Annotated in this window: 393 protein-coding genes, 1 tRNA gene and 9 pseudogenes; 190 read left to right on the top strand and 213 right to left on the bottom strand. The window is 65.8% G+C overall.

Features of this window, described 5'->3' with window-relative positions; genetic code table 11:
* Positions 1-88: 88 nt before the first annotated feature.
* The 5 genes from ACFSGJ_RS03700 to uxaC form a co-directional block, all read right to left on the bottom strand.
* Positions 89-370 (bottom strand): cupin domain-containing protein, encoded by a 282-nt coding sequence (locus ACFSGJ_RS03700; protein ID WP_390259608.1) that lies wholly within the window; start codon positions 368-370, stop codon positions 89-91.
* Between the two features lie 8 nt (positions 371-378).
* Positions 379-1,659 carry a TRAP transporter large permease gene (locus tag ACFSGJ_RS03695; protein WP_377405461.1) on the bottom strand — a complete coding sequence of 427 codons (1,281 nt, stop codon included), beginning with the start codon at positions 1,657-1,659 and terminating at the stop codon, positions 379-381.
* A gap of 5 nt (positions 1,660-1,664) precedes the next feature.
* Positions 1,665-2,252 carry a TRAP transporter small permease gene (locus ACFSGJ_RS03690; protein ID WP_390259605.1) on the bottom strand — a complete coding sequence of 196 codons (588 nt, stop codon included), beginning with the start codon at positions 2,250-2,252 and terminating at the stop codon, positions 1,665-1,667.
* 73 nt (positions 2,253-2,325) lie between these two features.
* Positions 2,326-3,297, bottom strand: coding sequence for a TRAP transporter substrate-binding protein (locus ACFSGJ_RS03685; RefSeq protein ID WP_390259603.1), 972 nt, complete (start codon positions 3,295-3,297; stop codon positions 2,326-2,328).
* A 35-nt stretch (positions 3,298-3,332) separates the two neighbouring features.
* Positions 3,333-4,739, bottom strand: a complete 1,407-nt coding sequence (gene uxaC, locus ACFSGJ_RS03680) for a glucuronate isomerase (protein ID WP_390259601.1) — start codon at positions 4,737-4,739, stop codon at positions 3,333-3,335.
* A gap of 80 nt (positions 4,740-4,819) precedes the next feature.
* On the opposite strand from uxaC, the gene ACFSGJ_RS03675 reads away from it, so the two are divergent.
* The gene (locus ACFSGJ_RS03675) at positions 4,820-5,533 is read left to right on the top strand and encodes a GntR family transcriptional regulator (protein WP_390259599.1); all 714 of its coding nucleotides are present in this window, start codon (positions 4,820-4,822) and stop codon (positions 5,531-5,533) included.
* Positions 5,534-5,549: 16 nt separating this feature from the next.
* Here the strand turns inward: ACFSGJ_RS03675 and ACFSGJ_RS03670 are convergent, their stop codons facing one another.
* From ACFSGJ_RS03670 to ACFSGJ_RS03640, 7 genes are read right to left on the bottom strand one after another with little or no spacing between them, the layout of a single operon-like run.
* Positions 5,550-6,992, bottom strand: coding sequence for an AMP-binding protein (locus ACFSGJ_RS03670; RefSeq protein WP_390259597.1), 1,443 nt, complete (start codon positions 6,990-6,992; stop codon positions 5,550-5,552).
* A complete protein-coding gene (locus tag ACFSGJ_RS03665) occupies positions 6,985-7,830 on the bottom strand; it encodes a GNAT family N-acetyltransferase (RefSeq protein ID WP_390259595.1) in 846 nt (281 codons plus the stop codon). Before ACFSGJ_RS03665 ends, ACFSGJ_RS03670 begins: the two co-directional genes overlap by 8 nt.
* A complete protein-coding gene (locus ACFSGJ_RS03660) occupies positions 7,827-9,158 on the bottom strand; it encodes a diacylglycerol/polyprenol kinase family protein (protein WP_390259593.1) in 1,332 nt (443 codons plus the stop codon). The genes ACFSGJ_RS03665 and ACFSGJ_RS03660 overlap by 4 nt, the downstream gene beginning before the upstream one ends.
* A complete protein-coding gene (locus ACFSGJ_RS03655; RefSeq protein ID WP_390259591.1) occupies positions 9,155-10,258 on the bottom strand; it encodes a BtaA family protein in 1,104 nt (367 codons plus the stop codon). The genes ACFSGJ_RS03660 and ACFSGJ_RS03655 overlap by 4 nt, the downstream gene beginning before the upstream one ends.
* Entirely contained in the window at positions 10,218-12,710 is a 2,493-nt protein-coding gene (locus ACFSGJ_RS03650; RefSeq protein ID WP_390259589.1) for a PEP/pyruvate-binding domain-containing protein, read from the bottom strand. Before ACFSGJ_RS03650 ends, ACFSGJ_RS03655 begins: the two co-directional genes overlap by 41 nt.
* A complete protein-coding gene (locus tag ACFSGJ_RS03645) occupies positions 12,710-13,615 on the bottom strand; it encodes a UbiA family prenyltransferase (protein ID WP_390259587.1) in 906 nt (301 codons plus the stop codon). Before ACFSGJ_RS03645 ends, ACFSGJ_RS03650 begins: the two co-directional genes overlap by 1 nt.
* Positions 13,612-14,883: a hydroxymethylglutaryl-CoA reductase gene (locus tag ACFSGJ_RS03640; RefSeq protein WP_390259585.1), complete on the bottom strand. Its 1,272-nt coding sequence runs from the start codon at positions 14,881-14,883 to the stop codon at positions 13,612-13,614. Before ACFSGJ_RS03640 ends, ACFSGJ_RS03645 begins: the two co-directional genes overlap by 4 nt.
* Positions 14,884-15,236: 353 nt before the next feature.
* On the opposite strand from ACFSGJ_RS03640, the gene ACFSGJ_RS03635 reads away from it, so the two are divergent.
* Positions 15,237-16,820 carry a tannase/feruloyl esterase family alpha/beta hydrolase gene (locus ACFSGJ_RS03635; RefSeq protein ID WP_390259583.1) on the top strand — a complete coding sequence of 528 codons (1,584 nt, stop codon included), beginning with the start codon at positions 15,237-15,239 and terminating at the stop codon, positions 16,818-16,820.
* A gap of 507 nt (positions 16,821-17,327) precedes the next feature.
* Positions 17,328-18,470: an NAD(P)/FAD-dependent oxidoreductase gene (locus tag ACFSGJ_RS03630; RefSeq protein ID WP_390259581.1), complete on the top strand. Its 1,143-nt coding sequence runs from the start codon at positions 17,328-17,330 to the stop codon at positions 18,468-18,470.
* On the opposite strand, the gene ACFSGJ_RS03625 is transcribed toward ACFSGJ_RS03630, so the two are convergent.
* From ACFSGJ_RS03625 to ACFSGJ_RS03595, 7 genes are all read right to left on the bottom strand, one after another.
* A complete protein-coding gene (locus tag ACFSGJ_RS03625) occupies positions 18,458-19,216 on the bottom strand; it encodes a MipA/OmpV family protein (protein ID WP_390259579.1) in 759 nt (252 codons plus the stop codon). The two genes, ACFSGJ_RS03630 and ACFSGJ_RS03625, sit on opposite strands and share 13 nt — an antisense overlap.
* Before the next feature lie 76 nt (positions 19,217-19,292).
* Positions 19,293-20,342 (bottom strand): efflux RND transporter permease subunit, encoded by a 1,050-nt coding sequence (locus ACFSGJ_RS03620; protein ID WP_390259577.1) that lies wholly within the window; start codon positions 20,340-20,342, stop codon positions 19,293-19,295.
* Positions 20,339-22,402 carry an efflux RND transporter permease subunit gene (locus ACFSGJ_RS03615; RefSeq protein ID WP_390259575.1) on the bottom strand — a complete coding sequence of 688 codons (2,064 nt, stop codon included), beginning with the start codon at positions 22,400-22,402 and terminating at the stop codon, positions 20,339-20,341. Before ACFSGJ_RS03615 ends, ACFSGJ_RS03620 begins: the two co-directional genes overlap by 4 nt.
* A gap of 3 nt (positions 22,403-22,405) precedes the next feature.
* The gene (locus ACFSGJ_RS03610; RefSeq protein ID WP_390259573.1) at positions 22,406-23,554 is read right to left on the bottom strand and encodes an efflux RND transporter periplasmic adaptor subunit; all 1,149 of its coding nucleotides are present in this window, start codon (positions 23,552-23,554) and stop codon (positions 22,406-22,408) included.
* 128 nt (positions 23,555-23,682) lie between these two features.
* Complete coding sequence (locus ACFSGJ_RS03605) at positions 23,683-25,029, bottom strand: sensor histidine kinase (protein ID WP_390259571.1); 1,347 nt, start codon at positions 25,027-25,029, stop codon at positions 23,683-23,685.
* Positions 25,026-25,694 carry a response regulator transcription factor gene (locus tag ACFSGJ_RS03600; protein ID WP_390259569.1) on the bottom strand — a complete coding sequence of 223 codons (669 nt, stop codon included), beginning with the start codon at positions 25,692-25,694 and terminating at the stop codon, positions 25,026-25,028. Before ACFSGJ_RS03600 ends, ACFSGJ_RS03605 begins: the two co-directional genes overlap by 4 nt.
* A gap of 131 nt (positions 25,695-25,825) precedes the next feature.
* Complete coding sequence (locus tag ACFSGJ_RS03595) at positions 25,826-26,761, bottom strand: LysR family transcriptional regulator (RefSeq protein ID WP_390259567.1); 936 nt, start codon at positions 26,759-26,761, stop codon at positions 25,826-25,828.
* A 232-nt stretch (positions 26,762-26,993) separates the two neighbouring features.
* On the opposite strand from ACFSGJ_RS03595, the gene ACFSGJ_RS03590 reads away from it, so the two are divergent.
* The 6 genes from ACFSGJ_RS03590 to ACFSGJ_RS03565 all read left to right on the top strand — a co-directional run bounded on the left by ACFSGJ_RS03590 (position 26,994) and on the right by ACFSGJ_RS03565 (position 35,130).
* Complete coding sequence (locus ACFSGJ_RS03590; RefSeq protein ID WP_390259565.1) at positions 26,994-28,637, top strand: ABC transporter substrate-binding protein; 1,644 nt, start codon at positions 26,994-26,996, stop codon at positions 28,635-28,637.
* Positions 28,638-28,717: 80 nt separating this feature from the next.
* Entirely contained in the window at positions 28,718-29,659 is a 942-nt protein-coding gene (locus ACFSGJ_RS03585) for an ABC transporter permease (protein ID WP_390259563.1), read from the top strand.
* Entirely contained in the window at positions 29,659-30,528 is an 870-nt protein-coding gene (locus ACFSGJ_RS03580) for an ABC transporter permease (RefSeq protein WP_390259561.1), read from the top strand. Before ACFSGJ_RS03585 ends, ACFSGJ_RS03580 begins: the two co-directional genes overlap by 1 nt.
* Positions 30,528-32,183 carry an ABC transporter ATP-binding protein gene (locus ACFSGJ_RS03575; protein ID WP_390259559.1) on the top strand — a complete coding sequence of 552 codons (1,656 nt, stop codon included), beginning with the start codon at positions 30,528-30,530 and terminating at the stop codon, positions 32,181-32,183. Before ACFSGJ_RS03580 ends, ACFSGJ_RS03575 begins: the two co-directional genes overlap by 1 nt.
* 38 nt (positions 32,184-32,221) lie before the next feature.
* Complete coding sequence (locus tag ACFSGJ_RS03570; RefSeq protein WP_390259557.1) at positions 32,222-33,712, top strand: amidase; 1,491 nt, start codon at positions 32,222-32,224, stop codon at positions 33,710-33,712.
* 167 nt (positions 33,713-33,879) lie between these two features.
* Positions 33,880-35,130: an NAD(P)/FAD-dependent oxidoreductase gene (locus ACFSGJ_RS03565; RefSeq protein WP_390259555.1), complete on the top strand. Its 1,251-nt coding sequence runs from the start codon at positions 33,880-33,882 to the stop codon at positions 35,128-35,130.
* Here the strand turns inward: ACFSGJ_RS03565 and ACFSGJ_RS03560 are convergent.
* Positions 35,114-36,433, bottom strand: a complete 1,320-nt coding sequence (locus tag ACFSGJ_RS03560; protein ID WP_390259553.1) for an aminotransferase class III-fold pyridoxal phosphate-dependent enzyme — start codon at positions 36,431-36,433, stop codon at positions 35,114-35,116. The genes ACFSGJ_RS03565 and ACFSGJ_RS03560 overlap by 17 nt on opposite strands.
* A 109-nt stretch (positions 36,434-36,542) precedes the next feature.
* On the opposite strand from ACFSGJ_RS03560, the gene ACFSGJ_RS03555 reads away from it, so the two are divergent.
* Entirely contained in the window at positions 36,543-37,259 is a 717-nt protein-coding gene (locus ACFSGJ_RS03555) for a TetR/AcrR family transcriptional regulator (protein WP_390259551.1), read from the top strand.
* A 46-nt stretch (positions 37,260-37,305) separates the two neighbouring features.
* Here the strand turns inward: ACFSGJ_RS03555 and ACFSGJ_RS03550 are convergent, their stop codons facing one another.
* Positions 37,306-37,914 (bottom strand): TetR/AcrR family transcriptional regulator, encoded by a 609-nt coding sequence (locus ACFSGJ_RS03550; protein ID WP_390259549.1) that lies wholly within the window; start codon positions 37,912-37,914, stop codon positions 37,306-37,308.
* A 150-nt stretch (positions 37,915-38,064) separates the two neighbouring features.
* Here ACFSGJ_RS03550 and ACFSGJ_RS03545 point away from each other — a divergent pair, with 150 nt between their 5' ends.
* The gene (locus tag ACFSGJ_RS03545) at positions 38,065-38,463 is read left to right on the top strand and encodes a RidA family protein (RefSeq protein ID WP_390259547.1); all 399 of its coding nucleotides are present in this window, start codon (positions 38,065-38,067) and stop codon (positions 38,461-38,463) included.
* 46 nt (positions 38,464-38,509) lie between these two features.
* Here ACFSGJ_RS03545 and ACFSGJ_RS03540 read toward each other — a convergent pair whose 3' ends face one another.
* A complete protein-coding gene (locus tag ACFSGJ_RS03540) occupies positions 38,510-39,229 on the bottom strand; it encodes an SDR family NAD(P)-dependent oxidoreductase (protein ID WP_390259545.1) in 720 nt (239 codons plus the stop codon).
* A 67-nt stretch (positions 39,230-39,296) separates the two neighbouring features.
* Between ACFSGJ_RS03540 and ACFSGJ_RS03535 the strand changes: the two genes are divergently transcribed.
* On the top strand, positions 39,297-39,935 hold the full coding sequence (locus ACFSGJ_RS03535) for a TetR/AcrR family transcriptional regulator (protein ID WP_390259543.1): 639 nt from the start codon (positions 39,297-39,299) through the stop codon (positions 39,933-39,935).
* 90 nt (positions 39,936-40,025) lie between these two features.
* Here ACFSGJ_RS03535 and ACFSGJ_RS03530 read toward each other — a convergent pair whose 3' ends face one another.
* Both ACFSGJ_RS03530 and ACFSGJ_RS03525 read right to left on the bottom strand, forming a co-directional pair.
* Positions 40,026-40,664 carry a 2-dehydro-3-deoxy-6-phosphogalactonate aldolase gene (locus tag ACFSGJ_RS03530; RefSeq protein ID WP_390259541.1) on the bottom strand — a complete coding sequence of 213 codons (639 nt, stop codon included), beginning with the start codon at positions 40,662-40,664 and terminating at the stop codon, positions 40,026-40,028.
* A gap of 1 nt (position 40,665) precedes the next feature.
* Positions 40,666-41,577, bottom strand: a complete 912-nt coding sequence (locus ACFSGJ_RS03525) for a 2-dehydro-3-deoxygalactonokinase (RefSeq protein ID WP_390259539.1) — start codon at positions 41,575-41,577, stop codon at positions 40,666-40,668.
* Between the two features lie 668 nt (positions 41,578-42,245).
* On the opposite strand from ACFSGJ_RS03525, the gene ACFSGJ_RS03520 reads away from it, so the two are divergent.
* From ACFSGJ_RS03520 to ACFSGJ_RS03475, 10 genes are all read left to right on the top strand, one after another.
* On the top strand, positions 42,246-42,404 hold the full coding sequence (locus ACFSGJ_RS03520; RefSeq protein WP_390259537.1) for a hypothetical protein: 159 nt from the start codon (positions 42,246-42,248) through the stop codon (positions 42,402-42,404).
* A gap of 165 nt (positions 42,405-42,569) precedes the next feature.
* The gene (locus tag ACFSGJ_RS03515; RefSeq protein WP_390259535.1) at positions 42,570-43,433 is read left to right on the top strand and encodes a transporter substrate-binding domain-containing protein; all 864 of its coding nucleotides are present in this window, start codon (positions 42,570-42,572) and stop codon (positions 43,431-43,433) included.
* 66 nt (positions 43,434-43,499) lie between these two features.
* Positions 43,500-44,240 (top strand): amino acid ABC transporter ATP-binding protein, encoded by a 741-nt coding sequence (locus tag ACFSGJ_RS03510; RefSeq protein WP_390259622.1) that lies wholly within the window; start codon positions 43,500-43,502, stop codon positions 44,238-44,240.
* Between the two features lie 3 nt (positions 44,241-44,243).
* Positions 44,244-44,924, top strand: a complete 681-nt coding sequence (locus ACFSGJ_RS03505; protein ID WP_390259533.1) for an amino acid ABC transporter permease — start codon at positions 44,244-44,246, stop codon at positions 44,922-44,924.
* A 3-nt stretch (positions 44,925-44,927) separates the two neighbouring features.
* Positions 44,928-45,593 (top strand): amino acid ABC transporter permease, encoded by a 666-nt coding sequence (locus ACFSGJ_RS03500; RefSeq protein WP_390259531.1) that lies wholly within the window; start codon positions 44,928-44,930, stop codon positions 45,591-45,593.
* A 39-nt stretch (positions 45,594-45,632) separates the two neighbouring features.
* On the top strand, positions 45,633-46,559 hold the full coding sequence (locus ACFSGJ_RS03495) for an N-carbamoyl-D-amino-acid hydrolase (RefSeq protein WP_390259529.1): 927 nt from the start codon (positions 45,633-45,635) through the stop codon (positions 46,557-46,559).
* Positions 46,560-46,573: 14 nt separating this feature from the next.
* Positions 46,574-48,031, top strand: a complete 1,458-nt coding sequence (hydA, locus tag ACFSGJ_RS03490) for a dihydropyrimidinase (protein WP_390259527.1) — start codon at positions 46,574-46,576, stop codon at positions 48,029-48,031.
* On the top strand, positions 48,028-48,666 hold the full coding sequence (locus ACFSGJ_RS03485) for an aspartate/glutamate racemase family protein (protein ID WP_390259525.1): 639 nt from the start codon (positions 48,028-48,030) through the stop codon (positions 48,664-48,666). Before hydA ends, ACFSGJ_RS03485 begins: the two co-directional genes overlap by 4 nt.
* On the top strand, positions 48,663-49,586 hold the full coding sequence (locus tag ACFSGJ_RS03480; RefSeq protein ID WP_390259523.1) for a LysR substrate-binding domain-containing protein: 924 nt from the start codon (positions 48,663-48,665) through the stop codon (positions 49,584-49,586). Before ACFSGJ_RS03485 ends, ACFSGJ_RS03480 begins: the two co-directional genes overlap by 4 nt.
* A complete protein-coding gene (locus ACFSGJ_RS03475) occupies positions 49,583-50,209 on the top strand; it encodes a flavin reductase family protein (RefSeq protein WP_390259521.1) in 627 nt (208 codons plus the stop codon). The genes ACFSGJ_RS03480 and ACFSGJ_RS03475 overlap by 4 nt, the downstream gene beginning before the upstream one ends.
* 37 nt (positions 50,210-50,246) lie before the next feature.
* Here the strand turns inward: ACFSGJ_RS03475 and ACFSGJ_RS03470 are convergent, their stop codons facing one another.
* From ACFSGJ_RS03470 to ACFSGJ_RS03455, 4 genes are all read right to left on the bottom strand, one after another.
* Complete coding sequence (locus ACFSGJ_RS03470; RefSeq protein WP_390259519.1) at positions 50,247-50,945, bottom strand: RES family NAD+ phosphorylase; 699 nt, start codon at positions 50,943-50,945, stop codon at positions 50,247-50,249.
* The gene (locus tag ACFSGJ_RS03465) at positions 50,942-51,331 is read right to left on the bottom strand and encodes an antitoxin Xre-like helix-turn-helix domain-containing protein (RefSeq protein WP_390259517.1); all 390 of its coding nucleotides are present in this window, start codon (positions 51,329-51,331) and stop codon (positions 50,942-50,944) included. The genes ACFSGJ_RS03470 and ACFSGJ_RS03465 overlap by 4 nt, the downstream gene beginning before the upstream one ends.
* 167 nt (positions 51,332-51,498) lie before the next feature.
* Positions 51,499-53,664 carry a TonB-dependent siderophore receptor gene (locus tag ACFSGJ_RS03460; RefSeq protein WP_390259515.1) on the bottom strand — a complete coding sequence of 722 codons (2,166 nt, stop codon included), beginning with the start codon at positions 53,662-53,664 and terminating at the stop codon, positions 51,499-51,501.
* A gap of 221 nt (positions 53,665-53,885) precedes the next feature.
* Positions 53,886-54,731 (bottom strand): NAD(P)H-binding protein, encoded by an 846-nt coding sequence (locus ACFSGJ_RS03455; RefSeq protein ID WP_390259513.1) that lies wholly within the window; start codon positions 54,729-54,731, stop codon positions 53,886-53,888.
* A 102-nt stretch (positions 54,732-54,833) separates the two neighbouring features.
* Here ACFSGJ_RS03455 and ACFSGJ_RS03450 point away from each other — a divergent pair, with 102 nt between their 5' ends.
* Positions 54,834-55,232 (top strand): winged helix-turn-helix transcriptional regulator, encoded by a 399-nt coding sequence (locus ACFSGJ_RS03450; RefSeq protein WP_390259511.1) that lies wholly within the window; start codon positions 54,834-54,836, stop codon positions 55,230-55,232.
* Between the two features lie 234 nt (positions 55,233-55,466).
* Here the strand turns inward: ACFSGJ_RS03450 and ACFSGJ_RS03445 are convergent, their stop codons facing one another.
* The 5 genes from ACFSGJ_RS03445 to ACFSGJ_RS03425 all read right to left on the bottom strand — a co-directional run bounded on the left by ACFSGJ_RS03445 (position 55,467) and on the right by ACFSGJ_RS03425 (position 59,258).
* Positions 55,467-56,186: a sulfate/molybdate ABC transporter ATP-binding protein gene (locus ACFSGJ_RS03445; protein WP_390259509.1), complete on the bottom strand. Its 720-nt coding sequence runs from the start codon at positions 56,184-56,186 to the stop codon at positions 55,467-55,469.
* Between the two features lie 13 nt (positions 56,187-56,199).
* Positions 56,200-57,096, bottom strand: coding sequence for a sulfate ABC transporter permease subunit CysW (gene cysW / locus ACFSGJ_RS03440; protein ID WP_390259507.1), 897 nt, complete (start codon positions 57,094-57,096; stop codon positions 56,200-56,202).
* A complete protein-coding gene (cysT, locus tag ACFSGJ_RS03435) occupies positions 57,089-57,895 on the bottom strand; it encodes a sulfate ABC transporter permease subunit CysT (RefSeq protein ID WP_390259621.1) in 807 nt (268 codons plus the stop codon). Before cysT ends, cysW begins: the two co-directional genes overlap by 8 nt.
* Positions 57,896-57,966: 71 nt before the next feature.
* Positions 57,967-58,944 carry a sulfate ABC transporter substrate-binding protein gene (locus ACFSGJ_RS03430; RefSeq protein WP_390259505.1) on the bottom strand — a complete coding sequence of 326 codons (978 nt, stop codon included), beginning with the start codon at positions 58,942-58,944 and terminating at the stop codon, positions 57,967-57,969.
* Between the two features lie 32 nt (positions 58,945-58,976).
* Complete coding sequence (locus ACFSGJ_RS03425) at positions 58,977-59,258, bottom strand: hypothetical protein (protein ID WP_390259503.1); 282 nt, start codon at positions 59,256-59,258, stop codon at positions 58,977-58,979.
* 254 nt (positions 59,259-59,512) lie between these two features.
* Here ACFSGJ_RS03425 and ACFSGJ_RS03420 point away from each other — a divergent pair, with 254 nt between their 5' ends.
* Positions 59,513-60,883 (top strand): M20/M25/M40 family metallo-hydrolase, encoded by a 1,371-nt coding sequence (locus tag ACFSGJ_RS03420; protein WP_390259501.1) that lies wholly within the window; start codon positions 59,513-59,515, stop codon positions 60,881-60,883.
* Positions 60,884-60,934: 51 nt separating this feature from the next.
* Here ACFSGJ_RS03420 and ACFSGJ_RS03415 read toward each other — a convergent pair whose 3' ends face one another.
* The 14 genes from ACFSGJ_RS03415 to ACFSGJ_RS03350 all read right to left on the bottom strand — a co-directional run bounded on the left by ACFSGJ_RS03415 (position 60,935) and on the right by ACFSGJ_RS03350 (position 72,670).
* Entirely contained in the window at positions 60,935-61,543 is a 609-nt protein-coding gene (locus ACFSGJ_RS03415; protein WP_390259499.1) for a DapH/DapD/GlmU-related protein, read from the bottom strand.
* Positions 61,540-62,406 (bottom strand): phosphonate ABC transporter, permease protein PhnE, encoded by an 867-nt coding sequence (gene phnE, locus ACFSGJ_RS03410; protein WP_390259497.1) that lies wholly within the window; start codon positions 62,404-62,406, stop codon positions 61,540-61,542. Before phnE (ACFSGJ_RS03410) ends, ACFSGJ_RS03415 begins: the two co-directional genes overlap by 4 nt.
* Positions 62,403-63,380: a phosphonate ABC transporter, permease protein PhnE gene (gene phnE / locus ACFSGJ_RS03405; protein ID WP_390259495.1), complete on the bottom strand. Its 978-nt coding sequence runs from the start codon at positions 63,378-63,380 to the stop codon at positions 62,403-62,405. The genes phnE (ACFSGJ_RS03410) and phnE (ACFSGJ_RS03405) overlap by 4 nt, the downstream gene beginning before the upstream one ends.
* Before the next feature lie 63 nt (positions 63,381-63,443).
* On the bottom strand, positions 63,444-64,379 hold the full coding sequence (phnD, locus tag ACFSGJ_RS03400) for a phosphonate ABC transporter substrate-binding protein (RefSeq protein WP_390259493.1): 936 nt from the start codon (positions 64,377-64,379) through the stop codon (positions 63,444-63,446).
* A 102-nt stretch (positions 64,380-64,481) separates the two neighbouring features.
* Positions 64,482-65,288, bottom strand: coding sequence for a phosphonate ABC transporter ATP-binding protein (phnC, locus tag ACFSGJ_RS03395; protein ID WP_390259491.1), 807 nt, complete (start codon positions 65,286-65,288; stop codon positions 64,482-64,484).
* 98 nt (positions 65,289-65,386) lie between these two features.
* The gene (locus tag ACFSGJ_RS03390) at positions 65,387-66,556 is read right to left on the bottom strand and encodes an alpha-D-ribose 1-methylphosphonate 5-triphosphate diphosphatase (protein WP_390259489.1); all 1,170 of its coding nucleotides are present in this window, start codon (positions 66,554-66,556) and stop codon (positions 65,387-65,389) included.
* Positions 66,543-67,277 (bottom strand): phosphonate C-P lyase system protein PhnL, encoded by a 735-nt coding sequence (locus tag ACFSGJ_RS03385; protein ID WP_390259487.1) that lies wholly within the window; start codon positions 67,275-67,277, stop codon positions 66,543-66,545. Before ACFSGJ_RS03385 ends, ACFSGJ_RS03390 begins: the two co-directional genes overlap by 14 nt.
* A gap of 9 nt (positions 67,278-67,286) precedes the next feature.
* The gene (locus tag ACFSGJ_RS03380; RefSeq protein ID WP_390259485.1) at positions 67,287-68,102 is read right to left on the bottom strand and encodes an ATP-binding cassette domain-containing protein; all 816 of its coding nucleotides are present in this window, start codon (positions 68,100-68,102) and stop codon (positions 67,287-67,289) included.
* Positions 68,099-69,013 carry an alpha-D-ribose 1-methylphosphonate 5-phosphate C-P-lyase PhnJ gene (locus ACFSGJ_RS03375; protein WP_377405580.1) on the bottom strand — a complete coding sequence of 305 codons (915 nt, stop codon included), beginning with the start codon at positions 69,011-69,013 and terminating at the stop codon, positions 68,099-68,101. Before ACFSGJ_RS03375 ends, ACFSGJ_RS03380 begins: the two co-directional genes overlap by 4 nt.
* Entirely contained in the window at positions 69,010-70,161 is a 1,152-nt protein-coding gene (locus ACFSGJ_RS03370) for a carbon-phosphorus lyase complex subunit PhnI (protein ID WP_390259483.1), read from the bottom strand. Before ACFSGJ_RS03370 ends, ACFSGJ_RS03375 begins: the two co-directional genes overlap by 4 nt.
* Entirely contained in the window at positions 70,161-70,757 is a 597-nt protein-coding gene (gene phnH, locus ACFSGJ_RS03365; RefSeq protein WP_390259481.1) for a phosphonate C-P lyase system protein PhnH, read from the bottom strand. The genes ACFSGJ_RS03370 and phnH overlap by 1 nt, the downstream gene beginning before the upstream one ends.
* A complete protein-coding gene (locus ACFSGJ_RS03360; RefSeq protein WP_390259479.1) occupies positions 70,757-71,173 on the bottom strand; it encodes a phosphonate C-P lyase system protein PhnG in 417 nt (138 codons plus the stop codon). The genes phnH and ACFSGJ_RS03360 overlap by 1 nt, the downstream gene beginning before the upstream one ends.
* Complete coding sequence (gene phnF, locus ACFSGJ_RS03355; RefSeq protein ID WP_390259477.1) at positions 71,166-71,891, bottom strand: phosphonate metabolism transcriptional regulator PhnF; 726 nt, start codon at positions 71,889-71,891, stop codon at positions 71,166-71,168. The genes ACFSGJ_RS03360 and phnF overlap by 8 nt, the downstream gene beginning before the upstream one ends.
* Before the next feature lie 302 nt (positions 71,892-72,193).
* Positions 72,194-72,670, bottom strand: coding sequence for an Lrp/AsnC family transcriptional regulator (locus ACFSGJ_RS03350; RefSeq protein ID WP_390259475.1), 477 nt, complete (start codon positions 72,668-72,670; stop codon positions 72,194-72,196).
* Positions 72,671-72,830: 160 nt separating this feature from the next.
* Here ACFSGJ_RS03350 and ACFSGJ_RS03345 point away from each other — a divergent pair, with 160 nt between their 5' ends.
* Positions 72,831-73,850: a 1-aminocyclopropane-1-carboxylate deaminase gene (locus ACFSGJ_RS03345; protein WP_390259472.1), complete on the top strand. Its 1,020-nt coding sequence runs from the start codon at positions 72,831-72,833 to the stop codon at positions 73,848-73,850.
* Positions 73,851-73,918: 68 nt separating this feature from the next.
* Positions 73,919-74,050, top strand: a complete 132-nt coding sequence (locus ACFSGJ_RS03340; RefSeq protein ID WP_390259470.1) for a hypothetical protein — start codon at positions 73,919-73,921, stop codon at positions 74,048-74,050.
* 54 nt (positions 74,051-74,104) lie between these two features.
* Here ACFSGJ_RS03340 and ACFSGJ_RS03335 read toward each other — a convergent pair whose 3' ends face one another.
* Entirely contained in the window at positions 74,105-75,064 is a 960-nt protein-coding gene (locus ACFSGJ_RS03335; RefSeq protein WP_390259468.1) for a nucleoside hydrolase, read from the bottom strand.
* A 204-nt stretch (positions 75,065-75,268) separates the two neighbouring features.
* On the opposite strand from ACFSGJ_RS03335, the gene ACFSGJ_RS03330 reads away from it, so the two are divergent.
* From ACFSGJ_RS03330 to ACFSGJ_RS03305, 6 genes are all read left to right on the top strand, one after another.
* A complete protein-coding gene (locus ACFSGJ_RS03330; protein WP_390259466.1) occupies positions 75,269-76,243 on the top strand; it encodes an isopenicillin N synthase family dioxygenase in 975 nt (324 codons plus the stop codon).
* Between the two features lie 101 nt (positions 76,244-76,344).
* Positions 76,345-77,391, top strand: coding sequence for an ABC transporter substrate-binding protein (locus ACFSGJ_RS03325; protein ID WP_390259464.1), 1,047 nt, complete (start codon positions 76,345-76,347; stop codon positions 77,389-77,391).
* A gap of 76 nt (positions 77,392-77,467) precedes the next feature.
* Positions 77,468-78,523 carry an ABC transporter ATP-binding protein gene (locus tag ACFSGJ_RS03320; protein ID WP_390259462.1) on the top strand — a complete coding sequence of 352 codons (1,056 nt, stop codon included), beginning with the start codon at positions 77,468-77,470 and terminating at the stop codon, positions 78,521-78,523.
* Positions 78,520-79,359, top strand: coding sequence for an ABC transporter permease (locus tag ACFSGJ_RS03315; protein ID WP_390259460.1), 840 nt, complete (start codon positions 78,520-78,522; stop codon positions 79,357-79,359). Before ACFSGJ_RS03320 ends, ACFSGJ_RS03315 begins: the two co-directional genes overlap by 4 nt.
* Before the next feature lies 1 nt (position 79,360).
* The gene (locus ACFSGJ_RS03310; protein WP_390259458.1) at positions 79,361-80,146 is read left to right on the top strand and encodes an ABC transporter permease; all 786 of its coding nucleotides are present in this window, start codon (positions 79,361-79,363) and stop codon (positions 80,144-80,146) included.
* Position 80,147: 1 nt separating this feature from the next.
* Positions 80,148-80,852, top strand: coding sequence for a GntR family transcriptional regulator (locus ACFSGJ_RS03305; RefSeq protein ID WP_390259456.1), 705 nt, complete (start codon positions 80,148-80,150; stop codon positions 80,850-80,852).
* Positions 80,853-80,883: 31 nt separating this feature from the next.
* Here the strand turns inward: ACFSGJ_RS03305 and ACFSGJ_RS03300 are convergent, their stop codons facing one another.
* The 7 genes from ACFSGJ_RS03300 to ACFSGJ_RS03270 all read right to left on the bottom strand — a co-directional run bounded on the left by ACFSGJ_RS03300 (position 80,884) and on the right by ACFSGJ_RS03270 (position 89,564).
* Entirely contained in the window at positions 80,884-81,990 is a 1,107-nt protein-coding gene (locus ACFSGJ_RS03300) for a M24 family metallopeptidase (protein WP_390259454.1), read from the bottom strand.
* Positions 81,990-82,442, bottom strand: coding sequence for a GAF domain-containing protein (locus ACFSGJ_RS03295; RefSeq protein ID WP_390259452.1), 453 nt, complete (start codon positions 82,440-82,442; stop codon positions 81,990-81,992). The genes ACFSGJ_RS03300 and ACFSGJ_RS03295 overlap by 1 nt, the downstream gene beginning before the upstream one ends.
* Before the next feature lie 88 nt (positions 82,443-82,530).
* On the bottom strand, positions 82,531-84,129 hold the full coding sequence (locus ACFSGJ_RS03290) for an ABC transporter substrate-binding protein (RefSeq protein ID WP_390259450.1): 1,599 nt from the start codon (positions 84,127-84,129) through the stop codon (positions 82,531-82,533).
* A complete protein-coding gene (locus tag ACFSGJ_RS03285; RefSeq protein ID WP_390259620.1) occupies positions 84,126-84,800 on the bottom strand; it encodes a helix-turn-helix domain-containing protein in 675 nt (224 codons plus the stop codon). The genes ACFSGJ_RS03290 and ACFSGJ_RS03285 overlap by 4 nt, the downstream gene beginning before the upstream one ends.
* A gap of 160 nt (positions 84,801-84,960) precedes the next feature.
* Positions 84,961-85,899, bottom strand: coding sequence for a DMT family transporter (locus tag ACFSGJ_RS03280; RefSeq protein WP_390259448.1), 939 nt, complete (start codon positions 85,897-85,899; stop codon positions 84,961-84,963).
* Between the two features lie 15 nt (positions 85,900-85,914).
* The gene (locus ACFSGJ_RS03275) at positions 85,915-88,248 is read right to left on the bottom strand and encodes a PIG-L family deacetylase (protein WP_390259446.1); all 2,334 of its coding nucleotides are present in this window, start codon (positions 88,246-88,248) and stop codon (positions 85,915-85,917) included.
* A gap of 56 nt (positions 88,249-88,304) precedes the next feature.
* Positions 88,305-89,564 carry an ROK family transcriptional regulator gene (locus ACFSGJ_RS03270; protein ID WP_390259445.1) on the bottom strand — a complete coding sequence of 420 codons (1,260 nt, stop codon included), beginning with the start codon at positions 89,562-89,564 and terminating at the stop codon, positions 88,305-88,307.
* Between the two features lie 207 nt (positions 89,565-89,771).
* Between ACFSGJ_RS03270 and ACFSGJ_RS03265 the strand changes: the two genes are divergently transcribed.
* Genes ACFSGJ_RS03265 through nagB (ACFSGJ_RS03235) form a run of 7 tightly spaced genes read left to right on the top strand, consistent with a single transcriptional unit; the run spans position 89,772 to position 97,363 of the window.
* The gene (locus ACFSGJ_RS03265) at positions 89,772-91,022 is read left to right on the top strand and encodes an extracellular solute-binding protein (protein ID WP_390259444.1); all 1,251 of its coding nucleotides are present in this window, start codon (positions 89,772-89,774) and stop codon (positions 91,020-91,022) included.
* A 17-nt stretch (positions 91,023-91,039) separates the two neighbouring features.
* Complete coding sequence (locus ACFSGJ_RS03260) at positions 91,040-91,999, top strand: carbohydrate ABC transporter permease (RefSeq protein ID WP_390259442.1); 960 nt, start codon at positions 91,040-91,042, stop codon at positions 91,997-91,999.
* A 1-nt stretch (position 92,000) separates the two neighbouring features.
* Positions 92,001-92,855 (top strand): carbohydrate ABC transporter permease, encoded by an 855-nt coding sequence (locus tag ACFSGJ_RS03255; RefSeq protein ID WP_390259440.1) that lies wholly within the window; start codon positions 92,001-92,003, stop codon positions 92,853-92,855.
* A 2-nt stretch (positions 92,856-92,857) separates the two neighbouring features.
* A complete protein-coding gene (argH, locus tag ACFSGJ_RS03250) occupies positions 92,858-94,405 on the top strand; it encodes an argininosuccinate lyase (protein WP_390259439.1) in 1,548 nt (515 codons plus the stop codon).
* A complete protein-coding gene (locus tag ACFSGJ_RS03245; protein ID WP_390259438.1) occupies positions 94,405-95,445 on the top strand; it encodes an ABC transporter ATP-binding protein in 1,041 nt (346 codons plus the stop codon). Before argH ends, ACFSGJ_RS03245 begins: the two co-directional genes overlap by 1 nt.
* Complete coding sequence (locus ACFSGJ_RS03240) at positions 95,445-96,575, top strand: ROK family protein (RefSeq protein ID WP_390259437.1); 1,131 nt, start codon at positions 95,445-95,447, stop codon at positions 96,573-96,575. Before ACFSGJ_RS03245 ends, ACFSGJ_RS03240 begins: the two co-directional genes overlap by 1 nt.
* 11 nt (positions 96,576-96,586) lie before the next feature.
* Positions 96,587-97,363 carry a glucosamine-6-phosphate deaminase gene (nagB, locus tag ACFSGJ_RS03235; protein WP_390259436.1) on the top strand — a complete coding sequence of 259 codons (777 nt, stop codon included), beginning with the start codon at positions 96,587-96,589 and terminating at the stop codon, positions 97,361-97,363.
* Positions 97,364-97,366: 3 nt separating this feature from the next.
* Here nagB (ACFSGJ_RS03235) and ACFSGJ_RS03230 read toward each other — a convergent pair whose 3' ends face one another.
* The 10 genes from ACFSGJ_RS03230 to ACFSGJ_RS03185 form a co-directional block, all read right to left on the bottom strand.
* The gene (locus ACFSGJ_RS03230) at positions 97,367-97,780 is read right to left on the bottom strand and encodes a VOC family protein (RefSeq protein ID WP_390259434.1); all 414 of its coding nucleotides are present in this window, start codon (positions 97,778-97,780) and stop codon (positions 97,367-97,369) included.
* 19 nt (positions 97,781-97,799) lie between these two features.
* Entirely contained in the window at positions 97,800-98,972 is a 1,173-nt protein-coding gene (locus tag ACFSGJ_RS03225; protein ID WP_390259433.1) for a M24 family metallopeptidase, read from the bottom strand.
* Positions 98,973-98,999: 27 nt separating this feature from the next.
* Positions 99,000-99,629 carry a GntR family transcriptional regulator gene (locus ACFSGJ_RS03220; RefSeq protein WP_390259432.1) on the bottom strand — a complete coding sequence of 210 codons (630 nt, stop codon included), beginning with the start codon at positions 99,627-99,629 and terminating at the stop codon, positions 99,000-99,002.
* A complete protein-coding gene (locus tag ACFSGJ_RS03215; RefSeq protein WP_390259431.1) occupies positions 99,626-100,576 on the bottom strand; it encodes an NAD(P)-dependent oxidoreductase in 951 nt (316 codons plus the stop codon). The genes ACFSGJ_RS03220 and ACFSGJ_RS03215 overlap by 4 nt, the downstream gene beginning before the upstream one ends.
* Complete coding sequence (locus ACFSGJ_RS03210) at positions 100,573-101,295, bottom strand: GntR family transcriptional regulator (protein WP_390259430.1); 723 nt, start codon at positions 101,293-101,295, stop codon at positions 100,573-100,575. Before ACFSGJ_RS03210 ends, ACFSGJ_RS03215 begins: the two co-directional genes overlap by 4 nt.
* On the bottom strand, positions 101,292-102,302 hold the full coding sequence (locus ACFSGJ_RS03205; RefSeq protein ID WP_390259428.1) for a 5-oxoprolinase subunit C family protein: 1,011 nt from the start codon (positions 102,300-102,302) through the stop codon (positions 101,292-101,294). The genes ACFSGJ_RS03210 and ACFSGJ_RS03205 overlap by 4 nt, the downstream gene beginning before the upstream one ends.
* A complete protein-coding gene (gene pxpB / locus ACFSGJ_RS03200) occupies positions 102,299-103,024 on the bottom strand; it encodes a 5-oxoprolinase subunit PxpB (RefSeq protein WP_390259619.1) in 726 nt (241 codons plus the stop codon). Before pxpB ends, ACFSGJ_RS03205 begins: the two co-directional genes overlap by 4 nt.
* Before the next feature lie 2 nt (positions 103,025-103,026).
* Complete coding sequence (locus ACFSGJ_RS03195) at positions 103,027-104,325, bottom strand: TRAP transporter large permease (RefSeq protein WP_390259427.1); 1,299 nt, start codon at positions 104,323-104,325, stop codon at positions 103,027-103,029.
* A gap of 4 nt (positions 104,326-104,329) precedes the next feature.
* Positions 104,330-104,896, bottom strand: coding sequence for a TRAP transporter small permease subunit (locus ACFSGJ_RS03190; protein WP_390259426.1), 567 nt, complete (start codon positions 104,894-104,896; stop codon positions 104,330-104,332).
* Between the two features lie 90 nt (positions 104,897-104,986).
* Complete coding sequence (locus ACFSGJ_RS03185; protein ID WP_390259424.1) at positions 104,987-105,970, bottom strand: TRAP transporter substrate-binding protein; 984 nt, start codon at positions 105,968-105,970, stop codon at positions 104,987-104,989.
* 182 nt (positions 105,971-106,152) lie between these two features.
* Between ACFSGJ_RS03185 and ACFSGJ_RS03180 the strand changes: the two genes are divergently transcribed.
* Both ACFSGJ_RS03180 and ACFSGJ_RS03175 read left to right on the top strand, forming a co-directional pair.
* Positions 106,153-106,917: a LamB/YcsF family protein gene (locus tag ACFSGJ_RS03180; RefSeq protein WP_390259423.1), complete on the top strand. Its 765-nt coding sequence runs from the start codon at positions 106,153-106,155 to the stop codon at positions 106,915-106,917.
* A 42-nt stretch (positions 106,918-106,959) separates the two neighbouring features.
* Positions 106,960-107,892, top strand: coding sequence for a dihydrodipicolinate synthase family protein (locus tag ACFSGJ_RS03175; protein WP_390259421.1), 933 nt, complete (start codon positions 106,960-106,962; stop codon positions 107,890-107,892).
* A gap of 25 nt (positions 107,893-107,917) precedes the next feature.
* On the opposite strand, the gene ACFSGJ_RS03170 is transcribed toward ACFSGJ_RS03175, so the two are convergent.
* The 6 genes from ACFSGJ_RS03170 to ACFSGJ_RS03145 are packed head-to-tail and all read right to left on the bottom strand — an operon-like array spanning position 107,918 to position 114,401.
* On the bottom strand, positions 107,918-108,592 hold the full coding sequence (locus ACFSGJ_RS03170; RefSeq protein ID WP_390259420.1) for an RraA family protein: 675 nt from the start codon (positions 108,590-108,592) through the stop codon (positions 107,918-107,920).
* Complete coding sequence (locus ACFSGJ_RS03165; protein WP_390259419.1) at positions 108,589-110,214, bottom strand: ABC transporter ATP-binding protein; 1,626 nt, start codon at positions 110,212-110,214, stop codon at positions 108,589-108,591. Before ACFSGJ_RS03165 ends, ACFSGJ_RS03170 begins: the two co-directional genes overlap by 4 nt.
* On the bottom strand, positions 110,211-111,041 hold the full coding sequence (locus ACFSGJ_RS03160) for a creatininase family protein (protein ID WP_390259417.1): 831 nt from the start codon (positions 111,039-111,041) through the stop codon (positions 110,211-110,213). Before ACFSGJ_RS03160 ends, ACFSGJ_RS03165 begins: the two co-directional genes overlap by 4 nt.
* The gene (locus tag ACFSGJ_RS03155) at positions 111,038-112,624 is read right to left on the bottom strand and encodes an ABC transporter substrate-binding protein (protein WP_390259416.1); all 1,587 of its coding nucleotides are present in this window, start codon (positions 112,622-112,624) and stop codon (positions 111,038-111,040) included. The genes ACFSGJ_RS03160 and ACFSGJ_RS03155 overlap by 4 nt, the downstream gene beginning before the upstream one ends.
* 20 nt (positions 112,625-112,644) lie before the next feature.
* Positions 112,645-113,481, bottom strand: a complete 837-nt coding sequence (locus tag ACFSGJ_RS03150; protein WP_390259414.1) for an ABC transporter permease — start codon at positions 113,479-113,481, stop codon at positions 112,645-112,647.
* Entirely contained in the window at positions 113,478-114,401 is a 924-nt protein-coding gene (locus tag ACFSGJ_RS03145; RefSeq protein ID WP_390259412.1) for an ABC transporter permease, read from the bottom strand. Before ACFSGJ_RS03145 ends, ACFSGJ_RS03150 begins: the two co-directional genes overlap by 4 nt.
* A gap of 105 nt (positions 114,402-114,506) precedes the next feature.
* Between ACFSGJ_RS03145 and ACFSGJ_RS03140 the strand changes: the two genes are divergently transcribed.
* Positions 114,507-115,463 carry a LysR substrate-binding domain-containing protein gene (locus tag ACFSGJ_RS03140; RefSeq protein ID WP_390259411.1) on the top strand — a complete coding sequence of 319 codons (957 nt, stop codon included), beginning with the start codon at positions 114,507-114,509 and terminating at the stop codon, positions 115,461-115,463.
* Positions 115,464-115,507: 44 nt separating this feature from the next.
* Here ACFSGJ_RS03140 and ACFSGJ_RS03135 read toward each other — a convergent pair whose 3' ends face one another.
* The 6 genes from ACFSGJ_RS03135 to ACFSGJ_RS03110 form a co-directional block, all read right to left on the bottom strand.
* Positions 115,508-116,476: a 2-hydroxyacid dehydrogenase gene (locus ACFSGJ_RS03135; protein WP_390259409.1), complete on the bottom strand. Its 969-nt coding sequence runs from the start codon at positions 116,474-116,476 to the stop codon at positions 115,508-115,510.
* A 23-nt stretch (positions 116,477-116,499) separates the two neighbouring features.
* Complete coding sequence (gene ggt / locus ACFSGJ_RS03130) at positions 116,500-118,161, bottom strand: gamma-glutamyltransferase (protein WP_390259408.1); 1,662 nt, start codon at positions 118,159-118,161, stop codon at positions 116,500-116,502.
* A gap of 174 nt (positions 118,162-118,335) precedes the next feature.
* Complete coding sequence (locus ACFSGJ_RS03125) at positions 118,336-119,472, bottom strand: M24 family metallopeptidase (RefSeq protein WP_390259406.1); 1,137 nt, start codon at positions 119,470-119,472, stop codon at positions 118,336-118,338.
* A gap of 12 nt (positions 119,473-119,484) precedes the next feature.
* Positions 119,485-120,192 (bottom strand): type 1 glutamine amidotransferase, encoded by a 708-nt coding sequence (locus ACFSGJ_RS03120; protein WP_390259405.1) that lies wholly within the window; start codon positions 120,190-120,192, stop codon positions 119,485-119,487.
* Between the two features lie 82 nt (positions 120,193-120,274).
* Positions 120,275-121,558, bottom strand: a complete 1,284-nt coding sequence (locus ACFSGJ_RS03115) for a Zn-dependent hydrolase (RefSeq protein WP_390259403.1) — start codon at positions 121,556-121,558, stop codon at positions 120,275-120,277.
* A 44-nt stretch (positions 121,559-121,602) separates the two neighbouring features.
* Positions 121,603-122,256: a GntR family transcriptional regulator gene (locus ACFSGJ_RS03110; RefSeq protein ID WP_390259402.1), complete on the bottom strand. Its 654-nt coding sequence runs from the start codon at positions 122,254-122,256 to the stop codon at positions 121,603-121,605.
* Positions 122,257-122,460: 204 nt separating this feature from the next.
* Between ACFSGJ_RS03110 and ACFSGJ_RS03105 the strand changes: the two genes are divergently transcribed.
* From ACFSGJ_RS03105 to ACFSGJ_RS03075, 7 genes are all read left to right on the top strand, one after another.
* A complete protein-coding gene (locus tag ACFSGJ_RS03105; protein ID WP_390259400.1) occupies positions 122,461-123,639 on the top strand; it encodes a M24 family metallopeptidase in 1,179 nt (392 codons plus the stop codon).
* Positions 123,640-123,700: 61 nt separating this feature from the next.
* Positions 123,701-125,248 carry an ABC transporter substrate-binding protein gene (locus ACFSGJ_RS03100; RefSeq protein WP_390259398.1) on the top strand — a complete coding sequence of 516 codons (1,548 nt, stop codon included), beginning with the start codon at positions 123,701-123,703 and terminating at the stop codon, positions 125,246-125,248.
* Between the two features lie 10 nt (positions 125,249-125,258).
* Positions 125,259-126,209, top strand: coding sequence for an ABC transporter permease (locus ACFSGJ_RS03095; RefSeq protein ID WP_390259396.1), 951 nt, complete (start codon positions 125,259-125,261; stop codon positions 126,207-126,209).
* Positions 126,202-127,023 carry an ABC transporter permease gene (locus tag ACFSGJ_RS03090; RefSeq protein WP_390259395.1) on the top strand — a complete coding sequence of 274 codons (822 nt, stop codon included), beginning with the start codon at positions 126,202-126,204 and terminating at the stop codon, positions 127,021-127,023. The genes ACFSGJ_RS03095 and ACFSGJ_RS03090 overlap by 8 nt, the downstream gene beginning before the upstream one ends.
* Positions 127,020-128,684 carry a dipeptide ABC transporter ATP-binding protein gene (locus ACFSGJ_RS03085; RefSeq protein WP_390259394.1) on the top strand — a complete coding sequence of 555 codons (1,665 nt, stop codon included), beginning with the start codon at positions 127,020-127,022 and terminating at the stop codon, positions 128,682-128,684. The genes ACFSGJ_RS03090 and ACFSGJ_RS03085 overlap by 4 nt, the downstream gene beginning before the upstream one ends.
* Complete coding sequence (locus tag ACFSGJ_RS03080; protein ID WP_390259393.1) at positions 128,681-129,898, top strand: M20 family metallopeptidase; 1,218 nt, start codon at positions 128,681-128,683, stop codon at positions 129,896-129,898. Before ACFSGJ_RS03085 ends, ACFSGJ_RS03080 begins: the two co-directional genes overlap by 4 nt.
* Positions 129,895-131,115, top strand: coding sequence for a M24 family metallopeptidase (locus ACFSGJ_RS03075; RefSeq protein ID WP_390259392.1), 1,221 nt, complete (start codon positions 129,895-129,897; stop codon positions 131,113-131,115). The genes ACFSGJ_RS03080 and ACFSGJ_RS03075 overlap by 4 nt, the downstream gene beginning before the upstream one ends.
* A 204-nt stretch (positions 131,116-131,319) precedes the next feature.
* Here the strand turns inward: ACFSGJ_RS03075 and ACFSGJ_RS03070 are convergent, their stop codons facing one another.
* Entirely contained in the window at positions 131,320-131,778 is a 459-nt protein-coding gene (locus ACFSGJ_RS03070) for a MarR family winged helix-turn-helix transcriptional regulator (protein WP_390259391.1), read from the bottom strand.
* A 69-nt stretch (positions 131,779-131,847) separates the two neighbouring features.
* On the opposite strand from ACFSGJ_RS03070, the gene ACFSGJ_RS03065 reads away from it, so the two are divergent.
* The 4 genes from ACFSGJ_RS03065 (at position 131,848) to ACFSGJ_RS03050 (ending at position 135,039) form a co-directional block, all read left to right on the top strand.
* The gene (locus tag ACFSGJ_RS03065; protein WP_390259389.1) at positions 131,848-132,360 is read left to right on the top strand and encodes a VOC family protein; all 513 of its coding nucleotides are present in this window, start codon (positions 131,848-131,850) and stop codon (positions 132,358-132,360) included.
* A gap of 50 nt (positions 132,361-132,410) precedes the next feature.
* Complete coding sequence (locus ACFSGJ_RS03060) at positions 132,411-132,758, top strand: DUF1428 domain-containing protein (RefSeq protein WP_390259387.1); 348 nt, start codon at positions 132,411-132,413, stop codon at positions 132,756-132,758.
* Between the two features lie 316 nt (positions 132,759-133,074).
* Entirely contained in the window at positions 133,075-133,560 is a 486-nt protein-coding gene (locus tag ACFSGJ_RS03055) for an Lrp/AsnC family transcriptional regulator (protein WP_390259385.1), read from the top strand.
* Positions 133,561-133,659: 99 nt separating this feature from the next.
* Complete coding sequence (locus tag ACFSGJ_RS03050) at positions 133,660-135,039, top strand: FAD/NAD(P)-binding protein (protein WP_390259383.1); 1,380 nt, start codon at positions 133,660-133,662, stop codon at positions 135,037-135,039.
* 125 nt (positions 135,040-135,164) lie between these two features.
* Here ACFSGJ_RS03050 and ACFSGJ_RS03045 read toward each other — a convergent pair whose 3' ends face one another.
* Complete coding sequence (locus tag ACFSGJ_RS03045; RefSeq protein ID WP_390259382.1) at positions 135,165-136,166, bottom strand: ParB/RepB/Spo0J family partition protein; 1,002 nt, start codon at positions 136,164-136,166, stop codon at positions 135,165-135,167.
* A complete protein-coding gene (locus ACFSGJ_RS03040) occupies positions 136,163-137,362 on the bottom strand; it encodes an AAA family ATPase (RefSeq protein WP_390259380.1) in 1,200 nt (399 codons plus the stop codon). Before ACFSGJ_RS03040 ends, ACFSGJ_RS03045 begins: the two co-directional genes overlap by 4 nt.
* Positions 137,363-137,963: 601 nt before the next feature.
* Between ACFSGJ_RS03040 and ACFSGJ_RS03035 the strand changes: the two genes are divergently transcribed.
* The 11 genes from ACFSGJ_RS03035 to ACFSGJ_RS02985 all read left to right on the top strand — a co-directional run bounded on the left by ACFSGJ_RS03035 (position 137,964) and on the right by ACFSGJ_RS02985 (position 148,357).
* Complete coding sequence (locus ACFSGJ_RS03035) at positions 137,964-138,980, top strand: replication initiation protein (RefSeq protein ID WP_390259378.1); 1,017 nt, start codon at positions 137,964-137,966, stop codon at positions 138,978-138,980.
* A gap of 402 nt (positions 138,981-139,382) precedes the next feature.
* Complete coding sequence (locus ACFSGJ_RS03030; protein WP_390259376.1) at positions 139,383-140,219, top strand: potassium channel family protein; 837 nt, start codon at positions 139,383-139,385, stop codon at positions 140,217-140,219.
* Positions 140,220-140,424: 205 nt separating this feature from the next.
* On the top strand, positions 140,425-141,318 hold the full coding sequence (locus tag ACFSGJ_RS03025) for a helix-turn-helix domain-containing protein (RefSeq protein WP_390259375.1): 894 nt from the start codon (positions 140,425-140,427) through the stop codon (positions 141,316-141,318).
* 120 nt (positions 141,319-141,438) lie between these two features.
* Entirely contained in the window at positions 141,439-142,443 is a 1,005-nt protein-coding gene (locus tag ACFSGJ_RS03020; protein WP_390259373.1) for a TRAP transporter substrate-binding protein, read from the top strand.
* Between the two features lie 63 nt (positions 142,444-142,506).
* A complete protein-coding gene (locus tag ACFSGJ_RS03015) occupies positions 142,507-143,004 on the top strand; it encodes a TRAP transporter small permease (protein ID WP_377405412.1) in 498 nt (165 codons plus the stop codon).
* Positions 143,001-144,284 (top strand): TRAP transporter large permease, encoded by a 1,284-nt coding sequence (locus tag ACFSGJ_RS03010; protein WP_390259371.1) that lies wholly within the window; start codon positions 143,001-143,003, stop codon positions 144,282-144,284. The genes ACFSGJ_RS03015 and ACFSGJ_RS03010 overlap by 4 nt, the downstream gene beginning before the upstream one ends.
* A gap of 9 nt (positions 144,285-144,293) precedes the next feature.
* Positions 144,294-145,124 (top strand): dihydroorotate dehydrogenase electron transfer subunit, encoded by an 831-nt coding sequence (locus ACFSGJ_RS03005; RefSeq protein ID WP_390259369.1) that lies wholly within the window; start codon positions 144,294-144,296, stop codon positions 145,122-145,124.
* Positions 145,121-146,071 carry a dihydroorotate dehydrogenase gene (locus ACFSGJ_RS03000; protein WP_390259368.1) on the top strand — a complete coding sequence of 317 codons (951 nt, stop codon included), beginning with the start codon at positions 145,121-145,123 and terminating at the stop codon, positions 146,069-146,071. Before ACFSGJ_RS03005 ends, ACFSGJ_RS03000 begins: the two co-directional genes overlap by 4 nt.
* A complete protein-coding gene (locus tag ACFSGJ_RS02995) occupies positions 146,068-147,330 on the top strand; it encodes a Zn-dependent hydrolase (protein ID WP_390259366.1) in 1,263 nt (420 codons plus the stop codon). Before ACFSGJ_RS03000 ends, ACFSGJ_RS02995 begins: the two co-directional genes overlap by 4 nt.
* A complete protein-coding gene (locus ACFSGJ_RS02990; protein WP_390259364.1) occupies positions 147,327-148,037 on the top strand; it encodes an orotate phosphoribosyltransferase in 711 nt (236 codons plus the stop codon). The genes ACFSGJ_RS02995 and ACFSGJ_RS02990 overlap by 4 nt, the downstream gene beginning before the upstream one ends.
* On the top strand, positions 148,034-148,357 hold the full coding sequence (locus tag ACFSGJ_RS02985) for a hypothetical protein (protein WP_390259363.1): 324 nt from the start codon (positions 148,034-148,036) through the stop codon (positions 148,355-148,357). The genes ACFSGJ_RS02990 and ACFSGJ_RS02985 overlap by 4 nt, the downstream gene beginning before the upstream one ends.
* Positions 148,358-148,373: 16 nt before the next feature.
* Here the strand turns inward: ACFSGJ_RS02985 and ACFSGJ_RS02980 are convergent, their stop codons facing one another.
* From ACFSGJ_RS02980 to ACFSGJ_RS02960, 5 genes are all read right to left on the bottom strand, one after another.
* On the bottom strand, positions 148,374-148,997 hold the full coding sequence (locus ACFSGJ_RS02980) for an isochorismatase family protein (protein ID WP_390259361.1): 624 nt from the start codon (positions 148,995-148,997) through the stop codon (positions 148,374-148,376).
* Between the two features lie 76 nt (positions 148,998-149,073).
* A complete protein-coding gene (locus ACFSGJ_RS02975) occupies positions 149,074-150,102 on the bottom strand; it encodes a 2,5-dihydroxypyridine 5,6-dioxygenase NicX family protein (RefSeq protein WP_390259360.1) in 1,029 nt (342 codons plus the stop codon).
* A gap of 18 nt (positions 150,103-150,120) precedes the next feature.
* The gene (locus ACFSGJ_RS02970; RefSeq protein ID WP_390259617.1) at positions 150,121-150,915 is read right to left on the bottom strand and encodes an alpha/beta fold hydrolase; all 795 of its coding nucleotides are present in this window, start codon (positions 150,913-150,915) and stop codon (positions 150,121-150,123) included.
* The gene (locus tag ACFSGJ_RS02965) at positions 150,912-151,661 is read right to left on the bottom strand and encodes a maleate cis-trans isomerase family protein (RefSeq protein WP_465262122.1); all 750 of its coding nucleotides are present in this window, start codon (positions 151,659-151,661) and stop codon (positions 150,912-150,914) included. The genes ACFSGJ_RS02970 and ACFSGJ_RS02965 overlap by 4 nt, the downstream gene beginning before the upstream one ends.
* Before the next feature lie 120 nt (positions 151,662-151,781).
* On the bottom strand, positions 151,782-152,213 hold the full coding sequence (locus ACFSGJ_RS02960) for a MarR family winged helix-turn-helix transcriptional regulator (RefSeq protein ID WP_390259358.1): 432 nt from the start codon (positions 152,211-152,213) through the stop codon (positions 151,782-151,784).
* A gap of 222 nt (positions 152,214-152,435) precedes the next feature.
* On the opposite strand from ACFSGJ_RS02960, the gene ACFSGJ_RS02955 reads away from it, so the two are divergent.
* From ACFSGJ_RS02955 to ACFSGJ_RS02925, 7 genes are all read left to right on the top strand, one after another.
* Complete coding sequence (locus tag ACFSGJ_RS02955; protein WP_390259357.1) at positions 152,436-152,945, top strand: (2Fe-2S)-binding protein; 510 nt, start codon at positions 152,436-152,438, stop codon at positions 152,943-152,945.
* The gene (locus tag ACFSGJ_RS02950) at positions 152,938-156,120 is read left to right on the top strand and encodes a molybdopterin cofactor-binding domain-containing protein (RefSeq protein WP_390259356.1); all 3,183 of its coding nucleotides are present in this window, start codon (positions 152,938-152,940) and stop codon (positions 156,118-156,120) included. The genes ACFSGJ_RS02955 and ACFSGJ_RS02950 overlap by 8 nt, the downstream gene beginning before the upstream one ends.
* Positions 156,121-156,163: 43 nt before the next feature.
* Positions 156,164-156,382, top strand: a complete 219-nt coding sequence (locus ACFSGJ_RS02945; RefSeq protein WP_390259354.1) for a c-type cytochrome — start codon at positions 156,164-156,166, stop codon at positions 156,380-156,382.
* A gap of 116 nt (positions 156,383-156,498) precedes the next feature.
* Positions 156,499-157,644 (top strand): FAD-dependent monooxygenase, encoded by a 1,146-nt coding sequence (locus tag ACFSGJ_RS02940; RefSeq protein ID WP_390259353.1) that lies wholly within the window; start codon positions 156,499-156,501, stop codon positions 157,642-157,644.
* 114 nt (positions 157,645-157,758) lie between these two features.
* Positions 157,759-157,944 (top strand): hypothetical protein, encoded by a 186-nt coding sequence (locus tag ACFSGJ_RS02935; RefSeq protein ID WP_390259352.1) that lies wholly within the window; start codon positions 157,759-157,761, stop codon positions 157,942-157,944.
* Positions 157,941-159,419 carry a sodium:solute symporter family protein gene (locus ACFSGJ_RS02930; protein WP_390259350.1) on the top strand — a complete coding sequence of 493 codons (1,479 nt, stop codon included), beginning with the start codon at positions 157,941-157,943 and terminating at the stop codon, positions 159,417-159,419. Before ACFSGJ_RS02935 ends, ACFSGJ_RS02930 begins: the two co-directional genes overlap by 4 nt.
* 203 nt (positions 159,420-159,622) lie before the next feature.
* The gene (locus ACFSGJ_RS02925; protein WP_390259348.1) at positions 159,623-160,312 is read left to right on the top strand and encodes a GntR family transcriptional regulator; all 690 of its coding nucleotides are present in this window, start codon (positions 159,623-159,625) and stop codon (positions 160,310-160,312) included.
* A 35-nt stretch (positions 160,313-160,347) separates the two neighbouring features.
* On the opposite strand, the gene ACFSGJ_RS02920 is transcribed toward ACFSGJ_RS02925, so the two are convergent.
* From ACFSGJ_RS02920 to ACFSGJ_RS02885, 8 genes are all read right to left on the bottom strand, one after another.
* Complete coding sequence (locus tag ACFSGJ_RS02920) at positions 160,348-161,934, bottom strand: gamma-glutamyltransferase family protein (protein WP_390259347.1); 1,587 nt, start codon at positions 161,932-161,934, stop codon at positions 160,348-160,350.
* A gap of 1 nt (position 161,935) precedes the next feature.
* A complete protein-coding gene (locus tag ACFSGJ_RS02915; protein ID WP_390259345.1) occupies positions 161,936-163,261 on the bottom strand; it encodes a TRAP transporter large permease in 1,326 nt (441 codons plus the stop codon).
* Positions 163,258-163,800, bottom strand: coding sequence for a TRAP transporter small permease subunit (locus ACFSGJ_RS02910; RefSeq protein ID WP_390259343.1), 543 nt, complete (start codon positions 163,798-163,800; stop codon positions 163,258-163,260). The genes ACFSGJ_RS02915 and ACFSGJ_RS02910 overlap by 4 nt, the downstream gene beginning before the upstream one ends.
* Positions 163,801-163,805: 5 nt before the next feature.
* The gene (locus ACFSGJ_RS02905; protein WP_390259342.1) at positions 163,806-164,906 is read right to left on the bottom strand and encodes a TRAP transporter substrate-binding protein; all 1,101 of its coding nucleotides are present in this window, start codon (positions 164,904-164,906) and stop codon (positions 163,806-163,808) included.
* Between the two features lie 602 nt (positions 164,907-165,508).
* Entirely contained in the window at positions 165,509-166,456 is a 948-nt protein-coding gene (locus ACFSGJ_RS02900; RefSeq protein ID WP_390259341.1) for an ABC transporter substrate-binding protein, read from the bottom strand.
* 8 nt (positions 166,457-166,464) lie between these two features.
* Positions 166,465-167,238, bottom strand: coding sequence for an ABC transporter ATP-binding protein (locus ACFSGJ_RS02895; protein ID WP_390259340.1), 774 nt, complete (start codon positions 167,236-167,238; stop codon positions 166,465-166,467).
* 5 nt (positions 167,239-167,243) lie between these two features.
* On the bottom strand, positions 167,244-168,050 hold the full coding sequence (locus ACFSGJ_RS02890; protein WP_390259338.1) for an ABC transporter permease: 807 nt from the start codon (positions 168,048-168,050) through the stop codon (positions 167,244-167,246).
* On the bottom strand, positions 168,043-169,161 hold the full coding sequence (locus ACFSGJ_RS02885) for an aryl-sulfate sulfotransferase (protein WP_390259336.1): 1,119 nt from the start codon (positions 169,159-169,161) through the stop codon (positions 168,043-168,045). Before ACFSGJ_RS02885 ends, ACFSGJ_RS02890 begins: the two co-directional genes overlap by 8 nt.
* A gap of 137 nt (positions 169,162-169,298) precedes the next feature.
* On the opposite strand from ACFSGJ_RS02885, the gene ACFSGJ_RS02880 reads away from it, so the two are divergent.
* Complete coding sequence (locus tag ACFSGJ_RS02880) at positions 169,299-170,315, top strand: LacI family DNA-binding transcriptional regulator (protein WP_390259334.1); 1,017 nt, start codon at positions 169,299-169,301, stop codon at positions 170,313-170,315.
* A gap of 69 nt (positions 170,316-170,384) precedes the next feature.
* A pseudogene (locus ACFSGJ_RS02875) lies at positions 170,385-170,657 on the top strand (cupin domain-containing protein); the annotation flags it as partial.
* Between the two features lie 90 nt (positions 170,658-170,747).
* Here ACFSGJ_RS02875 and ACFSGJ_RS02870 read toward each other — a convergent pair.
* On the bottom strand, positions 170,748-171,164 hold the full coding sequence (locus tag ACFSGJ_RS02870) for a hypothetical protein (protein ID WP_390259333.1): 417 nt from the start codon (positions 171,162-171,164) through the stop codon (positions 170,748-170,750).
* A gap of 58 nt (positions 171,165-171,222) precedes the next feature.
* On the opposite strand from ACFSGJ_RS02870, the gene ACFSGJ_RS02865 reads away from it, so the two are divergent.
* The 3 genes from ACFSGJ_RS02865 (at position 171,223) to nagB (ACFSGJ_RS02855) (ending at position 173,523) form a co-directional block, all read left to right on the top strand.
* Positions 171,223-171,891: a TetR/AcrR family transcriptional regulator C-terminal domain-containing protein gene (locus ACFSGJ_RS02865; RefSeq protein WP_390259331.1), complete on the top strand. Its 669-nt coding sequence runs from the start codon at positions 171,223-171,225 to the stop codon at positions 171,889-171,891.
* Between the two features lie 440 nt (positions 171,892-172,331).
* Positions 172,332-172,736 carry a RidA family protein gene (locus ACFSGJ_RS02860; RefSeq protein WP_390259329.1) on the top strand — a complete coding sequence of 135 codons (405 nt, stop codon included), beginning with the start codon at positions 172,332-172,334 and terminating at the stop codon, positions 172,734-172,736.
* 7 nt (positions 172,737-172,743) lie between these two features.
* Positions 172,744-173,523 carry a glucosamine-6-phosphate deaminase gene (nagB, locus tag ACFSGJ_RS02855; RefSeq protein WP_390259327.1) on the top strand — a complete coding sequence of 260 codons (780 nt, stop codon included), beginning with the start codon at positions 172,744-172,746 and terminating at the stop codon, positions 173,521-173,523.
* On the opposite strand, the gene ACFSGJ_RS02850 is transcribed toward nagB (ACFSGJ_RS02855), so the two are convergent.
* The 6 genes from ACFSGJ_RS02850 to ACFSGJ_RS02825 all read right to left on the bottom strand — a co-directional run bounded on the left by ACFSGJ_RS02850 (position 173,493) and on the right by ACFSGJ_RS02825 (position 180,674).
* Positions 173,493-174,233, bottom strand: a complete 741-nt coding sequence (locus ACFSGJ_RS02850) for a copper homeostasis protein CutC (protein WP_390259325.1) — start codon at positions 174,231-174,233, stop codon at positions 173,493-173,495. The genes nagB (ACFSGJ_RS02855) and ACFSGJ_RS02850 overlap by 31 nt on opposite strands.
* A complete protein-coding gene (locus tag ACFSGJ_RS02845; RefSeq protein WP_390259323.1) occupies positions 174,230-175,456 on the bottom strand; it encodes an MFS transporter in 1,227 nt (408 codons plus the stop codon). Before ACFSGJ_RS02845 ends, ACFSGJ_RS02850 begins: the two co-directional genes overlap by 4 nt.
* Before the next feature lie 2 nt (positions 175,457-175,458).
* Positions 175,459-176,892, bottom strand: coding sequence for a M81 family metallopeptidase (locus ACFSGJ_RS02840; RefSeq protein WP_390259321.1), 1,434 nt, complete (start codon positions 176,890-176,892; stop codon positions 175,459-175,461).
* Positions 176,893-176,945: 53 nt separating this feature from the next.
* Positions 176,946-178,850 carry a beta-N-acetylhexosaminidase gene (locus tag ACFSGJ_RS02835; RefSeq protein WP_390259319.1) on the bottom strand — a complete coding sequence of 635 codons (1,905 nt, stop codon included), beginning with the start codon at positions 178,848-178,850 and terminating at the stop codon, positions 176,946-176,948.
* A 42-nt stretch (positions 178,851-178,892) separates the two neighbouring features.
* Entirely contained in the window at positions 178,893-179,696 is an 804-nt protein-coding gene (locus ACFSGJ_RS02830; protein ID WP_390259317.1) for an SDR family oxidoreductase, read from the bottom strand.
* 66 nt (positions 179,697-179,762) lie between these two features.
* Positions 179,763-180,674 (bottom strand): MurR/RpiR family transcriptional regulator, encoded by a 912-nt coding sequence (locus ACFSGJ_RS02825; protein ID WP_390259315.1) that lies wholly within the window; start codon positions 180,672-180,674, stop codon positions 179,763-179,765.
* Positions 180,675-180,859: 185 nt separating this feature from the next.
* Between ACFSGJ_RS02825 and ACFSGJ_RS02820 the strand changes: the two genes are divergently transcribed.
* From ACFSGJ_RS02820 to ACFSGJ_RS02775, 10 genes are all read left to right on the top strand, one after another.
* The gene (locus ACFSGJ_RS02820) at positions 180,860-181,366 is read left to right on the top strand and encodes a nuclear transport factor 2 family protein (RefSeq protein WP_390259313.1); all 507 of its coding nucleotides are present in this window, start codon (positions 180,860-180,862) and stop codon (positions 181,364-181,366) included.
* Positions 181,367-181,368: 2 nt separating this feature from the next.
* Positions 181,369-182,871 (top strand): M81 family metallopeptidase, encoded by a 1,503-nt coding sequence (locus tag ACFSGJ_RS02815; RefSeq protein WP_390259312.1) that lies wholly within the window; start codon positions 181,369-181,371, stop codon positions 182,869-182,871.
* 1 nt (position 182,872) lies between these two features.
* Positions 182,873-183,961 carry a D-TA family PLP-dependent enzyme gene (locus tag ACFSGJ_RS02810; RefSeq protein WP_390259310.1) on the top strand — a complete coding sequence of 363 codons (1,089 nt, stop codon included), beginning with the start codon at positions 182,873-182,875 and terminating at the stop codon, positions 183,959-183,961.
* A gap of 8 nt (positions 183,962-183,969) precedes the next feature.
* On the top strand, positions 183,970-185,130 hold the full coding sequence (gene nagA / locus ACFSGJ_RS02805; protein WP_390259308.1) for an N-acetylglucosamine-6-phosphate deacetylase: 1,161 nt from the start codon (positions 183,970-183,972) through the stop codon (positions 185,128-185,130).
* The gene (locus ACFSGJ_RS02800; protein ID WP_390259306.1) at positions 185,127-186,047 is read left to right on the top strand and encodes an ROK family protein; all 921 of its coding nucleotides are present in this window, start codon (positions 185,127-185,129) and stop codon (positions 186,045-186,047) included. Before nagA ends, ACFSGJ_RS02800 begins: the two co-directional genes overlap by 4 nt.
* A 125-nt stretch (positions 186,048-186,172) precedes the next feature.
* Positions 186,173-187,336, top strand: coding sequence for a Gfo/Idh/MocA family protein (locus ACFSGJ_RS02795; RefSeq protein ID WP_390259304.1), 1,164 nt, complete (start codon positions 186,173-186,175; stop codon positions 187,334-187,336).
* Positions 187,333-188,217: a carbohydrate ABC transporter permease gene (locus ACFSGJ_RS02790; RefSeq protein WP_390259302.1), complete on the top strand. Its 885-nt coding sequence runs from the start codon at positions 187,333-187,335 to the stop codon at positions 188,215-188,217. Before ACFSGJ_RS02795 ends, ACFSGJ_RS02790 begins: the two co-directional genes overlap by 4 nt.
* Before the next feature lie 9 nt (positions 188,218-188,226).
* Positions 188,227-189,123, top strand: coding sequence for a carbohydrate ABC transporter permease (locus ACFSGJ_RS02785; protein WP_390259300.1), 897 nt, complete (start codon positions 188,227-188,229; stop codon positions 189,121-189,123).
* A 27-nt stretch (positions 189,124-189,150) separates the two neighbouring features.
* A complete protein-coding gene (locus tag ACFSGJ_RS02780; protein ID WP_390259298.1) occupies positions 189,151-190,368 on the top strand; it encodes an ABC transporter substrate-binding protein in 1,218 nt (405 codons plus the stop codon).
* Positions 190,369-190,451: 83 nt separating this feature from the next.
* Positions 190,452-191,606, top strand: coding sequence for an ABC transporter ATP-binding protein (locus tag ACFSGJ_RS02775; protein WP_390259295.1), 1,155 nt, complete (start codon positions 190,452-190,454; stop codon positions 191,604-191,606).
* A gap of 172 nt (positions 191,607-191,778) precedes the next feature.
* On the opposite strand, the pseudogene ACFSGJ_RS02770 reads toward ACFSGJ_RS02775, so the two are convergent.
* A pseudogene (locus ACFSGJ_RS02770) lies at positions 191,779-191,886 on the bottom strand (IS30 family transposase); the annotation flags it as partial.
* A gap of 793 nt (positions 191,887-192,679) precedes the next feature.
* On the opposite strand from ACFSGJ_RS02770, the gene glpD reads away from it, so the two are divergent.
* From glpD to ACFSGJ_RS02720, 10 genes are all read left to right on the top strand, one after another.
* Complete coding sequence (gene glpD, locus ACFSGJ_RS02765) at positions 192,680-194,287, top strand: glycerol-3-phosphate dehydrogenase (RefSeq protein WP_390259291.1); 1,608 nt, start codon at positions 192,680-192,682, stop codon at positions 194,285-194,287.
* 25 nt (positions 194,288-194,312) lie between these two features.
* Positions 194,313-195,401 (top strand): ABC transporter ATP-binding protein, encoded by a 1,089-nt coding sequence (locus ACFSGJ_RS02760; protein ID WP_390259288.1) that lies wholly within the window; start codon positions 194,313-194,315, stop codon positions 195,399-195,401.
* 9 nt (positions 195,402-195,410) lie between these two features.
* Complete coding sequence (locus ACFSGJ_RS02755) at positions 195,411-196,517, top strand: ABC transporter ATP-binding protein (protein ID WP_390259285.1); 1,107 nt, start codon at positions 195,411-195,413, stop codon at positions 196,515-196,517.
* On the top strand, positions 196,517-197,389 hold the full coding sequence (locus ACFSGJ_RS02750; protein ID WP_390259282.1) for a carbohydrate ABC transporter permease: 873 nt from the start codon (positions 196,517-196,519) through the stop codon (positions 197,387-197,389). Before ACFSGJ_RS02755 ends, ACFSGJ_RS02750 begins: the two co-directional genes overlap by 1 nt.
* Before the next feature lies 1 nt (position 197,390).
* Positions 197,391-198,248, top strand: a complete 858-nt coding sequence (locus ACFSGJ_RS02745; RefSeq protein WP_390259279.1) for a carbohydrate ABC transporter permease — start codon at positions 197,391-197,393, stop codon at positions 198,246-198,248.
* Between the two features lie 13 nt (positions 198,249-198,261).
* Positions 198,262-198,540, top strand: coding sequence for a DUF2160 domain-containing protein (locus ACFSGJ_RS02740; protein WP_390259277.1), 279 nt, complete (start codon positions 198,262-198,264; stop codon positions 198,538-198,540).
* Between the two features lie 103 nt (positions 198,541-198,643).
* Positions 198,644-200,356, top strand: a complete 1,713-nt coding sequence (locus tag ACFSGJ_RS02735) for an ABC transporter substrate-binding protein (RefSeq protein ID WP_390259274.1) — start codon at positions 198,644-198,646, stop codon at positions 200,354-200,356.
* A 135-nt stretch (positions 200,357-200,491) separates the two neighbouring features.
* Entirely contained in the window at positions 200,492-201,979 is a 1,488-nt protein-coding gene (gene glpK / locus ACFSGJ_RS02730; protein ID WP_390259272.1) for a glycerol kinase GlpK, read from the top strand.
* 91 nt (positions 201,980-202,070) lie between these two features.
* The gene (locus ACFSGJ_RS02725) at positions 202,071-203,195 is read left to right on the top strand and encodes an iron-containing alcohol dehydrogenase (RefSeq protein ID WP_390259614.1); all 1,125 of its coding nucleotides are present in this window, start codon (positions 202,071-202,073) and stop codon (positions 203,193-203,195) included.
* Positions 203,196-203,629: 434 nt separating this feature from the next.
* Complete coding sequence (locus ACFSGJ_RS02720; protein WP_390259270.1) at positions 203,630-204,295, top strand: NAD(P)H-binding protein; 666 nt, start codon at positions 203,630-203,632, stop codon at positions 204,293-204,295.
* Positions 204,296-204,723: 428 nt separating this feature from the next.
* On the opposite strand, the gene ACFSGJ_RS02715 is transcribed toward ACFSGJ_RS02720, so the two are convergent.
* From ACFSGJ_RS02715 to ACFSGJ_RS02690, 6 genes are all read right to left on the bottom strand, one after another.
* Entirely contained in the window at positions 204,724-205,011 is a 288-nt protein-coding gene (locus tag ACFSGJ_RS02715; RefSeq protein ID WP_390259268.1) for a DUF1330 domain-containing protein, read from the bottom strand.
* On the bottom strand, positions 205,011-205,703 hold the full coding sequence (locus tag ACFSGJ_RS02710; protein WP_390259265.1) for a type 1 glutamine amidotransferase domain-containing protein: 693 nt from the start codon (positions 205,701-205,703) through the stop codon (positions 205,011-205,013). Before ACFSGJ_RS02710 ends, ACFSGJ_RS02715 begins: the two co-directional genes overlap by 1 nt.
* Positions 205,704-206,002: 299 nt before the next feature.
* Positions 206,003-206,860 (bottom strand): alpha/beta fold hydrolase, encoded by an 858-nt coding sequence (locus ACFSGJ_RS02705; protein WP_390259263.1) that lies wholly within the window; start codon positions 206,858-206,860, stop codon positions 206,003-206,005.
* 806 nt (positions 206,861-207,666) lie between these two features.
* A complete protein-coding gene (locus ACFSGJ_RS02700; protein ID WP_390259261.1) occupies positions 207,667-209,847 on the bottom strand; it encodes a xanthine dehydrogenase family protein molybdopterin-binding subunit in 2,181 nt (726 codons plus the stop codon).
* Between the two features lie 4 nt (positions 209,848-209,851).
* A complete protein-coding gene (locus ACFSGJ_RS02695; protein ID WP_390259258.1) occupies positions 209,852-210,304 on the bottom strand; it encodes a (2Fe-2S)-binding protein in 453 nt (150 codons plus the stop codon).
* 41 nt (positions 210,305-210,345) lie between these two features.
* Positions 210,346-210,756 carry a c-type cytochrome gene (locus ACFSGJ_RS02690; protein WP_390259256.1) on the bottom strand — a complete coding sequence of 137 codons (411 nt, stop codon included), beginning with the start codon at positions 210,754-210,756 and terminating at the stop codon, positions 210,346-210,348.
* Positions 210,757-211,005: 249 nt separating this feature from the next.
* On the opposite strand from ACFSGJ_RS02690, the gene ACFSGJ_RS02685 reads away from it, so the two are divergent.
* Positions 211,006-211,917 (top strand): LysR family transcriptional regulator, encoded by a 912-nt coding sequence (locus ACFSGJ_RS02685; protein WP_390259254.1) that lies wholly within the window; start codon positions 211,006-211,008, stop codon positions 211,915-211,917.
* Here ACFSGJ_RS02685 and ACFSGJ_RS02680 read toward each other — a convergent pair whose 3' ends face one another.
* The gene (locus ACFSGJ_RS02680; protein ID WP_390259252.1) at positions 211,918-212,820 is read right to left on the bottom strand and encodes an AraC family transcriptional regulator; all 903 of its coding nucleotides are present in this window, start codon (positions 212,818-212,820) and stop codon (positions 211,918-211,920) included.
* Positions 212,821-213,132: 312 nt separating this feature from the next.
* On the opposite strand from ACFSGJ_RS02680, the gene ACFSGJ_RS02675 reads away from it, so the two are divergent.
* Positions 213,133-213,744: a class I SAM-dependent methyltransferase gene (locus ACFSGJ_RS02675; protein WP_390259250.1), complete on the top strand. Its 612-nt coding sequence runs from the start codon at positions 213,133-213,135 to the stop codon at positions 213,742-213,744.
* A gap of 45 nt (positions 213,745-213,789) precedes the next feature.
* Positions 213,790-214,713: an SDR family oxidoreductase gene (locus ACFSGJ_RS02670; protein ID WP_390259248.1), complete on the top strand. Its 924-nt coding sequence runs from the start codon at positions 213,790-213,792 to the stop codon at positions 214,711-214,713.
* 141 nt (positions 214,714-214,854) lie between these two features.
* On the opposite strand, the gene ACFSGJ_RS02665 is transcribed toward ACFSGJ_RS02670, so the two are convergent.
* Genes ACFSGJ_RS02665 through ACFSGJ_RS02655 form a run of 3 tightly spaced genes read right to left on the bottom strand, consistent with a single transcriptional unit; the run spans position 214,855 to position 218,349 of the window.
* On the bottom strand, positions 214,855-215,538 hold the full coding sequence (locus ACFSGJ_RS02665) for a class I SAM-dependent methyltransferase (RefSeq protein ID WP_390259246.1): 684 nt from the start codon (positions 215,536-215,538) through the stop codon (positions 214,855-214,857).
* A gap of 11 nt (positions 215,539-215,549) precedes the next feature.
* The gene (locus ACFSGJ_RS02660; RefSeq protein ID WP_390259244.1) at positions 215,550-217,874 is read right to left on the bottom strand and encodes a xanthine dehydrogenase family protein molybdopterin-binding subunit; all 2,325 of its coding nucleotides are present in this window, start codon (positions 217,872-217,874) and stop codon (positions 215,550-215,552) included.
* A gap of 10 nt (positions 217,875-217,884) precedes the next feature.
* Entirely contained in the window at positions 217,885-218,349 is a 465-nt protein-coding gene (locus ACFSGJ_RS02655; protein WP_390259242.1) for a (2Fe-2S)-binding protein, read from the bottom strand.
* 354 nt (positions 218,350-218,703) lie between these two features.
* On the opposite strand from ACFSGJ_RS02655, the gene ACFSGJ_RS02650 reads away from it, so the two are divergent.
* Both ACFSGJ_RS02650 and ACFSGJ_RS02645 read left to right on the top strand, forming a co-directional pair.
* The gene (locus ACFSGJ_RS02650) at positions 218,704-219,429 is read left to right on the top strand and encodes a response regulator (RefSeq protein WP_390259241.1); all 726 of its coding nucleotides are present in this window, start codon (positions 218,704-218,706) and stop codon (positions 219,427-219,429) included.
* Positions 219,426-220,841: an ATP-binding protein gene (locus ACFSGJ_RS02645; protein WP_390259239.1), complete on the top strand. Its 1,416-nt coding sequence runs from the start codon at positions 219,426-219,428 to the stop codon at positions 220,839-220,841. The genes ACFSGJ_RS02650 and ACFSGJ_RS02645 overlap by 4 nt, the downstream gene beginning before the upstream one ends.
* Positions 220,842-221,026: 185 nt before the next feature.
* Here the strand turns inward: ACFSGJ_RS02645 and ACFSGJ_RS02640 are convergent, their stop codons facing one another.
* Complete coding sequence (locus ACFSGJ_RS02640) at positions 221,027-221,281, bottom strand: hypothetical protein (protein WP_390259237.1); 255 nt, start codon at positions 221,279-221,281, stop codon at positions 221,027-221,029.
* Positions 221,282-221,284: 3 nt separating this feature from the next.
* Between ACFSGJ_RS02640 and ACFSGJ_RS02635 the strand changes: the two are divergent.
* The 3 genes and pseudogenes from ACFSGJ_RS02635 to ACFSGJ_RS02625 form a co-directional block, all read left to right on the top strand.
* Positions 221,285-221,410, top strand: a pseudogene (locus ACFSGJ_RS02635) (ATPase); the annotation flags it as partial.
* Between the two features lie 474 nt (positions 221,411-221,884).
* Positions 221,885-222,748, top strand: coding sequence for an SDR family oxidoreductase (locus ACFSGJ_RS02630; RefSeq protein WP_390259236.1), 864 nt, complete (start codon positions 221,885-221,887; stop codon positions 222,746-222,748).
* Between the two features lie 114 nt (positions 222,749-222,862).
* The gene (locus ACFSGJ_RS02625) at positions 222,863-223,228 is read left to right on the top strand and encodes a DUF1330 domain-containing protein (RefSeq protein WP_390259234.1); all 366 of its coding nucleotides are present in this window, start codon (positions 222,863-222,865) and stop codon (positions 223,226-223,228) included.
* Between the two features lie 386 nt (positions 223,229-223,614).
* On the opposite strand, the gene ACFSGJ_RS02620 is transcribed toward ACFSGJ_RS02625, so the two are convergent.
* The 3 genes from ACFSGJ_RS02620 to ACFSGJ_RS02610 are packed head-to-tail and all read right to left on the bottom strand — an operon-like array spanning position 223,615 to position 226,269.
* Positions 223,615-224,457 carry an ABC transporter permease gene (locus ACFSGJ_RS02620; RefSeq protein ID WP_390259232.1) on the bottom strand — a complete coding sequence of 281 codons (843 nt, stop codon included), beginning with the start codon at positions 224,455-224,457 and terminating at the stop codon, positions 223,615-223,617.
* On the bottom strand, positions 224,450-225,223 hold the full coding sequence (locus tag ACFSGJ_RS02615) for an ABC transporter ATP-binding protein (protein ID WP_390259230.1): 774 nt from the start codon (positions 225,221-225,223) through the stop codon (positions 224,450-224,452). The genes ACFSGJ_RS02620 and ACFSGJ_RS02615 overlap by 8 nt, the downstream gene beginning before the upstream one ends.
* Positions 225,223-226,269 carry an ABC transporter substrate-binding protein gene (locus tag ACFSGJ_RS02610; RefSeq protein WP_390259229.1) on the bottom strand — a complete coding sequence of 349 codons (1,047 nt, stop codon included), beginning with the start codon at positions 226,267-226,269 and terminating at the stop codon, positions 225,223-225,225. Before ACFSGJ_RS02610 ends, ACFSGJ_RS02615 begins: the two co-directional genes overlap by 1 nt.
* Before the next feature lie 128 nt (positions 226,270-226,397).
* Between ACFSGJ_RS02610 and ACFSGJ_RS02605 the strand changes: the two genes are divergently transcribed.
* The 8 genes from ACFSGJ_RS02605 to ACFSGJ_RS02570 all read left to right on the top strand — a co-directional run bounded on the left by ACFSGJ_RS02605 (position 226,398) and on the right by ACFSGJ_RS02570 (position 237,090).
* Positions 226,398-227,288, top strand: coding sequence for a LysR family transcriptional regulator (locus ACFSGJ_RS02605; protein WP_390259228.1), 891 nt, complete (start codon positions 226,398-226,400; stop codon positions 227,286-227,288).
* Positions 227,289-227,528: 240 nt separating this feature from the next.
* Positions 227,529-229,160 carry a GMC family oxidoreductase gene (locus ACFSGJ_RS02600; RefSeq protein ID WP_390259227.1) on the top strand — a complete coding sequence of 544 codons (1,632 nt, stop codon included), beginning with the start codon at positions 227,529-227,531 and terminating at the stop codon, positions 229,158-229,160.
* Between the two features lie 20 nt (positions 229,161-229,180).
* Positions 229,181-230,875 carry a dihydroxy-acid dehydratase gene (gene ilvD, locus ACFSGJ_RS02595; protein ID WP_390259225.1) on the top strand — a complete coding sequence of 565 codons (1,695 nt, stop codon included), beginning with the start codon at positions 229,181-229,183 and terminating at the stop codon, positions 230,873-230,875.
* A gap of 59 nt (positions 230,876-230,934) precedes the next feature.
* Complete coding sequence (dctP, locus tag ACFSGJ_RS02590; protein ID WP_390259224.1) at positions 230,935-232,050, top strand: TRAP transporter substrate-binding protein DctP; 1,116 nt, start codon at positions 230,935-230,937, stop codon at positions 232,048-232,050.
* Positions 232,051-232,069: 19 nt separating this feature from the next.
* Positions 232,070-232,585 (top strand): TRAP transporter small permease, encoded by a 516-nt coding sequence (locus ACFSGJ_RS02585; RefSeq protein ID WP_390259223.1) that lies wholly within the window; start codon positions 232,070-232,072, stop codon positions 232,583-232,585.
* A 3-nt stretch (positions 232,586-232,588) separates the two neighbouring features.
* The gene (locus ACFSGJ_RS02580; protein ID WP_390259222.1) at positions 232,589-233,905 is read left to right on the top strand and encodes a TRAP transporter large permease; all 1,317 of its coding nucleotides are present in this window, start codon (positions 232,589-232,591) and stop codon (positions 233,903-233,905) included.
* A 39-nt stretch (positions 233,906-233,944) separates the two neighbouring features.
* The gene (locus ACFSGJ_RS02575) at positions 233,945-235,450 is read left to right on the top strand and encodes an aldehyde dehydrogenase family protein (RefSeq protein WP_390259220.1); all 1,506 of its coding nucleotides are present in this window, start codon (positions 233,945-233,947) and stop codon (positions 235,448-235,450) included.
* 197 nt (positions 235,451-235,647) lie between these two features.
* Positions 235,648-237,090, top strand: a complete 1,443-nt coding sequence (locus ACFSGJ_RS02570; RefSeq protein ID WP_390259218.1) for an FAD-dependent oxidoreductase — start codon at positions 235,648-235,650, stop codon at positions 237,088-237,090.
* 512 nt (positions 237,091-237,602) lie between these two features.
* On the opposite strand, the gene ACFSGJ_RS02565 is transcribed toward ACFSGJ_RS02570, so the two are convergent.
* From ACFSGJ_RS02565 to ACFSGJ_RS02505, 13 genes are all read right to left on the bottom strand, one after another.
* The gene (locus ACFSGJ_RS02565) at positions 237,603-238,199 is read right to left on the bottom strand and encodes a ferric reductase-like transmembrane domain-containing protein (RefSeq protein WP_390259217.1); all 597 of its coding nucleotides are present in this window, start codon (positions 238,197-238,199) and stop codon (positions 237,603-237,605) included.
* On the bottom strand, positions 238,199-239,092 hold the full coding sequence (gene msrP, locus ACFSGJ_RS02560; protein ID WP_390259215.1) for a protein-methionine-sulfoxide reductase catalytic subunit MsrP: 894 nt from the start codon (positions 239,090-239,092) through the stop codon (positions 238,199-238,201). Before msrP ends, ACFSGJ_RS02565 begins: the two co-directional genes overlap by 1 nt.
* A 52-nt stretch (positions 239,093-239,144) precedes the next feature.
* On the bottom strand, positions 239,145-240,137 hold the full coding sequence (locus ACFSGJ_RS02555) for a cytochrome-c peroxidase (protein ID WP_390259213.1): 993 nt from the start codon (positions 240,135-240,137) through the stop codon (positions 239,145-239,147).
* A 519-nt stretch (positions 240,138-240,656) separates the two neighbouring features.
* Positions 240,657-241,766, bottom strand: coding sequence for a TRAP transporter substrate-binding protein DctP (gene dctP / locus ACFSGJ_RS02550; protein ID WP_390259212.1), 1,110 nt, complete (start codon positions 241,764-241,766; stop codon positions 240,657-240,659).
* 65 nt (positions 241,767-241,831) lie between these two features.
* Positions 241,832-243,133, bottom strand: coding sequence for a TRAP transporter large permease (locus ACFSGJ_RS02545; protein WP_390259210.1), 1,302 nt, complete (start codon positions 243,131-243,133; stop codon positions 241,832-241,834).
* On the bottom strand, positions 243,133-243,711 hold the full coding sequence (locus tag ACFSGJ_RS02540) for a TRAP transporter small permease subunit (protein WP_390259209.1): 579 nt from the start codon (positions 243,709-243,711) through the stop codon (positions 243,133-243,135). The genes ACFSGJ_RS02545 and ACFSGJ_RS02540 overlap by 1 nt, the downstream gene beginning before the upstream one ends.
* A gap of 129 nt (positions 243,712-243,840) precedes the next feature.
* Positions 243,841-244,380, bottom strand: a complete 540-nt coding sequence (locus tag ACFSGJ_RS02535; RefSeq protein ID WP_390259207.1) for a 2,4'-dihydroxyacetophenone dioxygenase family protein — start codon at positions 244,378-244,380, stop codon at positions 243,841-243,843.
* Positions 244,381-244,617: 237 nt separating this feature from the next.
* A complete protein-coding gene (locus tag ACFSGJ_RS02530; protein WP_390259206.1) occupies positions 244,618-245,577 on the bottom strand; it encodes an AraC family transcriptional regulator in 960 nt (319 codons plus the stop codon).
* Positions 245,578-245,883: 306 nt separating this feature from the next.
* Positions 245,884-246,816: a DUF389 domain-containing protein gene (locus ACFSGJ_RS02525; protein ID WP_390259205.1), complete on the bottom strand. Its 933-nt coding sequence runs from the start codon at positions 246,814-246,816 to the stop codon at positions 245,884-245,886.
* Positions 246,817-247,343: 527 nt separating this feature from the next.
* Positions 247,344-249,974, bottom strand: a complete 2,631-nt coding sequence (secD, locus tag ACFSGJ_RS02520) for a protein translocase subunit SecD (protein WP_390259203.1) — start codon at positions 249,972-249,974, stop codon at positions 247,344-247,346.
* Between the two features lie 881 nt (positions 249,975-250,855).
* Positions 250,856-252,196 carry a pyridoxal phosphate-dependent decarboxylase family protein gene (locus tag ACFSGJ_RS02515; protein ID WP_390259202.1) on the bottom strand — a complete coding sequence of 447 codons (1,341 nt, stop codon included), beginning with the start codon at positions 252,194-252,196 and terminating at the stop codon, positions 250,856-250,858.
* 74 nt (positions 252,197-252,270) lie between these two features.
* On the bottom strand, positions 252,271-252,873 hold the full coding sequence (locus tag ACFSGJ_RS02510; RefSeq protein ID WP_390259200.1) for a gamma carbonic anhydrase family protein: 603 nt from the start codon (positions 252,871-252,873) through the stop codon (positions 252,271-252,273).
* Between the two features lie 4 nt (positions 252,874-252,877).
* Positions 252,878-253,366: a MarR family winged helix-turn-helix transcriptional regulator gene (locus ACFSGJ_RS02505; RefSeq protein WP_390259198.1), complete on the bottom strand. Its 489-nt coding sequence runs from the start codon at positions 253,364-253,366 to the stop codon at positions 252,878-252,880.
* A gap of 611 nt (positions 253,367-253,977) precedes the next feature.
* On the opposite strand from ACFSGJ_RS02505, the gene ACFSGJ_RS20635 reads away from it, so the two are divergent.
* Positions 253,978-254,388, top strand: coding sequence for a hypothetical protein (locus ACFSGJ_RS20635; protein WP_465262120.1), 411 nt, complete (start codon positions 253,978-253,980; stop codon positions 254,386-254,388).
* Between the two features lie 34 nt (positions 254,389-254,422).
* Here ACFSGJ_RS20635 and ACFSGJ_RS02495 read toward each other — a convergent pair whose 3' ends face one another.
* Positions 254,423-255,124: a VIT1/CCC1 transporter family protein gene (locus ACFSGJ_RS02495; RefSeq protein ID WP_390259196.1), complete on the bottom strand. Its 702-nt coding sequence runs from the start codon at positions 255,122-255,124 to the stop codon at positions 254,423-254,425.
* A gap of 132 nt (positions 255,125-255,256) precedes the next feature.
* Positions 255,257-256,342, bottom strand: a pseudogene (locus ACFSGJ_RS02490) (HAD-IC family P-type ATPase); the annotation flags it as partial.
* Positions 256,343-256,474: 132 nt separating this feature from the next.
* On the opposite strand from ACFSGJ_RS02490, the pseudogene ACFSGJ_RS02485 reads away from it, so the two are divergent.
* The 4 genes and pseudogenes from ACFSGJ_RS02485 to ACFSGJ_RS02470 all read left to right on the top strand — a co-directional run.
* A pseudogene (locus ACFSGJ_RS02485) lies at positions 256,475-256,711 on the top strand (integrase core domain-containing protein); the annotation flags it as partial.
* 29 nt (positions 256,712-256,740) lie between these two features.
* Positions 256,741-257,301, top strand: a complete 561-nt coding sequence (locus ACFSGJ_RS02480; protein WP_390259195.1) for a hypothetical protein — start codon at positions 256,741-256,743, stop codon at positions 257,299-257,301.
* Positions 257,298-257,900: a chromate transporter gene (locus ACFSGJ_RS02475; protein ID WP_390259193.1), complete on the top strand. Its 603-nt coding sequence runs from the start codon at positions 257,298-257,300 to the stop codon at positions 257,898-257,900. Before ACFSGJ_RS02480 ends, ACFSGJ_RS02475 begins: the two co-directional genes overlap by 4 nt.
* A complete protein-coding gene (locus ACFSGJ_RS02470; protein WP_390259192.1) occupies positions 257,897-258,418 on the top strand; it encodes a chromate transporter in 522 nt (173 codons plus the stop codon). Before ACFSGJ_RS02475 ends, ACFSGJ_RS02470 begins: the two co-directional genes overlap by 4 nt.
* 6 nt (positions 258,419-258,424) lie before the next feature.
* On the opposite strand, the gene ACFSGJ_RS02465 is transcribed toward ACFSGJ_RS02470, so the two are convergent.
* From ACFSGJ_RS02465 to ACFSGJ_RS02440, 6 genes are all read right to left on the bottom strand, one after another.
* Positions 258,425-258,880 (bottom strand): GNAT family N-acetyltransferase, encoded by a 456-nt coding sequence (locus ACFSGJ_RS02465; RefSeq protein ID WP_390259190.1) that lies wholly within the window; start codon positions 258,878-258,880, stop codon positions 258,425-258,427.
* A 13-nt stretch (positions 258,881-258,893) separates the two neighbouring features.
* Positions 258,894-260,552 carry a thiamine pyrophosphate-binding protein gene (locus ACFSGJ_RS02460; protein ID WP_390259188.1) on the bottom strand — a complete coding sequence of 553 codons (1,659 nt, stop codon included), beginning with the start codon at positions 260,550-260,552 and terminating at the stop codon, positions 258,894-258,896.
* Between the two features lie 240 nt (positions 260,553-260,792).
* Positions 260,793-261,875 carry a Bug family tripartite tricarboxylate transporter substrate binding protein gene (locus tag ACFSGJ_RS02455; protein WP_390259187.1) on the bottom strand — a complete coding sequence of 361 codons (1,083 nt, stop codon included), beginning with the start codon at positions 261,873-261,875 and terminating at the stop codon, positions 260,793-260,795.
* Between the two features lie 203 nt (positions 261,876-262,078).
* Positions 262,079-263,203, bottom strand: coding sequence for a tricarballylate utilization 4Fe-4S protein TcuB (tcuB, locus tag ACFSGJ_RS02450; protein ID WP_390259185.1), 1,125 nt, complete (start codon positions 263,201-263,203; stop codon positions 262,079-262,081).
* On the bottom strand, positions 263,193-264,599 hold the full coding sequence (gene tcuA, locus ACFSGJ_RS02445) for an FAD-dependent tricarballylate dehydrogenase TcuA (RefSeq protein ID WP_390259183.1): 1,407 nt from the start codon (positions 264,597-264,599) through the stop codon (positions 263,193-263,195). Before tcuA ends, tcuB begins: the two co-directional genes overlap by 11 nt.
* 29 nt (positions 264,600-264,628) lie before the next feature.
* Positions 264,629-265,303 (bottom strand): GntR family transcriptional regulator, encoded by a 675-nt coding sequence (locus tag ACFSGJ_RS02440; protein ID WP_390259181.1) that lies wholly within the window; start codon positions 265,301-265,303, stop codon positions 264,629-264,631.
* A gap of 76 nt (positions 265,304-265,379) precedes the next feature.
* On the opposite strand from ACFSGJ_RS02440, the gene ACFSGJ_RS02435 reads away from it, so the two are divergent.
* Positions 265,380-266,435, top strand: coding sequence for an AbrB family transcriptional regulator (locus ACFSGJ_RS02435; protein ID WP_390259179.1), 1,056 nt, complete (start codon positions 265,380-265,382; stop codon positions 266,433-266,435).
* A gap of 17 nt (positions 266,436-266,452) precedes the next feature.
* Here ACFSGJ_RS02435 and ACFSGJ_RS02430 read toward each other — a convergent pair whose 3' ends face one another.
* From ACFSGJ_RS02430 to ACFSGJ_RS02415, 4 genes are all read right to left on the bottom strand, one after another.
* Positions 266,453-267,514 carry an isocitrate/isopropylmalate dehydrogenase family protein gene (locus ACFSGJ_RS02430; protein WP_390259177.1) on the bottom strand — a complete coding sequence of 354 codons (1,062 nt, stop codon included), beginning with the start codon at positions 267,512-267,514 and terminating at the stop codon, positions 266,453-266,455.
* A complete protein-coding gene (locus ACFSGJ_RS02425; RefSeq protein WP_390259176.1) occupies positions 267,511-268,599 on the bottom strand; it encodes a 4-oxalomesaconate tautomerase in 1,089 nt (362 codons plus the stop codon). Before ACFSGJ_RS02425 ends, ACFSGJ_RS02430 begins: the two co-directional genes overlap by 4 nt.
* Positions 268,600-268,614: 15 nt before the next feature.
* Positions 268,615-270,600: a tripartite tricarboxylate transporter permease gene (locus ACFSGJ_RS02420; protein ID WP_390259175.1), complete on the bottom strand. Its 1,986-nt coding sequence runs from the start codon at positions 270,598-270,600 to the stop codon at positions 268,615-268,617.
* A 68-nt stretch (positions 270,601-270,668) separates the two neighbouring features.
* Positions 270,669-271,766 carry a Bug family tripartite tricarboxylate transporter substrate binding protein gene (locus ACFSGJ_RS02415; protein WP_390259173.1) on the bottom strand — a complete coding sequence of 366 codons (1,098 nt, stop codon included), beginning with the start codon at positions 271,764-271,766 and terminating at the stop codon, positions 270,669-270,671.
* 230 nt (positions 271,767-271,996) lie between these two features.
* Here ACFSGJ_RS02415 and ACFSGJ_RS02410 point away from each other — a divergent pair, with 230 nt between their 5' ends.
* From ACFSGJ_RS02410 to ACFSGJ_RS02400, 3 genes are all read left to right on the top strand, one after another.
* Entirely contained in the window at positions 271,997-272,959 is a 963-nt protein-coding gene (locus ACFSGJ_RS02410) for a D-2-hydroxyacid dehydrogenase family protein (RefSeq protein WP_390259172.1), read from the top strand.
* 142 nt (positions 272,960-273,101) lie between these two features.
* Complete coding sequence (locus ACFSGJ_RS02405; protein WP_390259170.1) at positions 273,102-273,245, top strand: hypothetical protein; 144 nt, start codon at positions 273,102-273,104, stop codon at positions 273,243-273,245.
* 56 nt (positions 273,246-273,301) lie between these two features.
* The gene (locus ACFSGJ_RS02400; RefSeq protein ID WP_390259169.1) at positions 273,302-274,246 is read left to right on the top strand and encodes a LysR family transcriptional regulator; all 945 of its coding nucleotides are present in this window, start codon (positions 273,302-273,304) and stop codon (positions 274,244-274,246) included.
* A gap of 180 nt (positions 274,247-274,426) precedes the next feature.
* On the opposite strand, the gene ACFSGJ_RS02395 is transcribed toward ACFSGJ_RS02400, so the two are convergent.
* From ACFSGJ_RS02395 to ACFSGJ_RS02355, 9 genes are all read right to left on the bottom strand, one after another.
* Entirely contained in the window at positions 274,427-275,497 is a 1,071-nt protein-coding gene (locus tag ACFSGJ_RS02395; RefSeq protein WP_390259168.1) for an ABC transporter ATP-binding protein, read from the bottom strand.
* The gene (locus ACFSGJ_RS02390) at positions 275,494-276,480 is read right to left on the bottom strand and encodes an ABC transporter ATP-binding protein (protein ID WP_390259166.1); all 987 of its coding nucleotides are present in this window, start codon (positions 276,478-276,480) and stop codon (positions 275,494-275,496) included. Before ACFSGJ_RS02390 ends, ACFSGJ_RS02395 begins: the two co-directional genes overlap by 4 nt.
* Positions 276,477-277,943 (bottom strand): amidohydrolase family protein, encoded by a 1,467-nt coding sequence (locus ACFSGJ_RS02385; protein WP_390259164.1) that lies wholly within the window; start codon positions 277,941-277,943, stop codon positions 276,477-276,479. Before ACFSGJ_RS02385 ends, ACFSGJ_RS02390 begins: the two co-directional genes overlap by 4 nt.
* An 80-nt stretch (positions 277,944-278,023) precedes the next feature.
* The gene (locus ACFSGJ_RS02380; protein WP_390259162.1) at positions 278,024-279,607 is read right to left on the bottom strand and encodes an ABC transporter substrate-binding protein; all 1,584 of its coding nucleotides are present in this window, start codon (positions 279,605-279,607) and stop codon (positions 278,024-278,026) included.
* A gap of 37 nt (positions 279,608-279,644) precedes the next feature.
* Positions 279,645-280,532, bottom strand: coding sequence for an ABC transporter permease (locus tag ACFSGJ_RS02375; RefSeq protein WP_390259160.1), 888 nt, complete (start codon positions 280,530-280,532; stop codon positions 279,645-279,647).
* Complete coding sequence (locus ACFSGJ_RS02370) at positions 280,529-281,470, bottom strand: ABC transporter permease (protein WP_390259159.1); 942 nt, start codon at positions 281,468-281,470, stop codon at positions 280,529-280,531. The genes ACFSGJ_RS02375 and ACFSGJ_RS02370 overlap by 4 nt, the downstream gene beginning before the upstream one ends.
* On the bottom strand, positions 281,467-283,092 hold the full coding sequence (locus tag ACFSGJ_RS02365; protein WP_390259158.1) for an amidohydrolase: 1,626 nt from the start codon (positions 283,090-283,092) through the stop codon (positions 281,467-281,469). The genes ACFSGJ_RS02370 and ACFSGJ_RS02365 overlap by 4 nt, the downstream gene beginning before the upstream one ends.
* Positions 283,093-283,378: 286 nt before the next feature.
* Positions 283,379-284,305, bottom strand: a complete 927-nt coding sequence (locus ACFSGJ_RS02360; protein ID WP_390259157.1) for a LysR family transcriptional regulator — start codon at positions 284,303-284,305, stop codon at positions 283,379-283,381.
* 942 nt (positions 284,306-285,247) lie between these two features.
* Positions 285,248-286,138, bottom strand: a complete 891-nt coding sequence (locus tag ACFSGJ_RS02355) for an AraC family transcriptional regulator (protein ID WP_390259156.1) — start codon at positions 286,136-286,138, stop codon at positions 285,248-285,250.
* Positions 286,139-286,845: 707 nt separating this feature from the next.
* On the opposite strand from ACFSGJ_RS02355, the pseudogene ACFSGJ_RS02350 reads away from it, so the two are divergent.
* From ACFSGJ_RS02350 to ACFSGJ_RS02325, 6 genes and pseudogenes are all read left to right on the top strand, one after another.
* Positions 286,846-287,034, top strand: a pseudogene (locus tag ACFSGJ_RS02350) (Atu4866 domain-containing protein); the annotation flags it as partial.
* A gap of 23 nt (positions 287,035-287,057) precedes the next feature.
* Positions 287,058-287,966 carry a LysR family transcriptional regulator gene (locus ACFSGJ_RS02345; RefSeq protein WP_390259155.1) on the top strand — a complete coding sequence of 303 codons (909 nt, stop codon included), beginning with the start codon at positions 287,058-287,060 and terminating at the stop codon, positions 287,964-287,966.
* Positions 287,967-288,239: 273 nt separating this feature from the next.
* Entirely contained in the window at positions 288,240-289,019 is a 780-nt protein-coding gene (locus ACFSGJ_RS02340; protein ID WP_390259154.1) for a FadR/GntR family transcriptional regulator, read from the top strand.
* A gap of 349 nt (positions 289,020-289,368) precedes the next feature.
* Positions 289,369-290,874, top strand: a complete 1,506-nt coding sequence (locus ACFSGJ_RS02335) for an ABC transporter substrate-binding protein (RefSeq protein ID WP_390259152.1) — start codon at positions 289,369-289,371, stop codon at positions 290,872-290,874.
* Positions 290,875-290,886: 12 nt separating this feature from the next.
* Positions 290,887-291,078, top strand: a complete 192-nt coding sequence (locus ACFSGJ_RS02330; protein WP_390259150.1) for a hypothetical protein — start codon at positions 290,887-290,889, stop codon at positions 291,076-291,078.
* Positions 291,079-291,173: 95 nt separating this feature from the next.
* Positions 291,174-291,416, top strand: coding sequence for an ABC transporter permease family protein (locus ACFSGJ_RS02325; RefSeq protein WP_390259148.1), 243 nt, complete (start codon positions 291,174-291,176; stop codon positions 291,414-291,416).
* Between the two features lie 77 nt (positions 291,417-291,493).
* Here the strand turns inward: ACFSGJ_RS02325 and ACFSGJ_RS02320 are convergent, their stop codons facing one another.
* Positions 291,494-292,387, bottom strand: coding sequence for an NAD-dependent epimerase/dehydratase family protein (locus tag ACFSGJ_RS02320; RefSeq protein WP_390259146.1), 894 nt, complete (start codon positions 292,385-292,387; stop codon positions 291,494-291,496).
* A gap of 175 nt (positions 292,388-292,562) precedes the next feature.
* Here ACFSGJ_RS02320 and ACFSGJ_RS02315 point away from each other — a divergent pair, with 175 nt between their 5' ends.
* Genes ACFSGJ_RS02315 through ACFSGJ_RS02300 form a run of 4 tightly spaced genes read left to right on the top strand, consistent with a single transcriptional unit; the run spans position 292,563 to position 296,367 of the window.
* Positions 292,563-293,618 (top strand): SDR family oxidoreductase, encoded by a 1,056-nt coding sequence (locus ACFSGJ_RS02315; protein WP_390259144.1) that lies wholly within the window; start codon positions 292,563-292,565, stop codon positions 293,616-293,618.
* Positions 293,618-294,436, top strand: coding sequence for an alpha/beta fold hydrolase (locus ACFSGJ_RS02310; RefSeq protein ID WP_390259143.1), 819 nt, complete (start codon positions 293,618-293,620; stop codon positions 294,434-294,436). The genes ACFSGJ_RS02315 and ACFSGJ_RS02310 overlap by 1 nt, the downstream gene beginning before the upstream one ends.
* On the top strand, positions 294,433-295,839 hold the full coding sequence (locus tag ACFSGJ_RS02305) for a hypothetical protein (RefSeq protein ID WP_390259142.1): 1,407 nt from the start codon (positions 294,433-294,435) through the stop codon (positions 295,837-295,839). Before ACFSGJ_RS02310 ends, ACFSGJ_RS02305 begins: the two co-directional genes overlap by 4 nt.
* Positions 295,840-295,896: 57 nt before the next feature.
* Positions 295,897-296,367, top strand: a complete 471-nt coding sequence (locus ACFSGJ_RS02300; RefSeq protein ID WP_390259140.1) for a hypothetical protein — start codon at positions 295,897-295,899, stop codon at positions 296,365-296,367.
* 28 nt (positions 296,368-296,395) lie between these two features.
* On the opposite strand, the gene ACFSGJ_RS02295 is transcribed toward ACFSGJ_RS02300, so the two are convergent.
* Genes ACFSGJ_RS02295 through ACFSGJ_RS02280 form a run of 4 tightly spaced genes read right to left on the bottom strand, consistent with a single transcriptional unit; the run spans position 296,396 to position 301,978 of the window.
* Positions 296,396-296,725 (bottom strand): hypothetical protein, encoded by a 330-nt coding sequence (locus ACFSGJ_RS02295; RefSeq protein ID WP_390259138.1) that lies wholly within the window; start codon positions 296,723-296,725, stop codon positions 296,396-296,398.
* Entirely contained in the window at positions 296,722-297,687 is a 966-nt protein-coding gene (gene nrfD, locus ACFSGJ_RS02290; RefSeq protein WP_390259137.1) for an NrfD/PsrC family molybdoenzyme membrane anchor subunit, read from the bottom strand. The genes ACFSGJ_RS02295 and nrfD overlap by 4 nt, the downstream gene beginning before the upstream one ends.
* Complete coding sequence (locus tag ACFSGJ_RS02285) at positions 297,684-298,568, bottom strand: 4Fe-4S dicluster domain-containing protein (protein ID WP_390259135.1); 885 nt, start codon at positions 298,566-298,568, stop codon at positions 297,684-297,686. The genes nrfD and ACFSGJ_RS02285 overlap by 4 nt, the downstream gene beginning before the upstream one ends.
* Positions 298,568-301,978 carry a molybdopterin-dependent oxidoreductase gene (locus tag ACFSGJ_RS02280; RefSeq protein ID WP_390259134.1) on the bottom strand — a complete coding sequence of 1,137 codons (3,411 nt, stop codon included), beginning with the start codon at positions 301,976-301,978 and terminating at the stop codon, positions 298,568-298,570. The genes ACFSGJ_RS02285 and ACFSGJ_RS02280 overlap by 1 nt, the downstream gene beginning before the upstream one ends.
* Before the next feature lie 312 nt (positions 301,979-302,290).
* Here ACFSGJ_RS02280 and ACFSGJ_RS02275 point away from each other — a divergent pair, with 312 nt between their 5' ends.
* The 3 genes from ACFSGJ_RS02275 (at position 302,291) to ACFSGJ_RS02265 (ending at position 306,585) form a co-directional block, all read left to right on the top strand.
* Entirely contained in the window at positions 302,291-303,601 is a 1,311-nt protein-coding gene (locus ACFSGJ_RS02275) for an aminotransferase class V-fold PLP-dependent enzyme (RefSeq protein ID WP_390259133.1), read from the top strand.
* A 288-nt stretch (positions 303,602-303,889) separates the two neighbouring features.
* Positions 303,890-305,644 (top strand): thiamine pyrophosphate-dependent enzyme, encoded by a 1,755-nt coding sequence (locus ACFSGJ_RS02270; RefSeq protein ID WP_390259131.1) that lies wholly within the window; start codon positions 303,890-303,892, stop codon positions 305,642-305,644.
* Positions 305,645-305,934: 290 nt separating this feature from the next.
* The gene (locus tag ACFSGJ_RS02265) at positions 305,935-306,585 is read left to right on the top strand and encodes a hypothetical protein (protein ID WP_390259129.1); all 651 of its coding nucleotides are present in this window, start codon (positions 305,935-305,937) and stop codon (positions 306,583-306,585) included.
* Positions 306,586-306,728: 143 nt separating this feature from the next.
* On the opposite strand, the gene ACFSGJ_RS02260 is transcribed toward ACFSGJ_RS02265, so the two are convergent.
* From ACFSGJ_RS02260 to ACFSGJ_RS02225, 8 genes are all read right to left on the bottom strand, one after another.
* Positions 306,729-306,805, bottom strand: a tRNA-Arg gene (locus ACFSGJ_RS02260).
* 118 nt (positions 306,806-306,923) lie between these two features.
* Complete coding sequence (locus tag ACFSGJ_RS02255; RefSeq protein WP_390259127.1) at positions 306,924-308,717, bottom strand: adenine deaminase; 1,794 nt, start codon at positions 308,715-308,717, stop codon at positions 306,924-306,926.
* Complete coding sequence (locus ACFSGJ_RS02250; RefSeq protein WP_390259126.1) at positions 308,714-309,655, bottom strand: nucleoside hydrolase; 942 nt, start codon at positions 309,653-309,655, stop codon at positions 308,714-308,716. The genes ACFSGJ_RS02255 and ACFSGJ_RS02250 overlap by 4 nt, the downstream gene beginning before the upstream one ends.
* Positions 309,652-310,662, bottom strand: coding sequence for an ABC transporter ATP-binding protein (locus tag ACFSGJ_RS02245; protein ID WP_390259124.1), 1,011 nt, complete (start codon positions 310,660-310,662; stop codon positions 309,652-309,654). Before ACFSGJ_RS02245 ends, ACFSGJ_RS02250 begins: the two co-directional genes overlap by 4 nt.
* On the bottom strand, positions 310,655-311,428 hold the full coding sequence (locus ACFSGJ_RS02240) for an ABC transporter permease (protein WP_377403118.1): 774 nt from the start codon (positions 311,426-311,428) through the stop codon (positions 310,655-310,657). The genes ACFSGJ_RS02245 and ACFSGJ_RS02240 overlap by 8 nt, the downstream gene beginning before the upstream one ends.
* On the bottom strand, positions 311,425-312,258 hold the full coding sequence (locus ACFSGJ_RS02235) for an ABC transporter permease (protein ID WP_377403116.1): 834 nt from the start codon (positions 312,256-312,258) through the stop codon (positions 311,425-311,427). The genes ACFSGJ_RS02240 and ACFSGJ_RS02235 overlap by 4 nt, the downstream gene beginning before the upstream one ends.
* A 48-nt stretch (positions 312,259-312,306) precedes the next feature.
* Positions 312,307-313,332 (bottom strand): ABC transporter substrate-binding protein, encoded by a 1,026-nt coding sequence (locus tag ACFSGJ_RS02230; RefSeq protein ID WP_390259123.1) that lies wholly within the window; start codon positions 313,330-313,332, stop codon positions 312,307-312,309.
* Between the two features lie 55 nt (positions 313,333-313,387).
* A complete protein-coding gene (locus ACFSGJ_RS02225) occupies positions 313,388-314,374 on the bottom strand; it encodes a LacI family DNA-binding transcriptional regulator (RefSeq protein ID WP_390259121.1) in 987 nt (328 codons plus the stop codon).
* A gap of 285 nt (positions 314,375-314,659) precedes the next feature.
* On the opposite strand from ACFSGJ_RS02225, the gene ACFSGJ_RS02220 reads away from it, so the two are divergent.
* Entirely contained in the window at positions 314,660-315,553 is an 894-nt protein-coding gene (locus ACFSGJ_RS02220; RefSeq protein ID WP_390259119.1) for an alpha/beta hydrolase, read from the top strand.
* On the opposite strand, the gene ACFSGJ_RS02215 is transcribed toward ACFSGJ_RS02220, so the two are convergent.
* Positions 315,550-316,515, bottom strand: a complete 966-nt coding sequence (locus ACFSGJ_RS02215; protein WP_390259117.1) for a GlxA family transcriptional regulator — start codon at positions 316,513-316,515, stop codon at positions 315,550-315,552. The genes ACFSGJ_RS02220 and ACFSGJ_RS02215 overlap by 4 nt on opposite strands.
* 84 nt (positions 316,516-316,599) lie before the next feature.
* On the opposite strand from ACFSGJ_RS02215, the gene bcoG reads away from it, so the two are divergent.
* From bcoG to ACFSGJ_RS02180, 7 genes are all read left to right on the top strand, one after another.
* Positions 316,600-317,529 (top strand): 3-dehydrocarnitine:acetyl-CoA trimethylamine transferase BcoG, encoded by a 930-nt coding sequence (gene bcoG / locus ACFSGJ_RS02210; protein ID WP_390259116.1) that lies wholly within the window; start codon positions 316,600-316,602, stop codon positions 317,527-317,529.
* On the top strand, positions 317,526-319,049 hold the full coding sequence (locus ACFSGJ_RS02205; RefSeq protein ID WP_390259115.1) for a carnitine 3-dehydrogenase: 1,524 nt from the start codon (positions 317,526-317,528) through the stop codon (positions 319,047-319,049). The genes bcoG and ACFSGJ_RS02205 overlap by 4 nt, the downstream gene beginning before the upstream one ends.
* Positions 319,046-321,055: a CocE/NonD family hydrolase gene (locus ACFSGJ_RS02200; protein ID WP_390259113.1), complete on the top strand. Its 2,010-nt coding sequence runs from the start codon at positions 319,046-319,048 to the stop codon at positions 321,053-321,055. The genes ACFSGJ_RS02205 and ACFSGJ_RS02200 overlap by 4 nt, the downstream gene beginning before the upstream one ends.
* A 157-nt stretch (positions 321,056-321,212) precedes the next feature.
* Positions 321,213-322,802 carry an ABC transporter substrate-binding protein gene (locus ACFSGJ_RS02195; protein WP_390259111.1) on the top strand — a complete coding sequence of 530 codons (1,590 nt, stop codon included), beginning with the start codon at positions 321,213-321,215 and terminating at the stop codon, positions 322,800-322,802.
* Between the two features lie 11 nt (positions 322,803-322,813).
* Positions 322,814-323,776 (top strand): ABC transporter permease, encoded by a 963-nt coding sequence (locus ACFSGJ_RS02190; protein ID WP_390259110.1) that lies wholly within the window; start codon positions 322,814-322,816, stop codon positions 323,774-323,776.
* Positions 323,773-324,588, top strand: a complete 816-nt coding sequence (locus tag ACFSGJ_RS02185; RefSeq protein WP_390259108.1) for an ABC transporter permease — start codon at positions 323,773-323,775, stop codon at positions 324,586-324,588. Before ACFSGJ_RS02190 ends, ACFSGJ_RS02185 begins: the two co-directional genes overlap by 4 nt.
* Positions 324,585-326,216: an ABC transporter ATP-binding protein gene (locus ACFSGJ_RS02180; RefSeq protein ID WP_390259107.1), complete on the top strand. Its 1,632-nt coding sequence runs from the start codon at positions 324,585-324,587 to the stop codon at positions 326,214-326,216. The genes ACFSGJ_RS02185 and ACFSGJ_RS02180 overlap by 4 nt, the downstream gene beginning before the upstream one ends.
* A 20-nt stretch (positions 326,217-326,236) precedes the next feature.
* Here ACFSGJ_RS02180 and ACFSGJ_RS02175 read toward each other — a convergent pair whose 3' ends face one another.
* The 7 genes from ACFSGJ_RS02175 to ACFSGJ_RS02145 all read right to left on the bottom strand — a co-directional run bounded on the left by ACFSGJ_RS02175 (position 326,237) and on the right by ACFSGJ_RS02145 (position 332,282).
* Positions 326,237-327,328 carry a mechanosensitive ion channel family protein gene (locus tag ACFSGJ_RS02175; RefSeq protein WP_390259105.1) on the bottom strand — a complete coding sequence of 364 codons (1,092 nt, stop codon included), beginning with the start codon at positions 327,326-327,328 and terminating at the stop codon, positions 326,237-326,239.
* Positions 327,329-327,566: 238 nt separating this feature from the next.
* Complete coding sequence (locus ACFSGJ_RS02170; RefSeq protein WP_390259104.1) at positions 327,567-328,481, bottom strand: aminotransferase class IV; 915 nt, start codon at positions 328,479-328,481, stop codon at positions 327,567-327,569.
* 14 nt (positions 328,482-328,495) lie between these two features.
* Positions 328,496-329,272, bottom strand: a complete 777-nt coding sequence (locus ACFSGJ_RS02165; RefSeq protein ID WP_390259103.1) for an amino acid ABC transporter ATP-binding protein — start codon at positions 329,270-329,272, stop codon at positions 328,496-328,498.
* Positions 329,273-329,275: 3 nt separating this feature from the next.
* Positions 329,276-329,941, bottom strand: a complete 666-nt coding sequence (locus ACFSGJ_RS02160) for an amino acid ABC transporter permease (RefSeq protein WP_390259102.1) — start codon at positions 329,939-329,941, stop codon at positions 329,276-329,278.
* Complete coding sequence (locus tag ACFSGJ_RS02155; protein ID WP_390259101.1) at positions 329,941-330,630, bottom strand: amino acid ABC transporter permease; 690 nt, start codon at positions 330,628-330,630, stop codon at positions 329,941-329,943. The genes ACFSGJ_RS02160 and ACFSGJ_RS02155 overlap by 1 nt, the downstream gene beginning before the upstream one ends.
* A 126-nt stretch (positions 330,631-330,756) precedes the next feature.
* Positions 330,757-331,584, bottom strand: coding sequence for a transporter substrate-binding domain-containing protein (locus ACFSGJ_RS02150; RefSeq protein WP_390259100.1), 828 nt, complete (start codon positions 331,582-331,584; stop codon positions 330,757-330,759).
* A 23-nt stretch (positions 331,585-331,607) separates the two neighbouring features.
* Positions 331,608-332,282: a GntR family transcriptional regulator gene (locus ACFSGJ_RS02145; RefSeq protein WP_390259098.1), complete on the bottom strand. Its 675-nt coding sequence runs from the start codon at positions 332,280-332,282 to the stop codon at positions 331,608-331,610.
* A 407-nt stretch (positions 332,283-332,689) separates the two neighbouring features.
* Between ACFSGJ_RS02145 and ACFSGJ_RS02140 the strand changes: the two genes are divergently transcribed.
* Together ACFSGJ_RS02140 and ACFSGJ_RS02135 are read left to right on the top strand one after the other, a co-directional pair.
* Positions 332,690-333,712 (top strand): LacI family DNA-binding transcriptional regulator, encoded by a 1,023-nt coding sequence (locus ACFSGJ_RS02140; RefSeq protein ID WP_390259097.1) that lies wholly within the window; start codon positions 332,690-332,692, stop codon positions 333,710-333,712.
* Positions 333,713-333,920: 208 nt separating this feature from the next.
* The gene (locus ACFSGJ_RS02135) at positions 333,921-335,321 is read left to right on the top strand and encodes an L-fucose/L-arabinose isomerase family protein (RefSeq protein WP_390259095.1); all 1,401 of its coding nucleotides are present in this window, start codon (positions 333,921-333,923) and stop codon (positions 335,319-335,321) included.
* A 99-nt stretch (positions 335,322-335,420) separates the two neighbouring features.
* Here the strand turns inward: ACFSGJ_RS02135 and ACFSGJ_RS02130 are convergent, their stop codons facing one another.
* Positions 335,421-336,245, bottom strand: coding sequence for an IclR family transcriptional regulator (locus ACFSGJ_RS02130; RefSeq protein WP_390259094.1), 825 nt, complete (start codon positions 336,243-336,245; stop codon positions 335,421-335,423).
* A 197-nt stretch (positions 336,246-336,442) separates the two neighbouring features.
* On the opposite strand from ACFSGJ_RS02130, the gene ACFSGJ_RS02125 reads away from it, so the two are divergent.
* The 7 genes from ACFSGJ_RS02125 to ACFSGJ_RS02095 all read left to right on the top strand — a co-directional run bounded on the left by ACFSGJ_RS02125 (position 336,443) and on the right by ACFSGJ_RS02095 (position 343,767).
* Positions 336,443-337,894, top strand: a complete 1,452-nt coding sequence (locus tag ACFSGJ_RS02125; RefSeq protein ID WP_390259092.1) for an NAD-dependent succinate-semialdehyde dehydrogenase — start codon at positions 336,443-336,445, stop codon at positions 337,892-337,894.
* A gap of 31 nt (positions 337,895-337,925) precedes the next feature.
* The gene (locus ACFSGJ_RS02120; protein ID WP_390259090.1) at positions 337,926-339,188 is read left to right on the top strand and encodes an ABC transporter substrate-binding protein; all 1,263 of its coding nucleotides are present in this window, start codon (positions 337,926-337,928) and stop codon (positions 339,186-339,188) included.
* A 75-nt stretch (positions 339,189-339,263) separates the two neighbouring features.
* A complete protein-coding gene (locus ACFSGJ_RS02115; protein ID WP_390259089.1) occupies positions 339,264-340,160 on the top strand; it encodes a branched-chain amino acid ABC transporter permease in 897 nt (298 codons plus the stop codon).
* Positions 340,157-341,098, top strand: coding sequence for a branched-chain amino acid ABC transporter permease (locus ACFSGJ_RS02110; protein ID WP_390259087.1), 942 nt, complete (start codon positions 340,157-340,159; stop codon positions 341,096-341,098). Before ACFSGJ_RS02115 ends, ACFSGJ_RS02110 begins: the two co-directional genes overlap by 4 nt.
* A 74-nt stretch (positions 341,099-341,172) precedes the next feature.
* Positions 341,173-341,853, top strand: coding sequence for an ABC transporter ATP-binding protein (locus ACFSGJ_RS02105; protein WP_390259085.1), 681 nt, complete (start codon positions 341,173-341,175; stop codon positions 341,851-341,853).
* Positions 341,846-342,505, top strand: a complete 660-nt coding sequence (locus ACFSGJ_RS02100) for an ATP-binding cassette domain-containing protein (RefSeq protein WP_390259083.1) — start codon at positions 341,846-341,848, stop codon at positions 342,503-342,505. The genes ACFSGJ_RS02105 and ACFSGJ_RS02100 overlap by 8 nt, the downstream gene beginning before the upstream one ends.
* Positions 342,506-342,609: 104 nt before the next feature.
* Positions 342,610-343,767, top strand: a complete 1,158-nt coding sequence (locus tag ACFSGJ_RS02095) for an iron-containing alcohol dehydrogenase (RefSeq protein WP_390259081.1) — start codon at positions 342,610-342,612, stop codon at positions 343,765-343,767.
* Between the two features lie 56 nt (positions 343,768-343,823).
* On the opposite strand, the gene ACFSGJ_RS02090 is transcribed toward ACFSGJ_RS02095, so the two are convergent.
* The 5 genes from ACFSGJ_RS02090 to ACFSGJ_RS02070 all read right to left on the bottom strand — a co-directional run bounded on the left by ACFSGJ_RS02090 (position 343,824) and on the right by ACFSGJ_RS02070 (position 349,873).
* On the bottom strand, positions 343,824-345,104 hold the full coding sequence (locus tag ACFSGJ_RS02090) for an MFS transporter (protein ID WP_390259080.1): 1,281 nt from the start codon (positions 345,102-345,104) through the stop codon (positions 343,824-343,826).
* A 52-nt stretch (positions 345,105-345,156) separates the two neighbouring features.
* Positions 345,157-345,897: an SDR family oxidoreductase gene (locus tag ACFSGJ_RS02085; protein ID WP_390259078.1), complete on the bottom strand. Its 741-nt coding sequence runs from the start codon at positions 345,895-345,897 to the stop codon at positions 345,157-345,159.
* 134 nt (positions 345,898-346,031) lie between these two features.
* Positions 346,032-347,180 (bottom strand): alkene reductase, encoded by a 1,149-nt coding sequence (locus ACFSGJ_RS02080; RefSeq protein ID WP_390259076.1) that lies wholly within the window; start codon positions 347,178-347,180, stop codon positions 346,032-346,034.
* Positions 347,181-347,310: 130 nt separating this feature from the next.
* Positions 347,311-348,774 (bottom strand): aldehyde dehydrogenase family protein, encoded by a 1,464-nt coding sequence (locus ACFSGJ_RS02075; protein ID WP_390259075.1) that lies wholly within the window; start codon positions 348,772-348,774, stop codon positions 347,311-347,313.
* A 493-nt stretch (positions 348,775-349,267) separates the two neighbouring features.
* Positions 349,268-349,873 carry a TetR/AcrR family transcriptional regulator gene (locus tag ACFSGJ_RS02070; RefSeq protein WP_390259073.1) on the bottom strand — a complete coding sequence of 202 codons (606 nt, stop codon included), beginning with the start codon at positions 349,871-349,873 and terminating at the stop codon, positions 349,268-349,270.
* Positions 349,874-350,681: 808 nt separating this feature from the next.
* Here ACFSGJ_RS02070 and ACFSGJ_RS20630 point away from each other — a divergent pair.
* Positions 350,682-351,029: pseudogene (locus ACFSGJ_RS20630) on the top strand (transposase); the annotation flags it as partial.
* A gap of 269 nt (positions 351,030-351,298) precedes the next feature.
* Here ACFSGJ_RS20630 and ACFSGJ_RS02060 read toward each other — a convergent pair.
* On the bottom strand, positions 351,299-351,760 hold the full coding sequence (locus tag ACFSGJ_RS02060; RefSeq protein WP_390259070.1) for a P-loop NTPase family protein: 462 nt from the start codon (positions 351,758-351,760) through the stop codon (positions 351,299-351,301).
* Positions 351,761-352,322: 562 nt separating this feature from the next.
* Between ACFSGJ_RS02060 and ACFSGJ_RS02055 the strand changes: the two genes are divergently transcribed.
* A complete protein-coding gene (locus ACFSGJ_RS02055) occupies positions 352,323-353,354 on the top strand; it encodes an IS110 family RNA-guided transposase (protein ID WP_390259068.1) in 1,032 nt (343 codons plus the stop codon).
* Positions 353,355-354,302: 948 nt separating this feature from the next.
* On the opposite strand, the gene ACFSGJ_RS02050 is transcribed toward ACFSGJ_RS02055, so the two are convergent.
* Positions 354,303-354,617, bottom strand: coding sequence for an ArsR/SmtB family transcription factor (locus tag ACFSGJ_RS02050; protein WP_390259067.1), 315 nt, complete (start codon positions 354,615-354,617; stop codon positions 354,303-354,305).
* Positions 354,618-354,706: 89 nt separating this feature from the next.
* On the opposite strand from ACFSGJ_RS02050, the gene ACFSGJ_RS02045 reads away from it, so the two are divergent.
* The 8 genes and pseudogenes from ACFSGJ_RS02045 to ACFSGJ_RS02010 all read left to right on the top strand — a co-directional run bounded on the left by ACFSGJ_RS02045 (position 354,707) and on the right by ACFSGJ_RS02010 (position 361,441).
* The gene (locus ACFSGJ_RS02045; RefSeq protein ID WP_390259065.1) at positions 354,707-355,165 is read left to right on the top strand and encodes a YeeE/YedE family protein; all 459 of its coding nucleotides are present in this window, start codon (positions 354,707-354,709) and stop codon (positions 355,163-355,165) included.
* Positions 355,165-355,605 (top strand): DUF6691 family protein, encoded by a 441-nt coding sequence (locus tag ACFSGJ_RS02040; RefSeq protein ID WP_390259064.1) that lies wholly within the window; start codon positions 355,165-355,167, stop codon positions 355,603-355,605. The genes ACFSGJ_RS02045 and ACFSGJ_RS02040 overlap by 1 nt, the downstream gene beginning before the upstream one ends.
* Complete coding sequence (locus ACFSGJ_RS02035) at positions 355,602-356,519, top strand: MBL fold metallo-hydrolase (protein WP_390259062.1); 918 nt, start codon at positions 355,602-355,604, stop codon at positions 356,517-356,519. The genes ACFSGJ_RS02040 and ACFSGJ_RS02035 overlap by 4 nt, the downstream gene beginning before the upstream one ends.
* 11 nt (positions 356,520-356,530) lie before the next feature.
* Entirely contained in the window at positions 356,531-356,791 is a 261-nt protein-coding gene (locus ACFSGJ_RS02030) for a hypothetical protein (protein WP_390259061.1), read from the top strand.
* Positions 356,779-358,611, top strand: a complete 1,833-nt coding sequence (locus ACFSGJ_RS02025; RefSeq protein ID WP_390259060.1) for a SulP family inorganic anion transporter — start codon at positions 356,779-356,781, stop codon at positions 358,609-358,611. Before ACFSGJ_RS02030 ends, ACFSGJ_RS02025 begins: the two co-directional genes overlap by 13 nt.
* Positions 358,612-358,629: 18 nt before the next feature.
* Positions 358,630-359,164 (top strand): annotated as a pseudogene (locus ACFSGJ_RS02020) (transposase family protein); the annotation flags it as partial.
* A 530-nt stretch (positions 359,165-359,694) separates the two neighbouring features.
* Positions 359,695-360,048 (top strand): phasin family protein, encoded by a 354-nt coding sequence (locus ACFSGJ_RS02015; RefSeq protein WP_390259058.1) that lies wholly within the window; start codon positions 359,695-359,697, stop codon positions 360,046-360,048.
* Positions 360,049-360,502: 454 nt separating this feature from the next.
* A complete protein-coding gene (locus ACFSGJ_RS02010) occupies positions 360,503-361,441 on the top strand; it encodes a LysR family transcriptional regulator (protein WP_390259057.1) in 939 nt (312 codons plus the stop codon).
* A 6-nt stretch (positions 361,442-361,447) separates the two neighbouring features.
* Here the strand turns inward: ACFSGJ_RS02010 and ACFSGJ_RS02005 are convergent, their stop codons facing one another.
* From ACFSGJ_RS02005 to ACFSGJ_RS01970, 8 genes and pseudogenes are all read right to left on the bottom strand, one after another.
* Entirely contained in the window at positions 361,448-362,803 is a 1,356-nt protein-coding gene (locus tag ACFSGJ_RS02005) for an MmgE/PrpD family protein (RefSeq protein WP_390259056.1), read from the bottom strand.
* Between the two features lie 8 nt (positions 362,804-362,811).
* Positions 362,812-363,525 carry an ABC transporter ATP-binding protein gene (locus ACFSGJ_RS02000; protein WP_390259611.1) on the bottom strand — a complete coding sequence of 238 codons (714 nt, stop codon included), beginning with the start codon at positions 363,523-363,525 and terminating at the stop codon, positions 362,812-362,814.
* A gap of 55 nt (positions 363,526-363,580) precedes the next feature.
* A complete protein-coding gene (locus ACFSGJ_RS01995) occupies positions 363,581-364,432 on the bottom strand; it encodes an ABC transporter ATP-binding protein (RefSeq protein WP_390259054.1) in 852 nt (283 codons plus the stop codon).
* On the bottom strand, positions 364,425-365,351 hold the full coding sequence (locus ACFSGJ_RS01990; protein ID WP_390259052.1) for an ABC transporter permease: 927 nt from the start codon (positions 365,349-365,351) through the stop codon (positions 364,425-364,427). The genes ACFSGJ_RS01995 and ACFSGJ_RS01990 overlap by 8 nt, the downstream gene beginning before the upstream one ends.
* Positions 365,352-365,360: 9 nt before the next feature.
* Positions 365,361-366,422 carry an ABC transporter permease gene (locus ACFSGJ_RS01985; protein WP_390259050.1) on the bottom strand — a complete coding sequence of 354 codons (1,062 nt, stop codon included), beginning with the start codon at positions 366,420-366,422 and terminating at the stop codon, positions 365,361-365,363.
* A gap of 3 nt (positions 366,423-366,425) precedes the next feature.
* Positions 366,426-368,012 (bottom strand): ABC transporter substrate-binding protein, encoded by a 1,587-nt coding sequence (locus ACFSGJ_RS01980; protein ID WP_390259049.1) that lies wholly within the window; start codon positions 368,010-368,012, stop codon positions 366,426-366,428.
* A gap of 58 nt (positions 368,013-368,070) precedes the next feature.
* Complete coding sequence (locus ACFSGJ_RS01975; RefSeq protein ID WP_390259047.1) at positions 368,071-369,498, bottom strand: M20 family metallopeptidase; 1,428 nt, start codon at positions 369,496-369,498, stop codon at positions 368,071-368,073.
* Between the two features lie 239 nt (positions 369,499-369,737).
* Positions 369,738-369,971: pseudogene (locus tag ACFSGJ_RS01970) on the bottom strand (hypothetical protein); the annotation flags it as partial.
* A gap of 132 nt (positions 369,972-370,103) precedes the next feature.
* On the opposite strand from ACFSGJ_RS01970, the gene trxB reads away from it, so the two are divergent.
* Positions 370,104-371,045, top strand: a complete 942-nt coding sequence (gene trxB / locus ACFSGJ_RS01965) for a thioredoxin-disulfide reductase (RefSeq protein ID WP_390259046.1) — start codon at positions 370,104-370,106, stop codon at positions 371,043-371,045.
* 4 nt (positions 371,046-371,049) lie between these two features.
* Here trxB and ACFSGJ_RS01960 read toward each other — a convergent pair whose 3' ends face one another.
* Positions 371,050-371,988 (bottom strand): LysR family transcriptional regulator, encoded by a 939-nt coding sequence (locus ACFSGJ_RS01960; protein ID WP_390259043.1) that lies wholly within the window; start codon positions 371,986-371,988, stop codon positions 371,050-371,052.
* Positions 371,989-372,094: 106 nt separating this feature from the next.
* Here ACFSGJ_RS01960 and ACFSGJ_RS01955 point away from each other — a divergent pair, with 106 nt between their 5' ends.
* From ACFSGJ_RS01955 to ACFSGJ_RS01935, 5 genes are all read left to right on the top strand, one after another.
* On the top strand, positions 372,095-373,765 hold the full coding sequence (locus ACFSGJ_RS01955) for a UGSC family (seleno)protein (RefSeq protein WP_390259041.1): 1,671 nt from the start codon (positions 372,095-372,097) through the stop codon (positions 373,763-373,765).
* On the top strand, positions 373,752-374,714 hold the full coding sequence (locus ACFSGJ_RS01950; protein WP_390259040.1) for an NAD(P)/FAD-dependent oxidoreductase: 963 nt from the start codon (positions 373,752-373,754) through the stop codon (positions 374,712-374,714). Before ACFSGJ_RS01955 ends, ACFSGJ_RS01950 begins: the two co-directional genes overlap by 14 nt.
* Before the next feature lie 72 nt (positions 374,715-374,786).
* On the top strand, positions 374,787-375,824 hold the full coding sequence (locus ACFSGJ_RS01945; RefSeq protein WP_390259038.1) for an ABC transporter substrate-binding protein: 1,038 nt from the start codon (positions 374,787-374,789) through the stop codon (positions 375,822-375,824).
* Positions 375,825-375,890: 66 nt separating this feature from the next.
* Entirely contained in the window at positions 375,891-377,618 is a 1,728-nt protein-coding gene (locus ACFSGJ_RS01940; RefSeq protein WP_390259037.1) for an ABC transporter permease, read from the top strand.
* Positions 377,618-378,670, top strand: a complete 1,053-nt coding sequence (locus ACFSGJ_RS01935) for an ABC transporter ATP-binding protein (RefSeq protein ID WP_390259036.1) — start codon at positions 377,618-377,620, stop codon at positions 378,668-378,670. The genes ACFSGJ_RS01940 and ACFSGJ_RS01935 overlap by 1 nt, the downstream gene beginning before the upstream one ends.
* A gap of 29 nt (positions 378,671-378,699) precedes the next feature.
* Here ACFSGJ_RS01935 and ACFSGJ_RS01930 read toward each other — a convergent pair whose 3' ends face one another.
* Positions 378,700-379,365, bottom strand: a complete 666-nt coding sequence (locus ACFSGJ_RS01930; RefSeq protein WP_390259034.1) for a GntR family transcriptional regulator — start codon at positions 379,363-379,365, stop codon at positions 378,700-378,702.
* A gap of 109 nt (positions 379,366-379,474) precedes the next feature.
* On the opposite strand from ACFSGJ_RS01930, the gene ACFSGJ_RS01925 reads away from it, so the two are divergent.
* Positions 379,475-380,833: a malonyl-CoA decarboxylase gene (locus ACFSGJ_RS01925; protein WP_390259032.1), complete on the top strand. Its 1,359-nt coding sequence runs from the start codon at positions 379,475-379,477 to the stop codon at positions 380,831-380,833.
* Positions 380,834-380,850: 17 nt separating this feature from the next.
* Complete coding sequence (locus tag ACFSGJ_RS01920) at positions 380,851-382,356, top strand: malonate--CoA ligase (protein WP_390259031.1); 1,506 nt, start codon at positions 380,851-380,853, stop codon at positions 382,354-382,356.
* 142 nt (positions 382,357-382,498) lie between these two features.
* Here the strand turns inward: ACFSGJ_RS01920 and ACFSGJ_RS01915 are convergent, their stop codons facing one another.
* From ACFSGJ_RS01915 to ACFSGJ_RS01880, 8 genes are all read right to left on the bottom strand, one after another.
* Positions 382,499-384,304, bottom strand: coding sequence for an ABC transporter ATP-binding protein (locus ACFSGJ_RS01915; RefSeq protein WP_390259029.1), 1,806 nt, complete (start codon positions 384,302-384,304; stop codon positions 382,499-382,501).
* Positions 384,305-384,314: 10 nt separating this feature from the next.
* A complete protein-coding gene (locus ACFSGJ_RS01910; RefSeq protein ID WP_390259028.1) occupies positions 384,315-385,061 on the bottom strand; it encodes a DUF1028 domain-containing protein in 747 nt (248 codons plus the stop codon).
* The gene (locus ACFSGJ_RS01905; protein ID WP_390259026.1) at positions 385,061-386,845 is read right to left on the bottom strand and encodes a gamma-glutamyltransferase family protein; all 1,785 of its coding nucleotides are present in this window, start codon (positions 386,843-386,845) and stop codon (positions 385,061-385,063) included. Before ACFSGJ_RS01905 ends, ACFSGJ_RS01910 begins: the two co-directional genes overlap by 1 nt.
* Before the next feature lie 15 nt (positions 386,846-386,860).
* On the bottom strand, positions 386,861-387,736 hold the full coding sequence (locus ACFSGJ_RS01900; RefSeq protein ID WP_390259025.1) for an ABC transporter permease: 876 nt from the start codon (positions 387,734-387,736) through the stop codon (positions 386,861-386,863).
* Positions 387,733-388,680 (bottom strand): ABC transporter permease, encoded by a 948-nt coding sequence (locus ACFSGJ_RS01895; protein WP_390259023.1) that lies wholly within the window; start codon positions 388,678-388,680, stop codon positions 387,733-387,735. The genes ACFSGJ_RS01900 and ACFSGJ_RS01895 overlap by 4 nt, the downstream gene beginning before the upstream one ends.
* 60 nt (positions 388,681-388,740) lie before the next feature.
* Positions 388,741-390,261: an ABC transporter substrate-binding protein gene (locus tag ACFSGJ_RS01890; protein WP_390259022.1), complete on the bottom strand. Its 1,521-nt coding sequence runs from the start codon at positions 390,259-390,261 to the stop codon at positions 388,741-388,743.
* A gap of 5 nt (positions 390,262-390,266) precedes the next feature.
* Positions 390,267-391,082, bottom strand: a complete 816-nt coding sequence (locus ACFSGJ_RS01885) for a FadR/GntR family transcriptional regulator (protein ID WP_390259020.1) — start codon at positions 391,080-391,082, stop codon at positions 390,267-390,269.
* A gap of 348 nt (positions 391,083-391,430) precedes the next feature.
* Positions 391,431-392,345 carry a LysR family transcriptional regulator gene (locus ACFSGJ_RS01880; protein ID WP_390259018.1) on the bottom strand — a complete coding sequence of 305 codons (915 nt, stop codon included), beginning with the start codon at positions 392,343-392,345 and terminating at the stop codon, positions 391,431-391,433.
* Between the two features lie 124 nt (positions 392,346-392,469).
* On the opposite strand from ACFSGJ_RS01880, the gene ACFSGJ_RS01875 reads away from it, so the two are divergent.
* The 5 genes from ACFSGJ_RS01875 (at position 392,470) to ACFSGJ_RS01855 (ending at position 396,696) form a co-directional block, all read left to right on the top strand.
* Positions 392,470-393,102 carry a phosphoribosyltransferase family protein gene (locus ACFSGJ_RS01875; protein WP_390259017.1) on the top strand — a complete coding sequence of 211 codons (633 nt, stop codon included), beginning with the start codon at positions 392,470-392,472 and terminating at the stop codon, positions 393,100-393,102.
* Positions 393,103-393,249: 147 nt separating this feature from the next.
* The gene (locus ACFSGJ_RS01870; RefSeq protein WP_390259016.1) at positions 393,250-393,822 is read left to right on the top strand and encodes an aminotriazole resistance protein; all 573 of its coding nucleotides are present in this window, start codon (positions 393,250-393,252) and stop codon (positions 393,820-393,822) included.
* A 24-nt stretch (positions 393,823-393,846) separates the two neighbouring features.
* Positions 393,847-395,388 (top strand): ABC transporter ATP-binding protein, encoded by a 1,542-nt coding sequence (locus ACFSGJ_RS01865; protein WP_390259015.1) that lies wholly within the window; start codon positions 393,847-393,849, stop codon positions 395,386-395,388.
* On the top strand, positions 395,385-396,086 hold the full coding sequence (locus ACFSGJ_RS01860; RefSeq protein ID WP_390259014.1) for an energy-coupling factor transporter transmembrane component T family protein: 702 nt from the start codon (positions 395,385-395,387) through the stop codon (positions 396,084-396,086). The genes ACFSGJ_RS01865 and ACFSGJ_RS01860 overlap by 4 nt, the downstream gene beginning before the upstream one ends.
* Entirely contained in the window at positions 396,067-396,696 is a 630-nt protein-coding gene (locus ACFSGJ_RS01855) for a phosphoribosyltransferase family protein (RefSeq protein ID WP_390259013.1), read from the top strand. Before ACFSGJ_RS01860 ends, ACFSGJ_RS01855 begins: the two co-directional genes overlap by 20 nt.
* Before the next feature lie 86 nt (positions 396,697-396,782).
* Here ACFSGJ_RS01855 and ACFSGJ_RS01850 read toward each other — a convergent pair whose 3' ends face one another.
* From ACFSGJ_RS01850 to ACFSGJ_RS01815, 8 genes are read right to left on the bottom strand one after another with little or no spacing between them, the layout of a single operon-like run.
* A complete protein-coding gene (locus ACFSGJ_RS01850; RefSeq protein ID WP_390259012.1) occupies positions 396,783-397,631 on the bottom strand; it encodes an ABC transporter permease in 849 nt (282 codons plus the stop codon).
* 7 nt (positions 397,632-397,638) lie between these two features.
* Positions 397,639-398,610, bottom strand: a complete 972-nt coding sequence (locus ACFSGJ_RS01845) for an ABC transporter permease (protein ID WP_390259010.1) — start codon at positions 398,608-398,610, stop codon at positions 397,639-397,641.
* Positions 398,611-398,665: 55 nt separating this feature from the next.
* Positions 398,666-400,243, bottom strand: a complete 1,578-nt coding sequence (locus ACFSGJ_RS01840) for an ABC transporter substrate-binding protein (RefSeq protein ID WP_390259009.1) — start codon at positions 400,241-400,243, stop codon at positions 398,666-398,668.
* A gap of 36 nt (positions 400,244-400,279) precedes the next feature.
* A complete protein-coding gene (locus ACFSGJ_RS01835) occupies positions 400,280-401,875 on the bottom strand; it encodes an ABC transporter substrate-binding protein (protein ID WP_390259007.1) in 1,596 nt (531 codons plus the stop codon).
* Between the two features lie 45 nt (positions 401,876-401,920).
* Complete coding sequence (locus ACFSGJ_RS01830; RefSeq protein WP_390259005.1) at positions 401,921-402,907, bottom strand: ABC transporter ATP-binding protein; 987 nt, start codon at positions 402,905-402,907, stop codon at positions 401,921-401,923.
* On the bottom strand, positions 402,900-403,871 hold the full coding sequence (locus ACFSGJ_RS01825) for an ABC transporter ATP-binding protein (protein WP_390259004.1): 972 nt from the start codon (positions 403,869-403,871) through the stop codon (positions 402,900-402,902). The genes ACFSGJ_RS01830 and ACFSGJ_RS01825 overlap by 8 nt, the downstream gene beginning before the upstream one ends.
* 27 nt (positions 403,872-403,898) lie before the next feature.
* On the bottom strand, positions 403,899-404,294 hold the full coding sequence (locus tag ACFSGJ_RS01820; protein ID WP_390259003.1) for a VOC family protein: 396 nt from the start codon (positions 404,292-404,294) through the stop codon (positions 403,899-403,901).
* 23 nt (positions 404,295-404,317) lie between these two features.
* Positions 404,318-405,028, bottom strand: coding sequence for a fumarylacetoacetate hydrolase family protein (locus tag ACFSGJ_RS01815; protein ID WP_390259001.1), 711 nt, complete (start codon positions 405,026-405,028; stop codon positions 404,318-404,320).
* 186 nt (positions 405,029-405,214) lie between these two features.
* Between ACFSGJ_RS01815 and ACFSGJ_RS01810 the strand changes: the two genes are divergently transcribed.
* Positions 405,215-405,925 carry a FadR/GntR family transcriptional regulator gene (locus ACFSGJ_RS01810; protein ID WP_390259000.1) on the top strand — a complete coding sequence of 237 codons (711 nt, stop codon included), beginning with the start codon at positions 405,215-405,217 and terminating at the stop codon, positions 405,923-405,925.
* A 331-nt stretch (positions 405,926-406,256) separates the two neighbouring features.
* On the opposite strand, the gene ACFSGJ_RS01805 is transcribed toward ACFSGJ_RS01810, so the two are convergent.
* Entirely contained in the window at positions 406,257-406,985 is a 729-nt protein-coding gene (locus tag ACFSGJ_RS01805) for a sulfite exporter TauE/SafE family protein (protein WP_390258998.1), read from the bottom strand.
* A 55-nt stretch (positions 406,986-407,040) separates the two neighbouring features.
* Positions 407,041-408,786 (bottom strand): thiamine pyrophosphate-requiring protein, encoded by a 1,746-nt coding sequence (locus ACFSGJ_RS01800; protein WP_390258997.1) that lies wholly within the window; start codon positions 408,784-408,786, stop codon positions 407,041-407,043.
* Between the two features lie 251 nt (positions 408,787-409,037).
* Here ACFSGJ_RS01800 and ACFSGJ_RS01795 point away from each other — a divergent pair, with 251 nt between their 5' ends.
* The 6 genes from ACFSGJ_RS01795 to ACFSGJ_RS01770 are packed head-to-tail and all read left to right on the top strand — an operon-like array spanning position 409,038 to position 416,893.
* A complete protein-coding gene (locus tag ACFSGJ_RS01795) occupies positions 409,038-409,991 on the top strand; it encodes a TAXI family TRAP transporter solute-binding subunit (protein ID WP_390258996.1) in 954 nt (317 codons plus the stop codon).
* A 3-nt stretch (positions 409,992-409,994) separates the two neighbouring features.
* Entirely contained in the window at positions 409,995-411,938 is a 1,944-nt protein-coding gene (locus ACFSGJ_RS01790; RefSeq protein ID WP_390258994.1) for a TRAP transporter permease, read from the top strand.
* Positions 411,935-412,780, top strand: a complete 846-nt coding sequence (locus tag ACFSGJ_RS01785) for an IclR family transcriptional regulator (protein ID WP_390258992.1) — start codon at positions 411,935-411,937, stop codon at positions 412,778-412,780. The genes ACFSGJ_RS01790 and ACFSGJ_RS01785 overlap by 4 nt, the downstream gene beginning before the upstream one ends.
* Before the next feature lie 17 nt (positions 412,781-412,797).
* The gene (locus tag ACFSGJ_RS01780; RefSeq protein WP_390258991.1) at positions 412,798-413,814 is read left to right on the top strand and encodes an amidohydrolase family protein; all 1,017 of its coding nucleotides are present in this window, start codon (positions 412,798-412,800) and stop codon (positions 413,812-413,814) included.
* Entirely contained in the window at positions 413,811-415,250 is a 1,440-nt protein-coding gene (locus ACFSGJ_RS01775) for an aldehyde dehydrogenase family protein (protein ID WP_390258988.1), read from the top strand. Before ACFSGJ_RS01780 ends, ACFSGJ_RS01775 begins: the two co-directional genes overlap by 4 nt.
* A gap of 14 nt (positions 415,251-415,264) precedes the next feature.
* Entirely contained in the window at positions 415,265-416,893 is a 1,629-nt protein-coding gene (locus ACFSGJ_RS01770; RefSeq protein ID WP_390258987.1) for an FAD-dependent monooxygenase, read from the top strand.
* Positions 416,894-417,029: 136 nt separating this feature from the next.
* On the opposite strand, the gene ACFSGJ_RS01765 is transcribed toward ACFSGJ_RS01770, so the two are convergent.
* Together ACFSGJ_RS01765 and ACFSGJ_RS01760 are read right to left on the bottom strand one after the other, a co-directional pair.
* Positions 417,030-417,749, bottom strand: coding sequence for an SDR family NAD(P)-dependent oxidoreductase (locus tag ACFSGJ_RS01765; RefSeq protein ID WP_390258984.1), 720 nt, complete (start codon positions 417,747-417,749; stop codon positions 417,030-417,032).
* Between the two features lie 310 nt (positions 417,750-418,059).
* The gene (locus tag ACFSGJ_RS01760) at positions 418,060-418,482 is read right to left on the bottom strand and encodes an organic hydroperoxide resistance protein (protein WP_390258983.1); all 423 of its coding nucleotides are present in this window, start codon (positions 418,480-418,482) and stop codon (positions 418,060-418,062) included.
* A 121-nt stretch (positions 418,483-418,603) separates the two neighbouring features.
* Between ACFSGJ_RS01760 and ACFSGJ_RS01755 the strand changes: the two genes are divergently transcribed.
* A complete protein-coding gene (locus ACFSGJ_RS01755; protein WP_390258981.1) occupies positions 418,604-419,041 on the top strand; it encodes a MarR family winged helix-turn-helix transcriptional regulator in 438 nt (145 codons plus the stop codon).
* 9 nt (positions 419,042-419,050) lie between these two features.
* Here the strand turns inward: ACFSGJ_RS01755 and ACFSGJ_RS01750 are convergent, their stop codons facing one another.
* Complete coding sequence (locus ACFSGJ_RS01750; protein ID WP_390258979.1) at positions 419,051-419,692, bottom strand: TetR/AcrR family transcriptional regulator; 642 nt, start codon at positions 419,690-419,692, stop codon at positions 419,051-419,053.
* A 91-nt stretch (positions 419,693-419,783) separates the two neighbouring features.
* On the opposite strand from ACFSGJ_RS01750, the gene ACFSGJ_RS01745 reads away from it, so the two are divergent.
* The 8 genes from ACFSGJ_RS01745 (at position 419,784) to ACFSGJ_RS01710 (ending at position 429,383) form a co-directional block, all read left to right on the top strand.
* Positions 419,784-420,725, top strand: coding sequence for an alpha/beta hydrolase family protein (locus ACFSGJ_RS01745; protein WP_390258977.1), 942 nt, complete (start codon positions 419,784-419,786; stop codon positions 420,723-420,725).
* Between the two features lie 58 nt (positions 420,726-420,783).
* A complete protein-coding gene (locus ACFSGJ_RS01740) occupies positions 420,784-421,533 on the top strand; it encodes an SDR family oxidoreductase (RefSeq protein ID WP_390258974.1) in 750 nt (249 codons plus the stop codon).
* A 283-nt stretch (positions 421,534-421,816) separates the two neighbouring features.
* Entirely contained in the window at positions 421,817-422,830 is a 1,014-nt protein-coding gene (locus ACFSGJ_RS01735; RefSeq protein WP_390258972.1) for an SDR family oxidoreductase, read from the top strand.
* A gap of 13 nt (positions 422,831-422,843) precedes the next feature.
* Positions 422,844-423,221, top strand: coding sequence for a sensory rhodopsin transducer (locus ACFSGJ_RS01730; protein WP_390258970.1), 378 nt, complete (start codon positions 422,844-422,846; stop codon positions 423,219-423,221).
* On the top strand, positions 423,218-425,017 hold the full coding sequence (locus ACFSGJ_RS01725; protein WP_390258969.1) for a glycoside hydrolase family 15 protein: 1,800 nt from the start codon (positions 423,218-423,220) through the stop codon (positions 425,015-425,017). Before ACFSGJ_RS01730 ends, ACFSGJ_RS01725 begins: the two co-directional genes overlap by 4 nt.
* A 516-nt stretch (positions 425,018-425,533) precedes the next feature.
* Positions 425,534-426,895: a magnesium transporter gene (mgtE, locus tag ACFSGJ_RS01720; protein ID WP_390258968.1), complete on the top strand. Its 1,362-nt coding sequence runs from the start codon at positions 425,534-425,536 to the stop codon at positions 426,893-426,895.
* Between the two features lie 383 nt (positions 426,896-427,278).
* On the top strand, positions 427,279-428,490 hold the full coding sequence (gene uxuA, locus ACFSGJ_RS01715) for a mannonate dehydratase (protein ID WP_390258966.1): 1,212 nt from the start codon (positions 427,279-427,281) through the stop codon (positions 428,488-428,490).
* Positions 428,487-429,383, top strand: a complete 897-nt coding sequence (locus tag ACFSGJ_RS01710) for a sugar kinase (protein ID WP_390258964.1) — start codon at positions 428,487-428,489, stop codon at positions 429,381-429,383. The genes uxuA and ACFSGJ_RS01710 overlap by 4 nt, the downstream gene beginning before the upstream one ends.
* 4 nt (positions 429,384-429,387) lie before the next feature.
* Here the strand turns inward: ACFSGJ_RS01710 and ACFSGJ_RS01705 are convergent, their stop codons facing one another.
* From ACFSGJ_RS01705 to ACFSGJ_RS01690, 4 genes are all read right to left on the bottom strand, one after another.
* On the bottom strand, positions 429,388-430,863 hold the full coding sequence (locus ACFSGJ_RS01705; RefSeq protein WP_390258963.1) for a UxaA family hydrolase: 1,476 nt from the start codon (positions 430,861-430,863) through the stop codon (positions 429,388-429,390).
* The gene (locus tag ACFSGJ_RS01700) at positions 430,856-432,262 is read right to left on the bottom strand and encodes a mannitol dehydrogenase family protein (protein WP_390259610.1); all 1,407 of its coding nucleotides are present in this window, start codon (positions 432,260-432,262) and stop codon (positions 430,856-430,858) included. The genes ACFSGJ_RS01705 and ACFSGJ_RS01700 overlap by 8 nt, the downstream gene beginning before the upstream one ends.
* A 1-nt stretch (position 432,263) precedes the next feature.
* The gene (kduD, locus tag ACFSGJ_RS01695) at positions 432,264-432,989 is read right to left on the bottom strand and encodes a 2-dehydro-3-deoxy-D-gluconate 5-dehydrogenase KduD (protein ID WP_390258962.1); all 726 of its coding nucleotides are present in this window, start codon (positions 432,987-432,989) and stop codon (positions 432,264-432,266) included.
* The coding region (locus ACFSGJ_RS01690) for a 5-deoxy-glucuronate isomerase (RefSeq protein ID WP_390258346.1) at positions 432,986-433,362 on the bottom strand (377 nt) is incomplete at its 5' end. The genes kduD and ACFSGJ_RS01690, both read right to left, overlap by 4 nt.

Genomic DNA, 433,362 nt, shown 5'->3' with positions numbered 1-433,362 from the left:
GCCGGCGCAGCGTGGCCGTGTCCATGGCGCGGGCGTGGTCCGGGTGGATCGCGTGGCGGGTCTCAACATGCGTCATGGTCTGGTCCTTTCAGAGAAAATCGTCACGCCGCGGCGTGAAACTGTCGATCAGCACGCCCCCTTCAACGCAGTTGCAGCCATGTTCGGCGCCCGAGGGGATGACAAAGGCGTCGCCCGGCCCCACCTCGAAGTCCCGCCCCGCCACGGTGAAGCGATAGCGGCCCGATTGGACATAGGTCGATTGCACATGCGGGTGGCTGTGCAGCGCCCCCTGATCGCCCGCCTCAAAGGCAAAGCGGACGACCATCAGTTCGGGCGCATGGGCCAGAACGGTTCGGACAGGATCGGGCATCGGAAACCTCAGCGGAAAAGCGATGGCAGCCAGAGCGACAGCGCCGGCACATAGGTCACAAGCATCAGGGTCGCCACGGCGGCCCCATAGAACGGCCAGATCGTGCGCATCACCTGCCAGATGCTGATCCGCCCGACCGCGCAGCCGACGAACAGCACCGCGCCGACCGGCGGGGTGCAAAGCCCGATGCCGAGGTTCAGGATCAGGATCACCCCGAAATGAACCGGATCGACCCCGAAGGCCATTGCCACGGGCAGGAAGATCGGCGTCGTGATGACGATCAGCGGCGACATGTCCATGAAAGTGCCCAGCACCAGAAGCATGACGTTCATGAGCAGCAGGATGACGATCGGGTTCGACGACACGTTCTGCAACATCTCGACCAGCTGCGCCGGCACCCGCATATAGGCCAGAAGCCAGCCGAAACAGGCGGCGCAGCCGATCACCAGCAGGACCATCGCCGTGGTGCGGACGGCACCCTTGGTCGCCTCGACGAATTCGGACCACGGCAGGCTGCGATAGACCAGCGCGGTGATCGCCAGCGCATAGACCAGCGCGATGTTGCTGCTTTCCGACGCGGTAAAGATGCCCGACCGCACACCGCCAAAGATGATCGCGATCAGGATCAGTCCGGGCAGCGCCGAGACGAAGAGGATGCCGAGCATCCGCAGCCCCGGGAACGGCTCGGTCGGGTAGCCCTTCTTGCGCGCGACCCACCAGGCGGCGGCCATCAGCATCAGCGCCAGCAAAAGCCCCGGGATGATGCCCGCGGTGAACAGATCGGCGATCGAGAGCCGCCCGCCCGCCGCGATGGAATAGATGATCATGTTGTGGCTGGGCGGGATCATCAGCGCGATGATCGAGCTGACCACCGTGATGTTGACCGCATAGTCGACATCATAGCCCTTGGCCTTCATCTGCGGCACCATGAGGCCGCCGACCGCGCTCGCATCCGCGGCGGCCGAGCCCGACACACCGCCGAACATCAGGCTAGCGGTGATGTTCACCTGGCCCAAACCCCCGCGCATATGCCCGACCAGCGCGCCGGCCAGCGCCACCAACCTTCGGGCGATGTCGCCCCGCACCATCAGGTCGCCCGCATAGATGAAGAACGGGATCGCCATCAGCGCAAAGACCGAGATGCCGGAATTCAGCCGCTGGAACACGACGACCGGCGGCAGGCCCAGATAGAGCACCGTGAAAAAGCTCGCCGCGCCGAGGCAAAAGGCAACCGGCGTGCCGATCAGCAGAAGTCCGGCAAAGCTGCCGAAGAGAATCCAGTATTCCATTGCCCTTACTCTTTCCGGCCATCCAGCATGGCCTCGGCCCGGCCCTCGGCGGCGCTGCCATCGGGCAGGCCGTCCGCCGCGTCATCCATGTCGCCAAAGCGTCGCGTCTTCAGCCCCGCCGCCCGGCGCAGGATACGTTCGAGCGAAAAGAGAACCAGCAGCACGCCCCCGCCGATCAGCGGCGCGAAATCCCACAGGCGCGAAATTCCCAGCCCCGGCACGACGCCGGTCGAGGCCCGCGCGGCCAGTTGCCAGCCGAACCAGACCATCCCCACCGCAAAGGCCGTGACGACGATATCCGACAGGGTGTGGAACCACGCGCGCCAGCTTTCGGGGACCAGCATCAAGCCCACGTCGAACGAGAGGTGATAGCCCTCCTTGACGCCCACAGCCGCGCCGATGAAGATGAACCAGCCCATCAGCATCACCGCCGCCGGTTCCGCCCAGAAGAGGCTGAACCCCAGCAGGTAGCGCGCGACCACCTGCGCAAAGACAAAGGCGCACATCAGGACAAGGCCCGTCCCGGCCAGCCAGAGCCCCGCCTGTGCGACGGCCCCGGTCAGGCGGGCCAATCCGATCAAGGCATCGCGCATCGCGATCTCCACAGGAAAGATCCCCAAGAGGAAAAAGGAAGGGGCCGCCCCGCGCCGGGACGGCCCTCTCCGGTCATTCGGTCGCGCGGATACGCTCGACCAGATCCTGCGCCTCGGGCGAGGTTGCGTATTTCTCGTAGACCGGCGCCATGGCGTCAATGAACGGCTGCTTGTCGATGTCGCGCACGATCTCGGCGCCCGCCGCGATGACACGCTCTTCCGACGCGGCCTCGGCCTCGGCCCAGAGCTGGCGCTGCGTGGCCGACGAATTGCGCGCCGCCTCGCGGACGATCTCCTGATCCTCGGGCGAGAGGCGGTCCCAGGTCGCCTTGGACATCGCGACCAGTTCCGGCACCATCAGGTGTTCGTCCAGCGTGAAATAGCGTGCCACTTCGGCATGTCCGGAACTGTCATAGCTGGGGAAGTTGTTTTCCGCCCCGTCGATCACGCCGGTCTGGATCGCGGAATAGACCTCGCCATAGGGCATCGGCGTCGCGGTCGCGCCAAGCGCGGTCATCATGTCAACGAACACGTCGTTCTGGATCACGCGGAACTTCATCCCGGCCAGATCTTCCATCGCGTTGATCGGGCGCTGAGAGTTGTAGAAGCTGCGCGCACCGCCATCGTAATAGGCCAGCACCACCAGATCGCGTTCCTCGAAGGCCGCGCCGATTTCCTCGCCGATCGGGCCGTCCATCACCGCATGCATGTGATCGACGTTGCGGAACAGATAGGGCAGCGAGAAGGTCCGCGTCACCGGCACGATGTCGTTGAAGGTCCCGAAGGAGGCGCGGACCATGTCGATCACGCCGAACTGGGTCTGCTCGATCGTGTCGCGTTCCTCGCCCAGCTGCGCCGAGGGGAAGACCTCGATGCAGATGCGGCCCTCGGTCCGGTCCAGGATCTCGGCGGCCATGGCCTTGACGCCCTCGACGGTCGGATAGCCGTCGGGATGCGTGTCGGATGACCGCAGCGTCACCTCACAAGCGGCCGCAAAGCTCGCCGAGGCCAGCAGTGCCGCCACGGTTGTTGTCAGTAGTTTCATCTTTTCCTCCCTCATGTGATCTTCCGTTCAGAAGTTCAGAGCCTGTAGGCCCGCCTGGCGAGCCCGTAGGTCAATTCATGCGCAAGCTCGGGCGCCTCATCCTCGGCCAGCCGGCCGGTGGCGACCAGCGTCGCAAGATAGGCGCAGTCCACCCGCCGGGCGACGTCGTGCCGCGCGGGGATCGAGCAGAAGGCCCGCGTGTCGTCGTTGAAGCCAACGGTGTTGTAGAACCCCGCCGTTTCCGTCGTCATCTCGCGGAAGCGGCGCATCCCCTCGGCGCTGTCATGGAACCACCAGGCGGGGCCAAGCCGGAGGCACGGATAAACCCCGGCCAAGGGCGCCAGTTCGCGCGCATAGGCGGATTCGTCCAGCGTGAACAGGATCACCGTCAGGCGCGGGTCCATGCCCACCGCGTTCAGAAGCGGGCGCAGCGCCGCGACATAATCGGTGCGGCCGGGGATGTCGAAGCCCTTGTCGCGCCCGAACATTGCCAGCACCTGATCGGAATGGTTGCGGCGCGACCCCGGATGGATCTGCATGACCAGGCCGTCTTCCAGGCTCATCCGCGCCATTTCGGTCAGCATATGACCGCGGAAGGCGTCGGCTTCCCCGGGCGAGCATTCGCCGCGCAGGGCCTTGGCGAAGAGCGCCGCCGCCTGATCCTGCGGCAGGTCCTCGGTCCGGGCCGTCGCATGGCCATGGTCGCTCGATGTGGCGCCATGCTCGATGAAAAAGGCCCGCCGCGCCCGGTGCGCATCCAGATAGCCGCCCCAGGTCGCTGTGTCGAACCCCGTCTGCTGCCCCATCAGCGCCACGTTTTCGACAAATCCCGCGATTTCCGGGTCGATCACGCCATCGGGGCGATAGGCGGTGATGACCCTGCCCTGCCAGCCGCTTTCCCGGATCATCCGGTGCCAGCGCAGATCGTCGGTCGCGGCCTCGGTCGTGGCGATCGCCTCGATGTTGAACCGCTCGAACAAAGCGCGGGGGCGAAATTCGGGGCGCTGCAGGCAATCGGCGATGTGGTCGTAATAATGATCGGCGGTGTCAGAAGAAAGACGGCGGTCCAGCCCGAACACGTTTTCAAAGCTGTAGTCGAGCCACAGCCGCGAGGGCGTGCCCCGGAACAGGTGGTAGTTTTCCGCGAAACGCCGCCAGATCTTGCGCCCGTCGGCCTCGGTCGGGCCGCCATCGGCGCGCGGCACGCCCAGATCGGTCAGCGCGATGCCCTGGGAACAGAGCATGCGGAAGACATAGTGATCCGGCGTCACGAAAAGCTGGGCGGGGTCGGGAAAGGGCTGATCCTCGGCGAACCAGCGCGGATCGGTGTGACCATGCGGGCTGAGGATCGGCAGGTCGCGAATCCCGTCGTAAAGCGCGCGCGCCAGATCCCGGGCGCGGGGCTCTACTGGAAAAAGACGGTCTGGCGACAGCAGAGTCATCGTATGGTTGTCCCCGGTCTTGCTATCTATCTGGCAGACTAATATGCTAGATTACAAGTTGGGTCAATCCGGAGATCACCATGCCTGTGACGACGCCTCGCGCCCTGCCGGCCCTGCCCGAGATGCGACCCCGCACGGTCACGGACCAGATCTTCGACCTGCTCTATCAGCGTGTCATCGACCTGTCGTTGCCGCCCGGCACCCGCCTGTCAGAGGCCGAGGTCGCGGCCCAGACCGGCGTGTCGCGCCAGCCGGTGCGCGACGCGTTCTTCCGCCTGTCGCAACTGGGCTTCATCCTGATCCGGCCGCAGCGCGCGACCACGGTCACGCCCATTTCCGAACAGGCGGTCACGCAGGCCTATTTCATCCGCGCCGCGCTGGAGGAATCGGTGATGCGCGAGGCCGCGCGCACCCTGACGCCCGAAGATCACGACCGGTTGGCCGATCTTATCGTGGCCCAGCACGCCGCGCTCGACGCCGCCGACCACGGGCAGTTCCACGCGCTCGATGACAGTTTCCACCGGGAAATCTGCACCGCCGCCGGGCTCGAATTCGTCTGGACGCTGGTCAAGGAGAACAAGGGCCACATGGATCGCGCACGGTTCCTGTCGCTGTCCTTCGGCGCCCCCCGGGTGATCGAGGAACACCGCCAGATCCTCGACGCCCTGCGCCGCCGGGATGCCGAGGCGGCTGCGGCGGCCCTCCGGCTGCACCTGAGCCAGATCCAGTCGATCATCGACCGGCTGAAAAAGGACCGGCCCGAGATGTTCGAGACCGCCGCCGATCTGTCCTGACAGGCGGCTGCGGCGTTCAGCGCCCGCGCCAGTCGCGCAGGGCCTTCCGGTCGATCTTTGACGCATGGCGTCTGTCCATCGGCATCCTGTCGACCCTGATCACCCGGCCGATGCCCAGCGATGCGGCGCGCTCCTGCCACTGACGGGCATTTTCGGCATCGCCGTCGATGAACAGGACGGCGCGCCCTTCCTCGGCCATCAGGGCGCAGTTGCGGACCCCGGGCCAGCGACGGACGGTGATCTCGACCGAAAAGGGGTGGACCGTCTGGCCGTCGATCTCCACCTCCGACCCCACGCGGCCAAGCAGCCAGAGCCGGCCCTGCCCGTCCAGATGACCGGCATCCCCCGTCCTGTGCCAGAGCGTTCCGCCCTCGCGGATCTTGGTTTCCGCATCCTGCGCCGGATCGAGGTAGCCCCCGTTCACATGCGCCCCCGCGACCTGGATTTCGCCCTTTTCGATCCGGAGCAGGATGCCCGCAACCGGATGGCCGACAAGCAGGCCCTGCCCCTGATCCATTGCGGTTTCATCCGCCGCCCGGAGATCGGCGGTATCGAGATGCGCGATCGGCTCTGCCTCGGTCGAGCCGTAGACGCAGGTCAGGCGCAGGTGCGGCGCGGCCTGACGCAGGCGGTCCACAAGGTCGGGAAAGACCGGACCACCGCCCGTGAACACCCGGTCAAGCTGCGGCGGCACCCCCGATACGGCCAGCTTTTCGCAGAGCGACGGGGGGATCAGCGCGCGCGTCACCCCCTGACGCTCGATCCAGTCGCGCAGCCTGTCGGGCGGCAGAGCCGCGATGCGCGACATCCTCCAGTTCGGCAGGACCGACGTGCGCCCGGCGGCAAGGTTGATCAGCACAAAGACCGGAAAGGCCACCAGATCGCGTTCGTCGGCCCGGTCGCTCTCCAGCAAGGGCGCGACGGCTCGGTGCTGCGCGTCCAGAAAATCATGGCTGCGCGGAATGGCCTTGGGCGCCCCGCCCGTGCCCGAGGTGAAGGAGATCAGCGCGACCGAGCCGTCCTCACCCGAAACTTCCCTCCCCGGCGCGTCCCTCAAGGGCCCCGGATGCGACGCGGGTCGCAGCGGCATGGTCCCCCAAAGCCCGGGCAAGACCCATTTCAAGAGACCGAAAGCCCCGGAACTGCAAAACCCCTCGGGCCGCGTCACCCGCGCGGCATGGCGAAACCCGGCAAGACCCATCGCCGGTTCGGGCAGAACGACCGTGGCCCCCAGCGACCAGAGCGCCGCCAGCGCCGCATAAAGGTCTGCGTCCACCGACATCGCGAGCAGCACCCTGTGCCCTGGCCGGATGCCCTTGCGTTGCCAGGCGGCGGCGAAAGCCTCGGACCGGGCCCTCAGCGCACCGAAACTGGTCTGACGGCCGCGACCGTCGATCAGGGCCACCCTGTCCGGATGCCGCGCGACGGCCGCCGCGAAATCCCTCAGCAGGTCAGCCATCCAGACGTAGCCCCAAAAGCTCATACCTCCGGAAGATCCGCGCCCCTTCGCGGCGGCTGCGCGCGGCCGAGATATTGTCGTCATGGATCAGCGCATGGATGACCGTGTCATAGCCGAGCGCCAGCGCCCCCGCGTGGCAGGCGTGGACCAGATGCCGCCCGGCCCCGCGCACCCGGCTGGCATAGGTTTTCAGGATCACCGTCCGGGATTGCGGCCCCTGGGCATAATCGGGGATGGCAAAGAGATACCCGGCCAAGGCCCCGTCCGGCGCCCGCGCAAGAAAGATCAGGTCAGGCCGCATCATGGGCATGAGCGGGCGGTAAAGCGCGAGGAAGGCATCCTGCGGGATCGGGGTGTAAAAGGCGTTGCCCGCAAAGGCCTCGGACGACAGGGCAAAGACCTCGGCAAGCAGCGTCTCGGGCGCGGTACCGTCCCAGCAGCGGATGTGAAAGGCATCCGTCGGGGGCGGTGGCGTGGGGTCTACATCGGCCAGCGCCATCCTGGCCGAGAAATAGCGCGCGACGGGAAGGAATCCGGCGGTGGCAAAGACTGCGGGCTCCTCGGGCCGGTTCGAGGGTTCCAGCAGGAAGGGGGGCGTGCCGTCGCTTTCCGACACGAAGCGGTAGCTGTGCCATGTGTCGCCCGCCATCGGCCCCAGAACCCGGTCGCGCCCGGCCTCCCGGATCATCGTCAGGGCCTGATCCATCAGCGCGGCGCCGCAGGCCCGGTCGCGAAACGAGACATCGCCGATGGTCGCCGCAACCGCCCCGTCCCATGCGGGGCCGTCCAGATGCACGGTCAGGCGGGCGCCCTCATTCTTCAGCTGGTGATGCGTCACAGGGCCATCCTTTCCGTTGCTTGAAACGCGCCCCCTGCCATCAGCAGCGCGGCGTAATAGCCCAGGGGCGGCAGGACCGACAGGACCGTCAGCTTCAACACCCGGTCCTGCATCAGCCAGCGCGGCGCCAGCCCCGCCGCGACCGAGGGGATCAGCAGACAGGCGACGGCGAGCAACCACATGGGTTCCGCCCAGACCGCATCGGGCGGGTTCACGGAGGTGACCCCGAACCTGACCGCCATCAGCACCAACGCAATCGCCGGCACCCAAAGCAGGCGCCGCCCCAGCGCGAGGGTGCAAAGCCCCATGACCATCCCGATGGCTGTCAGCCCGTAGAACTGGACCGCGTTCCAGCCGGTCGCGGTCCCGACCGCCAGCCAGCCGAAGCTGAAGATCGCAAGCGCCGCCACCACGTCAAGCTCACCGTAGTCATCCTCGCCCGGCGAGCGGAGCGAGCACCACGCATGGGCGAGCAGCACGAGCCCGGGCAGGATGGCGTTCTGGATCTCGACCACCGACAGGATCATGAAGACCGCGACCACATAAACCCGCGCCGCATGATCGCTGAGGCCAAAGCGCGGCCCCACGGCGCGAAAGCCGATGATCGACGCAAAGAAAAGCCCCGCAAGCCCCAGAAGATCGCCAAGCCCGCTCTGGCTGTGCACGACCAGAAACACCAGAAGCGCAAGCGGCAGGAACAGGTTATCGAACCCGCGCCAGCTTTGCGCCTCGACCAGGGTACCAAAAGCCGCGATCATCACCGCCAGCGCGAGGATGTTCGGCGGCGGCAGGTCCGACAGGAACATCAGGCAGATCAACGCGACGAGCAGCGTCACGACGAAAAAGACGACGGTGCCCTCGATGCTCTTGATCCCGTCCTCGACCTTGAAACGGCGGGTGCCGTAATGGATGCCCGCAAGGGCGGCGGCGGCATCCGAGATCGTCAGGACGGCGATCGGCAGCACATAGAACAGCGCGACCCCCTCGGACAGGAAGAAACAAAGGCCCACGGAAAGCGCCAGAAGGAAGTCGCCGTAAGACCGCCGCCCGACCCCGTGCAAGGTCTGCCCCAACCGGCCCGAAAGCCGGGGAAGGCGCAAGGCTACCATCACCGCCAGCGCAAGGCCCGTCAGCATGTAGACCGGCCAGCGGTCGGGGAAAATCCACGGGAATGACAGGGCGTAAAGCCCCGTGCCGACATGGACAAGCTTGCGCTGCACCTCGCCACCCAGGCCCCAGCGCAGGGCCGTGACCCGCACCAGGGCCATCAGCCCCAGCAGGACCGCCACCGATCCGAACGCCAGCGCGATCTGGGCGGGAACACTCATCCCGCGACCTCTTCCACCACGAAATCCGAATAGAAGAAGGCCTTGTCCTGCGCCTTGAGCCGGTCCTCGATCTCGCGCCGCCGGATCACCCGCGCGGCAAGCCCGGGGGGCACCCGCCGGGGAACCATCATGTTCCAGTAGACCAGGCGCGCGCCCGGCGCGGCGGCATCCAGCAGGCCTTCGTAGACCTGCGCAAAGACTGCCGGGGACATGTATTCGAAGATATCGGACAGGTTGAAGCCATCCGCACGTTCGCCGGTGGAAACGAAGGCCTCCAGCGATCCGGGCCTTATATCCAGCCGGTCCAGCCGGCTGCGGATGACATCGAAATGTTCGCGGCGCCAGGCCGTCGGCAGGGCGGTGCCATGCGTGCCGTGCAGGATCCAGTGGAGATAGGGATTTCCGGCGGGGTCCGTTTCGACCGCCGCGTGATGGATGCGCCGGGCGACATGGGCGGCGGGGCTGCCCTCGACATGGTCGAAAAAGGCCTTGTCCCGCCCCATCCGCCCCATCACGAAACGCGAAAAGAAGACGTTGAGCAACAGGCGCCAACGAAAGCTGTCGAACCGATGATCGTAAAAGGCCTGCCGGGCGGCCCTGTCGCGGGGCACGAAGACCTCATCCAGCGTCCGGCGCCCATGGACCAGCGGCAGCAGCCATTTACGGAAAATCCGGAAATACCGCTCGAACTTGCCGACGCCCCCGGCCCCGTGGCGGTCCACATCATGCTCGAGCGCGGTCCAGAAGGCGCGGGTTTCCGCATCCTGCCCGGCCAGCGCACGCGACAAGAGCATCCCGCGCCGGGTCGAGGGGCGCGCGCCCATCAGCTCCAGAAACTCAGGATGCGTCAGTTCGGAAAAGGCGCCGATGCGCAGGCGAAGGCAGGCGATCTGGGCCGGCGACAGATCGACGGTGACGACCCGCGCCGGGTCGAGCGTCAGCATGGCGAGCGCATTGTCCCCCGCCGAGCAGATCGACACCAGCGTCCCCCCGGCACATGCCCCCAGCGCCTGCGTCAGGACATCCGCATCCTCCCACAGCTGGGCGTAGCGGATGCGCTCAAAGCTCGCCTTGGCTTCGATCTCGGCGCGTGCTGCCATGTCTTTCGACCTCTCCTGTTGCGCCATCTACGGTGATGCTCTCTCCGTCTTCAATCCAGCCGGTCGCGCCCCTCAGGCCCACGACGCAGGGGATACCCAGTTCGCGCGCCACGATTGCGGAATGGGACAAGAGCGAGCCGCGTTCGACCACGATGGCCGCGGCGTTCGAGAATACGGCGATCCAGCCGGGGTCGGTATGCCGCGCGACAAGGATCTCACCAGGGGCCAGCGACTGGGTGCGCGGATCGCGGATCACCCGCGCGACCCCGCTGACCCGGCCCGCCGAACACCCCGTGGCCGTCCGGCGCGTCGCGCCGTCGCGCGCTGCCGGGCTGTCATTCCAGACCGGGGAAATGGCGGGGCCGCGCAGTTCGATCCGTTCGGGCGGGTCGGGGCGTTGCGATGCGCCGCTGTCCTCGGCCTTGCGCAGGGCGATCAGCGACCGGAGATCGGGCGACAGGCCGAACCCCTCGACCGCGCCCAGAACTTCGAGCGTGGTCAGATGGAACACGTCACGGGGGGCGTCGATCAGCCCGCGCGCCGCAAATTCGCGGCCCAGGGCCAGAAACACCCGCCGCGCATGGCCAAAGACCCGCGTCCGTTCAAAGCGGAGGTTTTCGCGGTCACGCACACGGGCCTTCGCCCAGCCGATCAGGGCCCGGGCCGCCGCCCGTTTCAGCGGGTTCGGAAACAGTGCCGCCCAGTCCGGAGCCGAATCCGGGGGCGCCTTGTCCATGTCGCGGCCTGCGCTGGCGGCAATCGCGGCAAGAAGGCTCGACGGGTCATCACGCAGTGTCAGGCTTTCAAGCTTCAGTTCCTCGGTGCAGCGATCCCCGAAGCGGGCGATATAGGCATCGAATTCGTGTTGCAGCCTTGGGTCGGCGGCAAGTGCGGCCCTGTCCCCGGCGGCGAGCCGCGCTTCAAGCCCTGCGGCCTTTGCCATTTGCCCCATGGCGAGGATGCGCCGGGCCGGTTCCGCCGAGACGATATCCCCCTGCCCGATCATGACGTCATTGTGCAGCGCGATCCCGTCCTGCCCCAACCATTTCTGCATCAGGTTGCGCGAGGCACCGAAGGCGATCATGCAAAGAAAATCGTTGACCAGCGGCGCGTCCCACCGGTCGAGCAACGTGCTCTCGATCTTGCGATATTCCGCGGCGAGTGCGGTCGGCCCCGCCCGGTCCAGATCAAGGTCGCTGTCGAGCGCCGCGTTCAGCCGGTCGTAAAAGCGACGGCGCGTGCGGGGCAGAACCAGCGCCTGCCACAGAAGACCCGCACCTGCCCGTACCAGCCGTCCGTATTCGCTCAGCCGGGCGCGCCCGGTCGCGGAGGGCGGACCGATCCGGTCAGTCACCTCGGCGGGCATGGGCGTATCGACACCCATCATCGTTTCCATATAGGCCCGGTTCAGCGAAAACCCCGGCAAGAGCGACAGCGCCCGGTACCAATTGACGAGGTTGTAATAGACCCGCCCGTCGACCCGCCCGAGCATGTTGTCGAAGACCGCCGAATGCGCCGCGATCCTGTCCTGCGGCACACCGAGCATGGCCACGAAGACCCGGTAGACCCGGCCATAGACATGCACGGCAAAGGAATAGGTCAGTGGGCTTACGACCCCCGGATAGCTTTCGATGATGTTCGAATTGTCGAAGATGGTCAGCGCGTCATCCGGGTTCGGCGCGGCCCGGATGGCGGTGGTGATCGGGCGCGATTGCAGGATGTGGAGCCCCGCGTCGTCCAGCGCCCATTCGATGTCCTGCGGACTGCCGAAGAGCGCCTCGGCCCGTCGGGCAAGGTCGGCGATCTCTTGCGCCTGCGCCTCTGTCAGGACGACAGGTCGGGTGGCGCAGACGGCCCCGGTATCTGTTCCCGTATCTGCCGCCACCGTCCAGTCCTCGCCATCCGCCTCGCCCGAGACGAGGCGATCCGCAAGGCCGGCGATGGCCGAAATGACAACCCGGTCGCGCCGGCCGGTAACGGGATCGGCGGAAAACGCGACCCCGGCCACCCGCGCATCGACCATGCGCTGGACCACCACGGCCGGCCCTTCCGCCTGCCCCCCTGACCAACGCGCGCGATAGGTCGCGACCGTTTCCGAAAACCCCGATTGCCAGACCCTGCGCGCGGTGGCCTCGACCTCTGCCGCCGGCACGTTCAGAAAGCTGTCGAACTGGCCGGCATGGCTATGCTCTGCCCCGTCCTCGGCCCGCGCCGAACTGCGCACCGCAAAGGGTCCGTCGCCCAGCCGCGCCAGTGCCGTCGCAAGTCCCGGGACGGCGCCGCCCTTCTTGAACGTCTCGCCCCCGAACGTCTCACCGTCGAACGCCTCGGCGCGGATCACGAAGAATTCGGGCGGCGCAAAGCCCGCCTGCGCCAGACGGCCAAGGGCCGCCGCCTTGCCGCCGACCTGTTGCGCATCGGTCGCATCCTGCTGCGGGACAATAAAGGTCATCAGAACATCCCTGTCAGGATCGGGGCGAACCCGGCCAGCGCGTAGCACAGGAAAACCCATAGCCCCGCCAGCAGATCCAGCCGCTTTTCTGTCGCAATCGTCGGCGCTCTTGCGTGGCGCCACGCGGCGACAGCGCAGGCGACCGCACCCGCCCCGCCCGCCGGCAAGGCGACCGCAACCGCATCCGTCAGGACCGCCAGCGCCATCAGGATGCCAAAGGACAGCGCCACAAAGACGGCCCAGACCCAGGCCGCCCGGCCCGGCCCCCAGAGCGCCGAGTAGCTCTCGACCCCGGCGATCTCGCTTTGTGGCGCCCAAATCTTGCGCCCGATCTCCAGCACGCAGCCGTTCACGAACGACAGCGCGAGGAACAGCGCCAGCGCCGCCGCCGGTCCGCCCCCCGGCATCCATTCGAACGCGGTGAGCAACAGATCGATCAGCGGCATGATCGCCATATGGCTGACGAGATAGAGCACCGGCCGCGCCCCAAGCCATGCCGGCACCCCGAATTCAGCGGTCATGAGCGCGAGCCACACCCAGACCACCCCCAATAACCACAGAAGCGGCGGATGCCACGCCCCTGCGGCAAGGGCGGTCAGCGGCAGCGACAGCACCCCAAGCCCCATCACCGCCCGGAGCGAGATCAGCCCCCTCGGGATCGGGCGGTCGGGGCGGAACCGCCGGTCGGCGTCGAGATCCTTGAACTCGTCGCAGACCCGCATCTGAAAGAAGATCAGGAGCGCTGTGACAAACGCCGCCAGAAAGCCCCAGCCCGATGGCAGGGGGCGCCCCGCCAGTTGCGCCGAAACGCTGATGCTTGCCGCGGAAAAGACCGCCAGTAGCGGCACCGTCCTGGCAAGCGGAAAGCGTTCCTTCTGATAGATCCAGAGATTGCCGAGCTTCATCTGTGACGCGCCAGTTTCTCATGCGCGCGGGCAAAATCACCCGCCGCAATCGCCGCCACGATCGAAATCTCGCCACAGAGGCAGGTCGCCGCGACCACCTCGGCCAGGGCGGCGCCGTGCCCGTCCCCCCGAAGCCCCAGGATGTTCAGTGCCGCCGACTGGCTGGGCAGCGCGGTGCCGCCCCCGACCGAGCCGACCAGAATGTTGGGCATCGTCACGCTGCAGAAAAGATCCTCGCCCCGCGCCTCCATCCGCGTCACGCCCATCGCGCTTTCGGCAACGCAGGCCGCATCCTGCCCCGTGGCGATGTAGATCGCCGCCAGCCCGTTCGCGAAATGCGCCTGCGCCCCAAGCTGACCGGACAAAAGCGCGCCAAGGTTCGCAACCTGTCCATAGGCCAGCATCTCGGCCACGCTGGTTCCGAGCGCCGATCTGACCACCCCGGCCTTCAGGGTCACGGAGGCGCTGACCTTGCGGCCGCGCCCGGTCACCATGCCAAGCGAGGATGCCTTTTTGTCGCCCGAGAAATTGCCCTCGATATACCATGCCCTAAGGGGGACGGGGCAGCGCGCGACAATATCCTCGCACATGGCGTTGGTCGCGATGGTGACCATGTTCTGCCCGGCGGCATCGCCGGTTGTGAAGCGGCAGATCAGAAAGACGATGTTATTGTCGATCACCGGCTCGACCGAGATCATCTTGCCATGGCGGGTCGTGGCCTCGGCCGCGACCTTCAACTGATCGACCCCATCGACGACCCACTCGACGAAAAGGCCCGCGTTCAGCAGGCTGTCCAGAACGAAGGCGGGCGTGCGGATGACACCTTCGTACAGGATCGCGGTGTTGATCCCGCCTGATCGTGTCGCCGCCCGGGCACCCCGCGCATAGGATGCGACCAGCGCGGCCTCGGTCGTGGCCATCGGGACGTGATAATCGCCATGCGCGTTCAGCCCGTTGATCCGCAACGGCCCGATGACCCCCAGGGGGAGCTTCACGGTGCCGATGAAGTTCTCGATATTGGCGTTGAAGCGCGCAGGCTCCGCCATTGTCAGCGGATCGGCCAGCGCCTCGCGGTCCGGGTCCGCGACCCTGCCGCCGGCCATCAGCCGGTTCCAGTATGTCGCGACCGTCTGCGCCGTGGCCCGGCGCACGGGGCGCAGCATTTCGGGCCGTGCATCTGCGGGCGCCATGCGTTCCTGCAGCGGTGTGCCCTGCACCCGGGCCCGGATTCTGCGCAGCATGTCCTTGACATGGGCCGGAACTGGCATGTCGGGCCTTCCTCAGATGATCCTGTCGCCGAAGTCTATTGCGTCGCACCAGCGGGGGAAACCGGCTTCTTTCTGGCGGGCGGAAAGCGTCAGAAGGGGCGGCGCGCGACGAAGTCCCGGCGCAAGGCAGGCGGCGCGGTTCAGCGTGATGCGCGGGCTTTCGCCCCAAGTCCGTGGCGACAATGTATTCACTGCAGCTACGGATTGCGCAAAAACACCCGTGAACTACACTTATAATTGCGAATCGTGAATACATTTCCGGCCCGGAATCGACATCGGACCACGCCGGACTTCACCACGGTTCGCCCCATCGGCCAGGAGGGGCCATGGGCAGACAGCAAGGGAGAGAGACCATGAAGCCATTGCACCTGACCGGCCTTGCCGGCGGATTGATGCTGGCCGCGGCGATGCCAGCCGTTGCCCAGACGGCCTGCGCGGAGATGTCCGCGGCGCCCCTTGACGGGGTGACGATCACCAGCGCCGCCGAAGTTGACGCGACCGAGGCCGCCCCCGCCCATTGCGAGATCCTTGCGCAGATCGCGCCCGCCGACCCCGAAGGCTGGCCCATCAATCTGCGCGTCGTCCTGCCCGAGGACTGGAGCGGCCATGCGGTGCAGTTCGGCGGCGGCGGCTTTAACGGCACGATCCCGCAGCAGGCGGGCGGGCGCTGGCAGACGCCTGCCGCCGCGCAGGAATTCCCGTTCAAGGGCCACGCGACCTTTTCCGGCGACTCCGGCCATAGCGTCGATGACCTGCCCTATGGTCCCGATATCGACGTGCGGCGGGCCTCGTTCGCGCTGAACCAGGAGGCCTTTGAGCGCTATGCCCGCCGCTCGGTCAACGAGACCTATGGCGCCGCGATGCAGATCATCGAGGCGCATTACGGCACCCCCGCCGATCTGCGCTATTTCGTCGGGTTCTCGCAGGGCGGCAAAGAGGCGATGGTCGCCGCGCAGGACCATCCCGAGGATTACGACGGCATCCTTGTCGGCGACCCGGTGGCGAACCTCACCGGGCTCAAGATCGCGCATCTGCAATCCTCGCTCGGCTTTTACCGCAATGGCGGCGAGGGCTGGGTCGGGCCGGAACTCGCGCAGCTGGTGACCGATGCGGTCTATGCCCAATGCGACCCGCAGGACGGGCTGGAGGATGGCTGGATCGCGAATTTCGAGGGCTGCGAACCTGATCTGTCCTCCCTGCTTTGTGCAGAGGGTCAGACCGGCGACTGTCTGACCGAGGCGCAGCTTGAAGCCGTGATGAACGTCGCCCGCCCGGTCGAACTTGATTTCGAGATCGCCAATGGCCTGACCGGGCACGCGGGCTATCCTTGGGGCAATACAGCCTGGCAGGGCAGCTTTGCCGGGTCGCGCCCGGTTCCGTCCCAGCCCGGCCCCAGCCAGGACGGATATGACTCCTACGTCTATACGCTGGGCGACGGCTATGCCCGGTTCTTCATCGCACAGGACGCCGAATATGACACGCTCGGCTTCGATCCGAACGATCCCGCCCTGCGCGACCGGATCGTCGCGGTGTCGCAGATCCTCGATGCAACCAACCCCGATCTGTCGGGCCTGCGCGATCGCGGGGGGCGGATGATCCTCTATGCCGGGGGTGCGTCCGAAGTTCCCCCCGCGGAAGTTGCCGCCTACTGGACCCGCGTGAACGAGACGATGGGCGCGGATGCGGTTACGGAATTCGCGCGCTTCTACATCTTTCCCTCGATCAACCATGGCGGCGTGGGTCCCGAGGGGATGCCGAACCGCGCCGATCTTTTTTCGGTGCTCGAAACCTGGGTGACGGAAGGAACGGCGCCGGGCGATCTGGTCAACAGCAACGACGCGGGCACGATCACCCGCCCGCTTTGCCAGTACCCCGCATGGCCGCAATATCAGGGCGGAGACGAAAGCGCCGCCGAGAGCTTTGCCTGCGTGCAGTGATCTTGTGACCCGAGACGGGGGCCGGTCGCCGGGCCGGCCCTTGCGGGGTTGAAAGCCGGGTTACCTTGCAGTGGTCAGACCTGCATCCCTTTCCTCCGATAGCGCCATTAACGGGGGATGTGGCAGGGATGTGCCTGATCCTCTTTCCCCTCGGGAACGCCTGTGATCACGCTGAGGAAGCGCCTGAACGCAAGCGACCTGCGATCAGATGCGGTGGCTTGATATGCCCGGCATCTACAACTTTTCGGCGTTGGCGGCGCGAGCCTCGATCAGCCAGCCGACATGGTCGGCCACCGGTCAACAGTTCAGCGAATTTCTGGCTACCGCGAAAGGAAAATAACGACCTCCTCGTCTGTGTTCTCGGAAAACGCAACACGCGCAAATCCGGATCTGACGGGGTCGGTCTGACGGTCCAGCCTGTCGGTGCCAAGCCCCAAAAACACCCGTTTCAGCCGCGACAAGCCAGGCAAACCCGCCTAGTCTGCCCGCGTTGCGACGGGGGGAGATATGGACAGGGTCGATTGCATCATCGCCGGGGCCGGGGTTGTGGGACTTGCCATCGCGCGCAGCCTGGCGCGCCGGGGGATTGAGGTGGTGATCCTGGAGCGGGAGGCCGCGTTTGGCACCGGCACATCCTCGCGCAATTCAGAGGTGATCCATGCGGGCCTCTATTACGAACCGGGCAGCCTCAAGGCACGGCTCTGCGTTGAGGGGCGCGGGATGCTTTATGCCTATGCGGCCGAAAACGGCGTGCCCCATCGGCGCTGCGGCAAGCTGATCGTGGCGACGAGCGCGGATCAGAACACCGCGCTGGACGCCATTCTGGCGCGCGCAAGTGCGGCCGGCGTCCATGACCTCTGCCGCCTGACCGCCGCCGAGGTGCAGGCGCTGGAGCCGGAACTGGCCTGCACCGCGGCGCTTTTGTCGCCCTCGACCGGGATCATCGACAGCCACGCCCTGATGCTGTCTATGCTGGGTGACGCCGAGGCCCATGGCGCAATCCTCAGCCTCGGCAGCGCGGTGGTGGGGGTCGAGGTGACGCCCGCCGGCTTTGCGGTGACGACCGGGGACATCGCCAGCGGCGAGCGCTTCACCATGGCCTCCCGGTTCTTCGTCAATGCGGCGGGGCTTCATGCCTCGGAACTGGCGGGGGCGATCCGGGGGCTGTCGCCCGACCATGTACCCCGCACCCTGTTCGCGCGGGGAAACTATTACAGCCTTCCGGGCCGACCGGCCTTTTCGCATCTGGTCTATCCGGTGCCGGAACCCGGCGGGCTCGGCGTCCACCTGACGCTTGATCTCGCGGGCGGGATGCGCTTTGGGCCGGATGTCGACTGGATCGACAGCATCGACTATCGCGTGAACGCCGCACGGCGCGACCATTTCCAGACCGAGATCCGCAAATACTGGCCCGGTCTGCCGGAGGATGCGCTCGCCCCCACCTATTGCGGCATCCGTCCCAAGCTTGCCGGCGCGGGCCAGCCCGGCGTCGATTTCCGGATCGACGGGCCCGAGCTGCATGGCATCGCCGGTCTCGTCAACCTGTTCGGGATCGAGAGCCCGGGCCTGACCTCTTCACTGGCGATCGCAGAGGCTGTGGCCGACCGGCTGGCCGCGGGCGTTGATGACCCCGCCCTTCAGAACCGATAGATATAGCCAAGGCCGACCGAGGTCACGCTGTCCTCGGTCGTGATCGGGCTCCTCGTGATCCCGTCGCCGAGGCTCGTGACGCTCGCGTCAAAAAGGATCATCTGCCGCTCGGTCAGCGAGTAGCCGGCGCGCAGGCCGAGGCTGATATTGGTGGTGGCCGTGCCTTCATAGGCCGCGCGGCCCGCCATCGCCTCGGACGGCAGAACGCCGTAGAAATAGTTCACCGCATTGTCGTCCAGCCATGTGGCCGCGATGCTGGGCGTCAGGCTGAACCGGTCCCAGCGAAAGCTTCGCGCCGCTTCCAGCCTGATGCGGCTGCCATCGCTGTCACCCGAAACATCGTGCACCGCCTCAAGGCTGAGATCGGCGAAATCGGCCGCGAAGGTGACCGTGCCGCCCAGCCAGAGGCCGCCTTCCCGTTCCGCCATCCCCGAAAGGATAGGGTCATCCGCTGCCTCATACCCCTCGCCGATCGAATAGCGCGCCCGCAGCGTGAACTGCAGCCGGTCGCCCGATATCCAGGGCAGCTTCAGGTCGGCGCTCGTGCCCTCGACGCTGAAATAGCGGCTGTCATAGCTGAGAAAGGGCAGTGCCGAGGTCGTTGTATCGCCATAGGCGCGGCGTTCGGAAAACACGCCTGCCCCCAGGGCAAAGCCTGAATCCTGCGCAATCGCGGGTCCGGCGGCGACAAGGGCAAGCGCCGTATATGCGGCGAGGTTGCGGGGAAATCTGGTTGGTTTTGCCATGGTCATTCCTGTCTGGCTGATGGTGCCGCATGGACGCGGGTCGGGACGGCCGGGAAAATCCCGCGGCCGGGTAATGTCAGGGCGAGGTTCCCGCGCCGTGCGGGGGTGCTGCGGCCGTCAGGTGTCGGACCACCCATGTCCCCAGCGCATCGAGCCAGGTCAGCACCACGGGCACGACGACCAGCGTCAGAACGGTCGAGCTGATGAGCCCGCCGATCACCGCCTGCGCCATCGACGCGCTTTGGGCGCTACCCGGATGGATCGCGAGCGCGAGCGGCAGCATCCCGAAGATCATCGCAAGCGTGGTCATGATGATGGGGCGGAACCGGGTCGACCCGGCCCGGATCAGCGCCTCGGCCAGCGGCAATCCGGCGCGCCGGTGCTGGTTGGCATTGTCCACAAGCAGGATCGAATTCTTGACCACCAGGCCCATCAGCATCACGAGGCCTATCATCGAATAGATGTTCATCGTCGATCCCGAGAGGAGCAGCGCCGGCCCCACCCCGATCAGCGCGAGCGGAAGGGCCGCCATGATGGCGAGGGGTTGAAGAAAGCTCGCGAACTGGCTGGCCAGCACCAGATAGATGCAGATGACCGCCATCCCCAGGGCCATCGCCATGCTGGCAACGGTGTCGCCCAGTTCCTCGGCGTCGCCGCCCATGGCGGTGGTGATGCCGGCAGGCAGGTCCAGCACCGCAAGCCCGCGGTCGATATCGGCCAGTGCATCGCCCAGAACGCGGCCATCAAGCCCCGCCGTGATGGTGATCACCCGCTCGCGCGCTTCACGCTCGATCACGGCGGGGCCAAGGGTGCCTTCGCGGCGCGTGACCTGATCGAGGCTGACGGCGAGGCCCCCGGCCTGCGCCACGGGCAGCGCCCCCAGCATCGCGGGATCGCTCCGCAAGGTTTCGGGCAGGCGCAGCACCACCGGGTCAGACCCGCCATCGGCACGGCGGACCGACGAGACCTCTTCGCCGTCGATCAGGGCGCGCAGGGCGGTTCCCACCGCCGCCGGCGGGATGCCGAAATCGGCGGCCAGATCGCGGCGGATCACGAAATCCAGAAGCGGCTGCGCCTCTTCGGCGCTTTGGCTCACGTCGACCACACCGGGAATGGCGGCGATCATCGCCGCGATATCCCCCGCCGCCCGCGCCAGATCGTCGCCATGCGCCCGCGCACCGACATCTCGATCGGCGCGCCGCCGCCGCCCGCACCGCCGACCGACACGATGCCAAGATCGACACCCGGGATCTGGGCCAGCGCTGCCCGCATCCGCACCACCATCTCGTCCGCCGAGGCGGTGCGCCCGGCCAGCGGGACCAGCGTGATCTCCATCCGGGCCGCGTTGTCGCCAGACCCGCTGCCTGCCGCGACAGCGGTGTAGATGCCTGCGACCTCGGGCATATCCGCGACGATCGCCGCGATCTGCCCGGTCTTGAGCGCGGTATAATCCCTGGACGAACCGGTCGCGGTCTTCACCTCGACGCTGATCCGACCCTCATCGCCCGCAGGCAGGAACTCGAACCCGAGCAGGGGGAACAGCGACAGGCTGGCGATCAGGCAGGCGAGGGCCAGCGCTACCGTGGTCTTGCGCCAGCGCAGGCAGATGGCGAGCAGGCGACTGTATCTCTCGCCCAACCGGTCGAACCCGTCGCCAAAGCGCGCAACCGCCCGGCCGAAGACGCCACGCCGCGTCCCGGGTTGCGACGCCGGGTCATGCCAGACGCTCGACAGCATCGGGTCCAGCGTGAAGCTGACAAAAAGCGAGATCAGAACCGCCACGGTCACGGTGATCCCGAACTGGACGAAAAACCGTCCGACGATTCCGTCCATGAAGGCGAGCGGCAGGAACACCGCGCAAAGCGCGAGCGTGGTCGCCACGACCGCAAGGCCGATTTCGGCGGTGCCGTCCAGTGCCGCGCGGTGATGGTCCTTGCCCATGTGCAGATGCCGGGTGATGTTTTCACGCACCACGATGGCATCGTCGATCAGAATCCCGACCGAGAGCGTCAGCGCCAGCATCGTCAGCATGTTGAGCGTGAAGCCCAACATGCCGATCACCGCCAGCGTGCCCAGAAAGGCAATCGGCAGCGTCAGGGCGGTGATGACGGTGGACCGCCACGAATTGAGAAAGAAGAACACGATGACCACCGCAAGGACCGCGCCCTCGAACAGGGTCGACCGGACGGTTTCATAGTTGTCCTCGATGGCTGTGGCCTCATTGGTCAGGATGTCCAGCCGGGCATCCGCAGGCAACTCGCCACCGTTCAGTTCCGACACCAGCGCGGCGACCGCATGGGCCACGGCGACGGTATTCGCGCCATCCGCGCGGACAACCTCGATGGCAAGGGCCGGCTGCCCGTTGTGAAACGCAAGGCTTTCGGGATCAGAGGTTCCGCGCGTGACGCTGGCCAGATCGCGGAGCCGGATCTGTCCCGCCCCTTGCGTCGCGATCACCAGATCACCCAGGTCTTCCGCCGACGTCACCTCGGCATTCATCTGGACCGAAAGGGTCTGCGCACCGCTGTTCAGCGCGCCGCCCGGCACCCGCAGGTTGTCGCGGCGCAGCGCATCGGCCAGATCGGCCACGCCCAGCCCATGCGCGCGCAGCAGGTCCGGGTCCGGCGCGACCGTGATCTGGTCCTTGACCGCCCCCACAAGCGAGGCCGTGCCCACCCCTGGGATCGCTGTCAGGCGGGGCACGATTTCATCCTCGGCCAGCCGCGACAGACCCCCTGGGCCAAGGTTGGCGCTGCTCAGCGCCAGTGTGACGACCGGGTCGTCGGTCGGGTTGAAGCGCACCACCTGCGGCGCGTCCGCGCCCGAGGGCAGATCGGGCGTGATCGCGGCGACGCTGTCGCGCACATCCTGAACCGCCGTCGCGCTGCGGGTTTCCAGCGTGAACAGGGCGATGACCGACGAATGTCCCTGCGCCGAGGTCGAGGTGATCCGGTCGATCCCGGCCAGCGTGCTCAGCTCATCCTCGATCAGTCTGGTCACGTCGCTTTCGACGGTTTCCGGCGAGGCGCCGGAAAAAGGCGTCATGACCGCGACGACAGGATAGTCGATGGCCGGGAACCGGTCGATGGGGATGGAGCGCCAGCCGATCAACCCGAAGGCCACCACGGCGACCATCATCATCGTGGTGAAGACCGGCTGCGCGATACTGATACGGGTCAGGAACATCGCTCAGCGCCCCGCAATCCGGACCGGATCGCCGGGCATCAGATGACGCAATGGCCCCGCCAGCACCACATCCCCGACCGCAAGCCCATGCGTGACCTCGACCAGCGCGCCCGCCTGCCACAGGCGCCCTGGAACGATTGTGACGCGTTCCAGGCGACCGTCGCGCAAGGCCAGCGCCTCGGGCCCGGCCTCGCCCTGAAGGATCGCCGCCGCCGGCAGGGCCAGCGCGTTCCGTTCCTGGCTCAGGGTGATCTGCCCGCTCAGGAACAGCCCGGCGGGCAGCGCGCCGGCGGCATTCGCAATGCGCAGATAGACCTTGGCGGACCGTGTGCCCGCCTCGGCCTGCGGGCTGATCCTTTCGACCACGGCGGCAAAGCGATGCGACGGGTCCTGCGGCAGCCAGAAGGCCGCCTGTTGCCCCGGCGCGAGGCCGAGCAGCCGGTCGAGCGGGACCATCGCCTCGACCACCACCTGCGACAGGTCGATGATCTCGAAGAGCGGCGCGCCGGGCTGCACGAGCTGGCCCGGCTCGACCAGCCGGTGGGTGACGACACCGGCGATGGGCGCGCGCACGACCGCCCGGTCAAGGTTCGCCGCGTCAATCCGGGCCTGTGCATCGACGGCATCGATCTGCGCCCGCAGGACGTCGACGGTGCTCCGGTCGTCCTCGGCCTTGCTGCGCGGGACGGCGCCCCGCGACACAAGCACCTCGGTCCGCGCAAGCGCCGATTGCGCCGCCACAAGTTGGGCGTCAAGGCTGGCGCGTTCGGCCTGACGGGCTGCGAGCGTCAGCCGAAGGTCATCCGCGGCGATGTTCAGAAGCGGGGCCCGGGCCTCGACCGTCTCTCCGGCCTGGACGGACATCCGGGTGACGATGCCGGCAAGTTCCGCCGACACGGTGACGCGCCGGTGGGGGATGACGATGCCGGACACGGAAATCGTTTCCCGCAGGTCCATCGGTGCCAGCCGGATCACCTCTTCCGGCGCCAGAATCTTTTCCGGCGCTGTAAAACCTTGAAGCTGCGAGGCGGGGGGCGTGACATCGCCCGTCGCCACCCCCGAGGCATAGACCGCACAGGCCGTTATGCCGAGGGTCAGCGCCACCAGCTGGCTGTGCAGGCGTCTGGTTCGGGCTGGTTTTGCAGGGGTCATCTTGGGCACCGTCTTCTGGGTCGGGTGCGTTTTGCGCGGCGAGGATTGCGCGAGCATTGCGCGGCGGGCGGGCACCGCAGTTTTTCGGATTCTGTGACCCGGGCGTCCCGTGCGCTACACCCGGCCTCTCAGCCCGCCTGATCCGACGTCAGGGGAAACTGGACGATGAACAGCGCGCCCCCCTGCGGGGCGGTGGCGACACGCACCTTGCCGCCATAGTGCAGCACGATATCGCGCACCAGATTGAGCCCCAGACCCGCCCCTGTGCCGGCGCCGGTCGCGCGGAAGAACGGGTCGAACACATGCGGCTGGTCTGCGGCCGCGATCCCCGGCCCGTCATCGCCGATGCGCAGGGTGCCCCGGTCATCGACCTCGACGCTTATCGACGTCCCCTGCCCGCCATGGGCAATCGCGTTCTGAACCAGATTGATGACGACCCGCGTCAGGGCCTGCGGGTCGGCCAGTATCCGCACCGGCGCGTCGGGGGTAGAGAGAGAGAGGAAACAGTCCGCCGCGATGGCGATGGGCGCGATATCGGCCAGCGCCTCGGCCACGACCGCCGGCAGATCGACCGGTTGTGCCGCGCGCGCGTCGCTTTCGACCCGATACCAGTCCAGCAACTGGTTCGCCAGCAGCGCAAGCCGCGACACATCCAGCAACAGGCGGGTCCGTTCCTCGCCCGCCGGCATGGTTTCGATGCGCAACATCAGAATGGCAATCGGCGTGCGCAGCTCATGCGCGGCGGTGGCGAGGAAACGCTTGCGCTTGTCGATGCCTTCATCCAGCCGCGACAGCGCCGCATTCATCGCCCCGACAAGCCCCGTCAGTTCGCCCGGCACGCCCGAGATGTCGAGCCGTGTGCCCGGGCGGTCTATGTCGATACGGGCGGCCTCGTGCTCCACGCGCGAGATAGGCCGGAACTCCCGGCGCAGCAGCACGGGGATCACGATCGCCGTCAGCAGCCCCAACAGGCCCACTAGGCTGAGGTAATAGCTTTTGGCATCCACGAGGAATTCGTGGAAGGGCGAGATTTCGCCGCCGCCCCCGGTCAGGATGGTGATGGGCCCGGCAGGGCTGCGGCGGCTCTCTCCGATCATCTCCAGCCCGTCATGGGTCCAGCGGATATCGAGCCCCTGCCCCGCGATCAGCCTTGGCAGGATATCCGCCAGTCCGGCGGGCGGGGTGCCATGGCTTGCGACGACTCCGTCCGCCCGTCTGGCCTGAAACCAGAACTGCGGGTGGTCCTCCATCATCCGACGCAGTTTCGGACCGGGGTCGAAGCCGAACCCCTCGCCGCCATTGTCAAACGCCTCCAGGATCTGGTCGATCACCTTCTCGTCCAGACGCGGCTCGGTCCGGTTCTCCAGCCATGGAAGCCCGACGATCACTGCAAAGATCGTCAGCGCCGCCACCTGCAACAGGATCAGCCGCCAGGCCAGCCGGACCTGAATCGAGCCGCGCGCCAGTTGCCTCACGGCAGGGGCCTCAGCATGTAGCCGACCCCCCGGATGGTGTGGATCTCGACCTCGGCGCCTTCCAGCTTGCGGCGCAGGCGAGAGATATGGGCGTCGAGGCTATTCGAGGCGATTTCGTCGTCATAGCCGTAAACGGCTTCTTCCAGCGCGGCACGGCTGACGACCCGTCCGGTGCGCCGTATCAGCGCCTCCAGCACCAGAAGCTCGCGTCGCGGCAGGCTGAGCGCCTGGCCGGCAATCTCGGCCGAACGATGCTCGGGCAGGAATCGCAGCCTGCCGGCCTCAAGGACCTGCTGTTGCGCCATCGCCGGGCGGCGTTGCAGTGCGCGCAGCCGGGCGAGCAGTTCGTCGATCGCGAAAGGCTTGGCCAGATAGTCGTCGGCCCCGTGGTCGAGCCCCTCGACCCGGTGATCGACCGCCCCCAAAGCTGAAAGGACGATCACCGGGCACGACCTGTCGTGCGCGCGGATGACAGGTATCAGCGACAGGCCGTCCCCGTCCGGAAGGGTCCGGTCCAGTACGACCGCCGCATAGGACCGCAGCGCCAGGGCCTCGCGCGCGACGTCCATCGACGGCGCCAGATCCACGACGATATCTTTGCGCGCCAGCGCCGAGACGAGCATCCGTCCCAGTTCGGCTTCGTCCTCGACGACAAGAATACGCATATTCCCTCAGCATGGGTTCCGGGCAGTCACCGCATTTCAGGTTGCGGGAACATTGCGCGACGGGGAAGAATATCATGACCGCGCCCGTCCGGCGCGCGCCAAATCCAGGCGCCGGATCGCAGCACGAGGGATCAGGGGCCGGTCCCCGTCGTTCCGGCGCCCGACGGGAACTGATGCAGGAATATCTCGATGAAGGCCTCGGCGCTTTTGGGCAGGATGCGCCCTGCCAGGGTATGGACCTCGAGCTGGCGCGTGTTGAATTCCAGATCCTCCAGCGGGATCGTCACGAACTGTTCGGAATCGCGGCGGTAGCGCATCGCAAGTTCGCCGAAGAGCGCGATCCCCCCGCCGTTGACGGCAAAGGTGATAAGGGCATTGGCATAGTTGGTCGTGAAGACCGGGCGCATGACCAGACCCTGGCGGCTGCAGCTCTGGTCCAGCAACTGACGGATCGTGGTTTCGGCCGAAGGAAGCGCGATGGGATAGGGTTCCAGCTGCGCAAGCCTGAGGCTGCGTGCCCCGGCCAGCGGGTGATGTGCCGCCACCACCGCATGGATCGGGGCCGGCAGGCGCCGCTTCACCTCGATCTCCTTGTGCGAGGTCGGGCCGAAGGTCAGGCCGATATCGGAATCGCCCTCGCGGATGCGCCGGGAAACATCCTGCGCGCTGGTCACATGCAGTTCGACATTGATACCGTTATAGCGGTTGCGGAACTCAAGGATCACATGGGGCAAGAACGCCGTGGCCAGCCCCTCGACGCTCGAAAGCCGCACAACGCCCCGTTCCAGCGCCTCGATGGCCATGATCTCTTCCACCACGCGATCCGCGTCCAGCTGCATCCGGCGGGCATGGGCGGCCAGCAACTCGCCCGAGGCGCTGGGGATCATGCCCCAGGACCTGCGTTCGAACAGATGGGTGCCAAGATCTTCCTCAAGCCGGCCGATCTGGCGACTGATGGCCGAGGGCGCGACGTTCATCTGTGCCGCCGCCTTGTTGACGGACCCAGCCGCCACGACGGCCAGAAGATAGCGCAGCGCAGTTTCTTGCAGGATACGGGGGTCGCCCATCGTCACCTCGTGAGCATTGCGTTTTCGGCAACAGGATATTCTGAACATTGATCTGGCAAGTTTGCCAGAGGCGATGTTACGAATTTTCCGGAGGGCATCGTTAACGGAAGTCATAGTTCCGGCCGGCGCTTTTCGGGGGATCAGCCTGAACGGTCATGTCATGCGCCGCTGTCATGAACGGATCCCGTATCGGTCTGCATCCCCGGTCCAACAGGTCACAGAGGATGTTCAGATGACAGACGAAGTTCCGCAGGCCCAGCGTTTCGCGCCCGATCCTGCCCCGCCCTGCCCTTCCCCCGCCCGCCGGTCCACGATCCTTGCCATGGCGACAGCCCTTCTTGCCCTTGGCACCGGTTCCGCCATGGCGCAGGATGTGACGGTGCGTGCGGTGATGCATTCCGCGCTCCGTATACTCGACCCCATCGCCAGCAGCGCGTCGATCACGCGAAATCACGGCTACATGGTCTTCGACACGCTGGTCGGCGTGGACGAGAACTATGTGCCGCGCCCGCAGATGGCGGATTGGGAGGTATCGGACGACGGGCTGAGCTATACCTTTACCCTGCGCGACGGGCTGACCTGGCACGATGGTGCGCCGGTGACCGCGGCCGATTGCGTGGCCTCGCTGCGCCGCTGGGCCGAATACGATACCGGCGGGCAGATGTTGATGGGCTATGTCGCGGATATCGAGGCGCTGGACGACGCCAGTTTCGTCATCCGCCTGTCAGCGCCCTTCGGCTATCTGATCGACATTCTGGCCAAGCCGTCCTCGGTGCCGGCGCTGATGATGCCGGAACGGATCGCCGATATTCCCTTTGGCGAACAGATCGCCGAGCAGATCGGCTCGGGTCCGTTCACCTTTGCGGCCGACGAGTTTCAGCCGGGCGTCCAGGTCGTCTATGAAAAGTTCGAGGGCTATGTTCCGCGCGACGAGGCGCCTTCGGGCACCGCGGGCGGCAAGGCGGTCAATGTGGATCGCGTCGAATGGATCAACATGTCCGACCCCCAGACCGCGATGAACGCGCTGTTGTCGGGCGATATCGACTATATCGAACGCGCGCCCATCGATCTTCTGCCACTGCTCGAAACCGACCCGGCGATCACCACGGCGGTTCTCGACCCGCTGGGGATGCAGGTGATCGGGCGGATGAACTTCCTGCACGCGCCGTTCGACGATCCCGCGATCCGGCGCGCCGCGCTGATGGCGGTCAGCCAGGCGGATGTGCTGGCGGCGCTGATCGGCAATCCCGACTATTACGAGGTCTGCGGGGCGATCTTTGGCTGCGGCACGCCTTTGGCAAGCGACGCGGGCGCCGAGAGCCTGATCGCCGGAGGCTCCGTCGAGGATGCCCGGGCGGCGCTGGAGGCTGCCGGCTATGACGGCACGCCCGTCGTGATCCTGCAACCGACCGACGTGGCGACCCTCTCGCCCCAGCCGCTGATCCTGGCCGATGCGCTGCGCCGCGCGGGATTCAACGTGCAGCTTGACCCGATGGACTGGCAGACCCTCGTCAGCCGCCGCGCCAATCAGGGCCCGCCGGCCGAAGGCGGCTGGAACCTCTTTGTGACGAACGGGGGTGTCGATGCGCTGTGGAACCCGGTGATCAACTTCCTTCTGGGCGCAACCGGCACCGAGGGCGGATGGTTCGGCTGGCCGACCGATCCGGCGCTGGAAGAAATGCGGATCGCCTTTGCCACCGCCGCAACCGAGGAAGAGCGTGTCAGCCTCGCCTCCGAGATCCAGGCGCATGTTCTGGACCAGGTGATCATGATCCCGCTGGGTCAGTTCAACAACGTCAGCGCCTGGCGGGATTCCGTCACCGACCTGCTGGAATCCCCTGTGCCGGCCTTCTGGCACATGCGGGCCACCGAGTAGCGGGCGCGGCCCCTGGCCGGTCGTTCCGGCCGGGGCCACGCCGATCCGCCCGACCCCTTTTCGCGAAACGGACAGATCCCATGCTCGGCTACCTTCTCCGGCGCGTTCTTGCGGCCATTCCGGTTCTGCTTGTCGTCGCGCTCTTCGTCTTTCTGCTGCTGCGGCTCTCGCCCGGCGATCCCGCCGCGATCATCGCCGGCGACAACGCATCGCCCCAGCAGCTTCAGCAGATCCGCGACATTCTGGGCTTGAACCAGCCCTTGCACCGGCAGTTCTTCATCTGGCTGGGGGGTGTGCTGCGGGGTGACTTCGGGATCTCGCTCTTGTCGCAGACACCGGTCCTGACAATGATCGGCCAGCGGCTGGAACCGACGATCAGCCTTGCGCTCGTGTCCATCGTCTTTACCGCGCTGATCGCGGTGCCGCTGGGGGTGCTGGCGGCATGGCGCCGGGGCGGGTGGATCGACAATCTGGTGATGTCGGCCTCGGTCGTCGGGTTTTCGATCCCGGTCTTCGTGATCGGCTATGTGCTGATCCAGATCTTTGCGATCGAACTGCGCTGGCTGCCGGTGCAGGGTTTTCGCAGCATCACCCAAGGCGTGGGCGAGTTCGCGAGCCGGATCGTCCTGCCCGCGCTGGCGCTGTCGACGGTCTACATCGCCCTGATCGCGCGGATGACGCGCGCGAGCGTCCTGGGTGTGCTGGATGAGGATTACATCCGCACCGCCCGCGCCAAGGGCGTGACCGAGCCTGTCGTGCTGTTCCACCATGCCCTTCGCAATGCCGCGGTGCCGATCCTGACTGTCATCGGCACGGGCTTCGCGCTCATGGTCTCGGGCGTGGTGGTGACCGAGACGGTCTTCAACATCCCCGGGCTGGGCCGGCTGATCGTGGATGCGGTGCTGGCGCGCGACTACCCGGTGATACAGGCGCTGATCCTGCTGACCGCCGGCCTTTACGTTCTGATCAACCTGCTGATCGACATCTCCTATGCCCTGACCGACCCGAGGATACGCTATTGATGTCCGCACCTTCCTCTCTCTCCGGGCATCCGGCCCTTGTGTTCCTGCGCAGCCTTCCGGGACGCAACAGGGTGACGCTGGCGGCCGGTCTCATTCTGCTCGCGCTCCTTCTCATGGCGCTGCTGGCGCCCTGGATCACGGTCCACGATCCCTTGGCCCTCTCGCCCGCCAACCGCCTGCGCGGCATGGACGGGACGCATTGGCTGGGCACCGATGCCTTTGGGCGTGACCTCTTCTCGCGCATCGTTCATGGGGCGCGCATCTCGCTGATGGTGGGGCTTGGGGTTGCCGTTGCCGCCGTGGCGATCGGGCTGCCCCTGGGGCTGCTTGCCGGCTATTTCCGCCCCGTGGACGCGGTGCTGATGCGCATTATGGACGGGCTGATGGCAATTCCGGCCGTATTGCTGGCCATCGCCATCGTCGCCCTGACGCAGGCGAGCATCTGGACCCTGATCGTTGCGATCACCATCCCCGAGATCCCGCAGGTCGTCCGGCTGGTGCGCGCCAGCGTTCTTCAGACCCGCGAGGAACCGTTCGTCGAGGCAGCGATCCTGACCGGCACGCCCTGGCCCCGGCTGATGTGGCGCCATCTGATGCCTTCGACCAGCGCGCCGTTGATCGTCCAGGGGACCTATATCTGCGCGTCGGCCATCCTGACCGAGGCGGTGTTGTCCTTTCTCGGGGTCGGCATCGGGTCCGAAACCCCGTCCTGGGGGAACATCATGTCCGAGGGGAGGACCTATTTCCAGCTCGCGCCGGGAATGGTGTTCTGGCCGGGGCTTGCGCTCTCGGTCTGCATTCTCTCGGTCAACCTTCTGGGCGATGCGGCGCGCGACGCGCTCGACCCCAAGCTCACGAGGCATCGCTGATGACTGAACATGCCGACAAACCGGTCCTCGAGGTCGCGGACCTCGCCGTGGCCACCGGCGGACCCGGGGCAAAGCCCATCCTGCGCGGCGTCTCGTTCGACATCCGCGCCGGCGAGACGATGTGCCTTGTGGGCGAGTCCGGCTCGGGCAAATCGGTCACGTCGCTCGCCACGATGGGCCTTTTGCCGCCCCGCCTGTTGCAGGTGACGCGCGGCGCGATCCGGCTGGACGGAACCGACCTGACCGGGGTCTCGCCCGCCCAGATGCGCGCCCTGCGCGGCAACCGCATGGCAATGATCTTTCAGGAACCCATGACGGCGCTCAACCCGGTCATGTCCATCGGCGCGCAGATCGACGAAAGCCTGCGCACCCATGCCACCCTGTCGGCAAGCGCCCGCCGCACCCGCGTGCTCGACGCGCTGGATCAGGTGCGCCTGCCCGATGTGGCGCGGATCCATGACAGCTTTCCGCACCAGCTTTCGGGCGGACAGCGGCAGCGCGCGATGATCGCCATGGCGCTGGTGCTGGAACCGCGCCTGCTGATCGCGGATGAACCCACGACCGCGCTGGACGTCACCACGCAGGCCCAGATCCTGACCCTGATCAGGGACCTGCAGGCGCAGCATGGCACGGCGGTCCTGTTCATCACACATGACATGGGCGTCGTTCTGGATATCGCGGATCGTGTCTGCGTCATGCGCGCTGGCGAGATCGTCGAGACCGGTCCGGTGCGTGAGGTTCTTTCGCGCCCGCAAGCGGGCTATACGCGCGATCTGCTTTCCGCCGTGCCCAGCCTTCTGCCCCGCCCGCCACGCCGCGAGACCCGCGCAAAACCGGTGCTGGAAGTCACGGGCCTGCGCAAGGTCTACGGCGGACGGGGGGGCCTTTCGCGGCTCTGGCGCCCCGCGCGCGAAACGGTGGCGGTGGACGGTGTCGAATTCACCCTGCGCGCCGGACGGACCCTGGGCGTCGTGGGCGAAAGCGGATCGGGCAAGTCCACCCTTGCCCGCTGCGTGATGCGGCTGGTGGACCCCAGCGGCGGCGCGATCCGGGTCTGCGGCCAGCATGTGGGGGAACTGTCGGCACAGGCGCTCAAGCCGCATCGCAAGCGCATCCAGATGATCTTTCAGGACCCAAACCGCTCGCTCAACCCCCGCATGACAATCGGGCGCAGCCTTGTGGAAGGGCCGGTCAACTACGGCGCGCCCTTCGGCCACTCCTGGGAAAGGGCGCAGGACCTGCTGGAACTGGTCGGCCTGCCAGCTGACGCGATCAACCGGTTCCCCCACCAGTTTTCGGGCGGGCAACGGCAGCGGATCGCCATTGCCCGCGCCCTGATCATGGAGCCCGAGGTGCTGGTCGCCGATGAGGCGGTCTCGGCGCTCGACGTATCGGTGCAGGCGCAGGTTCTGCGGTTGCTTGACGATATACAGACCCGGCTGGGTGTTGCGATCCTCTTCATCACCCATGACCTGCGCGTCGCGGCCCAGATCTGCGACGACATCCTGGTGATGAAGGCGGGCCGCATGGTCGAATACGGACCCACCGCCCAGGTGCTGGGCCAGCCCCGCGCCGACTATACCCGCTCGCTGATGGAGGCGGCACCGGGACGGCATTGGGACTTTGCGGCCTTTGCGCCACGCGCCTCCGCCTGACCCCTCATTTCCTTTCCAAACTACCGAGGTTTTCCATCATGGACCCCTGCGATCTCGACGCCACCGAGGCCCGATGGCTGATCGGCTGCAAACGCCTGTCGCCCGTCGAACTCGCCCAAAGCTGCATCGACCGGGCCGAGGCCGTCAATCACGCCATCAACGCGCTGGTCGTGCCGGATTTTGAGCGGATGCTCGACGCCGCCCGTGCGGCCGAACGCAAGGTGATGACGGGTGGGCCGCTTGGCGCGCTGCATGGCCTGCCCGTCTGCGTCAAGGACATGGTCGACGTCGCGGGCCTGCCGACCACGTTCGGCAGCGAGATTTTCGCCGGCAACGTGGCAAAGGCGGACGACCCGATGATCGCCCAGCTGCGGGCCGAAGGTGCGCTGATGATGGGCAAGGCCAACAACCCGGAATGGAGCGCGGGCGGCAATACCCGCAACGCCGTCTATGGCGCGACAGGCAACCCGTTCGACCCTTCGCGGTCGGCGGCCGGGTCCTCGGGCGGGTCGGCGGCGGCGCTGGCGGTCGGGATCTCGCCCCTTGCCACCGGTTCGGACACCGGCGGCAGCCTGCGCAATCCGGCCGCCTTTTGCGGTGTGGTGGGTTTTCGTCCGTCGCATGGGGTGGTGCCGGGTCACAGCCGGGCAATGGGGTTTCTGCCCCTGCCCAGCAACGGACCGATGGCGCGCAACGTGACGGATGCGGCCCTCATGCTTTCGGCCATGATCCGGCCGGACCGGCGTGACCCCTGGGTCTCGGTGGCGCAGGGCCGGACGCATTACGATGCCGGCGATTTCGCCCGCCTCGCCCGCGTCGATCTGGGCAGCGCGCGTGTGGCCGTGACCGAGGACTTCGGCTTTGCCATGGTGGAACATACCGTTGCCGAGGCGTTCCGGGCCAAGATCGCCCGGTTCGAGCACGTCTTCGCCCGGGCCGAGCGGACCCATCCCGACTGCACCGGCGCCGATGACGCCTTTGCCATCCTGCGTGCGGTGATGTTCTCGGGCCAGCATCGCAGGTTGCTGGCGGAACATCCCGCGCAGATCGGGCCAAACGTCCGCGCCAACGTTGCCGAGGCCGAGGGCTATTCCGCGATCGATGTGGGCCGCGCGATGGAGATCCAGACGCGCATCTACCGCGACTGGCAGGTCTTTTTCGAACGGCACGATTTCCTGCTTGCCCCCGCCGTCACGATCAGCCCGCGCGACTGGCACGAGCTTTACCCGGCCGAGATCGACGGCCACCCGACGCGGAGCTATTATCACTGGCTGTCGATGGCCTATGGCGCGACACTGGCTGGGCATCCCTCGGTCGTGCTGCCGGTGGGCCGCGATGCGCTCGGGATGCCGTTCGGTCTTCAGATCGTGGGCGGGCGCGGTGAAGATGTCGCAACGCTCGCCTTTGCCGCGACGCTGGAGCATTATCTGGCGAGCGAACCCGACCTCGCGCGGCCACGCCCCGATATCGCCGCGCTGACCAAGGCGCCGCCCATCGCTGCCGATGCCGAGTTCCTTGGCTTCGCCTGAGACCCGCCGCAAAAGGAGAAGCGGAATGCCCGAAACCCCCAGCGTCCCCGCCGCAGACTGCGCCGCGCGGCAAGGCTGGACTTTCCGTCGGACGAACTGCCCCTTGCGCCTGACGGAACGACCCCTGTCATCGCCGCCGGACGCGGCTGACCAATGAGGCACGCCGGATGAAACCCGATGTGATGGTTCTGGGGGCGGGAATGGTCGGCGTCTGCACGGCGCTGCATCTGCAGGCCCGCGGGCACGATGCCGTGTTGATCGACCGGCGCGACCCGGGTCAGGAAACCTCTTTCGGCAATGCGGGCATCATCCAGCGCGAGGCGGTGGAGCCCTACGCCTTTCCCCGCACCGCCTCGGCGATCCTGCGCGCCGCATTGCGGATCGGGCCCGAGGTGAACTATCACCTGCGCGCGCTGCCGGGGCTGGCGGGGCCGCTGCTGGACTACTGGCGGTTCTCGGCGCCGGCGCGATATGGGGCGGTCGCCAGCGCACATGCCCGCCTGATCGAACACTGCCTGCGCGCCCATGCCCCGCTGATCGAGGCGGCCGGGGCCGGAGATCTGGTCCGGCGCGATGGGTTCCGCTTTGTCTTCCGCACGACAGGGGCGCTCGACGCAGCCGCGGCGGCGGCCGAGGGGATGGCGCGCGACCACGGCCTTGCCTGCACTGTTCAGGACGGCGCGGCACTGCACCGGGCCGAGCCCGCGCTGACGCGCCCGCTTGCCGGGGCGCTGCACTGGCATGATCCCTGGACGGTGCGCGCGCCCGGCGAGCTTGTCGCCCGCTACGCCGACCTCTTTCGCCAGCGCGGCGGCACCATCCTGCGGGGCGACGCCACAAGCCTTGCGCGGGCGGATGGCGGCTGGTCCGTCACAACCGGCGAGGGCCGCGTGACAGCCGGGCAGGCCGTTATCGCGCTTGGCCCCTGGGCGGCGGACCTGACGCGGTCGCTTGGCTATCGCCTGCCGCTTTTCGTCAAGCGCGGCTATCACCGCCACTATCACATCACGGGCACGGGGCTCGACCTGCCGATGCTGGACGCGGAGCGCGGCGCGGTGCTTGCACCCATGGCGCAGGGGCTGCGCATCTCGACCGGGGCGGAATTCGCCTTGCGCGATGCCCCTTCGACGCCCGTGCAAAGCCTTCGCGCGGCGCAAGCGGCGGCCGAGATCGTGGACCTCGGCCAACCGGTCGAGGCCGAGCCGTGGCGCGGCGCACGGCCCTGCACGGCCGACATGCTGCCGGTGGTCGGGCCGGCGCCGCGCGATCCCGGCCTGTGGTTCAATTTCGGGCACGCCCATCAGGGCTTTACGCTCGGTCCCGTCACCGGCCAGTTGCTCGCCGAGATGATCGCCGGGGACCGCCCGTTCCTTGACCCCGCGCCCTATGCCGCGACGCGCTTCAACGGGGCGCGCTAGGGACGGCCTGCCCCAGAACGCCGCGCCGCGCGATCAGGATATCGCGGACGGCGTCCGCGAAGGCCGACATTTCGGCGGGGCCGATGGGGACGCTGAGCGCGATCAACCCGCGCGAGGCGATGAAGAACCCCCGCTCCAGCAGGTCGAAGAAGATCAGATCCCGCAACAACCCCGCCTCTGCCCCTGTTGCCGGGACCGGATGGATGTTCATGATCGAGCCGAGCCCGGTCACATGAAACGGCGCGCCCTGTTCGGCAAAGAGGGCATTCAGCGACCCGCGCATCGCGTCGCCCAGGGCATTGATCCGGTCCAGCGCGTCGGGCGTCACCACATGTTCCAGCGCCGCAAGGCCTGCGGCCATGGCCAGCGTGTTGTTGTTGAACGTGCCCGCATGCATCAACGCCCCCGCCTGCCGGGGATCGTATTGCGCCATCAGGTCCGCGCGGCCGCCAAAGGCGCCAAATGCCAGCCCGCCGCCGAAATACTTGCCGATCGTGGTCATGTCCGGCGTCATGCCCAGCAGCGCCTGGCGCCCGCCCGCCGAAAGGCGCGAGGTCTGCACCTCGTCAAAGATCAGGATCGCCTCGTGATGGCGGGCAAGCCGCGCCAGCAGCGAAAGGAATTCCGGGTCGCCCGGCACGCAGCCGCCAGCGCCCAGCATCGGCTCTACCAGAACCGCCGCGACCTCTGCGCCATGGCGCGCAAAGTAGCTCTCTGCGGCGTCTTTGTCGTTATAGGGCAGGATGGCATAGTCATGGGGCACTGCCACGCGCAGCCCGCCGGGGCCAAAGGCCAAGAGGCCGCCGTGATAAGCGTTCTCGAACACCACGACCTTGTGTCGCCCGGTAAAGGCGCGGGCGGTTGCCAGCGCCATCAGATTGGCCTCGGTCCCGGAATTGGCAAAGCGGATCAGGTCGATGGACGGAAACCGCGCGCAAAGCCCCGCCGCAAGCCGGGCCTCAAGCATGTTATGCGCCGAGAGGTTGATGCCATCCGCCAGCGCGTCCCGGATCGCCGTCAGGATCGGTTCGGGCGAATGGCCCGCGATGCCCGAGGTGAACTCGCCCAGAAGGTCGATGTAGTCGTGCCCGTCCACGTCGCGCAGCCGGCAGCCCGCCCCCTGTGCCATGCGCAGCGGAAAGGGGCGGTGGAACAGCGACGACCGCGTATTACCCCCGGGCATCGCCCGGGCCGCGTCATCGGCCGCGGCGGCGCTGCGGGGGTTGCGCGCCACATAGCGGTTCACCGCCTCTTGCACCGCCTGCTGCAGCGTCTGGATGGCTGCCGGACCTGCGCTGTTCATGCCCGATATCTCCCTGTCCGGCGTGATGTGTGGCTCTTGTTCGCCGGACAAGAACTTGACGCCGGGCCTTCATGTTGTCAAGCCTTGCCGGGCAGAGAGGGAGAGACGGATGACGACCGGCGGCAGATCAGGGGCAGAGGGCGCAGGCATACGCCACGGGCTGGACAAGGCCGCGGTTCTGGACGCTGCCGTCAGGCTGATCGACGCGCGCGGCACAGCAGGCTTCAGCGTGCGGGAACTGGCGCGTGTCATGGGTGTCTACCCCGCCACGATCTACTGGCACATCGGCGGCAGAAAGGACGATTTCCTAGCCGAGGTGGCGGCACATGTCATCGACGGCTTCATGGTTCCGGCGCCAAAGGGAGAGGACTGGCGCGTCACCCTGCGCGGGCTTTTCGAGGGCTATCGAAAGGCCATGCACCGCCACCCGAACATCGCCACCTTTACGGGCAGCCAACTGGTATCGAACGGAATGTCCAGCGCACCGCTGATCGAGCGGATTCTCGACGCGCTCGGCCGCGCGGGCTTTGAAGGGACGGCGCTGATCGACGCCTATAACGCGACCCTTGCCGCGCTGGTCGGCTTTGTCACGCTGGAACTGGCCGCCGCCCCCGCGCGCCAGCAGGAATGGGAGGACCGGTTTCGCGAGGATCTCGCGCAGATCGACGCGGAAAGGTTCCCCCGTCTGCACAGCGCGCTGCCGGACATGGCGAACAAGGCGTTCATCCTGCGCTGGGACAACGGATCTGTCGTGCCGCTGGACGGCGGCTTCAGGGTCTATGTCGAGGCGTTCATCGCCGGCCTCGCCAGCCGGACAAAGGGCTGAGTCGGGCGCGGGTCACCGGCGGCGTTAATCGCGGCCCTCGTCCTCGTCACGCCCTCCGGTCCGCCCTTTCCGCCAAAAGCCCCTCGGCGAGCATCCGGAAGGCGTCCTGCGCCTTGGGCAGCATCGCGGCCGGATCGTCGCAGGCGGCAACCCACAGCGCCGCGTTCAGCGCCGCGCCGTTCAGAAGGCGGGCAGCCGCCTCGATATCCACCGGGCGCAGCACCCCGTTCGCCAGCAGTTGCGTGACCGCCGTGCGCGTCGCGTCCAGGCATCGGTTCTGGCTGGGCCAATGCGCCGGATCGCCCAGCACCGCCGGGCCGTCGCGCAGGACGATGCGCTGCACCTCCGGGTCGAGCGCCATCTCGATATAGGCGCTGCCCTCGGTCAGAAGCGCGTCCCAAAGACTGTCCTCGGCCGCCGCAAGGCTGCGCGCACGGTCCGCCATCTCGGCATCGATCTGTTCGACCACCGCCGCAAAGAGCCCCCTTTTGTCGCCGAAGTTGTGATAAAGCGCCCCGCGCGTCAGCCCCACAGCCGCCGTCAGGTCATCCATCGACGTGGCCGAAAACCCCTTTTCCGCAAAAGCCGCACGGGCAGAGGCCAAAAGCCTGCGCCGCGTTTCCCCCATCATTTCGGCGCGCGTCCGCCTGACCATCGCAATCTCCAACTGACATACGGCTCGTATCCCTGTTGACATACGAGACGTATGTCTCCACTTACCGGATACGCATCGTATATCAATGCGCTTTTCAATGAAAGCAAGGGCGCCGCATGTCGGACCCGCGCATAACGAAAGGATCACCCGATGTCCCGCCAAGCCATCTACCTCGCCGCAGCCGCCCGCCACGCGCTCTACGACAAGCATGGCTATTCCCCCGCCGTCCGTTCGGGCGACCTGCTCTTTGTCTCGGGTCAGGTCGGCAGCCGCGAGGACGGCGAGCCCGAGGATACATATCTGGGCCAAGTCGAGCGCGCCTTCGCCAACCTGGGCGCGGTGCTGGAGGCCGCCGGCGCGAGCTTTGACGACATCATTGACGTCACCACCTTTCACACTGACCCCGAGACGCAGTTTCCCGTCTTCATGCCGGTGAAAGAGCGGTTTTTCCCCGGCCGCCCCTTCCCCACCTGGACCGCCGTCGGTGTCACATGGCTCGCCGGGTTCGATCTGGAGATCAAGGTCATTGCCCGCATCCCCGGGGCATGACGCAAGGCGGCAGCGGGCGTCCTGACGGCTGCCCGCTGCCGACACCTCACCAAGGGGTGCGGCCATCCGGCTCAACAAAAAGGCCGCTGCCATCGGGATGAAGCGCGTAATGCACGGGCAGCCGCGCACCTTCCTCCGGGGTCATCGTGCCATAGCCGGTCAGGTCCGTCCTGACAAAGCCGGGACTGACCGAGTTGACCTTGATGCCGCTGTCTTTCAGCACCTCGTGCAGTTGCACCGTCAGCATGTTCAGCGCCGCCTTTGACGCATTATAGCCGATGAACCGCTGCGCGTAATAGGTCGATCCCGGATCGCCGTTCAGCGCCAGCGAGCCGAGCGAACTGGCAAGGTTCACGATCCGCCCGGCCGACGCCTTGCGCAACAGCGGCAGCATCGCTTGCGTCACGGCAAGGGCACCGATGAAGTTCACCTCGATCACCCGGCGCACCGCCGCGATGGATGCCGCGCCCGGCGCGCCGTCACCCGGATCGAATATCCCGGCGTTGTTCACAAGGATGTCGAGCCGCCCGTGCCGCGCCTCGATCAGCGCTGCGGCGGTGGCAAGCGTTGCGTGATCGTCCAGATCCAGCCTGATCCATTCGGCGCCGAGCCCCTGTGCCGCCAGCCCGGCGGCGGCGGCCGTCCCGCGCGCCTCATCCCGGGCGCCGATCAGGACGTGAACGCCCGCCTGCGCCAACTGCCTTGCGATGGCAAGTCCGATCCCCTTGTTGGCGCCGGTGACCAGCGCAATTCTCTCTTCCGTCATGCGATCTTCCTTTCGCCTCTGCTCCACCCTAAAAATATGAGGGATGCTTCAGCTTTTGGATTCGCATATGCCCCTCCCCGTGCCTCCTGCCCTGAAGCCCAGGAAAACCCCGGCCCAACGCCGCGCGCGCGTGACCGTGGACGCGATTTACGAGGCCACGATTCAGGTTTTGCTGCGCGACGGAATGGCGGGTCTGACCACCACCCGCGTGGCCGCGCGCGCGGGTGTTTCGGTCGGCACGCTCTATCAGTATTTCCCGCACAAACAGGCGCTGATCCATGCACTGAACGCGCGCTATCTCGACCTGCTCGCCTCGCGGGTCGAGGACGTCGCGGCAGCACAGGCTGGCCAGCCGATCGCGCAGATGGTCGGCGCGCTGATCGACACTTACTGGCAGGCCAAGACCGACCGGGCCGAGGTGACACGCGCGCTCTACCGTTCGGTGGTCGAACTGGACAACGAGGCGCTGCTGCAAGGCTTCGCCGCCCGGGTCGATGCCGCGACGACAGCGATGCTGGCGACCGCGCCGGACGTGTCTATTGCCGACGCGGCGGCGGTCAACCTCACCCTGACCTCGGTCATCTACGGCACTGTCCGCAACGCGTTCGAGCGCGGGCTGTCGCCCGGCGAAACCGATACCCTGCGCCGGAGCCTGCACGCCATGTGCCGCGCCTATCTGGAAACGCTGCCTCAGCGGGTTCCATAGAGGCTGGCCAGCCGCGCAAGCCGGATCTGCAGGCCGGGAAGGGGCGCGGCCTGCAGCGCCTGTCCGTTGACGTGCGAGAGATCGCCGGCGTCAACGCGTCGCGATCGCCCGGTCATAAGCCGACACCAGCGCGCGGGCTTTTCCCCGTACCTGGTCGGGCGTATCGCCGGGGCGGTATGCGGCGGTGCCAAGGCCAAAGGTCGTCACCCCGACACGAACATAATCGCCCATGTTATCCGGCGTGACGCCGCCCACCGCACCCGCCACGCAACCCTTGGGCAGCACGGCCATCAGCGCGGCAATGCCTGCCGGCCCGACCACCGAGGCGGGAAAGAACTTGAGCCCGCTCGCGCCCGCGTCCAGCGCGTCGAACGCCTCGGTCGGGGTCAGGACGCCGGGCATCGTCACCATCCCGCGCGAGATCGCATGAGCAATGACGGCAGGTCGAACGTTGGGGCTGACCATCAACCGCCCGCCCTGATCGGCGACCTGATCGACATCGGACACCGACAGCATCGTCCCGCCCCCGATCAGCGCATGATCGCCATGCAAACGCACCATCGTGCCGATACTATCCAGCGGATCGGGGGAATTCAGCGGCACCTCGAGCGCCTCGAAACCTTCCTCTACCAATACATCGGCAATCGCCCCCGCTTCGGGCGGGGTAATGCCGCGCAGGATCGCGATAAGACCGCGTTTCATCCCGGGCCAGAAGATCGTCTTTTGCATGTCAGAGGCTCCAGATTTTGCGTGCGGCGGCCAGAAGGCCCCTGCGCGTGGCAAGTTCGGCATCGGCAAGCTGCGGGTCCAGTTTCGCGCGCCTCATCGCCGAGAGATAGAGCGCCCCCAGGCCCTGCTGGCCCAGAAGCGTCAGGTCTCCTGCGCCGATCTGCGGCAGCATCCGGGCAATTTCGCTGCCGATTACCAGACCGGACAGACGGGCGCGGGAAGTTTCACCTTGTCCGAACCCCAGCAGGGCACCGGCGCGGATCGGAAACAGCGCCTCGACCAGACATCCGGGATCATCCAGCGCCTGATCGACCCCCTCCAGAAAGTCCGGATCATCCGGGGCATGCTGGTCACGCGCGGGCAGGCTCAGCCGCAGGATGCTGTGCTGCGTCAGCAGGTGATAGAGTTCGCCGGTCATGAAGCTTTTGAAATCGGTGACCGCGCCACCCTCCAGCACGGCCCATTTGCAATGCGTGCCGGGCATGCAGACCAAGCCGTTATATCCCGCAAGCGCAAGGCCCAGAAGCTGGGTTTCCTCGCCGCGCATCACATCGGGGCGGTGGGGGTTGCGCCGGGCGAGCCCGGGCAGGATGCGGATATCCCGCTTCCCGGCTTGTTCGGGCGGCAGGCGCAGCGCGGCAGCGGCGATCGCGCCGACCGGGGCGGGCAGATCGGCATAGGGCGCCTCGGCCCAGCCCTGCCGCGCCCCTGCCATGCCGCAGATCAACACGGGCCAGTCCGGCGGGGCGGAAACCTGTTCCAGATAGCGGCTCAGAACCGGGGCAAAACCCGCCTCGAGGCAATGTGCCATGCCCTCGGGGCCGCGCGCCTCGGCAATGGCCGTGCCGTCCGGCCGCATCAGCCAGAGACGGAAACTCGACGTGCCCCAGTCAACTGCGATGAGCCCGGTCATGCGTATCGCCTCATGCCGGGGTCATCACCCATGGCCTTCATCACGAAAACCCATCTGCCAGAGGTCATGAGAACCGCCCCACCGGTGATTTTCCGATGTGTGACAATCCCACGGGGCGGATGCAGCACAAACGCCCCGCCGCGCATCGCTGCCGGATCGGGCAGAGAGGCCCGCCCGCCAGGCACCTCTTTTGCAACGTAGCCCGTCTCCATCGCTTTCCCGTTCACCGTTCACCCGCGCGTACAGGACGCACCTTCCATCATCGGCATAGGCGAAAACCAACGGGTCGACCAGATACTCCGGCCGATCACGCGCGGCGCCATCGCAAGGACCCCCGGAACCTCTTCCCGAAGGAAGCTGTGGTAGCCGGGCTTGTCGAACACGGGCAAGCGGCCCGCCTCCGGCTTGGCGACCGGGCGACAGAAACGAGGCCAACGCCTGCATGTGATCCGACCGCCGCGCGCACCTTGACCGCGGCAGGCCGAAAACCGGGGCGCCCGGGCGCGATGAATGTCATCCGCGGCCTTGACCGGCGTCTCCAACCCCCCGCTCCATCTGCCGCCGGGTGCGCGCCGTTCGACAGGATCGCGAGCATCCCGAAGGCCGCGAAGGCCCCGGCGAAGGCGCCCATCGACAGTGACAACCCACCCGCACCGATGCCCAGAACGATGACGGAAACCCCCCCGGCCGTCGAGGCCCGGGTCGACACGCCCAGCACGAAAGGCGCCATCCAGCCCGCCGTTGCGGGAATCGCCGCGACCCTCGGGGTCGTGCTGATCCTTGGCCCGTTCTTCACGCAAGGGCGCACGCCAGCTCCGCCGCTGTGACAGGCAGATCACGCCATTTACGCCGCTCATTGCCTCAAAATACAGCAATATAAAGCTGGTTTATAATACAACAATCAACACAAAGCTGTTTTATACTTCCCCCCACCCCTCTCCGCGTGGTTGGCATCCCCCATGGCGCAAGACCATTCACAACAGGAGAGACCCATGTTCACCGCCCTTTTCCGGGGTTGCGCGACGCTTGCCCTTGCGGTCGCTGCGACACTGCCCGCCCAGGCCCAGATCGCCGAGATCAAGCCCGCCTATCGCACCGCGCTTGACGGGACATTCGCCCCCCATGCGATGCCCAGCCTTACGGGCGGGGTCGAGGGCTTCAACGTCGATCTGGCCGCGCTGATCGCCGACCGGCTGGGCGCGGAGATGCAGCTCGATGCGGCGCAGTTTTCGGGGCTGATCCCCGCGTTGCAGGCCGGCACCTATGACTTCCTGATGGCCCCGGTCACCGTGAACGAAGAACGGGCGGCGAACCTCCTGTTCACCGAGGGCTTCATGGACACGAACTTTGCCTTCGTGGTTCCCGCCGGATCCGAGCCGCGCGACACGCTCGACGATTTCCGCGGGCTGACCATCGCCGTCAACCGCGGTTCGGCCTATCACACCTATCTTGACGATCTGGCCGGGGAATATGGCTGGACGGTCGTGCCCTTCGGCACCAATACCGACGCGGTCGAGGCCGTGGCAACGGGCCGGGCCGATGCGAACCTTGCGGGCGCCACCGTCGCCGCCTGGGCCGCGCTGCAGAATCCCGCCATCGACCTGTCCCATGAAATCGAGACCGGCCTTGTCTGGGCGCTGGCCTTCCGCCAGGACGATGTGGAAACGCGCAACCTGATCGACCAGGTTCTGGAATGCCTCAAGACCGACGGGTCGATGGCCGAACTGTCCGAACGCTGGTTCGGCGTCACCCCGCCCGAAGGCGCCACCATCGTCACGCCGACGCCGGGCTATGGCGTCCCCGGTTTCGCCGGCTATCAGGAAAGCGCGCACGAGCCGTCCTGCAGCTTTGGCTGACCCTGCCCCTGCCCCGTCCGGCGCTGCCGGGCGGGTATCTCCCCTTGCCTCCGGACGTGAATGACCATGCCCCGCCCCATGCTTGAAATCGTCGGACTTGAAAAGAAATTCGGCGACACGCAGGTCCTGCGCAACATCGACCTGCGGGTCCGCGAGGGGGAACTGGTCTTTGTCATCGGCCCCTCCGGCTCGGGCAAATCCACCATGCTGCGCTGCTGCAACCGGCTGGAGGAACCCACCTCCGGCGCAATCCTGATCGACGGGATGGACATCGTCGGCTGCAACCCGCGGACGCTGAACCGGATGCGGCTGAAGGTCGGCATGGTCTTTCAGGGCTTCCACCTTTATTCGCACATGAACGCGGTCAGGAACGTGATGCTGGCGCAGGTCAAGGCGCTGGGGCGCAGCCGCGACGAGGCGCGGGAACGGGCGCTCGAAATGCTCGACCGCGTCGGGCTGCGCCACCGGGCCGAGGCGATGCCGTCCGAGCTTTCGGGCGGCCAGCAGCAGCGCGTGGCGATTGCCCGGGCGTTGGCGCTCGACCCCAAGGTGATGCTGTTCGACGAACCGACCTCGGCGCTCGACCCGGAACTGGTCGGATCGGTGCTCGCCGTGATGAAGGATCTGAAGGCAAGCGGCATGACGATGCTGGTCGTCAGCCACGAGATGGGCTTTGCCCGCGAGGCGGCGGATCGCGTCGTCTTCATGGATGGCGGCGTCGTGGTCGAGGAAGGCGCACCCGAGGCGATCTTTTCCAACCCGCAGGCCGAACGCACCCGCGCCTTTCTTGCGCGCGTCCGGGGCTAGGCCATGGACGGTCTGCAGCGCTTCATCGACACCTTCTTCAACCGCGCGGTCTTTGCGCGCTATCTGCCCGACATGCTGGCGGGGGTCTGGAACACGATCTGGCTGGCGGCGGCGGTCATCGCGCTGGGTGTGGCACTGGGGCTGATGCTCGCCTGCCTGCGGGCCTACGGGAACCGGGCGCTGAACCTCCTGATCGTGATCTTTGCCGATCTGGGCCGCGCCCTGCCGCCCTTGGTCATCATCCTCATCATGTATTTCGGCCTGCCGGGGCTCGGCATCCGCCTGTCGGGGCCGCTGGTGCTGATCCTCGTGCTGGGGCTGGTGCTGGCCGCCTTCACCGAGGAAATCTTCTGGGCAGGCCTCACCTCGATCCCCAAGGGCCAGTGGGAGGCCGGGCGCGCCACGGGCCTTGGCTTTACCCGGACGCTGATCTTCATCGCCCTGCCGCAGGCGGTGCAGATGGCCATTCCGCCGGTCGTCAACCGGGTACTTGCGATATCCAAGATGACGGCGCTCGGCTCCGTCATCGGCGTGTCGGAAATCCTGTCGGTCGCCTCGACCGCACAGAGCTTTTCCGGCTCGGCCGCACCGCTGACGATGGGGGCCATCGCCTATGTCATCGTGTTCCTGCCGCTGGTCGTGCTGACCCGGCTGCTGGAACGCCGCTTTGCCTGGAGGGTCTAGGGGATGGACGATTTCATCCGGCTCTTTCTCAACATCGATGTGATGATGCGCATCTGGCCGCTCTTGATGTCGGGGCTGTGGATGACGCTCAGGCTTTGCGCCGTGGTGCTGGGGCTCGGGCTGGTGGGCGGGCTCTTTCTGGCGCTGGCGGCAATGTCGCCCAGGGCGTGGCTGCGCTGGCCGGCCTTCGCGGTGATCGACCTTCTGCGCGCGATGCCGCCCCTCGTGCTTTTGATCTTCATCTATTCCGGCCTGCCCTTTGCCGGGCTCGACATCACGCCCTTCGCGGCGGTGGCGGTGGCGTTCTTCCTGAACAACTCCGCCTATTACGCCGAGATATACCGGGCCGGCATCCGGTCCGTGCCCGCGGGACAGGCCGAGGCCGCGCGCGCCTCGGGCCTTGGTGCTGCGCAGACGATGGCCCATGTGGTGCTGCCGCAGGCGGTGCGCAACGTGCTGCCGGACCTCCTGTCGAACGCGGTCGAGGTGGTCAAGCTCACCTCGCTCGCCTCGGTCGTGTCGCTGGGCGAACTGCTTTACTCGGCCAACATGGCCCGGTCGCTGACCTACAATTCCTCGCCGCTGGTGCTGGCCGCGCTGATCTATCTGGCCTTCCTGTGGCCGATGGTCCGGCTGGTCAGCCGCTATCAGCGCAAGCTGGCGGTGTGACGCGAAACCCCGAAAGACCCTACCAAGGAAAGAAAAGACATGCGCAAGATGATCGTTGGCGGGGCCCAGATGGGCCCGATCCAGAAGGCCGACACCCGCGAGGCCGTGGTGGCCCGCATGATGGCCCTGATGACCGAGGCCCATGGCCGCGGCGTCACGATGCTCGTTTACCCGGAACTGGCGCTGACCACCTTTTTCCCCCGCTGGTATGCCAAGGACCGGGCCGAGATGGATATCTGGTTCGAGACGGAAATGCCCAATGGCGCGACGCAGCCGCTGTTCGATCTGGCGCGGGAGCTGGGCATCGCCTTTACCTTCGGATTTGCGGAACTGACCCCCGACGGGCATCATTTCAACACCTCGATCCTGACCGACCGCGCGGGCAACATCGTCGGCCGTTATCGCAAGATCCACCTGCCGGGCCATGACGAATACGACCCGGACCGCACGCATCAGCACCTTGAAAAGCGCTATTTCGAACCCGGCGATCTGGGCTTCAACGTCTGGCGCAACGAAGGCGTCGTGATGGGCATGGCGATCTGCAACGACCGGCGCTGGCCCGAGACCTATCGCGAACTGGGGCTGCAGGGGGTCGAACTGATCACCATCGGCTACAACACCCCTTCCGTGAACAGCCAGAAGGGGGACGAGGGCCTGCGCCAGCGCCTTTTCCATTCCGATCTGTCGATGCAGGCGGGGGCCTATCAGAACTCGACCTATGTCGTGGGCGTGGCAAAGGCCGGGACCGAGGACGGCCATCACCTGATGGGCGGCTCGGTCATCGTCGATCCGGACGGCGAGATCATCGCCCGCGCCATGACCGAAGACGACGAGCTGATCGCCGCCGAATGCGATTTCGACCGCTGCACCTTCGGCAAGACGACCGTGTTCGACTTTGCGCGCCACCGCCGGATCGAGCACTATCAGCGCATCGGCAGCCAGACCGGCATCAAGGTCGAGGTCTGAGGGGGGGAACGGGCATGGAATTCGATACCGTCATTCACGGCGGCACGATCGTCACGCCGCAGGAAAGCTGGGTGGGCGATATCGGCATCCGGGCGGGGCGCATCGCGGCCCTGGCCGAGCGCATCCCCGGCGGCGACCGGCGGATCGACGCGAGCGGGCGGCTGGTGCTGCCCGGCGGGATCGAGGCCCATGCCCATATCGCGCAGGAAAGCTCCGCGGGGCTGATGACCGCGGATGACTATTACAGCGGCTCGGTCTCGGCGGCCTTTGGCGGCAATTCAAGCTTCATTCCCTTTGCCGCCCAGCAGCGCGGCCAGTCGGTCGATGACGTCATTGCCACCTATGACGGCCGTGCCGCGCCCAATTCGGTGCTGGATTATTCCTATCACCTCATCATCTCGGACCCCCGCCCCGAGGTCCTGTCGGACGAACTGCCCCGCGCCTTTGCCCGGGGGATCACGTCCTTCAAGGTCTTCATGACCTATGACCTGATGAACCTCGGTGATCGGGGGATGCTCGATATCCTGGCCGTGGCACGGCAGCACGGCGCGCTGACCATGGTCCATGCCGAAAACAACGACATGATCAAATGGATGAACGCGCGGCTGGCGGCGGCGGGGCTGACGGCGCCGAAATACCACGCCATCTCTCGCCCCGCGATTGCCGAGGCCGAGGCGATCAACCGTGCCATCGCGCTCGCGCGGCTGGTGGGCGCGGGGCTCTTCATCGTCCATGTCTCGACGCCCGAGGGGGCGGAACTGGTGGCCCGCGCCCGCGCCGATGGCCTGCCCGTCCATGCCGAGACCTGCCCGCAATACCTCGCGCTGACCCGCGCCGATCTGGACCGTCCGGGGATGGAGGGGGCGAAATACATCTGTTCGCCCCCGCTGCGGGATGAGGCCACGCAAAAGGCGCTCTGGCGTCATGCGCGCACCGGCACCTTCGACAGCGTGTCCTCGGACCACGCACCCTACCGGTTCGACGAGACCGGCAAGTTCGCCAAGGGGGCGGATGCGCCCTATCCCGCGATCGCGAACGGGATGCCGGGGATCGCCGCGCGCCTGCCCTATCTTTTCTCGGAAGGGGTGGTCGCGGGCCGGATCACGCTGGGACAGTTCGTGGCGCTTTCGTCGACCAATGCGGCGCGGGTCTTCGGTATGGACCGCAAGGGCGCGATCCTGCCGGGCATGGATGCCGATATCGCCATCTGGGACCCCGAGGAAACCCGCACCGTCACCGCCGCCGACCAGCATGACGCGATGGACTACACCCCGTTCGAGGGGATGCGCCTGACCGGCTGGCCGGTTCATGTGCTGAACCGGGGCGAAACCATCGTCGAGGGCGGCGAGCTGAAGGCCGCGCGTGGCCGTGGCCAGTTTGTCGCCCGCCAGCCCTATCGCATCGGGCCGCAGGCGCCCACCGTGCCGGAACTCGACCCGGCGCAGAATTTCGGCGCGGATATCTGGCCATGAAGCGCATCCTCGTCATCAACCCGAATTCGTCCGGGGCCGTGACCGACAGCCTGACCGAGGCGCTTGCAGGCCTTGCGGGCGCGCGATTCGACTGCATCCGCATCCCCGAAAGCCCCGCCACCATCATGACCGAAGAGGATGTCGCCCGCGCAGGGATCCGGGTCGCAGAAACGATCGCCGCCGATCCGGGGGCGGATGCCTATGTCATCGCCTGCTTTTCCGATCCCGGCCTCGACCTCGCGCGCAGCCTGACCGCAAAGCCTGTCATCGGCATACAGGAGGCCGGCATCCTGACCGCGATGGCGCGGGCCGACCGTTTCGGGATCGTAGCGCTGGGGCCGGCCTCGGTCGCGCGGCACATGCGGCGGATGCGCGCCATGGGGGTGATCGGGCGGCTGGCGGCGGAGCTCGATCTGGGCGGCGTCAGCGCCGAGGATGCGGGCCGGTCCGACGCCGTCTATGCCCGCACGCTGGAGGTCGGGCGGCGGTTGCGCGACATGGGGGCGGGGGCGCTGGTGCCCGGCTGCGCAGGCTTTGCCCCGCGCCGGGCGCAGCTGGAACGCGACCTGGGGATCGCGGTGATCGACCCGGTGCAGGCGGCGGCGGCCATCGCGCTGGGGGCGATCCTCGCGTGACAGGCTCACCCACCGACATCTCGCTGCGCCTGCTGGAGATCTTTGCCGCGATGATGCGCAACGGCACCACGGTCGAGGCAGCGGCGGCGCTCGGCGTCTCGCAGCCGGCGGTGTCGGCGGGGCTGAAACAGCTTGAAACCCAGCTTGGCATCGTGCTGTTCGAACGCACCTCGCGCCGGATGATGCCCACCGCCGAGGCCGAGGCGCTTTTCGCCGAGATCCGGCCCATGTTCTCGATGCTGCAGGGCTTTACCCAGACCGCGCGCGATATCCGGCAGGGGCTGCGCGGCCGGCTGCGGATCATCGCGACCCCGCCCATCGGCCACACGCTCGCACCGCGCGCGTTGCGCAGCTTTCTGCGCGAACGGCCGGGTGTGTCGGTGGCCTTTGACGTGCGGCGGCTGGAACATGTGCTGGATGCGGTCCATAGCGGCAGCGCCGATCTGGGCGTCGCGATCACGATGGACCGCCCGCCCTCGCTCAATACCGAGGTGCTGCACGAAACGCATATGGTGGCGCTCGTCCCCACCGAGAGCGACCTTGCCCGGCAGAGCCAGATCCGGGCCGGCGATCTGGACGGCCGCCCCTTCATCGGGATGGAGGTGGACAGCAAGCTCGGCAGCCTCGTGCGGTCCGCCTTCGTGCAGGACGGGGTCGGCTATCTGCCGCATATCGAGGTGCGTTATGTCTCGACCGCGGCGGAACTGGCGAACCACGGGCTGGGCAATGCGGTGGTCGACCCGTTCACGGCGCATTTCCACGCCCGCCCGCAGATCGCGATCCGCCCCTTCCTGCCCGCCTGCCCGATCCGGGTGGTGCTGCTGACGCGGCGGGGCGTGCCGCGCAGCGAACTGGCCCATGCCTTTGTCGCGGCGCTGCGGCCGCTTCTTGCCCGGAACCTCCACCGAGTTCATGAATGACCGAAAGGCCGCCGATGTCGATCGACCTGACCGCCCTGCCGCCCGCGATCCGCTACAAGCTGCTGACGGCCATCGTCCTGCCCCGCCCGGTCGCCTGGGTCACGACGATCAGCACGGCGGGCGTGGTGAATGCCGCGCCCTATTCGTTCTTCAACCTCTTTGGCAAGGACCCGGCGCTGGTGGTGCTGGGGCTGGAACATCACGCCGACGGGCGCCTCAAGGACACGACCCGCAACATCCGCGACACGGGCGAGTTTGTCATCAACCTCGTGTCCGAGGATCTGGTCGGGCCGATGGTGCGCTCGGCCGCGCCCGCCGGGCCGGACCTGTCGGAACCTGCGGCGCTGGGGCTCGACCTTGCGCCATCCGCCCATGTGCGCCCGCCGCGCCTCGCCGCCGCACCCGCCGCGATCGAATGCCGGCGCACGGTCGCGCTCGGGTTTTCGGCGGAACGTGAAATCCTGATCGGCGAGGCGCTGGGGCTTGCCTGCCGCGACGGGCTGATCGACCGCGAACGCTGGCATGTGAACTGGGGCGGCGATTATCCCGTCGCGCGGCTTTTCGCAGACCGCTATGCACGGCTGGTCGAGATCGAGCGCCACACGATCCCCCAAAGCCTTTGACCCGGTTGCCTGTAACTGCCGTTCAACCCACAGAAGCTCAGCCCACGGCCATGACGTCGTAATCCGGCGTGCCGGACCAGATCAGGTCCCAGGATGCGCCGGGGCGGACGTTCTGGATCGCGCCGGGATCAAAGCAGACCAGACAGTTGCCCCCCGCGGGCGCCCGCACGGACGGATAGATCAACCCGCGCGAACCCTCGCGGCGCAGGTGCTGCGCAAGGCTTTGCCCCTCGGGGTAGCCGATCTCGGGTTCGGGGTTCAGCGCCGGGTGCCCCGGTTCGTCGGTGATGTCATCGAATTCGCCGATGAAATCGGCGAGCAGTTCGACATAGCGCGCGCTGTCATGGAACGACCCGGTATAGCCCAGTTCCCGCGTGCGGTGCCAGGCGACCTCGGCGATGGAAACCATGCCGTTCCAGGCGCAATACCAGGCGCCGCGCTCCTCCGGGTTGAAGCGGTTGCCGCCGCGTCTCGTATAGGTGAAGGCCGCGTTGACATGGGTGTCGCCATAGATGCGCAGGTCGCGGTTGCGCCGCCGCCAGGCCAGCTCCCTCGGGTCGAAATGCGGGTTCCGTCCCCGTTCCGCCAAAAGCCGCGCGCTGGTCAGCCCCTCGATTGCGGCAAGGATTTCCAGTTCCTCCTCGGTATCGACCAGACCACGCAGCGCCGGCGGCTTGTGATAGGTCGCGGGCAGCAGGCGCACGAGGCCCCGGTCGGACACTTCCGTCCGCCTCATGCACCACCGCGCAGCGCGTCGAGATAGGTGCGGATGGCGAGGATTTGGGGAAGCCCCCCCTCGATTGCGGTATCGACCGGCCGGCTGCCACCGAACAGCGGCCCGCTGTTCGGCCGCGTGAACCAGCCCCGGGCCAGCGGTTCCGCGAAATAGAGTTCGAGCGACTTGTATATGCCTATCACCGCGCTCAGCCGCAAAAGCTGATCCTTGGTCAACTCGCCGGCGAAACCCGGCTTTCTGGCGCGTTTCCAGGTGCTTTCGGACATGTCGGCCAGGGCCGCAGCCTCGCGCAGGCCAAGGCCCCATGCCTCGGCCACCCGCGCATAGGCCTTGAGCGCCACGGCGGTGATCTGGACAGGGTCGCGTGTTTTCTGGGCCAGGTGCATTTAAAATCTCCGTTGGCCAAGAATTAGTCCATATGATCCATATGTAAAGATCAAATGGACTTAATTCGTATGATCAACAGAGATCCGGAGCGGTTTTTTGGGCCCGGACCGTTAAACCGGGGCAATAGCGACGCGGGCCGCCTTTGAAAGCGGCCCGCGCCCCGGTTTTACCAGCGGTGACGCAGGGTCGCCTTGACGATCCGCCCGTCGCCGTAGAAGGCCGCCGAATTGGTAAAGTTGTAGGAGGCCACATATTCCCGGTCAAAGAGGTTCGACACATTCACGGCAAGCTCGGTATTTTCGCCCAAGGGAACGCTCGTCATCGCGTCAAAGACGACCGCCGACCCGATCCGAACCGCGTTCGTGTCGTCCGAATAGCGGCTGCCCAAAAGGCGCGCGCCCCCGCCCAGACGGATGCCGTCAAAGGCGCCGCCCTCCAGCGTGTAATCGGCCCAGACGGATGCCGTATGTTCCGGCGTCAGGATCGGGCGGCGGCCGTCATTGTCGCCGCCGACGATCTTCGCATCCCAATAGGCATAGGCAAAGTTCAGGTTCAGCCGGTCGTTCATGGCCATGCGGCCCTCGATTTCCAGCCCCTGCACGTCGATCTGCCCGATCTGCCAGAAGGCCGGGACACCACCCACCACGTCATAACGCGGCACGTTGGTCTGGCTCAGGTCGAAAATCGCGGCCGAGATCAGGGCGTCGCTGCCCTCGGGGCGGTATTTCACGCCGATCTCATACTGGGTGCCTTCGGTCGGGCGCAGGCTTTCGCCGGTGAGGCCGGTATAGCCGACGCTGACGGGATCGAAGGATTCCGAATAATTGGCGTAGAACGCGAGATCCGGCGTCGCCTTGTAGGTCAGCCCGATCCGGCCCGTGGTGGCGGTCTGACGGTCGGACACGCCGGCGGCCGTGTCGGTTTCCACACGGTCATGGCGCAGGCCCAGCGTCAGGATCCACTGGTCGCGGAAGGTCAGTTCCTCTTGCGCATAAAGGCCCAGCGTTTCCTGCGTCATGTCGGTGATCGTGTCGCCGGTATGAACCAGGCAGGCGGGGGCGCAATAGACGGGGCGGTCGATATCGACCGAGCCGACGGTATAGGCGCCCTGCACCTCGTAAAGGTCGTCCGAGACATATTCGACGCCGAGCAGGCTGCGGCTGTCGATATCGCCAAAGCTCGTGTCGAACTGAAGCTGGTTATCGACCGCAAACCGCCTGACATTGCCGTCGATGGAATAGGCCGCCCGCTGCGCCTCTGACCCCACCACGTCCGAGATATAGACCTGTTCCAGCCCGAAATCGAATTCCGACCAGCGCAGGTTCTGCCGGAAGCTGAGCCCCTGACCGAAATCGTGGCTGAATTCATAGCCGATGCTGCGTTCGTCGCGGTCGAGCCGGTTGAAGGACGGCTCGCCGAAATAGGTTTCGCGCGAGGCCCGCGACCCGATGGGCGTGCTGTTCCCCGCATTCCCCTCGATCCGGTAGATATTCCCCAGAAGCGTGAGCGAGGTGCGGTCGCCGGGCTTCCAGGTCAGGGCAACGGCGCCATAGCGGCGGTCATCGTTCAGGTAATCGCCCTGGTTCTGGCCGTCCTGCCATTTGCCGGTGATGCGGTAGGTCCATTCGCCGTTCTCGTCCAACGGCGCGCCCATGTCGAAGCCAAGCTCCGCGTGGCTGTCGCCGACGGTCGAATAGACCTCGCCAAAGGGGTCGTTCTGGGGCCGCTTGGTGATGACGTTCACCAGCCCGCCGGGGGCGTTGAGGCCAAAGAGGGTCGAGGTCGAGCCCTTGAGCACCTCGATCCGCTGAACCGAATAGGGCTCGATCCGCCCGCCGGTAAAGTTGAAGGTCCGCAGCGGCAGCCCGTCGCGATAGGTGCCGGTGCCGTTCTGCAGAAAGCCCCGGATGCGGAAGAAGTCATAGCGGTTGTCGGACCCGTATTCGTCAACCGACACGCTGGCCGTATAGGCCAGGGCCGAGGTCAGCGTTTCGGGCGCCCGGGTTTCCAGTTCGCGCGCAGTGACGACCGAGACCTGGGCGGGGACGTCGATCACCTCGTTCACGGTTTTCGAGCCGGTGGCGGTATAGCCCGCGACGATCGAGCTGTCCTCATCCATCACCGAGGCGCCGTGCAGCACCAGCGTACCCAGAAGCTGCGGCGTCTCCGGCGTCTCTTGCGCACGGGTTTCCTGCGCCTCTTGCGCAAGGGCCGCACCGGTATGGATCAGCGCGGTGCCCGACAAAAGGATCGCGAGCGCGCGCGTCACGGGCGCACGGGAGAACGGAGAAAACAGGGCGGGCCGGCCGCGGCCAGCGGGATGCGTTGCCATCGGGCACTCCTTGATCGGGGGAATGGCTGGCGGCATCTGCGGCTGGCTTTGGCGCCTGTTTAGGACCGGCGGCGGGATCAGGCAACCCTGCCCGCCCCGGGGGCGGAATGCGTGTCACTGCGGCAACAGGGTCAGCCGCCAGCGCAGCACGTCCACCGCGACAAAGACGATCAGGCTTACCCCAGCGCGGGCATCGCCCCGCCCGCGGCCAGCGCGTCCGATCAGGCCAACGCCGCCGCGACCACATCCGCGATGGGCGTCGTCGGGCGCCCCAGCAGGCGCGACAGCGCACTGCTGTCGTCGGCCATCCAGCCATCCCTCGCCTGCACATCCGCATCGACCAGAACGGCGGCAAAGCCCGCAGGCAGACCCGCCGCCACCAGCGCCGCCTGATACTCCTCGGGCGAGAGATCGCGATAGGGAAGGTCGCGCCCCGACTGGCGCTGCGCCTCGGCCGCAAGATCCGCAAGCGTATAGGTCTCATCCCCCGCGAGTTCCAGAACCGCCCCGGCAAGCGCCCCGTCGGCGGCGGCGATGGCCAGCGCCTGCCCCAGATCGGCCCGCGTCGCGGTGTTGAACGGCGCCTGCCCCGCCGCCCCGATCAGCGCCCCCGCGCCAAGCGCCGCCGGCAGCGTCGCGGCCCGGTTCTCGGAATACCAGTTGTTGCGCAGAATGGTGGTGGCGATGCCCGCCCCCGCAAGGATCTCTTCGGTCGCGCGGTGATCGCTCGCGATCATCAGGGGCGAGCGGTCCCCCTTGAGAATCGAGGTATAGACGATCCGGCCCACGCCCGCCGCCTTTGCCGCCTCGATCACGTTGCGATGCTGATCGACCCGCCCCGCCAGATCGCCCGAGGAGATGAGTGCCAGCGTTTCAACCCCGTCCAGCCCGGCGATCAGCATGTCCGGCCGCGTATAGTCAAAGGGCCGCGCCGTGACGCCAAGATCGGCGAGTTTTGCCGGGTCGCGGGCCAGCGCCACGACCTGCGACGGATCGACGAGCGTTTTCAGATGCGTGACAGCGATGCGGCCAAGCTGGCCGCTGGCGGCGGAGACTGCGATTGTCATGGGATATTCCTTTTCCGGCGTTGCATGTTGACGCCTCAGACTTAACGGGTCACTTATGAAAAGGAAGTACCGACATTTTTGTAAGTATGAGGGAATGTCCAGATGGACACCGCCAGCAGCCAGACGACGTCCGTTCTGACGCAGCCCCAGTTCGTGGCCGATGTGCTTGACGAAAGATGTCCGTCGCGCAGCGTGCTCAGCCATGTGACAAGCCGCTGGGGCGCGCTGATCATGATCGCGCTGCACGACGACGGCAAACTGCGGTTCAGCGCGCTGCGGCGACGGATCGGTGGGGTTTCGGAACGGATGCTGACCCAGTCGCTGCGGCTCCTGGAAGAGGACGGGCTGCTGACCCGCGAGGCGCATAGGGTCGTGCCGCCGCATGTGGATTATGACCTGACGCCCCTGGGCCGAGAGGTGGCCGAGAGGCTCCGTGCGCTTGCCATGTGCCTTGAGCGGAACACGCACCACTTTGTCGCGGCCCGGCAGAACGCGCGCTAGCACGCTGCCCCGGTCAACCCGCCGGAACCTGGCAGAGCGGCGGGCGCGGGTGCCCCGTCTCGCTATGGGTCATGCCCTCATACCATCCGCTGGCAAGTGCCAGCGTCATGACCTCCGGCCAGCAGGCCAGTCTGGCCCGCGCTCCAGATCGAGGCGGCGTCCTCACAGGCGATCTCTGCACGTGACGTTTTTCAGCAAACGGGGGCGGCTTCAACCGCAGGCGCCCGTCCCGTGTCACGCGCTGATGAACTCGCGCACGAATTCGGTCGCGGGCCTGGCGCGGATTTCGGTCGGGCGGCCGATCTGCTCGATCCGGCCCATGGACATCACGACGACCAGATCGGCAAGCTCCATCGCCTCTTCCTGGTCATGGGTGACAAAGACCGAGGTGAGCCCGGTTTCATCATGGATGTCGCGCAATCCCTGCCGCAGCTCTTTCCGCACCTTGGCGTCGAGCGCGCCGAAGGGTTCGTCGAGCAGCAGCATCCGCGGCTCGATCGCCAGCGCGCGGGCCAGCGCGACGCGCTGGCGCTGTCCGCCCGAAAGCTGGGTCGGATAGCGGGTGGCGATATGCGGCAACTGGATCAGGTCCAGCAGCTTCATCACCCGCCGGTCGATCTCGGCCCGGCCCGGGCGGGTCGCGCGGGGGCGGGCGCGCAGGCCATAGGCGATGTTTTCAAAGACGTTCATGTGCCGGAAGAGCGCATAGGACTGGAACACGAACCCCGCGCGGCGTTCCTGCACGCTGAGGCCCGTGGCATCCTGCCCGTTGAAAAGGACCCGCCCCGATGTGGGGAACTCCAACCCGCCCAGGATGCGCAGAAGCGTCGTCTTGCCCGACCCCGACGGCCCCAGAAGCGCGACCAGCGCGCCCGAGGGGATGGCCAGCGACACGGGATGCAGCGCGGTGGTGGTGCCGAATTCCTTGGCGATCTCGTCGATCTCGATATGCATGATGCGACTTCCCTCAATGGCGCCGGGTGGCCGACAGGCTGTCGGCATGGCGCAGTTCCAGAACGGTCTTGATGGTCAGGGTGACAAGCGCGAGCCCCGTGAGCAGCGCGGCCATGGAAAAGGCGGCAACCGACAGATACTCGTTATAGAACATCTCGATGGTGATCGGCATGGTTGCGGTCTGGCCCCGGATCTTGCCCGAAACGACCGCGACCGCCCCGAATTCCCCCATCGCCCGGGCGGTGCACAAAAGCGTGCCGTAAAGCAGCGCCCAGCGGATGTTGGGCAGCGTCACCGTGCGAAAGACGCGCCAGCCGGATGCGCCAAGGGTCAATGCGGCCTCTTCCTCGGACCGGCCCTGTTCGATCATCACCGGGATCAGTTCCCGCGCGACAAAGGGAAAGGTCACGAAGACCGTCGCCAGGACGATGCCGGGCACCGCAAAGACGATGGGGAATCCGTTCGCGACCAGCCAGCCGCCCATCGCGGAATTGGCGCCAAAGAGCAGCACGATGCACAGGCCCGCGACCACGGGGCTGACGCTGAACGGCAGGTCGATCAGGGTGATCAGGAAGGCCTTGCCGCGAAAGTCGAACTTGGTGATGAACCAGGCCGCGGCGATGCCGAAGGCTGCGTTCAGCGGCACCGCAACGGCGGTGATCAGCAGTGTGAGCCGGATCGCCGACATCGCGTCGCGGCTTTGCAGGCTGGCCACGGCCGCGCCCCAGCCGCGCGCGAAGGCCTCGGCAAAGACCGCGACCAGCGGCGCGCCGACCAGCAGCAGAAGCCCCCCAAGCGCGACCGCGATCAGGATGCCGCGGGCAAGGGGCGATTCCTCGGTCGCGCTGCGACGGGCCGCAGGGGCGGGCCGGGGAACGGGTGCGACAAGGCGAAGCGTTGTATCAGACATGACCGATCCTTCTCCGGCTCCAGATCTGGATGAGGTTGATCGCCAGAAGCATCGCGAAGCTGATCACCAGCATGGCGATCCCGATGGATGCGGCGGCGGCATAGTTGAACTCCTCCAGCTGAATGACGATCAGCAGGGGCGCGATTTCCGTGCGCAGGGGGATGTTGCCGGCGATGAAGATGACCGAGCCGTATTCCCCCACCGCCCGCGCGAGCGCGAGCGCAAAGCCCGTCAGCGCGGCGGGCATCAGCATCGGCCCGATCACCCGGCGCAGGGTATGCAGGCGGCTGGCACCGAGGGTGGCAGAGGCCTCTTCCACCTCACGCTCGATTTCCTCGATCACCGGCTGGACGGTGCGGGTGACAAAGGGCAGGCCCACGAAGACCAGCGCCAGGAAGATGCCCCATTGGGTATAGGCGATCTTCCACCCGATCTGCGCGGCAAGGCTGCCGAGCGGCCCGTTCGGCGCGTAAAGCGCCGTCAGCGCGATGCCGGCCACGGCGGTCGGCAGGGCAAAGGGCAGGTCCACCGCCGCATCGACCAGCCGCTTGCCCGGAAAGCGATAGCGCGCCAGCACCCAGGCCAGGATCACGCCGAAGACAAGGTTGAAGGCCGCCGCCAGGAACGAGAGCCGGAACGACAGCCAGAGCGCCGACCAGACGCGGGGACGGTTGATCACCTCCCAGACATTGGCGGGTCCGAACTGCGCCCCCTTCAGCAAGAGCGCGCCCATCGGCAGGATCACGACGAGCGACAGCATGAAAAGGGTGATCCCGGCCGAAAGGCCGAGACCGGGCATCGCCGTCCGCTGCACCAGCGGTTGCCGGCGAAGGCGGGGCGAAAGCGTCAGATCGGCGGGAGCGGCCATGATCAGCGCGCCACGTAGATCTGGTCAAAGATGCCGCCATCGCCGAAATGTTCCGGCTGCAGCGTGGCCCAGCCCCCCAGATCGTCGATGCTCACCAGTTCCAGATCGGGAAAGCGGGCGACATCCTCGGGGTCGGCGGCGCTGTCGTCCCAGGCACGGTAGAAATGCTTGAAGGCCAGCGCCTGCCCCTCGGGGGAATAGAGGTATTGCAGATAGGCCGACGCAAGTTCGCGCTGCGCGTCATCGGCGATATTGCCATCGACCAGCGCCACCGGCGGTTCCGCCAGGATCGAGAGGCTGGGCACGACGATGTCGAACTGGTCCTCGCCCAGTTCCTCCAGCGCCAGATAGGCCTCGTTTTCCCAGGCGAGCAGGACGTCGCCGATGCCCCGCTGCGCGAAGGTCGTGGTCGAACCGCGCGCGCCCGTGTCCAGCACCGGCACGTTCGCGAAAAGCTGGCCCACGAATTCCTGCGGATCGCGGCCGTTGCGCTCGGCCCAGGCCCAGGCGGCCAGATAGTTCCAGCGCGCGCCACCGCTCGTCTTGGGGTTCGGCGTGATGACCTCGATACCCTCGTTCACCAGATCGCCCCAGTCGGAAATGCCTTTGGGATTGCCGTCGCGCACCAGGAAGACGATGGTCGAGGTATAGGGGCTCGAGTTATGCGGCAGGCGGCTTTGCCAGTCGGCGGGCAGCTTGCCCGTATCCTCGGCGATCCGGTCGATGTCGCCGGCCAGCGCCAGCGTCACCACCTGCGCGTTCAGCCCGTCGATCACCGCGCGGGCCTGCGCGCCCGATCCGCCATGGCTCGTCTCGATCACCGGGGCGGCGTTGCCCTGCGCCTGCCAATGGGCGGCGAAGGCCTCGTTGAACTCGCGGTAAAGTTCCCGCGTGGGGTCGTAGCTGACATTCAGCAGCGTCTGCGCCTGCGCCGCGGGCGCAAGCAGGATCAGGGCAAGGGCAGCGGAACGGAGATACATGGAACGGTCCTTTGAAAAAATCGGGCGAGGGATCAGAGCGGTGCGGCCGAGGTCAGGGCCGGGGCCGGCAGGGGCTGGATGCGGGCCTCCCATATCGTGGTGTCCCGGCCCTCCAGCATCTCGCGCGCGGCAAGATCGGGGTCGCGGGCCAGCGCCACCAGCGCGGCCCCGTTCACCCGATGCGGACGTCCGGTGCGCCGGTCGATCAATGTCACGGCGCAAAGAGGCGTGGCCGAGGCGTTCGGCGCGAGGGGCGCGGCCATGCCGGCGACCTGGTTCATGCTGCGGGTCATCCGTCGGTCATGCAGGGTCATCTTTCGTCCTCTCCTCGGTCGGGTTGCGTCGTCATTCGGGTTTTTGCCGTGGCCTGCACCCGGGATTCGGCGGGCATGGCAGGTCCGCCAATGACCTAAATAACGACAGGAGAAGTCGTGTTAAGCAAGGAAAAAATCTCGGCGGATTGTATCGTGTTTGGAGAAGGAAATTCTCCGGCCCTTCCCCCCCGCCACGGGTTGAACCCCGGCGGCATGTGGTCAAAGCTCGGCCCGCCAGCCAGAAGGATATCGGAATGACCGCAGACCCCGCCGACCGCCTGACCTCCGTTTTCGACCATATCGCGGCACGGCATGACGAATATCTGGCGCGCGTGATCGACTATGCCCGCCACCCCTCGATCAGCGCCCATGATATCGGCATCCGCGAGGCGGCCGAACGCCTCGTCAGGATGCTGGCCGGTCTGGGGCTCGATGTCGAAACGGTGGAAAGCGCGGGCCATCCCTTTGTGGTCGGCCGCTATACGGTCGATCCGGCGAAGCCGACGGTGCTGCTCTACGGACATTACGACGTGCAACCGGCTGACCCGCTCGACCTGTGGGACAGCCCGCCCTTTGAACCGACGATCCGCGACGGGCGCATCTATGGGCGCGGCATCGCCGACAACAAGGGCCAGCATTTCGCGCAGATCATGGCGATCGAGGCGCATCTGGCGGTGCATGGCACGCTGCCCTGCAACCTGATCCTGCTGCTGGAGGGCGAGGAGGAAATCGGATCGCCCCGCATCGCCGAGTTCATCGCCGCCCACCGCGACCGGCTGCGGGCCGATTTCGTCGTGACGGCGGACGGGCCGCTGCACGAGTCCGGGCGCGGGACGCTGACCCATGGGGTGCGGGGGATGTTCGCCTTTGAGCTTCGCGCCCGGACGGCGGTGCGCGACACCCATTCCGGCAATTACGGGGGCGTGGTGCCGAACGCCGTCTGGACGCTGGTGCATCTGCTCGCCTCGATGAAGGACGAAGGCGGGCGCATCACCATCGAGGGGCTGCATGACCCGATCGTCCCGCCCTCCGGGGCCGAGATCGCGGCGGCGCGTGCGCTGCCGCTCGACCTGCCCGCCTATATGGAAAAGATGGGGATCGCGCAGCTCGACGCGCCGGACGACCGCCCGTTCTGGGACCGGCTGATGTTTCACCCGACGCTGACGATCAACGGCCTGCACGGCGGCTATGGCGGACCGGGGTCGAAATCGGTGCTGCCCTGCGAGGCGGTGGCGAAATGCGACATCCGACTGGTCGAGGGGATGACCCCCGATCAGGTGCTGGCCTGCCTGCGCGCCCATGTGGAAAGGCACGCGCCGGGGGTCGAGGTGATCCCGCAGGGCGGGATGCTGCCGTCAAAGACCCCGTTCGACGATCCTTGGGGAGAGGTCCTGCGCGAGGCGATCACGGCCGCGCGCGGCGAAGCGCCGCTGGTCTTTCCGTCGATGGGGGGCAGCCTGCCGGATTACGTCTTTACCAAAATCCTCGGCGTCCCGGCCTATGTGATGCCCTATGCCAATGCCGACAGCGCGAACCACGCCCCGAACGAGAACCTGCGGGTCGACCTTTTCCTGCAGGGCATCCGCACGGGCGCCGCGCTGCTGGACCGGCTGGGGCGGGTCTGACACGCCGCCTGATGACGGCGCCCGCCCCGGCGCCGTGTGGGCGCCCCCGCCTCAGCGATAGCGTTCGATGAAGGCGTCGATCGGCAGGTCGCGGATGTCCTGCAAGGCCGCGCGCAGGGCGTCGTGATCCCAGTCCCACCAGGCGATGTCCATCAGCGCCTCGGCCTGCGCCTCGGTAAAGCGGCGGCGGATCGGGCGGGCGGGCACGCCCGCGACAATCGTGTAGGGGTCCACGTCGCGCGTGACCACCGCGCCCGCGCCGACCACGGCGCCGGTGCCGATGCTCACCCCGGGCAGGACCGTGACGCCATGACCGATCCAGACATCATGGCCCAGCGTCACCCAGTGATCGCGCCGCCACTGAAAGAAATCCGCATCATCCTCGCCAAGGCCGTACTGGGCGGCGCGATAGGTGAAATGATGCTGGCTCGCCCGCCATGTCGCGTGGTTGCCGGGATTGATGCGCGCACCCTCGGCGATGGAACAGAACTTGCCGATGGTCGACCAGACGACATTGCCGTGCCGCACGATGTAGGAATAATCACCGAACGCGACCTCTCGCATCGTGACATGGGCGGCGATCTCGGTGAACCGGCCCAGGGTGCAATCCACCACGACGGCGGTTTCATGCACGGTGGGTTCGGGCGTCAGTTGCTTCATTTGCGGGGCTCCGTTCCGATCAGCCGCTGGCGGATCAGGCCGGAAAGCCAGTCCACGACATAGACCATCACGATGATAAGAAAGATGATCGACCAGGCCTCGTCCCAGCGATAGGCAGCGATGCGGTCGCTGAGCAGGAAGCCGATGCCCCCCGCCCCGACGATGCCAAGGATCGTGCCCGACCGGACGTTCGATTCGAAGTTGTAGAGGATGACCGACAGGATCACCGGGTTCACCTGCGGCAAAAGCGCATAGCGGATCACCTGCAGCCGCGACCCGCCCGCCGCACGCACCCCGTCGGCGGGCCGTTCCGAACTGTTCTCGATCGCCTCGGAGAAAAGCTTGGCAAAGGTTCCCACCTCGCTCACCGTAATGGCGAGGATACCGGCCAGCGGCCCCAGCCCGAAGGCGCGGATGAAGATCAGCGCGAGGATCAGCGTTTCCACCGCGCGGATCACGTCATAGCCCCGGCGCACCCCCAGCCGCAGGAATGTCAGCCGGTTGATGTTGCGCGCCCCCAGGAAAGACAGCGGAAAGGCCACGACCGCGCCCAGCACCGTGCCCAGAAAGGCCATCGACAGCGTTTCGCCCAGACCCTTCAGCACCTCGGAAAAGTCGCGCCAGCTGTCCCAGACATGGGGCGGGAACATGAACGAGAGCACATTGCCCAGCCGCGCCAGCCCGTTCGCGATCCGGGCCGGCGAAAAGTCGAACAGGACGAGGCAATAGACGAAAAGCCCCGCCAGCACCGCGCGGACGACCCAGCGCCGGGCCCGCACCGCAGGGGGCACGCGGAACGCATGGGGGACCTTTTCGCGGGCGGCGGCGATTTCCGCTGCGGATATGGGGGCGGATGCGGTCATGACCGGGCCTCTCCGTCGATGATGCGGTGGCGCAGCGCGTCCGAGGCATAGTCGATGCAGCTCACCGTGATGAGGATGATGATGAAGAGCGCCGAGAGGTCGGTATATTCCTGCAAGCTCATGGCGGTGCGGAATTCCTGGCCCAGCCCGCCCGCACCCACATAGCCGATGATGGACGAGGACCGGACGTTGATCTCGAACCGCAGCAGGGTATAGCTGACCACATTGGGCAGCACCTGCGGCACCGCGCCATAGCGGATCTGGTCGAACCAGCTGCCGCCCGCCGCCTTGACGCCATCAAGGGCGCGCATGTCGATGTTCTCGTTCGCCTCGGAATACAGCTTGCCAAGCGCGCCGGTCGTGTGCAGCCCGATGGCCAGCACCCCCGCCATCGGACCCACCGAAAAGCAGAAGACGAAGATCAGCGCCCAGACCAGTTCCGGCACCGTGCGGGCGATCTCCAGCCAGCGGCGGCAAAGCCACATCACCGCGCCGTTGGGCGTCAGGTTCCGCGCCGCCGGGAAGGACAGAAGGAACCCGCCGATCACCCCCAGCACCGTCGCCATGAAGGCGATCAGCACCGTTTCCAGCAGCAGCCAGGCCCAGACGCGCCAGCGCCAGAACCATTCCGCCAGATCGGCGCCCAGCGTTTCCGGGCGCAGGACGGGGACCATCTTGGACAGGTATTCCCCAAGGCGCGGCAGGCCCGCGGGGATGATCCAGCGCCAGTCGCGGCTGCCATCGGCCAGTGTCACCTGCGTGACCTTGAAGAAATCCCCGAGCCACGAACTGAGCAGGAAGAGCGCGAGAAAGACGGCGCTGCCCGCCGCACAGTAAAGCCGCGCGCGGCGGCGGCGGATCCGGAAGTCCCGTTCGAACCCGTCGCGGGCCGCTGCGGCGGATGCGCCCCTGGGCGGGACGGTTCCGGCAGGAACCGCGCCGCCGGGTGAAAAGGGGGCTGTCGGGCTGGCCATGGCGTTTCCTCCTATCGGGCGGTGCCGGGGCCGCGGCACATGCGCAGCCCCGGGGCCGGGCGGTCAGCTGCGGCGCTTCTGGCGCAGCCATTCCCGCATGTCGATGATCCACTGATAGCGGTCGTGATCGACCTCCATGTAGCCGACCGTCGGGTTTTCATCCTCGGCGACGGTGCCGCGCACGGCGGCAAAGGATTCGGGCTCGGCCTCGGGGAAGGCCATCATCACGCGGGTCATGTCCTCGACCAGACCAGCCGGCAGATTGGCGCGCGCCGTGAAAGGCCCCGAGGTGATTTCCGGCGATTCCCAGATCTTGCAGACGCTGCCCGCCTCGATCATGCCCTTGCGCACCATGCGCTGCGGGATGCCGTTGATGTCACTGTCCTGATAGGTGGCGGCGGCATCGAAGGTGCCGTTGACGACGGCCTGCACGCCCGCCTCGTGGCTGCCCGAAAACGGCGTCGCGGCGAAATAGCTCTCGGGCGTGATGCCCTCACGTTCGACCAGGTTGTAATAGGGGACGGCATAGCCGCTGGTGCTGTCGGGATCGGCAAAGGCCAGCACGCGGCCCTCCAGATCGGCAAGGCTGTCCAGCCCGCTGTCGCAGCGCGTCACGATGATCGAGTAATAGCCCGTGGACCCGTCGGCGCTTTGCGCCACGAACAGCGGCCGCACGCCACCGCCGGTTTCGGTATAGGCCGCCGCATAGGCCGATGACCCGAGAAAGGCGAACTCGATCTGGTTCGCGGCCAGCGCCTGCACCACGCCGTCATAGTTGTTAGCCGAAAAGATCTCGACCTCGACGCCCAGTTCGCGTTCCAGATACTGTTCGAGCGGGGTGTAGCGCATGATGCGGTCCTGCTCGTTTTCGCCCGACAGGATGCCGAAGCGGATGATCTGATAGTCCTGCGTCCAGTCCTGGGCGTCCTGTGCAAGAACAGGCGCCAGGGCAGACGTCGCCAGCAGGGCCGAAAGGCCCATGGTGAATACGCGTTTCATTGTGATCTCCGGGTGGGTTGGGGTGGGTCTTGCCCAAGGGTGGCCAGGGGCGTTCCGGCTGGGTCCGGGCGCCTCGCCCGGCGGTTTCAACCGGGGGGAAGGTCAGGCAAGGGCGGGAACGCGGGCGGCAGTCGATGTGACGCCCTCGTCGAAATGGGCCAGCCCCTCGCTGCCATAGATGTCGCGCACGACATCCGGGGTCAGCTGTGCGGGCGTGCCGTCGAACATGATGCGGCCAAAGCGCATCGCCACGATCCGGTGGCAATAGGCCCGGGCCGTATCCAGCGTGTGCAGGTTCACCAGCACCGTCAGACCGTCGTCACGGTTGATGCTGCGCAGCGCCTCCATCACGCGGGTCGCGTTGCCCGGGTCGAGACTGGCGATCGGTTCGTCCGCCAGCATGATCCGGGGTCGTTGCAGCAGCGCCTTGGCGATCGCCACGCGCTGCTGTTGTCCGCCCGACAGCGCCCCTGCCCGCTTGAGCGCCTGCGGCACGAGGTCCAGGCGTTCCAGCGCCCGGATCGCCATGGCGCGTTCGGCATCGCTGAACCGCATCGCCATGGAACTGAAGAACCCGTGTTCGGCCAGCCGCCCCGTCAGCACATTGGTCAGGACGTCCAGCCGCTCGATCAGGTTGAACTGCTGAAAGATCATCGCGCAGTCGCGCCGCCACTGCCGCAGCGCGCGGCCCCGCAAGGCGGTCACGTCGGTCGCGCCGTGATGGATGCTGCCCCCGGTCGGCTCGACCAGCCGGTTGATCAGGCGCAGCATCGTGGATTTTCCCGCGCCGGACGGGCCGATGATGCCCACGAACTGCCCCGGCGGGATGTCGAGTGTCACGCGGTCGACCGCCTTCGTCGCGCCAAAGCTACGGGAAAGATCGGTCAGTATGAGGTGCTGCTGTTCCATGGGCTCTTTATCCTTTGGGCCGGTAACATGGCACTTTCATTCGAATGAATTCTCGATGACATCTGTGCGACGCCTTGGGGACGTCGCGGCGCACCCGCTCAGGCGGCGACGCGCCCGCGCACCGTCCCGTCGGCAAAGACCTCACGCCCGTTGCAGAAGGTGGCGCGCACATGCCCCACGCCCTGCGGATCGGCGATGACCAGATCGGCGCGCAGGCCCGGCGCGATCCGGCCCCGGTCCTGCAGCCCGATCGCGCGGGCGGGGTTGGCGGTGGCAAGCCGCGCGGCCCCCGCGATCCCGTCCGGGTCGGCCTGCGCCAGCACCAGTACCGCCGGCAGGATCGCCGAGGGGTGGTAATCGGCCGCCAGGATATCCAGCCGCCCCTGCCGATGCGCCTCGCGCGCCGAAAGGTTGCCGGAGTAGCTTTCGCCCCGCAGCGCGTTCGGCGCGCCCATGACCGTGAACATGCCCCGGGCGCGGGCGGCCTCGGCGGCCTCGGGCGTCACGGGAAATTCACTGATCGAGGCGCCAAGCCCCTGCATCAGCGCGACCTTGGCGGGCGTGTCGTCGTCATGGCTCGCGATGGCGATCCCGCGCCCGGCACAGACGCTTGCGATCCGTTGCAGCGTGGCCGCCAGGTCGCCCGCGCCTTCGGTCTTTTGCGCGATGCGGCGGCGCACCTCGGCGCGGGCCTCATCCTCGGTCAGGCCATTGTTGCGCGCGACCGTGGCGATATGGCGTTCGAGGTCGCGATACTGCCCCTGCCCCGGCGTGTGATCGGTCAGCGAGACCAGATCGACGATCCCTTCGGCGATCAGTTCCTCGACCACGGCCAGCGCGTTCGGGAAGGTCACCTCGAACCGGGCATGGACGCGGTGATCGACCGACAGGGCGGGGCGCATTTCCTGCAACGCGCGCAGCATCGCCTTGGTATGGTCATAGCTGCGCATATGCCCGTAGGCGCTGCCGGGGTGAAAGCTGACGGCGGCAAAGCCCGTGGTGACGCCCGCCACCTTGAGCCGCCGGTCAAGGTCGCGCAGGCCCAGTTCCATCGGCATCCGGACATTCGGGCGCGGCTCGACCTCGCGCTCGATCATGTCGCCATGCAGGTCGATGAAGCCCGGCAACAGCATCAGCCCGTCGCCCTCGCGCGCGGCACCGGGAACGGGGCGTTCGGCGATCTCGGCGATACGCCCGTCCTGCACCCGGACCGATCCGCGCTCGATCACGCGGTCTTCCAGCACGATCCTGAAGTCAGACAGCCACATCGGAAACCTCCTTCCGGCCAAGGTCGATCACCCGGTCGATCAGCGTCTCGACATCGCCCGGGTGGTGAAAGACGCCGATCATCGCGACGCCCGCATGTTTCAGTTCCGCAAGCCGCGCGACCAGCGCCGCCCGCGCCCCCGCATCGAGCGAGGCGGTCGGTTCATCCAGCAACAGCAGCCGGGGCGGCAGGATGAGCGCGCGCGCCAGGTTCACCTTTTGCTGTTCGCCGCCCGAAAACGTGGTGGGATAGGCCCGCCAGAGATCGCGCTTGACCCCGAAGGCCGAAAGCCAGTGCCGCGCCTCCTCCAGCGCCTCGGACGCAGGGCGCCCCAATCGGCGCAGCGGTTCGGCCACGATATCCTCGGCCGCGACGCGGGGCCGCGCGGTCAGAAACTGCGTGACAAAGCCGATTTCGTCCCGCCGCAGCAGCGCCACATCCACATCCGCGGCGCGCGCAAGGTCCACCGCCCCGCGGCGCGAGGCAAAGATCACCGCGCCGCTTTCGGGCAGGCAGGTGCGGTAGATCGTGCGCAAGAGCGTCGATTTCCCCACCCCGTTCGGGCCGCGCAGCAGCAGGAATTCGCCCTGCCCCACGGCAAAGCTGACATCGCGGAACGGGTCGAGCCGCTGGCCCAGATGGTGCATGTGGAAGGATTTCGTCAGCCCCCGCACGTCAAGGACGGGCGACGCACCCTCGGCCGGCATTTCTGTCATCGTCATCGCGTCACCTCACAGCCGGGCATGAACAAGGGTCTGGGTGTATTCGTGCTGGGGATCGTGAAAGACCTGATCGACCAGCCCCTCTTCGACCACCCGGCCCCGGCGCATCACCATCACCCGGTCGGCCATGGCGCGGATCACACCCAGATCGTGGCTGACGATGACCATCGTGATCGTCCGTTCCCGCTGCAACCGCTTGAGCGTGTCGAGAACCAGCGCCTGCACGCTGACATCAAGGCCCGTCGTCGGTTCATCGAGCAGCAAGAGCGCCGGTTCCAGCGCGATGGCCTTGGCCAGTTGCACCCGCTGCTGCATCCCCCCCGACAGCACGACCGGCGGCGCGTCCATCCGGTCCAGCGGGAATTCGGACGCGGCCAGCGCCTCGGCCGCGCGATCCCGGAGGGTGTGAAAGCTGCGTTCCCCCGCGACCAGCAGCCGTTCCGCCACATTGCCCGACGACGAATTGCGCATCAGAAGCCCCAGATGCGGGTTCTGATAGACGATGCCGATCTGGCGGGCGCGCAGGTCGCGACGGGCCTGCCGGTCCAGCATGAAGAGGTTCGCGGGCAATCCCGGCAGGGCGAGCGAATACTGCCCCCGGGCCGGCGTTTCCTCCAGGTTCATCATCCGCAGCAGGGTCGATTTGCCCGATCCGCTTTCCCCGACGATGCCCAGCACCTCGCCGGGAAAGACGGTCGCGCCCACATCGGCCAGCGCCGTGACCGTGCCATAACTGTGGCTGATCCCCTGCATCCGGAGCAGCGGCGGCGTCTCCGTCAGGCGGGGGTCGTCAAGGTGCGCGCCGAGCGTCTGGGCCGCGATCATTGCCGGAACTCCCCGTCCTGATACCATGTTTCCGCGGGTCCCGCGCCCGACCCTTCGGCCCGGTGGATCGCCTTGATCCCCAGATGGCTGTCCGAAAGTTCGTGCGTGCTGCTGCCATCCTCCTGCGGGATCTCGTTCATGAAATAGCCGCGCAGGCCGGACCGGTCGCAGGTCAGGCCCGCATGATCCTCGACCCGGTAGGGCACGTCGGAAAAGACCAGCGGCTCGACCCGGGTAAAGGGCGGCACCGCATGGATGCGCTTTTCCCGCCCCGCCGACAGGATCGTCAGATGCCGCGCCATATGCAGTTTGGGCAGGTCCCAGCGCGGGATGGGCGAGGGCGTCATCACATGCCGCCCGTTAACCAGCGCGGGATAGCTCGCGCCCTGCATCACGCGGCCGGACCGCACGATCTGTTCGTAAAGGATCAGCCACAACCGGCTGTAATCGGCATCGGCATGCATCTGGCGCGCGACCGACATGTTCGGCTCGACCGGGCGCAGGGGTTCGGGGTTCGGCACCTGCAGCACAAGGATCTGGTCCTCGCGCAGGCGTTCCTCGGGGATGCGGTGGCGGCTCTGGATTATTGTGGCCCGGGTCGTGTCGGGGGTGCCGGTCGCGCCGGACACCCGCGCCAGAAACCGCCGCAACGAGGCCGCATTGACGGAATCGTCGGCGCCCTGGTCGATGACCTTGACGCGGCTTTCGGGCCGGATCAGCGTCAGCGTGACCTGCAACCCGCCCGTACCCCAGCCGCGCGCGATCGGCACCTCGCGGCTGGCATAGGGCATCTGACAGCCGGGCACCGCGATGGCCTTGAGCGTCTTGCGCCGGATCTCGCGCCGGGCCGAGGCATCGAGAAACCCGTAGGACATCGGCGCCCAGGGCCGCGTGAGCGATGCGAGCGTCATGCGATTTCCCTTTCCGTGCCATGGTCCGCCGCGCCATCCTGTTCGTCGGCACGTTCGTTGGCGGCCCCCGCCCCCGCTACCCCCGTCCCCGCTACCCCCGCGTCCGCAGCAGCCCGTTTCCGCCGCGCATCCCGCATCGCATCGAGCGAGGACTGGAAGGTAACGTAATGCGGCAGCTTGAGGTGGATGCAGAACCCCGAGGCCTCGACCGGCTCGGTATGGTAAAGGAAAAATTCCTCCTCCACCGGCGATCCCTTGGCCGCACCCGCGGCATTTAGGTCGAGCGTCGCGCCGGCAATGGCCTTGACCTCGTTCCAGCCGAAGGTCGCGCAAAAGCCGAGCGTCAGTTGCTCGCCCTTCTTGGACACGACCTCGGCCTGGCTCATCCGGATGCGGCCGGCGGAAAAGGTCGTGCCAAGCGGGTGTTTCACCCGGACCTCGATTTCCGACAGGCGCAGTTCGTTCACCGTCGGGTGGTCGCTGCCATAGCCGCGCATCGCGGAATATCCGAGCGCGAGCACCCCGCCCGTATCGGCCCGCGCCAGCGCCTGCAGCCGGTGCGCGCGGTGGGCCGGAAACAGCATCGGCTCGCGCGTCAGGTCGGGGATGGCGTCGGGCGCGACCGGCGCGGACGGCGGCGTGACCGCGGCCACCAGCCCGTTCGCCTTTTCCCAGGCCGCGACCGAGGGGCGGCGGGCCTGCGCGGGCCGCGCGGCGGGTTCCGGCGGGGCGGGGTGGAACGGCACCCCCTGCAGCACGCCGGTTTCCAGCAGCCGGTGCGAATAATCGAGCGTCGGCCCCAGCACCTGCCCGCCCGGCACATCCTTGAACGCGGCCGAGATGCGGCGATGCACGATCTGGTCTTCGGGGCGCGCGGGCTCTGCCACCGCCAGCCGGGCTTGGGTCGTGCGCCAGGCCCGCAGCAACAGGACCGCCTCATAAAGGTCGCCGCCCGCCTGCGTGAGGGCCAGCGCCGCAAGGTCGGGCGCGTAAAGCGAGGCCTCGCCCATCACGCGGTCGATCAGCATCGGCAGGGCCGCGCCCACGGTTTCCACCCGCGACCGGTCGATGGGGCCCAGACCCGCGCGATAGAGCCGCTCGGCCTCGACTATCGCGCGTTCGCCGCCGCGTGTCGCCACATAGGCCATCAGATTTCCTCCAGCAGGGTGGATCGGGGCAGCGCCACGACGCGGCGCCCCTCGACCACCAGAATATCGATCCCGGCGGGGTAGCGGATCGCCCGCGCCCGCGCCGCCACGAAGCCGGGCGCAAGCCCCAGCCGCAGCGTGACGCCACCCGGTTCGACCCCCGGTCCCTGCAACCGCAATTCCCTGCCACGCCCGATCGGGGCGGCGATCACCAGCGTCGCGCCCGCGTCGGGATAAAGGGCGGACCCGGTGGGCAGGTCCGGCAGGACACGCAGCGCCGCGTCGCCCGCGACAAAGGCATGGTCGGCCTCGGGCGCGGGAACGATGGCCGCGCCCGCCTGCCGCGCCTGCGCCGCCAGCACCGGATCGTCGGTCATCACGCGACATTCCCGGTCGATCAGCGCCGCAAGGATCAACGCCATCGCGGGTTCGGCGGGGGCGTCCGGTACCACCGGAAGGTCCCGCACAAGGCCGGGGCGGGCAAAGGCCCAGAGCAGCGCCTCATAGGTGGCGGTGTCGCGCGCCTCTTCCCGGCTCATTTCGGGGGGCGCCACGCGGGTTTCCTGCGGCGCAGGCGTCAGGTCGGGCGAAAGCATCAGAAGGTCTCCATGTCCACGCGGGTGGCCTCGATCGCCCGCAGCATCGCGGCATCGGCTTCGGCCTGTGCCGTGGCCGCCCGTTCGGCAAAGGCCGCGACCTCGGCTTGGCCAAGCCCCGAGGACCAGGCCGCATCGCAGACCGCCATCGCCATCGACCGTTCCAGATCGCGGCCCAGCGTCATGCCATAGCCCTCGGTCCCGGCGGCGCGGATATGCGCCTCGGCGACCAGAACCTCGCCCAGATGAAAATCGACCTCGGCCACCGGGTCGCGGGCCGGCTGCATCACCAGCCCGGTGCGCGAACTCAGCACCTCGACATCCCCCAGCCGGGGCAAAAGATCCTCGGCCAGCGCCTTGATCGCATCGGCCTCGGCCCGGGCCAGGACGTCCAGCAGCCTGCCATGGTCAGTCATCGTCACGTCCCCCCTGGTCGAGGCTGAACTTGACCCGGTCGCCCGCCCAGACGGCCTCGGAAAAGCCGATCACATGGTCATCGGGCGCCACATCGACCTTGGTGACGACCAGCACCGGGCTTTCGCCATGCTGGCTCAGCAGCGCGGCCTCTTCCGGGGTGGGGCGGCGGGTAAAGATCGTGGTGCGCTTGCGGAAGTAGTCGGGGATGCCGTGGTCGCGATAGATGTCCGAGACCGAGACACCGGCGGCGCGCCGTTCCCCCAGATCGGGAAAGCGGTCGACGCGGTGCCAGCCGATGCCCAGGCTGATCGGCACGCCATCGGCCAGCCCGCGCCGGATGACCCGGTGCAGCGCCGCGCCGGGGTCCACCCGCAGTTCTTCGGCGACATGGGCGGGGGCGGGCAGGATCTCATGCGCCAGATGTTCGCCCGATGGCGTCACCCCCTGATCGCGCAGGTTCTGGCGAAACCGCGTGCGCCGCCCGATGTGATAGGTGATGAGAGGGGCGTTCTGGATGAAGGTGCCGGCGCCCTGCACGACCCGCAGCTTGCCCTCCAGGGCCAGTTCACGGATCGCGCGGCGCAGGGAATGGCGGCCCACGCCGAATTCCGCGCAAAGCGCCGGCTCCACGGGCAGCTGCGCCCCCGGCAGCAGCTCGCCACGCTCGATCCGGGCGGCAAGCGAATCCCTGACCTCTTTCCAGCTTTCCCGTCCCACAGGTCACCTTTGATTCATTCGGATGACTCACGGCGTAACCTGCGAACATGTCGCCTCGGTGAACCCTGCGTGAAGCTTGCGTGGCCCGGCGAAGGGCGGCGTCAGTGGCGCGCGCTCAGTCTGAGGGCGGCGCGAATTCCGCCACCAGCTGATGCGCCGCGCCGGGGGCAGAGGCGGGGTTGACCGCCCGCGTCTCGATGCAGTCCTCCAGCGCGACCAGATCGGCCACCGCGCCGGGCCGCAGGCCGTATTTTGGGGACCTCAGTCAGTGGCACGCGGGCGGCCCGCCGGAAAGGCAAGGCTCAGAACGGGAGGGCGGCGGCCTCCTTGACCTCTTTTATCACAAAGAAGGTCCGGATCTGCCGCACCCCCGGCAGGGCGATCAGCGCCTGCCCGTGCAGCGCATTGAAATCGCCCATGTCGCGGACGCGGATTTTCAGCAGATAGTCGAAATCCCCGGCGACAAGCTGACATTCCAGCACCTCGGGCATGGTGCGCGCGGCACCCTCGAAGGCGGCAAAGCTCTCGGGCGTCGAGCGGTCCAGCACCACCCCCACCATCACCAGCGCGCCAAGGCCCACCGAGGCCGGGTTTACCCGTGCCTGCACCGCCGTCACATGCCCCTCGCGCAGCAGCCGCTGCGTGCGACGATGGCAGGTGGCGGGGCTGACATGCACGCGCTCGGCCAGTTCCGCATTGCTGAGCCGGCCATCGGCCTGCAACTGCCGCAGGATCTCCAGGTCGATTCGGTCAAGCAGGGGCGCGTCGGGCTCGGTCATGAAAGCTTCTTTCGGTTATTGCGGTAAATTCGGGACGGATAGACATCTTCTGGCGTGTTGATGCCGCCGGGGATAACGCAAGGTCAACGATTTCGAAAGCACCTTTCACACAGCTTGCGCTAGGGTCCGCCCCGATATTCCTTCCTGCCGGAGCGTCCCCATGTCCCTTCTCGCCAAGTTCGAGCGTTACCCCCTCACCTTCGGGCCGACCCCGATCGAGTTCCTGCCCCGCCTGACCGAAGCGCTTGGCGGCAAGGTCGAAATCCACGCCAAGCGTGAGGATTGCAATTCCGGCCTTGCCATGGGCGGGAACAAGCTTCGCAAGCTGGAATATATCGTGCCCGACGCCATCGCCTCGGGCGCGGATACGCTGGTCTCTATCGGGGGCGTGCAGTCGAACCACACGCGCATGGTCGCCGCGACCGCCGCCAAGCTGGGCATGAAATGCGTGGTGATCCAGGAAAAATGGGTGCCGCATCACGACGCCGTCTATGACCGGGTCGGCAACATCATGATGACGCGGCTGATGGGCGCGGACAGCCGGCTGGTCGATGACGGGTTCGATATCGGCATCCGCAAAAGCTGGGAGGACGCGATCCAGTCCGTCAGGGACGCGGGCGGCAAGCCCTATGCGATCCCGGCGGGGGCCTCGGTGCACAAATTCGGCGCGCTCGGCTATGTGGGCTTTGCCGAAGAGGTCGCCGAACAGGAAAAGGTGCTTGGCTACCGGTTCGACTATATCATCGTCTGCGTCGTCACCGGATCGACGCAGGGGGGCATGATCGTGGGCTTTGCGGCGCAGGACCGGGCGGACCGGGTGATCGGCATCGACGCCTCGGGGACGCTGGAACAGACCCGGGCGCAGGTGCGCGGCATCGTCGACAACACCGCGGATCTGGTCGGGCTGGGCCGCGCCGTGCGCGAGGATGAGATCATCATCAACCCCGATTATGCCTATCCCGCCTATGGCGTCCCGTCCGAGGAAACGAACGAGGCGATCCGCCTTGCCGCCCGCACCGAGGCGATGATCACCGACCCCGTCTATGAGGGCAAGTCGATGCAGGGGATGATCGACCTTGTGAAAAAGGGCTTCTTCCCCGAAGGCTCTCGCATCCTTTATGCCCATCTGGGCGGGGCGCCGGCGCTGAACGGCTATGCCGCCTATTACAAGGATGGCTGAGGGGGACGGCCGAGAGGACTTGTGCGCGGGGCGGCGGGGGCGCCACGCTGACCCCCGCGGGGCAAGAGGTGCTGCGCCTTTATCATGCACTGGGGGACAGCGCGGCCAAGGCTGCCGCCGCCCAGCTTCGGGCGCTGTCGGGGATGCTGGCGGCGCCCGGGGGCAAACCGGAGGAGCGGGACGGGACGGGAAGCCCCTAGGCCGATGCCGATACCCCTGTCCCGGGCCCGCGCGGCCCGGGCAAGAGGGCGCACCTACAGGCGCGGCAGCCCGGCCAGCAGGTCCGCCATCCGGTCATAAACCGCGTCGGGATCATGGCAGCCGTTCAGCCACAGACAATTGTCCACCGCGCCGGTCTGGCGCAGCCAGTCCACCACGGTCATGCCGGTGGTCAGCTCGCCCGCGCATTCCACATCGACCGGGCAGAGCCGCCCCGTAAAGAGGTCGGGCCAAAGCAGTGCCGCCACTGCCACCGCGTCATGCAGCGGACGCGACCGGGTGCCGTATTTGCGGTTTCCGTAGATCTCGAAGAACTCCATCATCCCGGCGCAGGCCGCCATCACCACCCCGCCCACCACGCCACCTCGGGCCCGCAGCGTTTCCGACCAGCCGACGGGTGCCGGTGTCGCATGGGTGCAGTCGAGCGGCACGGCCGTCACCGGGACGCCCGAGCGGAGGACGATCCGTGCCGCCTCGGGATCGACGAGGATGTTGTATTCGGCGGCCGGCGTCATGTTGCCACCCTCGAAATACCCGCCGCCCATGAAGACGATCCGCGCGATCCGGTCCCGGATGGCGGGCGCACGGCGCAGGGCCATGGCGATGTTCGTCTGCGGCCCCAGCGCAATGATCGTCACCGGCTCGGGGGCAGCCGAAAGGGTGCGCACAAGGAAGTCCACCGCATGTTCGGGCCGGGGCGGATGCCGTGCGGGCGCCCAGTCCCAGCCGTCGATCCCGGTCTCGCCGTGGATTTCCGGCACCGGGCGCGGGTCGCGCAGGATCGGCCGGTCGCAGCCCGCATGGACCGGCAGATCGGGCCGGCCCGCAAGCTCGACGATGCGGCGCGCGTTGTCGGTCGTCTGCGCCAGCCCCATGTTGCCCGCCACCGTCGTGAGCGCCAGCACATCAAGCTGTGGCGCCGCCAGCGCCAGGAGAATCGCAAAGGCATCGTCCTGCCCCGGATCGGTGTCGATGATGACAGGCAATCGTTTCATGGGGTCCTGTCCGTTGGTCATGGCATCCTCGCGTTGGGCCTGCGGTTCATCCGGTCGTTCATTAGGCGGGCAGAGCGGTCGATTTCCGATCAAGTTCCGGGCAAAGCTGCGCCGCCCGCACATCTTTTTGCGCCACCGCAACTGCGCAGTTGCGCGAAAGACGGGCTTCAATTTCGTATACAGTATGTGAAATTGGAGGGCGTCATGAAAGGCGAATTCGACAATATCCCCGTGGTTGACCTGTCGGGACTGAAGGAAGAGGCATCGGCAGAGGCCCGTGCCGAAACTGTCGCCGCGCTGAAAAGCGCGCTCGAAACCTCGGGCTTCGCCTATCTTGCCGGGCATGGCGTGCCCGAGGATCTGGTGGAACGGATGCGGCAGATGAACATGGCGTTCCACGCGCTGCCGATGGACGAAAAGATGGCGCTGAAGATCAACGGCTTTCATCGCGGCTACATGCCCATGTCCAGTTCGACCATCGTGACATCCTCGGTCGCCAAGGTGACGAAGCCGAACCGGTCCGAAAGCCTGATGATCATGCATGAGGTCCCCGAGGACGCCCCTTATGCCGGCGAGCCGCTGCAGGGTCCGAACCAGTTCCCCGAAAGCCTGCCCGAATTGCGCGAGACGGCGCTGGCCTACATGGCGGCGATGACCGCGCTCGGGCAGCGGATCGCGGGCGGCCTCGCAGAGGCGCTCGGCCTGCCGCGCGGCTGGTTCGACGACCATTTCCAGGACCCGACGCTGTTCCTGCGGCTGCTGCACTACCCCGAACAGCCCGATGAAGAAGAGCTTTTCGGCTCGGCCCCGCATACCGATTACGGCTTCATCACGCTGCTCAAGCAGGACAATGTCGGCGGGCTCGAGGTGCGCAACAAGGCCGGCGACTGGATCGCCGCCCCGCCGATCGAAGGCACGTTCGTGATGAACGTGGGCGACATCCTCGCGAAATGGTCGAACGGGCGCTTTGTGTCGACCCCGCACCGGGTGCGCAACCTGACGCGCCGCGACCGCTATTCGCAGCCGTTCTTTTACGACCCTTCGATGCGGGCGCTGGTGGAATGCCCGCCCGAGATGCTCGCGAAAGGGGAAAAGGCCGAAATGGAGCCGGTGCTCTACGGCGATTACCTTCTCGAACGGCTCAACAAGAACTACGACTACCGCAAAAAGGCGTCCTGATCGCCGGACGCCGGAAATTGAAAAGGCAATGATCATGTCCTGACACGGGCCCCCCACGACAATTCCGGGCACCGGACGGCACCAACAGGGAATTGAAACGAATGACCGAATTGAACAGACGGCATCTCATCAAGGCACTGGCCGCGCTTGGCGGTGTTTCGGCCTTGGGTATTCCGGCGGTGCAGGCCGCCACCCGGCAGCTGATCGTGACCACCTATGGCGGGTCCTGGGAAAAGTTCTGGCGGGAACTGATGCTGCCCGCCTTCACGCAGGAAACCGGCGTCACGCCCCAGCTCGACGTGGGGCTGGGGCGGGTCTATGCGACCAATATCCGCGCGGCCGGGGTGGACAACCCGCCCTATGACTGCGTGATGACGAACGAGATCTTTGCCGGCGCCCTGCGGGCCGAGGGCTATTTCGAAAAGCTGGACCTGTCGCTGGTGCCGAACTACGCCGATCTTTACCCGGTGGCGACGCGGGCGGCCGATGGCTGGGGCGCGGTCGGGCTGATCTCGCCCATCGGGATCGGCTATCGCACCGACATGATCGCGACGCCGCCCACGTCCTGGACCGAGCTTTGGGACAATCCGGAGCTGATGGGGCGGCTCGGCCTTTACAACATCGCCAACTCGGCCGGAAAGATGTTCCTGATGCTGACCTCGCAGATCTATGGGTCGGGGTTGCAGGATATCGATACGGGTTTTGCAAAACTGCGCGAGCTTGGCCCCGTCTACCAGACCGATTTCAACATGAGCACGGCGCTCGCCACCGGCGAGATTGCCGTCGCCCCGTTCGACTTCGGCGAGATCGCGCGCCTGCGCAACCAGGGCCTGCCGGTCGATTGCGTCATCCCTGCCGAGGGGCTGATGATGTGGGACCAGACCTTCAACATCGCCAATAACGCCGGCGCGCGCGAGGATGCCTACAAATACCTCGACTTCGTGCTGGGGCCGGTCGGGCAGGATCTGCTGATGCGGGAATTCTTTGTCTCGCCGGTGAACCGCAACGTGGTGGTGCCCGAGGATCTGGCGCGCGACGTCCCCGTCTCGGGCGAGGCAATGTCGCAGTTCATCGACTGGGACTGGGATTTCATGAACGCGAATGCCGAGGAAATCGCCCGCCGCTGGAACGAGATCTTCGGCGCCTGACCGCCCCCTTTTCCCTCCTGCCCCGTCCGCGGTTCCTGCGGGCGGGGCCCTTGCCCTGCGGCCCGGACCTTTTGAAATGACCGAAGTCTCGCTTCTCTCGCTCGTGAAATCCTATGGCACGGTGCAGGCGCTCAAGGGCGTCTCGCTCCGGGTCGGGCATGGCGAGTTCGTCTCGCTGCTCGGGCCCTCGGGCTGCGGCAAGTCCACGACGCTCAAATGTATCGCGGGGTTCGAGGATATCTCGGACGGGCGCATCCTGTTCGACAATCGCGACATCTCCCGCAAGCTGCCGGAAGACCGCGACATCGGCATGGTGTTCCAGTCCTATGCGCTCTTTCCGCATATGACGGTGGAACAGAACCTCGCCTTCGGGTTGGAAATGCGCCGCGTCCCCCGGGCCGAGATCCGCGACCGCGTGGCCCGCGCGCTGGATATGGTGCAGCTTGGCCCCTATGCCGGGCGCTATCCCCGGGCGCTGTCCGGCGGGCAGCAACAGCGGGTGGCGCTGGGGCGCGCGCTGGTGATCGAGCCCGCAATCCTGCTTCTGGACGAACCGCTTGCCAATCTGGATGCCAAGCTGCGCGACGAGATGCGGACCTTCATCCGCGACCTGCAGAAACGGGTCGGTATCACCACGATCTATGTGACCCACGATCAGGGCGAGGCGATGACCATGTCCGACCGAGTGGTGGTGATGTTCGACGGCGACATCGCGCAGGCCGCCCCGCCCGAAGAGATCTATGACCGCCCCGCCTCGGAACGGGTCGCGCGCTTTGTCGGCAACGCGAACATCCTCGACCTGCCGGTCGAGGGGCGCGACGCAGACCGGTTCTCGCTGCGCCTGCCCTCGGGGCGGATGCTGTCGCTGCCGGGCGCGCCGCCGCGCGCCGCATCCGTCCGGGTGATGGCGCGGCCCGAACAGTTGCGCCTTGTGCCGCCCGATGCGGCCGACCTGACCGGCGCCGTCACGGGGCGCTATTTCAACGGCGGCCATGTGGAATACCGCGTTTCGACCGAGGCGGGGCCCCTGACCGTGCAGACCCCCACATCGGTCCGCGCGCAGGAGGGCGAGACGGTGGGCATCGCCTTTGACCCTTCGCGGCTCTGGCCGATCCCCGGGGGGCCGGCATGACCCATTGGCGGCGCTTTCTGCTGATCGCCCCGGCGGCGGGGCTGCTCTTTTTCTTCGTGATGCTGCCCTATGTCATGGTCCTCGTCATGAGCTTTCGCAGCCCCGGCACCGGCACGCCCTATGGCGAGGGGTTCACGACCGGCAACTATGCCAAGTTCCTCTCGGAAAGCTATTACGCCTCGTCCCTGCCGCAGACGCTGTGGCTGGGGCTGGTGACGACGGCGGTGTGCCTCTTGCTCGCCTATCCGGTCGCGCTGCATATCGCGGGGGCATCGCGGCGCTGGCGCGGGCTTTTATACGGTATCGTGCTGTCGCCGCTGCTGGTGGGGATCGTGGTGCGCAGCTATGGCTGGACGATCCTTCTGGGCAATGCCGGGGTCATCAACACGACGTTGCGCAACCTGGGCCTGATCGACCGGCCGCTGCCGCTGATGTATAACAATTTCGGCGTGATCCTGGCGCTGGCGCATGTGTTCCTGCCCTTCATGATCCTGCCGCTGCTGGCGGCACTGCAATCCATCGACCCATCGGTCCCGCAGGCGGCGCGGTCGCTGGGCGCGCGGCGCTTCACCATCTTTCGGCGCATCACGCTGCCGATGTCGATGCCGGGCATCCAGTCGGGCGCGATCCTGGTCTTCGTGCTGGCGATTTCGTCCTATGTGACGCCGGCGCTGGTGGGCGGGATGCGGGTCAAGACGACCTCGATCCTTGTGGTGGATGCGCTGATCGACCAGTTCATGTGGCCTTTCGGGTCTGCCATGGCGCTGACGCTTGCCGCCGCGGCTGGGCTGATCGTGCTCGCCTTTGCCCTGCTGACCCGGATGAAGTGGACCTGACATGCGCGCGGCCTCTCCCCTCCTTTCGATCTTCTGCGCGCTGGTCTACGCCTTTCTGCTGGCCCCCATCGTCGTGGTCGTCCTTGCCTCGTTCAACGCGGGCAACTTTCTGACCTTTCCGCCGCAGGGACTCAGCCTGCGGTGGTTCTGGACCTTCCTGCAGAACGACGTCTTTCTGAACGCGATCGTCTATTCGGCGACGCTCGCCGCCGCCGCAACCGCCGCCAGTCTGGTGATCGGCACGATGGCCGCGCTCTACTACGTGCGCTTTTCCGCCCGCCACGCCGAGACGGTGCGGATCGCGCTGTTGCTGCCCCTGATCCTGCCCGAGATCCTGACGGCCATCGCGCTTTTGTTCTTCTTTTACGAAATCGAGATCGGCACCAGCCACCGCATCGCGCTTTATACCGGGCATGTGCTGATGACGCTGCCCTTCGTCTTCCTCAACGTCGTGACCTCGCTTCAGGGGCGGGACGATGCCTGCGAACTGGCCGCGCGTAGTCTGGGGGCGTCGCGCTACACCGCGTTCCGCCGGATCACGCTGCCCCTGATCGCGCCGGGGCTTGCGACGGGCGGGGTCTTTGCCTTCATCATATCCTTTGACACTTTCGGGATTTCCTTCATCCTTAAAGGCACCGGATCGGCGCCGCTGCCGATCCAGCTCTATGATTACCTGCGCTTCAACTTCACCCCGGAGGCCGCCGCCGTGTCCACCGTTTCGATCCTTTTCACGCTGGTGGCCGTCGTTCTGGTGGACCGTCTCTTTGGCCGGGGCCGCGCCGCCTGACATGACGTCCGACGATCGCCTGACGCTCAAGCCCATCGGCGCCGAGGTTGCCGACCGGCTGGAAGCCGCCATCATCCGCGAGGAATTCCCCCCCGGCGCCAAGCTGCGCGAGGAAGAGCTTTCGGCCCGCTACGGCGTGTCCCGCTCTCCCCTGCGCGAGGCGTTCCAGATCCTTGAAGGACGCGGTCTGGTGGAACGCCGGCCAAGGCTGGGCGCGCGCGTGACCAGCCTCTCGCTGACGATGCTCGACGACATCACCACCTGCCGCGTACCGCTCGAGGCGACGGCGGCGGCCCTGCTGGCCGCGCGGGACGACCGGCAGCAGGCCGTGCGCCGGTTGCGGTCGGAACTGGTGGCGATGCAGCGCGCGGCCGACCGGGGCGACAGCCGCGCGGGCTTTGAGGCCAATGTGCGCATGACCGACATCCTGCACGGGGCCTGCGGCAATCCGGTTCTGGTCAAGCTGCTCGACCAGCTCAACAAATCGGCGCTGCGTTATCGGTTCCGGGCCTATCGGTCCGCGCCGGCGATCCTGACGCGCATGGTCGAGGGCAACGGTGCCATGATCGAGGCCATCGCCCGGGGCGACACGGCCACCGCCGCCACCGTGACGGAACGCCTGCTGCGCGACGCCTGGGCGCTGAGCCGCGCAGCGCTGGAGGCGGCAGCGGCCGAAGACGGGGCGGAAAGCGGCGTGGCCGGCTGATCCGGCCCCGGCGTGTCTGCCCCGATCAGTTTCAGACCACGACCAGATCGCGCGACAGGCCCGACAGGATGCGCGCGCCGTCGGCGGTGACGACCGCGACCTCTTCCAGCCGGATGCCGAACCGGCCGGGCAGGTAGATCCCCGGCTCGACGGTAAAGACCATCCCTTCCTCAAGCAGCGCCTGATTGGCCGAGGTCATGTAGGGCGGTTCATGCACCTCGGTGCCCAGACCATGCCCGGTGCGATGGGTAAAGAACGCGCCATAGCCCGCATCGGTGATCACGCCCCGCGCCGCATCGTCCACCACATGCGCGGGCACGCCGGGCCGGATCGCCGCCAGCGCGGCGGCCACCGCCGCATCCACCACCGCATGAACAGCGCCATAGCCCTCGGGCGCTGCGCCGAAGGCAGCCATCCGCGTGATGTCCGACACATGCGTGCCCTTCCGCCCGCCGATGTCGATCAGCACCGCGTCGCCATGGTCCAGCCGGCGCTGGCCGCTGCTGTGATGGGGAAAGGCGCTGTTGGGGCCAAAGGCGATGATCGCGAATTCGCAGCGCGCGCCCTGCGCGGCAAAGGCATCGCGGGCGACCTGCGCGATCTCGGCCTCGGTCACGCCGGGGCGCAGTGCCGCCCGGACCGCCGCCTGCGCCTGATCCGCGATGCGGGCGTTTTCTGCCAGCGCGTCCAGTTCGGTCGCGTCCTTGATCTGCCGCAGCATCCCGATATCGCCCGCCGCCAGCACCCGCGCCGCATCGGGCAGCGCATCGAGCAGCAAGAGCGTGTGGTCCGCCCGCATCGTTTCATCCAGCGCAAGGCGCGCGGGCGCGGGTGCGATCGCCCCCAGCGCCGCCGCCAGCGCCTGATCCGGGCCTTCCGCATCGGCCCATTCCCAAAAGGCAAGGTCGCTGTGCTGCCGCGCATCGGTCGCGTTGAGCGCGGGCATCACGAAGCCCGCCGTCTGCCGCCCGACCAAAAGCAGGCACAGCCGTTCGTCGGGGTGCGGCGCGAACCCCAGAAGCCAGCGCATATGCGCGCCCGGCGCCAGCGCCAGCAGATCCGTTCCGGTCTGCGCCATCCGCGCCCGCAGCCGGTCGAGCCGCGCCGCCACATCCGTTCCGGTAAAGGCAGGTGTCATCACAGGGGGACCTTTTTCATTGCGGCGACAAGTTGCGCGCGATGCGCCGCGACCAGACCTTCCAGCCGGGCGACACGCTCGGGGGTGAAATGCCCCTCGGCATCCAGAATGTTGACCGTGCCCACGACCATCCCTGCGTCATCGGCGACGGGGATGTTCATCGCGGCCTCACAGCCAAGGCTGTTGATCAGCGCGTGATCGGCGAAATAGATCGCGAATTCGGGCGTCGTGTTGGCGACAAAGCTGCGCCCCTCGCCGATCACCCGGTCGGACCAGGGGTCGTCACGCATCGGCTTGGTGCCCGATGTCGGGTAATCCACGGGGTGAGAGGTATAGGCCCGCCGCACCAGCCCCGCCGCGCGGTTCAGGACGGTAACGGTGAAAAGCCGGGCGCCGCAATCCTGTCGCGCGGCGTCGTGAAGTGCGGCGAATACCGCATCGGGGGTGGTCATGTGGGGTCTTCTTTGCTTGGCTTGGGACCGAAACTGGCCGCGGTCCGATCAGGATGCGGGGGCCGCAGCGCCGCCCCCGCAGGTCATGTCAGATCTTTTCGACCAGCCGGTAATAGACGAAGTCGGAATTTGAGCCGTTGACGAAGCCCGTCACACGTTCCGCCATCGCGACCTGCTTCACCGCCTGGAACATGATGACAAAGGGGGCCTCCTGCTGCATTTCGCGCTGCAGTTCCTCATACATCTCCAGCCGGCGGTCGGCATCCTGTTCCGCCAGCGCCGCCATGGTGAGCTCGTTGATCTCCTCGGGCGGCATCCAGGCGTTGCGCCATGTGGTGGTCGAGACATAGGCCTCGTCCGAGTTGTCGGCGTTATAGGCAAAGGCCTTGGCGTTGGAATGGGGGTCCATGAAGTCCGGGCCCCAGTAAAGCAGCATCGCCTGATGGGTCCGCGCACGGTATTTGGTGATGACCTGCGCGCCGGTGCCCGGCAGGATTTCAAAGTTGATCCCCGCCTGCGAGAAAGTCTGTTGCAGCGACTGCGCCATGTCGTCGAACGGGTTTGCGTTGATCACGTCGAGCGTGACTGTGATCGGCAGGTCGACCCCGCCTTCCTCCAGGATCTGGCGCGCGCGCTCGGGATCATAGCTGAAGGGCGTGTCCGTCACGGCCCCCGGAAAGCCCGCCGGCCAGAAGGCCTGATGCACCTGCATCTGCCCCTGAAGAAAGCTGTCGGCCATGCCTTCATAATCGACCAGATAGCGCGCGGCCTCCCACAGGGCGGGGTTGGTCAGCGCCTCGGTCTTCTGGTTGAAGGAAATCCAGTGCACGGCGGCCTGCGGGAAGGTTTCGACCTTGATGCCGTCGGTGCCGCCCAGACCCGCGACCTGATCGGGTGTCAGGTTCTTGGCCATGTCCACATCGCCGGATTCGAGCAGCAACCGCTGCGTCGCCGCCTCGGCCACATGGCGGATCAGGATCTGTTCCATCGCGGGGGCACCGCCGAAATAATCGGGGTTCGCATCGAGCATCAGCACCTCGCCGGGGCGGAAGGTGCGCAGCCGGAAGGGGCCAGTGCCCGCGCTGTTCTCGTTCAGCCAGGCATGGCCCATGTCGCCGTCGACCTCATGCGCCATGACGGTTTCCATGTCCACGACCGAGCCGGGCCGCGAGGCAAGGACGTTCAACACGAAGGAGGGCGCGAAATCGCCCGCCCAGCGGATCGTCACGGTGTTGCCGTCACCCGTCACCATCTCGTCGAAATTCTCGGCCGTCCAGCCCAGGTTCCCCAGGATGAAGGCCGGCGCGCGGTCAAGCACGATCACCCGGCGCCAGCTGCCCACGACATCCTCGGCCCGCAAGGGGTTGCCGGAATGAAAGGTCACGCCCTCGCGCAGGGTAAAGGTGATGGTGCGGTTTTCGGCGTCGATCTCCCACTCGGTCGCAAGGCCGGGGGCGAGCGTTTCCGTATCGACCGCGTCATATTGCACAAGCTGGTCATAGACGTTGGTGACATATTCGCCCGAGCTGAATTCATAGGCGCTGGCCGGGTCGATGGTCACGATGTCGTCGATGTTCTGCGCGATCACCAGCGCGGTGTCGGGCGTGGCCGCCCAGGCGGGCGAAAGCGCGGGCGTGGTGGCCAGCGCCAGCAGGCTGGCGGCAAGTGTGGTGCGGATGAATGTCATGGCCTCTCCTGTTGGGATGTCAGCGGGTTGTCCCGCTCGTTCTGGTCGGGGCTGCCGATCAGGCGGGGGGAGGTTCCGGTCCAGAGGAGCCGGGCCGGACCCTCGCCTGCATTGGCAAAGGAATGGGGCGTATCGCCCATGAAGTGAAAGGAATCGCCGGGGCCAAGCAGGATCACCGCCTCGCCCAGCGTCTGGCGGATCGTGCCTTCGAGGACAAAGATCATCTCTTCGCCGGTGTGGCGGCTGACCTCGGACGCATAGCCGACCGGCAGATGCACGATCAGCGAAGAAAGCGTCCCACCCGGCAGATGCGTGTCCAGCCGTTCATAGCCAAGCGAGCTGTCGGCGATGGAAAACCGCGTGCGTTCGCCCGCGCGCGTCACCGCATCGGCCGCGCGGGGCGCCGCGATGAACCAGTTGACGCCCACCCCCAGCGCGCCCGCAAGTCCCGCCAGCGTCGCGAGCGAGGGCGTCGCCTTGTCCCGTTCCACCTGGCTGAGGAACCCGACCGAGATCCCGGCCTCATCGGCCAGCGCCTGCAGCGTCATGCCCGCCCGGCGCCGCAGTTCCCGGATGCGCCCCCCGAATTGCGGTGGTTGCGCCGCAGGCGCACTAGCGAGAGGTTCAGCCGGAGGCGCACCAACTTGAGGTTCAGCCGGAGGCCCACCCACCTGAGGGTCCGGCGCGGCTGCGTCGGTGGGGGTGTCGGCCGGGATGTGGGATCGGGCTGACCTCGGCTCGGGCATCGGCATCCTTGAAGGGGTTTCGCGGCAGGACTCGGGGCCGCGTCACCGGGCCCGTGGCTGACGCTAGTAAAAAAGTTTTTGTCGGTCAAAGATTTTTATCTGTCGCCCCGCCCGCCCTTCCGGAGGCCCTGCGCCGCCGTTCCGACCGCCAGATCAGATGCAGCGCCGCTATGATGATGGCCGCCCCGATCAGCATTTCCGGATGCGGGCGTTCATCGAAAAACACCCAGCCCGCAGCCCCCGCCAGCAGGATCGAGAGATAGCCGAAGGGCGCAAGCATCCCGGCCTCGGTCCCGCGATAGGCGCGCAGAAAGAAATACTGCGCCGTCTGAGCCAGAACCCCGATGGCCAGCAGCGCGGGCCAGTCGCCAGGCCGCACCGGTGCCCAGACCCAGATTGCCGGCCCCGCCGTCAGCACCACCAGCCCCAGCGTGTAGAAGACCATCATCACCGTCGTGCTTTCGCCCCGCAAGGCCCGCGTCTGGATCGCAGCCATCGACCCGAAAAAGACCGAGCCGAAGGCCGCAAGCAACCCCACATTGAAGATCAGCGCCCCGGGGGGCAGGGTCCGGACCTCGGGCGCGATGAGGAACAGCACGCCGAGAAACGCGATGCCGCCCCCGATCCAGCGGATGCGGCCGATCCGCTCGCCCAGGATCGCCACCGCCAGCACCATCGAGACGACCGGCCGGGTAAAGCCGATGGCGTTCACCAGCGCGAGCGGCAGGGCCGTCACGGCGGCAAAGTTCATCGTCAGCGCCAGCGCGTTGCAGGCGACCCGGCCCGCATTGCGCAAGGGTTGCCGCATGGTCAGGAAATCGCGCCTGCGCCGCCAGATCAGCGGCAGGATCGCCAGCAGCCCGATCAGCGCGCGGATAAAGACCATCTGCACCGCCGGATAGGTGGCGCCCTGCATCTTGACCAGAACGGTCATCGCGGTGACCAGCACCATATCCGCGATCAGCCAGGGCACCCCCGCCAGCGGGCGGTCGGGTGGCGGCGCGGTTTCAGGCTCAGCACGCATCAGGGGGCCCTGGCATCATCCGGCGGGCTGCACCAGATTGGCGAGCAGCCGGAACACCCCCGGCACCAGCCGGTCAAGCTGATGGTGCAGCACGAGGCTCACATGCGTGTGCCGCCCCTTTCCGATCCGGCCCGATATCAATGCCCCCTTCAGCGGCGCCTCGCCGTCATCGCTGACCGCCAGCAACGGCGTATAGGCGCTGTCCCAGTCGGCGGCGAAATAGATCCCCCTCTCCTTGTCCCAGCCGGCCCAATCGTCGGGGCCGATCCGGTTCGGGCCGGTCAGCAGCATGTGATCCGGTTCCAGAACCGTCACAGGCGCCGCAGGGTCCGTCACCCGCCAGCGGAGCGAGGGCGTGCCCACAACCAGCCGCCGGGACGGCACCTTGTCCGCGGCCCAGCCCTGATCGGGGCGCTGGTAAAGCGTCACCAGATGCCCGCCCCCTTCCACAAAGCGGTGCAGGGCCGGAACCGCCGCAGCCAGGTCGGGCCGGGTGCCGAAAGCCACGATGCCGATGACGATGGTGTCGAACCGCGACAGATCCGCATCCGCCGCCAGATCGTCCAGCGCCGTGACGTCGAGCCCCATCCGCCCCAGCCACAGCCCCACGCGATCGCCCCCGCCGCCGACATAGCCGATCCGCGCATCCGGCAGCGCAAGATCCAGCGCCAGCAGGCGCAACGCCGCCGGTTCCAGATAGGCGAGCCGCCCGACATGCGGATAGGCGGCGGTCGTCATCCGCATCGCGGGCCGCCCGTCCAGCCGGGGTGCAAGATCATGCAGCCCGGGCGCAGTCGGCCCTGTCAGATGCAGGCGCGTGCCATCGAGCGTCACGCCCGGCGGCAGGGTCAGGTCCGGCACCGGCCCCCGGAACCGGAGATCGAGCGCCGCCGGCGGGTCGGCCAGGCGCAGGACAAAGGCGTCGGGCTCTACCTGCAGGGTCCGGGCGGGGACGATCTGCAACGGCCCATCCAGATCGACGCGGCGGCGGATCGTCCGGTCCTCCAGCACCATCTCGGCCGAAAGGAAAGTGCCGTGATTGCCGCCCCTAGCCTCCCATCCGGGCATGAAGGGTTGCGAGAAGGGCGCATCGGGTGCGGCCGTGACGGTCAGGCCGGTGGGGCCCGCCTCGCCCCCGGTGACGCCATCCGGCAGGACGGCGCGCAGCGTCACGGGCCGGTCGCCCGCGACATGCCATCCGATCCGCCCCTGCCCGCCCGCGGGCAGCAGCGCAGGTTCGGGCCAGGCGCGGATCGTGACGCCCGCCGCCTCGAACAGCGCCGCCTGAACCTCGATGCGCTTGCGGGTCACGCGGTGGCGATGGGGATATGCGCTGTCGGCTTCGGCCTCTTGCAGGGCGCGGTCGGCCTGCAGCAGGGCGGGCAGGATGCGGTCGGCTGCCGGAAAGGCCGCGATGGCCGCCCCGATCGCATCCGCCGCCACCGAAAGCGCGGGCGGCGCGCCCGGCAGTGCCGCTAGATCGCCAAGGCTCGCGGGCAGGTCTTCGGTGATCGCGGCTTCCGGCGCGCCGCCCTCCAGATGCAGGTCCCAGCCGTCGCGCGGCACATCGCGCCACTGCCCCATCGCCTGCGAGGCGTGGTAATAGCGCGACCATTCCCCGATGTGATCCCAGGCCGCCCCGGTTGCCGGGTCACGTCCGGCGGCCTGAACCCGCAGCGTCGCCTTTGGCGGGGGCAGCTCATCGTCATAGGTCGCCCCGCCCCCCGACCAAGCGGGCAGGTAGAACTTGGCCACCTGCCAGGGCCGCAGGCCTTCGGCCAGATGATCGGGAAAGGCCGCAGGATCGGCCGCCAGCGCAATCGCCCGCCGCGCCGCGCGGGTCATGGCGCGGTGATGGCCGTGCTGGCCCGGCACGTCCAGAAAGGTCGGGATCACGATATCGGGGCATTCGCTGCGATAGGCGCGCACAAGGCGTTCCAGCAGCCGCTCCTCGCCCCAGCGGGCAAGCGTGCCCTCACCCGTCTTGGAAAAGCCGAAGTCATGCACCGGATCGCCGGGGCCAAAGCCCAGCCAGACCACATCCGCGTCGATCCGGGCGGCGGCGGCCTCCATCTCTCGGGTGCGCAGGACGCCGAGCGCCGCGCCGCGTTCGGGGCCAAGGATGTTCTGCCCGCCCTCGCCCCGGGTCGAGCAGGCGACGACCACCCGCATCCCCAGCCCGAGCCGCAGAAAGGCCAGAAGCCCGTTCTGTTCGTCATCGGGATGGGCGCCGGTATTCATCACCGTCACGACCGATTTCAGGCGCGACAGCGCCCGGTGCAGGCGCAGCAGCGCCGGGTCCTCCATCTGGCGGGCGATGCGGTCCCGTGCGGTCATGGTGTGGTTCATCGGGTCCTCCTCTGGCCTTTGTGCCGCGGCGCTGCCTGTCGCGGTCGGGGCAGGTCTCAGTTGGCCACGGCGACGGTCGCGGCCGGCATGTCATCGGCGGGCGTTTCGCTTGCGGACGTTTCGCTGCCGGGTCCCGGCCCGGTATCGAGTCGCGGTGTCAGCGCCTCGGAAAAGGGCAGCGCCGCCGCCCCCAGCGCCGCCGTCATCTGCCCTGTGCGCCCCCGGATCACGCGCGGCACCGCCCGGTCGCGCCGGTTCGCGACCGAGGTGCCCAAGGACAGCCGCCCGATCAGCGCGTCGATGATCCCGTCGGGCAGCGCGCCGCCCAGAATGACCGTTTCCGGGTCGAGCGTGTTTTCCAGCATCGCGATCATGGGCGCGAGATGATCCGCCGCCTCGTCCAGCCAATCCGACAACGCGGGGTCGCCCGCCCCCATCATCCGCGCCAGATCGTCGTAATCCGTGCTGCGCCCCAGCCGTTCGTGCAGCGCATGAAGCGAGGCATAGCGTTCCAGACAGCCGCGCTGGCCGCAGGCGCAGGCCCGCCCGCGCGGCACCACGACGATATGCCCGATCTCGCCGGCATTGCCGAACGCCCCGCGCAGGGGCAGGTTTTCATGGATGATGCCAAGGCCCAGACCGGCCCCGAAATAGATCACGCAGAAACTGTTCAGATGCTGGCCCGCGCCAAACAGCGTCTCGCCCACGGCGGCGGCGTTGGCGTCGTTTTCCACCACCACCGGCACCCCGATCAGCGCGCCCAGCCGGCCCGCCACATCGACACCGGCCCAGCCCGGCAGGGTCGTCGGCCCCACACCCGACAGCCCCTCGATCTCGAACGGGCCGGGCATCACCACCCCCACCCCCGTCAGTGTCGTGCGATAGCGGTCGCGGATCGCCGCGACCTCTGCCGCCAGCCGCGGGATCAGGATGTCGGGTGCGGCATCGTCAAGCTGGGCCGAACGCGAGTCGCGGATATTGCCGCCAAGGTCCAGCACGGTCGTCACCAGCCGCGACACGGCGACCTCGAACCCGATGGTGATGGCGCCGTCCGGGTTGATCGCGAACTGGATCGGCGGCTGACCGCGCCCTGACCGGCGGCGGCCCAGATCGACCAGCAGGTTCTCGGCCAGCAACTCGTCAATGATGTTCGCCACCGCCTGCGTGCTCAGCTGCGTCAGGTCGGCCAGCGCCTTGCGCCCCAGATGACCCCGGCTGCGCACGAGATCGAGCACGACGCGCCGGTTATGCGAGCGGCTGCGCCCCGGGTTCTTGCCAAGCGCGATCCTCTGCCCGTCCTGTCCTGGCCCCGCCATGCGTCTCTTCCCTGTCCCTTGCGGTCGGGTCAGTCTGGGCGCGCCCTTAGAATAACTCAAGTGAATTATTTTATTGACTCGGGGGATTTTTGCCGGAACTCTGTTCTCTCAGGTCCGGCAGGAACGGACCCGCCCAACCCCGGGCGCGGAGGAATGGGGAAGACCTGAACACACTGGCCGCCAAAGGTCAGGCCAACGGAGGTAAAGATGCGCAAGTCAGTGCTATTGGCCGGGCTTCTGGCCGGTGTAAGCTCGTTTTCGGGGACGGCCGCCCAGGCGGTCGAAATCGAATACTGGCAATATGTCTTTGATACCCGGGTCACGGCGATGGACCAGCTGATCGCCGCGTTCCAGGAACAGAACCCCGACATCACGGTGCGGCAGGTGACGTTCCCCTATGCCGATTACCAGACCCGCGTGGTCGCGGCGACGATGGCGCGGCGGGGGCCGGACGTGCTCCAGCTCTTTTACGGCTGGACCGACCAGTTCGTGAACGGCCGCGTGCTGCAGCCGCTCTCGGCGGAGACCTTCCCGCATGAGGAGATCGAGGCGGAGTTCTTCCCCATCGTCACCGCGATGAAGCGCAATGACGACTATTACGGCCTGCCCACGGCGGTGCGGTCGCTTGCGCTTTTCTACAACAAGAACCTCTTTGAGCAGGCGGGGCTGGACCCCGAGACGCCCCCCACCACGCTGGAGGAGATGGTCGCCGCCGGCAAGGCAATCGCCCAGACCGATGGCGCGGGCAACCTGACCACGGTCGGCATGACGCTCGACATGGCGGGCCAGGACCACCAGTGGTGGCGCGAGGTGCTGATCCGCCAGTTCGGCGGCGAGCCCTATAACGAGGATTACAGCCAGGTCACCTACAACTCCGAGGCCGGGATCGAGGCGCTGCGGTTCTACACCGACCTGCAACTGGTGGAAAACGTCGGCGTGCGCGGCTTCATGGACGAGGGTCAGGCGGCGTTCCGCGCCGGGCGCGCGGGCATGACCATCGACGGCACCTTCCGGCTGGGATCGTTCCGCACCATCGAGGATTTCGAATGGGGCGTCACCGAACTGCCCGCGAATGCCGAAGGCGTACGGTCGAACTATGCCAGCTACTTCGCCCACGGGATCGGGTCGGGCGCGACGGGCGAGCGGCTGGAGGCGGCCGAAAAGTTCCTCGCCTATATCACCTCGGAAGAGGCGATGGCGATCTGGCTTGACGTGGTGGGCGAACTGCCCGCCCGCCGCGACGCGGCCCTGACCGAGGAAAACCTGCAGGACCCGGTCTTCGGCCCCTTCCTGCGCGGGCTGGAATACGCGCATACGACGATCTTCGTCGATGAGGCGGCGCAGCGCCAGAACACGATCGACATGGCGAACCGCATCCTGATGCAGGGCCAATCGCCGGAAGACTCGATCGCCGCCGCGGCAGAGGCCGAACAGGCCATGCTGGACCGCGCACGCTGACCGGCGGGGGCAGGACCATGACCGCCATACCATCCGAGGGGGCGCGCGCCGGGCGCGCCTCCCCCACCGGAAACGGGCCCGGAAAGGGCCCGCGCCGCGGCTGGACGATGCAGCAGCGCCAGCTTGTCTGGGTCTGGTCGTTCCTCGCGCTGCCGGTGCTCTTTTATGGCGTGATCCGGTTCTACCCCACCTTTCAGGCCTTCTGGCTGTCGCTGACCGACTGGGACCTGCTTTCCGACCCGGCCTTCATCGGGCTGGAAAACTATTCCCGGATGCTGGGCGACCCGATGTTCTGGCAGGTGTTCCGCAACACCTTTACCTATCTGATCCTCGGCACGCCGATCAGCCTTGTGCTGGCCTTTGCCATCGCCTTTTTCCTCGACCGCATCCGGTTCGGGCACACGCTGATCCGGGCGCTCTACTTCCTGCCCTTCGTCACCACGGCGGCGGCGATGGCCTGGGTCTGGCGCTGGTTCTACCAGCCGGCGCCGATCGGGGTCATCAACGACTTTCTGGCGCAGTTCGGCATCCCGCAGATGGCCTTTCTGAACTCGACGACCTGGGCGCTGCCCTCGATCATGGTCACGGCGATCTGGGCGGGGCTCGGGTTCCAGATCATCATCTTCATGGCGGGGCTGCGGGCGATCCCCACGACATATTACGAGGCCGCGCGGATCGACGGGCTGGGCGAATGGGCGATCCTGCGGCGCATCACATTGCCGCTGCTCAAGCCCACGACGGTCTTTCTGGTGGTCTTTTCCTCGATCGGGTTCCTGCGGATCTTCGATCAGGTCTACAACATGACCACGAACGACCCGGGCGGGCCGCTCAATTCCACCAAGCCGCTGGTTCTGATGATCTACCAGACGGCCTTTTCATCCTACCAGATGGGCTATGCGGCCGCGCAGACGGTGGTGCTGTTCACCATCCTGCTCTGTGTCTCGCTGATCCAGCTCTGGGTCCTGAGGGAGCGCTGAGATGGCCGACACCACCGCCCCCGCACCCGGCCTTGCCATGCCGCGCATCCGCCCCGGCCGGATCGCGATCTGGACGATCCTGTTCATCGGCGGGGTGATCATGGTCACGCCGCTGCTCTTCATGTTCTCCACCTCGCTCAAGACCGCGGGGCAGGTCTATGACCTGCGGCTGATCCCGGCGAACCCGACGCTGGCCAATTACGAACGTGTCCTGTCGGACGGGCGCTTCCTGCGCTGGTTCTTCAACTCGACCATCGTGGCGCTGTCGGTGACGGTCTCGAACCTCTTTTTCGACAGCCTCGTCGGCTATACGCTGGCCAAGTTCCGCTTCCGGGGGCGGCAGTTCGTCTTTATCGCGATCCTGTCGACGCTGATGATCCCGACGGAAATGCTGGTGATCCCCTGGTATCTGATGTCGGCGCAGTTCGGCTGGCTCGACACCTATTGGGGGATCATGTTCCCGGGCATGATGACGGCCTTCGGCGCCTTCCTGATGAAGCAGTTCTTTGAGACCATCCCCGACGATTTCCTCGAGGCCGCGCGCATCGACGGGCTGAACGAGTTCGCCATCTGGTGGCGGGTCGCGATGCCCCTGGTCACGCCCGCGCTCTCGGCACTCGCGATCTTCACCTTCCTCGGCAACTGGACGGCGTTCTTCTGGCCGCTGATCGTCACCACGAGCCAGGAACTTTATACCCTTCCCATCGGGCTTTCGAGCTTTGCGGTCGAACAGTCGATCCAGTGGGAAATGATCATGACCGGCGCCTCGCTCGCCACGCTCCCGACGCTGATCGTGTTTCTGGCGCTGCAACGCTACATCGTGCGCGGCGTGATGCTGGCGGGGCTGAAAGGATGACCATGGCCGACCTTACCGACCCCCGCCCCGCTGATCCCCGCCTCACCGATCCGCGCCTTTCCGACGACAGCCGCTTTCCCGACCCCGTCTACAAGGAAACCGTGCTGCGCCCGCTTTTTGACGGGGCACGCACGCACCACGCAAAGGGCTTTGACCGGATCGACCGCGCGCATCTGGTGATGCTGGCGGAAACCGGCATCCTGCCGCGCCCCGCGGCTGGCCGCATCGCCCGCGCCCTGATCGCCATCGCGTCCGAGGTCGACCCCGAGACGCTAACCTATACGGGCGAGGTCGAGGATTACTTTTTCCTTGTCGAGAAGGAGCTCAAGGCCCGGCTCGGGCCCGAGGAGGGCGGGCGGCTTCACACCGCACGGTCGCGCAACGATATCGACCACACGCTGTTCAAGCTGTCGCTGAAGGAACGGCTGGACGGGCTGCTGGAAAGGTCCCGCGCGCTGCTGGCCGCGCTGATCGAGACTGCGGACCGCGAAAAGGCCACCCTGATCGTGGCCTATACCCATGGCCAGCCGGCGCAGCCGACGACGCTGGGCCATTATCTTTCGGCGGCAATCGAGGTGCTGATCCGCGACATCGAACGGCTGGAAGCCGCGCGCGACATCGCGAACCTGTCCTCCATGGGGGCGGCCGCGATCACCACCTCGGGCTTTTCCATCGACCGGGCGCGGGTGGCGCATCTTCTGGGTTTCGCCGCGCCGCAACGCAATTCCTACAGCTGCATCGCGGCGGTCGATTACACGACCGCAACCTATTCCGCGCTGGAACTCATGTTCCTGCATCTGGGGCGGCTGATCCAGGATTTCCAGTTCTGGACCGCGTTCGAGGTGGGGCAGCTTTATGTGCCGAACGCGCTTGTGCAGATTTCCTCGATCATGCCGCAGAAACGCAACCCGGTGCCCATCGAACACATGCGGCACCTGTCCAGCCAGACCATGGCGCGGGCGCGCGGGATGCTCGACATCATGCACAACACCCCCTTCACCGACATGAACGACAGCGAGGGCGAAAGCCAGGGCGCGGGGTATGAGACCTTCGACTGTGCGGGCCGCGTGCTCGACCTGCTGGCGCGCTTCGTGGGCGCGATGCGGGTTGACCCGGCGCGGGTCGCGGAAAACACCCGCCGGTCCTGCATCACGATCACCGAGCTTGCCGACACGCTGGTCCGGCGCGAAGGCATTTCCTTCCGTCAGGCGCATGAGATCGCGGCCCATGTCGCCCGCGCGGTGGTGGCCGCCGGCAGCGATCTGGAAACCGGCGGCTACGTGCCCTTCCGCGCGGCCTTTGCGGAGGCCACCGGGCAGGACAGCGCGATGACCGAAGCCGATTTCCGCGAAATCGTCTCGCCCGCCTATTTCGTGTCGGTGCGTGACCGCTTCGGTGGCCCCGCGCCCCAACCGATGGCCGAGGCGCTTGCAGATTACCGCGCGACGCTTGCGGGTTTTGCCGACCGCGCCCAGACCGAGGCGGAGCGGGAGGCGCAGGCGACCCGGGAACTCGACACCTGTTTCAAGACATTGGCGGAGGCAGCCTGATGGCGACGATCACGCTTCGGAATCTGGTCAAGGCCTATGGCAATGTCGAGGTGATCCACGGCATCGACCTCGATATCGCGGATGGCGAATTCGTCGTCTTTGTCGGCCCCTCGGGCTGCGGGAAATCGACCACCCTGCGGATGATCGCGGGGCTGGAAGAGGTCACGGGCGGCGAGATCCGGATCGGCGACCGGCTGGTGAACGATGTGGACCCGAAAGGGCGCAACATCGCGATGGTGTTCCAGAACTACGCCATCTATCCGCATCTGACCGTGCGCCAGAACATCGCCTTTGGCCTCTACACCTCGCCCCTGTCCCGGGCGGAAAAGGACGCGCGCGTGACCGATGCGGCGCAGATGCTGGGGCTGACCCCGCTTTTGGACCGGCGGCCATCCGCACTGTCGGGCGGGCAGCGGCAGCGGGTCGCGATGGGGCGGGCCATGGTGCGCGACCCGGCGGCGTTCCTGTTCGATGAACCGCTCTCGAACCTCGACGCGCAGTTGCGCGCCCAGATGCGGATCGAGATCAAGCGGCTCCATAGCCGGCTGGGCACCACCATCGCCTATGTGACCCATGACCAGGTCGAGGCGATGACAATGGCCGACCGGATCGTGGTGATGAAGGACGGGCATATCCTGCAGGCCGGTGCCCCGATGGAGATCTATGAAAACCCCGCCGACATGTTCACCGCGCGCTTCATCGGCAGCCCCTCGATGAACCTGATCGAGGGCGGCGAAAGCGGCGGGCGGCTGCAGGCGGCTGCGGGCGGGCCGGTGTGCATCGGCATCCGCCCCCATGACCTTGTCGTCGCGGACAGCCCGCCCGCCGACGCGGCCTTTCACGCCAGCGGGGTCGTCACGGCGGTGGAACCGCTGGGACCGGAAACGCTCGTTCATTTCGAGATGAACGGCCAGCCCGCCATCGGCAGCGCACCGCCGCAGGTCATCCCCGCGATCGGCACCACCATTTCGGCCCATGCGGCGGCGGGGCGGCTTTATACCTTTGACGCCGCGACGGAAAAGGCGATCGGACGTCGCTGATGGGCAATTGGCATGACCCGAAACGCGCGCGGGCGGTGCCTGCGCCACAGGCGATGTCGCCCCCCGCCCGGGCGGCACTGGCGCGGCTGCTCACGCGGGCCGATGCGCCCCTTCCCGGTGCCGCACTGACGGGCGAGCTGACCCGCGCGGGCTGGCTCGATGCGGGGACGGGCAGGCTCGACCCCGGGGCGGCGCTGCTGTTCGGTTGCGACGTGGGCGGGACCAAGACGCAATCGGTGCTGACCGACCTCACAGGCCGCCTGCTGGCCGAGGTCAAGGAACCCACAGCCCCCGCAGGCGGCATGGCGGTAATCGACCAGATCGCGGGGCAATGCGCCGACCTGATCCGCAAGGCGGGCATCGACCCCGCGCGCCTGCGGGCCGGGGCGGTGGGCGTGCCGGCAGCGGTGCATCCCGTGACCGCGCGGCTCAGCCGGATACCGAACATCCGGGGGCTGGACCTGCTGGACCTGCCCGCGCTGCTGGCGCAGCGGCTGGGGGTGCCGGTCGCGCTGGAAAACGACGTGAACATGGCGGCGCAGGGGGAATACTGGCTGGGCCACCGGGCCGAGAGCATGGCCTTCGTCGCGCTTGGCACCGGGGTCGGCATGGGCCTGATCGTGAACGGCCGCCTGTTGCGGGGCGCGCGCGGGGCGGCGGGCGAAATCAGCGCCCTGCCGCTGGGGGGCGACCCGTTCGACGCAGCGGTCCAGACGACCGGGGCGCTGGAAAGCGCGATTTCGTCCCGCGCGCTGCTTGCCGCCTACGAGGCGCGCGGCGGCCAGCCGGGCCAGACGCTGCGGACGCTCTTTGCCGCACCGGCCGATGCGGCCTTTGCCAGGCCGGCGGATGCGGCCTTTGCCGCTGTGCTCGACGATCTCGCGCGGCTCTTGGCGCTGGCGGTGCTGTCGGTCGCGGCGGTGATCGACCCGGAACGCATCGTGCTGGGCGGCAGCATCGGGTCGCGGCCCGAGCTTTTGTCGGCGCTGCGCCACCATCTCGACCGCTGCATGACCCCCGCCCCCGACTGCCGGATCAGCGCGCTTGGCAATCGCGCGGGCGCGGTCGGCGCCGTCTGGTCGGCGCGCCAGCGGCTGGCCCAAAGCCTCGCGCCGCATCCCCAACCGTGACGAAGAGCGCAATGCAGGACAGCCCCTTCCAACCCCGCCTGATGGTCCTTCCCACCCCCGGGGACGTGGCGCAGAAGGCCGCCGCCCTGATCGCGGGCGCCGTCCGCACCGGCCGCGCGCGGGTTCTGGGCCTTGCGACCGGGCGCACGCCGCTTGGGGTCTACACGATCCTTTCGCAGGAAATGCGGGCGGGGACGTTGTCGCTTGCCGGAACGACGACCTTCAACCTGGACGAATACGCGGGCATTCCGGCCGATCACCCGTCCTCTTATCGCAGCTACATGAACCGGCACCTGTTCGCGGCGTCCGATATCGACATGGCCCGGACCCATCTGCCCGACGGCATGGCGCCCGATCCCGTCCGCGCGGCGGCGGATTACGAGGCGATGATCGAGACGGCGGGGGGCATCGACCTTCAGATCCTCGGGATCGGGCAGAACGGCCATATCGGTTTCAACGAGCCCGGCTCGCGCTTTGACAGCCGCACCCGGATCGTGCCGCTGGCGCCATCGACCCGCGCGGCGAATGCGGGCGATTTCCCCGGCGGCACAGTCCCGGAAAAGGCGGTGACCATGGGCATCGGCACGATCCTTGCGGCGAAAAAGATCCTGCTGCTGGCCTCTGGCCCCGCCAAGGCCGAGGCGCTGGCGGCGATGCTGGAAGGCCCGGTAACGCCCGCCTGCCCCGCATCCGCGCTGCGGCTGCATCCGGATGCGACGGTGATCTGCGACACGGCGGCGGCCGCGCGGCTGTCCCCCGCGACGCGGGGGGCCGCGCCCGCTCCGTGACGCCTATTTCGCGAAAAGACCGTCCCAGTCGCGGAATCCCTTGATCTCGATCGGGTTGCCCGAGGGATCGAAGAAGAACATCGTGCGCTGCTCGCCCGGCTCGCCCTCGAACCGGACGACGGGCGGGATGTCGAATGTCACGCCCTTTTCCGCCAGCCGGTTCGCCAGCGCGAGCCAGTCATCGAGCCGCAGCACCGCGCCCATATGCGGCATCATCACCATGTGATCGCCCACCTTGCCGGTGCGCGTCGTCTCGAACGGCTTGCCCAGATGGAAGGACAGCTGATGCCCGAAAAAGTCGAAATCGACCCATGTGTCGGTCGAGCGCCCTTCGGCGCAGCCAAGCACATCGCCGTAAAAGGCGCGGGTCTCGTCAAGGTCCGTCACATGGATGGCAAGATGGAACAGGGATTGCATCGCGGTCTCTCTCTTATGGTCAGCGGATGGTTATGGTTCGGGGAAGGTCCGACAGCAACTCGATGCCGCTGTCGGTGACGATCACGGTCTCCGACGCGCCTACGGTAAAGGCGCCGTAATCGCGCAGGGTGGCGGGCAGGTGGAACACCATGCCCGGTTCCAGCGGACGGTCCACGCGGGAAAAGAGCGACAGGATCGCACCCTCGCCCCAGTCGGGGGCAAAGGCCGCCCCCATGGAATAACCGATCCGCTTGCGGAAGGCTGCCGTGAACCCGGCCGCATCGATCACCGCCTGCGCGGCGTCATGCGGGTCGGAACAGGGGCGGCCCGGGCGCATCGCGGCCAGCGCCGCATCAAGCGCCCGGGTCGCGCAATCCATCATCGCCTGCGCGGGTGCCGGCACCGGCCCGATCCAGACGCTGCGCATCAGGGCCGCGTGATAGCGGTCGTGGCTGGCGGCCAGTTCCAGAAACACCCCGTCCCCGGCCTGCAGGCGCCGCCGCCGCCAGGTCGCATGCGGAATCCCGGATCGCGGCCCCGAGGAGACGAGCGGCTCCATCGCCATCGCCTCGGACCCCGCGCGGATCGCGGCCGCCGTCATCGCCGCGGCGACGTCGTTTTCCGTGACACCCGCCGCGCAGGCCTCAATCGCCGCCACCATTCCCGCCTGCGCATAGCCCGCCGCCCGGCGGATCGCATCCAGTTCGGCGGGCGACTTGACCGCGCGCAGCCCCTCGACCAGCCCCGATCCGTCGACCATGCGCAGATCGGCCAGCGCCGCACCGATGCGGTCGGCCATCGCAGGGCTGACGAACCAGCCGTCACGCTCCACCGCAAGGCTGCGCAGGCCGAGGCCCGCGACCAGACGGGCCAATGCGGCGGCCGGATCGTCCCCGTCCTGCCAAGTGTGAATATCCTCCAGCCATGTGCCCGCGACGGCGCCGGTCAGTTCCAGCTGCCGCACCAGCAGCACCGGCGCCCCCGTCACCGGCACCAGCAGCGCCTGAAAGGCAAAGTAGCCCGCCGTCTGCCGCCCGGTGCACCAGAAGATGTTCTCCGGCCCCGTCAGCAGGGCCCCATCCACCCCCAGCGGCGCCAACGCCCGTTGCAGCCGGGCGATGCGGGCGGCGAATTCCCCGGGGCCAAAGACCGCCCCGGTCCCGCGAAGGGCGGCGATATCCTGAAGGTTCATTCCTGTTTCCTGAAACATCCGGGGGCGTCAGCGGCCAAGCCAGCCCAGAAAGCGCGCGCGCACATTGTCGAAATGCAGCGCCATCGCGGCCCCGGCGGCGGTCGCGTCGCCCCGGGCGATCGCGTCGATCACCGCGATATGTTCCCGCGCCTGATCGGCGAAACGGTCATGGGTGCGGGTGATGGTGCAGCGGCGGGCGGTGGCGCGCTGTTCGGTGAGGATCTCGGGCAAAAGCCGCAGGCCGGCGGCGCGGGCGACGGCATCATGGAAACGGTCGTCCTCGGCCCAGAATTCGTCAAAGGCGGTCGACCGTCCGTCCGCATATTCGGCCATGACGTCGCGGATCGCGACGAGCTCCGGGGTCGTGCCCGCCTGCGCCGCCCGTCCGGCGGCCGCACTTTCCAGCGCCTGGCGCAGCTGCACGATTTCCAGCAGATGCTCGACCGAAACGCTGCGCACCAGGATCGCGCCGTTTTCCAGCCGCGCGATCACCCCCTCGCGTTCCAGCCGTGACAGCGCGGACCGGAGCGGCGTGCGCGAAATCCCCGACTGGGCGGCAAGGGCGCGTTCGCTCAGTACCGTGTCGGGGGCGATGAACCCCTCCAGCAGGTCCTGCTTGATCCGGGCATAGGCCCGCTGGGCCAGCGTTTCGGTCATGGGTGCTGCCCCCGCAGATCGGCGAGGTTGAGCGCCGTTTCCGGCACGCCCCCCGCCAGCGCGGTCAGCACATGGCCCGCCGCCCCTTCGGCGACGCGGATCAGCGCCTCTTCGGTCGTGGCGCCCAGATGGGGGGTGAAGATCACGTTCTGCGCGGCCAGCGGCCCCAGTGGCGCGCCCGGCGAATAGACGTCGAGCCCCGCCCCCGCCAACCGCCCGGACCCGAGCGCGCGGGCAAGCGCGTCCTCATCCACCAGCCCCGCCCGCGCAAGGTTCACAAGCACCGCGCCCGGCTTCATCAGCGAAAACCGCGCGTCGTTCATCATGTGACGGTTGCCCGGCCGCATCGGCGTGTGGAGAGAGACGACATCCGCCTGCGCCAGCCCCTCTTCCAGCGAGGCGGTGCGGGCAAAGCCGCCGGTATCGGGCGCGTTCGGCGAATGGACCAGCACCCGCATCCCGAGCGCGGCATCCAGCATCCGCCCCAGATCGCGCCCGATGGCGCCCCAGCCCACGATCAGCGCGGTCTTGCCCGAAAGCTCGGCGAAACGCGCGCTTTCGCGAAAACCGGGCTGGCCCGCGCGTTCGGCCCTGTCGGCCCCCGCCACGCCGCGCGCGGCGGCGACGATCAGCCCCAGCGCCAGTTCCGCGACGGACCGCGCATTGGCCCCCGGCGTGTTGCAGACCATCACGCCGCGCGCGCTGGCCGCCACCTTGTCCACCGCGTCATGGCCGGTGCCATGCACAACGACGACGCGCAGCGCATCGCCCGCCGCAATCGCCTGCGCCGAAAGACCCGCATCGCGCGTGATGACCGCCGCGCAACCGGGGATCAGCCGCGCGACCGTGTCCATGTCGGGTGTGGGGCAAGGTACCGGCTCCACCCCCGCCGCGCGCAGCATGGCGCGCCCGCGGTCATGGATCGGCTGGACGATGAGACATTTCATGGCTGGGTATCTTTCGGCTTGTCTTCCGGTGCGTCGTTCGGGGTGTCTTGCGGGCGGGCCTGTGGAGCTTGCGGTGCCGGCCCCCGGCCGCCGGCCAGCCGCCGCAGGATCGCGTCGCACGCGTGGTCGAGATGGCGCGCCATGGCGTCGCGCGCCGCCGCCCCGTCATGGGCCCGCAGCGCCGACAGGATGTCCAGATGTTCGCGACAGCCCGCCTGATAGCGTTCGGGAACCTGGCTCGTGTCGAACATGCAGGTGCGTTTGCGCAGGTCGGCCAGCAGCTGCACCGCCGCGCGGTTGCCGCCGGCGCCCGCGATCATCGCGTGGAAATCGTCATCGACGCGCCACAGATCCTCGGCCCCCGCGCCGTCGATCAAGGCCCGCACCCGGACCTCCATCGCGTCGATCCGGTCACGCGGCAGCGCCACGGCGGCGGCGGCCGCAGGGGGCTCGATCAGCCGGCGCAGCCAGAAGATCTCGTCGATCTCGGCGGGGTCGGGCAGGCGCACCCGCAGGAACCGGCCCTGTTGACGCGCGAGCCCCTCGCTCTCGATCCGCTTGATCGCCTCGCGCACAGGCGTGCGGGACATGCCCAGCACCGCGCCCAGCCGGGCCTCTTGCAGCGCGTCGCCCGGTTGCAGATCGCCGTCGAGGATCATGGTGATGATCCGGGCATGGGCGGCCTGCGCCAGCCCCCTGGGGCGGTCACGGGAAGTCACCACACAACCTCCTCTGGCGGCCAGATCCCGCCCACCAGATCGCAGGACAAAAGCCATGCGGAACTCAGGCCCCCCTCGGGCCGGGGGCGCAAGCCCGAAAGCCGGGCGCGCAGCGCGCGCGCATGGGCGATCCAGATCTCCTCGGCCTCGGATTGCGTCACCGCGGCAAACCGGATCACGGCCCCGGTCGCCATCTGGGCAAGGCGCGGCAGGTCGGCGCCGATCACCGTCGCGATCTTGGGATAGCCGCCGGTCGTCTGGCTTTCGGCCATCAGCACGATCGGCTGGCCCGAGCCCGGCACCTGGATCGCGCCCATGACCGTCCCGTCCGAAACGATGTCATGCCCGCCCGGCGCAACCAGGGGCGGGCCGTCCAGCATCATGGCCATCCGGTCGCGCCGGGGGCTGACGGTAAAGCCGTCGGTCAGGAAACATTCCAGCGTCCCGGGGGAAAAGCGGTCATCCTGCGGGCCCAAGACCACGCGGATGGGCGCGCCAGGCGGGGCGGGCGTCAGGGGATGGGCGAGCGTCAGGCAGGGCGCACCCGCGTCGAAATCCCCCAGCGGCAGCCGGTCGCCGGGGCGCAGCAGCCCGCCCCCCAGCCCGCTGCGCAGATGCGCCGCGCGCGAACCCATGACCCGGGGCGTGGCGATCCCGCCCGAAACCGCCAGATAACCCCAGACCGCATCGGCCAGCGCGCCCACCCGGAATTCCTCTCCCGCGCGGACACGGTGGGACTGGTTCACCGGCACGGGCCTGTCGCCGATGCGCAGCTCCGCCTGCCCGCCCGTCACCGCGATCCGGCAATCGGCATGGGCGCGGAACTGCCCGGCAAGGCCCGCGAATTCCAGCACCGCCGCATCGGGCGCGTTGCCCGCCAGCGCATTGGCCAGCGCGAAGGCCGGCGCATCCATCGGCCCCGCTGCCGACACGCCCGCATGGCGCAGGCCGGACCGCCCCCGGTCCTGCACCGTCACCATCGGTCCGGGCTGAAGAACCTCGATCATGCGCAGGCCTCTGGCGTGATGACCGGGTCGCCGGCGGCGGCGCGTCCGGCCAGCCGCTCGAACTCACCCGCGTCGATCCGTTCGAACCGCACCCGGTCGCCGGCCTGTAACAGAAAGGGTGCGTCCCGGCGCGGGTCGAACAGCCGCACCGGCGTCCCCGCGATGAACCGCCAGCCCGATGGCCCCGCGACGGAATTGATGCTCGCTTGCCGCCCGCCGATCCCCACTGCGCCCGCCGGTATCTGCTGGCGCGGGGTCGCAAGGCGCGGCGCGTGCAACGCCTCGGGCAGGCCGCCCAGATAGGCGAAACCGGGCGCGAACCCGATCATGTAGACCCGGTATTCCGCCCCCATATGCAGCGCGATCAGATCGTCAGCCGACATCCCCTTTTCCGCAGCAAGCGCATCGAGGTCCAGCCCCGCAGTGCCCCCGTAAAGCACCGGCACCCGCCAGAGCCGCCCGCCCCCCGCCTGCGGCCCGAGCCCCGCATAAAGCGCCGAGAGCCGCGCGCCAAGCTGCGCCCCCCGGATGGTTTCGGGGTCATAGCGCACCAGAAGCGACCGGTAGGTCGGCACTCGGTCCAGCACGCCCGCGATCCCTTCGGCATCCAGCGCATCGGCCAGCGCGATCACGCGCGCATTGGCAGCGGCGTCGATATCCTCGCCGATCTGAAAGCTCAGCGCCTGGTCGCCCAGCGGCAGGATGCGGGGTGGGGCCGTCATTGTCATCGGGTCATCAGGTTCGGCACGATGTCCACGATCCCCGGAAACACCGCCAGCACCATGACGAACCCCGCCATGATCAAGAAAAAGGGCAGCGTGGCGCGGGTGATGCGGGCCATGGAATCCCCGGTCAGCCGCTGGATCACGGTCAGGTTGAACCCGACAGGGGGCGAGATCTGGGCCATTTCCACCACGATCACGATGAAGATACCGAACCACAATGTGCTGTAGCCTGCCCCCGTCACAAGCGGAAGCGTGATCGGCAGCGTCATGACGATGATCCCCAGCCCCTCCATCACCGTGCCAAGGAGGACATAGAACACCAGCAGCATCATGATCAGCAGGAAGGGCGGCAGGCCAAGCGCCTCGATCGCCCGCGCAACCTGCCCCGGCACGCCAAGATAGCCGAGCGCGGTAGAAAGGAACATCGCGCCCACCATGATCAGCCCGATCATCGCGCAGCTGTCGGCCGCCGCCCGCGCCGACTGCATCAGCCCGCGAAAGTCCAGCGTGCGCTGCCAGAACCCGATCGCAACCGATCCGGCGACCCCCACCGCCGCCGCCTCGGTCGGTGACGCGATGCCGCCATACATCGACCCGATCACCCCGAGCATGAGCGCGATCAGCGGGCCGAGGTCGCGCAGCGCCACCAGCTTTTGCCGGAACGTGCTGGGGGGTGGCGCCTCGCCGATCAGCGCGGGGTTGAGCCAGCCGCGCACCGCGATATAGCCCATCGCCGCCCCCGCGATGATCAGTCCCGGCAACATCCCCGCCATGAAGAGCCGCAGGATGGATTCCTGCGCCATCACCCCGTAGATGATCATGATGGTCGAGGGCGGGATCAGAAAGCCCAGCGTCCCCGCCCCGGCCAGCGAGCCGGTGACAAGCTGCCGGTCATACCCGCGCGAGATCAGTTCCTTCGCGGTGATCCGCCCCACCGTCGCCGTGGTCGCCGCCGACGACCCGCAGACCGAGGCGAAGAGCGTGCAGCCCAGCACCGTCAGATGGCCAAGCTGCCCCGGCACCCGCCGCAGCCAGGGCGCAAGCCCCGAGAAGAGCGCCTCGGAAATGCGGGTACGAAACAGCACCTCGGCCATCAGGATGAAAAGCGGCAGCGCCAGAAGCTCGGGCGAGGACAGGACGTTGAACGCCTGCTGCGCCAGCAGCTTTTCGAACGGCATCGCGGGCCGCAGGATCGCCAGCGCCCCGGCGCCCGCCCCGATCAGGCCCAGCCCGATCCAGACGCCCGCGCCCAGAAACAGCGCCATGAAGCCCACAAGGATAAGGATCGTCTTGCCCATGATCTCAGTCCAGCCCCTGTCCGCGCGGCAGGCTTTCGCCCCGCAAAAGCCGCAGGAATTGCGCGAAAAGCTGAAGGCACAGCAAAAGACTTCCCGCCGCCAGCACGGTCTGCGGCCAGACCAGCGGCACCCGCATCACCGTGGCCGAGGTCGCGCCGCGCAGGTAGGAAAGCCGCGCCATATCGGTCAGCGCCCAGGCAAGCGCGCCGGCGATGACCAGCGCGACAAGACAGGCGGCGAATTCCAGCGCCCGGGCAGCAGCGCGCGGCAACGTTTCCAAAAGCGCCGTCACCCGCACATGCGACCCCGACCGCAGCGCACTGGCCGAGGCGAGCATGAAGCACGCCCCCATCAGATAGGCGCTCACATCCCAGGAAAAATGCAGGCTGTGGCGAAAGAGGTTCCGCATCACGATCTCGGACCCGATCAGCAGGAATATCCCCAAAAGGCAGAGCCCGGCCAGGATCTGGCCCAGCCCCGTCAGCCGGTCGACCGGGTCGATGAGAAAGGAAAAGGCGGTGCTTTGCCCGGGCGTTGACTCGGGGGCGGGCGGGGTGCGTCTGGCGGTCATCGCGGTCCTTCGGCATCTGGCGCGGCATGGTTGTTGTCATGGCCGGCACGGGAACGGCCCCGGGCGGCGCCGGGGCCGTCGCGGCGGGGTCTAGCCCCGGGCGGCGAGATAGGCGTCGATCACCGGCGCGGCGTCAGGGACACGGGTCTTGAACGCCTCCCAGATCGGCATCGCGCGGTCCAGCAGCTCCTGCTGCAACTCGGGCGAGGGCGCGGCGACGGTGATCCCGTTTTCACGCAGCACGGCCAGCTTTTCGCCGTCCTCCGCCTGACTGTTGAGCCAGAACTCCCCTTCCATCGCGGCGGCGGCGCGCTCGATCGCGGCCTGATCCTCGGGCGCAAGCGCGTTCCAGGCGTCGAGGTTCACCGTCACGATGTTCGAGGAGGCCTGCCAGTTGAACGTGCTCATATGGCCAAGGAATTCCCAGAACGACCCGTCCACCCCCGATGAGGAAGAGGTCGTCACGCTGTCGATCGTGCGCGCGGCAAGCGAGGGCACGACCTCGCCCCAGGGCATCTGCATCGGGGCGGCGCCAAGCGCCTCGAAAAAGCTCTGGCCGTTCGCGTCGACCACCCGGATGCGCAGCCCCGCCAGATCGTCGATGGTGTTGATTTCCTGCCGCGCATAAACCGCCTGCCCCGGCCACGGCACCATATAGAGCAGCTTCTGGTTCATGCTCTCGGCGATTTCCTCGATCATCGGGCGGTAGAATTTGTGCAGCAGCGCAAGGTCGGGCAGGGTCGGCGCCAGATAGGGCAGCGTCTCGACCCCAAGCGCCGGGTTCTCGCCGACCTGCTGGCTCATCAATATGTCGGCGATGGGGACCAGACCGTCGCGCACCGCCGCCATCCCCTCGGGGCCGCGGATGCCAAGCGCGCCGCCCGAATGGACGGTGATCGTGACCGCGCCATCCGTCACTTCGTTCACCCGGTCGCCAAAGGCCATGGCGTTTTGAGTGTGAAAATTCCCCTCGGGCCAGACGACGGACATGTCCCAGGTGGTCTGCGCCCAGGCAGGTGCGCCAAGGCCCGCACCGATTATCGCGGCCAGCACTGTCTTGCGTGCGAATTTCATGCGTAAACTTCCCCTGTTGGTGATGGTTGTTGTCGCCTGACGTGAGGCTTGATATTTGAGTATACCACCTGTATTCCCAATCAATGGGACGGCACGGCAGGTCAAGCCGAAACGCCAGGTGTGATCAAAAATTGTGCCATCCGGCACGGAAATGGCCGCAAAGCGGCCGGATGAGGAAGGCGATGACCCGAACGATCGACCTGAACTGCGACATGGGCGAGAGCTTTGGCGCCTTTACGGTGGGCGACGATGCGGCGATGCTCGATCTGGTCACCACGGCAAACATCGCCTGCGGCTTTCACGCGGGCGATCCGGTGGTGATGCGCCGCACGATCCGGATGGCGCGCGACCGGGGCGTGTCGGTGGGCGCGCATCCGTCCTTCGCCGATCTCTATGGTTTCGGCCGCCGCCGGATCTCGGGCGAACGGCCCGAGGATCTGGAAACGCAGCTTGTCTTTCAGATCCTCGCGATGCAGGGCATGGCCGCGCTCGAAGGCCACCCGATGACCCATGTGAAAACCCATGGCGCGCTTGGCAACATGGCCGCCGTCGATCCCGATCTGGCGGCGCTTTGCGTGCGGGCGGTCAAGGCGGTCGATCCGGGGCTTGTCTATGTCTCGCTGCCCTATTCGGAAACCTATGCGGCGGCGGAACGGGCGGGCCTGCGCGTGGCGTGCGAAATCTATGCCGACCGCACCTATACCGATGCGGGCGAACTGACCCCGCGAGCCCTGCCCGGCGCGGTGATCCACGATCCGCGTCAAAGCCTCGACCAGGTGCTGGAAATGGTGGTGAACCGCCATATCCCGACGACCGGGGGCAAGCGGCTGCCGGTGGACCCGGCGACGCTCTGCGTGCATGGCGACACGCCCGGCGCGGTCGATATGGCCCGCACCCTGCGCACTGCCCTGACCGAAAACGGCATCGCCATCGCGCCTTTCGCCTGACCCCTTTTCCACCAACGCCCCAGCGGCCCCAAAGGACACCCCATGACCCAGTTGATCGACCGGACGACCCGTGGCGTCTACATCATCGCCGCCACCCCCTTTGCCGAGGATGGCGCGCTCGACCTGGACAGCCTCGACCGGCTGGTCGATTTCTATGCGGAAACGGGGGTCACCGGGCTCACCCTCCTCGGCATGATGGGCGAGGCCGACAAGCTGACGCCCGAGGAACGGCGCGCGGTGATCGACCGGATGATGTCGCGCGCGGGCGCGCTGCCGGTGGTGGTGGGCGTCTCGGACGCGGGGATCGGCAACCTGACCGATCTGGGCCGCCATGCGATGGACCGGGGCGCGGCGGGGCTGATGGTCGCGCCGTCGCGCGGTCCGGCCCGCGAAGACCGGGTCGAGGGGTATTTCCATGCCGTGGCAGCCGCGCTGGGGGCCGATGTGCCGCTGGTCTTTCAGGACTTTCCGCTGACGACCGGCGTCCCCGTCTCGCCCGCGCTGATCCGGCGGCTGTCGAACGACCTGCCGCAGATGGTGATGCTCAAGCATGAGGACTGGCCGGGCCTGACCAAGATCACCGCCCTGCGCGCGCAGGAGAGCGCGGCCGATGTTCCGCGGCTGTCGATCCTGTGCGGCAATGGCGGGCTTTACCTGCCGCAGGAACTGGCGCGGGGTGCGGACGGGGCGATGACCGGCTTTGCCTATCCCGAGGCGCTGGTCCAGACCGTCGCGCTGCATCACGCGGGCCGGACCGACGCGGCCGAGGATCTCTTTGACGCCTATCTTCCGATCCTGCGCCACGAACAGCAGCCGGGCTGGGGCCTTGCGCTGCGCAAGCATATCCTGATGCGGCGCGGTGCGATTGCCTCTGCGGCCACCCGCGCGCCCGGTCCGCGCCTGACCACAACCGATGTGGCGGAACTGGAACGGCTGATGGCCCGCACCGAACGCCGGCTGGCCGAACGGGGCTGAGATGGGGGGCTGAGGGGCGCGCCCCTCAGCCTTCCAGCGCCGCCGCGACCAGCCGGGTTGCGCCCGACAGGTCGCCCAGCTTTTCGCCCGCCTCGATCCGGCCCCGGTTGCGGCCCGCGCGCGCCTGACGGATGCGGGCTTCTTCCAGCACCTCGGGCGCCTCGAACGGGGGCAGGATCAGGACGCCGCAGGCATCCATCACCACCAGATCGCCGGGCATGACCGGGACATTGCCGCAGGACACGGGCAGGTTCAGCGCGCCGCCCAAGTCATTGAGCCGCGTGGTGATGGCCGACACCCCGCTGCAATAGACCGGCAGGCCGACCTCGATGATCTCGTCCGGGTCGGTGCAGGGACCGTCGAGCACCACGGCGACCGCCCCCGCGACCTTGGCGGCAAAGGCCACCCCGCCGCCAAGACAGGCATGGCGCCGGTCGCCCAGCCTGTCGATCACCACAACGTCGCCGGGCCGCACCACCGACATCGCGTGATGCAGCAGGGTCGAATCCGTCGCCGGAATCGCGACCGTCACCGCCGTGCCGGTCAGAACGCCGGGAACGGGGGCAATGGGGCGCAGGCGGCGATCGACGAAACCGCGATGGCGGAAATGACCGATCGTGGCGATCTCGACCTCGGCAAAGCCCTGCCGCAGGCCCGCGTCCACCTGCGGGGGCACCGCGCCGATCTGGTATTTCTTCATGCAGATGCTCCTTCGCTGTCCGTGTCCTGCCAGTTGCGCCCCGGGACGGCAGCAAGCAATTCGCGGGTATAGTCGTTCTGCGGCCGGGCAAAGAGCTCGGTCGAGGGCCCCTGTTCCACGATCTCGCCGCGCTGCATCACCGCGATCCGGTCGCAGATGCGCGAGGCCACGCGCAGGTCATGGGTGATGAACAGAAGGCCGAATTGCAATTCGCGCTGCATCCGGGCCAGCAGGTCGAGGATCTGCGCCTGCACCGAAACATCCAGCGCCGAGACGCTTTCATCCGCGATCAGCAGGTCCGGTTCCACCGCCAGCGCCCGGGCGATGCAGATTCGCTGCCGCTGGCCGCCGGAAAATTCATGCGGGAACCGGGGCGCAGCAGAAGGGTCGAGCCCCACCGCCGCCAGAAGGTCGCGCGCCCGGGCCTGCGCCTTGTCGCGTGAAAGCCCGTGAATCACCGGCCCCTCGGCGATGGCGTCGCCCACCGTCTGGCGCGGGTCGAGCGCGGTATAAGGGTCCTGAAACACGATCTGGACCTTGCGCCGCGCGGCCCGCAGCGCCCGCCCCGAAAGGCCCGAAAACTGCCCGCCGTCGATCACCACCTCGCCCCGGTCGGGTTCGACCAGACGGATGACGCATTGCGCAAGGGTCGATTTGCCCGACCCGCTTTCACCCACAAGGCCCAGCGTCTCCCCCCGGGCAAGCGAGATATCGACACCCCGGAGCGCCTGAACCTCGCGCCCCGTGCCGATCATGCTGCGGCTGCGATAGGTCTTGCCCAGACCCAGCGCGCTGAGCACGGTCTTGCCCAGGCCGTTCGCGGGCGGCTTCGGCTGCAGGCGCGGAACGGCCGCGATCAGCTTTTTCGTATACTCGGCCTGCGGGTTCAGAAGGATCTCGTCCCGCGTCCCGATCTCGACCAGACGGCCATGGCGCATCACCGCGACCCGGTCGGCGATTTCCGCCACCACGCCGAAATCATGGGTGATGAACAGGATGCCGGTTCCATGCCGCTGGCGCAGGTCGAGCATCAGGTCGAGAATGCGCGCCTGCGTCGTCACGTCGAGCGCGGTTGTCGGTTCATCCGCGATCAGCAGCGCCGGGTCGAGCGCGAGCGCGGTCGCGATCATCACCCGCTGGCACTGCCCGCCCGAAAGCTGGTGCGGATAGGCGCGCAGGATCGCCTCCGGCTCGGGCAGGCGCACCTCTCGGAAAAGCTCGATCACGCGCGCGCGGATCTCGGCGCGCGAAAGGTCGGTGTGCAGGCGGAACACCTCGGCCACCTGCGTGCCCACCCGATAGATCGGGTTCAGCGCGGCCGAGGGTTCCTGAAACACCATGGCGAGCCTGCGCCCCGACAGCCGCAGCCGTTCGGCGGGCGAAAGGCGCAAGAGGTCGCGCCCCTCGAAGCCGATCTCGCCCGATGCGCGCGGCAGGTTCGACGGCAAGAGCCCCATCACCGAAAGCGCCGTCAGCGACTTGCCCGATCCGGTCTCGCCCACCACGCAGAGGATCTCGCCCTGGCCGATGCTCAGCGACAGATCCTCGACCGCAAAGGGGCGGTCGGCGCCGGCGGGCAGCGGCACGGAAAGGTTCCGGATGTCGATCAGCGGCGCGGTCATGTCGCGGCCCCCGCGGCCAGGGGGCCGACGCGGGGGTCGCATGGGTCCTGCCCGCGCAGATGGGCGACAAGACGCGCGCAATGGCCCGTGAGATGTTCGACGATCCGCCGCCCCGTCTCGGCTGAGGCCAGCGCCGGGTCGCCCCCCAGCATCCCGTCGGGGAAAAGCTCCTGCGCATCGAGCGGCAGATTCAGGGCCGCGCCTTCGAACCGCACCCCTGTGACGGTCGCGGGCAGCCCCATCGCCTGCGCGGGGCGGGCCGCCTGCATCAGGTCGGGGCGCATCGCATCGGGCCGCAGATACATCGACACGGATGTGACGGGATCGCCGCCATGCCCGCGCGCCCGCCCCGCCTCCGGCCCATGGACCTGCGCCCAGAGGGCATCGGGGATCGCGCGCCACAGATCGACCGACCCCACGATCACCCCCGTCCGGCGGCGGATGTCGCGCAGCACCTCGTCGATCAGCGCGGCATTGGTGGAATGGCCGTTCAGGATCAGGATGCGGCGGATGTCATGGTCCAGAAAGGCGGTGACCATATCCTCGACCACCGCGCGGAAGGTCGCGGCACGCAACTGGATGCCGCCCGGAAAGCCGCGAAAGAACTCGGCATAGCCGAAGGGCAGGCAGGGCGCCGCGATGGCCCCCGACGCCGCGGCGGCGCGGAGCGCGATTTCCTCGGCCAGCAGATAGTCGCCCATGGGGGCGTGGGGGCCCTGTTCCTCATGGCTGCCCATGGGCAACAGGATCACCGGGTCGTCGGCCAGACGGTCGCGGAACTCCGCGACCGTCATGTCCTTCAGCGCATGTTTCGCAACTGCCGTCACGCGGGCAACGCCATGTAGTCGCCGAACATCCGCATCTCGCCGTCGGGCCGCGCGATGAACTCGATATCCGACCGGTGACCCCAGTTATAGACGCTTTTCCACATGTAATAGCCGGGCGTCACATCCTGCCAGGCCTGCGACAGGCGCAGATAGGCAGCGCGGCGATCCTCGAAGGTGATCGCCTGTTCGAATTCCTCGCCGGCGGCCAGGTATTCCGGCGTCGGGTCCCAGGTCTTCCAATGGGCGGTGGCGCGGCTCGATGTCGGGCCCCAGTCGAGCCAGAGCGGCTGATAGGGGTCGCCGGGGATGAAGTCCGACGACATCGACATGTTCATCATGTGATAGGGGCGGGTATAGACCAGCTCGAAATTGTCGAGGATCACGGCCTGCACATTGACGCCGACCTGCCGCCACTGCTCGACCATGATCTCGGCCGCGGCCTCATAGTTCGGGTAGAACGACCGGGTGATGTGCCAGCGCAGCACCTGCCCGTCATAGCCCGACTGTTCCACCAGCGCGCGGGCCGCCTCGGGGTCATAGGGCAGCGGGTTTTCCATGTCGGGGTCATAGAAATCGCCGTATTCCGGAAAGTTGAACGGAACCTGCGGGTGGAAGGTCGTGTCGCCGAACAGCGCCTGCACGATGGCGTCCATGTCGATCGCCTGGACCATCGCCTTGCGCAGGTTCACATCGACCAGCGGGTTGTCCTCGGGGTCGGGGCGGGTATTGAAGGCGATGGCCGGATAGTTCCCCGCCAGCGCGCGCGCCACCGTCACATTGTCATAGCTGTCAAGCTGCGCCTCCTGATCGGTGGGAATGTTGGCGATGAAGTCGAACTCGCCCGAAACAAGCCCCGCCATGCGGCCCGCGAATTCCGGCACGATGCGCCAGATCAGCTTTTGCGCGGGCGGCGGGCCTTCCCAGTAGTCGTCGAAGGCCTCCATCTCCAGCACCTCGCCCGACCGGAAGAGCGTCACGCGATAGGGGCCGGTGCCGATGGGCGCCTGACCGAAGGCATCGACGCCCATGTCGAGATAGGCGGCCTTGGGCACGACGAAGCCGATATAGCCCGTCAGCTTGCCGGGGATATAGGGGTCCTCGCGCTCGGTCTCGATCTCGACCGTCAGGTCGTCGATGGCCTCGACCCGGGTGAAACCGGCGGTAAAGGTGCGGCCGCGCGGCTCGAACGGGTTCTCGCCCCACAGCCGTTCCGGGCCAAGGGTAAAGGCCACGTCCTCGGCCGTCATCGTCTCGCCGTTGTGGAACTTGACCCCTTCGCGCAGGCGGAGCGTCCAGACATTGCCGTCCTGCGTCCAGTCGGTGGCCAGGCCGGGACGCAGGTCAAGGCCCTGTTCGTCGGCGATGTAGTCACGCTCGACCAGATGCGAATAGATGTTCGGAAAGAACCGCCGCGTGGTGGTCGAGATCCCGTTGATCGTGTTGATGTTCGCCCAGAGGTTGTCGACCGCGATGGTCAGCGTCGGCCGCGTCCCGTCCTGCGCGAAGGCCAGCGATTTCGGCAGCCAGAGCGATGCCGCCCCGGCCCCCAGCGAATATTTCCCAAAGTTGCGTCTGCTGATCATCGGCTTACCTCCGGTTGGGTTCATGTGGTTCTTGTTTTCAGCATCGGGTCCAGCCGGTCGCGGAGCGCATCCCCCAGAAGCGACATCGACAGGGTGACAAGAAAGATGACGACCCCCGGCCAGACGGAAATCCACCAGGCGGTGGACAGATAATCGCGCCCGTCGCCCAGGATCTGCCCGAGGCTCGTGTTCGGCGGCTGGATGCCCAGACCCAGGAACGACAGCGAGGTTTCCAGCAGGATGATCTGCGGGAATGTCAGCGTGACCTGCACGATCAGCGCCGAGGCGACATTGGGCAGGATGTGCCGGAAATAGAGCCGCCCCGGCCCCGCCCCCAGCGCCTCGACCGCGCGGGCATAGGGCTGCGACCGGGCCGACAGCACCACGCCCCGCGCCAGCCGCGCATAGGTTTCCCAGCCGAACATCCCCATCAGGATGACGAACAGCACCATCGAATTGCCAAAGAACGCCAGGAGCGTCAGCGCGATCAGGATGAAGGGCAGCGAGGCCTGGAAATCCACGACCATCATCAGCACTTCCTCGACCAGCCCGCGGAAATGGGCGGCGATAAAGCCGACAAAGGTGCCGAAGATCGCGCCGATCAGCGTGCCCGCCAGCGCGACCGACAGCGACATCTGCAACCCCGCGACCAGCCGGGCGACCATGTCGCGCCCGATCCGGTCGGTGCCCAGCGGGAAGTCCGGATTGCCCCCCAGAAAGGCAGGGGGTTGCAGCCGCGCCAGCAGCGCCTGATCGGTGACAAGATGCGGGGTAAAGACATTGCCCACCAGCGCAATGCCGACCGCCGCCGCGACGATGCCGCCCGCCAGCAGGGTGATGACGTTCGGCCGGCTCATTTCGCCCCCTCCCGGATGCGCGGGTCGAGAAGCCCGTAAAGAAGATCGACGATCAGGTTCGCGAGCACCATCGTCACCGCGATCACGAGGACCAGCCCCTGCACCACCGCCAGATCGCGCTGCGACACGGCCACGACCAGCAGTCGCCCGATTCCCGGCCAGCCAAAGACGGATTCGACCACGATCGCCCCCGCAACCAGCTGCCCGAGGTTCAGGCCGATCACCGTGACGATGGGAATGGCCGCGTTCGGCAGGGCATGGAACACCACCCGCTTCCAGAAGGGCACGCCCCGCGCTGCGGCGGCCCGCATATAGGGCCGTTCGAGCACCTCGAGCATCGCGGATCGCGTGAACCGCGCCAGCGTCCCGGCGGTAAAGGTCGCCAGCGTCAGCGACGGCATGATCAGGTGCCGGATCGTGCCGGTGCCCGAGGATGGCAGCACCTGCAGATACAGCGAGAAAAGCAGGATCATGAGGATGCCAAGAAAGAAGTTCGGCAGCGCAAAGCCGAAGACCGCGAAGATCATGATCAGCCGGTCCGCCAGCCGCCCGCGCCGCAGGGCCGCGACGATCCCCGCGGGGATACCGATCACCGCCGCGATGGCGAAGGCCATCAGCCCCAGTTCCACCGTCGCGGGCAGCCGTTCCAGGATGATCGTCATCACCGGGCGGCTGTCGCGCAGCGAATTGCCGAACTGGCCCGTGGCCATCTGGCCCACATAGCTGATGTATTGGCTGAACAGCGACCGGTCGAGACCCCAGAGCTGGCGGAAATATTCGACCTCGTCGGGCCGTGCATCGGCCCCCAGAAGCGCCACCACCGGATCGCCCGATGTGCGCAGCACGACAAAGGCGAATGTCACCACGAACCAGAGCGTGATCGCCGTGCGCAGGAATTTTATCAGCCAGAAACGTGCCATATACCTCGCATCCGGGACGGAAGTTGTCGGAGAGTCACAGAAACGAAACACGGCGATCTGTCGCGATCAATTCCCTAATGATGAATGGTTTGATACGTTTCCGATATGAATACGGGAATCGACCTGCGCCAGCTTCGCTATTTCGTCTGTCTTGCGGACGAGCTTCACTTTGGCCGTGCGGCCGAGCGGCTCGGCATTGCGCAGGCCCCGCTCAGCCAGCAGATAAGGGCGATGGAAGAACGGCTTGGCGTCACGCTCTTTCACCGCACGACGCGCCGGACCCGGCTGACGGCGGCGGGAAATACCCTGCTCCGGCACGCGCGCAGCCTGCTTGACGGGATGGACCGGGCGGTTGCCCATACCCGCGCGATGGCCGGCGAGACGACAGGCCGGATCACCGTCGCCGGGGTCAATATGGCGATGACCCATGTCATTCCGCCCATTCTTGCGGCGTTTCGCGAAAAGTGGCCGGCGGTGATCGTCGACATCATCCATCTCGGCACCTCGGAACAGCTGCGCGTGCTTGAGGCGGGCGATATCAACATCGCCTTCATCCGCCCCACCGAACGCGCCGCGCATATGCAGATCGAGACGCTGATGCGCGAGGGTTTCGTCGCCGCCATGCCGCGAAACCACCCGCTGACGGCCAAGGCCGAGGTGACGCTTCAGGATCTCGCGCAGGAACCGCTGATCGGTTATGCGCCGATCCTGGGGGCAAGCTATGCCGTGACGCTGAACGCCGAATTCCGCCGCGCGGGGCTGCATACGCGGATCGTGCAGGAATGCACCCATACCACCTCGGTCGCGGCGCATGTCGCCTCGGGGCTGGGGGTGGCGGTGATGCCCGCCTGGATCACCAATATCCGATCCCCCTATATCGCGTTCCGGCCCGTGCCCGAACTGCCCCGCTCGATCGAGCTTGTGGTGGCCTGGCCGGCGGGCGAAACCTCGGCCATCGTGCTCGACTTCATCGAGACGACGCGCCGCGTCGCCCCCCGCATCGCGCAGGATCTGGGGCTGGACCATGCCGGCCCTGCGGGCATCCGGGCCTTTTCGCCCTGAACGTCGGATCAAGCCCCCCGGGATCAGCCCCTCCGGCCAGCCTCTCAGACCAGAATATCGATGTCGCGCGGGTCGCGCCCTTCGTGAATCGCGAGCAGGTTGCCGATCATCCGTTCCAGCGACAGCGCGAAACTGTCGGCCGAGATCGCGGCCACATGCGGCGTCAACACCACCCGGTCGAGCCCGATCAGCGGGTTGTCGGGCTGGATCGGCTCGACGGCAAAGACGTCGATGCCCGCCCCGCGCAGACGGTTCGCATGGATCGCCTCGGCCAGCGCGGCCTCATCCAGAACGCCGCCGCGCGCCGCGTTGACCAGGATCGCATCGGGCTTCATCATCGCCAGTTGCGCGGCCCCGATCAGGTTGCGGGTCGAGGCATTCAGCTCGCAGTTCAGCGTCACCACATCGGCGCGCGTCAGCAATTCCTCCAGCGGCACGAACTGCGCGCCAAGCTCGGCCTCCTCCGCCTCGGAAAGCGGGCTGCGCTTGGTATAGATCACGGTGCAGCCGAATCCCTGCAACAGCCGCACCAGCGCCTTGCCGATATAGCCCATGCCGACAATGCCCACGGTGCGCCCGCTCAGCTTCATCGAGCTTGGGCCGAGCGCCCCCTTGAGCCACTGCCCCCCCTGAATGCCGCAATGGCCGCGCATGATGTTGCGGTTCACCGCGAGGATCAGGCCCAGCGTCGTCTCCGCCACCGCGACCGCGTTCGACCCCGTGGTGCGCAGCACCCGCACCCCCGCCGCCCGCGCCGCGTCGAGATCGATCCCGTCATAGCCCACGCCCCATTTGTGCACCGCGCGCAGCCCCGGCACCGCCATCATCGCCGCCGTCACCGGCACGTCGCCGGTGATCGCGAATTGCGCGCCGGCCAGCGCCGCCTCCTGATCGGCCGCATCGCGCGAGGCGGCGGTGCGGATCTGCCAGCCCTCGGGCAGGAAGGCCGCGATCCGTTCCAGCCGGTCGGGCGCCGCGGGGTCGAGCAGCACAAGTGTCACATCATCGGTCATCGCAGGTCACTCCGGGTCTTTCGTCAGATCTTGAAACGCACGCCGGGCCGGGCCAGCCCGCCGCCCTGTGCCATGACGGTGCCGTCCGCGCGCCAGCAGGCCGCGCCGGTCATCATCCCGTCAGCCTCGAAGGCGATGGCGTTCATGCCGCCGCCGATGGTCCGCACCGGCCGCACGTCATGGCCCATGGCGCGCAGCGCATCGGCCATGGGTGCATAGGCGGGTTCCAGTTCCACATGCTGGCCCTCGGTCCAGATCCGGGGCGCCTCGACCGCCTGCTGCAGCGTCATGCGATGGTCGATCAGGTTGACGATGGCCTGCATCGCCGAGGGGAAGATCCGCACACCCCCCGGCAGACCCAGCGCATAAAGCGGCCGGTCGTCGCGCAAGACCATCATCGGCGCCATCGAGGTCGGCACCCGTTTCCCCGGCGCGATCGACAGCGCCTGCCCGGGATGCGGGTCATAGTTGAACATGTAGTTGTTGGGGATGATCCCCGTCCCCGGCACCATGATCCGGGCACCGAAAAGTCCGTTGATCGTGTGGGTCGAGGCCACGACATTGCCGTCCCGGTCGGCCACGGTCAGATGCGTGGTGTCGCGGCTTTCGGGAACCGGCGGGGCCAGCGGGGCACCCGCCGCGCCCAGCCGGTCCAGACAGGCGCGGGCATAGGCCTTGTCCGTAAAGCGCGCGACCGGCACATCCACGAAATCCGGATCGCCCGACGCCGCGCGCCGGTCCTCGAACCCGACCCGGATCACCCCGGCCAGCAGATGCAGCGCCTCGGGCGTGCCAAAGCCCATCCCGGCGATGTCGTGGTTTTCCAGCATGTTGAGCATCTGGACCACATGCACCCCCGACGATGCCGGCGGCGGGGGCCCAACAATCGTGTGCCCGCGATAGGTCCCGAAAATCGCGCCCCGTTCCACCGCCTGATAGGCCGCAAGGTCGTCAAGCGTCACATGCCCCGGCATATCCCCCTGCGCCAACCGGTCCACCAGCGCCCGCCCCAGCGCGCCGCCATGCAGCGCCGCCGCGCCCTCGGACCGGATCAGCCGCAGGCTGTCGGCATAGTCGGGCATCCGAAGGCGGCTGCCCACCGGCAGCGGCGCACCGTCGGGCAGCAGGATCCGCGCCATTTCCGGATCGGCGGCCAGATCGTCGCGATGTTCGTGCAGCGCGCCATTCAGATAGGCGCTGACCTGAAAGCCCCGCTCCGCCGCGCGGATCGCGGGTTCGATCACATCGGCAAAGGGCAGCTTGCCATAGCGTTCCTGCATCATGCACCAGCCGCGCAGGTTCCCCGGCACCGCCACCGCCGAGGCGCCGACCAGATTGCGCCGCCCGACCGTTTCCATATAGGCCGGTGGGCTGTCCGAGACCGTCTCGAACATGTCGGCCCGCGCGCCCTGCCCCGCCGTCGACAGGGCGTCGACCACCACATGGCGCCCGTCCGCCAGCCGGATATGCGTCATGCCGCCGCCCGCGATCCCGACCATCATCGGTTCCACCACCGTCAGCGTCAGCATCGCCGCGACCGCCGCGTCGATCGCATTGCCGCCGATCGCGAGCATCTCGTTCCCCGCCGCGGACCCCAGCGGCGCATTCGTCACCACCACCCCCAGCGCGCCTGAGGCGGGACGTTTTTCGCAAGTAAACGGAAGGGCAAGCGGATGATCGGCCAAGATATCTCTCCGGTTTTTGACGGACGCGGCGGCTGGACCAGCGCCGGACCCGGGCCCGGCACACGCGACGCGGCCCGGATCACCCGCCCCGCCGGGCGCGGCTGCCGCACCCTAGCGCGCCCGCCCGGTGGGGGAAACCCACCTTCGCCCCCGGGGGCGCGGGGCGGGCGGCGCTCAGCCGGCAGTGACGAAAAGCTGCCGGGGAAAGGTCGTCAGCCGCTCGCACCCATCGGCCGTGACGCAGATCGTTTCGGACATGCCGAAGCCCTGCGCCAGAACATAGGTGTGAAAGACCATGTTTTCCGCAAAGGACCATTCGGCGCCGGGATGCGCCTCGAGCGGCTCACCACCGTTCGGTTGCAGCAGAAGACCCACCGAATAGAAGGTCTTGTTGGTGTAGCTGTCGCGCAGGCCCCGGCCCAGCACGCCCTCGCGATAGATGGCATCGGGGACGGTGGCGGGGATGCCGGGCCGCACCTCGGCCAGGGCTGCGTCCTGAATGGCGATCAGCTGTTCGGCCAGCGCGTGATCGGCGTCGCTTGCCTCGGCCACCCTGATCGGGCGCATGAAGCGGGCGTGATAGTGGCGGGAATTGGGCGTCGTCTCGATCTGGACGATGTCGCCTCGTTCCAGCACCCGGTCGGAATAGCCGCCATGCAGGTGAAACGCCCGTTCCCCCGACGACATGACGCCCGGTCCCGGCAGGTCGGACCCCGCGCGGATCATCGCGGCGCAGATTTCCGCGGCCATTTCGCGCTCGCTGACGCCGATGCCGGCGCTGTCGATGGCGGCCTGCATCCCAGCCTCGGCAGCCCGCGCGGCGCGGCGCTGATACGCGATCTCGGCGGGGGACTTGATCAGCCGCATGGCGGGAACAAGATCGGTCGCATCCTGCAGGCGCGCGCCCGGCAGCGCCGCCCGGATCGCCTCCCACCGCGCGGCGTTCAGGACCCAGGCGCCCATCTCCACACCGATCGCCGCCGCCTTTCCGATCCGCGAAAGGATCGCCTGCACGGCGACGGCGGTGCGGTCGTCGCTGTCGTTCCACATCACCCGATCGCGAAAGACGCAGGTGCTGTCGAGGTAATATTCCTCCACATCGCGGCAGAAAAGCGTGGGCTCGCCCTCGGCCGGGATGATGGCGAACTGAAAGGTGCCATAGGCGCGGGTGAAGTAGCCCGTGACCCAGGTCACCGTTTCCGGCTGAAAGGCCAGCAGCGCATCGAGCCCCTGTTCCCGCAGCGCGGCCTGCACCCGGGCCAGCCGGGCGTGATATTCGGACGGTTCGAACCAATAGGCGGTCTGGACCATGGCGTTTCCCCCTTATCCCTTCACCAGCTCGACGAAACGGGTCAGCACGGATTTCGATTCCGGCGTGTCCTCCTCTGCGGCGAGGAAGGCGTCGACATCGCCGCCATCCTGTTCCATCCGCGCGCGGTTTTCGGTGAACCACAATGGCACCTGCGCGGCCGTGATCTCCGGATGGCCCTGCACGCCCCAGGCGCGGGCGGTGCGATGGCGCCAGACCTGGTTCGGACATTCGTCCGAAGCGGCAAGGATCACCATGTCAGGGTGGTCGTGGCGCACCTCATCGTTGTGCCAGACGAACATGCGCACGGACGCGCCCCAGTCGCGGGTGAGCGTGTCGGTCGCCGCATGGGGCGTCACCTCAAGGTCCTTGTATGCGATTTCGCAATACGGGCGGCGGAACACCTGATCGCGCCCGCACAGCGCCGAGGCGAGGATCTGGCTGCCGAAGCAGATGCCGAGCATCGGGATATCGCGCGCCGCCGCATCGCGGATCAGGTCGTGTTCGCGGTGAATGAAGGGGATGTCCTCATAGGCGCCGTGGGGGCTGCCGGACAGGAAGATCCCGTCATAGCCGTCGAGGCTGTCGGGGAACTGGCCGCCATAGGCCCAGTGGCGGTCGACGGCCAGCCCCCAGCCCTCGAACCGGTCGTCGAGCTTTGCCACCGATTGCAGTTTCCGCCCGTTCCCGAGATAGAGAAGGCGTTTTCCCTTGGATGACATCTGCGTTCCTTCATGCATGTGCCGGTCGGACCCCGGCGGTGTTTTCTGATTGCTGCGACCGCTGCCGTCGCAGGACCGGGCGCTATGGCAGGGGGCGCAGGCAGAACCGCGACAGAATACGCGCGGCATCCGTGAAATCGGCCATCTCCATCGCCTCGTCGGGGTTGTGACTGCCGTTTGCGTTGCGGACAAAGATCATGGCCGATGGCACCCCTGCACCGGCAAAGACCGCCGCGTCATGGCCCGCGCCGCAGGCCATCCGCCGGGCCGGAACAGCCAGCGCGCCCGCCGCATCCTCCAGCGCCGCGACAAGCGGCGCGGCCATCAGGGCCGGTTCGCTGGTCGTTTCGCGGCCGAGCGTGAAGCGCACCGCGCAATCCGCCTCGATCCGGGCGACGGCCCCGCGCAGTTCGGCCCGCATCAGGTCCAGCGTGGCGTGGCTTTCGCTGCGGATATCGAGCGAGAATTCCACCCGCCCCGCGACCTTGGAAAAGGCCGCCTCGGCCGGGTCGGTGGACAGCTGGCCAAAGGTCACCGTCAGGTCGTGCCCCGCCGCCGCCAGACGCTGCCATGCGTCGTCCAGCGCGGTGACAAGCCGGGCCGCAGCCAGTACCGCGTCCTGCCGGTTGGCGCGCGGCGTCGCCCCGGAATGGGCATAGGTCCCCGCGACGCTGGCCGCCCGATGCCGGAAACTGCCCCGGATGCCGGTGACAAAGGCCGCGGGCAGCCCCTCGGCCACCAAGACCGGGCCCTGCTCTATATGCGGCTCGATGAAGGCGCCGATCCGGGCCGGGTCCAGATGCGGGCGGCCGGCGCGCAAGGCCCCGGTGTCGCCGCCCGCGGCCTCGATCGCGGCCCCCAGCGCCACCCGGTCGCCGCTGCGCAAGACGCCGTCGAGTTCCGCGCCCGTCAGCAGGCCAAAGGCCGCCCGGCTGCCGATGTACGAGGCGCCGAACCAGGTGCTTTCTTCGGCGCGGATCGCCATCACGGTGATGTCCTGCGGCGGACGGATGCCGGCGCGACAATAGCCCGCGACCACCGCAAGCCCCATCAGCACCCCCGCAGCCCCGTCGAAATTCCCGCCCGCCGGAACGGAATCGAGATGCGAGCCCACGTAGATCGCAGGTCCCGCCCCTGCACCCTTCAGCGTCATGTAAAGGTTGCAGGCCGCGTCCGTCGTGCAGGTCAGCCCAAGGCGCAGCGCCTCGCGCCGGACGATCTCATGCGCGATCTGTTCGCCCAGGCCGTAAGAGGCGCGGGTGATCCCCCGGCTGCTGCCCGTGCGGTGGCGCAGTTCGTCGAAAAGCCGCGCGGCCAGCGCAATATCCGGCGCGCCATCGGCGGCGCCCGGGTCCGGCACGGCCATGCCCGCGCCTGTTGCAGGGGTTGCAGATGGGGTCGCGACTGGCATCATCGGCGGGCCAGACGGTTGATGATGCTGTCGCGCACGCGGCCCAGATGGGCGGCCATCGCCGAGGCCGCCGCCGCGCCGTCGCCCGCCTCGATGGCGGTGACGATATCGAGATGTTCGCGACAGGTATCGGCCAGACGTTCGGGCATGCTGCGCAGGTCGAACATCTGCGTCTGGCGCCGCAGCATCCCGATGATCTGCGACAGTTGCGGGTTGCCCGCCGCCTCGGACAGGGTGCCGTGCAGCGCCTCGTCGATCTCTCGCACCACGGCGCGGTCGGCGGGGCCGCTGTCCTTTTGCGCCAGCAGCGCGTGAAGCTGGTCGTGGAGGCGGCGCGTCACCTCGGGCGCGACGCGGCCCGCCGCCATCCGCGCGACCGCAGGTTCCAGCAGCATCCGGATCTGCAGCGCGTCCATGTAATCCTCGATCCGCATCTGCCGCACCTGCAGCCCGCGCCCGCCCTGGCGCAGCAGCAGCCCCTCGCCCTCGAGCATCAGAAGCGCGTCGCGCACCGGCGTCCGCGACATGTTCAGCGTTTCGGCAAGGCGCCGTTCGTTCACCAGTTCGCCCGGCTTTGCCTGCCCCGACTGGATCAGTCCGAGGATCTGTTCATAGGCCTGCATCGCAAGCCGTTTGTCCGGGGCGTTGAGCACTTCGGTTCCTCCTCCGCCCGTCCGGGGCAACTGACATGGCCCAGCCTAACCGCCGGCGCGTTACTGAAAAACGAAAATCGACAGATCGTATTCCTTGTGTTGACGACTGGTATACCAAACGCTACGGTAATCGCAACACCCGCCTCTCGGTCCGGCGAAAGAACCGTGACGACAGGCGGGCGATCATCGAAAGGATGTCGCACCTTGGCTGTCACCGCCGGTCCCTCGCTTCCGTTTTCCCGCGACGAACACATGCAGCGCCAGGCGCGGCTGCGCGCGGCGCTGCGCGACCGCGGCGCGGCGGCGATGCTCGTCTTTTCGCAGGAAAGCCTGTTCTGGCTGACGGGCTATGACACGGGCGGGTTCGTCTTTTTCCAATGCGCGGTGGTGACGGCGGATGACCGGCCCATCGTCCTTCTGACGCGGCGCCCGGACCTTCTGCAGGCGCGCCAGACTTCGACGATCGAGGATATCCGCATCTGGTGGGACGCCGACGATGCGAACCCGGCGGCGGACCTCAAGGCGATTCTGGACGAGCTGGGCCTTGCCGGCGCCCGCGTCGCGATCGAACTGAACACCCATGGCCTGACCGGCTGGAACCTCTGGCGGTGCCAGACGACCTTTGGCGACTGGTGCCGGCTGGAGGACGACAACCATCTGATCCGCCGTTTGCGCGTCGTGAAATCCCCGTCCGAGATCGACTTCATGCGCGAGGCCGGGCGGATCTGCGACCGCTCGCTCGACCGGGTGATCGCGGCGGCCCGGCCCGGGATGCTCGATAGTGAGCTGAAGGCGGTCTACCTCGCCTCGATCCTGGGCGACGGGGCGGACATGCCGCCGAACGCACCGCTGTTCAATTCGGGCCCCCGGGCGGTCTATGGCCGGGGCGTGGCCGGGCCGCGGCGGCTGGAACCGCAGGACCAGATCCTGGTGGAATATCCGATCCCCTTTCACCACTACAACGTCAAGACGGAATGGACGATCCTGTTCGGGCAGGTCAGCGACCAGCAGCGACGCATGTATGACGTGGGCCGCGAGACGCTGGCGCGGATGACGGACCTTGCCCGACCCGGCACCACGCTGGGCGAGATCTTCGACGCTTATGCCGAGGGGCTGGACTCTGCGGGGTTCCGCGCCGCGCGCTATGGCGCCACGGGCTATTCGGTCGGGATTTCCTTTGCCCCCACCTCGATGGACGTGCCGCCGATGATCTATTCCGGCTGCGCCACGGTCTGCGAGCCGGGCATGACGCTTTTCTACCACGTGATGAACGGCGACGGCGGCACCGGCTATGCCATGGGCGTGGGCCACACCCTTCTGGTGACGGATGGCGCGCCGGAACTGCTGACCGGCCTGCCGGAGGACCTGACCGTCATCACCTGACACCCTTTATTTCAAAAACAGAGGCCCCGCAGAGGGCCCCCCCAACAGGAGAGATACGAGAATGACCCACCTTACCCTAAAACGGCGCCACGTCCTGATGGGCATGGCCGCCGCGTCCGCCACCTCCGCCCTGCCCGGCTTTGCTTTTGCGCAGAACGGGCCCAGACAGGGCGGAACCCTCCGCATCAGCCATTCGACGCGGATTGCGACGCTCAACGTGCTCAGCCTGTCGGGGCCGGCGGAATATCCCTGCATCGACATGATCTATTCGGGCCTGACCCGGATCGGCTTTGACAACCTCCCCCATCCCGATCTGGCCACAAGCTGGGAGGCGTCGGATGACGCGACCGAGTTCACATTCTTCCTGCGCGAAGGCGTGACCTTCCACGATGGCAGCCCCTTCACCGCCGACGACGTGGTCGCGACCTATGAGGCGATCCTGAACACCGATATCCCGGCGGCGGCGCGATCCTCGCTCAACATGATCGAGAGCGTCGAGGCGGTGGACGACCTCACCGTGCGCTTTCACTTGTCGACCCCGTTCGCCGACCTGCCGGTGTCGACCGCCCATGCCAATGCGCGCATCCTGTCGCGGGCGGCGCTGGAAGGCCCGATCTCGAACCTCGACACGCAGGCAAACGGCACCGGACCGTTCCGGCTGGAAACCTATGACAGCGCGCGGCTGGTGCGGCTGGTGCGGAACGAGAACTACTATATCCCCGGCTTGCCCCATCTCGATGCGGTCGAGATGCTGCTTTACCCCGACCTTGCCGCCGAAACCGCGAATTTCCTGTCAGGCGCGACCGATGTGATGCTGACCGTCCAGCAGGCCGATTACGCCCGCATCGCCGCCGCCGCCGGGATCGAGGCCAAGCGCGTGTCCTCGGGGCGCTATGCCTGCGTCGTGATGCGCCAGGATCAGGAGCCCTGGAACGACGTGCGGGTGCGCAAGGCACTGGCCCTTGCCACCGACCGCGACCTGCTGGTGGATGTGATCCTCGAAGGCCTGGGCCGCCCGGCCTATGACAGCATCGTCGCCCCCGAACTGGAATTCGCGACCGAGAAACCGGCAATCCCCTATGACCCCGCGGCCGCACGGGCGCTTCTGGCCGAGGCGGGCTATCCCGACGGGCTGAAGGTCAGGCTCATCGCCTCGGACCGGCCGGCGATCCGGGTGCAGACGGCCATCGCGCTGCAGCAGACGGCGGCGGCTGGCGGGTTCGACATCGAGATCGAGACGATGCCGCACGACACCTATCTGGCCAATGTCTGGATGAAGGGTGCGTTCTACATCGGCTATTGGGGCATGCAGCCCACGGTCGACGCGACCTACAACCTGCTTCTGACCTCGGACGCCTCGTACGAGGATACGAACTGGAAGAATGCGGAATTCGACGCGCTGATCGCCGAGGGACGCGCCACGGTCGACCCCGCCGCCCGCGCCGAGATCTATGCCCGCGCCCAGGCGATGGAGCTGGAGGACACGCCCTATATCGTTCCCTTCTTCGAGGATGTGCTGACCGCCAACCGCGACACGACCGAGATGTGGGAGGTCGCGCCGATGACGCGCTGGTTCTACATCGAGAACGTCTGGCTCGACCGGACCTGAGGCGGGATCGTTGAGCCTCGCCTATCTTCTCCGCCGGCTGGGTTCGATCGTCATCGTGCTCGCCATCGTGACGGTTGCGGTGTTCGGGATCACCATGATCCTGCCGGGGAACGCTGCAATCATGATCCTTGGCGAACACGCGACGCCCGAGGCGCTCGCCGCGATGGAACGCCAGCTTGGCCTCGACCGGCCGCTGGCGGTCCAGTATCTGTCCTGGCTGGGCGGGGTGCTGCAGGGCGATTTCGGCATGTCGCTGCGCCTGTCGCTGCCCGTTTCGCAGGTCGTGGGCGCGGCCTTCTGGAACTCGGCGGCGCTCGCCCTCGTAGCCTTGGTCGCGGTGACGGTGATATCGATCCCGATCGGGGCCATCGCCGCGATCCGGCGCGGTACGGGCTGGGACCTCGGCATCGGCGTTCTGTCCTATGTGGGAACGGCGATGCCGGAGTTTGTCACCGCGACGATCCTGCTGGTGCTTTTCGCCTCGCCCGACTGGCCGGTCCTGCCGGCAGGGGGCTTCGTCGCGCCGACCGAGGATTTCGGCGCCTTCCTCACCCATGTCACCCTGCCGGCGGCGACGCTGGGCCTGATCATGATGGCACATATCTCGCGCCAGGTGCGCAGCGAAATGGCCGATGTGCTGCAGTCAGACTTTGTGCGGGCCGCGCGGCTCAAGGGGTTGGCGGAACGGCGGGTGATCTGGCGCCATGCGCTGCCCAATTCGCTTGCGCCGGCGGTGGCGGTGATCTCGCTCGATATCGGCTATGTGCTGGGCGGCATCATCGTGGTCGAAGAGATCTTCGCCTGGCCCGGTCTCGGGCGGCTCCTGATCTACGCGCTCCAGAACCGGGACCTGCCGGTGATCCAGGCGGTGACGCTGCTTCTGGCGGTTGTCTACGCCCTCTCCAACCTGCTGGCCGATCTGGTGATCGCCTGGCTCGACCCGAGGGTCCGCTATGCGTGACATCCTTCGCAGCCCCACAGGCCTCATCGGCACGATCCTTCTGACCCTCGTCTTCGTTGCGAGCGTATTCGGCCCCTTCATCGCGCCCTATGACCCGCAGATGTTCCATGCCGCGTCCCGCCTGCAGGGGCCATCGGCGGACTTCTGGCTCGGCACCGACCAATACGGGCGGGACCTCATGTCGCGTCTGCTGCACGGGGCGCCGGCGACAGTCTCGTTCGGGCTGGGGGCGACCGCGCTTGGCGTCGGCGCCGGGTCGATCATCGGCGTGATCGCAGGCGTCGCCGGGGGCCGCACCGACGGGGTGATCATGCGCATCCTCGACGGGATGCTGGCAATGCCCGAGCTTCTTTTCACCCTGCTGATCGTCACCTTCCTTGGCGGCGGCACGACGCAGGCGATGCTGGCTGTCGCCGTCACCTTTACCCCCGGCATGGCGCGGATCGCCCGCAGCGCCGTCCTGTCGGTGCGCACGCGGGAATATGTGCTGGCCGCACAGGCGCGGGGCGAAACCCAAAGCTGGATCGTGCTGCGGGAAGTCCTGCCCAACGCCATCGGCCCGATCATCGTCGAGGCGACGATCCGCGTCAGCTTTGCCATCATGATCGGCGCGACGCTCGGCTTTCTCGGCCTCGGCGCGCAACCGCCCTCGACCGAATGGGGGCTGATGGTGGCCGAAGCGCGGCAGTTCATGTTCCGCAACCCGTGGTGCGTGGTGGTTCCGGGGCTTGCCATCGCCATCACCGCCATGGGCTTCAACCTTTTCGGCGACGCGCTGCGCGATGCCTTCGACCCGCGAAAGGGCCACGGATGAAGAGCCTCACCGACCGCCCCGTTCTTCAGGTCACGAACTATTCCATGGGCTATGCGACCGACGCGGGCGACATCCCGGCCCTGCGCGACGTGTCCCTGTCGATCCGGCGCGGTGAAACCCATGCGCTGGTGGGCGAAAGCGGGTCGGGGAAATCGACGCTCGCCTGGGCGATCATGCGCTACCTGCCGGGCAATGCGCGCGAAGGGGCGGGCGCGATCCTTCTGTCCGGCGAGGACATGATCGGCATGCCCCGCCGCGATCTGGAACGGCTGCGCGGCCGCCGCGCCGCGATGGTCTTTCAGGACCCGAGCGCGGCGCTGAACCCCACGATGACGCTTGGCGATCAGGTGGTCGAGGTGCTGATGCGTCACCGCGACATGACCCCTGACGCCGCCCGCGCCGAGGCCGAGGCGGCGCTCGCCCGCACCGGCATCCGCGACCCCGCCCGGATCATGAAGCGCTACCCGCACGAGGCCTCGGGCGGCGAGAAACAGCGCGTGGTGATCGCCACTGCCTTTGCCTGCAATCCCGAGCTTATCATCTTCGACGAACCGACCACCGCGCTCGACATCCTGACGGCACGCCAGATCCTCGAGCTTTTCGTCCGCCTGCGAGAGGAAACGGGCGTGGCCGCGCTCTATATCTCGCATGATCTGGGGCTGGTCGGGCGGATCGCCGACAGGGTTTCCGTGATCCACAAGGGCGAGATCGTCGAAAGCGGCCCGGTCGCGCAGGTGCTGACCGCCCCCGCCCATGCCTATACGCGCAGCCTGCTGGCCGCCGTGCCCCGCCCCGCGAACCGGATTGCCCTGCCCGCCCCGCAAGGCGCGCCGGTGCTGATGCGGATCGAGAATATCAACGTCCGCTACGGCGAACCGGGCTGGCTGACGCGGCTGCTCGACCCCTCGGCCAGCGCCCATGCGGGCGCGGCGGACGTGACGCTCGACGTGCGCAGGGGCGAATTGCTGGGCATCGTCGGCGAAAGCGGGTCGGGGAAATCCACCATCGCGCGGGCGGCCACGGGCCTCAACGTCTTCGAGGGGCGGATCACCTTTGACGGGCGCGATTTCACCGGACGTGCGGCGCTGGACCGGCGCTACCGCCGCGACGTGCAGATCGTGTTTCAGCACCCGGATGCGAGCCTCAACCCGCGTCAGTCGATCGGCGGCATCCTTGCGCGGCCGCTTCGGCTTTACAACCTCGTCCCCCGGGCGCAGATCGCCGGACGGGTGCGCGAATTACTGGAAATGGTGCTGCTGCCACCCGAGTTCGCGACCCGCTATCCGCATCAGTTGTCGGGCGGCCAGAAACAGCGTGTGGCCATCGCCCGCGCCTTTGCCGCCGAACCCAAGCTGGTCATCTGCGACGAGATCACGGCGGCGCTCGATGTCTCGGTTCAGGCGGCGGTCGCGCGGCTGCTGGTCGGGCTGCAGCAAAAGACCGGCGCGGCCTGCGTCTTCATCACCCATGATCTGAACCTGATCCGCCAGCTTGCCCACCGGATTGCGGTGATGCAGGCGGGGCGGCTCGTGGACCTTTTCCCGGTGGAAGAGGCCGAAAGCCCCGCCCGCCACCCCTATACCCGCGCGCTGCTCGACGCGGTGCCGCTGCCGGCCGAGCTGCAGACCGAACCGCAACCCGAACCGGAAGGTGCCCCATGACCGACGCCCTCGCGCTGGCGCGCAACATCGACGTGCAGGACAGCCTCGATATCCTGTCGGGGATGGTCCGGCACAAAAGCTATTCCGAAACCCCCGGCGAACGGGTGCTGGCCGAACATATGGTCGCCCTGATGCAGGATATGGGGATGGAAGCCTGGCTGATGCCGGTCGAGGGGGACCGCGTGAACGCCATCGGCATCTGGCGCGGAACGGGGGGCGGCAAAAGCCTGTTGTTCAACGGCCATCTGGACACGAACCCGGTAACCGAGGGCTGGACGGTCGATCCCTGGGGCGGGCTCGTCGATGACGAATTCATCTATGGTATCGGCGTGTCCAACATGAAGGCGGGCGACGCGGCCTATCTTTGTGCACTGCGCACCCTGATCCGCAACGGCGTCCGGCTGAAGGGCGACGTGATCCTGACCTTCGTGATCGGCGAATTGCAGGGCGGGGTCGGCACGCTGGCGGCCGTGAAATCGGGGCTGCGGGCGGATTACTTCATCAATGCCGAACCCTCGGACCTGCAGGCGATCACGATGCACGCCGCGGCCTTCACCTTTGTCGTGGAACTGGAGGGCGTGACCCGCCACCTGTCCAAGCGCGAGGCGGCGGTCGATGCGATCCGCGCCGCCTGCGACCTGATCCCCGAACTGACCGACCTGACCTTTTCCGACGCCCCGACCGCGGAGCACCGGGCGATCAACCGCGTCCATGTCGGCGTGATCCACGGCGCGCTCGGACGCGAGCTGCATGAATGGCGCCCGCCGCAGGTCGCGGATTTCGTGCGGCTCAAGGGCTCCGGCCGCTATGGCCCCGGCCAGACCGAGGAAAACGCGCTGGCCGACATGCGCCGGGTGCTTGACGGGCTGATGGCGCGCTGGCCGGGGCTCAGGGCGACCGTCCACACCGAAAAGGCCGAAGGCCGCCCGATCATGCCCGCCTTCGAGGTCGCCCGCGACAGCCGCATCGTCACCGCGATCAACGCGGCCTACAGCGCGGTGCGCGGGGTGCCGCAACCCACCGGCGCGATCCCCCCGCCCGGCTTTTTCGGCACCGATGCGGGCCACCTTTATGAGGGCGGGATGGAGGGCGTCGTCTGCGGCCCCGGCGGGCGCTACAACACCATGCCCGACGAAAGGGTCGAGATCGTCGACTACCTCGACATGATCCGCGTCTACCTGATGACGATCTGCGACATCTGCGAGGCGGAATGACCGATCTTGCCACCGACCTTGCCACCGAATATCCGGGCCGCACGCGGACCGGGCGCGACGTCGCCCTTCGCTTTACCGAAGCCGAGCATCGCGCCCGCCTTGCCGCCACCCGGCGCGCACTGCGGGACCGTAGGCTGGATGCGATCCTGATCTTCGCGCAGGAAAGCCACTATTACCTCACCGGCTATGACACGGCGGGCTATGTGTTCTTTCAGGCGGGGATCATCACCGCCGAAGACGGGCCGCTGACCCTTCTGACCCGCACCCCCGACCGACGGCAGGCCGAGGTCGCCTCGCTTTATGACGATATCCACATCTGGCTGAACGCGAAGGATGCGAACCCCGCGCTGGACCTGCGCCGCCTGCTCCAGGAGCTGGGCCTTGCGGGCGGGCGCGTCGGCGTCGAGTTCGCGACCCACGGGCTGACGGCGGCGAACGGCCGCCTGGTCGAGGCCGCGCTGGACGGGTTCTGCCGGCTCGAGGATACCTCGGACCTCGTGCGGCGACAGCGGCTGGTGAAATCGCCAGCCGAACTGAACCTCGTGCGCGCCGCCGGCAAGATGGCCGATGCCGCGACGCTGGCGGCGATCGGGGCTGCGCGTCCAGGCGTCTATGACACGGCGCTGTCGGGGGCCGCCGTCACCTCGATGCTGGACGCGGGGGGCGACATGCCCTCGGGCGGGCCGCTGGTCAATTCGGGGCCGCGCGCGCTTTTCGGTCGGGGTCTGGGCGGGCCGCGCCGGATCGGGGCGCAGGATCAGGTGCTGATCGAGCTTGCGGCCTCGGCCTGCCGCTATCACGTGGTGATCGAACATACCGTCGCCGTGGGCGCGCCCGACCCGCGCCAGCTGGCACAGATGGATGTGGCGATCGAGGCGCTGGACCAGATCAAGGCGGCCGCCCGCCCGGGGGTGGAACTCGGCACGCTCGACGACATCCACCGCCGCGTGCTGGACGGGGCCGGTTTTGCCCATGCCCGCTATGCCGCCTGCGGCTACGCGCTTGGCTGCACCTTCAAGCCCACATGGATGGACGCGCCGCCGATGATCTATTCCGGCAACCGGCTGGTGCTGGAACCGGGGATGGTGTTTTTCGTCCATATCATGATCCCCGACACCACGACCGGGATCGCCGCGGGCGTGGGCCAGACCTTTGCCATCGGCACCGACGGGGTGGAAACCTTCAGCGCGCTGCCCCTGAGGCTGTGGAGGGTCTGAGCCGCGCCGGGCGGATGGTCATGGCGGCCGCCGGTCCGGCCGACGCCCTCTCGCCACGGTGTCCGCGAGCTTTGAATGAGCGCGAAATTCCCGGGCACGATGCGTGATCCGCACGTGCCGGAGCAAGGCAGGCTACACGCGTGCCATAAAATCACATGTGCAAAATTCGCGTGTTCTGACGATCAGCCGGTAAACACGCGCCCCCTACCCCAACCGCTCCAACCCCTGGCGCAGCGCGTCCCCCTGCCCCGGGTCCAGCCCCTGCTCCAGCGCGGCGTGTTCGGCCCGCCAGACCTCGACCGCCTGTTCCAGCAGGGCCACGCCCTCCGCCGTGATGCGCAGGCGGCGTGACCGGCGGTCGTCGGGATCGGGCTCCACCACCAGCAGGCCGCGCCGGGCCAGCGGCTTGACCGCTGCGGTCAGGGTGGACGGGTCCATCCCCAGGAACGGCGCCAGACGGCCCATCGGCGGCGGCGCGGGCTGGTTCAGCGCCACCATCAGCGAAAACTGCCCGTTCGTCAGCCCGAAGGGCCGCAGCGCCGCGTCGAACCGCCGGGCAAGCTTGCGCGCCGCGCGCTGCACCCCAAGGCACAGGCAGGTGTCGCGGATCAGGTGCACCGTCTCGGGTGGCAGCAGGGGAACAGGTCGGGTTGCGTCGCTCATTTTATTTTGATATCAAATCAATCAAGCAGAGGCAAGGCGCGATTCGTCGCAGCCGGAGGGAGGAAGCCAATGACCGATACTGTCCCCGCGGCACCCGAGGTGCCAAAGAACACGATCTGCATCTGGTTTGACGGAGCCGCGCAGGAGGCCGCGGAATTCTACGCCGCGACCTTTCCCGACAGCCGGGTCTGCGCCGTTCACCGCGCGCCCGCCGATTACCCGTCCGGCAAGGCGGGCGATGTGATCACCGTGCAATTCACCGTCTGCGGCATCCCCTGTCTGGGGCTGAACGGCGGCCCCCTCTTTCCGCAGACCGAGGCGTTTTCGTTCCAGATCGCGACCGACGATCAGGCAGAAACCGACCGCTACTGGGATGCGATCACCGGCAATGGCGGCCGCGAAAGCGCCTGCGGCTGGTGCAAGGATCGCTGGGGCCTGAACTGGCAGATCACGCCGCGCGTCCTGACCCGCGCGCTGGCGCAGGGCGGCGAACCTGCCCGCCGCGCCTTTGCCGCGATGATGACGATGCACAAGATCGACGTGGCGGCGATCGAGGCCGCCGTCGCAGGCGCGGATAACTGACAGACAACTGACCCGGCCCGCAACGGCCACACCAGGAGGAGGAAAGACCCATGTATGTCGACGGTTTCATCCTGGCGGTCCCGACCGCCAACAAGGAATCCTATGCGAAATTCGCCGCCGCCGCCGGCGAGATCTTTCGTGAGCTTGGCGCGCTCTCTGTCATGGAGGCCTGGGGCGACGACGTCCCCGAGGGCAAGGTGAACTCCATGCACAGCGCCGTCATGCGCAAGGAGGATGAGACGGTGGTCTTTTCCTGGACCACCTGGCCGGACAAGGAAACCCGCGACAAGGGCTGGGCCGCCGCCATGGCCGACCCGCGGATGGAGGGCATCAAGGACATGCCCTTTGACGGCAGCCGCATGATCTATGGCGGCTTTATCCCTATCGTCGAGATGTAGCTCCCTCTGCCGGATGGCCTTTGGGATGACATTCCCTGAACGTCAGGGATGGGCTCGGCGATCATCACATCGTGGCGCCCGACCCGCAGAATGGCGGCCCCGGATGTAAGCCGGGGCTCTGCCCCGGACCCCGGGATATTTTTGCCAAGAAGAAACACGGGCGAGCGGAAGCGGGATAAGCTTCTTTAATATAGTATTATCAGTCGCATAAGCCTACCCCCGCCTGCGATCCGGTGCCTTGCCGCCTAATATACGATAAACCTGCTAGACTTTTAGGTTGAATGCGCCATCCTTTCCCTGTGAAAGGAATCAACCGATGAACCAGGCCATTCCCGTGCTCGACCTGATCGACCGAAAGATCGTCGCCGTGCTGATGGAGGATGCGACGACCCCCATCGCCCAGATCGCGGACCGCGTGGGCCTGTCGCAGACGCCCTGCTGGAAACGCATCCAGAAACTGGAGGCCGCCGGCGTGATCGAGCGGCGCGTGGCCATCGCCAACGGGGCGCTGCTCGGCTTTGGGCTGACCGTCTTTGTGGGGATCGAGGCGCCCGACCACAGCACCGAATGGCGCGACACATTCACCCGCGCCGTCGATCGCCTGCCCGAGGTGATGGAGGCCTGGCGCATGGCGGGAGAGATCGACTATCTGCTCCGCGTCGCAGTACCGGACATGGCCGCCTATGACCGGTTCTACAAGACGCTGACCGACAGCGTCGCGATCAAGAACCTGACCTCGCAATTCGCGATGGAGCGGATGCGCCACACGACCGCCTATCCCGTCAACACCCGCGACCGCTAGAACCCTGTTCCCCCTGGCCGGGGAATTTTGGAAACAAAAATCACGACAAACATGCTAGTGAATATAGTATAATCCAGCGTCCCAACCCCGGAGACCGCCATGAAGATCGACCTCTTCCCCAGCCAGTCCGTGCCCCGCATCATCCACCTGCCGCATGTGGCGATCATCGGCGGCGGCGCAAGCGGCGTCCTGCTGGCCGCCCATCTGCTTCATAATCCCGCTGCCGCGCTGCGCGTCACGGTGATCGAGGGGCAGAACCTGCCCGGCCGGGGCGTCGCCTATTCGACGCGTGACCCGAACCACCTTCTCAACACCCGCGTCGCGAACATGAGCGCCTTTCCGGACGACCCGGACCATTTCCGCCGTTGGCTCAGCGCCCGCGGGACCGAGATGACGGGCGCCTCTTTCGTCAGCCGCGCGACCTATGGCGCCTATCTCTCGGATCTGCTCGCCCCGGTGGCGGGCGACGGGCGGCTGCGCTTTCTGCGGGCGACCTGCACCGGTTTGCGGACCCGTCCCGATGGCGCGGGCGTCATCCTGCAGATGGAGGACGGCCAGACCCTGCCCGCCGATAGCGCGATCCTCGCGACCGGCCACGCGATGCCCGAACCCGACCCGCAGGGCATCGTGCAGGGCGCCTGGGACCCGGCGCCGCCGCCGTCGGAACGTCGGGTGGTAATCGTGGGCTCGGGCCTTTCGATGATCGACCAGGCGATCAGCCTGCTGGAACGCGGCCATTTCGGCGAGATCATCGCCCTTTCGCGCCGGGCGCAACTCCCCCGCACCCATGCGCCGGGCCAGCCGCTTGCCATCAGCCCGGCCGAGATCCCGCTCGGTGCACCGGTCAGCGCACTGATGGCGTGGATCCGGGCGCTGGCGGCGCGGGCGGCAGCGCAGGGCGGCACCTGGCGCGACGCGGTGGACGGGGTGCGCCCGCATCTGCGCGCGATCTGGGCGGCTCTACCCCCGACGGAGCGCGCACGGTTCCTGCGCCACGCCGCCCCATGGTGGGAGGTGCACCGCCACCGCGTTCCGCCCGAAAGCGCGGCGCTGGTCGAACGCGCCCTGCGCGAGGGGCAGCTTCGCCTGCTGCGCGGTGCCTTCCTTGGCGCGGAACAGGACGCCCAGGGGCAGCGGCTGGTGCGCTGGCGCCCCCATGGGCAGGACGCGGCCGAGACGCTGCCCGCCGGCCATATCATTGATTGCCGGGGCATCCGCCGCGACCCGGCCGAGAACGCGACACCGCTGATCGCCGATCTGCTAACGTCCGGGCGGGCGCGGATCGACCCGCTGCGGCTGGGGCTCGACGTGACGCAGGATTGCCGTGTGATCGACCGCGAGGGGCGCGCCGACCCCCGCATCCGCGCCATGGGTCCGGCCTCTCGCGCGGCCTTCTGGGAAATCACCGCGATCCCGGATATCCGCGAACAGGCGCGCCAGCTGGCCGCCGACCTCGTGTCAGAGCTTTGCCCCGCCTGACCCCTGAGCCACGAAAAAGGCCCGCCCCTTGCCAAGGACGGGCCTTTCTGGATTTTCCTTCTGGATTCTCGGGCAAATGCCTGTTTTGGCGTGATTTTTTCAGGTTCTTGCCAATTGGCAATTTTTCACTTCCGGGTCTCTCGCCGGTGTTCGAGGAACAGACGGAACGCAACCTCAAGCGCCGCGTCCGACAGGTTCTCATTGAATTCCAGCGTCACACGGCCGTTCTTGCGGCGCATCGCGACGCCGCTTTCCTCGGGCACGCGGCGGAACAGGCGCTCGGGCGGGCGGGCCTTGCGCGGGCCGGCGGCGGCGGCCTTCAGCCGTGCCAGAACCTTGGCGGCGGGCACCGGAGCCCCCTGCCCTTCGCGCGCCGCGCGCTGTTCCGCGGCCAGTTCCCCCGCGGCCTCGATCAGTTTCGCGCGCTGCTGCGGGTCGCCCAGATAGGGACGCAGCGTGCGGGCGTGAAGCTCCCGGATCTCGCGGATATCGGGATAGGCGGCGATGATCTCCTCGGGCAGCCGGGCAAGCTGAAGGTAGCGTGACAGCCAGCCCTCGGACACCTCCAGCCGCTCCGCCATCGCCTTTTGCCGCCCGCCGTAATAGGACTCGAGCGCCAGCGCATAATCGCGGGCACGCTCGAAATCAGAGATATCCTCGCGGTCGCGGTTCTCCAGATCGGCAAGGCGGAACGCCTCTTCGTCGGTCAGGTCGCGCACCTCGATCAGATAGCGGAATTGCGGATAGTTGTTCGCGCGCAGCCAGCTGATCGCGAAATGACGCCGGGCACCGCAGATCACCTCATACTCGGCCCCTGCCCCCGTTTCGCCCCCGGTCAGCCGGCGCACGATCGCCGGAAATTCCTGCTGCCCCTGCGCCTTGATCGAGGCGATCAGGTCGCCGCAGTTTTCCGGGGTCAGCAGGTCATAGGCGCGGTTGTGCCCGGCCCACATGACGCATTGCGCCGGGTCCACCCAGCGGAGCACCTTTTCCTCCCGCTCGCCCGTATCGGCGAGCGTCGAGGACCGTTTGAGAAACCGCGCCCCGCCGCGATCCTCGGGCGCGGGTTCGGTGGCCGAGAAGTCCTTCAGCACATCCTCGAAAAGCGCGTCGTGACGTTTGCTCATAGCAGTCCCTCCTTGCGAAGCGCGCGGTGATGGCTCGGCCAGGTCTTGCGCGCCAAAAGCTCCACCTCGCGGCCCACGGCGTCCAGATAGGCGCGGCAGCGGCGATGCGTGTCGGTGCGCGTGGCCGCGCCGGTGAGTTCATAGACCGTGCACAGGTTCGCGGTTGCGTTGTCGATCTCGGCGCTGTCCTTGAGCGTCGCCTGAAGCATGTCCTGCGGAAAGACCGCGTCCATCATCCGCTTGATCGCCAGATGCGCCGATTTCTGATCGTTCATCTTTGTCGCAAGAACCTTAACAAAGCTATAGCTGCGCGCACCCCCGTGTTGCGCAAGCTCGGTCAGCGTCGCCTCCATCATCTTGAGGAAATGCGCGGTCGAGGCGAAATCGACGTTGTTCGGCGGCGCCGGGATCAAAAGCGCATTGGCCGCGCGCAGCACCGAAAGCGAGATCATCCCAAGCGCCGGCGGCGGGTCGAGCAGGATCACGTCGAACTGGTCGGCGATGCTTTCCACCCCATCGCGGAGGCGGTCGAGGATGAAGGTCGGTTCCCGCGCCATGCGCGCCGCGAATTCATATTCGGCGTCATAAAGCCCCAGATTGGCAGGGATCAGCGCGATCCCCGGCCAATAGGTCGCGCGCAGCGCGTAATGGAGCGATTTCGGCCCGCCATGGCGAAGGAACGGGTAGAGCGTATCTTCATCCTCATCGACATCCACATCCGGGTTCATGCCGAAAATCGCGGTGGTCGAGGCCTGGCTGTCGCAATCGATCACGCAGACCCGATAGCCCCGCAGCGCGAAATACTGGGCCAAGTGGCTGACAACAGTGGATTTTCCTACTCCGCCCTTGAAGTTCTGGACCGCGAGCACCAGTGGCGGATCGTCCGGCGCGCGATGGGGCAGGGTGCCGAACACCTCGCGCATCCGGTTGATCTGTGCGAGGGTGTAGCCGGTGCGGCGCTGGGTTTCCGCGTCCTTGTCGGGCTCGGGCAGGCGGCCATCGGCCTCGGCGTCGCGGATGGCCTTTTCGGTGCGCCCGACCATTTCCGAGGCCGTGCGGACGTTGAAGCGCAGGTCGAGCCGTTTCTGGGTGCCGGGGGCAAAGACACGCTCTCGCAAGCGGTCGATGACGGTGCTGGCGCGTCGGGTGAGCTGGGCAAGCTCTTCCAACGAGACGGGGGGAAGAACGGGCGTCATGGGGCCTCTCTAATCGGGTCGCGCCAAGGATGCGGCAAACCGGCTCCGGCGTAAAGTTCGGAATTCCGGCAGGATAGGTGAAATAACCGGAAGTTGGGGGCAGGGGGCGCCAATTCCCGGAGTTGGGGGCGCCGGCGACGCCTCAACCCGCCCAATCGGTAAGGTTTCGAACTGAGGTTGCCACAGGATCCTCCAAAACTGTGGATAAAAAGAACCCCCTGATTCAGACTCTTCGGGATTCTAAGATTCAGGAGCGAAATCCAATTGATATGAAAGGAAAATTCCGGCGAAACCTTACGGATCGGGCGGTTTGGCCTACTTTGCGGGACGGGTTGCGCTACGAATCGGAAGGGCTGCGCTTACGGATGGGGCAGGGGGCTGAACTTACAGATCGGGTGTGGCGTGGGGCGGGCCTTGGACGCCTGATTTTCCCCTTTATCCTAAGGGTGTTGCGAATCACCTGCGCACGGTCGATTCATCCATAAATTACTTTTCGGGTGGATACCCCTCTGCTGCCCCGGAAGTGAGGGCAGGCGCGTGACGGAAAGATTGAAACCTTACCCGCCTTGCGCTACAAAAGTAAGAAAAGCGGGGTAAGGTCATGGCAGAAAAATCCTATCGCACGGTCGATATCCGGCCGAACAGCGAAAGCATGATCAAGCCCGGCGAACTCGTGGATCTGATCGAGGTGACGCCGCTTTCGCTCAGCGACCGGCGGATCTACAACCAGCTTCTGGAAAACGCCTGGGATGCGATCGACAAGCCGGTCAGCCATATCATCGCAAAATCGGCGCTGCGGGGGTCGCATAATTCCAACGACCGGGTGGGTGAAAGCCTCGAACGGCTCATGTCCGCCATCGTCAAGGTCGCCGTGATCTGGGACGGAGAGCCCGCAGTGGAACGGGTGCAGCTGCTGGGCGGCAACATCGAGGCGAACCGCGCCGACGGGCTGGTCGAGTACGAGATTCCCGCGCGGCTGCGGCGGATCATCGGCAATTCGACCGTCTTTGCCCGCCTGCAGCGCGAGGTAATGTTCGCGCTCTCGTCGAAATACGCGCTGACGCTGTATGAAATGGTGCAGAAGCGCGGCAACCTGCGCTGGCGCTCCTCCGAGAAGTTTTCGCTCGACGCGCTGCGGGGCGTTCTGGGGGTGCCGCGCGGCAAGCTGACCTCCTGGTCGAACCTCAAGCTGCGCGCGATCGATCCGGCCGTGGCCGAGGTCAACGCGCTGTCGGATTTCATGGTGGCGATCGACCCGATCAAGACCGGGCGCAGCGTGACCCATGTGGAACTGCGCTGGTGGCGCAAGGATGATGAGGCCGCGGGCGCCGCGGGGCGGGCGCTGCAATTTTCCAAGGTTGGTCGCAAGGTCCGGGCCGAGGAACGGGCGCAGGCCGCCCCGACGGCGGCGCCCGCGCGCCCCGCCTGGCTCGATGGGCGCGGCTCTGCGCTGCGGACCGAGACCTATGAAACCGCGCGGATGCGCCACCCCGGCTACGACATCTATTTCGTTGAGGCGGAATGGCGGGCCTGGGTTGCTGGCAAACCCGCCGCGAGCGATCCGGACAAGGCCTATCTCGCGTTTTTCCGCAAATATGCCGAGGCAAACCCGATCTGAAAATTGCCAATTGGCAAGAAACGGGAATTTTAGCCGAAAATCATAGGTTTACGTGGATTATCAGCCGGCGCTTGGGACTCTGCCCGAGGGCAAGACAGCGCCCGCGGCCGGCGCGGAGCCAACCGTCCATCGGGCGAATGCCGCCGCTAGTCACGCGGTCTACGCGAAACCACGGCAGAACCGCGCCGGGATAATGCGCGATCCTGGCCGGTGGCGCGAGCACATCGTCGTGCAGGAGGCGATCGCCACTGACCGCGCGCAGCAGGAAACACCGAAGACGACGGCACCACAACGTCGCGACAAGAGGGCAGGGCCCGGCCCGGCGCCACTTTCAGATGTGTTGACGGGCGGCGGGCGCGCCTCCTATCCTCGGAAAAATGGGCACAGTCGGAGGGGCGGCTGATGACGGATTCCGTTTCTTCTGTCGAAGTCGGGGCCAGCCCCCTGCGCCGGTTGCGGCGCCGCCTCGCGCGGGAAATCGACCCGGCGCTGTGGCCTGGAACGGGCCTGTCGCCCGCGAACCGAACCATCATCTCGCTGATCCTGATCTCGATCCTTCTGATCGTGCTGGAAACCGAGGCCTCGGTGTTCAACCCGCTGCGCGAGGTTTTCTGGTGGCTGGAGTTTACGCTCCTTCTGGTCTTCTCGGGTGAATACGGGCTGCGGGTCTGGTGCGCGCCGGAAAACCCGCGCCATGGCGGGCGGCTCGCCTATATGCTCTGGCCGCTGCCGATGCTCGACCTGATCGTGATCGTCACGATGGCCTTCACCCTTGTCGGGATGGAGGGGGTCCTCTTGCGGCTGCTCCGGCTTATCCGGCTGCTGCGGCTGGCAAAGCTGGGCGCCTTTTCCCGCGCCTTTGACGATATCGCGGCAGCCGTCTTCAAGCGCCGCTTTGAACTCGCGGTCAGCCTGATCATCGCCGCGGTCATGCTGCTTTTGTCGTCGGTCGCGCTTTATGTGGTCGAAGGTGGCGAACAGCCCGTGGCCTTTGGCAGCATCCCGCGCGCGATGTGGTGGTCGATGGCGACGCTGACCACGGTGGGTTATGGCGATATCGTCCCGGTGACGGCGGCGGGCAAGGTCTGCGCCGCGCTGACCGCCCTGACCGGGATCGGCCTGATCGCGATGCCCGCCGGTATCCTAGCCGCCGCCTTCAGCGAGGCGGTCCAGAGCCGGCTGGACCGGGAGCGGGCCCATGACCGGGGCCGTGACCGGGGCGAGGGTCCGGAGGCCTGACGGCCCGACCATCGGCGTCGAGGGCCGAAAGCGCATCTGTGGATGGGGACGGCGCCCCCGAATGCTCCGGTGCGGAGGCCCCCCGGCCACGCCCTGCAACACCCGGCTGCTCCGGGTACTTGATCCGCATGGGAAAACGCGGCAGGTTCGTCAGCGGCAAAGTTTCAAAAATGAGACCTGCCCGGAAAAGCGCCGGAGGGGCATCGTGGCGGATATCGACAAGGCGAGTTTCCGGGACATCGGCGCCCGGCTGCGGGCGCATCGGATCGGACGGGGGCTGGGCCCCGAGGAACTGGCCACGCGGATCGGCATTTCGCGCGCGGCGCTCTACCGGGCCGAGAAGGGCGAGATCACCAAGATCGAGACGCTCGCCTCGATCTCGCGCGAGTTGAACGTGTCCTTGCCGAGCCTTCTGGGGGTCGGGATCGAATACATCCCCAACGCGGCGGCCTTTTTCGAGCGGATGCGCCAGTTGGAGGAAGAGGCGGAGCAGATCATCGGGCTCTTCAGCCCCATCTCGTATCTCGTGACCACGCGCGAGTATGACGAGATCCTGCGCGCGGTTCTGCCGGAATCGCTCAGCCCCGAGCGGCAGGCGGAAGCGGGGCGCATCCTCGATATCCTGGCGGCGCGGAAACGCAGCTTTTCAAGGCGGAAACCGATGCTCGCCTCGATCATCTCGGCCACGGATATCGAACGGTTTCTGCGTCATGGGGTCGAAGGCCGGGCGGGTCTTGCGCCCGATGTTCTGGCGGGGCGGCGCCGCGCGGTGGTGGGCGAGGTACGCCACATCATCGGGCTCTTGCGCAATCCGGATATCGGCGTCCAGCTGGGCGTCTCGCCCGAGCCCTTCCCCTCGACCAGCTTTCAGATCACGCGGGCGGGCGGCACTGCGACGCTGACCGTCAGCCCGTTCCGGCTGGGCCATGACCCGAATATCAGCCTCGGCGTGGGGTTCGTGACCTCGGCGCCCGAGGCGATCGAACTGCATGACGGCATCGCCCGCGCCCTGTGGCAGGGGTCGCTGCGCGGTCCTGCTGCGGCCGATCATCTGGAGTCGCTCGTGCAAAGGGCGCAGGAGGCCGCCGGGGCACGCTGAGTGATTAATATTTGTGCAAAAGTCATCCGGAGCGCGCGCCCGTCTCAAAAATTAGATGATTTTCTTGACAGGTGGCCCGCATCGCGAAATGACCGAGAAACAGTTCCACGGGGGTACATAATGAAGAACACAGGTCTTTTGGTTGCCGCGGTCGCGGCCCTGATCAGCGGTCCGGCCTTTGCGCAGGAATTCGTGGCCAAGATCGGCCATCTCGAATCCGCGGCGCAGAACCGCCACATCCATCTGGAAAAGGTCGCGGCGCTGGTGAGCGAGCGGACCGGCGGCGCGGTCGAGTTTCAGCTTTTCCCGCAGGCGCAGCTGGGCGACCAGCGCCAGATGAACGAGGGCGTGCAGTTCGGTTCGCTGGAAGGCACGGTGGCGCCGGCCGCGTTTCTGGGCGGGTTCAACCCGGTGGTGTCGATCCTCGACATCCCCTATCTGCTGCCCGAGGATGAGGCCGCGGCACAGGCGCTGCGCGAAGGGCCGTTCGGTCAGGCGCTGCTGGACAGCTTTGCCGACAAGGGGATGCACGCGATCGCGCTCTGGCCGAACGGGCGCAAGCACATCACCTCGAACCGGCCGATCGACGAACTGGGCGATTTCGCGAACCAGAAGTTCCGCGTGATGGACAGCCGGGTCCTGATCGAGCAGTTCACCGCGCTTGACGCCTCGGCCATCGCGATTCCGTTCGGCGAGCTTTACACCGCGCTGCAGACCGGCGTCGTGGACGGGCAGGAAAACCCGCTCGATACGATCGAGACGATGAAATACTTCGAGGTGCAGAACAACCTGCTCGTGTCCGGTCACGGCGCGATGGAGGATGTGGTGATCTTCAGCCCGATCTGGTGGAACACGCTGCCGGAAGAGTATCAGACCGTCATTCAGGACGCGTTCATCGAGGTGATCCCGGAACTCGTCGCGAACAAGCAGGCCGCCGTCGACCGCGCGCTGGAGGCCGTGACCGCCGCCGGGATGAACGTGCGCGAGACCACGCCGGAAGAACGCGCGGCCTTCCGCGAGGCGACCTTTGGCGCCACCTCGGCCGCCTATGTCAGCCTTGCGGGCGAGCCGGGGCAGGCGCTGCTGGACATCTACACCGCCGAATACGAGGCGCTGGCGCAGTAAACGGCGCAATGCTGCGGGCCGGTCATTCCGGCCCGTCCCATTTTTTCGCTTAACGGAGCTGCAATGCCGGCCCTGACCCTGCTTCGCCTGTGCGAGCGTTCGATCCTTGTCGTGATCTTCCTGACCATGGTCGCGCTTTACTTTGTCAGCGTCCTTGCGCGGGAACTGGGGGGGCAGGTGGCCTCGTCCTTCGCCTGGATCGAAGAGGCGGTGCGGATGCTCAACCTCTTTCTGGTGTTCCTCGGCCTCGGGCTGGCGCTGGAACGGGGGCGCCATGTCGGCATCCGCAACCTGCGCGACAGGCTGCCCGAGACCCTGCGCCGGGGGCTTTTGAAGGTCACGGATGTGGTGGGTCTTGGCTTTGCGCTTTACATCGCCTGGCTGGGCTGGGGGCTTGCGTCTTTCGTGCTGGGCACGGGCCAGCGCTCGCCCACGCTGGGGATCGCGATGGGCTATGTCTATCTGGCGCCCGTGGCGGGCTTTCTGCTGCTGGCGCTGCGCTATGGGCTGAGCCTTTTCGGCGTCATAGACCGGTTTTCGGACGCGGAGGGCGCGGAATGATTCTGGGCCTGATCGTCATTCTTGCCGTCCTGCTGCTGGTTCTCGGGTTCGAGATGTTCCTGGTGCTGGCCCTGCCGGCGCTGGCCTACAAGGGCGCGTTCTATCCCAACATCCCCGATCTGGTGGTGGTGCAAAAGATCCTTGGCGGCGTCGATCATACGACGCTGCTGGCCATTCCGTTCTTCGTCTTTGCCGCGAACCTGATGGGGTCGGGGCAGATCGCGCGGCAGCTTGTCTCGGTGGTCAAGGCGCTTCTGGGTCATACGCGGGGGGGAATGGGGCATGTGGTCGTGGGCGGCTCGATGGCCTTCGGGTCGGTTTCGGGCTCGGCGCCCGCGACGGTCGCGGCGATGGCGCGCATGGCCTACCCGGAACTGCGGCGCAGCGGCTATTCCGACAAGTTCTCGCTGGGGCTGATCGTCTCCAGCGCCGAAACCGCGCTGCTGATCCCGCCCTCGATCACGATGATCATCTATGGCTGGATGACCGGCACCTCGATCGCGCGGCTCTTTGCGGGCGGGCTGGCCGTGGGGCTGGTGCTGGGGTTGGCCTTTGCGCTTTACGTCAATTTCGTCGCCCGCCGCGACGGGATCGCCCGGGCCGAGCGCGCCGACTGGCCGACGCGGCTGCGCACGATCTGGGCCGCGAAATGGGCGATCGGGATGCCGGTCATCATTCTGGGCGGGATCTATTCCGGCACCTTCACCGCGACCGAGGCCGCCGCAATCAGCGTCGTCTATGCCATCCTGGTCGAGGTGGTCATCCTGCGCAGCCTGACCCTGCGCGGCCTTTTCGAGGTGACCGAGCAGAGCGCCATCAACACCTGCATCATCTTTGTCCTTCTGGCGATGGGGGGCCTTGTGTCCTATTTCGTGACGCTGGCGCAGGTGCCCGGCGCGATCATCGGGTTCCTTGACGCCATGGATGCGGGCTGGATCGGGTTCCTGCTGGTGGTCAATGTCTGCTTCCTGATCGCGGGCATGTTCATCGACCCGAACTCGGCGCTCCTCATCCTTGTGCCGCCGCTTTATCCGGTGGCGGCGGCGCTGGGGATCGACCCGGTGCATTTCGGGCTGATCGTGACGCTGAACATCGGGCTGGGGATGATCACGCCGCCCTTCGGGCTCGATATCTTCGTGGCCTCGTCGACGCTGCGCAAGCCGGTGGCGACGATCATCGCCGGGGTCTGGCCGTTCCTTGCGGTGAACCTGATCGTGCTGCTGCTGATCACCTATGTGCCGCAGATCTCGCTGTTCATTCCGCGACTTATCTTTGGCTGAGGGAACGCGATGACCGTCTGTCTTGACCGACCCGAACCTTTTGTGCCGCGCTGCGCCGAGGCGACGGGCGTGGTGCGCGAAAACACCGCCGTGAACGGCGATTACCGCCTTCTGGTGCTGGATGCCCCGGCGCAGGTTCTGGACTGCCGGCCGGGCCAGTTCTTTCAGCTTCTGTGTCCGGTGACGGGCGAGGACCAGCCGTTCCTGCGCCGCCCCATGAGCATCTATGACTATGATGCGGCGGCGGGGGAGCTGCGCTTTCTTTACAAGGTGACGGGGGCAGGGACGCGCGGTCTGGCCAGCCTGCGGCCCGGCGACGGACTGAATGTGCTGGGTCCGCTGGGGCAGGGGTTTTCCATGCCCGACGACTGGCAGAACCTGATGCTGGTCGCGCGGGGCGTGGGCCTTGCGACGCTGGCGCCGCTGGCACGGACGGCGCATGGGTTGGGGCGCCGGCTGACGGCGATCTGTTCCGCGCGCGCGCCGGAACTTGCGATGTCCGTGGATCTTTTCCGCAGCTATGGCGCCGAGGTGATTGTCGTCACCGATACCGACGGCAGTTCGCACCCCGAGGCCGTGCGTTCCCTGATCGAGGCGCGGATCGAAAGCGGCGCGGTCGATGCGTTCTACACCTGCGGGTCGTACCGGCTGGCGCGGATGCTGCAGGATCTGGGCGCGAAACACGGCATCCCGGGCGAGATCGCGGTGGAACAGCAGATGGCCTGTGGCCTTGGCATGTGCCAGGCCTGCGTGCGCCCGTTCCGCGAAGGGGCGGGCACTGTCCATCGCCGGGTCTGCCGCGAAGGCCCGGTCTTTCCCCTGTCGGAGCTGATCGCATGACCCGCCTGACCACCCGCATCGGCGCCATGACGCTGGCCAACCCGATCATGCCCGCCTCGGGCACCTTTACCGAGGATCTGGCCGATGTGTTCGATCTGGGGGTTCTGGGGGCGCATGTGCTCAAGACCTTCACGGCCGAGCCGCGCATGGGCAACCCCACGCCCCGCGTCTGCGACCTGAGCGCGGGGATGATGAACGCGATCGGCATCCCGTCGAAGGGGCTCGACCATTTCCTGACCCGGACCCTGCCGTTCTGGCGCCGCTATGACGTGCCGCTGGTCGTGTCCATCTCGGCCCACAGCCATGACGATTTCGCGCGGCTGGCGGCGGCGGTGTCCGTCCCCGGCGTCGCGGCGATCGAGGCGAATATCTCTTGCCCGAATATCGAGGCGGATGGCCGCGCCTTTGCGGTGCGGGCCGACAGCACCGGGCAGGTGGTCGCGCATCTGCGCCGCGCGACGGACCTGCCGCTTTGGGTCAAGCTTTCGCCCAATACCGGCGAGCCGGTCGAGGTCGCGCAGGCCGCCGAGGCGGCCGGGGCCGATGCGCTCGTGATGGCGAACACGCTTCTGGGCATGGCGATCGATGTCGAGACGCGGCAACCCCGGCTGGGCAATGTGATGGGCGGTATATCGGGGCCCGCGATCAAGCCCGTCGCGCTGCGCATGACCTATCAGGCCGCGACCAACACCCGCCTGCCCGTGATCGGCTGTGGCGGGATCAGCACGCTGAACGATGTGCTGGAATTCCTGATCGCCGGGGCGACGGCGGTCCAGGTGGGCACCGCCACCTTTCAGTCGCCCACCACGATGCTGCGCCTGCTGGATGGGCTGGACGACTGGCTGGCGGCGCGTGGCATCGCCTCGGTCGCCGATATCTGCGGAACGGTCAGCCTGCCAGCCGTCAGCCCGCCTATGCCCGCCGCCATGCCCCCGCTCGCATCATGAACCGGCCGGGCACGGATATCGGCGCGCTGCTTGCGCAGCAGATCCTTGACGCGGTGCGCGCGCTCTCGCCCGACGGGGCTGGCGTCAGCCGGCCGGCCTATTCCGATATCGAGACCCGCGCGCTGGATTGTCTGTCGCAGATCGCCCGCGATCACGGCCTGATCGTGGAAGAGGACCCGGGCGGCAACCGCTGGTTCACCCTGCCCGAACATCGTGACGCGGGCCGCTATCTGGTGATCGGGTCGCATATCGACAGCGTGCCCGAGGGCGGGAATTTCGACGGGCTGGCCGGGATCGTCGCGGGCCTTCTGGTGCTGATCCGGGCGCGCGGGCGGGGCCTGCGGATGCCGGTCCGGTGTCTTGCGATGCGGGGTGAGGAAAGCGCGTGGTTCGGGTCCTGCTATCTGGGGTCGCGGGCGCTGACCGGGCAGATGACCGAGCAGGAACTCGGCTCGCGCCACAAGGGCGATGGCCGCACGCTGGCCGAACACATGGCCGCGCTCGGCATCGACACGGGCCGGATCCTGGCCGGGCGACCCCAGACCGACCTTGGCCGGATCGCGGGCTATATCGAGCTGCATATAGAACAGGGTCCGGTTCTGGTCGAACGCGACATCCCGGCGGCCATCGTCACGGGGATCCGGGGAAACATCCGCTTCCGCAGCGTGACCTGCACGGGGCAGGGGGGACATTCGGGGGCGGTGCCGCGCGCCTATCGCCACGACCCGGTTCTGGCCATGGCAGACCTGCTGACGCGGCTCGATGACAGCTGGCTGCATATCCTCCAGACGGGGGGCGATCTGGTCCTGACCTCGGGCATGGTGGCGACCGATCCCGCGCGCCATGCTATCACCCGGATCGCGGACAGCGTCAGTTTCAGCCTCGACATCCGGTCGCAGAACGCCGAGATCCTGACACATATGCGGGATTATCTGGGGGATGAGATGCGCGATATCGAACGGGTGCGTGGCGTGCGGTTCGAGACCGGCCCCGAGATCCCGGCCGCGCCCGCGCTGATGGATGCGGGGATGGTGCGCGACCTGATGCAGGCGATGGCGCGCACCGGGCAGGAACCCTTTTCAATGGCATCGGGCGCGGGGCATGATGCGGCGGTCTTTGCGCAGGCGGGCATCCCTTCGGCCATGGTATTCGTCCGCAACAGGAACGGGTCGCACAACCCGCGCGAGGCGATGGAGATCGAGGATCTGATGGCGGGCATCCGGATCATCTCTGCCTACCTGGAAGAGGCAGGGGCATGAGCGCATCGATGCTGACCGCGGAACGGCGCGCCGAAATCGCGCGGGAAACCGCGCAGGCGCTGTTGCAGATCGACGCGATCCGCCTGTCGACGGAACGCCCCTTCATGTTCAGCTCCGGTCTGGTCAGCCCGGTCTATATCGATTGCCGGCGCATCATCTCCTTTCCGGATATCCGGGCCCGGCTGATGGCCAGCGCGACCGAGATCCTGCAGGGCGACATCCCAGCGACCGAGGCCGTGGCGGGCGGCGAAACGGCGGGCATTCCCTTTGCGGCCTTTCTTGCCGCCAATACCGGCCTGCCGATGCATTACGTGCGCAAGCGGCCCAAGGGCTATGGCCCCAATGCCCAGGTCGAAGGGGTGATCGCGCCCGGTCAGCGCGTGACGCTGATCGAGGATCTGACGACCGATGGCGGGTCCAAGCTGCGGTTCTGCAAGGCGCTGCGGCGGGCCGGGGCAAAGGTGTCGGACTGTCTCGTCCTCTTCTACTACGATATCTTCCCCGAGACGCGCGATCTTCTGGCGGGCGAGGGGCTGGCGCTTCATGCGCTGGCGAACTGGCAGGATATTCTGGCCGTCGCCGATGAAGGCGGGCCGTTCGGACCCGCGGAACTGGCCGAGATCCGGTCGTTTCTTGACAACCCGCTTGACTGGTCGGCCCGCCATGGCGGGGCATCCCGGCTGTTTTTCCAGGAAAGGACCGTATGATGTTCACCTCTCTGATCCAGACGCTGCTTGACCGGGGGCGCGGCATCCACGGCTATCGCGCGCTGGCCGAGGCCGCCTATGACAAGGCCGGCACCGCGCCCGAGGCCGCGGCCTATTTCATGCTGGCCAAAGAGGCCGAGGATTTCGTGGATTTCACCGAACGGATGCCGGTCCCTGCGCATGAGCTCGACGCGATGTTCAAGCGCATCAGCGCCGATGCAGCCGCGCTCGACGCGGCCTATGAGGGCGGCGATGCGGCGGCCGTTCTGGCGGTGCTGACGCGCATGGCTCAGGACGCGGCGCGGCTGCGCGGCGCCTGAGGGGCTGTGCCACAGTTCAGCGCAGACCGTTCAGCCAGTTCAGGATATCGGCGCTGTCCGTGACATCGCCGTATTTCTGGCCGATGTCGTAAAGGTTGGCGTGATGGGGCGCCTCGGCCCGGTCGGCGCAGCAATCGGCAGGCACCAGCACGTTGAAGCCCGACTGGACCGCATCGACCACGCTGGCGCGCACACAGCCCGAGGTCGTGGCCCCCGTCACTACCAGAGTATCGACCCCCGCCCCGGTCAGCAGCGCCGCAAGCGAGGTCCCGAAAAAGGCCGAGGCGCCCTTTTTCACGATCACCGCATCGCCCGGCCGGATGCCCGTGCGGTCGTCGATCTCGACCAGCCGGCTGCCCTCCTGCAGGGCGGCCATTCCGGTGGCCTTTTTCAGCCAGGGCAGGGCGGTCACCTCGCCGGGGTGAAAGGCGATGGTGGTGTAGATGACCGGAAAGCCGGCCGCGCGGGCCGCGTCGGTCAGCCGGCGCGTCGCCGCGAGGGGGCCGGCCATGTCGGCAGCGGTGGGATATTGCGGGTCGGTGAAGCCATAGCTGAAATCGACCACCAACACGGCGGGCCGCCGCCCGCGCGGGACGGGGCGGCCAAAGCCCGCCTGATCGTAGACCTGTTCCTGAGACATGGGAAACCCCGTGCAAACCTTGTGGGAAACGACCCCGCGCGGCAGGTTGTGAAAGGCGCACGCGGGGCAGGCGGCCTCAGCAGGCCAGCTGGATCTCTTTGACCACGATGTCGCCGTCGATCACGATGGCCTCGTCATCGAGGAACAGCGAGCAGTTGCGCATCGGGATATCCAGATGGCAAGCGGTGTCGTTCGGCCCGCCGAGCTCGTTGTTCGGCCCGGTCGAGAACATGACGTTGCCGTAAAAGCTGCGCGGCTCCATCCCCATGCCGCCCTCGAAGCTGCCGGGGACGAAGTTGTGCCATTTGGCATTCGGGTTCATGCCCCAGCCCACATGGCTCATCCCGAAGCCGCGCTTGTCGTTGAAGGCGGCCATGTAGCCCTTGACGATCTCGGCCTCGAGCCCGCCGCGGATATCGGTGATCCAGCCCTTTTCGATGGTGTAGGTGATCGGTTCGCGCACCATGATGTTCTGCGGCAGCAGGATATCGCCCGGCGCCACCACGATCTGCCCGTCCACCCCGTCATCGTCGCCGCCCGTGAAGACAAAGCCCGAGGGCCAGTGATCCCATCGCCCGGGCGTGTCGGTGCAGGCATATTCCGGCACCGTCGGATAGGTGTTCAGCTTGTAGGTCACGTCCGTCCCGTGCGCCGAGGTGATGCGCATGACCTTTGCACGATCCAGCATATCGGCGGCGATGGTGACCTTCTCGCGCAATTCAGGATAGGGCAGCATCCGCGCCAGCAGTTCGGGCGGCTCGACCGCGGTCAGGATGCGCGTGCCGGCGGCCTGAATTGCGAACTGCTCTGGGCTGAAGAGCAGGAAGATGCAGTCGATCAGCATGTCGCAGTTCTTGAGCGCCTCGACCGCCTCGGGCATCGCGGCAAGGCCGGTCTGGCCCACCGCCCAGGCGTCGGTCGGCAGGGGCGCGGGCAGGCGCATATGATACATCCGTGCCCCAAGGCGCTGGCCGGCGGCCATGAAGGCATCGGCATAGGCGAGCCGGTCGGCCCCTTGCGTCAGCACGATCAGCTTTTCGCCCTCGTGCACGCCCGACATCCGTAGCTGATGCAGGCAGATTTCCGTGAAACTGGTATGGTCCATCTGCGTCTTCCCTGTTGTTTAGGCGTTGAAATCCATGACCGCATCCAGAAAGCCGGGCAGGTCGTCCCACGGGATCATGTGGCCGGCGCCCTCGACGATGCGGGTTTCAAGATGCGGGATGAGGGTCTGGATCTCGGCCAGATCCCCGGGCTGGATGACGGGCGCGCCGCCCGCGACGACCAGCCGGACGGGCAGGTCGAGGTGCGGCATGTCCTGATGCACGTCATCGGTGTGGAACCCGTCATAGGCGGTCTTGATCGCGCCGTAATGGCAGGTGTGCAGCCACTCGGCCCGCAGTGCGACCTGCTCGTCCGTCCATGTGGGGCAAAAGGCGCGCATTTCCTCGGCGGTGCATCCGCGCCGTGCCAGCCGGATGGAATCGCCATACCAGGGCCAAGCCGAGGGATAGACGCGCCGCCCCGGCCCGCTGACCGGCGGATCGACCAGGATCAGCCCGCCAAAGCTGCCGGGCGCCCGCCGCTCCGCCCGGATGGCGATGCGCGCACCCATCGAATGGCCCAGCAGCACCGGCCGGTCCAGCCCGCAGGCCGTGACCAGCGCTGCCGCGTCATCGGCCAGCGCATCCAGCCCGTAATCGAGATCGCCGGCCTCGCTCAGCCCCCGTCCGCGCACATCGAGCACATGCACGTCGAACCGTTCCGCCAGCCGTTCGGCGACAAAGCCCCAGGTGACCGCGGGCGAGGTGATGCCGGGGATCAGCAGCATCTGTGGCCCCGGCCCGGGATGGTGGATCAGGTGCTGGCGGATGCCGTTGGCGTGGACGTTGTAGCCCTGTCCCGCGATCCCCATCAGTAGGCCCCCGACAGCAGAGTGCCGCCGCCCGGAACGCGGGTTGGCAGGTTCAGCGCGCGCAGCATCGCCCATGTGGTGGCCACGGCGGCAGTCAGGACGGGCTTGCGCGTCTGCGCCTCGACGGTCGAAATCGCGGCGAGCGAGGGCATCTGCACGCAGGCCGAAAGCACGATGGCATCCGCATCCGCAACATCCATCCCCGCGACGATGCCCGGCAGGTTCATCGGGTCATGCGCCGCCACGGCGAGGTTGTCCGATATTTCCAGCGCGCGGTAATCGCCGACCTCGATCCCCTCATGCCGGATGTAGTCGACGACCATCTCGGTCAGGGGCTTCATGTAGGGGGTGACGACCGCGACGCGGCGGGCGCCGATGGCACGGATGCCATCGACCAGCGCCCCGGCCGAGGTGATGACGGGCGCCGCCGCATCGTTCTGCACCGTCACCCCGTGCAGCCGATCGGCCGAGGCGCAGTGATAGCCGTGGCCCATGGACATGATTGCCACAAGGCATGCGTAACCCATCACATCGACGCGGGCATCCGACAGTTCCAGCGCGCAGCGGTCGCTGTCGGCATCCATCGCGGCGAGTTCTTCCCGCGTCACATGCTTCATGCGCATCCGCGACGAGTGAAAGGTGAACCGCTCGGGGGCGATCATCTCGCGCGCGCGGAGGAGGGCGGGGATTTCCGTCTCCATCGTCACGTTGGAACTGGGGACGATCTGGCCGATGCGGATGGGTGTCATGGGACCTGCCTTCTGGATGAGTCCCCCGAAGGCTAGGGCGCGGCACGGCGCGAGTTCAAGAAAAATCGTATGTATGCACCCGATTATTCACAGAGTGCCCAGAGCTTGGGCAGTGGCGGGTCAGCTGATCTTGCGCAAAAGGGCTAGCAGCATATCCTGTTCATAGGGCTCCAGAGGGGCCAGTGTTTGCTGGGTGATTTCGCGCATGAGGGGGACAGCCTCGGCCAGGAGGGCGCGCCCGGCCTCGGTGGTCGAAAGCATGTGACGACGCTTGTCGGTTGCGTCGGCCCGGCTGACGATCAGGCCGCGTTCCTTGAGCCGCGACACGACGCCTTTGGTAGTGGCCGCGTCCATGGCGACCATGCGGCCAAGGGCGTTCTGCGACACCGGGCCGGGTTCCGTCGCCAGCCTGTGCAGCGTCGAAAACTGAACCGGCGTCAACAGGTTACCCAGCTTTTCGGTGCAGATGGCGATATGGGCCTGATGCGCCTTGCGCAGAAGAAAGCCGACCTGATCGTCCAGCCGGTATTCCGAAAGCTCCTGTCGCGTCATCTGCATCCTCCCTGCCCCAGCCCCCGGATTCCGGGATATCTCTTCCTTAGCGCGCCCGGTTCCATTCTGCCACAGCTCTGCCATGCCCGGGCAGTGGCAAGCGATGTGACAAAAAAACAGGCATTGTCCGCGCGGGCCGGGAAATCTTGTAGAAAAAGTTTGTATGCACCCAAATCCTGCAGCAGGCTTCGCGGGATGTGTAAGCTGGAGCGGGGGAAGAGGATGGACCGGCTGGAGTTCGCGTTGAACGGGCGGCAGGTCGCGGTGGCGGATGCGGCCGGGCTGTCGCTGCTGGACCTGCTGCGGGACCGGCTGGCGCTGAATGGCCCGAAATACGGCTGCGGGCTTGGGCAGTGCGGGGCCTGCACGGTGCTGGTCGATGGCGCGCCGGCCCGGTCCTGCGTGATGCGGGCGGGCCGGGTGGCGGGGCGGGCGGTCATGACGCTCGAGGGTCTTGCCGATCCCGCGACCGGGGCGCTGCATCCGGTCCAGCAGGGGTTCATCGACGGGCAGGGGGCGCAATGCGGCTATTGCCTGAACGGAATGGTGATGACGGCCGTGGCGCTGCTGGCGCGCAATCCCGACCCGTCGGAGGCCGAGATTGGTACGGCGCTGCGTGACAACCTGTGCCGCTGCGGGACGCATCTGGAAATCGTCGCGTCCGTCCGTCACGCTGCCCGCCGCGCCGCGCTTCAGGCCGACCGCCGCATGGCTGGGGCCGCCGATGACTGAGGTGACGCCCGACATGCCCGACCTCCGGACCGACCCTCCGCCCGGCCTTCTGTCGGTCTTTGACGACCGGCCCGAGGGGCGGATCACCTTCCTTCAGATGGATGAGACCGGCCGCGCCATCGCCCGGAACGGCCATGTCGATCTGGGCACCGGGATCGAGACCGCGCTGGCCCAGATCGTTGCAGAGGAACTGGACCTGCCGGTGGACGATGTTCAACTGGTCCTTGGCGACACGGCCAGCACCCCCGATCAGGGGCCGACCATCGCCTCGGAAACGATCCAGATCGCGGCGCATCCCCTGCGCCTTGCCGCTGCGCAGGCAAGGCAGGCGCTTATGGGCCTCGCTGCGCGCCGCCTCAACGCGCCCGCCGCCGAGGTCGAGACCCGCTGCGGCGCGGTGCATTGGCGGGACGCGGCTATCGCCTATGGCGCCCTGATCGCGGGGATGCAGCTGACGATGCGGCTGGACCCGGGGGTCCCGGTCAAGGATCCGGCCAGCTATCGCATCGTGGGCCAGCCTGTGCAGCGCCGCGACCTGCCCGCCAAGCTGACCGGCAGCTTTGCCTATATCCACGACCTGCGTCTGGAAGGGATGCTGCACGGCCATGTCGTCCGCCCGCCCTATGTCGGGCGGGACAGCGGCGCCTTTGTCGGGCGCAGCCTGATTGGGGTGGACCGCGCCTCGGTTCAGGGGATGCCGGGGCTGATCGACATCGTGATCGAGGGTGATTTCGTCGGCGTCGTGGCCCGGACCCCGCAGCAGGCGCAGGCCATCGCCGAGGCGCTGCGCGTCGACTGGCACCTGCCGCCCCCGCTGCCGCCGATGGACCGGCTGGCGGACACGATCAGGGAGCAGCCGTCGAGCCCGCGGGTGCTGGACAGCAGCGGCGATTTCGATCGGGGGCTTGCGGAATGCGGCACGCGGCTCGCGCGGACCTATCTCTGGCCCTATCACGAACATGGCTCGATCGGGCCCTCCTGCGGCGTCGCGGACTGGAACGGTGGCGCGCCCATCGTCTGGTCGGGCACCCAGAACCCGCATATGCTGCGCGACGATCTTGCGCTGCTCGCAGGGCTCGCACCCGAACGGGTCGAGGTGCGTCGCCTTCAGGCCGCCGGCTGCTATGGCCGCAACTGCGCCGACGATGTCTGCGGCGATGCGCTGCTTTTGTCGCGCGCGGTGGGCCGGCCGGTCCGGGTCCAGCTGACCCGCGCGCAGGAACATCTGTGGGAGCCGAAGGGCGCCGCCCAGTTGATGGAGGTTCAGGGCGGTCTCGGCCCCTCGGGCGATCTCCACGCCTATGGTTTCGACAGCTGGTATCCCTCGAACCGGGGGCCGAACCTTGCGCTGCTGCTGACGGGGCGGATTTCGCCGGACCCACATCACGCGAAGATGGGCGACCGGACCATCGTGCCGCCCTATCGCGTGCCGCACAAGCGCGTCACCTGCCACGATCTGGCGCCCATCGTGCGCGCGTCCTGGATGCGCGGCGTCTCGGCCCTGCCCAATACCTTTGCCCATGAAAGCTTTGTCGATGAGCTCGCACATGAGGCGGGCGAGGACCCGGTCGCCTTTCGCCTGCGCCATCTGGACGACCCCCGGCAGGCCGATCTGGTGCGCCGCACCGCCGATGAGGCCGGGTGGCAACCCCGCAGCGGTCCGCGATTCCGGCGGCAGGGGCGCATGGCCTATGGGCAGGGCTTTGCCTTCGCGACCTATGTCCACGGGACCTTTCCGGGCACGGCGGCGGCCTCGGCGGCCTGGGTCTGCGACGTGGCGGTCGATACGGAAACCGGCGAGGTCGCGCTGACCCGCGTCCTTGTCGGGCAGGATCAGGGCCTTGTCATCAACCCTGAGGGCGTGCGCGCGCAGATCCACGGCAACGTCATCCAGACCGCCAGCCGCACCCTGACCGAAGAAGTGACCTTTGACGCCATCGCCCCCACCGCCAAAAGCTGGGCGACCTACCCGATCCAGAGCTTCGCGCAGGTCCCCGAGATCCGGACCATGCTGATCGAGCGGCCGGGCGACCCGGCGCTCGGTGTGGGCGAAAGCGCCGCCGTCCCGGCCGCCGCCGCCATCGCCAACGCGATCTTCGACGCGACCGGCATACGCCTGCGCGAGGCGCCCTTCACCCCCGAAAAGCTGCGCGCCGCGCTGGCTGCAGAGGGGACAGGGACCGCTGCGCTGCCCCCCGCCGCGCCCCTTGCCACGTTCAGGTGGGGCAGGCGCTGGGGCCCGCTGGCCGCGCTTGGCGGGGTACTGACCCTCGGGGCGCTGGCGCTGCCGATCCATTCCGCCATCCCGCTCAGCCGTGCGCCGGCGCCGGGACAGTTCACTTCCGAAACGCTGGCCCGCGGTGCCGAGGTCTTTGCGGCCGCGAATTGCGCCGGCTGCCACACCGCCGAAAACGGGCCGCCGAATGCCGGGGGGCGTCCGATGGAAACGCCGTTTGGCACGGTCTACAGCACCAACCTGACGCCCGATCCCGAAACGGGTCTTGGCCAATGGTCCTTTGCCGCGTTCGAACGCGCGATGCGCCACGGGATCAGCCGCGACGGGAAAAACCTCTATCCGGTCTTTCCCTATACCGCCTTTGCGCGGATCGACGACGGCGACATGCAGGCGCTTTATGCCCATCTGCAGACCCTGCCGCCGGTCCGGGCCGAGACGCCCCGCGCGGCGATGCTGGCGCCCGTGAACCTGCGCCCGGTGAACGCGGTCTGGAACGCGCTCTACCATGAGCCCTCGACGTTGCAGCCTGATCCGGCGCAAAGCGAGGCATGGAATCGCGGACGCTATCTCGTCGAGGGCGCGGGCCATTGCAGTGCCTGCCACACGCCGCGCAGTGCGCTTGGGGCGGAAGACCCTGCGCGCGCTTATGCCGGCGCGATGGTCGGGGCCGACTGGGCGCCGCCGCTTGCGGGGCCGGCCGCCGGGGCGCGCGGCTGGGACGAGGCCGCATTCGCCGCCTATCTGCGCGACGGTCACGCCCCGGGGATCGCCAGCGCCTCGGGGCGGATGGCAGGGATTGTGGCCGGCCTCGGCGCGCTGCCGGATGCGGATATCCGCGCCATGGCGACCTATCTTGCGAGCCAGGTCGTTTTTTTTCGGGCCGCCCCAACCCCGGGCCGAGGCTGCGCTGCCGCCGGGCCCTGCCTCGCGCCTCTTTGACGCCGCCTGCGCCAGTTGCCATGCGCCGGGGTTGCCGGGGGCCGTGACCGCGGCGCAACTGCCGCTGACCATGTCCTCTGCCATCCGCGCGCCGGCACCCGATGCGGTGCTGCGCGTCATCCGCAACGGAATCGAGGCGCCGCTTGCGCTGCCGCTGCGCGATATGCCCGGCTTCGGGGCCGAGCTTTCGGAGGCGCATATGGCCGAACTGGCCCGCTACCTGCGTGCGCGCTTTGCACCCGATCTTCCGCCATGGCCCTGATGCGCCCGGGATTTGGGCATTTCACCGTCGATCTGCGCCCCGCCAACACGAAACAGTTGCCAAAGATAGTTGTATGCATACAAATGATATGAAGTGAACTTGCAGGAGGATTCTTCGTGACCGCGATCGACCGCATCGATATCGCCGTGATCGGCGCAGGGCTTGGGGGCGCGGCTGCTGCGGCACTGCTGATCGACGCCGGCTTTGAGGTGGAAGTCTTTGAACAGGCGCCCGAGTTCGTCCGGCTGGGGGCGGGTATCCATATCGGGCCGAATGTGATGAAGATCTTCCGCGCCCTCGGGCTGGAGGACCGGCTGGCCGCGATCGGCGCGCATCCCGACCACTGGTTCTCGCGCGACGGGATGACGGGTGAATACCTGTCGCGCATCAAGCTGGGCGACTTTGCCAGGCGGGAATATGGCGCGCCCTACATCACCATCCATCGCGGCGATCTCCATGCCGAGCAGATCGCGATCCTGCCCCGGGACCGGCTGCATTTCGGTCATGGCCTGACCGATCTGGAAGAGCGTGAAGACCATGTCCTGCTGACCTTTGCCAATGGCCGCCAGATCGGAGCGGGGCTGGTGATCGGCGCCGACGGCATCAACTCGCGTATCCGGGAAAAGCTGCTGGGCCCGGAAAAGCCGAAGTTTTCCGGTTGGATAGGTCATCGGGCGCTGGTCGACATGGACAAGCTGCGCGCCACGGGGCTGGATTACGAGCGCTGCGTGAAATGGTGGTGGGACCTCTCGCGCCACATCATGGCCTATGCGACCAAGGGCGATGGCAGCGAATATTACTATGTGACCGGCGTGCCCGTGGACAGCTGGGACCACGACGCGGGTTTCATTGACAGTTCGCAGGAGGAGATGGACGCGATCTTTGGCGCCGGCGCCCATCCGATGGTCCGCGGCCTGATCGACGCGACCACCCATGTCACGAAATGGCCTTTCTGGAACCGCGATCCCATGAGCCTCTGGAGCCGGGGCCGCCTGTGCCTTCTGGGCGATGCCTGCCATCCGATGCGCCCCCATATGGCCCAGGGCGCCTGCATGGCGATCGAGGACGCGGCGGTGCTGGCCCGCGCCCTGTCGCTGACCGGGGCCGATGATTTCCGTACGGCCTTCCGCATCTACGAAAACGCGCGGCGCGACCGGGCGACCAAGGTCCAGACGATCTCCAACGCCAATACCTGGCTGAAGGAACCCGAAGATCCGGCATGGGTGTATGCATATGACCCCATGAACGTCCCGCTCCATTAGGCCGGGATGCGACGATGACCTGCGCGGCCGCGCGCGGGTCCAATACGTGAACGAGGAGGTCCGGCCCCAAGTCGCCGAAGACCGCCCATCACCCCCCAACAGGGAGCTATCAACATGTCCCGAAGCTTGTCTCTCAAGCTGGTCAGTCTGGTTATCCTGACCTGCTATTTCGTGCCTTATGCCCTTATCGGACAAGTCGCTGCCTGGTATGGCAGCTTCCTGTTCTGGTGCCTTGCGGGCGTCGCCATCATCATCCTGAACATCATCGCCACCGCTGGCTTTTCGGAGGATGCGGAATGACCCTCTCGCTCGTGATCTGGGGGATCGCCATCTATGTGATCCTGTCGCTCGTCGTTGCCTGGCTGTCGCGTTCGGGCCCGGCCAGTTCCATGTCGGGCTATTTCCTGGGCGACCGGGGGATGGGGGGCATCGTCTCGGCGCTCAGCTATTCGGCGACCACCTATTCGGCCTTCATGATGGTCGGGCTTGCCGGCCTGACCTATCGTGGCGGGGTCGGCGCGTTGGGCTTCGAGATCGTCTATTTCGCCGGCGTCACACTGGTCGCAATCTTCGGCCCGCGCTTCTGGCGGGCGGGCAAGCGCCACGGTTTCGTCACCCCGTATGAGATGCTGGGCACCCGCTATGGCAGCAAATGGGTGGCCATCCTGGCGGGCCTCACCAGCCTCGTGTTCCTGATCCCCTATTCGGCGGTGCAGCTGTCGGGCGTGGGCTATCTGCTCTCGGGCATGACCCAGGGGCAGATCAGCTTTGGTACCGGCATCCTGATCGCGACGGTGCTGGCGATCCTGTTTTCCTATATCGCGGGCATCCGGTCGGTAATGTGGACCGACAGCCTGCAGGCGGGCATGATGATCATCGCCTCGGCGGCGGTCTGCGTGCTGGTCGTGGCCGAGATGGGCGGGTTCTTCACCATGTTCGACCGCATCGCCGAGGCGTCGCCCGCCATGCTTCAGGTGCCCGGGCCGGGGCTTTTCAGCTTTGCGACGTTCCTTGGCATGACACTGCCCTGGTTCTTCTTTGCCATCTCGAACCCGCAGGTCAGCCAGCGTCTGTTCATGCCCGCCTCGCTCGGCGCGCTGCGCCGGATGCTGATCATCTTCCTGTGCTTCGGCCTCGTCTACACCCTCGTGTCGGTCATCTGGGGCTTTTCGGCCTTCCTCGCCTTCCCCGATCTGGCGCGTCCGGATCTGGCGACCTCGATGCTGCTGTCGTCGGATTTCGTGCCGCCGGTGCTGGGGGTGATCGTGATGATCGGGATCATGGCGGCGGCCGTGTCCACCATTGACTCGATCCTGCTGACGCTCTCGTCGATCTTTTCGCGGGACGTCTATGGCAACCTGACCGGCGACCGCGACGATGCGCGCCAGCTGAAGATCGGCAAGTTCGTGATCCCGGTCATCTCGGTCCTTGCCCTGGGCTTTGCCGCGATGGAGTTCAGCATGATCGCGATCCTCTCGGTCGCGACCTCGGTCGGGCTGGTGGTGATCGTTCCGGCGACCATCGGCGCCTTCTTCTGGTCACGCGCCACGGCGGCGGGGGCCATCGCCTCGATCGTCGGCGGGGTGATCTTTGTCATCGGGATGTACCTGACGGGCAATTCGCTGATGGGGCTGAATGCCGGTGTTCTGGGCTTTCCGGTCGCGGCGCTGATCTTCGTCGGTGTCAGCCTTGTCACCCGCCCGTCGCCGGCCGAGGTGCTGGACGGCTTTATCGATCCGCACCCGCAGCCCGTAGGCGCAGCCAGGGTCGCCTGACGCAAGGATCGGCCACCCTTTCGGGACCCGTGCCATCCGGCGCGGGTCCCGGTCATTTTACCGCGCCGGCGCATGGTTGCCCCCTTGCGGACCCCGAAACGACTGGAAGCCCCGACCCGATCCCTGTATCCTGAGCCGGACCGCGGGAGAGCCTTTGGCGCGGCCCCCTGAGACAATGGCGAACCCGGCAAAGGGAGGCCCGCTTGGCCGAGAGAACGCGTGACATCCTTGGGCAATCCATCGCGCTGAAGCTTGAGGCGGCGATCATTGCGGGCGAACTGGCCGCCGGAACGCGGCTCGATGAGGTGACGCTGGCCGAACGGCATAACGTGTCGCGCACGCCCGTCCGCGAGGCGTTGCAGATCCTTCAGGCGCGATCCCTTGTCACCCGCATCCCGTTCCGGGGCACGGTGGTGAGCGAGATCACCCGGGAACGGATCAGCGAGCTTTTCGAGGCGATGGGCGAGATCGAGGCGCTGTGCGGGCGGTTCGCGGCCGAGCGCATGAGCCTTGAAGAACGGGCGCGGCTGGAGGCGCTGCATGACGGAATGGCCGCGCTCATGCAGGGGCAGGATGTGGCGGCCTATGAAGAGGCCAATACGGAATTTCACCAGTTGCTCTATCTTGGCGCGCGCAACAGCGAGTTTCAGACAATGGCCGAGGCGATGCGGCTGAAGCTCGCTCCGTTCCGGCGCAGGCAACTGTCGGATCAGACCCGCATCGCGCGGTCCCACAAGGAACACGCGCAGATCGTCGAGGCGGTAATGCAACGAAATGGCGCTGCAGCCGAAAAGGCGCTGCGCCGCCACCTGATCAGCGCGGCGAGCGCGATGCTGCTGCACTGGCCCGAGGAACCGGCGCGGCGCGGTCAAAGGCCGCCCAAGGCGTCGTGACGGCACGCGAGCTGTCGCCGCCGGGGGCGCCGGGCTCAGAAGGCCAGCGCCGCCCCATCCGCACGCGGGTCCGACGCGACCTCGACAAGGCCGTCCGGGTGAACCGCAACGCCGCCTGCATGACCTGCCAGATCGCTGTAGGGCGCGATGATCTCCACCTCATGGCCCGCGTTTCGCAGGCGCTCGATCAAGGCGGGGTCAAAGCGCGCTTCCAGCTTGAGGCTGACGCTCGCATCGCCCCAGGTCCTGCCCAGTAACCAGCGCGGCGCGGAGACGGCCTGTTGCAGGTCCTGCCCGAACATCGCGTAGCGGCTGAAGACGGCGGCCTGCGTCTGGGGCTGACCCTCGCCGCCCATGGTGCCATAGGCAAGCACCCGTCCATCCTTCAGTTGCGCGAGGGCGGGGTTCAGGGTGTGGAACGGACGCGCAAAGGGGCGCAACTGGTTCGGTCCGGCATCAAGGCTGAAACCTGCGCCTCGGTTCTGGAAGAAGACGCCCGTTTCCGGGCAGGTGAGCCCCGAGCCGAATTCCCAGAACACCGACTGGATGAAGCTGACGACACATCCGTCGCAGTCCGCGGCCCCCATCCAGATCGTGTCGCCCGGCTTTGCAATTTCCGGCCAGGGACGGGCGCGGGCGGGGTCGACCTGGCGGGCAAGCGCGTCCAGCGCGTCGGGCGCAAGCCAGTCCTGCGCGCAGCCCTCCATGTGATCCGGGTCGCCCAGTTCCGCGTTGCGCCGGATGAAGGCGAGTTTCGTGGCCTCGATCACCCCGTGCAGATGGGCGAACCCCTCTGCCTCGGTCACGCCCAGCCGGTCGAATAGCCCGAGGATCATGAGCGAGGAGACGCCTTGCGTCGGCGCGACCATGTTCCAGGCCCGGCCCACGCTCAGGTCCGTCATGAGGGGGTCGGTGGTCTCGGCCGCGAACCGGGTGAAATCGGAACGGCGCAGCGGACTGCCGGTCTTTTCCAGCCAGGCCGCGTGGGTCGCTGCCAGGTCGCCGGTGTAATACTCCTGCAGCCCGTTCCGCGCCAGATGGTCCAGCGTCCGGCCAAGGGCCGCCTGCACCAGCCTGTGCCCCGCTCTGGGGGGCGCGCCATCGACCAGAAACGCCTCCGCAAAGCCGGGAACGTCCCTCAGCCCGTCGAGTTTCTCGCGCGTGGTACGGGACTGGTTTTCCGTCACCGCCACGCCTTCGCCCGCAAGGGCAATGGCCGGGGCCAGAAGGTCCGAAAGGGGCAGGCGATTGCCCTTGGGGCAAAGCCCTAACGCCTTTTGCCAGCCCGCGATGGTGCCCGGGACCGTCAGCGCGGCCAATGCGCCCCGGGCGGGCAGGGTGCCGGTGATGCCGTGACCGGCATACCAATCGACCGAGGCCAGTTCCGCCGCGCGTCCGCAGCCCGAAACCGCCACGGGCGGGCTGCCGGGGCGATGGATGATCCAGAACCCGTCGCCGCCGATGCCGTTCATATGCGGATAGGCGACGGCGATTGTCGCAGCCGCCGCGACCATCGCCTCGACCGCGCTGCCGCCCGATGTAAGGATGTCGCGCCCGGCCAGCGCCGCCGCCCGGTGCGGGGCCGAAACGCCCCCGTTGAACCCGTATGCCGAACTCAGCACGTCACCATCCTATCGTTCTGGGTAACCAGGTCGCCAGACCGGGCATCAGGAATACCATGGCAAGCGCCACGAACTGAAGCCCGATGAACGGAAGCGCCCCCTTGTAGATATCCATCGTGCTGACACCGGGAGGGGCCACCCCCTTGAGAAAGAAGAGCGACCAGCCGAAGGGCGGTGTCAGAAAGCTCGTCTGCAGGTTCAGGCAGATCAGGATGCCCAGCCAGACCGGGTCGACGCCCGCCTGCATGAAAAAGGGCAGGAACAGGGGCAGGGCGATATAGGTGATCTCGATCCATTCGAGGAAGAAGCCGAGGATGAAGATGATGAGCATCAGGAACAAGAGCGCCCCCGTCACCCCGCCCGGCACCCATTCGAACATCCCCCGCACCAGGCTCTCGCCGCCCAGCCCCCGGAAGGCCAGCCCGAAGACCTGCGCGCAGATCAGGATGAAGAACACCATCGCCGAGATCAGCAGGGTCGAGCGCGCGACCTGATAAAGGAGGTCGAGCGTCAGCCGCCCCGAGACCGCGACAAAAACGAGCGCCCCCACCGCACCCATCGAGGCCGCCTCGGTCGGCGCGGCGATCCCGCCGATGATGCTGCCCAGAACCGCGACCACCAGCCCCACGGGCGGACCGACATTGACCAGAACCTTGCGCAGCAGGGCGCCCCGCGTCAGGGCGCGCCGTTCATCCAGCGGGATGGGCGGCATCGACCCGGGCCGCCACCAGGCATAGCCAAGGATCGCGACCATGTAGACCGCCGCCAGCGTCAGCCCCGGCACCATCGCGGCCGCGAACATCGTGCCCACGGATTCCTGCAGGATATCCGCCAGAAGGATCAGCACCAGCGAGGGCGGAATGATCTGCCCCAGCGTGCCCGAGGCGCAGATCATGCCGGTCGCGATCGTCTTGGGGTAGCCCCGTCGCAACAGCGTCGGCAGCGTCAAGAGGCCCAGCGTCACGATGGTGGCCCCGACGATCCCCGTCGCCGCACCCAAAAGGACGCCGACAAAGATGATCGCGACGCCCATCCCGCCCGAGATATTGCCGAACAGATGGCCCACGACATCGATCAGTTCCTCGGCCAGCCGGGACTTTTCCAGCATCACGCCCATGAAGACAAAAAGCGGAATGGCCAGCAGGGTATAGTTCGTCACGACGCCATAGATGCGCGATGGCAGCAGGTCGAACAGCACCGGCCCGAAGCCGAAATAGCCGAAGACGAAGGCCGATACCGCCATCGCGATCCCGACCGGGATGCCGGTGATCAAGAGGACGAAGAAAGCGGCGATCATCCCGATCGCCAGCAACTCGTTCGGGGTCATGGGAGGTCCTGGAGTTGCGCGGCCTCACGGGGGTTGCGCGGTGGAAGATCGAACGCATGGCGCAGGGCATGGGCCAGCCCTTGCGCTGCCAGCAGCCCGAAGCCCAGCGGGATCAGGGATTTGAGAAGGAAGCGGTGCGGCAGCCCCCCTGGATTGGGCGAGCCTTCGCCGCGTGCATAGGACATCTCGACCCAGGGCAGCGACAGCTTGACGACGATCACCCCCAGCGCGAGCATCAGAAGTCCGCCCATGACCTCGATCAGCCGTTGCACCGGCAGGGGGAAGCGTTCGTAAAGCACATCCACCCGCACCTGCTCGCCCGAGAAAAGCGCGTAGGACATGCCGAAAAGTGCGATGGGCGAAATCAGGTGCCACTGCAATTCCTGCGCCCAGACCGCGCCGGTGCGAAAGAGGTAGCGGGCAAAGACATCGCCCGCCACCAGAAGCACCAGTACCACGCAGATCAGGGCCGCAAGGATGCCGAACGCCCGCACAAGGCTTTCGAGCCCTTCGACGACGCGCGTGACCGCGGCTTTCATTCCGGTCACATCCCCAGAATGTCGTTGAACCACGACACTTCGCTGCTGCGCGCCCAGCCGTCGTGATCGGCCTTGAAGGCAAAGTAGCTGTCATGCACCTTGCGCGTGATCTCGGACGCGTTGGCCTCGGTCTCCAGTACGTCCATCGTCGCCTCGCGCAGTGCCGCGATCACGGGGGCGGGCAGGGGGGCAGCCGTGACGCCGTGGTTCTCCACCAGATCGGTCATGGCCGGGCCGTTGACGGATTCCGACCAGATCAGGCTTTCGAGACAGGCGGCCTGGCTTGCCTGGCGTACGATCATCTGCAGGTCTTCGGGCAGGCTGTCCCAGGCGGTTCTGGAAATCAGCAACTCGCCCGTGGTCGCGGGTTCGTGCCAGCCCGAGGTGTGATAGAATCTGGCCGCCTGATGCAGCCCCAGCGCGCGGTCCTGATAGGGGCCGACGAATTCGGCCGCATCGATCACGCCCCGTTCGAGCGCCGGGAAAATCTCGCCGCCCGGCAAAAGCCGCGTGTCGACGCCAAGCGACGCATAGACCCGGCCCGCCAGACCCGGGATGCGCATCCGCAGTCCGTTGAGCTGGCCCAGATCCTCGATCGGTTCGCGGAACCAGCCGGTCATCTGCACGCCGGTCGAGTTCATGGGGAAGGCGACAAGCCCGAAAGGTTCATAGGTTTCCTGCCACAACTCAAGGCCGCCGCCGTGGAACAGCCACGCCATGTGGCCCATGAAGGACATGCCGAAGGGCACCGTGGTGAAGTATTGCGCGGCAAAGACGTTGCCCGACCAGAAATAGCTGTTCGAGGCGTTCATCTCGATCACGCCCTGCTGCACCGCGTCGAACCCTTCGAAGGCGGGGATCAGTTCGCCGGCCGCGAAATGCTGGATGTTGAGCCGCCCGCCCGACATGATGCGGATCTTCTCGATCATGTCCGTCGGGCTGCCGGGGCCGACCGTGTAGAACGGCGCGGTCGGGCCATAGCTGTTGGTCATGCGCCAGTTGAACGTGTCCTGAGCGCGCGCGACGGTCGGGGCGGCAAGGGGCGCGGCGATGCCCGCACCCACAGCAGTCACGGCAGAGGCAGAAAGAAACTTCCGACGATCCATGATGACTTCCTTTCAGTAGAGAGAGGGCTTCAGCAAAGAGAGGGCGTTGGGAAGGGCGGCCCCGGCTTGCAGCACCGCGATGTGCCGCAAACTGCCGCAGAGACCGCGCAAAGACCCATCCTGAAAGGCGGTTCGGGATGTCCGCGGGGGCATGATTGTATACAATGGGATCAATTATGATCGCGATTGAACACATTTTGGGCGCATCTTTTCAGGCCGCGCGGCCTTGCAACGAGAAGCGCCGGAATGGCGTTCAACGTGGGCGTGTGCGGGCGGTAACGATGCAGAAAAGACCCGGCCTTTCGGGCCGGAGACTGCCGGCGACCCGGTTCAGGAGGCCGGGGCGAGTCTACGGGGCAACTCCCTCGGTGAACCCTCTGAAACCGGGCACGATGTCGCGCCGCCGCAGGCAGGCGAGTGCGGCGCCGGCCGCAAGGCCGGGCGGCGCCCGGAGGCTGACCCCCTGCCCGAGAAAGCGTGCGCGGACGGTGGGGCCGGGCGCGATCACCTCGGCCCGATCATGGGTGACATAGACGATGCTGGCGCCGGTCGCGCGATGCAGGCCCTCCCCACCTGCCGCCCGGACCGCCGCTGTCGTGGGGTCAGTCCAGCGTCACGGCATCCGGGGCTGCGGCGGCCAGCGGACCCGGGACGATGAAGGCCGCGATGTCCTCGGTCGTGGGAACTTCAGCGCGCACGACCCCCTGGCCCACGATCCACGCGGCCTCGCTGACCAGGAGGTCGAGCAGGTCGGGACCAAGGGACGTTCCGAACTCCATATCCGCCCACATCTCCTGCAGGGTCGCGACCGGAACATTGCCGCTGAGCGAGGCCGAAACCGCCTCGGCCGCAGCCTCGGGATCGGCGGCGACATCGGCATCGGCCCGGACCAGCGCCCCGAGGAAGGTCGTCAGTTCATCCTCGCGCGTCAGCATGGCGGGGCTGGCGGCAAGGATGTAGTGCGGGTCATAGATCCCGGGGCGCAGTTCGAGATAGCGGTCGCCCAAAGCGTCCTGCGCGCCCTGATAGAAGGTCGGGAAGGGCACGATGGCATCGACATCGCCCCGCACCAGCGCCGGGACCAGATCCCCGGGCGCGGCATTGACGATCTCGGCGCCAACCCCGGCCTCCGCCAGCGCGGTCGAGAGGAAATAGTCCACGTTCGTGCCGAGCGTGGTGCCGATCCGCTTGCCTTCCAGATCGGTGAGGCTGTCCAGCGGCGAGCGGTCGCTGTTGCCGATGATCCGGCTGCCGGTATAGCGGGTCAGATCGGCGACGATGGCGAAATTCTGTCCCGTCAGGGCGCCGGTTGCGGCGGGGAATTCCGCCATGAAGGCGATGTCGACCTGACCGCCCAGCAGCGCCTCGAACGCCTCGCGCCCCGAGGCGAAGGTGACCAGCCGGACGTCCAGCCCGGCCTCGTCGAAATAGCCCTGGGCGAGCGCCATGTCGACCTGCGGCGTCTGGGGGTTCGGGGTCCAGGCAAAGGCGATCGGATCGGCCATGGCGGCCGCGGGGAAGAGGGAAAGGGCAAGGATTGTGTGTTTCATGGCGGTCCTCATGCGTCGATATGGGGTGTGGGGTGAAGAAGGGTGATGATTTCGTCCCGCATCGGCAAAAGCACATCGGCCCCCGCCCGCAGCGACCGGGGCCGCGGCAGATCCAGCGCATAGTCGCGGATGATGCGGCCGGGCGCCTGGCTCATGACGCAGACGCGGTCGGCCAGCAGCAGCGCCTCGTCCACGTCATGGGTGACGAAGAGGACCGTGGCGCGGTGCTTTTGCCAGATGTCGATCAGCAGCCGGTGCATCACGATCCGGGTTTGCGCATCCAGCGCCGCGAAAGGCTCGTCCATCAGCAGCACCTTGGGGCTGGCGGCGAATGTGCGCGCGATCGCGACGCGCTGTTTCATGCCGCCCGACAGCTGGCCGGGAAACTTGCCCGCGTGCTGCGCCAGATTGACCTCTTCCAGGGCGGCCATGGCGCGGGCGTGCAGCTCGGCCTTGGGCAGGCCGAGGCGTTTCAGCGCGAACTTGACGTTGCCAAGCGCGGTGAACCACGGAAACAGCGCATATTGCTGAAAGATCACGCCGACATCGGGGCTGGGCCCGGTGATCTCGGCATGATCCAGCGTCATCGTGCCGCCGGCCGGCCGGACGAATCCCGCGATGGCGTTCATCAGCGTGGACTTGCCGCAGCCCGAGGGCCCGATCAGCGCGGTAAAGCTGCCCGGGGCGAGATGCAGCGTGGTGGGGGCAAGCGCCGTGACCGGCCCCTGCTGGCCCGCGAAGGTGATCGACAGGCGATCGACGCGCACGTGACCTGATGACATCGCCCTTATCCTTGTTGCCAGTGGACAAGCCTGCGGCCCAGCCAGTGGACGGCCAGATCGACGGTGGCGCCAAGCGCGCCTAGGATGATCAGCAGCGAGAACATCCGGTCGGTGCGGATATACTGCCGCGCCTCTTGCAGCCTGTAGCCGAGGCCCGAGGACGCCCCCGACAGTTCCGCCGCCACGAGGCTGAGGAACGCGAGCGCCACCCCCAGCCTGAGGCCCGCGACGATATGGGGCGCGGCGGCGGGGATGACGACCTGCAGGAATTCCCGCAGCCGCGACGCCCCGAGCGAGCGTGAGGCCCGCAGATAGATGTCGGGGATGTATTCCATCCCGTGATGGGTGTTGAACCAGACCGTCAGGAACACGGTGTAGGAGACGACGAAGTACTTCGACCCCTCGCCGATGCCGAACCAGACGATTGCGACGGGGACAAGCGCGATGGCCGGAATCGGGCGCAGCAGCGTCAGGAACGGGTTCAGCAGCGCGCGGATCAGCGCGACCCGGCCGGTCAGCAGCCCGAGCGTCACGCCAAGCACCGACCCGATGCCGAAACCGATTGCCGCGCGCCGCATCGACACGGCCAGATCGGTGGCCAGCGTCCCGTTCGCCGCCATCTCGACCGTGGCCTGCCAGACCGACAGCGGCGAGGGAAAGATCTGCTGAGGCACCAGCCCCGCGGCGGTCACCGCCACCCAGAGCGTCAGGATGAAGCCGAAGGACAATAGCGGCCGGCCAAGGCCCGTGGCGCCGGCCAGCCCCATGGCGAGCAGGGGGCGGGTGCGGCGAACTTGCCGTGCGTCATCCATCCCGGCCACCCCGCAGCCATGGAAGCGCCTCGGCCCTGTAGCGATGGGCGCGGAAGCAGCTGTTATGCTCGCCGGTGATGAAGCGTGTCAGCGGCTCGGGATAGGGGGCGAATTCGGGGATGACATATTCCCAGACCACCTCACCCGCGGGGGTCACCTCGAAAAGCCGCCCGAAGGCGCTTTCGCAGATGAAGGTATTGCCGTTCCACAGCCGCTGGCAGCCGCCCATATAGGGCGAGAAGAACGCCATCGGCAGCGGATCAGTATAGGACCAGACAACGTCACCCGCAGGCGTGAACTCCAGCGCCCGAGAGAACGGAGAGGTCGACCCGGTCCGCAGGTTGCCGTTGTCGAAGACGAGGATATTGCCGCCTTCGGTTTCCACCGGCGTATGCTGCTGGGCCACCACGTCGGGACCAACATGCCAGACGACCGCGCCGGTCGCGCGGTTCACCGCGACCACGCCCGAGGTGGTGCGCAGGCTCAGCAGCATCAGCCCGTCGCTTGTAAGCGAAAGACCGTTGACCATCGGCCAGTGGCGGCGGTCGAAATTGGGGTGGATGGGGAAATCGGCCGGGTCCAGATGGTCCCAGATGCGCCATTCCCAGACCACCTCGCCGGCGCGGTTCACCTCGCGCACGATGTCGGACTGGATGACACCGTCTGCCCCGTCCTTGCGCGGATCGCCTCCGGTGACGCGGGCGGCCTTGTCGGCGGGCAGGGGTGCCGCCACGGTATAAAGCAGGTGGCCATTGGGCAGCCACTGCGCGTCATGGTGATGATGGATGTCTTCATGCCGCCAGACGATTTCCCCCTCGGGCGTCGCCTCGTAGAAATCGCCGCCATGCCACAGGTCCCAGGCGGGGTAGAGCGCGGCCGAGGTCGCGTGGCTGCCGTTATAGCCCAGGTTACCGTTCGGCAGGATCACCGCGTCACGACCCGGCCGCACCGGCATCTGCCAGCGATGGGCGCTCTGCCCGTCGATATCCACCAGATCGACCCGCCCGCCCCCGGTCTGCGGCGCAAAGAGCGTGTAGCCACCCGCAGTGCGTTCGGGGTCGATGGCGGTCAGGCCGGTCCTGCGACGGCGGATTGTGGTCTGATCGGTCACGGCTGATGCTCCTTAAAACGATTTAATGAAGATGTAGGGTTGATATCGTGCCGAGTAAAACGTTTTAATGTGCACAAGGGCTTTCGAAGGTCCCGGTGATGAAGCGTCGGGCACGATGATCAAGGATGCGGCAGGATATGGACAAACCGGCGGGCAGACGACCTACGGTCAAGGATGTGGCGCGGCTTGCGGGCGTGTCGCAGGGGACGGTTTCGAACGCACTTTCCGGGGCGCGCGCCGTCGAGACCGAGACCCGGCAGCGAATCAACCAGGCTATTGCCGCCCTCGGCTATGTGCCCAATCTGGCCGCCCGGCGGATGCGCACGGGCAGGACCAATACCATCGCCGTGATGACCTCGATGCCTGCCGCCGTCTCGGCCGGCTCTTCACGGCTCGGGTTTTTGATGGAGATCGCGGCCTCGGCGGCGATCCATGCGCTGGACTACAATTCCGCGCTGGTTCTGGTGCCACCGGTGGCCGACCCCGCCGTCGCCCTGCGCCATGTTGCCATGGACGGAGCGATCGTGATCGAGCCGCAGCAGGATGACCCGTTCCTCTCGCTGCTGGAAACGCGCGGCATACCGGTGGTGGTGATCGGCCAGCCTGCGGGCACGGGCCTGCCATGGGTCGACATGCATTATGAACGCACCGCCGATCTGCTTCTTTCCCACCTGCTGGAACGGGGCGCGCGCCGGATCGCCCTGATCATCGGTGCATCGTCGCGGGTGTCTCATGCGGTGACGCGGGAATGTTACGACCGGCGGATGTCCCTTGCCGGCATCCCCCCCTGCGTGATCCCGGTGCCGGAACAGGAAGGGGAGGACGGCGCGTACCGTGCGACCCGCGATCTTCTGCAACAGGTTCCCGGGATAGATGCGATCTTTGCCCCCGTGGACGCCTTCGCCACCGGGGCGATGCGCGCGCTCCGGGATGCGGGACGCGCGGTGCCCGGCGAGGTTCGGGTGGTTACGCGCTACGACGGTCTCAGGGCCCGGGAAGAGCGGCCGTCCCTCACCGCCGTCGATCTGCATCTGGAGCAGGTCGCGGGCCTCGCCACGGGATTGCTGATGGACCTGATCGCCGGCAAGGAGATCCCGGCCAGAACGGAAGGCCCGCTGCCGTCCCTCGTCATCAGGGGATCTTCGCAAGGGTGACGACCTGACGGGGCGGCTCCCGGGCTCACGCCGACGGGCGGGCGCAGCCTCTATGACGGATCGGAGAAGGATGTCGCGCGCATCGACGGGGATGAGACGAACGCGATCGGCGGGACTGTGACCTTGGCCGGGGCGAATGCCGACTTTCTTTTCGACAGGCTGCCGGACTTCATCTGCATTCAGCAGAGCTCATCGGCCTCGGGGGCGATCACCACACTTCTCACCCTCATATCGGACGAGGTCGAGCGGGACATGCCGGGACGCGGGATCGTAAGCGCCCGGCTTGCCGATGTGCTTCTGGTGGAAGCGATCCGTACTTACGCATCCGTATGGTCTGCCTGACGGCGAGCGACCGACCTAGGAAAGGCCAGACATGGGCCCCTCGAAGTTTTGCGTTCTGTCCTGACGCAGGCGACAGCACCCAGCGCCGCGCTAAGGGCGAAGGCCTGGCGACAGCCTTGCTTGCGCGATCTCGCGTGCCGCAGGCGGGCTGTCAGCGAAAATCAGGGCGATCCCGATGGCAGACGCGAACTTCTCCAGTGCCACGCGCAACGGCATCGCCACGCTGCCTGAAGGGGCGATGACAATCATCCCGGCGCAAAGACGGGCGAGGTCCTTCTTGTGAACCTTGAACAGCTTGGCGCGCTCTTTGCGTTCCGCCTGATCCATCGCGGCTATGTCCGAAAGCCGAGGCATCTCCTCGGCAATCATGATGAAGGGTTCGTTGCGACGCAACACACCGAGGAACATCTCGCCCTCGTTTTCGTCATCGTGCTCTTCGTCCTCGGTGTGGTTGCGCATCCAGATGAGGGGCAGTTCACTGAGATCAAGATGCATGGCAGCCTCCAATTTAACGGTGTTAAATTGACTTAACAATGTTAAGGAGTCGAAGCAAGAAGGAATCCCTATGGCCCTGGATCGCACATTCATCGTTGTTAAGGCCCTCGATCTTCTGGATGAAGTCGGCCTCGAAGGTCTCAGTATGCGCAGGCTGGCCGATGCGCTCGAAGTGCAGGCTCCGGCGATCTACTGGCATTTTCCGGGCAAGCCTGCGCTGATCGACGCGATGGCCGAGGTGCTCGTGCAGGGCGTGGCAGACAAGATCGACACCCGCGGAGGCTATGCCGAAACGCTACGCAGCAGCGCTTACGAGATGCGCCGCGCACTCCTCGGCCGTCGCGACGGGGCGCGCGTGTTCGCGGGTACCTTTGTGGCACGGCCCAATGTTCTGGACATGGGAGAGATCGTCGTGGGAGCGCTGCGCAAGGCCGGATTTGAGGCCGCGCCCGCAGCGAGGGCCGTTTTTACGCTGATGTACTATGTGATGGGCTTTGTCATCGAGGAGCAGGCTCTCCTTGAACAGACGCGGCGGGCCGGCGGCACCCATCCGCTTGCCGGACCCCTGGAAGAACTTGACGCCCTGACCGAGCGCTACCCCAATATCCGCGCAAGCATTCCGGAGATGCTCGCGACCGATCAGGACGCGCGGTTCGCGTTCGGCGTAGAGCTGTTGCTCTCGGGTATCCTCGCCAGCCGACGTTCCCGCCTTGACGATAATCTGCCCGAAAGCGGATGAAGCCACCGATCTTTGATCAAGCCAGTTACGAAACCTGTATAGAGTTCACGGCACGGCGTTTCAGTTGAACCTGAAGCCACGCCGGTTGCCGCTCCAAGGCCCGTTTCGTACCCGCTATGCCGCACGGGGCATGAGGTCGGGCGGCTCTCTGTCCCCCGCGTCATGATACTCTCACAAGTTCCATTACGCGCACGATACTTGCAGAGCGGCATTCTAAAACTGACTTGCGATAAGTCCCTATCTTCTTGGCGATGCGAAGGTACCGGTCAGGAAGATCGCAGAGAAGCTCGGCCGGCCGAAAGGATGGCCTCGTGCTGGGCGAGGTCCAGGCGGAAATTCCCGTGTTGTTCGCCTCATAGGCAAGCACGACGCGGCGGGCGGCTTGAAAGCGGGTGTCACGCATGTGAAACTCGAGCAAACAACCAATTTCCGGATTTCCCATGAAACAGCAGCGCCTGATCCGATACGCCTCCGCCGACACGCAGGCCGGGGGCCAGCCGCGGCCCTTTGCCAAAGCGGTGCGCGCGGGTGATTACGTGCATGTGTCGGGTCAGGTGCCGACGGTCGATGGCGAGGTCGTGGCAGGCGGCATCGTTGCGCAGACCGAGCAGGTGATGGCCCATATTTGCGATGTTCTGGCAATGGCCGGCTGCGGGCTGGAGGATGTTGTGAAGGTGAACTGCTGGCTGGAGGACGCGCGCGATTTTTCGTCCTTCAACGCGGTCTTCGCCCGCCATTTCGGTGCGCATCCGCCTGCGCGTTCCACAGTGGAATCCCGCCTGATGGTCGATGCGAAGGTTGAGATCGACGTGCTTGCGTGGAAACCACTGCCGGAGGAAGGATGATCCGGCCATGAAGGTTCTGATCCATGAGACGCGCGAAACCGCGACCGGTTGCGCCGCCGCGCTGATCGCCGACCGTCTTGCCAGCGAACCCGATGTCGTGCTGGGCCTGGCGACCGGCGGCACGATGGAGGCCGTCTATGCCGATCTTATCGCGCGTCATCGCGACAGCGGTATCAGCTTTGCGCGTGCGCAGTCGTTCAACCTGGACGAATACATCGGGCTGTCGCCGGATCATCCCTGTTCGTACTGGACCTACATGCGTGACAAGTTCTTCGATCAGGTCGATTTCGCACCCGGCCACACGCATCTGCCCCGCGGCGATGCCCCTGATCCGGAAGCCGAGGCCGCCCGATACGAGGCAGCGATCGTGGCGGCGGGCGACATCGGCCTGCAACTTCTGGGGCTGGGGGCGAACGGGCATATCGGGTTCAACGAACCCACCTCCAGCCTGTCGTCACTGACGCGGATCAAGACGCTGACCCGATCGACCCGCGCCGCGAACGCGCGCTATTTTGCGTCGGATGACGATGTACCGCGCCTTGCCATCACGATGGGCATCGGCACGATCATGCGCGCACAGGACATCGTGCTGCTTGCCTTTGGCGAGGCAAAGGCCAAGGTCGTCGCGCAGATGATCGAAGGGCCGGTGACGGCCGCTTGCCCGGCGTCGATCCTGCAGATGCACCGCAAGGTGACGGTCGTTCTGGACGAAGCTGCCGCAAGTGCGCTGGCGCTGCGCGACTACTATGAACTGGTTCACCCGCGCGTTGTCGAACCCGCCAGCTGATCCAACGCGGTCCGCAAGCCCCGGACGAGTGCAGCATCGGTCACGCGGGCGTTCGCGGGCTGTAAGCCGAGACCTGCGATCCGGGGATCTGCGGGCGGCGGCGCGGGTGTGCTGCATGACGCGTGCACCTGCGTCAATGGCACGTTCCGCGCCAGCGCCGCGATCGTGGCCGCGCTGACACCACCGCCGGGCATGACGGTCACGTCCGGGGCGGCGGCCTGCATCGCAGCGAGACGCGCCATCCCGTCGCATGCGGTCGCGGCTCCACCAGATGACAAGACGCGCAGGATGCCCAGATCACGGCAAACGCCCATCGCCGCCACGGGATCGGGCGCAAGATCGATAGCGCGGTGCAACGTCAGGTCCAGCCCCTGCGCCGCCGCGACGAGCCGCGCCAGCGTCTCGGCGTCCAGCCGACCGTCGGGCAAGGAGGCACCGATCACCACGCCGGCCAGGCCGCAGGCGCGCGCAGCGGCAATCTCGGCCAGTTGCGCGCTGATCTCTGCCTCGCTCCAGATGAAATTGCCGGCGCGCGGCCGGATCATGGCCATCACGGGCAGCGGCAGGTCTGCTGCGACCCGCATCAACCCCGCCGAAGGCGTCAACCCGCCAAGCGCCAGCGCCGCGCAAAGTTCGATCCGGTCCGCGCCTCCCCGCACCGCCGCCATCATCCCTGCGGGGTCGTCGACGCAGACCTCCAGCGTAATCATGGCGCGGCCCGTTCAAGGGGGCGATCGCGCTGCGGGCGCCGGTCGAGATAAACAAGCATGGCGGCGCCGGCCACCCCCGCGATGCCGCCCAGTACCGAGGCGAGGCCATAGCCGCTGATCGCCGCTCCGAGCGCGAACACGGCCGATCCGAGTGCCGCGCCCAGAAACATGTTCACCGCGATCAGCGATGCCGACAGGCCCGGGCGGTTGCGGATCAGGTCCAGCAGATAGCTGATCGGCAACGAGATGATCCCCGCCGCGGAGATGCCCGCAATCACGCTGGCCGCATAGACATGCCACGGGGCCGTGGCCATCGCGATGGCCGAAAGGTAGGCCAGGTACAACATCGCCGAGACTGCCAGTGCGGTGGTCAGGTGCATGTATCGCACCGCATACGCCCAGAAGAACATGAAGATCACCTCCAGCAGGGCCACCAGCCCGACAAGAAACCCGATATCCGACGCCGCCCCGTTCGCACGGCCCGTCACGATCAGGGGCAGGACCGTCGCGTTTACGGTCAGAACCTGCGTGATGAGCGCGACACCCGCGATCCGCAGGATCATCCCGGACGACAGCACCCCGATCAGGTCGGGCAATGCCGCGATGCGGGGCCCGGATGGCAGGGGCATCCTGGTGTCACGCTCCATCCCGAACAGGATCGTTGCAAGGCAGCCCGCAGCAAAGACCGCCGCGATCAGATAGGCGGTGATCATGCTGTCATGCCGGGCGAGGATCAGGCCCACGATCCCCGGGACCAGCACCCATGACAGCGAAACCATCATCCGCATCAGCGCATTGGCGATCGCGGCCTCCGCAGGGTCGAAGCTGTCGGTTTTCGCGCGGACATTGCCGAAGAGCAGCGAGTTTGTCGCATGAAACAGCGCCAGCGGCCCAACGGTCGCGATTGCAAAGGTCAGGGGCGTGGGGTTCAGCCAGATGGCGCCGAAGCCGATCATCCCGAAAGAGGATACGAGGATCAGCGGAAGTCGATAGCTTTGATACCGGTCCGACAGATAGCCGCTGGCCACCGCGATCAGCACATGCGCGATCGCGGCCACAAGGCTGAGCAGGGCATAGGTCAGGTCTGAAAGACCCAGTTCGCGGATGCCGATGACGGCCTGGTAGGGCGACGTCGCCGCTCCGGCGAAGCCGTACAGAAAGATTGCCGCGGCCGAGGTGCGCACAACGGCGTGGTCGCGCAGAATGCTGAACCATGCGGTCATGATCAGCCGGTGAATCGTGCCGAGGGTTGCGGTTCGGGTGTGAAATGGTCGCGCGCCTCGAAGGGCAGAGTGCCCGCAGCCCGGTGCAGGTTCGACAGCCGGGGAATGTCCTGATTGACGACGCCATCGGTCAGCGCCATCAGGTTCGGCGCGGCCAGCGGTGCCAGCTGGGGCGACAGATAGCCCGACTTTACCACCAGCAGCGCAACCGCCGCGGGGTCCAGCCCCAGCTCCGCGAAATCGGCAATGTCGTGATAGGGTCTGCGCTTGGCCGCCAGCACGACGGTGATTCCGCCGATCCGCACCACCGCCTGCCTGTCGTTGTCGGTCGCGCCGTCATGCAGGCGCAGGACGGTGGCCTGTGCCTGCACGCGGACGCCCGCCGGATCAAGCGATCCGCCGATCGTCAGGGAAACCGTGCTGCCGGTCCCTGCCGAAAAGCACGCGTCGGTCGCTGCCCGATCGGCGATGCCCGCGACCAGCGCATCCTGCCAGTCCCGCGCGACGAGGGCGGCCAGCACATCGCCCCTGTCGCCCACACCGCCCCCCGTCGGGTTGTCGCCGCTGTCGGCAAGGATTACGGGTCGGGTGGTGGCACTGGCCGCGATGTCCAGCATCTCGGCCAGCGGACCGGTCCTCGGGCCAAAGCCGAACTGCGCGCGCGCTTCCCAGAACGACCGGGCAATCGCCGTTCCCGCAGCGACCGCCGCGTCTCTGTCCGTGCCTGTGACGACCGCGCAGGCGGTGGCGCGCGGCTCGTCCGCCCAGACATATCCGATCATGAGGTCCGTGCGCCACACGCCCGGCCCCTCTTGCGCGGGCAAGGCGGCATAGAGCGACCGCGCCGGCTCATCCTCGGTCGAGGACCGCTCGCCCGGCAGCAGCAGCGGCACCGGCACGCGCACGACGCCGGGGCGCCGGCCCGTCGAGACGGCATCGAGCAGCATTCCGTAAGCCGCGGTCATCGTCTCGGTGACATCAATATGGGGGGCCGTGCGATAGGCGGCGAAGATGTCGATCTGGTCCACGATGCGCTGCGACAGGTTTCCATGCAGATCATAGCTGCACGCGACAAGCATCCGGGGCCCTACGGCTGCGCGGACCGCGGCGATCCAGTCCCCTTCGGCATCCTGCATTCCCTCGACGAACATCGCGCCATGCATCGCAAGATAGACCGCATCGAAGGGCCTTGCCGAGTCCAGCCGCTGCAGGAACTCGGCCTTGAAGGCATCGTATGTCGCGCGCGTCACGGGCCCGCCGGCCACGGCGCGCGCGTGCAGCAGCGGCGCCACCTCGGCGTCGTGATCCGCCAAAAACGCGAAATAGGGGCTTGCCGTCAGGTCCGCGCCCCGCAGCACACGAAAATCCCCGGTCTGCATGAGAACCGGCGAGTAGGTCGAACATTCGGTATGAATTCCGCCGACAGCGATGCGCATGGACGTGTCTTTCAAGCTGGGAAGTGGGAACCGGTCAGTCCATCCCGTTGCGGTTACAGGGTCGGGTGCAGGCGGACCTGGCGGGCAAAGCGCTGCCAGTCCTTGAATGCGGCCTGCGTCCAGGCGGCTTCGGCAACGGCGCCAAGACGCGGAAAGACCAGATCGTTGAACCAGGCGGTAGTGGTGTAGTGCTCACACCAGATGCAGGCCTGCACGCCGCGCATGTGATGGCGCAGGTCATCGGGAAAATCGCCCTCGGCCTCGTAGGCATAGCTCTTTTCGGGCGGCACCGGTCCGGCCCAGCCCGCGCCGTTTTCAAGCCAGTCGTCCGACTGCACCATGTCCAGATAGTAGGCCTGCCCCGGCGTCATGACGACGTCATAGCCCTCGCGGGCAAGGTCGATCCCGACCTGCGGATTCTCCCATGCCATCAGCAAGGTGTCTTCGGGTGGCACGCCACCCCCATGGGCGATCTCGTTCCAGCCGACCATGACCTTGCCGCGCGCGGTCAGCATCGCCTTGACGCGACGCAGGAACCAGCTTTGCAATTCGAACGTGCCCGACAGGTTTTCCCGTTCCATCAGCGCCTGTGCAAGGGGCGAGGCAAGCCACGCGTTCGCCGCGACCTCGTCGCCCCCAATGTGGACGTAACGCGACGGGAAGATCGCCGCGATCTCGTCGAAGACGGTTTCCAGCATGTCGAAGGTTTCAGGAACCGCGGGGTTGAGGGCATTGTTGGAATAGCCCTGCACCGAGTAGTAGCTGTTCTCGGGCTCGTCCGGATCGGCCAGACGCGGCAGCGCCGCCAGAACCGAGGCGGCATGGCCCGGCGTCTCGATCTCGGGCATGATGTCGATGCCAAGCGCACCTGCATGCGCCACGACATCCCGCATCTCGTCCTGCGTATAGAACTGCCGGCGGGTCTCGGGTCCATCGCCCAGCTGCGGCAGCATCGCGGGCAGGCCCGCGCCGCGGGTTGCACCGGCCCGGGTCAGTTCCGGATAGGCCATGATTTCGGCGCGCCAGCCTTCGTCGTCGGTCAGATGCCAGTGAAACAGGTTGAGCTTGTGCCACGCCATGATGTCGATCACGCGGCGCACCTCGGCGGGCGTCCAGAAATGGCGCGACACATCCAGATGGCAGCCGCGCCATCCATAGCGCGGCGCATCGGTGATCTGGCCGGTCCGGGGGAACGTGAATTCCGGGTCGGTGAAGGCGCCGTGCAGCATCTGCGCCAGCGTGACTAGCCCATAGCGTCGCCCCGCTGTACTGCTGGCGGCCAGGGTGATGTCATCGTCGAACGTCAGCCGGTATCCCTCGGCGGGCAGACCGGCCTCTTCGGCAAAGCGCAGCGCCCGGCTGCCCGGCACGGCAGACAATTGGAATATCTTGCGTGCTGCCGGGAAGAGGCGGCTGTGCAATGCATCGACCGACATCATCAGCCGCAGGTCATCGCGCGCGCTACCCGCCGCCGCATGCAGGATCACGGGCGCATCGCCCGCCGTGGCATCGATGGCGTTTGGCCAGGGCAGCAGCGCAAAAGGCAGCGTCAGCCGCCCCGCCGGCAGGCGCGGCCGGGGCAGGACGGGGATCGTCCCCGCATGAGTCAGGTCGCCGACCTGGACGGGATAGACGCCGCCATCCGCCCCCGTGATCCATGCAGTCTTGGCAGCGTCGTTGCGATGAAAGGGCGACCGGTTCAGCCCCGTGACCGAAAAGGTCCAGCTTTCTCCGGGCGCCAGGGGCGTGGGGTCCGTGGGCGAGAATTCGTGATAATTGGCGGCACGCCGATGAAACCTCGCGTTCCGCAGCTGGTGCGTGGGCATGATGCGCGTGATCGACGTCAGCGACAGGCCGAAGTCCGACAGCGGCGCATCGGACAGGTTGGTCAGCGTGATCTGCCATGTTCCGGCAGGAGCAGGTTCGGGTGCCCAGGAATTTTCAAGAACGTAGGTCATCTGTGGTCCTGTCACAAAAGGCGTTGCTGGCGTGATCGCGGATCAGTCCGCGCTGTTCCGGTAATCGGATGATTGGCTGAATGTCGCGGCAAGCGCGGGAATGCCCGCCGTGAGCCCGCAGTCGACGGGCAGGCAGACCCCGGTGATCGCGGCGGCCCGTGACGAGGCCAGAAATGCCACCGCCTCGGCCACGTCCTCGGGCCGCGCGATGCGACCAAGCACGTAATGCGCGGCGGCCTCTCTGAAGACGGCGGGATTGTTGGCGGCACGCGCCTCCCACGCTTGGGTGCGGACGGTGCCGGGCGCGACGGAATTGGCGCGGACGCCGTAATGTCCGTATTCCACCGCGATCAGGCGTGTCAGATGGATCATGCCCGCCTTGGCCGCCGAATAGGCCGGATGCCCGAAAACACCCAGCCCGTTGACGGAGGCGATGTTGACCACCGATCCCCGGGACGCGATCAGCTGATCCTCGACCGTCTTGAACACCGTGAAGCATGCATCGAGGTTTAACGCGCGATCCGCCGCCCATTGATCCGGTCCGGTGGCGTGCAGGCTTTCGGCCTGCGCCGCACCCGCCGCGTTGACCAGTGTCATCAGTTTGCCAAGGCCACGCACCTGTCCGGCCATGGCCGCGCAGCTGGCCGGATCGGTCACATCCAGCGCGATCGCGGCGGCGCCCCTCCCGCCGGCACTGGCCACGCCCAGTGCGGCGGCTGCACGTTCGGCCGCATCCAGATCGCGGTCGGCAATGACCACGATGTCATGATCCTCAAGCAGCCGCGCCACAATGGCGCGCCCGATGTCCCCCGCGCCCCCCGTCACCAGAGCCAATGTCTGTACCATGGTTGTTCCCCGGGCGGACTTTCGGATCAGACCGATGCGACCGCCTCCGCATCGGCGCGTTGGGCCTCAGTCGCCGAGGATCTGGCTATCGTCGCCATCCCGGTGCTGGATCAGTTCTTCCTTGATGCGACGCAGGATGCGCGTCGATTTCGTGCGGTCGGCATAGGCGACAAGGTTGGCGATGATGTCGACCACCGCCAGCGAGGCATAGCGGGTCGAGGTGGCGCGAAAGATGTTCTTGCCCTCCGGCAGGTTGATCGAGATCACCACATCCGCCACCCCCGCCAAGGGCGATCCGTCCTGGGTCAGCGCGATGGTCGGAATGCCCCGGTCGCGCAGCAGCTGGAAGCAATGCGTGAGTTCGCGGTTGCGGCCGGTGAAGGACGACCCGAAGACCACCGTACCCGGCTCGGCAGCGGCAGCCAGCATCAGGTTCATGCCATGATCGGACGAGGCCGAGATGCGCGAACCAAGACGGAACAGGCGGTTCTGCAGTTCGCTTGCGATCATCGACGAATTTCCGCCCGATCCGAAGGCATAGATCATGCTGGCCTTGGCCAGCAGATCGACCGCCGCCTCGATCCGCTGCAGATCAAGGGTCCGGTGCATCTCGAACAGGGCGTTCTGCGCCTTGGTCACGATATCCTCGGCAACCTCGGCGCTGGTCGAGGTGACGGTCTCGGGGTTCAGATAGCGCAGCCCGACATAAGCGCTTTTGGCCAGCTGCACCTTGAAGTCCGAAAAGGATGCACAGCCCAACCGGCGGCAGAACCGCGTGACCGTCGGGGGCGACACGCCCGCCCCGGCGGCGATTTCCGTGATCGACGCGTTGGTGGCATAATGAACATCCGCCAGAACGAATTTCGCCAGCTTCCTTTCCAGCGCCGACATGCGCCCGTCCTCATCCGCCAGGTTGAGAATCAGGTCCGCCGTGACTGTGGCGGTATTGGCAAGCGCAGGATCGGACCCAGTCGTCATCGTTGCCCTTTCGGTTCGCGGCCCCGCAGGATTTTTTCAGCGCCGTGGCTGCTGAGCAAATCCTGTGCATTTCAGACCTTCACGAAATTCATTTTCGTGGAATACAGTCATTCAGGCATATTCATCTGGATTTTTCCAGAGAGAGCGGTTCATTATCGAAAAAAATTTCATGGGGCACACAGAAGATGACCAGCCGTGATCCATTCCGCAATCCGTTCGACCCTCGGGATCATGATCGCGCGGCCATCTGGGACATGCTTGTGCCGCGTGACATCGATGCCTTCGTGGCTGCTGACTGGGAGGCCGTGGCAGAGGATTTCATCTCCTCGAACTTTACGGGGATGAGCGGACATTTCCAATCGGAACCCGATCGCTTCACGCTGGCCTTTCCGACGCTTGCCGCCTATCGCGACGCATGGATCGGTCAGGCGCGGGACTTCGCCGCCCGAAAGGCCGCAGGTGCCTATTCGGGTGATCCCCGCGCCGGCATCTTTGCCGCGACACGCCTGGAAGAGATCGAGATCACCGGCGATGCCGCGCTTGTGCGCAAGCGGTTCGACGGGCATCTGGCGCGAACCGACGGACCGGACGAGCGGATGAACTGGCAGACGCTTTACTGGTGCCGCAAGGTGGACGGCCGCTGGAAGATTGCCGGGTTTCTGGGGTATCTGCCGCATGTCCTGGACGGCTGACCATGCCGAATGACCACAGACGCATCTTCGTGGCCGCGATGGCAACCGAAACCAACACGTTCTCTCCGATCGTGATCGACCGTCAGGCCTTCGAGGATTCCTTTTACGCCGCACCCGGCACGCATCCCGATACGGCCACGCTGTGCACTGCGCCGATCCCGGTGGGGCGCCGGGTATGCGCCGAAAAGGGCTGGACGCTGATTGAAGGCACGGCGGCCTGGGCCGATCCGGCGGGGCTTGTCTCGCGCAAGGCACATCTGTCGCTGCGCGATGAGATCCTGGACCAGTTGCGCGCCGCTCTGCCTGTCGATGCCGTCGTGCTCGGCCTGCACGGCGCCATGGTGGCCCAAGGCTGCGTCGATCCCGAAGGCGATCTGCTGGCCCGCATCCGCGAGATCGTCGGCCCCGATGTCCTCGTGTGCGCCGAGCTTGATCCCCACAGCCACCTGACCGCGCAACGTGTCGCGGCGGCGGACTTCTTTGTCGCGTTCAAGGAATTTCCCCACACCGATTTCGTCGAACGCGCCCACGATCTTTGGGCGATCGTCGTGGACACGCTGGAGGGGCGGGTCAGGCCGGTCATGTCCACGCATGACTGCCGGATGATTGACGTCTTTCCGACCTCACGCGAGCCGATGCGCGGTTTCGTCGACCGGATGATGGCGATAGAGGCGAATGATCCAAAGGTTCTGTCGCTTTCGGCGATCCACGGCTTCATGGCGGGCGATGTCCCGGAAATGGGCACGCAGATGATCGCCGTGACCGATGGCGATGCCGCGCATGGGGCGGCGCTTGCCGCCCGTCTGGGGCAAGAGCTTTTTGCCAATCGCGGGCGGCACATGATGCCAGTCCTGGACGCGGGCGCGGCCGTGGCCGCAGCCATGGCCGCCGACACGGGTCCGGTCGTCATCGCGGACATGTGGGACAATCCCGGCGGAGGCACGGCGGGCGATGCGACCGTCGTGCTGGCCGAACTGATGGCACGCGGCGCGACCGGCGTGGCGGTCGGCACGATCTGGGACCCGATCGCGGTCAGCCTCTGCCGCGCGGCGGGCGAGGGCGCGATCCTGCCGCTGCGCTTCGGCGCCAAATCCGCGCCGCTGACGGGCGATCCTGTCGATGCGCTGGTGCAGGTGCTGGCCGTGTCAGAGGTTGCGGCGATGATCTTCGGTGAAAGCCTGGTGCCCTTCGGCCCCGCCGCACGGGTCGCCCTGCTGGACGCGGCGGGCAGCCCCATCGGGATCGAGGTCATCCTGAACACCGTGCGCGCCCAGAGCTATGACCCCTCGCTGTTCCGGGTGATGGGGATCGATCCGGTCGCGCAGCGCATCCTCGTCATCAAGTCGACGAACCATTTTCATGCGGCCTTCGCGCCGATCGCCCGCCAGATCCTCTATTGTTCGGCCGGAATGCCCTATCCGAACGATCCCGCCATCACGCCCTATCGCTTCGTGCGGCCCGACATCTGGCCCCGCGTCGCGGACCCTTTCGCACAGGTGCCATGACATGGATTTCCCCTGGCCCGCCGTGGGCACCCCGCTTGCCGACGTGCTGACGCCCCTGCCCGTAATCGACGAGGATCGCCTGGCCGCCAACATCAAGCGGACCCAGACCTATATGGACGCGCATGGGCTTGCCTTCCGTCCGCATGTCAAGACCCACAAGATCCCCGCCGTCGCGCGCCAGCAGATCGCCGCCGGGGCGGTGGGGCTGAACTGCCAGAAGATGACCGAGGCCGAGGTTTTCGCCGATGCGGGGTTCGATGATCTTCTGATCACCTACAACATTCTGGGCGCGTGGCGGCTTGCACGGCTGGCGGCCCTGAACGACCGCGTCGCACGGCTGCGGGTCGTGGCTGACAGTCTTGTCGCGGTTCAAGGTCTGTCGGCGGCCATCGGTCACGGCAAACCGCTGATGGTGCTGGTCGAATGCGACACGGGTGCGGGCCGGTGCGGCGTACAGACGCCGCAGGCCGCCGCCGACCTCGCAGCCCGGATCGACGCGGCGCCGGGTCTGGCGTTCGACGGGCTGATGACATATCCGCCCGCCGGTGGCGCAGCGAGGGTCGAGGCCTTCCTGCAGCAGACGATGGCGTTGCTGGCCGAGCGTGGTATTGCCTGCCCGACGCGGTCCAACGGCGGGACGCCCGATCTTTTTCAGGCGCATCTTGTGCCAAGCGCCACTGAACATCGGGCCGGCACCTATGTTTATCAGGACCGTTCAATGATGCGGGCAGGGGTCTGCGGGCCGGACGATCTGGCGATGCATGTGCTGGCGACGGTCGTCTCGCGGCCGACGCCGCAGCGGGCTGTGCTGGATGCGGGCTCCAAGGCGCTGACATCGGATCTGCTTGGTTTTACGGATTATGGCGAGATCCCGTCCCTGCCCGGGGCGCGGATCGTGTCGCTGTCCGAAGAGCATGCGGTCGTCGATCTGACCGGCTGCACCGTCGCCGGCCCGCCGGTCGGCGCACAGCTTGCCATCGTGCCGAACCATGCCTGCGTGGTTTCGAACCTGTTCGACCGGATGGTTTTTCATCGCGACGGCGTCGTGACGCGGGTGGAACCCGTCGCGGCGCGCGGTACGGTGTGGTAGATCGCCCCGTGACGACACCCACCGCATATCACGCGCCCCGAATCTTCGACGGAACAGGCTGGCATGACGATTGCGCGCTGCTGGTCGAGGGCGGCCGCGTGGCGGGCATCGTGTCGCAGGACATGGCAGAGGACATGGCGCCCGGCGGGATCGCCATCAAGGGGATGATCGTTCCGGGCCTGGTGGATCTGCAGGTCAACGGCGGTGGCGGCGTCCTGTTCAACAACGATCCCACGCCTGCCGGCATCGGTGCGATCTGTGCGGCCCATGCGGGCTTTGGCACGACGGCCGTGATGGTGACGATGATCACCGACACCGCCGACATGACCGCAAAAGGGATCGCCGCCGCCAAAGCCGCGGCCGGCCGGCAACCCGGCTTCCTGGGCCTGCATCTGGAAGGTCCGCATCTGGCGTATGCCCGCAAGGGCACGCATGATCCGGCGATGATCCGGCCGATGACGGACGCCGATCTTGCGATGCTGATCGCGGGGGCTGCGGAACTTGACCGGCTGATCTGTACCGTAGCGCCTGAATCGGTCGGTCTGGCGCAGGTCGCGGCGCTGGCGCAGGCCGGCGCAATCGTCAGTCTGGGCCATACCGATTGCAGTCATGACACGGCCCGCGCCTATGCCGATGCGGGCGCACGGATGGTTACTCATCTGTTTAACGCGATGGGACAACTGGGCCATCGCAGCCCGAACCTGACGGGGGCGGCGCTGGATGACGGGCGGCTGTGGGCGGGGCTGATCGCGGACGGGTTTCATGTCGATCCCGCCGTTCTGCGGATCGCGCTTCGGGCCAAGTCCGGTCCGGCGGGGCTGTTTCTCGTCTCCGACGCGATGTCGACCGTCGGCTCGACGGCGACCGGGCTGGTGCTGAACGGACGGCAGATCCTGCGGGCGGACGGTCGGCTGACGCTGGACGACGGCACGCTGGCAGGCGCCGACATCGCGCTGATCGACGCCGTGCGCTATCTGCACGTGAACCTTGGTGTGGCCCTCGACCGCGCGCTGCATCTGGCATCCGGCAGCCCGGCTGCGGCAATCGGGCTGACGGGGCACGGGCATTTGCGACCCGGCGCCCGTGCCGATTTTCTCAGCCTCACGCCACAGATCACCTGCGACGGCACGTGGATCGGCGGCGAACGCGTCGCTGGCCTGCGGCCGTGATCCTGTGTTTCGATATCGGTGGCACGGCAATCAAGCCCGCCGAAGCGCATGATGAACAGCGGATCGTCACAGGCGCGCGAATTCCGACCCCCACGCATGACTTCGGGGCGTTCATCGCAGTCCTGCAACGCGCCATCGAAACGGCCAGCATACGGCCGGACGGTCTGGCCTTTTCGGTCGCGGGGGTCGTGGATGCCGAAACGGGTCTTGCTACCGTCGCGAACATCCCCTGCCTGACGGGCCGCCGCCTGGAAGCCGACCTTGCGCGGGCACTGGGCCTGCCCGTCGTTCTGGCCAATGACGCCGACTGTTTCGCACTGGCCGAGGCGACGATCGGCGCGGGGCGCGATCACGCGGTCGTCTTCGGGCTGATCCTGGGGACCGGTGTCGGCGGTGGTGTCGTCGTGCGCGGCCAACTGATCAACAGCGGCGGTTTCGCGGGCGAGATCGGCCACGGCCCCGTGGCACCGAGGCAGTTCGACGATCTCGACGTGACGCTGCCCGCCTTTGTCTGCGGCTGCGGCCTGCACGGCTGCCTCGATGCGCTGTGTTCGGCCCGCGGGATGGAGCGGCTGCACAACCATCTCCATCGTACGCCCGACGCCGACAGCCGCGCCATTGTGTCCGCATGGGTGCAGGGCGACGCCGACGCCTGCCGGACGGTCTCGGTCTGGCTTGCGGCCCTTTCCGGTCCGCTGGCGCTTGTCCAGAATGTGCTTGGGGCGGGCATCATCGTGGCAGGGGGCGGCCTGGCGTCAGAGCCGAAACTTATCGCCGCACTGGACATTGCCGTTCGTGCGCGCTGCCTTCAGCGATTCGTCCGCCCTCTGGTTGTGCCGGCACAATGCGCGGGCGAACCGGGGCTGATCGGCGCAGCCATCCTCGGCCTGCGCACCTTGGGGCAAAGCACACAATAAATCGGCAACTAATGAAAATAAATTACAGCAAAAGGCGACCCTCTCAGAATATTTATGAAGTTTCTTGACTGAAAGCCGGAAGTGACGCCAGATTGAGAAAATTAATTTCGTGACAGGGACGTCGTATGAAGGTCGCAATCATCGGTTTGGGGTACCGTCTCGGCTATCTTGGATATGTCTTCAGCCAGATGGACCCCGCCTTTGAAATCGTGGGATATTTCGATCCTGCGCCGGCCGGACTGACCACGCTCACCGAGCACGGCATCAGCGCGGGCACGGCCCACACCTCGCCCGAGGCGCTGGTCAAGGCGGGCGGGTACGACCTTCTGATGATCGGATCGCCAAACCACCTGCATCTCGATCACATCCGCCTCGGCGTCGAGGCCGGCAACATGGTCTTTTCGGAAAAGCCCATCGTCGCCACGATCGACCAGACCTATGAGCTCGCGCGTCTGATGGCGCGTCACGGGTCGGACCGGCTGCTGGTCGGCCTGGTCCTGCGCTATGCGCCGCTCTACCGCGATCTGATCGCTGCACGCGACAATGGCCTTCTGGGCCAGATCGTATCGGTGGAAGCGGCCGAGCACATCTATCCCTATCATGGTGCGTTCTTCATGCGTGACTGGCGGCGCTATGAGAAATGGGCGGGCAGCTTTATGCTGGAGAAATGCTGCCATGATCTTGACCTTTACAACGGCCTGATCGGCGCGCGACCCGAACGCGTGGCAAGCTTTGGCGGACGCAAGACCTTCATCCCCGAAAACGATCCGCGCCGCGACGGCGCCAACGACATGGAACTGTACCACCGCAAGCCGTCGGGCTGGAACGGGTCCGACAGGGTGTTCGACAGCGACGGGGACATCATCGACTATCAGGTCGCCATCATCGAATATGCCAATGGCGTGGGCATGAATTTCCACACCAATCTGAACGCGCCCGACCAGTTTCGCCGCTTTGCCGTCTTTGGCACCAGGGGACAGGCCGAAGGAGATTTCATTCGTGCCGCTTTCAAGGTCACCGACGTAGCGACCGAGACCGCCACCATGGAAAAAACCTACGAGCCCACCGCGCTGTCGCAGCACTACGGCGCGGACGAGACGATGGCCGCCGAGGTGATCGCCCATGTGATGCGCAACGGCCCCCTGCCGGTGTCGCCGCTGGACGCGCTCGAGGCGGGGATTCTCGCGCTCAGCATGGATGACGCGCGTCGCAGCAGGCAGGTTGTGGACCTGCGCCCGATCTGGGACAGATACGATGAGGCGCTGGTCCGCAAGGGTGCGGTGGCATGACCCAGTCGCGTGCCGCCTGGTTCTTTGCATGGACGCTTCTGGCGCCTGCGATCCTTTATGTGCTGGTGATCGTCGCATGGCCGCTGGTCGAGACGTTTCGACTGTCCTTCACCAATGCCTCGCTGCGCAGGACGTCCGATTACGTGGGCTGGGCCAATTACGAACGCATCTTCGATTGGCGCTTTATGGAGATCATCATCCGCACGCTGACATGGACGTTCTTTTCCGTCCTGCTGAAGATGATCATCGGCACCTTCGGGGCGGTCCTGCTGAACTGCGCGGTGCCCGGTCGCAACCTGTTCCGCATCCTGACCATGCCGCCCTGGGTCGTGCCGATGGCCATCGGGATCTTCATGTGGGGCTGGATGTACAACGGCCAGTTCGGGATGATTTCGGGATTGCTTCAGCGGTTCGGCTTCGTCGACGGCCCGGTGGCGTTCCTGGCCTATGGCCGCTCGGCCTTTTGGGCGACCATCGTGACGGATGTCTGGATCGGCGTGCCGATGGTGACGATCTATTTCCTCGCGGCCATTCAGGCGATCCCGCGCGATCTTTACGAAGCCGCCTGGACCGATGGCGCGAGCCGCTGGTACCGGTTCCGCCGTATCACGCTGCCGCTGATGATGCCCGCGATGATTACCATGTCGATGCTGTCGTTGATCGCCACCTTCAACAGCTTCGACATCATCTGGATCCTGACGCAAGGCGGCCCCTCGGGCAGTACCACGACCATGATCATCGACACCTATTCGGTTGCCATCGGCTCGCGTCGCTATGGCGAAGGCGCGGCCCGCGCGGTGGTGATCTGCATCTTCCTGTCGCTGTTCTGTGTTGCCTATTTCCGCATGACACGCCGGCTGGCCAGGATGGACAGGGTCTAGGAACAGGACATGAGACTACCTTTCCCCAAGCTTCCGATCCTCCGGCGCAGCGCAAGCCCCCGCGCGATGATCGACCGATACAGCTGGTTCGAACTGATCCTTATCTATCTCGGCGTGTTCGTGTTTCTGTTCTTCATGCTGTCGCCCTTCATCGAAGGGTTCCTCGTCAGCCTCAAGCCGCTGGCGCAGCTTTTCTCGACGCCCTACCGCTTCTGGCCCGAGAACGGGTCGTTCGAGGCCTATCGCACGATGTGGGTCCGCATCCCGTATTTCGGGCTTTATATCTTCAACTCGCTTTTGATCGCGACGGTGGCCACGGTCATCGTGCTGGTTCTGGTCGTCCCGGCTGCCTATGCCTTCGCGCGGTTCAAGTTCAGGGGCATGGCGCTGGTCCTTGGCGCATTTCTGGCCGTGTCGATGTTTTCAGGTGCGGTGCTTTTGATTCCGCTCTTTCGTCTGATGCGGACCCTGGGGCTGCTCAATACCTACTGGGCGATGATCATCCCCGGTGCGGCTTTCCTGATCCCCTCCGCGATCTGGTTGTTGCGCACCTACATGATGCGCATTCCGCCCGAATTGCATGAGGCCGCCTATATGGATGGCGCGTCGGAATTCTACACGTTCCGCCGCGTGATCCTGCCGATCGCACGTCCGGGCATCATCGTGGTGGCGATCATGACGTTCATCGGCGCCTATGCGCAGCAGTTCATCTTTGCCCTGACCTTCAATTCCAGAACCGAATACATGCCGCTGCCCGTCGGGCTGTTCGCCTTTTTCGGCAGGCAGGAGGTGATCTGGAACGAATTGATGGCCGCAAGTTTCGTGGGGATCGCCCCCGCGCTGGTCATCATCTTCTATCTGCAACGATACCTCGTTGGCGGGCTGACCGCTGGCGCGGTCAAATAAACAACCCTCACCAACAGGAGACGCGACGTGACACACCTTGCGAAAACGAGCCTGATCGGACTGGTGCTGGCCGGCACCTCCGCGCTGCCTGCGATGGCGCAGGACATCAGCTGGATCTACTGCGGCGACCGGATCGACCCGGTGCACGAACGCTACATCGCCGAATGGGAGGCGATGAACGAAGGCTGGACCGTCACGCCCGAGCTTGTGGGCTGGGCGCAATGCCAGGACAAGGCGACCACCCTTGCCGCCGCTGGCAGTCCGGTGGGGATGGCCTATGTCGGCTCGCGCACGCTCAAGGAATTCGCGCTGAACGAGTTGATCGTGCCGGTGCCGATGACCGAAGAGGAGATGGCGCTTTACTACCCGCATATCGTCGACACGGTGACCTTCGAGGGCACGCAATGGGGCGTGCCGATCGCCTTCTCGACCAAGGCGATGTACTGGAACAAGGACATCTTCGAGGCAGCCGGCCTCGACCCCGAAAGCCCGCCGACCACCTGGGAGGAAACCATCGCCGCCGCGCGGCAGATCACCGAGAACACCGAGTTCGCGGGCTATGGCCTGTCGGCAAGGACATTCGACAACACGATGCACCAGTTCCTGCATTGGGTTTACACCAACAACGGCCAGATCATCGATGCCGAAGACAACATCGTGATGGACAGCCCCGAGGTTCTGGAGGCGCTGCAGGCCTATCAGGATATCACGCCCTATTCGGTGCCCGGTGCCACCGCCTATGAACAAAACGAGATGCGCGCCATCTTCCTCGACGGTCAGGTGGGGATGCTGCAGGCTTCGGTCGGGACGGCCTTCCGCGCGATGGAGACTGATATCAACTGGGGCGTCGCGAACCTGCCGATCGGCCCTTCGGCCGAGGGGCCCGGCACGCTGCTGATAACGGATTCCCTCGTGGTGTTCGCGGAAACGGGTGTCGAGGAGAAGGCGATCGAATTTGCCAAATACATCACCTCGCCCGACATTCAGCTTGAATACGAGATGTCGCCCGAGGCCGGCCTGACCCCGCTGCGCCCGTCGGCCGCCGTCGATCAGCTGGTCGCGGACACGCCATACTGGGCCCCCTATATCGAGGGCATCGAATTCGGCGGACCCGAACCGCTGTTCACCGACTATACCGGGTTCCAGAACGTCATGATCGAGATGGTGCAATCCGTCGTGACCGGCACCGCTGAACCGCAGGCCGCCCTGACGCGTGCCGCGGAACAGCTTGAAGCCTACAAGTGACGCTTCCGGCGCCCGATGATGTCGGGCGCCTGCCTTGCCGTTCAACCATGGAAGCGCATTTCGCCAATAGCAGGAGACGCGCCTTGGGCCAACTTACCCTGGAAAAGATCACCAAGACCTTCGGCACGTTCGAAGCGGTCAGGAGTGTCTCGCTCGACGTCAAGGAGGGCGAATTCATGGTCTTTGTCGGCCCTTCGGGCTGCGGCAAGTCCACCCTTCTGAGGATGATCGCAGGACTTGAAAATACATCGGGCGGCGACATCGTCATCGACGGCAAGCGCGTCAACGATCTGGCTCCGGTCAAGCGCGGCATCGCGATGGTGTTCCAGTCCTACGCGCTTTATCCGCATATGAGCGTCTATGAGAACATCGCCTTCCCACTGCGTGTCGAGGGCGCGCCCGAAGCCGAGATCCGCCGCAAGGTGGACGAGGCGGCGCGCATCCTGCATCTGGAAACGCGGATGAACCAGAAACCCGGGAACCTCTCGGGTGGTCAGCGCCAGCGTGTCGCCATCGGCCGGGCGATCGTCCGCGAACCAAAGATTTTCCTCTTCGATGAACCGCTCTCAAACCTCGACGCGGCGCTGCGGGCCGACATGCGGATCGAACTGACCCGCCTGCACAAGCAGCTGGGATCGACGATGATCTACGTCACCCACGATCAGGTCGAAGCAATGACAATGGCAGACCGCATCGTCGTGCTGAACGGCGGGATCATCGCGCAGGTGGGCGCACCGCTGGAACTGTATCACAAGCCGCAGAACGTGTTCGTGGCCGGGTTCATCGGCAACCCGCGGATGAACTTTCTGCCGGTCACTTGCCATGCCGTCTCCGATGCCGGCATCGAGGTGATCCTCGAGGACCGTCGCCTGACGATCCCGGTCCGTGTACCTGCCGGGCAGAGCGCGGCATTGCAGGGCAAAGCGATGACCCTTGGCATCCGTCCCGAACATGTCGTGCTGGGCGAGGGCGAAGCGCAGATGACCGTCGCACCGTCCGTCGTGGAGTATCTGGGCCAGCACACTATCGGCTATGCTCCTCTGCCGGGCGATGCCGGCAATTTCTGCTTCGTTCTGCCGGGCACACAGGTTTCGGCCGAGGCCCCCCGGGTCAGCCTGTCGTTCTCGGCAGCGGATTGCCATCTGTTCGACGCCGACGGACAGGCGTATGAGCGGCATGTCGATATGGCCGATATGCGGATGCAAGCGCCTGCGCCGGTGCTCGACACCGCAGGCTGAACATGGGCCAGGTCCGGAGGTTCTTATTCCCGCTCAAAGCCGGGCCGAACCATTCTCCGGAATCCGGACACCGGACGAGTTTTCGACGCCTCGCGCGTCGATCCGAGGCAGGCTTACCGGCGACCATTCCGTAGTAGCAGGTCACATACGTCAGCTCTTCGTCGACGAAGCCGTTCCGCTTGATCTCGCAGTAGATCCTCGAAGGATGCCTGCCGAGCTTCTCTGCGATCTTCTTGACTGGCATCTTCGCATTCATGTCCTGAACATCTCGCAACCCCATTTCAGATTGTGCCGTGGACGCGCCAGCCCCGATGCGACTTTGATTTGGTGGGAGTTTGGCCTGCCGGTGACCTCGCACGAGGAGATGAGCGCAGAAGACCTCGGCCGGGGCGCGGAAGCCCAGGCACTTGCGCGGGGTCTCGTTCAGGGAGGCGCAGAGCTGGCCGGGGGTCCTTCTGGGAGAGGCGCGCTGGATCGGTGTCGCGGGGCATCCGGCGATGCAGGCGCTTGTTGGCATGTTCGATGGCTCCTTTTTGCCACGGTGAGCACGCAGAACCACGTCTGCGCTCCGGACTTTGCCTGAAGATGCGGCCAGTCGACGAACCCCGACCCGCGGTCGAAGGTCACTGACCTTCGCGCCTTCTGGGGCAGGGGGCCAAGGGCTTTAGCGATCTGGGCCATGATCGGCTTCGTTCGCTTCCCGGGGTTCTGCAGGATGACGAGGAAGCGGCTCATCCGTTCGATCACGTCAAAACGCGCGGCAGATCCTCGCCCGGTAGCCGCCCGTCCCGGCGCGCAATGGTCAGAAGGTCGCGCAGGCGCTCGGATTTGGAGGGGTTGCTTCCGTCTCTTCTCTCTCACGCCCGTGAGTTAATTTGCGCTCCGCCAGCGCACGGTCCGGCATTAGCGGTGCGTAGCGAACCCGCGATGTTCGTTTCGACAGCATGACGTCTAGCGCAAACAAATGCGCGCGAACCGAAAATTTCGCGTCACATAGCGAAAAATATCTTGTGTAAAACGAACATCACAGGCTAGCGTTCGGACACAGGTGCCGCGACGCTTCGGGAGGGCGTATGTCGTCATTCATCGCATCTTCGGCATCCGGTGATCCGGTTCATGATCTGCTGATCATCGGCGGCGGCATCAACGGCTGCGGGATTGCGCGCGATGCGGCCGGACGCGGGCTGTCGGTCGTATTGTGCGAGAAGGGCGATCTGGCCGGCGCGACCTCTTCGGCCTCGACCAAGCTCTTTCATGGGGGCCTGCGGTATCTGGAATATTTCGAGTTCCGGCTGGTGCGCGAAGCGTTGATCGAACGCGAAATCCTGCTGCGCGCAATGCCGCACATCTCCTGGCCGATGCGGTTCGTGCTGCCATATCATCAGGATATGCGGTTCGAGAGCGACACGCCCACGTCGAAACTGCTGTCTTTTCTGATGCCATGGATGCGGGGGCGGCGTCCGGGCTGGCTGATCCGTCTGGGCCTGTTTCTCTACGACAACCTCGGCGCGCGCAAGATTTTGCCGGGTACATCCACGCGGATGCTGCGGGGCACCGCCGAGGGCGCGCCGCTGCAGGATCGCTTTGTCAAAGCCTATGAATACTCCGACTGCTGGGTCGAAGATTCGCGTCTTGTCGTGCTGAATGCCCGCGATGCAAAGGCGCGCGGTGCGCAGATTCACACGCGAACCGAGGTTGTGTCGGCCACTGTGGAAAACGGTATCTGGCACGTCACGGTCAGCAACGAAGGCCAAACGAGGACAGTCCGGGCGAAAATGCTGGTGAATGCGGCGGGGCCGTGGGTTGGCGATGTGATCCACGGCAAGCTGCGGCTGAACAGCCGCGAGAATGTGCGACTGGTGCGCGGCAGCCATATTGTGACCCGCAAGCTCTACGACCACGACAAATGCTACTTCTTTCAAGGTTCGGACGGGCGGATCATCTTCGCGATTCCTTATGAGCAGGATTTCACGTTGATCGGCACCACGGATGCGGAACATGACGACCCTGCGCACGCGCCCGAATGTACCGAAGAAGAGCGTGACTATCTGTGCCGCTTCGCCAGCCAGTATTTCGCCAGGCCGGTGACGAAGGAAGATGTCGTCTGGACCTATTCCGGCGTGCGCCCGCTTTATGATGACGGGGCCAGTTCGGCGACGGCCGCGACGCGCGACTACACGCTCCGGATCGACCGCTCGGCGGGGGCGCCTGTGCTGAACATCTTCGGCGGCAAGATCACCACCTACCGGCGGTTGGCGGAAGCGGCGCTCGACCAGATCGGCACCGTGCTGCCCGTTGCAAAAGGCAAATGGACCGCCGGCGAGGCGCTGCCGGGGGGCGATTTCGTCCATGATGGCGGCCCGGCGCTGGTAGGGGGCCTGCTGGCCGATTATCCGTTCCTGACCGAATTCTGGGCACGGCGTCTGGTGCGCGCCTATGGGACCGAGGCGCGGGCCATCCTTGGCGATGCAAGGAACGCCGCGGATCTGGGTCAGGATTTCGGCGCGACGCTGACCGCGGCGGAAGTCAGTTGGTTGATGACCCATGAATTCGCGCGCAGCGCCGAAGACGTAATCTGGCGGCGCAGCAAGCTGGGGCTGCGGCTGACCCAGGATCAGGTGGCAGGGCTGGAGGACTGGATGGCCCGGAATGTGAACGAGGTATTGCGCGCTGCGGAATAGGCGGCGCGAGAGGGAGGAGCAAGGAATGTCGCTGGTATTGGAGGGCGTCTCGAAGGTTGCGGAGGGGCAACATCACGTCTATCCCACCGACCTGACGCTGGAGCGCGGCACGATGAACGTGCTTCTTGGCCCCACTCTGTCGGGCAAGACCACGCTGATGCGGATCATGGCAGGGCTCGACGTGCCCGCTACGGGGCGTGTTCTGTGGGAAGGCCGCGATGTCACCGGAATGCGGGTGCAGGACCGCAAGGTGGCGATGGTCTACCAGCAATTCATCAACTACCCGTCGATGACCGTCTATGACAACATCGCCTCGCCCCTGCGGCTGATGGGGGTGTCGCGGGCCGAGATCGACCGTCGCGTGCAGGAGGCCGCCGCGCTGATGCAGCTGACGCCGCTGCTGCAGCGCAAGCCGCTTGAACTGTCTGGCGGACAGCAACAGCGCTGCGCGCTTGCGCGGGCGCTGGTCAAGAATGCAGGACTGGTGCTGCTGGACGAGCCGCTGGCCAATCTGGACTACAAGCTGCGCGAGGAATTGCGGGCCGAAATCCCGCGCATCTTCGAGGAGTCGGGCGCGATCTTTGTCTATGCGACGACCGAACCGGAAGAAGCGTTGCTTCTGGGCGGCAATGTCGCGACCATGTGGCAGGGCGAAGTCACGCAATTCGGCCCGACCCCGCAGGTCTATCGCGCGCCAAAGGATGTCATCACGGCACGGGTCATCTCGGACCCGCCGATGAATTTCACCCGCATCACCAAGGCGGGCAACAAGGTCAGTTTCGGTGAGGGCCAGGTTGCAGCGGCAAAGGGCGCCATGGCGAACCTGCCCGATGGCAGCTACCGCGCCGGTTTCCGCCCGGACCATCTGCATCTGCGGGCGCAGGGCAATGACGGGCTGCATTTCAGATGCACGCTGAAAGTGACCGAGATCACGGGTTCCGAAACCTTCATGCATCTCGATCATGCGGGCGAGTCCTATGTGGGGTTGATGCATGGCGTGCATCATCTCGAATTCGGCCAGCCGATCGAGGTCTGGCTCGATGCGGCCCATGTCCATGTCTTTGCCGAGAGCGGTCAGCTTGTCGCTCCCGCCAGCTTTGTGCAGGCGGCCTGAGGGGGCACCATGGCAAAGATCACACTCGACAATCTGGCGCATTCCTATCTGCCCAATCCGAAAGGCGAAGCTGATTACGCGCTCAAGCAGCTGGACCATGTGTGGGGGGACGGGGAAGCCTATGCCCTTTTGGGGGCGTCCGGCTGTGGCAAGTCCACGCTGCTGAACATTATCTCTGGTCTTCTGGTGCCCTCGCGCGGTCGTATCCTGTTCGGCGACCGCGATGTGACCCGCGACGATACGGTCGCGCGCAATATCGCGCAGGTTTTCCAGTTCCCGGTCATTTATGACACGATGACCGTAGGGGACAATCTGGCCTTTCCGCTGCGCAACCGCGGCATGGATGCAGCCTATATCGCCGCCCGCGTCCAGGAAATCGCCACGATGATCGGGATGGAGCATATGCTCCGGCGCAAGGCGCGCGGGCTGACCGCAGATGCGAAACAGAAGATCAGCCTTGGGCGCGGGATGGTGCGCGAGGATGTCAACGCGATCCTTTTCGACGAACCGCTGACGGTGATCGACCCGCATATGAAATGGGAGCTCCGCAGCCAGCTCAAGGCGCTCCACAAACAATTCGGTCACACCATGATCTATGTGACCCATGACCAGACCGAAGCGCTGACCTTTGCCGACAAGGTTGCCGTCATGCATGACGGGCGTGTCGTCCAGCTCGGGACACCCGAGGAACTGTTCGAGCGGCCGGCGCATACGTTCGTGGGATATTTCATCGGCTCGCCGGGTATGAACCTGATCGAGGCTGAAGTTTCCGGCAACACAGCCCGGTGTGCGGGTCATGTCGTGCCCCTTGGCGGCAGTTACAAACCGCTGAAGGGCCGCGTGCAGATCGGCATCCGCCCGGAATTCGTCACGCTTGCCGCCGGGGATGACGGGCTGCCCGTCACGATCAGACGCATCGAGGATGTGGGCCGCCATCAGATCCTGCGCGCGGAATTTGCAGGAAACCCCGTGAATGCCATTCTGCCCGAAGGCATGCCCGTGCCTGCTGGCGCCAACCGCCTGAAATTCCGGCGCGAACGGATCGGCGTCTATGCCGATGACTGGCGCGTGGCGCCGCTCCATGCCGTGTCCACCCCTGCAAGAGAGGCCGTCTGATGGATAAGGTTCAGAACAACAAGGCGTGGTTTCTGGTGCTGCCCGTCCTCCTGCTGGTGGCCTTTTCCGCCGTAATCCCGCTGATGACTGTCGTGAACTATTCGGTGCAGGACACATTCGGCAATAACGTGTTCTTCTGGGAAGGGCTGACATGGTTTCAGGACGTGCTGACCTCGCGGCAGGTGCACGCGGCGCTCGGACGGCAGTTGATGTTCTCTGGCATCATTCTGGCCATCCAGATTCCGCTCGGTATCCTGGTTGCCCTTTGCATGCCGAAGAAAGGCATCTGGGCGTCGGTTTGTCTGGTCCTGATGGCGCTGCCGCTTCTGATCCCGTGGAACGTGGTGGGCACGATCTGGCAGATACTGGGGCGGACCGATATCGGCGCCCTCGGCTACGCGCTCAACAACCTTGGCATCGGCTGGAACTACTCTCGTAACCCTGTCCATGCCTGGATCATCGTCGTGACGATGGACGTATGGCACTGGACCTCGCTGGTCGCGCTTTTGGCCTATGCGGGGCTGCAATCCATCCCGCAGGCCTATTATCAGGCGGCGAAGATCGATCAGGCGAGCAGGTGGAAGGTTTTCCGCTACATCGAATTGCCGAAAATGCAGGGCGTGCTGCTGATCGCGATCCTGCTGCGCTTCATGGACAGCTTCATGATCTATACCGAGCCGTTCGTCGTGACCGGCGGCGGCCCCGGCACCGCGACCAGCTTCCTGTCCATCGATCTCGTGAAAATGGCGCTCGGACAGTTCGACCTCGGCCCGGCAGCGGCGTTCTCGATCATGTATTTCCTTGTGATCCTGCTGGTGAGCTGGGTGTTCTACACCGTCATGACCAATCTCGACAAAGCGGAGGGCCGGTAGGATGGCCTCAACAACCGACGCTTACGCCGCCACGCCGGCACGCCGCCATGCCCTGCCCCGGATCCGCATCCGCCATGTCGTCATGGTGCTTTATCTCGCCTTCATGCTGATACCGATTTACTGGCTTCTGAAAATGAGCCTGCAAACCAATCGCGAGATCACGGGCGGCTTCACGCTCTGGCCGCAAAACCCGACGCTCGACAATTTCCGCACCATCCTGACGGACCGCAGCTGGTATATCGGCTATGTCAATTCGATCACCTATGTGGTGATGAACACGGTCCTGTCGCTCGCAGTTGCACTGCCTGCCGCCTATGCCTTCTCGCGCTACCGTTTCCTGGGCGACAAACATCTGTTCTTCTGGCTGCTGACGAACCGCATGGCCCCGCCCGCTGTGTTCGCTCTGCCCTTCTTTCAGCTTTATTCCAGTGTCGGCCTCTTCGACACCCATATTGCGGTGGCGCTTGCACATACGCTTTTCAACGTGCCGCTGGCCGTGTGGATTCTGGAAGGGTTCATGCGCGGCGTGCCCAGGGAAATCGACGAAACCGCCTATATCGACGGCTATTCCTTCCCGCGCTTCTTCGTGAAGATCTTCATGCCGCTGATCGCAAGTGGCATCGGCGTGGCGGCGTTTTTCTGCTTCATGTTTTCCTGGGTGGAACTGCTTCTTTCGCGCACGCTGACGGCCGTCAACGCGCAGCCCATCGCCTCGATCATGACACGCACGGTCGGGGCCTCGGGCATCGACTGGGGGGTTCTCGCCGCCGCCGGCGTGCTGACCATCGTTCCGGGGGCGCTCGTGATCTATTTCGTGCGCAACTACATCGCCAAGGGCTTTGCCCTGGGCCGCGTCTGAGAAAGGGCAGGCCATGAACCTCAACTGGATGGCATGGACACAGGCCACGGCAATCTTCTTCATCGTGATTGCCTGCCTTCTGCTGATCTTCACCTTTCTGGGCATCCGCTACCCCGAAACCCCGCGTCGCGGCATCCTGATGATCGAGACGACCCGCGGGGACCGGCTGTTTATCACGCTTCTCGGCTCGGCCTTCATAAACGCGGGCTGGCTGGCACTAAGCGGCCTGCCGCAATGGTGGGCTTTGGGAATTTGCGCACTTTACGCCGCAGCGGTGTTTCGCTGGGTGTAAGGGCGCGCAAATCGCGTGCCCGGACCGGCAGGGGTGGGAGCCTGTGATGGACCGGACACGCGACGACCGAAAATGACAGGTTCAATCCATGGGAGGATGTAGCATGAACCACCTGACAAGAACATCAACCGCGCTGGCTCTGGCGCTCACAGCGATGGGAGCGCCGGCCTTCGCCGATATGGACGCCGCCCGCGCCTTTCTGGACGAACATATCGGGGATATGTCGGTCCTGACGCGGGAAGAGCAGGAAGCCGAACTGCAGTGGTTCATCGATGCCGCCGAACCGCATCGGGGCATGAGCATCAACGTCGTGTCCGAGACAATCACGACCCATGAGTGGGAATCCCGCGTCCTTGCCCCCGCATTCAGCGCGATCACCGGCATCAATGTCACCCATACGCTGATCAGCGAAGGCGATGTGGTCGAGCGGCTGCAAACCCAGTTGCAGACCGGCGAAAACGTCTTTGACATGTATGTCAATGACGCCGACCTGATCGGCACGCATTGGCGCTACCAGCAGACCCGCAACCTGACCGACTGGATGGCGGGTGAGGGCGCTGATTTCACCAATCCCGGGCTGGATCTTGATGATTTCATCGGCACCTCGATGGCCACCGGACCGGATGGCAAGCTTTATCAGTTGCCGGTCCAGCAATTCGCCAATCTCTACTGGTTCCGCCATGACTGGTTCTCGGACCCGGAAATTCAGGCCGAGTTCCGGGAGGAATACGGCTATGATCTGGGCGTTCCGGTCAACTGGTCGGCCTATGAAGATATCGCCGCCTTCTTTACCGGCCGCGAAATCGACGGGGTGACTGTCTATGGTCATATGGATTACGGCCGCCGCGATCCCTCGCTCGGCTGGCGTCACACGGATGCATGGCTCTCGATGGCCGGGGCATCCGACCTTGGCCTGCCGAACGGGGTTCCGGTCGATGAATGGGGCATCCGGGTGGACGAGAACTTTCGTCCGGTCGGATCGTGCATGAACCGTGGTGGCGCCACGAACAGCCCGGCGGCGGTCTACTCGATCCAGAAATACGTGGACTGGCTGAACGACTACGCGCCCGCCGCGGCCGCTGGCATGAACTTCTCTGAATCGGGCCCGGTCCCGGCACAGGGCAACATCGCCCAGCAGGTGTTCTGGTATACGGCCTTCACCGCGGATATGGTCGCACCTGATCTTCCGGTGATGAACGAGGACGGCACACCGAAATGGCGCATGGCCCCCAGCCCGCACGGCGCCTATTGGCAAGAGGGCATGAAAGTGGGCTATCAGGATGCCGGCTCTGCCACGCTTCTGGAATCCACGCCCGTTGACCGTGCGCAGGCCGCCTGGCTCTATGCACAGTTCATCGCCTCGAAAACGGTGGATGTGGCCAAATCGCATTACGGTCTGACCTTCATCCGCGAATCCACGCTTCAGCATGAAAGCTTCACGGAACGCGCGCCGCAGCTGGGGGGGCTGATCGAATTCTACCGCTCGCCCGAACGCGATCTGTGGACAGATACAGGCTTCAACATCCCCGATTACCCGCGTCTGGCGCAACTGTGGTGGCAGAATATCGGGGATGCCTCGTCGGGTCTGCGGTCCGCGCAGGAAGTGATGGATTCGCTCTGCGAGCAGCAGGAGGCCGTGATGGCTCGTCTGGAACGCTCGGGCGTTCAGGGCGATGTCGGCCCGCTCCTGAACGAAATCACGGATGATGAATATTGGCTCTCGCAGCCCGGCGCACCCTGGCCGAAGCTGGACGATGAAAAGGGCGAGCCGATCACCATCGCCTATGAAGAACTGATCCGCCGCTGGACAGAGTAACCTCACTGGTTACCTTCGTGTCGGGGCTGCGTAACGGCGTGGCCCCGGCTGACCTGGGCAAGGCGATGCATGCGCCGCCTTGCCCCCTTCCCGGGATTTCCGGTTTTCCAGTCTGGTTACCCAGAGGAGGCGTCGATGGGCTTTATTCTCGCACTTGATCAGGGCACGACATCCAGCCGCGGGATCGTTTTTGACGCGGATATGATGATCAGGGCTGTGGCGCAGGAGGAATTCCCGCAGCACTATCCGCAATCGGGCTGGGTCGAGCATGACCCCTCGGACCTTTGGGCCACCACAGCCGCCACCGCGCGGGCGGCAATCGAGAAGGCCGGGCTTTCGGCGCGGGAAATCGCCGCCATCGGCATCACCAACCAACGCGAAACCGCGCTGGTCTGGGACCGCAGGACCGGCAGGCCGATCCATAATGCCATTGTCTGGCAGGACCGCCGCACCGCCGATTTCTGCGCGCAGCTTCGCGACAACGGTCATGAGCCAATGATCACCGCGCGCACCGGGCTGCTGGCCGATCCTTATTTCTCGGCGACCAAGCTGAAATACATCCTCGACAAGGTCGATGGCGCGCGCGACCGTGCGAGGCGGGGAGAACTTGCATTTGGAACGGTCGATACCTGGCTGATCTGGAACCTGACCGGCGGGCGCGTGCACGTGACAGACGCGACCAATGCCGCCCGGACCATGCTCTACGACATCCACAAGGGCCGCTGGAGCCAGACCATCTGCGATCTGTTCGATATCCCGCGCGAGATGCTGCCGGAGGTGCGCGATTGCGCCGCCGATTTCGGCGTGACCCGCGGGGACCTGTTCGGGCGCGAAATACCGATCCTTGGCGTGGCGGGTGACCAGCAGGCCGCAACCATCGGGCAGGCCTGTTTCGTGCCCGGCATGCTGAAATCGACTTATGGCACCGGTTGCTTCGCGGTGCTGAACACCGGTGAAACGCCGGTGACCTCCACCAACAAGCTGCTGACCACAATCGCGTATCAGCTGGACGGCAAGCCCACCTATGCGCTGGAGGGCTCGATCTTCATCGCCGGGGCGGTGGTGCAATGGCTGCGCGACGGGATCAAGGTGATCCGCGAAGCCGCCGAGACCCAGGCCCTTGCCGAACAGGCCGATCCGGGCCAGGAATTGATCCTTGTGCCAGCTTTCGTGGGGCTTGGCGCGCCCTACTGGAAGCCCGAAGCGCGCGGCGCGATCTTCGGCATGACGCGCAATTCCGGACCCGCCGAGTTTGCCCGCGCGGCGCTCGAATCCGTGGGCTACCAGACCCGCGATCTGCTGGAGGCGATGCAGTCCGACTGGGTGCGCGAGGGGGCGCAGCCAACGCTGCGCGTCGATGGTGGCATGGCCGCAAATGATTACGCCATGCAATTCCTGTCCGACATCATCGGCGCGCCGGTCGACCGCCCGAAGGTGCTCGAAACCACGGCGCTGGGGGCGGCGTGGCTCGCGGGGATGCGCGCAGGTGTCTGGCCCGGAATGGAAGAGTTCGCCAAGGGCTGGGCCGTCGAACGGCAGTTCACGGCGGCAATGGGCCCGGCAGTCCGGGACGCGCGTTATGCCCGCTGGAAACGCTGTGTCGATGCGGTGCTGGGCGTCTGATGACAGAGCAAAGTTATAACCGTTTGCTTTGCAGCGCGGGAATGACGGGCGATGCGGGCGTCTCTTCGGACGCAGCGTGCCTCCGATGACGATCACGGCCTTCGGTTTCGCCACTGCCGGAACGCTGCGCTTCGGGCGTGGCACGGTCTCTGACGCGATACCTTTCGCCCGTGCGCGGGCAAGCCGCCTTTTGCTCTTGCGCTCACGCTCCGTTGCCGCGGCGGATGACGTGCTGCACGCGCTGCGCCAGGGCGGCGATGTGCTGGACCTGCAGGCCAGCGGCGAACCCGATCTGCCGGGCGTCCAGGCCCATGTGGCAATCGCGCGGGGGTTCGGGCCCGATCTGATCATCGCCATCGGGGGCGGGGCGGTCATCGACCACGGCAAGGCGCTCGCCGCCCTCATCCCCGCACCGCACGATGCGATGCGCTATATGGAAGTGGTGGGCGAAGGCCAGCCGCTGGATGCAGACCCGCTGCCGCTGGTGGCGATCCCCACCACAGCGGGCACCGGAGCCGAAGTCACGCGAAACGCCGTGATACTTGTTCCGGATGCAGCGCGTAAGGTCAGCCTGCGCGACGACAGGCTCTATCCCGCATTGGCGCTGGTTGATCCGGAACTCTGCACGTCCTGCCCGGCACAGGTTACGCTTGCCTCGGGGCTGGATGCGATCACGCAGGTCATTGAGCCGTTCATTTCGTCGCGCGCCAATCCCCTGACCGATGCGTTGTGCCGCGACGCCATTCCCCGAGGGCTCTCGGCATTGCGCAGGCTGCTGGACAAGGGCGATGCGCAGGCATGGGACGACATGACACTCACCAGCGTCTTCGGCGGGATTGCGTTGGCCAACGCAGGGCTGGGGGCGGTGCACGGTTTTGCGGGCGTGATCGGCGGCCAGACCGGCGCGGCACACGGGGCGATCTGTGGCGCGTTGCTGATGCCGGTGCTCAGGGCAAATGCGCGGGCTGCACCAAAGGGTAGCGTCGCGGCTGAGCGGATCGCCTGGGTCATGCAACAAATCGCCGAAGCGTTTGGCAGCGTGCAACAGTTCCAGGACTGGAACTACGGCAAGGGCCTCCGCCGTCTTCAGGAACTTGGCGTCACCACTGAAATGCACCTTGAACTTGCCAGCGAGGCGCTGCGGTCTTCCTCCTACAGGGCAAACCCGGTCGATCTGAAGACGGATGATCTGCTTCAGATCCTGACCGATGGTTAGCATTGACCGTTCTCCGGTCTGGCGCTGGCAGCGGCCATGCCGGGTGGGTGTCATGCCCTTCGATCAGCTTACTGTAGTAACAGTTCATTGCTCGCACGGAGAGCGTGTCCGATTTTCCGACCGGTTCGGAACCGCGGTCAGCCTGTCCGACCGCATTCAAGGCTCGCGGTCCAAACAAGAGAATCAAGGGGTCACATCCAATGAGGGTGCATGTGATTCAGGCCATGGCCATGAAACCTGCGCAGTTCGAAACGGCCGGATCACGGAACGCTCTCAGCGGGTTTTGCTGTCTGGGTGCCGTTTCTGCGCTTTTCAACTGGAACTCCCGCGCCTGCGCTAGGCGCTGCGCCGGAGCCCACCTATAGATCTGACAACGCAGCCATTCGCATCAGGACCATAGGGTCCGCGAAAATAGAACCGAAGGGAGAACCGGAATGAGAGTCTTTATCGTCGGGATCGCGGGCGGCGTCGGTCGTCGTGTCGCAACGCGGCTTGCCACGCATGGAGATCAGGTCGGGGGACTGGTCCGAAGATCCGCCCAGGCCGCGGATCTGGCTGCAAGGGGAATCAACGCAACGCTCGGCGATCTCGTGACGCTTTCTCCCGAGGAACTCGCCGAGATGATCCGCGGCTATGACGCCATCGTCTTTACGGCAGGTGCCGGTGGCGAGGGCGGCCCAGAGACCATCGACCAGATCGACGGCGCAGGCCCCGGCAAGCTTTCGAAGGCAGCCGGGATCGCCGGCATCACCCGGATGGTCCTGGTGTCGGTCTTTCCGGAAGCCTGGCGCGAGCGGCGCATGGACGAGGAGTTCGAACACTACATGGTCGCCAAGAAGCAGGCTGAAGTCGAACTCGTCCTGACTGACCGCGATTGGGTTATCGTCCGTCCCTCAGCCTTGAACGACGCTCCTGGGACCGGCCTGGTGGACCTCGGCCTCGCGAAGGTTCACGAGGAGATCACCCGTGACGACGTGGCCGCGACAGTTGTTGAGGTTCTGCGCCAGCCGGATGTCAACCGTATCATCCTGGAAGTGACTGCAGGTCCGACCCCGATCGCAGAGGCCGTTTCGGCCATGGCCGGGACCGGACGCCCCTAACAACCCGACGGGTCGGTTCGCGCTGCAGGCCATCAGACGATGGCAAACCGGACGGCGACGATTGAAACCCTTCGTCCGACCCAGCCGGATGACGCCGCGATTCATGATGCCAATGGCACTGCGTTGCAATCGTGTGCTTGACACCAGCAACCAGTTCTGGCGAACGAGCCGTTCGCCGTGACCCGATCTTACCCGCACTTCGCGAAGTGCAATGGCAAAAGCCTTGTTGCCCTTCGGTATCCGGCGGGTACCAGGTTCATAAGCTTGTGAAACACTCCGCAAGGAACTGCCTTGAGGAGCACCCGCCTCAAGCGCGACCTGCAGGATCGAAGGATCGGGTGTCCCGCTGGACGCAGGCTGCAGATTGGGGGTGATCGCGAAATCAGCGCCCCGGGCGGCACACCGCCCGGAGGATATCGACCGGCTGCTCAGACACCGTCGATTATGAAAACCCGTGTCTCGCTGCCGGCCTGCCGGTGTCGGCGCGCTCTCTGATAGGCCGGGCTGTGATACCAGGCGCGGGCCGCGTTCATGTCCGGAAAGGCCAGGATCGCTGCCCCTTCGAAATCCGGACCCTCAAGCACGTCCTGAGCCCCGTAGAAGGCGACGGGAGAGACGTCATGTCCCTCCCGCGCCCGTGGTGCCGCTTCACGGTAGCGCGCCATCTCGTCAGGGTCGCTGGTCTCTTCGCGGATCATGACCACATAGGCGGGCATCACGCAGCGCTCCGTGCCTCGAGCGCAGCAATCACCCGCCGCGCGGCCTCGGCCGAGGAGGCGGGGTTCTGGCCGGTGATCAGCAGACCATCCTGCACAACGAAGGAACCCCAGTCATCACCCTTCACAAACTCGGCACCCCTTTCCTTGAGGGTATCCTCGACGAGGTAGGGAACGACCTTGGTCAGGCCCACGCCTTCTTCCTCCGAGTTGGTAAAGCCCGTGACTTTGCGGCCTTTCACGATCGGCGCACCGTCCGCACCCTTCACGTCACGCAGCACACCGGGGGCGTGGCAGACCAGCCCGAGCGGTTTTTCCGCCGCGTTGAAGGCTTGGATCAACGCGATCGAGTTGGCATCCACCGTCAGGTCCCAGAGCGGGCCATGGCCACCCGGATAGAATACCGTATCGTAGTCGTCCGCATTCACCTCGGACAGTTTCACGGTGCTGGCAAGCGCAGCTGTGGCTTCGGCATCGGCCTCGAAGCGGCGGGTATCGTCCGTCTGAAAGTCGGGCGAGTTGCTGACCGGGTCCAGCGGCGGCTGGCCGCCCTTGGGCGACGCCAGCGTAATTTCGGCGCCCGCGTCCCGGAAGGCGAAATAGGGAGCTGCCAGTTCCTCGAGCCAGAAGCCGGTCTTGCGCCCGGTGTCGCCCAGAGTGTCGTGCGAGGTCAGAACGATGAGTACTTTCATGGCTTTATTCCTTTCCAGTGTGTGTGGGCGCTCGGCCCCTCTGTCGGTTGTTTGCGGAGTACCTTGGAGTAAAAAACTTTGACTAAAATACTTTTGCCCGGAAGCCGCCGCGCGCCGGATGAACCAGCGCATGGCGAACCGTCGGAGTGCCTCAGCGTCGTCCTCGGAGCCGTCCGTGGCGGCCGCCGCGCTGACCAAGGACCGAGGCATGCATCCGGGGAGCTCTGAGGCGAAGGCGGCAGACCTTGCATCCTCAATACTGCCTCTGGCTGGCGCGGCCCGTCACGGAAGCCCTGAGCCTAAAGATGGCGGCCCAGAAAGGTCCGGATGAAACCGGCGATCTCCTCAGCATGGGTTTCAAGTGCGAAATGACCCGTATCAAGCAGATGTACCTCCGCGTCCGGAAGGTCACGCTTGTAAGCTTCGGCACCTGCAGGGATGAAGGCAGGATCGTGACGCCCCCAGACCGCGAGCAACGGAGGCTGATGCTGCTGGAAATACGCCTGGAACTCCGGGTAGCGATCCAGATTGCTGCGATAGTCGAGGATCAGATCCAACTGGATTTCCTCGGCGCCGGGACGAGACATCAACGCGATGTCGAGCAGATAGCCGTCCGGGGACAGTCGTTCCGGATTGGTCCCTGTACGGTACTGCCAATTCTCGATTACCGCCGCGGAAAGCGACTCGCGGCAAGCCTCGCGGTTTTCCTTGGTCGGCTCGCGCCAATAAGCTTCCCATGGCCCCCACTCGTCGCTGAACCCCTCGAGATACGCATTTCCGTTCTGGCTAATGATGGCCGCAATGCGATCGGGACGTGCCATTGCCAGCCGGTAGCCAACGGGAGCGCCATAATCGAAAACGTAGATGGCGAACCGGCGCAGCCCGAGAGCGTCAACGAAACCGCCGATAACTTCTGCGAGTGCATCGAACGTGTAGGGAAAGACACCACGCTCCGGCGCCACCGTCTGTCCGAAACCCGGCAGATCCGGGGCGATCACGCGGTAGCTGCCAGCCAGCTTCGGGATGAGGTCGCGAAACATGTGGCTCGAAGATGGAAATCCGTGGAGGAGCAGGATAGCGGGCGCATCATTTCGTCCCGCCTCCCTGTAAAAAAGACTGACCTCTCCGACCTGGCACGTCTTGTAGTTCACAGCCATGTTGCTTCTCCATCAAAAACTCGGCAAGGAACTCCGAGTCGCGACTTACCCAGCAGGGTCAGCGAATGGTGACGGTGTTCCTGTCGTGGCTGATCAACTACTGCGCTAAATCGTTCTCAGGTGCGGCGCATGCCCTGCTGCTATGGTGCCGATCTTGTGTCTTTCCGGCTCCACGGCGGATCGAAGCGCCCCTGTGCCTAAGCCATTTTCCGACGGGGCCAGGCGCCTGTCGAAATGCAGGCGTTTTCGATCGAGGGCGGCGACCTCATCACCGTCTGTCGCGTAGTCTTTAATTCTGAGATGGAGAATACAATGAAATCAATGGTATACCGACGGAGGAGCGCCGGGCATCCGTCTTGCGGCCCCTGGTTCAGGTCTATCTATCCGGGTCCGGCAGCTTGGAGAGCGGGATCCGTGACGCAATCTGGGAGCTCGGCGTAAGCCGGGCGACTATGCGCGACTTGCCCTGCTTCGCGCCTACGAAAAGGAGCCCCGGCTGCTTGCAACCCGGTTGGGGCAGATCGGTGCTGGTAACGGCCAACGGCCGTCGCGTGTTCGAGATGCGCGTTTGTCGGGGGGCAAACTTGCCCGAACCCGCATTGGCGGGCGTTCGACTGGGTCAACGACGTGTTGAAATCTGATGCAGTATTACTGCATTACTGCGGCTTGATCTGCCATGGGGTATGCCGCCATCTGTTCTTCGAGCAGAGGCAGAACTCGGTTGCCATGCTGCGAAGACTGACGGTTTTGGCTGAGCTGGCCCGGCGGGCCCGGGCTCGCCCAGCCACTCGCATCATCTGCAATGCTCATGCGCGGGCCAGGAATGGCAGATGTCTCTGGGCGGCGCCCGTCAGCTTGCGCACCGCGTTCGCTATGGCGGGTGCAGTCATCGGCACACCGATTTCACCGCCGCCGCTCGGCGGCTCGCCCGAGTCGACAAACTGCACCTCCATTTCGGGGATCTCCGAAATCCGGATCGGTTCGTAGTCGTAGAAGTTGCTCTGATCGATCTGCCCTCCGGAGAATGTCGAGCGCTCGCGGAGGACACTCGACAGACCGAACAGTATCCCGCCCTCGACCTGGGCGCGATAGGCCTGTGGATGAATGACGATTCCGGGATCGATGGCGGCCCAGAAGCGATGAACGCGCAACCGGCCGTCTTCGTAGGAGACCTCGGCGACACCTGTGGCAAGCGTCTTCTTGTAGCCCGCGAAGGCGAGGCCGAGCGCGCGCCCTTCGGGCGCGTTGCCGAAGTCGGACATTTCCACGGCCGCGTCGAGGACCGCCAGTGCCCTGGGCGAGGCGGCGAGCAGTCTGCGCCGGTAGCTTACAGGGTCTGAACCGGCGCGCTCTGCAAGCTCATCCAGAAAGCACTCGCGGGCAAAGCAGTTGGGAGCCCAGCCAATGCCGCGCCAGGCCGAAAGCCGCGACTGTCGCGGCACCAGCACATGTTCTGCCTGAAAGGTGCCGAAGGCGTAGTCGGAGCTCTCGGCGCCCTCCATCACCAGAAGGTCGCGGCGCGTCTCGGGGTTCCAGCGATCGGGCATGGCGAACTGGAAGATCGAGGGTGAGGCGACCCGGTGACGCAGCGCCGTGGGATAGCCCTCGGCATCGAGCACGGCGTCCAGGCGATGCACTGTCGCCGGGCGGAGCCAGCCGTTCTTGACGTCGTCTTCGCGGGTCCAGACCACCTTGACTGGCCTTCCCGAGGCGCGAGACAGCAGCAGCGCATCACGCATCTGCTCCCGGGCAAAGACCGTCCGCCGCCCGAAGGCACCGCCCATCTGCGTGGCGTGGAAGCGGATGCGGTCTGGCGTGGTGCCCAGAACGGCGGCCGCGATCATGATCGAGGCGGTCTGGCTTTGCGTGCCAAGCCAGATTTCGGCGCCCATGCCATCGGCATCGACCGAGGCGACGGCGTTCAGCGGCTCCATCTGCGCGTGATAGACATGTTCGGTGGTGTAGCTGCCGGTGACCACGTCGGCGCCGGTGAAATCCACCTTATCGTCTCCGCGGCTTTCCCAGACCACGGCGTCGGCCGACATGTCGTCTGCGGCCTCGGCCAGGGCGATCAGCTCATCGGCGCTGTTGGCGTTGCGGAACGGCGAGGTTTCGGTCCAGCTGACGTCCAGCGCGTCACACCCGGCGAGGGCTGCGGGGAAACTGCGCGCAAGGACGGCCACGGCATGGTCGAGCACGATCACATCCACCACGCCGTCCATCGCGCGTGCCGCCGCGTCCGAGTTCAACGTGGGTGTCTCGCCCTCGACCGGGGGCAGGAGCAGGGCGGCATGGACCATGCCCGGTAGGTCCACGTCGATGGAGTATTCGGTCGCTCCGGTCGTCTTGGCCGGAATGTCCAGTCGCCCGACATCCGTGCCGATGATGGTCCAGTCCGCGCGCGGTTTCAGTACGGCATCAGTCATCTCGCCGCTGGGCCAGGCCGGGTCCGGCAGGGCGGCAACCTCGCCATAGGTCATTGAGGATCCGCTTGGGTCGTGGTGAAGCATGCCGCGCCGCGTCGTGACCTCCTCGGCGGTAACGCCCCAATGCGCGGCCGCGATCTGGATCAGGATCTGGCGTGCCTGCGCCCCGGCTTGCCTCAGATAGGTGAAATATCCCTCTATCGACGAGCTGCCCGCCGCGAAGAGGATGCCACCGGCCATGGGGTTGCCGTAGACGCCCTCGGGATCGGTACTGACCTGCTCGGAGGTGACCCTGGACCAATCGGCATCCAGTTCTTCGGCGACGATCATCGGCAGCGAGGTGCTGACGCCCTGGCCCATCTCGGCAGAGCCGAACTTGATCGTCACGCGGTTGTCGGGCGTGATCGTCACCCATGCGTTCACCTTGCCATCCAGAAGCGGTTGCGCCCCGGCAGCAGAGGGAAGCACCGCCACCCCGCCCGTGGTCAGCAGGGCGAAAGAGAGGGCGCCGGAGCCCATCAGGAAGCCGCGGCGCGTTGCGTTTGGGGTACGAACGGTCATGGGATCATCCTTCCTGAGCAGCGCGTTCGATGGCGCGGATGATGCGGGGATAGGTGCCGCAGCGGCAAAGGTTGGCCGACATCTCGTCGACGATCTCCTGCCGGTTCGGCTGAGGATTGTGCGCCAGCAGCGCGGCCGCCCGCATGATCTGGCCCGACTGGCAATAGCCGCATTGCGGCACCTGCTCGGCGATCCACGCCTGTTGGACCACATGCGTGCCGTCGGCCGACAGCCCTTCGATCGTGGTGATCTCGCTGCCTTCAGCATCGCCAACGGTCATCTGGCAAGAGAAGGTCGCCTGTCCGTCGATATGGACCGTGCAGGCGCCGCACATCCCGGCACCGCAGCCGTAGCGCGTTCCCTTGAGCTTGAGATCGTCTCTCAGCGCCCATAGCAGCGGGGTGTCGGGGCTGGAGTCCACTTCGACCGTTCGGCCGTTCACGTTGAGAGTGACCATGTTGGCTCCTTGTCTTGCATGTTGCTCTGGTGGTTCTGCGATCAGCCGCCGCCGCCGGCATTCTGAAGGAACGAGATGATTGCCGCTCGCTGCGCCGGGTCCGAGATGCGGACGGCCATTGTAGTGCCGGGAACGGTGTCGCGGGGATTTTGAAGGAAGGCGTCCAGCGTCTCTTCGTCCCAGACCAGACCGGCCGCCTGCATCGCGGGGGAATACCGCGCGCCGTCGAGGCTCCCGGCCTCTCGCCCGAAGACACCGGCCAGCGACGGGCCGCTTCCGCGACCTCCGTCCTCGATACTGTGGCAGGTCGCGCAGCGTTGCCGGAACAGCCGCTCGCCTTCCGCGTCCTGCGCCTGAGCGGCTGGCGACGCCAGGACGGTCAGAAGGATGAGGAGGCCGCCTGACTTCGAGGGATGTCCGACCATGGCGGGACGTTGGAAAGTGGTGCGCATCGCAGGATCCTCTCATTGACATGCCGTGGCCGGACGCAGTTCCGGTCGCCGTGCGGGCGGGGATCTGTCCGGGATATTTGCGCATCTCCGGACGGTGCCGCACGCCTGAAGCTGCAAGAAATTTGCCTGAAGCTATGATCCTTGATGGGCCGCCCATCGCCGCTCGCCGCTCTGCCGACAAGGATGGCCATTCTTGATTTGAAAGTTTAGATGGTCTTTTCTACCGGGACTGCGTAGGAATGCTAATCAATGGGCAACGTGCGCCAGAGTGATCTCGAATCCTTCCTTTCCGTTGCCCGCCACGGAAGCTTTCGGGCCGCCGCACAAGAGCGTGGCATGACGGGTTCGGCGCTTAGTCAGAGCGTTCGCGCGCTGGAGGAAGAGCTTCAGGTCCGCCTGTTCAACCGGACCACCCGAAGCGTCGTGCCGACGGAGGCGGGTCACCTGCTCGTCAGCCGACTGACGCCTGCGCTGGCTGATATCAGGACCTGTCTCGATGAGGTTCGCTCGATGGGGGGAACTCCGTCAGGCCGGGTTCGCGTAAATGCACCAGCGCCGGCGCTTGACTGGCTCATCGCCCCCCACCTTCCAGGATTTCTCGAAACCCATCCCGGGATCTCGGTGGAAATCATCGAGGACGCGCGCAATGTGGATATCGTTGCAGAGGGCTATGATGTCGGAATCAGGCTGGGCCTCGAGATGGCGCAGGACATGATCGCTCTGCCTCTTGGGCCGGAACAGGACTACGCGGTCGTCGCCTCTCCGGCGTTTCTGGATCGGGCAGGGCGGCCAGAAACCCCCGAGGATCTGACGAGATTCGATTGCATCCGCCACCGGTTTCCCAGTGGGACAATTTTTCCGTGGCGGTTTCACCGGGAGGGTGAGGATATAGCGATGATCCCCCAGGGGCGCCTGACCGTGAACAACGCCCGCCACGCCGTGTCAGCGGCTGTTGCCGGCATTGGTCTGGCGCGCGTTGCGCTGCCTTATGCGCAGGATGACCTGGCGCAAGGGCACCTTGTCAGGGTGCTGACCGCCTTTGCCCCCAGACTTCCGGCCTGGCACCTCTATTACCCGAGCCGAAGGCATATGCCGCCGGCTCTTCGGGCCTTCATTGATTTCTTCACGCAGGCTGTCCGGCAGAGCCCCGACAAGATGTAGTCAGAGGCCCAATTGGGCGCTGAGGGGACGCAGCGTCATGGCATCCTGTTTGGGCGGACAGCCGAAAAGACGGCTATATTCCCGGCTGAACTGTGAGGGGCTTTCATAGCCCACATCGAAAGCCGCCTTGGTGACATTCGCCGCTTCCATCACCATCAGCCGCCGGGCCTCGATGAGGCGAAGTTGCTTCTGGTACTGCAGCGGTGTCATCGAGGTCAGGGTCTTGAAATGGTGATGGAACGAGGACGGGCTCATGCATGCGACGTCGGCCAGTTCCTCGATCCGGACCGTCCGCCTGAAGTCCCGCCGCAGATGAAAGATCGCGTCGGCAATCCGCTGGGTATGGCTTTCGGCGCGGACCATCTTGGCAACCTCGCCGCCGTTTGGCCCGACAAGAAGCCAATAGTAGAACTCCCGCATGATCGAGGGGTAGAGCACGGGCACGGCCTCCGGCGTTGCGAAGAGCCTGATCAGTCGCGCGACGCAGTCCTGTTGAGCGTCGTTCAGGTGCTCGACGAAAAGGCCTGAACCGTTTACCTCGACCGACGGGGGCCGTCCGAGCGTATCGAGCACGGACTTTATCAGGTCCATGTCGAACTCAATCGTCATGCCGAGGAAAGGCTTCTCCGGGCTGGCCTGCGTCACGCCCCCATACCCCGGGAGCTCAACGCTGATCGCAAGGGCAGTTCCCGCCGGGTAATCCAGGACGGTCTGCGCAACCTCTATCCGCTTGGCCCCCTGCGCGACGATGCAGATCGAGGGCTTGTACATCTTTCGAAACGGCAGCCGCTCCTTCGTGCTGCACATCAGGAACAGGTTTTCAACCGGCGTGCGAGACAGCGCGTCGGGTCCGCCATGCGCGGAAACGTAGCTGGCGAAAGCTTCGGCAAGATCGGTTTTCACGACGGAACTCCGGGGACTTTTCTTGAACAGAGTATGTGTGAACCTTCCGGCGTTGACCAGAGGATTAGAGGTTCAGGCAAGTTTTCCCCCAGATCAGGCAAGCAGGGCAAGTCCCGCGGGCCCATCTTGGGCAAGAACGATCAAGCCGGAGAAATCTTGATGAACGCGCCGCCCCCGGATTCCGAGAGCAGGTCGACGGCAGGCCCCACCGCTCAAACGCGGGGCGTGTCCGCGCTGGCTTTGAACCGGCAGCGCATGGAAGCCGATGACATGCCGCTGCTCCGGGCATCCCGCGAAGACGAGACGGTCTGAATGCGCAATTGTCTTCATCCCCCCTCCGAGCAGGCAATCGACAAGCGCGCCGGGCCGTCCGATTTCGAACGCTTTCTGCGCTCCTGGCGGGCGGCACCGCTGCGGGTGGCGGCGGTCGCCCGGTCAAGCCGGGCGCTGGCGGGTCTCATTACCTCGCAAGTCGAGATGCACCATTCCCCTGTGCCCGAACTCGGGCCGGGAACAGGCGTGTTCACCAGAGCCCTGATCGAGCGCGGCCTCGATCCGGTGGCTCTGACCCTGATCGAGTTGCACGCCAAGTTCGCCTCGTTGCTCAGGGCGCGGTTTTCGCAGGCGTGGGTCTTGCAGATGAGCGCGGCACCGCTGCGGGGACAACAACTCTTCGGTGGCCGCTGGGCCGGTGCGGCCGTCAGCGGTCTGGGTCTGCTGTCGATGTCGCTTCATCTGGTGATGTCGATCCTGAAGGGGACCTTCGGTCATCTGCGGCCAGACGCAGCTTTCCATCAGTTCACCTTTGGTCCGCGACGCCCGGTTCCACGGCCGATCCTCGACCGGCTTGGTCTGGTGGCGGAGCGCATCGGTGACACTCTGTCGAACCTGCCCCGCGCAATGTCCATCAAATCAGCCGCATAGATCGCTGATCCCAATGTCTCACTTCTTAGTATGGATACTAAACGAATGACCAAATGGACGACGAAAGATATCTCCGACCTTTCCGGCCGCTCGATGATCGTCACCGGCACGGGCGGGATCGGCTTCGAGACCGCCCTGGCGCTTGCCAATGCCGGCGCGGAAGTCATCGTGGCCGGCAGGAATCCGGCCAGCGGCGCGGAAGCGATTAAACGCCTGCGGACCATAGTGCCTTCGGCGCAGGTCGCGTTCGAGCAACTCGATCTTGCAGACCTGAGATCCATTGCGGCCTTCGGCGAACGGCTGAGCGCCACCCGGGAGAGCCTCGACGTTCTCATCAACAATGCCGGCGTCATGGCACCTCCGACAAAACGCCTCACGTCGGATGGATTCGAGTTGCAGTTCGGCACCAACTTCCTCGGGCATTTTGCCTTGACCGGGCATCTTCTTCCCTTGTTGCGGAAAGGAACGCGGCCGCGCGTCGTATCGCTGGGAAGCATCGCGGCAAATAGCGGTACCATTGACTTCGAGAACCTCAACGCCGAACGCGCCTACAAGCCGATGGTGAACTACAGCCAGTCCAAACTCGCCTGCATCATGTTCGCTTTCGAACTGCAGCGGCGCAGCGATGCGGCAGGCTGGGGGATCGACAGCATCGCCGCGCATCCTGGTGTTTCACGCAGCGATCTTATCCCGAACTCCGCAGGTCGCTGGGAGGTCAGCAGGCTCATTCGAACTTGCCTGCCATTTCTGTTCCAACCTGTTGCCCAAGGCGCCTTGCCCAGCCTCTATGCGGCCACATCCCCGGACGCGCAGCCCGGTGGCTATTACGGTCCCGACCGGCTTGCAGAGACAAGGGGGCACCCGGCGCCCGCGAAAATCGTCGCCAGAGCGAAGGAGAAAGATGTAGCGGCGCGTCTTTGGAGCGAAGCGGAGAGGTTGGCGGGCCTGTCGTTCAACGAGTTCGCGTGAAGCCATCGCGATCCTGACTTTTTCCACGCATTGCAATAAAACCTGCCTGTCGGATGCTGTTTCGCGCGCGGCCCGCTTGGGACAGCGGCCGCATCTTCTGCTCAGGCAGCATCCGACTGACGCGCTGCGGCCTCTCGGTCTTCAAGGCCGGGCCCCTTGGTCATCGGAAAGCCCATCTGTGAGGATGCTGTGGCCGGGCGTGAGAGGAACTGCCCGCCGGGGCGCCCGCCGGCTTATACGGTAGACCGAGGCCGGCGGCAGGTTCCGGAAGGTTCCTCCGATCCGGATGGCCTTCAGCCCGAGCCGGTCGAGGATCGGGCGCGGCACGGGACAGCGCGGGCCGTAAGTGAACTGGTATAAATTGGCGCCCGGACGCAGGCAGGCGAAGGCATTGGAAAGAATCGCAAACACCGTCCGCGGCCGCATCGAAAGCAGCCCGAGTCCGCTGATTGCGGCCCCCGCCGTTGCGTCAGGGAAGAGGGCGCCCGGCATGATCCGCGCGGCATCGGCATGAAGGACGCGCGCCTCGGGGAACCGCGCGCGCAGGAGTGCGGCAAACTCCGCGCCGAATTCCACCAGAGTCAGGTCAGCCGGGTCAAGCCCGCGCTCGATGAGCGCGCGCGTGAACACCCCGGTTCCGGGCCCCAGTTCCAGCACCGGTGCGTCCTGCGGGTCGATTTCGCGCGTGATGAGTCGGGCCAGAGCAGCACCCGACGGCGCGATCGCCGCGACGCGCAAGGGCTGGGCGGCCCAAGTGCGGAGAAACAGACGGTAGTCCGGTCCGTCGCTTACCTCGGCCGTGGATGTCGAGCAGGTGTGGGTCATTGCTGTTCCTTTCAGGCGTCTTCGGTCCGCAGGACGGATCTGGTCCGGCGCTCGCCGATGGTTTCCGTGACCGCCAGCGGCAGCGTCCTCAGGCGCCGACCGGTGGCGGCAAAGATCGCATTGGCGACGGCGGCGGCGGTCGGAACCACGCCGGGCTCGCCCACGCCGCAGGGCGGCTCGCCGCTTTGCACGATGGCCACGTCGATGGCCGGTGCATCCGCGAGGCGCTGGAGGGGGAAATCGTGGAAGTTCGACTCGACCGCGGCGCCCCGGTCAAAGGTGATCTCGCTCATCAGGGCAGTGGTCACGCCGAAGACGATCCCGCCCTCCATCTGGGCCACCACCGTATCAGGGTTGACGACGATGCCGCAGTCGATTGCGCAGAAGACGCGGTCGACGCGCACTTTTCCGTCCGCGGCCACCGTTACCTCGGCGACCTGTGCGACGACGCTGCGATAGCATTCGTCGATCGAGATGCCGCGTCCGCGGCCGGGCGCCAACGGCATGCCCCATCCCGCCATTTCGGCAACACGGTCCAGCACCCTCAGGTGACGCGGAGAGGCATGTAACAGCCGCCGGCGATACTCCAGCGGGTCGATGCCTGCGGCGTCCGCGCATTCGTCCATGAAGCTCTCCGAGAAGAAGTTGTTGTAGAAATAGCCGTTCGAGCGCCAGATGTGGGTCGGGACGTGACTGGGCACATGCACGCTGCGCGTCCGCCGGTTGGCAAACGCGTAGTAGCTCTTGTCGAGGCCCTCGATCGTGATCCTGTCGCCGTCGGGCCCCGGGCTGATGGGCAGGTTCCGGCCCGCGACCGCGTCGATGACCGATTGCGCTGCAACGATGGCATCGTAGGCAACCGGAAGACCGTCCTCGCCCAAGGCCGCGCGCAGATTGGCCGCTGCGTGGGTGCGGTAGAGCCCGCGCGAAATATCCTCCTCGCGCGACCAGATCACCTTGACCGGGCGTCCCGGCATCCGCGCGGCCAGAAAGGCGGCCTGATTGACCACGTCCTGATCGCTGCGGCGTCCGAAGGCCCCGCCGTTCATCGTGACATGCGGCGTGACTTCGGTCGTGGTCACGCCGGCCCAGCCGGCCCCGCGCGCCACGCCCCGCGTGATGGCCATCGGCGTCTGCGCCGGCACCCAGCCCTCGGCCGTTCCGTCCTCGCGCACGAGGACGGTCGCGTTCATCGGCTCCATGCAGGCATGGGTGACGAAGGGCACCCTGTATCGGGATTCGATCACGGGACCGCCAGAGGACATCGCGCCGTCCACGTCGCCCTCGTCAACATCGTCGAACGGGTTTTCGCTATCGAGCGCCGCCAGCAGCCGGCCGGACAGGGCGGCGCTGTCGATGGCCTCGGCCCCGGCCTGCGTCCACTCGACATCCAGCAGAAAGGCGGCCTGTTCCGCCTGCCACCAGGACTGCGCGACGACTGCCACCTGACGTTCGCTTATGACGACCACGTCCAGCACGCCGGGCTCGTCGCGGATCTCGCGTTCGTTGCGAACCCTTGCGACACCGGCGCCGAAGGCCGGAGCGTGACGGACGCTGGCATGGACCATGTCCGGAAGGGTGACATCCATGCCGAAAACCGGCTCGCCCCGGATCTTGGCCGGCAGGTCCAGCCGCGGCTGGGACCGGCCGATCAGCCGCCATTCGGATGGCGGGGTCAGCCGCGGCGCGGACGGAGGATCAAGAACCGCCGCCGCGCGGGCAAGCTCGCCGAAGCTCAGCGCCCGGTTGCTGGACGCATGGCGGATCTGGCCGTCGATAGCGACCAGTTCGCCGACCGGAACGCCCAGTTGGGCCGCACCGGCGGCCAGCAGCATCTCGCGCGCCGCAGCACCGGCAACGCGCATGGGATGCCACAGGTTCATCATCGAACTGGATGCGCCGGTCGTGATGAATCCGAGCTGTCCCAGCAGACGGCGGGCGACCCAGGGAACCGGACCGCTCGCTTCTTCCGGGCGGATCTGAAGCACGTTCGCCCAGTTCGCATAGGCAGGATGCGCCTCGGTCGGATGTTCCACCGTCAGCCGGTCGTCAAGGGGAACCCGAAGCTCTTCGGCGACGATCATGGCAAGGCCGGTATGGATGCCCTGGCCCATCTCGGTCTTGGGCACCATGATGACGATGTGACCGTCCTCGCGGATGACGACGAAGGCATTGAGGACAGCGCTTTCGCCGTCGAGGTGCCCGTGCAGGCCGTCGACATCGACGGTCGCCAGATAGCCGGTTCCGGCGACACCGGCGACACCGGCGACGAGGGCGGTACCGCCGAGCGCGGCGCCGGTGACAAGAAATCCACGGCGGGTCAGAAAGCGGGGCATGACGGTATCCTCAGGTTTCGGACATGACTGCGGCGGCGCGGTGGATGGCGCGGCGGATCCGCGGATAGGTGCCGCAGCGGCAGATATTGGTGATTGCCTCATCGATCTCGGCATCGGTCGGGTTGGGGTTTGACCCAAGCAAGGCCGAGGCTGCCATGATGAAACCGGGTTGGCAGAAACCGCATTGCGGCACCTGCTCGTCAAGCCAGGCCTGCTGCACCGCGCTCAGCTTTCCATCGGCACCGGGCAGTCCTTCGATCGTCACCACCTCGGCGCCTTCCAGATCGCCGATGAAGGTCACGCAAGACGGGACGGACTCGCCGTTGACGAGGACGCGACAGGCACCGCATTGCGCGACGCCACAGCCGTATTTCGGCCCGAGCAGGCCCAGATCCTCGCGGAGAACCCACAAGAGTGGCTTGTTGTCATCCACGTCCAGATCGGCTTGCGTGTTGTTGACGGTGAAAGTGACCATGACGGCTCCAGACAAGGGGGTGATCCCGGCGGCGCGAGGAAGCCGCCGGAGATTCCGGTGATGGGGCGAAGGCGGTTGGCGGGATGGCCGGTGCCCTCAGGGGCGGTAAGCCGTCCCGGCGCCGCGATGTGATCGGGCGGCCGCGACGGAGCTCGCTGCCTCGGAACTCACGTTAGCCCCGGCCCGTCGCGGGGCTGTGCCAGCAGTGTCGCTGATTGTATCGCTTTGTATCCGCCGCAGGGCAGAGACCCCGCAAAGGCGCGGGGTCGGTTACAAACGGATACAGTTTTCTGCAAGTCGCGGCCCCGGGACGGCGCTATAAGGGGGGTGTCCATAAAGCCATCGAGACCCGCCATGCCGCAGGTGCCCCATATTGCCGTCGTCGACGATCACCGGGAAATCCGTGATCTGATCGGGAAGTACCTGCAGCAGCAGGGCTATCGGGTCAGCACGGCCGAGAACGGAACTGCCCTGCGCCGCCTCGTCGAACGCGGGGCGCCGGACCTTGTCGTCCTCGACATCATGATGCCAGGCGAGGATGGTCTGACTCTTTGCCGGGAATTGCGGTCCCGTTCCGGCCCCGACATCCCCATCATCTTCCTGACCGCCCGGAGCGACGAGACCGATCGCGTCATCGGGCTGGAGCTCGGGGCCGACGACTACATCGTCAAACCGTTCTCCTCTCGCGAGTTGCTGGCGCGCATCAAGGCCGTTCTGCGCAGGGTCAACAGCCTGCCGCCGCAGCGCGCCATGCGGCGCGCCGGGTCCGTGCGGTTCGACCGCTGGGTGCTCAGCCTGTCACGACGCGAGTTGCAAAGCGACGACGGTGTCGGGATACCCCTGTCGAGCGCCGAATTCCGGCTGCTGAAGGTCTTTGTCGAGCATCCCGGTACTGTGCTCAGCCGAGATCAGCTACTCGACCTGACCGCTGGCCGTGAAGCTGATCCCTTCGACCGGTCCATCGACAATCAGGTCAGTCGGCTGCGTCGCAAGGTGGAACGCGACCCGAAGGTCCCCTCGATCATCCAGACCCACCGCGGGGGCGGCTACAGTTTCATGCCGGAGGTCTTTGCGGAATGAAACGCCTGATTGGTTACTGGCACAAAAGTCTGACCGTGCAGCTTCTGTCCTCCATGCTGCTCGCGCTCTTTGCGTCGCAAGCCATCGGCTTCATGATCCTCTGGGACCACCTGCGCGTCGATCTGCGCGAAGCGGCGCGCGCCGAGATCGCCAGCCGGGCTGCAGCGGTGGCACGGCTGGTCCAGACCGTACCGCCCGAGTTGCGCAACGACCTGATCCGCATCAGCAGTACGGAGACCTCGCGCTTCTGGATCTCCGACGGCCGGCCAGCCGGCCTCGATGACTGGGTGACGCAGGCATTCGACCAGTTTGCGACCCCGCTTCATGCGATCCTGGGCGAGCAGGGCGTAGTGGCCCTGCAGCGTATTCCGACCGGCTCCGACCCCCGGTATTTTCTGGATGGCGCTGTCTGGACCCTTTCCGCGGCGGATCAGGCGGAACTGCCTGTCCTCGCCCGCTCTCTTGATTTTGCGCGGGAGAATGGCTCCGGCGTGATCGTGCCTTTCGACGACGGACAGGTGCTCAACGCGGCTTACTACAAGGATATTTCCCCCTCGATCTGGCGCACGCACCTGCCGTTGTCGCTGACCCTTACGGCCATCCTTGTTGCGGGCGTCGGCGTTCTCACCGTGCGGCGCATCGCGAGCCCCCTGCGGCAGTTGACCTACGCTGCCGAGAGGCTGGGGCGCGGCGAGGCGGTGCCGCCGCTGGAACTGCGCGGGCCCGAGGACATCAGGCGGACCACGATTGCCTTCAACAGCATGCAGGAGCGCCTTCACCGCTTCGTGGGGGACCGGACCCGCATGCTGGCCGCCATCGGCCACGACCTGCGGACGCCCCTGACGACCTTGCGCCTGCGCGCGGAACTGGTCGAGGGCCCCGAATTACAGGAACGCATGCTGGCGACCATCGACGAGATGCAGGCGATGACAGAATCGACACTGTCGCTTGTCAGTCAGGAAACGAGTGCGGAACCCACCCGCACCATCGACCTGACAGCTCTGGTTGAGAGCGTCTGCGACGACCTTGCTGAACTCGGTCACCCGGTCCGGTTCGTGCCCGGGAAGAGGCTTGATTACCGCTGTCGCCCCGAAGGTCTGCGGCGGATGATCCGCAATCTGATCGAAAACGCGGTCCGTTATGCCGGCGGCGCCGATGTGCGCCTCGTCAACGACAATGCAGGCGTGAGGATCTTGGTGGAAGACGAGGGGCCGGGCATCCCGATCGACAGTTTCGAAGAGGTCTTCTCGCCCTTCTTTCGGTTGGAGGGATCGCGGTCGCGCGAGACAGGAGGCATCGGCCTCGGTCTGTCGATCGCCCGCGCAATCGCCCGCCAGCACGGCGGCGACATCATCCTGTCACCCCGCGAACCCGGGCTGCAAGCCGCAGTCGTCCTTCCTGCGGGGCGCTGACCCGGATGCCCGGCCTCGAGACGATATCCGCTATTCTGACAAATCAGTCGGTTGGCGGCAGATCCGCTGCAGGCCGGCGCGCGTAGCTCATATAGTGGACGGGTTCAGCAGGTCATCGCAACATCCTGAGCCCTGTTCATGTAGACGACGACGGGAATACGCAAATCTGCCACGAGTGTTATGGCCTAGCGGCCCGGCCACATTGCCAGGAAAGCCGCTGCCATTCGGTCCAACTCGTGCCGGTCCGCGCCGCTGCTGGCCGCAACAAGAACACCGTCCGTCGTGGCCTTCAGTGAAGTCCAGACCATGTGCGTCGCAAGACGCCGGGAAGTCGCCATCAACTCTGGCCCGCTCAAACCGCTCGCATAGCCGCTCTCGCCGGTAGCGGCTTCTCTCTTCAACGAACTGCGGATGTTCTCGTCGCCGGGCGTGTAACGCATCGAATGCTCAAGCTCTACGGGATGAAGGCGGCCTATGATGAGATCATTGCCACTGCCGTGAAGCGGCAGTACGAGCCGCAAAAGATCGTGGGCGACCTGCTGAGCGCCGAGATCAGCGAGAAGCAGGCGTGCCAACGCTGTGGCCGAGGGCGAACTGCCCGCGGCACTTGATGTGGCCCGGCTCGCGCGCTCGATCCCGACGTTCAGAGCGGAATGGCGATCCGTGCCCGGGACAGAGCCGAGCAGTCGGAACTGGAGGATGTGGCCGGGCTGGCATGACTGGGTGGGATGCGATGATCCTGCGCGGCACTGAGCCGGCAGGTTCTTGATTGCAGGAATAGGCAAATTTAATCGAGCTTTGAGCATTCTGATCGAGGGCGGCAGCGACTAGTTTGAAGCTCGAAGCGGGAACCTGCGTCGGGCCGCCCGGTGGCGTCCCAAGGTCGGGACTTCGGCCCGGCTGCCGGCCTCTGCTTCGCCCTGAAACCTGAACCCTCCCCAGAGGATGCCCGCGTCCCGCGTCGGCACGCTCGCCCGCATGTTCGATGTGCGGCAGGGGTGCCCGCAATCTCGCAGGCTCCTCTCACTGAAAAAGGCTGCACCATGACTGACACGATCAAGACCCCGGACGCCGCCCGCCGCACCTTTCTGGCGCTTGCCGCAGCAGGCCCGGCAACTCTCGCTTTCGGCGGCGCGGCGCTTCCACAGACGGCCGAGACCAATCCCGCGCCCCGGCCGGGGACCGGCCGGGCTGCTATCGTTACCGGATCATCCCGCGGCATCGGGGCGGCCACAGCCAAACGTCTGGCTCGGGATGGTTACGCCGTCACCGTCAACTGCCTGGTCAACACCGACCTGGCCGCGCAGGTCGTGGCCGAGATCGAGGCCGAGGGCGGACGGGCGATCTGGCGGCAGGCCGACGTGGCCGACCCGGAGGCGGTACGCGCCCTGTTTGCGGCCAACAATGAAGCGTTCGGCGGCGTCGATGTCATCGTCAGCAATGCGGGCATCTTCAATGCCGGTCCCTTTGCAGAGATGACCGACGCCGCATTCGATCGCATGATCGCGACCAATGTGAAGGGTGGGTTCAACACCCTTCGCGAGGCGGCGCGCCATGTGCGTGACGGTGGCCGGATCATCACCCTGTCATCGGGCATCGTCCGGCAGACGCCTCCTGGCGGTGCCGCCTATGCCGGCACCAAGGCGGATCTGCAGATCTATGCACGTGTGCTGGCCAAGGAGGTTGCCGGAAGAGACATCCGGGTCAATGCCGTCGCGCCGGGCGCCGTGGACACCGAACTGCTGTGGCAGCACGGCGAAGAGCTGCTGGAAGGCGTGGCCGAGGCAACGCCGCTGCGCCGACTTGGACAGCCCGAGGATATTGCGAATGTGATCGCCGTGCTTTGTTCGGACAGCGGCGCTTGGGTCAATGGAGAGACCGTTTACGCCAATGGTGGTCTGAACTGAGGCGCATCGGCCGGACCTGCCGTCGCCACGGCTTTGGTCTGGCCTTCCCGTCAAACGCCGATGATCTGTTCCGCAAGTATCAGTCACGGCCGCCTTATCAAAGGAAAGACAAAAATGCTGACCCTTATCGACGATGAATTCACGCGTTTCATGGCCGAGGATGACGGCCTGCCGATCGTCATGCTGAACCTGCTTCGGTTCCGGCCGGACGGGGGGCGCGAACGCTATGCCGCATATCTTGAAGTCGCCGGTCCGCTTGTTGCCCGGTACGGTGCGGAAATCGTCTATGTCGGGGACGGCCTGCCCGCCCTGTCCGCCGAAAGCGGCCAGGCATGGGATGCTGTGGCGCTGGTGCGCTACCCCAGCCGCCGCGCCTTCGCGGACATGGTGGCGGACAACGATTACCGCGAACAGGCCGGCCCGCTGAGAGAGGCTTCGCTTGCCGAGGCCGTTCTTCAGCCGACGCGGGCGCAGGGCTGACGCTGGGACAACAGCCCCCGGACGGCACCGGAAGAAAGCAGGGGGCGGGGTCCCCCGGCGGGACAGGTTGTAATCAGGCCCTCCCGCCAGGGTTGTTGCCTTGGCTGCCGAGCGCGGCGATCGGCAGCTCTCGGTTCTTCGCCGCATGGCGGCCGCTGCCGCCTCAGCCGCCGAGTCAACTAAACCGTCCTTGTTTTCAGGCGGTCCGCCCGAGTTGGTCGACCGCGACGACGAGATCCCGTTCTGACAACCGGGTCTTCCCCTCGAACCCGGCGGGAAAACCCGCCGGGCTCGGGGGCGCATCCGCAGAGATGTGAATCAAAGGCGAATGGCTGGGCCTTACCATCCGGTTGAGATCCGGAAACATGGTCGACACGCATGCCGACTCAGCGCCACGTAAGCAGCTTTCTTTCCAGAAAGGAGATAATGGCGCCCATCGCGAGGCCGAGTGCGGAGAGCACGACAACCCCGGCCATCAGGCGGTCGGTCTGCATCATGTTTCCGGTCGCGATCAGGAAGGCGCCGAGACCAAACTGCGCTCCGATCATCTCGGCGGCTACGAGCACGAGGAGTGCTGCGGCAACCGAAATGCGGAAACCCGACAGGATGCCCGGCAGGGCCCCGGGCAGAAGCACCTTCCAGATGATGGCGCGAAGCGGGACGTTGAAGCTCTGTGCCATGCGGATGAGGTTGCGAGGGACGGAGTCTACACCGCTGAAGGTCGCAATGGCTGTCGGGAAAAAGACGCTCGCCGCGATCGTGACGACTTTTGAAAGTTCGCCGATCCCGAGCCAGAGGATCAAGAGCGGCAGAAGCGCGATCTTTGGTACTGGGTAAATCGCCGCGACAAGCGGAACGCCGACAGCGCGGGCCCCGCTGAACAGGCCGATCAGAAGGCCCAGCGTGATGCCTGCAGCAGTTCCCAGGAGCCAGCCGTAAACGATCCGCCCAAGCGACGCGGACAGGTGCCGCCAGAGCTCGCCCGATACGATGAGCCCCCAAAGGGCGGTCATGACCCGTGCGGGCGAGGGCAGGAATATACGATTGATCAATCCCGCTGAGCTGACGCCCTGCCAGACCAGGATGATCCCGAGAATGACGAGCAATGCCATCACGGGGCGCCGCTGCTGCACGAAGCCTCCGCCGCGGAAGCGCATCTTGCGGGCGGTGCCCGACACTGGGCCACCAACGGGAATTGCCCCTTGGGCAGAGGTTCTCTGTTCACGCATCGGCGATCTCCCTGTCGGCAACGATGGCCTCTTCGCGGATCAGCCCCCAGAGCTTTTCGCCCAGCCGGGCAAGCTCCACCTGCGCCTCGGGGGCGCGGCGCTCGGATTGCGGGATGCCGATCTCGACGATTTCCTTCACCCGCCCCGGCCTGCGGGACAGGACGCAGACACGAGAGGCAAGCTGCAACGCTTCCTGCAGATTGTGCGTGACGTAGAGGATCGTGGGGCGGTCCCGTTGCCAAAGATCAAGAATATCTTCCTGCAAGAGTTCGCGTGTCTGGGCATCGAGCGCCGACAGAGGCTCATCCATCAGGAAGATCGCCGGGCGCACCGCGAGCGCGCGGGCGATCCCGGCGCGCTGGCGCATCCCGCCCGACAACTGTCTGGGCAATGCGTCAGCGAAATCGCTCAGCCCGGTGCGGGCAAGGGCATCGTCCACCCGGGCACGGAGTGCGTCGCGGGAAAGCCCGTGATGCTCCAGCACGAAGGACACGTTCTTGCGGACGGTCTGCCAGGGCAGCAATGCGAAGTCCTGAAATACAAAGGTAATCTCGTTCAGCGTATCCGCCGGCGGGCTGCCGGACAGAAGGACTTCGCCCGAGGTCGGCGCCAGAAGCCCGCCGGCAATGCCGAGAAGCGTGGATTTTCCGCATCCGGAAGGGCCGATGATGGCCAAGATCTCTCCGTCCCGGCCCTCGATCGTGATGTCGTCGAGGGCCGTCATCTCGCCGAACCGGTGGGTGATGCTGTTGAGCGTGATCTGCATCAGTCTGCGCCGGCAAAGCCAGCAGGAACATTGTCATGACCCTCGACAAAGCTCAGATCGAGGAACCTTGCCGGAGCGACGGACTGATCGATCATGCCCTGCGCCTTGTTCCATTCCACGATGTCGATAACGCTTTGCACGTCGATGCGCGGGTCGATGTAGGACAGGGCGGATGAAACGGCATCTTCGGGCATTCCTGTGTATCGGGCCACGATGGCGATCATTTCCTGCGCGCGCTCGGGATTGCGAAAGCTTCCGTCCTCGGCCTGGTCGAGAAGCACCTCCTGGTATTCCCGTGCGCCGTCTTCATAGACGTCGATCACACGCTCCAGCACATCACGGCGTTCCGCGATCATGCGAGGAGAGACGCCAAGTCCGGCAAGCTGAAAGGGAACTTCGTCGCCTGCCCAGGCAAGGACGTGGGCTGCCCCGGATTCGACGAGGGGCATGAAGCCGGTCGCGGCGCCCGCCGCGATATCCACCTGTCCCCCCTGCACCATCGCGGCGAGGTTCCCGAGACCCTGGGCGGGGACAAGACGACTCTGCGCCAGGTCGATTCCGTGTTTCTCGGCGATGCGTTCGACCGCATAGTGATTGGTTGATCCGATGGTCGTGAGCCCGATACTTGCCCCCTGCATCTTGTCGATGGAATCGAGGCCCCGGTCATAGGCGGCTCGCGATACGAAAAAGCCGGTATTTTGAAAGCCGGCGATCTCCCGGCTATGACCCGACACCGCGACGATCTGATTCTCGGCGGCAAGATTGAAAAACGCCTGCGTGAAGCCGATGACCGCCACATCCACATCACCTGACGCGATTGCAATTGTCGCAGGTACCGCGGCGTCGAAAAAGACCAGCTCGGCGTCGATGCCGGCCTCGGCGAACCGTCCCTCTTCCAGCCCGACGAAGAACGGAGCCTGCGATCCGAGCCGCAGCACCCCCAACCTGACCTTGTCGTCAGCGCTTGCCACATGAGGCAGCACCATGGCGGCAATCACCGCTGCAAGTCCGAGCCGGCCAGCCGGACGGCCAAACGAAAACACCATTTTTCCCTCCCTTCACCGGCTACCTCTCTCCCATAGCCGGTGCATCTGCCAGTTCGGCACGCTTGCCAACCAATGTCAAATTGTAGAAAGTGTGGTATCTATTCATTTCTTGCATGAATGAGTTTCGCGTGCGCATCGACGCCCTTGGTCTTCAGGCCTTTATCGCGATTGCCGATACCGGCAGTTTTCTGGCGGCGGCCGAGCGGCTGCACCTGTCGCAGACGGCGCTCAGCCACCGCATGACGAAGCTGGAGAATGAACTGGGCGTCGCGCTCTTTGCCCGGACCACCCGGCGGCTGGCGCTCACACAGGAAGGGCTTGCCCTGCTGCCCCGTGCCCGCCGGGCGCTGGGGGAACTCGAAAGCGTTCTGACCGATCTGCGCCAGTTGGGCGACCTGCGGAAACGCGAATTGACGATGGGCTGCGTTCCCAGCGTGGCCGGCAGCCTCCTGCCCGACCTCTTGCACGACTTCAGCCAAAAGCTGCCGGATGTCCGCGTCCGTATCCTGGACGGGTATGCCCACGTCATCGCGACGCAGGTGAATACCGGGCAGGCGGAGTTCGGGCTGATCGTCCGACGCAGCACCCATTTCGAACTCGACTTCCTCTCGCTTGTCGAAGAGGCTTTCGTTGCGGTCTGCACCCCGGATCACCCCCTTGCTTCCAAGGATGGCACAACCTGGGAAGAGCTGCGCGGCACACTCCTCATCGGGAACAGCGTCGCGGGTGACGCGCTGCGCGACATGCGGGACGCCGCGAACTGGCATTACCGCGTCGAAAATATCTCGACTGCGCTGTCCTTCGTCCGCCGCGGCATGGGCGTATCGGTCATACCCGCGCTCATGCGTCCGCAGATCGAGCGGATGGGGCTTTGCACCCTGCCGATCAGCAGCCCCCAGGTCACGCGCACCATCGGCATCGTGACCCGGCCCGACATGCCGCCAAGCCGGCAGGCCAAGGTCATGATGGAGCTCATCGCGAACCGGATGAAAGAGCTGACGGATACCGGGCTCCGCTGACGGCGACGCATGGTCGGGGGCGGACCGACAGCGCGCGTCATTCGGGCGCGATCCGCAGACCTGAGGAGATGACGGGGCCTTCTTGCGCCAGCACCCCCAGGATCGTCCCGGGCACGGCGGAACCTATTAATGCAATAGATGCATGAATAAAGAAAATTATGAACTGGTTTTCAGTTTTCGCGCTCGTTACCCCTTCGCTAAGCGGCTAGCTGACGGGCAGCCTTCGCGGCTGAGGGGTCGATGGACGAGTATGACTATATCATCGCCGGGGGCGGCACCGCGGGCTGCGTGCTCGCAAACCGCCTGAGCGCAGACCCCCGTCTGCGCGTCCTTCTGCTTGAGGCGGGCGGTTCGGGCCGCAACTTCTGGGTAGAGGTCCCGCTTGGCATGAAGTTCCTGCTGGGCCGCGAGAAATACGACTGGAACTACCAGAGCCTGCCCGAGCCGCAGCTGAACGACCGGCGCATCGCCCTTCCCCGGGGCCGGATGCTCGGCGGCTCCTCTGCGATCAACGGCATGGTCTACGTCCGGGGCCATGCGCATGACTTTGCCTTGTGGGAGGCCGCGGGCAACCGGGGCTGGGGGTGGGATGACGTTCTGCCTTGGTTTCGCAAATCGGAATGCCACTATCAGGGCGGCGATGACTGCCGGGGCGCGGATGGCGAGTGGAAAGTCAGCGACCCGGGCGTCCGGTGGCCCGCACTGGACTCCTTCATCGAGGCGGCGGTGCAGGCGGGCCATCGCGAGAACCGGTCCTACAACTGCGGCGACAACGAGGGCGTCAGCTATTTCGAGGCAAACATCGCCAGCGGCCGCCGCCAGTCGACCGCGCGTGCCTTTCTGCACCCCGCGCGCCACCGCCCCAACCTGAAGGTGGAAACCGATGCGCTCGTGGATCGCGTCACGTTCGCGGGCAGACGCGCAACCGGAGTGACCTACAGGTTGGGCGGGGTGACGCGTCAGGCACGCGCCCGCGCCGAGGTGATCGTGACCGCGGGCGCCTATGGCTCACCGGTGATCCTCGAACGCTCGGGCATCGGCGCTGCGCCGCATCTTGCCCGGCTTGGGGTGGCGCCGGTGCATGTGCTTCCGGGTGTGGGCGAAAATCTTCAGGATCACTGGCAGATCCGCATCCAGCATCACCTCAAGCACACCCGGACCCTGAACAATCGCGGCAGCAGCTGGCATGGGATGCTGGGCCTTGGAGCGCAATACATCCTCACGCGCAGCGGCCCTATGACGGCGCAGCCGGCGCTGCTGACCCTCTTTGCCCGGACCCGCGCCGGCCTTCCGGCCCCCGATCTGCAGGTTCATGTCTCGGCGGCGAGCTATGATCGCGTGGGCGGCCCGCTGGAGCGCTATCCCGGCATCACTTCGGCATCGGGGATACTGCGCCCGGAAAGCCGGGGCTGGTGCCACGCCTTCTCGGCAGAGCCGGGCGAAAAGCCCATGATCCTGAACAACTTCCTTGCAACCGAAGGCGACCGCGCCCTGGCGGTAGAGGCCGTGAAGCTCGTGCGGCACATCTTCGCGCAGCCCGCCATGCAGAGATACGAGCCGCTGGAACGTGCGCCATCCGACAGCGTGCGCCGCGACGATGAGATGATGGATTATGCGCGCCGCGTTCTTACCACGACGTTCCATCCTGCCGGAACTTGCAGGATGGGCGGTGACCCGATGGCGGTGGTCGATGATCGACTGCGGGTCCGGGGCGTCAGCGGGCTTCGTGTGGTCGATGCATCCATCATGCCGACGATCACATCGGGAAACACGGCGGCCCCGGTCGTCATGATCGCCGAGAAAGCCGCCGCGATGATCCGCGACGACGGGCGCCTTGCCCGCGCCCCGCAGGTCGCGGCAGGCGCGGCATAGGCGCGACAGAGGGAGGGGACATGGAATACCGCAGCAATCTTGCACCGGGAACGGCGCTCTGGGCCGGGCGGCGCGCGCATTGGCGCGCCATGGGCCTCAGCGAGGAAGACATGCTGAAGCCCAAGATCGCGATCATCAACAGCTCGTCCGAACTCGCGATGTGCTTCAATCACCTTGACGGTGTGGCGGCAGAGGTCAAGGCTGCGATCCGCGCCGCCGGCGGCATCCCGTTCGAGGTGCGCACGACCGCACCTTCCGATTTCGTGACCAGCGCCGGAAAGGCGGGGGCCTACATCCTGCCGGCGCGGGACCTGATCGCGGCCGATATCGAAAGCCAGGTGGAAGGCGCGATGCTGGACGGGATGGTCTGCCTTGCCTCGTGCGACAAGACGGTGCCGGGGCAGCTCATGGCGGCCGCGCGGTGCAACGTGCCGGCGATCGTCGTCATTTGCGGCTATCAGGCCAGCGGCGAATACAAGGGCAAGCACACCGATATCGAGGACGTGTTCCTGAAATCCTCCAACGTGGCCGCAGGCGGCATGACGGTGGAGGAGCTTTCGGCCATGGCCGATGTGGCGATCCGCAGTTCGGGCGTCTGCGCCGGGATGGGGACGGCCAATTCCATGCATGTCGTGTCCGAGGCGCTGGGGATGAGCCTGCCGGGCAGCGCGCCGGTGCGGGCGGCAGGTGCCCGGATGCTGGAAAACGCACGTCGCTCCGGCACACGCATCGTGCAGATGATAAACGAGGGGCTCAACCCCCGCCACATCCTGACCGAAGCCGCCATCCGCAACGCGGCCCAGGTGGTGATCGCGCTCTCGGGTTCGATCAACTGCGTAAAGCACCTTCAGGCCATCGCAATCGAGGCGGGGCTTGACGTGAACCTGACCGACATCTTCGCCGAATACAGCCGTCAGGTTCCACTGCTTTGCGGGGTCCGCCCCAGCGGCGAGACGCTGACCGAAGAGTTCGAGGACGCGGGCGGCGCCCAAGGGGTGCTGGTGCAGCTTCGCGAACGGCTCGATACCGGCGCGCTGACGGTTACGGGCAGAACGCTGGGCGAGAACCTTGACGTCGCACCTGCGCCCGACGGCTCGGTGATCCGGCCGCTGGACAACCCCGTCTCCACCCGGCCCACGCTGAACATCGTGAAGGGCAGCCTGCTGCCAGGCGGCGGCATCGTTCGGATCGGTGGTGCGGGGGACCGCCGGATGACCTTCCGGGGCCGCGCCAAGCTCTACCACTCCCGCGACGAGGCCCTTGCCGGTATCCGCGCCGGAGAGGTTCAGCCGGGTCACGTCGTCATCCTTCGCGGCCTCGGCGTGATCGGCGGGCCGGGCCTTGCGCTGACCTCGGCGGTGGTTTTTGCGCTTGATAACGCGGGCCTTGTCGATGAGGTCGGCGTGATCACCGAGGGCCAGCTTTCGGGGCTGGTGAACAAGGGCCTCGTGGTGGGCGAGGCGACCCCCGAGGCCGCAGCGGGCGGGCCGCTGGCATGGGTCGATGAGGGCGACGAGATCCTGATCGACGTGCCGAATGCCCGGGTCGATCTGCTGGTGGATGAGGCAGAGCTTGAGCGCCGCCGCCAGACACCACGCAGCTTCGGCGCCCGCATCCCCAATGGCTGGCTCAACGTCTACCAGCGCACGGCGGGTCCCGTCCATGAAGGGGCCGTGATGTCGCCGGGCGGGCCGGCGATATCGGGCCGCGAATGACTTCGGCCCCGTGTCGCCGGCGCGGCGCGGGATATTCACGCATGAATTGGGAGGTTCTGATGCGTCAACTCTGCAAGGCCCTGCCGGCCCTGATCGGGGCTGCGATGCCCTTGGCCGCGGCAGCCGATACCTTTGTCTATGGGTCCTTCGTGCCCGGCTCGGACTACCTGAACTCGGACACGCTGCCGCATGTCTTTCAGATGATTTCCGACGGCACCGATGGCGAAATCGAATGGGATCTCATCGTGGGCGGCCAGCTTGCCGATGGCGCGGGGACCTTCTCGGCGGTGGAGGACCGCATGATGGAGGCGGGTCTCGCCATCCCGCTTTATGCGCCGAGCACCGTTCCGAACCTCGCCTTCCTTTATTCGATCGTGGTGCCGGGCGACGATCTCGGCGCCTATATCGGCGCGGCGATGGAAACGATTTTCCAGGATTGCCCCGGATGTCTCGATGATATCGGGCGGACCAATGCCATCCCGCTTGGCGGGTTTTCGAACGCCGCGAACAGCCTGATGTGCACCCGGCCCGTCGCGACACTTGCCGACCTTCAGGGCCTGCGCATCCGCGCCGTCGGGGGCTTTGGCGACATGGTGGCCGCGGGGGGCGCCATGCCGATGTCGATCACGCTGGCGGAAACGGTGACCGTTCTCCAGCGGGGCGGTGCGGAATGCGTCGTGGGTGCCGCGGAGTGGCTCGCGACCTACAGCTATGGCGACAGCGCGAAATACGTCACTGACCTGCCGCTTGGCGCAAACGCCCCTGCCGTCGGGCTCTACATGAACCGCGAGGCGTTCCACGAGATGACGCCGGAACAGCAGGATGTCACTCTTCGCGCCGCGGCGCATCTTTCCGCGATGCAGACCATCGGGAACTTCGTCCGCAAGAACGCAGAGTCGCTGCAGCGCCAGATCGACACCAACGGCGTGCAACTGGTGACCCCGGAACAGGATCTGATCGACCATGTCACCGCCTTTCCCGCGGGTGACCGGGAGCGCCGGATCGAGGCGGGCCGGCAGATCGGCGTGACGGACCCCGAAGCGCTCTATGACGCCTACATGGCGAACGTGGAGAAGTGGCGCGGCATCTCGGCCGAGATCGGTGAGGATGTCGATGCGCTCGCGCAGCGGATCTACGACGAGGCCTTCGCCGATCTCGATCCGTCAACCCTCTGACGCGACAAGGTTGGCCCGCATGTTTCTCCGACGTCTGGACATGGTCTATACCGCGCTTCTGGTGCTGGCTTCGGCCTGCGGCGCACTGATGATGCTTCACGTCACGGCGGATGTGGCGATGCGGGCGCTTTTCCGCATCTCGCTTCCGGCGGTAGGGGAAATCACGGCCGCCTACTACATGGTCGCTGCGGCTTTTCTTCCCTGGGCGTGGCTCGCCAACCGGGATGAACATATCCGTGCCGACCTCTTCAGCCGGCTCATGCCCGAGGGGTTCAAGCGCGGGTTCGAATATGTCATCGACCTTCTTACGCTGGCCTATGTCGGGCTGATCTGCTGGCAGGGCTATGCCGGGGCGATGCGGCGACTGGCCAGCAACGAACAGCGCGAGATACCGGGCGGTTACCTGCTGGTATGGCCCGCACGCTGGGTCGTACCGGTGGCCGCGGGTGCAATGATGCTGGCACTCGTCATCCGCATGATCCGCCGCGCGCGGGGCGAACTTGCCCCGCCACCCGCACCCCTTCCGGAGCACTGAGAGATGGAGCCGCTCTTCCTCGGGTTCGCCAGCGTCCCGCTGATCATCCTTCTTGTCGGGCTGCGCATCCCGGTAGGGGTTGCGGTGGGGCTGGTATCGTTTCTCGGCTTCCTGATGGTGCGCAACCTGAACGTGGCGCTGGGGGTGATGCGGGAAACGCCATTCGCCTTTGCCAACAGCTGGGATCTGACGGCGATCCCCATGTTTCTTCTGATGGGCGCGATCACCACGGCCACGGGTATCTCGACTGCGATGTTCCGCGCCGCACGCCTGTGGCTGAGCGCGCTTCCGGGGGGCCTTGCCGTCGCGGCCAACATGGCCTGTGCGGGTTTCGGGGCCGCCACCGGGTCTTCCGTAGCGGCATCGGCAACCATGACCCGACTTGCGGTGCCGGAAATGCTGCGCCAAGGCTACGACAAGGGCCTCGCCACCGGTGTCGTCGCCTCGGCCGGAACGCTTGCCGCGCTGATCCCGCCGTCCATCATGTTCGTGCTGTTCGGGATCTTCGCCGAGGTCTCGATTTCTCAGCTGCTGATCGCCGGTGTCATTCCGGGGCTTCTGACTGCCTTTGCTTATACCGCGATGATCGTGATCCGCTGCTGGCTGAAGCCGAGCCTCGCGCCGCCGCTTTCTGCCGTCGAACTGGCGAGCCTGAAGGCGGATCGCTGGAGCGCGCTGAGGGACACATGGCCTGTGATCTTCCTGATCCTCGGCGTGATCGGCGGCCTCTATTCAGGCCTTGTCACACCGACCGAGGCGGGGGCGGTCGGGGCGATGGTCGCGCTTCTCCTCGGGCTGGCGCAGCGCAGGATGACCTTCGCCGCGCTGTTCGAGGCGCTCCGCACATCCATGTCCACGGCGGCGCAGATCTTCTTCGTAGGCATGGCGGCGGTGATGTACACGCGCTTCCTCTCGCTTACCGGCATGTCGGGCTTTCTCGAAGACACGTTCGCGCCCTATGCCGACAACCCGATCGTGATCATCCTCGGAATGGCGGTTGTCTACCTGCTGCTGGGGATGTTCCTTGACCCGCTCGGCACGATGCTGATCACCATCCCCGTGTTCCTGCCGCTTCTCAACGCGCTCGACATGAACCTGATCTGGTTCGGCGTAATCGTCGTGAAATATATCGAGATCGCGATGCTGACGCCGCCGATCGGGTTCAACATTTTTGTCGTGAAGGCCGCAATCGGCAATCAGGTGGAGCTGAACGCGATCTTCAAGGGAACCGCCTGGTTCCTGCTGGCCGAGGTCGTCGTGATGATCCTCCTGCTTTCCTTTCCGCAAATCAGCCTCTGGCTGCCGAACCTGATGAACTAGGCGGGCCTGCTGCGCCGCCGCTTTTACAAGGATACCAGAATGAACATTGCGCAGACGGACGGCTTTACCGCCAATACACGCAATTGGCTTTCCGGCGGAGCGCGGAAGCTTCTCATCGGCGGGGAATGGGTGGAGGCCGCGACCGGCGAGACCTTCGCGACCTTCAACCCGTCGACGGGGCGAGAGCTGGCGCAGATCGCGCGCGGCGATGCGCGTGACGTGGATCGTGCCACAAGGGCCGCCCGCGCTGCATTCGAGGGCGAGTGGTCACGCGTGAAGCCCTATGACCGGCAGATGATGATGCTTCGCCTCGCCGATCTGGTAGAGCGGCATATCGACGAACTCGGCGAACTCGACACGCTGGAGATGGGCGCGCCGATCGCGCGGATCCCCTTCATGCGCCGCCGGTCGCCATCAATGCTGCGATACTACGCCGGGCTGACGACCAACCTGCACGGCGATACTGTCCAAAACTCGCTTCCTGGCCAGATATTTTCCTATACCACGCGGGAACCGATCGGGGTGGTGGGGGCGATCATACCCTGGAACGTGCCCCTGGGTGCGGCGCTCATCAAGCTCGCGCCGGTTCTGGCCACCGGCTGCACTCTTGTCCTGAAGCCGGCCGAGGAAGCGTCGCTTTCCTCGCTGCGGCTGGGGGAACTGGTGCGGGAAGCGGGCGTGCCCGCAGGGGTGGTCAACATCATCACGGGCTATGGCGCCGAAGCGGGTGCCGCGATTGCTGAGCATCCCGATATCGACAAGGTCGCCTTTACCGGCTCTACCCTGACGGGACGCAGGATCGTCGAGGCTTCCAAGGGCAACCTCAAGCGGCTCTCGCTGGAGCTTGGCGGAAAGTCCCCCGACATCATCTTTGCCGATGCCCCTATGGACGCAGCCATCCCGGGCGCGGCGATGGCTGTTTTCGGCAACACCGGCCAGGTCTGTTCCGCCGGAACCCGCCTATTCATCGAGCGCAAGGTGTTCGACGAGGTGATCGAGAAAATCCTTGCCTTCACCGCCAGCCTGCGTGTGGGCCTCGCGACAGACCCTGAAACCCAGATCGGCCCCATCGCTTCGGAGCGGCAGATGAACCGGGTGCTGGAATATCTTGCCGTTGGGCAGACCGAGGGCGCGCGGTTGCGCGCGGGGGGGATGCGCGCCACGACCACCGGGTTGGAGAACGGATACTTTGTCACCCCCACCGTCTTCAGCGATGTCCGCGACGATATGCGCATCGTGCAGGAAGAGATCTTTGGCCCGGTCGTCGCGGCTATTCCCTTCGACGACCCCGAGGAGGTGGTGCGCCGGGCCAATGCCTCGATCTTCGGGTTGGGCGCGGGGATCTGGACGACCAACCTTGGCCGGGCGCACCGGATGGCGGCGGCGCTGCGGTCGGGGTCGGTATGGGTGAATTCCTATCAGCTCATGGACCCGGCGATGCCCTTCGGGGGCTTCAAGCAGTCCGGCTATGGCCGCGAAAGCGGTGCAGAACATCTGGACGAGTTCATGACGACCAAGGCTGTCTGGATCAACACCGAGTGCTGACCGTCAAAGCGGCACCCGGATCGACGGCCCGGTCCGCGTGTCGCGCCGCAAGACCACATAGCGACCTTGGACACGGGGTGGGGGCAGAAGCTCGGCGACAACTGCCCGCATGTGCCGACAAGGGAAATACGGGCCGCCGATGTGCCGGCGCGCGTGCCGCAAATGCCGCGCCCCATTCAGCCTGAAGGAGAACAGGAATGTCTGAAGATAAGCCGAAGGTGCAGGAAATCAGGCAGAGCGAGGACAGGTTTCTAAGCTCTGACATCTTCGAGTCGGGGCGCTATACCTTTCCCAGCCGGAACGGGAGCGGAACGGTCGCAGAACCTGCGCGTGATGTTCCGATATATCACAGATGCGATGTGCTGGTGGTCGGTGGAGGGCCTGCCGGAACCGCCGCCGCACTTGCTGCCGCGCGGACCGGCGCGGATGTCGTGGTGATGGAGCGATACAATCACCTCGGCGGCCTGTCCACCGGCGGCGTGGTGATCTGGATCGACCGGATGACCGACTGGGAAGGACGCAAGGTGATCCGCGGCTTTGCTGATGAGATCATCGAGCGTCTTCCACCGGAGGGTGTCGCGGGGCCGGACCAGACACTTTGGGGCGTGCGGGACCCTGAGCTGGCGAAATACTGGCGGCTCCGCACCTCGGCCTTCCACGGAATTGTCACCTGGGCACCCACCCTGGACCCCGAACGGCTGAAGCTGGCCAGCCAGGAACTTCTGATCGAAGCCGGGGTCCGCATCGTCTTTCATTCCTGGGCGGCTGTACCGGTTGTCCAGGACGGCGCCGTCACCGGGGTCATCTTTGAATCGAAGGAAGGGCGCCAGGCGCTCATGGCGAATGTCGTTGTCGATTGCACAGGGGATGGTGACATCTTTTCGCGTGCGGGGGGCGCCTTCGAGACCGATATCGAAGAGGGCGACGTGCACCATTCGATGAACACGGGTTTCATGCTGGCGGGCGTCGACATGGACACCTGGCTCACGTTCCGCGGCACGCAGGAAGAGGCCTTCGCCGAGTTCACGAAGCTTGGTCGGGAAACGCTCGGGTTCTTCCAGACCCCCTATGTGTCCTGGCGCAATGACGTTGCCCTGTTCCTCGGGCCGCGCCAGTCGGGACTGTCTGCCCTTGATGTTGACGACCTGACCGAAGTCGAAGTGCGCTCGCATCGGTTCATGGAGGCGCATTGCGCCTTCATGCGCAAGCACGCGCCGGGCTTTCAGAACGCCTGGATGATGCTTTCGGCGCCTCAGATCGGGGTACGGCACACGCGGCGCCTTTTGGGGGTGTCGCGGATCCAGCGCGACCAGTGGTCGAGTGGCACGATCCGCCCGGACGAAGTGGGCGTCAGCCCGTCCGTATCGCCCAAATTTCCGGTTCTGTCAGTGCCTTATGGGGCGCTTGTCCCGGCGCGCCTGGACGGTCTTCTCGCGGCGGGGCGGCACATCTCCTGCGACGCCAACAGCCACGGGTTCATGCGGGAAATCCCCCAGTGCTGGCTTACCGGACAGGCGGCAGGGGCGGCCGCGGGACTGGCGGCAAATGCGGGGATCAAGCCCCGGCACGTCGATCCCGCCGATATTCGCGCGGCACTGCGCAAGCAAGGCGCATTTGTCCGCGAAGCGGGCTCTCTGTAACGCGCGCTTTCTGGCCTTCAGGGTCTTGATGTGTTGCGAGATCCCACGCCGGATCCATCGGTCCTGTGTTGTCCTCAAGCGGTTCCTCTTGGCGACGGTCATGGTGGTGATGTCGGTCCGGCGGACCTTGGTTGCAGACAAGCGTTGGCTTTCAGCAGAACGTGGGCGTGCCGCAACCTGCTGAAGAGTGCGCCCCATCACCGTTGTGTTCATGGTGTCGAGCCGATCTGCCGGATTCCGGGGATCACACCATCGGCGTATCAGGCCTTCAAGACTGTGGAGCATGTCATAAAACATCCATTCACCGCCCTGATAGCGGTGTGCCTCCTCGCCTCACCGGTTTCCGGCGGTTCTTCCGATGCACTATCTGGGGCGGCCCGAACCTTGGACGACGCTTCACGGGCCATCTCACCTCAAGTACCTGCCGGGCATGGGAGGAAGGGCCTCGTCTCTTCTCCGAACCTGCGGCATGCCGCAGGGTAACAGGCGACCGCATGCCCGCGATCATGCGCCTACCGGGTGTTGCGCAGCCGGTGGGCCAGCGTCCAGCCAATCCGCGACATGGCGAGCATGACAAGCAGTGCGGCCATGACCATCACTCGCGGGTTTTCGAAGCGTGACACCGCCCAGGCGTGGCCAAGCGCTAGTGCCGCCGCGGGCCAGACCAGCAGATGCAGCCGCCGCCAGACCGGGTGGGTCAGCCATCGCAACGCGCGGTCGCTGGAACTGAGCGCCAGCGGCGCAAGCAGCAGGAAAGCCGCGAGGCCCAGCTGAACATGGCGCATCATGCGCGCCTCGGCCCAGGCAAAGGCGGGATGCCCCTGATCAAGGATCAGCCAGATCAGAAGATGCGCCAGCGCATAAAGAAAGCACCACACCCCAAGCGGGCGCCGGGCGGCAACGATGGGGTTCCAGCCACTCAGGAAGTGCAGAAAGCCGACAGCGAGCGACGCCATCAGGAAAAAGAGTGCGAGCCGACCTGTCTGATGCAGCAGCGCCTCGGTCGGCACGACGCCCAGAAGCCCCACCTGCCAACGCCCGAGGATCAGCAGTCCCGGCAGGGCGGATCCGGTCCATGCAAGGCAGCGGACGAGGCGCGGGCTGATCATCAGTAATGCTCGTTCAGGTCCATGCCGCTATAGAGATGGGCAACCTCATCCCCATAACCGTTGAACATCTCGGTGCGGATGCGGCCGCCGTCTTGCAGCCGCCGCTCTGTCGCCTGATGCCAGCGCGGATGGCGCACATCTGGATTCACATTGGCGAAAAATCCGTACTCGCGCGGGGCGCGGGCCTGCCAGCTTCCCACGGGCCGTTCGCGCAGCAGCCGGATCGCGACGATCGACTTGATGGATTTGAAACCGTATTTCCAGGGCACCACGAGGCGCAGCGGCGCGCCGTTCTGGTTGGGCAGCGGCTCACCATACATGCCGGTGGCAAGGATCGTCAGCGGGTGCATCGCCTCATCGAGCCGCAGCGCCTCCCGGTAGGGCCAATCGAGGGCGTTCGTGCGCTGGTTCGGCATCTGATCGGGGGCGAAAAGCGTCTCGAACTCCACATAGCGCGCGGCCGCGGTCGGCTGCACCAGATCAAGCAGCGCGGACAGGGGAAAGCCCGTCCACGGGATGACCATCGACCAGGCCTCGACGCAGCGGAGCCGATAGATGCGATCCTCCTGCGGGAAAGAAAGCAGCGTTTCGAGTGGCAGGTTCCCCGGCCTTTCCACCTCTCCCGACACCGCAACCGACCAGGGATCGGTGCGCATCGCATGGGCCAGCTGGGGCGGGTCATCCTTGGCCGGACCGAACTCGAAAAAGTTGCAATAGCCCGTCGCAACGGCAGGGTCAGTCACGGGCTCGTCGGTCGAGAACCGTCCGGCTGCCACGGCGCGCGGCAGAAGGGCCGCGGCGGCGAGACCTGCCAGCGCGGTGCGCCGGTTCAGCCAGACGGCGCGCGGCGTAATCTCTACCGCCGACGGGCGGAGATAGCGATAAGGGGCCATGGCTCCTCCTGGTGCGGGGCGCGACGTGGTGCGCGCCCCTCGTATCGCGCTGTCAGGGCAGTGCAGGGGGCATCACGGCGGGCATTTCGCCGGTCAGCGCATGAAGAAATGCCACGACCTGATCCAGTTCATCATCGGAAAAATCATAGCCGGTCATCTGGTCGCCCATCATGAAGACGGCTTCGTGCAGGCTTTCAACGCTGCCATTGTTGAAATAGGGATAGGTGACGGCGACATTGCGTAGGGTCGGCGTACGGAAGGCACCGCGGTCGAAGTCATCCCCCGTCACGACAAAGCGCCCGTCATCCTCGGACCCCGGCGCGTCGAAGACGTGAAAGTTGCTGTCGCTGAGCGCCGGACCGTTGTGACAGGCCACGCAGCCCACATCGACGAAGAGCCGCATCCCCGCGACCTGATCCTCGGTCATCGCGTTCACGTCGCCCCTCAGATAGCGGTCGAAAGGCGAATTTGGGGTGTTGAGCGTCCGCTCGAAGCTCGCAATGGCCTGCGCGACGTTATCCGCATTGATCGGATCGGGGTCATCGGGGAAGGCCTCGGCGAAATGCGCGCGGTAGGTCTCGAACTCCTGCAACCTGGCCACGGCCTCGTCGAGGTCCATCGCCATTTCGATATCCGCCGCGATCGGGCCAAGCGCCTGGCCTTCCAGCGTCGCCTCGCGTCCGTCCCAGAACTGCGCATCGAGGAAACCGGCATTCAGCACGGTGGGCGTGTTGCGGCTGCCCTCCTGTCCCAGATGGCCCACCGCACGCGGAATACGGTCAGCCCAGCCAAGCGCCGGGTTGTGGCAGGTGGCGCAGCTGATGACGCCGCTGGAGGAAATCCGGGGCTCGAAGAAGAGCATCTTGCCCAGTTCGATCTTTTCCGGCGTCAGGCTGTTATCGGCGGGGATCGGCGGCAGGGCTGGAAGGGGCTCGAACATGTCGAGATAAAAGGCCATGTCGTTGTCCTGCGCCTGAACCGCGCCCGCTGCCATGAGTGCCCCGGCGAGTGCGGGGATGAAACCCGCGCGCGTCATTTTCCTCATTGTCATCTCCATTTCACGTGGGTGCCGATTTATATCCGGACCTTCGTGAGGTTTTTTTAAGGCAAGTCAGCTCGCAGACAACTGAAACCGTCCTGCAAAATCAAATAGATGCGCGGAAAATGAGTCTATTGCGCGACCTGTATGTTCGGATGAGGATTCCGCGTGGAATGGATAACGTCAGGGTTTAAAATCGGAAATCAGGTAAAAGATTTATGCGATATTAATTTTTGAACCGGAAACCGGATAGAATACGCGCAAATTGCCGCACGGGGCTGTTCAACGACCGCCGACGCGCTCGTCGCTACCGTTATGTTCTCGCTATCGCGCGAGAACGAGCCCTCACGCCAGGTGCGCGTGGTGCATCTGGCGATCCGTTAAGCCGTTCTGCCCGGCATGAGTTTTCCCGCAGCCGGTGACCGCGTGCTGACTACCCTCGTTTTTCGTCTGCCCCGGCGTACTCGGCGCTGTCGCCGTCGAGCCGAAAGCCGGGGCGGAAACTCCGCCCCGGCGATGAAGCAGTCAGAATGGAAGCTGTGCAAAAATGCGCTCATACATGCGCTCGGCGATCGCGTCGGGATCGCGATCCACCTCTTCGGCAATGCCTTCCCATTCCACAAGCAGTTCAGAGAAGCGGTCAACCAGCTCCTCGGCCCCCGCCGCCCCACGGCCATTGGCCGCTTGTACGATCTCGGCGCGCTCCGCTTCCTGGAAATCAGCCCAGACCTGCGCGTATTCCTCGCCCAGGTTCACCAGTTTGATGCCTGCCTCCTCGGCGGCGGCCATCCCGCGTGCCTCGTCGATGTAATAGCCGTTGGTCACATCCATGATCGCCTGTGGCATCTCGCGACGGAATGCCTCGCGCTGTGCTTCCGTCATCCCGGCCCAGGTATTGGTGTTCACGCCCATCAGGACGACTGCCGAAAATGCCCCGTGCGAGACGTCATCGACGATCGAGACGACGGCATCGGCAAGGCTGTAGGCGACAAGCCAGTCCTTTGGTGCGAAGACGCAGTCGACGCTTCCCCGCTGCAGCGCTTGTTGGAAATCGGGCGGCGACAGCGACTGGCGGGACATGCCGATGCGCTGCGCCCAACGGTTGAACATCGGGTTCCCTTCCGCCGAGCGGCGACCTTGAAGGTCGGCGATGCTGGTCACCTCGAAGTTGCACATCAGATAGTAGGGCGTCGAGGCATAGGTGCCCAACGGCAAAACGTTCTGCGCTGCGTATTCTTCCAGGCAGCCGGGACAGTTCAGCAGCAGCGCCTCGGTCGCTGCCGCCGCGCCCGACAGCCCGTCGTTGATCAGCGCCTGCGTTTCGCCCAAGGTGACATGGGTCCGCAACTCAGCCCCATTGTAGGCCGGCACCAGCACGCCGCCGTCGATGATCCCGTCGCGGATCGCCGGCAGGGTCGTGGTGTTGTTGAACAGCTGGCCGCCCATGAAATTCTCGAACGTCATCGCGTCGTCGGTGCCTGCGAGGCTTTCGGTGATCCGCTCGAACATCGGCACGGTCCCCAGCCGGTTGTTGGGGGCGGCTGGCGGCGTCCATGACGAATAGGTGAAAGCGACGGCAGACGTGCCTCCAAGCATCGCCATCATCGTGAGCACAAGGCCCAAGGGTCTCTTCATCCTCATCTCCTTCTCTGAAGCTGTGCCCGATAGTTGTCGGACGGATGGTCGCTTTGTCCTGCCGGTCACATGATGCTTGGCAGGAATAGGGTGATTTGCGGAAAGGTGATCAACAGCCCGATGATCAGTATTTCCGCCAGCAGGAACCAGAGGGCGCCGCGGAAGATCTCCTGCAGCTTGTAATCCGGTGCCAGCAGCTTGACGGCATAAACATTCAGTCCCACGGGCGGGGTGATCAGCCCGATCTCGATGAACTTGACCATCAGGATACCAAACCAGATCAGGTCCATCCCCGCGGCCTGGAACATCGGCAGCATGACCGGCAGCGTCAGCAGCATCATGCCCAGCGGATCGAGGAACATGCCCAGCACTAGGTAGATCGCGAGGGTGATCAGGATCATCGTAGTTGTATCGACCGAATAGTCGGCGACCAGGCCCGCGAGGAACATCGGCACCCCGCTGAAGGCCATGAACCGCGTGAGCAGCAACGCACCAATCGCCACAAAGAAGATCGAGGCCGTCGCCATGATGCTTTCACGTGCTGCTTGCCTGAAGATCCTGACGGTCATGCGGCGTTGCGCCAGGGCAATCAGTAGGGCAAGGAACGCCCCCAGCGCCCCGGCCTCGGTCGGGGTGGCGATGCCGGTGTAGATCCCGCCGATTACCGCGAGGATCAACAGCGGCAACGGCCAGATCGTGCGCAGCGCGCGCAGGCGCTCGCTCCAGCTGGGATGGTCGGGTACCGGCGGCGCAAGGCTGGGATTCAGCCAGCAGCGCAGGACGATCTGGCCAAAGTAGACCCCCGCGGTCAGCAGCCCCGGCAGCACCCCGGCCATGAACAGCTTGGCGATCGAAACCTCGGCGAAGATGCCATAGAGCACCAGGATAATGCTGGGCGGGATCAGCACGCCCAGCGTGCCGCCGCAGGCCACGATTCCGGCCGCAAGTCCGGGATCGTAATGATACTTGCGCATTTCGGGGATGGTGATCCGGCCAATGGCCATGGTTGTCGCCAGCGACGAGCCCGATGCCGACGAGAAGCCCGCACAGGCGAAGTTGGTGGCTACTGCCAAACCCCCGGGCATCCGCGAGAACCACAGGCGTGCCACGTCGAACAGGCTTGCGGTCATGCCCGAGCGGTGGGCGATGGCCCCCATCAGCAGGAACATGGGCACCGCCGAAAGGTCCCAGTCGGTGACGAAGTCATAGGGCAGGACGCGCAGCATTGATAGTGCGATGTCGATGTTGGTGATCAGCATCAGCCCGGTGAAGGCAACGATGATCAGCGCCAGACCGACGTGAAAGCGCAGGCCGATCAGTCCCACGATAGCGGCAAAACCGGCAAAACCGATGGCAAGGTTGGACATCAGGCAAGTTCCTTCCGCAGCTGTTCTTCCTGTTGCTCAGGCTGTTGTTCGGGCGGGAGATCCTCGGTCGCGACCTGGGCGACAGTCTGCTGTCCAATGAGCTTGTCCAGTGCCATCAGGAAGGCCATCAGTGCCATCAGCACTGCACCCACTGGCGGGAACCAGCGTGAGGGCCATGTGGGCAGGTTCAGGGTCGCGCCCTGATGAAATTCGCCGATGCGTGTCATGCGGACGGCCTCGATCCCCATCTGCCAGGCAAAGACCGTCATCACGCCGCCCAGGATGACCAGCACTATGCCCATCAGAAGGGACTGGACCTTGATGGGCAGAAGATCGGTGAAGAGCGTAGCCGCCACATGGCCTTCGGCGCGAGTCACATAGGCGAGGGACAGAAAGATCACCGAGGCCATGTAGTAGTAGCCCACGATCTCCGGGACGGCATCAAGGCTGACGCGGAACAGCCGCCGGGAGACGATTTCAGTCACCACATGAAACATCATCAACGCGATGCCGATTTCGGCCAGCGCCATGGCCCAGTCCGAAGCGCGAACGGTCAGGCGGGCTAGAAATGTCCTCATCACAGAACCTCCGGAAGTTGCACGGCATCCGTACCTCTGGGCCCGGCAGGGGCGGCAAGTTCGGACAGGGGGGCGAAATGGGGGGCGATCCTTTCGGTCGCGGATGCGCCCCCGAAACCGACAGCCGGCTCAGATGTAGAGCTGCTTGTTGATCTCAAGGCCGTTCTCGCGGCAGTAGGTCTCGTAGTGGTTCATGAACCACCAGACGTCCGCGGTGAAGGCAAAGGACGCGTCCTCGTTGTAAAAGTCGATGGCGCCCTGCATCCAGCCAAACAGCTTGGTGCCCTCCGGGTGGTCAGTGACCAGCGTGTGCGCTTCGCCAGGAACCTCCTGGATAAAGCCGCCGGGCGTGGCGACCCAGGGGTATTCAAGATAACGCGCGCTTCCTTCCAGGCAGACCATGATGATCTTGCCCCGGTGGTAATGGGTGCCGATGACGCCGGGCTTCTTGATCCACAGGATGTTGGAGTAGATGTTGTTGCGCACATCAAAGGCGAGGTGCCGGATTGCAGCATTTTCACCGAACGGGACCCATGGGCTTTCCTCGTCGTTGTAGCCCACGAAGGTACCCTCGGTGCCGCGTTTCCTCGACAGTTCCTTATATGGATCGGGCACGTCCACAATACGAAACGCGCTGGATGGCGGGGCGTCGTATTTCTTGTCCAGCATGACTGTTCCTCTTCAGCTCGGCGAGGAAGAGGTCTCGATGCAGATCGCAATGTTGTCCCGTCGGAAATCCGACAGGACGGCTGCTGCTGCCTCGGCGTCCCTCCTCCCTGACGCCAGGTTGCGAAACCGGATTGCGGTCCGGCTTCTCAAGCCTAGGTAAACTGCCTCAGCCATGCTTGGAGGGGAGCGCAGCCGACCAGGACAAAAGCGCAGGCGTCACAAAAATTCCGCCCTAGGTCAGTTTTTTGCTCGCCACTCGCTCGGAGAAAGCCCCAGCTGGCGGCGAAACAATCGACTGAAATAGGCGCTGTCGTTAAAGCCGAGGCTGAATGCGATCTCGGTGATCGAGCGACGAGGTTCGGCTCGCAGCCGGTCAGCAGCACGTTGAAGACGGCGATGCTGGATATATGTCGTCGGAGTGTGTCCGGCGCCGGCGAAAAGGCTCTGAACCGTGCGCGGCGAGACGCCAAATTCTCTTGCAAGTGCCTGCGTGCCAAGGTCCGCATCGTCAAGATGGGCGTCTATATAGGCGTCACAGCGCTTGCGAAGCGCCGAGCCCCTATGCTGCTCGTAGGGCCCGGTCCGGAAATCGCCGGCGGCGAGCGCCAGAGCACAGAGCGTCGAGAAGACCTCTGTAATTGCCTCCGAGTAGATGCTGTCGGAACCGTTTGACAGCTCATCCTCGGTCTGTCGCCAGAGCGTAAATAAGAAATCTCGGAACACGCGCCCTCCAGGCGTGGCGATACTGAAGGGCCGGCCCAGGTGGTCTTCGATCTCCGGCACACGCGAGAGAAGTGCGGCACGCGGCACCTCTACCACGATCAGTTCGTGGTCGGGGCCTAACTCGAAGGAATAGCCGCTCTCGGCGGTTGACAGAATGAAATCACCGGCCTTCATCTCGACCGCATTTCGCCGCGCAAGCGTTGCGGCATGGAACCGGGCGCTGCTTCTGAGCTGCAGATGCATCAGCACGCCGTCGCTCGCCGCGCCCTTCCGCCGGACGACCGACCTATCCGATCTAGGACGGAGCAGTTTGAGCGCGCCCAGATTGAGCTGCCACATCTCGGCGCGGAAGCCTTCAACGGGACTGTCGACGGTCGTCCCCTCCAGTGCGTCCGAACAAATGTCATTCCAGTAGCTCAGCCGGTTCCGCGGTGCGACATTACTTGACGTAAAATGCACGATCTTGGTCATCATGTCGTTGAGCCCTCCCCTGCTCGCAGATCGAAGAAGCTAACATGAAACCTCTGATCGCAAAGCTCAATCGCAGCACCGGCCAACCTGCCGCAAGCAAAAGGGTCGATGGGGTTATCATGGCAGATCCGTCGCCTGCGCGGCAGCTGCTGCCGGGCACCTTCTGGACCGCCACGGCAAAATAATGATCGCCCGCCTTCGCGTCGGGAACGCCCCCCGGCCGTGCTGAGCAGACAATTGTCGGTACCGAGCGCAGCGGGGGTGAAGACTGTCGATCATCTGCCGGTTTCACCGGGTCTCGCAGTGAGATTACCTGAGCCGCGATCCGATGGATGAAGCACCGCGCCGATGCAGCAACTTGCGCTTGAGCGCGAGGATCGCCCCGCCGCCGACGATCACGCAGAGCATTTCGACGACCCACCGCCCTGCGGCTCCCCACACCATATCGGGCAGACCTGTGGCAAGGCCCATCCCTATAAGGGTCATCGTCGGGATAAGGGCGAGTGCCACCATCACCCCCGTCCCCAGAACTTTCAGCCGCGACGAGACGATGATACCGCCCGCGACCCCGGCAAGCAGCGACGTGGCAACACCCGCCGGACGGGTTTCAGACCAGTACTTTGCCCAGTACCCTGCGGCCAGTTCATCCGCGCCGAGGTCATTCAGCGTCAAGGCCAGCGGCGTCACCGCCGCGGCCGTGACCGCCAGAACGAGATAGCCGTAGGCCGTGCCTTTCAGGCCCGCGGTTGCGCTGTGGCGATCGCCCAGAACGCCGAACACGGTGCGCAGCAGGGGTTCGAAACCCGGCGCAATCAGCATCGCGCCGACGACGATATGGATCGTGTCAGCCGCAATTCCAAAGGCTGCGACAGCCCCTGCAAGTGCCATCAGGGCAAGGAAGTTGAAGGAAGGGTTGGTATCCTGCCGCAACATCGCGCCGATCTCTTCCCAGATGGCGTCGTTGCCCTCTTCGTCGACAGGGCCCGACGTCTTGGCCGGGATCGTGGCATTCGGCTCGGCGATGCTGACGGCGCCCTTGTGAAGCAACCCCAGATCGCTCATCACATTGAGGATTTCGCCGCTGGTCTGGTTCGCGGCCTCAAGCGTCAGGACATCGCCTTCCGGCAGCTTCGAAGTCCCGGGCTGCAGGGTTATCCGGACGACGCCGGGAAGGTCGCTCAGGCGCTTCATCAGGGCGGCGCAGTCCTCGGCCGGGCCTGCAAAGGTAATCTGACGTGGCATTCCGCATTCCTTTCGACAGGTCAGGCGCACAACAGTCCGGGCGACGATACCCAGGGGACGGCCCCCCTGATATCGATCAGTCAGTGGTTGCGCGGCGGCGCTGTCCATCTGCCACCAGATAAAGCCCGAGAATGACAGGCCCAGCACAATATACATCGCCGACATGCGCAGGCTTTCGGCAACGCCGATTTCGTGGTCGTCCTTGTGGACGCCGAAAGGCCAGAAGCCCGATGACCAGTGTCAGAAACAGGAGCCACATCCACAGCGGCTTGCCCGGAAAGAGACGTAGAAGAATGTCCAAGATGGCGACCTCTGTTCCATGAACGCCTCGTGGTTCGCCTGAAGGACGGTGATAGGTCCGGGCTTGCCCCGACGCTTTCGATGCGCTCTGACATCACGCAAAGCTTCGCGTCAGAGAGGCCGGGCCACATTGACAAGATCGCGATCGGTTGATGAGCTTGCACCCCCTGCCGAAGAAATCCCGCGGCGAGAGGAAGGCCCCGGCCCAGGCGGGCCGGGGAATCCAATCAGGCATCGATGTTGGCGAATTTGTGGTCCATGCCGCGCCTGGTCTTTTCAGACCTGTCGATGCCAAGAAACAGAACTATGTTCTTGGCGACGTAGAGCGTGGACCAGGTCCCGAGGATCACCCCCAGTACCATCGCGAAAACGAAGCCACGGATGACATCGCCGCCGAAGATCAAGAGCACGATCAGCGCGATCAGGGTGGTCGAGGCGGTCATAAGCGTGCGGCTGAGCGTCTCGTTGGCCGACAGGTTCATCAGGTCGCGCAGCGGCATGGCCTTGTACTTCGCCAGGTTCTCTCGAAGCCTGTCGAAGATGACAACCGTGTCGTTCACCGAATAGCCCAGGATGGTCAGGAGCGCGGCCACGATCGTCAGATCGAACTTCAACCCCAAGGCCGCGAATATCCCGACCGTCACGACCACGTCATGGACGAGCGCCGCAACGGTGCCCACCGCGAACTGCCATTCGAACCGCATCCAGACATAGACAAGGATGCCTGCCGCCCCCGCGCCGACGGCGGCCAATGCCAACCAGATCAGTTCTGCCGAGACCTTCGGGCCCACCGACTCCACGGCCGTGAAGGTAACAGCTGGATCGACAGCCTGAATGGCCGCCTCGACCTGCGCCACAACCTCTGGGGGCAAGGCCTCTGCGCCTTGCTGGGCTTCGATCCGGATGGTCGCAACATGCTGATCCGCACGGAAGGCAGGATCGAACACCTCCGTGATCGAAATGTCGCCGAGCGTCAGATCCGACAGGGCCGTGCGGTAACTGCCGATATCGACGGCTTGCGTGGTCTCTGCCCGGATCGTGGTGCCGCCCTTGAAGTCGATCCCGAAGTTCAGGCCAAGCGTCGCAACCAGAAGGAGGGAAGCCATGACCGCCACGACCGAGGCGCCGAAGGTCAGCCATTGTACGCGGAAGAAGTCGATCGTCGTTTTGTCCGGCGCAAGCTTGATGAAACCCTTTAGCGTGATGGTCTTGGGTTTTTTCCACCGCATCCATGTCTCGATGATCAGCCGCGTCACATAGACGGCCGTGAACATCGAGGTCAGGATGCCGAGGCCAAGGGTGATGGCGAAGCCGCGCACCGGGCCGGACCCGACCGTGAACATGATGAGCGCGGTCAGAAGGCCGGTGATGTTGCTGTCCATGATCGCCGCTCGGGCCTTTTCGAAGCCGATCTCGAGGGCACGGCCCGCACGGCGCTCCTGCCGCAACTCCTCACGGATGCGTTCGAAGATCAGAACGTTGGCGTCCACCGCCATGCCCATCGTCAGCACGATTCCGGCAATGCCGGGCAGCGTCAGCGTCGCCCCCATGACGGACAGCGCCGCCAGAAGAAGCCCCATGTTCAGCGCCAGCGCGATATTCGCCATAATTCCGAAGCCGCCATAGCAGGCGATCATGAAGATCACGACTGCCGCCATCGCGATCAGTGCCGCGCGTTGGCCAGCCTCGATACTGTCGGCGCCAAGCTCCGGGCCGATGGTCCGTTCCTCAAGGAAGGTCATTCCCGCAGGCAAAGCGCCCGCCCGAAGCAGAACGGCCAGCTCGGTTGACTCCTCAACCGTGAACTGTCCGGTGATAATGCCCGATCCGCCCGGAATGTGACTCTGGATCACGGGGGCCGAGATCACCTCGCCATCCAGCACGATGGCAAAGGGCGCCCCGATGTTCGCTGCGGTGTAGTCGCCAAAGGCGCGCGCGCCCGGCGGATCGAAGCGGAAACTCACCGCCGGGCGGTTGTTCTGGTCAAAGGTGGGCTGCGCATCGACAAGGTTTTCGCCGCTGACCACGGGACCGCGGTCGAGGATGTAATACACGCCCGGCTCATCCGATGCGGGGAGGACCAAGTCGCCTGGGCTGCCCGCGCCGTCAGCGCTCGCGGCACGGCCAAGCACGGGGTGAAAGGTCAGCTGCGCTGTGGTGCCGATCAGCGACTTGAGTTCGGCGGCCGATCCGACGCCCGGCACCTGAATGAGGATGCGGTCCTCCCCCTGGCGCATGATCGTGGGTTCGCGGGTTCCAACCTCGTCCACGCGGCGGCGGATGATTTCCAGCGATTGCTGGATCGTGCGCGCGTCCGATGCCTGCTGTTCGGCCTCGGACAAGCGGATGGTCAGCGTAGTGCCGTCACCGGCAACCGTAATATCCGTCTGACCGATCCCCGTCATGCTGACGACCGGAGTCGCAAGGGCGCGCGTGGCGGCAAGAGCGGCTGACAGGCCGTCAGGGTTGCTGATGCTCACCCGCAACTCGCCGGCGGGCGCATCCAGCCGGCGGATGGTGCCCACCTGATCGCGCAACGCTCGCAAGGAATCGCGCACCTGCGGCCAGAGCACCTCCATCCTGGCAGCATGGACATCCTCGACATGCACCTCGGCCAGAAGATGCGCGCCACCGCGCAGATCAAGACCAAGGGCGACGAGGCTTGAGGGCAGCCATGACGGCCAACCTTCCAGATCGGTCTCGAGCGTTCCGGGCAAGACGCCGGTTTCGGCAAGGATGGCCGCGGCATCGTTGTGCCGTTCAACAGTCGGATAAAAGGCATTGGGTAGGGCGAAGAGGATTCCCCAGAGACAGACGCTCCATATCAGGAGGCGTTTCCATAAAAGGGTATGTGACATGACCTGTCCTTGACCCGGCCGTGCGCGGCGCAGACCGCGTACGTTGCCGGGAAGTAAAGCGAGCTAAGGTCGCGAACGACTTGCGCCACGCACCAAGAGTCATTGGGTGCTGGCGCGCCGGGCGCAACCACGGTGAGGCCACGCGCCACCGCGCGGGCCGGAAGCATCCCTGGTCAGGTCAAGGGGGGAGCGCGAGGCTCTGGGCGGCTGTTGTCGACCGCAAGGATCGGCGCATCAGGTGCGCAAAGCACCATGGCCAGTATGCCGGCAAGAGCTGGCACATGTTGGGCGCACGCAGAGGCAACATCGTCGGGATCGCCAGCTTGCCTGAGGTCAGGCGCACGCTGCATCTTTCCAGTAGAGGTAAGGATGGCCGGAGCATCGGCCCCCTGGACAGCTGCAAGACTGGCAGGTGCTGGCTGAAGGGATGGGCCCGACGGCCGGGCGTGGGCGGTGAGAAAGGCCAGCAGCAGAGACAAAAGCATGGCCCAGGCAAAAGATGCCCGATCCCGACTCATCCCATCTACTGCCCGCTTTGTCATGCGGCCCTTGTCGCACTGAGAGTAGAAAGAAACAACTGCACAGTCAGCCTCCCAAGTCTGTCGAAGACCGATTGGCAGCAGGATTAACAACGCGCTTCCGCCATGCGGTATAAGGATGCCCGTTGCTGTAATTGGGGTCATCCTCAGTTTGTGTGGCGCCACTATCCTGAGACTGAAAATTGAGAGGTAGCCGCCTCGTCAATCCATCCTTGCACTGCCCCGGATGACTCTGGCGAAAGTCCGCCCTTGCCCAGGAGGTATCTTGAGCACAGCTTTAACGGGCTGCATCATTATTCCTTTGATGTAGCTAAGGCCCATCTGAAGCGCAGAGCAATCGGTTTATCCTTTCGCTTTTGCCAGCGCCTCCGCAAGGCGAACGACGTCCTCATGCTGGGTGCGCCACGACGACAGGCTTATACGAAGCGCGGGGCGCCCTTGCCAGATGGTGCTGCCAAACCAGCCTGCGCCGGTATCAAGCACGGTCTGGCGGACACGTGCGGTGCATTCGTCATCGCCGCAACGCACCAGAACTTGATTGAGAAAGACCCGATTAAGAACATCGAATCCGGTTTCACGAAGTCGATCTGCCAGCCATTCCGCCTCGTTACAATGGCGGTCAACAAGCTCGGCTATACCAGAACGACCAAGCGTTCTAAGCGCCGCCCAGATCGGGATGCCGCGCGCTCGCCGCGAGAATTCCAACGTCAAGTTCTTTTGGGCATCGCCGGAAGCCGTTGCATAGACAGCATCGGCATTCATGGCCTGTGCGAGTGCGTCGGCATCGCGGCAGATGGCAACTGCACCGTCATAGGGGGTGTTCAGCCATTTGTGGCCGTCGGTTGTCCAACTATCCGCTCCTTCAACTCCTTCCGTGAGTGCCCGGCGCGACGAGGCCCGCGCCCAAAGCCCGAATGCGCCATCCACATGAACCCATGCCTTCGCCTTTCGGGCAGCCTCGATCAGCGGGACGAAAGGATCGAACTCGCCGGTGTTAACTTCGCCCGCTTGCAGGCAGATGATGGTCCGGTCATCGAGCAATGGCAGCCTGTCGGGATCGATCCGGCCATGCGCATCGACCGGCGCGGCGATCAGGCGCGCGGTTCCAAATCCAAGAAGCCTCAGCGCCTTCTTCACCGCGATGTGGACTGTTTCGGAGACGATGACCCTAATTTCGGGTGCGCCGATCAACCCGTCGCGGTCAAAATCCCACCCCTGCTGCGCCAGTAGCGAGCGGCGTGCGGCCGAAAGACAGCTCAACGTACAGGCCGTCGCGCTGGTGCCGAAACCGACCGCACTGCTGCGCGGTAGATCGAGAGCATCGAGAAGCCAGCGTCCCGCAATCTTCTCTAACGTCGCGGCGACCGGCGAGTTGTCATAGGAGGAGGCGCACTGATCCCAAGCCAGCAACAGCCGCTCTGCCGCAGCAGCAGCTGGCAAGGTCGCGCCCACCACAAAGCCAAAATAGCGCGGGCCGTTCGAGGCCGTGGTGGCCGGCGAACCATGAATGTCGAGCATCCGCAGGGTTCCAGCTGCGTCGTGCCCTTGCTCGGGCAATGCTTCTGCAAATATGGCGAGACCGTCGCGCGCCGTTTGGTCGGGAAACGGTGGATGCCCGTCGATCCTGGCGAGGTAGTCTCTCGCGCGCTTGTCCGCCTCGGCGATCAGTTCGATTTCCTGCATGCGTGTTTCTTCCATCTTTCCAGCAACCGCATACGGGTTGTGAAGACTGTCACCATCGGTGATGCTTTTCGGCGTCAGCCTATTACGGTGTCGCCGAGGTGTGATCCCAAGCTTTCGGAGAGGCGCCGGGTGACTTTTCGCATGAGATCCGGCGCGTCGCGGTCGTAGCCATAGACCCACTCCGGAAAGTTCAGCGGCTCTTGTACCGCCCAGATTGCGTCGTGTTGGTCGGCCGGCAGGATGCGGGCCGGGTCGCCGACTGCCACCCAGCCGATTGGCACCATGCTGCCGGGCGCGAGGCGGGTGCGCAGATGGACGGTTGCATGAACGCGTACCTCCGTGCCGCGGCCGAGATGCGCGCCGTGGAAAATGGCGGCGGCTGTCGCGATAAAGACCTCGTCCTCGATTGTCGCACCGATGACATGGGCGTTCGGCCCGATCAGGCAGTGATTGCCGATGGTGCAGCCGTGACGAGGATTGGCGCGGATCACTGCATTTTCCATCACGATACAGTCGCGGCCGATCTGAATGGAGCCGCCTGCTTCGCCGATCACCCGGGCCCCGTGCAGAATGCGCGCGCCGGGTCCGATGGTAACGTCGCCGCAGACGGTTGCGTCGGAGGCGATCCAGGCTGTGGGATCAATCTTGGGGCTCTTGTTGTCATGGGTGAACAGCATATGGTTATCCCTTAGCGTTGCCGTCGAGCTCGAGTTCGCTCGCGCGGGTACCGATAGGGCAGAGCGGTCCGCTGCAAGCCCTGTGATCGCAGAGGCGACAGGTTCTACGAGCGAAGGTTCGAGACCGGATTGCCGACGCGAGCAGGCGATCCAGGGATCGCTCGAACTGCACGCGTTCCGCCTTCGGCAGGATTGCCAGCAGGCGTTCCATGGCTTCCAACCGCGCTGCCTGCAGAGCAAGGGCGCTTTTTGACCCTTCGGGCGTAAGGGCCAGCGGGGCTGTCCGGCCCGATCTTCCTTCCTGCACCACGAGGCCACGTCGGATCAGGCCACCCACGACACGGACCGCGGTTGGCTGCGTGACCCCACCGATTACGGCGAGTTCTGTCGCCGTCATTGGCCCGTGATAGTGTAAAGAGAGGAGAAGTGCTGCAGCGCTACGCGAGAAGTCGCCAAACGACGTCTCGATTGCGTCGACAACGAGCAGCCCCATTACGCCAAGTTTGTTTCCGTCCAACATATGCATACGCTATGCATTTGTCCGACTGTGTCAATGGAAAGTCGCATCCGTCCGCGCCGGGCGTCGACAGCGTCGTGATCCGTTTGCCGCACGAGCTTGTGGAACGCGTCCACGAGTTCATACGCAGCGGCGACAACGGACACGGCTTCCTCTGCTTTGGCGACGCTCACCGCCTCGGAGGCGGTGAGCTTGTCGCGCGAGCGTAATCTGCCGAGCGAGCGTCCGCAGCGCGGAGCACTTGCTGGGGGCGTTGCAATATAATCTCGGCGCCTCGGCGTCGCACATTGGTCACCAAGCGCAGGCAAGCCTTCGGGCCGCGCCTGGCGCAAGATCTTGCGCACATCCGTCGTGAAAGTTGCGTTCATGACGGTCTACAAGCCGTCACCTGACTCCGTCGATGGGTACAGTTGTGATTTGAGCTCCGGCTCCCGCTGCGAGCATCCATACCATCTAGAGGTGGCCAGAAGTCAGGTCGCCACGAAGCTATGGATAGGTGGTCTACCTCGCACGCCTTGAACCGATAAGCATTGATCGATGGGGCTTTTCGGGGTGCCGATCCAGCGTATTGCCGCGTGCGGCACAGTATGCAGCAGCAATCCGCCCATAACGTTGATCAATTTTGCGCACTCTTTTCAGGCGGGATTGCCGGCAACAGCCTGCGAAGGGTCTTCTCGCGGGGGGCGATCATCGGCCACCGAGATGCCGACATCGGCGGCATGCAGGGCGGGCGCGTCGTTGATCCCGTCGCCCAAATACCCCACGGTCTCGCCCGTGCGTTGCAGGGCGCGGACGATGCGTTCCTTCTGCTGGGGGTCGATCTCGACGAAGAGGTCGGCGCGCGGTGCCAGAGCGCTTCGTCGCGCATCGCGACGATCTCCTCGCCGGTGAGCATATCTTGCGGATCAAGGCCCACTGCGCGGGTGACATGGGCGGTGACGTGGCGATTGTCGCCGCTGATGACCTTGATTGCGATGCCAAGGCCCCGGAGCGCCTAGATCGCGTCGGGGCGGTGCGCGAGGTGGGTCCCCGTCACGCGACCACCCCGAACAGCGCACCGATTCCGGCGGTCAATGCCATGGCCAGCGCGCCCCAGAAGGTCACGCGCAGGGTCGCCCTGGCCAGGTTCGCGCCACCCGCACGGGCACCGACCGCGCCGAGAAGCGCGAGAAACAGCAGCGACGCCATCGAGACGCCGACCACCAGAATCGCCGTGGGCAGCAGCAGCACCATCAGGAGCGGCAGTGCCGCGCCCACCGCAAAGGTCGCAGCCGACGTCAGCGCCGCCTGGATGGGGCGCGCCGTCGTGACTTCGGAGATACCCAATTCGTCGCGTGCATGGGCCCCCAGCGCATCCTTGGACATCAACTGATCGGCCACCTGATACGCCAGTTCGGGCGACACGCCCCGGTCGATGTAGATGTGCGCCAGTTCCTCGCGCTCGGCCTCGGGCTGGGTGGCCAGCTCTGCACGCTCACGCGCAAGGTCGGCCTGTTCGGTGTCTGATTGCGAACTGACCGAGACATATTCTCCGGCGGCCATCGACATTGCCCCGGCCACAAGCCCCGCCATCCCCGCGATCATCACCTCGGGCCGCCCCGATCCCGCAGCTGCGACCCCGACGATCAGGCTGGCCGTCGAGACGATCCCGTCATTGGCGCCAAGGACCGCCGCCCGAAGCCAGCCTATGCGCGAAACGAGATGGGATTCTGGGTGGGCATGGAGGCGCGGCATCGCATCTTCCCGGACAATCTCGCCTTTATCTTACCGCTGATCCTCGAGTCAAAATAGGTGCAAAACTGAAACGACAGGCAACACGAAGCCTGGAATGGCGACACTGTTCTGCGAACGGCTATGATCCATCGCTCATCCTGCCAGTTCCCGGCGCTGGCCTGTTCCTGTCGTGCGTGTTTCGGAACCCGCCCTGTCGAATGTGACCCCCTGTGAGGCGATCCGCAGGGCGCGCAGAGCGTTCAGGATGACGGCCACGTCGATGACCTCCTGGAGCAGCGCCCCCTGAACAGGTGTCAAGTATCCAAAGGCCGCCACCATCATGCCGAGAACGGACAGGCTTATGCCCGCGATCACGCTTTCCATCGCGATCCGGCGCGACCGGTGAGCAATCTCGATGCCCGGCGCGATGCGATCCACGTGGTCCCCCAGCAGCACGACATCGGCGGCCTCGGCGCTGGCCGCCGCCCCACGGGCACCCATGGCGACGCCGACATCGGCCGCGGCCAGAGCTGGCGCGTCATTTACGCCGTCGCCCACCATCATCACCGGGCCGTTCCGGTGTTCCTTCAGGACCAGCAGCACCTTCTGGCCCGGCGTCAGGCCGGCGTGAACTTCGTCCAGGCCAAGACCCCGGGTTACTCGGTCTGCGACCTCGGCACGGTCGCCCGTAGCCAGCAGGATACGCGAAATTCCCTGCCACCGCAGGCGCGCCAACATTTCGTTCGCACCCTCGCGGAGAGGATCGGACATCACGAGGTGACCGGCCATGCGGCCATCGACCGCCACGGCCACCGTGACTGACCCCGCCGCCAGCCCTGTGTGATCGCCCGCTGCGCGGCCCACGCGGGCCGAAACGAAGCCATCGCCTCCTACAATCACTTGGTGGCCGTCGATGAAGCCCGTGACGCCTTCGCCCGGGCTTTCGGCCACATTCTCGGGGATTGACAGGGCAATGCCCCGGTCCTTTGCCGCCGCGACGATGGTCTGCGCTACGGGGTGCTTCGACACCTGATCGAGTGCCGCTGCATAACGCAGGATCCCATCTGCCCCCATCCCGCCGTAGCTGCGGATTCCGACGATCTGCGGGCGACCGTCCGTCAGCGTGCCGGTTTTGTCCAGGATCAGCGTGCGGGTGCGCGCCATTGCCTCGAGCGGCTTGGCACCTTTGACCAGAATCCCGAAATGCGCCGCGCGTGACAGGCCCGCGACCAGCGCCAGTGCAGGTTGTTTCCCTGTCGGTCAGAAGTCGAATAGCTTGTCTTGCCTGAGCCTGTTTCGCGCGACTCAAGCGACAACAGGGTCACCTAAGATTCTGAGCCCCAAAGAGTGGCCGCCCCGATCGAACGCCGCGGCAAGTCAATGCAGAAGGGCATCGTGGATAGCTTCAACGGCAGGATGCAGGACGCGTTTCCGAAGGAGACCCTGTCCCGCAACCTCGCCCATCTCCGCAAGCGGGCTGCGGCTCGGGTCACCGACTACAGCACCGCGCTGCCCGCTGCACGCGATGAGAGTTCTGCGCGTCGGGTGATTGCTCAACCCAAGCCGAAAGGCGTAAACACATACGGGGTTCCGGTCGCCACCGGATGAAAGAACCGTGGCAGGTCAGGCAGAAGAAGATGAATATCAGGACGAACTTCGAAAATTTTGCCTGCAGCCTGGAGATCGATTCCGTAGAGGCAGCGCCGATGGACGTTCCACGCACCATCCGGATTACCCGCATCACGCCTCCGGCCGTCATCGCCGCGGCGATTGCAATCGACGCCCGTCCTGCGAACGACAGCCTGTTCGATGACGTGATTGCGATTGCCAAGCATATGCATTGGCCGATCCGCAATGCCGAGCGGAACCCGCGGTCGCCGGAAGGTCGTAGTCGGGCGCAGTGCCCGGACTTCGTTACGAACCGCTGGCCGGACCGGAGGAGCGATCAGCCGATCTGGGCCGCGGATCTTGTGACGCCCAGTGAGCGCCTCGTAGATCCAATGCGCGTTGGCTTCGATCCTGCTGGGGTCATCCAATCGAAATCGGACGATCTGTCCGGCGGAAAAGCCGGCGAGACCGCGCCGCAGGCCTGTCATCGCGCGCAGACCGTCCAGGTCGAACATGGTGTGCCCGGCATGACATCGGAGGAACAATCCCGGCCGGCCTTACTGACCCGAGACGGGGGCACCCCCGCGTGACGGCCGCGCCAGATCCGCAGGCAGGTGCCCCGCCGCCCACCGGCCCCGCTCCGCTGGACCGGCGCGGCATCGCGGCGCCTGCGCTTTTCCGGTGTTTCGGCGTGATCGGGCTTCTGGGCTTTGGCGGCGTCCTGCCGGTGGCCATGCATGAGCTGATGGAGCGCCGCCGCTGGCTGAGCGCGCCCGAGTTCACCGAGATCCTGTCGCTGTGCCAGGTCCTGCCGGGGCCGAACATCGTCAACTTCTCGGTCATCTTCGGGATGCGCTGTGCCGGCATGGCCGGGGCGCTGGCGGCGGTGACGGGGCTGATGGGGGCGCCGGTCGTCATCGTGCTGGCACTGGGGGCGCTTTACGCAGGCTTTGCCGAACTGCCGGTGGTGCAGGATGTGGTGCGGCCGGTCGCGGCAGCGGCGGCAGGGCTGGTCTGCGCGGTGGCGGCGCGGCTGTTCTTTCCGGTGCGCCGACAGTGGCGGGCGCTGGTCATCATTGCGGTGGTCGTGCTGGCCGTCGCGGTGCTGCGGCTGCCGCTGATCTGGGTGCTGCCGGTTCTTGCGCCCTTGGGCATCGCGCTGATGGCCGGGGCGGGGCACGCAGGATGATGGACCCGCTGATCGCGCTCTGTCTCACGCTGATGGGCCAGTCGCTGCTGGCGGTGGGTGGCCTTTATGTCGTTCTGGGCGATCTGCAGCGCGTGGTGGTCGGCAACGGCTGGCTGGGCGGGGCCGAGTTTTCGGCGCTGTTCGCGCTGGCGCAGGTGGCGCCGGGGCCGAACACGATCTTCGTCACGCTGATCGGCTGGCGCATGGGCGGGCTTGGCGGGGCGCTGGCGGCGACGGCGGCCTTCATGGTGCTGCCGCTGACCATCGCGGCGGCGGCGGGCCGGCTCTGGACACGCTGGGGCGAACGGCGCTGGTTCCTGACCCTGCGCGCGGGCCTTGTGCCGCTGACCATCGGCTTGATGATTTCAAGCGCCTGGCTTCTGACCGATGCGGCCGCGCAGGGCTGGGCGGGCTATGCTGTGGTGGCGGCGGCGGCTGCGGCCTCGCTCTGGCTGCGGATGCATCCGGTTGCGATCCTGGGCTGCGCGGCGCTTCTGGGCCTTCTGGGGATCATCTGACCGCGATCACAGCGTCAGCTTGTAGCCCAGATGGGTGGCGCTGAAGCCCAGCCCTTCATAGAAGCGGTGGGCATCGGTGCGGCTCTGGTCGGTGGTCAACTGGACCAGGGCGCAGCCGCGCGCCCGGCATTCATCGACCGCATGGCCGATCAGCCGGGCGCCAAGGCCCCGGCCGCGGGCGGTGCTGGCCACCCGCACGCCTTCGATCTGGCCACGCCACGCGCCCCGGCGCGACAGGCCCGGCAGAAAGCTGAGCTGCAGCGTCCCGAGGATCGCCTCGCCCTCGGTCATCACCAGCAGCATCTGGTTCGGATCGCGGCTGATCGCCTCGAAGGCGGCCAGATAGGGGCCGGTTTCTGCCTGCGCCGGATCTTCGCGCGCGGCGCCAAGCGCGTCATCGGCCAGAAGCCCGACGATGGCGCGCAGATCCGCGCGCCGGGCGATGCGAAAGCTGACTTCCATGCGAAGCTCCCCCTCAATGAGCCCTGGGCGGATGCGCGCGGCGCATCACCGGCGAGGTCACATCATCGTCGATATGAAAGTCAAGCACCATGCCCCGCCGCGTTTCGGCAAAGCGGGCGATCTGCGCCTCGAGCCCGGCAAGGTCGGTCACCACGGCGCCGTCAAGGCCAAAGCCGCGCGCCACGGCGCCCAGATCGCCCCGGCCAAAGACCGCGCCCACATCGGGCAGGCCATCGGCCCGCAGCTTGTGGATCTCCGAGCCATAGGCGCCGTCGTTCAGCAGGCACAGAAGGATCGGCAGGCCGTGGCGCCGCACGGTTTCCAGTTCCTGCGCATGCATCAGAAAGCCGCCATCGCCGTCGAACAGCACCACCGGCCGCCCGGGCTTTGCCGCGGCGACGCCGATCGCATAGGACAGGCCGTTGCCGATCGCGCCGAATTCGCGGATCGTGTGGAAATGTTCGGCGGGGCGGCCGCGCATCTGGGCCGCGAAATACGAACAATGCCCCGAGGCGTTCACCATCTCCCAGTCACGCGGCAGGATCGCGTCGAGCCGGCGGATCACCGCGCGCGGGTCCAGCAGGCCGGGCCGGGCCGGAAAGGGCGTCGCATCGGCGGGGGCGGTCTGCAGGCGTTCGGCCAGCGCCGCGCTGCGGAATCCGGGCGTGGCGGGGGCTTCGGGCAGGGCGGCCAGCAGCGCCTCGACCCCGGCGCGGGCATCGGCCTGCAGGTAAAGATCCGCGACCCGGCGCCCCTGGTTGAAGCCGATGGGCCGGCTGTCGATCTGCACCACCCGGGCCTCTGGCCAGAGCTTGCCACCATCGGCGGTGTGATGGGTGACGCTGGCCCCCACCGCAAGCACCAGATCGGCTTCGGCAAAGGCCGCGCGAGCGGTGTCGCTGGAAAAGCCGCCGGCGACGCCCAGGTCGAACGGATGGTCATGAAACAGCCCGCGCACGGGCAGGGTGGCGGCCAGAAGCCCGCCGCAGCGATCGGCCAGTGCCACGCAGGCCGCCGCCGCATCTGCCGCCTTGGCACCGCGCCCGGCCACGACGATGACCCGGCTTGCCGCCGCCACGGCGCGGGCGACTTCGGCAAGCTGCGCGGGATCGGGCTGCATCCTGCCCAGCTTCGGCAGAAGCGTTGTCGAGGGTTGATAGGGTTTCACATCCGGGGCGGGCTGGGCCTGAAGGTCGAAGGGCACGCCGATCACCACCGGCCGGCGTTCCTGCCGGGCGATGAAGAAGGCCTCGCGCACCTGATCGGCCATTCGGGCCGGCGCAATCGCGCGGATATAGGTGGCACCAGTCGCAGTGACGAAAGGCGCCTGGTCGATTTCTTGATTATACCAGGCTTGGCGCAACGGCGCCTCGCCGGCAAAGACGACCAGCGGCAGATGCGCGCGCACGGCCGTGGCCAGCGCGGTCATGATCTGCGTCAGCCCCGGGCCGCAGGTGACCGAGGCGACCCCCACCGCCTCGCCGGCATTGGCCGCGGCCATTGCCATCGACACGGCGCAATGTTCGTGCCGCGCGTGGATCAGCCGACAGCCCAACCCCTCGAGCGCGGTGGCCCAGTGCATGTTGCCGTCGCCCAGCAGCGTGAACAGAAGCCGGGTGTCTTCGGCGTGAAAGGCATCGGCCAGCATGTCGTAGATCCTGGGGTCGGTCATCGGTTGTCCTTTTGGGTTGGCGCCCGCCCCCGGGCGCATCGTCGGTTCCGGGCCTGCCTGCCGGATGGTCACGCTGGCCCACGCTGTGGCGGGTCGCGCGTGGCCGGACAGCACCGGAACTGTGGCGCCGCAGGTAGCTGCTGCCCGCGGCAGGCGCGCAAGCGGCAAGACAGGGGGTCGTGGTGCCCGTCGGTTCCCCGCGTGAAAGCTGGTCCGGGCGCGAATGCCCGGACCGTTCGTTCAGAACCGTACGTCGTATTCGTCGGCAAGATAGGTCTGCAGCCAGTCGCGGGCCTCGTCGGGCATGGTCGTGGCAAGCTCGTAAAGCCGCACCGCCGCGTCACCGACCGCCATCTGGTATTCGCCCAGAACTTCGCCCTTGTTCTCCTGGAACTCGGGATCCTCGATCATCTCGGCGAAGGCCTGGCGGTAGGTCTCGATGATCTCGGGCGGGGTGCCCTGCGGGATGACCACCGGCTTCTGCGCCGCAAAGCCCGAACCGAACACGGCCTTGTAGACGTCGAAGATGATGCCCGAAGGCGGTTCGCCATGCATCATCTCATAGGCTTCGACGAAATGCGGGATATCGGGGAAGGTGGGATCGCGCGCAAAATCGCCGTTCTCGTCGATCACCCCCCAGGAGAACATCGGCACCGCCTTGCCCTCTTCGACCAGCGGCACGACATTGGTCAGATAGGCGCTGCTGGTCTGGTAATCGATCGTCGCCTCGCCGCGTTCGAAGGCCAGACGGCCATCCGAACGGCCGGGCATCCCGAAGACATAGCGGACATCAAGGCCCATAAGCTCGAACGCGATCATCGGCACGAGATCAAGCGAGGTCGGCCCCTGGCTGCCATAGACAAGTTCGGTGCCTTCGAGCTGCTTCAGTTCCGAGGCATCGTTCACGCCGAAGCTGGTGGGCAGGTAGACCACGCCGCCTGTGGGCGCGACCATCAGCGGCTCCCACTTGGTATAGTCGTACCGCGCACGCGGGTCGCCCAGCAGATAGGGGAACTGCGTCGAGGCCGAGGTTATCAGGATTTCCTCGCCATTCGGGCGGGCGCGCGCGGCGAACTCGTTCGCTCCGGTGATCGAGCCTGCACCGGGGATGTTGCGGATCACGACCGTGGGATTGCCGGGCATGTATTTCGTCAGATAGGGCAGCATGTAGCGCGCCACGGTGCCGCTGCCGCCGCCCTCGGGGAAGGGCACGACCCATTCGATCGTCTTGCCGGAAAAATCGACGTCCTGGGCGCTGGCGGTGCCGGCCAGGGCGGCAAGCAGCGCGGCGCCGATCAGGCGTGCCGTCTTGTGAAATGTCATGGGGTTTCCTCCTCAGAACCGTGCCCGGCCGTCCGGCAGGGCATTCGGAAGGATGGCAGGTTCTGCTGCGCAAACGGAATAGAAAGGCAGCCGCCCACCATAAGTTTTTGTTAGAGCCCCCATGGAGACATGCGCATGGGCCGACAGCCCCGACGGGCTGCCGGCCATATCGCTTTCAACGGGTGCAACCCGATCAAATCCAATCAGGGATTGCGGCGCTGTTCCTCGGCGATCAGGGCCGTCAGGCGGAAGAAGCCGTGCACCATCTTGCTGAATGGCATAAGCAGGAAGAAGGCCAGCACCGCGCCAAGGTGGATCGCCAGCAGCGCAGGCACAAGCGCCGTGCCGGTCGCGGCATAAAGCGCGAGGCCGGTGGCCGAGACGAAGCACAAGAGCAGGATGAAGGCCATCTCGCCGCCCCAGACGCGGGGCGCGCCAAGGGTCGGGTCAGCCTTGGCCTTGAGATGGGCAAGACCGAGCGTGCCGATCACCAGCAGGATGCCACCCGGCACACCCAGAAGTTTCGGCAGGCTGAAAAAGCCATAGGGCGCCGGCTGGTCGAAGACATAATGCAGGACCGTCGCGCTTGACGTCGAGGCGAAGGCAAGCAGGAAGCCATACATCGTCGCCTGGTGGAACCAGCGCCGCCGGTCGGAATAGCGGTCGCCCTCTTCGAAGTTGCAGCCCTGACCCTGACCGCCGTTGAGGTTGCGCATGTAGCTCGCCTGGCCGATCGCGCCCCAGAGATGGCGCGGGCGGAAGCGACCCGCCCCGGTTTCCCGCCAATAGCGTCGCAGGCCGACAGCAACCCCCACCAGCGGCAGCAGGAAGGCGGGCGCAAAGATCGCGACCATGGCGTTATGCGCAAGATAAGCATAGAAACCCGCGCCTTCGTCGGGGCGCAGCGCCGAGACGGCCCAGAAAAGCGCCGCCAGCCCGACGACCAGCAGCGCCGCGATCCGCACGCCATGTTCGTGAAAGGCGCGGGCGAGGGGGCGCGGCCAGACCAGCCGTTCCCAGCTGTCCTGGCGCACCTCGTTCAGCGCGGCAGGCAGGTTCAGCGCGAATTCATGCGGCGCCGTATACTGGCAGGAGTAATAGCAGCCCCGGCAGTTGTGGCAGAGGTTCGCAAGCTGGGTGATATCCCCGTCCGCAAACGCCTTTTGCCGGTTGATCGCCGGAAAGACGGTGCAGAAGCCTTCGCAATAGCGGCAGGCGTTGCAGATCTCGACCTGGCGGCGGGCTTCCTGAATCAGCTCGGCGGTGCCCGGGCGGGCGGTGCTTGCGCCGGGGGTGTCCCGATCCGGTATGCGGAGTTCAACTGACATGGGCCGCGGCCTCCCGTCCTGCGATGCGTCCGAAGACGGTTCCGATGGTCATGCCGAAACCGGCAAGATAGCCTTGGCCGAGGATCGAGCCCGCCATCATCTCCCCTGCCGCCCAGACGTTCCTCAGCGGCCCGTCGGGCGTGTGAACCTGCGCCTTGTCGGAAACCTTGAGCCCCAGATAGGTGAAGGTCACGCCGGGGCGCAGCTGGTAGCCATAGAAGGGCGGCGTGTCGATGGGGCGCGCCCAGTTCGTCTTGGCGGGGGTGAGCCCTTCGGTCGCGGTGCCGTCAAGCTCGAACGGCTTGAAGTCGTTCGGGCGGCAGGCGGCGTTGAACTCGGCCACCGTTTGGGCGAGTTTCGCGCCATCAAGGCCCATCTGCGCCCCCAGTTCCTCGATCGTGTCGGCCTTGTTCGGGGGAAAGACCGAGGGCATGAAGAGGTCGATCGACTTGGCGTCGATGATCGCATAGCCCACCTGATCGGGCTGCGCGGCGACCAGCCGGCCCCAGATCGCATAGCGTTTGGGCCAGACGTCCTCGCCCTCGTCATAGAACCGGTCGCCGTCGCGGTTCACGACGATGGAGAAGGGGACGCAATCGAGCCGCGTGACGATGCCGCCGTCGAATTTCGGGGCGCGCCCGTCGATGGCGACCGCGTGGCACTGGGTCGGGTCGCCCACCGTGTCGCAGCCCTGGTCGATCATGTCCTTGAGCACGACGCCCCGGTTATAGGGCGTGCCGCGGATCAGGAAGTTCGCCGCCGCCGGCCCCCAGGCGCGGGTCAGCCACTCGATATCCGACTGGAACCCGCCAGAGGCGAGGACGACCGCCTTGCCCTCGATCCGCTGCGACTGGCCGCCGATGGTCACGTCCAGATGGGTGAAACGGTCGCCTTCCAGATGAACATGGGTCACCTGCGCCTCATAGGCGACTGTCACCCCCAGATCGGCGGCGGTGTTGTAATAGGCATTCACGAGCGACTTGCCGCCGCCCAGAAAGAACGCGTTGGTGCGCGACAGCGACAGGGTGCCGGAGAGCGAGGGCTGGAAGCGGACGCCATGCGCCTCCATCCAGGGCAGGCATTCCTCGGAACTGCGGATGGCGAGCCGGGCGAGATGCTCGTCGGTCTTGCCCTCGGTCACCAGCATGAGGTCGTGGAAATATTCCTCTTCCTCATAACTGCCGGTCAGGACCGACAGCGGCCCTTGATGCATGCAGCGGAAATTCCGGGTGTGACGGCTGTTGCCGCCACGATAGGGTTCCGGCGCGCCTTCCAGGATCAGGACGCGGGCGCCGGCCTCGGCGGCTGTAATGGAGGCGCAGAGGGCCGCATTGCCGCCGCCGACAACAAGGATATCCCAGGGCCCTTTCAGATCGGGGGGCGATGACTGGCTCATGGCTTGCTCCGTTCTCGGTCAGGCGGTCGTCAAAGATCTTCGACAGGGCGTTCGCGCTGGCGTAGCACCCGGATGCGGGCGCGATGCGCCCCGGCCAGATGGTTGCGCATCAGGGCTTCGGCCGCGTCGCCGTCCCGCGCCTCCAGCGCATCGAGGATCGCATAGTGTTCCTTGACCGCCTCGGCGGCGCGGTCAGGCGCGATCAGGGTTGTCGGCCCGAGGATCATCATCGTTTTCTGCAGCCCGCTGATCGCGCGGATCAGAAACCGGTTCTTGGCCGCATCGAACAGCGTCAGGTGAAACTGGCGGTTAAGCTCGTAAAGGCGGGCGGCCTCACTGGTCTGGGCAAGTTCCTCGTTCAGCGTCCGCAGCTCCGCCAGCTCGATCATCGAGGCCGCCTGCGCCGCCATCCGCGCTGCCGTTCCTTCCAGAACGACGCGCATTTCGTAAAGCTCCATGATCTCGGGGTAATCGAGCGTGCGGATCGTTGCGCCTTGCCGCGGCAGATGCACGACCAGCCCATCAGCCTCAAGCTGGCGGATCGCCTCGCGGATCGGGGTCCGGCTCATGCTGAAGCGTTCGGCAAGGTCGGTTTCCCGCAGCCGGGTGCCCGGGGCAAGCGCGCCCCAGCGGATTTCTTCCAGCAGACGCCGATAGGCGCCAGTTCCTTGTGATGAGCCGGTGGCAGCTTCTTCGGAAGCCATGTACAACTTTCCCAGGTTGAAACTTGTGTCCGGTTGTATACAGGTGGATACAAAGTTGTCAACGGAGGAGAATGACGTGAATTTTCTCACCCGCCGCCGGGTCATCACCTTTGCCGTTGCCGGAGCAGGAACCGCGCTTTTCGCCCTGCTGGGCCTGCCGTTGCCGTTCCTGTTCGGGCCGATGACGGCCTGTCTTGTCGCGGCGCTGGCCGGGTTGCGCCTGCAGGGGGCCGGGCAGGTCTCGGTGGCGGCGCGCACGATCCTCGGCGTCGCGGTGGGGGCCTCGGTCACGCCGGAGCTGCTGGGCCAGTTGCCGCAGATGGCCGGCACCATCGCACTGGTGCCCCTTTATATCGCGCTGATCGGGCTGGTGGGCGTGCCGTTCTTCCGCAGGGTCTGCGGGCTTGATCCTGTCACCTCCTATTACGCGGCGATGCCCGGGGGGCTGCAGGACATGGTGATCTTCGGGCAAGAGGCGGGCGGCGATGTGCGGGCGCTGTCGCTGATCCATGCGACGCGGGTGCTGATCATCGTGACGATCGTGCCGCTGATCCTGTCGGCCTTCTATGGGGTCGGGCTGACCAACCCGATCGGAGCCCCGGTGGCCGAGACACCCATCAAGGAAATCGCCTTCATGGTCATCGCGGCGCTGGTGGGCTGGAAGGGGGGCGAGAAGATCGGGCTCTTCGGCGCCTCGATCCTGGGACCGATGATCGTCACAGCAATCCTGTCGCTGGCCGATGTGATCCATGTCCGCCCGCCGGCCGAGGCGATCCTTACGGCGCAGTTCTTCATCGGCATGGGGATCGGCATCTATTACGTCGGGATCACCCTGCGCGAGTTGCGCAACATCGTCGCGGCCGGCGTGGCCTTCGTGCTGCTGCTGGCCGTGCTGACGGCGATCTTTACCGAAGCCGTTGTGCTGACCGGCCTTGGCCCGCCGGTCGAGTCCTTCCTTGCCTTCGCGCCGGGGGGGCAGGCGGAAATGACGGTGCTCGCCATCGTCGCGGGGGCCGATCTGGGCTTTGTGATCGTACACCACCTGACGCGGATCATTCTGGTCATCACAGGGGCGCCGGTCGTGGCGCGGCTGATCCTGAAACGCGAAAAGGACCCCGGAGGGGGTCCCTGATCCGTTCTTCGCGCGGTTCAGACGCCCAATTGCGCCGCGACTGCGCGGCCAAAGGCCTCCGTGCCCACGGGGCCGCCCAGATCGCCTGTCCGGGTGGCAGCGTCCGCAAGTGCCGCATCGACCGCCGCTTCGATCGCCCCCGCGGCCGCGACAAAGGGCGCAGCATCATGCCGCATCCCGTGCCAGCGCAGCAGCATCGCCGCCGACAGGATCATCGAGGTCGGGTTCGCGCGGTCCTGCCCGGCGATATCCGGCGCCGATCCGTGCTGCGCCTGCGCCGCCGCCAGATCCTTGCCGGCATTGAGCGATCCGGCCAGCCCCAGTCCGCCAGACAGTTCGGAGGCGAGGTCCGACAGGATGTCGCCATAGGAATTGGTGGTGCAGATCACGTCATAGCGCGACGGATCGCGCACCAGATAGGCCGCCATCGCATCGACCAGAACCTCTTCCAGCGTCACGTCGGGATATTCGCGGGCGATGTCGCGCACGGCCTCCAGGAACAGCCCGTCGGTCAGGCGGAAGGCGTTGGCCTTGTGAACCGCGGTCACGCGCCCCCGGCGGGTCCGGGCAAGATCGAAGCTGTCGCGCGCGATCCGCTCGATCGCCCCACGCGTTACCTTGCGCAGCGACAGGGCCACATCGGGGGTCGGCATGAACTCCCCCGATCCGGCGACCATGTTGCGGTCGGGATACATGCCTTCGGTCGCCTCGCGCATGATGACAAGGTCCATCTCGCCGCCGCGATGGGGCAGGCCGGGCCGGGTGCGCGCGGGGCGGATATTGGCGTAAAGATCGAGCCCCACCCGGAACGCCGCGGAAAAATTCACGCCGCCCTGTTCCTTGGGCGGGTATTCGAGGTTCGACATCGGCCCCAGCAGCACACCGTCATGGGCGCGCGCGGTATCCAGCATGTCGGGCGGCAGGGTGGAACCGCATTCAGCCAGCGCCGCCAACCCGATGTTGCGGTGCGTCTGGATCAGCCCCAGCCCATGCGCCCGGTCGGCGGCGGTCAGAACATCCAGCGTGGCGGCCATGATTTCGGGGCCGATACCATCGCCCTGCAGGACCAGCAGTTTCATGCCAGCACCGCGCCCGGCACAAAGACCTCACCGGCCATCAGCTTGCGCGCGGTGCGGATCACGCCGGCGCTGACGACATCCATGCCCGTGCCGCTGCCCGAGGTGGTCAGCGCGACCTCCAGCACCCCGGCGGGATGTTCGATCACCACCATGCGGTCGTCGCCCTCGGGCCGCTGCGCCAGACCGTCCGAGACCGACCCTTCCAGCACCGCGACCGAGGCGATGCAGGTGCCGCCCGTCACCGCCATGGCGGCATGGGTCTTGTCGGGCACGAAGTAGCGCGCGCTGATGTTGCCCCCGTCGCGTGGGGCCGAAAGGATCGCGACCTTGGGGATGACCTTGCCCGTCACGTCCCCCAGCCCCATGCGGCGACCGGCCTCAAGCCGCAGCGACTCCAGCCGGGCAAAGAACGCGGTGTCGGCGTTAAGTTCGGCCGGGGTTTCATAGCCGGTCTTGCCCAGATCGGCGGCGCGGATCATCATCATCGGCACGGATACGTCGACCAGCGTCACCTCGACGCCGTCGATTTCTTCGCGCACCTTGCCGGTGGGCAGCAGCGCACCGGTCTTGGACCCGGTGATGTCCATGAAGTTGAGCCGCACCGGCGCCGCCGTCCCCGGCACCCCGGCGATTTCGGCGTCGCCGTCATAGACGACCTTGCCGTCGCGAGTCTGCACCACCGCCTCGATCCGGCTGCCGGTATTGGCCTCATAGATCCGCACCCGCGTTTCGCTGCCGGTGGCCGCGACCATCCCGCTTTCGATTGCAAAGGGCCCCACGCCCGACAGCATGTTGCCGCAAGAGGGGTTCGTATCGACAAAGGCCTTGTCGATCAGCACCTGCGCAAAGTGGTAGTCCACATCGGCATCATCCCGTTCCGAAGGGGCGACCATGGCGACCTTGCTGGTCAGCGGATCGGCCCCGCCCAACCCGTCGATCTGGCGCGCATCGGGCGACCCCATGGCGGCAAGCAGCACGCGGGCGCGGGCCTCCTTGTCGGCGGGAAGATCGGACAGGCGGAAATAAGGCCCCTTGGAGGAGCCCCCCCGCATCACGATGCAGGGGATGGCGATCTGATCTGTCATATCGGTTCCTTGATATCAGCGCAGCGGCCAGGGCAGGTCATAGACCTCTTGCAGCCAGCCGCCCGGGAAGACGAGGTTCAGCGAATAGGCGAGCGTCAGGATGAAGGCCGCCGCCGCCGCCGTCAGGATCAGCGTGGTCAGCCAGGATGTGCGTGCCATCACGCGCAGGAAGGCGATGAAGAAGCCCAGCAGCGCGATGAAGAAGCCCACCAGCGCAACCCCGCCGACAAAGCCCGCCAGCCAGAGCAGCATGCCCCAGGCGCCGAAACGGGCGTCTTCCTCGCGGGGGGCGGCCTCCATGTCGAAATTGGCGCTGCTGCCCTGCCGGCCCAGCAGCAGCGGCACAAGGGCCACCAGCGTTGCAAGGGCGCCGGCCACCGCGGCCCAGGTGGGGAAGATCCCGCCCAGACGCGACAGGGGCAATGCCTCGACAAAGACGAAGATGAAGGTGGCGAGCAGCGCCAGCGCAAAGGCGATCTGCGGCCAGAGCACCTTGGCCTGCGCCAGATCGGCCGCGCCTTCGGTCGCGACCGAGGCCGAACCTTCGCCCGGGCGCCGGCGTGCGCCCAGCCAGACCGACAGCGCCGTCAGCACGATGATCGCGATGACCAGCGGGCGGCCGGCAAAGCCCCAGCCGTAGAACTGCACCGCCTGATAAAGATAGCGTTCTGCCTGCGTCGCCAGCACGAAGCCGATCAGGAAGGCCGGACGCGGCCAGCCGAAGCGCTTGAGCAGCACGCCCACGACACCAACGCCCAGAAGCGCGACCAGATCGAAGATCGACCGCGTGGCCTGAAAGGCGGCGAAGGAGATCACCATGATCATGAAGGGGGCGACCAGCGTGTAGCGGATCGTCGTCAGCCGTGCGATGCCCGGCGCGGCGACGATGCACAAAAGCGTGCCCACCACATTGGCAATCGCAAGGGTCCAGACGATCGTGTAGGTCACGTCGAGGTTACGTTCGGCCATGGCCGGCCCGGGCTGGATGCCCAGCAGGATAAGCCCGGCCAGAAACACCGCCATCGAGCCCGATCCCGGGATCCCGAACAGAAGCGTCGGGATCAGGCCGCCGCCCTCCTTGGCGTTGTTGGCCGATTCCGGCGCGATCACGCCGCGCACGTCCCCCTTGCCGAACTGGCTGCGGTCCTTCGAGGTCTGAACAACATGGCCATAGGCGATCCAGTCCACCACGCTGCCGCCAAGCCCTGGGATGGCGCCGATGATCGCGCCGAGGCCCGCGCAGCGCAGGGTCAGCCATTTGTAGGTCCAGGTGTCGCGGATGCCGTCGATCCAGCCCTTGCCCAGACGGCTCGTCCCCGCGATCGAACTGCCGCCGCGCAGCAGGTCCACGATTTCCGGCACGGCGAAAAGCCCCAGGGCCACGATCACCAGCGGGATTCCGTCCATGAGATAGAGCGTGCCGAAATCCATCCGGTATTCACCCGTGGCGGGCGCCGAACCGACCGTCCCGATCACGAGGCCCAGCCCCGCGGCGCCAATCCCCTTGGCGAGGTTGCTGCCGGACAGCACGCCCACCATCGACAATCCGAAGATGGTCAGCGCGAACAATTCGGCGGAACTGAAGCTGAGGATCAGGGGCCGCGCGATCACCACGAAGCCGGTCAGCACCATCGCGCCGAAGACGCCGCCGATCATCGAGGCCGAGAAGGCCGCCGAGAGGGCGCGTGCAGCCTCGCCGCGCTTCGACATCGGAAAGCCGTCAAGCACGGTTGCCTGACTGGCCGTTGACCCCGGTATGCCCATCAGGACACTGGCAAAGGTATCCGAGGTCGGGATGACCGCGACCAGCCCGATCAGCATGGCCAACGCCGAGGTCTGGTCCATCCCGTAGAGGAAGGGAAGAAGCAGCGAAAGGCCGACGATCCCGCCCAGCCCCGGCAGGACGCCGACCATCAGGCCCAGCACGACGCCCAGCGTCATGAACCCGAGGTGCTGCAGCGTCATCAACTCAGCGAGCGCCGAAAAGAGCGTCTCGAACATGTGCGATCATCCTTTGATGAAAGACGCCGCCGCGCCACGGGGGCAGCGGCGGCGCGGCATTGCCTGCGTCAGAACGTGACGCCGTGCGTCTCGGTCAGGTACTGGCGGACCCATTCGCGCGCCTCTTCGTCGATCGTGGTCGCGACCCGGTAAAGCCCCTCGACGTCGTCGCCCACGGCCTGTTCGTAATCGCCGAGCGCGGCCTCCTTGTTGGCCTGAAGCTCCGGGTCGGCCACGGCTGCCGCAAAAGCCTCGCGGTAGGTGGCGACGATCTCGGGCGCGGTGCCTTGGGGCAGCATCACCGGTTTCTGTGCTGCAAAGCCCGAGCCGAAGAAGGCCATGTAGGCATCGAATTCGACGCCCGACGGTGCCTCGCCGTGCATCATCTCATAGGCTTCGACGAAATGCGGGATATCCGGGAAGGTCGGATCGCGCTGCACATTGCCCTGCGCGTCCAGCACCCCCCAAGAGAACATCGGCACGGCCTCACCGGCATCCACCAGCGGCTGCACGTTCGACAGATAGGCGGCCGAGGTCTGGTAGTCGATCGTCGCCTCGCCGCGCTCAAAGGCGAGACGGCCGTCACCGCGCCCGGTCATGCCGAAGACGTGGCGCACGTTGAGGCCCATCACCAGGAAGGCGAGCATCGGCACGAGGTCGAGCGAGGTCGCGCCCTGGCTTGCATAGACCAGTTCCTGATCGGCGAGCTGGCCGAGCTGCGAGGCATCCTCGATCCCGAAGCGTGCGGGCAGATAGACGACGCCGCCCGTCGGCGAGACGAGCACCGGCGGCAGCACCGAATAGTCATAGCGCACGCGCGGATCGCCCAGCAGATAGGGGAACTGCGTCGAGCCCGAGGTACCGATGATCGTCAGCCCGTCCGGACGGGCGCGGGCCACGAATTCGTTGGTGCCGGTGATCGATCCGCCGCCGGGTACGTTGCGGATGATGACATTGGGCTGACCCGGAAGATGGCGGCTGAGATAAGGGGCGAGGAAACGCGCCCAGGCATCCGACCCACCACCCTCGGCGAAGGGGATGACCCATTCGATGTTCCGGCCCGCAAAGCTTACACCCTGTGCCGAGGCGAAGGACACCGGCAGGGCTGTTGCTGCAACCGTGCCGCCGGCGACCGCAAGAAACTTGCGTCTGTCGATTGTTGTCATGTGAATCCTCCCGATTCTCCAGTTGGGTCTGGCGCCAGTATTGCGCGCCAGAACCGGTTTGGGGAAGGCGGACGGTCGGTCGGCGCCATGTGCAACCCCGGCGCATTCCGATCAGCTACCCCCCGTTGCCGACTTGTATCCAGCTGTATACAACAGGCAAGCAGAGATCAAGCGGCCACCTGCGGCAAAATGCCCGGTGCCCTTGACGAAATGGACAAGGAGCTATTGCGATGCGCATCGCGGTTCTGGATGATTATGCCGGGGTGGCGGCGGGCCTTGCCGATTGGGCCTCGCTTGGCGCGGATGTGACCTTCTTTCGCGATACGCTGAAGGATGAAGCCGCACTGGCCGCGCGGCTTGCGCCTTTCGATATCCTTTGCGTCATGCGCGAACGGACGCCGTTGCCGGCAAGCCTTCTCCGCCAGTTGCCGCAGCTGCGCCTGATCGTGACCAGCGGTCCGCGTAACCTCTCGATCGATCTGGATGCCGCCACGGAGGCCGGGATCACCGTCTGTGGCACCCAGTCGCGCAAGACAACGACATCAGAGCTCGCGATGCTGCTGCTTCTGGCGCTGGCGCGCAACCTGATGCCCGAATCGCGATCGCTTGCGGCAGGGGGCTGGCAGGTGGGGTTGGGACGTGACCTGCATGGCATGACGCTCGGGCTGGTCGGGCTTGGCAATATCGGACAGCAGATGGCCGCGCTTGGCCGGGCCTTCGGGATGCAGATCTGCGCCTGGTCCCCGAACCTGACGCCGGCGCGGTGCGCGGAGCTTGGGGTTGCACATTGCCCATCGCTGCCCGCCTTGGTGGCCCAAAGCGATGCCGTTTCCGTTCATATGGTGCTGTCGGACCGGACCGAGGGCCTGATCGGGCCTGAGGCGCTGGCGTCCATGAAGCCCGACGGCATGCTGATCAACACCTCGCGCGGGCCGCTCGTGCAGACGGCGGCGCTGCTGTCGGCGCTGCGGGCGGAACCGGGGCGGCGGGCAGCCCTTGATGTTTTCGACGAAGAACCGCTGCCCGCGGACCACGCACTGCGTGATGCGGATCTGATCGGGCGCGGCCAGTTGTTGCTTACCCCGCATCTTGGCTATGTGACGCGGGCCACCTGGGCGCTGTTCTACAGCCAGACGGTCGAGGCCATTGCCGCCTGGCAGGCCGGCGCGCCGATCCGGAAACTCACGCCCTGAACCAACCGTGCGACTGCTGCGCCACCGGGTCACTCGCGCCGAAGGCGAGCCTTGCTCTGCCGCGATGCCCCCTGTGCCGAAACGGCGCTTCTGCGCTGCGGCATCACATTCTATCTTCGGCTTGCAACCCCGGAGACCGAAAATGAAATCCTCCCTTTTCCGCCGCCTGCTGGGCGGTATTGATCGCGTCATGGCTGAACTGCGCCGCTGCCGCACGCTTGAAGAGCTTGCCTCGACCCATGCGACCTCCGACCTCCTGCGGCGGCGCATGGGACTGGATGCCTGACGACACCTGTGCGATGTTGCGGCACCGCGTCGAAAGGACGTGCCCAGCAGACTGACGTGACCGTGCCGAGTTTTGACCCCGTAACCGCCCGCCTGGTGCTTGCGCTTGCCCGTGACGGTTCGATCGCGCGCACCGCCCAGACGGAACGTATCGCCCCTTCGGCCGTAAGCCGGCGCATCGCCGAGCTTGAGGGTCGTCTCGGCGTCGTGCTGTTTGATCGCTCGGCGCAGGGTGTGCGCCTGACGACGGCTGGCAACGCCTATGCCGAGACCGCCCGGATAATCCTGCAGCAGATCGAGGATCTGGATGTGCTGATGAGCGGCTTTTCCGCCGGAAGGGCCGGGCGTCTGCGGCTTGCCTGCACCAGTTCGGCCCTGTCAGGGCTCCTTCCGGAACGTCTGGCGCTTTTCGCGCAGACTTATCCCGGCGTGACCCTTGATATCCGAGAAATGTACGGCACGGCCGCGCTTTCGGCGCTGTCGGATGCCGAGGTCGATCTCGCGGTGCTGACGGACAATCATGATTTCTCGCCCTATGAGGTGCTGCCGGTCTCGTCGGATGATGTCTGGGTCATCGCCGCGCCCGATCATCCGCTTGCCCCACGGCTTGCGGGGGGGCGGCCCATTCCCTTCGCCGATGTCGTCGGCCATGAAATGGTGGGCTTTCATCATTCCGGCGCGCTGGACCGGCTGCTGAGCGATGCTGCGGCCAGGGCAGGGCAGAGCATGGGCGAGCGCGTGAATGTCGAGACGATGTCGTCGCTGGTGCGGATGGTCGAGGCGGGCTTCGGCATCGGCTTCCTGCGTGGCACCGGCCTGCATCTGCTGGGCGGGACCGATGTGCTGGGCGCGCCGCTGGCCGAGGACTGGGCGCGCCGCAGCATGGTGGTGGCGATGCGCAAGATGCCCTTCCGGTCGCATGCGGTGACGAACTTCCTCGGGCTGCTGCGCGACACGCCCGCGCCGGGCGCGGACGCCAAGGTCAGCAAGCGGCGCATCTGAACGGCACCGCCCGTCCGGAGGCGCCGCCCTTCGGATTACAGTCGAAGCAACCTTTGAAAATTGGAAGAAGCGCATTCCTCAGCTTGGCGGCATCTCGCCTTCACAAGGGCTGCTGTCCGCTACGGTCGCCTGACAGTCAAAAACAGCAGCCGCGGCGTTTCGCGGGCGCCGTGCCCTTGGTCAGCCTGCGGGCACGCCTGCGCGCGCGGCCGCAAGTACGGCCATGCGCCGGGCCAGGCGGGTTTCGTCCTGCACTTCCGCGGGGGCCGGGCCGCCGGCCGGGGGCGCATCCTCGGCACGATGGCAGGCGACGCGGGCGCCGTCAAAGGGGCGCAACGCAGGCCGTTCACTGCGGCATCGGTCGATGGCCAGCGGGCAGCGCGGATGGAAGGCGCAGCCGGGCGGCGGGGCAAGCGCGCTTGGCGCATCGCCCTCGACCGGGGCGCGCAGACGCCGCCGGTTAGGTGAGGGGCGCGGCGCGGCCTCGATCAGCGAGCGGGTATAGGGATGCAGGGGCCGCGCGAAAAGCGCCGCGGCCGGAGCCTCTTCGACGATGCGGCCCAGATACATGACGGCCACACGGCTGGCGATATGGCGGACCACCGCAAGGTCGTGGCTGATAAAGACATAAGCCATGCCCAGTTCCCGTTGCAGGTCCTGCAGCAGGTTCACGATCTGCGCCTGTACGCTTACGTCCAGCACCGAGACGGGTTCGTCGCAGACGATAAGCCGCGGCCGCGTCGCAAGGGCCCGCGCTATCCCCACCCGCTGGCGCTGCCCGCCCGAGAATTCATGCGGATAGCGTTCGGCATGGAAGGAGGACAGGCCACAGAGCTGAAGCAGTTCGGCCAGTTTCGCGTCAAGCGTCCGGGCTGTCGCCACGCCGTGCAGCAGCAGCGGTTCCGACAGGACCTCGCGCACCGTCATGCGCGGATTGAGCGAGCCATAGGGGTCCTGAAAGATGATCTGCATCCGTCGGCGCATCTGGCGCAGCTCTTCGCGGCCAAGGTCCGTCACGCTTTCGCCGTCCAGACGCACCTGTCCCGAACTGGGCTCGATCAGGCGCAGAAGCGCGCGGCCCGTCGTGGACTTGCCGCAGCCGGATTCGCCGACCACGGCAAGGGTTTCGCCCGGCGCGACGGCAAAGCTCACGTCGGTCACGGCCTGGACGGACCCCACCTGACGCCGCAGAAGGCCGCGGCGGACCGGGAAATGCTTGGTGAGGTTTTCGACTTCCAGAACAGGGGTCATGCGCGGCCTCTTTCGATCGGCGCGTACCAGCAGGCGACTCCGTGGGCCGGGGCGATTTCCCGCAGCGGGGGCGGCACGCTGCGGCACTGGTCGGTCGCCAGCGGACAGCGTGAGGCGAAACGGCAACCGTCGACCTGTACCCATGGGGCGGGGACGGACCCCTCGATCGTGGCAAGGCGGTCCGCCTCGATGTCGATGCGGGGCACAGCGGCCATCAGGCCGATGGTATAGGGATGCTGCGGGTCGGCAAAGAGATCGGCGGTGCGGGCCCGTTCAACGACCGAACCCGCATACATCACCACCACCTCGTCGCAGGTTTCGGCCACCACGCCCAGATCATGGGTGATCAGCAGGATCGCGGTTCCGGTCCGTTCCTGCAGATCCTTCATCAGTTCCAGGATCTGGGCCTGGATCGTCACGTCCAGCGCGGTCGTCGGTTCGTCCGCGATCAGCAGGTCCGGGTCGTTGGCCAGCGCAAGGGCGATCATCACCCGCTGGCGCTGGCCCCCCGAAAGCTGGTGCGGATAGTCGTCCACCCGTTTTGTGGGCGAGGGCAGGCGCACCAGATCCAGCAGTTCGATGGCGCGGTCGCGGGCGGCGCGGGGCGACAGATCGGAATGGACCCTCAGGCTTTCCGTGATCTGCGCGCCGCAGGTATAGACCGGGTTGAGCGAGGTCATCGGTTCCTGAAAGATCATGCCGATCCGGCCGCCGCGCAGCCGGCGCATCCTGGCCTCGGAAAGCTTCAACAGGTCCTCGCCGTCGAACATGACGCGCCCGCCCGCATAGCGCCCCGGCGGCTGCGGCACCAGCCGCATGATGCCCAGCGAGGTCACGCTTTTGCCGCAGCCGGATTCCCCCACCACCCCCAGCGTCTGGCCCTTGTCGACGCTGAAGCTGATGCCATCCACCGCCCGATAATCCCGTCCCTCGATGCGGAACTGGATGCGAAGGTCCTCGACGGAAAGAAGCTGCCCGGTCATCCAGCCACCGGATAGGTGAGGGGCGAGGCCTGAAGATGGCTGCGGCCGGCGAAGTCGAGCGTGGCAAAGACCTCTTCGGCGCGGCGCTGCGCGGCCTCCAGCCGTTCCAGCGCGTCGGGCAGATCGAATGCCAGCACGGCGCCGTCCTGCACCACGCGCCGGCCGTCGACAAAGACATCCTTTACCGCCCGTTCCGCCGCGACATAGATGAGCGAGCGCAGAGGGTCGCGCACCGGCCGCATCGCCGGATGGGTCACGTCGGCGAGGAAGAGGTCGGCCTTCGCGCCGGGGGCAAGCCGCCCGATGTCGTCGCGCCCGAGGATCCTTGCGCCACCGATGGTGGCGGCGTCAAAGATGTGATGGGTGCGCAGGTCATAGGGGTCGCCCGAGAGGAGGCGCGAGTTGATGAGGGCGTGGCGCAGTTCCTCAAGCATGTTGTGGGGATAGGTGTCAGTGCCGATGCCGATGGGAATGCCCGCGCGGATATAGCGCCCCACAGTGCGCATCGCGATCCCGCGGCGCTGGAAGACCGTCGGGCAATGGGCGACAGCGGCGCCGCTGTCGCGCAGCAGGTCGAAATCCCGGGCCTGCGGCCAGTGCACCCAAGGATGATCGTTGAGGAAGATGCCGTGACCCACGATCGCGCCCGGGGCAAGGACGCCGAGGTCGTCCAGCCATTGCAGCGGCGTGCGCCCGTGGCGACGTGTGATCTCGTGGAATTCGACCACCGACTGCGCGGCGTGGATCTGGAACTGGATGCCGCGCGCCTGCGCCTCGGCAAAGCTGTCGCGGATCAGGTCAGCGGTGCAGGTGTCTATCTGGCTGGGCGCGACCATGCCTGTGATGCGCCCGCAGGGATGCGCCGTTGCGGTGTCGATGGCGGCCATCGCCTCGTCCATGGCGGCGCGGCCGGCGGCCTCGTCCCATTCGTATTCGACCACATGGCCGTTCTTCGTGAACCAGCGGGCAGAACGATACATCGGCGCTGCAACGGCGCGGATGCCGGAACGGGCGAGGAGGTCGATCCAGTCGTGATAGGGCACCGACAGGTCGACGAGCGTGGTGACGCCGGACAGAAGCGCCTCGGACAGCGCGACCTGGGTGCAGGCGGTGCGCCCTTCGTCATCGGGACGAAAGAGCGGCATGAATTCGTAAAGCGAGCTCATGTAGAGCCGGGGGCTGCCGAGTTCGTCGAGGATGCCCTTGTTCATCGGTTCGGACAGCGGGTGGGAGTGAATGTTGACGAAGCCGGGGGAAACGAGACGCCCACGCCCGTCGATCTCGGTCGCAGCGGGGCCGTCATAGCGACCGCCGACATGGATGATGCGGTCGCCCTCGAAGGCGAGGTCGCCATCCTTCAGGTATTCATGGCGCCGGTCGTCGCCATTCCAGGCAACGATCCACGAGGCGTTGCGGATGACGGTGACGGTCTGGCTGTGGGGCGTCGCAGGCTGGCTGGTCACGGGCAGGCTCCGGGCAGGAATGGGCGGATGACACGGGCCGGGGCGCAGGCAGGCTCCGGCCCGTCCGGTCAATCAGACGGTCAGTCGCGGAACCTCAGGTCGAGCCCCTTGTAAAGCCCGGCGCCATAGTTGTTATGCGGCACCACCGGCTCCAGCCGGTCGGTATGGGCGATGAACATCGGCTCGTGGTAAAGCGGCAGCCAGACGGCGGCCTCGTGCACGCGGGCCAGCACCTTGCCATAGGCTTCGGCGCGGTCCGCGTCGTCCAGCGCGGTCTTGCCCTCTTGCAGCCATTCGTCGGTTTCGGCGTCGTCCCAGTTCATCCGGTTCGGCGTCGGCATGTTTTCCGAACGGAAGTAGAGGTTGAGCGCGTCGCCCGCCGAAACGTAAGGATAGCTCATCCCGAACATGTCGAAGTCCTGAGTGGCCATCATGCCCCAGGCAACGGTGGCGTCGAACGCCTGCACATCTACCGCGACGCCGATCCGCAGCAACTCCGCCTGCACGAATTCGGAAATCTTCTGCCAGGTGGAACCGGCAAAGACATAAAGAACCGGGCGAAGCGCCACGCCGTCCTTGGCCCGCACCCCGTCGGGGCCCGGCACCCAGCCGGCCTCGTCCAGAAGCTCGATCGCGCGGTCGGGATCATAGCGCAGCAGGTCGTCGTCGATGTCGCTGTTCCAGTCGAGCGTCGCCTGGCTGATATAGCTGTAGGCGGGTTCGACCTCGCCAAAGAACAGGTCCTCGGCCATGGCTTCCTGATTGACGGCAAGGTTGATCGCCTGCCGCACGGCGGGGTCCGACACGGTTTCCTTGTCCACCTTGAAGCCGATGAAATAGCTCCAGAAGGCTTCGTCCGACCGCTGGACCTCGATGCTCGGGGCGGCGCGCAGCTGTTCCAGCGCGATATGGGGCACGTATTGCGTAACTTCGGTCTGTTCCGTCATCAGCGCTACGGTGCGGGTGTTTTCCTCGGGCACGACCTGCCAGGTGATCCGCTCCATATGCGCGGGCCCCTGGTTTTCGTAGAACTCCGGACCCCAGGTGTAGGCGTCATGACGCGTGACGATCATCTGGTCGCGGGGCGTCCAGCTTTCCCAGCAGAAGGGGCCGGTGCCGTTCATGCCGGTGACGCCGAAATCCTCGCCCAGGGCCTCGACATCCGCGCTGTCGATGATGGTGCCGAAGCTCTGCGTAAGCTGGTAGAGAAGTTCCGAGAACGGCGCCGAAAGCCGGTACTCGACGGTTCGGTCGTCAAGGGCGCTGATCTCTTCGACGTCACCCGCGCGCCATGCCACCGGTGAGGCCGTCTCGGGGTCGATCCAGCGGTTGAAGGAATAGACAACGTCCTCGGCGGTCATGGGCTTGCCGTCGCAGAACTGGATGCCTTCCTTGAGCGTGAAGGTATAGGTCAGGCCGTCGTCCGAGACCTCCCAGCTTTCGGCAAGGCCGGGGGCGAGGGTCTGCATGTCGGGTTCCAGCGTCACCAGCGTGTCGCCGATCATGAACAGGATTTCGGCTGCGGCGCGGGCGGTGGACTTGTGCGGGTCGTAGTTGTTGCTGTCCACCTCGCGGACGATGGTGATGTCTTGTGCTGCGGCGATGCCCGGAAGCATCAGCGCGGCGCAGGCGCCCAGTATGGGCAAGGTTCCTTTGCGGATCATTATGCGGTTCCTTTTTCCCTGTTGGTTTTTCGACTGGTCAGCTTCGTAGACGCGGATCGAGCACATCGCGCAGCGCATCGCCCGTGATGTTCGCGGCCAGCACGATGATGAAGATCATCACCGAGGGGATCACCGCGATATGCGGCGCAAAGAGAAGAAAGTCGCGCCCCTGCGCGGCCATCATGCCCAGTTCCGCCGCCGGCGGCCGCGCACCCAGTCCCAGAAAGCTGAGCGCGGCCCCCAAGAGGATCACCTGCCCGAAGCGCAGGCTGATGAATATCATGATCGACGAGATGCAGTTCCTTAGCAGATAGCGGCGAAAGAGTGCTGCATCCGAAAGGCCGACCGCACGGCCCGCCTCGATGAATTCCTGTTCCATCACGCTGACGGCGATGGAACGCGCGATGCGGGCGCAGTCCGGGACAGTAGAGATCGCCAATGCGACGATGACAGGTACGGTGCCCGGCCCAAAGACCGCCACCAGTGCAAGGCCCAGCAGGATTGCCGGAAAGGACAGCATCATGTCCACCAGCCGCATCACGAAGGGATCGAGCCGGCGGTAGAAGGCCGACATGAGCCCGAGGAACGACCCCAGGATGCCGCCCAGCCCCACGGCGGCGACCCCGATCAACAGCGTCAGCCGCGTGCCGTAAAGGATGCGGCTGAAGATGTCGCGGCCCTGACCGTCGGTGCCAAGGATGTGGTTCCATGTGCCACGCTCGGACCAGACCGGGGGCGTCATCACCGACCGGCTGCTCGTCGCCGGGTCGTAGGGCGCAAGCAGCGGGGCAAGGATCGCCGCCAGAACGATGACGGCCAGCGTTGCCAGCGCGGCCGCCGCCGCATGATCGGCCAGAAGCCGGCGCCACCAGCTGCGGCGGCGGATAGTGTTTTCCTCGGGCGGGTTGATCGAGGTGGCCGTCATCTTTTCTGCACCCTCGGGTCAAGCAGCGCGTAAAGCACGTCGACGATCATGTTGATCAGGATGAAGGCCAGCGCGAGGATCAGGATCGTGCCCTGCGCCAGCGGAAAGTCCGACGACAGGATTGCGCCCACCGCAAGCCGCCCGATCCCGGGATAGGAAAAGATCGTTTCGGTCACCACCGCCCCGCCCAGAAGATATCCGGCCTGCAACCCGACCAGCGTCACCACCGGGATGAGCGCGTTGCGCAGTCCGTGGCGCAGGATCACGCGCCGCTCGGTCAACCCCTTGGACCGGGCGGTGCGGACGTGATCGAGGCGCAGGACCTCCAGCACGCTTGAACGGGTCATCCGTGCGACCGGGCCGATGAAGATCAGGCCGAGCGACAGTGCCGGCAGCGCGATATGGCGCAGCCCGTCCACAGTCCAGAGCGGCCCGCCGCGCCCGATGAAGGGCAAAAGCCGCCACTGCACCCCCAGAAGCTGGATCAGCACCAGGCAGATGAAGAAGATCGGCAGCGACACGCCCGCCACCGAAAAGGCCATGATCGCCCGGTCCAGCAGCGATCCCCGCCAGACCGCCGCAAGCGTCCCCATGGCGATGCCCAGCGGGATCGACCAGATCAGGCAAGCCAGCATCAGTTCGGCCGTGGGGCCGATCGCGGCGCCCAGCTCGCTCAGCACCGTCTTGTTCGAGATGAGCGAGCGGCCGAAATCCCCTTCGGCCACCCGGCCGAGATAGCGGAAGAACTGCACGAAAAGCGGATCGTCCAGCCCCATCCTCTCCCGGATCTGGGCCACGACCTCTGGCGGGGCCTGCGGCCCTGCCAGCACCCGCGCCGGATCGCCCGGGGCGACCTGCACCAGCACGAAACCCAGCAGCAGCACCCCGAAAAGCACCGGAACCGACAGGATCAGACGATTGACGATGGTCTCTATCATCGTGCCGTCCGCTCATGGACGACGCGGCCGCCCAGAAGCGTAAGGTCGCAGCGCGCCTCAAGGAGTTCTTCGGGGCTGATGGCGAACAGATCCCGGTCGAACACCGCCACGTCACCAAGCTGACCGGGGATCAGCCGGCCCTTGATCTCCTCTTCGCCGCTGGCATAGGCCGAGGCCGAGGTATAGGCATGCAGCGCCTCCTCCAGCGTCAGGGCCTGATCGGTGCCGATGGCCGTGCCGCGGTTCGTCTTGCGCGTTATCATGTTGTAGATGCCGGGCAGCGGTGCGATCTCGGTCACCGGACAATCAGTCGAGGCAGAGGGGTTGAGCCCGGCGTCGATCCAGCTTCGCATCGGATGCGACGCGGCGACGCGCTCTTCCTCCAGAACGCTGAGGTAGAGGTCTCCGAAGTAATACATGAAGGAGGGCTGCGGCGCCGGGATGACGTGCAGTTCCTGCATCCGCGCCATCTGGTCTGGCCGCAGCCAGCCGCAATGCTCGATCCGGTGGCGGCGGCCGGGGGCGGGCGTGTCGGCCAGCGCGTCGGCATATGCGTTCAGCACCTGGTCGATGGCGGCATCGCCGATCGCGTGGATCGCCATCTGATAGCCGGCGCGATGGGCGGCAAGCACCATCGCCGAAAGCTCTTCCTGATCGGGGATGCAGAGGATGCCGTGATCTTCAGAGCCCTTGTAGGGCCGGGTCATGGCGGCGGTGCGTCCACCCGCGCTGCCATCGGTGAAGATCTTCACGGGCCCGATGCGGAACATGTCATCGCCCCGGCCTGTCACCAGCCCCGCAGCCTCGGCCTGGGCAAGGATGGATCGTGTCTTGTCGCCCATCAGGCAGGCATAGGTGCGCACCGGCAGGCGGCCTTCGCGATGGGCGCGCTGATAGGCCAGCATCTCGGTCCAGCCGTCGCGGATGCCCACGGCGGCCTCCATCACCGAGGTGATGCCGTAGGTCAGAAGATCATGCCCGCCGCGCTCGATCGAGGCGACGAGGGCATCCTCGGTCGCCGCCGGCATGACGGCCATCACCGGCTCGCGCCCGGTCTCGGCCAGAAGGCCCGTCAGCCGGCCGTTCTGGCGCTCGATCAGGCCGCCTTCGGGCGAAGGGGTCCCTTCGGTTATGCCGGCGCGTTCCAGCGCAAGGCTGTTGGCCACCGCGAGATGGCCGCAGGTGCGCACGATATAGACCGGGTGATCCGGGCACGCCGCATCCAGTTCCTCGCGGTAGGGGTGACGGTTCTCGGCGAAAAGGAAGTGGTCGTATCCGCGGCCCGTCACCCATTCACCCTTGGGCGTGGTGGCGGCACGTTCGCGCAGGCGGTCGAACAAGGCAGCCATCGTGGGCGCCGAACCCGGCCGCAGATCGACCTCGGCCATGGCGGTGCCATAGGGCAGCAGGTGGAGATGGGCGTCGTTCAGTCCCGGGATCGCCAGCCGCCCGGCCAGGTCGATCACGGTGGTGTTCGGGCCGGTGTGGGCGGCGACCTGTTCGGCCGTGCCGGTGGCAAGGACCCTGCCGCCACCGAGGGCGATCGCCTGGGCAAAGCCCAGGCCGAGTCCGCGCCAGACGCGACCGCCGGTCAGGATGGTGTCGGCGACCGGGGCGGTCATGCGCAGGTCCTGCGAGGGGCGGTGGCGGGACGTGGCATATGGGACCTCCTGCTGCATTTGGCTGCTTATTAGCGATTTAATCCGGCTGCGAAGGCTGCCGTCAACAAACATGCGTAGCCGCGCCGGAGGGCCGGGGTCTGATGCTGAAGGGATGTGCGAGTGGCGCAGTTCTTGGCGTTTTCAGGCCTCTATCCCCCTGTGGATCGCCTGAAGAGGATGCGGCGAAACCTATTATTTTTCTAATAGATCCATTTGCGCAGGGCATAGGAGGGGGCCGGGGCAGGCGTCAGCCCCGGGCAGCGGGTGTGAAAGGCGGTGTGGCCAGTCGGCGGCGCAGGACCTCGACAAGCTGTGCGGCCAGCTTTGGTGCCTCGCCCTTGCCGCGCGTCACGGCAACGGCCGATATGGTCGCGGCAGGCCGGAAGGGGCGGGTGACGATCGCCAATCCCGCGCTTGCCGCCGCCGTATAGGGATCGACGACCGCCAGGCCCAGGCCCGCGTCAACAAGCGCGCAGGCGCTCTGGCTGTAGCGGGTTTCAAAGCGGGGTTCATGGGGCACGCCCGCCGCGGCGTGGGCGGAGGCCACGATGTTGCCGATGATGGTGTTGAGCCCGATCTGCGGATAGCCGCTCAGGTCCGCCGGGGTCAGGACCGTCCGGGCCGCAAGCGGGTGATCGCGGGGCAGAACGACCACCAGTTCGCCGTCGGCCAGATGATGGCTGCGAAGCCCCTGGTTCTGCACCGGCCCGAGGAAGACGCCGACATCCGCCGCGCCGGTCTCGACCGCCTGAAGCACGACCGAGATGCGATGAACCGAATACCGCACCTGCACCCGTTCGCGTCCCGCAAGCACCTCGCGCAGCGCATGGGGCAGGATTGTATGGCCCAGCGGCGGGGTGGTCACGATCCGCAACCGGCCCGCGCGCCCGTGCTTGAGATCGCGCACCTCGTCTTCCAGCGCGCGGAGCATCGCAAAGATCGGCTCGCTTTCATGCACCAGCAATCGCGCCTCTTCGGTGGGGCGAAGGCTGCGACCCGTCCGCTCGAACAGGGTGAGGCCAAGCTGGTTCTCGAGCGCCCGGATCGCGTTCGAGACCGCGGGCTGCGAAAGGCCCAGATGTTCGGCGGCGCCGGTGGTGGTGCGGCGTTCCATCACCGCCCCGAAGACCTCGAGCAGGCGCAGGCTCAGGTCATTGCGCCGATCAATCCGCATGCTGGCATCTCCCCTCAGGTTGCATGTGTCCTGACTAGGCCAGCGATGCGGCGCTGTCGCCGGTTATCGGCGGCCGGGCAGGCCGAGGACAGGAAAGTGACGCTTTGACGGGCAGGAGGTGCCGGGGCGGGGCGCCAGTGGAACGACGGCGGATCGGGCCGTGGGCGGCGCGGCAGGTGGCTTTCGTGTTCCAGGGATCGCCGTCCGCCGTCCGGGCCAGAAGGCCCGCGACCGCCTGCCTCTGGTCCGGCGACACCACCGTGGCCCGCAGTCAATGGACAAGCCCGCAGCCGGCACCCCCCGCAGCAGCAGATACCCGCCGCCGCGCAGGCGAAGGTCGGCGGCCCCGGCCTCTTCGGCATCTCCAAAAGGGATCAGCACGAATAGGGATAGCCCATGGCGCGCAGCCGGGCCCGAAGGCATCGCGGATCGCGCCGGTCTCTGCCACCACGCGGGCGGTACGGCCTCTGAACGAGACGCTGTTCTCCGGCCTCGACCATGCCCGCAGCGTCTTTGCCGACAGGCGCAATGGAGATCGTCGCCTTGTGGACATCAAGCGCGATGAAGGTGCCACCCTGCGTGTGGGCTCTTCCCCCTTCCTGAGGCCCGGCACCCGCCAACCGGGCGCATCCCCGAACGGAGGATGCCCCCGGGAAAGGCCAGTGGCCCAGTCAGTTCACACAGCGACCATGGTTAATCCGTATTCGCGGGCTGTCTACGATGCGGTCGTCGCCTGCCGGCAAGCAGTTGCTTGTGATGCCGGACATGAACAACAGCTTTCGCCCTTCCGAAGAACTACAAACCGACCGCTAACTGCCAAGGCCTGTTGTCCCAGATGATGCCCAAGCAATATTCAACATCTCGCCTCATCGCGTGCACGAACCGGGCTAGTCACGCGGCCCAATCAGGATTGCCTGCCTGACAGGCAGTCGGCTGAAATGTCTAACGGCCATGAGTCAACCGACGGTAATCGGTAGGGCACATGTGGCGGTGCTTGACGAAGACCCGGGCAAGCACCTGGCTTGATGAATAACCAACCTCGAGAGCAACCTCCATGATCGAAAGATCCGTTTTTTCGAGTAGGTCGCAGGCTTTCTCAATTCTCACCTTGGTCAGGTAGACCCTTGGCGGCATGCCAAAGCTGTTCTTGAACATGCGCGCAAAATGGAAGGGAGACAGGTGCACTTCGGCCGCCAGTTCGTCCAGGCAAATGTCTTCGTCGAACCTGGCGTGCAGGATTTCCTTGCAACGTCGTACTGCCCAGCTGGCCAGCCCGCCCTTGGCCGCCTTGAACGATTCCCCGCGCAGGCGGCACAGCTCGGCCAGGATCTCGCATCCCGCGGCCCGGGCCAGCAGGCGTGACGGCGCGCCCTCATCTTCGGCAAGAGACCACAGGTTTTGGAGCGCTGCACGGATCACGGGCGAGTCAGGATTTTGGCCGTAGATGAACGCGTTGTCGAACGAGGACCGGCCGTCAGAGGCTTCATCAAGCATGACTCGCCATTGTTGGAGCGGAAAGGCAATACTCCGGACCCGGTGCCATCCATCCACCACCGTGGAGACGCTGAAATTCGGAGCTGCAAGGAAAAGGCTTCCCTTCTGCGCCGTCGCAGCAATCCGCCCCGCTCCGAAGTCGGCGTTCAGACGCGCCCCGCCATGGAGTTCCTGGTAGAGCACAATATCCGACACCGCCGGCCGTGACACATCCCCGCCCGGCCTCTCGATCGTAACCATGTTGATCAGTTCACTTGGCGACAACAGCCTGTCGGCAAAGGACTCGAAATGGCCCGATTCATATAACCCGGCATAAGACAGACATGGCTCCAGATTCATCGCTCTATCTCCGGCCGAAGTTAGGGATGTCCCGCCCGGCCCTTAATTTACATCCGATCACCGATGCGGCGGAACCACCGTTCCCGAGGAACTCTGCTCCGCGGCCATTTAGCGATCCGCAAAAAATATCATCTATATGTAACTGAAATGTATGAAGAATTTCATGTGCAGTCAAGGCGTCGATTTCAAAATGCGGCTCACGTTAGGCAGGATAATAGCAGAAAGTCACAAGAGTATATCGTCGGCCTTCATCGGAGGGTACGTTGCACGCGGCGCCGTGCTGGTAACGGCAACTATCCGCCCAACCCGGCGGAAAAGGAAAGCAAAGGACCGCCATATGTTTCCCGCGCATGCTCGGAATCGAGGATGCCGGTCAGATCGAAGGCTGATATCATCGTCGATGCTGAAGCTGGCGGCGCTGATCGACTGGCGTTCCTTGGTCGCGAATTGGCGAGGTTCTTCCTGACCGAGGCTGGCAGGCCCGCGACGCCCTCGCCTGGCTGCAGGTCTTCGCCACCTGGCGCGCCTGCCGGAGGGGCATCCAGACGCTCGCCTCGATCTCGCGCGAGTAACGTGTCCCTGCCCAGCCTGCTGAGGATCGAATACATCCCTGCCAACCATTCGCGCTGATTGTGTCGGGCCGCTGAACACAGAGTGTAAGAGGTGCCGGCTTCTTTGCCTTTTGGAGGACGTTATTACAGAAGGCGACCTGGCCCAGCGGGCGGTATGTTGAGGCGCGCGGCACATGTGCGGCGGCCTGCCAAGGGCGCTATGAAGTGCGGGGCGATTACATTTACTATTGGGATGACAGCGGCTTTACCGCCGATGGTACGTTTTCCGAGGGTGTGCTATATCACGGCGGCATGGTGCTCCACCGCGGACCTGCAGCCGACTAGCGCCATTACAAAGCGACGCGCCTATGCAGATTGACCTGAATCTGATCCCGATCTTTCGCATGGTGGCAGAGGAAAAAAGCTTCACCTCTGCCGCCGATCGGCTGGGCATGGGCAGATCCGCCGTCAGCCAGGCCGTAAGACGACTGGAGGATCTGCTGGGCGTCATGCTGTTCATCCGCACCACCAGATCGGTTTCGCTGACAGAGGCGGGCGAAGCCGTGTTGCAGCGTGTGGCCGCGCCGCTGTCCGAAGCCATGGGCGAGCTTGATCTATTGCGCACGGCCGTGAGACCCGCAGGCACGTTGCGGCTCTCGGTATCCTCTATTGCCGAAGCTTTCCTGGCCGGGCCGATGCTGGTGGAATTCGCCCGCGATCATCCCGAAGTGACTCTCGACATTACGGTGACTGACATCGATGACGAACTGAGCGATTGGGCCTATGATGCCGGGGTGCGTCTGCGTGAAAGCATCGCGCCGGGCATGGTGGCCTTGCCCGTCTCCGGTCCGCAGCGCGAGGTCGTTGTGGCCACACCCGCCTATCTGGCGCGCGCAGGCATGCCAGAGCATCCGCGCGATCTGGCGCAACATAGCTGCATCGGCTGGCGGGTGCGCCCGGATATCGCACCGCATCGCTGGGAGTTCGAGGAAGATGGTCGCGCCTTCTCGGTCGCAGTATCACCCTATATCACCACCAACGATCTGCATCTGATGATCCGCACTGCGCTTTGCGATGGCGGCATCACCTTCGCACCTTATGAAAGCCTGCGCAGCCATATCGAAAGCGGTGCGTTGGTTCCGATGCTAGAGAGCTACCTGCCGCCCTTCAGCGGATTTTACCTTTTCTATCCGCAGCGCGAGAACATGCCGGCCAAGCTGCGTGCATTCGTTGACTACGTCAAAGGCTGGCAGAAAGACCTGATGCGGGGTTCCTGATTTTCGCCAGGAAGCTCTGGCAAACCGTGCGTTTCAGTGATGCGTTTACGACAGGCGCCCGAAGATCTTCCTTTCAGCCGCCGCCCTCGCCGCAACCGCTATTCTTCTGGCTTTGAACAGCAATGAGTCCGGGGCCAGTAGCCGCGGCAAGCCGCGCGTCAAGGACCGGTGCGTTGTGTGGTTAATCAAGCCTGGGGTCGTGCCGCATTGCCTGCGCCACAGGTCCCGCGATTCACAGGTTGCATAATTTTCTCTGAACCTTAACGTGAACCAATGTCTAATGGTTCAAACCGGCCCCCACACCCTCCCGGAGCCCCTGACACGCCTCTGGCGCCCGAGGATGGCGTCACCGAAAGCTCTGCCGTCGCGCTGGAGCGTTTGCGCGCGATCCTCGTCGCGCCCGATGCCGCCCCCGGGCAGAAACTGCCGACGGAGCGCGAACTTGCCGCAAAGCTGGGATTGGGGCGGCGCGAGATCCGTCGCGCGCTCGAAGTGCTCGAGGCGGAGGGGCTGATCTGGCGCAGGCAGGGGGCGGGCACGTTCACCGGGCCGCCCCAGAACATCGCGCAGGTTCCCGACGACGATATCAGCGCCAGCCCCGCCGGGCTGCTGAACCTGATCGAAGCGCGCCTCGCGCTCGAGCCGTCGCTGGCGCGTCTGGCCGCACAGCGCGCCGCGCCCGAAGTCATGCGCCGGATCGCCACCTGCATCGACCGCATCGACAGCGCCAAGGACGCCGACAGCGCCGATCTGTGGGACAGCACGCTCCACCGCGAAATCGCGCAGGCGGCGGCGAACCCGTTGCTTCTGGTGCTCTATGACCGGCTGAACGCGTGGCGGCACGACAAGCGCCTGCTGCGGCTGCGCACCAGCCTGAACGAGCGTCACCGCGTCGGCGCCAGCTATCCGCAGACCGAGCATCGCCGGATTCTGGCCGCGATGGAGGCAGGGGACGGCGCCGCCGCCGCGCAGGCGATGCGCGATCACCTGATGGATCTTCATGCGCTCCTTCTCAGATACAATCAGGAGGAGATGACCGGCCATGACCTCTGACATGCCGACCCGTGCGCTGCTGACGGCGCTCGCCGTGCCGATGCCGGGTGCGCGCGGGCGGGCCGCACCCTTGGGCGGGGATATTCCCTCGCCCGCAAATTCGCCGGCTGGCTGCAAGTTTCAGACGCGCTGCCCCCCATGCCACCGGGATCTGCAAGACAGTGCATCCCGTGCCGGAGAAGGGAGGGGCGCATCAGATCGCCTGTCACCATTGGCAAGACCTGCCATCGCTGGGGGCAGACGCCGTCGCCACTGCACCGCGCAGTGCGGCAACCGGGGCGTGTTTCGCGCTCTATCGCGCAGCAGCCGCCAGGACTGCTGTCCAATAACAAACCAACGGGAGATTTCGATGAGAATAACCACGATGATGACGACGCTGCTGGGCACGGTCGCCCTTGGTAGCATGGTCGCCGCCGCCGATCTGCGCATCGGCCTGAACGAGGACCCGGATTCGCTCGATCCGGCGCAGTCGCGGACATTCGTGTCGTCGCTGGTTTATGAATCGCTCTGCGACCGGCTGTTCAACACCAATGTGGATATGGAGATCATTCCCGAACTCGCGACCGACTGGTCCTGGTCCGACGATGGCTTGACGCTGACCATCAACCTGCGCGAAGGCGTGACCCACCATGACGGGACGCCCTTCAACGCGGAGTCCGCCGCGCGCGTGCTCGACCGGAACATGACGCTGCCCACCAGCAACCGCCGGGCGGAACTCTCTTCCATCGCCACGGCGGAGGCGACGGGCGAACATGAACTGACCCTGACGCTGAACGCCCCCGATGTGACCTTGCTGGCGCAGCTTGCCCATCACGCGGGCCGGATGTATTCGCCCGACGCGGCCGAGGCGGCCGGCGACCGCTTTGGCGCGTCCCCGGTCTGCACGGGCGCCTATGCCTTTGTCGAACGCGTCGAAGGCGACCGGATCGTGCTTGAGAAATTTGCCGATTACTGGGACGCGGACGAATATCACTATGACCGCGTGATCTATCAGCCGATCCCGGATACGACCGTGCGTCTGGCCAATGTGCGCTCGGGCGATCTGGATATCTCTGAGCGCACCGCGCCCTCGGACGTGCCCGGCATCCGCAATGACAGCCGCCTGCAATTGTTCGAGGTGCCCAACATCGGCTATCAGGGCATCACGATCAACGTCGGCAACGGCCCCCGGTCCGAGGGGCCGCTGGGGTCCGACCCGCGGGTGCGGCAGGCGCTGTCCCTGTCGATCGACCGCGAGGCGCTGAACCAGGTGGTGTTCGAGGGCGAGTATGTCGTCGGCAACCAGTGGGCCGCGCCAGGCACGACCTGGTATGACGAAACCGACCCTGTCCCTGCGCGCGATGTCGAGCGCGCCCGTGAGTTGCTGGCGGAGGCCGGGGTCGAAACGCCCCTGCGGATCGAGATGCAGACCGGCAATTCGCCCGTCGCCATGCAGCAAGGGCAGGTGGTGCAGGCCATGGCCGCCGAGGCCGGCTTTGAAATCACGCTGCGGGTGACGGAATTTGCCACCTTGCTGTCGGAAAACGTGCGGGGCAATTTCGACATGTCCGCCCAGGGCTGGTCGGGCCGGATCGATCCCGATGCGAATATCGCGCCCTTTGTCGGCAGCGACGGGGCCAATAACGACCAGCATTACCGCAACGAAGAAATCGACGCGCTGCTGGCCCAGGCCCGTGCCGAACCCGATCCCGAGGCCCGCAAGGCGCTTTACGACCAGACCCGCGCGATCCTGAAGGACGATCTGCCGATCATCTATCTCTATCACATCAAGTACTTCTACACCCTGCGCAACGGGATCGAAGGGTTCGAGCCCTATGCCGACGGCATCATCCGTCTGCGGGGCGTGTCCGGTTAAGCCCCGTCAGAAATGAGACTGTCCCGCCCGCAGGACCGCGGGCGGGAGCCTTTCAGAAAGCTGCCTGCCGAGATACTGCGCGATATCGCCAATCGCGTGCTGATTGCCGTTCCGACGCTGCTTCTGGTGTCGGTCTTCGTGTTCCTGCTGCAAAAGCTTTTGCCGGGGCGATCCGATCCTGCTGCCGGCAGGCGAAAGCCGTGATCCTGAAACCATCGCCTTTCTGCGTGGACAATTCCGGCTCAACGATCCGCTGATCGTCCAATATGTCTACTGGATCCCGGATTTCCGGTTGGACCATGATGCTGCTGCTGATTTCCGTCAATCTGGGCTGGCTGCCGGCCTCGGGCTATGAAAGCCCCCGGGTCGATCCGCGGCGCAGCTTCCAGACCATGCTGATGCCATCGATCATGCCGGGCACGGCGCTTGCGGTCGCCCTGATGCGGCACACGTCATCAATGCCGGGCGTGCTGCAGGCCGATTACATGCGCACGACCCGCGCCAAGGGGCTGCGTGACGCGCTCGGCCCGAAAGAGACCTGACCTGACCGGCAGCACAAGCGCGGGCGCGGATCCTGCGCGCCGCAGCCGACGCGCTTGTCGCCCCGGCGCCGTCGGGATCAGAGCTTCACGTAGTTCCGCCAGGGATGCGCCTCGCGAAAGCCCAGCACCTCGCGGATCTTGCGGTTGGAGAGCGGCGCCTCATTCTCGCCCATCGGCCGGGTGACCGGCGTCTCGGGTGCGTATTTGGCCAGGAACTCGGCCGTGGGCAGGGTGGCGGTGATGGTGTCGTTCACCGCATTGAACACCTGATAGCCCAGCCCGTCCTTTTGCAGGCAAAGATGCACGATCTCCCCCAGATCGCGGGCGTCGATATAGCTCCAGGCGTTGCGCTTGCGGCTTGGCGGATCGGCGAGATAGGCGGGGAAGTTGGCGTATTCATGCGGCTCGATGACGTTGCCGATCCGCAGGGCATAGATATCGGCGCCATAGCGCATCGCGAAGGCGCGGCCGGTCTTTTCGTTCACCACCTTGGACAGACCGTAACTGTCCATCGGGTCGGTGTCGTAATCCTCCTCCAGCGGAAAAGAATGATAATCCTTGTCGCCTTCGGCAAAGCAGACGCCGTAGGTGGTTTCCGAGCTTGCGAAAATCACCTTGCGCACGCCGAGCTTCATCGCCGCCTCAAGCACGTTATAGGTTCCGACCGTGTTCTGCGCGAAGGTCTTGTTGTCGGGGTTGATCATTACCCGCGGCACGGCTGCGAAATGCACGATGGCGTCGGGGGCCCCGGGCGGCGCGCCCCCCTCATAGCCGTCAAGGCCGAAATGGCTGGTGAAGGCGTTGAAGACCTCGCCGCTGTCGGTGATATCGGCGATCAGCGTGTTCACCCCCGGAAGGTCGAGCGGCCTGAGATCGACGTTCAGGATCTTGTAGCCCTTTGCCAGCAGATGGGCCACGGCATGGCGCCCGGCCTTGCCGGTGCCGCCCGTAAAGACGATGCGTTTCGTCATGATGCTCTCCCTCTCGATGTCCGTTGGTCCTGCTTAGCCCGGCGCGCTGCGCAAATCCATGCGCGGCAACGGGGGGTGGTTCCGGACCCGCCGCCCGCCGCAACCGGACCCCTTCAGGAACATTCCCCCGTCGCTACTGTTGCGAGAGCGAGAAAAATCCAGACGGGAGAACGAGATGCCACAGAAGCTGAGCGATGCGGTCGTAGTCCTCACCGGAGCGTCGAGCGGGATCGGACGAGCCGCGGCGCGGATGTTTGCGGATCGCGGCGCCACCGTCGTTCTGGCGGCGCGGCGGACGGAAGCGCTGGAAGAGGTCGCAACCGAATGTCGCAATGCCGGGGCCAACGCGCTGGTGGTCCAGACCGATGTGCGGGACGAGGATCAGGTCCGCCACCTGTGCCGGACGGCGACGGAGCAGTTCGGCCGGATCGACGTCTGGGTGAACAACGCCGGCGTCGCCCTGTTCGGCCGGTTCGAAGAGGTGCCCCGCGACGTCTATGACAATGTCATCAAGACCAACCTTTTCGGGTATATCCATGGGGCGCGGGCGGTGCTGCCGGTATTCCGCGAACAGGGGCATGGCGTGCTGATCAACAACGCCTCGATGGTCGCCTATGTCGGCCAGCCCTATACCAGCGCCTATGTCGCCTCCAAGCACGCGATAAGGGGCCTGGGTGAGAGCCTGCGGATGGAGCTGATGGATGCGCGCGACATCCATGTCTCGACCGTGCTGCCGGCGACGATCGACACGCCGCTTTTTCATCATGCCGCCAATTACACCGGCCGCGCCGCAAAGGGGATGGAGCCGATCTACCCGGCCGAGCTTTGCGCCGCCACGATCGTCCAGATGGCTGAACGGCCGATGCGCGAGGCCTTCGTGGGCAATTCCGGGCGGATGCTGGCAAAATTCCATGCCGTCGCCCCCGGTCTGACCGAGCGGCTGATGTCGCGGATGGTCGACCGCAACCACCTGAGGGACACGCCCGCCCCGCCCAGTGCCGGGAACATCCTTGATCCGATGCCGGAATGGACAGGGGTGAGCGGCAACTGGCGACATGAACCCTCGGACGCGCGCGCCCGTGGAATCGGCATCGGACTTCTCGGCGTGGGGGCGGTGGCGCTTGCCTATGCCGGATGGCGGATTGCCCGCCCCGCCCCGCCGGAGCCCCGCTGGAAACGGGCGGTTCCGGTTCATTTTCGGCCGGCGCGGCACCGGCACGCCTGGTTCTGATGCGCATTCCATCGCTTCTGCCGCGCGACGACACCCGCGAAAGGGGTGTCCGTTCGCATTGGGTGACGGTGGCGGGACGCCGGATGCACGCGCGCCGTTCGTCCTGCGCGCCCGCACATCCCGCGCCGGTCGTGGTCTGCGTCCACGGGCAGGTGGTATCCAGCCGCTACATGACCCCGCTCATCCAGCGGCTGGGTGCGCAGTTCAGCACCTTTGCCCCCGACCTTCCCGGCTTTGGCCGCAGCGACAAGCCGCGCCGGGCGTTGACGATCCGCGAGCTTGCCGATGCCCTGGCGGCGTGGATCGGCGCGGCCGGCCTCGGCCGGGCGGTGCTTCTGGGCAATTCGCTGGGATGCCAGATCGCGGTGGAATGCGCCTTGCGCCACCCCGACCGTGTGCAGGGGCTTGTCCTGCAGGGGCCGACGACCGATCCGCGTTTGCGCGGGCCTGTGCGCGCGATGATCGCCAACACGCTCAACACCTACCGTGAACGTTCGGTGGGGATCGGGCCGTTTATTGACTACCTGCAGGCGGGCCCGCGCCGCGCTTTCCGCACCGCGCAGTATCTGCTGGCGGACCGCGTCGAAAAGAAGCTGCCCCTGGTCAGGCAGCCCGCACTGGTGATCCGGGGCGCGAAAGATCTGAATGTCAGCCAGCCCTGGGCCGAAAAGATCACGCGGCTTTTGCCACAGGCTGAACTGCGGGTCGTTCCGGGGGCTGCGCATACGATGGTGGCGGTCGCGGCGCTTGAAATGACCCGCATTTCCACGCCGTTCCTCCTGCGTCTCGCCGCCGGGGAAGAGAAAGGAGTTTCATGATGCGGACCATGCCGCCAAGCTACATTTCGAACTTCGATTCCGCCTCCGGATTCCTGCGGGCAACAGCGCTGGCGCTCAAGGGCAAGGACTTCCCCGGCTGGGGGCTTGGCAGCGCCGTGAAGAAGGTACTGCCCGCAACGTCATACCTGCCCGAGAATATCAGGGAACTGATCTATGCGGGCGGCGGGTTGGGCGAGGGCATTTCCCCCGCAAGGACCGGGGGCGTCAACGGCGACCGGATCGCGCGATGGGCCGCCGGGCTTTATCCGCGCCGTCCCTTCCCGGGCGTGATGATCGGATCGTCCAACGGGGCGCTGACGCATCTGGCCACGGCGCTGGGGATGCCATGGTTGCCGCAGACGATATTCGTGCCTGTGCGCCAGACCGATGTCCATCCCGATGACGCGATTTCCGGCCTTGAAAGCCATCGCGAGGCCGGCCGCGCCCTGCTGGCCGCCAACCCCGATTTGCAGCTTCACCATATGCACGACCCGAACCAGGACCGGCTGATGCTGCACACCATGACCTATTTCCGCATCAAGTGGCGGCGCCTGCCCGAGGCCTACAAGCAGTTTCTGCGCGACACGCTGTCCCCGGGCAATCCGATCATCGTGATCGACTGCCAGCGCAAATGGCCGGTGACGCGAGTGGCGGACCGCTATTTCTACCAGTTCGGCGCATTGGGCGGGGCGGCGGAGAATGACTTTTTCGAAGGAACGCCGGCTGTCGCGGAATATCTGGAGAAATACGGCAGCCACCGCCGCAAATGGGAACCGCCCGCCCCCACCCAAGAGGCACCAGAGGCCGAATGGGGCTTTGAACCTGCCCTGCGCGAGGACATCGAGGCCTTTGCGGCGGAACAGGGATACCGCATCGTCACACTTCGCCTGCAGGAACCCGAGGATCTGTCGCCGCTCGTCGCCGAATTCCAGCGCAGCCTTTATCGCGACAGGGGCATCCCCACCTCACGTCTTTTCGTCGAGAGCTTTCTGATGGTCGAGCCGCACTGGGCCCTGCGCACCGGCTCGGTCCCGTTCTGGATGAAGTTCAACATGCAGCCCTCGCTCGAGGCGCTGGAACGCTATCTCGACAACAGCGAGCCTTACAGGGACATCCACATGGCGCTGTTCCAGCACGGGGTGGACTGCGTCGGCTTGCCGCCCATCGAGAACTGGCGGCAGCTGATCGAGACGCGCGCCACGGGCCGCGGCATGTTTCTGGGCTTTGATCCCGATCTCTACCCGCGCGACTTCGGTGCGCTTGCGCGGTATCAGGATGCGATCCAACGCGACATTCCTTCGCGCTATCCGCTGCCGGGGCCGGTGACGCTGGATCGCCTCGCCCGGTTCGTCGAGGAACGCGGCTCCGAATTCCCGGTGGAGTGGGAGGGGCTGGCGAACTGACCGCAAGGCAGGCGCCGATCCGACGGCATTGCACCATCCCAGCAAAAAGAGGACGTCATGCAAAGACTAGTGTTCGGGGCCGTTGCCGGGTTTTCCGCGACGATGGCGATGACCGCCGCGATGCGGCATCTGTTTCATCATCTCGACCGGAACGACCGCTATCCGCTTCCGCCGCGCGAGATCAATCAGGAGCTCTTTCCCCACGGCGGAAGGGCATTGCCCGCCCTCACCGTCCTGTCGCATTTCGGATACGGGGCGGCGGCGGGCGCGCTCTACGCCCTTCTGCCCCGGCGGAAAAGCCCGGGCGCCCTTTACGGGGTGGCGGTCTGGGCCGCCAGCTATTTTGGCTGGGTTCCGGGATTTCGCATCTTGCGTCCCGCGTCCCGGCACCCGCCCCGTCGCGACATTCTGATGATCGCCGCGCATCTTGTCTGGGGTCTTGCCCTCTCGGCGGGGTTGAGGGAGCTCGACCGCTCTGCCGAGGATGTGTTCGCGGCGGGCGATGCGCGGGACGCATGGGACGAATAAACTGGTCGGGCAACGGATTTGGCGCGCCTCAGGGCCCGTTCTGCCGCACCTCTGTATCGCCAGCACCCAGCAGCGCGCGGAGGCCGTCCCGGGTCTGTTCCAGCCGGTGTACATGAAAACCGCTCAGGGGAAACTCTGCCCCGAAGGCGAGGCTGAGCAGGCTGTTCGCGGCGTCGAGGCAGGCGCGGTCGATCTCTCCGGTACGATATCGCTCGACCGCGCGGTTGCGGAAGGCCACGACGCCCTCCATCGCGGCGCGTACCTCGTCATGCTCGGCGTCGGGTCCGCGCCCTATGACCTGATCGAGACGCTCGATGGCCTGGGTCGCGTGGTCGCGCATCTGCCGGTCGATCATCATCCGCGGTCGTCCCCGCCAAGGTTTTCGGGTCGCGCCAGCGAAAGATGCGCGCGGGGGCGCCGTGCGGCCTCATGCCCGGCGTAAAGGGTCGCGTGGCGGACCAGAAACCCGCCGACCAGAACGGTGGCAGAGGCGGCAAGCGCCAGCCCCCGCGCGTGCCCCCCCGCCCCACGGCTGAGCATGTAGAGCCCGAGCGGCACGGCGCCCGCAAGAACCGTGTCGGCCGTGGTCAGCATCTTCTCTTGCGCGCTGTCCTTCATTGCCGGACCGACGCCCTTGTCGTCCCGGCCCTTTTTGGCGCGCAGCCCGGCGATGAACTGGACAAGGGTCGAAAGCATCGCCACCGCCTCCAACGGTCGCGCATTCCTGTCACGGCCCGCGATCCGTTCGCCCATGGCAAGCGCCGCCGCGGCGAGCGCCATGGACGATGCGGCGAACTTGACGCCGAGTGCGCGCGGTGTGGCGGCCCAATGCGGGTTGGATGTCGCCGACAAAAGCGAGGCCGTATAGGTCGCGGCCCCCGTCCCGGTCACGGCAGCCCCCATCTGCGCCGCCTCGGTCAGCGGGCGCAGCGGGCGGATGCGGGGCAGAAGCTCCCCCAGGCTCGCGAAAGCCGAAAGGGCACCGAATTTGGACAGGATGTAGGTGCCGAACGACATGGGCGAGGTAGGCCGGAAGATGCGGAACATGTGGTGAAACCGGCGGGGCGTCTTGAGATCCTTGATCAGCAGAAGCGCCCCGAGCGATGAGCCGAGCGTGCCGAGAAAGCGCGCGTTCCGGCGCATCGGCCCGAACCGGGCCGGGTCGGACGCGTGCGCGATGGTCGCCAGTGCCTGGGCGCCGCCGCCAAGACCGGCCAGAAAGATATAGCTGGACACCGTCCAGTCCCAGTGGCTCGCCTTGACGGCGGGCATCCCGTGATAGGTTTCCCCGTCATAGGGGCGAAGCGGGTCGTAATTCATCGGCGTGACCTGGGTTGGGAAAACAGGAGCGCCGCGGCAGCGGCCGCCAGCCCGGCAAAGGCGGCAAGACCTGCCCCGAGCGCGGGTGCGATGCGGTCGGCGGGACGCGTCGGGGCGGCGGGCAGGTTGTAGACCTCGGGCCGGTCGACGAGCAGGAAGAAGGCGTTGAGCTTGTCGAGACCGGCATTCGCCCCCGGATCACCGGGCGTTCCGTAAAGATAGGCGCCATCCATGCCGCGGGAACGAAGCGCGTCCACGCGGTCGCGGGCGCGGGCGGTCAGCTCGCCGATCTCGCCGAACTGGATCGAGTCCGTGGGGCAGGCCTTGGCGCAGGCGGGTTCCAGCCCGCCCTTCATCCGGTCATAGCAGAGCGTGCATTTATGGGCCTTTCCGTCGTCCTCATCGACCGCAACGACCCCGAACGGGCAGGCGGGGACGCAATAGCCGCACCCGTTGCAGATGTCCTGCTGCACAACGACAGTGTCGAACTCGGTGCGGAAGATGGCGCCGGTCGGGCAGGCCTCGAGGCAGGGGGCCGGGTCGCAATGCTTGCAGACATCCGACATCATCAGCCAGCGGTCGGGATAGCCGGGGCTTTGGCCGTCGCCCACCTGCTCGACAAAGGCGACATGGCGCCATGTCGTCGCGGAAAGGCCGCCGGTATTGTCGTAGGACATGCCGGTCATCTCGCCCTCTTCGGCGGGCAGGATATTCCATTCCTTGCAGGCGACCTCGCAGGCCTTGCACCCTATGCAAAGCGTGGTGTCGGTGAAAAAGCCGTAGTCCCGCCCCGGCTCGATCCGGGTGCCGGCGGTCGCCTCCGCCTCGCGCCCCTCGTCGACGGGGCTTCCGGGGGTGCGGTCAAGGTCTTGGTCGAACATCAGGCCCTCCCGCCGGCACGCAGCCGGCCCTTGCGGATGGCGCAGGTCAGCGCCTTGTTCTCGTGCATCGAGGTGTTCGGATCGCCGACACAGGCCGTCAGCACATTGGCGATGTCGCCGATCGCCTCACCCTCCCATCCGAAATGCCAGGGCATTCCGACCTGATAGATGGTCTTTCCGTCGATCTGCAAAGGGCGCAACCGGTCGGTCACCATGGCGCGGGTCTCGATGGCGCCGCGCGCGGTCGAGATCGTCACCCAGTCGCGCGTCGCGATGCCGAGCCTGTGGGCGAGGTCCGGCGGAAGCTCGGCAAAGCCTTCGGGCTGCAGTTCCGCCGTATGTGCCACCCCGCGCGTGGGCGTGCCGCCGCAATGATGTTCGGTCAGGCGATAGGTGGTCAGCACATGCGGGAAGCGGGCATCGCCGATATCGTGGAGCGGGTTGTCGGGCCGCTTGTATCGCCGGGCAACCGGGTTCGACTGCTGGCGGTGCAGGGGATTATGCGTCGGGCTCTCGATCGCCTCGTAATGCGTCGGCAGCGGCCCGTCCTTGAGGCCCGAGGGCACGAAGATCGCCGCCCGGCCATCCGGCATCATCAGGAACGGCTCGTCGCCCCGGATCGCGTCCATTCCTTCGGGCGAACTCGACCAGTCGGGCCGGTAGTCCGGATGCTTGTCCGGAACGAAGTCGAGCGCATCCGTCGATTGCCATTCGCCCTGCGCCTCATCCCACCAGACGAGCCGCTTTTTCTCGGACCACGGCTTGCCGGACGGGTCGGCCGAGGCGCGGTTGTAAAGCATCCGGCGGTTGGCGGGCCAGGCAAAGGCCCAGTCGAGATGCGTGCCCGGCCCGTCGGGCCCGTCCGGATTGCGGCGGCGGGTCTGGTTCTGATCTGGAAAGGCGCCGCAATAAAGCCAGGAGCCGCAGGCGGTGGTGCCGTCCGCGGCAAGCTCCTTCATGTCGCTCAACTGCTTGCGTTCCGGCCAGGTGTAGCCGCTGATTTCCCGCAGGATCGCCTCGATGTCGATATCGCCGCGCGCGTTGACCTCCGGATAATCGAGGGTGATGTGCCGCAGGGGCTCGTCGCGCGGCTCGGTGCTGTCGGCATAAAGCGCCTTCAGCCGCCGGGCGAGATGGAACATGAACCACGCTTCGGACCGGCTGTCGCCCGGCCCGTCGATCACCTTGTCATGCCATTGCACCAGACGATGCGTATTGGTGAAGGTGCCTTCCTTTTCGCCGGCGAGCTCGGCAGGCATCAGGAAGACCTCGGTCCCGATCTCCTCGGGCCGCAATTCCCCGTCCCGGATCAGATGCCCCTTTTGCCAGAAATTCGCGCTCTCGATCATGTCGGTGTCGCGCACCACGAGCCAGTCGAGCCTGGAAAGCCCGCGCTGGATCAGCCGCGAATTCGACCCGCCGACCACCACGTTCTGTCCCATCAGGAACAGACCGCGCACGATGCCGTCGGTCATGGCAAGCGTCAGGGCAAGCTGCGAATGGTCGCCCACGATCTTGGGAAGCCACTGGTAGCCCCATTCGTTTTCTGGCCCGACTGCATTGCCATACCAGGCGCGCAGCAGGCTCGTGATGTATTTGGGGAAGTTGTTCCACCAGCCCGTCGGGATCGTCTCGTCATCCAGAAACTGGTCGAGATGCTCTGCCTGCGGCTTGAAGGCATTGGGCTGCGGCAGATAGGACGGCAGCATGTTGTAAAGCGTCGGGATATCGGTCGAGCCCTGGATCGAGCAGTGCCCGCGCAGCGCGAGGATGCCGCTGCCGGGCCGTCCGACATTCCCCAGAAGCGATTGCACGATGGCGGCCGTGCGGATCATCTGCACGCCCACGGTGTGATGGTTCCACCCGACCGCATAGCAGATGGCGCCGGTCTTGTCCGGGCCCGAGGCGGCCGCCAGCGTCTCGGCGATCCGGAGGAACGTGTCCTTCGGGCAGCCGGTGACGCGCTCGACCATTTCCGGCGTGTAGGACGCGTATTGGCGCCTGAGGATCTGATAGACGCAGTTCGGATGCTGCAGGCTCGGGTCCTGATGGGGTGGCCGGTCATGCAGCCTGGACGTCATCTCGGAAAAGGATTCCGCGGTGTCGAGGTAATGTTCCGCCAGCGCCGAGGGCACGACCAGCCCGTCATATTGCCAGCTGTCCTGGTCATAGGCGTTCTTGCCGTCATTCCAGCCCGAGAACCGGCCGTCGTTTTCGGTGGCGGTGCGGAACTCGTCCGAGATGATCGTCGCGATATTGGTGTAGGGAAGCGCCCAGTCCCGCCACCAGAGATCGTTTTCCAGAAGATACCGGATGATGCCGCCCAGAAAGGCGATATCGGTGCCGGCGCGGATCGGCGCATAAATGTCCGCCAGCGCCGATGTGCGGGTAAAACGCGGATCCACATGGATGACCTTGGCGCCGCGTTCCTTGGCCTGCATGACAAAGCGGAAGGCGACGGGATGCGCCTCGGCCATGTTCGAGCCCATGATGAGCACTGCGTCCGCGTTCTTCAGGTCCCATTGCGGCATGGTCGCCGAACCGCGGCCGAAAGAGGACCCGAGCGAGGGAACGGAGTTCGAATGGCAGACGCGGGCCTGATTTTCGATCCAGACCATCCCGAGCCCGCCGCCGAACAGCTTCTTGATCAGGTAGTTTTCCTCATTGTCGAGCGTCGCCCCGCCAAGCGAGGCGATCCCGAGCGTGTGGTTGACCTGCGTGCCGTCGGGCAGGGCCTCGACGAAGGTCTCGTCCCGGGTCTTTTTGGTCAGTTCGGCGATGCGGTCCATCGCCCATTCAAGCGGCACGTCCCGCCATTCCGTCGAATAGGGCGCGCGATGCTTGACCGTGTCGAGCCGCGTCGGCGCCGTGTGCAGGCCGAAAAGCGCCGCGCCCTTGGGGCAGAGCGTGCCCTGGTTGACCGGGCTTTCGGGATTGCCCTCCACATGGACAAGGCGCCCCTCCCGCACATGGAGAAGCGTCGAACATCCGACCGCACAATAGGGACAGACGGAGGCGCCCACGCGATCCGCCCCCTCCAGCCGGGGGCGAAGCCCCTGGGAATGGGTCGTGCGCGCGGCGCGGCCCCGATGATCCTCACCCGTCGCCTGACGCGGCAGTGTCCAGTTGCGCAGGAAGTGCCCGAGATGGGCCGCAAGGCCGGGCGGGCGCGGCGCGTCGTCACCCTGCGCGGTCCCGCCAAGCGGGAGGACGCGGCGCGCCCGCCGAACCTTGGAGCTTTCGCCCGGCTCATGCTCGACCGCGACCCGGTGGCCGATCAGATCCGACAGATCCTGCGCCGCCCAGCCGGCATCGGGGGCAAGCACGAAGAGCGTTGCGCGACTGTCGCCGGACGACAACAGAAAGCGCCCCTCCTGCACGACCGTGATGATCCCCTCGCTCCGCTGCATCCGCCGCCCGTTCCTGTTCGCGCCCGGTTGCCAACCGGTGGGTCGCGAACTTGTTCCTGCGGGATGAGGCGACCCTTTCCGCGCAACGTGATTCCCTTCGGTGAGGTAAAATCAGAACGCTTTGTCGCTGAAGGCGGGACAAGCTACATGTCGCTGGTGCGAGACACGCAATGCCCGGAGGGAGGATTGTACATAAGGGAACTCCTCATTTTAGAGCCGATGGTGAAGACGCGCGCCCGTTCTTTCATGTCGCCAGCAACCCAACGGCGTGCCGTTCGTTAGCTGATTCCACATGTAAAGGGGAGCCGACCGATGTTTTCACGCCGGAGCTTGTTGCAGTTCATGGTCGCGCTGCCGGCTGCACTTGCCGCCAAAACTACTTCGTTGGCGCAAGAAAGCGTCCCTTCCTCACTCAATGACTGGCAGGCCGTCAGGGATGTGTTCGATCTGTCTCACGAGAGGGTGCATATGAGCGCGATGTTGCTGTCTTCGCATCCGCGTCCGGTCCGCGAAGCGATCGAGCGGTATCGGCAGGCACTGGACGAAGACACCGTGGCCTATCTTGAGGCAAACATGGGGGAGCGTACCGAGGCGAGCCGGCGCGCGGCCGCGGATTATCTTGGGGTTCATCCCTCTCATGTTGCGTTGACGGACAGCACCACGATGGGGGTTGGGCTGGCCTATAACGGGCTCCGTATTCGATCCGATCAGGAGTTGTTGACGACGGACGAGGACTATTTCGTCACCCATGAATCCCTGCGTTTGAAATCGCTTGCAACCGGCGCAGGTGTCCGCTCGATCGCGCTTCTTGAACGTGCCGCTGACGCGCGGGCTGAAAGCGCTGAAAGCATCGTATCGAAGGTGCTTGATGCCATCACACCGCAAACGCGTCTTGTCGCGCTGACCTGGGTGCATTCGAGCACGGGGCTCAGGATACCCATCCGTCCGATCGCCGATGGCCTTGCCGAGATCAATGCGGATCGTGAGCCGGACGACCATGTACTGCTCGGCGTTGATGGCGTGCACGGTTTCGGCGTCGAGAATGTTTCGTTCGCGGATCTGGGTTGCGACATGCTGATGGCCGGATGCCACAAATGGCTTTTCGGTCCACGCGGCACCGGCATCGCGGTCTTCAGCAGCAAGGCGCTGGACGCGCTGCGACCCACGGTGCCGAGCTTTACCGACGATCCTGCGTTCAGCGCCTGGGTACAGGACCGGAACGCGCCGGCAGGCGGGAACAACGGCGCGCGTATGACGCCGGGCGGCTTCAAGGCGTTCGAGCATCGCTGGGCGATGAAAGAGGCGTTCGAATTGCATGCCGACATCGGGAAGGCCCGTGTAGAAGAACGCACGCACAGCCTTGCCAGTCAGCTCAAGGAGGGACTGGCCAATATCGACCGCGTCACGGTGCGCACGCCGATGGACCCGGATCTGTCGGCAGGCATCGTGTCGTTCGACATCGACGGCTGGTCGGCGGGAGAGGCGGTGTCGGCGCTGAGGGACAGAGGTATCGTCGCCTCCGTTGCGCCCTACGCCGTGCCGCACATTCGCCTTACGCCATCAATCCGCAATCTTGAAGGTGAGATTGAACAGGCTGTCGATGCGGTGAGGGCATTAGCCTAGGACGCATTGTTTCGGCCGGAGAAGCATGTCTTTCACCGTTGCGAATGCGCCCACGCCATGGGTGCTGACCGCAGTCGTGATCGCGGCCGTTGCGGTGGCGGTCAGGGTCGGAAAACTTCCCGCAGACCTTCCCTCATTTCGGTCTGACAGACACCGCCTTCAACTTTGCCAATGTGAAAGAACCGGCCAGAGAGCCGATGCAGGACGGGTACGCCCGAAAGAGCCGGGAACCTATCACCGGCCCTCTGGTTCCATCACAGACAGACGTCGCGAAGCCGGGAGACAATGATGACCAGCACCGCCTCCGATATTCTTGTCGAAACACTGCTCGATTGGGGCGTGGATACGATCTTCGGCATTCCCGGGGACGGCATCAACGGCATCGTAGAAGCGCTGCGCACACGGCAGGACAAGATCCGATTTATCCAGGTTCGTCACGAAGAATCCGCGGCCTTCATGGCCTGTGCCTATTCCAAGTTCACCGGCAAGCTCGGCGTGTGTCTTGCCACGTCCGGCCCGGGCGGTATTCATCTGCTGAACGGCCTCTACGACGCGAAGCTCGACGGAGCGTCTGTGCTGGCGATTACGGGTCTGCAGCATCACGACCTGATCTCCACCCACACCCAGCAGGACGTCGAACTCGACAAGCTGTACATGGATGTTGCCGTCTACAATGCGCGCATCATGGGCGGCGCCCATGTGGAGAACGTCGTCGCGCTCGCCTGCCGCAACGCGCTGGCGCGACGCGGCGTGGCTCATATAACCATGCCTGTCGACATGCAGTCGGAAGCGGTGAACCACGATACCCGTTCAGAGCGCAACGTTGCCAATCATGTGTCGGATCTCTTTGCCCGCGGGGCGCTGCTCCCCAACGACGATCAGTTGGCCCGTGCCGCCGCGATCATCAATTCGGGCTCGAAAATCTGCATTCTCGCAGGTGCAGGCGCGATCGGCGCCGGTGACGAGGTAGCTGCGCTGGCCGAACGGCTCGGCGCACCGGTTGTCAAAGCCTTGCTCGGCAAGGGGGCGGTGCCTGATGACAGCCCCTATACGACAGGCGGGGTTGGCCTTCTGGGGACCAGGCCCTCGCAAGAGGCACTGGAGGAATGTGACACGCTCATCATCGTTGGCAGTTCGTTCCCCTATATCGAGTTTTATCCGAAGCCCGGAAAGGCGCGGGCGGTGCAGATCGACCTTGATCCGACGCGCATCGGCTTGCGCTATCCGGTGGAAGCCGGACTCGTGGGCGATTGCGCGCGTGTAATCGACGCACTGCTGCCGCGCCTCGATTACAAGGAGGACAGATCCTTCCTGACGCAGGCGCAGGAAGGGATGAAGTCGTGGCGCGAACTCATGTCAGACCGGGGAACACGGACCGATATCCCGATGAAACCGCAGGTCGTGACGCATGAACTGGACAAGCTGCTGAAGGACGATGCGATCATCACCACCGATTCCGGAACGATCACGACCTGGGTCGCGCGTCACGTGACCATGCGTGGCGACATGAAGTTCTCCTGTTCCGGCAATCTGGCGACGATGGCATGCGGTGTTCCCTATGCCATCGCCGCGGCCGTCGCCTATCCTGGGCGCCAAGTGGTCGCGGTCGTCGGCGACGGAGCCTTCACCATGCTGCTCGGTGAGCTTGCGACCTGCGTCAAATATGGTCTCGATATCAAGATCATCGTCATCAAGAACAACTCACTCGGCCAGATCAAATGGGAGCAGATGGTCTTTCTGGGCAATCCTGAATATGCCTGCGAACTGGAGCCGATCGATTTTGCGACCGTCGCCAAGGGCTTTGGCGTTCCTGCCGTGACGATAGATGATCCGGGGCAATGCGCGGAGCAGCTTTCGGAGGCGCTAGCCAGGCCAGGCCCGGTCGTCATCGAGGCCGTGGTCGATACCCACGAGCCCCCGATGCCCCCCAAGGCGACCCTCTCCCAGGCTGCGCGGCTCGGCAAGGCTCTTGCGCGGGGGACGCCCGACGGTGGAAAGATCGCCCGGCGTATCGGCGTAGATGTGGTCCGGGAGATCGTCTGACGGAGGCGGTCGCCGTTCCCCGGGAGAGGGAAGAGAGCACCGTTCTCCTCGCGAACGGCTTCAGTTGTCACGAGCAAGTTCGATATGGCACGGGCCGCCACGCAAAGCATGGCGCAGAGATCGCGGCTGCATCCCTTGCGGACGGGCGATGGCTGAGATGGGAAGACAGCGTCCAAAGACGCCGGGCGTCGCGGCGAGTGGCGCCCGCCTCTCGCACAGATGCATCGCCGGAAATCGTGGCCGCCAGCGCGACAGAGCGGCACCTGGCCTCGTTATGATCGACCCGGCCATTGCGCCAGAACCAGGAGGACATTCGAGATAGCTGGGACAATGGGAGCGAACGACCGCCGATGATGAAATCCGCCCGCCCTTATCCGCTCTGGATCCGCCTGCCTTACACGCTGTTCGTTTTGATCCTCGTGCCCATCTACTGGCGCGATCATGGACCGGGCAACTTCCTGTGGTTTTCCGATATCGCGTTGTTCGCGGTGCTTATCGCGTTATGGACCGGCAATCGACTTGTCTATTCCATGATGGCAGTGGGCGTCTTGCCGCTGGAACTTGCCTGGACGCTCGACTTTCTGACCGGAGGAACTCTCATCGGACTGGCGGCCTATATGTTCGATCCCACCGGGCCTCTCTATCTGCGCGGCTTGTCGTTGTTTCATCTCTTCCTGCCACCCATAATCATCTGGATGCTGATCGCGCAGGGCTACGACAGGCGCGCGCTTTGGGCGCAAACGCTGCTTGCCTGGGTCGTGCTCCTCGCAAGTTGGGTGCTGACGTCGCCCGATGACAACATCAACTGGGTCCACGGCCTCGGCCCCGATGCCGAACTGTTCCTGCCGGCCGGCCTTTATCTGGCGCTTTACATGGTGCTTCTGCCGCTTGTCGGCCTGCTTCCCACACATCTGCTCTTGAAACGCCTCTTTCCGCGATGATCGGGGCAAGCCGAAATCCGCAAGGCAAGTCGGGGCTTCCCCCGATGTAAAACCCGCCGTTTTCAACATCGGCCGCGAGCAACGCGCCGTCCGGCGTCACGATGAGATCCGCCATCGACGGCAACAGGGGGCAAAGAGATAAATGGCGCGCCCGAAAGGATTCGAACCTCTGACCCCCAGATTCGTAGTCTGGTGCTCTATCCAGCTGAGCTACGGGCGCGCTGTGGGGGTCATTTAGCCGGGTGCCGGGGGGTGTGCAAGGGCGAAATGCGGGAACTGTGTCAATTTCATGGATCGGCTGCGCAGCGGGCTGAAGGCCGGCGGCGGGCCCCCGCCCGTCAGCGCAGAAGGGGCCGGAATTCCCCTGTCGTGCCGCAGGCAAGACCCATGTCGGTCACATGCGGGCCGGGGTTGCAGGCAAGGCTTGCGCCGACCACCGCCTTGAAGCTGCGGAGCGGCGGCGCCCAGTCGGCCACCGTGTCGGCTGCGTCCCGCAGGGTACGGAAGGCGCGCGCGATCTCCTTGGGCGCCGCGTCCGACAGAAGGCCCGCGACCGGCAGCGGCAGCAGTGCCGTGACCTCGCCATCCCTGGCCACCGCCATGCCGCCGTCGCAGCCGATCAGCGCATTCGCGGCCGCCGCCATGTCCGACGGCGCGCGGCCAAAGACGGTCAGGTTGTGGCTGTCATGGGCAACGGTTGTCGCCAGCGCGCCGGTCCAGGACCCCCAATCCTCCAGAAGGCCCAGGACGGGGGTGGGTGCGGCCAGCCCGTGGCGATGGACCACCGCCATCATGAGCACGTCCGGCGGCAAGTCCAGCCGCCCGTCCCGTACCGTCAGGACCCGGCTGCGCCATTCGGTAAAGCGGGGGCGAAAGATCGTCTGCACCTCGACTTCCGTCCCGTCGGGCGCGTCGATGCGCAGGATGAAATCGTCTGGCCGCATGGGCGGCACGCGCACCGTGCCGCGAAAGCCCGCGCTGATCTCTGATGCCGCCGCGGTCAGCGCCACGCCATCCCGCGCTACCTCGCGCCCCGAGGCAAAGACCCGCCGCACCTTCAGCGCCGCCAGATCGTCCAACACCACCAGATCGGCCCGCCGCCCCGGCGCGACCAGCCCCAGATCGGCGCGGCCCAACCGCATCGCCGCATTGAGCGTCGCGGCGCGCAGCGCCTCCATCGCGGGCAGGCCATAGCCAATCAGCCGGCGGATCAGGTCGATCATGCCGCCCTTTTCCACCAGATCGTCGGGAAAGACATCGTCGGTGCACAGCGTCAGCGTCTGCGGCACGCGGGGCAGGGCCATCAACTCGGCCACCACCCCCGGCAGGACGTAATCATGGGATCCGCGCAGCTCGACCGTGAAGCCCGCGCGCAGCTTTTCCACGATGTCGGCGCCCGAGGTGATTTCGTGGTCCGAGCCGATCCCGGCGGCGGCGAACCCTTGCAGATCGGCGCCAGAGAGCCCGCGGGCATGGCCGCAGACGAGCTTGCCGCTGGTCAGCCCCGCATCGATGATGCCGCGCATCCGGGGGCTGCGGTCCAGCACGCCGCGCATGTCCATCACCTCGGCCACGCCGTGGATATCGGGCCAGGACAGCATCTCGGCCATCGCATCAGCGCCCAGATCGGCGCCCGCCCGTTCCAGCCCCGGGGCCGAGGGCACGCAGGAGGGCGCAAGCGCCAGCACCCGCAGGTCAAGGCCGCGCGCCGCTCCGATCGCCCAGCGGACGCCGTCGAGTCCCGCGACATTGCCGACCTCATGGGGGTCCCAGCAGACGGTGGTGGTCCCCTGGGGCACGACCACCTCGGCATAGCGGCGGGGCGTCATCATCGAGCTTTCGATATGCATGTGCATGTCGATCAGCCCCGGCGCCACCACCGCGCCTGCAAGGTCGATCATCCGCGCCGCGTCGTCCCGCGTGCCCGGCGCATGGACCGAGGCGATCAGCGGCCCCACGATTCCCACATCGGCTGCGCGCGTTTCGCCCGTGGCCATGTCGGCGACGATGCCCCCCGTCAGCAGAATGTCAAAGGGCGCGCGCGCGCAGGCCGCGGCCACGGCGCGGTCGCGCAGGCCAGCGTCGTTCAGGTCATCGGCACGGGCGTCGGTCGCGGGGTTCGGGTTTGTCATCGGGTCTTTCCTTTCGCGGCATGGGCCAGCCCGCCCATGAAAAGCGCACGTATCCGCTCCGCATCGGCATCCGTGGCGATCAGGGCGTTCGGTGCGGCTTTGGCCGCGCGCCACTCGATCACCGTCATGCCCCGCGTCAGGCGGCCTGAAAGCTCGCAATCCAGACGGGCGGGGGCAAAACTCACGGTGTCGGGCGCAACCAGCGCCGCAGCCGCGACCGGATCGTAAAGCGCCATCGGGCGGGTGCCATCGGCGGCGATGCGGCAATACCCTTCCATGAGCCCCGCCAGCAGCGACGCATGGGGACCCGCCCGGCCGGCCAGCAGCCGCACGTCGTCCAGCCCCACCGTGACCTGCCGGCAGGGGTCAAGACCCACCATTCGGATCGTCACGCCAGCATCGATGACGACCTGCACCGCCTCGGGGTCGACCGCGGCGTTGAACTCGGCCGTGGCGGTGTGGTTGCCCCGCCCGGGCGCGCCGCCCATCCAGATCAGCCGCATCCCCTGCGCCAGATCGGGCCGTGCCAGCGCAAAAACCGCAATATTGGTCAGCGGCCCCAGCGCCAGCAGATCGCGCCCGCCCCCTTCGGCAAAGCGGATCAGGGCGGGCAGCATGGCGGGCAGGTCAGGGCCGGCGGGCGGCTCGGGCAGGGCGGTGCCCCCCGGCATGCCGTTGTCGCCGAGCACATAGCCCGCCGTCACCAGATCGCCGACCAGCGGCCGCGCCGCCCCGCCGTAAAGCGGAAAGTCCCAGCCAAAGAGGTCCGCCGCCGTCCGCGCATTGGCGATCACCCGGGGCAGGGGGCTGTTGCCCGCGACCAGCGACAGGCCCGCCACGCGCCGCCCCGAGGCCACGACCATCGCCACGGCGGCAAGGTCGTCGAACCCCATGTCGCTGTCGATCCAGGCTGGGGTCAAGACGGGGGCCAAGGTCACGCCCGTTCCAGCGCGACGGCGCCAGCCTGCGGCAGGTCAAATCCGATCTCGGCCCCCATCGCGTGACGCGGCGCGCTGGCCGGGGCCTCGGCCTTGATCTCGCCCAGGGGGGTCGCGAGCAGGTATTCGACCATCTGCCCCAGATAGGACGCGCCGATCACCCGCCCCCGATGCGGGCCCGTGCCCAGCACCACCGCCTGCGGCCGCCAGGCCAGCGCCGCCGCCCCGCCCGCAGCGAAGCCGGGATCGAGCCGCCCCGCCAGCTTGCCGTCCGTCAGCTCAAACGTATTCTCGAACCCGATGAAGCGCGCGACGAAGGCCGATACGGGGCGTTCATAGATTTCCTCGGGGGTGCCGGTCTGTTCGATCAGCCCGTCGCGCATGACGATGATCCGGTCGGCAAGCGCCAGCGCCTCGGCCTGGTCATGGGTCACATAGACCATGGTGATGCCCAGGTCGCGCTGCAGCCGCGACAGTTCCGAGCGCATTTCCAGACGCAGCCGCGCGTCGAGGTTCGAGAGCGGTTCGTCCAGCAGCAAAAGCTTGGGTTCCACCACGATCGACCGCGCCAGCGCCACCCGCTGTTGCTGCCCGCCCGACAATTCGCGCGGCTGGCGCCCGGCAAAGGCCGCAAGCCCGACCGAGGCCAGCGCCGCCTCGACCCGCCGTTTCAGATCCGCCGCCGGAACGCGCGCGAGCCGCAGCCCGAAGGCCACATTCTCATAGACCGTCAGATGCGGGAACAGCGCATAGGACTGGAACACAAGGCCCACGCCGCGCCGGTTCGGCGCCACATGGGTGATGTCGCGCCCGTCCAGAACGATGCGCCCGCCCGCAGGTTTCATCAGCCCGGCGATGGCACGCATCGTCGTCGTCTTGCCGCAGCCCGAAGGGCCGAGCAGCGCCACGAGCTCCCCGGCCTTCAGGCCGAAGTTCAGCCGGTCTACCGCGACAGTGCGCCCATAGCGCAGCGTCAGGTCGTCAAGGGTCAGGAAAGCGTCAGACATAGCGTGAAAGCCCCAGGAGCCGTTCCGCAACCATCACGACGGCAAGCGTCATCAGCGCCAGAAGGCCCGACAGCGCCGCGATGGAGGGATCGTAGTTGAATTCCATGTAGAACATCATTTCGATGGGCAGGGTGGTGATGCCCGGCCCGGTCAGGAACAGCGACACAGGCACCTGATTGAACGAGGTGATGAAGCCGATGATGAAGGCTGCCATGATCCCGTTGCGGATATTTGGCAGCACGATGCGGAAAAAGGCGCCGGCCCGGCTGGCGCCCAGCATCACGGCGGCCTCTTCGATATCGGGGCGCAGGTTCACAAGGCTGGCCGAGACCACCCGCACCGCATAGGGCACCAGAAGCGCGGTGTGGCCCAGAAAGAGCGCAACCGTCACCGTCATCCCCGTCGGGATCACCAGATGGCGCAGCAGCGCAAGGCCTACGATGATCCCTGGCACGACGATGGGGGCGGTCACGACGGACCGGATCGCCTCGGCCCCCGGGGGGTTGTAGCGTTCCAGCGCATAGGCCGCGGGCACGCCCAGCACGAGCGCGAGCAGCGTCGCCCCCACCGCCAGCACCATCGAGAGTGTGAACGAGGCGCGGAAGCTCTGGATCTCGAACACCCGCGCGACCCAGCGCAGCGACCAGCCCTGCGGCGGGAAGGAAAGCGCCTCGCCGGCCGAAAGCCCGGCCATGCAGATGATGACGAAGGGGCCGATCAGAAACAGCAGCACCAGCGCCAGAAGAAGATGTCCCGCGGCCTTCATGCCGTTCTCCTCCGTTTCACGGATGCGAGGCGGCGCAACAGGATGTTCGCGGCTACGCTCATCACGATCAGGATCACCGCGATCACCGCGGCCGAGGCATAATCATTCGCAACCGCCACGCGCTGATAAAGCAATGTTTCCAGCATCAGGACCTTGGACCCGCCCAGGATGGCGGGCGTCACATAGGCGGTCAGCGAGCCGACAAAGACCAGTGTGCCGCCCACCACCAGCCCCTCGCGCGTCAACGGCAGGATCACCTTGAAGAACACCGAGAACCACGAGGCCCCCAGCACCCGCGCCGCCGGCACCACATCGCGCGGCAGGTTTTCCAGCGACGAGATCAGCGGCAGCACCATCAGCGGAAAGAAAAGCTGTATCAGCCCGATGAACACGGCGGTTTCAGTGAACAGGAACCGGATCGGTTCATCGGTCAGCCCGACCCATCCCAGCGCCACGTTCACGAACCCCGTCCGCCCCAGGATCACCAGCCAGGCATAGGTCCGCGCCACGGGCGAGATCATCAGCGGCAGGACCAGCAGCGCCACCAGCCGGCCCTTGGCGCGCGGCCCGGCCTCGACCACCGCGAGCGCGACACCATAGCCGATCACCGCCGACACCGCCGTGACCCAGAAGCCCAGCCGCAGCGTGCGCAGGAACACCTCCTGGTTCAGGGGGCGGGAAAAGAAGTCGATGTAATTGGCCAGCGTCCAGGCGCCATCAGCGCGGAAGGCGCCGGCCAGCAGCACCAGCACCGGCAGAATGAAGCCCAGCAGGACGAAAAGCGTCGCCGGGGCGATCAGCGCAAGGCCGATGCGTCGGTTCTCGAACATGTGGCGTGTTCCCTTGCGGGCCGGACACAAGGCCCGGCCCATGCGCCTTCAGCGGGCGACGTTGTTGTTCCAGCCCTCGATCCAGGCGTTGCGATGTTCCAGCTGCACCGCCGGCGGGATGAAGCTGATCGCGGCCGCCGTCTCGGCGCCATAGGTCAGCCCCTCGGCGATGTCCTCGGACACGGTGACGGTGGTGTTGACCGGGCTGTCGATCAGGCCCTCGGCCAGACGGGTCTGCACCTCGGTCGAGAGCCAGAAGTCGATGAACTGATGCGCAAGCTCGGCCTGCTCGGTTCCTTCGACCACGGTCAGGACGTTCATGCCGCCGGTCTGGCCCTCGGCCGGTTCCGCCCAGGCGACCGGCAGGCCCGTGCGCAGGATGTTCGACCAGCCGAACCGGCCAACGACGGCGGCGAGGATTTCCTCTTGCTGCAAAAGCTGCGGGATCTGCGATCCGCGCTCGTAAAAGGTCACGATGTCGTCACGATGCTCGGCCACCATGGCGATGGCAGTGTCGAAATCGTCGCTCTCGCCGCCTGCCGCGCGCTCGATCATGTAAAGCGCCAGTGGCCCTTGGGTCGTGGTGATGTTCGGCAGCGCCACGCGGCCGCGCAGTTCGTCGCTGAACAGGTCGAGCCAGCTGTCCACGCTCACCTCGTCGGACCGATAGACGATCGAGGTGCCATAGAACGTGTAGCCGATGGCATGGTTGCCGCCGACCGGATCGCGGGCAAAGTCGTAAAGGCTGTCGAGATTGGTGATCGCGGCGGGGTCGATCGGCTGGATCAGGCCCTTTTGCGCGGCCTCTGCCGCATCGGCATCCGAAAGCGCCGCGACATCGATCACGGGGGCTGCGCGGTTCGCCTCGAGCTTGGCCAGCCGTTCGGAGCTGTTCCCGGTCTCGACCACCAGACGGCAGCCGCAGATCGCCTCGAACGGGTCGTAAAGCGCGGCCTTGTATTCGTCCTGCGCGATCCCGTAGACGGAAATGGTCAGCGTCGGCACCTGCGCCAGCGCGGGTGTGGCCGCGCCAAGCGCAAGGGCTGCGGCGGTGGAAAACAGTCGGCGTGTCATCTCTCGTGTTGTCCTTCCTGTTGTGGGCCGGTCCTGGGCCTGTTCTGGGTGAGTTTCATGATCGGGGTGCCGGCCCGCTCGACCCGCGCGCGACCAGCGTGACCGGAAAGATCCGGCCCGGGGCGGCGCCGTCGGCCAGCACGGCCAGCGTCTGTTCGGCAATAGCGGCCAGATCCTGCCGCACGGTGGTCAGGGCGGGCGACAGGATGCGGCCCCAGATCAGGTCGTCGAACCCCGTGACCGAGATATCCTGCGGCACGCGCAAGCCCCGCGCAGCCATGGCGGTCGCAAAGCCCACGGCGGCCGCGTCATAGGCAGCGGCACAGGCGGTCGCGCCCCCCAGATCGCCGCTCATGTCGGCGCCCATGGCCCAGTCATGCACACTGTCGAAATCCGGGCGCAGCGCCACCACCTTCCAGCGGACGTCGCGGATGCGGAACACCTCTTCCATGCCGCGCTGGCGTTCGGCGCTGACGGTCGATTCCTCGGCGCTGACCAGGATGACGACGCGCCGGTGGCCCAGATCCGCCAGATGCCGCGCCACCTGCCGCCCGCCGTCGCGGTGATCGCAGGACGCGGCGTTGAGCGGGTTCGCGGCGCTGTCCACCACTGCCATCGGCACGGGCAGCGCCAGATCGGCAAGGTTCGATCCGCGCAGCGGGATCACCACCAGCCCGTCCACACCGCGCGCGACGATGTTGCGGATCTCCTCGCGCTGGGTCTCGGCCGCGCCCATGCTGTCGGCGACCATGATCGCCATGCCGCGCCGCTTGGCCGCGCGCTCGAACGCCTGCGCAAAGACGGGAAAGAGCGGCATCGCGAAATCAGGCACCACAAGGCCGATATTCGCACTTTTGCCGGTGCGCAGCGACCGCCCCGCATGGCTGGGCACATAGCCGCTCCGCGCGGCCTCGGCCCGGATGCGTTCGGCCAGCTCGCGCCCCACCCGGCCCGTGCCCCGCAGCGCGTTCGACACGGTTGCCCGCGACACGCCAAGCGCATCGGCAATCTGCTGCATTGATCCGGGTCGGGTTTCGTTCATCTGATTACACGAGAAACCAAGTTTGATGGCTCGATTAATCAACCCATCGCGCAGCGCAAGCACGATCTGGGGCAACACCTGTCCCAACCGTGCAAAAAACGCGCGCTGCCCGATTTCCGGGCATGGTTGCGCCTGATTACGCCGCAAGGGGCGGCAAAGCGTGGCTTACCGCCCTGATGCCGCGACGGCATGTCAGATGTGATTTGACGGCCCGGGTGGACAGGGCGTTCCACAGGGGGCAGGTTCTTCCTCATCCGGACCCTGCACTGCCCCGAAAGGACCCCGATGCGCCCCGTCCCGTCCGAGCCTGAAATCCTCGACTTCATCGATCAGGTGGCGCGGTTCTATCCCGACGATGCGACGGGGGCCTCCGTCGCGCAGCAGCGGGCGTGGTATGACCAACTGTGCCGGGCCTTCGACCCGCCCCCGCCCGCAGGGCTGACATGGGAGGACGGGACCGAGGCCGGCATCCCCGTCCGCCGCTATCGCCCCGCGACGCTTCATCACGATGCGGTCGTGCTTTACCTGCACGGCGGCGGGTTCGTCGTGGGATCGCGCGACAGCCATCACGCGATCTGCGCCGAGCTTTCGGCGGCGCTTGGTGTGGCGCTGATCGCGGTTGACTACCGGCTGGCGCCCGAACACCGCTGGCCCGCCCCGGCCGAGGATTGCGCTGCGGTGCTGGCCGCGCTGACCGGCGCCGGCCAAAGCGTCATTCTGGCAGGCGACAGCGCCGGCGGGCAGCTGGCGGCCGGGGTCGCGCTGGGGGCAGAGAGGGGCGCGCTGCGGGGGCTCGCGCTCATCTATCCGACGCTGGGCGGGGATACCTGCGCCGGGTCCTATGTGGAAATGGCCGAGGCGCCGGGCCTCACCACCGCCGATGTGCTGTATTACCGCGCGATCCTTGCGGCCCCGGCCGACGATCCGGTCGCCAACCCCCTGCTGGCCGCCGATCTGTCGCATCTGCCGCCCACCTTTGTCACGGCGGCGCGGTTCGACCCCTTGCGCGACGACGCGGCGGCCTTTGCGTCGCGGCTCATTGCGGCGGATGTCGCCTGTTCCTATCGCTGCGAGCCGCAGATGGTGCATGGCTGGCTGCGCGCGCGGCACATGAGCCCCGGCGCAAGGGCGGGCTTTGCGGCGCTGGTGCACGGGATGGCGGGGTTCCTGACGCCCTAGCGGCGGCGCAGGGCCGAAGGCGGCTCACCAAACCGGGCGCGATAGGCGCGGCTGAGCGCGGACTGGGCCGAAAACCCGCAGCGCAGGGCGATTTCCGACAGGGGGGCGTGGCTGTCCGCCACCAGCCGCCGCGCCGCCTGCAGGCGCAGTTCCAGGGCGTAATCCTTGGGCGCCATCCCGATTTCGCGCGAGAACAGCGCCTGCAGCCGCCGCAGCGACAGGCCCACGGCACGGGCGGTCTCGGCCACGGGTTCGGGGGTGTCCAGCCGGCCCTCCATCCGGGCAATGGCGGCGGCGACGCGCGGATCGCCACCGCTGCGCGCGCCCGCCGCGATGGCAAGCCGCTGGCTTTCGCTGGGCGGGCGGCGCGTCAGGATGAAGGTGCCGGCGACCTCCATCGCCAGCGCCGGGCCGTGGCGCGCCTCGATCAGCGTCAGCATCATGTCCTGCGCCGGGCCCGCGCCCCCGGCGGACAAAAGCCGCCCGTCCATCACATAGCGGTCGGGCACCAGATCGACCTCGGGGTGGCGGGCGGCGAAATCCTCCAGATCCTCCCAATGGGTAGTGGCGCGTCGCCCCTGCATCAGCCCCGCCGCCGCCAGAAGCCAGCTGCCGCTGTCCACCGCCACGATCAGCCGCGCCCCGCGCGCCGCCCGCCGCAGCGCCGGCACGATGCGCCCCCGCGCCATGTCGCGCGCGCCATATCCCGCCAGAACCGCCAGCACCTCGGGCGGGGGGTCGGCGGCGTCGGCCAGCGCCGCATCGACCGGCAGATGCACCCCGCAGGTGAGCGGCACCGGCGCGCCGTCATCCGACAGGATGCGCCAGCGATAGGCGCGGTGGCCGAGATGGCGGTTCGCGACCCGCATCGGATCGACGATCGACCCCAGCGTCAGAAGCGAGGCATTGGGCATGACCAGAAGGCCAACATCAAGCGGAGGGATTGTGGCGCGTTCCGTCATGAGCGCAGCGTATTCCGTCAAGCGGCGTCGCGCAACCTCCCTATCCTTGGCCGCATCAAGACGCAGTTTCGAACGGAGTTCCCGATGCCGCTTTCCCCGAACCGGGAGGTATTCATCACCTGTGCCGTCACAGGGTCCGGCGCCACGCAGGATCGCAGCCCGCATGTCCCCCGGTCCCCCGCGCAGATCGCCGACGCCGCGATCGCGGCGGCAAAGGCGGGCGCGGCCATCGTCCATTGCCACGTGCGCGACCCTGAAACCGGCCGCCCCTCACGCGATCCGGCGCTCTACCGCGAGGTGACGGAACGTATCCGCGACAGCGAGACCGATGTGGTGCTGAACCTGACCGCCGGGATGGGCGGCGATCTGGTGCTGGGCGGGGTCGAGGCGCCCTTGCCGCCCCGCGAGGGTGCCACCGACATGATCGGCGCGACCGAACGCATGGCCCATGTCGCCGAGTGCCTGCCGGAGATCTGCACGCTCGATTGCGGCACGATGAACTTTGCCGAGGCGGATTACGTGATGACCAACACGCCCGGGATGCTGCGGGCGATGGGGGGCATGATGACCCGGCTGGGCGTCAAACCGGAAATCGAGGCCTTTGACACCGGCCATCTGTGGTTCGCCCGCCAGCTGGTCGAAGAGGGCGTGCTGGAGAGCCCCGCGCTGGTGCAGCTATGTATGGGGGTGCCGTGGGGCGCGCCGAACGACCTGAACACCTTTCTGGCGATGGTGAACAACATTCCGGCGGGCTGGCAGTGGTCAGCCTTTTCGCTGGGCCGCAACCAGATGGATTACGTCGCGGCGGCGGTGCTGGCGGACGGCAATGTCCGCGTGGGGCTGGAGGATAACCTGTGGCTTGCGCGCGGGCAGCTGGCGACCAATGCGCAGCTGGTGGAACGGGCCGTGACGATCATCGAAGCGATGGGCAGCCGCGTGATCGGCCCGGGCGCGGTGCGGGAACGGCTCGGCTTGACGAAACGCGCCCCGGTTTTGACAGGGGGCGTCGCATGACCGGTTTGGTGACGGGCCCCGTCCGCAAGGCCGCGATCATCGGCGGGGGCGTGATCGGGGGCGGCTGGGCCGCGCGGTTCCTGCTGAACGGCTGGGATGTCGCCGTGTTCGACCCCGACCCGGAGGCGGAGCGCAAGATCGGCGCGGTGATCGCCAACGCGCGCGCGGCACTGCCTGCGCTGTCCGACACCGGCCTGCCGCCCGAGGGACGGCTGAGCTTTGTCCCCGACATCGCCGCGGCCGTCACCGGCGCCGACTGGGTGCAGGAGAGCGTCTCGGAACGGCTTGACCTGAAACACCGGGTGCTGGCCGAGATCCAGGCGGCAAGCGACGCGCCGGTCGGCTCCTCGACCTCGGGGTTCAAGCCGTCCGAACTGCAACAGGGGGCGCGGGCGCCGGGGCGGATCTTTGTCGCGCATCCGTTCAACCCGGTCTATCTGCTGCCGCTGGTCGAACTGGTCCCGTCGCCCGCCAACGCGGCGGATGACATCGCGGCGGCGCAGGATATCCTGCGCGGGATCGGCATGTTCCCCCTCCTGGTGCGCAAGGAGATCGACGCCCATATCGGCGACCGCCTGCTGGAGGCGCTCTGGCGCGAGGCGTTGTGGCTGGTCCATGACGGCATCGCCACCACCGAAGAGATAGACGAGGTGATCCGGCTGAGCTTCGGGCTTCGCTGGGCGCAGATGGGGCTGTTCGAGACCTATCGGATCGCCGGGGGCGAGGCCGGGATGCGGCATTTCATGGCCCAGTTCGGCCCGGCACTGGAATGGCCCTGGTCGAAACTGACCGACACGCCCCCCTTTACCGAAGCGCTGGTGGACCGCATCGCCAGCCAGTCGGACGCACAGTCGGGGCATCATTCGATCCGCGATCTGGAACGCATCCGCGATGAGAACCTCGTGGCCTTCCTGCGCGCGCTCAAGGACCGGGACTGGGGCGCGGGGCGGGTGCTGAACGCCCATGACCGCCTGCTGGCCGACCGCCTGCCGGCCGAGGCCAAAGCGTCGTCCGCGACACCCGATGTCGCAAATGAGACAGAGCTACTGGTTCTTCCCGGATGGATCGACTACAACGGCCACATGACCGAGAGCCGCTATCTTTTCGCGGGGTCGCAATGTGTTGACCAGTTCCTTGGCGCCATCGGCGCGGGGATCGACTATGTGCGCGGCGGCCACAGCTATTACACGGCAGAAACGCATCTGCGCCATCTGGCCGAGGCAAGGCTGGGCGACCGGCTGACGGGCCGCGTGCAGGTGCTGGGCCATGACGAAAAGCGCCTGCACCTGTGGATCAGCCTGTCGCGGCGCGATGACGGGGGCGAGGTGGAGATCGCCACGATCGAGCAGATGCTTCTGCATGTGGATACAGGCGCGGGCCGCACCTGCGCGGCCGCGCCCGGGGTGCTGGCCCGGCTGGGGGACCGCGCCGCGCGCGACAGCCGGCTGCCCCGGCCGGACGCCGCCGGGCGGCATGTGGGGGCAGGGCGCCCCTTGCCGGGGCTTGCGGTTCCGGCATGACGGTGCGCAGCGACTTTCCCCATGCGGTGACGGAAACGCCGCATCTGTGGATACCGCTGCCCGACGGCACGCGGCTGGCCGCGCGGCTGTGGCTGCCCGACGGGGAAGGGGCCGCGCCGGTTCCCGCGATCCTCGAATATCTGCCCTATCGCCGGCGCGACGGAACGGCGATGCGCGACCAGCTGACCCATCCTTACCTGGCGGGCCATGGCTATGCCTGCCTGCGGGTGGACATGCGCGGCAATGGCGACAGCGACGGGCTGATGACCGACGAATACACGCCGCAGGAACTGGACGACGCGGTGGCCGTGATCGACTGGATATCGCGCCAGCCCTGGTGCAGCGGCGCGGTTGGGATGATGGGGATCAGCTGGGGCGGGTTCAACTCGCTCCAGGTGGCGGCGCTGGCGCCGCCCGCGCTCAAGGCGATCATCACGCTCTGTTCCACGGTGGACCGGTTCGCCGACGACATCCACTACAAGGGCGGCGCGATGCTGGGGGAAAACCTTGGCTGGGCGGGGACGATGTGGTCGTTTTCCTCGCGCCCGCCGGACCCCGCGATCCGCGACGACTGGCACGCGGTCTGGCTGGACCGGCTGGAGCGGGAGCCCTTTCTGGCCATCCCGTGGTTCCGCCACCAGCGGCGCGATGCCTACTGGAAACACGGGTCCGTCTGCGAGGATTACGGCGCCATCCGCGCCGCCGTGCTGGCGGTGGGCGGCTGGGGCGACAGCTACAAGAACGCGGTGCCGCAACTGGTGGAACACATCCGCGCGCCGGTGCGCGGGATCGTGGGGCCGTGGATTCACAAATACCCCCATTTCGCCGCGCCCGAACCGCGCATCGGCTTTCTGCAAGAGGCCGTCCGCTGGTGGGACCGGCATCTGAAGGGGGCCGCCGGGACCGGGGACGATCCGGCCTATGCCGCCTATCTGATCCATGGTGACCGCCCCGCCGCGTGGTATGCCCATCGCCCCGGCCACTGGATCACCGCCCCCGCATGGCCGGACCCGGGCGTGGCGCGGCAGGACATGGCGCTTGGCCTGACGCCGCAAGGACACGGGACGCTGGGTGACACGAGCGGCGATTTCGCCCTTCCCCTCGCCAGCCCGCAGGATTGCGGCATCGACAGCGGAGAGTTCTGCGCGATCTTCCTTGGCCCCGAGATGCCCGGCGACCAGCGCCGGGACGATGCGCTTTCGGCCTGTTTCGACAGCGCGCCCCTGGGCCAGACCGATATCTTCGGCGCGCCCGCCCTGCGGCTGCGGCTGAAAGCCGACCGGCCCGTGGCGCATGTGGTGGTGCGGCTGAACCACCTGCATCCCGACGGCGCCTCGACCCGGATCAGCTGGGGCGTGCTGAACCTCTGCCACCGGAACGGGCATGAGGTGCCGGAGCCCCTGACCCCGGGGCAGGAAATCGAGGTGACGGTGCCGCTTGATCATATCGCCTGGCGGCTGCCCGAGGGGCACCGGCTGCGCGTCGCGATATCCGGCAGCTATTTCCCGATGATCTGGCCCGCGCCGGAAAAGGTCACGCTGACGCTGACGGGCGGTGCGCTGTCGCTGCCAGTCCGCCCGGGGGCAGGGGATGCCGATGAAGTCACCTTTGCGCCGCCCGAAAGCGCGCCGCCCCTTGCGCTGGAGATGCTGCGCGCGGAATCGCACCGGCGCGACACGACCATCTGCCGCCGGACCGGCACCGTCACCCTGACGATCGAGGATGATTTCGGCGAGGCGCGCGACCCGAACCATGGGCTGATCGCGGGCTCGGTGCTGCGCGAACGCTGGTCGATCCACCCCGATGAGCCCACCTCGGCCCGGGGCGAGACCCACTGGACGCAGGTCGTCGAACGCGACGGGCTGCGCCTGCGGACCGAGGCGCGGACGGAACTTTGGTCCGATCCGCGCGAGTTTCACCTCCGGGCGCAACTGGAGGCCTATGAGGGTGACCGCCTGATCCATTCCCGCGAAATCCGGGAGAGCATCCCGCGGGATCATCTGTGACAAACGCCCCGGCAAATGCCATGATCCGGGGCAAAAGCCCGAAGCTGAGGAACCGAGAACCACACCGATACCGACAAGACGACCAGACCAGACGCAACCAGATGAGGCCCGCATGGCAATTACGCCGCAACCGGGCACAACAACAGGGAAGCCGGAAATGAACGACGAACTCAAATACCTTCTGTCCCGCACCGTGCGGGGCAACCTGAGCCGCCGCCACTTTCTGGGCCGGGCGACAGCGCTTGGCCTGACCTCTGCCGCGGCAAGCACGATGCTGACCACGGCGGTGCGCGCCGACGGGCCGCGCAAGGGGGGTACGCTGCGCATCGGGATGCAGGGCGGCGGGTCGACCGACAGCCTCGATCCGGCGCTGGCGGCCAACCAGGTGACGTTCCAGTTGCTGCGGATGTTCGGCGAGCCGCTGGTCGAGCTCGACCCCTCGGGCGAGGGGCTGGAAATGCGGCTGGCCGAGTCGGTGGACAGCACGCCCGACGCACGGGTCTGGACCTTCCGCATCCGGCAGGGCGTGACGTTCCACGACGGCACCACGATGACGCCCGACGACGTGCTGGCGACCCTGCGCCGCCATTCGGACGAGAATTCGCAATCGGGCGCGTTGGGGATCATGCAGGGCATCGAGGACATGGCGGTCGATGGCGACAATGTCGTCATCACGCTTGCCTCGCCGAATGCGGACCTGCCCTATCTGCTGGCCGATTACCACCTGCTCGTGCAGCCCAAGGGCGGGGCCGAGGCGCCTGCGGCCGGGGTGGGCACCGGCGCCTACCGTGTCGTGAACTTCGAGCCCGGCGTCCGCGCGGTGTTCGAGAAATTCCCCGACCACTGGGACGAAAGCCAGGGCCATTTCGACTCCGTCGAGATCCTCGTGATCAACGACAACACCGCCCGCACCTCGGCGCTGCAATCGGGGCAGGTGCATCTGATCAACCGGATCGACCCCAAGGTCGCGGGCCTGATGGGGCGCGCGCCGAACGTGCAGATCACCAACGTATCGGGGCGCGGGCATTACGTCTTCATCATGCATTGCAACACCGCGCCCTTCGACAATGCCGACCTGCGCATGGCGCTGAAGCTCGCCGTGGACCGGCAGGACATGGTGGACAAGATCCTGATGGGCTATGGCAGCGTCGGCAACGATTTCCCGATCAACGCGGCCTATCCGTTCTTTGACGACACGATCCCGCAGCGCGAATACGACCCGGAACAGGCGGCCTTCTATTATCAGCGGTCGGGCCATGACGGGTCCCCCATCGTCATGAGCTGTTCCGACGTGGCCTTTGCCGGCGCGATGGACGCGGCGGCGCTGTTTCAGCAATCGGCGCAGGCGGCGGGCATCCCGCTGCAGATCCAACGCGAACCGGGCGACGGATACTGGTCGGATGTCTGGAACGTCAAACCCTTCTGCGCGTCCTACTGGGGCGGGCGGCCGGTGCAGGACCAGATGTATTCGACGGCCTATTCCTCGACCGCCGACTGGAACGACACACGGTTCGAGAACGCCGAATTCGACAGCCTGCTGGTCGAGGCGCGGGGCGAACTGGATGAAACCCGCCGCCGCGAGATGTATTCGCGCATGGCCTATCTGGTGCGGGACGAGGGCGGGCTGATCCTGCCGATGTTCAACGACTTCATCTCGGCCAATGCGACCGAGTTGCAGGGCTGGATCGACGACCCGAACCAGGATCTGATGAACGGCTACGCCCCGCATAAATGCTGGTTCGCCTGAGGGCGCGCCGGATGCAGGGCGGTCTGTTGCTGAAACTGGTGGTCCAGCGCATAGCGTTGGGCTGCCTGTTGCTGTTCGCGGCCTCGGTGCTGATCTTTGTCGGCACGCAGATGCTGCCGGGCGACGTTGCGCAATCGATCCTGGGGCAGTCGGCGACGCCCCAGGCGCTGGCCAATCTGCGGGCCGAGCTGGGGCTCGACCAGCCACCGCTGACGCGGTATCTCAGCTGGCTCGGCGGCGCGCTGCAGGGCGATCTGGGGCGCGCGCTCAGCAACGGGCAGGACATCGCGGCGGCCATGTCCACCCGGCTGGGCAACACCCTGTTCCTTGCGGGGACGGCGGCGGCCATCGCCGTGCCGCTGGCGCTGATCCTCGGGCTGGTCGCGGTGCGCTATCAGGGGCGCTGGCCCGACCGGCTGATCTCGGGCACGACGCTTGCGACGATCTCGGTGCCGGAATTCCTGCTGGGCTATCTGGCGATGTTCGCGCTGGCGGTGCAGTTCCGGGTCTTTCCCTCGGTCTCGACCATCCATGCCGGCATGAGCCTGATGCAGAAGTTCGAGGCCATCGCGCTGCCGGTGCTGGTGATGGTGCTGGTGGTGCTGGGCCACATGATGCGGATGACCCGCGCGGCGATCCTGAACGTGATGCAATCGGCCTATATCGAGACGGCGGAACTGAAGGGCCTGCGCCGCTTTACCATCATCGCGCGCCATGCGCTGCCGAACGCGGTGGCGCCGATCGTGAACGTCGTGATGCTCAACCTCGCCTATCTGGTGGTGGGCGTCGTGGTGGTCGAGGTGGTCTTTGTCTATCCCGGCATGGGCCAGTATCTGGTCGATCATGTGTCGAAGCGCGACGTGCCGGTGGTGCAGGCCTGCGGCCTTGTCTTTGCGGCCGTCTATATCGGGCTGAACATGGTCGCCGATATCGTGGCGATCATCGCGAACCCGCGGCTGAGGCATCCGAAATGACGCGTATTCCCCCCCTGGCCCTGATCGGGCTTCTGGTCACGGCGGTCTTTTTCGGGGCCGCCATCCTTGCCCCCTGGATCGCGCCCTATGGCATGGCGCAGGTCGCGGGCGGCGTGTGGGAACCGATGTCGGCGGATCACTGGCTGGGCACTGACAGTATCGGCCGGGATCTTTTGTCGCGGATGATCTGGGGCGGGCGCGTCACGATCTTTGTCGCGCTGGCCGCGACGGTCGTGGCCTTTGCCACCGGCGCGACGCTCGGCTTTCTGGCGGCGGTCGCGGGCGGTTGGGTCGATCAGGCGCTGTCGCGTTTCGTCGATCTGATGATGTCGATCCCCGCGCTGATCATGGCGCTGGTGATCCTGTCGGTGATGCCGGTGACGCTGCCGGTGCTGATCCTTGTCATGGGCCTGATCGAGGCCACGCGGGTCTTCCGCCTGTCGCGGGCCGTCGCCGTGGATATCGAGGTGATGGACTTTGTCGAGGCCGCCCGCCTGCGCGGCGAGGGCACGGGCTGGGTCATCTTCCGCGAGATCCTGCCCAACGCCTTGTCGCCCCTGGTGGCCGAGGCGGGGCTCCGGTTCATCTTCATGATCCTCTTCATCTCGACGCTTTCCTTCCTGGGGCTGGGGGTGCAGCCGCCCCTGGCCGACTGGGGCGGCATCGTGCGGGAAAACAAGGACGGGATCGTCTATGGCGTGCCTGCGGCCCTGTTCCCGGCGGTGGCGATTGCCGCGCTGGCCATGTCCGTCAATCTGGTCGCCGACTGGATATTGACCCGAACCTCCAGCCTCAAGGGGGGCCGCGGATGAGCGCGCTTCTGGAAATCGAGAACCTGAAGATCGAGGCGACCTCCTACCCGCCCGGCGAGGCCCCGCGTGACGTGACCATCGTCGATGGCGTGTCGTTGCGGCTGGAACGGGGCCGGGTGATGGGGTTGATCGGCGAGTCCGGCGCCGGCAAATCCACCATCGGGTTGTCGGCCATGGCCTATGGGCGCGGCGGCGTGCGGATCACCGGGGGCGCGGTGCGGCTGAACGGGCGCGATATCCTGGCGCAGGGGCCGGGCGGGCTGCGCCGCATCCGGGGCAAGGCCGTGACCTATGTGGCGCAGTCGGCGGCGGCGGCCTTCAACCCCGCGCGCCGGCTTATGGAGCAGGTGATCGAGACGACGCTGGCCCAGGGCACCCCGCGCGCCAAGGCCGAGGCGCGGGCGCGGGCGCTCTTTGCCCGGCTGGGGCTGCCCGATCCCGACCGGATCGGCGCGCGTTATCCGCATCAGGTCTCGGGCGGGCAGTTGCAGCGGGTGATGACGGCGATGGCGCTCTGTCCCGGGCCGGAACTGGTGATCTTCGACGAACCCACCACCGCGCTCGACGTGACGACCCAGATCGAGGTTCTGGCCGCCATAAAGGAGGCGATCCGCGATACCGGGGTCGCGGCCCTCTATATCACCCACGATCTGGCGGTGGTGGCGCAGGTCTCGGACGAGATCATGGTGCTGCGCCACGGCAAGACGGTGGAATGCGGGCCGACCGAGCAGATCATCAACGCCCCGCGCGAGGAATATACCCGCGCGCTGGTATCGGTCCGCCAGGTCGAACATCCCGCCAAGCCGCCCGCCGGCGCGCCCGTCCTGCGGATCGAGGGCGTGACCGCGCGCTATCCCGGCCTTGCCGCCGATGTGCTGAGCGACATCACGCTCGATCTGGCGCCGGGGCGGACGCTTGCCATCGTGGGCGAAAGCGGTTCGGGGAAATCGACGCTGGCGCGGGTCATCACCGGGCTTCTGCCCCCGGCCGAGGGGCAGATCCTCTTTGACGGGCGCGCCGTGCCACCCCGCCTCGGCCAGCGCGGCAAGACCGACCTGCGCGAGTTGCAGATGATCTACCAGATGGCGGACACGGCGATGAACCCGCGCCAGACCGTGGGCACGATCATCGGGCGGCCGCTGACCTTCTACTTCGGGATGCGGGGGGCGGAACGCGACCGCCGCGTTGCCGAGCTGCTGGAAGAGATCGAACTGGGCAAGGGTTTCGCCGACCGCTATCCGGCGGAACTGTCGGGCGGGCAGAAACAGCGGGTCTGCATCGCCCGGGCGCTGGCGGCGCGACCCCGTCTCATCATCTGCGATGAGGTGACATCGGCGCTCGACCCGCTTGTGGCGGAGGGTATCCTGCGGCTCTTGCAGCGGTTGCAGCAGGAGGAAGGCGTGGCCTATCTGTTCATCACCCATGATATCGCGACGGTGCGCGCCATCGCCGACGACATCGCCGTGATGCACCGGGGCCGCGTGGTGCGCAGCGGACCCAAACCGCAGGTGCTGGCGCCGCCTTTTGACGCCTATACCGAGCTTCTGCTCGCCTCGGTCCCCGAGATGCGGCAGGGGTGGCTGGAAGAGGTCATTGCCACCCGCCGCATGGCGAGCGGCGGGGAATGACACCCATCTAGTTCGTGCGGCTAATTCGTGCGGTCACGCGTGGCCCCGTCGCGGCGGGGCAGGTCACGGGCCTGCATGTCCTCCAGCACGGCCATGACCTCGTTCCTCGTGCGGGGCAGGGCCTGCGGCTGTTCACGCTGCAGATAGGCCAGCAGTTCCTCGCGGATATAACAGCGCAGGTCAAAGGCCTTGCCCGCATTGGTCGCATCGGCAAGGATGCGGACCTCGATCTCTCGCGCGCTGAAGTCGGTGACCTGCAGGGCGAATACCTCGCCCCGCCAGAGGGGGGAGGACCGCACGATCCGTTCCGCCTCGGCCCGCAGCGCGGGCACGTCGGTCGCAAAATCCAGATGGATCAGCACGACCCCCAGCAGCGTCGCGTCATTGCGCGTCCAGTTCTGGAAACTCTGTTCCAGAAAGTAGCTCAGCGGCACGATCAGCCGCCGCTTGTCCCAGACGCGGATGACGACATAGGTGGCGGTGATTTCCTCGATATTGCCCCATTCGCCCTCGACGATCACCGCGTCGTCGATCCGGATCGGCTGGGTCAGCGCAAGCTGCACGCCCGCAAAGATGTTGCGCAGGACCGGCTGCAGCGCCAGACCGACGACGATACCGGCGGCACCGGCCGAGGCCAGAAGGCTGACGCCATACTGCCGCACCCCCTCGATCGTCATCAGGGCGACGCTGAACCCCACCGCGATGATCAGGATCGACCCGACCCGCTGCAGGATGCGCGTCTGGGTCACATGCTTGCGCGCCAGCAGGTTGTCCTCGACGTCGATCCGGAAGCGGCGCAGGTGCAGCGACATCCAGATATCGAGCGCCGTACGCACGAACCATGTCACGCAGGCGATGAAGGCGATCAGCAGGATATGGCGCAACAGCGCACCCTGCTGCGGCGGCAGGGGCGTGATATTCGCCGCGAACGAGGTCGCCATGATCATCAGTTGCAGCTGAACCGGGCCGCGCGTCCGTGCCAGGAGAGGCCGCCAGAAGGTTTCATCCCGCACCAGCCGCGTCAGCAGCAACCGGTAGAGCAGAAAGCACACCGCCCAGGCGGCAGAGAGTGCGGTGACAAAGATCAGGGCGGTTTCGGTCCAGTAGGGCATGGGTCCTCCGGCGGGCTCCGGTTCGTTCCGCGCGGATTTGGTTCATGACATTCGCTCATGGGGGGCGGCGCCGGATGCGCGGAAGAAGGCGCTGCCCGCCCAATCTGAACGGGAGCGGGCGCAATGGGTTCCGAAATCGGGGCGAAAGAGGACGCTGCTGCGGGATTTCGCCCGGATATGCGCCTGTTCAAGGCGGCTCTGCGTGCAGGAGGGGCGGGTGTGGTGCCCGCCCGCCCGTTCAGCCGTTCACGTAGGCCGCATAAAGTTCGGCCGCGCGGGCGGTCACGGGCCCGGGACGGCCCGTCCCGACCTTGCGCCCGTCGATCATCGTGACCGGCGTCAGCCCACCCAGCGTGCCGGTCACGAATGCCTCGTCGGCGCCATAGACCTCGGCCAGGGTATAATCCTTTTCCAGCACCTCGCCGCCCGCCTCGCGCCAGAGCCGGATCACGGTCGCCCGGGTGATCCCGTTGAAACAGGTGGCCCCGGTCGAGGTCCAGAGCGCGTCGCCCCGCACGATGAAGAAGTTGGTCGAGTTGCAACTGGCCACGAAGCCGCGATCGTCGAGCATCAGGGCCTCGTCCGCGCCCATGTTGATCGCCTGGATCAGCGCCTGGATGAAGTTGAGCCGCGAATGACTGTTGAGCCGCAGGTCGAACACGTCGGGCGTCGAACAGCGGATGGTCGAGGTCATCAGCCGCAATCCCCGTTCCTTGAGCGCGGCGTTCGGCTGCTTGTATTCCGCCACGATCACGACGGTCGCGCCGCCGGTGATGAAGCGCGGGTCCTGGTTCGGCGTTGTCTTCAACCCGCGCGAGATCATCAGCCGGATATGGGCGCCGTCCTCCATCCCGTTATGGCGGAGCGTTTTCCAGATCTCGCCGACCAGCGCCTCGGGTGGCATCCCGATATCAAGCTGGATCGCGTTCGCGCCCTCATAAAGCCGGGCCATATGCGCATCGACCGACAAAAGCCGCCCCTTGACCAGCCGCAGCCCCTCCCACACGCCGTCGCCCAGCACAAAGCCTGCGTCGAAGACCGAGACCTGCGCCCGGTCGCGCGGAAAGAAGGCGCCGTTCACATAGACCTCGACCCCGTCATTGCGCGGATCGGGCGCATAGCTTTGCGCGCTTTGCATCGTGGGGTTGGTCATCGGATCGTCCTTCGTCAGAATTCGAATTGCTTGTGGCGCGCCAGAAAGGCCTGGGTGCGCGGGTTCTGTGGTCCCTTGAGCACGGCGTCGGGTGGCCCCTCTTCCTGGATCACGCCGTCGGCCATGAAGATCACGCGGTTCGCGAAATGATAGGCAAAACCCACCTCATGGGTCACCAACAGCATCGTGCGCCCCTCATCGGCAAGGCTGCGGATCACGCCCAGCACCTCGCCCACCAGCTCGGGGTCGAGCGCGGATGTCGGCTCGTCGAAGAGCATGAGATCCGGGTCGAGCGCCAGCGCCCGCGCGATGGCCACGCGCTGTTTCTGTCCGCCCGACAGGCGTGATGGGTATTCCTGCGCCTTTTCCGCCAGCCCCACCCGCGCGAGTTCGCGCATTGCGCGCGCCTCGGCCGTGGCGCGGTCCTTGCGCTGCACGGTGCGCAGCCCCTCGGTCACGTTGCCGATCGTCGTCATGTGCGGGAAAAGGTTGAACTGCTGGAACACCATGCCGATGCGCTGGCGGACGGCGGTCAGGCTTGCTTCGGGATAGATGCGGCTGCCGTCCGGGCGAGGGCGGCCCAGCACGCGTCCGTCGAGGGTGATCTCGCCCGAGCTGGGGGTTTCCATGAAGTTGAGGCAGCGCAGAAAGGTACTCTTGCCCGAACCGGAGGCGCCGAGGATCGCGATCCGGTCGCCCGCCATCACGTCGAGATCGATGCCGCGCAGGACATGGTTGGTGCCGAAGCTCTTGTTCAGGCCGCGGATGCGCAGGACGGGGGCCTCTGTCATCGGTCAGTCTCCTTTGGCCATGCGCCGTTCCAGCACATAGGTCGCGCGCACGATCGGATAGAGGATCGCAAAGAACAGCAGCGCGACGACGGTATAGGCCTCGATCGGGTTGTAGTTGAAGGACGCGATCATCCGCGCCTGATGCAGCATCTCGCCATAGGCGATGGCCGAGGCGAGCGTGGTCATCTTGAAGATCTCGATGCCGCGGTTCGTCAGCGCGGGCAGCATCCTGCGCAGCGCCTGCGGCAGGATGATGCGGCGCATGATCTGAAGATGGCGCATCCCGATGGCGCGGGCGGCCTCCCACTGGCCGGGGTCGAGCGACTGGATCCCTCCGCGCCAGATCTCGGCGGAAAAGGCCGCCGAGTTCAGCGAGATGCCAAGCGCCGCCGCCATCAGCGGGCTGATGTCAAAGGGCACCAGCATCGGAAAGGCGAAATAGAACCAGAAGATCTGCACCAGAACCGGCGTGTTGCGGAAGAACTCGATGAAGGCCGCGGCGGGCCAGCGCAGGACGCGCCGCTGCGAATAGCGCGCAAGCCCGATCACAAGCCCCAGCGAAAGACCCGCCGCCAGACAGATCGCAAAGATCCGCAGCGTACCCAGAAGCCCGGACAGCAGCGCCTCCCGGTACATCCAGACCGAAGAGAAATCCCAAGCATAGCCCATCAGCCGGCCCCTTGACGCACGGTGTTGTCGCCGCTGACCGCAAGGCGTCGCTCCACCGCCTGCACAATCAGGCTGAGCCCGAATATCACCACGAAATAGATCAATGCGGTGGCGGTGAATATCTCGATCGGGCGAAAGGTTTTCTGTGCCAGTTCATTGGCCTGATAAAGCAGGTCGGCATAGGACACGGTGGCAACCAGCGTCGTGGTCTTCATCAACTCGATCGCGCGTTCGGTAAAGGCGGGGATCATCCGCTTGACCGCCTGCGGCAGCACGACCCGGCGCATCACCTGCGGGCCGCGCATCCCGATGGCGCGCCCCGCCTCCCATTGGCCACGCTCGACCGAGACGATGCCCGCGCGGAACACCTCGGCGAAAAAGGCCGAGGACTGGATGGAAAAGGTGATCGCCGCCGCAAGATAGGGCGTCATGCGGATGTCGATCAGGATGGGCAGGGCAAAGAAGAACCAGAACAGCTGAACCAGCGGCGGCGTCGTGCGGAAGAACTCGATCACGAATCCCGCGGGCCAAGCCAGCCAGCGCCGGGGCGAAAGCCGTCCGAGCGCCAGCAAAAGGCCCAGCGGCAAGCCAAAGGCCAGCGCCGTCCCGGTGATGGACAGCGTTCCCAGAAGCCCCTGCCACAGCAGATCCGCGTTGGCGAGCACGGGTGTGAAATCCCATTGATACATCAGTCTCTGGCCTTGTGGTTCGCCTTCGGGCGTTGCCTGCGAATGCGGGGATCGCCCGCGCGGGCTGGTTCATGGGCCCGGTCCGCGGGCCGGCGACACCGCGTCGGGCGCGGGATCCCCCGCAGGTCAGAGCCGTTCACGCATGATCGGCGGCACGGTCGCGGGGTCGAGCCCGAATCCGGTCAGGAATTCCTCATACCACGCCTGGGTCTGCCCGGACCGATAGTATTCGCCGATCTTTTCGTTCACCCAATCAAGGAACTCGGTATCTGCTTCTTGCCGCAGCCCGACCGAAGAGGGGCGCGATTCCACCGGCTGTGGCACAAGGATCTGTCCGCGTCCCAGCCGCTGGCGCGCGGCGATCAGGGGCGGGTGGAACAGCGTCACGGCATCCACGCGCCCCGCCTGAAAGGCCGCGATCGCCTCGGGGTTGCCCGGGAACCGCTGAATATCCGCATCGGGGGTGTGTTCCGTCAGAAAGGCATCCATGCTGGTCGCCTGCGGCACGGAAATGCGAATGCCCGGCTGGTTCAGATCGGCCCAGTCGGTCACCTCCAGATCATCGCGGGCCAGCACGGCAAGCGAGTAGTAAAGCAGCGGCGTTTCCGGGAATGCGAGTGCCTGCCGACGTTCCTCGGTCGCGTCCAGAACGAACATCATGTCGATGCGGTTCGACTGCAGCGCGGCGACGGCGGTACCCCATGTAACCTCGACCGGCTCGAACCGGACGCCGAGTTCCTCGGCCATCGCCCGGCCCATGGAGACGCCAAGGCCCGATGACCATTCCCCCGTCGCAGGGTTTACCGAATACCAGGGCGGCGCCTGCGTCACGCCGACCCGCAGCACGCCGCTGCTGCGGATCTGTGCCATGGTCCCGTCCTGCGCCATTGCGATATTTGCGGACATGCCGATCACGCTGGCGGCAAGGCCCGCCAGCACCACGCGTCTTTTCATTTTCGTTCTCTCCTGTTGGTCGTTTATCCCTGCAAGGCGCCTTGCGCCTCGACAAAGGCTTTGGTTCTGTCCAGCCCGCGCTGCATGTGATTGCGGATCTCGTTCTTCATCGCGTCGAGATCGGCGCCCGTGGCAAGCCGCAGATAGTCATCGTGGCTTTCGCGCAGGGGGCCTGTCAGTCCATGCGCCCGGTGATGCGCCGCCCAGTAGAGTTGCAGCCGCCCGCGGATGCTGTGCCAGCTGGCCAGCAAGAGACCGTTGCCGGCCCATTCGTAGACAAGTCCGTGCAGGTCAAGTTCTGCCTCGATCGCACGGGGGTCGTCGGCCGCGTCGATCGCGGCCTGGAGCGCGTCATTCCGGCGACGCAGTTCCTCGCTGAAGGCATTGTTGCGGCGAGGCCAGGCAAGCTCGAACGCGAATTGTTCGAGACAGGCGCGCATGGCGTAGATGTCGTTCACGTCCTGCAACGAAAGTTCGACCACCCGCGTTCCGGTATAAGGGACGCTGACCAGAAGCCCTTCCTCGATCAGTTGGCGCATGGCCTCGCGCAGGGGGCCGCGGCTGGCGCCCAGACGCAGCGCCAGCGCGGTCTCGATCAGGTGTTCGCCGGGGGCGAACTCTCCCTCCAGGATGGCGCGGCGCAAAAGGGCCGCGATCTGGGAACCCATCGTTTCGCGCTTGAGCGATAGCTGAACCATATGATGTGGCCTTGTTTGGGGCAGCGGGTGCGCCACGAAGAAAGCCTAACCGGAGGCTTGCAGATTGTCAACAATCTACGTATTGTTAGGCGAGGTGCGCCGGTCATAATCAGCCGGCGATACCGCCTTTGATTTCAGTCTGGCGATTTCCGCAGCAGTTGATTTTGGCGGCATGGGGGAGTAATGATGTTATCAATGAGCGACGTACATCATCAATTTGCACCGGTCAAGCGCAGTGGTCCAAGGCCTCATGGCACAGCCATCAGACGCCCCGCACCTCTTTTCAGGCAGATCGCCCTGCGCCACTCATCGTTGCCGCGCTGGCGGTTGGCCGGGGGCGGCTCCGCCTTGCCCGAGACGCGGCGAACGGCTAGTAAGCCTTTGATTTGATAGCGGGAGTAAACAGCGTGCGCCCGACAGTGCAGGACGTGGCGAAACAGGCGGGCGTCAGCCTTGCCACAGTCGACCGGGTGCTGAACAACCGGCCGGGGGTCCGTGAAAGGACCATCGCAAGGGTCGAGCAGGCGATCGCCGCGCTCGGATATGTGCGGGATCTGTCGGCGGCCAATCTGGCAAAGCGTCAGGCCTATCGCTTTGCCTTTGTCATTCCGCAAGGGGCGAACAGCTTCATGCGGGGCCTGGAGGCCGAGATCGAGGCCGTTAGGCGCCATTCCGCACATGACCGCACCGAAATCACGATAATCAGGGTTCCGGCCTTTGACGGCCCGGCGCTGGCAGCTGCATTGAACGGGATCGATCCGGAGCGCTGTTCGGGCGTCGCCGTCGTTGCGACCGAGGCCCCCGTGGTCCGCGACGCGCTGGCGCGACTGCGGCGCCATCATGTTCCCGTCGTCACGCTCGTCTCCGACTTTCCGAATGTGCAATGCGATGCCTATGTCGGCATCGACAATGTCGCGGCAGGGCGGACCGCGGCGCGCCTTATGGGCAAGTTCCTGGGCGAGCGCTCGGGCAGCATCCTCATGATCGCGGGGTCAATGCTGGTGCGCGATCATGTGGAACGTCGCATGGGGTTTGAGCAGGTCATCCGCAGCGATTATCCGCATCTTGCCGTGCTGCCGGTCATCGAGGCGCGGGATGACAGCGGGTTGGTCCGCCAACATGTCGCCGACAGCCTGATGGCGCGGGATGACGTGGTTGGAATCTACAGCATGGGGGCGGGGAACAGGGGACTGATCGAGGCGCTCACCGGATTGCCGCACAAGACCCAGGTGGTCATCGCCCATGAGCTGACCGACCACACCCGCCGCGCCCTGGCTGACGGAACGGTGGACGCAATCATCCATCAGGATGCGGGTCATGAGGTGCGCAGCGCCTTGCGTATCCTCAAGGCCCGGATCGACAGGACTGCGCTGCTGGCGGGGCAGGAAACCATCCGCATCGAGATATATCTCAACGAGAATCTGTCTTAACGGGCAGGTTGATCCTCCGACACGGCATGCTTTGGGCCCCGCAATCCCGCGTTGACACCTCGACGAGCAATGAGGTACGTCCATCAAGCAGGAGGGCCGTTTAGATTCGGCCCCAAGTCAGGGCACTGGAAGCCGGCCAACCTCGCGCTGCCGGAAAATGGCGGCGCGCATGCCGCCCTGAAACCATGAGGGAAATCAAGTGACGTCGATGACATTCGCAATCATAGTTGGAAGCCGCGGGTTTTTCCCGGGCCATCTTGCGGCCACAGGGCGCGAACACATGATTGCGGCGGTGGAAAGGGCTGGCCACAGATGCGTCGTCCTCGGCCCCGAGGATACCGAACACGGGGCGGTGCAGTCGTTCGAGGATGCGCGGAAATGCGCGGCGCTCTTCAAGCGGCATGCGGAGGAGATTGACGGGATCATCGTGACGCTGCCCAATTTCGGCGAGGAACGCCCGATCGCAGACACGATCCGCCTGTCCCGGCTTTCGGTGCCGGTGCTGATCCAGGCGACGCCGGACGATCCGGAAAAGATGTCGATCAAGTGGCGGCGCGACAGCTTTTGCGGCAAGATGTCGGCCTGCAACAACCTGCGCCAATACGGCATCCGTTATTCATTGACAGCTTCGCATTGCGTCGATCCGGAGGGCGAGGAGTTCCAGCAGGATCTCGCGCGGTTTTCGGCGACCTGCCGGGTCGTGGGCGGATTGCGAGGTTTGCGCATCGGGGCGATCGGCGCCCGCCCGCAGGCCTTCAACACCGTGCGCTACAGCGAAAAGCTGCTGGAGGCGGCGGGCATCTCGGTCGTCACGCTGGACCTGTCGGAGATCCTGGGCCGCGTCGCGCGGCTCGATGACACCGCTCAGATGGTGGTGGACAAGATCGAGGCCATCCGCAGCTACATTTCCATCGACGGCGTGCCCCATCCCGCGATCCTGCGGCAGGCCAAGCTTGCCGCCGTGACGGAAGAATGGATGGCCGAGGCCGATGTCTCGATCAGTGCGATCCAGTGCTGGACCTCGCTCGAGGAAAACTACGGCGTCGTCCCCTGCACGATGATGAGCATGATGAGTTCCCGCCTGATGTCGAGCGCCTGCGAGGTTGACGTCTGCGGCCTGATCGGAATGCACATGCTCGCCCTCGCCTCGGGGACGCCAAGCGCTCTGCTCGACTGGAACAACAATTACGGCGGGCAGGCGAACAAGGCGGTCTGCTTTCACTGCAGCAACCTGCCCAAGGAGTTCTTTTCGAACTACCGGATGGATTTCCAGGAGATCATCGCCGGCACCGTGGGCAAGGAAAACACCTATGGCACCGTCGACGGCTCGATCCGGTCGGGGCACATGACCTATATCCGCGTCAGCACCGACGATGCCACGGGGCGCATCCGCGGCTATGTCGGCGAGGGGCGGTTCACCGACGATCCGCTGGAAACCTTCGGCGGGGCAGGGGTGGTAGAGATCCCCGCGATGCAGAAACTGCTGCGCTACATCTGCGAAAACGGGTTCGAGCATCACGTCGCCGCCAATTTCTCGGCGGTGAGCGATGCAGTGATGGACGCGACGCGCCAGTATCTCGGCTGGGATTTCCACCTGCACGAGGCATAGGGCGCGGGTCCCGTTGTCTTTCAGGCCCGGCATTTTTGGCTAAGGCCCGGGCCGCGCCTCGCAAAAAAATTGCTGAAAAGCAGCCTGGTAATCCCCCTGTCAGTCGTCACCGGCCGATGTGAGACGCGGGAGGGTGTTGGAGCGCACTTCAATCTCGGCTCCCATACGCTCCGATGTCAGCAAAGCAAGTCGCTGGACTGTTTGAATAACGTTCGCCTCGAACTCCTCGGTGAGCTCCTCGACCGGTACACTGACAGCGATGGAGGCGATCACGTTGTTCGCCACCCCGAGGATCGGGGCTCCGTAACATACCTTGCCGTCGGAGACGTATTCGCGGTCCTGAGTGTACCCCCGCGCGCGCGCTTCGTCGATCAGCGCGATGAGCTCTTTCACAGATCTGGGGGACTTCGCTGTAAGAGGCTCGGGAAATCCGTCACGGAAACGGTTTATGATGTCCGAATTGCTGGCCTTGGTCAAAAATGCATGTCCCGTCGAGGTGAAGGCCATCGGGAGGCGCATTCCCACGCGATAGGTGTACCAGGGCGTCTTGCTAGAATTGCGGACCGCAATATAGACGATGTCGTTGCCGTCCGGCACGGCAAGCGTGATGGTCGCACCGCGCAGCTCCACGGTGCTCTCGTCCCAAATCCGCGCGAATTCTGTGGCGATATCGCTGCGCCGCGTGAATGAGGTGGCCCATCGCATGACGTGTGGACCAATTGCATAAGTCTGGTCGGCGTTCCTGAGGAGCAGACCTGCCTCGACCATTGTGGAACACACGCCATGAACGCTGCTCCGCGGCAAGCCTGTCTTACGTGCCAGATCGGCCATCGTAAGGTTGTCCGGCGCTTCGGCAACTGCATCGAGGATCAGTACGGCGCGGGCGATAGCAGGCGAAGACGGTTTCCAGCGCAGCTCATTCACGGTCGTTCTCCGGATATTTTTCTCCGGCGCCAAGCCGGATCATGGCAGCAGATCATCCGATTTATATAGCCCGCCATCGTCGAAAAGCAATCGTTGACTTCACATACTGACGCGTGTACGAAATATATACATTGGTTCAGTATGCTGAACACGAGACAGGTTGACGATACGCCACGCCGACGACGGAGGGAGCCCTGATGGGGGACGCCATTCAAAGCAGTGATATTTTCAAAACCGACGCCTACGTGAACGGAAAGTGGCAGCCATCCCGAACCCGTTTCGACGTGACGAACCCGGCAACCGGTGAGATTTTGGCCGCTGTCGCAGATCTCAGCCGCGATGACGTGAAGGTTGCCATCGACGCCGCCGCGGCCGCGCTGCCGAACTGGTCGAAGCGCACGGCGAAACAGCGCGGCGACATCCTGCGGGCCTGGGCCGACCTCATGCTGGCGGAATCGGACCGGCTGGCACAGCTTCTAACGCTGGAGATGGGCAAACCCCTGGCGGAGGCAAAGACCGAAATTGCCTACGGTGCATCATTCATTCACTGGTTCGCGGAAGAGGCCCGGCGGGTCTATGGCGACATCATCCCGGGCCATCAGGTAGACAAGCGCATCCTCGTCCTCAAGCAGCCGATTGGCGTGGCCGCTTCCATCACACCTTGGAATTTCCCGAACGCCATGATTGCCCGCAAGGTCGCCCCGGCGCTGGCGGCTGGCTGCACCTTCGTTGCGCGCCCCTCCGAGCTGACGCCGCTTTCGGCGCTCGCAATGGCAGAGCTGGGTGCGCGTGCAGGCATCCCGGCGGGCGTCTTTAACGTCGTGACGTCGTTGGATGCGGCAGGCGTTGGCAAGGAGTTCTGCGAGAACCCCATCGTTCGCAAGCTCAGCTTCACCGGCTCCACCCGCGTTGGCCAGATCCTCATGGCGCAGGCCGCGCCGCAGATCAAGAAACTCAGCCTCGAGCTCGGCGGCAATGCCCCCTTCATCGTCTTTGACGACGCCGACATCGACGCGGCGGTTGACGGTACGATCATTGCGAAGTTCCGGAATGCCGGGCAAACCTGTGTCTGTGCCAATCGGATCTACGCGCAGTCCGGCATCTACGACGAGTACGTCGCAAAGCTCACTGCGCGGGTCGCGCAGCTCAGGGTCGGAGAAGGTCTTGGCGAAGGTGTCGAGATCGGCCCGATGATCACCGATGCGGCGCTGAAAAAGGTCAGGCAGCATCTGGACGATGCCGTGGAGAAAGGCGCCACGGTCACCACCGGGGGCAAGCCGGCCGCACAGGGCGGCCTCTTCTTCCAGCCGACGGTGCTTTCCGGGGCTACGGCAGAAATGCGCCTCGCCGCGGAAGAAACCTTTGGCCCTGTCGCGCCCGTGTTTCGGTTCGACACCGAGGAAGAGGTTATCGCGATGGCCAATGACACGGAGTTTGGTCTGGCCAGCTATTTCTATGCACGTGACATGGCGCGGATCATACGGGTGATGGAAGCGCTTGAAAGCGGAATGGTCGGGATCAACACCGGCCTTATCTCGACGGCCGAAGCGCCGTTCGGCGGCATCAAGTCGTCCGGCCTTGGTCGCGAAGGCTCTCGCTACGGTATCGATGAATATTTGGAGATGAAATACGCCTGCCTGTCGATCTGACGGGCATACATTTTCTCAGGGAGGAGAAAACATGAAGAAACTTGCTGCAACGGCCCTTGTGGCCGGCGCCTTCGCTGCGTCCGGCGCACTGGCCCAGGGTGGGGAAATCCATATCGGTGTCCCTGTCTTTCTTTCTGGTCCGTCCGCTGGACCTTTCGGAATGCCCGAACGCAATGCAGCCGCGCTGCTGTTCGATGCGCTCAACGAAGGATCTGTCCCTGCGCCCTATGGGACGATCGGAATAAATGGCCGAACAATCAGGGCGACCTATATCGACGAAGCCTCTGACGCGGTTGTGGAATACCGCAATCTCGTTCAGCGCAGCGGCGCGGAGGTGGTGATCGGATACACGTCTTCCGGGAATTGCAAATCCATCGCACCTCTGGCCGAAGAGTTGGAAACCCTGACCGTGCTGGTCGATTGCGGGACGCCGCAGATCTTCGAGGAAGTGGTAACAGACCCGCAGTTCCTCTTCCGAACCGGCGCGATGTCGACGATGGACGCCGTCGGCGCGGCGCGTTACCTGGCGGATCGCGGTGTCGACATGTCGCGGGTAGCGGGCATCAACCAGAATTACGCCTGGGGTCAGGATAACTGGCGTGACTTTACCGCTGCACTGACCGCCCTTGAAACGGAATCTGGCATCGTCTCGCAACAGTTTCCGCAGCTCTTTGCCGGACAATACGGCGCCGAAGTGTCGGCCTTGCTGACATCGACGCCCAAGGTGACCTTCACCTCCTTCTGGGGGGGCGATCTTGAAGCATTTGTCCTGCAAGCCGCGCCACGCGGCCTCTTCGCGAGGATGTCGATCCTGCTCACCTGCGGCGAGGCCCTCTTTCCCGGCATGAGCGCCGACATTCCCGAAGGGACGATCGTCGGCGCACGCGGACCCTTCAGCGTATTTGCCCCGGACACCGAATTGGCGAGGTGGTTCGCCGAGTCATATGCTGAACGTTTCGGATCGGCCCCGACCTTTCCGGCCTGGAAAATGGCCCAGGCTGTACTTGGGGTCAAAGCCGCCTATGAAGCTGCCGGAGCCGACGCAACGGGCGCCGATGCGGCAGCGAGTTTCAAGGGATTGGAATTCGAGGCACCCGGCGGGATCATCCAGATGGCCATCGGCAATGGGCATCAGGCGATACAGGGTATTTCCTACGGCACCTACAAGCTGGTCGACGGAAGGCCAAGTGTGGAGAATGTGATCTCCTATGATGCCGCCTGCGTCAACCCGCCCAACGACATGACGGCGATCGGCTGGATCGAAGCCGGCTTCCCCGGCGCAACCTGCGACTGAGGCCATCCTCATATTCGGCCGGGCAGAGCGCTCGCGAAACCTGCCCGGTTTCCTTGATCAAGAGAGGTTGTCTCCATGCTTCTTGTCACGGCCATCGTACTTGACGGGTTGAACTATGCCGCTTGGCTGTTCCTCATCGCCGTCGGACTGACACTCATCTATGGTGTCATGCGGATCCTGAATATTGCGCATGGCGCCTTTTATGCCATCGGCGCCTATGTCTGCGCCTCGACACTCGGCATCTATTACAGCGCAGGACTTCCTGACGCCCTGGCGTTTCTGGCCATGGGTTTCGCCGCGATCATCGTGGGTCTTTTTCTGGGACTGGTGATGGAACGCGGCATACTCAAACTGCTCTACGGCAGGGACGAGGTGCTGATGGTGCTGGTGACCTATGCCTTGTTCCTGATCCTTGAAGATGCCGTCAAACTGATCTGGGGGGTTGAAAGCTACTTTGCCTGGCAGCCCTATGCCTACCTTGGCTATGTCGAGATCAACGAGCTTCCCTACCAGATCTACGATCTTCTGATGATTGCTTTGGCTATCGCGCTTGGGATCGGGCTCTGGTTCTGGCTGGAAAAATCCCGGATGGGACGGCTGACGACCGCGGTCGTCGCTGATCGCGAAATCTCCGCTGCGCTTGGTATCAATGTAACCCGCATCTTCGCGACCACCTTCGCCATCGGGACAATCTTTGCCGTGGTTGGCGGAGTGGTGACGGCGCCCAAGATCGCCGTGACACCGGGCATAGGTGTCGAGGTCATCATCCTTGCCTTCGCCGTCGTCGTGATCGGGGGACTTGGTTCCATCCCCGGTGCGGCCATCGGCGCGATCTTTGCCGGCTATGCCAGGGCGCTGAGCGTGCACCTTGCGCCGGAACTCGAACTGTTCGCCATCTACGCGGTCATGTCCCTGGTGCTGGCGATAAAACCTCATGGGCTGTTTGCCCGGGCAGCGGGACGCAAAATATGATGAAGACAGATTTTCGCCGCGAGCACCTGTACATCGCCATCCTCGGCCTGCTGCTCATTCTCGGCTTTTTCTTGCCCTCCTGGCTCCGGTTTCTTTTGCAGACGGCGATCGCGGGCGGCTTGGTTTCCCTGGGCGTCGCGATACAGATGCGCGCCGGATTGGTGAACTTCGGTCAGGGGCTATATTTCTGCCTCGGCGGCTACGCCGTCGGCATGCTGGCCGCCAAAGCCGGGATCACCGATGTGGCGGTTCTTCTGGTCGCCTCGATTGCGGTCTCTCTGGTTGCCGGCGTGCTTCTGGGGCTGCTGCTGTCGCGCTACCGGGAGATCTTCTATGCGATGCTTTCGCTGGCGGTGTCGATGATCCTTTACGGCGTGCTGGTGAAGGCGGCCGGGCTCGGGTCAACCGATGGCTTCAACATACCCCCTGTCAGCTATTTCGGGTGGATGCCCGAACGCGCCATCCGCGCTAACGCGAACTACATCATGACTGTTGTGCTTGTGCTTGCGGCTTGCCTGGCGACGGCGCGCTATCTGAAATCCGGCGCAGGGATGCTCTGCGAGGCGGTGGCAGAAAACGAGATCCGGCTTGCCTATCTCGGCGCATCGCCGCGACGGGTTGTCTTCATCGCGATCGTCGTCGCTGCGGCGCTTTCAGGGCTTGGTGGCGGTCTTTATGGCATCGCGACCCAGCACGTCGACCCGATGATGACGAACTGGACCACGTCCGGTGGCTTCGTCTTCGTTGCACTTCTGGCCGGGCGTGGCTCGGTGATCGCTCCGGTCATCGGCTTCTTCGCGCTGGAACTTGTCCGGACCTACGCGCTCGATCTGGCCCCGAATGCGTGGCAACTCGTGCTGGGCACGGTGATGCTCGCGGTCATTCTCTTGCTGCCCGAGGGTCTCTGGTCACTGATACAGAAAAGGCAACGCCAATGAGCACTGCACCACTCCTTGTCACCACGAACCTGGAAAAGCGCTTTGGGGGCGTCGTCGCTGCGCGCGAGGTCAGCGTGACCCTGAACCGGGGCGAGATTCTCGCCGTGATCGGCTCTAACGGCGCCGGAAAGACAACCTTCGTCAATATGGTAACAGGCTATCTGAAGCCCTCATCCGGCACCATTCACTTCAAAGGACGGGACATCACCGGAATGGGCCCTCGCGATACCGCCCGCGCGGGCATTTGCCGAAGCTTCCAGATCAGCCAGATTTTCGCCCAGCTCACTGTGCTGGAAAATCTGGTGATGGCAGACGTCGCGGCGAGCGAGAACAAGGGCGGGCTCTCTGCCCTGGCGCTGACCGATGAACGGATCGAGCGGGCGCGACATTCGCTTGGACGGTTCGGTCTTGATGCGTTCGCGAACCGCGTTGTCGGATCCTTGCCGCAGGGCGTGAAGAAGCAGCTTGATATCGCGATGGCCGCCGTCACGGACCCGGCGATCATTCTTCTGGATGAACCCACCTCCGGGGTTTCGGTGGATGAGAAGATCGGGATGATGGAGAGCGTGATCCTGCCTTTGAACAACGAAGAGTCGACGGTGCTGTTCATCGAGCACGACATGGACATCGTGACCCGCTTCGCAACGCGCACGATTGCCTTCTATGAAGGCACCATCCTGGCCGACGGCGCGACGGCAGAGGTGCTTGCGAACGACAAGGTGCGCCAGTTCGTGATGGGAGGCGTCCATGCTTGAAGCCCGGAACCTGTCAGTTTCGATCGCGGGCACGCCGATCCTGCGCAATGCCGCACTGACCATCGAGCGGGGGACCACCGTAGGCCTCATCGGGAGGAACGGTGCCGGCAAAACCACCTTCATGCGGACGGTCATGGGCCTGCAAAAGCTCTCCTCCGGGCAGCTTGCGATTCAGGGCAAGTATCTGACCGAGGCGCCCGCCCACACCCGCGCGGCAATGGGGGTCGGATACATGCCGGAGGACCGCAGGCTGATCCCCGAGTTCAATGTGGAGGAGAACATCCTTTTGCCGCTGTATGCCTTGGGCCAGAAGCCGGATCCGGCCCGTTTGCGATGGGTGTACGACCTGATGCCGGAGATTGCGCGTTTCGCTGACCGGAAGGCCCTGTCACTTTCTGGCGGTCAGCAGAAGCTCGTGGCTCTCGGGCGGGCATTGATCGTCGGCCGCAATCTCCTGCTGCTTGACGAGCCGTTTGAAGGTGTCGCGCCGGCCTTGGCCCAACGACTGATCGAAGTGATCGCCGCGCTGCGGGGCGAAGGCCTTTCCGTGCTGCTTTCCGAATCCGATCACGTCCATTCCAGCAAACTTCTTGACAGGCTCTATGTCATCGAACGGGGCGAAATTGAGCGTGCACAGCTCGCTGCTGCATGATCCGGGCCGGCTCTGCCAGCCGAAGCAGCTTGTGTCGCGAGAGAGAACCCACGGGCGATCAAGAGGCGGCAGGCGCCTGCGCCGAACAGAAAGGAAATACGGCGATGAACCCATTCAGCTTCAATACCACGAAATGCATTCTCTTCCGCTCAGGGGCGGCGGCGCAGATTGATCAGCACACCAAGGCGCTTCTTGGGCCGCGGATCCTCATCGTGACGGATCCGGGCCTGCGATCGCTCGGGCTTGCCGACCCCGCCATCGCTGCGTTGGAGGCTGCGGGCCTAGAGGTTCATGTTTTCGACAGGGTCGAGGCCGATCCCTCAGTCTCGACCCTGATGGCTGCGGTCGAGGCTGGCCGGGCCGCCGACGTGACCGGTGTTCTGGGATTCGGCGGCGGGTCTTCGCTGGATGTCGCAAAGGTCGCCGCCCTGTTGCTCGGTTCCGATGAGGCGCTGGAGGATGCCTGGGGCGTCGGCAACGCCCGAGGTCCCCGCCTGCCGCTCGTTTTGGTGCCAACCACCGCGGGGACGGGATCGGAGGTGACGCCGGTTGCGATCCTGACTGTGGATGGCGACGAAAAGCGCGGCGTTTCCTCTCCGGTCATTCTTCCCGACATCGCACTGCTGGACGCTGAACTGACAGTCGGACTGCCCGCGGCGATCACTGCGGCGACGGGCATTGATGCCATGGTCCACGCGATCGAGGCCTATGGCTGCACCAATGCGAACAACAATCCGATTTCCCAGGCCCTTGCTCGCGAGGCGTTGCGGTTGCTGGGCGCGAATATCGAGATGGCCACGCACGACGGCAGCAACATTGCAGCGCGCGAAAACATGCTTCTGGGTTCGATGCTGGCCGGGCAGGCCTTTGCTAATTCACCGGTCGCGGCTGTCCATGCCTTGGCCTATCCGATCGGCGGGATCTTCCACGTTCCGCATGGTCTTTGCAACGCGCTCATCCTGACAGCGGTGCTTCGGTTCAACCTGTCGCATGCCAGGAATTCCTATGACGAGATTGCAGCTTGCGCCTTCCCGCACCTCGCGGATCATCCGAAGTCCGACCTGGCAGAGGCCTTCATTCGGGAATTGCAGGCGCTGATCGCCCGTCTTCAGATACCTCAGCGGCTGCGTGACGTCGGCATCCCGGAAGAGGCGCTCCCCCGGATGGCTTCGGATGCGATGAAGCAGCAACGCCTGCTGGTCAACAATCCGCGCCCGGTAGTCGAGAGCGATGCGCTCTCGATCTATTCGGAAGCCTGGTAACCGAGCCCGGCTCGGTCCGGGCGCGTTCTGCTGCGGTCTCAGCGCCCCAGCTGACGTTAGCCCTGCGTGGCGGGATGATGCGGCCGCAGGAACGGCGCGAGCAGCAGCATCGCAGCGCTGATCGCCGCCAGCAGCCATATGCTCGGCTGAAAGCTCCCGCTCCAGTCGCGCAGGAGGCCGACCGCAACCGGTCCGATCGCACCGACGATGTAGCTTACCAGCAGGACGAATGCATTCCACGAGGCCACCTCGGTGTCGGTCCGGGCGTTGTCGAGCGGCAGCGTCATCGAGAGCGTGAAACTGCCACCCGCACCGAATGCGATGAGTGAAACAATCACCAGCGGCAGGAAGCCGGGAGCGATGGCCATCCAGAAGACCCCGGCCGCGCCGATACCGGCCGCCAGAGCGAGAAAGAGCCTGCGGTCCTCATTGCGGCTGAGAGCGCCGAACAGCGGAGTCGCCACCAGAAATGCGAAGGTGAAGCAGGCGAGGATCAGCCCGGCCGACGCCGTCGAATGACCCAGCTCGACATAGAACTGCGCGAGCCATGAGATGAAGCTGTAGAACACCACATTGTTGAAGGCGAAGTAGGTGGCGATCAGCCAGGCTGTGCGGTTGCCGACTGGCAGGGGATACCGTGGGCCCGTGCCCCGCATGCGGGCGGTCACGTTGCGGGAGGCCACGTAGGCCCATGCCGCGACACCCAGGAGTGGCGGAATGGCCCAGAGTCCTGCCGGCAGACGCCAGCTGCCGAAGACCTGCCCCAGAAAGCCGGTGCCTGCTGCCGCGAAGGTGCTGCCCATTGACAGCGCCATTGCGTAGAGGCCCATCAGCAGCGCCACCTGCCGCGGAAATCCGGCCTTGACGAAGCCGGGCACCAATGCGCCCGCGATGGCGATGCCCGCGCCGACCCCGGCCGTGGTCGCGAACAGGGCGAATGTCGATCCGGCGTAGGCACGGGCCAGCGTCGCCGCCGCCAGCACGAGCAGCGCGACCACGATCACCCGGTCCCGACCGAACCGCCGGGCGAGCCAGGGTGTTGGCAAGGCCAGAAGGCCCATCAGAAGGGTCGGAATGGCGGTGAGCAGCGATGCCTGCGCGTGGGCCAACCCGAAGTCGTCGATGATCTCCGTCAGGAGCGGCCCTACGGAAACGATGCCCGGTCGAAGGGCCTGCGCGACGAGGATGAGACAGATCACCGCTACGCCGAACGGTACAGGCGGCTGACCGTCATTCGCCGGAGGGTCCACGCGCCGCGGGGGCGCGGCGCGTGGCTTCAGGGGCGGCACGGGAAAGGGAGGATCACTTCGCCTTTCGTAGATCAGGGGCAGTTGCATCGCATAGTCCAATCATGTCTTGCAAGGATGATCCGGCCCTCCCCAAACCCGGTCAGAACTGCTGGCTGGTCGGCCGCAGAACGATCGCATTGATGTCGACGTCTGCGGGCTGTTCGATCGCGAAGGCGATGGCCCGGGCGACGCTGGCGGCGGGGATCGCGCGCTCGTAGAAGTCGCGCACGGTGTCTGCCGCCGTGCCCGTCGTGCCGAGCTTGAGCTCGCTATCCACTGCGCCCGGCTCGATCGAGGTAACGCGGATATGCTCGCCGACTTCCTGACGAAGTCCCTCGGAGATCGCGCTGACCGCGAACTTCGTGCCCGAGTAGACGGTCCCGCCTGGCGCGAAGACCTTGATGCCCGCCACGGAGCTCAGGTTTATGATGTGGCCGCTTTCCTGTTCCAGGAAGCGCGGCAGAACGGCGGCGATGCCGTAGAGAACGCCTTTCACGTTCACGTCGATCATCTGGTCCCATTCGTCGGTGTTGACTTCGCTCATGGGACGGATCGGCATGAGGCCGGCGTTGTTGACCAGCACGTCAATCCGACCGAAATCGGCGACGACGCCTGCCACCACCGTCTCCACGTGGGCCTTGTCGGTCACGTCGAGGGCGTAGGCCCTGGCCGTGCCGCCTGCCGCCTCGATCTCGGACACCACGTCATTCAGCTTGTCCGTGCGGCGTGCGGCCACGGCCACCTTTGCGCCCTTGCCTGCCAGCAGGCGTGCGGTCTCGGCCCCGAGACCGCTGCTGCCGCCGGTGATGAGGACGACCTTGTTTTCGATGTTGTTGCTCATTTCGGTACTCCAATCTTGTAAATGCGCGGGATCGGTCTTCCCGTTCCGCGCGGTTGCCCTGATCTGGCGGAGGCGATGTCGGGCCTCCGCAGGGTTGATGGTCTCGGGAATGCCGGCGCGCTGGCCGACAGGTGTTACTCGGCGGCGGCCACCGTCGCCCTCTGATACGTCGGGTAGTCGGTGAACCCTTTCTCCCCGCCGCCGTAGAGCGTTGCCGGATCGAGAGGATTCAGATCCCAGCCATTGGCGATCCGTTCGGGCAGGTCGGGGTTGGCGATGAAGGCACGACCAAAGCCGATGAGATCGGCGAGGCCGCTCTCCAAAAGCCTTGCGCCACGCTCGACCGTATATTTGCCGGCGTAGATCACGCGGCCCGAGTAGATCTCGCGCACCGCTTCGCGGAAACTGACCGGCAGATCAGGCGCCCCGTCCCAGTCGGCCTCGGCGATCGACAGATAGGCGACGCCCGCCCGTTCCAGGACCTTGATGGCCTCGATGTAGGTCTTATGCGGATCGGACTCGACGAGGCCGATGTAGATGCGGTCCTGATCCGTGCTTTCAAACAGGGGCGTGAACCTGACACCGAGCCGGTCGGCGCCCACAGCCTCGGACACCGCGGCGACAATCTCCCGGAGGAACCTGAGGCGGTTCTCGAGCGAGCCGCCGTATTCGTCGGTGCGCGTATTGGAATGCTCGGAGATAAACTGGTTGATGAGGTAGCCGTTGGCGGAATGCAGCTCGACTCCATCAAATCCGGCGGCGATCGCGTTGCGGGCCGCTTGGGCGTACATGCCCACAAGCTCGTGGATCTCGGCCACGCTCAATGCGCGCGGCGTCGGCGGGGCGACCAGCTTACCCTCGCCGGGCGCGGTCTCGATGAATGCCTTTACCTTCTCGGGTGCGATCGCGGAGGGGGCGACCGGCGCATCGCCATTCGGCTGCAGTGCATTGTGCGAGACGCGGCCGACATGCCAGAGTTGTGCAAAGATGACGCCGCCCTCGGCGTGCACCGCGTCGGTGACCTGACGCCAGCCGTCGATTTGGGCGCCGGAGTAGATGCCCGGTGTCCAGGAATAGCCCTGTCCACGAGGTTCGATCTGCGTTCCTTCGGTCACGATGAAGCCGGCGCCGGCGCGCTGGCGGTAGTACTCGGCCATCAGCGACGTCGCGCTGTCGCCCGGCTGGGCAGCCCTTTGCCGGGTCAGCGGAGGCAGAACGACACGGTTGCGAAGGGTGTGACGGCCAAGCGTCACAGGAGTGAAATAGGGATCGGCATTTGTCATCGGGGTATCTCCGTATAAGCAGGCACAGCGCGAGCTGGCATCCGGAAGTGGCCGGGAGCGGTGTTGGAAATCGGGGTGGACAAGGAAGGCGGAAGGGGACGGCCCGGGGATGGGCCGCCCCCACTGGCGCTTACTTGTGGATCAACACCGTTTTCGGGTTGGTGAAGAGCTCGCGTCCTTCGCGGCCATGCTCGGTGCCCAGACCCGATTGCTTGACCCCGCCAAACGGAATGTCGACGCCCTGGGTGTGGATCTCGTTGACCCAGACCATGCCGGCTTCGATCCGGTTCGCGACCTCGACAGCGGCCTTGGTGTCACGACCCCAAACCGAGCCGCCCAGACCCCAGATCGAATCGTTGGCGCGCTCGACGGCTTCGTCGACGTCGTCGTAGACCAGGATCGGCACGATGGGGCCGAACTGCTCTTCCTGAACGATCTTGCTGTCTTCAGGCGGGTTGTCGACCACCGTGATCGGGAAGAAGTACCCCGACTGGCTTTCGTCGATCTCGCCGCCCAGCACGATGTTTTGTCCGTTTGCCTTGATGTCAGCCAGGAAGGTTTTCAACTTCTCGAACTGCATCTTGTTCTGGACCGGACCAACACCGACGTCGGCGTCGAGGCCATTTCCGACTTTGACGGTCTTGGCGTAGTCCACGAAGGCCTTCACGAACTCGGCGTGGATCGAGCGGGGGATATAGAGCCGTTTGATGCCGACACACCACTGCCCCTGGTGGCCAAGGGCACCCCAGAAGAGTTGCGGGATGATCGCCTGGTAATCCGCATCCGGCAGCACGATGGCGGCGTCGTTCCCGCCAAGTTCGAGCGTCACACGCTTGATCGAGCCGGCTGCTGCGCGCAGGACGTGCTTGCCGGTTTCGGTCGAGCCGGTAAAGCTGATCTTGGCTATATCGGGGTGATTGGTCAGCTGTGGCCCGAGGGCGTCACCTCCCGTTACCACCGAAAGAACGCCTTTTGGCAGCACGCTCTGGGCGATTTCGCCGTAACGCAGAGCCGTCAGCGGCGTGAACGGTGTCGGCTTCAGCACGAAGGTGTTGCCGGTGATCAACGCCGGTGCAATCTTCCACAGCGAGAGCAGCACCGGGAAGTTCCACGGTGTGATACCACCGACCACGCCGAGCGGGACGTGGTGCAGTTCAACGACGTGATTGGCGTTCTCCTCGACGATCTCGACGGGAATACGGCGTTCCGCAATCTGGCGGATGTAAGAAATCGACTGGTCGACTTCCGGTGTGGCCATCGTGCCCAGCGGCTTGCCCTGTTCCAGGGTCAGCAGATAAGCGAGTTCGTCGCGCTTCTCTTCCAGCGCGTCGGCAAACTTCTTGAGGTAGACCTCGCGCTCGTCATAGCTCAGAGCCGACCAGCTCTTGAAAGCGGTTTTTGCCGCGGCGATTGCCTCGTCCAACTGTTCCGCGGTTGCCGAAGGGGCCTGTGCAAAGACTTCGCCGGTGGCTGGATTGATGACGTCAAACGTCTCATCGGCCTGAACGAGCTTGCCCGCAATCGAAAGATGGTACGGCGCCGAGAAGAAATTGCCGTCTTCTGGCGGAACCTTTATCGTGGTATGTTCATTCATGATACTACTCCTGGTGGTATTATGGGAAGCCCTTGGGCCATCACATCCTTCTGGTCTTCCCGCTGATTGGGGTCGCATTTCGCGCCCCCACCCGACCGAGTGGCCACCGTTGGCGCGGTGGCGACTCGGTTTTGGCTCAATCAGCCCTTGCTCCGGATATCCTTCGCCTTACCCGGGTGCACAGACTTCATGAAAACTCCTCCTGTTTCGTTTGCTCACTTGGCGCCGAGGGCGATGGCCGCCGGGCCGAAATACCGCTGAGGCTGCATTGAGCGCCGAGTGGCAATGTCGTCTGGGACGACCGCCTCGCGCCGCGGCTGGGCATCAAGTCAAGATCCAGCTCTTTCGCCCATGTGGCGGCAATCGCAGTCATGCCAGTGGTCGTGTCGCCGTCGCCTTTCGTGTTGCTGTCATTTGCGAAATATAAAACTGACCGGTCGTCTATACTTGCGCGTTTGGAGACCGCCTGTCAAGGCTCTCCGCTTGTATATTGTTACTTTCCTGACAGCAGCAGATCCGTCGCGATCATCGCTGCGTCGAAGGGCGCGGGTTTGCGTTCGATCTTGGCCATCACGCTTGCGCCAAGCCACAGCTGATAAAGGGTCTCGGCGATATCGAACGGGTTCCGGGTGCTTTCGATCGACCCATCCTCTATCCCGTTCTTCAGGGTCTGGCACAGGCGGCTGATGATCCTGGACGTCCCTTTGCGAAGTTCAAGACGCATGTCCTCCGATATGTCAGACACTTCTGCTCCCAGCTTGACGGCAAGACATTTTCCTTCCGGATCATCGGCTTCCTGGTTCATTCTCCAGAAGCGCCAGTAGGCCAACAGCCGCTCGCGCGCGGGTTTTCCCTTGTCCGCCAGCATAGTCTCGAGCTCAGCCAGATAGCCGTCAAAGTAGTGCTCCAGCAGAGCCCGCCCAAATGCCTCCTTGGACTCGAAGTAATAGTAGAACGACCCCTTGGGCACGCCTGCTGCCGCAACGATCTCGCTCAGGCCCACGCCAGAGAAGCCGCGCGCCGCAACCAGGGCCCTCGCGCTCTCCAAGATGTGCATCTTCACGTCGCCGGGTCTTTCTTTTGCTCTCGTGTTGGCCATTGTTTGCCCCGAACTAGATGACTGGTCGAATAAGTAGGCCATGCTCTGCGAGCGATCAAGAGGCACCCAGCCCCCGCTCGTCAGAAAGTGGATGTTCCCCCTGAGGCATGCCGCCAATCGCCAGGGAGGTCAGGACAGCGACTCCGGTTTTGCGCGTTCCGTTCTACCAAGAGGGCATCCTGAGCTGGGCAACGATGTCTTTCACGTCTTGGGCAAAATCGCGGCCTGCTCCGTCAGTTGCACGTCTTGCGGTGCGGACAAAGAACTGCAGGTGCAACGGTTCCTCAAGCGTGTTGATTGCGCGGGTGGTCGTGTCGCGAATGCTGTGGAAATTGCCTGGCGGTTTGCTTCGCCGCCGGGGGGTTGGAGCCCTTCAGCCGGCGAGGGAAATGACATCGGTTCGGGGGCTGAGAGAGGGTCTCCTGCGCATCGAGCGACTTCACGTGAACGCGCTTGAACCACCCGAGGCGCACGAGCTGGACAATCCCACGGGCATCGTGATGATCACTTTGAAGCGCATCGCGGCGGAGGCCGCCCGAACATGCGCGCCTCCATCACCGAGACAGAGAAGTCCTCCCGGACGAGCCCCTCATGAAGCCACTGCGAGGGGCTGCCGGCCGCTTGAAAAAAACGCGCAAAATATCTTTGACACGACCCGAAATGACCGCAGTCGCCGGGGCGTCGTACATGGCGTTCGCCACAATAGTCACATAATCCCTATTATTCGCTGGACGATTCCACAGCGGGGCCCATTCTAAACTGGGTTGCGACAAATCGCCTATCTTGCTGGCAAGCAAGGAGAAGGAAGATGGCCCACACGGAACTGAATCTACGTGAGCGACGCGCGATCGAGGACATGCTGAATGCGAAGATGCCGGTCAGCAAGATCGCGACGGAGCTCGGTCGTCATCGGTCCAGCCTGTATCGCGAGATCAAGCGCAACCGGTTCGTAGACGCCGAACTTTCGGATCTGAATGGCTATTGGGGCCTGATCGCTCAACGCAAAGCCGACGGGTGCAGGTCGCAACGGCGTAAACTCCTGCGCGAGGCCAAGCTGCGAGAACGGGTCGAGCACTGCCTCAGCTGCGGCTGGACACCCGGGCAGATCGCCGGCCGAATGCACTACGAGGGCGCGCCGGAAAGGGTCTGCCAGGAAATGCCATGGCCGCAGGCGCAGCACGCCCGGCCGTCCCCTGTCTGGGGTGGGGTGTGGGCGCAGACGACGTCCCTGGCGGTGCGGCAGCGTGATCGTCCACGCTCGCAGGCTGCACGACCACCGTCTCCACGCTCGCGGGCTTTGGAAACACCTCCGCCCGCTGCACCTCTTCCCTTCCCGGGTCTTCTTCCATCTCTGGACGTAGGGATGCGGCATAGGCCGGATCGGGTCGCGTGATGGTCGGGATCCTCTTCCTCACCGCCCTGCCCTCACGCGGCCAGGATGTTGTTGAGGATGTCGGTCGCCTCTTCGAGGGCCTCGACCACATGGCGGACATGGGGACGCATGAGGGGGTTGGGATCGGCCTGCTTCTGCAGCGCGATAGCGTGGAGGAGGCCCCTCCCGTCCATCTCCTTGTAGACATGGCGGCGCATCATCACGGTCTCGACCACCGGAAACCGCGCGATTGCCGCCGTGATGAGGGCGGCATCGGCGCGCGTGGTCTTGGGATCGACCATGTTCAGCACGACATGGTGGCGGGGCAGGCTTTCGGGATCATCGACGCGGGCGCGGAGCTTTTCGAACCAGTCGGCCGTCTGCGCGCCGACATCGAGATCCGAGGTCGAGAGCATCACCGGGGTCACGATGTGATCGGCCAGAACGGCAATTCCGTCCGACCACTCCGCCCCGACGCCCGCTGTGTCGATGAAGATGAAATCCGACGGCGTCAAGCAGAAGACGGGATGCGGGCTCCCCCAGGCGGAATGCGGGCACACGGGTGCATCGCACGCGGGGCATAAAACACAGCGCGCGCGACAGAAGTCGCCATCCATACTGCGCGCTGCAGCCCACGGAAGACGGGCGACGCATGACATGCGCCATAGTCCGCGACGCAAAGAGCGCGATGCATCCTGCGCGGGACGGGACGCATCCGGCATCATGCGCAAGGCGGGCAGCGCGGGTCAACGGGCACTTGCCAGACGTCGCGATGCGGAGCGTGGAAGACGTGCTGCAAAGGGCACGATGCGCGGTGCAATGAGCGTGAAACGCGGTGCAGAAGACGCGGGACGCGATGCATTTGACAGAAGACGTCAAACACTAAGTACACGCCCTTGAGGCCTTCTCCGCTTGTGCTGGAAAAAGATGCCGTAATGGGGCTGTCGGCGAATCGAGCACGTTTCGCTTGTTTGTCAGCATGATGTGGAGTGCCGTTGCCCTTGATGCGCCTGCAGCGCGTCTACGAGGTCGTATGTTTCCATGCGCCTCAATTCCTAAGAATAGAAGGGCAACGACATGAATGTTTTTATCGGACTGGATGTATCTCTGGCAAGCACGGCGATTTGTGTGCTGGGGCCGCAGGGGAAGGTTGTTGAGGAGTTGGAGGCCGCCAGCGAACCTGAGGCGCTGGTGCGTGCGATGGCGTCATTGCCGTACGCGGTCGAGGCGATCGGGCTCGAAGCCGGACCACTGTCCCAATGGCTGAGCAAGGGCATGGAAGAGGCCGGATTTGACGTGGTTTTGATGGAAACGCGGTTGGTGAAGGCCGCTTTGAAAGCCATGCCGATCAAAACCGACAGGCGCGATGCCCAGGGGATTGCGCGGTTGCTTCAAATGGGATGGTACAGGCCCGTGCACCGCAAATCCGTGTCCTCTCAGGAAATCCGTGCGTTGCTGACAGCGCGCAAGTCAGTTCAGCAGGTGATCATCAACCTCGAGCTTTCCATGCGGGGTGTTTTGCGGAACTTCGGTCTGAAGCTCGGGCATGTCACCCGGATCAGGTACGAGGCCCGGGTGAGGGAACTGGTTGAGCAAAATGAAATCCTGTCGGCGTCGACAGAGGCCCTTTTGCGCGCGCGTGCGCAGTTGCGCGCCGAGTTGGCTGAATTGGATGCGACAATCGCGGATCTGGCAAAACAAGACGACGTTTGCCGTCTGATGATGACGATGCCGGGCGTCGGTCGGATCGTCGCCCTGACGGTCAAATCCGCGATCGACGATCCGACCCGCTTTGTGCGATCGAAGGATGTTGGTCCGTGGGTGGGGCTGACGCCGAGGCGCACTCAATCCGGGGAGATGGACATTGTCGGGCAAATTACTCGAGCCGGCGACCGGGCCCTTCGAACGGCCTTGTATCAAGCGGCGATGATCTTGATGCACCGTGGGTCACCAAACTGGCTCCAGGCATGGGCGCTCAGAGTGGCCCATCGGCGTGGATCGAAACGGGCCTTGATTGCACTTGCGCGGCGCATTGGCGTTGTTTTGCACCGCATGTGGCGAGACGGCACACCATTCCGCCATGCGCAGAGCTCCACGGCAACGGTCTGAGTAAAACAATTCCAGAACTTGATCGGACGGAGGAACGCACTGCACCTGACGACAGGTACGACGAGGTCCCTTGCCGGGACGAGGTTCCTGGAGATGCCGGAAGCCCGCAAGTTATCGGCTAACGCTGAATACGCGTAAAAGATAGGTACCCAGGGACCAGATTTGGACCAGGCATAGAGTGGCAGCCATGCGGCTGACTACGGACGGAAGAGCGAAGCCCGGGTAGGGGGTGTCCCTCAGTCCTGACGTGCGGATGCAGTGAAAAAGAAAAAGCAAGCTTCTGAATTTGTGCCTTAAAACTCGGTGAAGAATGAGATCTTCGCCGGGATTTTTGACTTGCCCGAAACCCTTGACAGAGGCCCGCCCCATTACGGAAGGCGGGCTTGTACGAAGTTGGCAAGAAATAGGAACGTATACTTCAAAATGTCACGCGGCCGCAGACTGACCGAGACTGAGGCCTGAGCATCGCCCGATAGCGATCGAGAGGCGCGGGTGCTGGCAATCTCGCCACCCGCTACGGGGTCAGTCTCAAGTCCGTCTACGATGCGGCCAACCACGCAGCGGATCGCCAGACGGCGAACGGCAGTCGGCCGAAGGTGATTGGCGTGCGCGTTGGCCAAAGGGGGCTACAGCGCTTCGACGCGGCCCTTGCGCGCCACGGTGTTGTCCATCGCCCGGACGCTCCGCGCTTCGATGATGGAACGGTCTCCCTCGCTACCGCCCGATGGAGCCCCGGACCAGTCATCCCCCGGGCACGTATGCCATGTATCGCTCCTCGTCCGCCTGCCTGATCCACGGCATCCATGACACCCGCAAGATCGGGCGCATGTCCTCGGATGGTTGCCTCGCCTCTACAACGGGTCGATCGAAGAGCTGTTCGCATGTGTCCTGCCGGCATCCAGGCCCGGATCATCTGAATGGCGATCAGGTCCAGGGAAACCTTCCGAGTCAGATGTCCTTGCAAAAGGCCTCATAAAGGGCCGCCATCAGAACGGCGAGGTCGGGGTCGCTGATCCGGTAATGGATGGTCTGGCTTTCGCGGCGCGTGTCGACCATGCCGGCGTCGCGCAGTTTGGCCAGATGCTGGCTGAGCGCTGACTGGCTCAGGCCCACCGCCTGCTGGAGCGTCCCGACAGACCGTTCTCCCTTGGCCAGCTCGCAAAGGATCAACAGGCGCTTGGCATTGGCGACCAGCGCCAGCCGTCCGGCAACATAATCCGCCCGCTCTTGCAGAGCTTGCGAGGCCTGATTGTCCAGTTCCATTATATTAGCCTTGACTGATTTAGTTATTGTTAATATATAGCGCTGCAACAGCGGCGAGGCAAGGGCCGCCGACAGGATGGAGTCCCGCAATGGAGATGGAGATAGAGACCGCATTCACGCCATGGGCGTCCCTTGGCGGCGGCGTGCTGATCGGGTTGAGCGCGGTGATGGTCATGGGGATTTTCGGCCGCATCGCGGGGATCGCTGGCATCACGCAAGGCGCTGTGGGCGGGGTCGTGCCATTCCGTAGCGCTCCCCGGGACAGGGACTGGCGGTGGGCGTTCCTGCTGGGACTGCTGGCGGCCCCATTGGTCATCCTGGCGGCGGGCGGAGCCGTCACGCAGACGGTCCCGCAGAACCTGTTCGCCATGGCCATTGCCGGGTTTCTGGTCGGGACCGGCACCGCTCTCGGCTCAGGCTGCACGTCGGGCCACGGTGTTTGCGGCCTGGCGCGCCTGTCAGGACGTTCACTGGCTGCCGTCGCGACTTTCATGACGGCGGGCTTCGTCACCGTCTTCCTTCTTCGCCACGTCCTGGGAGGGTTGTGATGCGCATTCTGTGGGGTTTTCTGAGCGGGCTCGTCTTCGGGCTGGGGCTGGTGATCTCGGGGATGGCCGACCCGGCAAAGGTCCTGAACTTCCTCGATCTGGCAGGAAGCTGGGACCCGAGCCTGGCCTTCGTGATGGGCGGGGCCACGGTCACGACGTTCATAGGCTACCGCCTGATCTGGCGGCGTCAGGCGCCCCTCCTTGACCGGACCTTCGACATTCCCAAGAGCCGCAGCATCGACAGGCCACTGCTCACCGGGGCGACGCTTTTCGGAATTGGCTGGGGGATCGGCGGCTTCTGCCCGGGCCCGGCCTTGACCGCACTCCCTCTTCTGGCCCCAGGAACATTGATCTTTCTGCCGGCCATGCTGGTCGGCCTGTGGGCCGGCGCCCGGATCAAGGGCTTGGGACTTCTTCATACAAAAGGAGCAGAAACATGAGCAGTTCGAAACTCCGGCAGCCGGTCGTGCGCCACTCGCGGTCGCGCGGTGCGGGCAGCCCTGATGTCTGGGGCATCTACGAGCCGGATACAGGATCGATACAGTATATCTGCGCGGACCCGGCCACCAGGAAGGCGGCGCTGATCGATGTCGTCTGGAACCTGGACCCCAAGAACTATCGCTTCTCGACCAACAGCATGGAGCAGGTCCTCGACCTGGTGCAGCAGAACGGCTTGAGCGTCGAATGGATCCTGGACACGCATCCCCATGCCGATCACGTCATGGCCTCGGCGCTTCTGAAGGAGCGCATTGGCGCGCCTACCGCCATTGGTGAGAAGGTCGCGAATATCGCAAGCATCTGGGCCGGTCTCTACAACCTCCCTGATGCCTTCGATCCGGCTCGCGACTTCGACCGGCTCTTTGCCGATGGCGAGACCTTCCGGATCGGCGATCTGGAGGTCCGGGTGATGCTGTCGCCCGGCCACACGCTCGGTTCGGTTACTTATGTCTGCGGAGACGCAGCCTTCACTCATGACACGCTGATGCAACCCGATGTCGGCACCTCGCGCGCCGATTTCCCCGGTGGCGCCACCGAAGAGCTGTGGGACTCGATCCAGGAGATCCTGGCCCTGCCCGAGGACACGCGCCTTTTTGTCGGCCACGACTACGGCACCGACGCGCGTGACGAGCCGGAATGGGAAGCCACCGTGGCCGAGCACCGTGCCGGAAACCGTCACGTCAAGGACGGCACCAGGCGCGACGACTGGATCAAGCTGCGCAACAAGCGGGACGCGACCCTGCCGCTGCCTGACCGGATCCTGGCCGCGTTGCAGATCAATCTGCGCGGCGGGCGCCTGCCCACGGCCGAAGAAGATGGCAACAACTACCTGAAGATCCCCGTCAACCGGTTCTGAGGAGACCGAGCATGACCATGAAACAGCTGGTCGAGGACGCCCGCAGCCGCGTGACGGCGGTCTCGCCCGCTGATGCCACCGCAGTGGCGCAGTTGACCGGTATGCGCCGCACGGGACGGGTGCACGTCCTTTGTACCTCTGGCGGCCGCGGGCATCTATGCGCTGATACGCTTGACGCCATGGGGTATGAGTCCGACCTCATCGAAGGTGGGCTGTGCCCGCCCGAATGGCCGAGGGCCTTCCCGTCGAGGGCTGAGGCATGGCAAGGCTGAGGCATTACCTGCCCATCCTGGACTGGGGGCGTGCCTATGACCGGCGTGCCTTCCTCAGCGATGGGATGGCGGCGGTGATCGTCACGATCATGCTGATCCCTCAGTCCCTGGCCTATGCCATGCTCGCCGGGCTGCCGCCGGTCATCGGGCTTTATGCCTCGATCCTGCCGCTCGTCATCTACGCCCTTTTTGGCAGCAGCCGTGCCCTGTCGGTGGGTCCTGTGGCGGTCGTCTCGCTTCTGACCGCCACGGCTGCCAGCAGCATTGCTTCTCCTGGCAGCCCCGAATACATCGCGGCCGCCCTGGCGCTGGCCCTTCTGTCGGGACTGATCCTGCTGGCGATGGGGATATTCCGTCTCGGTTTTGTTGCGAACCTGCTGTCGCACCCTGTCATCTCGGGGTTCATTACTGCGTCCAGCCTGCTGATCGCTGCGGGTCAGCTGAAGCATATCCTGGGCATTGAGGCGCAGGGGCACACCTTGGTCGAGATGGCACCGTCCCTGATCGGGGCCTTGAGTGACACACATCTGCCGACGTTGGTGATCGGGGCGACAGCGACAGCTTTCCTGTTGTGGTCACGCACGTATCTCAAGCGGTCCCTTTGTGCTCTGAATGTCCCGGAAGGGATCGCTGTTCTTCTGGCTCGGACGGGTCCGGTTATGGTCGTCATCCCCGCGATCCTGATTGTTATGGGGTTGGATCTCGGCAGAAGGGGAGTGGCCGTGGTTGGAGATATCCCCCGGGGCCTGCCGCCATTGACGCTGCCGGACCTGGACCTGTCGCTCTGGATCACACTTCTGCCGGCCGCCACTCTGATCGCCCTGATCGGCTTCGTGGAGTCGGTATCGGTCGCGCAGACCTTGGCAGCCAAGCAACGCCAGTCCATCAGTCCGGATCAGGAACTGATCGGTCTGGGCATGGCCAACGTGGCCGCGGCGTTCTCATCTGGTTACCCTGTTACGGGCGGCTTCGCGCGATCAGTCGTTAATTTCGACGCCGGCGCACAGACCCCGGCGGCGGGCGCCTTCACGGCCATCGGCATTGCACTGGCCTCGCTGTTCCTGACGCCGCTGCTCTATCATCTGCCCATCGCGGTCCTGGCGGCCACCATTATCGTGGCGGTGCTGAGCCTGGCAGACTTTGGCGCCCTGTCCCGGACCTGGAAATATTCCCGCGCGGATTTTGCAGCCCTGGCCGCGACGCTGCTGGTGACGCTGGGCGGCGGCGTCGAGACGGGGATCATCGCCGGGGTCGGCGTTTCCGTCCTGCTGCATCTCTGGGCGACGTCGCGCCCGCATGTCGCGGTTATCGGCCAGGTGCCCGGTACGCAGCATTTCCGCAATGTGCAGCGTCACGATGTGGTATGCACGCCCGAAATCCTCGGACTGCGCATTGATGAAAGCCTCTTCTTTGCCAACGCGCGTTCCATTGAAAACGTCATTCAGCAAGAGGTCGCATCCCGCGCTGAACTGCGCCACGTTGTGCTGAACTGTGCGGCCGTCAACAGCATAGACGCAAGCGCCCTCGAAAGTCTGGAACTGGTCATGCATCGTCTGGAGGACGCTGGTATTTGCCTGCACCTGTCCGAGGTCAAGGGTCCCGTCATGGACCGCCTGAAGCGCAGCGACTTTCTCCGGCATCTCACGGGGGAGGTGTTCCTGTCGCACTATCAGGCTCTTGAAGCGCTTGCTCCCGCGGTGGCGCGCACATGCTGCCAGTCTGGCAGCCCGCCTGCTGACCCGCCACTGCAGTCCCGAACAGGCAGGTCATCCAGCCCCTCCGTGGCCTGCCCCCTGAATAGTGGGTCCGCGCTGGAATAGGCTTCGGGCGAGATGGAGGCGCAAGGTCGTTCGGTGGCCGAGGCGGTGCGCTCGATCGATGTGGCCCAATTCGCCTGCTATCGGCGGCGCAAGGAGTTCGGCGGCTTGAAGACCGACTTGGTGAAGCGGCTGAAGGAGCTCGACGAGGATCGAGCCGTTGAGGCGCCGTTGGTCCAAGCCCGATGGCGAGGGGCCGGCTCCGGAAGGCCGTCTCCGACCTGACGCTCGAGAAGCCCGTCCTGCGCGAGGCTGGCTCGGGAACCGGAGGTTCGCGTCATCGAAACCACTGAGCCGCGCGCACCGCAGAGCCTGAATAGATCATGTCCGGGAGAAGCCCTAGGTGCCGGAATCTTTCGCCTCTCGCGCTCGGGCCGATGAAGCCGCACTGACCGCGGACATCAACGTGGTCGCCTCGCAGTATGGGCGCTACGGCAAATGTCGGATCATGGCGCTCCTGCGGAAGGCCGGCTGGGCGATGAACGTGAAGCCGGTGGAGCGGATATGGCGGCAGGGGGGCCCAAAGGTGCCCGCGAGACTGCCGAAGAAGAGCCGCAGGTCAGGATGGCTTGTGCGCACCAGTCTGCGCTAGGCTTTTTTGATGTCCTCGGCCGTCGCGCTTCTGGTCAGGCCAAGCGTCTTGTATGGATCAATCGTCATCAGTCACTTCCTTCGCGACGGAGCGCTCTCCATTGCATCGCACGGTGATGCGTTCGTCATCCCTGATCCACATCAATGTGGGCGCCTTTCACTACCTTGCGCCGATCCCGTCCCGGTCAGCGCCCCGGCCAGAGGCCGCGTACCGCTCGGTTCGTGCTCAAGATCTTGTTGATCGACGGATCCAGCTGCGCCTGCCGGTCGGTTTCAGCCACCGACACCCGCGCTTTTTGCGCGCGCAGGCCATCCGGACTTGCGAGAGATCAAGGTGGGTTCGCCAGTCTGCCCCTAAGGTGGCATGGATAGGCATTGGGACGCCATGACCGGAGAGAGCGATGGCGGGACGAATAGGTCCGCACCGCCCGTCCGGCCTTGGACCAGCGCTCGGCTGGATGCCCTCCGGCCGCAATCGCACAAAGGAGACAGATCATGGCAATGCAGAACACGTCAGATGTCGACGTCGGACTTGAGGCCTCCGCCGCGCTGGCGACCTTGATGCCCGTCAATCCCGTCTCTTCGACGGCATGGATCGAAATATTGGTCGAGAGCGCCCGCTTCGTCTCGACCCGTGTGCAGACGGATCTGGAGACCAGGACGGCGCTCATGGCTTGCAAGACGCCTGCAGAGCTTATGGAGGTCCAGGCGGAGTTCCTGAGAACGGCCTTGCAGCAATATGCAGACCAAACCGCCCGCGTCATCAATATGACCATGAACGCGTCAAAAGCCATCGCCGAAGACATGAAACGGGGGCGTTCCCGGGGCTACGACGACGTTCCAGTTTAGCGGGCCGCCCGACCGGAGGGCTACGAGCCATCAATCCACGGAGCCGGCCGATTCTGGGCCAGGCCCGGAGGGCACTCCACTTGCGTCACTCCTCTCGGGCGATGCCAGGACGGGCATTCGCGACCGTGTTGGCCCTGCCGTCAGAGCGCCGGGAAGTGTCCTCGAACAGCATTCCTGAATGCCCCGCACCACTCCGGGATCCGGGACCGACGGCGAACGGGACCGCTGCCGGCATTCGCGCGTGGCGTCATCGACCACGTTCAGCATCCTGAAGCACCGCCCGTCAAATTGCCGCGATCCTTGCAACGGGCGAAGTTCGCAGACGCGCCAAACTATGTGCGCGGGATGCTGCAAGACGGGCAGCGCAGGAGACGGCCGTGGCTTTCCGGCGCTAAACCGTTGACGCCTCCTGTGCCCTGCGTTGTCATGGCCCCGTGACAACGGGAGCATGCGGATGGAGCTGAAACTTCTCGAGGATTTCCTTTGTCTGAATGACACGCGGAACTTCTCGCGCGCGGCTGAACTGCGGCACGTGACGCAATCGACCCTATCCAAGAGGATACGGCAGCTGGAAAGCTGGGTTGGCGCCACGCTGATCGACAGGTCGAGCTATCCGATCGAACTGACACCGCAAGGCACCGCCATGGCGCCCCAGGCGCGTGAGATCGTTTCGATGCTGCACGGGATGCGGGCCGGCATGCGGAGTTTCGACACCCCGCCGGAAAATGCGGTCGGCATCGGCGCGATGCATACCCTCCGGGTCACCTTCCTGCCGGAATGGCGCCGGCGGATCGAAGCGGTGACGGGCCCCTGGGCGGTCACGCCGGTCGGCTCCCCCGCGGCCTATGCCCAGACCCTGCGCCATTTCCGAAACGGCGAAACGGATCTGCTGCTGACTTATGTGCATCCGTCCGTGGCGATGGGGCTGGACCCGAACCACTTTGACACCATGATGCTGGGCCGCGAGAACGTGCTGCCCCTTTCGGCGCCGGCGGATGACGGCACGCCGTTGCACCGGCTGGAAAGCGGAGAGCCGGTGCATTTCCTCAGCTATGGCACGTCATCCTTCTTTGCGCAGGCCCTGACGGTGCTGTTGAACGAGCGGCCGCTGGCGCTGAACGTCGTCGCCTCCAATGCGATGAGCCTGGGGCTGCAATCGCTCGCCAAGGTCGGTGCCGGTGTCGCCTGGGTGCCGGAATCCCTGGCGCAAGAGGATCTCGCCTCAGGCGCGCTGGTGGTGGCGGGGGGGCCGGAATGGTTCCTGCGGGTGGAGATCGGCCTTTTCCGGCGGCGGGAAAAGGCACGGCCGATCATCGAGAAGATCTGGCGTGCCGCCGGTGCGGACCTTGCGGCCCATGCCGTGCCGGTCGTGGCCCGGCTGCGGCAGACGTAAGGGACTTCACGCAGGCGCGGGCTGTTTGAGCGTCAGAAGCGAGGCCGGTGCGGCAAGATCTTCCACTGCGTTGAGCGCCTCCCAGGCATTGGCCGTACCCCCCTGACCCAGATGGGGGGTAACGCAGTCGAAGAACTTCTCGCGCCGCTCCGCCCTGGTGAAGGGTTCTGCCAGCGTCCCGCGGGCATGGCCGCGGCGGGCCTCCAGTACCTGCCCCGAGGTCAGCACCAGTCGGATCCGGTGGCTTGGCCGGGGCGCGGCGCTTTCCTCCTCGGGTGCGAGGGGTTCCATGGTGATGCGGGGCATCAGGGCGCGGATATGCGGGTCGGCGGTTGCCTGCGGGGTGAAATCCGCCAGCCGCAGCGCATCCTGGGTCAGGGCGCGGGCGACACAGTATTGCATCGAGAACCGCGCCTCCATCTCATCCTGCGGATCGGGATAGGCGAGGTTGCGGTAATTCGCCAGCCCGACGACCAGATGAACCGACGCGACATCTTCGGCAACGAACGCATGTTCGCGGCGCAGGTCCATCACCATGTCGATCGCATAATGGGTGGAGCCGCAGCAGGGATGCAGCTTCGGCGCGAGGCCTTCGGTCTCGATTATATGTGCGGTGTGCGGAATGTTCCACCCGGGGGATTTCCCGGCACTGAAAAGCTCCCCGAACCCCTGTGGCGCTTCAAGGATGTCATGCCGCCCGGACAACCCTTCTGCCGCCAGCAGCGCGGCATCGACGGCATTGCGCGCCGCCATTCCGGCGTGGAACGGCTTGGCCGGTGTCCCGAACTGGCCCTTCACGCCGGCGGCCATGCTGACCCCCAGCGACATCGCCCGCACAAGGCCGTCATGGTCCAGCCCCAGAAGCCAGCCGACACCCGCCGCCGTGCCGATGGCCCCCACCGTCGATGTGGCGTGCCACCCGATGGTATAGTGATGCCGCCCCACGCCCTGCCCGATCAGGGCCTGTGCCTCCAACCCGACCAGATAGGCATGGACCAGATCCTTCCCGCTGGTGCCGCGCAACTCACCCGCCGCCAAAAGCGCGGGCACCAGCACCGCCGACGCATGGCTGAGCGCCGGCGAGAAGTTGTCATCATAATCCAGCGCATGGGCGGCGGTGCCATTCAGCATCGCCGCGGCAGGTGCGGACGCCCTGCCCCCGCCCACCAGCGTGCACGGGCCGCCATCCATGCCGCCGCGAAGCAGACCGGCGCGGACGGCACGTGACGCCTCGTCTGTCTGGCCCGCGATCATGCAGGCGAAGGTATCGGCGATCGCATCCTGTGCGGCCTGCCGTGCGGCGATGGTGATCAGGGCGGCGTCGCTGGCGCGCGCCGCAATCTTGTCCAGAATTGCTGGCATGGGTCCTCTCAGGCAGGGGGGGGCTGGCGCACCACGGCGGGCGCGCTGGCGGCAAGAAATTCGCGGGTGTAGGTTTCAAGGACATCGCCGCGGCGCAACTGGTCCGCCGTCACCATCTCCAGGATGCAGCCGTCCTTCATGATTGCGGTACGGTCGCACATATGCGCCACCACGGCGATGTCATGGCTCACCATCAGGTAGCTGAGGCCCCGTTCGCGCCGCAAGCGGTTGAGAAGGTTCAGAATCTCTGCCTGCACCGACACATCCAGCGCCGAGGTCGGCTCATCCAGCAGCAGCATCCGCGGCTCCACGATCAGGGCGCGGGCGATGGCGATGCGCTGGCGCTGACCGCCCGACAGTTCATGGGGATAGCGATAGCGAAACTGCGGCCCCAGCCCGACGGCACGCAGCACATCGTCGATCCGTTCCTGCGGGCGGTCCATCCGCATCAGGCGCACGGATTCCGACAGCACCGTCTGCACCATCTTGCGCGGATGCAGCGATGCGAACGGGTCCTGAAACACCATCTGCACGGCCCGCAGGACTTCGCGACTGCGCCGGGTGGGCAGTTCATGCCCGTCGAACAGGATCGACCCTTCATGGCTTTCGTTCAGGCCGGCGACGGCACGCAGGATGGTGGACTTCCCGCAGCCGGATTCCCCGATCAGGCCGAAGGCCTCGCCGCGGGCGACACGGAAGGATACGTCCCGCACCGCGGTCATCCGGTTGCGACCGCTGCCGAAATGCACGGCAAGGTTCACGATTTCAAGGATGTCGTCACGCAAGTCCGGTGCCCTCCAGCCATTCGGGACGGCGTTCGGGCACGGCAAGCTCATCAACCGGGGCATCGAGCCGTGGCAGACTGTTCAGCAACCCCTGTGTATAGGGGTGGCGGGCCTGCCCCAGATCGCGGGCGGCAACCTCCTCGACCACACGGCCGGCATACATCACCAGCACCCGGTCGCAGAAATCCGCGACGAGGTTGAGGTCATGGCTGATGAAGATCAGGCTTGCGCCGGTGCGCGTCACCAGTTCATCCAGGATCGACAGGACCTGCCGGCGCACGGTCACATCCAGCGCCGAGGTCGGCTCATCCGCGATGATGACCTTGGGTTCCGAAATCAGCATCATGGCGATCATCACCCGCTGCCCCATGCCGCCCGAAACCCCGTGCGGTAGCAGGTCATAGACGCGTTCCGGGTCCCGGATATGGACGCTTTCCAGCATGGCCAGCGCCTTCTGCCGCGCCTCCTGCCGCGAGGCGCGGTGATGGGTGCGGTAGGCTTCCGAAATCTGCTGGCCCACCCGGATCAGCGGATTGAGCGAAAACTTCGGATCCTGCAGGATCATTGCGATATCCTTGCCCCGGATGCGGCGCATGTCACGCTCAGCCGCCTTCAGCAGGTTCTGCCCCCGGAAATCCAGCCGCTCTGCCGTCACCCGCGCAACGGGGGGCGAAAGGCGCATCAGGGCACGCCCGGTCTGCGACTTTCCCGAACCGGACTCGCCCACGATGCCCAGCTTCTCGTTGCCGAGGTCGAAGCTTACGCCGCGCACCGCATGGGTGATGCGCCCTGCGCCGTGGAAGCGGACGTTCAGGTCGCGCACGGACAGGATCGGATCATTCATTGCGGGGATCCAGAACATCGCGCAGGCCGTCGCCCACAAGGTTGAAGGCAATGCTGGTCAACAGGATCGCCATGCCCGGCACCGCCGCCACATGCCCGTGCGAAAGGATGAACTGCCGCGCAGATGACAGCATTGCCCCCCATTCCGGTGAGGGGGGCTGCGCGCCCAGGCCTAGAAAGCCCAGACCCGCCGCCGTCAGGATGATCGAGGCCATGTTCAGCGTCACCCGCGCCACGACGGAGGGAACGCACATCGGCGCGATATGCAGCACGATGACCCGCATGGCCGATGCGCCCTGCAACCGCACCGCGGCGATGTAATCGGAACGCCGGATCATCATCGTCTCGGCCCGCGCCAGCCGCGCGATGGGCGGCCATGCGGCCAGCGAAATCGCGATGATCGCATTCTCAATCCCCGGCCCCAGCGCCGCGACGAAGGCCAGCGCGAGGATCAGGCTGGGGAAGGCAAGAAATATCTCGGTCACGCGCATCAGGACGGTATCGACGATGCCGCCGAAATAGCCCGAAAGGGTGCCCACGATCAGCCCGATCGGGGCCGAAATCGCGGCCGTCAGAAAGGCGATGTAAAGCGTGATCCGCGCGCCATGAAGCGTGCGCGAATAGATGTCGCGCCCCAGTTCGTCCGTTCCAAGCCAATTCGCGGCGGACGGGGGCTGAAGCCGGTTGCCGAGGTTCTGGGCATAGATCCCATGGGTTGAAAGATACGGCGCGAAGATCGCGGCGGCGATGATGGCCAGCAACAGCGCCAGCCCCAGCATGGCCGACCCGTTGCGCCGCAGCTTGCGCCACATCAGCCAGAATTGTTGAACGCGTGCCTGGGCCGGCGTGCGCGGCTCGGGATCGCGCAGCCACGCCCCAAGGGATGGGCGGGCCGCTGTTTTTTGCGAATGTGCAATCATCTCGTCCTCCTAACGGGTCCGCGGGTCCAGAACGCGATAGAGCAGATCGCAGATCAGGTTCAGCACGACGAAGATTACCCCGATCAGCAGCGTGCAGCCGACGACCGAATTCATGTCCCCCGCCAGAAGCGAATTCGTCATGTAGCGGCCAAAGCCCGGCCAGGCGAAGACGGTTTCGGTCAGCACCGCACCTTCCAGCAGGAAAGCGTAGGAGAGCGCCACCACGGTGATCACCTGCACCGCCACGTTGCGGAAGGCGTGGAGCCAGACGATGCGCCACATGCCAAGCCCCTTCGCGCGGGCGGTGACGACATATTCCTGCTCCAGCTGTTCGATCATGAAGCTGCGGGTCATGCGGCTGATATAGGCCAGCGACGACAGCGCGAGGATCAGGGCCGGCAGGATGATATGGCCGAATACGTTACGGAACAGTGGCCAGTTGCCGGCCAGCGCGGCATCGACCAGGTGGAAGCCCGTCACTGGCCGCAGGTCGAATTCATGGATGAACCCGATCCGCCCGGGCCCGTTCACCCAGCCAAGCATGGCATAGAACAGCACGAGGCCCATCAGCCCCAGCCAGAAGTTCGGCGCGGAATATCCGATCAGCGAGGTGACGCGCGCGACATGGTCGATGACCGAATTGCGATAAACGGCGGCCAGAACACCCAGCGGCACACCGATGCCGGTGCCGATCAGCATCGCCAGCGTCGCCAGTTCCAGCGTGGCGGGGAAGGTTCGCCCGATCTCCTCGATGACAGGTCGGCCGGAAATCAGCGAGCGGCCGAAATCCAGATGCATGACGTCCCACAGGTAGCTTCCGAACTGCACGATCAGCGGCCGATCCAGCCCCAGCTGCACATACATCGCCTGATAGGCCTGCGCCGTCACATTGTCGCCCAGAACCGCAAGAACCGGATCGATCGGCAGCAGGCGCCCGATCATGAAGGTCAGCGCCGCCAGCCCGATCAGCGTGATCAGCACCGAACCCAGCCGTCGCAGAACCGCGAAGGCCGGGGGGAGGAAGCGTGCCCACCCCCCTTCCTCATGCGCTGCAGAAACCGCGTTTGCCATCGGTTACTTCCGCGCGGCGGTGTAGTAGACCTTGAAGCCGTGCCACGTCCAGTCCTGCACCGCGTCGCGGATGGCGGCGGCGTGGTAGGTCTGGAACATGATCGCCATCCCGCCGGTCTGCATCCATTCCTGCTGGATCTGGTCGTAGAGTTCCAGCCGGCGATCGGCATTGGTCTCGGTCGCCGCCTCCATGACAAGCGCGTTCAGATCTTCGTCCTGATAGCCCGCGCGCCAGGACGGATATTGCGTCAGCTGCGCCTCATTGGAATTGTCGGGGTTCATCACCAGACGCGATGCATTCCCATGCGCATCCGGCACGCCGGTCTGCCAGGCCATGATGCCGCTTTCGAAATCACGGGCGCGGACGCGGGCGAAGAACTGGGCATTGGCCATCTGCTCGATGTTCAGCGTCACCCCCACCTGGGCCGCGTTTTCCTGCACATGCTGCGCAAGCGGCGATGACCAGGGCAGCGATCCGATGAACACCGTGGATTCGAACCCGTCTTCCATGCCGGCCTCGGCCAGAAGCTCACGCGCGCGGTCCAGATCCTGCGAGAAGATCACACCCTCTTCCGGGTCCAGTGCGCCGAACGCGCCGGACTGCACGAAGCTGTTCCACGGCTGGCCCAGATATTGCATCACCGTATCGCCAAGACCTTCGTAGTCGATCAGGTATTTCATCGCCAGACGGACGCGGTGGTCGGCGAAGTTTTCGTTGAGGTTGTTGAACGTCCAGAAGATCAGCTGCGGCTTGAGGGTCGTCTCGATCCGAACACCCTCCATCGCTTCCAGTTCGCGCATGTCCTCGGGCGTCAGGTCGCGGGCCACATCGACATCCCCGCGCTCAACCAGCAGACGCTGGGTGCCGGTTTCCGCGACATGGCGGATCAGAACCCGTTCCAGCCCCGGGGCGTCGCCATAGTAGTCTTCGTTCGCCTGCAGAACCACACCTTCGCCCTGGTTCCACTGCACCAGCCGGTAGGGCCCGACACATTCGGTCCGCGTGTTGAGATAGGCATTGCCCAAGTCGCCATCCTGTTCGCCCGCCATGATCGTCTGCATGTCCAGCGTGCTGGCCACACGGTTGGCGGCGATATCCTGCAACAGCAGCGATATCGGGTAGGTGTCGGTGAATTCCATCACCACGGTGCGGTCATCGGGCGCGTGGATCTGCGCTTCCATGTTGTCGGTGGTAAAGCCGTAATCCGTCAACTGGGCGGAATTGCCGAAGCCCAGCGTGATCACGCGATGCAGCGACCAGACGGTATCCTGCGCCGTGACCGGGTTGCCGGAGGGGAAGGCCGCGCCTTCGCGCAGATGGAAGGTGATCCTGCGGCCGTCCTCGCTCACCTCCCAGCTTTCGGCCAAAGCGGGCTGCACTTCTGCTTCGTCCTCGGGATCGAAGGTCACCAGCGCATCGCAGGTGTTCTGCAGGATCTCGTTCGTGACCACCTCGCCGACCTGCGCCGGATCGAAGGTGGAGATCGAGTCGATGTTCCACGCCATGACCAGCGCGTTGGGCGGGGTCTGCGCCGCGGCGGACTGGACCATGGCCAGCGTTGCGGCCGCGCTGAGGAGCCTTGATTTCATGTGCATCATCTCATCCTGTTGGTATGTTTCTGTTATGAAGGGCCTTGTCGGCCTTTTCTCATTCTGCGGCGGGACGGGGTTGCAGCGGCGGACGCACCTCATCCGGGATCGGGCAGATGTACGGCTCCCGCTCCAGCCGGTCGGCATGGTCCTTTTTCGCCCGCGCCAGAAGCAGATCGTCGGTGAACAGCATGCGCCCGACGGCACCCATGGCCTTGGCCGCATAGGTCATGCCCTTGTGCGCGGCGGGCGTCTTGCCCTGTGCGGTGATCTGCCAGGAATGGCCGGGCGTTCCCACGGCGCAGGTTGCAACCCTTGCCTGCACGGTCGGGACTTTCCACGACACATCCGCGACGTCGGTCGACCCCATCATCGCCTTGCCGCGCTTTTCCATCGGCACGACGTAGTCGCACAACGGCTCATCTTTCCGCGGCGCCAGGCCGACTGCAAGATAGGCGGCGGCGATGTCCTCGGCGCTCAGCGTGGCCTGGATGGCCCGGGCGTAATCGCGGTCCGCATCGTCGAAGGGCACGCCGCCCAGTTCGTCCAGGGCCCGCTGCATCGCTTCTTCCAGCGGGGTGTTGCCCAGCATGTTCGACACGGCGGACATGATCGATATCTCGACCTCGGTTTCCGTCATCATCGCGGCACCATGCGCCACCTTCTTCACCCGCTCGTTCAGGGCGCGCATGCCTGAAAGCGTGGTCGACCGGATGGCATACCGCACCTTGGTGCGTGCCTGCACGACGTTGGGCGCCGTGCCCCCTGCGTCGAGATAGGCGTAGTGGATGCGGCTGCTGTCGGGCACATGTTCGCGCAGATAGTTGACGCCCGAAGACATCAGCTCCGCCGCGTCCAGCGCCGAGCGGCCAAGATGCGGCGCGGCGGCGGCATGGCTGGCCCGGCCGGTGAATACGAAATCCATACGTGTATTGGCCAGACTCTCGGCCTCATCTACCTTGGTCAAGGTGGCGGGGTGCCAGGTGATGGCCGCGTCCACGTCATCGAAGGCACCATCGCGCACCATGAAGGCCTTGGCGGCACCGCCCTCCTCGGCGGGGCAGCCATAGTAGCGCACACGCCCCGGCGTTCCGGTCTTCTCCAGCCAGTCCTTCAGCGCGCAGGCCGCCAGAAGCGCCGCCGAACCAAGCAGGTTGTGCCCGCACCCGTGCCCGGCGCCGCCCGGTTCGACGGGCCGGGGTTCGGCGATACCCGCGACCTGGCTCAGGCCCGGAAGCGCGTCATATTCGCCCAGGATCGCGATGACCGGGCCGCCTTCGCCCGCTTCGCCGGTCACGGCCGTGGGTATCCCCGCAACTTCCTCGGCAACCCGGAACCCCTTCTGCCGCAACATGGCCGTATGTTCCGCGCAGGACCGGTATTCGGCGTAAAGGAGTTCCGGCATGCCCCAGACGCGGTCGCTGAGCGCGATCAGATCATCCTGATGATCCTCGACTTGTGCCCAGATGGGATCGACATTTTGCATGAAACCTCCATGGTATTTCAACCCAAACTCGCGCCTGGCGTGTGGAACTGTCCAATGACAATTCGATCTGCGTCAGTCGATTTTGGACTAGGTCAAGGAGCCGGGCCAAATGGCAGGCAGCTTTCGGAGCGGCCTGCAGCCGGCCCGGAATGCCCAGGACTTCCTCCGGCAGCCGGACTCCGCTTCGGCAAAGTTACTGCCACACGATGACGCGAAGCGGTCGCCGGAGGAACTTCAGGCTATGCATGCAGCGGTCCATCCCGGGAAGTTTGCGCATCAATCAACCCTTTGCCGGCTATTCGCGAAGGATTTGAAGCGCGATGGCGTGCGGTGAAGCGGTTGATGAGTGCGTCGCGCACTTGGATTTCGGCGGTTCGGCGTTCTGGATCACGAGCCGCGATGCGCTCAGCGAAGGGCTTGAAACAGCGCATCTTTGCCTCTGCCCTGCTTCTGGCATGATAGCCGTTTCGTCGCCTCCAGCCCGGGCAACCTAGGTGTGCCTTTCAACAGGTTGGCCACTTTATGTTTCACACAAACGAACTTGTATATATGATAGCCGCGATGATACTCATGGGATCGTAGTCCGCTGAATCAGGATCCCCCTCATGGCTGAATCCCGTCAGACCCGCCTGTTGATCGTCGGCTCCGGCCCGGCCGGATATACCGCCGCCGTCTACGCCGCCCGTGCGATGCTGAAACCGGTTCTGGTACAGGGGATGCAGCCGGGCGGGCAGTTGACCATCACCACGGATGTGGAAAACTGGCCGGGCGACGCCTCGGTCATGGGCCCGGACCTGATGGCGCGGATGGAGCATCATGCGCGCGAGATGGGGGCGGAAATCGTCACCGACCTGATCACCGATCTGGACCTGTCGCAGCGGCCGTTCCGCGCGACCGGGGACAGCGGGACGCTCTATACCGCCGACGCGGTGATCCTGGCGACCGGGGCGCAGGCGAAATGGCTTGGCCTGCCCTCGGAGGAGCAGTTCAAGGGTTTCGGAGTTTCAGCCTGCGCCACCTGTGACGGGTTCTTCTACCGCGGGCGGGAGGTCGTCGTCGTGGGTGGTGGCAATACCGCCGTGGAAGAGGCGCTGTTCTTGACCAATTTCGCGTCGAAGGTGACGCTGGTGCATCGCCGCGATTCCCTCCGCGCCGAGAAGATCATGCAGGAAAGGCTGTTCAGCCATCCGAAGATCGCGGTGATCTGGGACAGCGAGATCGTCGAGATCGAGGGCGCGCAGACGCCGCCGGGTGTGACCGGCGCGCGGATCCGCAACCTGAAGAGCGGCGCCGGGCAGACCATCCCCTGCGACGGGGTCTTCGTCGCCATCGGCCACGCGCCGGCCTCGGAACTGGTCAAGGACCAGCTGAAACTGCATTCGGGGAATTACGTCTGGGTGGAACCCGGCTCGACCCGCACCTCGGTCGAGGGGGTTTTTGCCGCCGGGGATCTGACGGATGACCGCTACCGCCAGGCGGTGACCAGCGCCGGCATGGGCTGCATGGCCGCGCTCGACGCGGAACATTGGCTGTCCGCGCAGGGCTGAGATATCACCGCGCCTCTGGTGCGACGAGTTGAGCGTCCCAGCGCCCGTTTTCGATGGCATCACGGATCAGTTCGCAGAGGATCGACCGCACCGTTTCGAGCACATAGGTCTGCGGCGTATCAGCGAGGACGCAGAGGCAGAGCGTCCGCGACAGGGACGGCTCGATGATCGGACGAAAGGACAGGGTCCCGTCAGCGACGGCCTCGCTGACCGAAAGCCGGGAACTGATGGAACAGCCCAACTGCTCGCGCAGCGCGCCTGAAATTGCCTGGACAGAGTTCATCTTCAGGACGGCGCGGCTCTCGATACGCTTGAGAATTTCGACCTCGTCGAGCACCATCCCCGACGAAACGCCCTGCTGCAGCATGATGATCGGCAGGGTCATCAATTCCTCGACCGTGATCGGCGTCCCGGTCTCGCCGATCAGCGACGCCATGCCGACACAGCCCATCCGTTCGATCAGCAGCGGTTCGGCCTTGATCCGCGGATCGGTCTGCGGGTTGTAGATCAGCGCCAGATCGACCTCGTTGCGCAGCAGGGTCGACAGCGTGGCGCCCGACAGGCTTTCGTTCAGGCTGAGTTGCACGCGCGGGTGATCCGCCATCATCCGCTTGGCCAGCGCGATGCCGATGGCCTTGACCGCCGAATAGGCCATACCGACGCGGACGACGCCGGAAATCTCCTTGCCCCCCTGCCGGATATCGGCGACCGCGTGATCGACCGCGCGCAGGATGGCCGTGGCATGGTCATGCAGCCGTTCCCCCGCCGCCGTGGGGGTCAGCCCGCGCGGCCGGCGCTCGAAAAGGCGCTGGCCCAGTTCCTCTTCCAGACGGCCCAGATGATAGCTCAGCGCCGTCGTGGCCACATGGAGCCGCCTGGAGGCACCCAGCAACGAGCCGTGTTCATGGATAGCCTGAAAATACCGTAGCTGCCGGATGTCCAAAGCGCGTGATTCCTAAATTTTAGAGATGTGGCGTCGAAACAATGTAATTTTTAGTTTCCGGCGGCAAGTCTAGACTGTGGGGAATAGCCGAGAGAGGACGTCGCCCATGAGCATCCACGAACCACAGGCCATCGGAAGCCCAACCCGCGCCGTCGCCCTGGATCCGACCGGATTTCCGCCTGTGGTGACGGGCAAGGTGCCGGCGCCCCGACTTTCGACGCTCGATGGCAAGACGATCTATCTCGTGGACAGCCGGTTCGACGACTCGCTTGAACTGCTCAAGCAGATCAAGCTCTGGTTCGCCCGCAACATGCCTTCTGTCACGGTGGAGATCCGGCAGCTTGCCGGAACCTATGCCAAGGATGATCCCGCTTTGTGGCAGGAAATCCGCGACAAGGGCCATGCCGCGATCATCGGGGTCGGCCATTGCAGTACCTGCGCGCCCGCGGTTTCCACCCATGCAATCACGCTGGAAACGCAATACGGCGTGCCCACGGTGGCCGTGCATACGGACAAGTTTCACCGCGTCGTGCGGTCGGTGATCAAGATGGCCGGCCTGCCCCAGGCGCCCTTGGTCTTCGTTCCGCAGCCGGTGATGGGCAAGACCGAGGCTGAACTGTGCGACTATGTCGAGGGCATCGACCCGGTGCGCGGCGCGCCGGTGATGCAGGAGATCGTCGAGGCGCTGACCCAGGGTCTGGCCCCGATGAGCGATGACAAGGCGCCGGCGGCGCCGCGCGAACGGCTCGTCTGGGCGGACAGCGACGAGGCGTTGCACGACCTTTATCAGCGCAACCGCTGGACCGATTTCCTGCCTATCGTGCTGCCGACCGAGGCGCGGGTCGAGGCGATGCTGAAGGGCACCAGCCGTTCGCGCGATGAGGTGATCGGCCGCATGCAGCCCACGCCCAACCGCGGCGCCTGGAGCTATACCGTGGAAAAGGTGGCCGTGAATGCGGTCATGGCGGGCGCGAAGCCCGAGTATTTTCCGGTGATCCTGGCGCTGGCGGCGTCGGAATATTCATCGCGCCGGTCGTCCTCGTCCTCGGTGGCGACGATGGTGGTGGTGAACGGGCCGATCCGGCACGAGATCGGCATGAACTTCGGCATCGGCGCCATGGGGCCCTACAACCACGCGAATGCGACGATCGGCCGGGCCTACAGCCTCTTGTCGCAGAACCTGCAAGGCGGGTCCGAACCGGGGCTTTCCTACATGGGCTCGCTGGGCAATGCCTTCACCTATTCCGGCGTCACCTTTGCCGAGAACGAGGAACTGAGTCCCTGGGAGCCCCTGCATGTCCAGCACGGGTTCAGGCCCGAGGACAGCACCGTGACCATCTTTCAGGGCCTGCGCGCCGTCACTCACAGTCTGGGCCTGCGCGAAACCCATTGGCGCGAGCATGTCGCGGACATGCTGCGCGGGACCGAGGCGATCACCGCGCCCTGCCTGTTGCTCGATCCTATCTGCGCGCGCCAGTTCGTCGACCGCGCCGGGGTCGACAGCAAGGCGGCGCTGATCGACCTGATCCATGAACTGGGGCAGGTGAAGGCGCGGGAATTCTGGGATCTGCAGCTGGTGCAGAACTACGTCTATCCGCGCGCGACCTTCGGGGAAGAACCCTTTGCCTCGCGGCTCAAGGCAGCGCCGGACGAGATGATCCCGAAATTCGTGAAGGAGCGGATCAACGTGGTCGTCACCGGCGGTGAGACCAACGGCTATTGGCAGATCGCCAGCGCCTCGCGGCACGATACGCTGAGCGTGGATGAATGGCGGTGATGCGGTGACGGCTGCGGATCACGACATTATCGTCATCGGGGCCGGCGTGGCGGGGCTGACCGCCGCGCGGGTTGCGGCCGAGGGTGGCGCGCGCGTTCTCCTGATGGAAAGGCTGGGGGCCGGTGGGCAGGTGTCGACCGTCGACAGGATCGGGAATTTCCCCGGGCATCCGGAGATCGGCGGCTATGAACTCGGCCCGCTCTTGCAGGACGCGGCCGAGGCTGCGGGCGCCGGCATGGCGCTGGCCGAGGCGACGGGGCTTTCCCGCAGCGGCGGCCTGTGGCGCGTGCAGAACGACGCGGGCGAGATGAGCGCGAACTGCGTGATCCTGGCTTGCGGATCGACGCGCAAACCGCTGGGTGTGCCGGGCGAGGCCGCGTTTGTCGGGCGGGGGGTGTCGCATTGCGCCTCCTGCGACGGCGGGTTCTTCCGCGGCAAGCGTGTGGTCGTGGTCGGCGGCGGTGACTCGGCGCTGGACGAGGCGCTGGTACTTGCCCCCATGGTGGATGAGGTGGTGCTGGTGCATCGTGGCACGACCTTCGATGCGACACAGGGACAGGAAACCGACTTGCAGGCGCGGCCGAATGTGAGAACGCTGTTCCAGACCGAGGTCACCGCCGTAGAAGGCGACGACACCGGCATGACCGGCGTCATGCTGCACGGCGCAAGCGGGACGCAGTTGCTGCCCGCGGCGGGGCTCTTCGTCTATATCGGCCTTGCGCCGAATACCGGTCTTGTGGAGGGGCTGGTGGACAAGGACAGCGACGGCCGGGTGATGGTTTCGGACAGGCTGGAGAGCCGCGCAGCAGGGCTTTTTGCCGCCGGCGATCTGCGTCACGGAACGCGGGCGATGCTGGATGGGGCCGCGGCAGACGGCGCGCTGGCCGCGCGTTCGGCGCTGGAGCGGCTGCACAAGGGGAAAACGGCGGGGTCGGAGGAGGAAACGTAGACCCTGTCGTCGTGCCGGGGTGAGAGCCGGCCAACCGTCGCGGGAGCGCGACGCCAAAGGGAGGAGGATCTGATGAACACGATCAAGGGGCTGGTGTTGTCCAGTCTTATTCTGCCTGCGTCGATGGCGCAGGCGACGGAAATGACCACCACCGAGGCCGCGCTTTACGAGGCGGCGCGGGGGGAAAGCGGGGTCACCTGGTACACCTCGCAGTTGACCACCGAACAGGCCGAACAGGTCTGTGCGCTGTTCTCGGCGCGGTTCGAGGGGATCGGCTGTTTTCCCGTGCGCGCCAATGGCGCCAGCACGTTGCAGCGGGTCGTGCAGGAAATCCAGGCGAATGCGGTGCAGGGCGATGTCGTCAGCACCAACAGCGTCTCCGACTTCGAGGAGTTCAAGGCCCTGGGCGGGCTGGCGCAATACATGCCCGAGAACCTGTCCGGCATGCAGCCCTCGCTGGCTGCGCTCAACGACCAGGAGGGCTATTATTTCGTCGCAGGTGTCTCGCCCTTCGGTTTTGTCTACAACACCGATCTGGTATCGCCGGACGAGGTGCCGACCAGCTGGGCCGATCTGACCGACCCGCGCTGGCGCAATCAGGCCGCCATCGCGCATCCCGGTTTCTCGGGCAGCGCGGGGCAATGGGCGATCGCGATGTATCTGCTCTATGGGCGCGAGTTCTTCGAGGATATGGCCGAAAACGATCCCCAGATCGGCCGCTCGATCGCCGATGGATATACGCTGGTCACCACGGGCGAACGGTCGCTGACCGTGACCTCTCTGGCGCTTGGGCGCGATGCGATGCGCGAGGGTCGCCCGGTCGGCCTCTCGGTGCCGGAAGAGGGGATGTTCCTGCCACCGAGCGCCGCCGCCGTGCTGGCCGGGTCGCGCAACCCGAACAGTGCCCGGCTCTTTGCCGAGTTCATGGCCTCGACGACCTTCTCGGAATGGCTGGCCTCGATGGGACGCAACCCGCTGCGCACCGACGTCGAAACCCCCGAGGGTACGCCGGATCTCAACGAGGTCAGCGTGCTGTCCGTCTCGATCGAGGAGTCGCTGGAATATCAGCAGGACGTTGTCGAGATGTTCCGCGATATCTTCGGCATCTGACCCCACGCCAAGGCCGGCGGCCCCGAAAGGGCGGCCGGCCGATCCTGAACGCAGCGGGGAATTCCCATGACCCTTGAGACACAACCGGCCGCGCCGGCGCGCCACCTTGCAATCCGTCTGGGCGTGCTGCAACCGGGCCGCCTGGTCTGGCTGGGCCTTGCCCTGACCCTTGCGATCCTGGTGATCGCGCCCATCGCCATGCTGCTGGTGAAAAGCTTCACCAGCGCGGCAACCGGCGGCTTCACGCTGGAGAACTACGTCACCGCCTATGGCCGCGCGCGGCATGTGCAGGCGTTGTGGAACACGCTGCTGATGGGCGGTGCGACCACCGTTCTGGCCCTGCTGATGGCCGTGCCGACCGCCTGGGCCTGCACGCGCACCAACATGCCGGGGCGCAATCTGGTGCGGTTCGCTCTCTTCGGTGCGTTCCTGATGCCACCCTATCTGACCGGCGTGGGCTGGATCCTGCTTGCCGGGCCGAATGCCGGCTTCATCAATCAGGCCTGGGTGGCACTGACCGGTGCCTCGGTGCCACTGGTCAACATCTTCAGCTTTCCCGGGCTGGTGCTTGTCATGGCGCTGAGCACCTTCTTCACCACCTTCATTCTGGTCAGCGCTGCTTTCGAACTTCTGTCGAGCGAGATGGAGGATGCGGCCAATATCCTCGGGGCCGGCCCGTTCCGCACCGCGTTCAAGATCACCCTGCCCATGGTCCTGCCGACCATTCTGGGCAGCGCGCTCCTCACCTTTCTGGTCTCGATCGCGCTTTATGGGGTGCCGGCGCTGATCTCGATCCCGGCGCGGTTTCCGGTGGTGGTGATCCAGTTGGCCGAGTTTTTCTCTTTCCCCGTGCGCATCGAGGTTGCGGCCGCCTATTCGATCCCGTTGCTGGGCATCACGGTGGGGCTGTTGCTGCTGCAACGCCGGGTGCTGGGGCGCAAGGGCTATACCGCCCTGGGCGGCAAGGGCGGCGAACGCCGGATCACCGAACTGGGGCGCTGGAAATGGGCGGTGCTGGCCTATGTGCTGGTCGTCGTGCTGCTGGCCGTGGCGATGCCGCTGATCGTGCTGATCCTGGCCGCCTTCAGCAAATCCTGGGTCAACGGCTTCAGCGCGGGGAACTTCACGCTCGGTCATTTCCACTATGTGCTGTTCCAGCATTCGAGCTCGCAACAAGCCCTCTGGACCAGCGTCTTCACCGGGGCGGCGGCGGCGACGCTGGCGATCATGCTGGCGCTCTCGATCGCCTATGTCGTGCAGCGCCGCCTGCTGCCCTATGGCGGGGTACTGGCCTTCCTGTGCATGTCGCCCTACGTCATTCCGGGCATCGTGCTGGCCATCGGCTTCTACGCGGTCTATGCGCTGCCGCCGGTGGGGCTCTATGGCACCTACATCATCCTGATCCTCGCCTTTACCACCCGCTTTCTGCCCATCGCCTATACCACCTCGAACAACGGGGTCCGCGCGATCAACCCCGAGATGGAGGAGGCCGTGCGCATCCTGGGCGGGGGCCAGTTCACCGCGATCCGCAAGGTCGTGGCGCCGCTCCTGAAGCGGACGCTGGCCTCGGGCTGGATCCTGATCTTCGTGCCCGCCGCGCAGGAGCTTTCCACCGCCGTGTTTCTGGTGGGACCGCACACGCGGGTGGTCTCTGTCGTGTTGCTGGACATGAGCGAGGAGGGAACTTTCGAGCGCCTCGCCGCCCTGGGCAGCGTGCTGTTGCTGATCATTGCCGCCATCGTGCTGGTGGGCGTCAGGCTTCTGGGCCGTGATTTCATGCTGAGGAGAAGTTGATGAAGGGTCTGGTCCTGAAAGACCTCGGGCGCCGCTTCGGGGCTGTCGATGCCGTCAAGGATGTGAATATCGAGCTTCAGCCGGGCGAGTTCCTGTCGTTGCTGGGTCCGTCGGGCTGTGGCAAGACCACGACGCTGCGCATGATTGCAGGGTTTCTGGCGCCGACCTCGGGCTCGATCATTCTGGACGGGGTCGAGGTATCGTCGCCGCAGAATTCGCTGCCGCCGGAAAAGCGCGGCATGTCGATGATCTTCCAGAGCTATGCGATCTGGCCCAACATGACCGTGGCACAGAACGTGGCCTTTGGCCTGAACCTGCGCAAGCTGGACCGGGCCGAGGTAAAGCGCCGGACGGGCGAGATGCTGGAAGCGGTGCGTCTGAACATGCTGGCTGACCGCTATCCGTCCGAATTGTCCGGCGGGCAGCAGCAGCGGGTGGCGCTTGCGCGGGCGCTGGTCATCCGGCCCAAGCTGCTGCTGCTCGATGAGCCGCTGTCCAATCTCGATGCCTCGCTGCGCGAGGACATGCGCTTCGAGATCAAGCGCATCCATGATGAATTCCGCATTACCTCGGTCTATGTGACCCATGACCAGAGCGAGGCGATGGTCACATCGGACCGGATCGCGGTGATCAATCACGGCCGGGTGGAACAGATCGACACGCCGTACGAGATCTACACCCGTCCCAAGACACGCTTCGTCGCGGGCTTCATCGGGCGGACCAATCAATTGACCGGGCGGCGCGGCGCCGCGGGGGTCGATTTTACAGGCTTCACCCTGCCGGACGCGCTGTTCACCGGCGCGGATACCGAGGTCTTCGTGTCAATCCGCCCGCAATCCCTGCATCTGAGCGTGGAGGAGCCCGCCGAAAATGCGCTCAAGCTGCCCGGGCGCATCACCGCGCGCGCGTTTCTGGGCGAGACCTGGGATTACGTGTTCGCCACCGAGGCAGGGCTGGAAATGCGCGTGGTCGCCCGTCCGCATGAGATCTACGAGGTCGGCGCCCCGGTCTGGGCTGCGGCCGCGCGCGATCAGGTGGTGCAGATCCGATGACGGGCGCGGGTGGCGGACCCGGGCGCCTGTCAGGCGGTTGGCGCCGCATCGCGTATCGCGGCGATCAGATCGTGAAAGCGGTCCCCCTGCACGATGATATGCGTATGGGTCGCCTGCCCTGCCCCTTCGGCATCGCCGCGGCCCACAGCGGTCAGGATCGCCTCATGCTCGGCCAGAGATCCGGCGATACGATTGCGGCCGCGCAATTGCAGGCGGCGGTAGGGCTGAAGCATCCGGTGCAGCCGCGTCGCCTCGTCCACCAGAAAGCGGTTATGGGTCGCCATGTAGAGGCATCGGTGAAACCGGGTATTGGCAAGATAATAGTCCTCCACATCGCCGGTCTGCGCCGCCGCGACGCAGCCTTCATGGGCGGCGGTGAAGTCTGCGAGTTCCGCCTCGGAGATGCGCCGCGCGGCGAGACGGGCACAGCTGGCCTCGACCTCGGCCATCACCTCGAACCGCTCGGCGAGTTCCTCGACGCTCCATTGCGTGACGAAGGTGCCGCATTTCGGTTGGACCTGCACCAGTCCGGAGCTTTCAAGCTGCTGCAGCGCATCGCGGATCGGGGTGCGCGAACAGCCGAAGCTGCGGGCCAGCGCTTCCGGGTCAAGTCGGGCCCCGGGCAGGTAGTCGCCGCTCAGGATCGCCGTCTCCAGAGATTGGCGTATGCGGCTTACATTCGGCTGTGACGGCAATGAAGGCTACTCTCTCTATCTATCCGCGCTAATGTTATATACAACAGGAGGAGATCAGTATATGATGCTCTGTATCTTCTGTCACCCTCGATCAGCCCCCTGAGGCGCCATGTTCCGTCCGTTTCGCCCGGATCGCCCGGCTTTTCTGGCCGAGATCCTCGACACCCTCACCGAGCGCGGGCGCGCCCTGCTCGGGGGACGCACCGACGTCCCCTTGATGGCCGCGCCGGATCTGGCGCAGCTGGCCGAGGTTCTTCTGTCTCGTCGCGGCGAGGCGGCGGGGGTGGCGCTGGCGGATTCGCTGGGTCGGGCCTATGCCGCGGCGGCGCGCGATCAGCGGCTGGCCTTCCTGATCCTGCTGGCCGAGAAGTTCGGGCCCGATCCCGCCCGCGCCACCGAAGCCATGAACGCGGTGACGCATGGGCAGGCAGGCGCGCTGGATGCACTTCACGCTGCCTCGGAGCCGCGCCGGCAAGAACTGTTCCGACGGATCAACCAGGCGCCGGGCGGCACCCAGATCCTGTTGCAGATGCGGGTCGACCTGCTGGACGCGCTGCCCGAGATGCCGCTGCTGCGCCCTGTCAACGACGACTTTGTGCATCTCTTCGCGTCGTGGTTCAATCGCGGTTTCCTGAGCCTGAGGCAGATCGACTGGGCCACGCCCGCGAATATCCTCGAAAAGATCATCCGCTACGAAGCCGTGCACGAAATCCGCAACTGGGACGATCTGCGCAACCGGCTGCAACCCCCTGATCGCCGCTGCTATGCGTTCTTTCATCCGCAATTGCCCGATGAACCGCTGATATTCGTCGAGGTCGCGCTGACGACCGGGACGCCTGCCGCCATTGCCCCGCTCCTCGACCTGGCTCGTCAGCCGATCGGCGCGCACGAGGCCGCGACAGCCGTGTTCTATTCGATCTCCAACACCCAGCGCGGGCTGGCGGGCGTGTCTTTCGGCAACTTCCTCATCAAGCAGGTGGTGGAAGTGCTGCGCGCCGAGCTTCCGCAGGTGCAGGTCTTCGTCACCCTGTCGCCGGTCCCCGGTTTCGCGCGCTGGCTGGAGACGATGCGGCGCGATGAGACCGGCCAATCGCTGCCTGCGCCGCTGCGCGAGGCCCTGACGGGGCTGGATGTGCCCGGCTGGGAAAAGGACCCCGACCGCGCCACGGCGATAGGCGCGGCCTTGGTGCCGGCCGCCGCCTTCTATTTCCTGAGCGCGCGTGACAGACGCGGGCGTGTCCTGGATCCGGTGGCGCGTTTCCATCTGGGCAACGGCGCACGGCTCGAACGGCTGAACCCCTTGGGCGATCTGTCCCCGAACGGGCTGCGCCAGTCGCACGGGCTGATGGTGAATTACCGCTATGCGCTCGAGGATATCGAGCGCAACCATGAGGCCTTCGCCGAACGGGGAGAGGTTGTCGCCTCGGACCCGGTGCGCCGCGCTCTGCCTGCCCAGATGACTTCCTGACACTGACGGATGTACCGATGACTGCAAATCTCTACGACCACCTGATCGCACGGGCCCCGCAACCGGATGCGGTGGCGATGGAAACGGACGGCGGCGATCCGAGCCGCTACTCCGACCTCGCCCGGCGCAGCGCGCAGATGGCGCAGGCGTTGGTCGAATTGGGCGTGACGCCCGGCGCGCGCGTCGCCGCACAGATCGAGAAGTCGGTGAACGGTATCGTCCTCTATCTGGCCACGATCCGGGCCGGTGCGGTGTTCCTGCCGCTCAACACCGGCTACACCGCCGCCGAGATCGGCTATTTCCTGAACGATGCCGAGCCTGCCGTCTTTGTCTGCGACCCCGCGCAGGCAGATGCGCTGGCGGGTGTCGCCGCAGAGGCCGGGGCCCGACTTGTGACCCTTGGCGCGGCGGGGGATGGCTCGCTGGCTGAGGCGGCAGAACGGGCGTCGACGGAATTCGACACCGTGCCGCGCGGCGAGGATGACCTGGCAGCGTTGCTCTATACCTCGGGCACGACGGGGCGTTCCAAGGGGGCGATGCTGACCCACGGCAACCTTCTGTCGAATGCGCGGACCCTGTGCGAGGCGTGGCGGTTCAGCGCCGACGACGTGCTGATCCACGCGCTGCCGATCTTTCACACGCACGGGCTGTTCGTGGCGATCAATGTGGCGTTTCTGTCTGGCGCATCGATGATCTTTCTGCCGAAATTCGACCCTTTGCAGGTCCTGTCGCTTATGCCGCGGGCAACCGTTCTGATGGGCGTGCCCACCTTCTACACCCGTCTGCTGGATCAGCCCGGCCTGACACGCGAGGCCTGCGCGGGAATGCGGCTCTTCGTTTCCGGCTCGGCGCCGTTGCTGGAGGAGACCCACCACGCATGGTCCGAGCGTACGGGACATGCAATTCTTGAGCGTTACGGCATGACCGAAACGAACATGACTATTTCCAACCCCTATGACGGGGCGCGCATCGCAGGCACGGTCGGATTGCCCCTGCCCGGCGTTGATCTGCGGCTGACCGATCCGGCAAGCGGCCAGACGGTACCGCCCGGCGAGGTCGGCATGATCGAGGTGCGCGGCCCCAATGTGTTCAAGGGCTATTGGCGGATGCCGGAAAAGACGGCCGAGGAACTGCGCGCGGACGGTTTCTTCATCACCGGCGATCTGGGGCAGTTCGATGCGAACGGCTATCTGCAGATCGTCGGGCGGAGCAAGGATCTGGTGATTTCGGGCGGGCTCAACGTCTACCCGCGTGAGGTTGAGGCCGAAATCGACGCGCTGCCGGCGGTGCTGGAAAGCGCGGTGATCGGCGTCAGGCATCGCGATTTCGGCGAGGCCGTGCTGGCGGTGGTGGTCCGGCGCGGGGAGATCAGCGTCGAGGCGATCCTTGAGGCGCTGCAAGGACGGCTGGCGCGGTTCAAGCAACCCAAGGCCGTGGTCTTTGTCGACGAACTGCCCCGCAACACCATGGGAAAGGTGCAGAAGAATCTGCTTCGCGAACGCTTTGCGGGGGTTTTTGGGTGATCCATCCTGCGCGGGCGACAGTCTGACCCGCTGGGCGCATGGATCGACCACGCCATCATCCCGATCATGCGATTGCTGGTACGCTGCACCGCGACGCCGGCGCCGTTTGCAATGTCATGGAACGGCCCTGGAGGATCTGCGCTCAGGCGACCATCACCAGATGACCCGGCGCGACCTCGCGGTAGTCGCGGCGCGGGGGCGTATAGTCAGCCGGGCGCACGGGGCTTTTAAGCTCATCGACCGACAGACCCCGTTTCACGCCCCGCCGCGCAGGGTCGGGGACGGGCACCGCCGCCATCAGCTTTTTCGTATAGGGATGCTGCGGGTCCTCGAACACCGCGGCGCGGGGGCCGATTTCGACGATCTCGCCCAGATACATCACCGCCACGCGGTGGCTCACGCGTTCCACCACGGCCATGTCATGGCTGATGAACAGGAATGCGAGGTCGAATTCCTCTTGCAGGTCCATGAGCAGGTTGCAGACCTGCGCCTTGATCGAGACATCCAGCGCCGAGACGGATTCGTCCGCGACGATCACCTTGGGGTTCAGCGACAACGCCCGCGCGATGGCGATCCGCTGACGCTGGCCGCCCGAAAATTCATGCGGATAGCGGGCCATCATGCTGGCGGGCAGGCCCACACGCTCCAGCAGGCTTGCCGCCTTGTCGCGCGCCTCGGCCCGGGTGCCGAGCCTGTGGTGCAGAAAGGGTTCGGCCACCGCATCGCCCACCGTCATGCGCGGATTGAGGCTGGAAAACGGGTCCTGAAAGATCATCTGCACCGACCGGCGCAGGCCCCGCAGTCCCGCCCCGCTCAGCCGCAGCACGTCATAGCCGTCCAGCTGAACCTCGCCCGACTGCGGTTCCACCAGCCGCATCAGCGACCGCCCGGTCGTCGATTTGCCACAGCCGGATTCGCCCACGATCGACAGGGTTTCCCCCTGCTGCAGGCTGAAGGACACATTTTCCACCGCATGGACATTGCCCGTCACGCGGCCAAAGATGCCGCCCCGGATGGGGAAGCGGGTCACAAGGTTCTTCACCTCCAGCACCGGGGTCTTGCGGTGATCGACCGTGTCGCGCATCGGAACGGGCGGCGTGGTCACGCCGCTTGTCATGTCCACGCGCGGAAAACGCAGCGGCTGGGCCTGCCCCTGCATCGACCCCAGCGCCGGGACCGAGGCGAGCAGCGCGCGGGTATAGGGCTCCTGCCCGTTGCGGAAGATGTCGGTGGTGGGGCCGGTTTCGATCTGGTCGCCCCGGAACATGACGACGGTCCGGTCGGCGATTTCCGCCACCACGCCCATGTCATGGGTGATGAAGAGAACCGACATCCCCTCTTCTTCCTGCAACTGCTTGATCAGGTCGAGGATCTGCCCCTGGATCGTCACGTCGAGCGCGGTGGTCGGTTCATCCGCGATCAGCAGTTTCGGTCGCGCCGCCAGCGCCATCGCGATCATCACCCGCTGGCGCATCCCGCCGGAAAACTGATGCGGATATTCGTCAAAGCGGCTGGCGGCATTGGGAATGCGCACCTTTTCCAGCGTGCGGATCGTCTCGGCCCGGGCCTCGGCGGCGGTCATGCCCCGGTGCCGGGTCAGCACCTCGGAAATCTGGCGGCCGATGGTGAAGATCGGGTTCAGGCTCGTCATCGGCTCCTGAAAGATCATCGCCATCTCGTTGCCGCGCACGCCCCGCATCTCGCGCTCGGACAGTTGCAGCAGGTCGCGGCCGTTCAGCAGGATCTCGCCCTCGACCCGGCTCTGGCCCTTGGGCAGCAGCCCCATGGCGGAAAGCGAGGTGACGCTTTTGCCCGAGCCGCTTTCGCCGACGATGGCGAGGGTTTCGCCCGGCATCACGTCGAACGAGATGTTGCGCACCACGTCCTTCCACGCGCCGTCCACGAGAAAGGATGTGGTCAGGTTCCTGACGGAAAGAACGGGGGTCATCGGCGGTTCCTCAGAGTGGAGTGGCGAAAGAGGGCGAGGGCCGTCCCTCGGCGATGCGTTGCGCCTCAAGCGCGGCGATGCGGGCGTCGATATGGCTGCGGTCGGTCGCGCCGCTGGGGTTTTCGCGGGTGGGCACCACCTCCATCACATGCAGGAACCGTTCCTGCGCGACGGCGTAAAGCCGACGCAACTCGGCCAGCGGGTCGGCATGATCGTCGGCACGGATCGAAAGCCAGGGGTAGTCCTGCCCCTTGTGGATCACCAGCGCCGCCGATTGCCTGCCGCGCTTGTCGCCGCCGGCAGCCTCGCCCGCCTCCATCGCCGCCATCAGCCGCTCGGCAAAGGGCAGCGCCCTGCCCTCCTGATAGACCCGCAGCGTCTCGGCCACGACCTCAGGTCCCGCCAGCATGTTGCCTGCCACCGACACGCCCGGCGCGGTCAGATGCCCGGCCCAGTTCACGCAGTCGGGCCCGGTAAAGGCGGCCGCCCGTCCCCCGGCATCGACAAGGTGAAGCTGCCGGTTGCGGTGGCCTGCATCGGCGGCGGTCAGCGCCCCGAGCGTCGCCTCGGGGCCGAGCTGTGCCAGCCGGTCGAGCGCCGCCGGCCCGTACATGGGGTTGATGAAGGCCTGCGTGGCAACCGCGCCGATGCCGGGGCGGATATGGGGCACCAGCGCCCCCACCGCAAAGAACCGGCTGGCCACGGCCACGCCGAGATGGCCGGTGTCTTCGTCACATGCGACAATCGACCAGGTCATCAGCGCCCCACCGCATAAGCCTGCATCAGGCGCGGCGTCGCCGCCGCCCGCAGCAGCCCGTCCGCATTCCGTTCCGCCGCCGTCAGCCGTCCGATCGACCATTCCGGCGTGACCGTCAGGCGGTGCCCGCGCGCGCGCAGATCGTCCAGAACGGCGGCGGGATAGTTCGCCTCGATCGTCACGCCGCCCGGTTCGCGGGTGCGCGGATGGAACGAGCCCGGGAAATGCGTCGTGTGGAACAGCGGCATGTCGATGGCCGCCTGCAGGTTTTCCCGGTGATGCACGTGGCGCAGGAAGAACGGCAGCTGCCACTGGTCCTGCTGGTCACCGCCCGGCGTGCCGAAGGCCATCGCCGGCCGGCCGTCCCGCAGCGCCAGCGAGGGCGTCAGCGTCGTGCGCGGCCGCTTGCCCGGCGCAAGCGAGGTCGGCAGCCCCTCTTCCAGCCAGAACATCTGCGCCCGCGAATTCAGGCAGAAGCCGAGGCCCGGAATGATCGGCGAGCTTTGCAGCCACCCGCCCGAGGGCGTGACCGAGACCATGTTTCCTTCGCGGTCGATCACGTCGATATGGACCGTATCGCCCTTCTTTTCCGACAGATGCGCCATCGTGGGTTCATAGACGGCCCCCTGCCCCGACACCCGTTCCAGCATCCGCAGCGTCAGGTCGCGCTGCGCCTCATAGCCCGGGACGACGCCCGGGTTCAGGTCCAGCGCGGCGGTGCTGCCGATCAGCGCGCGGCGTTCCGCGTTATAGCTGTCGGACAGCAGCACATCGAGCGGGACGGTCGCGAAATCCGGATCGCCGTAATAGACCTCGCGGTCGGCAAAGGCGAGCTTCATCGCCTCGACCACCGCATGGACGAAATCGGGGCCGCAGGGGTCCATCGCGGCGACGTCCATGCCCTTGAGGATGGCGAGCGATTGCAAAAGCACCGGCCCCTGCCCCCATGGCCCGGTCTTGGCCACGGTCCAGCCGTGATAGTCGTAGGTCAGCGGCGCCTCGACCGTGGCGCGCCAGTTCGCCATGTCATCCGCGCTCAGCACGCCCTTGTGGCGCTGCCCCGAGGCGTCCATCACCTCGGCCGTCCGGAGGTAGTTGTCGATCGCCTCGGCGACGAAGCCGCGATAGAAGGCGTCGCGGGCGGCCTCGATCTGCGCCTCGCGCCCTTCGCGCGCCTCGGCCTCGCGCAGGACACGGGTCCAGGTTTCGGCAAGGACCGGATTGCGGAACAGCGACTGCGCCGCCGGCGCCTGCCCGCCCGGCAGCCAGGTCTCATGGGATGTCGGCCATTCGGTGCGGAAAAACTCCGCCAGACCCGAAATGGTGGCCGAAACCCGCGCCAGCGTCGGATGCCCGTATTCGGCATAATGGATCGCCGGTTCCAGCACCTCGCGCAGCGACAGCCGGCCATAATCGCGCAGCATCAGCATCCAGCCGTCGAACGCGCCCGGGATCACCGTCGCAAGCAATCCGTCGCCCGGGATCATCCCGATGCCTTCGGCCTTGTAATGCGCGATGGTGGCGCCGGCAGGGGCAGGTCCCTGGCCGCAGATGACCTCGATCCGGTCCTTCTGTTTCGAATAGACCAGCGCCGGCATGTCCCCGCCGGGGCCGTTCAGATGTGGCTCCAGCACCTGGAGCACAAAGCCCGTCGCGACGGCGGCGTCAAAGGCGTTGCCGCCGATTTCCAGCATGCGCATCCCCACGGCGGATGCGATCCAGTGCGTCGAGGCGACGACGCCGAAACTGCCGGTGATCTCGGGGCGGGTGGTGAATTCGGTCATGTTCTGTCCCTTGGTTCAAGCTTCGCGCGGATCGAGCGCGTCGCGCAGCCCGTCACCCATCAGGTTGAACCCGATGACGACGAGAAAGATCGCGGCCCCCGGCCACATCGCCATCCATGGCGCCTGGCTGAGGAAGTTTTTGGCGGTGTTCAGCATCGAACCCCAGCTGGGCGCCGGCGGCTGCTGCCCAAGGCCAAGGAAGGAAAGCGAGGCCTCGGCGATGATCGCCGTCGCAATGGTCAGCGTCGCCTGCACAAGGATCGGCTGGAAGGCGTTCGGCAGGATGTAGCGCGTCATGATCTGCGCATGTCCAAGACCCACCGACCGCGCGCCCTCGACATAATCCTCTTGCTTGACGGCCAGCACCTGCCCGCGCGTCAGGCGGATGAAGATCGGCATGGCCGAGAGGCCGATGGCGATCATGGCGTTCGAAAGGCTCGGCCCCAGAAAGGCCGCCAGTGCAATCGCGGTGATGAGGAAGGGCATCGCCAGGAACGCCTCGGTCACGCGCGATACGATCATGTCGACCCAGCCGCCGAAATACCCTGCAAGCAGCCCGAACGGCACGCCGAGCGCCACCGCAATCGCGACCGAAAAGACACCCGCCATCAGCGAGGCGCGTGCGCCCCAGATCATCCGCGACAGGATATCGCGGCCGATATCGTCGGTCCCGAACCAGTGTTCCGCCGAGGGCGGCTGCCGGATCGCCGTCCAACTGGTCTGCAGCGGGTCGGCGATGGGCAGGATCGGCGCCGCCACCGCAAGGAAGGCAAAGAAGATGACGATGCCAAAGCCCACGATCGCCCCCTTGTTCGCCCGCAGCTTGCGCCAGGCGCGGCTGCCGGAGCGGGCAGGGACGGGGGCCTGGGTCAGGGTTTCGGTGGCACTCACAGGCTTGCCCTCATGCGCGGGTTGAGAAGGACGTAAAGCACATCGGCGATGATGTTCATCACGATGAAGCCCACGGCGGTAAACAGCACGACCCCCTGCACCACCGCATAGTCACGGTTGAAGACCGCATCCACGATCAGCTTGCCGAAGCCGGGGATGGTAAAGATCTGCTCGGTCAGCACCGCGCCGCCCAGAAGCTCTCCGAAGAGCAGCGCCGACAGCGTGACGACCGGCAAGAGCGCGTTGCGGAAACTGTGGCTCAGGATCACCTCGCGGTCCGACAGGCCCTTGGCCCGGGCGGTGCGGATATAGTCCGACCGCAACACGCCCAGCATCGACGAGCGCGTATGCCGCATCAGCGTCGCCGCAAGCGCGGTGCCCAGCACGAAGGCCGGCATGATCATCGTCTGGATCGACCGCACCGGATCGACGAAGATTGATTCATATCCCGAGGCCGGCAGCCAGCGCAGTTCTACCGATACCAGCAGGATCAGCATGATCCCGAGCCAGAAATTCGGGACCGACAGGCCCGACAGCGCAAAAAGGTTCGCAAGGTAGTCGGTCAGCGTGTTCTTTTTCACCGCCGCGATGATCCCGGCGGGGATGCCCACGAGGAACGCGAAGATCATCGACATCACCGCCAGTTGCAGCGTCACCGGCAGCTTTTGCAGGATCAGTTCCGTCACCGGCAGGTTCGTGCGCAGCGAAATGCCCAGATCGCCCCGCAGCGCGTTCCCGAGCCAGGTGAGATACTGCACCCAGACGGGATCGTTCAGCCGGTATTTCTCGCGCAGATAGGCGATCGTTTCGGGGTTCCTGTCCTCGCCTGCCATGGCCAGCACCGGGTCGCCCGGAAGCAGCTTTTGCAGCATGAAGACGAAAAGCGAGATGATGAGAAGCGTGGGTATCGCCACCAGCACCCGCTTGGCAATGTAGATGAGCATGGGACCTGTCCCGCAACGGGGGCGGACGGAGAAACCCCCGCCCGCCGGTTTCGTGATGGATCAGCCGTCCTTGCGGACGCCTTCCAGCCGGATCATCCCGTCGGGATAGGCCTCGAACCCGGTCACGCTGTTCTGCATCCCCCAGATCCAGCTCTGGTGGCCGAAATAGATGATCGGGGCCTCATCCGTCAGGATCACCGAGGCCTGATCGTAAAGCGCCTTGCGCGCCGCCGGATCCACCAGGGTGCGGGCCTCGTTCAGCAGGCGGTCGACCTCTTCGTTGCAATAGCGGGTGTCGTTGATCCCGCCCTCGCAGGTGACGAACTGGTGCAGGTTGCCATCGGGATCGACCCGGCCCGACCAGTCCGACCGCGACAGCTGGTAGTTGCCCGCCGTCTGTTCCGACAGAAGCGTCGCGAATTCCGTCGCGCGGAGCGAGACGTTGAACCCGGCCTCGCCCACCATCGCCTGAATGACCTGCATCATCTGCATCGTCACCGGCGTGTTCGGCGTCTGGATCTCGACATCGACGGAGTCGTATCCCGCCTCGGCCATCAGGGCGCGGGCGGCCTCGACATCGCGGGCAGGAACGGGGATATCCGCATTGTACCATGGGCTTGTCGGGGGGAAGGGCTGGTTGCCGGCGGGCTGGGTGCCCTCGAACACGACCTGGCTCACGGCCTCGCGGTCCACCGCCAGGCTGAAGGCCTGACGCAGCAGCTTTTCCTGCCCCATCGGGTTGTCGGCACGGTCGCCATTGGCGATGTTGATATAGACGGCGGTATAACCCAGACCCACCACATCGGCATAGGTGAGGCCCGGATCGTTGCGCACAGCCTCTGCGTCGGTGGCCGCCACCCGCTCCATCATGTCCAGATCGCCGGACTGAAGGTTTGCCAGACGCACGGTCGTGTCGGGGATCGGCAGGTAGATCACCCGGTCAAGGTGGATTTCATCGGCATTCCAATAGTCGTCGAACCGGTCCAGCACGATCCGGTCCTGCTGGATACGCTCCACGAACTGGAAGGGCCCCGAGCAAACGGGGTTGTCGCCGAAATTCGCGCCCGAGGCCTCGGCGGCGGTGGGCGAGATCATCATGCCCGCCCGGTCCGAGAGCTGCGCCAGAAGCGAGACATCCGGGCTTTCGAGCGTGAAGACGACCTCGTATTCGCCGACAGCCTCGACGCTTGCGACCGAGGCAAGCTCGCTCCGGCGGCGGGACTCCGGCAGGTCGATCGAGCGGCGGATGTTCGCGACGACCGCCTCGGCGTTGAAGGGCGTCCCGTCATGAAACACCACCCCCTCGCGCAGGGTCATCGTCAGGGTGGATGCGTCATCGCTCCATTCCCATGCGGTGGCAAGCTGCGGCACGATTTCGAGATCGGGGCTGATATCCACCAGCTTGTCGCACATCGCGGTGTAGACGATGCGGCCGACAAAGGTGCGCGACTGGTCGGGGTCCAGCACGTCGGCATCGTCCTGCAGTCCGATCCGCAGCGTCTGGGCCGAAAGCGGCGCCGCCATGGCGCTGGTCAGCAGCATGGCAAGCAGGGTGCGCTTGAGGTGCGGCGAGTTCTTCATCTCCATCATCCTGTTGGTTGGGGTTCCTGAAAATCGTCCAGCTTCTGGCCCGTTTGGTCAGGCGTCTGGTTGGGCGTCGTGCGGGTGTCCGGCTGCGGGGTCAGATCGACCGGGGCAAGGGTCTCTCCCAGCGTCTGGTCGTAAAGGATGGTGCGCAGCATCATCAGGTGCTGGCGCATCGCCTCGCCGGCGCGGGCGGGGTCATGATCGGCGATGGCCGTGACGATGGCGGAATGCTGGTCATGGCTCACGCTGACCGAACCGGCGCTGCTGCGGGCGCGTTCGCGCAGCGTCTGCCAGGCCTCATCCTGCCGCACCCGGTTCACGATGTCGAAAAGCGCAAGGAACAGCCGGTTGCCCGCCGCCCGCGCGATCTGCCGGTGCAGCGCGCCATCCCACAATTCGCGGGAATCCGCGTCGGTGCTGTCCTGCAGCTTTTGCGCCAGTTCCTGCATCCGCAGCACCTCGGCCGGGCGCGCCCGCAGGGCGGCGAGCCGCGCAAGCTGCGGCTCGATCTGCAGCCGGACCTCCATGATCTCCATGAAGTCGGTGCCGTTCACCAGCATGTCCACATGGTCCTGCAGCCCGTCCGGGGCTTGTCCCACATAGGTTCCCGACCCCTGGCGCCGCCAGATCCGGCCCTCGGCCTCCAGCACCTCCAGCGCCCGGCGAACGGCGCGGCGGCTCATGCCCAGCTGATCGCAGAGCACCCGCTCGGTCGGCAGGCGGCTGCCCTCCGGGAACCGGCCCGACCGCAGCATCGCGCGCAGGCTTTCAAGCGCGGTGCTGGCATTTTCGCTGGACAGGGTTTCCGGGATCATTTGTGCGGACCATTTGATGATTGGTCACACAAGGGACAGATTCTTTCGATGCGTCAAGGCCGATTGTAACAGCACCACGTCGCTTCACAGTAAAACGTGCTTAAAGTTAGGGCACAGCAGGCGCTGGGGCGCGTTTTATATGCGCGATTGGTTCGCGTTTTACAGGTGTCCATGCGCCGGCGAAGCCGGTGCAGGATCGCCGAGAGAGCGTCACGAGCAAATCAAGGCTGCGCCAAGCTCAAACCGTCAGCTTCAAGCGCCAGACCCGTGTCGCCTCATCGGGTCTCCGTCGCGGCATTCGCGCAAACCCGCGAGGTCGTCGCCGCCCGGCAAGGGTCACAGGCCAGTTCAGGCGGCACCCGCGTCAAACTGCATCTCGAACCGCCTCTTCGCCAGAATCGCGGCCACCGGCAGCGTGCGGTCGGTGGCGGTGATCAGCGACAGGGTCATCCCCGGCATGCTGCCCCGGGGGAACGGCAGGCAAGCGAGCCCCTCCAGACCCGTCAGCGGGGCTTTTGGATGGGTGGCAACCATCCCGTGGCCCGCCCCGGCGCGTACCATGGCACAGATCAGTTCCAGAGAGTTGGTCGTCAGCACCGGCGCAAGACGGATTTTCGAGCGGGCGGCAGCAATGTCCATGACATCACGCAGATGGGTGCTGGCATCGGGCACGATGATCGGCCGGGCAAAAAACTGGTCCAGCGGCAACGTCCGGCGCGCCGCGGGCGCCCCGGCCAGCGGCACCAGCGCGCGCGGCTCGAAGGTCATGTCGCGCACCACGGTCACGCCGGGCAGTGGCTGCGGGCTGAAGGTCAGACCGAAATCGGCCTGCCCGTCCATCACCCGTTGGCGGATCCGGTCCGGCGTGTCGACAGTGACCTGCAGGCTGATCCGGGGATGCTCGTGCAGGAATGCCGCCAGCGCATCGGGCAGCAGCCCCAGCAGGACGGCTTCATGCGGGGCGGCGATCTTCACCTCGCCACGGCTGAGGCCCTGCAACTCGCCGATCTCGCGCCGGATCGAGGTCAGATCCTTCTGCCATCCGCGCAGCCGGTGGATCAGCACCTCGCCGGCCGAGGTGAGACGCATACCGCGCGGCAGGCGTTCGAAAATGGCAACGCCCAGCTCCTCCTCGGCGCGGATCAGTTGCTTGTCGATTGCCGAGGCCGAGACATTGAGCCGCTCCGCCGCCTTGCGAACCGACCCCTGACGGACGATTTCGTCCAGATAGAGGCTGAAACGAGACAGAAAGACCCGATTCATCGCAGGGCTCCTTTCCTGAGAGCGTTGAATTTTTCTCAACACCTCGTCCGATTTTCGGTGTTTGCGCCGGCGAGGCAAGGCGTTTTCTATCGGGTGCGGAATCGCAGCCCTTGAAAGACCGCACATGCAGCCGATTGCCCCCTACACCTGGTCCGTCGATGTTGCCGGAGAACGGATCGCGCTTCCGGTCTTCGAAGCCGGCGAGGATCGCGCCATCGCGCTGCTGATGGTCATCGACCGTGGCCTGCATTTTGTCGAACGCACAGGTCGCGCGCTGGCCGAGGCCTTCCGCCCGCTGGCGCCCGAGATCGTGGTCGGCAGCGCCACGCTGGGCATTCCGGTCGCGATGGAGGTCAGCCGCGCGCTGGGGCTGGATCAATATGTGATCCTTCAGAAATCGCCGAAATTCCACCTTTCGGACGCGCTGGTGGAGGAGGTTCAGTCGCTCACCTCGCGCGGGCGGCAGCGGCTGCTGCTGGACCGGCAGGCCATCGAACGGTTGCAGGGCCGGCGCGTGGTGGTGGTCGATGACGTGATCGCCACCGGCTCCAGCATGGCGGCGGCCATGCGGCTGGTACGCCGGGCCGGGGGCGATATCCGGGGTATCGGCTCCATCCTGACCGAAGGCGGGCTCTGGCGCGCGGCCCTGGGACGCGACGGCGCGCTGCTGCACCGGCTGGGCCATATCCCGCAGTTCCGCGTCACCGCGGCGGGCGCGGTGCCCCTCCCCGACACCGCGCTGGAGGAGGCCGGCTGAAACCGATTGCGGGCCGGCCGCGGCGGCCGGTCCTGCTGCCCGAAGCGCCGGGGGAGGCGGCGCCGAGGGAGCGAAAGCCGGAAGACCAAAATCCGGCCCGCCGCAGCAGGAACTGAAAAAAACCACTCACACAACAGGGACATAACCATGCAAACCACCACCACCTCCGCGGCCGAGGGAAACACCCTCTTCCCCCTCGTGCTGTCCATTGTCGCCGCGGCCGCCACCGGCGTGCTCTGGGCCTATGCCAATCCGATCCAGCTGGTGCCGGGCGTGATCCAGTGGCGAATCTTCGCCTTCCTGCCGCCGCTGATCGGCATCCTGCTGGGCTGGAAAAGCGGCTTCATCACCGGCTATCTGGGCACCATCGTCTGGTCGCTGCTGGCCGGCACTTTCATTCCGGCGCATTCGCTGATCATCGACGGCATCATGGTCGGCCTTACCGGCGCAGTACCGGGCTATCTGTTCGACCCGAAGAAGACCAAATTCGACACCGCCGCGCTGATCAAGGTCGCCGTGGTCTGTCTGGTCGTCGGTCTGGTCATGGTCCTGGCCGTCTCGGCCAGCCTGGCCTGGCTGGGGATCTTCCCCTTCTGGTGGGCGGTGTTCTACCTCGGCCTGTCGGATATCGTGCCGATGCTGATCGGAACGCCGCTGCTGGTCATCCCGGGGATGAAGATCCTGAGCGCCGCTCACCCGGCCGGATTCAAGCGCTTCTGAGCGTTTAGCACGAAAGCCGAATTGATGCTGACTGCCTCCCGCCTGACCCTGCGCTTTGCCGATGCGCCGCCCGTGGTATCGGATGCCGGGTTCGACCTGGAACCGGGCGGGAGGTTTCTGATTTGCGGCGCCACCGGCAGCGGCAAGACCACGCTGCTGGCCGCCGCCGTCGGGATCATTCCGCGGCTGATGCCCAATCCGGGCTATGGCGGCACAGTGACGCTGGACGGCCGCCCACTGTCCGAACTCGGCAAGGATTCGCTGTTCAGCGCCATTGGATATGTCTCGCAGAATGTCGAGGATCAGCTCTGGGATCTTGGGGTCGAGGATATCGTCGCCTTCCCGCTGGAGAACCGCGCCCTGCCCCGCGCCGTTATCCGGGCGCGGGTTGCGGCGGTGATGGTGCGGCTGCGCCTGACCCGGCTGGCCGGCCGCCGGGTGCTGACCCTGTCGGGCGGCGAGCGCCGGATGGTGGCCATCGCCGCCGCGCTGGTGGCGGAACCCCGGGTTCTGGTGCTGGACGAACCCACGACCGGGCTGGATCCCGAGGCCCGCGCCCGGCTGCGCGACCTGCTGTCGGGCGGGTCGGGCCCGGAAACCGCCGCGCTGATCGCCGATCAGGATGCCGCGGCCCTGGCCGGCGCGGTTGACCGGATCGCCCTTCTGGCGGGCGGACGGCTGGGCGCCGCGCATCCGGCAGAAGCGCTGATGGCCCGGCTTGCGCCTTGGATCGAGGCCGGTCTGCTGCCGCCCCGCCCTGAACGCCGCCCGCGCCCCGCAGTCACGCCGGGCGAGACATTGCTGGCGGTGGAGGGGCTGGAAACACGGCTCGCCCGCCCGGATGGAACGCCGATCCTGCGCGACGTTTCCCTGACCCTCTCCGCCGGCGAGACGGTGGCGGTTCTGGGCCGCAACGGCGCCGGAAAGACCACGCTGTTCAAGGCGCTCCTTGGCCTGTTGCCGGTCGCCCGGGGCCGGATCAGCCTGGGCGGCGAACGCGCCGAGGGCTGGACCATCGCGCGCCGGGCGCGCCGGGTCGCCTATGTGCCGCAAAACATGCGGCAGATCCTGTTCAACATGACCCTGAAGGACGAGGTACTGTTCGCCATGACCGCCCGCACCGGCGTCACCGATCCTGCGTTGCACGCCGAGGCTGCCGCCTGCCTTGCGCGCTACGATCTTGCCGGCATGGACGAGGTGAATCCCTTCGCCCTCTCCGCCCGCCAGCAGGGTCAGCTGGGCCTTGCCTGCGCCGAGGCGGCGGGCGCCCCGGTCGCCATCATCGATGAGCCGCTGCTGGCCCGCGACCTGCGCGGCCGGGCGCTGCTGGAGCAGTTTCTGACCACGATGCGCCAGTCTGGCCGGGCGGTCATGGTCATCACCCATGATCTGGAACTGGCCGAGGATATCGCGACGCGGCTGGTCATCGTCGGCGGCGGCGGCCTGACCTATGACGGCCCGGTCGAAGCCGGCTGGCGCTCGGCCGCGTTCCGCGAGCTCGGCTGGCCGCTGCCCCTCGGGCTGCAAACTGACCCGCAGACCAGCGCAAGAACGGGGGCCGCATGACCCGGCTGCATGAGGTGAATTTCTTCGTCAAGCTCGCCGGCGCCTTTGCCGTGATGAGTGCCGCCTGGCTGGTGCCTGGCTGGGCCTATGGCCTGCCGCTGGCGCTCGGCGCGCTGGCCGCTCTCGGGCTGCTGCGGGTGCCCGGGCTGCGGGGCTATCTGAAAGGCGCGGGCCTGCTCACCGGCATGGTGATGGTCAGCTGGATGGTGAACCTGTGGTTCCAGGGCGTGCCGCCCGACGTGGCCCTCCCCATGTCGCTCGCCTCGGCCGCACGGCTGGTGACCACGACGGCGGCCTTCTATTTCGTGATGGAAACCTCGACCCCCGGGTCGATCCTAGCCGCCTGCTCCGCCGCCCGCCTGCCGCCGGTCGTCACGCTGGTCCTGTCGCTGACCTTCGGCATCATCCCCATGCTGCGCGATGAATTCGAGCGGATCGGCGATGCCCAGCGGGCCCGCGGCATGGAGATCGACGATGTCGGCTTCGTCACCCGGCTGCGCTTCGCGCTGGCCCGCGGCGTGCCGCTGCTGGTGCAGGCGGTGCGCATGGCGCATGCCATTTCCTTTTCGCTGGCGATCTATGGCTTCGACCTTAGCCGCAAGCGGACCACCTGGCGGCAGGTCGGCCTGATGGTCGAACCGGCGCTGATCTTTCCCCCCGTCACAGGAGCCGCCGAGCATGGCCGCACAGACACCTGAACCCCAGATCTGGACCGTCGATGTCGAAGGCTTCCTGCTGCCTCTGCCGATTCTGCCGATCAAACCCGATTTCGCCATCTCGCTGATGATGGTGATTGATCTGGGCGTCCGGTTCGGTGCCCATGTCGGCGAAAAGCTGGCGGAAAAGATCGCGCCGCTACAACCCGAAGTGATCGTCGGCCCGGCGACGCTGGGCATTCCGGTTGCCATCGAAGTGACCCGGGCGCTGGGGCTGGACCGTTATGTCGTCCTGCAGAAATCCCCGAAGATCCATCTGGGCGACGCGCTGGAGCAGAAGATCACCGCAATCACGTCCAAGGGCGAACAGCGGCTGATGCTGGACCGCGCGGCGCTGCCTCTTCTCGCCGGCAAGCGGGTTGTGGTGGTCGATGATGTCGTCGCCTCGGGCGGCAGTCTGGCCGGGGCGCTGGCGCTGGTGCGGCAGGCCGGTGCGACGGTGGTCGGTATCGGCACCATCCTGAGCGAGGCCCACGACTGGCGCGAACGGCTGGGGTCGGATGCCGGACTGGTCCGGTCACTGGCCCATATCCCGCAATTCACACGCAGCAGCCCGGGTGAGCTATGGGTTCCGATCCCTGAAAGTCTGTAAGCGGGTTCTCGTACCGCCTGCGCTGATCCAGCACTGTCGCCTGGATCAGCCACGGACGGGGGCCACGTCGTCTCTCCGGAATTGCTTCACCCGGCCTTGGGGTTCAGCGCGTCGTTCAGGCCGTCGCCGACCAGGTTCAGGCTCAACGTGGTCAGGAAAAGCGCAAGCCCCGGAAAGGCCGCCATCCACCAGGCGCGGCTGAAATAATCCTGCGCGGTGTTCAGCATCGTCCCCCAGCTGATGGCGTTCGGGTCCCCCAGCCCGAGGAAGGCGAGGCTCGTTTGCAGCAGGATCGCGCTTGAGACCTGCAAGGTGCAGTTCACGATGATCGGGGGAAGCGCGTTGGGCATGATTTCCCGGAACACGATGTCGAAATGCGACATGCCCAGATTGCGGGCCGCATCGACATACTCCCGCTTGCGCAGGGTCAGGAATTCGGCACGCAGCAGACGCGCCGTCACCGGCCAGGTCAGCACGCCGATGACCAGCACCACGTTCCAGATGCTCGACCCGAACAGGGCCACGATGACGATGGCCAGAAAGAACTGGGGCATGATCTGGAACATCTCGGCCAGCCGCATCAGAAGCGTATCGACCGTGCCACCGAAATAACCCGCAAGGGCGCCGATCGACACACCGATCACGGTCGAGGTGATGACCGCGCAAAGGCCCACGATCAGCGACACCCGCGCGCCCAGGATGACGTTGGACAACACGTCCGAACCAAGCGCATCCGTTCCCAGCGGATGCTGGGCCGACGGGGGCCGGAACGAGGCTCCGAGCTGCATCGGATCGTAAAGCGGCAGGACCGGGGCAAAGATCGCCAGGAGCACCACGGCAAGCGTGATGAAAAGCCCGATCATCGCGCTGGTATTGCTGCGGAACCGGCCCCAGGCGCGCGACGGTCTGCGAAGCGGAAGCGTAAGCGTGGTCATGGCGGCCCTATTGATAGCGGATGCGGGGATCGAGAACGGCGTAAAGCAGATCGACGATCAGGTTGATGACGATCACGAAGACGCTGATCGCAAGGAACATTCCCATCAGCAGCGGGTAATCGCGGGCGTTGATCGCGTCGAGCGTCAGCCGCCCAAGGCCCGGCCAGCCGAATACGGTCTCCACGATCACCGCCCCCGCGATCAGCCCGGGCAGCGTGTCGCCGATTACCGTAATGACCGGCAGCAGGCTGTTGCGAAGCGCATGTCGGACCAGAACCGCCCTTTCGCCCAGCCCCTTGGCCCGCGCGACCTTGACGTAATCCTGCCCAAGCACACCAATCATGCTGCTGCGCGTCAGCCGGGTGATCAGCCCGATATTCGAAAGCGCCAGTGTCGCGGCTGGCAGCACCATGTGATAGGCGACGTCGAGCGCGTAATCCATGCCGGTGTAGCCGCGCCGCAGGTTTGCCATTCCCTGGATCGGGAACCAGTTGAACTGATAGGCCAGGACAAGGATCATCATCTGGCCAAGCCAGAACACCGGAATCGCAAAGCTCGCCAGCGAGATGAAGGTGATGACCGTATCGGTGCGTGACCGCGGCTTGCGCGCCGCCAGAACGCCCAGCGTGATGCCCACGATGGCGGCCAGCGTATACTGGGTGCCCATCAGCAACAGCGTGGCCGGAAACCGGTCGAGGATCAGGGTCAGCACCGGCGCGCCCGAGGAAAACGAATAGCCCAGGTTGCCGCTCAGCACCTGCTGGATATAGGCCCACATCCGCACGGGCAGCGGCTGGTCCAGCCCAAGCTGCGCGCGCAGCCGGTCGATGACCGCCTGATCCGCGCCGGCCTCGCCGATCATGAAATCGACGGGATCGCCCGGCGCCGCATTGATCAGCAGGAATATGACGACGATCACCGCCAGCAGCAGGGGCAGCGTGTATAGCAGCCGTTTCAAAAGATATGCCAGAAGCGCCACAGCGAAACCTTCCTCTCGGGGGGTGACGGGCGCCGGTGCGGCGCCCGCCGGGCGGTCATTCCGTCCAGGTCACCTGATCCATCGTGCCATAGCCGGTGATGTCATCGGTGATGCCCTCAAGGCCGGACCGGAAGGCGATGGGGTAATAACGGTCCCAGAACCACCAATGCGGCACGTCCTCGGCAAGGATCGTCGCCGCCAGGTGGTAGAGCGCGATGCGCCGGCTCTCGTCCAGTTCGCTTCCGGCCTCGGACAGGATCTCGTCCAGCGCCGGATTGCAGTAGCCGGAGGTGTTGAACCCGGAAATCCGCTGAATGCGGTCACAGGTGTAGAAGCCCGCGGCGCCGATCGCCGGATCGGGACCAGAGGCGTAGGAACCCATGGTGACGTCGAAGTCCCAGTTCACGAAGACCTTTTCACGCCATGCCGAGGTTTCCATCCCCTCGTCTATGACCTCGACCCCGACCTGCGAGAACATCGCGCGAAGCAGCCGGGCGACATTGGTCATCGGCCCCTCCGACAGCGAATAGGTCACGCGCAGCGAAAACCGCTTGCCGTCAGCGCCGCGCGGAAAGCCCGCATCATCCAGCATCCGGTTGGCCAGATCGACGTCATAGGGGTATTGAGGCACCTCATCCGTGTAGAAGACCGGCAGTTCCGACGAAAACGCCCCGCCCCGGGACACTGTGCCATGGCCGAAACCGGCCTTTTCCAGAAGGTCCTCGCGATCCATCGCATGGTAAAGCGCCTGACGCACCTGCTTGTTGGCAAGCGGCCCCTCGCGCGTGTTCAGAAACGCCTGATACTGCCCGGCGATGGACCGTTTCTGAAAGGTCACCGTGACGTCGCGGGCGTTCTGCAGACGCTCGACCTCGCCCAGCGGCATGACGTGATAGGGGATGTAGTCAATGTCGCCGGTTTCCAGCGCAAGACCCCGCGCGGCATCATTGGGGATGATCTGGTAGACCAGTCTGTCCACCATCGGCCCGTCCAGGTGATAGTCCGGGTTGCGTTCCAAGGCGATGTGGCTGCCCCGCCGGTATTCCCGGAACACGAACGGGCCTGTTCCGACGGGCGCAAGGTTGGCGGGGTTTTCCTGCGGCGTGATGTCCACGTCGAAGATGTGCCGAGGCAGGATCATCGAGCTGTTGAAATAGGCAAGCCCGCGCAACAGCGGCGGATAGGGCCGCGAAAGCCGGAACACTGCCGTATGGGGGTCGGGGGTTTCGATTGCCTCGACCGCCGCCAGAAGCCCGCCGGCGGGCCCGTTGAACTGCCGGTTCAGGTTCTCAAGGCTCCAGGCGACATCGTCCGAGGTGAACGGCGTGCCGTCATGCCATTTTATCCCCTCGAAAAAGAGGAAGGTATAGGTCAGCCCGTCTTCCGAGATTTCCCACGTCCGGGCCAGCGAGGGGATCGGCTCCCCCTCGCTGTCGAGCCGCACGATCGTGCTGTAGACCTGCGCGCCCACCACGCTCGAATTGATCTCGGTCGTGATGCCGGAATTGATCAGGGTCGGGTCTCCCGAAAGACCGACGATGATGCTGTCATTGGCAAGGGCGGCAAACGGGATATGGCTGAGTACAAGCGGCAGGGCGGCATTCAAAAGCCGGCGTCGCAATCCGTTCTTCATCTTCATTCTCCCTGTTGAGGCGCGACTCGCGCAGTGTCATTCCTTCCAGCGTGCCGTTTCGAGCGCGCCATAACCGGTCAGATCGTCGAGAATTCCGTCCAGTTCGGCGTTGAAGGCGATGGGATAGAACCGGTCCCAGAGCCACCAGTGCGGGGCGTCTTCGGCCAGGATGGTCTGGACCTGATGGTAGAGCTCGACCCGCCGTGCTTCGTCGCCTTCACGCCCCGCCTCTGCCAGGATCTCGTCGAGTTCCGGGTTGCAGTAGCCCGAGGCGTTGCGCGCCATCAGCGGCTCGATGTTACGGCAGACATAAAGACGCTCCACCCCCACGGCAGGGTCGGGGCCGGTCGAAAAGCTGCCCATGGTGATGTCGAAATCCCATTTGGTAAAGGCGCTGTCGCGCCATGCGCCGGACTCCATGCCCTGGATCACCAGATCGACGCCGATGGCCGCGAAGTAGGACCGCATCAGCTGGGCCGCGTTGTTCATGGGCCCTTCCTTGAGGTCATAGCTGACCCGGAGCGAGAACCGCTTGCCATCGGCACCGCGGGGATATCCGGCCTCGTCCAGCATCGCCTCGGCCCGCGCGGGGTCATAGTCGTAGCGCGGCACGTCATCGGTGTAAAAGACCCTCTGTTCCGACGAAATCGGCCCGGCCGAGACGCGCCCATATCCGAACCCGGCTTTTTCCAGCATCTCTTCACGGTTGAGCGCGTAGTAAAGCGCCTGCCGGACCTCGCGCTTGCCGAGCGCTTCATGCCGCGTATTGAGAAAGGCCATGTAGATGCCCGCGATCATGCGCTTGGCAAATTCCACCTCCACGCGCGGATCGTTGCGCAGCGTTTCGACCTCACCCAGCGGCATGGCGTAATAGGGAATGAAATCGACCTGCTCCGATTGCAGGGCAAGCGCGCGCGTCGTGTCATTGGGGATGATCTGAAAGATCAGCCGGTCGGCATGGGGCAGTCCCTCGAGATGATAATCGGGATTGCGGTCAAAGGTGATGTGGCTGCCGCGCGCATATTCCCGAAAGATGAACGGGCCGGTGCCGATGGGCGCCAGATTGGCCGGGTTTTCCAGCGGCGAGACATCCGTATCGTAGATATGTTTCGGCAGGATCGCCGAACTGTTGAAATATGCGAGCCCGCGCAGCAGGGGCGGATAGGGGTATTCAAGGTGGAACACCACCGTCAACGGGTCGGGCGCCTCGATCGACTCCACCGCTTCAAGCAGACCGGAAGAGGGGCCGTTGAACTCCTTGTTGATGTTCCAGAGGCTCCAGGCCACGTCTTCGGCGGAAAAGGGCTGCCCGTCATGCCATTCGATGCCTTCGTAAAGGTGGAAGGTATAGGTCAGCCCGTCTTCCGAAATCTCCCATTCCCGGGCAAGCGAGGGGATGACACCGCCCTGCGGATCAAGCCGCACCAGCGTGCTGTAGACCTGCCCGGACATGTGGCTTGAGGCGATATCGGTCGTGATGCCGGAGTTGATCACCGGAACATCGCCGGGGATCGCGACGACCAGCACATTATCGGCCTGCGCCGTCTGGCCCGTGGCCATGCCAAGGGCAAGGACAAGCGCCGCAAGGCTTGTCGGTAAAGGGCGCAGGCGTCGGGGGGAACTGTTCTTCATGGTTCGGCCTTCCTGTTGTTTGCGGCGGCCATACGGGCCGCGGGACTAGGCGGCGTTGATCGCCGGCTCTGGTTTCTGGTCTGCTAGCGGGAAATGGCAGGCGACATGGCGCCCCGGCGCCACCTCTCTCAGGGTGGGTATCTCGGACATGCAGCGGTCCTGCCGAAGGGGGCAGCGCGGGTGAAACGTGCAGCCCGATGGCGGACGCAACGGCGAAGGCAGTTCGCCCTGCAGGATCTCGCGGTCCCGGTTCTGGCGACGTCCCATCTTCGGAACCGCCGACAGGAGCGAGCGGGTATAGGGATGCATCGGCGCCCGGAAGAGCGCCGCCGTCTCGGCCCGCTCGACCATGCGGCCCAGATACATCACGCCGACGCGGTCGCTGACATGCTGCACCACGCCAAGATCATGCGAGATGAAGAGATAGGCGATGCCATAGGTCTTTTGCAGCTCGGTCATCAGGTTCAGCACCTGTGACTGCACCGAGACATCCAGCGCCGACACCGCCTCATCCGCGACGATCAGACTGGGCCGCAGCGTCAGCGCCCGGGCGATGGATATCCTCTGGCGCTGCCCGCCGGAAAACTCGTGGGGAAACCGGTCGGCGTGGTCGGGGGCCAACCCGACCTCGGCCAGGACCTCGGCAACCCGTTGCCGCCACTCTGCCCGCGGATAAAGCCGGTGTATCCGCATCGGTTCGGCCAGCGTCGCGCCAACCGTCTTGCGTGGATTGAGCGAGGCATAAGGGTCCTGAAAGATCATCTGAATGTCGCGCCGCATCGCGCGCATCCCGGCGCTGTCGAGTTGCGCCAGATCGGCCTTGCCGAACCAAACCTCGCCCGCACTTGGTTTTTCAAGCTGCGTTATGCAGCGTCCCAGCGTGCTTTTGCCGCAACCGGATTCCCCGACCACCGCGAATGTCTCGCCTGCGCCGATATCGAAAGAGACATCGTTGACTGCGCGCACACCGGTCGCCCGCGCGCCAAAGATCTTCGACAGGTTGCGGACGGAGAGAAGCGGTCGTTCAGACATGCAGCCAGCACCTTGCTTGACGGTTCTCGGACAGGACCGCGAGAGGTGGTTCCTCGCTGCGGCAGCGGGCCATCACATGCGGGCAGCGATCCTGGAAGGCACAGCCGGGCGGAAGATCCGCCAGATCCGGAACGGTGCCCGGAATGGTCGGAAGCGCCCCGCGCCCGGCACGACCCGTGTCGATCTGCGGCACGCATTGCATCAGCGCGGCAGCGTAAGGATGGAGCGGCCGGGCAAAGAACGCATCCACCGGGGCGGTCTCGACGATCTGACCGGCATACATGACCGCCACCCGGTCTGCGGTTTCCGAAACGACACCCAGATCATGGGTGATCATCAACAGCGACGACCCCCGTTCCGTCACCAGCTTGCGCAGAAGGTCGAGCACCTGCGCCTGTATCGTCACATCGAGCGCGGTGGTCGGTTCGTCCGCGATGATCAGGCGCGGCTGGCAGGCCAGCGACATCGCGATCATCACACGCTGCCGCATTCCGCCGCTCATCTCATGCGGATAGGCGTCGTATCGCGCCTCGGGCGCCGGGATGCCCACTTGCCGGAAAAGATCAACCACCCGGGCCCGCGCTTCGCGCGCGCTCAGCCTTTCATGCAGGCGGATCACTTCGGCGACCTGCCGGCCCACGCGCAGCACGGGGTTGAGCGAGGTCATGGGTTCCTGAAAGATCATCGCGATGGCATTGCCGCGCACCCGGCGCAACGCAGCCTCGGGCTGGCGGGCAAGGTCCATGCCCTCGAACAGTATCTCGCCCTGCGCGATATGACCGACCGACGGCAAGAGCCGTATGATTGAGTGGGCCGTGACGCTTTTCCCCGACCCGGATTCGCCCACCAGCCCGACGATTTCCCCCTGCCCGATCCGCAGGTCCACGCCGCGCACGGATTTGACCGTTCCGCGCGGCGTGGAAAAGTAGGTGTGCAGCCCCTTTATGTCGATGACGTCGTTCATGGCTGCATCCCCGTTCTGCCTGTTGCCTCAGGTCTTGTCAGCGGTCTTGACGTAATCGACCCGCTTTTCGCTGCTCAGCTGGAGCCGCCATCCGTCCGGGTCGCGGAACAGCGCGTTCTTGCGTCCCGTCGTGGGCGAGGCATGGAGGTCGCGATAAAAGCTGATGCCCTTGGACACGAGATCCTCATAGGTTTCCTCGATGTCCCGCGCCCGGAACGAGATATGGTTGACGCCGGGGTTTTCCTCGGTCAGCAGCTCGTGGATCTCGATGATCGGCTGGTTTTCCCCCGGCAGCTGCAGCTCGGCCGAGCCGCCGTGATGTTCGGTCCAGCTCAGCAGCTTGAAGCCGAGCGCCTCGTAGAACTCTACATGCTTCTTCACGTCGCGGACGATCAGCTCGATATGGTCGATGGCGATGATCATGATGGTCTCCTTTGGGTTTGGGATCAGACGACGCGAACCTGAAGTTCGCCGATGCCGTCCACATGGGCGAGCATGACATCGCCGCGCTCGATGGCTCCGACACCTGAAGGGGTGCCGGAATAGATCAGGTCGCCCGGCGCCAGCGTGAAAAGCCCCGAGAGGTAGGAAATGATCTCGGGCGTTTTCCAGATCATCTGGTTCAGGTCGCCGGTCTGCCGCCGCGTTCCGTTCACGTCGAGCCAGATCGCGCCGGCGTCCGGATGGCCGATCTTGCTGGCGGGAACGATCGCGCTGCAGGGGGCGGAATGTTCAAAGGCCTTGCCGATCTCCCACGGGCGCTGCAGCTTCTTTGCCTCGCCCTGCAGGTCGCGCCGTGTCATGTCGATGCCGATCCCATAGCCGAAGACACAGTCGAGCGCCTGATCCAGCGGAATGTCCTTGCCGCCCTTGCCCAGTGCGATCACAAGCTCCGCTTCGAAATGCACATCGCCGGACGCGGGCGGATAGGGAAAATCGGCGCCGGCCGGCAGGATGTTGTCCGGGTTCTTCTGAAAGAAGAACGGCGGCTCCCGGTCGGGGTCATGGCCCATCTCGATCGCATGGGCGGCATAGTTGCGCCCGACGCAATAGATGCGCCGCACCGGAAACACGGCGTCAGAGCCGGAAACCTCAACGGTCGTCACAGGGGGAAGCGGGACAGCATATGTCCCGAAAGCGGCTGAATCGCCTCGCATAGGATACCTTCGTCGGTTTGGAGCTTGTGGATTGATCCTTTATTCCTGAACCAATTACGTCAAGTCATAAAATTGATACGGGATTGATTTTTTACCAATCCGGTGAGGAACGGATGGAAATTGCCGGAACATGCCGCTATGTTTCGGATGTGCGCTATCAGAAGTTGTGCTTTCAAGGAGTGGGTGATGTCGCTTACCGAAGTCATGACGCCCTCGGATCAATTCGTTTCCGATGAAGGGCGGGCGGCCTATACGCAGTTGCTCGCCTTCATGGCGCAGCACGAATTCAAGGATCAGGGCCGCCTGCCCGCGGAACGCGAACTGGTCGAGGTTCTGGGCGTCACCCGCCGCGCGCTTCGCAAGGCACTCGCCCTGGCCGAGGCCGAGGGCCGCATCTGGCGGCATGTCGGCAAGGGCACCTTTCTGGGCGCCCGCCCCACCGCCGAGGAAGACCCCAAGGCCAACGTCATCAAGCAGACGAGCCCCCGCGACGTGATCCGCGCCCGGCTGACGCTTGAACCCGCCCTTGCACGAGAGGCCGCGCTGAACGCCTCGGCTGCCGATATCGACGAATTGCAGCTTTGCGCCCGTAACTGCCGCGAGGCGGGCACCTGGCGCAAATATGAGAACTGGGACAACCAGCTGCATATCGCCATCGCCGGCGCGACCCAGAACCGTGTCCTTGCGATGCTGTTCGACGAATTGAACACGATCCGCAGAACGGTTGTCTGGGGCCGCTCGCGCAGCGACAGCCCCGGCCCGCCAGCAAACCACCATTCCTTTGACGAACATGACGCCATTGTCTCGGCGATCATTGACCGGGATCCCGCTGCGGCTGAGGCTGCGATGCGGCGCCATATCGAGACGGTGTCCTACAAGCTTCTGGGCCATCGCTGACATCGGTGGGACAGCCCGTGCCGGGCGCGCTCGCTGCACGCGGCTGACGTGCGCGAAGTTGAACTTCTCATCCCGGCCCTTCAAATCGGGCGGGCGGATGATGCCGTCTTTTACGCCTTGGCGATCGGCAGGACGTCTCCGTTCCGTCGAGCCCCCGCTCTAGACGCTCAGCGGCTGGGTCAGCGGCTCGCGACATGAGGTCGAGCCAGCCGCCCGCACAATCCGCGAAGGGTTCAACCTCATCACCGGGGCTTGCGCCACGCTCGACATCGGCAGGGACGGATGCGATGGAGCTCGCGGTCGGGCGCTGGTCCGGACAGATCGGCCCTGCTTAAACAAGTCCCGCAAGGATGCGGATCGCGATTGCCCCCAGCAGCACAAGGATCACCCGGTCGAACACCTGCGGCGACCAGCGCCGCGCCAGCCACCGCCCCAGCGGCATGAAGGCCGAGAGCACGATCAGCGCCCCGAGGCTGAGCAGGAGCCTGTCCCAGGTCAGGAAGCCGAGCGCGAAAAGGGCGGGCGCCTGAACCGCCGTGACGCAGACGAAAAAGGCCGAGATCGTGGCGATGAAGGTTGCCCGTTCCAGCCGCATCGCGTTCAGAAAGCTGAGCGAGACCGGCGCCGAAAGGCCTGTCGCCCCCTGCAAGAGCCCGCCCGCAAGGCCTGCGATGCCCGCGACCCGCCGCGCCAGCGGATAGCCGAGCGTGGCCGAGGCGCTGCGCGGCATGATCCGCATAGCGATATAGGCGATCACCCCCACTGCCACCAGAAGCGACAAGAGGTCGGCCGAGACGAAGGCGAGCATCCAGCTGCCCACCAGCACGCCCAGCCCGCCCGCGATGCAGAAGCGCAGCAGGAACCCCGCCGGCAGCGCGGCGCGGCGATAGGCCCAGCCCTGCCAGACGTTGCTCAGCAGGTTCGGCAGGATCATGAGCGTCACCGCCAGCCGCACGTCATAGACCATGGTCAGCGCGGGGATGGCGATGATCGGCGCCCCCGCACCCGTGGCCCCCTTGAGGATACCGCCAAGCGCGAGGCTGAGGATGGCCCAGATCATCGGGTGTCCTTTCGGTCGTTCTGTCGTCGGCGCGGGTGCGTCTATGCCCCGCGCGTTAATGCCTGTCGGAAACCGAAATGGCCACATCCAGCACCGCCTGCCGCCGTTCCTCGCGGATCACGCGCAGCGCCCGGTCCAGGGCTGCGGGCAGGTCGGCGCCGTCGGTGACCCGTTCGGTATGGGCGCGGCTTGCAGCGGCCACCATCAGATAGTCCGGCGCGGGTTCGAGCGAGGTGAGCGGCATCGTGTTCATCCGCGCCGCAGCGCCCCCCGGATAGGCATTGACGACCGAGCGGCGCACCGCGTTCCACATCCCGTTGTTCTTGATGATCGTAAGGACCGGCAGCCGCAGCGCCTCGGCGATCTGGTGGCAGGCGACGGGGTTCGCGAACATGTAGGACCCGTCGCCGATACAGGCGATCACCAGCCGGTCGCGGTCGGCAAGCTGTGCCCCCAGCGCCGCCGGCAATCCCCAGCCGAGGCCCCCCGAATGGGGATTGTTGAACATCCGGTTCGGCCCTTTCAACCGCATGGCGCCCGGCACCACGCCCAGTTCGCCAAAGATCACGGCGCGGTCGTCCATGATATCCGACAGGCAATGGCTGAGCCATTCTGCGGTCATCGGGCTGGTCGCGCCATCCTGCGCCTGCGCCCGGGCGGCGGTGCGCCGGTCGGCACTGCGGGCGGAAAGGCTCGCGCGACGGGCGACCGTGTGGGGGCCCGGTTGCCCGAGCGCGGCATCGAGCGCATCGAGCGCCGCCGCCGGATCGGCGACGATCGCGAGGTCGTTGCGATAGCCCCGCACCGGCATCCGCCGGAACAGCGGGTCGGGGCCGATATGGGCCACGCGCACGCCGGGGGCGGGGCTGTGTGTGGCCTCGATCCAGGGAACGCCGCTGTCGAGCACGATGATGAGATCGGCGCCGGCGATGGCCGGTTTCGGGTCATGGCCCTGAAACATCGGATGATCGGTCGCCATGACGTTGCGGATGCTGAAGGGTTCGGCCACCGCGATGGCGTGCCGGTCGGCCAGCCGCGCCAGTGCCGCTGCACTGCGTCCGCCCGTATCGCCCCGCTGGGTCAGGATCAGGGGCGCGCGGGCGGCACTGATCCATTCCGCAAGCCGGGCGATGGCGGCGGGGTCTGGGGCGGCGGGCTCGGCCCGGACCTGCGCGGGGGCGGGCGGGACGGTGGGCGGGATGACCTCGCCCAGCGGTTCGCGCGGCAGGCTGAGATAGACGGGGCCCGCGGGCACGCTGGCCGCAAGGGTCAGCGCCCGGGTCACGAGGCTGTCGCCCTGTTCGGGATAGCGCATCTCATAGGTGAATTTCGCGACATCGCGCACCAGCGAGGACTGGTCATACATTTCCTGCCCATACTGGATGGGGGTGGCGCGACAGCCTTCGCGGCCCGTTTCGGTGATCGGCGTGCGGCCCGACATCATCAGGACGGGGATGTCATCGCTCGCCGCGTTGATCATGCCCATGACGCTGTTCGCAAGCCCGACATTGACGTGGACCATCACCGCCTGCGGCGCGCCGGTCATCAGGTAATAGCCATGCGCCATCGCCACACCCGCCGTTTCATGGGGCACGAGCAGCGGGACAGGTTGTGATTCGGGGTCGAGCCGGGCCATCGCCTCGATGATCGGGGGGAAGTCTGTCCCGCTATTTGAGAAAAGATAGGTCACGCCGTTCCGGCGGAGGCTGCGCAAAAGCGCCTCGGCCCCGGTTTGCGGATCGGCTTGCTGTTCGGGTGCGGGCTGTGTGTCGCCTTGCGCCCGTGATCCTGAATTCTGCATGATTTCCTCCCCTGAAATCCGATATTTTACTGCATTCCTGTCGCGAGCAACGCAAAGGTTGCGCCTTCCGAACTGCGCCCCCACGCAGGCCCCGCGCTTGCCATCCTCTCCCCCCGCTGCGCGGGTCTTTGGCATCCGGGCGAAGATTGCGCTTGAAATATGCGACGGCGCAAGTCCATACTTTTCACGAAATCCCACTTAGTGAGATTTCATATGGGCCGGGGAGGGCCCGCAATCGGGGGGAGAAACCAATGCGCAGACTTGTCTATTCGCTTGCCTTCGGGGCAGGCGCAGCCTTTGCAGCGCCGGCCCTGGCGCAGAATGTGGGCATCGCCACGTCCAATCCGGGCTCGATTTTCCACAATATTGGAACGGCCGTTGCGAATGTCGCCAATAACGCCGGTATCCGGGCGACGATCCAGCCCGCCACCAGCCCGAACCAGTATATCCCGTTCGTTGCATCCGGCGGGATCGAGTTCGGCGTCGCGAACCTGCAAGAGGTCAACTATGCCCTTGAAGGCAAGGAATGGTTCTCAGGAAGTGAGAATCCGGACCTGCGCATCGTCGGGCAGATCATGCCGCTGGTCGAGGCGATCTTCGTGCGCGCCGACAGTGGCATCGAAAGCGTCGCAGACCTGCGGGGCCAGCCGATGGTCGATGGCTATACGGCGCAGCAGACGATCCTGCCGCAGCTCGATGCGATCTATTCGACCGTGGGCATGACGCGCGCCGACATGGTGCCGGTGAACGTGCCGAGCGTCGTCGCAGGGGCCGATGCGTTCATCGCGGGCGATGCGGTGGGCTTCATCTTTGCCCATGGCGCGGGCAAGGTGCGCGAGGCCGATGCCGCCGTGGGCGGCTTGCGCGCGCTGACGGTCGAGCCGACCGACGAGGCGCTGGAGGTTGCGCGCCAGCACTGGCCGGTGGCCTTCTTTGCCGAGCTTGCCGCAGGCTCGAACCCCGGCGTCAACGAGGATGGCTGGTTCTTCGCCTATCCGCAGGTGGTCTTTACCCATGCCGGGGCGGATGAAGACACCGTCTACGCGATGACCAAGGCGCTATACGAGGGCAAGGACGCGCTGGCGGCGACCATGCCGGGCTTCCGCGACTTCAACCCGGATGACATGGCGAATGACGTCGGCGTGTCCGAGTTCCACCCCGGCGCGATCCGCTTTTACCGCGAAATCGGCATCTGGGAAGAGTGAGCCATGACCGGGATCCCCGCACCGCGCCGCACCCCCGGCCTTTCGCCCGCGATCTGGCGGCCGGTCGCCCATGTGCTGGGCGCCTGCCTGACGCTGGTCGCGATCCTGTGGGCGCTGGGTGTGCCGCGGATGCTGGGGATCTCGTTCTATCCGCAGCAGTTGCTGGCGCTGGTGCTGGGGCTTGCCATGCCCATCGCCTATCTGTCGCTGCCGGCGCGGATCGGCGCGGACCGCGACATTGCACCCTGGTATGACGTGGTGGCGGCGCTGGCCTCGGCGCTGGCGGTGGGCTATCTGGTGATCCGCTACCCGGCGCTGGTGAACCTCGTCTTTTCGCGGCCCCTGGGCGTCTGGTTGCCGGGGCTGGTCATCATCCTCTTGCTGCTGGAGGCGTTGCGCCGGGCGGCGGGCATGGCGCTGGTCGTCATCATCGCGGTCTTTCTGCTTTATGCGCTGTTCGGCGATCTGGTGCCGGGGCGGCTGCAGGGGCGTCCGCAGGACTGGCAGATGCTGTCAGGCTACATGGCGTTCGACTCGAACGGTATCCTCGGCACGCCCATCGCGGTGGCGGCGACCGTGGTCGTGACCTTCATCCTCTTCGGGCAGCTTCTGGGGGTAACGGGGGGGTCGGCGTTTTTCACCGATAGCGCGCTTTTGGGGATGGGGCGGTTCCGGGGCGGCGCGATGAAGATCTCGGTCGTGGCCTCGGGGCTCTTCGGTTCGATCTCGGGCTCGGCGGTGGCGAATGTGGTCGGCACGGGCGTCATCACCATTCCGATGATCAAGCGCGACGGCTACCCGGCGCACAAGGCGGCGGCGATCGAGGCGGTGGCCTCGACCGGCGGGCAGTTGATGCCGCCCGTGATGGGGGCCGCGGCCTTCCTGATGGCCGAGTTCCTGTCGGTGCCCTATTCGCATATCGTGATGTCCGCGCTGGTGCCGGCGCTGCTTTACTATATCGCGCTCTTCATCCAGGCGGATCTGGAGGCGGCCAAGCTGGGAATTTCCCGCGTGCCCGCATCCGAGATCCCGCAGCGGCGCGCGGTTCTGGGCGGGCTGCATTTCGTGCTGGCCTTCGTCTTTCTGATCTACACGCTTTTCAGCCTGAACTGGCAGCCGGAGCGTGCGGCGCTGGTGGCGGCGCTGTCGGTGGTGGTGACGGCGCTTCTGTTCGGTTACCGCGGCGGGCGGCCCAGGTTCGGCACGATCCTCGGCACGATATCGGCGACAGGCCTGTCGGTCGTGGAGATCATCCTGATTTCCGGCGCATCGGGCATCGTCGTGGGGGTGCTGAACGTCACCGGGCTCAGCTTCAACCTGACCTATGCGCTGGTGCAGATCGGGGCGGGCAGCACGATATTGCTGCTGGCGCTCTCGGCGCTGGTCTGCATCGTTCTGGGGATGGGGCTGCCGACGCTGGGGGTCTATGTGCTGCTGGCGGCGCTGGTCGCACCGGCCCTTGTGCAGATGGGGATCGAGCCGATCGCCGCGCATCTCTACGTCCTCTACTTCGGCATGATGTCGATGATCACGCCGCCGATCGCGCTTGCGGCCTTTGCGGCGGCGAGCATCGCCAAGGCGCCGTCGATGGCCACGGGCTTTGCCGCGATGCGGTTCGGCTGGGCGGCCTATGTGATCCCGGTGCTGTTCGTCTTTTCGCCGACGCTGCTGATGATCGGCGCGCCGCTGGAAATCGGCATCGCCATCGTCACGGCGGTGATCGGGGTCTGGCTGATATCGGCCGCGCTGGCGGGCTATCTGACCACGCGGCTGGGGCCCCTGCACCGGCTGGCGCTGGCCGTCTTTGGCCTGATGTCGCTGGTGCCCGCCGGGGTCGCGTCCTGGGGGATCGTCAGCGATCTGGTCGGGGTGGTTGGCGGCGCGGTGCTTCTGGTTCACGCTTTCTTTTTCCAGAAGCCCTCTACCGCACCGGAGACCGCCACATGACCACCGCCAACAGTTTCGAAAAGGGGCTCAGGATACTCGACCTCTTTCGCGAGGACCGTCTGGAATGGACCGCGGAAGAGATGATGGAGGAGCTGGGCTATCCGCGCCCGACGCTTTACCGCTACATCAGGACGCTGCGGGATGCGGGGCTTTTGACGGCGCTGTCGGGTGCCGGGTTCACACTGGGGCCGCGCGTGGTCGAGTTCGACTATCTGATGCGCAAGTCCGACCAGCTTGTCACCCGCAGCCAGCCGCATCTGGAGGCGCTGACGGCGGCCTGGCCCTGCACGGCGCTGGCGGTTCGCTGGTACGGTCAGCGCATCCTCTGCGTGGCCTCCGAATGTTCGACGCCGAACCCCTTGTCCAGCTATCCGCGCGGCAGGCCGATGCCGCTGGCGCGCGGGGCGATTTCACGCTCGATCATCGCCTTTCTGCCGCGGGCGCAGATGCAGCAGATGATCGAACAGAACCTGGCGGAATTCGGGCAGGTAGGGCTGGGCAAGACCGCGGCCGAGATCGCCGAGCGGTTCCGCGAGGTGCGCCGCGCCGGTCACGCGGTGGCCTATGGCGAGGTGACGCCGGGCGTGGTGGGGATCGCGGCGCCGGTCTTTGACGGGGCGCGCGCGCCCGTGGCGAGCCTTTGCGTCACCATCGCCGGGTCCACCCTGACCGGTGAGCGGATCGAGGAGATCGCCGCCCATGTGCGCCGCGCCGCCGAAGAGGTGACGAAGGCGCTTTCGCCCGCACGGGCGATACCCCCGGGCGGGCAGGTGCCCGGGGACTGCGGCGCGGATGGTGCCGGAACGATGGCGGCCCAAGGGCCCGCCGAAGCTGCGACATGACAGGAACGGAGACGACAGTGAAAAAGATCGACATCTTCAACCATATCTGGCCGGAAAAATTCTTTGACGCGCTGATCGCGCATATCGGCACGATGAGCGACATCACCAAACGGTCGGGCGATGTGCCGATGATGACCGATCTGGACCGCCGGTTTCAGGTGATGGATGAATTCGGCCCGGATTACTGTCAGGTCCTGTCGCTTGCCTCGCCGCCGCTGGAAAAACTCGCCGGTCCGGAAAAGGCGCTGGAGCTGTCGCGGATCGGCACCGATGCAATGGCCGAGCTTTGCGAACAGCACCCCGAACGGTTTCCCGCCTTCATCGGCACGGTGCCCATGAACAATCCCGATGCGATGGTCGAGGAAAGCCGCCGCGCGATCGAGGAGATGGGCGCCGCGGGCATGCAGATCTTCACCAACGTCAACGGCAAGCCGCTGGACCTGCCGGAATTCGCGCCCTTCTTCGATTACATGGCCAAGGCGGACAAGCCCGTCTGGATGCACCCGGCGCGCGGCGCGAATTTCACCGACTACCTGACCGAGGACCAGTCGCAATATGAGATCTGGTGGACCTTCGGCTGGCCCTATGAAACCTCTGCCGCGATGGCGCGGATGGTGTTTTCGCAGTTCTTCGACAAGTTCGAGGGGCTGCGCGTCATCACCCATCACGGCGGCGGCATGATCCCGTTCTTTGAAGGGCGCGTCGGCCCCGGCTGGGACCAGATGGGGGCCCGCACCTCGGACCGGGATCTGGCGGCGGTGCGCAAGGCGCTGAAGCGGCCGCACCTCGAATACTTCAAGGAATTCTATGCCGACACCGCCACCTTCGGGTCGCGCAAGGCCATCGAGCACGCGATGGAGTTCTTTGGCGAGGACCGCGTGGTCTTTGCCTCTGACGCGCCCTTCGACCCCGAGGGCGGGCCGAAATACATCCGCGACACCATCCGCATCATCGAGGAGATGGACATCACCGACGCGCAGCGGCGCAAGATCTTCCAGGACAACGCCGCCGGTCTTCTGGGGCTCAAGCTGTGACCATCGCCCGCCATTACATCAACGGCGAATGGCTGGCAGAGGGGGCGCTGGACGACAGCACCAATCCCGCCGATGGCAGCCTGCTGGGCCAGTATCACCGGGGCAGTCGTGACCTGACCGATCAGGCCATCGCGGCGGCACGGACGGCGTTCCTTGCAGGGGGATGGGCATCCTCTCCCCGCCGGCGGGCCGCCGTCCTGTTCGAATTCGCGGACCGGCTGGAGGCGGCGCTGGACGATCTGGCCGACCTGATCGTGGCAGAAAACGGCAAGCTGCGCGCCGAGGCGGTAGGCGAGTTGCGCGGCTCCATCTCCGAGGCGCGGTATTACGGTGGGCTGGCGCGCACCGTTCTGGGCCGGAGTTTCGAGGGCGAGCCGGGGAACTTCTCGATCATGCATCGCGAGCCTTGCGGGGTGGCGGCGATCATCGTGCCGTGGAACGCGCCGGTCACGCTCCTGGTCCGCTCGCTTGGCCCGGCGCTGGCCGCCGGGTGCACCTGCGTCATCAAGCCCGCGCATCAGACGCCGCTGATCCATGCGCGGGTGATGGAATGTCTGGCGGACTGCCCGTCGCTGCCTGCCGGCGTCGTGAACTCGGTCAATGAGAACGGGATCGAGGTGGGGCAGGCGCTAGTCACCTCTCCGCATGTCGATACGATCAGCTTTACCGGGTCGAGCCAGACCGGGCGCCACATCATGGCGGCGGCGGCGCCGACGCTGAAGCGGGTCGGGCTGGAACTGGGCGGCAAGGCGCCTGCCGTGATCTTTGGCGATGCCGATATCGACCGCGCGGTGCGGGAGCTGACGCGCGGCTCGCTGATGATGGCGGGTCAGATCTGCGTGGCGGCGACGCGGCTTCTGGTCCACCGGTCGGTGGAGGCCGAATTCACCCGCCGCATGGTCGAGGCATTCCGCGCCGTGCGTGTGGGGCCCGGCCATGATCCGGCCAGCGAGATGGGCGCGCTGATCGACAAGCCCAACGAGTCGCGCCTTCTGCGCCTTATCGAACAGGCGGCGGACGAAGGTGAGCTTTTGCTGCGGGGCGCGCAGCCGGGCGGTGCGCTGACGCAGGGAGCCTTTGTGACGCCGAGCCTCTTTCGCATCGACGACATTGGTTCGGCGCTGGTGCAGGAGGAGTTGTTTGGCCCGCTCGTCTCCATCGAGCCCTTCGAGGATGAGGCCGAGGCGGTCGAAAAGGCCAATGCCACGGTCTATGGCCTTGCCGCCAGTGTCCACACCCGGGATCTGGAACGCGCCATGCGCATCAGCCGTGCGATCCGGGCCGGGACCGTCTGGCTCAACTGTCACGGGCGGCTTTTCGCAGAGGGTGAAACCGGCGGCTACGGCCAATCGGGCCTTGGCCGGCTGCACGGGGTCGAGGGGCTGAACGACTTTCTGGAAACCAAGCACATCTATATGGAGCAGGGGGTCCTGTGACGGGCGGCAACACCATGGCAGAACAGCAGGACTACGATGTCGTCGTGATGGGCGGCGGCCCGGTGGGCATGGGACTCGCCATCGAGCTTGGCCAACGCGGCATCCGGGTGGCGGTGGTTGAACGCTATCCCGAACCGCAGGCGGTTCCCAAGGGCCAGAACCTGACCCAGCGGAGCATGGAGCATTTCCACGCCTGGGGCGCCGAGGCCGAACTTCGGGCCGCCCGCACCGTGCCGCGCGAACACGGCATCGGCGGGCTGACCTGCTATGGCACCTTGTTGTCGGACTGGCATTACGACTGGCTGCAGCGGGAACTCGTGCGCCCCTATTACTTCACCGACAACGAGCGGCTGCCACAATACGCGACCGAGGCGGTGCTGCGTGCCCGGGCAGCGGCGATCCCGTCGGTCACCATCTTCTATGGCTGGACGGGCGAGGCTGTTCGTCAGGATGACAGCGGTGCCGAGGTGACGATCACCCGTCGCGACGGCGGCGGGACCATGACCCTGCGCGGGCGCTATCTGGTGGGTTGCGACGGCAGCCGGTCCCGCGTTCGTACCGGGGCGGGCATCACCGAAACCTGCCGCGACCACGACATGAAGATGGTGCTGCTGGTCTTTCGCTCGACCGGGTTGCACCGGCTGTTGCAGCGCTATCCGGACAAGGCGTTTTACAGCGTGCTGCATCCGGATCTCAAAGGCTACTGGCAGTTCTTTGGCCGGGTCGATCTGGGCACGACCTGGTTTTTCCACGCCCCCGTCCCGCATGATGCCACCGCCGAAAACCACGACTTCGCTGGTCTCTTGCATCGGGCGGTGGGCGCGGAGTTTGATGTGGCATTCGACCATGTCGGGTTCTGGGACCTGCGGGTGGCGCTCGCCGACCAGTACCGGCGGGGGAGGATCTTCCTGGCCGGAGATGCGGCGCACAGCCACCCGCCCTATGGCGGCTACGGCATAAACACCGGGTTCGAGGACGCCCGCAACCTTGGCTGGAAGCTGGCGGCGACCCTGCAGGGCTGGGGCGGCGAGGCGCTTCTGGACAGTTATGATGCCGAGCGGCGGCCGGTTTTTGCCTCGACCGCGCGGGACTTCATCGAAAAGTTCATCGAGGAGGATCGCGACTTCCTCGCCACCCACGACCCCGACCGCGACCTGCAAGGGTTCCGCGCGGCATGGGAAGCGCGGGCAAAGGGCGCCCCTGAGGTGAACGCCTATGAGCCGAATTACCGCGGATCGCCCATCGTCACCGGCGGCCCCCAAGGCCAGCCGAGCGCGCGCGGCGCCCATTCGCACCTTGCGCGGGCGGGGCATCATCTGTCTCCCTTTATCCTCCCGGACGGGCGCAACGTATACGAGGCGCTGGGGCCGGGGTTCACGCTGGTCGCGCGGCGGGCGGATGCCGGGGACGTCTTTGCGCGGGCGGCGGCCGGGTTGGGCCTGCCGCTGACGGTGATCGCGGATGCGGGTGACGGGGCCGGCGAGGCGGGTCCCGGGGCGGCCCTGGTCCTTGTGCGCCCCGACAGTTTCGTGGCCTGGACGGGCGAGGCGGCCGATGACGCCCGCGCCACGGCGGTTCTGACCCGCGCGGCGGGGCTGGACGTGGTGCAGGCGGACAAGGCCGCGCGGGCCGCGGCGGGCTGAGCCTCGGCTGGCGCTGGCGAGGATCAGGAAGGCCTTGAGGCAGCACATCTTTGCCGCCGCCCTTGTCGTACGGAAAGTGACGCGTGTCTCGCGAACCGTCTTTGAGGCAGCGCTGTTCCCCCGGGCTGCCAGAGCTTCACCGAGCCAGATACCCGCCGTCGATCACCAGTTCGCTCCCGGTCATGAAAGACGACTCGTCACTCGCGAGAAAGACACAGCCATTCGCAATTTCCGCAGGCGTGCCCGCGCGGCCCATCGGGGTCAGCCCGACCACATACTTGTTTACCTCCGGGTCCTGTGACTGGGTCATCGGCGTATCAATGAACCCGGGCAACACGGAATTCACCCGAATTCCGTCGCCGGCATAGGTGATCGCCGCATTCCTGGTCATCATCAGCACGGCACCCTTGCTCGCATGGTAGGCATACGCTCCGGGCGCGGCGGCACTACCATAGATCGACGAGACGTTGATGATCGCCCCCGCTCCCTGCCTCTTCATCGCGGGAATGACCGCCCTCATGCCGAGAAAGACACCTGTTTGGTTCACGCCGATCACATGGTTCCAGGACTTCAGGTCGAGTTCTTCCAGCGGTTCATAGGCCACGATACCGGCATTGTTGACGAGAACATCTATCCGACCGTACTTTGACAGCGTCCCCTCCGCGACGCGAGACCAAGCGGTCTCGCTTGTTACGTCCAGTTCAACCATCTCGACGCCGCGCGGATAGCCGCCCGCGGGTGCGCTGCGGCTTGCCGCTATGACCTTTGCTCCTTCGGCGGCGAATGCCTCAGCGATACCAAAGCCGATGCCGCGGGAGGCCCCGGTCACGATCGCAATCTTTCCCTGCAATCTCATAAATGCCTCCTTCCGGTAGTTTCGTGTTTTCTGCCGATCATTGGCCCGACGGTCGCAGCACCACAAAACCACAAAGGTGCAGGCCGGAAACTGCCTTCTTCTTCCTGTCGTAACTCATGTGCCACTTTAATCCAGAAGAAGTTGACCGGATGCCCGGTACCGGATGTGTGGTCCATTCAGACCCATGTTCTCGGAATGAGTTTGCCGGGTCTCCCAGGGCGTCAGGTTCCCCAAGGCGTCAGGCCAAGGGTCAACGTCAATTCCCGTCCCCGAGGACGCCCCCGGAGACGGATATTGGGACCAATGGATTTCAGACGATGGTCAATACGACATCGACGTTGTTTCTGGTCGCGTTCGAGTAGGGACAGGTCTGATGCGCGAGCTCTACCGCCCGTTCTGCTTCCTCACGGGAAAGACCCGGCAGGCTGATCTCCAGCTCGGTCGTGATCCCAAAGCCGCCTTCGCTGCGCGGGCCGATGCCGACGGTCGCAGTGATCGAAGCGTCTTGCGGGATCTTCACCTTGGCCTGAGATGCAATCGCCTTGAGCGCGCCGAGGAAGCAGGCGGAGTAACCGGCCGCAAAGAGCTGTTCCGGGTTGGCACCGTCGCCCCCGTTGCCACCCAGTTCCTTTGGTGTGGACAGCGCAATTTCCCGCCCGCCCTCGATCACTGACTTACCTTCGCGACCGCCGGTGGAGGTGGCCTTGGTGGTGTAAAGAACGTTTACCGACATGATGGCTCCTTATCTGATTATCACGCAAATCATTATCGCGCTAATCGTCATCTAGTGCATTTGCTCTCATGCGTCCAGCTTTTTTATTGCCGCGATAAACAAGATCGTGGTAAGCAATCGCATGACCCAGAACACCCCCCTCGAACTCCAGTTGTGCTTTTCGCTCTATTCCACATCCTTGGCGGTCAGCCGGCTCTACAAGCCGCTGCTCGACAGGCTCGGAATCACCTATCCGCAGTATCTCGTGCTGAACGTCCTGTGGGAGAACGATGGCCTGAGCATCGGCAAGATCGCCGCCCGGCTTGACCTTGAATCGAGCACGATCACCCCACTGGTCAAGCGGCTGGAAGCCGCGTCACTGGTGCGCCGCACGCGCAGCGCCGAGGATGAACGCAGCGTCCAGGTGAGCTTGACCGATAAGGGCAAGATGCTGAGCGAACAGAGCCGCTGTCTGGGCGAAGCTCTTTTCGCCAAAGCGGGCATGACCGCAAAAGAGATCGTCGCGCTCAACCAGGAAGTTCGCCGCCTCCGCGCCGCCCTGACGGACGAGGCAAAGTGACCGTCCCGGCTATTTTCTCTTTGGCGCCCCATAACGCAGGCCATCAAGCAGCAGCATGACCATGCGTTCGATATGTGCCGCCCCGTCGTTCCCGGATGCCACGGCAAGGTTGCCGATCGCGCGCAGCAGATCATAGGGCGCGATGTCGGAACGGATCTCGCCCGCATCGGCGGCGGTCCTGAGCAGCATCGACAGCGCGGGTTCGAACCGGGCCCGGAAATAGTCGGGCAAGGCCGCAAATGCCGCATCGCCCGAATGAAGCGCGGCGGCCAACCCCTGCTTGGTGGCCAGGAACCGCGTATAGAGCATCAGCCAGCCGGACAGCGCCTCGACCGGCCCGCCCTTGGCGGCAAGCGGCCCCGCCGCATCGGCGCAGGCGTCAACCTCGCGCCGGAACACGGCGGCCACCAGATCGGCGCGGGTCGGGAACCGTCGATAGAGCGTGCCCAGCCCGACACCGGCCCCGGTCGCGATTTCCCGGATCGGCGCATCGACCCCTGACCGCGCAAAGACGATCTTTGCGGCCTCCAGAATCGCCTCTTCGTTTCGGCGGGCATCGGCGCGCAGCCGCGGCGCGCGCGTCCCGGCCAGGTCCCTGCCCGGCGCCGCCGACGCGCCCGCGTGACGCGATTCAGGCCGCGATTCCGACATGCCTATTTCACCCCCTTGCTAAACGGATCATTGATCCGTATATCGGTATCGGATCAGCGATCCGTTTGATACGTAGGAGGCCCGAGATACGATGTCCAGCCTGTTCCCCCATCTCCGCACCATGCCCGACACCCTGCCCCCCGTCGTGTCCGTCGCGCCCATTGCCCTGCCCTCTTCTGCGGCGCGGGGGATTGACCTGCAGCTGCGGGTCTCGGGCCCCGTCGCAGGCGACGCGCTGCCGGTCATCCTCTTCTCGCACGGCAATGGCCAGTCGCTTCATGCCTATGGCCCGCTTGCCGATCATTGGGCGGCACAGGGCTTTGTCGTCATCCAGCCTACGCATCTCGATTCGCGGATGCTCGGCCTTGGGGCCGACGATCCCCGCCGCCCGCAGTTCTGGCGCCACCGCGAGGAAGACCTGACAGCCATTCTGGATAGCCTCGACCAGATCGAGCAGGCGGCGCCGATGTTCCGGGGCAGGCTCGATCGCGGGCGGATCGCGGTCGCCGGTCATTCATGGGGCGGGCAGACCGCGGGCACGTTGCTCGGCGCGACCCATCCCGATCCGGATACGGGATCGGTGGTCGATCGAAAGGACGACCGCGTCAAGGCAGGCGTGCTGCTGGCCGCGCCGGGCCGCGGGGACGACCTGACCGAACATGCGGCCCGCACCTTTCCGTTCCTCTACCCGGATTTCGCGACCATGACGGCGCCAACGCTGATTATCGTGGGCGATCATGACTTGGGCGGCCTGTCGACACGCGGGGCGGGCTGGTGGCGCGACGCCTATGACCTGAGCCCGTCGCCAAAAGCGCTGTTCACTGCCTTTGGCGGGGAACACTCCCTGGGCGGTATTCCCGGTTACGAGGCGCGCGAGACGACGGATAACCGGCCAGAGCGGGTCGCGGCGGTCCAGCACCTCTCGACCGCGTTCCTGCGCAGTTCGCTTTATCCCGGTGACGCTGCCTGGGCCGAAGCCGTCGCCGCGATCACTGCCCATGCCACACCGGAGGGCCGCATCGAGACGAAGTGAGCCAGAGGCCCGCACCCCACCCTTCCCTGTCACCACAACCACCGTACTGGAGATTTTCATGAACACCATCCTCATCACCGGCAGTTCGTCCGGCTTCGGGCTGGAAACCGCCCGCCATTTCCTTGACCGCGACTGGAATGTCATTGCCACCATGCGCACCCCGCGCGAGGACCTGCTGCCCGTATCGGAGCGTCTGCGGATCATCCCGCTCGACGTGACCGACGCCGCCAGCATCGCGCGCGCCGTGGCCGAGGCGGGGCCGGTGGACGCCCTTGTCAACAATGCGGGGGCCGGCCTCATGGGCGCGCTGGAAGGTGTGTCGATCGACGCGACGCGTGAACTTTTCGAACTGAACACCTTCGGGACGATGGCGATGACGCAGGCCCTGCTGCCCGGCTTCCGCGCACAAGGATCAGGTGTGATCGTCAACGTCTCGTCCGCCGTGACGCTCAAGCCGCTGCCGATGCTTTCCGCCTATACGGCCAGCAAGGCCGCGGTCGAGGCGTTCAGCGAGGTCCTTGCGCTGGAGGCGGAGCCGTTCGGCGTCCGCGTGCGGCTCATCAATCCCGGCCGTGCTCCCGAAACCTCGTTCAGCGCGACGGCGCGGGCCCGGTCGCAGAACGCGATCCCCGAGGCCTATGCCGACTGGGCCAGGCAGGTGTTTTCAGCCGCGGCGCAGCAACCCGCCGAAATCACCACCGCAAGCGACGTGGCCCACGCCGTCTGGCAGGCGGTGACCGATGCCCGGTCGCCGTTCCGCATCCCCGCCGGCGCGGACGCGGTCACGCTGGCTGCCGCGGCTGCGTGACCGCGCGCCCCGGCCGGACTGGCCGGGGCATCGGTATCAGTCGGGGATGCCAGTCACGGCCGCCCCGGCGCGGATGAGTTCATCAAGGAACCATTCCGCTGGCGATGCCGAACCGGATATCGCGCGCAAAGTCCAGTTCCTCCGGCTTCAGCACATCGTTCCCGGGAAAATCTGCCGGCAATGGCAGCCCGTAATATTCCACGTTCGCGAAGGAACCGCACAGGCAACACAGAACAAATCGCCGCTTGCCGCGTTCGTCATGAGGTTCAAGGGGAGAGTTGCAATGGAAGACGGGTTTCGCGGCAAGGTGGTCGTGATAACCGGTGCCACGGCGGGTGTGGGCCGGGCGACCGCGCTGGCTTTTGCGCAGCAGGGCGCGCGACTGGGGCTGATCGCGCGGGACGAAGCCGCGCTGACCGCCCTGCAGGACGAACTGCGGCCGATGGGCGTGCGCAGCCAGCGCCTCGCAGTCGACATGGCCGATGCCGCGGCCGTCACAGCCGCCGCCGAAGCGGTCGAGCGGCATCTTGGGCCGATCGCCGTCTGGGTGAACAACGCCATGACCACTGTCTTTGGCAAGGTGCGCGACCTGACCCCCCAAGAGTTCCGCCGCGTGACCGAAGTGAGCTATCTTGGCTATGTTCATGGTACGCAGGCCGCCCTGAAGATGATGGAGCAGCGTGACCGCGGCACCATCGTGCAGGTCGGATCGGCGCTTGCCTGGCGGGGGATTCCGTTGCAGGCGCCCTATTGCGCGGCGAAACATGCCATCCAGGGCTTCACGGAATCACTGCGGACCGAGCTTTTGCACGATGGCAGCGCTATCCGCGTCACAACGGTGCATTTGCCGGCGATCAACACGCCGCAGTTCGACTGGGCCCGGACGCGGACGGGCCACCAGCCACGCCCCGTGGCCCCGGTCTTTGCCCCCGAGGTCGCGGCGCGGGCCATCCTGCGCGCCGCCGCCCGGCCCCGGCGCGAATACTGGCTGGGCAGCAGCACCATCCGGACGGTCATCGGCAGCCTGCTGTCGCCGGCCATCGCCGACTGGTTTCTGGTACGCGGCGCGGTCGAGGGGCAGGAACGCGCGGCGCCAGCCCGGCCGGACCGGCCCGACAACCTGACCCGGCCGGTCAGCGGCCTGCATCGGGTCAGCGGCCCCTTCGGGGACGAGGCGCGGCAGTCGGCCGCGATGGTGCCGGCCTCGGTCGCGGTGCTGGGCACCGCGGCGGGCGCGCTGCTGGCCGCCGGTCTTGCGGGGGCCGCACTCGGGCGGCTCTGGAACAACGGACGCTGAAAGGGACCACAGAATGACGATCGGACATCAGACATGGGTCATCCCCGAGGGCATGATCCCCGGGCAAAGCCTGAACGACGATCCCAGCTTTCTTTCGCATGAAACGGCCTGCATCCTGAATGCGAACGACCGGGACACGCGGGTCACCATCACGCTTTACTTTTCCGATCGTGACCCGGCGGGCCCATACCACATCACCGTGCCGGCGCGGCGCACACTGCACCTGCGGTTCAACGACCTGGACGATCCGGCGCCAGTGCCCCGCGACACGGATTACGCCTCGGTCATCCGGTCCGATCTGCCGGTCGTCGTCCAGCACACCCGTCTGGACAGCCGCCATCCCAATGTGGCGCTTCTGTCCACGATGGCCTTTCCGGCGGCGGGCGCATGAGCCTCGAAATTGCGGATTACGGGCTGGTCGGCGATTGCGAGACCGCGGCGCTGGTCGGCAAGGACGGGTCGATCGACTGGCTCTGCTGGCCGCGTTTCGATTCGGGGGCGTGTTTCGCCGCGCTGCTGGGAACCCCGCGAAACGGTCGCTGGCTTCTTGCCCCCGAAACGGGGATCCGGCGGTCGTCACGGCGCTATCGCGACGAGACCCTGATCCTGGAGACCGAGTTCGAATGCGAGGGCGGCGCCGTCCGCATCACCGATTTCATGCCCCGGCGCGGCGACCAGGAGGTGTCGGACCTCGTCCGCATCGTCACCGGGCTGCGCGGGCAGGTTCGGATGACGACCGAACTTGCCCTTCGGTTCGACTATGGGCGGCTGGTGCCCTGGATCAGCCCGATCGAGGGCGGCGACCGCCTGCGGGCGGTGGCCGGGCCCCATGCGGTTGTGCTGGACGCGCCCGTCCCCGTGGATGCCCGCGACGGTACGATCACCGCGCGCTTCACCGTATCCGAGGGGCAGACGCTTTCCTTCGTGCTGGCACATGAAGCCTCGCACCTGCCGCCGCCGGAGATATGCGAAGCCGGGCGCGCGTTGAAGGACACTGAACGCTACTGGACCGAATGGGCCGGGCGGTGCACCTATGACGGCCCCTGGCGCGACGCGGTGGTCCGTTCCCTGATCACCGCCAAATCGATGACCTATCGACCCACCGGCGGGATCATCGCCGCAACGACCACATCGCTGCCCGAAGAGATCGGCGGCAGCCGCAACTGGGACTACCGCTTCTGCTGGTTGCGGGATGCCACCTTCACGCTGCACTCGCTGGTCAGCGCGGGTTACCGGACCGAGGCCGAGGCATGGTGCGACTGGCTGCTGCGGGCGATCGCCGGCGCGGCCCATCAGGCCCAGCCGCTTTACGGCATCGCGGGCGAACATCGCAGCGAAGAGATCGAGGCCGGCTGGCTGCCGGGCTATCGCGGATCTTCGCCGGTGCGGATCGGCAATGCGGCCTATGGGCAGTTGCAGGTGGATGTCTTTGGCAGCGTGATCGACACGTTGCACCAGGCCCGCTGTCACGGGCTGACGATGCATGAGGCCAGTTCGGGCCTTCAGAACGCCCTGCTGTCCCACCTGGAGGATGTCTGGCGCGAACCGGACGAAGGCATCTGGGAGGTCCGCAGCGAGCGCCGGCATTTCGTTCACAGCAAGCTCATGTCCTGGGTCGCGTTCGACCGGGCCATCGCCTCGGCGCGCAAGTTCGGGCTGGAGGGGCCGGTCGCCCGGTGGGAGACCCTGCGCGACGAGATCCGGCAGGAGATCCTCGACCGCGGCTTCGATACGGGTCGCGGCGCCTTTGTGCAGGCCTATGGCAGCAAGGCACTGGATGCTTCGGCCCTGCTGATACCGCTGTTCGGTCTGCTGCCCGCCGACGACCCGCGGGTCAGGTCGACCGTGGCCGCGATCGAGCGCGATCTGACGCGCGACGGCCTTGTGCTGCGTTACGACCCCGAAGAATCGGTCGACGGGCTGCCGGGGGATGAAGGGGCGTTCCTGGCCTGCAGCTTCTGGCTGGCCGACAACATGGTCCTTCAGGGCCGCCATGATGCGGCCCGCGCCCTGTTCGAACGGCTGCTGTCGCTGCGCAACGACCTCGGCCTTCTGTCGGAACAATATGACTGGAAGGAAAAGCGGCTGGTCGGCAATTTTCCACAGGCATTCTCGCATTTCAGCCTGGTCGACACGGCCTTCAACCTTTGCGGGGCGCCCGCAAGTCTGGAGGAAGCCGCGGGCTAGGCGGGCGACGGTCACCACAGCGAACGGGCAGCACAGCTTGCTGCGCCGGGACGACACGCACAACTCGAGAGGGAAAATCGGGATGATGAAGCCCGCTTGCGCCAGCCTCCCGCGACATGGGTCGGGACGCGGGACGAACACGTCCCTGGCCGGGGTGGCAGGCACCGCGACGCCCGTCGGGCGCGGTCGGAACAGCGTCGGGAGCTGCGCCAAGGGTGTCACCCCCTCCCGCCCTTTATCGAGCGAGGACGGCAACGGAAATCTCTGGTCCGGCCTCCCTTCTGCAAGCCTTGACATGCGCGGCGTGCCATTTTACGCGGCACCCGTTCACCGCGCCGGATCCCCGGCGCATCAATGGAGGCCATATTGGAAGACGGAAGTAGATGCATGGCCGCATGTCGCTTCGCGCGTCCTGTGGCCGGCAAACTCTCGCCCTCGAACACAACGGTCTGACGGTCAGTCGGGCGGCCCAGGGTCGCGCGGGGGGCCTTCGGGCCCTCAGTCGGAGACAGACCGATGACAACTGCGACCATCAATGCGCAGGCGGTGAGCCGCTTTCTGCGCGCAAACGACCTGAAATCCGTTTCGATCGCCCTGCGCGACGAACATCCTGCCGATATTGTCGGGATCGTCGGCAACCTGCCTGTCGCCGATATCGCCAGGGTTCTTCTGTGTCTTGCCGAGGACAAGCAGGCCACGCTTTTCGGATATTTCGACCACGACCTTCAGGTCGATCTCGCGCGGGCCCTCGACCGTCGCGAACTGGCGCGCATCTTCGGGCGGATGCCCCATGATGAACGTGCCGACCTGTTCACCGATCTGGACGAGGCGCAGCGCAACGTGCTGCTTCCCGGGCTGGCGCAGGCCGAGCGGGACGATCTGATCCGGCTGTCGGGCTGGCCGGAGGGCACGGTCGGTTCTGTAATGACCTCGGACTACGCAACGCTACCACCGCATCTGACGACGGTAGAGGCGGTGGCCCATCTGCGGCTTGTGGCCCCTGATGCCGAGACGATCTATCACTCCTATGTCGTGGACGAAGACCGGCGGCTGGTGGGGGTGGTGTCGCTGCGCGATCTGATCGTGGCGCGGGACGATGCCGCAGTGAGCGAGGTGATGCGCCGGGACGCGCCGTCGCTTCGCGCGGCGGACAAGCGGCAAAAGGCGGTGGAGCTGATCGCGAAATACGACCTTCTGGCGCTTCCCGTGCTGGATGAGGAGGGCCGGCTTGCCGGGATCGTCACCTATGACGATGCGCTGGACGTGCAGAAGGAAGAGACGGATATCAGCTTCGTCAAGACCTCGGCCGTGGCGGGACTTGGCACGAACATGCTGCAGGCCTCTGTGGGGTTGCTCTATCGCAAGCGGGTGCCGTGGCTGGTGATCCTGGTCTTCGGCAACATCTTTTCCGGGGCCGGTATCGCCTATTTCGAGGATACGATCGCGGCCTATGTCGCACTGGTGTTCTTCCTGCCGTTGCTGGTGGATTCGGGCGGCAATGCCGGGTCGCAATCGGCCACGTTGATGGTGCGGGCGCTGGCGACGGGGGATGTGCGGATGTCGGACTGGGGCCGGATGCTGGGACGCGAGGTTCTGGTGGCCGGCGGCCTGGGCCTGACGATGGCGGCGGCGGTTTCGGTGATCGGCGTCTTCCGGGGCGGGCCGGAGATTGCGATGGTCGTGGCCCTGACCATGGTCATCATCGTGCTCATCGGCAGCCTGATCGGCATGTCGCTGCCGTTTCTCCTCAACCGGCTCAAGCTTGATCCGGCTGCGGCTTCGGCGCCGCTGATCACGTCGCTGGCCGATGCGATCGGGGTGGTGATCTATTTCGCCATGGCGACCTGGATGCTGGACCTTACCGCGGCGGGTATCTGAGCCCTCCCTGCCACGCGGAAACGTCAGGCTGGCCGTAACAGCGGCCAGCCACAAACCGGCGCGGACCGGCAAAGTGGGTGTCCATGACCGGATTGAACGGGATCGAATTCGTCGCCGTGGCGGGTCGACGCGACCTGATCCGGGCGCCGTCTGAAGGGACACTGAAGGAAGGGACAGAGGGCTATCGCGACACCGCCCATACGGGCCCACACAGGCACAGACAGGCGGTAAAGTAGGCCGCCATGTCTTGACTGCTGTCGCCCAGCCGCCCTGATCCGCCGGAATGAACCCCCGCCCACAACTCCCGCTTTACTGATATGTTAGTATGCTATATCTCCCTCCAAGGCGGGGCGCGACCCCGTGGCCCCTTGGATGAGGCGCAGATGCGACAGACATGGCGATGGTTCGGGCCGGCGGACCCGGTTTCGGTGGACACGATGCTTCAGGCAGGGGTGCAGGGCGTCGTCAGCGCGCTGCATCACGTTCCGACCGGCGCGGTCTGGACGCCCGAGGAAATCGCCCGCCGCCAGTCGGATATCGCGACGATGCGCGACGGCAGACCCTCGGGCCTGAAGTGGGAGGTGGTCGAAAGCCTGCCGGTCAGCGAGGCGATCAAGACCCAGACCGGCGACTGGCGCGAGCATGTCGCGGCGTGGAACCAATCGCTTCATCACCTGCACGCGGCCGGGCTGCGGGTGATCTGCTACAACTTCATGCCGGTGCTCGACTGGACGCGCACCGATCTGACCTGGGCGCGGCCCACCGGCGCCCGCTGCATGCGCTTTGACCTTGCCGATTTCGCGGCCTTCGACATCCATATCCTGGCCCGCCCCGGCGCCGCCGAAGATTTCCCCGAGGACCTGCGGGAAGAGGCGGCCCGCCGCTTTGCCGCGATGACCGACGCGGCGCGCGAGGCGCTGGCCGCCAATATCGTCTTCGGTCTGCCGGGCGCCGCCGAGCGGCTGACGACGGCCGATCTGCGCGACCTGCTCGCGACCTATGTGCCGGTGACGGATGCGGTGTTGCGGCGCAACTTCAACGACTTTCTGGAACAGGTGGCGCCTGTGGCGCAGGATCTGGGGATGCGGCTTTGCTGCCACCCGGATGACCCGCCCTTCCCCCTGCTGGGCCTGCCGCGCATCATGTCGACCGAGGCGGATTATGCGGAACGTATGGCCGCCGTGGACCTGCCCGCGAACGGCATCACGCTCTGCTCCGGCTCGCTGGGGGCGCGGCATGACAACGACCTGCCGGGCATGATGCGCCGGCTGGGCGACCGGGTGCATTTCCTGCATCTGCGCAATGTGCGCCGCGACAGCGATACGATCCCGGCCTCGTTCTTCGAGGACGAACATCTGGGCGGGCAGACCGACATGGCCGCCCTGATCGCCGCGATCCTCGAGGAGGAGGCCCGGCGCAAGGCTGCGGGCCGCGACGACTGGCAGATCCCGATGCGCCCCGATCACGGGCAGGACATCCTTGACGATATCGGCCGGGGCGGGCAGCCGGGCTATCCGGCGATCGGGCGGCTCAAGGGGCTGGCCGAGTTGCGCGGGGTCGAGCTGGGCCTGCGTCACGCGGGTTTCGGCGCATGACCCGGATCCTCTGCATCGGCGAGGCTATGGTCGAGCTTTCGGCCGAGGGCGATCTCTGGCGGCTTGGAATCGCGGGGGATACGCTGAACACGGCTTGGTATCTGCGCCGCCTGCTGGGGCCGCTGCATCGCGTGGGGTATCTGTCGCGTGTGGGGACGGGCGAGTTTTCCCGCCATGCCCGCCGCTTCATGGAGGAGGCCGGGATCGACACCACCCATCTGGCCGAGGACCCCACGCGCGAAATCGGCCTTTACGCGATCACCCTGACCGAGGGCGAACGCAGCTTCAGCTATTGGCGCGACACATCCGCCGCCAAGCGGCTGGCGGACGACCCCGGCCTGCTGGCCGCGGCGCTGGCCGATTGCGATCTGGCCTATCTGTCGGGGATCACGCTGGCGATCCTGCCGCAGGCGGGGCGCGACGCGCTGCTTGCGGCGCTGGCGGCGGCGCAGGATGCGGGCTGCACCATCGTCTTTGACCCGAACTTGCGGCCCCGGCTCTGGCCCGGGACGGATGTGATGTGCACCGAGATCATGCGCATGGCCGCCCTCGCGGATCTGGTCCTGCCGAGCTTTGACGATGAGGCGGTGCATTTCGGCGATGCCGACGCGGCCGCCACCATCGCGCGCTATCTGGGCGCGGGGGCGGGCCATGTCGTGGTCAAGAACGGCGGCGGCCCGGTGGCCTTTGGCGGGCGCGACGGGGATGGGACGGTCGGCGACCTGCCCCGCGAACGGCCCATCGACAGCACCGCGGCGGGCGACAGTTTCAACGCGGGCTACATCGCGGCGCGGCTGGACGGCCAGACCCCGGTCGATGCGATCCGCGCGGCGCACAGTCTCAGCCGCCGGGTCATCGCCCATCGCGGGGCGCTGGTGCCGGACGCGGTCTGAGGCGTCAGACAACCGCGCCGATCTGCCAGGGCAGGAACTCGTTATCGCCCAGCCCCAGCGCCTCGCTGCGCGTCGCCTCACCCGAGGCGGTGCGCAGGATCAGATCGACGATCTCGCGCCCCTTTTCCTCCAGCGGCACGCCGGACAGCACGTCGCCGCAGTTCAGGTCCATGTCGTCGCGCATCGCCCGGAACAGCGCATCGTTGGTCGCAAGCTTGATCGTGGGCGCGGGTTTCGAGCCGAAGGCAGACCCCCGCCCGGTGGTGAAGACGATCAGCTGCGCACCCCCCGCGATCTGACCCGTGGCCGAAACGGGGTCATAGCCGGGCGTGTCCATGAAACTCAGCCCCGGCGCGGTGATCGGTTCCGCGTAATCCAGAACGGCGTTCAGCGGCGTGCCGCCGGCCTTGGCCACCGCGCCCAGCGATTTTTCAAGGATCGTGGTCAGGCCCCCGGCCTTGTTCCCCGGGCTAGGGTTGTTATCGAGTGAGGCGCCGTTCATCGCCGTGTAGCCTTCCCACCAGCGCAGACGTTCCATCAGCTTTTCCGCGATCTCGGGGCGGGCGGCGCGTTCGATCAGCAGGCGTTCCGCGCCGTGGATTTCCGGCGTTTCCGACAGCACGACCGAGGCCCCCTGCGCCGCCAGCATGTCGCTCGCCACCCCCAGCGCGGGGTTCGCGGTGATCCCCGAAAACCCGTCCGAGCCGCCGCATTGCAACCCGATCCGCAGCGCGCTGACCGGGGCTGTGGCACGGCGGGCGGTGTTCACCTCGGGCAGCAACTGGCGGATGCGGGCCTTGATCGCCTCGATCGTCGCGCGCGTGCCGCCATTGTCCTGAATGGTAAGGCCGTGAAACCGCGCCGCCGCGCCCAGTTCCTGCTTCATCCGGGCGATCTGCATCACCTCGCACCCCAGACCGACGAACAGCGCCGCGCCAACATTGGGGTGGCCCGCATGGCCCGTCAGCACCCGTTGCAGCGCGCGGAACCCTGGCCCGCTATCGGCCATCCCGCAGCCGGTGCCATGGGCAAAGGCCACCACCCCGTCCACATTCGGATAGGGGGCCAGCGCGCCCTCGGCCTGCAATTCCTGCGCCGCCATGCGGATCACGGTGGCGGAACAATTCACCGTCGCCACCAGCGCGATATAGTTGCGGGTGCCCACCTGCCCGCCCGCGCGGTGATAGCCCTGAAACTGCAGGGCGGGGCCGCGATGGCGCGCCAGCACCGCCTCGGCCGCCGCCAGCCCCGCGCCGGGTCGGGACGCGCGGTCATGGTCGCCGAAGGCGAGGTTGTGGCTGTGCACATGTTCACCGGGGGCGATGTCCGCGGTCGCATAGCCGATGATCTGGCCGAATTTCACCACCGCCTCGCCCGCAGCGATTGCCCGGCGGGCGATCTTGTGCCCGGCGGGGGCCACGCCCCGTTCGGTCAGGATCGCCACGCTGTCGGCAGGGTCGAGGATCAGCGGCTCAGCCATGGGCGGCGACCCCGGCGCGAGCGCCGTCTGCAATCAGACCCCGCAGCGCCCCGGTCAGATCGGCGGCAAAGCCCGCATCCTCGCGCAGCACCTTGGGAAAGACCTCGGCCAGCGCCAGAAATCCCGCAACCGTTTCCGCCGGATCGTCCCGCCAGAGCGCAGCCAGACGGGGGGCCAGCGGGTCCTTGACCTCGATCGGCGCGCCTTTTTCATCCCGGCCCGAGACATAGCGCATCCAGGCCGCCACGGCGAGCGTCAGGCCCGGCACGGGCCGCCCCGCCGCGCGGTTCTCGGCGATGGTCCCAAGGATGCGCTGCGGCAGCTTCTGGCTTCCGTCCATCGCGATCTGCCAGGTGCGGTGCCGGATCGCGGGGTTGGCAAAGCGTTCGGCCAGTGCACCGGCATAGGCGGCCAGATCCTCGCCCGGGGGTGGGGTCAGCGCGGGGATGATCTCGGCCCGCCACAGCCTTTGGGCAAAAGCCGCAAAGACCGGATCGGCGACCGTATCGGCAATCGTCTCATGCCCGGCCAGATAGCCGAGATAGGCAAGGCTCGAATGGGCGCCGTTGAGCATCCGGAGCTTCATGTGTTCGTAGGGCGTCACATCGGCGACCAGCTGCACCCCCACGGCGCCCAGATCGGGGCGGCCGGCGCAGAACCGGTCCTCGACCACCCATTGGCGGAAGGGTTCGTGCATCACCGGCGCCTCGTCCCGCTCGCCGGTCAGGGCCGCCAGCCGGTCGATATCGGCGGGCGTGGTCGCGGGCACGATCCGGTCCACCATGGTCGAGGGAAAGGCCCCCTGCCCCGCGATCCAGTCCGCAAGCCCCGGGTCGATCAGCCGCGCGAGGTCGAGCACGACCCCCTGCACCACATGGCCGTTTTCCGGCAGGTTGTCGCAGCAAAGGACGGTAAAGGGCGCAAGTCCCGCCGCCCGCCGCGCCTGCAACGCCCGCACCAGAAAGCCCGGCGCGGATTTCGGGAGCGGGTTTTGCAGGTCATGGCGGATATCCGGATGATCGGCGTTCAGCCGACCGGTCGAGGGTTCGTGGCAATATCCCTTTTCCGTAACCGTCAGGCTGACGATCCGCACACTTGGCGCGGCCATGGCATCAAGCACCGCCTGGGGGTCTTCGGGCGCGACCAGCACATCGCGCAGCACGGTCACGACCTGCGGGGTCTCCCCCTTCGGCCCCAGTTCCAGCGCCGTATAGGCCCAGCCCTGCGGCGCCAGCCGGTCGCGCGTGCCCGGCGATTGCAGCGACACGCCGATGATGCCCCAATCGCCGCCCGAGGCCGCCATCGCCTGCGCGACATAGATGGCGCCATGGGCCCGGAAAAACGCGCCAAGCCCCAGATGGACAATGCCGGCGGGCGCCTCGGACGGGGTGCGGTGCAACCTAGCGGGCAAGCCAGCCTCCATCGACATTTAGGATTGCGCCGTTGATGTAGTCGGAGGCCGGGGCGGCGAGGAACACGGCGGTCTGGGCGATGTCCTCGGGGCGGCCCCAGCGGCCGGCGGGGATGCGGTCGAGGATCGCCTTCGACCGCGCGGGATCGGCGCGCAGCGCCTCGGTGTTGTTCGTCTCGATATAGCCCGGCGCGATGGCGTTGACGTTGAGCCCGCGGGCCGCCCATTCGTTCGCCATCAGCTTGGTCAGCCCCGCGACCCCGTGTTTCGATGCGGTGTAGGACGGGACGCGGATGCCCCCCTGAAACGACAGGAGCGAGGCGATGTTGACGATCTTGCCCATGCCGCGCGGCAGGGCGGCACGCGCAAAGGCCTGGCAGGTGAAGAACAGCGCCTTGAGGTTCGTGTCCATCACCGCGTCCCAGTCCGCCTCGGAGAAGTCGACCGCATCCTCGCGCCGGATGATGCCCGCATTGTTCACCAGAATGTCGATCCGTTCTGCGGCAAAGACGTCGCGCGCGGCCATCGGATCCGCGAAGTCGAGCGTCAGGCTGCGACCGGAGCCCATCATCGCCAACGTCTCGTCGCAATCGCGCCGGCCGCTGGCGATCACCTCGGCCCCCGCCTGCGCCAGCGCCACCGCGATGGCCTGCCCGATGCCGGTATTCGCGCCGGTCACCAGCGCGGTGCGGCCCGCCAGCGAAAAGGGGCTCATCGCAGGTCCCCCGGCTGGATGAAGTCCATGTCGGTATAATCGACATTGTCGCCGGCCATCGCCCAGATGAAGGTATAGCCGCCGATCCCCGCGCCCGAATGGATCGACCAGGGCGGCGACAGCACCGCCTGCTCGTTGGCGACGAACAGGTGGCGTGTCTCCTGCGGTTCGCCCATCAGGTGCAGCACGCGGGCTTCCGGCGCCATGCCGTGATAAAGATAGGCCTCCATCCGCCGGTCATGCACGTGGGACGGGATCGTGTTCCAGACCGAGCCGTCCTCCAGCGTCGTGTAGCCCAGCACCAGCTGGCAGCTCTCCATCACCAGCGGGTGGATGAACTGCTTGATGGTGCGCTTGTTCGAGGTCTCGACCG

Source organism: Halodurantibacterium flavum, from assembly GCF_042681825.1.
In the GTDB taxonomy this organism is placed as follows: domain Bacteria; phylum Pseudomonadota; class Alphaproteobacteria; order Rhodobacterales; family Rhodobacteraceae; genus Halodurantibacterium; species Halodurantibacterium flavum.
Note: the sequence above shows the minus strand (reverse complement) of the source record. Positions and strands in the feature narration are given on the sequence as shown.

Coding starts and splice junctions, on each gene's coding strand:
- ACFSGJ_RS03700 (WP_390259608.1), bottom strand. CDS start 370: ATGCCCGATCCTGTCCGAACCGTTCTGGCCCATGCGCCCGAACTGATG.
- ACFSGJ_RS03695 (WP_377405461.1), bottom strand. CDS start 1,659: ATGGAATACTGGATTCTCTTCGGCAGCTTTGCCGGACTTCTGCTGATC.
- ACFSGJ_RS03690 (WP_390259605.1), bottom strand. CDS start 2,252: ATGCGCGATGCCTTGATCGGATTGGCCCGCCTGACCGGGGCCGTCGCA.
- ACFSGJ_RS03685 (WP_390259603.1), bottom strand. CDS start 3,297: ATGAAACTACTGACAACAACCGTGGCGGCACTGCTGGCCTCGGCGAGC.
- uxaC (WP_390259601.1), bottom strand. CDS start 4,739: ATGACTCTGCTGTCGCCAGACCGTCTTTTTCCAGTAGAGCCCCGCGCC.
- ACFSGJ_RS03675 (WP_390259599.1), top strand. CDS start 4,820: ATGCCTGTGACGACGCCTCGCGCCCTGCCGGCCCTGCCCGAGATGCGA.
- ACFSGJ_RS03670 (WP_390259597.1), bottom strand. CDS start 6,992: ATGGCTGACCTGCTGAGGGATTTCGCGGCGGCCGTCGCGCGGCATCCG.
- ACFSGJ_RS03660 (WP_390259593.1), bottom strand. CDS start 9,158: ATGAGTGTTCCCGCCCAGATCGCGCTGGCGTTCGGATCGGTGGCGGTC.
- ACFSGJ_RS03655 (WP_390259591.1), bottom strand. CDS start 10,258: ATGGCAGCACGCGCCGAGATCGAAGCCAAGGCGAGCTTTGAGCGCATC.
- ACFSGJ_RS03650 (WP_390259589.1), bottom strand. CDS start 12,710: ATGACCTTTATTGTCCCGCAGCAGGATGCGACCGATGCGCAACAGGTC.
- ACFSGJ_RS03645 (WP_390259587.1), bottom strand. CDS start 13,615: ATGAAGCTCGGCAATCTCTGGATCTATCAGAAGGAACGCTTTCCGCTT.
- ACFSGJ_RS03640 (WP_390259585.1), bottom strand. CDS start 14,883: ATGCCAGTTCCGGCCCATGTCAAGGACATGCTGCGCAGAATCCGGGCC.
- ACFSGJ_RS03635 (WP_390259583.1), top strand. CDS start 15,237: ATGAAGCCATTGCACCTGACCGGCCTTGCCGGCGGATTGATGCTGGCC.
- ACFSGJ_RS03630 (WP_390259581.1), top strand. CDS start 17,328: ATGGACAGGGTCGATTGCATCATCGCCGGGGCCGGGGTTGTGGGACTT.
- ACFSGJ_RS03625 (WP_390259579.1), bottom strand. CDS start 19,216: ATGGCAAAACCAACCAGATTTCCCCGCAACCTCGCCGCATATACGGCG.
- ACFSGJ_RS03620 (WP_390259577.1), bottom strand. CDS start 20,342: ATGATCGCCGCCATTCCCGGTGTGGTCGACGTGAGCCAAAGCGCCGAA.
- ACFSGJ_RS03615 (WP_390259575.1), bottom strand. CDS start 22,402: ATGTTCCTGACCCGTATCAGTATCGCGCAGCCGGTCTTCACCACGATG.
- ACFSGJ_RS03610 (WP_390259573.1), bottom strand. CDS start 23,554: ATGACCCCTGCAAAACCAGCCCGAACCAGACGCCTGCACAGCCAGCTG.
- ACFSGJ_RS03600 (WP_390259569.1), bottom strand. CDS start 25,694: ATGCGTATTCTTGTCGTCGAGGACGAAGCCGAACTGGGACGGATGCTC.
- ACFSGJ_RS03595 (WP_390259567.1), bottom strand. CDS start 26,761: ATGGGCGACCCCCGTATCCTGCAAGAAACTGCGCTGCGCTATCTTCTG.
- ACFSGJ_RS03590 (WP_390259565.1), top strand. CDS start 26,994: ATGACAGACGAAGTTCCGCAGGCCCAGCGTTTCGCGCCCGATCCTGCC.
- ACFSGJ_RS03585 (WP_390259563.1), top strand. CDS start 28,718: ATGCTCGGCTACCTTCTCCGGCGCGTTCTTGCGGCCATTCCGGTTCTG.
- ACFSGJ_RS03580 (WP_390259561.1), top strand. CDS start 29,659: ATGTCCGCACCTTCCTCTCTCTCCGGGCATCCGGCCCTTGTGTTCCTG.
- ACFSGJ_RS03575 (WP_390259559.1), top strand. CDS start 30,528: ATGACTGAACATGCCGACAAACCGGTCCTCGAGGTCGCGGACCTCGCC.
- ACFSGJ_RS03570 (WP_390259557.1), top strand. CDS start 32,222: ATGGACCCCTGCGATCTCGACGCCACCGAGGCCCGATGGCTGATCGGC.
- ACFSGJ_RS03565 (WP_390259555.1), top strand. CDS start 33,880: ATGAAACCCGATGTGATGGTTCTGGGGGCGGGAATGGTCGGCGTCTGC.
- ACFSGJ_RS03560 (WP_390259553.1), bottom strand. CDS start 36,433: ATGAACAGCGCAGGTCCGGCAGCCATCCAGACGCTGCAGCAGGCGGTG.
- ACFSGJ_RS03555 (WP_390259551.1), top strand. CDS start 36,543: ATGACGACCGGCGGCAGATCAGGGGCAGAGGGCGCAGGCATACGCCAC.
- ACFSGJ_RS03550 (WP_390259549.1), bottom strand. CDS start 37,914: ATGGTCAGGCGGACGCGCGCCGAAATGATGGGGGAAACGCGGCGCAGG.
- ACFSGJ_RS03545 (WP_390259547.1), top strand. CDS start 38,065: ATGTCCCGCCAAGCCATCTACCTCGCCGCAGCCGCCCGCCACGCGCTC.
- ACFSGJ_RS03540 (WP_390259545.1), bottom strand. CDS start 39,229: ATGACGGAAGAGAGAATTGCGCTGGTCACCGGCGCCAACAAGGGGATC.
- ACFSGJ_RS03535 (WP_390259543.1), top strand. CDS start 39,297: ATGCCCCTCCCCGTGCCTCCTGCCCTGAAGCCCAGGAAAACCCCGGCC.
- ACFSGJ_RS03530 (WP_390259541.1), bottom strand. CDS start 40,664: ATGCAAAAGACGATCTTCTGGCCCGGGATGAAACGCGGTCTTATCGCG.
- ACFSGJ_RS03525 (WP_390259539.1), bottom strand. CDS start 41,577: ATGACCGGGCTCATCGCAGTTGACTGGGGCACGTCGAGTTTCCGTCTC.
- ACFSGJ_RS03520 (WP_390259537.1), top strand. CDS start 42,246: ATGACGGAAACCCCCCCGGCCGTCGAGGCCCGGGTCGACACGCCCAGC.
- ACFSGJ_RS03515 (WP_390259535.1), top strand. CDS start 42,570: ATGTTCACCGCCCTTTTCCGGGGTTGCGCGACGCTTGCCCTTGCGGTC.
- ACFSGJ_RS03510 (WP_390259622.1), top strand. CDS start 43,500: ATGCCCCGCCCCATGCTTGAAATCGTCGGACTTGAAAAGAAATTCGGC.
- ACFSGJ_RS03505 (WP_390259533.1), top strand. CDS start 44,244: ATGGACGGTCTGCAGCGCTTCATCGACACCTTCTTCAACCGCGCGGTC.
- ACFSGJ_RS03500 (WP_390259531.1), top strand. CDS start 44,928: ATGGACGATTTCATCCGGCTCTTTCTCAACATCGATGTGATGATGCGC.
- ACFSGJ_RS03495 (WP_390259529.1), top strand. CDS start 45,633: ATGCGCAAGATGATCGTTGGCGGGGCCCAGATGGGCCCGATCCAGAAG.
- hydA (WP_390259527.1), top strand. CDS start 46,574: ATGGAATTCGATACCGTCATTCACGGCGGCACGATCGTCACGCCGCAG.
- ACFSGJ_RS03485 (WP_390259525.1), top strand. CDS start 48,028: ATGAAGCGCATCCTCGTCATCAACCCGAATTCGTCCGGGGCCGTGACC.
- ACFSGJ_RS03475 (WP_390259521.1), top strand. CDS start 49,583: ATGACCGAAAGGCCGCCGATGTCGATCGACCTGACCGCCCTGCCGCCC.
- ACFSGJ_RS03470 (WP_390259519.1), bottom strand. CDS start 50,945: ATGAGGCGGACGGAAGTGTCCGACCGGGGCCTCGTGCGCCTGCTGCCC.
- ACFSGJ_RS03465 (WP_390259517.1), bottom strand. CDS start 51,331: ATGCACCTGGCCCAGAAAACACGCGACCCTGTCCAGATCACCGCCGTG.
- ACFSGJ_RS03460 (WP_390259515.1), bottom strand. CDS start 53,664: ATGGCAACGCATCCCGCTGGCCGCGGCCGGCCCGCCCTGTTTTCTCCG.
- ACFSGJ_RS03455 (WP_390259513.1), bottom strand. CDS start 54,731: ATGACAATCGCAGTCTCCGCCGCCAGCGGCCAGCTTGGCCGCATCGCT.
- ACFSGJ_RS03450 (WP_390259511.1), top strand. CDS start 54,834: ATGGACACCGCCAGCAGCCAGACGACGTCCGTTCTGACGCAGCCCCAG.
- ACFSGJ_RS03445 (WP_390259509.1), bottom strand. CDS start 56,186: ATGCATATCGAGATCGACGAGATCGCCAAGGAATTCGGCACCACCACC.
- cysW (WP_390259507.1), bottom strand. CDS start 57,096: ATGTCTGATACAACGCTTCGCCTTGTCGCACCCGTTCCCCGGCCCGCC.
- cysT (WP_390259621.1), bottom strand. CDS start 57,895: ATGCCCGGTCTCGGCCTTTCGGCCGGGATCACCCTTTTCATGCTGTCG.
- ACFSGJ_RS03430 (WP_390259505.1), bottom strand. CDS start 58,944: ATGTATCTCCGTTCCGCTGCCCTTGCCCTGATCCTGCTTGCGCCCGCG.
- ACFSGJ_RS03425 (WP_390259503.1), bottom strand. CDS start 59,258: ATGACCCTGCATGACCGACGGATGACCCGCAGCATGAACCAGGTCGCC.
- ACFSGJ_RS03420 (WP_390259501.1), top strand. CDS start 59,513: ATGACCGCAGACCCCGCCGACCGCCTGACCTCCGTTTTCGACCATATC.
- ACFSGJ_RS03415 (WP_390259499.1), bottom strand. CDS start 61,543: ATGAAGCAACTGACGCCCGAACCCACCGTGCATGAAACCGCCGTCGTG.
- phnE (WP_390259497.1), bottom strand. CDS start 62,406: ATGACCGCATCCGCCCCCATATCCGCAGCGGAAATCGCCGCCGCCCGC.
- phnE (WP_390259495.1), bottom strand. CDS start 63,380: ATGGCCAGCCCGACAGCCCCCTTTTCACCCGGCGGCGCGGTTCCTGCC.
- phnD (WP_390259493.1), bottom strand. CDS start 64,379: ATGAAACGCGTATTCACCATGGGCCTTTCGGCCCTGCTGGCGACGTCT.
- phnC (WP_390259491.1), bottom strand. CDS start 65,288: ATGGAACAGCAGCACCTCATACTGACCGATCTTTCCCGTAGCTTTGGC.
- ACFSGJ_RS03390 (WP_390259489.1), bottom strand. CDS start 66,556: ATGTGGCTGTCTGACTTCAGGATCGTGCTGGAAGACCGCGTGATCGAG.
- ACFSGJ_RS03385 (WP_390259487.1), bottom strand. CDS start 67,277: ATGACGATGACAGAAATGCCGGCCGAGGGTGCGTCGCCCGTCCTTGAC.
- ACFSGJ_RS03380 (WP_390259485.1), bottom strand. CDS start 68,102: ATGATCGCGGCCCAGACGCTCGGCGCGCACCTTGACGACCCCCGCCTG.
- ACFSGJ_RS03375 (WP_377405580.1), bottom strand. CDS start 69,013: ATGACGCTCGCATCGCTCACGCGGCCCTGGGCGCCGATGTCCTACGGG.
- ACFSGJ_RS03370 (WP_390259483.1), bottom strand. CDS start 70,161: ATGGCCTATGTGGCGACACGCGGCGGCGAACGCGCGATAGTCGAGGCC.
- phnH (WP_390259481.1), bottom strand. CDS start 70,757: ATGCTTTCGCCCGACCTGACGCCTGCGCCGCAGGAAACCCGCGTGGCG.
- ACFSGJ_RS03360 (WP_390259479.1), bottom strand. CDS start 71,173: ATGACTGACCATGGCAGGCTGCTGGACGTCCTGGCCCGGGCCGAGGCC.
- ACFSGJ_RS03350 (WP_390259475.1), bottom strand. CDS start 72,670: ATGACCGAGCCCGACGCGCCCCTGCTTGACCGAATCGACCTGGAGATC.
- ACFSGJ_RS03345 (WP_390259472.1), top strand. CDS start 72,831: ATGTCCCTTCTCGCCAAGTTCGAGCGTTACCCCCTCACCTTCGGGCCG.
- ACFSGJ_RS03335 (WP_390259468.1), bottom strand. CDS start 75,064: ATGAAACGATTGCCTGTCATCATCGACACCGATCCGGGGCAGGACGAT.
- ACFSGJ_RS03330 (WP_390259466.1), top strand. CDS start 75,269: ATGAAAGGCGAATTCGACAATATCCCCGTGGTTGACCTGTCGGGACTG.
- ACFSGJ_RS03325 (WP_390259464.1), top strand. CDS start 76,345: ATGACCGAATTGAACAGACGGCATCTCATCAAGGCACTGGCCGCGCTT.
- ACFSGJ_RS03320 (WP_390259462.1), top strand. CDS start 77,468: ATGACCGAAGTCTCGCTTCTCTCGCTCGTGAAATCCTATGGCACGGTG.
- ACFSGJ_RS03315 (WP_390259460.1), top strand. CDS start 78,520: ATGACCCATTGGCGGCGCTTTCTGCTGATCGCCCCGGCGGCGGGGCTG.
- ACFSGJ_RS03310 (WP_390259458.1), top strand. CDS start 79,361: ATGCGCGCGGCCTCTCCCCTCCTTTCGATCTTCTGCGCGCTGGTCTAC.
- ACFSGJ_RS03305 (WP_390259456.1), top strand. CDS start 80,148: ATGACGTCCGACGATCGCCTGACGCTCAAGCCCATCGGCGCCGAGGTT.
- ACFSGJ_RS03300 (WP_390259454.1), bottom strand. CDS start 81,990: ATGACACCTGCCTTTACCGGAACGGATGTGGCGGCGCGGCTCGACCGG.
- ACFSGJ_RS03295 (WP_390259452.1), bottom strand. CDS start 82,442: ATGACCACCCCCGATGCGGTATTCGCCGCACTTCACGACGCCGCGCGA.
- ACFSGJ_RS03290 (WP_390259450.1), bottom strand. CDS start 84,129: ATGACATTCATCCGCACCACACTTGCCGCCAGCCTGCTGGCGCTGGCC.
- ACFSGJ_RS03280 (WP_390259448.1), bottom strand. CDS start 85,899: ATGCGTGCTGAGCCTGAAACCGCGCCGCCACCCGACCGCCCGCTGGCG.
- ACFSGJ_RS03275 (WP_390259446.1), bottom strand. CDS start 88,248: ATGAACCACACCATGACCGCACGGGACCGCATCGCCCGCCAGATGGAG.
- ACFSGJ_RS03270 (WP_390259445.1), bottom strand. CDS start 89,564: ATGGCGGGGCCAGGACAGGACGGGCAGAGGATCGCGCTTGGCAAGAAC.
- ACFSGJ_RS03265 (WP_390259444.1), top strand. CDS start 89,772: ATGCGCAAGTCAGTGCTATTGGCCGGGCTTCTGGCCGGTGTAAGCTCG.
- ACFSGJ_RS03260 (WP_390259442.1), top strand. CDS start 91,040: ATGACCGCCATACCATCCGAGGGGGCGCGCGCCGGGCGCGCCTCCCCC.
- ACFSGJ_RS03255 (WP_390259440.1), top strand. CDS start 92,001: ATGGCCGACACCACCGCCCCCGCACCCGGCCTTGCCATGCCGCGCATC.
- argH (WP_390259439.1), top strand. CDS start 92,858: ATGGCCGACCTTACCGACCCCCGCCCCGCTGATCCCCGCCTCACCGAT.
- ACFSGJ_RS03245 (WP_390259438.1), top strand. CDS start 94,405: ATGGCGACGATCACGCTTCGGAATCTGGTCAAGGCCTATGGCAATGTC.
- ACFSGJ_RS03240 (WP_390259437.1), top strand. CDS start 95,445: ATGGGCAATTGGCATGACCCGAAACGCGCGCGGGCGGTGCCTGCGCCA.
- nagB (WP_390259436.1), top strand. CDS start 96,587: ATGCAGGACAGCCCCTTCCAACCCCGCCTGATGGTCCTTCCCACCCCC.
- ACFSGJ_RS03230 (WP_390259434.1), bottom strand. CDS start 97,780: ATGCAATCCCTGTTCCATCTTGCCATCCATGTGACGGACCTTGACGAG.
- ACFSGJ_RS03225 (WP_390259433.1), bottom strand. CDS start 98,972: ATGAACCTTCAGGATATCGCCGCCCTTCGCGGGACCGGGGCGGTCTTT.
- ACFSGJ_RS03220 (WP_390259432.1), bottom strand. CDS start 99,629: ATGACCGAAACGCTGGCCCAGCGGGCCTATGCCCGGATCAAGCAGGAC.
- ACFSGJ_RS03215 (WP_390259431.1), bottom strand. CDS start 100,576: ATGAAATGTCTCATCGTCCAGCCGATCCATGACCGCGGGCGCGCCATG.
- ACFSGJ_RS03205 (WP_390259428.1), bottom strand. CDS start 102,302: ATGATCGAGGTTCTTCAGCCCGGACCGATGGTGACGGTGCAGGACCGG.
- pxpB (WP_390259619.1), bottom strand. CDS start 103,024: ATGACGGCCCCACCCCGCATCCTGCCGCTGGGCGACCAGGCGCTGAGC.
- ACFSGJ_RS03195 (WP_390259427.1), bottom strand. CDS start 104,325: ATGGGCAAGACGATCCTTATCCTTGTGGGCTTCATGGCGCTGTTTCTG.
- ACFSGJ_RS03190 (WP_390259426.1), bottom strand. CDS start 104,896: ATGACCGCCAGACGCACCCCGCCCGCCCCCGAGTCAACGCCCGGGCAA.
- ACFSGJ_RS03185 (WP_390259424.1), bottom strand. CDS start 105,970: ATGAAATTCGCACGCAAGACAGTGCTGGCCGCGATAATCGGTGCGGGC.
- ACFSGJ_RS03180 (WP_390259423.1), top strand. CDS start 106,153: ATGACCCGAACGATCGACCTGAACTGCGACATGGGCGAGAGCTTTGGC.
- ACFSGJ_RS03175 (WP_390259421.1), top strand. CDS start 106,960: ATGACCCAGTTGATCGACCGGACGACCCGTGGCGTCTACATCATCGCC.
- ACFSGJ_RS03170 (WP_390259420.1), bottom strand. CDS start 108,592: ATGAAGAAATACCAGATCGGCGCGGTGCCCCCGCAGGTGGACGCGGGC.
- ACFSGJ_RS03165 (WP_390259419.1), bottom strand. CDS start 110,214: ATGACCGCGCCGCTGATCGACATCCGGAACCTTTCCGTGCCGCTGCCC.
- ACFSGJ_RS03155 (WP_390259416.1), bottom strand. CDS start 112,624: ATGATCAGCAGACGCAACTTTGGGAAATATTCGCTGGGGGCCGGGGCG.
- ACFSGJ_RS03150 (WP_390259414.1), bottom strand. CDS start 113,481: ATGAGCCGGCCGAACGTCATCACCCTGCTGGCGGGCGGCATCGTCGCG.
- ACFSGJ_RS03145 (WP_390259412.1), bottom strand. CDS start 114,401: ATGGCACGTTTCTGGCTGATAAAATTCCTGCGCACGGCGATCACGCTC.
- ACFSGJ_RS03140 (WP_390259411.1), top strand. CDS start 114,507: ATGAATACGGGAATCGACCTGCGCCAGCTTCGCTATTTCGTCTGTCTT.
- ACFSGJ_RS03135 (WP_390259409.1), bottom strand. CDS start 116,476: ATGACCGATGATGTGACACTTGTGCTGCTCGACCCCGCGGCGCCCGAC.
- ACFSGJ_RS03125 (WP_390259406.1), bottom strand. CDS start 119,472: ATGGTCCAGACCGCCTATTGGTTCGAACCGTCCGAATATCACGCCCGG.
- ACFSGJ_RS03120 (WP_390259405.1), bottom strand. CDS start 120,192: ATGTCATCCAAGGGAAAACGCCTTCTCTATCTCGGGAACGGGCGGAAA.
- ACFSGJ_RS03115 (WP_390259403.1), bottom strand. CDS start 121,558: ATGGCCGTGCCGGACCCGGGCGCCGCCGATGGCGCGCCGGATATTGCG.
- ACFSGJ_RS03100 (WP_390259398.1), top strand. CDS start 123,701: ATGACCCACCTTACCCTAAAACGGCGCCACGTCCTGATGGGCATGGCC.
- ACFSGJ_RS03090 (WP_390259395.1), top strand. CDS start 126,202: ATGCGTGACATCCTTCGCAGCCCCACAGGCCTCATCGGCACGATCCTT.
- ACFSGJ_RS03085 (WP_390259394.1), top strand. CDS start 127,020: ATGAAGAGCCTCACCGACCGCCCCGTTCTTCAGGTCACGAACTATTCC.
- ACFSGJ_RS03080 (WP_390259393.1), top strand. CDS start 128,681: ATGACCGACGCCCTCGCGCTGGCGCGCAACATCGACGTGCAGGACAGC.
- ACFSGJ_RS03075 (WP_390259392.1), top strand. CDS start 129,895: ATGACCGATCTTGCCACCGACCTTGCCACCGAATATCCGGGCCGCACG.
- ACFSGJ_RS03070 (WP_390259391.1), bottom strand. CDS start 131,778: ATGAGCGACGCAACCCGACCTGTTCCCCTGCTGCCACCCGAGACGGTG.
- ACFSGJ_RS03065 (WP_390259389.1), top strand. CDS start 131,848: ATGACCGATACTGTCCCCGCGGCACCCGAGGTGCCAAAGAACACGATC.
- ACFSGJ_RS03060 (WP_390259387.1), top strand. CDS start 132,411: ATGTATGTCGACGGTTTCATCCTGGCGGTCCCGACCGCCAACAAGGAA.
- ACFSGJ_RS03055 (WP_390259385.1), top strand. CDS start 133,075: ATGAACCAGGCCATTCCCGTGCTCGACCTGATCGACCGAAAGATCGTC.
- ACFSGJ_RS03050 (WP_390259383.1), top strand. CDS start 133,660: ATGAAGATCGACCTCTTCCCCAGCCAGTCCGTGCCCCGCATCATCCAC.
- ACFSGJ_RS03045 (WP_390259382.1), bottom strand. CDS start 136,166: ATGAGCAAACGTCACGACGCGCTTTTCGAGGATGTGCTGAAGGACTTC.
- ACFSGJ_RS03040 (WP_390259380.1), bottom strand. CDS start 137,362: ATGACGCCCGTTCTTCCCCCCGTCTCGTTGGAAGAGCTTGCCCAGCTC.
- ACFSGJ_RS03035 (WP_390259378.1), top strand. CDS start 137,964: ATGGCAGAAAAATCCTATCGCACGGTCGATATCCGGCCGAACAGCGAA.
- ACFSGJ_RS03030 (WP_390259376.1), top strand. CDS start 139,383: ATGACGGATTCCGTTTCTTCTGTCGAAGTCGGGGCCAGCCCCCTGCGC.
- ACFSGJ_RS03020 (WP_390259373.1), top strand. CDS start 141,439: ATGAAGAACACAGGTCTTTTGGTTGCCGCGGTCGCGGCCCTGATCAGC.
- ACFSGJ_RS03015 (WP_377405412.1), top strand. CDS start 142,507: ATGCCGGCCCTGACCCTGCTTCGCCTGTGCGAGCGTTCGATCCTTGTC.
- ACFSGJ_RS03010 (WP_390259371.1), top strand. CDS start 143,001: ATGATTCTGGGCCTGATCGTCATTCTTGCCGTCCTGCTGCTGGTTCTC.
- ACFSGJ_RS03005 (WP_390259369.1), top strand. CDS start 144,294: ATGACCGTCTGTCTTGACCGACCCGAACCTTTTGTGCCGCGCTGCGCC.
- ACFSGJ_RS03000 (WP_390259368.1), top strand. CDS start 145,121: ATGACCCGCCTGACCACCCGCATCGGCGCCATGACGCTGGCCAACCCG.
- ACFSGJ_RS02995 (WP_390259366.1), top strand. CDS start 146,068: ATGAACCGGCCGGGCACGGATATCGGCGCGCTGCTTGCGCAGCAGATC.
- ACFSGJ_RS02990 (WP_390259364.1), top strand. CDS start 147,327: ATGAGCGCATCGATGCTGACCGCGGAACGGCGCGCCGAAATCGCGCGG.
- ACFSGJ_RS02985 (WP_390259363.1), top strand. CDS start 148,034: ATGATGTTCACCTCTCTGATCCAGACGCTGCTTGACCGGGGGCGCGGC.
- ACFSGJ_RS02980 (WP_390259361.1), bottom strand. CDS start 148,997: ATGTCTCAGGAACAGGTCTACGATCAGGCGGGCTTTGGCCGCCCCGTC.
- ACFSGJ_RS02975 (WP_390259360.1), bottom strand. CDS start 150,102: ATGGACCATACCAGTTTCACGGAAATCTGCCTGCATCAGCTACGGATG.
- ACFSGJ_RS02965 (WP_465262122.1), bottom strand. CDS start 151,661: ATGACACCCATCCGCATCGGCCAGATCGTCCCCAGTTCCAACGTGACG.
- ACFSGJ_RS02960 (WP_390259358.1), bottom strand. CDS start 152,213: ATGACGCGACAGGAGCTTTCGGAATACCGGCTGGACGATCAGGTCGGC.
- ACFSGJ_RS02955 (WP_390259357.1), top strand. CDS start 152,436: ATGGACCGGCTGGAGTTCGCGTTGAACGGGCGGCAGGTCGCGGTGGCG.
- ACFSGJ_RS02950 (WP_390259356.1), top strand. CDS start 152,938: ATGACTGAGGTGACGCCCGACATGCCCGACCTCCGGACCGACCCTCCG.
- ACFSGJ_RS02935 (WP_390259352.1), top strand. CDS start 157,759: ATGTCCCGAAGCTTGTCTCTCAAGCTGGTCAGTCTGGTTATCCTGACC.
- ACFSGJ_RS02930 (WP_390259350.1), top strand. CDS start 157,941: ATGACCCTCTCGCTCGTGATCTGGGGGATCGCCATCTATGTGATCCTG.
- ACFSGJ_RS02915 (WP_390259345.1), bottom strand. CDS start 163,261: ATGACCCCGAACGAGTTGCTGGCGATCGGGATGATCGCCGCTTTCTTC.
- ACFSGJ_RS02910 (WP_390259343.1), bottom strand. CDS start 163,800: ATGAAAGCCGCGGTCACGCGCGTCGTCGAAGGGCTCGAAAGCCTTGTG.
- ACFSGJ_RS02905 (WP_390259342.1), bottom strand. CDS start 164,906: ATGGATCGTCGGAAGTTTCTTTCTGCCTCTGCCGTGACTGCTGTGGGT.
- ACFSGJ_RS02900 (WP_390259341.1), bottom strand. CDS start 166,456: ATGAAACACACAATCCTTGCCCTTTCCCTCTTCCCCGCGGCCGCCATG.
- ACFSGJ_RS02895 (WP_390259340.1), bottom strand. CDS start 167,238: ATGTCATCAGGTCACGTGCGCGTCGATCGCCTGTCGATCACCTTCGCG.
- ACFSGJ_RS02890 (WP_390259338.1), bottom strand. CDS start 168,050: ATGGATGACGCACGGCAAGTTCGCCGCACCCGCCCCCTGCTCGCCATG.
- ACFSGJ_RS02880 (WP_390259334.1), top strand. CDS start 169,299: ATGGACAAACCGGCGGGCAGACGACCTACGGTCAAGGATGTGGCGCGG.
- ACFSGJ_RS02865 (WP_390259331.1), top strand. CDS start 171,223: ATGGCCCTGGATCGCACATTCATCGTTGTTAAGGCCCTCGATCTTCTG.
- ACFSGJ_RS02860 (WP_390259329.1), top strand. CDS start 172,332: ATGAAACAGCAGCGCCTGATCCGATACGCCTCCGCCGACACGCAGGCC.
- nagB (WP_390259327.1), top strand. CDS start 172,744: ATGAAGGTTCTGATCCATGAGACGCGCGAAACCGCGACCGGTTGCGCC.
- ACFSGJ_RS02850 (WP_390259325.1), bottom strand. CDS start 174,233: ATGATTACGCTGGAGGTCTGCGTCGACGACCCCGCAGGGATGATGGCG.
- ACFSGJ_RS02845 (WP_390259323.1), bottom strand. CDS start 175,456: ATGACCGCATGGTTCAGCATTCTGCGCGACCACGCCGTTGTGCGCACC.
- ACFSGJ_RS02840 (WP_390259321.1), bottom strand. CDS start 176,892: ATGCGCATCGCTGTCGGCGGAATTCATACCGAATGTTCGACCTACTCG.
- ACFSGJ_RS02835 (WP_390259319.1), bottom strand. CDS start 178,850: ATGACCTACGTTCTTGAAAATTCCTGGGCACCCGAACCTGCTCCTGCC.
- ACFSGJ_RS02830 (WP_390259317.1), bottom strand. CDS start 179,696: ATGGTACAGACATTGGCTCTGGTGACGGGGGGCGCGGGGGACATCGGG.
- ACFSGJ_RS02825 (WP_390259315.1), bottom strand. CDS start 180,674: ATGACGACTGGGTCCGATCCTGCGCTTGCCAATACCGCCACAGTCACG.
- ACFSGJ_RS02820 (WP_390259313.1), top strand. CDS start 180,860: ATGACCAGCCGTGATCCATTCCGCAATCCGTTCGACCCTCGGGATCAT.
- ACFSGJ_RS02815 (WP_390259312.1), top strand. CDS start 181,369: ATGCCGAATGACCACAGACGCATCTTCGTGGCCGCGATGGCAACCGAA.
- ACFSGJ_RS02810 (WP_390259310.1), top strand. CDS start 182,873: ATGGATTTCCCCTGGCCCGCCGTGGGCACCCCGCTTGCCGACGTGCTG.
- ACFSGJ_RS02795 (WP_390259304.1), top strand. CDS start 186,173: ATGAAGGTCGCAATCATCGGTTTGGGGTACCGTCTCGGCTATCTTGGA.
- ACFSGJ_RS02790 (WP_390259302.1), top strand. CDS start 187,333: ATGACCCAGTCGCGTGCCGCCTGGTTCTTTGCATGGACGCTTCTGGCG.
- ACFSGJ_RS02785 (WP_390259300.1), top strand. CDS start 188,227: ATGAGACTACCTTTCCCCAAGCTTCCGATCCTCCGGCGCAGCGCAAGC.
- glpD (WP_390259291.1), top strand. CDS start 192,680: ATGTCGTCATTCATCGCATCTTCGGCATCCGGTGATCCGGTTCATGAT.
- ACFSGJ_RS02760 (WP_390259288.1), top strand. CDS start 194,313: ATGTCGCTGGTATTGGAGGGCGTCTCGAAGGTTGCGGAGGGGCAACAT.
- ACFSGJ_RS02755 (WP_390259285.1), top strand. CDS start 195,411: ATGGCAAAGATCACACTCGACAATCTGGCGCATTCCTATCTGCCCAAT.
- ACFSGJ_RS02750 (WP_390259282.1), top strand. CDS start 196,517: ATGGATAAGGTTCAGAACAACAAGGCGTGGTTTCTGGTGCTGCCCGTC.
- ACFSGJ_RS02745 (WP_390259279.1), top strand. CDS start 197,391: ATGGCCTCAACAACCGACGCTTACGCCGCCACGCCGGCACGCCGCCAT.
- ACFSGJ_RS02740 (WP_390259277.1), top strand. CDS start 198,262: ATGAACCTCAACTGGATGGCATGGACACAGGCCACGGCAATCTTCTTC.
- ACFSGJ_RS02735 (WP_390259274.1), top strand. CDS start 198,644: ATGAACCACCTGACAAGAACATCAACCGCGCTGGCTCTGGCGCTCACA.
- glpK (WP_390259272.1), top strand. CDS start 200,492: ATGGGCTTTATTCTCGCACTTGATCAGGGCACGACATCCAGCCGCGGG.
- ACFSGJ_RS02720 (WP_390259270.1), top strand. CDS start 203,630: ATGAGAGTCTTTATCGTCGGGATCGCGGGCGGCGTCGGTCGTCGTGTC.
- ACFSGJ_RS02715 (WP_390259268.1), bottom strand. CDS start 205,011: ATGCCCGCCTATGTGGTCATGATCCGCGAAGAGACCAGCGACCCTGAC.
- ACFSGJ_RS02710 (WP_390259265.1), bottom strand. CDS start 205,703: ATGAAAGTACTCATCGTTCTGACCTCGCACGACACTCTGGGCGACACC.
- ACFSGJ_RS02705 (WP_390259263.1), bottom strand. CDS start 206,860: ATGGCTGTGAACTACAAGACGTGCCAGGTCGGAGAGGTCAGTCTTTTT.
- ACFSGJ_RS02700 (WP_390259261.1), bottom strand. CDS start 209,847: ATGACCGTTCGTACCCCAAACGCAACGCGCCGCGGCTTCCTGATGGGC.
- ACFSGJ_RS02695 (WP_390259258.1), bottom strand. CDS start 210,304: ATGGTCACTCTCAACGTGAACGGCCGAACGGTCGAAGTGGACTCCAGC.
- ACFSGJ_RS02690 (WP_390259256.1), bottom strand. CDS start 210,756: ATGCGCACCACTTTCCAACGTCCCGCCATGGTCGGACATCCCTCGAAG.
- ACFSGJ_RS02685 (WP_390259254.1), top strand. CDS start 211,006: ATGGGCAACGTGCGCCAGAGTGATCTCGAATCCTTCCTTTCCGTTGCC.
- ACFSGJ_RS02675 (WP_390259250.1), top strand. CDS start 213,133: ATGCGCAATTGTCTTCATCCCCCCTCCGAGCAGGCAATCGACAAGCGC.
- ACFSGJ_RS02670 (WP_390259248.1), top strand. CDS start 213,790: ATGACCAAATGGACGACGAAAGATATCTCCGACCTTTCCGGCCGCTCG.
- ACFSGJ_RS02665 (WP_390259246.1), bottom strand. CDS start 215,538: ATGACCCACACCTGCTCGACATCCACGGCCGAGGTAAGCGACGGACCG.
- ACFSGJ_RS02660 (WP_390259244.1), bottom strand. CDS start 217,874: ATGCCCCGCTTTCTGACCCGCCGTGGATTTCTTGTCACCGGCGCCGCG.
- ACFSGJ_RS02655 (WP_390259242.1), bottom strand. CDS start 218,349: ATGGTCACTTTCACCGTCAACAACACGCAAGCCGATCTGGACGTGGAT.
- ACFSGJ_RS02650 (WP_390259241.1), top strand. CDS start 218,704: ATGCCGCAGGTGCCCCATATTGCCGTCGTCGACGATCACCGGGAAATC.
- ACFSGJ_RS02645 (WP_390259239.1), top strand. CDS start 219,426: ATGAAACGCCTGATTGGTTACTGGCACAAAAGTCTGACCGTGCAGCTT.
- ACFSGJ_RS02640 (WP_390259237.1), bottom strand. CDS start 221,281: ATGCGTTACACGCCCGGCGACGAGAACATCCGCAGTTCGTTGAAGAGA.
- ACFSGJ_RS02630 (WP_390259236.1), top strand. CDS start 221,885: ATGACTGACACGATCAAGACCCCGGACGCCGCCCGCCGCACCTTTCTG.
- ACFSGJ_RS02625 (WP_390259234.1), top strand. CDS start 222,863: ATGCTGACCCTTATCGACGATGAATTCACGCGTTTCATGGCCGAGGAT.
- ACFSGJ_RS02620 (WP_390259232.1), bottom strand. CDS start 224,457: ATGCGTGAACAGAGAACCTCTGCCCAAGGGGCAATTCCCGTTGGTGGC.
- ACFSGJ_RS02615 (WP_390259230.1), bottom strand. CDS start 225,223: ATGCAGATCACGCTCAACAGCATCACCCACCGGTTCGGCGAGATGACG.
- ACFSGJ_RS02610 (WP_390259229.1), bottom strand. CDS start 226,269: ATGGTGTTTTCGTTTGGCCGTCCGGCTGGCCGGCTCGGACTTGCAGCG.
- ACFSGJ_RS02600 (WP_390259227.1), top strand. CDS start 227,529: ATGGACGAGTATGACTATATCATCGCCGGGGGCGGCACCGCGGGCTGC.
- ilvD (WP_390259225.1), top strand. CDS start 229,181: ATGGAATACCGCAGCAATCTTGCACCGGGAACGGCGCTCTGGGCCGGG.
- dctP (WP_390259224.1), top strand. CDS start 230,935: ATGCGTCAACTCTGCAAGGCCCTGCCGGCCCTGATCGGGGCTGCGATG.
- ACFSGJ_RS02585 (WP_390259223.1), top strand. CDS start 232,070: ATGTTTCTCCGACGTCTGGACATGGTCTATACCGCGCTTCTGGTGCTG.
- ACFSGJ_RS02580 (WP_390259222.1), top strand. CDS start 232,589: ATGGAGCCGCTCTTCCTCGGGTTCGCCAGCGTCCCGCTGATCATCCTT.
- ACFSGJ_RS02575 (WP_390259220.1), top strand. CDS start 233,945: ATGAACATTGCGCAGACGGACGGCTTTACCGCCAATACACGCAATTGG.
- ACFSGJ_RS02570 (WP_390259218.1), top strand. CDS start 235,648: ATGTCTGAAGATAAGCCGAAGGTGCAGGAAATCAGGCAGAGCGAGGAC.
- ACFSGJ_RS02565 (WP_390259217.1), bottom strand. CDS start 238,199: ATGATCAGCCCGCGCCTCGTCCGCTGCCTTGCATGGACCGGATCCGCC.
- msrP (WP_390259215.1), bottom strand. CDS start 239,092: ATGGCCCCTTATCGCTATCTCCGCCCGTCGGCGGTAGAGATTACGCCG.
- ACFSGJ_RS02555 (WP_390259213.1), bottom strand. CDS start 240,137: ATGAGGAAAATGACGCGCGCGGGTTTCATCCCCGCACTCGCCGGGGCA.
- dctP (WP_390259212.1), bottom strand. CDS start 241,766: ATGAAGAGACCCTTGGGCCTTGTGCTCACGATGATGGCGATGCTTGGA.
- ACFSGJ_RS02545 (WP_390259210.1), bottom strand. CDS start 243,133: ATGTCCAACCTTGCCATCGGTTTTGCCGGTTTTGCCGCTATCGTGGGA.
- ACFSGJ_RS02540 (WP_390259209.1), bottom strand. CDS start 243,711: ATGAGGACATTTCTAGCCCGCCTGACCGTTCGCGCTTCGGACTGGGCC.
- ACFSGJ_RS02535 (WP_390259207.1), bottom strand. CDS start 244,380: ATGCTGGACAAGAAATACGACGCCCCGCCATCCAGCGCGTTTCGTATT.
- ACFSGJ_RS02530 (WP_390259206.1), bottom strand. CDS start 245,577: ATGATGACCAAGATCGTGCATTTTACGTCAAGTAATGTCGCACCGCGG.
- ACFSGJ_RS02525 (WP_390259205.1), bottom strand. CDS start 246,816: ATGCCACGTCAGATTACCTTTGCAGGCCCGGCCGAGGACTGCGCCGCC.
- secD (WP_390259203.1), bottom strand. CDS start 249,974: ATGTCACATACCCTTTTATGGAAACGCCTCCTGATATGGAGCGTCTGT.
- ACFSGJ_RS02515 (WP_390259202.1), bottom strand. CDS start 252,196: ATGCAGGAAATCGAACTGATCGCCGAGGCGGACAAGCGCGCGAGAGAC.
- ACFSGJ_RS02510 (WP_390259200.1), bottom strand. CDS start 252,873: ATGCTGTTCACCCATGACAACAAGAGCCCCAAGATTGATCCCACAGCC.
- ACFSGJ_RS02505 (WP_390259198.1), bottom strand. CDS start 253,366: ATGGGGCTGCTCGTTGTCGACGCAATCGAGACGTCGTTTGGCGACTTC.
- ACFSGJ_RS20635 (WP_465262120.1), top strand. CDS start 253,978: ATGCAGCAGCAATCCGCCCATAACGTTGATCAATTTTGCGCACTCTTT.
- ACFSGJ_RS02495 (WP_390259196.1), bottom strand. CDS start 255,124: ATGCCGCGCCTCCATGCCCACCCAGAATCCCATCTCGTTTCGCGCATA.
- ACFSGJ_RS02480 (WP_390259195.1), top strand. CDS start 256,741: ATGAATATCAGGACGAACTTCGAAAATTTTGCCTGCAGCCTGGAGATC.
- ACFSGJ_RS02470 (WP_390259192.1), top strand. CDS start 257,897: ATGATGGACCCGCTGATCGCGCTCTGTCTCACGCTGATGGGCCAGTCG.
- ACFSGJ_RS02465 (WP_390259190.1), bottom strand. CDS start 258,880: ATGGAAGTCAGCTTTCGCATCGCCCGGCGCGCGGATCTGCGCGCCATC.
- ACFSGJ_RS02460 (WP_390259188.1), bottom strand. CDS start 260,552: ATGACCGACCCCAGGATCTACGACATGCTGGCCGATGCCTTTCACGCC.
- ACFSGJ_RS02455 (WP_390259187.1), bottom strand. CDS start 261,875: ATGACATTTCACAAGACGGCACGCCTGATCGGCGCCGCGCTGCTTGCC.
- tcuB (WP_390259185.1), bottom strand. CDS start 263,203: ATGTCAGTTGAACTCCGCATACCGGATCGGGACACCCCCGGCGCAAGC.
- tcuA (WP_390259183.1), bottom strand. CDS start 264,599: ATGAGCCAGTCATCGCCCCCCGATCTGAAAGGGCCCTGGGATATCCTT.
- ACFSGJ_RS02440 (WP_390259181.1), bottom strand. CDS start 265,303: ATGGCTTCCGAAGAAGCTGCCACCGGCTCATCACAAGGAACTGGCGCC.
- ACFSGJ_RS02430 (WP_390259177.1), bottom strand. CDS start 267,514: ATGAAACTGCTGGTCCTGCAGGGCGATGGTATCGGCCCCGAAATCATG.
- ACFSGJ_RS02425 (WP_390259176.1), bottom strand. CDS start 268,599: ATGACAGATCAGATCGCCATCCCCTGCATCGTGATGCGGGGGGGCTCC.
- ACFSGJ_RS02420 (WP_390259175.1), bottom strand. CDS start 270,600: ATGTTCGAGACGCTCTTTTCGGCGCTCGCTGAGTTGATGACGCTGCAG.
- ACFSGJ_RS02415 (WP_390259173.1), bottom strand. CDS start 271,766: ATGACAACAATCGACAGACGCAAGTTTCTTGCGGTCGCCGGCGGCACG.
- ACFSGJ_RS02410 (WP_390259172.1), top strand. CDS start 271,997: ATGCGCATCGCGGTTCTGGATGATTATGCCGGGGTGGCGGCGGGCCTT.
- ACFSGJ_RS02405 (WP_390259170.1), top strand. CDS start 273,102: ATGAAATCCTCCCTTTTCCGCCGCCTGCTGGGCGGTATTGATCGCGTC.
- ACFSGJ_RS02395 (WP_390259168.1), bottom strand. CDS start 275,497: ATGACCCCTGTTCTGGAAGTCGAAAACCTCACCAAGCATTTCCCGGTC.
- ACFSGJ_RS02390 (WP_390259166.1), bottom strand. CDS start 276,480: ATGACCGGGCAGCTTCTTTCCGTCGAGGACCTTCGCATCCAGTTCCGC.
- ACFSGJ_RS02380 (WP_390259162.1), bottom strand. CDS start 279,607: ATGATCCGCAAAGGAACCTTGCCCATACTGGGCGCCTGCGCCGCGCTG.
- ACFSGJ_RS02375 (WP_390259160.1), bottom strand. CDS start 280,532: ATGACGGCCACCTCGATCAACCCGCCCGAGGAAAACACTATCCGCCGC.
- ACFSGJ_RS02370 (WP_390259159.1), bottom strand. CDS start 281,470: ATGATAGAGACCATCGTCAATCGTCTGATCCTGTCGGTTCCGGTGCTT.
- ACFSGJ_RS02365 (WP_390259158.1), bottom strand. CDS start 283,092: ATGACCGCCCCGGTCGCCGACACCATCCTGACCGGCGGTCGCGTCTGG.
- ACFSGJ_RS02360 (WP_390259157.1), bottom strand. CDS start 284,305: ATGCGGATTGATCGGCGCAATGACCTGAGCCTGCGCCTGCTCGAGGTC.
- ACFSGJ_RS02355 (WP_390259156.1), bottom strand. CDS start 286,138: ATGAATCTGGAGCCATGTCTGTCTTATGCCGGGTTATATGAATCGGGC.
- ACFSGJ_RS02345 (WP_390259155.1), top strand. CDS start 287,058: ATGCAGATTGACCTGAATCTGATCCCGATCTTTCGCATGGTGGCAGAG.
- ACFSGJ_RS02340 (WP_390259154.1), top strand. CDS start 288,240: ATGTCTAATGGTTCAAACCGGCCCCCACACCCTCCCGGAGCCCCTGAC.
- ACFSGJ_RS02335 (WP_390259152.1), top strand. CDS start 289,369: ATGAGAATAACCACGATGATGACGACGCTGCTGGGCACGGTCGCCCTT.
- ACFSGJ_RS02330 (WP_390259150.1), top strand. CDS start 290,887: ATGAGACTGTCCCGCCCGCAGGACCGCGGGCGGGAGCCTTTCAGAAAG.
- ACFSGJ_RS02325 (WP_390259148.1), top strand. CDS start 291,174: ATGATGCTGCTGCTGATTTCCGTCAATCTGGGCTGGCTGCCGGCCTCG.
- ACFSGJ_RS02320 (WP_390259146.1), bottom strand. CDS start 292,387: ATGACGAAACGCATCGTCTTTACGGGCGGCACCGGCAAGGCCGGGCGC.
- ACFSGJ_RS02315 (WP_390259144.1), top strand. CDS start 292,563: ATGCCACAGAAGCTGAGCGATGCGGTCGTAGTCCTCACCGGAGCGTCG.
- ACFSGJ_RS02310 (WP_390259143.1), top strand. CDS start 293,618: ATGCGCATTCCATCGCTTCTGCCGCGCGACGACACCCGCGAAAGGGGT.
- ACFSGJ_RS02305 (WP_390259142.1), top strand. CDS start 294,433: ATGATGCGGACCATGCCGCCAAGCTACATTTCGAACTTCGATTCCGCC.
- ACFSGJ_RS02300 (WP_390259140.1), top strand. CDS start 295,897: ATGCAAAGACTAGTGTTCGGGGCCGTTGCCGGGTTTTCCGCGACGATG.
- ACFSGJ_RS02295 (WP_390259138.1), bottom strand. CDS start 296,725: ATGATGATCGACCGGCAGATGCGCGACCACGCGACCCAGGCCATCGAG.
- nrfD (WP_390259137.1), bottom strand. CDS start 297,687: ATGAATTACGACCCGCTTCGCCCCTATGACGGGGAAACCTATCACGGG.
- ACFSGJ_RS02285 (WP_390259135.1), bottom strand. CDS start 298,568: ATGTTCGACCAAGACCTTGACCGCACCCCCGGAAGCCCCGTCGACGAG.
- ACFSGJ_RS02280 (WP_390259134.1), bottom strand. CDS start 301,978: ATGCAGCGGAGCGAGGGGATCATCACGGTCGTGCAGGAGGGGCGCTTT.
- ACFSGJ_RS02275 (WP_390259133.1), top strand. CDS start 302,291: ATGTTTTCACGCCGGAGCTTGTTGCAGTTCATGGTCGCGCTGCCGGCT.
- ACFSGJ_RS02270 (WP_390259131.1), top strand. CDS start 303,890: ATGACCAGCACCGCCTCCGATATTCTTGTCGAAACACTGCTCGATTGG.
- ACFSGJ_RS02255 (WP_390259127.1), bottom strand. CDS start 308,717: ATGACAAACCCGAACCCCGCGACCGACGCCCGTGCCGATGACCTGAAC.
- ACFSGJ_RS02245 (WP_390259124.1), bottom strand. CDS start 310,662: ATGTCTGACGCTTTCCTGACCCTTGACGACCTGACGCTGCGCTATGGG.
- ACFSGJ_RS02240 (WP_377403118.1), bottom strand. CDS start 311,428: ATGAAGGCCGCGGGACATCTTCTTCTGGCGCTGGTGCTGCTGTTTCTG.
- ACFSGJ_RS02235 (WP_377403116.1), bottom strand. CDS start 312,258: ATGTTCGAGAACCGACGCATCGGCCTTGCGCTGATCGCCCCGGCGACG.
- ACFSGJ_RS02230 (WP_390259123.1), bottom strand. CDS start 313,332: ATGACACGCCGACTGTTTTCCACCGCCGCAGCCCTTGCGCTTGGCGCG.
- ACFSGJ_RS02225 (WP_390259121.1), bottom strand. CDS start 314,374: ATGAACGAAACCCGACCCGGATCAATGCAGCAGATTGCCGATGCGCTT.
- ACFSGJ_RS02220 (WP_390259119.1), top strand. CDS start 314,660: ATGCGCCCCGTCCCGTCCGAGCCTGAAATCCTCGACTTCATCGATCAG.
- ACFSGJ_RS02215 (WP_390259117.1), bottom strand. CDS start 316,515: ATGACGGAACGCGCCACAATCCCTCCGCTTGATGTTGGCCTTCTGGTC.
- bcoG (WP_390259116.1), top strand. CDS start 316,600: ATGCCGCTTTCCCCGAACCGGGAGGTATTCATCACCTGTGCCGTCACA.
- ACFSGJ_RS02205 (WP_390259115.1), top strand. CDS start 317,526: ATGACCGGTTTGGTGACGGGCCCCGTCCGCAAGGCCGCGATCATCGGC.
- ACFSGJ_RS02200 (WP_390259113.1), top strand. CDS start 319,046: ATGACGGTGCGCAGCGACTTTCCCCATGCGGTGACGGAAACGCCGCAT.
- ACFSGJ_RS02195 (WP_390259111.1), top strand. CDS start 321,213: ATGAACGACGAACTCAAATACCTTCTGTCCCGCACCGTGCGGGGCAAC.
- ACFSGJ_RS02190 (WP_390259110.1), top strand. CDS start 322,814: ATGCAGGGCGGTCTGTTGCTGAAACTGGTGGTCCAGCGCATAGCGTTG.
- ACFSGJ_RS02185 (WP_390259108.1), top strand. CDS start 323,773: ATGACGCGTATTCCCCCCCTGGCCCTGATCGGGCTTCTGGTCACGGCG.
- ACFSGJ_RS02180 (WP_390259107.1), top strand. CDS start 324,585: ATGAGCGCGCTTCTGGAAATCGAGAACCTGAAGATCGAGGCGACCTCC.
- ACFSGJ_RS02175 (WP_390259105.1), bottom strand. CDS start 327,328: ATGCCCTACTGGACCGAAACCGCCCTGATCTTTGTCACCGCACTCTCT.
- ACFSGJ_RS02170 (WP_390259104.1), bottom strand. CDS start 328,481: ATGACCAACCCCACGATGCAAAGCGCGCAAAGCTATGCGCCCGATCCG.
- ACFSGJ_RS02165 (WP_390259103.1), bottom strand. CDS start 329,272: ATGACAGAGGCCCCCGTCCTGCGCATCCGCGGCCTGAACAAGAGCTTC.
- ACFSGJ_RS02160 (WP_390259102.1), bottom strand. CDS start 329,941: ATGGGCTATGCTTGGGATTTCTCTTCGGTCTGGATGTACCGGGAGGCG.
- ACFSGJ_RS02155 (WP_390259101.1), bottom strand. CDS start 330,630: ATGTATCAATGGGATTTCACACCCGTGCTCGCCAACGCGGATCTGCTG.
- ACFSGJ_RS02150 (WP_390259100.1), bottom strand. CDS start 331,584: ATGAAAAGACGCGTGGTGCTGGCGGGCCTTGCCGCCAGCGTGATCGGC.
- ACFSGJ_RS02145 (WP_390259098.1), bottom strand. CDS start 332,282: ATGGTTCAGCTATCGCTCAAGCGCGAAACGATGGGTTCCCAGATCGCG.
- ACFSGJ_RS02135 (WP_390259095.1), top strand. CDS start 333,921: ATGACATTCGCAATCATAGTTGGAAGCCGCGGGTTTTTCCCGGGCCAT.
- ACFSGJ_RS02125 (WP_390259092.1), top strand. CDS start 336,443: ATGGGGGACGCCATTCAAAGCAGTGATATTTTCAAAACCGACGCCTAC.
- ACFSGJ_RS02120 (WP_390259090.1), top strand. CDS start 337,926: ATGAAGAAACTTGCTGCAACGGCCCTTGTGGCCGGCGCCTTCGCTGCG.
- ACFSGJ_RS02115 (WP_390259089.1), top strand. CDS start 339,264: ATGCTTCTTGTCACGGCCATCGTACTTGACGGGTTGAACTATGCCGCT.
- ACFSGJ_RS02110 (WP_390259087.1), top strand. CDS start 340,157: ATGATGAAGACAGATTTTCGCCGCGAGCACCTGTACATCGCCATCCTC.
- ACFSGJ_RS02100 (WP_390259083.1), top strand. CDS start 341,846: ATGCTTGAAGCCCGGAACCTGTCAGTTTCGATCGCGGGCACGCCGATC.
- ACFSGJ_RS02095 (WP_390259081.1), top strand. CDS start 342,610: ATGAACCCATTCAGCTTCAATACCACGAAATGCATTCTCTTCCGCTCA.
- ACFSGJ_RS02090 (WP_390259080.1), bottom strand. CDS start 345,104: ATGCAACTGCCCCTGATCTACGAAAGGCGAAGTGATCCTCCCTTTCCC.
- ACFSGJ_RS02085 (WP_390259078.1), bottom strand. CDS start 345,897: ATGAGCAACAACATCGAAAACAAGGTCGTCCTCATCACCGGCGGCAGC.
- ACFSGJ_RS02080 (WP_390259076.1), bottom strand. CDS start 347,180: ATGACAAATGCCGATCCCTATTTCACTCCTGTGACGCTTGGCCGTCAC.
- ACFSGJ_RS02075 (WP_390259075.1), bottom strand. CDS start 348,774: ATGAATGAACATACCACGATAAAGGTTCCGCCAGAAGACGGCAATTTC.
- ACFSGJ_RS02070 (WP_390259073.1), bottom strand. CDS start 349,873: ATGGCCAACACGAGAGCAAAAGAAAGACCCGGCGACGTGAAGATGCAC.
- ACFSGJ_RS02055 (WP_390259068.1), top strand. CDS start 352,323: ATGAATGTTTTTATCGGACTGGATGTATCTCTGGCAAGCACGGCGATT.
- ACFSGJ_RS02050 (WP_390259067.1), bottom strand. CDS start 354,617: ATGGAACTGGACAATCAGGCCTCGCAAGCTCTGCAAGAGCGGGCGGAT.
- ACFSGJ_RS02045 (WP_390259065.1), top strand. CDS start 354,707: ATGGAGATGGAGATAGAGACCGCATTCACGCCATGGGCGTCCCTTGGC.
- ACFSGJ_RS02040 (WP_390259064.1), top strand. CDS start 355,165: ATGCGCATTCTGTGGGGTTTTCTGAGCGGGCTCGTCTTCGGGCTGGGG.
- ACFSGJ_RS02035 (WP_390259062.1), top strand. CDS start 355,602: ATGAGCAGTTCGAAACTCCGGCAGCCGGTCGTGCGCCACTCGCGGTCG.
- ACFSGJ_RS02030 (WP_390259061.1), top strand. CDS start 356,531: ATGACCATGAAACAGCTGGTCGAGGACGCCCGCAGCCGCGTGACGGCG.
- ACFSGJ_RS02025 (WP_390259060.1), top strand. CDS start 356,779: ATGGCAAGGCTGAGGCATTACCTGCCCATCCTGGACTGGGGGCGTGCC.
- ACFSGJ_RS02015 (WP_390259058.1), top strand. CDS start 359,695: ATGGCAATGCAGAACACGTCAGATGTCGACGTCGGACTTGAGGCCTCC.
- ACFSGJ_RS02010 (WP_390259057.1), top strand. CDS start 360,503: ATGGAGCTGAAACTTCTCGAGGATTTCCTTTGTCTGAATGACACGCGG.
- ACFSGJ_RS02005 (WP_390259056.1), bottom strand. CDS start 362,803: ATGCCAGCAATTCTGGACAAGATTGCGGCGCGCGCCAGCGACGCCGCC.
- ACFSGJ_RS02000 (WP_390259611.1), bottom strand. CDS start 363,525: ATGACCGCGGTGCGGGACGTATCCTTCCGTGTCGCCCGCGGCGAGGCC.
- ACFSGJ_RS01995 (WP_390259054.1), bottom strand. CDS start 364,432: ATGAATGATCCGATCCTGTCCGTGCGCGACCTGAACGTCCGCTTCCAC.
- ACFSGJ_RS01990 (WP_390259052.1), bottom strand. CDS start 365,351: ATGATTGCACATTCGCAAAAAACAGCGGCCCGCCCATCCCTTGGGGCG.
- ACFSGJ_RS01985 (WP_390259050.1), bottom strand. CDS start 366,422: ATGGCAAACGCGGTTTCTGCAGCGCATGAGGAAGGGGGGTGGGCACGC.
- ACFSGJ_RS01980 (WP_390259049.1), bottom strand. CDS start 368,012: ATGAAATCAAGGCTCCTCAGCGCGGCCGCAACGCTGGCCATGGTCCAG.
- ACFSGJ_RS01975 (WP_390259047.1), bottom strand. CDS start 369,498: ATGCAAAATGTCGATCCCATCTGGGCACAAGTCGAGGATCATCAGGAT.
- trxB (WP_390259046.1), top strand. CDS start 370,104: ATGGCTGAATCCCGTCAGACCCGCCTGTTGATCGTCGGCTCCGGCCCG.
- ACFSGJ_RS01955 (WP_390259041.1), top strand. CDS start 372,095: ATGAGCATCCACGAACCACAGGCCATCGGAAGCCCAACCCGCGCCGTC.
- ACFSGJ_RS01950 (WP_390259040.1), top strand. CDS start 373,752: ATGAATGGCGGTGATGCGGTGACGGCTGCGGATCACGACATTATCGTC.
- ACFSGJ_RS01945 (WP_390259038.1), top strand. CDS start 374,787: ATGAACACGATCAAGGGGCTGGTGTTGTCCAGTCTTATTCTGCCTGCG.
- ACFSGJ_RS01940 (WP_390259037.1), top strand. CDS start 375,891: ATGACCCTTGAGACACAACCGGCCGCGCCGGCGCGCCACCTTGCAATC.
- ACFSGJ_RS01935 (WP_390259036.1), top strand. CDS start 377,618: ATGAAGGGTCTGGTCCTGAAAGACCTCGGGCGCCGCTTCGGGGCTGTC.
- ACFSGJ_RS01925 (WP_390259032.1), top strand. CDS start 379,475: ATGTTCCGTCCGTTTCGCCCGGATCGCCCGGCTTTTCTGGCCGAGATC.
- ACFSGJ_RS01920 (WP_390259031.1), top strand. CDS start 380,851: ATGACTGCAAATCTCTACGACCACCTGATCGCACGGGCCCCGCAACCG.
- ACFSGJ_RS01915 (WP_390259029.1), bottom strand. CDS start 384,304: ATGACCCCCGTTCTTTCCGTCAGGAACCTGACCACATCCTTTCTCGTG.
- ACFSGJ_RS01910 (WP_390259028.1), bottom strand. CDS start 385,061: ATGACCTGGTCGATTGTCGCATGTGACGAAGACACCGGCCATCTCGGC.
- ACFSGJ_RS01905 (WP_390259026.1), bottom strand. CDS start 386,845: ATGACCGAATTCACCACCCGCCCCGAGATCACCGGCAGTTTCGGCGTC.
- ACFSGJ_RS01895 (WP_390259023.1), bottom strand. CDS start 388,680: ATGCTCATCTACATTGCCAAGCGGGTGCTGGTGGCGATACCCACGCTT.
- ACFSGJ_RS01890 (WP_390259022.1), bottom strand. CDS start 390,261: ATGAAGAACTCGCCGCACCTCAAGCGCACCCTGCTTGCCATGCTGCTG.
- ACFSGJ_RS01885 (WP_390259020.1), bottom strand. CDS start 391,082: ATGATCCCGGAAACCCTGTCCAGCGAAAATGCCAGCACCGCGCTTGAA.
- ACFSGJ_RS01880 (WP_390259018.1), bottom strand. CDS start 392,345: ATGAATCGGGTCTTTCTGTCTCGTTTCAGCCTCTATCTGGACGAAATC.
- ACFSGJ_RS01875 (WP_390259017.1), top strand. CDS start 392,470: ATGCAGCCGATTGCCCCCTACACCTGGTCCGTCGATGTTGCCGGAGAA.
- ACFSGJ_RS01870 (WP_390259016.1), top strand. CDS start 393,250: ATGCAAACCACCACCACCTCCGCGGCCGAGGGAAACACCCTCTTCCCC.
- ACFSGJ_RS01865 (WP_390259015.1), top strand. CDS start 393,847: ATGCTGACTGCCTCCCGCCTGACCCTGCGCTTTGCCGATGCGCCGCCC.
- ACFSGJ_RS01860 (WP_390259014.1), top strand. CDS start 395,385: ATGACCCGGCTGCATGAGGTGAATTTCTTCGTCAAGCTCGCCGGCGCC.
- ACFSGJ_RS01855 (WP_390259013.1), top strand. CDS start 396,067: ATGGCCGCACAGACACCTGAACCCCAGATCTGGACCGTCGATGTCGAA.
- ACFSGJ_RS01850 (WP_390259012.1), bottom strand. CDS start 397,631: ATGACCACGCTTACGCTTCCGCTTCGCAGACCGTCGCGCGCCTGGGGC.
- ACFSGJ_RS01840 (WP_390259009.1), bottom strand. CDS start 400,243: ATGAAGAACGGATTGCGACGCCGGCTTTTGAATGCCGCCCTGCCGCTT.
- ACFSGJ_RS01835 (WP_390259007.1), bottom strand. CDS start 401,875: ATGAAGAACAGTTCCCCCCGACGCCTGCGCCCTTTACCGACAAGCCTT.
- ACFSGJ_RS01830 (WP_390259005.1), bottom strand. CDS start 402,907: ATGTCTGAACGACCGCTTCTCTCCGTCCGCAACCTGTCGAAGATCTTT.
- ACFSGJ_RS01825 (WP_390259004.1), bottom strand. CDS start 403,871: ATGAACGACGTCATCGACATAAAGGGGCTGCACACCTACTTTTCCACG.
- ACFSGJ_RS01820 (WP_390259003.1), bottom strand. CDS start 404,294: ATGATCATCGCCATCGACCATATCGAGCTGATCGTCCGCGACGTGAAG.
- ACFSGJ_RS01815 (WP_390259001.1), bottom strand. CDS start 405,028: ATGCGAGGCGATTCAGCCGCTTTCGGGACATATGCTGTCCCGCTTCCC.
- ACFSGJ_RS01810 (WP_390259000.1), top strand. CDS start 405,215: ATGTCGCTTACCGAAGTCATGACGCCCTCGGATCAATTCGTTTCCGAT.
- ACFSGJ_RS01805 (WP_390258998.1), bottom strand. CDS start 406,985: ATGATCTGGGCCATCCTCAGCCTCGCGCTTGGCGGTATCCTCAAGGGG.
- ACFSGJ_RS01800 (WP_390258997.1), bottom strand. CDS start 408,786: ATGCAGAATTCAGGATCACGGGCGCAAGGCGACACACAGCCCGCACCC.
- ACFSGJ_RS01795 (WP_390258996.1), top strand. CDS start 409,038: ATGCGCAGACTTGTCTATTCGCTTGCCTTCGGGGCAGGCGCAGCCTTT.
- ACFSGJ_RS01790 (WP_390258994.1), top strand. CDS start 409,995: ATGACCGGGATCCCCGCACCGCGCCGCACCCCCGGCCTTTCGCCCGCG.
- ACFSGJ_RS01785 (WP_390258992.1), top strand. CDS start 411,935: ATGACCACCGCCAACAGTTTCGAAAAGGGGCTCAGGATACTCGACCTC.
- ACFSGJ_RS01770 (WP_390258987.1), top strand. CDS start 415,265: ATGGCAGAACAGCAGGACTACGATGTCGTCGTGATGGGCGGCGGCCCG.
- ACFSGJ_RS01765 (WP_390258984.1), bottom strand. CDS start 417,749: ATGAGATTGCAGGGAAAGATTGCGATCGTGACCGGGGCCTCCCGCGGC.
- ACFSGJ_RS01760 (WP_390258983.1), bottom strand. CDS start 418,482: ATGTCGGTAAACGTTCTTTACACCACCAAGGCCACCTCCACCGGCGGT.
- ACFSGJ_RS01755 (WP_390258981.1), top strand. CDS start 418,604: ATGACCCAGAACACCCCCCTCGAACTCCAGTTGTGCTTTTCGCTCTAT.
- ACFSGJ_RS01750 (WP_390258979.1), bottom strand. CDS start 419,692: ATGTCGGAATCGCGGCCTGAATCGCGTCACGCGGGCGCGTCGGCGGCG.
- ACFSGJ_RS01745 (WP_390258977.1), top strand. CDS start 419,784: ATGTCCAGCCTGTTCCCCCATCTCCGCACCATGCCCGACACCCTGCCC.
- ACFSGJ_RS01740 (WP_390258974.1), top strand. CDS start 420,784: ATGAACACCATCCTCATCACCGGCAGTTCGTCCGGCTTCGGGCTGGAA.
- ACFSGJ_RS01735 (WP_390258972.1), top strand. CDS start 421,817: ATGGAAGACGGGTTTCGCGGCAAGGTGGTCGTGATAACCGGTGCCACG.
- ACFSGJ_RS01730 (WP_390258970.1), top strand. CDS start 422,844: ATGACGATCGGACATCAGACATGGGTCATCCCCGAGGGCATGATCCCC.
- ACFSGJ_RS01725 (WP_390258969.1), top strand. CDS start 423,218: ATGAGCCTCGAAATTGCGGATTACGGGCTGGTCGGCGATTGCGAGACC.
- mgtE (WP_390258968.1), top strand. CDS start 425,534: ATGACAACTGCGACCATCAATGCGCAGGCGGTGAGCCGCTTTCTGCGC.
- uxuA (WP_390258966.1), top strand. CDS start 427,279: ATGCGACAGACATGGCGATGGTTCGGGCCGGCGGACCCGGTTTCGGTG.
- ACFSGJ_RS01710 (WP_390258964.1), top strand. CDS start 428,487: ATGACCCGGATCCTCTGCATCGGCGAGGCTATGGTCGAGCTTTCGGCC.
- ACFSGJ_RS01705 (WP_390258963.1), bottom strand. CDS start 430,863: ATGGCTGAGCCGCTGATCCTCGACCCTGCCGACAGCGTGGCGATCCTG.
- kduD (WP_390258962.1), bottom strand. CDS start 432,989: ATGAGCCCCTTTTCGCTGGCGGGCCGCACCGCGCTGGTGACCGGCGCG.